400 protein-coding genes, 5 tRNA genes, 8 pseudogenes and 1 riboswitch (1 of these 414 only partly in view) are annotated in these 452,865 nt (G+C 72.4%); of the genes and pseudogenes, 232 read left to right on the top strand and 181 right to left on the bottom strand.

What is annotated here, in order from left to right; translation table 11 throughout:
* Both ACZ5FU_RS14025 and ACZ5FU_RS14020 read left to right on the top strand, forming a co-directional pair.
* On the top strand, positions 1-825 hold the 3' portion of the coding sequence (locus tag ACZ5FU_RS14025; protein ID WP_451526088.1) for a hypothetical protein. It extends 45 nt beyond the left edge of the window; 825 of the gene's 870 nt are visible here — the last part of the coding sequence; its start codon lies off the left edge, out of view; the stop codon is at positions 823-825.
* Between the two features lie 97 nt (positions 826-922).
* The gene (locus ACZ5FU_RS14020) at positions 923-1,723 is read left to right on the top strand and encodes a hypothetical protein (RefSeq protein WP_451526087.1); all 801 of its coding nucleotides are present in this window, start codon (positions 923-925) and stop codon (positions 1,721-1,723) included.
* 48 nt (positions 1,724-1,771) lie between these two features.
* Here ACZ5FU_RS14020 and ACZ5FU_RS14015 read toward each other — a convergent pair whose 3' ends face one another.
* Together ACZ5FU_RS14015 and ACZ5FU_RS14010 are read right to left on the bottom strand one after the other, a co-directional pair.
* Positions 1,772-4,144, bottom strand: a complete 2,373-nt coding sequence (locus ACZ5FU_RS14015; protein WP_468834891.1) for an HAD-IC family P-type ATPase — start codon at positions 4,142-4,144, stop codon at positions 1,772-1,774.
* A gap of 210 nt (positions 4,145-4,354) precedes the next feature.
* Entirely contained in the window at positions 4,355-4,609 is a 255-nt protein-coding gene (locus ACZ5FU_RS14010; protein ID WP_451526085.1) for a DUF2530 domain-containing protein, read from the bottom strand.
* Positions 4,610-4,759: 150 nt separating this feature from the next.
* Here ACZ5FU_RS14010 and ACZ5FU_RS14005 point away from each other — a divergent pair, with 150 nt between their 5' ends.
* Complete coding sequence (locus tag ACZ5FU_RS14005; RefSeq protein WP_451526084.1) at positions 4,760-6,211, top strand: NCS2 family permease; 1,452 nt, start codon at positions 4,760-4,762, stop codon at positions 6,209-6,211.
* 102 nt (positions 6,212-6,313) lie between these two features.
* Here ACZ5FU_RS14005 and ACZ5FU_RS14000 read toward each other — a convergent pair whose 3' ends face one another.
* Complete coding sequence (locus tag ACZ5FU_RS14000) at positions 6,314-6,496, bottom strand: ribbon-helix-helix protein, CopG family (protein WP_401473184.1); 183 nt, start codon at positions 6,494-6,496, stop codon at positions 6,314-6,316.
* 164 nt (positions 6,497-6,660) lie between these two features.
* On the opposite strand from ACZ5FU_RS14000, the gene ACZ5FU_RS13995 reads away from it, so the two are divergent.
* The 3 genes from ACZ5FU_RS13995 to thpR all read left to right on the top strand — a co-directional run bounded on the left by ACZ5FU_RS13995 (position 6,661) and on the right by thpR (position 9,340).
* Positions 6,661-7,098 (top strand): MarR family winged helix-turn-helix transcriptional regulator, encoded by a 438-nt coding sequence (locus tag ACZ5FU_RS13995; RefSeq protein ID WP_451526083.1) that lies wholly within the window; start codon positions 6,661-6,663, stop codon positions 7,096-7,098.
* Positions 7,099-7,122: 24 nt separating this feature from the next.
* Positions 7,123-8,487: an MFS transporter gene (locus ACZ5FU_RS13990; protein WP_451526082.1), complete on the top strand. Its 1,365-nt coding sequence runs from the start codon at positions 7,123-7,125 to the stop codon at positions 8,485-8,487.
* Positions 8,488-8,767: 280 nt separating this feature from the next.
* On the top strand, positions 8,768-9,340 hold the full coding sequence (gene thpR, locus ACZ5FU_RS13985; protein ID WP_451526081.1) for an RNA 2',3'-cyclic phosphodiesterase: 573 nt from the start codon (positions 8,768-8,770) through the stop codon (positions 9,338-9,340).
* A gap of 348 nt (positions 9,341-9,688) precedes the next feature.
* Here thpR and ACZ5FU_RS13980 read toward each other — a convergent pair whose 3' ends face one another.
* Together ACZ5FU_RS13980 and ACZ5FU_RS13975 are read right to left on the bottom strand one after the other, a co-directional pair.
* The gene (locus tag ACZ5FU_RS13980) at positions 9,689-10,681 is read right to left on the bottom strand and encodes an aldo/keto reductase (RefSeq protein WP_451526080.1); all 993 of its coding nucleotides are present in this window, start codon (positions 10,679-10,681) and stop codon (positions 9,689-9,691) included.
* A 5-nt stretch (positions 10,682-10,686) separates the two neighbouring features.
* Positions 10,687-11,415 carry an SGNH/GDSL hydrolase family protein gene (locus ACZ5FU_RS13975; protein WP_451777979.1) on the bottom strand — a complete coding sequence of 243 codons (729 nt, stop codon included), beginning with the start codon at positions 11,413-11,415 and terminating at the stop codon, positions 10,687-10,689.
* Positions 11,416-11,690: 275 nt separating this feature from the next.
* On the opposite strand from ACZ5FU_RS13975, the gene ACZ5FU_RS13970 reads away from it, so the two are divergent.
* The gene (locus ACZ5FU_RS13970; RefSeq protein ID WP_469045372.1) at positions 11,691-12,668 is read left to right on the top strand and encodes a WD40 repeat domain-containing protein; all 978 of its coding nucleotides are present in this window, start codon (positions 11,691-11,693) and stop codon (positions 12,666-12,668) included.
* 236 nt (positions 12,669-12,904) lie between these two features.
* Complete coding sequence (locus tag ACZ5FU_RS13965) at positions 12,905-14,431, top strand: cellulase family glycosylhydrolase (RefSeq protein ID WP_469045371.1); 1,527 nt, start codon at positions 12,905-12,907, stop codon at positions 14,429-14,431.
* Positions 14,432-14,609: 178 nt separating this feature from the next.
* Here the strand turns inward: ACZ5FU_RS13965 and ACZ5FU_RS13960 are convergent, their stop codons facing one another.
* Positions 14,610-14,993 carry an AQJ64_40280 family protein gene (locus tag ACZ5FU_RS13960; RefSeq protein WP_451777984.1) on the bottom strand — a complete coding sequence of 128 codons (384 nt, stop codon included), beginning with the start codon at positions 14,991-14,993 and terminating at the stop codon, positions 14,610-14,612.
* Between the two features lie 158 nt (positions 14,994-15,151).
* Complete coding sequence (locus ACZ5FU_RS13955) at positions 15,152-15,520, bottom strand: VOC family protein (protein ID WP_469045370.1); 369 nt, start codon at positions 15,518-15,520, stop codon at positions 15,152-15,154.
* Between the two features lie 63 nt (positions 15,521-15,583).
* Here ACZ5FU_RS13955 and ACZ5FU_RS13950 point away from each other — a divergent pair, with 63 nt between their 5' ends.
* Entirely contained in the window at positions 15,584-16,048 is a 465-nt protein-coding gene (locus tag ACZ5FU_RS13950) for a MarR family winged helix-turn-helix transcriptional regulator (RefSeq protein WP_469045369.1), read from the top strand.
* A 354-nt stretch (positions 16,049-16,402) separates the two neighbouring features.
* Here the strand turns inward: ACZ5FU_RS13950 and ACZ5FU_RS13945 are convergent, their stop codons facing one another.
* From ACZ5FU_RS13945 to ACZ5FU_RS13910, 8 genes are all read right to left on the bottom strand, one after another.
* Positions 16,403-17,197 carry a ribosome-inactivating family protein gene (locus ACZ5FU_RS13945; RefSeq protein WP_469045368.1) on the bottom strand — a complete coding sequence of 265 codons (795 nt, stop codon included), beginning with the start codon at positions 17,195-17,197 and terminating at the stop codon, positions 16,403-16,405.
* 613 nt (positions 17,198-17,810) lie between these two features.
* Complete coding sequence (serC, locus tag ACZ5FU_RS13940) at positions 17,811-18,929, bottom strand: phosphoserine transaminase (RefSeq protein WP_451777993.1); 1,119 nt, start codon at positions 18,927-18,929, stop codon at positions 17,811-17,813.
* A gap of 174 nt (positions 18,930-19,103) precedes the next feature.
* Complete coding sequence (locus ACZ5FU_RS13935) at positions 19,104-20,351, bottom strand: cytochrome P450 family protein (protein ID WP_451777995.1); 1,248 nt, start codon at positions 20,349-20,351, stop codon at positions 19,104-19,106.
* Positions 20,348-21,577 carry a cytochrome P450 gene (locus tag ACZ5FU_RS13930; RefSeq protein WP_451526070.1) on the bottom strand — a complete coding sequence of 410 codons (1,230 nt, stop codon included), beginning with the start codon at positions 21,575-21,577 and terminating at the stop codon, positions 20,348-20,350. The genes ACZ5FU_RS13935 and ACZ5FU_RS13930 overlap by 4 nt, the downstream gene beginning before the upstream one ends.
* Positions 21,574-22,227: a GTP-binding protein gene (locus tag ACZ5FU_RS13925; protein ID WP_451526069.1), complete on the bottom strand. Its 654-nt coding sequence runs from the start codon at positions 22,225-22,227 to the stop codon at positions 21,574-21,576. Before ACZ5FU_RS13925 ends, ACZ5FU_RS13930 begins: the two co-directional genes overlap by 4 nt.
* Entirely contained in the window at positions 22,208-22,555 is a 348-nt protein-coding gene (locus tag ACZ5FU_RS13920; protein WP_451526068.1) for a DUF742 domain-containing protein, read from the bottom strand. Before ACZ5FU_RS13920 ends, ACZ5FU_RS13925 begins: the two co-directional genes overlap by 20 nt.
* Positions 22,552-22,959 carry a roadblock/LC7 domain-containing protein gene (locus ACZ5FU_RS13915; protein WP_451526067.1) on the bottom strand — a complete coding sequence of 136 codons (408 nt, stop codon included), beginning with the start codon at positions 22,957-22,959 and terminating at the stop codon, positions 22,552-22,554. Before ACZ5FU_RS13915 ends, ACZ5FU_RS13920 begins: the two co-directional genes overlap by 4 nt.
* Positions 22,956-25,079 (bottom strand): sensor histidine kinase, encoded by a 2,124-nt coding sequence (locus tag ACZ5FU_RS13910; RefSeq protein WP_469045367.1) that lies wholly within the window; start codon positions 25,077-25,079, stop codon positions 22,956-22,958. The genes ACZ5FU_RS13915 and ACZ5FU_RS13910 overlap by 4 nt, the downstream gene beginning before the upstream one ends.
* Before the next feature lie 387 nt (positions 25,080-25,466).
* On the opposite strand from ACZ5FU_RS13910, the gene ACZ5FU_RS13905 reads away from it, so the two are divergent.
* Together ACZ5FU_RS13905 and ACZ5FU_RS13900 are read left to right on the top strand one after the other, a co-directional pair.
* Positions 25,467-28,427, top strand: a complete 2,961-nt coding sequence (locus ACZ5FU_RS13905; protein ID WP_469045366.1) for an FAD-binding and (Fe-S)-binding domain-containing protein — start codon at positions 25,467-25,469, stop codon at positions 28,425-28,427.
* A 127-nt stretch (positions 28,428-28,554) separates the two neighbouring features.
* Positions 28,555-29,679, top strand: a complete 1,125-nt coding sequence (locus ACZ5FU_RS13900) for a lipid II:glycine glycyltransferase FemX (protein ID WP_469045365.1) — start codon at positions 28,555-28,557, stop codon at positions 29,677-29,679.
* 60 nt (positions 29,680-29,739) lie between these two features.
* Here the strand turns inward: ACZ5FU_RS13900 and ACZ5FU_RS13895 are convergent, their stop codons facing one another.
* Both ACZ5FU_RS13895 and ACZ5FU_RS13890 read right to left on the bottom strand, forming a co-directional pair.
* Positions 29,740-30,153, bottom strand: a complete 414-nt coding sequence (locus tag ACZ5FU_RS13895) for an NUDIX hydrolase (RefSeq protein ID WP_451778003.1) — start codon at positions 30,151-30,153, stop codon at positions 29,740-29,742.
* Entirely contained in the window at positions 30,150-30,809 is a 660-nt protein-coding gene (locus ACZ5FU_RS13890) for an NUDIX hydrolase (RefSeq protein WP_451526062.1), read from the bottom strand. Before ACZ5FU_RS13890 ends, ACZ5FU_RS13895 begins: the two co-directional genes overlap by 4 nt.
* Before the next feature lie 406 nt (positions 30,810-31,215).
* On the opposite strand from ACZ5FU_RS13890, the gene ACZ5FU_RS13885 reads away from it, so the two are divergent.
* The 16 genes from ACZ5FU_RS13885 to ACZ5FU_RS13810 all read left to right on the top strand — a co-directional run bounded on the left by ACZ5FU_RS13885 (position 31,216) and on the right by ACZ5FU_RS13810 (position 48,543).
* Positions 31,216-31,725 (top strand): nucleoside-diphosphate kinase, encoded by a 510-nt coding sequence (locus ACZ5FU_RS13885; protein WP_451526061.1) that lies wholly within the window; start codon positions 31,216-31,218, stop codon positions 31,723-31,725.
* A gap of 80 nt (positions 31,726-31,805) precedes the next feature.
* Positions 31,806-32,105: a hypothetical protein gene (locus tag ACZ5FU_RS13880; RefSeq protein WP_451526060.1), complete on the top strand. Its 300-nt coding sequence runs from the start codon at positions 31,806-31,808 to the stop codon at positions 32,103-32,105.
* Between the two features lie 156 nt (positions 32,106-32,261).
* Entirely contained in the window at positions 32,262-32,846 is a 585-nt protein-coding gene (locus tag ACZ5FU_RS13875; protein WP_451526059.1) for a hypothetical protein, read from the top strand.
* Between the two features lie 39 nt (positions 32,847-32,885).
* The gene (locus ACZ5FU_RS13870) at positions 32,886-33,650 is read left to right on the top strand and encodes a hypothetical protein (protein ID WP_451526058.1); all 765 of its coding nucleotides are present in this window, start codon (positions 32,886-32,888) and stop codon (positions 33,648-33,650) included.
* A 2-nt stretch (positions 33,651-33,652) separates the two neighbouring features.
* A complete protein-coding gene (locus ACZ5FU_RS13865; RefSeq protein WP_451526057.1) occupies positions 33,653-35,047 on the top strand; it encodes a hypothetical protein in 1,395 nt (464 codons plus the stop codon).
* Positions 35,048-35,099: 52 nt separating this feature from the next.
* The gene (locus ACZ5FU_RS13860) at positions 35,100-35,837 is read left to right on the top strand and encodes a class I SAM-dependent methyltransferase (protein ID WP_451526056.1); all 738 of its coding nucleotides are present in this window, start codon (positions 35,100-35,102) and stop codon (positions 35,835-35,837) included.
* Between the two features lie 275 nt (positions 35,838-36,112).
* Positions 36,113-36,427, top strand: a complete 315-nt coding sequence (locus tag ACZ5FU_RS13855) for an ATP-binding protein (RefSeq protein ID WP_451526055.1) — start codon at positions 36,113-36,115, stop codon at positions 36,425-36,427.
* A gap of 597 nt (positions 36,428-37,024) precedes the next feature.
* Entirely contained in the window at positions 37,025-37,999 is a 975-nt protein-coding gene (locus tag ACZ5FU_RS13850; RefSeq protein ID WP_469045364.1) for an EamA family transporter, read from the top strand.
* Between the two features lie 226 nt (positions 38,000-38,225).
* Positions 38,226-39,020 carry a TIGR03084 family metal-binding protein gene (locus ACZ5FU_RS13845; protein ID WP_451526053.1) on the top strand — a complete coding sequence of 265 codons (795 nt, stop codon included), beginning with the start codon at positions 38,226-38,228 and terminating at the stop codon, positions 39,018-39,020.
* Between the two features lie 38 nt (positions 39,021-39,058).
* Positions 39,059-40,747, top strand: a complete 1,689-nt coding sequence (locus ACZ5FU_RS13840; protein WP_469045408.1) for an acyclic terpene utilization AtuA family protein — start codon at positions 39,059-39,061, stop codon at positions 40,745-40,747.
* The gene (locus tag ACZ5FU_RS13835; RefSeq protein ID WP_451778008.1) at positions 40,744-42,342 is read left to right on the top strand and encodes an acyl-CoA carboxylase subunit beta; all 1,599 of its coding nucleotides are present in this window, start codon (positions 40,744-40,746) and stop codon (positions 42,340-42,342) included. Before ACZ5FU_RS13840 ends, ACZ5FU_RS13835 begins: the two co-directional genes overlap by 4 nt.
* Positions 42,343-42,353: 11 nt before the next feature.
* Complete coding sequence (locus tag ACZ5FU_RS13830) at positions 42,354-44,210, top strand: acetyl/propionyl/methylcrotonyl-CoA carboxylase subunit alpha (RefSeq protein WP_451526051.1); 1,857 nt, start codon at positions 42,354-42,356, stop codon at positions 44,208-44,210.
* Between the two features lie 152 nt (positions 44,211-44,362).
* Positions 44,363-45,499, top strand: coding sequence for an acyl-CoA dehydrogenase family protein (locus tag ACZ5FU_RS13825; protein ID WP_468644721.1), 1,137 nt, complete (start codon positions 44,363-44,365; stop codon positions 45,497-45,499).
* Between the two features lie 35 nt (positions 45,500-45,534).
* Positions 45,535-47,139 (top strand): 4-coumarate--CoA ligase family protein, encoded by a 1,605-nt coding sequence (locus ACZ5FU_RS13820; protein WP_468834858.1) that lies wholly within the window; start codon positions 45,535-45,537, stop codon positions 47,137-47,139.
* Between the two features lie 67 nt (positions 47,140-47,206).
* Positions 47,207-47,944 (top strand): enoyl-CoA hydratase family protein, encoded by a 738-nt coding sequence (locus ACZ5FU_RS13815; RefSeq protein ID WP_468834856.1) that lies wholly within the window; start codon positions 47,207-47,209, stop codon positions 47,942-47,944.
* Positions 47,932-48,543 carry a TetR/AcrR family transcriptional regulator gene (locus tag ACZ5FU_RS13810; protein WP_451526047.1) on the top strand — a complete coding sequence of 204 codons (612 nt, stop codon included), beginning with the start codon at positions 47,932-47,934 and terminating at the stop codon, positions 48,541-48,543. The genes ACZ5FU_RS13815 and ACZ5FU_RS13810 overlap by 13 nt, the downstream gene beginning before the upstream one ends.
* A 78-nt stretch (positions 48,544-48,621) precedes the next feature.
* On the opposite strand, the gene pdxH is transcribed toward ACZ5FU_RS13810, so the two are convergent.
* On the bottom strand, positions 48,622-49,251 hold the full coding sequence (gene pdxH / locus ACZ5FU_RS13805; RefSeq protein ID WP_468834919.1) for a pyridoxamine 5'-phosphate oxidase: 630 nt from the start codon (positions 49,249-49,251) through the stop codon (positions 48,622-48,624).
* Between the two features lie 279 nt (positions 49,252-49,530).
* Here pdxH and ACZ5FU_RS13800 point away from each other — a divergent pair, with 279 nt between their 5' ends.
* Complete coding sequence (locus ACZ5FU_RS13800; RefSeq protein ID WP_451526046.1) at positions 49,531-50,640, top strand: citrate synthase 2; 1,110 nt, start codon at positions 49,531-49,533, stop codon at positions 50,638-50,640.
* A 16-nt stretch (positions 50,641-50,656) separates the two neighbouring features.
* Here ACZ5FU_RS13800 and ACZ5FU_RS13795 read toward each other — a convergent pair whose 3' ends face one another.
* Positions 50,657-51,685, bottom strand: a complete 1,029-nt coding sequence (locus tag ACZ5FU_RS13795) for an isopenicillin N synthase family dioxygenase (protein ID WP_469045363.1) — start codon at positions 51,683-51,685, stop codon at positions 50,657-50,659.
* Between the two features lie 646 nt (positions 51,686-52,331).
* Here ACZ5FU_RS13795 and ACZ5FU_RS13790 point away from each other — a divergent pair.
* The 3 genes from ACZ5FU_RS13790 to ACZ5FU_RS13780 all read left to right on the top strand — a co-directional run bounded on the left by ACZ5FU_RS13790 (position 52,332) and on the right by ACZ5FU_RS13780 (position 54,806).
* Positions 52,332-52,781 (top strand): RidA family protein, encoded by a 450-nt coding sequence (locus tag ACZ5FU_RS13790; RefSeq protein WP_451526044.1) that lies wholly within the window; start codon positions 52,332-52,334, stop codon positions 52,779-52,781.
* A gap of 76 nt (positions 52,782-52,857) precedes the next feature.
* Entirely contained in the window at positions 52,858-53,265 is a 408-nt protein-coding gene (locus tag ACZ5FU_RS13785) for a GNAT family N-acetyltransferase (RefSeq protein ID WP_451526145.1), read from the top strand.
* 125 nt (positions 53,266-53,390) lie between these two features.
* Positions 53,391-54,806 carry a PAS domain-containing protein gene (locus ACZ5FU_RS13780; RefSeq protein WP_451526144.1) on the top strand — a complete coding sequence of 472 codons (1,416 nt, stop codon included), beginning with the start codon at positions 53,391-53,393 and terminating at the stop codon, positions 54,804-54,806.
* Positions 54,807-54,859: 53 nt separating this feature from the next.
* On the opposite strand, the gene ACZ5FU_RS13775 is transcribed toward ACZ5FU_RS13780, so the two are convergent.
* Positions 54,860-55,615, bottom strand: coding sequence for an SIS domain-containing protein (locus tag ACZ5FU_RS13775; protein WP_451778016.1), 756 nt, complete (start codon positions 55,613-55,615; stop codon positions 54,860-54,862).
* Between the two features lie 225 nt (positions 55,616-55,840).
* On the opposite strand from ACZ5FU_RS13775, the gene ACZ5FU_RS13770 reads away from it, so the two are divergent.
* Positions 55,841-56,533, top strand: a complete 693-nt coding sequence (locus ACZ5FU_RS13770; RefSeq protein ID WP_451526042.1) for a metal-dependent transcriptional regulator — start codon at positions 55,841-55,843, stop codon at positions 56,531-56,533.
* Positions 56,534-57,098: 565 nt separating this feature from the next.
* Complete coding sequence (locus ACZ5FU_RS13765; protein ID WP_469045362.1) at positions 57,099-58,106, top strand: alpha/beta fold hydrolase; 1,008 nt, start codon at positions 57,099-57,101, stop codon at positions 58,104-58,106.
* A gap of 473 nt (positions 58,107-58,579) precedes the next feature.
* Here ACZ5FU_RS13765 and ACZ5FU_RS13760 read toward each other — a convergent pair whose 3' ends face one another.
* Positions 58,580-59,245: a bifunctional DNA primase/polymerase gene (locus tag ACZ5FU_RS13760; protein WP_451526040.1), complete on the bottom strand. Its 666-nt coding sequence runs from the start codon at positions 59,243-59,245 to the stop codon at positions 58,580-58,582.
* A gap of 289 nt (positions 59,246-59,534) precedes the next feature.
* Here ACZ5FU_RS13760 and ACZ5FU_RS13755 point away from each other — a divergent pair, with 289 nt between their 5' ends.
* Positions 59,535-60,920, top strand: coding sequence for a transcriptional regulator (locus ACZ5FU_RS13755; RefSeq protein ID WP_451526039.1), 1,386 nt, complete (start codon positions 59,535-59,537; stop codon positions 60,918-60,920).
* A 199-nt stretch (positions 60,921-61,119) separates the two neighbouring features.
* Positions 61,120-62,805, top strand: a complete 1,686-nt coding sequence (locus ACZ5FU_RS13750) for a hypothetical protein (protein WP_468644734.1) — start codon at positions 61,120-61,122, stop codon at positions 62,803-62,805.
* 27 nt (positions 62,806-62,832) lie between these two features.
* Here ACZ5FU_RS13750 and ACZ5FU_RS13745 read toward each other — a convergent pair whose 3' ends face one another.
* A complete protein-coding gene (locus tag ACZ5FU_RS13745; RefSeq protein WP_469045361.1) occupies positions 62,833-64,170 on the bottom strand; it encodes an ABC transporter substrate-binding protein in 1,338 nt (445 codons plus the stop codon).
* A 172-nt stretch (positions 64,171-64,342) separates the two neighbouring features.
* Here ACZ5FU_RS13745 and ACZ5FU_RS13740 point away from each other — a divergent pair, with 172 nt between their 5' ends.
* Both ACZ5FU_RS13740 and purU read left to right on the top strand, forming a co-directional pair.
* Positions 64,343-64,789 carry an SCO4402 family protein gene (locus ACZ5FU_RS13740; protein ID WP_451526036.1) on the top strand — a complete coding sequence of 149 codons (447 nt, stop codon included), beginning with the start codon at positions 64,343-64,345 and terminating at the stop codon, positions 64,787-64,789.
* 66 nt (positions 64,790-64,855) lie between these two features.
* Positions 64,856-65,740 carry a formyltetrahydrofolate deformylase gene (gene purU / locus ACZ5FU_RS13735; RefSeq protein ID WP_451526035.1) on the top strand — a complete coding sequence of 295 codons (885 nt, stop codon included), beginning with the start codon at positions 64,856-64,858 and terminating at the stop codon, positions 65,738-65,740.
* A gap of 73 nt (positions 65,741-65,813) precedes the next feature.
* On the opposite strand, the pseudogene ACZ5FU_RS13730 reads toward purU, so the two are convergent.
* Both ACZ5FU_RS13730 and ACZ5FU_RS13725 read right to left on the bottom strand, forming a co-directional pair.
* A pseudogene (locus ACZ5FU_RS13730) lies at positions 65,814-67,166 on the bottom strand (immediate early protein); the annotation flags it as partial.
* Positions 67,052-67,636, bottom strand: a complete 585-nt coding sequence (locus ACZ5FU_RS13725) for a sigma-70 family RNA polymerase sigma factor (RefSeq protein WP_451526034.1) — start codon at positions 67,634-67,636, stop codon at positions 67,052-67,054. The pseudogene ACZ5FU_RS13730 and the gene ACZ5FU_RS13725, both read right to left, overlap by 115 nt.
* Before the next feature lie 372 nt (positions 67,637-68,008).
* Between ACZ5FU_RS13725 and ACZ5FU_RS13720 the strand changes: the two genes are divergently transcribed.
* From ACZ5FU_RS13720 to ACZ5FU_RS13710, 3 genes are all read left to right on the top strand, one after another.
* Positions 68,009-68,386, top strand: coding sequence for an STAS domain-containing protein (locus tag ACZ5FU_RS13720; protein WP_451526033.1), 378 nt, complete (start codon positions 68,009-68,011; stop codon positions 68,384-68,386).
* Between the two features lie 135 nt (positions 68,387-68,521).
* Positions 68,522-69,034 (top strand): EF-hand domain-containing protein, encoded by a 513-nt coding sequence (locus ACZ5FU_RS13715; RefSeq protein ID WP_451526032.1) that lies wholly within the window; start codon positions 68,522-68,524, stop codon positions 69,032-69,034.
* A gap of 776 nt (positions 69,035-69,810) precedes the next feature.
* Positions 69,811-70,338 (top strand): ATP-binding protein, encoded by a 528-nt coding sequence (locus ACZ5FU_RS13710; RefSeq protein WP_468644776.1) that lies wholly within the window; start codon positions 69,811-69,813, stop codon positions 70,336-70,338.
* A 697-nt stretch (positions 70,339-71,035) separates the two neighbouring features.
* On the opposite strand, the gene ACZ5FU_RS13705 is transcribed toward ACZ5FU_RS13710, so the two are convergent.
* On the bottom strand, positions 71,036-72,040 hold the full coding sequence (locus tag ACZ5FU_RS13705; protein WP_451526031.1) for a GlxA family transcriptional regulator: 1,005 nt from the start codon (positions 72,038-72,040) through the stop codon (positions 71,036-71,038).
* Between the two features lie 191 nt (positions 72,041-72,231).
* On the opposite strand from ACZ5FU_RS13705, the gene ACZ5FU_RS13700 reads away from it, so the two are divergent.
* Positions 72,232-73,587, top strand: a complete 1,356-nt coding sequence (locus ACZ5FU_RS13700; RefSeq protein ID WP_469045360.1) for an MFS transporter — start codon at positions 72,232-72,234, stop codon at positions 73,585-73,587.
* On the opposite strand, the gene ACZ5FU_RS13695 is transcribed toward ACZ5FU_RS13700, so the two are convergent.
* The 3 genes from ACZ5FU_RS13695 to ACZ5FU_RS13685 form a co-directional block, all read right to left on the bottom strand.
* Positions 73,535-73,720: a hypothetical protein gene (locus tag ACZ5FU_RS13695; protein WP_469045359.1), complete on the bottom strand. Its 186-nt coding sequence runs from the start codon at positions 73,718-73,720 to the stop codon at positions 73,535-73,537. The genes ACZ5FU_RS13700 and ACZ5FU_RS13695 overlap by 53 nt on opposite strands.
* A gap of 70 nt (positions 73,721-73,790) precedes the next feature.
* On the bottom strand, positions 73,791-74,984 hold the full coding sequence (locus tag ACZ5FU_RS13690; RefSeq protein WP_469045358.1) for a flavin-containing monooxygenase: 1,194 nt from the start codon (positions 74,982-74,984) through the stop codon (positions 73,791-73,793).
* Between the two features lie 286 nt (positions 74,985-75,270).
* Positions 75,271-76,881, bottom strand: a complete 1,611-nt coding sequence (locus ACZ5FU_RS13685) for a subtype B tannase (RefSeq protein WP_469045407.1) — start codon at positions 76,879-76,881, stop codon at positions 75,271-75,273.
* Positions 76,882-77,144: 263 nt separating this feature from the next.
* On the opposite strand from ACZ5FU_RS13685, the gene ACZ5FU_RS13680 reads away from it, so the two are divergent.
* Positions 77,145-77,753, top strand: a complete 609-nt coding sequence (locus tag ACZ5FU_RS13680; RefSeq protein ID WP_468644744.1) for a GNAT family N-acetyltransferase — start codon at positions 77,145-77,147, stop codon at positions 77,751-77,753.
* Positions 77,754-77,890: 137 nt separating this feature from the next.
* Positions 77,891-78,628 carry a methyltransferase domain-containing protein gene (locus ACZ5FU_RS13675; protein ID WP_468644746.1) on the top strand — a complete coding sequence of 246 codons (738 nt, stop codon included), beginning with the start codon at positions 77,891-77,893 and terminating at the stop codon, positions 78,626-78,628.
* A 31-nt stretch (positions 78,629-78,659) separates the two neighbouring features.
* Here ACZ5FU_RS13675 and ACZ5FU_RS13670 read toward each other — a convergent pair.
* Positions 78,660-78,827, bottom strand: a pseudogene (locus ACZ5FU_RS13670) (Scr1 family TA system antitoxin-like transcriptional regulator); the annotation flags it as partial.
* Positions 78,828-78,873: 46 nt separating this feature from the next.
* Between ACZ5FU_RS13670 and ACZ5FU_RS13665 the strand changes: the two are divergent.
* Both ACZ5FU_RS13665 and ACZ5FU_RS13660 read left to right on the top strand, forming a co-directional pair.
* Positions 78,874-79,248 (top strand): type II toxin-antitoxin system RelE/ParE family toxin, encoded by a 375-nt coding sequence (locus tag ACZ5FU_RS13665; protein ID WP_469045357.1) that lies wholly within the window; start codon positions 78,874-78,876, stop codon positions 79,246-79,248.
* Entirely contained in the window at positions 79,245-79,583 is a 339-nt protein-coding gene (locus ACZ5FU_RS13660; RefSeq protein WP_467851363.1) for a helix-turn-helix domain-containing protein, read from the top strand. Before ACZ5FU_RS13665 ends, ACZ5FU_RS13660 begins: the two co-directional genes overlap by 4 nt.
* Before the next feature lie 321 nt (positions 79,584-79,904).
* Here ACZ5FU_RS13660 and ACZ5FU_RS13655 read toward each other — a convergent pair.
* The 3 genes and pseudogenes from ACZ5FU_RS13655 to ACZ5FU_RS13645 all read right to left on the bottom strand — a co-directional run.
* Positions 79,905-80,027: pseudogene (locus tag ACZ5FU_RS13655) on the bottom strand (Asp23/Gls24 family envelope stress response protein); the annotation flags it as partial.
* Positions 80,028-80,105: 78 nt separating this feature from the next.
* Entirely contained in the window at positions 80,106-80,780 is a 675-nt protein-coding gene (locus tag ACZ5FU_RS13650) for a pyridoxine/pyridoxamine 5'-phosphate oxidase (RefSeq protein ID WP_451778023.1), read from the bottom strand.
* Between the two features lie 169 nt (positions 80,781-80,949).
* The gene (locus ACZ5FU_RS13645) at positions 80,950-81,573 is read right to left on the bottom strand and encodes a LysE family translocator (RefSeq protein ID WP_451526024.1); all 624 of its coding nucleotides are present in this window, start codon (positions 81,571-81,573) and stop codon (positions 80,950-80,952) included.
* Between the two features lie 82 nt (positions 81,574-81,655).
* On the opposite strand from ACZ5FU_RS13645, the gene ACZ5FU_RS13640 reads away from it, so the two are divergent.
* Positions 81,656-82,108 (top strand): Lrp/AsnC family transcriptional regulator, encoded by a 453-nt coding sequence (locus ACZ5FU_RS13640; protein ID WP_451526023.1) that lies wholly within the window; start codon positions 81,656-81,658, stop codon positions 82,106-82,108.
* 256 nt (positions 82,109-82,364) lie between these two features.
* Here ACZ5FU_RS13640 and ACZ5FU_RS13635 read toward each other — a convergent pair whose 3' ends face one another.
* A complete protein-coding gene (locus ACZ5FU_RS13635; RefSeq protein WP_451778101.1) occupies positions 82,365-83,000 on the bottom strand; it encodes a TetR family transcriptional regulator in 636 nt (211 codons plus the stop codon).
* 134 nt (positions 83,001-83,134) lie between these two features.
* Here ACZ5FU_RS13635 and kbpA point away from each other — a divergent pair, with 134 nt between their 5' ends.
* Together kbpA and afsK are read left to right on the top strand one after the other, a co-directional pair.
* Positions 83,135-83,857, top strand: a complete 723-nt coding sequence (gene kbpA / locus ACZ5FU_RS13630; protein WP_451526022.1) for an AfsK-binding protein KbpA — start codon at positions 83,135-83,137, stop codon at positions 83,855-83,857.
* Positions 83,858-84,102: 245 nt separating this feature from the next.
* A complete protein-coding gene (afsK, locus tag ACZ5FU_RS13625) occupies positions 84,103-86,466 on the top strand; it encodes a protein serine/threonine kinase AfsK (RefSeq protein ID WP_451526021.1) in 2,364 nt (787 codons plus the stop codon).
* A 67-nt stretch (positions 86,467-86,533) separates the two neighbouring features.
* Here the strand turns inward: afsK and ACZ5FU_RS13620 are convergent, their stop codons facing one another.
* The 3 genes from ACZ5FU_RS13620 to afsR all read right to left on the bottom strand — a co-directional run bounded on the left by ACZ5FU_RS13620 (position 86,534) and on the right by afsR (position 90,706).
* A complete protein-coding gene (locus ACZ5FU_RS13620) occupies positions 86,534-86,986 on the bottom strand; it encodes a phospholipase (protein ID WP_451526020.1) in 453 nt (150 codons plus the stop codon).
* Positions 86,987-87,323: 337 nt separating this feature from the next.
* Complete coding sequence (gene afsS, locus ACZ5FU_RS13615; RefSeq protein ID WP_403579854.1) at positions 87,324-87,512, bottom strand: regulatory protein AfsS; 189 nt, start codon at positions 87,510-87,512, stop codon at positions 87,324-87,326.
* A gap of 218 nt (positions 87,513-87,730) precedes the next feature.
* Positions 87,731-90,706, bottom strand: a complete 2,976-nt coding sequence (afsR, locus tag ACZ5FU_RS13610; RefSeq protein ID WP_469045356.1) for an SARP-family global regulator AfsR — start codon at positions 90,704-90,706, stop codon at positions 87,731-87,733.
* A 431-nt stretch (positions 90,707-91,137) separates the two neighbouring features.
* On the opposite strand from afsR, the gene ACZ5FU_RS13605 reads away from it, so the two are divergent.
* Positions 91,138-91,413, top strand: coding sequence for a hypothetical protein (locus ACZ5FU_RS13605; protein WP_469045355.1), 276 nt, complete (start codon positions 91,138-91,140; stop codon positions 91,411-91,413).
* A gap of 214 nt (positions 91,414-91,627) precedes the next feature.
* On the opposite strand, the gene ACZ5FU_RS13600 is transcribed toward ACZ5FU_RS13605, so the two are convergent.
* Genes ACZ5FU_RS13600 through ACZ5FU_RS13590 form a run of 3 tightly spaced genes read right to left on the bottom strand, consistent with a single transcriptional unit; the run spans position 91,628 to position 92,422 of the window.
* The gene (locus ACZ5FU_RS13600) at positions 91,628-91,927 is read right to left on the bottom strand and encodes a type II toxin-antitoxin system PemK/MazF family toxin (protein ID WP_469045354.1); all 300 of its coding nucleotides are present in this window, start codon (positions 91,925-91,927) and stop codon (positions 91,628-91,630) included.
* A complete protein-coding gene (locus ACZ5FU_RS13595) occupies positions 91,924-92,154 on the bottom strand; it encodes a hypothetical protein (protein ID WP_401476436.1) in 231 nt (76 codons plus the stop codon). Before ACZ5FU_RS13595 ends, ACZ5FU_RS13600 begins: the two co-directional genes overlap by 4 nt.
* Before the next feature lie 55 nt (positions 92,155-92,209).
* On the bottom strand, positions 92,210-92,422 hold the full coding sequence (locus ACZ5FU_RS13590; protein ID WP_469045353.1) for a hypothetical protein: 213 nt from the start codon (positions 92,420-92,422) through the stop codon (positions 92,210-92,212).
* 201 nt (positions 92,423-92,623) lie between these two features.
* Between ACZ5FU_RS13590 and ACZ5FU_RS13585 the strand changes: the two genes are divergently transcribed.
* From ACZ5FU_RS13585 to ACZ5FU_RS13570, 4 genes are all read left to right on the top strand, one after another.
* Positions 92,624-93,499 carry an LLM class F420-dependent oxidoreductase gene (locus ACZ5FU_RS13585; protein ID WP_451526014.1) on the top strand — a complete coding sequence of 292 codons (876 nt, stop codon included), beginning with the start codon at positions 92,624-92,626 and terminating at the stop codon, positions 93,497-93,499.
* Positions 93,500-93,582: 83 nt separating this feature from the next.
* A complete protein-coding gene (locus ACZ5FU_RS13580; RefSeq protein WP_469045352.1) occupies positions 93,583-96,168 on the top strand; it encodes a bifunctional FO biosynthesis protein CofGH in 2,586 nt (861 codons plus the stop codon).
* 144 nt (positions 96,169-96,312) lie between these two features.
* Entirely contained in the window at positions 96,313-96,888 is a 576-nt protein-coding gene (locus ACZ5FU_RS13575) for a hypothetical protein (RefSeq protein ID WP_451526012.1), read from the top strand.
* A gap of 182 nt (positions 96,889-97,070) precedes the next feature.
* The gene (locus ACZ5FU_RS13570; RefSeq protein WP_468646177.1) at positions 97,071-98,189 is read left to right on the top strand and encodes an ADP-ribosylglycohydrolase family protein; all 1,119 of its coding nucleotides are present in this window, start codon (positions 97,071-97,073) and stop codon (positions 98,187-98,189) included.
* A gap of 35 nt (positions 98,190-98,224) precedes the next feature.
* On the opposite strand, the gene ACZ5FU_RS13565 is transcribed toward ACZ5FU_RS13570, so the two are convergent.
* From ACZ5FU_RS13565 to ACZ5FU_RS13555, 3 genes are all read right to left on the bottom strand, one after another.
* A complete protein-coding gene (locus ACZ5FU_RS13565) occupies positions 98,225-99,796 on the bottom strand; it encodes a sodium:solute symporter family protein (RefSeq protein ID WP_451778049.1) in 1,572 nt (523 codons plus the stop codon).
* Positions 99,797-100,216: 420 nt separating this feature from the next.
* On the bottom strand, positions 100,217-102,136 hold the full coding sequence (locus ACZ5FU_RS13560) for an MFS transporter (protein ID WP_468646174.1): 1,920 nt from the start codon (positions 102,134-102,136) through the stop codon (positions 100,217-100,219).
* A gap of 169 nt (positions 102,137-102,305) precedes the next feature.
* Complete coding sequence (locus ACZ5FU_RS13555; RefSeq protein WP_469045351.1) at positions 102,306-105,110, bottom strand: D-alanyl-D-alanine carboxypeptidase family protein; 2,805 nt, start codon at positions 105,108-105,110, stop codon at positions 102,306-102,308.
* A 145-nt stretch (positions 105,111-105,255) separates the two neighbouring features.
* Here ACZ5FU_RS13555 and ACZ5FU_RS13550 point away from each other — a divergent pair, with 145 nt between their 5' ends.
* From ACZ5FU_RS13550 to ACZ5FU_RS13540, 3 genes are all read left to right on the top strand, one after another.
* A complete protein-coding gene (locus ACZ5FU_RS13550) occupies positions 105,256-106,011 on the top strand; it encodes a GOLPH3/VPS74 family protein (protein ID WP_451526007.1) in 756 nt (251 codons plus the stop codon).
* A 266-nt stretch (positions 106,012-106,277) separates the two neighbouring features.
* On the top strand, positions 106,278-107,135 hold the full coding sequence (locus tag ACZ5FU_RS13545; RefSeq protein ID WP_451526006.1) for a helix-turn-helix domain-containing protein: 858 nt from the start codon (positions 106,278-106,280) through the stop codon (positions 107,133-107,135).
* A 244-nt stretch (positions 107,136-107,379) separates the two neighbouring features.
* Positions 107,380-107,571, top strand: coding sequence for a DUF397 domain-containing protein (locus tag ACZ5FU_RS13540; protein WP_451526005.1), 192 nt, complete (start codon positions 107,380-107,382; stop codon positions 107,569-107,571).
* Between the two features lie 227 nt (positions 107,572-107,798).
* Here ACZ5FU_RS13540 and ACZ5FU_RS13535 read toward each other — a convergent pair whose 3' ends face one another.
* Complete coding sequence (locus ACZ5FU_RS13535; RefSeq protein ID WP_451526004.1) at positions 107,799-108,302, bottom strand: glutathione peroxidase; 504 nt, start codon at positions 108,300-108,302, stop codon at positions 107,799-107,801.
* A 111-nt stretch (positions 108,303-108,413) separates the two neighbouring features.
* The gene (locus tag ACZ5FU_RS13530) at positions 108,414-109,412 is read right to left on the bottom strand and encodes an ArsR/SmtB family transcription factor (RefSeq protein WP_451526003.1); all 999 of its coding nucleotides are present in this window, start codon (positions 109,410-109,412) and stop codon (positions 108,414-108,416) included.
* A gap of 100 nt (positions 109,413-109,512) precedes the next feature.
* On the opposite strand from ACZ5FU_RS13530, the gene ACZ5FU_RS13525 reads away from it, so the two are divergent.
* From ACZ5FU_RS13525 to ACZ5FU_RS13515, 3 genes are all read left to right on the top strand, one after another.
* Positions 109,513-110,715 (top strand): MFS transporter, encoded by a 1,203-nt coding sequence (locus tag ACZ5FU_RS13525; protein ID WP_451526002.1) that lies wholly within the window; start codon positions 109,513-109,515, stop codon positions 110,713-110,715.
* A gap of 131 nt (positions 110,716-110,846) precedes the next feature.
* Positions 110,847-111,248 (top strand): winged helix-turn-helix transcriptional regulator, encoded by a 402-nt coding sequence (locus tag ACZ5FU_RS13520; protein WP_451526001.1) that lies wholly within the window; start codon positions 110,847-110,849, stop codon positions 111,246-111,248.
* Between the two features lie 29 nt (positions 111,249-111,277).
* Positions 111,278-111,625 (top strand): hypothetical protein, encoded by a 348-nt coding sequence (locus ACZ5FU_RS13515; RefSeq protein ID WP_469045350.1) that lies wholly within the window; start codon positions 111,278-111,280, stop codon positions 111,623-111,625.
* Positions 111,626-111,712: 87 nt separating this feature from the next.
* Here ACZ5FU_RS13515 and ACZ5FU_RS13510 read toward each other — a convergent pair whose 3' ends face one another.
* Positions 111,713-111,976 (bottom strand): LapA family protein, encoded by a 264-nt coding sequence (locus tag ACZ5FU_RS13510; protein WP_468646165.1) that lies wholly within the window; start codon positions 111,974-111,976, stop codon positions 111,713-111,715.
* A 254-nt stretch (positions 111,977-112,230) separates the two neighbouring features.
* Entirely contained in the window at positions 112,231-112,626 is a 396-nt protein-coding gene (locus ACZ5FU_RS13505; RefSeq protein ID WP_469045349.1) for a hypothetical protein, read from the bottom strand.
* 151 nt (positions 112,627-112,777) lie between these two features.
* On the opposite strand from ACZ5FU_RS13505, the gene ACZ5FU_RS13500 reads away from it, so the two are divergent.
* Entirely contained in the window at positions 112,778-113,332 is a 555-nt protein-coding gene (locus ACZ5FU_RS13500) for a hypothetical protein (protein ID WP_451525997.1), read from the top strand.
* A gap of 181 nt (positions 113,333-113,513) precedes the next feature.
* Here the strand turns inward: ACZ5FU_RS13500 and ACZ5FU_RS13495 are convergent, their stop codons facing one another.
* Both ACZ5FU_RS13495 and ACZ5FU_RS13490 read right to left on the bottom strand, forming a co-directional pair.
* A complete protein-coding gene (locus ACZ5FU_RS13495; RefSeq protein ID WP_451525996.1) occupies positions 113,514-114,182 on the bottom strand; it encodes a hypothetical protein in 669 nt (222 codons plus the stop codon).
* A 264-nt stretch (positions 114,183-114,446) separates the two neighbouring features.
* Positions 114,447-116,624 carry an N-6 DNA methylase gene (locus ACZ5FU_RS13490; RefSeq protein ID WP_469045406.1) on the bottom strand — a complete coding sequence of 726 codons (2,178 nt, stop codon included), beginning with the start codon at positions 116,622-116,624 and terminating at the stop codon, positions 114,447-114,449.
* 282 nt (positions 116,625-116,906) lie between these two features.
* Between ACZ5FU_RS13490 and ACZ5FU_RS13485 the strand changes: the two genes are divergently transcribed.
* Both ACZ5FU_RS13485 and ACZ5FU_RS13480 read left to right on the top strand, forming a co-directional pair.
* Complete coding sequence (locus ACZ5FU_RS13485) at positions 116,907-117,524, top strand: hypothetical protein (protein ID WP_468834811.1); 618 nt, start codon at positions 116,907-116,909, stop codon at positions 117,522-117,524.
* Positions 117,525-117,820: 296 nt separating this feature from the next.
* Positions 117,821-119,497 (top strand): RNase H family protein, encoded by a 1,677-nt coding sequence (locus tag ACZ5FU_RS13480; protein ID WP_469045348.1) that lies wholly within the window; start codon positions 117,821-117,823, stop codon positions 119,495-119,497.
* Positions 119,498-119,886: 389 nt separating this feature from the next.
* Here the strand turns inward: ACZ5FU_RS13480 and ACZ5FU_RS13475 are convergent, their stop codons facing one another.
* Complete coding sequence (locus ACZ5FU_RS13475; RefSeq protein ID WP_468834805.1) at positions 119,887-120,408, bottom strand: SMI1/KNR4 family protein; 522 nt, start codon at positions 120,406-120,408, stop codon at positions 119,887-119,889.
* Positions 120,409-120,893: 485 nt separating this feature from the next.
* Here ACZ5FU_RS13475 and ACZ5FU_RS13470 point away from each other — a divergent pair, with 485 nt between their 5' ends.
* Together ACZ5FU_RS13470 and ACZ5FU_RS13465 are read left to right on the top strand one after the other, a co-directional pair.
* Positions 120,894-121,163 carry a type II toxin-antitoxin system Phd/YefM family antitoxin gene (locus ACZ5FU_RS13470; RefSeq protein ID WP_451525992.1) on the top strand — a complete coding sequence of 90 codons (270 nt, stop codon included), beginning with the start codon at positions 120,894-120,896 and terminating at the stop codon, positions 121,161-121,163.
* On the top strand, positions 121,153-121,620 hold the full coding sequence (locus ACZ5FU_RS13465) for a PIN domain-containing protein (protein WP_468834801.1): 468 nt from the start codon (positions 121,153-121,155) through the stop codon (positions 121,618-121,620). Before ACZ5FU_RS13470 ends, ACZ5FU_RS13465 begins: the two co-directional genes overlap by 11 nt.
* A 291-nt stretch (positions 121,621-121,911) precedes the next feature.
* Here the strand turns inward: ACZ5FU_RS13465 and ACZ5FU_RS13460 are convergent, their stop codons facing one another.
* Positions 121,912-122,322: a VOC family protein gene (locus tag ACZ5FU_RS13460; protein WP_469045347.1), complete on the bottom strand. Its 411-nt coding sequence runs from the start codon at positions 122,320-122,322 to the stop codon at positions 121,912-121,914.
* Between the two features lie 76 nt (positions 122,323-122,398).
* On the bottom strand, positions 122,399-122,758 hold the full coding sequence (locus tag ACZ5FU_RS13455) for a helix-turn-helix domain-containing protein (RefSeq protein WP_469045346.1): 360 nt from the start codon (positions 122,756-122,758) through the stop codon (positions 122,399-122,401).
* A gap of 286 nt (positions 122,759-123,044) precedes the next feature.
* On the opposite strand from ACZ5FU_RS13455, the gene ACZ5FU_RS13450 reads away from it, so the two are divergent.
* From ACZ5FU_RS13450 to ACZ5FU_RS13440, 3 genes are all read left to right on the top strand, one after another.
* Positions 123,045-124,643 carry an SNIPE associated domain-containing protein gene (locus tag ACZ5FU_RS13450; RefSeq protein ID WP_469045345.1) on the top strand — a complete coding sequence of 533 codons (1,599 nt, stop codon included), beginning with the start codon at positions 123,045-123,047 and terminating at the stop codon, positions 124,641-124,643.
* Positions 124,644-125,153: 510 nt separating this feature from the next.
* The gene (locus tag ACZ5FU_RS13445) at positions 125,154-125,468 is read left to right on the top strand and encodes a hypothetical protein (protein WP_469045344.1); all 315 of its coding nucleotides are present in this window, start codon (positions 125,154-125,156) and stop codon (positions 125,466-125,468) included.
* A gap of 354 nt (positions 125,469-125,822) precedes the next feature.
* A complete protein-coding gene (locus tag ACZ5FU_RS13440; RefSeq protein WP_469045343.1) occupies positions 125,823-126,935 on the top strand; it encodes a toll/interleukin-1 receptor domain-containing protein in 1,113 nt (370 codons plus the stop codon).
* 31 nt (positions 126,936-126,966) lie between these two features.
* Here the strand turns inward: ACZ5FU_RS13440 and ACZ5FU_RS13435 are convergent, their stop codons facing one another.
* On the bottom strand, positions 126,967-127,383 hold the full coding sequence (locus ACZ5FU_RS13435; RefSeq protein WP_469045405.1) for a DUF4231 domain-containing protein: 417 nt from the start codon (positions 127,381-127,383) through the stop codon (positions 126,967-126,969).
* Between the two features lie 260 nt (positions 127,384-127,643).
* Positions 127,644-128,108, bottom strand: coding sequence for an NUDIX hydrolase (locus ACZ5FU_RS13430; RefSeq protein ID WP_469045342.1), 465 nt, complete (start codon positions 128,106-128,108; stop codon positions 127,644-127,646).
* A gap of 18 nt (positions 128,109-128,126) precedes the next feature.
* Between ACZ5FU_RS13430 and ACZ5FU_RS13425 the strand changes: the two genes are divergently transcribed.
* The 12 genes from ACZ5FU_RS13425 (at position 128,127) to ACZ5FU_RS13370 (ending at position 135,545) form a co-directional block, all read left to right on the top strand.
* The gene (locus tag ACZ5FU_RS13425) at positions 128,127-128,906 is read left to right on the top strand and encodes a GntR family transcriptional regulator (protein WP_290012539.1); all 780 of its coding nucleotides are present in this window, start codon (positions 128,127-128,129) and stop codon (positions 128,904-128,906) included.
* A gap of 138 nt (positions 128,907-129,044) precedes the next feature.
* Positions 129,045-129,401: an SCO3933 family regulatory protein gene (locus tag ACZ5FU_RS13420; protein WP_469045341.1), complete on the top strand. Its 357-nt coding sequence runs from the start codon at positions 129,045-129,047 to the stop codon at positions 129,399-129,401.
* 2 nt (positions 129,402-129,403) lie between these two features.
* Complete coding sequence (locus ACZ5FU_RS13415) at positions 129,404-130,759, top strand: FtsK/SpoIIIE domain-containing protein (RefSeq protein ID WP_451525982.1); 1,356 nt, start codon at positions 129,404-129,406, stop codon at positions 130,757-130,759.
* A gap of 83 nt (positions 130,760-130,842) precedes the next feature.
* On the top strand, positions 130,843-131,046 hold the full coding sequence (locus ACZ5FU_RS13410; protein WP_451525981.1) for a hypothetical protein: 204 nt from the start codon (positions 130,843-130,845) through the stop codon (positions 131,044-131,046).
* Positions 131,046-131,789, top strand: a complete 744-nt coding sequence (locus ACZ5FU_RS13405) for a DUF2637 domain-containing protein (protein WP_469045340.1) — start codon at positions 131,046-131,048, stop codon at positions 131,787-131,789. The genes ACZ5FU_RS13410 and ACZ5FU_RS13405 overlap by 1 nt, the downstream gene beginning before the upstream one ends.
* An 18-nt stretch (positions 131,790-131,807) precedes the next feature.
* Entirely contained in the window at positions 131,808-131,996 is a 189-nt protein-coding gene (locus ACZ5FU_RS13400) for a hypothetical protein (protein WP_451525979.1), read from the top strand.
* A gap of 5 nt (positions 131,997-132,001) precedes the next feature.
* Positions 132,002-132,193, top strand: a complete 192-nt coding sequence (locus ACZ5FU_RS13395; RefSeq protein WP_451525978.1) for a mobile element transfer protein — start codon at positions 132,002-132,004, stop codon at positions 132,191-132,193.
* Positions 132,194-132,205: 12 nt separating this feature from the next.
* Positions 132,206-132,361 carry a hypothetical protein gene (locus ACZ5FU_RS13390; RefSeq protein WP_290012555.1) on the top strand — a complete coding sequence of 52 codons (156 nt, stop codon included), beginning with the start codon at positions 132,206-132,208 and terminating at the stop codon, positions 132,359-132,361.
* A 23-nt stretch (positions 132,362-132,384) separates the two neighbouring features.
* Positions 132,385-132,690, top strand: a complete 306-nt coding sequence (locus tag ACZ5FU_RS13385) for a SpdD-like protein (protein WP_451525977.1) — start codon at positions 132,385-132,387, stop codon at positions 132,688-132,690.
* 91 nt (positions 132,691-132,781) lie between these two features.
* Positions 132,782-134,203 (top strand): replication initiator protein RepSA, encoded by a 1,422-nt coding sequence (repSA, locus tag ACZ5FU_RS13380; RefSeq protein ID WP_469045339.1) that lies wholly within the window; start codon positions 132,782-132,784, stop codon positions 134,201-134,203.
* On the top strand, positions 134,200-134,394 hold the full coding sequence (locus ACZ5FU_RS13375; protein ID WP_334523732.1) for a helix-turn-helix domain-containing protein: 195 nt from the start codon (positions 134,200-134,202) through the stop codon (positions 134,392-134,394). Before repSA ends, ACZ5FU_RS13375 begins: the two co-directional genes overlap by 4 nt.
* Positions 134,394-135,545 carry a tyrosine-type recombinase/integrase gene (locus tag ACZ5FU_RS13370; RefSeq protein WP_451525975.1) on the top strand — a complete coding sequence of 384 codons (1,152 nt, stop codon included), beginning with the start codon at positions 134,394-134,396 and terminating at the stop codon, positions 135,543-135,545. The genes ACZ5FU_RS13375 and ACZ5FU_RS13370 overlap by 1 nt, the downstream gene beginning before the upstream one ends.
* 70 nt (positions 135,546-135,615) lie before the next feature.
* Here ACZ5FU_RS13370 and ACZ5FU_RS13365 read toward each other — a convergent pair whose 3' ends face one another.
* Positions 135,616-136,122: a hypothetical protein gene (locus tag ACZ5FU_RS13365; RefSeq protein WP_451525974.1), complete on the bottom strand. Its 507-nt coding sequence runs from the start codon at positions 136,120-136,122 to the stop codon at positions 135,616-135,618.
* A gap of 88 nt (positions 136,123-136,210) precedes the next feature.
* Positions 136,211-136,299 (bottom strand) — tRNA-OTHER (locus ACZ5FU_RS13360).
* Between the two features lie 202 nt (positions 136,300-136,501).
* Here ACZ5FU_RS13360 and ACZ5FU_RS13355 point away from each other — a divergent pair.
* Complete coding sequence (locus ACZ5FU_RS13355; protein ID WP_468646140.1) at positions 136,502-136,984, top strand: DUF5994 family protein; 483 nt, start codon at positions 136,502-136,504, stop codon at positions 136,982-136,984.
* A 93-nt stretch (positions 136,985-137,077) separates the two neighbouring features.
* On the opposite strand, the gene ACZ5FU_RS13350 is transcribed toward ACZ5FU_RS13355, so the two are convergent.
* The 13 genes and pseudogenes from ACZ5FU_RS13350 to ACZ5FU_RS13290 form a co-directional block, all read right to left on the bottom strand.
* A complete protein-coding gene (locus tag ACZ5FU_RS13350; RefSeq protein WP_468646138.1) occupies positions 137,078-137,425 on the bottom strand; it encodes an STAS domain-containing protein in 348 nt (115 codons plus the stop codon).
* 315 nt (positions 137,426-137,740) lie between these two features.
* Positions 137,741-138,446: pseudogene (locus tag ACZ5FU_RS13345) on the bottom strand (DUF5994 family protein).
* Positions 138,447-138,540: 94 nt separating this feature from the next.
* Positions 138,541-139,734, bottom strand: coding sequence for a PP2C family protein-serine/threonine phosphatase (locus ACZ5FU_RS13340; protein ID WP_468646182.1), 1,194 nt, complete (start codon positions 139,732-139,734; stop codon positions 138,541-138,543).
* 129 nt (positions 139,735-139,863) lie between these two features.
* The gene (locus ACZ5FU_RS13335; RefSeq protein ID WP_468646136.1) at positions 139,864-140,376 is read right to left on the bottom strand and encodes a DUF5994 family protein; all 513 of its coding nucleotides are present in this window, start codon (positions 140,374-140,376) and stop codon (positions 139,864-139,866) included.
* 158 nt (positions 140,377-140,534) lie between these two features.
* Entirely contained in the window at positions 140,535-141,509 is a 975-nt protein-coding gene (locus ACZ5FU_RS13330) for an STAS domain-containing protein (protein WP_468646134.1), read from the bottom strand.
* 536 nt (positions 141,510-142,045) lie between these two features.
* A complete protein-coding gene (locus ACZ5FU_RS13325; protein ID WP_469045338.1) occupies positions 142,046-143,089 on the bottom strand; it encodes a serine hydrolase domain-containing protein in 1,044 nt (347 codons plus the stop codon).
* A gap of 116 nt (positions 143,090-143,205) precedes the next feature.
* Positions 143,206-143,739: an NUDIX domain-containing protein gene (locus ACZ5FU_RS13320; protein WP_468646130.1), complete on the bottom strand. Its 534-nt coding sequence runs from the start codon at positions 143,737-143,739 to the stop codon at positions 143,206-143,208.
* 1 nt (position 143,740) lies between these two features.
* A pseudogene (locus tag ACZ5FU_RS13315) lies at positions 143,741-144,178 on the bottom strand (tetratricopeptide repeat protein); the annotation flags it as partial.
* Between the two features lie 226 nt (positions 144,179-144,404).
* A complete protein-coding gene (locus ACZ5FU_RS13310; RefSeq protein ID WP_468646128.1) occupies positions 144,405-144,947 on the bottom strand; it encodes an NUDIX hydrolase in 543 nt (180 codons plus the stop codon).
* A 5-nt stretch (positions 144,948-144,952) separates the two neighbouring features.
* Entirely contained in the window at positions 144,953-146,074 is a 1,122-nt protein-coding gene (locus ACZ5FU_RS13305) for an NAD(P)-binding domain-containing protein (RefSeq protein WP_468646126.1), read from the bottom strand.
* Positions 146,075-146,126: 52 nt separating this feature from the next.
* The gene (locus ACZ5FU_RS13300; RefSeq protein ID WP_468646124.1) at positions 146,127-146,597 is read right to left on the bottom strand and encodes a hypothetical protein; all 471 of its coding nucleotides are present in this window, start codon (positions 146,595-146,597) and stop codon (positions 146,127-146,129) included.
* Positions 146,594-146,995 (bottom strand): ATP-binding protein, encoded by a 402-nt coding sequence (locus ACZ5FU_RS13295; RefSeq protein WP_468646180.1) that lies wholly within the window; start codon positions 146,993-146,995, stop codon positions 146,594-146,596. The genes ACZ5FU_RS13300 and ACZ5FU_RS13295 overlap by 4 nt, the downstream gene beginning before the upstream one ends.
* Positions 146,996-147,003: 8 nt before the next feature.
* Positions 147,004-147,432, bottom strand: coding sequence for a hypothetical protein (locus ACZ5FU_RS13290; RefSeq protein WP_468646122.1), 429 nt, complete (start codon positions 147,430-147,432; stop codon positions 147,004-147,006).
* Positions 147,433-147,587: 155 nt separating this feature from the next.
* Here ACZ5FU_RS13290 and ACZ5FU_RS13285 point away from each other — a divergent pair, with 155 nt between their 5' ends.
* The 3 genes from ACZ5FU_RS13285 to ACZ5FU_RS13275 are packed head-to-tail and all read left to right on the top strand — an operon-like array spanning position 147,588 to position 150,116.
* On the top strand, positions 147,588-148,691 hold the full coding sequence (locus tag ACZ5FU_RS13285; protein ID WP_468646120.1) for a helix-turn-helix domain-containing protein: 1,104 nt from the start codon (positions 147,588-147,590) through the stop codon (positions 148,689-148,691).
* Between the two features lie 14 nt (positions 148,692-148,705).
* Positions 148,706-149,374, top strand: coding sequence for a YdcF family protein (locus ACZ5FU_RS13280; RefSeq protein WP_468646118.1), 669 nt, complete (start codon positions 148,706-148,708; stop codon positions 149,372-149,374).
* On the top strand, positions 149,316-150,116 hold the full coding sequence (locus tag ACZ5FU_RS13275; RefSeq protein WP_468646116.1) for a WbqC family protein: 801 nt from the start codon (positions 149,316-149,318) through the stop codon (positions 150,114-150,116). Before ACZ5FU_RS13280 ends, ACZ5FU_RS13275 begins: the two co-directional genes overlap by 59 nt.
* Positions 150,117-150,475: 359 nt before the next feature.
* On the opposite strand, the gene ACZ5FU_RS13270 is transcribed toward ACZ5FU_RS13275, so the two are convergent.
* The 5 genes from ACZ5FU_RS13270 to ACZ5FU_RS13250 form a co-directional block, all read right to left on the bottom strand.
* Entirely contained in the window at positions 150,476-152,149 is a 1,674-nt protein-coding gene (locus ACZ5FU_RS13270; RefSeq protein ID WP_468646115.1) for a relaxase/mobilization nuclease domain-containing protein, read from the bottom strand.
* On the bottom strand, positions 152,146-152,796 hold the full coding sequence (locus ACZ5FU_RS13265) for a MobC family plasmid mobilization relaxosome protein (protein ID WP_468646113.1): 651 nt from the start codon (positions 152,794-152,796) through the stop codon (positions 152,146-152,148). Before ACZ5FU_RS13265 ends, ACZ5FU_RS13270 begins: the two co-directional genes overlap by 4 nt.
* Positions 152,797-152,919: 123 nt before the next feature.
* Positions 152,920-153,774, bottom strand: coding sequence for a DUF2637 domain-containing protein (locus tag ACZ5FU_RS13260; RefSeq protein ID WP_468646112.1), 855 nt, complete (start codon positions 153,772-153,774; stop codon positions 152,920-152,922).
* A 220-nt stretch (positions 153,775-153,994) separates the two neighbouring features.
* Positions 153,995-155,248 carry a DUF3631 domain-containing protein gene (locus ACZ5FU_RS13255; protein ID WP_468646110.1) on the bottom strand — a complete coding sequence of 418 codons (1,254 nt, stop codon included), beginning with the start codon at positions 155,246-155,248 and terminating at the stop codon, positions 153,995-153,997.
* Between the two features lie 131 nt (positions 155,249-155,379).
* Complete coding sequence (locus tag ACZ5FU_RS13250) at positions 155,380-155,619, bottom strand: helix-turn-helix transcriptional regulator (protein ID WP_468646108.1); 240 nt, start codon at positions 155,617-155,619, stop codon at positions 155,380-155,382.
* Positions 155,620-156,086: 467 nt separating this feature from the next.
* Between ACZ5FU_RS13250 and ACZ5FU_RS13245 the strand changes: the two genes are divergently transcribed.
* Entirely contained in the window at positions 156,087-156,368 is a 282-nt protein-coding gene (locus ACZ5FU_RS13245) for a helix-turn-helix domain-containing protein (protein WP_468646106.1), read from the top strand.
* Positions 156,369-157,607 (top strand): tyrosine-type recombinase/integrase, encoded by a 1,239-nt coding sequence (locus tag ACZ5FU_RS13240; protein ID WP_468646104.1) that lies wholly within the window; start codon positions 156,369-156,371, stop codon positions 157,605-157,607.
* A 95-nt stretch (positions 157,608-157,702) separates the two neighbouring features.
* Here the strand turns inward: ACZ5FU_RS13240 and ACZ5FU_RS13235 are convergent, their stop codons facing one another.
* From ACZ5FU_RS13235 to ACZ5FU_RS13220, 4 genes are all read right to left on the bottom strand, one after another.
* Positions 157,703-158,050 (bottom strand): hypothetical protein, encoded by a 348-nt coding sequence (locus ACZ5FU_RS13235; RefSeq protein WP_468646102.1) that lies wholly within the window; start codon positions 158,048-158,050, stop codon positions 157,703-157,705.
* 112 nt (positions 158,051-158,162) lie between these two features.
* Positions 158,163-158,235, bottom strand: a tRNA-Arg gene (locus ACZ5FU_RS13230).
* 60 nt (positions 158,236-158,295) lie between these two features.
* Positions 158,296-159,900: a helix-turn-helix domain-containing protein gene (locus tag ACZ5FU_RS13225; RefSeq protein WP_469045337.1), complete on the bottom strand. Its 1,605-nt coding sequence runs from the start codon at positions 159,898-159,900 to the stop codon at positions 158,296-158,298.
* A gap of 211 nt (positions 159,901-160,111) precedes the next feature.
* Entirely contained in the window at positions 160,112-161,440 is a 1,329-nt protein-coding gene (locus ACZ5FU_RS13220; protein WP_469045336.1) for a M6 family metalloprotease domain-containing protein, read from the bottom strand.
* Positions 161,441-161,841: 401 nt separating this feature from the next.
* On the opposite strand from ACZ5FU_RS13220, the gene ACZ5FU_RS13215 reads away from it, so the two are divergent.
* Together ACZ5FU_RS13215 and ACZ5FU_RS13210 are read left to right on the top strand one after the other, a co-directional pair.
* Entirely contained in the window at positions 161,842-162,489 is a 648-nt protein-coding gene (locus ACZ5FU_RS13215; RefSeq protein ID WP_451525971.1) for a TetR/AcrR family transcriptional regulator, read from the top strand.
* Positions 162,490-162,764: 275 nt separating this feature from the next.
* Positions 162,765-164,300, top strand: a complete 1,536-nt coding sequence (locus tag ACZ5FU_RS13210) for an MFS transporter (protein ID WP_451525970.1) — start codon at positions 162,765-162,767, stop codon at positions 164,298-164,300.
* Between the two features lie 33 nt (positions 164,301-164,333).
* Here ACZ5FU_RS13210 and ACZ5FU_RS13205 read toward each other — a convergent pair whose 3' ends face one another.
* The gene (locus ACZ5FU_RS13205) at positions 164,334-164,843 is read right to left on the bottom strand and encodes a MarR family winged helix-turn-helix transcriptional regulator (RefSeq protein WP_451525969.1); all 510 of its coding nucleotides are present in this window, start codon (positions 164,841-164,843) and stop codon (positions 164,334-164,336) included.
* A gap of 133 nt (positions 164,844-164,976) precedes the next feature.
* On the opposite strand from ACZ5FU_RS13205, the gene ACZ5FU_RS13200 reads away from it, so the two are divergent.
* Positions 164,977-165,786, top strand: a complete 810-nt coding sequence (locus ACZ5FU_RS13200) for a dioxygenase family protein (RefSeq protein WP_451781363.1) — start codon at positions 164,977-164,979, stop codon at positions 165,784-165,786.
* 229 nt (positions 165,787-166,015) lie between these two features.
* On the opposite strand, the pseudogene ACZ5FU_RS13195 reads toward ACZ5FU_RS13200, so the two are convergent.
* Positions 166,016-166,526: pseudogene (locus ACZ5FU_RS13195) on the bottom strand (GNAT family N-acetyltransferase); the annotation flags it as partial.
* Between the two features lie 204 nt (positions 166,527-166,730).
* Here ACZ5FU_RS13195 and ACZ5FU_RS13190 point away from each other — a divergent pair.
* Together ACZ5FU_RS13190 and ACZ5FU_RS13185 are read left to right on the top strand one after the other, a co-directional pair.
* Positions 166,731-167,726, top strand: coding sequence for a sigma-70 family RNA polymerase sigma factor (locus ACZ5FU_RS13190; protein WP_451525967.1), 996 nt, complete (start codon positions 166,731-166,733; stop codon positions 167,724-167,726).
* Positions 167,727-168,493: 767 nt separating this feature from the next.
* On the top strand, positions 168,494-169,369 hold the full coding sequence (locus ACZ5FU_RS13185; RefSeq protein ID WP_469045335.1) for a TetR/AcrR family transcriptional regulator: 876 nt from the start codon (positions 168,494-168,496) through the stop codon (positions 169,367-169,369).
* Here ACZ5FU_RS13185 and ACZ5FU_RS13180 read toward each other — a convergent pair.
* Positions 169,366-170,439: a helix-turn-helix transcriptional regulator gene (locus ACZ5FU_RS13180; RefSeq protein WP_469045334.1), complete on the bottom strand. Its 1,074-nt coding sequence runs from the start codon at positions 170,437-170,439 to the stop codon at positions 169,366-169,368. The genes ACZ5FU_RS13185 and ACZ5FU_RS13180 overlap by 4 nt on opposite strands.
* Before the next feature lie 61 nt (positions 170,440-170,500).
* Here ACZ5FU_RS13180 and ACZ5FU_RS13175 point away from each other — a divergent pair, with 61 nt between their 5' ends.
* The 5 genes from ACZ5FU_RS13175 to ACZ5FU_RS13155 all read left to right on the top strand — a co-directional run bounded on the left by ACZ5FU_RS13175 (position 170,501) and on the right by ACZ5FU_RS13155 (position 177,147).
* Entirely contained in the window at positions 170,501-172,063 is a 1,563-nt protein-coding gene (locus tag ACZ5FU_RS13175) for an MFS transporter (protein WP_468834734.1), read from the top strand.
* Positions 172,064-172,401: 338 nt separating this feature from the next.
* A complete protein-coding gene (locus ACZ5FU_RS13170) occupies positions 172,402-173,163 on the top strand; it encodes a DeoR/GlpR family DNA-binding transcription regulator (protein WP_468646088.1) in 762 nt (253 codons plus the stop codon).
* On the top strand, positions 173,160-174,107 hold the full coding sequence (pfkB, locus tag ACZ5FU_RS13165; RefSeq protein ID WP_468646086.1) for a 1-phosphofructokinase: 948 nt from the start codon (positions 173,160-173,162) through the stop codon (positions 174,105-174,107). The genes ACZ5FU_RS13170 and pfkB overlap by 4 nt, the downstream gene beginning before the upstream one ends.
* A gap of 322 nt (positions 174,108-174,429) precedes the next feature.
* Positions 174,430-176,610 (top strand): PTS fructose transporter subunit IIABC, encoded by a 2,181-nt coding sequence (locus ACZ5FU_RS13160; protein ID WP_469045333.1) that lies wholly within the window; start codon positions 174,430-174,432, stop codon positions 176,608-176,610.
* A 108-nt stretch (positions 176,611-176,718) separates the two neighbouring features.
* Complete coding sequence (locus tag ACZ5FU_RS13155; RefSeq protein ID WP_469045332.1) at positions 176,719-177,147, top strand: hypothetical protein; 429 nt, start codon at positions 176,719-176,721, stop codon at positions 177,145-177,147.
* A gap of 55 nt (positions 177,148-177,202) precedes the next feature.
* Here the strand turns inward: ACZ5FU_RS13155 and ACZ5FU_RS13150 are convergent, their stop codons facing one another.
* The 3 genes from ACZ5FU_RS13150 to ACZ5FU_RS13140 form a co-directional block, all read right to left on the bottom strand.
* Positions 177,203-177,949 carry a DUF6227 family protein gene (locus ACZ5FU_RS13150; RefSeq protein WP_451525959.1) on the bottom strand — a complete coding sequence of 249 codons (747 nt, stop codon included), beginning with the start codon at positions 177,947-177,949 and terminating at the stop codon, positions 177,203-177,205.
* Positions 177,950-178,148: 199 nt separating this feature from the next.
* The gene (locus ACZ5FU_RS13145; protein WP_451781369.1) at positions 178,149-179,378 is read right to left on the bottom strand and encodes a L,D-transpeptidase; all 1,230 of its coding nucleotides are present in this window, start codon (positions 179,376-179,378) and stop codon (positions 178,149-178,151) included.
* 166 nt (positions 179,379-179,544) lie between these two features.
* Positions 179,545-180,603 (bottom strand): P1 family peptidase, encoded by a 1,059-nt coding sequence (locus ACZ5FU_RS13140; protein ID WP_469045331.1) that lies wholly within the window; start codon positions 180,601-180,603, stop codon positions 179,545-179,547.
* A gap of 370 nt (positions 180,604-180,973) precedes the next feature.
* Between ACZ5FU_RS13140 and ACZ5FU_RS13135 the strand changes: the two genes are divergently transcribed.
* Positions 180,974-181,156, top strand: coding sequence for a hypothetical protein (locus tag ACZ5FU_RS13135; protein WP_469045330.1), 183 nt, complete (start codon positions 180,974-180,976; stop codon positions 181,154-181,156).
* Positions 181,157-181,206: 50 nt separating this feature from the next.
* Here ACZ5FU_RS13135 and mscL read toward each other — a convergent pair whose 3' ends face one another.
* The 6 genes from mscL to ACZ5FU_RS13105 all read right to left on the bottom strand — a co-directional run bounded on the left by mscL (position 181,207) and on the right by ACZ5FU_RS13105 (position 187,425).
* Positions 181,207-181,683 (bottom strand): large conductance mechanosensitive channel protein MscL, encoded by a 477-nt coding sequence (gene mscL / locus ACZ5FU_RS13130; protein WP_451525955.1) that lies wholly within the window; start codon positions 181,681-181,683, stop codon positions 181,207-181,209.
* Positions 181,684-181,821: 138 nt separating this feature from the next.
* Positions 181,822-182,442, bottom strand: a complete 621-nt coding sequence (locus tag ACZ5FU_RS13125; protein ID WP_469045404.1) for an RcpC/CpaB family pilus assembly protein — start codon at positions 182,440-182,442, stop codon at positions 181,822-181,824.
* A gap of 300 nt (positions 182,443-182,742) precedes the next feature.
* Positions 182,743-183,576 (bottom strand): S-methyl-5'-thioadenosine phosphorylase, encoded by an 834-nt coding sequence (locus tag ACZ5FU_RS13120; protein WP_451525954.1) that lies wholly within the window; start codon positions 183,574-183,576, stop codon positions 182,743-182,745.
* Positions 183,577-183,772: 196 nt separating this feature from the next.
* Positions 183,773-184,099, bottom strand: coding sequence for an FmdB family zinc ribbon protein (locus ACZ5FU_RS13115; protein ID WP_451525953.1), 327 nt, complete (start codon positions 184,097-184,099; stop codon positions 183,773-183,775).
* A 67-nt stretch (positions 184,100-184,166) separates the two neighbouring features.
* The gene (locus tag ACZ5FU_RS13110; RefSeq protein ID WP_451525952.1) at positions 184,167-185,459 is read right to left on the bottom strand and encodes an MFS transporter; all 1,293 of its coding nucleotides are present in this window, start codon (positions 185,457-185,459) and stop codon (positions 184,167-184,169) included.
* Positions 185,460-185,868: 409 nt separating this feature from the next.
* Positions 185,869-187,425: a potassium/proton antiporter gene (locus ACZ5FU_RS13105; protein ID WP_451525951.1), complete on the bottom strand. Its 1,557-nt coding sequence runs from the start codon at positions 187,423-187,425 to the stop codon at positions 185,869-185,871.
* Between the two features lie 217 nt (positions 187,426-187,642).
* Here ACZ5FU_RS13105 and ACZ5FU_RS13100 point away from each other — a divergent pair, with 217 nt between their 5' ends.
* Positions 187,643-190,492 carry a penicillin acylase family protein gene (locus ACZ5FU_RS13100; protein ID WP_469045329.1) on the top strand — a complete coding sequence of 950 codons (2,850 nt, stop codon included), beginning with the start codon at positions 187,643-187,645 and terminating at the stop codon, positions 190,490-190,492.
* A 69-nt stretch (positions 190,493-190,561) separates the two neighbouring features.
* On the opposite strand, the gene ACZ5FU_RS13095 is transcribed toward ACZ5FU_RS13100, so the two are convergent.
* A complete protein-coding gene (locus tag ACZ5FU_RS13095; RefSeq protein WP_469045328.1) occupies positions 190,562-191,140 on the bottom strand; it encodes a 5-formyltetrahydrofolate cyclo-ligase in 579 nt (192 codons plus the stop codon).
* 132 nt (positions 191,141-191,272) lie between these two features.
* Here ACZ5FU_RS13095 and galU point away from each other — a divergent pair, with 132 nt between their 5' ends.
* The 7 genes from galU to ACZ5FU_RS13060 all read left to right on the top strand — a co-directional run bounded on the left by galU (position 191,273) and on the right by ACZ5FU_RS13060 (position 196,981).
* A complete protein-coding gene (gene galU / locus ACZ5FU_RS13090; RefSeq protein WP_451781376.1) occupies positions 191,273-192,184 on the top strand; it encodes a UTP--glucose-1-phosphate uridylyltransferase GalU in 912 nt (303 codons plus the stop codon).
* Positions 192,181-193,503 (top strand): molybdotransferase-like divisome protein Glp, encoded by a 1,323-nt coding sequence (gene glp / locus ACZ5FU_RS13085; protein WP_451525947.1) that lies wholly within the window; start codon positions 192,181-192,183, stop codon positions 193,501-193,503. The genes galU and glp overlap by 4 nt, the downstream gene beginning before the upstream one ends.
* Before the next feature lie 114 nt (positions 193,504-193,617).
* Positions 193,618-194,130, top strand: a complete 513-nt coding sequence (gene moaC, locus ACZ5FU_RS13080; protein WP_252555533.1) for a cyclic pyranopterin monophosphate synthase MoaC — start codon at positions 193,618-193,620, stop codon at positions 194,128-194,130.
* On the top strand, positions 194,115-194,642 hold the full coding sequence (locus ACZ5FU_RS13075; RefSeq protein ID WP_451526136.1) for a MogA/MoaB family molybdenum cofactor biosynthesis protein: 528 nt from the start codon (positions 194,115-194,117) through the stop codon (positions 194,640-194,642). The genes moaC and ACZ5FU_RS13075 overlap by 16 nt, the downstream gene beginning before the upstream one ends.
* Positions 194,639-195,301 carry a GNAT family N-acetyltransferase gene (locus ACZ5FU_RS13070; RefSeq protein ID WP_451526135.1) on the top strand — a complete coding sequence of 221 codons (663 nt, stop codon included), beginning with the start codon at positions 194,639-194,641 and terminating at the stop codon, positions 195,299-195,301. The genes ACZ5FU_RS13075 and ACZ5FU_RS13070 overlap by 4 nt, the downstream gene beginning before the upstream one ends.
* Positions 195,302-195,478: 177 nt before the next feature.
* Positions 195,479-196,804 carry a divisome protein SepX/GlpR gene (gene sepX, locus ACZ5FU_RS13065; RefSeq protein WP_468646069.1) on the top strand — a complete coding sequence of 442 codons (1,326 nt, stop codon included), beginning with the start codon at positions 195,479-195,481 and terminating at the stop codon, positions 196,802-196,804.
* Positions 196,805-196,907: 103 nt separating this feature from the next.
* Positions 196,908-196,981 (top strand) — tRNA-Ala (locus ACZ5FU_RS13060).
* Positions 196,982-197,544: 563 nt separating this feature from the next.
* Here the strand turns inward: ACZ5FU_RS13060 and ACZ5FU_RS13055 are convergent.
* Positions 197,545-197,820 carry a hypothetical protein gene (locus ACZ5FU_RS13055; RefSeq protein ID WP_451525945.1) on the bottom strand — a complete coding sequence of 92 codons (276 nt, stop codon included), beginning with the start codon at positions 197,818-197,820 and terminating at the stop codon, positions 197,545-197,547.
* Between the two features lie 68 nt (positions 197,821-197,888).
* A complete protein-coding gene (locus ACZ5FU_RS13050; RefSeq protein WP_451781380.1) occupies positions 197,889-198,473 on the bottom strand; it encodes a hypothetical protein in 585 nt (194 codons plus the stop codon).
* 457 nt (positions 198,474-198,930) lie between these two features.
* Here ACZ5FU_RS13050 and ACZ5FU_RS13045 point away from each other — a divergent pair, with 457 nt between their 5' ends.
* The 3 genes from ACZ5FU_RS13045 (at position 198,931) to ACZ5FU_RS13035 (ending at position 200,409) form a co-directional block, all read left to right on the top strand.
* Positions 198,931-199,422, top strand: coding sequence for a hypothetical protein (locus tag ACZ5FU_RS13045; protein WP_451525943.1), 492 nt, complete (start codon positions 198,931-198,933; stop codon positions 199,420-199,422).
* A 203-nt stretch (positions 199,423-199,625) separates the two neighbouring features.
* Entirely contained in the window at positions 199,626-199,904 is a 279-nt protein-coding gene (locus tag ACZ5FU_RS13040) for a hypothetical protein (RefSeq protein WP_451525942.1), read from the top strand.
* 220 nt (positions 199,905-200,124) lie between these two features.
* Entirely contained in the window at positions 200,125-200,409 is a 285-nt protein-coding gene (locus ACZ5FU_RS13035; protein WP_451525941.1) for a hypothetical protein, read from the top strand.
* A gap of 180 nt (positions 200,410-200,589) precedes the next feature.
* On the opposite strand, the gene ACZ5FU_RS13030 is transcribed toward ACZ5FU_RS13035, so the two are convergent.
* From ACZ5FU_RS13030 to ACZ5FU_RS13005, 6 genes are all read right to left on the bottom strand, one after another.
* Entirely contained in the window at positions 200,590-200,934 is a 345-nt protein-coding gene (locus ACZ5FU_RS13030) for a hypothetical protein (RefSeq protein ID WP_451781382.1), read from the bottom strand.
* A gap of 277 nt (positions 200,935-201,211) precedes the next feature.
* Positions 201,212-201,721, bottom strand: a complete 510-nt coding sequence (locus tag ACZ5FU_RS13025) for a hypothetical protein (protein ID WP_469045327.1) — start codon at positions 201,719-201,721, stop codon at positions 201,212-201,214.
* Between the two features lie 159 nt (positions 201,722-201,880).
* Positions 201,881-202,192 (bottom strand): hypothetical protein, encoded by a 312-nt coding sequence (locus ACZ5FU_RS13020; RefSeq protein ID WP_451525938.1) that lies wholly within the window; start codon positions 202,190-202,192, stop codon positions 201,881-201,883.
* An 88-nt stretch (positions 202,193-202,280) separates the two neighbouring features.
* Positions 202,281-202,526 (bottom strand): hypothetical protein, encoded by a 246-nt coding sequence (locus tag ACZ5FU_RS13015; protein WP_451781385.1) that lies wholly within the window; start codon positions 202,524-202,526, stop codon positions 202,281-202,283.
* Positions 202,527-202,876: 350 nt separating this feature from the next.
* Positions 202,877-203,908: a 2,3-diaminopropionate biosynthesis protein SbnB gene (gene sbnB, locus ACZ5FU_RS13010; protein ID WP_451781387.1), complete on the bottom strand. Its 1,032-nt coding sequence runs from the start codon at positions 203,906-203,908 to the stop codon at positions 202,877-202,879.
* A gap of 29 nt (positions 203,909-203,937) precedes the next feature.
* Positions 203,938-206,160 carry an MMPL family transporter gene (locus ACZ5FU_RS13005; RefSeq protein WP_469045326.1) on the bottom strand — a complete coding sequence of 741 codons (2,223 nt, stop codon included), beginning with the start codon at positions 206,158-206,160 and terminating at the stop codon, positions 203,938-203,940.
* A 230-nt stretch (positions 206,161-206,390) separates the two neighbouring features.
* Here ACZ5FU_RS13005 and ACZ5FU_RS13000 point away from each other — a divergent pair, with 230 nt between their 5' ends.
* Together ACZ5FU_RS13000 and ACZ5FU_RS12995 are read left to right on the top strand one after the other, a co-directional pair.
* A complete protein-coding gene (locus tag ACZ5FU_RS13000) occupies positions 206,391-207,353 on the top strand; it encodes an ATP-binding cassette domain-containing protein (RefSeq protein WP_451525934.1) in 963 nt (320 codons plus the stop codon).
* Positions 207,346-208,122, top strand: a complete 777-nt coding sequence (locus tag ACZ5FU_RS12995) for an ABC transporter permease (RefSeq protein ID WP_451525933.1) — start codon at positions 207,346-207,348, stop codon at positions 208,120-208,122. The genes ACZ5FU_RS13000 and ACZ5FU_RS12995 overlap by 8 nt, the downstream gene beginning before the upstream one ends.
* Positions 208,123-208,502: 380 nt before the next feature.
* Here the strand turns inward: ACZ5FU_RS12995 and ACZ5FU_RS12990 are convergent, their stop codons facing one another.
* Positions 208,503-209,471: a LuxR family transcriptional regulator gene (locus ACZ5FU_RS12990; protein WP_451525932.1), complete on the bottom strand. Its 969-nt coding sequence runs from the start codon at positions 209,469-209,471 to the stop codon at positions 208,503-208,505.
* 223 nt (positions 209,472-209,694) lie between these two features.
* Here ACZ5FU_RS12990 and ACZ5FU_RS12985 point away from each other — a divergent pair, with 223 nt between their 5' ends.
* From ACZ5FU_RS12985 to ACZ5FU_RS12925, 13 genes are all read left to right on the top strand, one after another.
* Positions 209,695-209,961 (top strand): hypothetical protein, encoded by a 267-nt coding sequence (locus ACZ5FU_RS12985; protein WP_469045325.1) that lies wholly within the window; start codon positions 209,695-209,697, stop codon positions 209,959-209,961.
* Between the two features lie 595 nt (positions 209,962-210,556).
* Positions 210,557-210,751: a hypothetical protein gene (locus ACZ5FU_RS12980; RefSeq protein ID WP_469045324.1), complete on the top strand. Its 195-nt coding sequence runs from the start codon at positions 210,557-210,559 to the stop codon at positions 210,749-210,751.
* Positions 210,752-210,779: 28 nt separating this feature from the next.
* The gene (gene sbnA / locus ACZ5FU_RS12975; protein ID WP_451525929.1) at positions 210,780-211,784 is read left to right on the top strand and encodes a 2,3-diaminopropionate biosynthesis protein SbnA; all 1,005 of its coding nucleotides are present in this window, start codon (positions 210,780-210,782) and stop codon (positions 211,782-211,784) included.
* Positions 211,781-219,670: an amino acid adenylation domain-containing protein gene (locus ACZ5FU_RS12970; RefSeq protein WP_469045323.1), complete on the top strand. Its 7,890-nt coding sequence runs from the start codon at positions 211,781-211,783 to the stop codon at positions 219,668-219,670. The genes sbnA and ACZ5FU_RS12970 overlap by 4 nt, the downstream gene beginning before the upstream one ends.
* Positions 219,667-226,662, top strand: a complete 6,996-nt coding sequence (locus tag ACZ5FU_RS12965) for an amino acid adenylation domain-containing protein (protein WP_469045322.1) — start codon at positions 219,667-219,669, stop codon at positions 226,660-226,662. Before ACZ5FU_RS12970 ends, ACZ5FU_RS12965 begins: the two co-directional genes overlap by 4 nt.
* Positions 226,663-226,804: 142 nt before the next feature.
* A complete protein-coding gene (locus ACZ5FU_RS12960) occupies positions 226,805-227,008 on the top strand; it encodes an MbtH family protein (protein WP_366057269.1) in 204 nt (67 codons plus the stop codon).
* Between the two features lie 76 nt (positions 227,009-227,084).
* Positions 227,085-227,339 carry an acyl carrier protein gene (locus ACZ5FU_RS12955; RefSeq protein WP_451525926.1) on the top strand — a complete coding sequence of 85 codons (255 nt, stop codon included), beginning with the start codon at positions 227,085-227,087 and terminating at the stop codon, positions 227,337-227,339.
* Positions 227,336-228,556 (top strand): beta-ketoacyl-[acyl-carrier-protein] synthase family protein, encoded by a 1,221-nt coding sequence (locus tag ACZ5FU_RS12950; protein ID WP_451525925.1) that lies wholly within the window; start codon positions 227,336-227,338, stop codon positions 228,554-228,556. Before ACZ5FU_RS12955 ends, ACZ5FU_RS12950 begins: the two co-directional genes overlap by 4 nt.
* Before the next feature lie 2 nt (positions 228,557-228,558).
* Positions 228,559-229,677, top strand: coding sequence for a beta-ketoacyl synthase N-terminal-like domain-containing protein (locus tag ACZ5FU_RS12945; RefSeq protein WP_451781397.1), 1,119 nt, complete (start codon positions 228,559-228,561; stop codon positions 229,675-229,677).
* 113 nt (positions 229,678-229,790) lie between these two features.
* A complete protein-coding gene (fabG, locus tag ACZ5FU_RS12940; protein WP_451526134.1) occupies positions 229,791-230,510 on the top strand; it encodes a 3-oxoacyl-ACP reductase FabG in 720 nt (239 codons plus the stop codon).
* 53 nt (positions 230,511-230,563) lie between these two features.
* The gene (locus ACZ5FU_RS12935; protein ID WP_451525923.1) at positions 230,564-231,679 is read left to right on the top strand and encodes a class I SAM-dependent methyltransferase; all 1,116 of its coding nucleotides are present in this window, start codon (positions 230,564-230,566) and stop codon (positions 231,677-231,679) included.
* Positions 231,680-232,004: 325 nt separating this feature from the next.
* Positions 232,005-233,201, top strand: coding sequence for a methionine adenosyltransferase (gene metK, locus ACZ5FU_RS12930; protein WP_468834707.1), 1,197 nt, complete (start codon positions 232,005-232,007; stop codon positions 233,199-233,201).
* Between the two features lie 15 nt (positions 233,202-233,216).
* Positions 233,217-233,447, top strand: coding sequence for an acyl-CoA carboxylase subunit epsilon (locus ACZ5FU_RS12925; RefSeq protein ID WP_451525921.1), 231 nt, complete (start codon positions 233,217-233,219; stop codon positions 233,445-233,447).
* A gap of 116 nt (positions 233,448-233,563) precedes the next feature.
* On the opposite strand, the gene ACZ5FU_RS12920 is transcribed toward ACZ5FU_RS12925, so the two are convergent.
* Complete coding sequence (locus tag ACZ5FU_RS12920) at positions 233,564-235,573, bottom strand: serine hydrolase domain-containing protein (RefSeq protein ID WP_468644560.1); 2,010 nt, start codon at positions 235,571-235,573, stop codon at positions 233,564-233,566.
* Positions 235,574-235,746: 173 nt separating this feature from the next.
* On the opposite strand from ACZ5FU_RS12920, the gene ACZ5FU_RS12915 reads away from it, so the two are divergent.
* Both ACZ5FU_RS12915 and ACZ5FU_RS12910 read left to right on the top strand, forming a co-directional pair.
* Entirely contained in the window at positions 235,747-236,988 is a 1,242-nt protein-coding gene (locus ACZ5FU_RS12915; RefSeq protein ID WP_451525919.1) for a sensor histidine kinase, read from the top strand.
* Positions 236,973-237,620 carry a LuxR C-terminal-related transcriptional regulator gene (locus ACZ5FU_RS12910; RefSeq protein WP_451525918.1) on the top strand — a complete coding sequence of 216 codons (648 nt, stop codon included), beginning with the start codon at positions 236,973-236,975 and terminating at the stop codon, positions 237,618-237,620. Before ACZ5FU_RS12915 ends, ACZ5FU_RS12910 begins: the two co-directional genes overlap by 16 nt.
* 159 nt (positions 237,621-237,779) lie before the next feature.
* Here the strand turns inward: ACZ5FU_RS12910 and ACZ5FU_RS12905 are convergent, their stop codons facing one another.
* A complete protein-coding gene (locus ACZ5FU_RS12905; RefSeq protein WP_451525917.1) occupies positions 237,780-238,262 on the bottom strand; it encodes a GNAT family N-acetyltransferase in 483 nt (160 codons plus the stop codon).
* Between the two features lie 80 nt (positions 238,263-238,342).
* Here ACZ5FU_RS12905 and ACZ5FU_RS12900 point away from each other — a divergent pair, with 80 nt between their 5' ends.
* Entirely contained in the window at positions 238,343-239,146 is an 804-nt protein-coding gene (locus ACZ5FU_RS12900; protein ID WP_468644557.1) for an exodeoxyribonuclease III, read from the top strand.
* A 16-nt stretch (positions 239,147-239,162) separates the two neighbouring features.
* On the opposite strand, the gene ACZ5FU_RS12895 is transcribed toward ACZ5FU_RS12900, so the two are convergent.
* Positions 239,163-239,813, bottom strand: coding sequence for a MerR family transcriptional regulator (locus tag ACZ5FU_RS12895; RefSeq protein ID WP_469045321.1), 651 nt, complete (start codon positions 239,811-239,813; stop codon positions 239,163-239,165).
* Positions 239,814-240,015: 202 nt separating this feature from the next.
* Here ACZ5FU_RS12895 and ACZ5FU_RS12890 point away from each other — a divergent pair, with 202 nt between their 5' ends.
* The 4 genes from ACZ5FU_RS12890 (at position 240,016) to ACZ5FU_RS12875 (ending at position 243,722) form a co-directional block, all read left to right on the top strand.
* Positions 240,016-241,572 carry a flavin-containing monooxygenase gene (locus tag ACZ5FU_RS12890; RefSeq protein WP_451525914.1) on the top strand — a complete coding sequence of 519 codons (1,557 nt, stop codon included), beginning with the start codon at positions 240,016-240,018 and terminating at the stop codon, positions 241,570-241,572.
* Entirely contained in the window at positions 241,569-242,480 is a 912-nt protein-coding gene (locus ACZ5FU_RS12885) for an alpha/beta fold hydrolase (RefSeq protein WP_451525913.1), read from the top strand. The genes ACZ5FU_RS12890 and ACZ5FU_RS12885 overlap by 4 nt, the downstream gene beginning before the upstream one ends.
* Positions 242,477-243,361: an SDR family oxidoreductase gene (locus ACZ5FU_RS12880; RefSeq protein ID WP_451525912.1), complete on the top strand. Its 885-nt coding sequence runs from the start codon at positions 242,477-242,479 to the stop codon at positions 243,359-243,361. The genes ACZ5FU_RS12885 and ACZ5FU_RS12880 overlap by 4 nt, the downstream gene beginning before the upstream one ends.
* Before the next feature lie 88 nt (positions 243,362-243,449).
* The gene (locus ACZ5FU_RS12875; protein ID WP_469045320.1) at positions 243,450-243,722 is read left to right on the top strand and encodes a hypothetical protein; all 273 of its coding nucleotides are present in this window, start codon (positions 243,450-243,452) and stop codon (positions 243,720-243,722) included.
* A 295-nt stretch (positions 243,723-244,017) separates the two neighbouring features.
* Here the strand turns inward: ACZ5FU_RS12875 and ACZ5FU_RS12870 are convergent, their stop codons facing one another.
* Positions 244,018-247,518 carry a S41 family peptidase gene (locus tag ACZ5FU_RS12870; RefSeq protein ID WP_469045319.1) on the bottom strand — a complete coding sequence of 1,167 codons (3,501 nt, stop codon included), beginning with the start codon at positions 247,516-247,518 and terminating at the stop codon, positions 244,018-244,020.
* A gap of 155 nt (positions 247,519-247,673) precedes the next feature.
* On the opposite strand from ACZ5FU_RS12870, the gene ACZ5FU_RS12865 reads away from it, so the two are divergent.
* The 5 genes and pseudogenes from ACZ5FU_RS12865 (at position 247,674) to ACZ5FU_RS12845 (ending at position 251,183) form a co-directional block, all read left to right on the top strand.
* On the top strand, positions 247,674-248,276 hold the full coding sequence (locus tag ACZ5FU_RS12865) for a TetR/AcrR family transcriptional regulator (RefSeq protein ID WP_451525909.1): 603 nt from the start codon (positions 247,674-247,676) through the stop codon (positions 248,274-248,276).
* Positions 248,277-248,527: 251 nt separating this feature from the next.
* Positions 248,528-248,707, top strand: a pseudogene (locus ACZ5FU_RS12860) (hypothetical protein); the annotation flags it as partial.
* Positions 248,708-249,058: 351 nt separating this feature from the next.
* On the top strand, positions 249,059-249,634 hold the full coding sequence (locus ACZ5FU_RS12855; RefSeq protein WP_451525907.1) for a lamin tail domain-containing protein: 576 nt from the start codon (positions 249,059-249,061) through the stop codon (positions 249,632-249,634).
* Between the two features lie 155 nt (positions 249,635-249,789).
* Complete coding sequence (locus ACZ5FU_RS12850) at positions 249,790-250,341, top strand: YbaK/EbsC family protein (RefSeq protein WP_468644545.1); 552 nt, start codon at positions 249,790-249,792, stop codon at positions 250,339-250,341.
* On the top strand, positions 250,338-251,183 hold the full coding sequence (locus ACZ5FU_RS12845; RefSeq protein ID WP_451525905.1) for an EamA family transporter: 846 nt from the start codon (positions 250,338-250,340) through the stop codon (positions 251,181-251,183). Before ACZ5FU_RS12850 ends, ACZ5FU_RS12845 begins: the two co-directional genes overlap by 4 nt.
* Positions 251,184-251,213: 30 nt before the next feature.
* On the opposite strand, the gene ACZ5FU_RS12840 is transcribed toward ACZ5FU_RS12845, so the two are convergent.
* Positions 251,214-251,612, bottom strand: coding sequence for a VOC family protein (locus ACZ5FU_RS12840; RefSeq protein ID WP_451525904.1), 399 nt, complete (start codon positions 251,610-251,612; stop codon positions 251,214-251,216).
* A gap of 440 nt (positions 251,613-252,052) precedes the next feature.
* On the opposite strand from ACZ5FU_RS12840, the gene ACZ5FU_RS12835 reads away from it, so the two are divergent.
* On the top strand, positions 252,053-252,328 hold the full coding sequence (locus ACZ5FU_RS12835; RefSeq protein WP_451525903.1) for a DUF1876 domain-containing protein: 276 nt from the start codon (positions 252,053-252,055) through the stop codon (positions 252,326-252,328).
* Between the two features lie 13 nt (positions 252,329-252,341).
* Here ACZ5FU_RS12835 and ACZ5FU_RS12830 read toward each other — a convergent pair whose 3' ends face one another.
* The 6 genes from ACZ5FU_RS12830 to ACZ5FU_RS12805 all read right to left on the bottom strand — a co-directional run bounded on the left by ACZ5FU_RS12830 (position 252,342) and on the right by ACZ5FU_RS12805 (position 257,235).
* A complete protein-coding gene (locus ACZ5FU_RS12830; protein ID WP_468834695.1) occupies positions 252,342-253,508 on the bottom strand; it encodes a serine hydrolase domain-containing protein in 1,167 nt (388 codons plus the stop codon).
* A 74-nt stretch (positions 253,509-253,582) separates the two neighbouring features.
* Positions 253,583-253,987 carry an organic hydroperoxide resistance protein gene (locus ACZ5FU_RS12825; RefSeq protein ID WP_451526133.1) on the bottom strand — a complete coding sequence of 135 codons (405 nt, stop codon included), beginning with the start codon at positions 253,985-253,987 and terminating at the stop codon, positions 253,583-253,585.
* Between the two features lie 201 nt (positions 253,988-254,188).
* Entirely contained in the window at positions 254,189-254,671 is a 483-nt protein-coding gene (locus tag ACZ5FU_RS12820) for a MarR family winged helix-turn-helix transcriptional regulator (RefSeq protein WP_451525901.1), read from the bottom strand.
* A complete protein-coding gene (locus tag ACZ5FU_RS12815; RefSeq protein ID WP_468644541.1) occupies positions 254,668-255,426 on the bottom strand; it encodes an energy-coupling factor ABC transporter ATP-binding protein in 759 nt (252 codons plus the stop codon). Before ACZ5FU_RS12815 ends, ACZ5FU_RS12820 begins: the two co-directional genes overlap by 4 nt.
* A complete protein-coding gene (cbiQ, locus tag ACZ5FU_RS12810) occupies positions 255,414-256,175 on the bottom strand; it encodes a cobalt ECF transporter T component CbiQ (RefSeq protein ID WP_451525899.1) in 762 nt (253 codons plus the stop codon). Before cbiQ ends, ACZ5FU_RS12815 begins: the two co-directional genes overlap by 13 nt.
* A gap of 1 nt (position 256,176) precedes the next feature.
* A complete protein-coding gene (locus ACZ5FU_RS12805; RefSeq protein WP_469045318.1) occupies positions 256,177-257,235 on the bottom strand; it encodes an energy-coupling factor ABC transporter permease in 1,059 nt (352 codons plus the stop codon).
* A gap of 207 nt (positions 257,236-257,442) precedes the next feature.
* Here ACZ5FU_RS12805 and ACZ5FU_RS12800 point away from each other — a divergent pair, with 207 nt between their 5' ends.
* Positions 257,443-257,808 carry an SsgA family sporulation/cell division regulator gene (locus ACZ5FU_RS12800; RefSeq protein ID WP_451525897.1) on the top strand — a complete coding sequence of 122 codons (366 nt, stop codon included), beginning with the start codon at positions 257,443-257,445 and terminating at the stop codon, positions 257,806-257,808.
* Positions 257,809-258,315: 507 nt separating this feature from the next.
* Here the strand turns inward: ACZ5FU_RS12800 and ACZ5FU_RS12795 are convergent.
* The 7 genes from ACZ5FU_RS12795 to ACZ5FU_RS12765 all read right to left on the bottom strand — a co-directional run bounded on the left by ACZ5FU_RS12795 (position 258,316) and on the right by ACZ5FU_RS12765 (position 267,967).
* Positions 258,316-259,980, bottom strand: a complete 1,665-nt coding sequence (locus ACZ5FU_RS12795; protein ID WP_469045317.1) for a penicillin-binding transpeptidase domain-containing protein — start codon at positions 259,978-259,980, stop codon at positions 258,316-258,318.
* A 174-nt stretch (positions 259,981-260,154) separates the two neighbouring features.
* Positions 260,155-261,786, bottom strand: coding sequence for a penicillin-binding transpeptidase domain-containing protein (locus ACZ5FU_RS12790; RefSeq protein WP_451527482.1), 1,632 nt, complete (start codon positions 261,784-261,786; stop codon positions 260,155-260,157).
* Between the two features lie 576 nt (positions 261,787-262,362).
* Positions 262,363-263,379, bottom strand: a complete 1,017-nt coding sequence (locus tag ACZ5FU_RS12785; protein WP_468834691.1) for a hypothetical protein — start codon at positions 263,377-263,379, stop codon at positions 262,363-262,365.
* Positions 263,373-264,395, bottom strand: a complete 1,023-nt coding sequence (locus ACZ5FU_RS12780) for a glycosyltransferase (RefSeq protein ID WP_469045316.1) — start codon at positions 264,393-264,395, stop codon at positions 263,373-263,375. Before ACZ5FU_RS12780 ends, ACZ5FU_RS12785 begins: the two co-directional genes overlap by 7 nt.
* Before the next feature lies 1 nt (position 264,396).
* Positions 264,397-265,689 (bottom strand): serine--tRNA ligase, encoded by a 1,293-nt coding sequence (gene serS / locus ACZ5FU_RS12775; protein WP_451779176.1) that lies wholly within the window; start codon positions 265,687-265,689, stop codon positions 264,397-264,399.
* Positions 265,690-265,778: 89 nt separating this feature from the next.
* Positions 265,779-266,705 carry an aminoglycoside phosphotransferase family protein gene (locus ACZ5FU_RS12770; protein WP_451779174.1) on the bottom strand — a complete coding sequence of 309 codons (927 nt, stop codon included), beginning with the start codon at positions 266,703-266,705 and terminating at the stop codon, positions 265,779-265,781.
* Positions 266,706-266,716: 11 nt separating this feature from the next.
* On the bottom strand, positions 266,717-267,967 hold the full coding sequence (locus ACZ5FU_RS12765; RefSeq protein ID WP_469045315.1) for a methionine adenosyltransferase: 1,251 nt from the start codon (positions 267,965-267,967) through the stop codon (positions 266,717-266,719).
* 266 nt (positions 267,968-268,233) lie between these two features.
* Here ACZ5FU_RS12765 and ACZ5FU_RS12760 point away from each other — a divergent pair, with 266 nt between their 5' ends.
* The gene (locus tag ACZ5FU_RS12760; RefSeq protein ID WP_451779169.1) at positions 268,234-269,508 is read left to right on the top strand and encodes a transcriptional regulator; all 1,275 of its coding nucleotides are present in this window, start codon (positions 268,234-268,236) and stop codon (positions 269,506-269,508) included.
* On the opposite strand, the gene ACZ5FU_RS12755 is transcribed toward ACZ5FU_RS12760, so the two are convergent.
* Both ACZ5FU_RS12755 and ACZ5FU_RS12750 read right to left on the bottom strand, forming a co-directional pair.
* Complete coding sequence (locus ACZ5FU_RS12755) at positions 269,489-270,148, bottom strand: HAD family hydrolase (RefSeq protein ID WP_451779201.1); 660 nt, start codon at positions 270,146-270,148, stop codon at positions 269,489-269,491. The genes ACZ5FU_RS12760 and ACZ5FU_RS12755 overlap by 20 nt on opposite strands.
* Positions 270,149-270,391: 243 nt before the next feature.
* Positions 270,392-272,143 (bottom strand): dolichyl-phosphate-mannose--protein mannosyltransferase, encoded by a 1,752-nt coding sequence (locus ACZ5FU_RS12750; protein ID WP_451527481.1) that lies wholly within the window; start codon positions 272,141-272,143, stop codon positions 270,392-270,394.
* 128 nt (positions 272,144-272,271) lie between these two features.
* Between ACZ5FU_RS12750 and rsmI the strand changes: the two genes are divergently transcribed.
* From rsmI to ACZ5FU_RS12720, 6 genes and pseudogenes are all read left to right on the top strand, one after another.
* A complete protein-coding gene (gene rsmI, locus ACZ5FU_RS12745; RefSeq protein WP_451527480.1) occupies positions 272,272-273,129 on the top strand; it encodes a 16S rRNA (cytidine(1402)-2'-O)-methyltransferase in 858 nt (285 codons plus the stop codon).
* Positions 273,130-273,355: 226 nt separating this feature from the next.
* Positions 273,356-273,838 carry a hypothetical protein gene (locus ACZ5FU_RS12740; RefSeq protein ID WP_468834680.1) on the top strand — a complete coding sequence of 161 codons (483 nt, stop codon included), beginning with the start codon at positions 273,356-273,358 and terminating at the stop codon, positions 273,836-273,838.
* 65 nt (positions 273,839-273,903) lie between these two features.
* Entirely contained in the window at positions 273,904-274,782 is an 879-nt protein-coding gene (locus ACZ5FU_RS12735; RefSeq protein ID WP_451527478.1) for a TatD family hydrolase, read from the top strand.
* Between the two features lie 129 nt (positions 274,783-274,911).
* Positions 274,912-275,679, top strand: a pseudogene (locus ACZ5FU_RS12730) (ubiquitin-like domain-containing protein); the annotation flags it as partial.
* A gap of 93 nt (positions 275,680-275,772) precedes the next feature.
* Positions 275,773-276,645, top strand: a complete 873-nt coding sequence (gene rsmA, locus ACZ5FU_RS12725) for a 16S rRNA (adenine(1518)-N(6)/adenine(1519)-N(6))-dimethyltransferase RsmA (protein ID WP_451779121.1) — start codon at positions 275,773-275,775, stop codon at positions 276,643-276,645.
* On the top strand, positions 276,642-277,562 hold the full coding sequence (locus tag ACZ5FU_RS12720; RefSeq protein ID WP_451527475.1) for a 4-(cytidine 5'-diphospho)-2-C-methyl-D-erythritol kinase: 921 nt from the start codon (positions 276,642-276,644) through the stop codon (positions 277,560-277,562). Before rsmA ends, ACZ5FU_RS12720 begins: the two co-directional genes overlap by 4 nt.
* Here the strand turns inward: ACZ5FU_RS12720 and ACZ5FU_RS12715 are convergent.
* Positions 277,540-278,136, bottom strand: a complete 597-nt coding sequence (locus tag ACZ5FU_RS12715; RefSeq protein ID WP_451527490.1) for a Uma2 family endonuclease — start codon at positions 278,134-278,136, stop codon at positions 277,540-277,542. The two genes, ACZ5FU_RS12720 and ACZ5FU_RS12715, sit on opposite strands and share 23 nt — an antisense overlap.
* A 157-nt stretch (positions 278,137-278,293) precedes the next feature.
* Between ACZ5FU_RS12715 and ACZ5FU_RS12710 the strand changes: the two genes are divergently transcribed.
* From ACZ5FU_RS12710 to ACZ5FU_RS12690, 5 genes are all read left to right on the top strand, one after another.
* On the top strand, positions 278,294-280,099 hold the full coding sequence (locus ACZ5FU_RS12710) for an ABC-F family ATP-binding cassette domain-containing protein (protein WP_451527474.1): 1,806 nt from the start codon (positions 278,294-278,296) through the stop codon (positions 280,097-280,099).
* Positions 280,100-280,403: 304 nt separating this feature from the next.
* Positions 280,404-282,200: an outer membrane protein assembly factor BamB family protein gene (locus tag ACZ5FU_RS12705; protein ID WP_451527473.1), complete on the top strand. Its 1,797-nt coding sequence runs from the start codon at positions 280,404-280,406 to the stop codon at positions 282,198-282,200.
* A 259-nt stretch (positions 282,201-282,459) separates the two neighbouring features.
* Positions 282,460-284,616 (top strand): outer membrane protein assembly factor BamB family protein, encoded by a 2,157-nt coding sequence (locus ACZ5FU_RS12700; protein WP_451527472.1) that lies wholly within the window; start codon positions 282,460-282,462, stop codon positions 284,614-284,616.
* A 269-nt stretch (positions 284,617-284,885) separates the two neighbouring features.
* Positions 284,886-285,596 carry a helix-turn-helix transcriptional regulator gene (locus ACZ5FU_RS12695; protein WP_451527471.1) on the top strand — a complete coding sequence of 237 codons (711 nt, stop codon included), beginning with the start codon at positions 284,886-284,888 and terminating at the stop codon, positions 285,594-285,596.
* Positions 285,597-285,616: 20 nt separating this feature from the next.
* Positions 285,617-286,078: a GNAT family N-acetyltransferase gene (locus ACZ5FU_RS12690; protein WP_468644526.1), complete on the top strand. Its 462-nt coding sequence runs from the start codon at positions 285,617-285,619 to the stop codon at positions 286,076-286,078.
* Positions 286,079-286,174: 96 nt separating this feature from the next.
* On the opposite strand, the gene ACZ5FU_RS12685 is transcribed toward ACZ5FU_RS12690, so the two are convergent.
* Entirely contained in the window at positions 286,175-286,585 is a 411-nt protein-coding gene (locus ACZ5FU_RS12685) for a RidA family protein (protein ID WP_451527469.1), read from the bottom strand.
* Between the two features lie 80 nt (positions 286,586-286,665).
* Between ACZ5FU_RS12685 and ACZ5FU_RS12680 the strand changes: the two genes are divergently transcribed.
* Positions 286,666-287,037: a winged helix-turn-helix transcriptional regulator gene (locus ACZ5FU_RS12680; protein ID WP_451527468.1), complete on the top strand. Its 372-nt coding sequence runs from the start codon at positions 286,666-286,668 to the stop codon at positions 287,035-287,037.
* A gap of 55 nt (positions 287,038-287,092) precedes the next feature.
* Here ACZ5FU_RS12680 and ACZ5FU_RS12675 read toward each other — a convergent pair whose 3' ends face one another.
* Both ACZ5FU_RS12675 and ACZ5FU_RS12670 read right to left on the bottom strand, forming a co-directional pair.
* The gene (locus ACZ5FU_RS12675; protein ID WP_469045314.1) at positions 287,093-287,281 is read right to left on the bottom strand and encodes a DUF397 domain-containing protein; all 189 of its coding nucleotides are present in this window, start codon (positions 287,279-287,281) and stop codon (positions 287,093-287,095) included.
* A gap of 8 nt (positions 287,282-287,289) precedes the next feature.
* The gene (locus ACZ5FU_RS12670) at positions 287,290-288,141 is read right to left on the bottom strand and encodes a helix-turn-helix domain-containing protein (RefSeq protein WP_469045313.1); all 852 of its coding nucleotides are present in this window, start codon (positions 288,139-288,141) and stop codon (positions 287,290-287,292) included.
* Between the two features lie 205 nt (positions 288,142-288,346).
* On the opposite strand from ACZ5FU_RS12670, the gene ACZ5FU_RS12665 reads away from it, so the two are divergent.
* From ACZ5FU_RS12665 to ACZ5FU_RS12655, 3 genes are read left to right on the top strand one after another with little or no spacing between them, the layout of a single operon-like run.
* Positions 288,347-288,769: an ATP-binding protein gene (locus ACZ5FU_RS12665; RefSeq protein WP_451527465.1), complete on the top strand. Its 423-nt coding sequence runs from the start codon at positions 288,347-288,349 to the stop codon at positions 288,767-288,769.
* Positions 288,770-288,802: 33 nt separating this feature from the next.
* Complete coding sequence (locus tag ACZ5FU_RS12660; RefSeq protein WP_451527464.1) at positions 288,803-289,681, top strand: hypothetical protein; 879 nt, start codon at positions 288,803-288,805, stop codon at positions 289,679-289,681.
* Entirely contained in the window at positions 289,665-289,988 is a 324-nt protein-coding gene (locus ACZ5FU_RS12655; protein ID WP_451527463.1) for a hypothetical protein, read from the top strand. Before ACZ5FU_RS12660 ends, ACZ5FU_RS12655 begins: the two co-directional genes overlap by 17 nt.
* Positions 289,989-290,095: 107 nt before the next feature.
* On the opposite strand, the gene ACZ5FU_RS12650 is transcribed toward ACZ5FU_RS12655, so the two are convergent.
* Together ACZ5FU_RS12650 and ACZ5FU_RS12645 are read right to left on the bottom strand one after the other, a co-directional pair.
* A complete protein-coding gene (locus tag ACZ5FU_RS12650) occupies positions 290,096-290,461 on the bottom strand; it encodes a hypothetical protein (protein ID WP_451527462.1) in 366 nt (121 codons plus the stop codon).
* A 43-nt stretch (positions 290,462-290,504) separates the two neighbouring features.
* On the bottom strand, positions 290,505-292,184 hold the full coding sequence (locus tag ACZ5FU_RS12645) for a sodium:solute symporter family protein (protein WP_451527461.1): 1,680 nt from the start codon (positions 292,182-292,184) through the stop codon (positions 290,505-290,507).
* Between the two features lie 192 nt (positions 292,185-292,376).
* On the opposite strand from ACZ5FU_RS12645, the gene galT reads away from it, so the two are divergent.
* The 3 genes from galT to galK are packed head-to-tail and all read left to right on the top strand — an operon-like array spanning position 292,377 to position 295,561.
* On the top strand, positions 292,377-293,435 hold the full coding sequence (gene galT, locus ACZ5FU_RS12640; RefSeq protein WP_451779095.1) for a galactose-1-phosphate uridylyltransferase: 1,059 nt from the start codon (positions 292,377-292,379) through the stop codon (positions 293,433-293,435).
* The gene (gene galE, locus ACZ5FU_RS12635) at positions 293,435-294,403 is read left to right on the top strand and encodes a UDP-glucose 4-epimerase GalE (protein WP_451527459.1); all 969 of its coding nucleotides are present in this window, start codon (positions 293,435-293,437) and stop codon (positions 294,401-294,403) included. The genes galT and galE overlap by 1 nt, the downstream gene beginning before the upstream one ends.
* Positions 294,404-295,561 (top strand): galactokinase, encoded by a 1,158-nt coding sequence (gene galK, locus ACZ5FU_RS12630; RefSeq protein ID WP_451527458.1) that lies wholly within the window; start codon positions 294,404-294,406, stop codon positions 295,559-295,561.
* 146 nt (positions 295,562-295,707) lie between these two features.
* Here galK and ACZ5FU_RS12625 read toward each other — a convergent pair whose 3' ends face one another.
* A complete protein-coding gene (locus ACZ5FU_RS12625) occupies positions 295,708-296,151 on the bottom strand; it encodes a GNAT family N-acetyltransferase (RefSeq protein ID WP_451527457.1) in 444 nt (147 codons plus the stop codon).
* A gap of 273 nt (positions 296,152-296,424) precedes the next feature.
* Here ACZ5FU_RS12625 and ACZ5FU_RS12620 point away from each other — a divergent pair, with 273 nt between their 5' ends.
* Positions 296,425-297,204 (top strand): LuxR C-terminal-related transcriptional regulator, encoded by a 780-nt coding sequence (locus ACZ5FU_RS12620; RefSeq protein ID WP_451527456.1) that lies wholly within the window; start codon positions 296,425-296,427, stop codon positions 297,202-297,204.
* Here ACZ5FU_RS12620 and tamR read toward each other — a convergent pair.
* Positions 297,163-297,660, bottom strand: coding sequence for a MarR family transcriptional regulator TamR (tamR, locus tag ACZ5FU_RS12615; RefSeq protein WP_451527455.1), 498 nt, complete (start codon positions 297,658-297,660; stop codon positions 297,163-297,165). The genes ACZ5FU_RS12620 and tamR overlap by 42 nt on opposite strands.
* A gap of 214 nt (positions 297,661-297,874) precedes the next feature.
* On the opposite strand from tamR, the gene ACZ5FU_RS12610 reads away from it, so the two are divergent.
* Both ACZ5FU_RS12610 and ACZ5FU_RS12605 read left to right on the top strand, forming a co-directional pair.
* The gene (locus ACZ5FU_RS12610) at positions 297,875-298,696 is read left to right on the top strand and encodes a trans-aconitate 2-methyltransferase (protein ID WP_469045312.1); all 822 of its coding nucleotides are present in this window, start codon (positions 297,875-297,877) and stop codon (positions 298,694-298,696) included.
* Positions 298,697-299,019: 323 nt separating this feature from the next.
* Positions 299,020-299,193: a CsbD family protein gene (locus ACZ5FU_RS12605; protein WP_451527453.1), complete on the top strand. Its 174-nt coding sequence runs from the start codon at positions 299,020-299,022 to the stop codon at positions 299,191-299,193.
* Between the two features lie 74 nt (positions 299,194-299,267).
* On the opposite strand, the gene ACZ5FU_RS12600 is transcribed toward ACZ5FU_RS12605, so the two are convergent.
* Together ACZ5FU_RS12600 and ACZ5FU_RS12595 are read right to left on the bottom strand one after the other, a co-directional pair.
* On the bottom strand, positions 299,268-299,945 hold the full coding sequence (locus tag ACZ5FU_RS12600) for a TetR family transcriptional regulator (RefSeq protein ID WP_451527452.1): 678 nt from the start codon (positions 299,943-299,945) through the stop codon (positions 299,268-299,270).
* Complete coding sequence (locus ACZ5FU_RS12595; protein WP_451527451.1) at positions 299,942-300,964, bottom strand: acyl-CoA desaturase; 1,023 nt, start codon at positions 300,962-300,964, stop codon at positions 299,942-299,944. Before ACZ5FU_RS12595 ends, ACZ5FU_RS12600 begins: the two co-directional genes overlap by 4 nt.
* Positions 300,965-301,252: 288 nt before the next feature.
* Here ACZ5FU_RS12595 and ppc point away from each other — a divergent pair, with 288 nt between their 5' ends.
* Entirely contained in the window at positions 301,253-303,982 is a 2,730-nt protein-coding gene (gene ppc / locus ACZ5FU_RS12590) for a phosphoenolpyruvate carboxylase (RefSeq protein ID WP_468644515.1), read from the top strand.
* 116 nt (positions 303,983-304,098) lie between these two features.
* Here ppc and ACZ5FU_RS12585 read toward each other — a convergent pair whose 3' ends face one another.
* The 3 genes from ACZ5FU_RS12585 to ACZ5FU_RS12575 form a co-directional block, all read right to left on the bottom strand.
* Positions 304,099-304,680 (bottom strand): hypothetical protein, encoded by a 582-nt coding sequence (locus tag ACZ5FU_RS12585; protein WP_469045311.1) that lies wholly within the window; start codon positions 304,678-304,680, stop codon positions 304,099-304,101.
* Between the two features lie 147 nt (positions 304,681-304,827).
* Positions 304,828-305,493: a DUF4276 family protein gene (locus tag ACZ5FU_RS12580; protein WP_469045310.1), complete on the bottom strand. Its 666-nt coding sequence runs from the start codon at positions 305,491-305,493 to the stop codon at positions 304,828-304,830.
* Entirely contained in the window at positions 305,490-306,614 is a 1,125-nt protein-coding gene (locus ACZ5FU_RS12575; RefSeq protein ID WP_469045309.1) for an AAA family ATPase, read from the bottom strand. Before ACZ5FU_RS12575 ends, ACZ5FU_RS12580 begins: the two co-directional genes overlap by 4 nt.
* Before the next feature lie 200 nt (positions 306,615-306,814).
* Here ACZ5FU_RS12575 and pglW point away from each other — a divergent pair, with 200 nt between their 5' ends.
* Positions 306,815-311,431: a BREX system serine/threonine kinase PglW gene (gene pglW / locus ACZ5FU_RS12570; protein ID WP_469045308.1), complete on the top strand. Its 4,617-nt coding sequence runs from the start codon at positions 306,815-306,817 to the stop codon at positions 311,429-311,431.
* A 26-nt stretch (positions 311,432-311,457) separates the two neighbouring features.
* Here the strand turns inward: pglW and ACZ5FU_RS12565 are convergent, their stop codons facing one another.
* Together ACZ5FU_RS12565 and ACZ5FU_RS12560 are read right to left on the bottom strand one after the other, a co-directional pair.
* Complete coding sequence (locus ACZ5FU_RS12565) at positions 311,458-311,757, bottom strand: hypothetical protein (RefSeq protein WP_469045307.1); 300 nt, start codon at positions 311,755-311,757, stop codon at positions 311,458-311,460.
* A complete protein-coding gene (locus ACZ5FU_RS12560) occupies positions 311,754-312,101 on the bottom strand; it encodes a hypothetical protein (protein ID WP_469045306.1) in 348 nt (115 codons plus the stop codon). Before ACZ5FU_RS12560 ends, ACZ5FU_RS12565 begins: the two co-directional genes overlap by 4 nt.
* 133 nt (positions 312,102-312,234) lie before the next feature.
* On the opposite strand from ACZ5FU_RS12560, the gene ACZ5FU_RS12555 reads away from it, so the two are divergent.
* The 7 genes from ACZ5FU_RS12555 (at position 312,235) to ACZ5FU_RS12525 (ending at position 327,731) form a co-directional block, all read left to right on the top strand.
* The gene (locus ACZ5FU_RS12555; RefSeq protein ID WP_469045305.1) at positions 312,235-313,077 is read left to right on the top strand and encodes a helix-turn-helix domain-containing protein; all 843 of its coding nucleotides are present in this window, start codon (positions 312,235-312,237) and stop codon (positions 313,075-313,077) included.
* A complete protein-coding gene (locus ACZ5FU_RS12550; RefSeq protein ID WP_469045304.1) occupies positions 313,074-313,289 on the top strand; it encodes a DUF397 domain-containing protein in 216 nt (71 codons plus the stop codon). Before ACZ5FU_RS12555 ends, ACZ5FU_RS12550 begins: the two co-directional genes overlap by 4 nt.
* A 65-nt stretch (positions 313,290-313,354) precedes the next feature.
* A complete protein-coding gene (gene pglX / locus ACZ5FU_RS12545) occupies positions 313,355-317,086 on the top strand; it encodes a BREX-2 system adenine-specific DNA-methyltransferase PglX (protein WP_469045303.1) in 3,732 nt (1,243 codons plus the stop codon).
* Between the two features lie 305 nt (positions 317,087-317,391).
* Positions 317,392-321,303, top strand: a complete 3,912-nt coding sequence (locus tag ACZ5FU_RS12540; protein WP_469045302.1) for a BREX-2 system ATPase PglY family protein — start codon at positions 317,392-317,394, stop codon at positions 321,301-321,303.
* Positions 321,300-324,269: a BREX-2 system phosphatase PglZ gene (pglZ, locus tag ACZ5FU_RS12535; protein ID WP_469045301.1), complete on the top strand. Its 2,970-nt coding sequence runs from the start codon at positions 321,300-321,302 to the stop codon at positions 324,267-324,269. The genes ACZ5FU_RS12540 and pglZ overlap by 4 nt, the downstream gene beginning before the upstream one ends.
* Positions 324,266-325,585 carry a BREX system ATP-binding protein BrxD gene (gene brxD / locus ACZ5FU_RS12530; protein ID WP_469045300.1) on the top strand — a complete coding sequence of 440 codons (1,320 nt, stop codon included), beginning with the start codon at positions 324,266-324,268 and terminating at the stop codon, positions 325,583-325,585. The genes pglZ and brxD overlap by 4 nt, the downstream gene beginning before the upstream one ends.
* 7 nt (positions 325,586-325,592) lie before the next feature.
* Positions 325,593-327,731: a DEAD/DEAH box helicase gene (locus ACZ5FU_RS12525; RefSeq protein WP_469045299.1), complete on the top strand. Its 2,139-nt coding sequence runs from the start codon at positions 325,593-325,595 to the stop codon at positions 327,729-327,731.
* Positions 327,732-327,758: 27 nt separating this feature from the next.
* Here the strand turns inward: ACZ5FU_RS12525 and pth are convergent, their stop codons facing one another.
* The 6 genes from pth to ACZ5FU_RS12495 form a co-directional block, all read right to left on the bottom strand.
* Positions 327,759-328,361 carry an aminoacyl-tRNA hydrolase gene (pth, locus tag ACZ5FU_RS12520; protein WP_451527448.1) on the bottom strand — a complete coding sequence of 201 codons (603 nt, stop codon included), beginning with the start codon at positions 328,359-328,361 and terminating at the stop codon, positions 327,759-327,761.
* Between the two features lie 74 nt (positions 328,362-328,435).
* Positions 328,436-329,032 carry a 50S ribosomal protein L25/general stress protein Ctc gene (locus tag ACZ5FU_RS12515; RefSeq protein WP_469045298.1) on the bottom strand — a complete coding sequence of 199 codons (597 nt, stop codon included), beginning with the start codon at positions 329,030-329,032 and terminating at the stop codon, positions 328,436-328,438.
* A gap of 201 nt (positions 329,033-329,233) precedes the next feature.
* Positions 329,234-330,208 (bottom strand): ribose-phosphate diphosphokinase, encoded by a 975-nt coding sequence (locus ACZ5FU_RS12510; RefSeq protein WP_363086569.1) that lies wholly within the window; start codon positions 330,206-330,208, stop codon positions 329,234-329,236.
* 134 nt (positions 330,209-330,342) lie between these two features.
* On the bottom strand, positions 330,343-331,791 hold the full coding sequence (glmU, locus tag ACZ5FU_RS12505; RefSeq protein ID WP_451779081.1) for a bifunctional UDP-N-acetylglucosamine diphosphorylase/glucosamine-1-phosphate N-acetyltransferase GlmU: 1,449 nt from the start codon (positions 331,789-331,791) through the stop codon (positions 330,343-330,345).
* A 108-nt stretch (positions 331,792-331,899) separates the two neighbouring features.
* Positions 331,900-331,971: transfer RNA gene (locus tag ACZ5FU_RS12500), tRNA-Gln, on the bottom strand.
* Positions 331,972-331,986: 15 nt separating this feature from the next.
* Positions 331,987-332,862: a hypothetical protein gene (locus ACZ5FU_RS12495; RefSeq protein WP_469045297.1), complete on the bottom strand. Its 876-nt coding sequence runs from the start codon at positions 332,860-332,862 to the stop codon at positions 331,987-331,989.
* A 166-nt stretch (positions 332,863-333,028) separates the two neighbouring features.
* On the opposite strand from ACZ5FU_RS12495, the gene ACZ5FU_RS12490 reads away from it, so the two are divergent.
* A complete protein-coding gene (locus ACZ5FU_RS12490) occupies positions 333,029-334,330 on the top strand; it encodes a sensor histidine kinase (RefSeq protein WP_451527444.1) in 1,302 nt (433 codons plus the stop codon).
* Positions 334,331-334,392: 62 nt separating this feature from the next.
* Here the strand turns inward: ACZ5FU_RS12490 and ACZ5FU_RS12485 are convergent, their stop codons facing one another.
* On the bottom strand, positions 334,393-334,884 hold the full coding sequence (locus ACZ5FU_RS12485; protein ID WP_451779195.1) for an SUKH-3 domain-containing protein: 492 nt from the start codon (positions 334,882-334,884) through the stop codon (positions 334,393-334,395).
* Positions 334,885-334,985: 101 nt separating this feature from the next.
* The gene (locus ACZ5FU_RS12480) at positions 334,986-335,501 is read right to left on the bottom strand and encodes a YwqJ-related putative deaminase (RefSeq protein ID WP_451527443.1); all 516 of its coding nucleotides are present in this window, start codon (positions 335,499-335,501) and stop codon (positions 334,986-334,988) included.
* A 308-nt stretch (positions 335,502-335,809) separates the two neighbouring features.
* Here ACZ5FU_RS12480 and ACZ5FU_RS12475 point away from each other — a divergent pair, with 308 nt between their 5' ends.
* The 3 genes from ACZ5FU_RS12475 to ACZ5FU_RS12465 all read left to right on the top strand — a co-directional run bounded on the left by ACZ5FU_RS12475 (position 335,810) and on the right by ACZ5FU_RS12465 (position 340,517).
* Entirely contained in the window at positions 335,810-336,823 is a 1,014-nt protein-coding gene (locus ACZ5FU_RS12475) for an SMI1/KNR4 family protein (RefSeq protein WP_469045296.1), read from the top strand.
* Positions 336,824-336,830: 7 nt separating this feature from the next.
* A complete protein-coding gene (locus ACZ5FU_RS12470; RefSeq protein ID WP_469045295.1) occupies positions 336,831-339,440 on the top strand; it encodes an SUKH-4 family immunity protein in 2,610 nt (869 codons plus the stop codon).
* 225 nt (positions 339,441-339,665) lie between these two features.
* Positions 339,666-340,517: a cellulose-binding protein gene (locus ACZ5FU_RS12465; protein WP_469045294.1), complete on the top strand. Its 852-nt coding sequence runs from the start codon at positions 339,666-339,668 to the stop codon at positions 340,515-340,517.
* A 289-nt stretch (positions 340,518-340,806) separates the two neighbouring features.
* Here ACZ5FU_RS12465 and ACZ5FU_RS12460 read toward each other — a convergent pair whose 3' ends face one another.
* Positions 340,807-342,312, bottom strand: a complete 1,506-nt coding sequence (locus tag ACZ5FU_RS12460; protein WP_451527439.1) for an MFS transporter — start codon at positions 342,310-342,312, stop codon at positions 340,807-340,809.
* A 442-nt stretch (positions 342,313-342,754) separates the two neighbouring features.
* Here ACZ5FU_RS12460 and ACZ5FU_RS12455 point away from each other — a divergent pair, with 442 nt between their 5' ends.
* The 5 genes from ACZ5FU_RS12455 to ACZ5FU_RS12435 all read left to right on the top strand — a co-directional run bounded on the left by ACZ5FU_RS12455 (position 342,755) and on the right by ACZ5FU_RS12435 (position 351,944).
* The gene (locus tag ACZ5FU_RS12455) at positions 342,755-343,543 is read left to right on the top strand and encodes an ABC transporter ATP-binding protein (protein WP_451527438.1); all 789 of its coding nucleotides are present in this window, start codon (positions 342,755-342,757) and stop codon (positions 343,541-343,543) included.
* On the top strand, positions 343,540-346,119 hold the full coding sequence (locus ACZ5FU_RS12450; RefSeq protein WP_468834640.1) for an ABC transporter permease: 2,580 nt from the start codon (positions 343,540-343,542) through the stop codon (positions 346,117-346,119). The genes ACZ5FU_RS12455 and ACZ5FU_RS12450 overlap by 4 nt, the downstream gene beginning before the upstream one ends.
* A 334-nt stretch (positions 346,120-346,453) precedes the next feature.
* Positions 346,454-349,984 (top strand): transcription-repair coupling factor, encoded by a 3,531-nt coding sequence (gene mfd / locus ACZ5FU_RS12445; protein WP_451527436.1) that lies wholly within the window; start codon positions 346,454-346,456, stop codon positions 349,982-349,984.
* Between the two features lie 408 nt (positions 349,985-350,392).
* Positions 350,393-351,061, top strand: coding sequence for an HNH endonuclease family protein (locus ACZ5FU_RS12440; protein ID WP_468644587.1), 669 nt, complete (start codon positions 350,393-350,395; stop codon positions 351,059-351,061).
* Positions 351,062-351,200: 139 nt separating this feature from the next.
* Positions 351,201-351,944 carry an N-acetyltransferase gene (locus ACZ5FU_RS12435; protein WP_468834638.1) on the top strand — a complete coding sequence of 248 codons (744 nt, stop codon included), beginning with the start codon at positions 351,201-351,203 and terminating at the stop codon, positions 351,942-351,944.
* A gap of 81 nt (positions 351,945-352,025) precedes the next feature.
* Here ACZ5FU_RS12435 and ACZ5FU_RS12430 read toward each other — a convergent pair whose 3' ends face one another.
* Positions 352,026-352,418 carry a hypothetical protein gene (locus ACZ5FU_RS12430; RefSeq protein ID WP_451527433.1) on the bottom strand — a complete coding sequence of 131 codons (393 nt, stop codon included), beginning with the start codon at positions 352,416-352,418 and terminating at the stop codon, positions 352,026-352,028.
* Positions 352,419-352,644: 226 nt separating this feature from the next.
* On the opposite strand from ACZ5FU_RS12430, the gene ACZ5FU_RS12425 reads away from it, so the two are divergent.
* The 10 genes from ACZ5FU_RS12425 (at position 352,645) to ACZ5FU_RS12380 (ending at position 363,238) form a co-directional block, all read left to right on the top strand.
* Positions 352,645-353,475: a glycoside hydrolase domain-containing protein gene (locus tag ACZ5FU_RS12425; RefSeq protein ID WP_451527432.1), complete on the top strand. Its 831-nt coding sequence runs from the start codon at positions 352,645-352,647 to the stop codon at positions 353,473-353,475.
* 142 nt (positions 353,476-353,617) lie between these two features.
* A complete protein-coding gene (locus tag ACZ5FU_RS12420; RefSeq protein WP_451527431.1) occupies positions 353,618-354,268 on the top strand; it encodes a SurA N-terminal domain-containing protein in 651 nt (216 codons plus the stop codon).
* A 48-nt stretch (positions 354,269-354,316) separates the two neighbouring features.
* Complete coding sequence (locus ACZ5FU_RS12415; RefSeq protein ID WP_469045293.1) at positions 354,317-355,300, top strand: nucleoside triphosphate pyrophosphohydrolase; 984 nt, start codon at positions 354,317-354,319, stop codon at positions 355,298-355,300.
* A 458-nt stretch (positions 355,301-355,758) separates the two neighbouring features.
* Positions 355,759-357,066, top strand: a complete 1,308-nt coding sequence (locus ACZ5FU_RS12410) for a cytochrome P450 family protein (RefSeq protein ID WP_469045292.1) — start codon at positions 355,759-355,761, stop codon at positions 357,064-357,066.
* A 246-nt stretch (positions 357,067-357,312) separates the two neighbouring features.
* On the top strand, positions 357,313-358,326 hold the full coding sequence (locus ACZ5FU_RS12405; protein WP_469045291.1) for a transglycosylase family protein: 1,014 nt from the start codon (positions 357,313-357,315) through the stop codon (positions 358,324-358,326).
* A 204-nt stretch (positions 358,327-358,530) separates the two neighbouring features.
* Positions 358,531-358,711, top strand: a riboswitch (cyclic di-AMP (ydaO/yuaA leader).
* 3 nt (positions 358,712-358,714) lie between these two features.
* Positions 358,715-359,440 carry a transglycosylase family protein gene (locus ACZ5FU_RS12400; RefSeq protein ID WP_451779054.1) on the top strand — a complete coding sequence of 242 codons (726 nt, stop codon included), beginning with the start codon at positions 358,715-358,717 and terminating at the stop codon, positions 359,438-359,440.
* 333 nt (positions 359,441-359,773) lie between these two features.
* Positions 359,774-361,060 carry a phosphopyruvate hydratase gene (eno, locus tag ACZ5FU_RS12395; RefSeq protein WP_363086550.1) on the top strand — a complete coding sequence of 429 codons (1,287 nt, stop codon included), beginning with the start codon at positions 359,774-359,776 and terminating at the stop codon, positions 361,058-361,060.
* A 118-nt stretch (positions 361,061-361,178) separates the two neighbouring features.
* Positions 361,179-361,655, top strand: a complete 477-nt coding sequence (locus ACZ5FU_RS12390) for an FtsB family cell division protein (RefSeq protein ID WP_451527426.1) — start codon at positions 361,179-361,181, stop codon at positions 361,653-361,655.
* Positions 361,656-361,682: 27 nt separating this feature from the next.
* The gene (locus tag ACZ5FU_RS12385; protein ID WP_451779051.1) at positions 361,683-362,288 is read left to right on the top strand and encodes a DUF501 domain-containing protein; all 606 of its coding nucleotides are present in this window, start codon (positions 361,683-361,685) and stop codon (positions 362,286-362,288) included.
* Positions 362,285-363,238 (top strand): Ppx/GppA phosphatase family protein, encoded by a 954-nt coding sequence (locus ACZ5FU_RS12380; protein ID WP_468644489.1) that lies wholly within the window; start codon positions 362,285-362,287, stop codon positions 363,236-363,238. Before ACZ5FU_RS12385 ends, ACZ5FU_RS12380 begins: the two co-directional genes overlap by 4 nt.
* 70 nt (positions 363,239-363,308) lie before the next feature.
* On the opposite strand, the gene ACZ5FU_RS12375 is transcribed toward ACZ5FU_RS12380, so the two are convergent.
* Both ACZ5FU_RS12375 and ACZ5FU_RS12370 read right to left on the bottom strand, forming a co-directional pair.
* Positions 363,309-363,578: a type II toxin-antitoxin system RelE family toxin gene (locus tag ACZ5FU_RS12375; protein ID WP_468834629.1), complete on the bottom strand. Its 270-nt coding sequence runs from the start codon at positions 363,576-363,578 to the stop codon at positions 363,309-363,311.
* Positions 363,575-363,847, bottom strand: coding sequence for a type II toxin-antitoxin system Phd/YefM family antitoxin (locus tag ACZ5FU_RS12370; RefSeq protein ID WP_468644487.1), 273 nt, complete (start codon positions 363,845-363,847; stop codon positions 363,575-363,577). The genes ACZ5FU_RS12375 and ACZ5FU_RS12370 overlap by 4 nt, the downstream gene beginning before the upstream one ends.
* A gap of 515 nt (positions 363,848-364,362) precedes the next feature.
* Between ACZ5FU_RS12370 and ACZ5FU_RS12365 the strand changes: the two genes are divergently transcribed.
* On the top strand, positions 364,363-365,763 hold the full coding sequence (locus ACZ5FU_RS12365; RefSeq protein ID WP_451527422.1) for an NAD(P)/FAD-dependent oxidoreductase: 1,401 nt from the start codon (positions 364,363-364,365) through the stop codon (positions 365,761-365,763).
* 325 nt (positions 365,764-366,088) lie between these two features.
* On the opposite strand, the gene ACZ5FU_RS12360 is transcribed toward ACZ5FU_RS12365, so the two are convergent.
* Entirely contained in the window at positions 366,089-368,617 is a 2,529-nt protein-coding gene (locus ACZ5FU_RS12360; protein ID WP_469045290.1) for an ABC transporter permease, read from the bottom strand.
* Positions 368,618-368,665: 48 nt separating this feature from the next.
* Positions 368,666-369,466, bottom strand: a complete 801-nt coding sequence (locus ACZ5FU_RS12355) for an ABC transporter ATP-binding protein (protein ID WP_451527420.1) — start codon at positions 369,464-369,466, stop codon at positions 368,666-368,668.
* 404 nt (positions 369,467-369,870) lie between these two features.
* On the opposite strand from ACZ5FU_RS12355, the gene ACZ5FU_RS12350 reads away from it, so the two are divergent.
* Positions 369,871-369,955, top strand: a tRNA-Leu gene (locus tag ACZ5FU_RS12350).
* A 54-nt stretch (positions 369,956-370,009) separates the two neighbouring features.
* On the opposite strand, the gene ACZ5FU_RS12345 is transcribed toward ACZ5FU_RS12350, so the two are convergent.
* From ACZ5FU_RS12345 to ACZ5FU_RS12335, 3 genes are all read right to left on the bottom strand, one after another.
* The gene (locus tag ACZ5FU_RS12345) at positions 370,010-370,453 is read right to left on the bottom strand and encodes a hypothetical protein (RefSeq protein WP_469045289.1); all 444 of its coding nucleotides are present in this window, start codon (positions 370,451-370,453) and stop codon (positions 370,010-370,012) included.
* A 154-nt stretch (positions 370,454-370,607) separates the two neighbouring features.
* A complete protein-coding gene (locus tag ACZ5FU_RS12340) occupies positions 370,608-371,159 on the bottom strand; it encodes a GNAT family N-acetyltransferase (RefSeq protein WP_451527418.1) in 552 nt (183 codons plus the stop codon).
* Complete coding sequence (locus tag ACZ5FU_RS12335; protein ID WP_469045288.1) at positions 371,156-372,169, bottom strand: hypothetical protein; 1,014 nt, start codon at positions 372,167-372,169, stop codon at positions 371,156-371,158. Before ACZ5FU_RS12335 ends, ACZ5FU_RS12340 begins: the two co-directional genes overlap by 4 nt.
* A gap of 489 nt (positions 372,170-372,658) precedes the next feature.
* Between ACZ5FU_RS12335 and ACZ5FU_RS12330 the strand changes: the two genes are divergently transcribed.
* The 5 genes from ACZ5FU_RS12330 to fabI all read left to right on the top strand — a co-directional run bounded on the left by ACZ5FU_RS12330 (position 372,659) and on the right by fabI (position 376,732).
* On the top strand, positions 372,659-373,120 hold the full coding sequence (locus tag ACZ5FU_RS12330) for an ATP-binding protein (protein ID WP_451527416.1): 462 nt from the start codon (positions 372,659-372,661) through the stop codon (positions 373,118-373,120).
* On the top strand, positions 373,117-373,698 hold the full coding sequence (locus ACZ5FU_RS12325; protein ID WP_469045287.1) for a hypothetical protein: 582 nt from the start codon (positions 373,117-373,119) through the stop codon (positions 373,696-373,698). Before ACZ5FU_RS12330 ends, ACZ5FU_RS12325 begins: the two co-directional genes overlap by 4 nt.
* A gap of 312 nt (positions 373,699-374,010) precedes the next feature.
* Positions 374,011-375,192: a radical SAM/SPASM domain-containing protein gene (locus ACZ5FU_RS12320; RefSeq protein ID WP_451527414.1), complete on the top strand. Its 1,182-nt coding sequence runs from the start codon at positions 374,011-374,013 to the stop codon at positions 375,190-375,192.
* Complete coding sequence (locus tag ACZ5FU_RS12315; protein WP_451527413.1) at positions 375,189-375,950, top strand: acyl carrier protein; 762 nt, start codon at positions 375,189-375,191, stop codon at positions 375,948-375,950. The genes ACZ5FU_RS12320 and ACZ5FU_RS12315 overlap by 4 nt, the downstream gene beginning before the upstream one ends.
* Positions 375,951-375,952: 2 nt before the next feature.
* Complete coding sequence (fabI, locus tag ACZ5FU_RS12310) at positions 375,953-376,732, top strand: enoyl-ACP reductase FabI (protein WP_451527412.1); 780 nt, start codon at positions 375,953-375,955, stop codon at positions 376,730-376,732.
* A gap of 727 nt (positions 376,733-377,459) precedes the next feature.
* On the opposite strand, the gene ACZ5FU_RS12305 is transcribed toward fabI, so the two are convergent.
* On the bottom strand, positions 377,460-378,044 hold the full coding sequence (locus tag ACZ5FU_RS12305) for a TetR/AcrR family transcriptional regulator (protein ID WP_469045286.1): 585 nt from the start codon (positions 378,042-378,044) through the stop codon (positions 377,460-377,462).
* Between the two features lie 79 nt (positions 378,045-378,123).
* Between ACZ5FU_RS12305 and ACZ5FU_RS12300 the strand changes: the two genes are divergently transcribed.
* The 4 genes from ACZ5FU_RS12300 (at position 378,124) to ACZ5FU_RS12285 (ending at position 382,426) form a co-directional block, all read left to right on the top strand.
* On the top strand, positions 378,124-379,314 hold the full coding sequence (locus ACZ5FU_RS12300; RefSeq protein WP_469045285.1) for an FAD-dependent monooxygenase: 1,191 nt from the start codon (positions 378,124-378,126) through the stop codon (positions 379,312-379,314).
* Positions 379,311-379,787: an LIC_13387 family protein gene (locus tag ACZ5FU_RS12295; protein WP_469045284.1), complete on the top strand. Its 477-nt coding sequence runs from the start codon at positions 379,311-379,313 to the stop codon at positions 379,785-379,787. Before ACZ5FU_RS12300 ends, ACZ5FU_RS12295 begins: the two co-directional genes overlap by 4 nt.
* A gap of 289 nt (positions 379,788-380,076) precedes the next feature.
* Entirely contained in the window at positions 380,077-381,252 is a 1,176-nt protein-coding gene (locus tag ACZ5FU_RS12290; protein WP_451527408.1) for a 4-hydroxybenzoate 3-monooxygenase, read from the top strand.
* Positions 381,253-381,511: 259 nt separating this feature from the next.
* Positions 381,512-382,426, top strand: coding sequence for a Bax inhibitor-1/YccA family protein (locus ACZ5FU_RS12285; protein WP_363086540.1), 915 nt, complete (start codon positions 381,512-381,514; stop codon positions 382,424-382,426).
* A 137-nt stretch (positions 382,427-382,563) separates the two neighbouring features.
* On the opposite strand, the gene ACZ5FU_RS12280 is transcribed toward ACZ5FU_RS12285, so the two are convergent.
* Positions 382,564-382,794 (bottom strand): DUF4287 domain-containing protein, encoded by a 231-nt coding sequence (locus ACZ5FU_RS12280; RefSeq protein ID WP_366057378.1) that lies wholly within the window; start codon positions 382,792-382,794, stop codon positions 382,564-382,566.
* A 104-nt stretch (positions 382,795-382,898) separates the two neighbouring features.
* Between ACZ5FU_RS12280 and ACZ5FU_RS12275 the strand changes: the two genes are divergently transcribed.
* Positions 382,899-383,210: a hypothetical protein gene (locus ACZ5FU_RS12275; RefSeq protein ID WP_451527407.1), complete on the top strand. Its 312-nt coding sequence runs from the start codon at positions 382,899-382,901 to the stop codon at positions 383,208-383,210.
* Positions 383,211-383,274: 64 nt separating this feature from the next.
* Here ACZ5FU_RS12275 and ACZ5FU_RS12270 read toward each other — a convergent pair whose 3' ends face one another.
* The 3 genes from ACZ5FU_RS12270 to ACZ5FU_RS12260 form a co-directional block, all read right to left on the bottom strand.
* A complete protein-coding gene (locus ACZ5FU_RS12270; protein ID WP_469045283.1) occupies positions 383,275-384,075 on the bottom strand; it encodes a hypothetical protein in 801 nt (266 codons plus the stop codon).
* 295 nt (positions 384,076-384,370) lie between these two features.
* Positions 384,371-385,591 (bottom strand): acetyl-CoA C-acetyltransferase, encoded by a 1,221-nt coding sequence (locus ACZ5FU_RS12265; RefSeq protein ID WP_468644476.1) that lies wholly within the window; start codon positions 385,589-385,591, stop codon positions 384,371-384,373.
* Positions 385,592-385,807: 216 nt separating this feature from the next.
* Complete coding sequence (locus ACZ5FU_RS12260) at positions 385,808-386,833, bottom strand: SGNH/GDSL hydrolase family protein (RefSeq protein WP_468644475.1); 1,026 nt, start codon at positions 386,831-386,833, stop codon at positions 385,808-385,810.
* A 149-nt stretch (positions 386,834-386,982) separates the two neighbouring features.
* On the opposite strand from ACZ5FU_RS12260, the gene ACZ5FU_RS12255 reads away from it, so the two are divergent.
* Entirely contained in the window at positions 386,983-388,371 is a 1,389-nt protein-coding gene (locus ACZ5FU_RS12255; RefSeq protein WP_451779019.1) for a cystathionine beta-synthase, read from the top strand.
* A 488-nt stretch (positions 388,372-388,859) separates the two neighbouring features.
* On the opposite strand, the gene ACZ5FU_RS12250 is transcribed toward ACZ5FU_RS12255, so the two are convergent.
* Complete coding sequence (locus tag ACZ5FU_RS12250) at positions 388,860-389,285, bottom strand: hypothetical protein (protein WP_451527488.1); 426 nt, start codon at positions 389,283-389,285, stop codon at positions 388,860-388,862.
* Positions 389,286-389,515: 230 nt separating this feature from the next.
* Between ACZ5FU_RS12250 and ACZ5FU_RS12245 the strand changes: the two genes are divergently transcribed.
* Both ACZ5FU_RS12245 and ACZ5FU_RS12240 read left to right on the top strand, forming a co-directional pair.
* Positions 389,516-390,427, top strand: coding sequence for a MurR/RpiR family transcriptional regulator (locus ACZ5FU_RS12245; RefSeq protein WP_451527402.1), 912 nt, complete (start codon positions 389,516-389,518; stop codon positions 390,425-390,427).
* A 111-nt stretch (positions 390,428-390,538) separates the two neighbouring features.
* A complete protein-coding gene (locus ACZ5FU_RS12240; RefSeq protein ID WP_469045282.1) occupies positions 390,539-391,132 on the top strand; it encodes a hypothetical protein in 594 nt (197 codons plus the stop codon).
* 69 nt (positions 391,133-391,201) lie between these two features.
* Here the strand turns inward: ACZ5FU_RS12240 and ACZ5FU_RS12235 are convergent, their stop codons facing one another.
* From ACZ5FU_RS12235 to ACZ5FU_RS12220, 4 genes are read right to left on the bottom strand one after another with little or no spacing between them, the layout of a single operon-like run.
* On the bottom strand, positions 391,202-391,576 hold the full coding sequence (locus ACZ5FU_RS12235; protein ID WP_451527400.1) for a roadblock/LC7 domain-containing protein: 375 nt from the start codon (positions 391,574-391,576) through the stop codon (positions 391,202-391,204).
* A 19-nt stretch (positions 391,577-391,595) separates the two neighbouring features.
* Positions 391,596-392,066 carry a roadblock/LC7 domain-containing protein gene (locus tag ACZ5FU_RS12230; RefSeq protein WP_469045281.1) on the bottom strand — a complete coding sequence of 157 codons (471 nt, stop codon included), beginning with the start codon at positions 392,064-392,066 and terminating at the stop codon, positions 391,596-391,598.
* Positions 392,067-392,100: 34 nt separating this feature from the next.
* Entirely contained in the window at positions 392,101-392,925 is an 825-nt protein-coding gene (locus ACZ5FU_RS12225; protein WP_451527398.1) for a transcriptional regulator, read from the bottom strand.
* Positions 392,922-393,314, bottom strand: a complete 393-nt coding sequence (locus ACZ5FU_RS12220) for a hypothetical protein (protein WP_451527397.1) — start codon at positions 393,312-393,314, stop codon at positions 392,922-392,924. Before ACZ5FU_RS12220 ends, ACZ5FU_RS12225 begins: the two co-directional genes overlap by 4 nt.
* Before the next feature lie 726 nt (positions 393,315-394,040).
* Here ACZ5FU_RS12220 and hutU point away from each other — a divergent pair.
* The 4 genes from hutU to hutI all read left to right on the top strand — a co-directional run bounded on the left by hutU (position 394,041) and on the right by hutI (position 399,671).
* On the top strand, positions 394,041-395,705 hold the full coding sequence (gene hutU / locus ACZ5FU_RS12215) for a urocanate hydratase (RefSeq protein WP_451527396.1): 1,665 nt from the start codon (positions 394,041-394,043) through the stop codon (positions 395,703-395,705).
* Positions 395,706-395,812: 107 nt separating this feature from the next.
* Positions 395,813-397,015: an allantoate amidohydrolase gene (locus ACZ5FU_RS12210; protein WP_468644584.1), complete on the top strand. Its 1,203-nt coding sequence runs from the start codon at positions 395,813-395,815 to the stop codon at positions 397,013-397,015.
* Complete coding sequence (locus ACZ5FU_RS12205) at positions 397,012-398,379, top strand: formimidoylglutamate deiminase (RefSeq protein ID WP_469045280.1); 1,368 nt, start codon at positions 397,012-397,014, stop codon at positions 398,377-398,379. Before ACZ5FU_RS12210 ends, ACZ5FU_RS12205 begins: the two co-directional genes overlap by 4 nt.
* On the top strand, positions 398,376-399,671 hold the full coding sequence (hutI, locus tag ACZ5FU_RS12200; protein ID WP_451527394.1) for an imidazolonepropionase: 1,296 nt from the start codon (positions 398,376-398,378) through the stop codon (positions 399,669-399,671). Before ACZ5FU_RS12205 ends, hutI begins: the two co-directional genes overlap by 4 nt.
* On the opposite strand, the gene ACZ5FU_RS12195 is transcribed toward hutI, so the two are convergent.
* A complete protein-coding gene (locus tag ACZ5FU_RS12195) occupies positions 399,611-400,621 on the bottom strand; it encodes a DMT family transporter (RefSeq protein ID WP_451527393.1) in 1,011 nt (336 codons plus the stop codon). The genes hutI and ACZ5FU_RS12195 overlap by 61 nt on opposite strands.
* Before the next feature lie 249 nt (positions 400,622-400,870).
* Positions 400,871-401,788: an RNA polymerase sigma factor SigF gene (locus ACZ5FU_RS12190; protein ID WP_451527392.1), complete on the bottom strand. Its 918-nt coding sequence runs from the start codon at positions 401,786-401,788 to the stop codon at positions 400,871-400,873.
* Between the two features lie 232 nt (positions 401,789-402,020).
* On the opposite strand from ACZ5FU_RS12190, the gene ACZ5FU_RS12185 reads away from it, so the two are divergent.
* The 3 genes from ACZ5FU_RS12185 (at position 402,021) to ACZ5FU_RS12175 (ending at position 403,270) form a co-directional block, all read left to right on the top strand.
* Entirely contained in the window at positions 402,021-402,398 is a 378-nt protein-coding gene (locus tag ACZ5FU_RS12185; RefSeq protein ID WP_451527391.1) for an STAS domain-containing protein, read from the top strand.
* A gap of 179 nt (positions 402,399-402,577) precedes the next feature.
* Positions 402,578-402,730 (top strand): hypothetical protein, encoded by a 153-nt coding sequence (locus ACZ5FU_RS12180; protein ID WP_469045279.1) that lies wholly within the window; start codon positions 402,578-402,580, stop codon positions 402,728-402,730.
* Between the two features lie 12 nt (positions 402,731-402,742).
* The gene (locus ACZ5FU_RS12175) at positions 402,743-403,270 is read left to right on the top strand and encodes an ATP-binding protein (RefSeq protein ID WP_469045278.1); all 528 of its coding nucleotides are present in this window, start codon (positions 402,743-402,745) and stop codon (positions 403,268-403,270) included.
* Positions 403,271-403,669: 399 nt separating this feature from the next.
* On the opposite strand, the gene ACZ5FU_RS12170 is transcribed toward ACZ5FU_RS12175, so the two are convergent.
* Entirely contained in the window at positions 403,670-405,166 is a 1,497-nt protein-coding gene (locus ACZ5FU_RS12170) for an oligopeptide:H+ symporter (RefSeq protein WP_451527388.1), read from the bottom strand.
* Between the two features lie 510 nt (positions 405,167-405,676).
* Here ACZ5FU_RS12170 and ACZ5FU_RS12165 point away from each other — a divergent pair.
* The gene (locus ACZ5FU_RS12165) at positions 405,677-406,354 is read left to right on the top strand and encodes a response regulator transcription factor (RefSeq protein ID WP_392243861.1); all 678 of its coding nucleotides are present in this window, start codon (positions 405,677-405,679) and stop codon (positions 406,352-406,354) included.
* A gap of 193 nt (positions 406,355-406,547) precedes the next feature.
* Positions 406,548-407,822 carry an ATP-binding protein gene (locus ACZ5FU_RS12160; RefSeq protein ID WP_451527387.1) on the top strand — a complete coding sequence of 425 codons (1,275 nt, stop codon included), beginning with the start codon at positions 406,548-406,550 and terminating at the stop codon, positions 407,820-407,822.
* 31 nt (positions 407,823-407,853) lie between these two features.
* Here ACZ5FU_RS12160 and ACZ5FU_RS12155 read toward each other — a convergent pair whose 3' ends face one another.
* A complete protein-coding gene (locus tag ACZ5FU_RS12155) occupies positions 407,854-408,357 on the bottom strand; it encodes a GtrA family protein (RefSeq protein ID WP_469045277.1) in 504 nt (167 codons plus the stop codon).
* A 201-nt stretch (positions 408,358-408,558) separates the two neighbouring features.
* On the opposite strand from ACZ5FU_RS12155, the gene ACZ5FU_RS12150 reads away from it, so the two are divergent.
* The 5 genes from ACZ5FU_RS12150 to ACZ5FU_RS12130 all read left to right on the top strand — a co-directional run bounded on the left by ACZ5FU_RS12150 (position 408,559) and on the right by ACZ5FU_RS12130 (position 412,018).
* The gene (locus ACZ5FU_RS12150) at positions 408,559-409,698 is read left to right on the top strand and encodes a 5-(carboxyamino)imidazole ribonucleotide synthase (protein WP_451779002.1); all 1,140 of its coding nucleotides are present in this window, start codon (positions 408,559-408,561) and stop codon (positions 409,696-409,698) included.
* Positions 409,695-410,222 (top strand): 5-(carboxyamino)imidazole ribonucleotide mutase, encoded by a 528-nt coding sequence (purE, locus tag ACZ5FU_RS12145; protein ID WP_451527384.1) that lies wholly within the window; start codon positions 409,695-409,697, stop codon positions 410,220-410,222. The genes ACZ5FU_RS12150 and purE overlap by 4 nt, the downstream gene beginning before the upstream one ends.
* A 5-nt stretch (positions 410,223-410,227) precedes the next feature.
* Positions 410,228-411,406, top strand: coding sequence for a dipeptidase (locus tag ACZ5FU_RS12140; RefSeq protein WP_469045403.1), 1,179 nt, complete (start codon positions 410,228-410,230; stop codon positions 411,404-411,406).
* A gap of 79 nt (positions 411,407-411,485) precedes the next feature.
* On the top strand, positions 411,486-411,758 hold the full coding sequence (locus ACZ5FU_RS12135; RefSeq protein WP_451527383.1) for a type II toxin-antitoxin system Phd/YefM family antitoxin: 273 nt from the start codon (positions 411,486-411,488) through the stop codon (positions 411,756-411,758).
* Positions 411,755-412,018: a Txe/YoeB family addiction module toxin gene (locus tag ACZ5FU_RS12130; RefSeq protein ID WP_451527382.1), complete on the top strand. Its 264-nt coding sequence runs from the start codon at positions 411,755-411,757 to the stop codon at positions 412,016-412,018. Before ACZ5FU_RS12135 ends, ACZ5FU_RS12130 begins: the two co-directional genes overlap by 4 nt.
* A 150-nt stretch (positions 412,019-412,168) precedes the next feature.
* On the opposite strand, the gene ACZ5FU_RS12125 is transcribed toward ACZ5FU_RS12130, so the two are convergent.
* Positions 412,169-412,573: a VOC family protein gene (locus ACZ5FU_RS12125; RefSeq protein WP_451527381.1), complete on the bottom strand. Its 405-nt coding sequence runs from the start codon at positions 412,571-412,573 to the stop codon at positions 412,169-412,171.
* Positions 412,574-412,788: 215 nt separating this feature from the next.
* Complete coding sequence (locus ACZ5FU_RS12120) at positions 412,789-414,132, bottom strand: UDP-glucose dehydrogenase family protein (RefSeq protein WP_451778998.1); 1,344 nt, start codon at positions 414,130-414,132, stop codon at positions 412,789-412,791.
* A 207-nt stretch (positions 414,133-414,339) separates the two neighbouring features.
* Here ACZ5FU_RS12120 and ACZ5FU_RS12115 point away from each other — a divergent pair, with 207 nt between their 5' ends.
* Entirely contained in the window at positions 414,340-415,497 is a 1,158-nt protein-coding gene (locus ACZ5FU_RS12115; protein WP_451527379.1) for an acyl-CoA dehydrogenase, read from the top strand.
* A 98-nt stretch (positions 415,498-415,595) separates the two neighbouring features.
* Here the strand turns inward: ACZ5FU_RS12115 and ACZ5FU_RS12110 are convergent, their stop codons facing one another.
* Both ACZ5FU_RS12110 and ACZ5FU_RS12105 read right to left on the bottom strand, forming a co-directional pair.
* Positions 415,596-416,222: an HAD-IA family hydrolase gene (locus ACZ5FU_RS12110; protein ID WP_451527378.1), complete on the bottom strand. Its 627-nt coding sequence runs from the start codon at positions 416,220-416,222 to the stop codon at positions 415,596-415,598.
* Positions 416,215-417,492: an LCP family protein gene (locus ACZ5FU_RS12105; protein ID WP_451527377.1), complete on the bottom strand. Its 1,278-nt coding sequence runs from the start codon at positions 417,490-417,492 to the stop codon at positions 416,215-416,217. Before ACZ5FU_RS12105 ends, ACZ5FU_RS12110 begins: the two co-directional genes overlap by 8 nt.
* Positions 417,493-417,610: 118 nt before the next feature.
* Here ACZ5FU_RS12105 and ACZ5FU_RS12100 point away from each other — a divergent pair, with 118 nt between their 5' ends.
* Positions 417,611-418,177, top strand: a complete 567-nt coding sequence (locus tag ACZ5FU_RS12100; RefSeq protein WP_468644459.1) for an acyl-CoA thioesterase — start codon at positions 417,611-417,613, stop codon at positions 418,175-418,177.
* 109 nt (positions 418,178-418,286) lie between these two features.
* On the opposite strand, the gene ACZ5FU_RS12095 is transcribed toward ACZ5FU_RS12100, so the two are convergent.
* Positions 418,287-419,750: an LCP family protein gene (locus ACZ5FU_RS12095; protein WP_469045276.1), complete on the bottom strand. Its 1,464-nt coding sequence runs from the start codon at positions 419,748-419,750 to the stop codon at positions 418,287-418,289.
* Positions 419,751-419,888: 138 nt separating this feature from the next.
* Here ACZ5FU_RS12095 and ACZ5FU_RS12090 point away from each other — a divergent pair, with 138 nt between their 5' ends.
* Entirely contained in the window at positions 419,889-420,932 is a 1,044-nt protein-coding gene (locus ACZ5FU_RS12090; protein ID WP_451778984.1) for a glycosyltransferase family 2 protein, read from the top strand.
* Between the two features lie 28 nt (positions 420,933-420,960).
* On the opposite strand, the gene ACZ5FU_RS12085 is transcribed toward ACZ5FU_RS12090, so the two are convergent.
* From ACZ5FU_RS12085 to ACZ5FU_RS12070, 4 genes are all read right to left on the bottom strand, one after another.
* Positions 420,961-422,700, bottom strand: coding sequence for an LCP family protein (locus ACZ5FU_RS12085; RefSeq protein WP_451527373.1), 1,740 nt, complete (start codon positions 422,698-422,700; stop codon positions 420,961-420,963).
* 53 nt (positions 422,701-422,753) lie between these two features.
* Positions 422,754-424,544, bottom strand: a complete 1,791-nt coding sequence (locus ACZ5FU_RS12080; protein ID WP_451527372.1) for an LCP family protein — start codon at positions 424,542-424,544, stop codon at positions 422,754-422,756.
* 264 nt (positions 424,545-424,808) lie between these two features.
* Positions 424,809-426,002 carry an LCP family protein gene (locus ACZ5FU_RS12075; protein WP_468834896.1) on the bottom strand — a complete coding sequence of 398 codons (1,194 nt, stop codon included), beginning with the start codon at positions 426,000-426,002 and terminating at the stop codon, positions 424,809-424,811.
* Between the two features lie 255 nt (positions 426,003-426,257).
* The gene (locus ACZ5FU_RS12070; protein WP_451527371.1) at positions 426,258-427,016 is read right to left on the bottom strand and encodes a TIGR03089 family protein; all 759 of its coding nucleotides are present in this window, start codon (positions 427,014-427,016) and stop codon (positions 426,258-426,260) included.
* A gap of 129 nt (positions 427,017-427,145) precedes the next feature.
* Here ACZ5FU_RS12070 and ACZ5FU_RS12065 point away from each other — a divergent pair, with 129 nt between their 5' ends.
* Both ACZ5FU_RS12065 and manB read left to right on the top strand, forming a co-directional pair.
* Positions 427,146-428,603: a peptidoglycan recognition protein family protein gene (locus tag ACZ5FU_RS12065; protein WP_451527370.1), complete on the top strand. Its 1,458-nt coding sequence runs from the start codon at positions 427,146-427,148 to the stop codon at positions 428,601-428,603.
* A 208-nt stretch (positions 428,604-428,811) separates the two neighbouring features.
* Positions 428,812-429,894, top strand: coding sequence for a mannose-1-phosphate guanylyltransferase (gene manB / locus ACZ5FU_RS12060; RefSeq protein WP_451778975.1), 1,083 nt, complete (start codon positions 428,812-428,814; stop codon positions 429,892-429,894).
* A 129-nt stretch (positions 429,895-430,023) separates the two neighbouring features.
* Here manB and ACZ5FU_RS12055 read toward each other — a convergent pair whose 3' ends face one another.
* The 4 genes from ACZ5FU_RS12055 to ACZ5FU_RS12040 form a co-directional block, all read right to left on the bottom strand.
* A complete protein-coding gene (locus ACZ5FU_RS12055; protein WP_451778972.1) occupies positions 430,024-431,067 on the bottom strand; it encodes a DNA-3-methyladenine glycosylase family protein in 1,044 nt (347 codons plus the stop codon).
* Positions 431,068-431,169: 102 nt separating this feature from the next.
* Positions 431,170-432,474, bottom strand: coding sequence for a coenzyme F420-0:L-glutamate ligase (locus tag ACZ5FU_RS12050; RefSeq protein WP_451527367.1), 1,305 nt, complete (start codon positions 432,472-432,474; stop codon positions 431,170-431,172).
* A complete protein-coding gene (cofD, locus tag ACZ5FU_RS12045) occupies positions 432,471-433,430 on the bottom strand; it encodes a 2-phospho-L-lactate transferase (protein WP_469045275.1) in 960 nt (319 codons plus the stop codon). Before cofD ends, ACZ5FU_RS12050 begins: the two co-directional genes overlap by 4 nt.
* Positions 433,431-433,506: 76 nt before the next feature.
* The gene (locus ACZ5FU_RS12040) at positions 433,507-434,037 is read right to left on the bottom strand and encodes a cysteine dioxygenase (protein WP_451527365.1); all 531 of its coding nucleotides are present in this window, start codon (positions 434,035-434,037) and stop codon (positions 433,507-433,509) included.
* Between the two features lie 716 nt (positions 434,038-434,753).
* On the opposite strand from ACZ5FU_RS12040, the gene ACZ5FU_RS12035 reads away from it, so the two are divergent.
* The 3 genes from ACZ5FU_RS12035 to ACZ5FU_RS12025 all read left to right on the top strand — a co-directional run bounded on the left by ACZ5FU_RS12035 (position 434,754) and on the right by ACZ5FU_RS12025 (position 440,566).
* Positions 434,754-435,023: a WhiB family transcriptional regulator gene (locus ACZ5FU_RS12035; RefSeq protein WP_363086494.1), complete on the top strand. Its 270-nt coding sequence runs from the start codon at positions 434,754-434,756 to the stop codon at positions 435,021-435,023.
* A gap of 168 nt (positions 435,024-435,191) precedes the next feature.
* Entirely contained in the window at positions 435,192-438,917 is a 3,726-nt protein-coding gene (locus ACZ5FU_RS12030) for a glycosyltransferase (protein ID WP_469045274.1), read from the top strand.
* Positions 438,914-440,566: a DUF5719 family protein gene (locus ACZ5FU_RS12025; protein ID WP_469045273.1), complete on the top strand. Its 1,653-nt coding sequence runs from the start codon at positions 438,914-438,916 to the stop codon at positions 440,564-440,566. Before ACZ5FU_RS12030 ends, ACZ5FU_RS12025 begins: the two co-directional genes overlap by 4 nt.
* A 34-nt stretch (positions 440,567-440,600) precedes the next feature.
* Here the strand turns inward: ACZ5FU_RS12025 and ACZ5FU_RS12020 are convergent, their stop codons facing one another.
* Positions 440,601-441,050 carry a metallopeptidase family protein gene (locus ACZ5FU_RS12020; protein WP_451527484.1) on the bottom strand — a complete coding sequence of 150 codons (450 nt, stop codon included), beginning with the start codon at positions 441,048-441,050 and terminating at the stop codon, positions 440,601-440,603.
* A gap of 294 nt (positions 441,051-441,344) precedes the next feature.
* On the opposite strand from ACZ5FU_RS12020, the gene ACZ5FU_RS12015 reads away from it, so the two are divergent.
* From ACZ5FU_RS12015 to ACZ5FU_RS11980, 8 genes are all read left to right on the top strand, one after another.
* Positions 441,345-441,767: a DUF3499 domain-containing protein gene (locus ACZ5FU_RS12015; RefSeq protein ID WP_359061972.1), complete on the top strand. Its 423-nt coding sequence runs from the start codon at positions 441,345-441,347 to the stop codon at positions 441,765-441,767.
* A 213-nt stretch (positions 441,768-441,980) separates the two neighbouring features.
* Entirely contained in the window at positions 441,981-443,345 is a 1,365-nt protein-coding gene (locus tag ACZ5FU_RS12010; protein WP_451527362.1) for a phosphomannomutase/phosphoglucomutase, read from the top strand.
* Between the two features lie 354 nt (positions 443,346-443,699).
* Positions 443,700-443,870 carry a Trm112 family protein gene (locus tag ACZ5FU_RS12005; protein WP_086171145.1) on the top strand — a complete coding sequence of 57 codons (171 nt, stop codon included), beginning with the start codon at positions 443,700-443,702 and terminating at the stop codon, positions 443,868-443,870.
* 224 nt (positions 443,871-444,094) lie between these two features.
* Entirely contained in the window at positions 444,095-445,228 is a 1,134-nt protein-coding gene (locus ACZ5FU_RS12000; RefSeq protein ID WP_451527361.1) for an SIS domain-containing protein, read from the top strand.
* A 259-nt stretch (positions 445,229-445,487) separates the two neighbouring features.
* Positions 445,488-446,639: a mannose-6-phosphate isomerase, class I gene (gene manA, locus ACZ5FU_RS11995; RefSeq protein ID WP_468644446.1), complete on the top strand. Its 1,152-nt coding sequence runs from the start codon at positions 445,488-445,490 to the stop codon at positions 446,637-446,639.
* A gap of 195 nt (positions 446,640-446,834) precedes the next feature.
* A complete protein-coding gene (locus ACZ5FU_RS11990; RefSeq protein ID WP_451527359.1) occupies positions 446,835-447,815 on the top strand; it encodes a cation diffusion facilitator family transporter in 981 nt (326 codons plus the stop codon).
* Between the two features lie 346 nt (positions 447,816-448,161).
* Positions 448,162-449,619, top strand: a complete 1,458-nt coding sequence (gene ahcY, locus ACZ5FU_RS11985; RefSeq protein WP_451527358.1) for an adenosylhomocysteinase — start codon at positions 448,162-448,164, stop codon at positions 449,617-449,619.
* Positions 449,620-449,801: 182 nt separating this feature from the next.
* The gene (locus tag ACZ5FU_RS11980; RefSeq protein ID WP_451527357.1) at positions 449,802-450,416 is read left to right on the top strand and encodes a hypothetical protein; all 615 of its coding nucleotides are present in this window, start codon (positions 449,802-449,804) and stop codon (positions 450,414-450,416) included.
* Positions 450,417-450,446: 30 nt separating this feature from the next.
* Here ACZ5FU_RS11980 and ACZ5FU_RS11975 read toward each other — a convergent pair whose 3' ends face one another.
* A complete protein-coding gene (locus ACZ5FU_RS11975) occupies positions 450,447-451,385 on the bottom strand; it encodes an RDD family protein (protein WP_451527356.1) in 939 nt (312 codons plus the stop codon).
* A gap of 127 nt (positions 451,386-451,512) precedes the next feature.
* Between ACZ5FU_RS11975 and ACZ5FU_RS11970 the strand changes: the two genes are divergently transcribed.
* A complete protein-coding gene (locus ACZ5FU_RS11970; protein ID WP_451527355.1) occupies positions 451,513-452,517 on the top strand; it encodes a stage II sporulation protein M in 1,005 nt (334 codons plus the stop codon).
* Between the two features lie 131 nt (positions 452,518-452,648).
* Here the strand turns inward: ACZ5FU_RS11970 and ACZ5FU_RS11965 are convergent.
* A partial coding sequence (locus ACZ5FU_RS11965; RefSeq protein ID WP_451527354.1) for a hypothetical protein occupies positions 452,649-452,865 on the bottom strand: 217 nt, incomplete at its 5' end.

Here is a 452,865-nt window from a genome sequence, read left to right as displayed (position 1 = left end):
CTGTCCGCCCTCGCCGCTCCGGCCGCGCAGGCCGACGGCCCCTCCTACCGCGAGCGGGCCGCCGAGGCCTTCGCCGCCGCCCACGGCGCCTCCGGCAGGTCCGCGTTCACCACCGCCGTCGACGGCGACCTGAACGTGTCCTTCTCCCACTTCAAGATCGCCGCCGCGGTCAAGGTGGGCACCACCAACCACGTCGCCACCACGGTCACCTACAAGCTGACCCACGGTGCCGAGGTGGACATCCACGCCGAGGCCTTCGCCACCGGCCCGTACCTCTACAAGGGCGCGTTCGACGACCCGGACAACATGCTGTTCGGCAACTACCCGGCCACCTGCACCGACACCTCGGCGACCACCGCCACCTGCAAGGGCAACATCGACGTCTACCCGGCCGACGGCGAGCTGCTGAACTCCGACGCCGGCAGCTGGAAGGGCGGCGGGCTCGCCCTCGACTACACCAGCGACGACTACGCCGACCAGGGCGGCCTCGGCTCCACGCTGGTGCAGCGCGCCTCGAAGCTGACCGTCAACGCCTCCCCGGAGCCGGTGAAGAAGGGCAAGACCCTCACCGTCACGGGCAAGCTGTCCCGCGCGAACTGGGAGGACAACCTGTACCACGGTTACTCCACCCAGCCGGTGAAGCTGCAGTTCCGCAAGAAGGGCAGCACCACCTACACCACCGTCAAGACCATCAAGTCGAGCACGACGGGCGCCCTGAAGACGACCGTCAAGGCCACCGCGGACGGCTACTACCGCTACAGCTTCGCGGGCACCTCGACCACCCCGGCCGTCAGCGCCGCGGGCGACTTCGTCGACGTGCGCTGAAGCCACTGACACCACCGAGGCACGGTCCGGCCCCGCACCCGGCGGGGACCGGGCCGTCCCCCGGCACACCCCCTTCCAGATCCTCAGAGGAACCTTCATGCGCGTACGCGCCACCACCACCGTCGCCGCCCTCGTCGGCGCCGTCGCCCTGTCCGCCCTCGCCGCTCCGGCCGCGCAGGCCGCGCCGGCCGGTCCGGCGGTCACCTTCTCCAACCTCAAGGTCAACGCCGGCAAGCCCGTCGTCGTCGGCCCCACGGCCCAGGTCACGGTCACCGCGACCTACACCGTGACGAAGCCCGCGAGCCTGAGGGCCCTCGGGACGGCGCCGGTCCTCTACCGCGGCGCCACGCTCGACCTCTACGCCGACGACGTCATCGGCGGCGACGACGCCGGCGTCTGCACGACGGTCTCCTCGACGGTCCTGAAGTGCACGGCCAAGATCCAGTTCCGTCCGAAGGCCACCGGTGAGGACATCGACCTGGTCAACGGCCAGGCGGGCAGCTGGAAGCTGGGCGCCCTGGCGGCCAACGACAGCGGCGGCCTCACCTGGCGGGGCGGCCTCGGCACCGCCAAGGTGCTGCGCGCCTCGAAGCTCACCGCCGACGCCACCCCCGAGCCGGTGAAGAAGGGCAAGACCCTCACCGTGACGGGCAAGCTGTCCCGCGCCAACTGGGACAGCAACACCTACGCCGGGTACTCCGGCCAGTCGGTGAAGCTGCAGTTCCGCAAGAAGGGCAGCACCACCTACACCACGGTCAAGACCATCAAGACGAGCAGCACGGGCGTCCTGAAGACGACCGTGAAGGCGACCGCGGACGGCTACTACCGCTACAGCTTCGCCGGCACCTCGACCACCCCGGCGGCCACCGCCACGGCCGACTTCGTCGACGTGCGCTGACCCACGGCCCCCTCGGGGCCTGCCGGGCGGACACCGCCGGGCAGGCCCTCAGGCCGGCCCGCGGCGGTCGATCCACCTCCACAGGAGTTCCAGGACGGCCGCCGCGACCGCGGCGACACCCACCGCCGTCCACGGCATGACCACGCCGACCAGCCTCAGCGCGAAGAAGTCCTGGAGCCACGGCACCGCCAGCACCAGCACGAAGGCCGCGCCCATGGACGCCACCAGCAGGACCCGCCACCAGGTGTAGGGCCGGGCGATGATCGCCAGCACCCACATCGAGATCAGGAACAGGGTCAGCGTCGCCGCGCTCGTCTCGGCCTCCAGCGATCCCGCCCCGGTGTAGTGGTGCCGGGCGACCAGGTACGTCACGAAGGTCGCCACCGCGGCCAGCACCCCGCCCGGGACCGCGTACCGCATCACCCGCCGCACGAAGTGGGGCCGCGCGCGCTCCTTGTTGGGGGCGAGGGCGAGGAAGAACGCCGGGACGCCGATCGTCAGCGTCGACAGCAGGGTCAGGTGGCGGGGCAGGAACGGGTACTCCACCCGCCAGCACACCACCAGCAGCGCCAGCAGCACCGAGTACACGGTCTTCACCAGGAACAGCGTGGCCACCCGCGTGATGTTGCCGATGACCCGCCGGCCCTCCGCCACCACCGACGGCAGCGCGGCGAAGCTGTTGTCCAGCAGCACGATCTGGGCCACCGCCCGCGTGGCCTCCGAGCCCGAGCCCATCGCCACGCCGATGTCCGCGTCCTTCAGCGCGAGGACGTCGTTGACGCCGTCCCCGGTCATCGCTACGGTGTGCCCGCCCGCCTGGAGGGCGCCGACCATGTCCCGCTTCTGCTGCGGGGTGACCCGGCCGAACACCGTGCCCGCGTCGAGGGCCGCGGCCATCGGCTCCCGCTCGGCGGGCAGCCGGCGCGCGTCCACCGCACGGCCGTCCAGGCCCAGCTTGGCGGCCACGGCGCCCACGGACACCGCGTTGTCGCCGGAGATGACCTTGGCGCGGACGTCCTGCTCGGCGAAGTAGCGCAGGGTGTCGGCCGCGTCGGGGCGCAGCCGCTGCTCCAGGACGACCAGGGCGGTGGCGCGGGCGCCGCGGGCGACCTCGGGGTCGTCGAGGCCGTGCGGGGTGCGGGCGAGCAGCAGCACGCGCAGGCCCTGCTCGTTGAGCCGTTCCGTCTCGGCGAGGGCGGGGTCGTCGTCGGCGAGCAGGACGTCGGGGGCGCCGAGCAGCCACGTGCCGCTCGCACCGTCGCCCTCGGCGAAGGCGGCGCCGCTGTACTTGCGGGCGGAGGAGAAGGGCAGGGACCCGGTGCGGGACCAGCCCGCGGTGTCCGGGAAGGCGTCGGCGATCGCCCGGAGGGAGGCGTTGGGCCGCGGGTCGGACGCGCCGAGCGCGCCGAGCACCTCGCGGACGTACCCGCCGTCGCCGCCGTCGAGGGCGCGGACCTCGGTGACGTCCATGCCGCCCTCGGTGAGGGTGCCGGTCTTGTCCAGGCAGACGGTGTCGACGCGGGCGAGGCCCTCGATGGCCGGCAGTTCCTGGACGAGGCACTGCTTGCGGCCGAGCCGGACGACGCCGATGGCGAAGGCCACGGAGGTCAGCAGGACGAGGCCCTCCGGCACCATCGGCACGATCCCGCCGACGGTCCTGGCGACCGAGTCCTTGAGGTCGTTGTCCTTGACGAAGAGCTGGGTGACGACCAGGCCGACCGCGGCCGGGACCATCATCCACGTCACGTACTTCAGGATCGTGGAGATGCCGGTGCGCAGCTCGGAGTGGACCAGGGTGAAGCGGGACGCCTCCTCGGCGAGCTGGGCGGCGTACGCCTCGCGCCCGACCCTGGTGGCCCGGAAGGCGCCGCCGCCCGCCACCACGAAGCTGCCGGACATCACCCGGTCGCCGGGGTGTTTGACGACGGGGTCGGCCTCACCGGTGAGCAGCGACTCGTCGATCTCCAGACCGTCGGCCTCCACGCACACCCCGTCCACCACCGCCTTGTCGCCGGGCCCGACCTCGACGAGGTCGTCCAGGACGAGGGAGGAGGTGCCGACGGCGACGGAGACCCCGTCGCGCCGGACGGTGGGGCGGGCCTCGCCGATGACGGCGAGGGAGTCCAGGGTCTTCTTCGCCCGCCACTCCTGGACGATGCCGATGCCGGTGTTGGCGAGGATGACGTACCCGAAGAGGCCGTCCTGCACCGGGGCGACGAACAGCATGACGATCCACAGGACGCCGATGATCGCGTTGAACCGGGTGAAGACGTTGGCCCGGACGATCTCGCCGACCGAGCGGCTGCTGCGGACGGGCACGTCGTTGACCTGACCGCGCGCCACGCGTTCGGCGACCTCGGCGGCGGTGAGCCCGGTCGCCGCGGGGGCCCGGGCGGTGGCGGCGGCGTCGGCGTGGGTCATGGGATCGACGGTACGTGCGGACGGGGGTGTTCACCCGCCGGAGTGGCGGAAGATCCGACCTGGGGAGGACGACCGTCGCGCGGCGGTACTGCGTGCCGCCTACGGGGTCCCCCGACACCGGCCCAGGGGACGCCCGCCCCCGGCCCAGGGGCCCCCGACACCGACCCCGGGCCCTCCCGCCCCTCCGGGCCGGGGACGCCCGCTCCGGGGCTACCGCTGTCCGTCGGCGCCCCGCTTGATCGCCGCGTCCCGTCCGCGGACGTACCAGATGCCGATGAAGCCCAGGCCGCCGCCCGCCAGGCAGGTCCACAGCCACCAGAGGTGGCCGTGGTCGTCGAACCAGCCGTAGAAGGGCAGCTGGACGAGGAAGAGGGCGAACCAGAGGATCGTGCCGCCGGTGATGGTGGCGACCACGGGGCCCTCCAGGGGCTCCGGCGCCTCGTGCTTGGGGGTCCACTTCGCCATGGGGACAGCCTACGAGGCGATCAGTTCTACGCGCGGAGATGGTGTTCACTGATTCATGTGTTCATACTGAACCCGTTTGCCTCTGACCATTTTCATTCGTAGGAAGCACCAAAGCGGCATGGGGGATGTCCGCCGGTGATGAGGTCCCACATGTCCACCTCGGCCCCCGCCAAGGTCCCCGCGTCCGGCGAGCCGGGCGGCACGCCCGCCCACGGCGCGCTCGACCGCTACTTCCGCATCTCCGAGCGGGGCAGCACGCTGCCGCGGGAGATCCGGGGCGGTTTCGCCACCTTCTTCGCGATGGCCTACATCATCGTGCTGAACCCGATCATCCTCGGCAGCGCGAAGGACATGTACGGGCACCAGCTCGACAACGGCCAGCTCGTCACCGCCACCTGCGTCACGGCCGCGTTCACGACGCTGCTGATGGGCGTCATCGGCAACGTGCCCATCGCGCTGGCCGCCGGCCTCGGCGTCAACTCCGTCGTCGCGCTCCAGCTCGCCCCCCGGATGGCCTGGCCGGACGCGATGGGCATGGTCGTCCTCGCCGGTCTCGTGGTCATGCTGCTGGTGGCGACCGGCCTGCGCGAGCGCGTCATGAACGCCGTGCCGTTCGGCCTGCGCAAGGCCATCAGCATCGGTATCGGCCTGTTCATCATGCTGATCGGTCTCGTCGACTCCGGCTTCGTCTCCCGCATCCCGGACGCGGCCCACACCACCGTCCCGCTCCAGCTCGGCGCCGACGGTCACCTCAACGGCTGGCCGGTCCTCGTCTTCGTCCTCGGCGCGCTGCTGACGCTCGCGCTGATCGTCCGCAAGGTGCCGGGCGCGATCCTCATCTCGATCGTCGCGATGACCGTGCTGGCGCTGATCGTCGACGCCGTCGCCACCGTGCCGTCCTGGGGCCTGACCACCCCGAAGTGGCCCGGCAACCCCGTCGCCACCCCGGACTTCGGGCTCATCGGCGAGGTCAGCCTCTTCGGCGGCTTCGACAAGGTCGGCGTGCTGACCGGCGTCCTCTTCGTCTTCACCGTGCTGCTGTCGTGCTTCTTCGACGCGATGGGCACGATCATGGGCGTCAGCGACGAGGCCAAGCTGACCGACGCGCAGGGCCAGATGCCCGGCATCAACAAGGTCCTCTTCGTCGACGGTCTCGCCGTGGCCGCCGGCGGCGCCAGCTCCTCCTCCGCCACCACCGCCTTCGTGGAGTCCACGGCCGGCGTCGGCGAGGGTGCCCGCACCGGCTTCGCGAACATCGTCACCGGCGGTCTCTTCACCGTCGCCCTGTTCCTGACCCCGGTCGCCACGATGGTCCCCTCCCAGGCGGCCACCCCGGCCCTGCTCGCGGTGGGCTTCCTGATCCTGGCCGGCTCGGTCAAGGAGATCGACTGGGCGGACCACACGATCGCGATCCCGGCCTTCATCACCATGGTGATGATGCCGTTCACCTACTCGATCACCAACGGCATCGGCATGGGCTTCATCGCCTTCGCGGTGCTGCGCCTGGCGGCCGGCCGCGGCCGTGAGGTGCCGGTCCCGATGTACGTGGTCTCCGCCGTGTTCGCCTTCTACTACCTGATGCCGGCCCTGGGCCTGACCTGATCCGCACGCTCCGCCCGGGCCGCACGCCCGTCCGGGCCGCGTGCTCCGGGCCGTGTGCCCGGCCCCGCGCCAACCGGCCTCACCCGAACCGCGTCACGCGGCTCAGGTGAGGCCGTAGAACTTCTCCGTCTCCTCGACCGCGGTCTGGAAGCGCTCGTCGAAGTCGTCGCGCATGAGCGTCCGGACGACGTAGTCCTGGACGCTCATCCCCCTCCTGGCGGCGTGGTGCCGGAGCCGTTCGAGCAGTTCGTGGTCTATCCGCAGGCTGAGCACATCGGTCCCCATGGCTACGAGGGTCGCGGCACGATCCGGGACGACGGGTGCCGTTCCGCGCCCGCACCACCCGTTCGAGTGATATTCGGGCGATGTGGCGATTCAGTGGCGCGCGTCACGGGAAGCAGGGCGCCCCACGGTGTTCCTTAGCGAGAGTAATGAGTTACTCTAAATACATGCCGGACCTCGAACATGGCGACGACGCTGCCGCCGTGAACTCCCTGCGATCCGCCGTGATGCGGCTGTCCCGTCGGCTCAAGCACCAGCGCGTCGACGAGTCACTGAGCCCCACCGAGATGTCGGTGCTGGGCACCCTCTCCCTGTGCGGCAGCGCCACCCCCGGTGAGCTGGCCCGCAAGGAACACGTGCAGCCGCCGTCGATGACCCGCATCGTGGCGCTCCTGGAGGCCAAGGACCTGGTCCGGCTGGAGCCTCACCCCGAGGACCGCCGCCAGAAGGTCGTCACGAAGACCGAGCAGGCCGAGACCATGCTCGCGGAGAGCCGCGCCAAGCGGAACGCCTTCCTGGCCACCCTGGTCGACGGTCTCGACGAGGACGAGTGGGCGAAGCTGCGTGCCGCCGCCCCCGTCCTGGAGAAGCTCGCACATCTGTAGGCACTTCGCGAGGAGGCGACCCTTTTGAGTACGGGACCCGGAGCACACTCCGCCCCCGCACCGACCACCCACGACTCTCCCCCCGGCCCGCCGGGGGACACCCGCAGGTCCTCGATGTTCAGCTCCCTGCGGGTCAGGAACTACCGCCTGTTCTTCGCCGGCCAGGTCGTCTCCAACATCGGCACCTGGATGCAGCGCATCGCCCAGGACTGGCTGGTGCTGAGCCTCACCGGCTCCGCCACCGCCGTCGGCGTCACGACGGCCCTGCAGTTCCTGCCGATGCTCCTGTTCGGCCTCTACGGCGGCGTCCTCGTCGACCGCCTGCCCAAGCGCCGCGTCCTCCTCTTCACCCAGCTGGCCATGGCCGTCACCGGGGTCGCGCTCGCGCTGCTCACCCTCTCCGGGCACGTCGAGGTCTGGCACGTCTACGTCGCCGCCTTCGCCGTCGGCCTCGCGACCGTCCTGGACAACCCGGCCCGCCAGTCCTTCGTCTCCGAGATGGTCGGCCCCGACCAGCTCCAGAACGCGGTCAGCCTCAACTCCGCGAACTTCCAGTCCGCCCGCCTCGTCGGCCCGGCCGTCGCCGGCCTGATGATCACCGGAGTGGGCACCGGCTGGGCGTTCCTCGCCAACGGCCTGTCCTTCGTCGCGCCCATCGCCGGACTGCTGCTGATGCGGGGCCGGGAACTGCACGCCGCCCGGCGCGCCCCGCGCGGCAAGGGCCAGCTGCGGGAGGGCCTGCACTACGTCGCCGGCCGCCCGGACCTGATCTGGCCGATCGTCCTGGTCGGCTTCATCGGCACCTTCGGCTTCAACTTCCCCGTCTACCTCTCCGCCTTCGCCGACGACGTCTTCCACGCGGGCGCCGGCTCCTACAGCCTCTTCAACACCCTGATGGCCGTCGGCTCCCTCGCCGGCGCGCTGCTCGCCGCCCGCCGCGGGACCTCCCGCATGCGGGTGCTGATCGCGGCGGCCGTGGCGTTCGGCGTGATGGAGCTGGTCGCCGCCGCGGCCCCGTCCCTGTGGCTGTTCGCGCTGCTCATGGCGCCGATCGGCATGTTCGGCATGACCGTCAACGTCACCGCGAACACCACCATCCAGATGGGCACCGACCCGGCCATGCGCGGCCGTGTCATGGCCCTCTACATGATGGTCTTCCTCGGCGGCTCCCCGGTCGGCGCGCCGATCGCCGGCTGGATCACCGACGCGTACGGCGTCCGGGCGGGCCTCGCGGCGGGCGGCGCGGTCTCCGCGCTCGCGGCGGCGGTCGTCGGCCTGGTCCTGGCCCGCGTCGGCGGCCTGCGGCTCTCCGTCGGCTGGCACCGCGGCCACCCGACCCTGCGGTTCGTCCCGCGGGAACGGCGCGAGGAACTGGCGGCCGTGGCGTGAACCGTCCGGGGCGGCGGCGCCCGGTCCGGGGCCGGGGGTGACCGTCCGCGGTCGGCGATGACCGTCCGGGGTCGGCGATGACCGTCCGGGGTCGGTGGTGACCTTCCGGGGTCGGTGGGGCCCGTCCGGGTCGGTGGGGCCCGTCCGAGGCCGGTGGGGCCCGTCCAGGGTCGACGGCGCCCCGTCCAGGGCCGGTGAAGTCCCGTCCGGGGCCGGTGGCGCCCGGTCCGGAGCCGGTGGTGCTCCGTCCGAGGTCGGTGGCGGCGGGCACACTGGCCCCATGAGACTCTTCGCCGCCGTGCTGCCCCCGCGGGACGTGGTCGACGAGCTCGCCGCCGAGGTCGCCGCGCTGAAGCGGCTGCCCGGCGCCGACCGGCTGCGCTGGACCGCCCGCCCCGGCTGGCACCTCACCCTCGCCTTCTACGGCGAGGTCGACGAGGCGGCCGTCCCCGAGCTGTCGGCGCGGCTGGAGCGGGCCGCGCGGCGCACCGGGCCCTTCCCCCTGGCCCTGCGCGGCGGCGGGCAGTTCGGGCACGGGCGGGTGCTGTGGATCGGGGCCGAGGGCGGCACGGCGGCGCTGCGGCTGCTGGCGGACCGGACGGAGGCGGCGGGCCGCAAGACGGGCCTCGACCTCGGCGAGCACCGCCGCCACAAGGCCCACCTCACCCTGGCCCGCGGCCGCGACGCCGTCGACACCCGCCCCCACGTCGACTCGCTGCACGCCTTCGCCGGCCGTGAGTGGACCGTGCGGGAGCTGACGCTCGTGCGCAGCGACCTGCCGAGATCCGGGGTGCCCGGGGAACAGCCGCACTACGAGCCGGTCGGCCGCTGGGCGCTCGGCGCGGCCGGTTAGGCTCCCGGGGTGGACCCGAAGACCCGAAACCGGATCATGGCCGTTGTGCTCGTACTGATGTTCGTCGTGGTGGCGGTGGCGGCGGCACTCGGAAAGTGACCGCCCGCCGCCGCGCACCGCTGCCGCGGGCCTGACGGGGACGGCCCCTCCGCTCCGGCCGGCCGTCGCCGTCGGTCCGCCGGAGCGGAGCCTCGGGCGGCGGGCCGCCCCTCGCCCCTCCGGGACGGAGGCCTTCGGCGCCGGTCCGTCGCCGTCGGATCCGCCCGGCCAGCCTTCTCCGGGCGGAGAGCCGTCGCCCCCGGCCTCACCGGCCACGGGCCGCCGGCCCCCCGGACCGCCGCCCCCGCCTCACCAGGCGAAGGCCTCCGGGGACGGGCCCGGGCCGGGGAACACCTCGTCGAGGCCCGCCAGCAGCTCCTCGCCCAGCTCCAGCTCGACCGCGCGCACGGCGGACGCGAGCTGCTCCGCCGTGCGCGGGCCGACGATCGGACCGGTCACGCCGGGCCGGGTGAGCAGCCAGGCCAGCGCGACCTCGCCGGGCTCCAGACCGTGCTTGTCGAGCAGGTCCTCGTACGCCTGGATCTGCTCGCGCTTCCTGGTGTCCTTGAGCGTGTCCGCCGCCCGGCCGCTCGCCCGGCGCCCGCCCTCGGCCTCCTTCTTGATGACCCCGCCCAGCAGGCCGCCGTGCAGCGGCGACCAGGGGATCACCCCGAGGCCGTACTCCTGCGCGGCCGGGATCACCTCCATCTCGGCGCGCCGCTCGGCCAGGTTGTAGAGGCACTGCTCGCTGACCAGGCCGATGGTGCCGCCGCGCCGGGCGGCGACCTCGTTGGCCTGGGCGATCTTGTAGCCGGGGAAGTTGGAGGAGCCGACGTAGAGGATCTTGCCCTGCTGCACGAGCACGTCGACCGCCTGCCAGATCTCCTCGAAGGGAGTGTCCCGGTCGACGTGGTGGAACTGGTAGACGTCGATGTGGTCGGTCCGCAGCCGCTTCAGGGAGGCGTCGACGGCCCGCCGGATGTTCAGCGCGGAGAGCTTGTCGTGGTTGGGCCAGGCCTCGCCGTCGGCGCCCATGTTGCCGTACACCTTGGTGGCGAGCACGACCTTGTCGCGCCGCTCGCCGCCCTTGGCGAACCAGTTCCCGATGATGGATTCCGTACGGCCCTTGTTCTCGCCCCACCCATAGACATTGGCCGTGTCGAAGAAGTTGATCCCCGCGTCCAGCGCCGCGTCCATGATCGTGTGGCTGGTGTCCTCGTCTGTCTGCGGTCCGAAGTTCATGGTCCCGAGGACCAGTCGGCTGACCTTGAGTCCGGTGCGTCCGAGCTGCGTGTACTCCATGGGAGTCAAGCCAACGGCTTGGAGTGGGCTCTACGCAAGGGGAGCCGGTCGCCGGGGCGTCCGGCCCCGTACGGCCCGCCCAGTCCCCACCCCTGGTGCAGGGCCTTCGCGAAGGTCTCCGCCAGCCGGTGTTCGCCGCTCGCGTTCGGGTGGGTGCCGTCGTAGGTGTCGGCGGCGATGTCCCAGGTCTCCGGGACGGGGGCCAGGAGGAGGGGGGAGGCCGGCTCGTCCAGGTCGGCGGCGGCCTTGGCGAGGAGTTCGTTGAAGAGGCGGACCTGCGCGGCGAACGGCTCGTCCTGCGCGGCGCGGACGTTGGGGATCACCGGCAGGAGGACCATGCCGATCCTCGGGTTCGCCGTCCGGGCCCGCTCCACGAAGAGGCGGACGTTGTCCGCCGTCTGCGCGGCGTCGGTGTAGAAGCCCAGGTCGATCAGGCCGAGGGAGACCAGCAGGACGTCCGCCCGGCAGTCGCGGACCGCGTCGCCGACAAGCGGGGCCATGTGCAGCCAGCCCTCGCCCCAGCCGGCCAGGTGGCGGCGGGGGAAGCCGGGATCGGCGTACGCCAGCGACGTGGGGGCGTCCGCCGCCTTGTCGTACAGCGTCTCGCGGGGGCCGACGAGCGTGACCGGGCCCTCGTACGTCGCGCACAGGTGCCGCCACAGGCGGTGACGCCAGGTGTGCTCGCCCGCGCTGCCGATCGTCATCGAGTCGCCGACGGGCATGATCCTGAGCATCCGCTCATCATGGGGGATGGGAGTGGCGCATGGGGCGTGGGACGGGGTGTGAGTCCGACCACGAGTCCGCGACGCGTGGGGATGTGGGTCCGGCCGCGAGTCCGCGACGCGTGGGGATGTGGGTCCGGCCGCGAGTCCGCGACGCGTGGGGATGTGGGTCCGGCCGCGAGTCCGCGACGCGTGGGGGTGTGAGTCCAGCCGCGAGTCCGCGACGCCTGGGGGTGTGAGCCGGACCGCGAGTCCGCAACACGCGGGCGGGATGGCAGGCTTGGGGCATGCGCCGACCGTTCGCCCTCCTCGCCGGGGCCCTGCTCGTGGGTGCGCTCGTCGCGCCCGCCTCCGCCGCCGACGGCGACAAGAGCTTCACGATCGAGGACCCGAGGGTCACCGAGTCCAGCGGCCTGGCCGCCTCCCGGCAGCACCCCGGCGTCTACTGGACGCACAACGACAGCGACGACGGCCCCTACCTCTACGCCGTCGACGGTGCCACGGGGAAGACGGTCGCTCGCCTGACCCTCACCGGCATCGGCACCCCGCGCGACGTCGAGGCGATCTCCGTCGGCCCGGGCGGCCGGATCTTCGTCGGGGACATCGGCGACAACCTCGGCGGCACCTGGCCGTACGTGTGGATCTACGAGCTGCCCGAGCCCAAGGAGCTGAAGGACGCGACCGTGCGCGCCACGCAGTACGTCGTGACGTACTCCGACGGCCCCCGGGACGCCGAGTCGCTGGTCGTCCACCCGAAGACGGGGCGCGTCTACATCATCGACAAGAAGGAGGACGGCGGCCACCTCTACGAGGGTCCGGCCCGCCTCTCCGCCTCGGGGAGGAACGTCTTCCGCCCCGTCGCCCCCATCGACCTGTGGGCCACCGACGCCGCCCTCTCTCCGGACGGCGAACGGCTCGCCGTGCGCGGCTACTTCGGCGGCATCGACTACGACTGGAACGCCGGCGTCCCCAAGCGGCTGGGCCGCCTCGACGTGCCGTTGCAGCGGCAGGGCGAGTCCGTCGCCTTCTCCGCCGACGGCTCGAAGCTGATGTACGGCACGGAGGGCGCCGGGAGCGAGGTCCGGGCGGAGGACGCGCCCGAAGACGCGGGGGACGGGTCGCGCTCGGGAAGCGGCGGTTCCGCGTCCTCCTCGGACGGGGGCGGGGACTCCGGGACGAGCGGGAGCGTGAAGGCCGGCGCGGTCGCGGTGGCGGCCCTCTGCCTGGCCCTGTTCGGTCTCGGCCGACTGCGGCGCAGGCGCTGAGGCGGCCGCCCGGGGCGGGCCGGGACACCCGCCCCGGGCAGGTCGGGACACCCGCCCCGGGCAGGTCGGGACACCCGCCCCGGGCAGGTCGGGACACCCGCCCCGGGCGAGAGGGAAGTGCACCAGCTGACGTCACCCATCTTGACGTGTCCATGTGATCGCCTCTTCCATGGGAGGCGCGGTTGTGGGAGCGCTCCCACTCTTTCCGGGCCGCACCCCCGAGAGGAAGCAGCGACATGTTCCGCAGCTTGCGCAGAGCACTGTGCACGGCCGCCGCCGCACTCCTGCTGCCACTGATCCCCCTGGCCGCGGCCCCGCAGGCGCAGGCCGCGGACGCCGGCGGGGCCGGGTACTGGCACACCAGCGGCCGCCAGATCCTGGACGCGTCCGGGCAGCCGGTCCGCGTCGCCGGCATCAACTGGTTCGGCTTCGAGACCTCCAACAACGTCGTCCACGGCCTGTGGGCCCGCGACTACAAGAGCATGATCGACCAGATCAGGACGACGGGCTACAACACCCTGCGGATCCCGTTCAGCGACGACATCCTCAAGCCCGGCGCCGCCCCGGCGAGCATCGACTTCTCGGCGGGCAAGAACGCCGACCTGCAGGGACTCACCTCCCTCCAGGTGCTGGACAGGATCGTCGGGTACGCCGGCCGGACCGGCGTCAAGGTCATCCTGGACCGGCACCGCCCGGACGGGGCCGGCCAGTCGGCGCTCTGGTACACCGCGGCGGTCCCGGAGTCGACGTGGATCGCCAACCTCAAGTCGTTGGCCGGGCGTTACGCGGGCGACCCCACCGTCGTCGGCATCGACCTGCACAACGAGCCGCACGACCCCGCCTGCTGGGGCTGCGGCGACACGACGAGGGACTGGCGGCTGGCGGCCCAGCGTGCCGGGAACGCCGTCCTCTCCGTCAACCCGAACCTGCTGATCTTCGTGGAGGGAGTGCAGACCTTCGAGGGGGTCTCCGGCTGGTGGGGCGGCAACCTGATGGGCGTGGCCCGGTACCCGGTCCAGCTCGACGTGCCGAACCGGGTCGTCTACTCCGCCCACGACTACGCGACCAGCGTGGCCCAGCAGAGCTGGTTCAGCGACCCGTCGTTCCCCGCGAACATGCCCGGCGTCTGGGACAAGTACTGGGGCTACATCTTCAAGCAGAACATCGCCCCGGTGTGGGTGGGCGAGTTCGGCACCACCCTCCAGTCGACGGTCGACCAGAAATGGCTGAAGGCACTGGTGGACTACCTGCGACCCACGTCGACGTACGGCGCCGACTCCTTCCACTGGACGTTCTGGTCCTGGAACCCCAACTCCGGTGACACAGGCGGCATCCTGAAGGACGACTGGCAGACCGTGGACACGGTCAAGGACGGCTACCTGACGAGCGTCAAGGCGCCGGGCTTCGCGCCGGGGACCGGGGGCGGCGACCCCGGTGATCCGGGCGACCCGGGCGGCGGCACGGCGGCCTGCACCGCCGCGTACACGGTCAGCAGCGACTGGGGCGGCGGCTTCAACGCCGACGTGAAGGTCACCAACACCGGTACCACGGGGATCAGTTCGTGGAAGGTGACCTGGACCTGGCCCGGCTCCCAGAAGGTCACCAGCATGTGGAACGCGTCGTACGCCCAGAGCGGCGCGACGGTCACCGCGACGAACGCCGCCCACAACGGGACGCTCGCGGCGGGCGGTTCGGCGAGCTTCGGCTTCGGCGCGGTGCCGGGCGGCGGGGGAGTGCCGAGCGTGAGCTGCACCGCGTCCTGAGGGACGTCACGGTCCGAGGACGTACAGGCCGGGCACCCCCGTCCTCGCCGGTCCGCCAGGAGGGCGGCGCGGGCGGGGACGGGGGGGGGCGGTGCTCGGCGACCCCCGCGCGGTCGTGCCACGGGTCGGACCGATCGGCCGTGCGGGTGCTCGCGCACGTGTCCGGGCGGGCCGTGGGTCAGGCGGGGGGACGAGCGCCCCACGCGTCCCGGAGGGCCGGTCGCACGTCCTCCCCGAGAACGGCGTGCGTCGTCCCGCCGGGCAGGGTGGGCAGCTCGGCCCAGTGGGTGACGGTTTCCGCACTGGTGGAGCCGTAGGGCAGGCGGACGACTCCGTCGGAGTCGACGAAGCAGTCCCGGTGCTCCGCCCCGTCCTCGCTCCAGTGCAGGGTCGTGAAGTACATCGGCCTCACCAGCCAGAATTCCTCACCCGACGCCGTGCCGGGGTCGGTGGCGTCGTCAGGCGGGTACCGGCCCGTGATCGCCGCCGCCACCGGCGTACCGCTCCGAGGCAGTCTGTCGCGTGCGTCGACCCACGTCACCACGGTGTTCGGATCCGTCATCTCCACCCTCGCTCAGCCACTCGGCACGTCCTCCTGCGCCCGTACACCGAGCCACGGGCATCCGGGCGATGTCCGACCTCGGCACCCGGCAAGACCGCTCCGCGTTCACGAGGGTTGCTCGAGGCCGACGCCGGTGCGCGGCGGTGGCGTCGGCCTCGTCAGGCGCGGTCGTGGAGGGTGACCTGGTAGCCGTCGGGGTCGGCGAAGGTGAACGTCCGGCCGAAGGGGCCGTCGACCGGTGCGGAGACGACGGTGTGGCCGTCGGCGACGAGAGCGTCGTGGATGGCCTGGACGTCGGTGGCGTGGAGCCAGATCGCGGCGCCGATGCCGGGCTGGGCGACGGACGCGAGATCGGTGCCGGGGACGACGTCGCGCAGTGCGAACGCGATCGGCTTCGTCTCGAAGACGACGGCGTGCGGGGGTCCGGCCGGCGAGCGGACGAGACCGAGGTACTGCTCGTAGAACGCCTGGGAGGCGGCAAGGTCGCGTACCTGGAACGAGATGAAGTCGGGGCCGGTGGCGGGCATGGGAATGCTCCTTCTCTCCGTGTCAGATTCCTGACACGGAGCAAGGTATGTCAGAATCCTGACATGAGTCAAAGCGATGCCGGCATCGACCTGGACAAGTCACTGGGCTACCTGCTGAAAGAGGCGTCGAGCGCCCTGCGCGCGGCCATGGAGGAGGTGCTGCGGCCGCTCGGGATGACGGTGACGCACTACTCCTGCCTCGAACTGCTGGCCCAACGGCCGGGCCTGTCGAATTCCGAGCTCGCGCGGGGCGCGTTCGTGACCCGGCAGTCGATGAACGTGCTGCTCCAGACCCTGGAGCGGGACGGCTGTGTGACCAGGCCCGCGGAGGCGCCCGTCGGGAAGGCCCTTCCCGCGCGGCTCACGCCCCGCGGCCGGCAGAGCCTGGAGAAGGCGTCCGCGGCGGTCCGGTCCGTGGAGGTCAGGATGCTGTCCGGCATGACCGGGGCCGAGCTGGCGGAGGCGTTCCGGCTCCTGCGGAGCATGATCCATTCCCTGCGCGACAGCGACGGCGGCGGCGACGCGTAGCCCGTTCCCCGGCACACGTCTCGCCACGCCCGGATGGGAATGCGGCCGGGTGTGGAAACCCGTGCGGGCGACCTCGGGAACCGGCGGCGACCCGGGTGCGCGAGATCCCCGATCCGCGCACCCGTACCGGCACCGCCGCGCCCGCACCCGTGCGGGGGTCGGCCCACGAGGGTGACCGGGGAGTCCCGGGCGTCGTCGCCACCACCGGCTGGGCGGTGAGCGGTGTTCCGCCGGAATCCTCACCGGCCTGACGCTGACGGGCGTGCGCCCGTGCGCCCGTGCCACCCGGCGGCGGGCCGGTCACCCTCCGCCGCCCCGCCCGCCCCGCCCCGCCCCGCTCCTCTTCCGCGGCCGTCAGCCCAGACGGGCCCGGGAACCTTGGAGCTCCACGAAACCGAGTGTGCGGGCCAGACCCACGAGGCTCGTGATCCAATGCCCCAGAACGGTGATTCCCGCGTTCGGGTTCTGCCGAATGTTGTAGGCGAACTGCGAGATGGCTCCCCACTGGTTCTCCAGGTCGGCGTATTCAGCGCCCAGAGCAGTCGTGCGCCAGTTCTGGATGTTGTCGCGCACCCGGTCGAGGATCGGGCTGAACCTCGCGGCCTCGGAGAAGATCTGGATCGCCACCACGAGGGCACGCTCGACGGTGTCGTTGTTGCCGTTCGTGCGGCCGAGCTGCCGCATGGCGTTGTACATGGTGTTGGGGTCGAGGATGAGGGTGTGGCGAGCGCTGCCGCCCGCGAGGTCGCCGTAGTTTCCGCTGCCCAACAGGCCGGCGCTGTTGATGCCGAGTGCGTTCATGAACTGGGCCGGCCGGTCGTTGAACGCGAAGTGACGGTTGGTGGACGGGGCGTAGATTCCGGCGACGTAGAGGTCGTCCGCCCACAGGTAGACGGAGACCAGGTGCACGTTGTCCGTGTCCAGCACCCTGATCTGGATCAGGCGCCCCTGCTCGGTCGTCGTTTGCGTGATGTTGTCGTAATGGGTCGGCAATCCATAGGTGAGCCGATGGATGTCGGCGATCAGGTTGTAGTAGTTCCGTTCGTGGGTGACGCCGCCGTCGGTGATGCGTGAGATGTGCCAGTCGATCACCTGGTAGTTCGTCGCGGACGCTGTACCGCTCAGGGTCGTCACCAGGCCGAGAGCCATCGCCAGCGACAGTAATGCGGAACAGATTTTTTTGAGCATCTACTCGTCATCCCCAGATGTGATGAAGGTTCGGTCGGTAACGGCCGGCGGACACCGCGGTTTCCGTGGTGCGAAGTCCTTCTGCGCCTGTCGGCGTGCGGGGACCGGAATCCCGGCAGGAGTCCGGCAGGCGATGGCCGGTCGGTTGTTTCGAGGCCGCATGAGCGTATGGCTCGCCGTACCCCTCGACTGGCCTGCCAGCGCACCGTCACGTGACCAGGAGTGCCCTGTGCGCTCGTGCCACGATCTTGCCGAAGTGCCCCGGGCGGGCGTGACCGTCGGGGTGATCCGGCCGTCCGGGAGGTGTGGGCGCTCGGCCGTGGATCGTGGACGACGACTTGGGGGACCTTCCGAACCACTGTCGCCGCCCTGGCCGGAGCGGTCGCCCGGGCCTCGGCCGGTGCCGGAGGCGGTGAAGTCGCGCTGCGGCAGGCCGGCGGCCCGCTCGTCACCCTCGTCGCGGACGGTGGTGCGGGTCGTCCTGCCGCGCCGGACGCCCCGCAGGCCGACCTCACGCAACGGAAAGGGCGCCCGGTGATCCACCGGGCGCCCCTCACCGTCGTACAGGGAGCTGTTACAGCTGCTCGATGACGTAGTCGACGCACTTCGTCAGGGCCTCGACGTCCGCCGGGTCGATCGCCGGGAACATGGCGACGCGGAGCTGGTTGCGGCCGAGCTTGCGGTAGGGCTCGGTGTCGACGACGCCGTTGGCGCGCAGGACCTTGGCGACGGCCGCCGCGTCCACCTCGTCGGTGAAGTCGATGGTGCCGATGACCTGGGAGCGCTTGGCCGGGTCGGTGACGAAGGGGCTCGCGTGCTTGGACTCCTCCGCCCACGCGTACAGGCGGGTCGAGGAGTCCTTGGTGCGGGCCGTCGACCAGTCCAGGCCGCCCTGGCCGTTGATCCACTCCAGCTGCTGGTTCAGCAGGAAGAGGGTGGCCAGCGCCGGGGTGTTGTACGTCTGGTTCTTGCGGGAGTTGTCGATCGCCGTGGGCAGCGAGAAGAACTCCGGGACGTGACGGCCGGACGCGTGGATCCGCTCCGCGCGCTCGATCGCGGCGGGGGAGAACACGCCGATCCACAGGCCGCCGTCGGAGGCGAAGGACTTCTGCGGGGCGAAGTAGTAGACGTCCGTCTCGGCGATGTCCACCGGGAGGCCGCCGGCGCCGGAGGTGGCGTCGACCAGGACCAGGGCGCCCTCGTCGGCACCGGCCACCCGCCTGATCGGGGCGGCGACACCCGTGGAGGTCTCGTTGTGCGTGAAGGCGTACACGTCGACGCCGGCCTCGGCCCGCGGGTCGGGGTGCGTGCCCGGGTCGGAGGAGACGACCGTCGGCTCGGCCAGCCACGGCGCCAGCTTGGCGGCCTTGGCGAACTTGGAGCTGAACTCGCCGAAGGTCAGGTGCTGCGACTTGTTCTCGATCAGGCCGTGCGTCGCGATGTCCCAGAAGGCGGTGGAGCCGCCGTTGCCGAGGACCACCTCGTAGCCCTCGGGGAGCCGGAACAGCTCGGAGATGCCCTCGCGCACCTGGCCGACCAGGTTCTTCACCGGGGCCTGTCGGTGGGAGGTGCCCAGCAGGGAGGTGCCGGTGGCGGCCAGCGCGTCCAGCGCTTCCGTCCGCACCTTGGAGGGGCCCGCGCCGAAACGACCGTCGGCGGGCTTGATGTCAGCGGGAATCCGGATCTCAGCCACGAGCGGGAGCCTAGCGGCTCCGTGAAACCCGGGCGAAACCTCGTCCGTCGGCTGAGACACGGAATCGGACACGGAATCGGACACGGACCGGACACGGCGGAGGGCGGCGCGCGGGCGGTGCGGGGCGGTACGGACCGTGGGCCGGGCCGTGACGGCCCGTACCGCCCCCGTCGCTCAGCCGCGCAGGGTGACCGGCAGCTCGTACAGGTCGTTCTGCGTCACCACCGGCTTGTTGCGCAGCTCCGCCGCCGGGACCGCCAGGTCCAGGGCGGGGAAGCGGGCGTACAGGGCGGGCAGGGCCACGCCCGCCTCCAGGCGGGACAGCGCCGCGCCGGGGCAGACGTGCGGGCCGTGGCCGAAGGCGATGTGACGGTTGGCCGTGTCGCGGGTGATGTCGAAGACGCCCGCCGACGGGCCGTGGGCCTCCTCGTCGCGGCCGATCGCGGCGTACGACACGATCAGCGCGTCCCCGGCCGGCAGGATCTCGTCCCCGACCGGCACGTCCTCGGTGGCGAAGCGGATCAGGACGTGGGAGGTGGGGGTGGCGTAGCGCAGGGTCTCCTCCACCACCGCCGGCCAGTCCGCCCCGCCGGACAGGACCAGCGCCCGCTGTTCGGGGTGGAGCGAGAGGTTGACGACGGCGTTGACGATCAGCGAGATCGTCGTCTCGTGGCCGGCCGCGACCATCAGCTGGAGCGTGGAGACGATCTCGGCGTCGGTGAGGCGGTCGCCGTCCTCGGACGCCGCTATGAGCGCGGACGTGAGGTCGTCGCCGGGGTTCTCGCGCTTCTCGGCGACCGCCGCCGCCATGATGCCGGCCAGCTCCGTCAGCGTCGCCACGACCTCGGCCGGCGGGGTCTGCGTCGAGAAGAACTTCTCGAACAGCTCCTTCAGCCGCGGCAGCCGCTCCTCCGCGAGCCCCATCAGGTCGGCGACCACGTACATGGGCAGCGGGTAGGCGAACTCGGCCTTCAGGTCCACCGGGCCGTCCGGCAGTTCCGCGAGCCGGTCGAGCAGGCCCTCGGTCAGCTCGGTGATCCGCCCGCGCATCCGCTCCACGCGCCGGGGCGTGAGCGCCTGGGCGACCAGCGTGCGCAGCCGGCGGTGGTCCGCGCCGTCCACCGTCAGCATGGACCGGCCCGGGTTGGCCAGCCCGATCAGCGGCCAGTCGGGGGCGATCTCGCCGCGCTGCCAGGCACCCCAGACGTTGATGTCCTTGACGATCCTGGGGTCGGTCAGCAGCCGCTTCGCCTCGGCGTGGTGGGTGACCGCCCACACCGGCACGCCGCCCGGCAGCTCCACCGCGGCGAGCGGACCGGCGGCCCGCAGCGCGGCGCTCTCCCCGTCCAGGTCGGCGACGAAGGGGTCCAGAACGATGCGTTTGCGCTCCGTGCCGTTCGGCGTGTCCGTAACAGCCGTCATACGAGCGTGCCTCCAAGGGCGGGGGTGGGTGTGAACGTCACCGGCAGTTCCGTCAGGCCGCGCAGCCACGGCGACGGACGGCGGGTCAGGGAGGACGCGGGCACGGCGAGGTCGATGTCCGGCAGCCGGTCCAGGACGACCTCGATGCCCGTGCGCGCGATCACCTCGGCGATCTCCTGCGCCGGGAACGGGCAGCGGTGCTCGCCGTGGCCGAAGGAGAAGTGCGCGCTGTTGCCGCCGGTCAGCGCCGAGCCGTCGGGGCGCACCTGGGGATCGGAGTTGGCGCCCTGCAGACCGAGCAGCAGCATGTCGCCGGCGCGGACGCGGCGCCCGCCCAGGTGGGTGTCGCGGGAGGCCCAGCGGCCGGCGACGTTCTGGGTGGGGGCGTCCTCCCACAGCACCTCGTTCATGGCCTCGGCGACGCTGTTGCGCCCGCCGAACAGGGAGGCGGCGAACCGGCCGTCCGTCAGCATCAGCCGCAGCGAGTTGCCGATCCAGTCGGCGGTCGGCTGGTGGCCGGCCGCCATCATCACCATCAGGTCCTGGAGGACCTCCTCCTCGGTGAACCCGGAGGGGTCGGCGAGCATCCGCGAGACCACGTCGTCGGCCGGGTTCTCCCTCCGGTCGGCCACCAGCCGCGTCATCGACGTGAACAGGTGGGTCTGGCCCGCCAGGGCCCGCTCCCGGCCGTCGATCATGTCGTTGAGCGCGGTGACCAGGGCCGGGCCCTCGTCGTCGGCGAAGCCGTAGAGGCGGGCCAGCACCCGCACCGGCAGCAGCATCGCGTACTCGCCGACGATGTCGGCCCGGCCCCGCGGGCAGATGCCGTCGATGAGCTCGTCGGCGAACTTCTCGGCGTACCGGCGCAGTTCGAACGCGTCGACCGCCTCCAGCGCGTTGCCGAGCATCGTGGCCCGTTCGCGGTGCCGCTCGCCGACCGTGTAGAGGATCGACGCCTGCCTGCGGCCGATCATCGGCAGCAGCGGCCAGTCGTCGGGGACGGCGTCCCACTGGCTCCACAGCTCGGAGTCACGGCTGAAGAGCACCGGATCGCCGGTGACCTGGTGCAGTTCGCGGTAGCCGAGCACCAGCCAGGCCGGTACGTCACCGTCCAGCAGCACCGGTACGACGGGACCGTGCTCGCGCCGCATGTCCCGGTACACCCGGGTCGGGTCGTCCTGGAGCAGGGCGCCGCTGAGGGGGACGGGGGCGGGGGCGGTGGTCACACCAGCTCCTGACGGAAGGCGGGGGCGGAGACGGAGGCGGAGGCGGATGCGGAACCGGGAGCGGTGCCGGCGTACCGGGCCTGGATGTGTTCCACCAGGGAGATCAGGACCAGCTTGCTGGACGCCCGGGAGCGTGCGTCACAGGTGACCAGCGGGACGTGCGGGTCGAGGTCGAGGGCCTCGCGGACCTGCTCCGGGGTGAAGGCCGGGCCGCCGAAGTCGTTGCAGGCCACGATGAACGGCGTGCCGTGCCGCTCCAGGCGGTCGATGGCGTACCAGGAGTCGTCGATCCGCCGGGTGTCGACCAGCACGACCGCGCCCAGCGTCCCGGAGAACAGCCGGTCCCACAGGAACCAGAACCGTTCCTGGCCGGGCGCGCCGAACAGGTACAGCACGTTGTGCGCGTCGAGGGTGATGCGGCCGAAGTCGAAGGCGACGGTGGTCGCGGTCTTGCCGCTCACGCCGCTCACGTCGTCCACGGTCTCGCCGGCCCGCGTCATCGTCTCCTCGGTGTTGAGGGGACGAATCTCGCTGACCGAGCGGACCATCGTCGTCTTGCCGGCGCCGAAGCCGCCCACGACCACGATCTTGAGGCCGTTGTCGGCCGACGCGCGAAGTGGCGTGCGCGTCTCAGAGGTTGCGGAGTCCAACGAGCACCTGCTCCAGAATGTCGGGATCGAGTACGGCTGCCTTGCGGGGGTGACGGGCGCTGACCCGGCCCGAGGCGAGCAGGTCGGACAGCAGGATCCTGGTGATGCTCACCGGCAGCCCCAGCTCCGCCGCGATCTCGACGACCGCGGTGGGGCGGTCGGCCATCCGCAGGATCGCCGAGTGCTCCGACTGCATGCCCGGCGCCGGATCGCACTCGGCGACGACCAGGGTCACCAGGTCGAAGGGACTGTCCGGACCGGGCCGGCTGCGTCCGCCGGTGAGCGTGTACAGCCGGTCCGGCGCGTCGTCCCTGCCGGGCCTGCTCATGAGCTGCGCGGCGGGGCGGTCAGGTGCTCCCCGAGCTGTTCGACCAGTTCGCTCATGTTGTGGCCGACGAGGCCGGGGTCCGCGTCCTCCGTGGTGACGACGGCCAGGTGCGCGCCCTCACCGGCCTCCACGATGAACAGCACGCCCCCGTAGAACTCGGTCATCGCCGACCGGACGCCTCCGCTGCCGTCCCCGAACTCCACGGACGCGCCGTGCGACAGCGACTGGATGCCGGCGGCGATCGCCGCGAGCTGGTCGGCCTGGTCGTTGGACAGCTCGGGCGTACGGCACAGCTTCAGGCCGTCACGGGACAGCACGAGCGCGTGCCGTGCGCCCGGCGTGCGCGTCAGCAGGCCCTCTATCAGCCAGGTGAGCTTCTCGTCGGCGGTCGTCGTGCCGGTCATGAGGTGGGGTCGCCTTCCGGGTGGTCCTGCGCGTGCGGGGAGCGGGTGGTGGTGGGTACGGGGGTGACGCCGTCGCCCCGGCCGGGCGGGGGGGCGTCCGGGTCCGGGCCGGCGGTGGGGTCCGGGGCCTGAGTGCCGTCGGGGACGTCCGGGGTTCCCCCGGCGTCGGAGACGCCGGAAACGTCGGGGACGTCGGGGACCTCGGAGACGCCGGGGACGTCGGAGAAGTGCGAGACGTCCACCGCGTCCGGGACGTGTGCGGTCCCGGCGGTGTCCGCGGCGGCGGCTCCGGTGGCGTCCTCGGGCGGGGTGGGCGCGGAGCCGCGCACGGCCTGGCGGAAGTCGCTGAAGCGGGAGGCGCGGGCCCGGGTCTCCTCGGCCGTGGGAGCCGGCCGCGGTGGGGCGGTACGGCTGCCGGACCGGGCGCGCTCGGCCTCGGCGAGGGTGCGGCCGCGCCGGCGGCGGGGCAGCCCGGCGGTCGCCGCGTCGTCCGGGGCCCGGTTCCCGTCGCGGTCGGAGTCGGGGTCGGAGTCGCGGTCGCGGTCCGCGGAGTCGTGCCGGGGCACCGGGTCGGGGTCCGGGACGGGGGCGGCCGGGACGACGGGCCGCGGGGCGTCCGTCGCGTCGGCCGGTGCCACGGCCTGGCCGGCGCCGGCCCGCCGGGGCAGCCGGTCGGGGGCGGCGGGGCCGGACCCGGAGACCGCGGCGGCGGGCCGCGGGCCCCTCCGGGCGGTCGGCACGGCGGGCGCGGCCGGGGCGATCGACGCGGCGGGCACGGCGGGAGTGCCGGGCACGGCGTCCGGGGACACCAGGACGTCCTGCGAGATGAGCACCAGCACGCCCGTGCCGCCGCGCGCCGAGGGACGGTAGGAGACCTTCATGCCGTACCGCCGGGCCAGCCGGCCGACGACGGCGAGGCCGAGGCGGGTGCCGGTGAGGCCGCCGATCCCGGCCGACTCGCCCGAGACCGCGGCCTCGGCGCGCCGCAGCTGGGCCTCGCTCATGACGAGGCCGCTGTCCTCGACGGACACGATGACCCCGGCCGGCACCTCCTCCACGTACACGTGGACCTCGGCGGTCGGCGGCGAGAAGTTGGCCGCGTTGTCGAGGAGTTCGGCGAGGGCGTGCATGACGCCCTCGGCGGCGTGCCCGGCGACGGCGGTGTCGCTGGCGGAGTGGACGCGCACGCGCTGGTAGCCGCCGATCCGGCCCATGGCGCCGCGCAGGATCGACTCCATGGCGATGGGCCGGGCCCAGCGGCGGCCGGACCGGGCGCCGGTCAGGACGGCGACCGAGTCGGCGAGCCGGCCGGCCTGGGCGGTGCGGTGGTCGAGGTGGAGGAGGTCGGCGAGGACCTCCTCGTCGGCGTGCTTCTCCTCCATCGCGCGCAGGTCGGCGAGCATGCCGGTGGCCAGGGCCTGCATGCGTCCCGCGGCGTTGGCGGTGGCGGAGAGGGCGGCGGCCCGCGCGCTGGTGGCCTCGCGCAGCCGGGCGGCGAGCCGGGCGTTGCCGTCGGTGAGCCGGTCCCGCTCCTCGCCGAGGCGGGCGATGCGCGCGGCGTGCTCGGCGGCGAGCCGGTCCCGTTCGGCGGCGTGCTCCTCGGCGAGCCTGGCCCGTTCGGCCGTGTGCTCGGCGGTGAGCCGGGCCAGCTCGGCGGCGTGTTCCTCGGTGAGCCGGGTCAGTTCGGCCGTGTGCTCGGCGGTGCGGCGGTCGTGCTCGGCGGCCAGGATCTCGGCGTGCCGGGCGCGTTCCCGCTCCGACTCGGCCGCCGTCCGGGCCTGTTCGCGGGCGAGGTCGCCGGCCAGCCGTTCGTGCTGGCGGCGGGACTCCTCCACCAGCCGTACCCGCTCCTGGAACATCCGGTCGGCGTCCTGGACGGCGGAGGCCAGCCGGGCGCGGGCCAGCCGCGTCGTCCGCCTGCCGTGCGCGGCCGCGGCGACGGCGGCGCAGAGCAGCAGGGTGGCCACCGTTCCGGACAGCGTCAGCGGCCCGCGCGCGGAAGCCGGCGCGAGGACGACGGCGACGGTGACCGCGGCCGCGGCGAGGGCTGCGGTGGGCAGCAGGACGGGCAGCAGGTTGCGGACGGTGGGGCGGTCACCGGGGAGAGCGGGGGCGGTCATCAGTCGAGTCCTCGTTCGGGGCCTCGGGCGGCCACCGGAAAAATCGGGCAGGCCCTCGGGCGGTTCCATGAGGTAATCCGGCGTCTACGGGGCGAGAGCCGTCACCTGCGCGCAACTGGCCGTCACTATATGCAAGTTAGTGATCGGTTCGGGAGGGCTCCGTTCGCTTTCTTGGTCAGGGCGCGACCTCGAGGTGAAGACCGCGCCCGGGGCGCCGCGCGTGCGCGGGGCGCGGCGCGTTCGCGGGGCGCGGCGCGTGCGCGGGGCCGCGGTCCCGCCCGGGAGGGAACCGGCCGTGAGGGGAACCGGCCGTGAGGGAACCGGCCTTTTTCCGCGGGCACCCCGGAGGGCCGGGGCATCCGGAGGTCGCGGGGGCATCCTGAGGGGATGACCGAGATCGCGGAACTGCGGACCGCGCTGCGGGCCGCCGTGCGCGGCGAGGTGGCCTTCGACGTCACCTCCCGGGCACTGGTCACCATGGACGCGTCCAACTACCGGCGCGTCCCCCTGGGCGTGGTCGCGCCGCGCGACGCCGACGACGTGGCGGCGGCGCTGGAGGTGTGCCGGACGCACGGCGTGCCGGTCGTGGCGCGCGGCGGGGGGACGTCGATCGCCGGACAGGCGACCGGCACCGGCGTGGTGCTGGACTTCACCCGCCACATGAACCGGCTCGTCCGCCTGGACGCCGGGGCCCGCACGGCCGTCGTCCAGCCCGGTCTGGTGCTGGACCGCCTCCAGGAGGCCGCCGCCCCGCACGGACTGCGCTTCGGACCCGACCCCTCCACGCACGGCCGCTGCACGCTCGGCGGGATGATCGGCAACAACTCCTGCGGCTCCCACTCGGTCGCCTGGGGGACGACCGCGGACAACGTGCGCGAGCTGGACGTCGTCACCGCGCGCGGGCGGCGCCTGCGGCTCGGCCGGGACTGGGCCGGCGCACCGGACGGACTGCGGGCGCTCGTCGAGGGCGAGCGGGCGCGGCTGCGCACCGGATTCCCCGAACTGCCCCGCCGTATCTCCGGATACGCGCTGGACGCCCTGCTGCCGGAGCGGGGCGCCGACGTCGCCCGGTCCTTCTGCGGTTCCGAGGGCACCCTGGCCGTGCTGACGGAGGCGGTGGTCGACCTCGTCGAGGCGCCGCGCGCGCACGCGCTCGCGGTGCTCGGCTACGCCGACGAGGGCGCCGCCGCCGAGGCCGCGGCCGCCCTGGTGGCACGGTGGTCCCCCCGCGCGGGCGCGGCCGGGAGCGGGGGACGGCCGCTGACGGTCGAGGGCATGGCCGCCGACCTGGTGCCGTCGGCGGCGGGGCTGCCGCGGGGCGGGGCGTGGCTGTTCGTGGAGACGGGCGGCGGGTCGCCCGGTGAGGCACGCGCGCGTGCGGAGGCGATCACGCGGGAGGCCGACGCCGTGGACACCCTGGTGGTGACGGACGCCGCCGGGCAGCGCGCGCTGTGGCGGATCCGGGAGGACGCCAGCGGGACGGCCACCCGGATGCCCGACGGGACGGAGGCCTGGCCCGGCTGGGAGGACTGCGCGGTGCCGCCGGCCCGGCTCGGCGCGTACCTGCGGGACTTCCGCGCCCTGCTGACCGCGCACGGCCTGCGCGGCGCGCCGTACGGGCACTTCGGGGACGGCTGCATCCACGTCCGCATCGACTTCGACCTGCTCACCGCGGCGGGCGTCGGCCGTTTCCGCCGTTTCTCGGAGGAACTGGCCGACCTGGTCGTGGCGCACGGCGGCTCGCTGTCCGGGGAGCACGGCGACGGGCAGGCGCGCGCCGAGCTGCTGCCGCGGATGTACGGCGCGGAGACGGTCGCCCTCTTCGAGCGGACGAAGGCCCTCTGGGACCCCGACGACCTCCTCAACCCCGGCATGCTGGTCCGCCCCGCCCCCCTCGACGCGAACCTGCGCTTCGCCGTGCTGCCCCGCGAGCCCGTCGACGTGGCCTTCGGCTATCCCGGCGACGGCGGCGACTTCACCGCCGCGGTCCGCCGCTGCGTGGGCGTCGCGAAATGCCGTACGGCGACGGCGTCCGGACCCGCCGTGATGTGTCCCTCCTACCGGGCCACCGGCGAGGAACGGCACTCCACGCGCGGGCGGGCCCGGCTGCTGCACGAGATGCTCGCCGGCGAGGTCGTCACCGACGGCTGGCGGTCGGAGGAGGTGCGGGAGGCGCTCGACCTCTGCCTCTCCTGCAAGGGCTGCCGCTCGGACTGCCCGGTCGGGGTCGACATGGCCACCTACAAGGCCGAGTTCCTCCACCACCACTACGCCGGCCGCCGCCGTCCGGCCGCCCACTACGCGATGGGACGCCTGCCGCTCTGGCTGCGCTGGGTGAGCCGTACGCGCACGGCGTCGCTCGTCAACGCGCTGGCGGCGGTGGGGCCGTTGGCGCGGGCCGCGAAGCGGGCCGGCGGGATCGCCCCCGAGCGGGGCCTGCCGCGACTGGCGCGCGAGACCTTCAGCCGGTGGTGGCGGAAGAGGGCGCCCGAGGGCGGCTCCGGTGTCCGCGGCGTCTCAGGCCCCCTCGGCGCCTCCGCCCCCCTCGTGGTCCTGTGGCCCGACACCTTCACCGAGCACTTCTCGCCCTCGGTCGGGCGGGCGGCCGTCGGGGTGCTGGAGGCGGCGGGCCTGCGGGTGGCGCTGCCGCCGACCCTGCGGATGCGGGGACGGCCGGTGGGCGACGGGCGGTCCAGGAGCGCGGCGGCCCTGCTCACGGCCCGCCGGGCGCGGGTCTGCTGCGGGCTGACGTACGTCTCCACCGGGCAGCTCGACCACGCGCGCGTGGTGCTGCGGCGCACCCTCGACCTGATGGAGCCGGTGCTGGCGGCGGACGTGCCGGTCGTCGTGCTGGAGCCGAGCTGCGCCGCGGCCCTGCGGAGCGACCTGCCCGAGCTGCTGCACGACGACCCGCGCGCGGCCCGCCTCGCCGCCCGCGTCCTCACCTTCGCCGAGGCCCTGGAACGGCACGCCCCCCACTGGCGGCCGCCCCGCCTCGACCGTCCCGTCGTCGGCCAGACCCACTGCCACCAGCACGCGGTCCTGGGCGACACGGCCGACCGGCGGCTGCGCGAGGCGGCGGGGCTCGGCGGCGAGCTGAGCGGCGGCTGCTGCGGGCTCGCCGGGAACTTCGGCTTCGAGAAGGGCCACTTCGAGGTGTCACGGGCCTGCGCGCAGGAGTCGCTCCTGCCGTCCGTGCGGGGCGCCGCCCGGGACGCGGTGGTCCTCGCCGACGGCTTCTCCTGCCGCACCCAGCTCGAACAGCTGGCGGGCGTGCGGGGACGGCACCTCGCGGAGATCCTGGCGGAGGGCCTGGCGGAAGGGCCGGAGAGGGCGGCCGAGCGGTGAGGGGGTGACGCCCGTACGCCCGCACGCGGGAGCGGGAACGGACACGTCCGTGCCCGGGGCCCACGGTCCCCGGCTCGGGCGCGGTCGGCTCCTACGCTGGCCGCACAGCCGTCGAAGGAGCCCGCGCATGAGCCTGCGTGTCCAGTCGATCACCCGCGCCGAGCACCTGGCGTTCGTCGCGGGCCGCCCCTCCGTCAGTCACCTGCAGACCCCCGCGTGGGGGGACGTGAAGCCGGACTGGCGGGCGGAGAGCCTCGGCTGGTTCGACGGGCGCGGGGCGCTGGTGGGGGCGGGTCTCGTGCTGCTGCGGCCGCTGCCGAAACTGCGGAGGTACCTGGCGTACCTGCCGGAGGGGCCGGTCGTCGACTGGTTCGCGGCGGACCTCGTCGAGCGCTGGCTGGAGCCGATGCTCGCCCACCTGAAGGCGCGGGGCGCGTTCTCCGTCAAGATGGGCCCGCCCGTCGTCGTACGCCGGTGGAGTGCCGACGCCGTGAAGACCGCGATCGCCGATCCGGGTGCCCGGCGGCTGCGGGACGCGGAGCCCACCGTCACCGAGGCGGCCGCCCTCGGCGTCGCCGAACGGCTGCGCGGCGCCGGCTGGCGGCAGACCGAGCCGGGCGGCGAGGACGGCTTCGCGGCCGGACAGCCGCGGTACGTCTTCCAGGTCCCCTTCACCGGCCGGTCGCTGGAGGACGTCCGGGGCGGCCTCAACCAGCAGTGGCGGCGCAACATCAAGAAGGCGGAGAAGGCGGGCGTCAAGGTCGTCCGCGGCGACCGCACGGACCTGGCCGCCTTCTACGGCCTGTACCTCGAGACCGCCGAACGGGACCGGTTCGTCCCGCGCCCCCTGCCCTACTTCGAGCGCATGTGGACCGCGCTCGCCGCCGAGCACCCCGACCGCATGCGCCTCTACCTCGCCCACCACGACGGCGAGGTCCTCGCCGCGGCCACCATGATCACCGTCGGCGAGCACGTCTGGTACTCCTACGGCGCCTCGACCGCCCGCAGACGCGAGGTCCAGCCGAACAACGCCCTGCAGTGGCGCATGATGTGCGACGCCCACGAGCTGGGCGCCGCCGTCTACGACCTGCGCGGCATCACCGACACCCTGGAGGAGGCGAACCACCTCCTCGGCCTCCTCCGCTTCAAGGTGGGCACGGGCGGCGAGGCGGTGGAGTACCTCGGCGAGTGGGACTTCCCGCTGAACCGGCTGCTCCACCGGGCGCTGGAGCTGTACATGGCGCGCCGCTGAGGCCGGCGGGATGGGCGGATCCGGTAGTACTACCGGGCGGTCAGTTCAGTCTTCATCGGCTCAGGAAGACAGGGCGGTGTCGAGGTAGTCCTGTACCGGCTCGAACAGTCCATACGGTACGTACTTCGGGATGTCGTCATAAGCGACCCAGGCAAGCTCAGCCAGCTCCTCGGTATCGGCGACGTGAGCTGTGCCGCTCAGAATCCGGCAGGCGGTGTACGACATGAGGCGGCCCGTCTTGGGGTGAACACGCTCGCCGAGCAGCTTGACCGCTTCCACGGTCAGCCCTGTCTCCTCCTGGGTCTCCCGTACGGCGGCGGCCTCACGCTCCTCGCCGGGCTCGACCTCGCCGGCAGGGAACTGCCAGGAGAGCTGCCCCTCGCTCACCCGGCGGCGGACCATGAGCACACGACCTTCGTGAACGACGATGGCGGCGGCGATGCCCGGCCGCTCGTCCGTGGTCTGTTCCGTCACGTCTGCTCCTCCAGGGCCGCCAGGACGGGTGAGAAGATCGTATCGACGGAGATGAAGCGGGGCACTGCGTTTCTGGGCACCCACATCACGTCGATGTTCTCCGTGGTGTCGCTGTTGGTGGCTTCACCGGCCAGGTACTCGCAGAGGAAGTACTCGCACAGGACGCCGGTCGCGGGGTGCAGGCGGCTCCCGAGGTGCTTGCGTACCGCGCAGTGGACCCCTGTCTCGTCCAGCGTCTCGCGCACCGTAGTGGTTTCTGCCCTACCACCGGGCTTGATGACACCAGCCGGGAACTGCCAGGTGATCCCTGCGGCGTCGCTGTCCCGCCGACAGACCAGGAGGACGTCGCTGTCGCGGACGACCACCGCGATGGCCACACGCAGTGCCTGCGCACCGGGTGGAACCAAGTCTGACGGCGCCTGTTCCTTCGCCAGCAGGAGCGCGAAGCGCTGACGCGCTGCGGGCGGGGCCTGCTCATGCGCCGTGTCGAGCAGCTGCTGCATCTCTCGGCGAGGCATGACAGACGCGTCGGCGTGCCAGGTCGCTACCGTCCTGACGGCAATGCCCAGGTGAGCGGCGAACTGTTCGTTCCCGAGCCGCAGAGCGAACTGCAGCAGGCACGCGTACCGGCCACTCCAGCGCTCGACCACGTCCACGAGGACTGCCCCCTCATCGCTGTCTCAGTGCAGGAACCCCGTTCGCGGGGACTGCACTCCCACTGCACCGGCACTGCATGGTCTCGCGCGAAGAGTCCCGGAAGAATCGAAGTCACCGGGAGCCGAGGAGCCACTGCCTACAGCTCAGTTCCTGGGAGGCGTACAAGAGGCGCGAGAGCGCCGGACGACTACAGGGAGATTCTAGGTGCGCATGCTCAGCGGATAACAGATAAAGGCAATTTGGCCAGATCAGGGCGCTGGCGAACTGGTCGCCGCTTCCTCGCAGATGATTGCCTTCCTGAGTCCTTGCCTGCACGTCTGAACCACCCGGTCAGCGCCGGTAACCTCAACGAATGACGGCTGATAGTGCGTCATGTTCGTTGTATGGCAAGCCGAAAGGGATTCAATGGCCGAGGTTCAGGCACACACTGTCGAGCGCACGCTCGTCCTGCTCAAGCCCGATGCGCTGGCGCGTGGCCTGGCAGGAAGAATCATCACTCGATTCGAAGACGCCGCGCTGAAGATCGTCGGCACCAAGATGAAGCGGATGGACGAGGAGTTCACCCGCAAGCACTACTTCGACCTTGAGGAACGGCTGGGCTCGGAGGTCTACAACGTCACGTCGACGTTCATGCAGCAGGGCCCGGTCATCGCCCTGGTGCTAGAGGGCTTCGACGCCATCGCCACCGTCCGCAAGATCGTCGGCAGCACGTACCCGAACCAGGCTCCGGCCGGCACGGTGCGGGGCGACTTCTCGCACTACAGCGCCGCGGCCAGCATCGCCTCGGGCAAGGCGGTCGCGAACCTCGTACACGCCTCCGGCAACGCGGAGGAAGCCAAGCAGGAGGTGGAGCTGTGGTTCGACAAGGACGAACTGCAGGACTACAAGACGCTGGCCGAGACCTACACCTACTAACAGCGGGTCACGGCGTCACCGCGGGGACTCCGAGGCGTTGATCACCACTGGGGCACGACCGTCTGACTCGAGAGGGCACCATGACCAACCCGACCCGCCTGGCCTCCACCGACGAACTGGAGTCGATCTTCCAGCGTGAGCTGGTGACCGACCAGTGGGCGGCCACCGAGACCGCGTACGCCCTGGCCGTGCGCCATCGCGACCTGGGCGACTGGCCCGCTTCGCGTGAGTGGGCTCAGCAGTGCCTGCGTCTGCTGGAGAGCTTTCCCAGCGAGACGGAGGGCCAGGTGGCCACCGGCCGCACGTCGGTCGGGGGCGTCCAGATCCCGACCTACCTGCACTCGGGAGTCGTCGAAGAGCGCTTCGGCATCCTCGACTGACACCCACTGATCCACCGGGGTGATGCGGCCGGCACCCGCATCGGCCGCATCACCCCATGCTCGACCACCAACCCCATAGCGATCGCCCGACCGGACAGCCCCCACGGCAGGGTCCGGCTGGCTTCGCCATGCCTGAAACGAGGAGGTACCAGCCCCGTGGCCGTCGAGATCGAGATGCGCGCCCGCTTCAGCAAAGAGGTCCATGACCAGCTCGTCAGCCGCCTGAAGGCGGACGGTGAGGACCTGGGCCTCGACGACAAGCACATCTACTTCTACGTGCTCCCCGACCAGCTCCTGAAGGTCACCGACAACACTGCCGCCGGCACCGCCAAGATCACGCTCAAGGGGAGCAAGATCGGGCAGGGCGCGGCCTTCGTGGAGACCGAGTTCGCCATCGCCCCCGCCGACGTTCCCGCCGCGGTGAAGGTGTTCAACGCCCTCGGGTTCAAGTCGGCGATGCACGAGGCGTTCAACTTCCGTCACAACTTCCGCCTCGACGATGTCGAGATCGCGGTCAAGCGGAGCGAGGCGTGGGGCTACCACGCCGAGTTCGAGGTCCTGCTGGAGGACGGAGCCTCGGACGCCGTCCGCGCTGAGGCGGAGGCCAAGATCACGGACGTCGCCACGGCGCTCGGGGTGACCTTGATGACGGAGGAGGAGCTGGCCGACTTCACGGCAACCTTCGAGGCCGCCGAGAAGGAGCGCAAAGAGCGCGAACAGCAGGCCGCGCCGATCCAGTAGGGAACATCACCGCGGAGACCACCAAGGGGGTGGGCACGAATGAGCACGACCCCGTTGACCGCAAGTCTGATCGACCTGGCTGCCCGTGGGCAGCTCCCGCTCCACCAGCACATGGACCACGCCACCGTCACGTGGATCAGTGACCGTAGGCCCGACCTCCCGTCGGCGCCGCAGCCCGCCTTGCGCCCGCAGTCGAAGGAGCTGCTCGCGCACGGCGGACTGCCCACCCGGTGGTGGGCCGACCCCCGCCTGTACACGTCGCTCCACGGCGTCCGGCACGCCATGAGGACGGCGGCGCTCGCCGCCGTCTTCGCCGAGGTGAACGGCCTCGACGACGCCGACGCTGCCACAGCGATCCTCGCCGCCGCCGTACACGACTGCCAGCGGCGCCACGACCAGGACGATCGCGGGCATGGCGCCCGCGCGGCCATCTGGCTCGCCGCGAACGCCGACATCGTCTGGGGCCACTTCGGCCTCGCCGCCACACCCCGGCGGATCGTGCAGGCGGCCACGGCCGTCCGACTGCACGACGTCCCGTACGCGGTGTTCACCGCCGACGACAAGTCCGACCACGCCCGGGCCGAGCGCATCACCGACGTGGTCAAGGCCGCCGACGCCCTGGACCGCTACCGCCTGCCGAAGCTGAAGTGGTGGCCGGACGCTCGGTACGTCCGCCAGCCCGCGTTCTATCAGCTGCGTGGCCTCGCCTTCGACCTGGTCCTGGTCTCGGAGCGGGCCTACCTCGCCGGGGCCAGCGGCACCGCAGCCGTGCTCTACGCGCTCGCCGAGAAGGGCCTGATCTGACCATGGACTTCCTCGACACCTACCACCTGTGGGCCGACGCCCATGCCTTTTTCGACTCCACCCTCATCCTCAGCCCGTCCGATCACACCCACCCGCTCGCTGCCCAGACTGTGGGCTGGGACCGACGTCTCGCCGAGGAGGCCCCGAACGGCCACCTGCTGCGGCAGAACGCCCTCTTCGAGGCCCTGAGCGGAAACGGCAAGCTGCACCTGCTGCACGTCACCCACGCCTTGGAGGAAATCAGTCGGCAGGGGGTGCTCTACCCGTCGGGCGGTTGCCTCGTCGGAAGCATCTACTGCGCGCCGCTCATCGCGACCGACCAGGGCTTCCGTATGCACAACCTCGGCGCCTACATCCTGACCAAGGAAGCGCCGGCCTTCCTGGCCAAGCTCGGCGTCATCGACCGCGTCCCCACGCCGCTGATCTTCGAGATCGACACCCCGCCGCAGGCATATCGCGGTCTCGCCGGCGTGGACTACCTGAGGCTGGGCCTCATCCACCTGCAGATCTACAGCCACCTCGAATACCTGCTGAGCAAGAACGAACGGCACCAGCTGCGCGAGACCGTCGTCAACCGGGTCAAGAACTCGGCCGCACTCCTCGCTACCGCTGCTGCCGTCGCCCACCAGAGCACCCGAGTCGACGCTGAGCCGTTCCTCAAGCTGCTCGACGAGACGATCCCCCGACTGCCGATCCTCGGCTACCTGTACTTCGAAGTGGTCGCCGAGTACCTGATGCTCCACTCGACCTCCCGCCACACCCGGCGCCTGGCCGAGCTCGGAGAGCTGAACAACTGGCTCTACAAGGAGATGCTGTTCGCCTCCTTCCCTGCTATGGCCAGCAAGTTCGACCTGGCGAAGTTCCGCCCCCGACCGAAGCAGCTGGCCGCGTTCCTCCATCGGGTCGATCCGACCATCGACACCACCCACGTCAGCTCATACCTGGTCGAGCGGATCAGCTACCTCGTCGCCGCCCGCCTCTTCGCGCCCGGTGACGCCCCCGAAGCCTGGCACCACACCCGCTGGGAGTTCGACTCCCTCGCCACTCAGCTCGGCCCGCTCCTCGGCCACCTCATCCACCGGGAACTGCGAACCTTCGGCCGCTATCCCGACTTCTACTTCTACTTCGACCAGTACAAGGCGCTGCAAGCCTGGAACTACTGGAACCACATGGACATCGTCGCCCCGTTCAACGGCACGATGCCCAAGGGCGAGATCGGCATCAACCCGGCCTATCCCAACCTCGACTACCGCGTCTGGCGCGCCGAGCAGGACGACGCCGGCCACCTCCACCCGGCCGAAGAGCTCTCGCTGACCATCAGCCCGCGCCTCGTGGACATCAAGTACACCCTCATGCGCAACAACCAGTGGACCGCCCCCGCGCCCAGCGCCGCCTGATCACCACCGCCGCCACCCCATCCCGAGCAACCTCACACGCAGGAGATCCGTGATGAGTCCCTCCGGCATGCCCTCCGTCGACCTCCTCGGCGAGCAGATCGCCTCCGTCCTCGCCGACCCCACCACCACCCACGGCCTCGCCCGTACCCTCCGGGCTGCCGCCAAGGAGATCGAATTCCACCGCTACCACCACGCCAGTTGTCACGCCTTGCCCAACGGCCGCATCGACGACAAGCCCGCCAAGGTCCAGATCGGCGGCGGAGCCCACCGCCTCGACGGCTTCTTCAACATCGACCTCCTCCCGCCGGCCGACCTCCTCTGGGACATCCGCGAGGGCATCCCCCTCCAGGACGACAGCACCGACGAGATCTTCTCCGAGCACTTCTTGGAGCACATCGACTACCCGCGCTCGGCCAAGCACTACGTCCGCGAGGCCCACCGCGTCCTCGTGCCGGGCGGCCGAATCATCACCGGCGTCCCTGACGCCGCCTTCGCCCTGAACCAGTACCCCAGCCCTCTGGACGCCACCGACGAGACGATCGAGCGTTGGTATGCCAAGCGTGACTGTCGCGACGACATCAACACCCGTCTCGACCTCGTCAACCTCATCTTCCGCGACCAGGACGACGACCCCACGTACACCCCGCACCTGTGGGCCTACGACCACGAGAAGCTCGTCCAGCTCTTCACCGAGGCCGGCTTCACCACCGTCGAACCCTGGACGTTCGATCCCACCATGGCCAACCCGAAGCGCCGCTGGGGCAGCGTCTACGTCGTCGCCACGAAGTAACCCCCTCAAGCAGCCCACGGGTCCGGGACACCCCGTCCCCAGCCGCCCCGGACCCGAGGGAACCATCCACACCAAAGCGTCCCGCACCCGCCCGGCCACGCCGCCGAGGGAGCCACCCGCATGAGCCAGGTCCCCCCGTCCATCAGTGAACTGACCCTCGCCGCCACCCCCGACGCCGTCGCCTGGGCCCGCCGCCACACCGTCGACCTCCTCCAGCGCTGGCCACCAACGCCATCCAGCACGCACGACTCGCCGAGACGTCGGAAACGGCCGCCGTGTCTGCCGACATCGGCACGATCCTGCTCAGGCTCTGGCCTACCGACGGCGGCATCATCCTCGCGGTCAGTGACCCTGATCCCCGATCGCCGGTACCTCGCGCCGACGACGCCAGTGCCACCGGGGGCCGAGGACTCGTGCTCATCCAGGCAATGGCCAACCGCTGGGGCTACTTCCCCTCGCAGCCGCTCACTGGGAAGGTTGTCTGGGCCGAAGTGCCCAGCCGTCCGAGGGCCGCGCTCAGAGAGCCGGGCGGCCCAGAGATCACCCCGCTCGTGATGGGGCGAGCTCTCGTAGCGCTTCGCGATCTGTAGGACCCCCGCTGATCACTACACGGCAGTCGCATCAGCGTCAGGGCGCTGTACCTCGTATCCCTATCAAGACCAGCCTGAAGTGGTGAGGCACCGCACACTGTCCCCTTCGGACGGTGCCTATCCGCAGAACCGCAGCACCGGCGACTCGCCACCACCCGTCGCTGTCGGCGGCGGCCGGTACCCGTGAGTGTTGTGTTCCATGGTTGACATCGTGGGGACTTCAGATTCCTCGGGCAGGACGGTCACTGCTGTCGCCCGGGAGCTCGACGTCAGCTCCGAGTCCCTACGCGGCTGGTAACGCCGGGCTAAAGCGGACCCGGGCGAGGGCGGGTCCAGTGAGCTGACCAGCGCCGAGCGCGAGGAGCTCAGGCGGCTGGCGGGTTACTTGTCGGTCGGTTCGCCGCTCGTCAACGGCACTCCGCCCTGCGGGGAGTCCGGCACCAGGGCCGCACCTCCCGCGACCCCGCGGACAGCGGCAAACGCACTTCACACTCCTGACGTAGTCCATTACCCTGGACCGTGCAGTCCATTACCCTGGACTGTGCCGTGCATCGTGATGGACGCCAGGTCTGGCGCAGAGCCCACCGACCCCTTGGAATGCCCGTGAGCACCCCCGACACCACCGTGCCGAACCGGCAGCCCGTCACCCCGGCCGGCGCGGCCGCCCCGGCGAACCGGACCGGCCCGGACGGCCCGGCTCCGGCGCCCGGCCGGTGGGCCGCCCTCGGCCCCGTCGGGCTGGTGCTCGCCGGAGGGGTGTCCGTCCAGTTCGGCGGCGCGCTCGCGGTGACCCTGATGCCGCGGGCGGGCGCGCTCGGCGTCGTCTCGCTGCGGCTGCTGGTCGCCGCCGTCGTCCTGCTCGCGGTCTGCCGGCCCCGGCTGCGCGGGTACTCGCGCGCCGACTGGGGCACGGTCGTCGCCTTCGGCGTGACCATGTCCGCCATGAACGGCCTCTTCTACCAGTCCGTCGACCGCATCCCCCTGGGCACCGCGGTCACCCTGGAGGTCCTCGGCCCGCTCGCCCTCTCCGTCCTGGTCTCACGGCGCGCCCTGAACCTGGTCTGGGCGGGGCTCGCGCTCGCCGGCGTCTTCCTGCTCGGCGGCGGGGTCGGCGACCTCGACCCGCTGGGCGCCGCGTTCGCGCTGTCGGCGGGCGCGATGTGGGCGGCGTACATCGTCTTCAGCGGGCGTACCGGCCGCCGCTTCCCGCAGGCGGACGGGCTCGCGCTGGCGATGGCGGTGGGCGCGCTGCTCTTCCTGCCCCTGGGAGTCGCCGAGTCGGGCGCGAAGCTCCTCGACCCGGTGACCCTCGGTCTCGGCGCGGGGGTGGCGGTCCTGTCCTCCGTGCTGCCCTACACCCTGGAGCTCCTCGCCCTGCGGCGCATGCCCGCCGCCACCTTCGCGATCATGATGAGCCTGGAGCCGGCCCTCGCGGCGGCGGCCGGCTTCCTCATCCTCGACCAGGCCCTGTCCGCCGTCGAGGCGGCCGCGATCGCCCTGGTCATCGCGGCGAGCATGGGTGCGGTGCGGACCCAGACAGGACGGCCGAAGGCGGCGGTCCCGGATGCCTGACGGGGCGGGCGAAGGCGCCCGGCCCGGACGGACGGTCCGTCGGGCGCCCCGCCGGAAACCTTCACCGGCGCCCTGTCGAAAGCCCCACCGGAAGCCCTACCAGAAGCCCCGCTGGAAGCCCCATCGAAAGGCCCGCCGGAAGCCCCTGGAGCCCCTCGGAGAGCCCTCCCAACAAATCATGCAAGCATGCTTGATTGTTTCCGGGGCCGCTGCCATGCTCCTCCCCATGGCCGACCCGACGCCCGTGCTCGACGACCTCCGTGCCGAAAGCGACGAACTCGACCGGCTGGTGGCCGAGTCCGCCCCGGACCGCTGGACCCTCCCGACGCCCGCCCCCGGCTGGACCGTCGCCCACCAGATCGCCCACCTCGCCTGGACCGACCACTCGGCCCTCCTCGCCGTCACGGACGAGGACGGGTTCCGGGCCCTGGTCGAACAGGCGCTCGCCGCCCCCGACTCCTTCGTCGACCGGGGCGCCGAGGAAGGCGCGGCGCTCCCGCCCGCCGAACTGCTCGCGCGCTGGCGCGCCGGCCGCACCGCCCTCGACGCGGCGCTGCGGGGGGCCCCGCCGGGCGCCCGTTTCCCCTGGTACGGCCCCCCGATGGCCGCCGCCTCCCTCGCCACCGCCCGCCTCATGGAGACCTGGGCCCACGGGCTGGACGTGGCCGACGCCCTCGGCGTCACCCGCGCCCCCACCGACCGCATCCGGCACATCGCCCGGCTCGGCGTGCGCACCCGCGACTTCGCCTTCGCCGCGCACGGGCTCCCCGCCCCCGCCGGTCCCGTCCGGGTGGAACTCCTCGGCCCCTCCGGCCAGTCCTGGACGTACGGCCCCGAGGAGGCCGCGCAGCGCGTCACCGGCCCCGCGCTCGACTTCTGCCTGCTGGTCACCCAGCGCTCCCACCGCGCCGACCTCGCCCTGTGCGCCGAGGGTCCCGACGCCGACCGCTGGCTGGACGTCGCCCAGGCCTTCGCCGGACCGCCCGGCCCCGGCCGCCCGCCGAAGGAGGCCGTCCGGTGACGGCCCCGCCCCGGCCGCCCGCCGAGGAAGGCCGTCCGGTGACCGCCCGGCCCCTGCGCGTCGGCAACGCCTCCGGCTTCTACGGCGACCGCTTCGACGCGGTGCGCGAGATGCTGACCGGCGGCGAGCTGGACGTCCTGACCGGCGACTACCTCGCCGAGCTGACCATGCTGATCCTCGGCCGGGACCGCCTCAAGGACCCCGGCGCCGGATACGCCCGCACCTTCCCGCGCCAGCTGGAGGAGACCCTCGGCCTCGCCCGTGAACGCGGGGTCAGGATCGTCACCAACGCCGGCGGCCTGAACCCGGCCGGACTCGCCGACGCCGTACGCGCCCTCGCGGAGCGGCTCGGCGTCCCCGTACGGGTCGCGCACGTCGAGGGGGACGACCTCGGACCCCGGTACCCCGGCAGTCTCACCGCGCACGCCTACCTCGGCGGCTTCGGCATCGCCGCCTGCCTGCGGGCGGGCGCGGACGTCGTGGTGACCGGACGGGTGACGGACGCGGCCCTGGTCACCGGGCCCGCCGCCGCCCACTTCGGCTGGGGCCCCGCCGACCACGACCGGCTCGCCGGAGCCGTCGTCGCCGGACACGTCCTGGAGTGCGGGACGCAGGCCACCGGCGGCAACTACGCCTTCTTCCGCGAGGGCGGCCGCGACGTCCGCAGACCCGGCTTCCCGCTCGCCGAACTGCACGCCGACGGCAGCAGCGTGATCACCAAGCACCCCGGCACCGGCGGCTTCGTCGACGTCGGGACGGTCACCGCCCAGCTGCTCTACGAGACGGGTGGCGCCCGCTACGCCGGACCGGACGTCACCGCCCGGCTGGACACCGTACGGCTCACGCAGGACGGCCCCGACCGCGTCCGGATCGACGGCGTGCGCGGCGAGGCGCCGCCCCCCGGACTCAAGGTCGGCCGCACCCGGCTCGGCGGGTTTCGCAACGAGATCGTCTTCGTGCTGACCGGCCTCGACGTCGAGGCCAAGGCGGCGCTGGTGCGCGAGCAGATGGCGGAGGCGTTCGCCGGGTCGGCGCCCGAGGAGGTCCGCTGGGAACTCGTCCGCACCGACCGCGCCGACGCGGACACCCAGGAGACGGCGAGCGCGCTGCTGCGGCTCGTCGTCCGCGACCCCGACCAGGCCGTCGTCGGGCGGGCGCTGAGCGGCGCGGCCGTCGAACTGGCGCTGGCCAGCTATCCGGGCTTCCACGTCCTCGCCCCGCCCGGCAAGGGCGACCCCTACGGGGTGTTCGAGGCCGCGTACGTCCCGCAGGGCGAGGTGGACCACGTCGCCGTCCTCGCCGACGGGCGCCGCGTCCCCGTGCCGGCGCCGGCCGACACCCTGGACCTGGACGACGTGCCGCCGCCGGCGCCGCCCGCGCCACCGCCCGGCGGCCCCGTGCGCCGGGCGCCCCTCGGGCTCGTCGCCGGAGCCCGCAGCGGCGACAAGGGCGGGGACGCCAACGTGGGCGTGTGGGTGCGGTCGGACGCGGCCTGGCGGTGGCTCGCCCACACGCTGACCGTCGACCGGTTCCGCGCACTGATCCCGGAGAGCGCCGGGCTGCGCGTGACCCGGCACGACCTGCCCGGACTGCGCGCCCTGAACTTCGTCGTCGAGGGCCTCCTCGGCGCCGGCGTCGCCTCCCGGCACCGCTTCGACCCGCAGGCCAAGGCGCTCGGCGAATGGCTGCGCTCCCGCCACCTGGACATACCGGAGGACCTGCTGTGACCGTCCTGCCGTCGGCGCTCGACCCCCGCGGACCCGACCACCGGGACCGCCGCGACAGCATGCTCGCCAAGCTCGCCGCCCTCGACGCCGAACACGCCAAGGCGCTGGCGGGCGGCGGCGAGAAGTACGTCACCCGGCACCGGGGACGTGGCAAGCTCCTGGCCCGCGAGCGGATCGAGCTGCTCCTCGACCCCGACACCCCGTTCCTGGAGCTGTCGCCACTGGCGGCCTGGGGCAGCGAGTACACCGTCGGCGCCTCCCTCGTCACCGGCATCGGCGTCGTCGAGGGCGTGGAGTGCCTGATCACCGCCAACGACCCCACCGTGCGCGGCGGCGCCAGCAACCCGTGGTCGCTGAGGAAGGCCCTGCGCGCCAACGACATCGCGCTCGCCAACCGGCTGCCCGTGATCAGCCTGGTGGAGTCCGGCGGGGCCGACCTGCCCTCGCAGAAGGAGATCTTCATCCCCGGCGGCGCGATCTTCCGGGACCTGACCCGGCTGTCCGCGGCCGGCATCCCCACCGTCGCCGTCGTCTTCGGCAACTCCACGGCCGGGGGCGCCTACGTCCCCGGCATGTCCGACCACGTCGTCATGGTCAAGGAGCGGGCGAAGGTGTTCCTCGGCGGACCGCCGCTGGTCAAGATGGCGACCGGCGAGGAGAGCGACGACGAGTCGCTGGGCGGCGCGGAGATGCACGCGCGCGTGTCCGGCCTCGCCGACCACTTCGCCGTCGACGAACCGGACGCCCTGCGCCAGGCCCGCCGGATCGTCGCCCGCCTCAACCACCGCAAGGCCCACCCGGACCCGGGACCGGCCGAGCCGCCGAAGTACGACCCGGAGGAACTCCTCGGCATCGTCCCCGGCGACCTCAAGGTGCCCTTCGACCCGCGCGAGGTGATCGCCCGGATCGTCGACGCCTCCGACTTCGACGAGTTCAAGCCGCTGTACGGGACGAGCCTGGTCACCGGCTGGGCGCGCCTGCACGGCTACCCGGTCGGCATCCTCGCCAACGCGCAGGGCGTGCTGTTCGGCGCCGAGTCCCAGAAGGCCGCCCAGTTCGTCCAGCTCGCCAACCAGCGCGACATCCCCCTGGTCTTCCTGCACAACACCACCGGCTACATGGTCGGCAGGGAGTACGAGCAGGGCGGCATCATCAAGCACGGCTCGATGATGATCAACGCGGTGTCCAACTCGCGCGTCCCGCACCTGTCCGTCCTCCTGGGGGCCTCCTACGGCGCCGGCCACTACGGCATGTGCGGGCGGGCCTACGACCCGCGCTTCCTGTTCGCCTGGCCCAGCGCCAAGTCGGCCGTCATGGGCCCGCAGCAGCTCGCCGGCGTGCTCTCCATCGTCGCCCGCCAGTCGGCCGCCGCGAAGGGCCTGCCCTACGACGAGGACGGCGACGCCGCCCTGCGCGCGATGGTCGAGCAGCAGATCGAGTCCGAGTCGCTGCCCGCGTTCCTGTCCGGGCGGCTGTACGACGACGGCGTCATCGACCCGCGCGACACCCGCACCGTCCTCGGCCTGTGCCTGTCGGCCGTCCACACCGCCCCCTTCGAGGGCGCGCGGGGCGGCTTCGGCGTCTTCCGGATGTGAGGGACCTTCCAGTGATCACTTCTGTGCTCGTCGCCAACCGCGGCGAGATCGCCTGCCGCGTCTTCCGCACCTGCCGCGCCTCGGGGATCCGCACGGTCGCCGTGCACTCGGACGCCGACGAGGGCGCCCTGCACACGCGCGTGGCCGACACCGCCGTACGGCTGCCCGGCGACACGCCCGCCGAGACGTACCTGCGGGCCGACCTGATCGTGAAGGCGGCCGTCGCCGCGGGTGCGGACGCCGTGCACCCCGGCTACGGCTTCCTCTCCGAGAACGCCGGCTTCGCGCGCGCCGTCCTGGACGCGGGCCTGGTCTGGATCGGGCCGCCGCCCGGGGCGATCGAGGCGATGGCGTCCAAGACCCGGGCGAAGGCCCTCCTGGGGATCGCCCCGATGGACGCCGACGAGGTGACCGAGTCCGACCTGCCGGTCCTGGTGAAGGCCGCCGCGGGCGGCGGCGGACGCGGCATGCGCGTCGTACGCCGCCTGGCGGAGCTGGCGCCCGCGCTGGAGGGCGCGCGCGCCGAGGCCGCGAGCGCCTTCGGCGACGGCGAGGTCTTCGTCGAGCCCTACGTGGAGAAAGGCCGCCACGTCGAGGTGCAGATCCTCGCCGACACGCACGGCACGGTCTGGGCGCTCGGCACCCGCGACTGCTCCCTCCAGCGCCGCCACCAGAAGGTCGTCGAGGAGGCCCCGGCCCCCGGCCTCCCCGAGGACCTGGTGGACGAACTGCGCACGCTCGCCGTGCGGGCCGCGCGCGCCGTGGACTACACCGGCGCCGGGACCGTGGAGTTCCTCGTCGCCGACGGCCGCGCCCACTTCCTGGAGATGAACACCCGCCTCCAGGTCGAACACCCCGTCACCGAGGCCGTCTTCGGCATCGACCTGGTGGCCGAGCAGATCCGCGTCGCGGAGGGACACGCCCTGCCCGCCGAGCCGCCGCCCGCGCGCGGCCACGCCGTCGAGGCCCGCCTCTACGCCGAGGACCCGGCGGCCGGCTGGACCCCGCAGACCGGCACCCTGCACCGCCTCGCCGTCCCCGGCGGCGTCCGCCTCGACACCGGCTTCGGCGACGGCGACACCATCGGCGTCCACTACGACCCCCTGATCGCCAAGGTCGTCGCCCACGCCCCCACGCGCGCGGAGGCCGTCCGCACCCTCGCGGGCGCCCTGGAACGGGCGACGGTCCACGGCCCGGTCACCAACCGCGACCTCCTCGTCGCCTCCCTGCGCCACGAGGAGTTCACCTCCGGCCGCATGGACACCGGCTTCTACGATCGCCACCTCGCGGCCCTCACCGTCCCCGCCCCCGACCCGTACGCGCCGCTGGCCGCCGCCCTCGCCGGGGCGCACGGCCGCTCCCGCTTCGGCGGCTGGCGCAACCTGCCCTCCCAGCCGCAGACCCGGCGCTACCTCATGGCGGGCGAGGAGCACGAGGCCCGCTACCACCACACCCGCACCGGCCTCACGGCGGACGGCGTGCACGGTGTCCACGTCGTGCACGCCGACGCGTCCCTCGTCGTGCTGGAGGCCGACGGCGTACGGCGCAGGTTCGAGGTGGCCCGGTACGGCGACCGCGTCCACGTCGGCGCCACCGTCCTCACCGCCCTGCCCCGCTTCCCCGAGCCCGAGGACCAGCGCGCCCCCGGCTCCCTGCTGGCCCCGATGCCCGGCACGGTCGTCAGGATCGCGGACGGCCTCGTCACCGGATCGGGTGTCCGGGCGGGCGAACCGATCGTGTGGCTCGAAGCGATGAAGATGCAGCACGTCATCTCCGCGCCGGCGGCGGGGACGCTGACGGAACTGCCGGTGACGGAGGGACAGCAGGTCCAGGTCGGCACCCTGCTGGCGGTGGTGCGGACGAGCTAGTGCCGCGACCGGAGAGGCCTGCCGGGCGCCGCGAGCCGGTGAACCCCTCCGGTCACGGCACCAGGGACGTCCGTCCGGACCAGGCCGCACCGGCACGCGGTTCCGCCGCGTGAGCACCCCGCCCCACACGACCCGCACGCGAAGGAGCCACGATGACCACCCTGATCGAGTCCGACGAGCACAGGGCACTGCGGGCCGCGGTGTCCGACTTCGCCCGCCACCGGCAGGCCTCCGACAACGGCACCCTGTGGCGGGAGGCCGCCGAGCTCGGCTACATCGGCGTCAACCTCCCCGAGGAGTACGGAGGGGGCGGCGGCGGCATCGCCGAACTCTCCCTCGTCTCCGAGGAGCTCGGCGCCGCGGGATCCCCCCTGCTGATGATGATCGTCAGCCCCGCCATCTGCGGCACGGTGATCTCCCGCTTCGGCACGGACGCCCAGAAGCGGGAGTGGCTCCCCGCCCTCGCCGACGGCTCCCGCCTCATGGCCTTCGGCATCACCGAGCCCGACGCCGGCTCCAACAGCCACCGCATCACCACCACCGCCCGCCGCGACGGGGCGAGCGGCGACTGGCTGCTGACCGGCCGCAAGGTCTTCGTCTCCGGCGTGGACATCGCCGACGCCACCCTCGTCGTCGGCAGGACGGAGGACTCCCGCACGGGCCGCCTCAAGCCCTGCCTCTTCATCGTCCCGCGCGACGCCCCCGGCTTCACCCGGCGGCCCATCGACATGGAACTGCACAGTGTGGAGAAGCAGTTCGAGCTGGTCCTGGACGACGTCCGGCTGCCCGCCGGGGCGCTCGTGGGCGACGAGGACGCGGGACTGCTCCAGCTGTTCGCCGGCCTCAACCCCGAGCGCGTCATGACGGCCGCCTTCGCGATCGGCATGGGCCGCCACGCCCTGGCCAAGGCGATCGCGTACGCCCGCGAGCGCACCGTCTGGAAGACCCCCATCGGCGCCCACCAGGCCGTCGCCCACCCCCTCGCCCAGGCCCACATCGAGCTGGAACTGGCCCGCCTGATGATGCAGAAGGCGGCCCACCTGTACGACGCCGGGGACGACGCCGGCGCGGGCGAGGCCGCCAACATGGCGAAGTACGCCGCCGGGGAGGCCTGCGTGAAGGCCGTCGACCAGGCGGTGCACACCCTCGGCGGCAACGGGCTCACCCGCGAGTTCGGCCTCGCCTCGCTGATAACGGCCTCGCGCGTGGCGCGCATCGCCCCCGTGAGCCGGGAGATGATCCTCAACTACGTCTCCCACCAGACCCTGGGCCTGCCCAAGTCGTACTGACCGCGCGGCCACCCGCCGGTCAGCGAGGAGGAACCATGTTCCGCAGCGCGTACGCAGACGTCCCGCCCGTAGAACTGCCCATCCACGACGCCGTGCTGGGCGGCGCCGCCGACTTCGGCGACCTGCCCGCCCTCGTCGACGGCACCGACGGCACCACCCTCACCTACGAGCAGGTGGACCGGTTCCACCGGCGGATCGCCGCCGCCCTCGCCGAGGCCGGCGTCCGCAAGGGCGACGTGCTCGCCCTGCACAGCCCCAACACGATCGCCTTCCCCCTCGCGTTCTACGCCGCCACGCGCGCGGGGGCCACCGTCACCACCGTGCACCCGCTCGCCACCGCCGAGGAGTTCGCCAGGCAGCTCGGCGACGCGGCGGTCCGCTGGATCGTCACCGTCTCCCCGCTGCTGGAGACGGCCCGCCGGGCGGCCGAACGGGCGGGCGGCGTCCGGGAGATCTTCGTCTGCGACAGCGCCCCCGGCCACCGCTCGCTCCTCGACATGCTCGCCTCCACCGCCCCCGAGCCGCGGGTCGCCGTCGACCCCGCCCGGGACGTCGCGGCCCTGCCCTACTCCTCGGGCACCACGGGCGTCCCCAAGGGCGTGATGCTCACCCACCGGCAGATCGCCACCAACCTCGCCCAGCTCGAACCGGCGATCACGGCGGGCCCCGGCGACCGCATCCTGGCGGTGCTCCCCTTCTTCCACATCTACGGCCTCACCGCCCTGATGAACGCGCCGCTGCGCAAGGGCGCCACCGTCGTCGTCCTGCCCCGCTTCGACCTGGAGACCTTCCTCGCGGCCATCCAGAACCACCGCATCACCGGCCTGTACGTGGCCCCGCCGATCGTCCTCGCCCTCGCCAAGCACCCGGCGGTCACCGGGTACGACCTGTCGTCCCTGCGGTACGTCATCAGCGCCGCCGCCCCCCTGGACGCCGGCCTCGCCACCGCCTGCGCCGCCCGCCTGAACCTGCCCTCCATCGGCCAGGCCTACGGCATGACGGAACTGTCGCCCGGCACCCACGTCGTCCCCCTGGACGCCCTGCACGAGGCCCCCGCCGGCACCGTCGGCAGACTCATCGCCGGCACCGAGATGCGCATCGTCTCCCTCGACGACCCCGACCGGGACCTCGGCGTCGGCGAGGCCGGCGAGATCCTCATCCGCGGCCCCCAGGTCATGAAGGGCTACCTGGGCCGCCCCGACGCCACCGCCGCCATGATCGACGCCGACGGCTGGCTGCACACCGGCGACATCGGCCGCGTCGACGGTGGGGGCACCTCCCGCTCGAGCGAAGCCGGGAACGGGGGAGGCTGGCTGTTCGTCGTCGACCGGGTCAAGGAACTCATCAAGTACAAGGGCTTCCAGGTCGCCCCCGCCGAACTGGAGGCCCTGCTCCTCACTCACCCCGGCATCGCCGACGCCGCCGTCGTCGGCGCGTACGACGACGACGGCAACGAGGTGCCGCACGCGTACGTGGTCCGCCGGCCGGACGCCCCCGGCCTCTCCGAGGGAGAGGTCGCGGCGCACGTCGCCGAACGCGTCGCCCCCTACAAACGGGTCCGCCGCGTCACCTTCGTCGACGCCGTCCCCCGGGCCGCCTCGGGGAAGATCCTGCGCCGCGAACTGAGGGAGCGCCCGTGACCGCGCGGGAACGGACGCCCGGGACCGCACCGCGGGGAACACCCGTCACCACGCGGAAGGAAGCCCCGTGACCGCACCGATCGGCCGCGCCCGTGACCGCGGCGTCCGGACACTCAGCCTCGACGCCGTCGGCACCCGCAACGCCCTCTCCGCCCCCCTCGTCGCGGAACTCGCCGGCGCGCTCGCCGACTGCGCCGCGGACCCCGGGGTCCGAGCGGTCGTCCTCACCCACACCGGGGGGACCTTCTGCGCCGGCGCCGACCTGCGCGACCCGCCCGACCCGGACGCCTTCGTCGCCCTGCTGCGACAAGTCGTCGAGCTGCCCAAACCGGTCGTCGCCCGCGTCACCGGACACGTCCGCGCCGGCGGCCTCGGCCTCCTCGCCGCCTGCGACGTCACCGCCGCCTCCACCGCGTCGACGTTCGCCTTCACCGAGGTGCGCATCGGGGTGGCCCCGGCCGTCATCTCCCTGCCGCTCCTGCCGCGCACCGACCCGCGGGCCCTTTCCCGTTACTACCTCACCGGCGAACGCTTCGACGCCCGCGAGGCGGCCCGCATGGGCCTGCTCACCGCGGCCGCCGACGACGTCGACGCCGTGCTCGCCCCCGTCCTCGACGGCCTGCGCAAGGCCGCACCCCAAGGCCTGGCCGAGACGAAACGGCTGCTCACGGTTAGGGTGCTGGAGGCGTTCGAGCGGGACGCGGCGGCACTGACCGCGCTCTCCGCCCGCCTGTTCGCCTCTCCGCAGGCCCGCGAGGGAATGACGGCCTTTCTCGAACGACGGGAACCCGCATGGGTGTTGTGAGCCCGGTCGACCGCGACCGCGCCCCCAAGCAGGACCGCAGCCGGGCCACCCGGCAGCGGCTCCTGGCAGCCGCCGTGGCCTGCCTCGCCGAACGCGGCTGGGCGGGCTCCACGGTCTCCGTCGTCGCGGAACGGGCGGGGGTCTCCCGCGGCGCCGCCCAGCACCACTTCCCCACCCGCGAGGACCTCTTCACCGCCGCCGTCGAGTACGTCGCCGAGGAACGCTCCCTCGCCCTGCGCGCCCTGTTCCCGCAGGGCGTGACGGGCGACCGGCGCGCCGTCGTCTCCGCCCTCGTCGACCTCTACACCGGCCCCCTCTTCCGGGCCGCCCTGCACCTGTGGGTCGCCGCCTCCAACGAGGAACAACTCCGCTCGCGCGTCACGGAACTCGAGGCCCGCGTCGGCCGCGAGACCCACCGCATAGCCGTCGACCTGCTCGGCGCCGACGAGTCCGGGCCCGGCGTCCGCGAGACCGTCCAGGGACTGCTCGACATGGCCCGCGGCCTCGGCCTCGCGAACCTCCTCACCGACGACGGCCCCCGCCGCGACCGGGTCGTCACCCAGTGGGCGGCCCTGCTGGAGGAGAGCCTCGGCCGCTGAACGCCGCCCGCCGCGCGACCGTGCGGACGAGGCGGCCCCTGCGGACGAGGCGGCTCGTGCGGACGAGGCGGCCCGTCCTCACGGGCTGAGCCGCTCCACCCGCCAGCCGCCGTCCGCCTCCGCCACGTACCGCAGGCGGTCGTGCAGCCGGTTCTCCCGGCCCTGCCAGAACTCCACCGACTCCGGCACCACCCGGAAACCGCCCCAGTGCGGCGGCACCGGCACCTGCTCGCCCTCCGGGTAGCGGGCCGCCAACTCGGCGTAGGAGGCGTCGAGGTCGTCGCGGGACGTGATCACCGCGGACTGCACGCTCGCCCACGCGCCGAGCTGGGAGCCGTGCGGCCGGGTCCGGAAGTACGCCGCCGTCTCGTCGCGCCCGGTGCGCCGGGCCACCCCCCGCACGATGACCTGCCGGGCCACCGGATGCCACGGGAACAACAGACCGACGTGCGGGTTCTCCGCGAGGTCGCGGCCCTTGCGGGAGTCGTAGTTCGTGTAGAAGACGAAGCCGCGCGCGTCGAAGTGCTTCAGCAGCACCGTGCGGGAGGAGGGCCGTCCCCGCTCGTCCGCCGTGGAGACGACCATGGCGTTGGGCTCGAACAGGTGCGCCTCCGCCGCGGCCTGCCGGAACCAGCGGGCGAACTGTTCCACGGGAGTGGCGGCCAGATCGGCCTCGTCGAGGCCGTCCGCCCGGTACTGCTTGCGCATGGAGGCGGGATCGGGAGAAACGGTTTCTGCGTGGTCCACGCCGTCATCTTGCCGCACGCGGGCCGTCGGCAGCAGTGCCTCCATCCACCCGAAGGTGGCACTGAGTGCCGCGGCATCTCCCCAAAGGTGGCACTCGGGGTTATGGTGCTTGTGCCATCCCGGTTGCGTGACCGCCGAGTGCGCGGGGCATCACCGGAGTGACCGCCCAGGACCGCGAGTCCCCGCAGGACCGCGGATCCACCGGCGCCACCTGTCGCACACATCACGAGGAGCCGCCTGATGTCCGACTTCGTACCCGGACTCGAAGGAGTCGTCGCGTTCGAGACGGAGATCGCCGAACCCGACAAGGAGGGCGGCGCACTCCGGTACCGGGGCGTCGACATCGAGGACCTCGTCGGCCACGTCTCCTTCGGCAACGTGTGGGGCCTGCTCGTCGACGGCGCCTTCAACCCCGGGCTGCCGCCCGCCGAGCCGTTCCCCATCCCCGTCCACTCCGGCGACATCCGTGTCGACGTCCAGTCCGCGCTCGCCATGCTCGCCCCCGTCTGGGGCCTCAAACCGCTCCTCGACATCGACGTCGAGCAGGCCCGCGAGGACCTCGCCCGCGCCGCCGTCATGGCGCTGTCCTACGTCGCCCAGTCCGCCCGCGGGCAGGGCCGCCCCATGGTCCCGCAGAGCGAGATCGACAAGGCGCGCTCCGTCGTCGAGCGGTTCATGATCCGCTGGCGCGGCGAGCCCGACCCCAAGCACGTCGCCGCGGTCGACGCCTACTGGACCTCCGCCGCCGAGCACGGCATGAACGCGTCCACCTTCACCGCCCGCGTCATCGCCTCCACCGGCGCGGACGTCGCCGCCGCCCTCTCCGGCGCGGTCGGGGCCATGTCCGGCCCGCTGCACGGCGGCGCCCCCTCGCGCGTCCTCGGCATGATCGAGGAGATCGAGCGCACCGGCGACGCCGAGGCCTACGTCCGGCAGGCCCTCGACAAGGGCGAACGCCTCATGGGCTTCGGCCACCGCGTCTACCGCGCCGAGGACCCCCGCGCCCGCGTGCTGCGCCGTACCGCCCGCGAGCTGGGCGCGCCGCGCTTCGAGATCGCCGAGGCCCTGGAGAAGGCCGCCCTCGCCGAACTCCACGCCCGTCGCCCGGACCGGGTCCTGGCGACCAACGTGGAGTTCTGGGCGGCCATCATCCTCGACTTCGCCGAGGTCCCGGCCCACATGTTCACGTCGATGTTCACGTGCGCCCGCACCGCCGGCTGGTCGGCGCACATCCTGGAGCAGAAGCGCACCGGCCGCCTCGTGCGCCCCTCCGCCCGCTACACCGGCCCCGGGTCCCGCGGCCCCCAGGAGATCGAGGGATACGCCGACATCGCCGACATCGCCCGCTGAGCCGGCCGGGCGGCCGTCACGCGGGACTGAGCAGTTCCGCGTGATGCCGCTCGGCCACCAGCGGATGGGCCCGCAGCTTGCCCTTCAGCTCGTTGAAGCCGTACTCGGCGAACAGCGGATTGGCCGGATCGTCGGTCACGCCGGGCGCGGCGGAGGCGTACGGGAAGGGCAGCGGCTCCACCCGTGCGTCCAGGCGCGGGTTGTAGAAGAACGGCACGGAGAACCGCTCGACCGCGCTCGGCGGGGAGACCACCCGGTGGTTGGTGGCCACCAGGTACCCGTTCGTCGCCACCTCCAGCAGCTCGCCGAGATTGACGACGAACGCCCCGGGCAGCGGCGGGACGTCGTGGAACAGCCCGTCCTCCCGCTGCACCTGGAGCCCGCCCACCTGGTCCTGGAGCAGCAGCGTCAGGAACCCGTAGTCCTTGTGGGCCCCCACTCCCTGGCCGGCGCCGTCGCCCGCGCTGCCCGGATAGCGCACCAGCTTCAGGTGCGGGTGCGCCCGCTCCCCGAACACCGGGTCGTAGAAGTCCGCGGGCGCCCCGATCGAGGCGAGCAGTTCGTGCAGCAGCCGCTGTGCGACGCCGCTGAGCCGCTCGACCCACCGCAGCGCGGCCACCCGCAGCTCGGGCAGCCCGGCGGGCCACTGGTTGGGCCCCTCCAGCCACCAGTAGGCGGGCTCCCCGGGCCCCGGCACCCGCGCCGGCCGCTCCGCCCCGATGTCCAGCTGGTCCCGCCAGTCCCGCCGGCCCCCGGTGCGCTCGTCACCGGTGCGCGTGTAGCCGCGGAAGTGCGGCGAGTTCACGTTGTCGATCGCGAGCCGTTCGGCCTCGGGCAGGGCGAAGAACCGCCGCATCGCGGAGAGCAGTGCCGCCGTCTCCTCCTCGCTCACCCCGTGCCCCACGAGCTGGAAGAACCCCACGTCGTGCGCGGCGGCGTGCAGCTGCGCGCGCAACAGGTCCCGGGCGTCGGGCCCCCGGTCGGCGGCGGAGAGGTCGATGATCGGCAGTTGCTGGTACGACGGGTTCGTCGACACGTTCGTCATGGTGCGTCCGCAGGGTGTACGGGTCCCGTACGAACGCCGTGGGTGGGGCGGGCGCACGGGTGCCAGGTGGGCAGATGAGGGGGAAACGCGGGCGGTTGCCGAACCGCGGAGAAGGCCGGACGGCTCAGAGGGAGCGTCGACAGCCCGTGCTCGTGACGCGGACGTAGTCCACGTGGCGGCGCCGAACGAGCGAAATCATGTGGTCAGGGTACTCCCCGCCCGCGCATTCGTGCGTGGCGTGCGTCACGTGCCGGAGGATCCACGGCCGGCCCGGCCGGGCGGCGGAGTCGCGGGGGAGGGAGGCGGAGTCCCCCGGGGGAGTCCGTGAACGCAGACGACCCGCGAGTCTGGTCCTCCGGGGAGGGCCGGCCGGACGTACCGGCGACTCGCGGGTCGGGTGACTGCTGGGATTGGGCCGGCTGCACGCTTCCTTCACGTGCGGGTCCGGCACCGCACTCGGTGTGGTGACGGGCCGCTAGCCCGCAGCCACCTCACGCGTCCGGTTCTCGTACATTCGCCGAACCACCTCCCTTCTCGTGTGCCAGCCAGCCTAAGAAGGGTCCCGCCGTCCGTTCAACCCCTTTTTTCCGGAGGCTCCGCCGGGAGGCCGGTGGACGCGTGCGCACCGCTCGCCTAGCGTTCCCGCATGACCTCTTCCGCGGCCGGGCGGCGCGCCATCCTCAGCGGCTCCCCCTTCGAGGAGCGGATCGGGTACGCGCGGGCCGTCGTCGACGGCGACCGGGTGCACGTGTCGGGGACGACCGGCTACGACTACGCGACGATGACCATCTCGGACGACGTGGTCGAGCAGGCCGAGCAGTGCCTGCGCAACATCGGGGCCGCGCTGGCGGAGGCCGGGTGCGGGTTCGCGGACGTCGTGCGGGTGCGCTACCTGCTGCCCGACCGGGCCGACTTCGAGCCGTGCTGGCCGGTGCTGCGCGACTGCTTCGGCGAGGTGCGGCCGGCGGCCACGATGATGGTGTGCGGGCTGGCCGACCCGCGGATGAGGATCGAGATCGAGGCGGAGGCCCGCCGTCCCGTACGACCGCGACCGGGGCCGGGGCCGGACCCGGCTCGGGACCCGCAACCTCGTTGACGCCCGCCCCGCCGCGCGGTTGCCTGGTGCCGTGACCGATCTTCGTCTTCGCATCGCACCGGTCGCCGGTGAGGACATGCTCGAGCAGTGGCGGCACGTCCACAACACGATCGTGCCCCCGGCGGCCATGTCCCCCGACGAGGCACGCGCGCGTGCCGGCCGTCACCACCTGGAGAACGCCTACCTCGGCGACGCCCTCGTCGGCTGCTCGACGGTACGGCCCCCCGCGGGCGAGGAGGCGGTGGCCACCGTCATCGCGCGCGTGCTGCCGCCGTACCGCCGCCGCGGACACGGCACCGCGCTGTACGAGAACGGTCTCGCCCACGCGCGCGTGCTGGGCGCCAGGGCGGTGGAGACGTGCGTGCTGGCCGTCAACGAGGACGGCCTGCGGTTCGCCGCGGCGCGCGGCTTCGTCGAGACGGAGCGGTACGCGCTGGACGGCGAGGACGACATCTGGGTCGACCTGCGGCTGGCCGTGTTCTAACGGACCTGGGTGTACCGGGCGGGGCCGGCGCGCGACGATTGCGCGGCAATCTTGCGGGAACCATGTGTGGGTTGCGTCACGTTCAAGTTGAATGAGGGCACGTGAGCGAATCCGAGGGGGTCCAGGTGAGTGCTTCCCGCCGTAGTGGGACCACCGACGAACTGGGACCGGACGAGCCCGGGCGGCCCGGCCCGGAGGGCCCGGACGGCTCGGACCTGCTCGCCGCGCTGCTCGACGGGATGGACGCCGCCCTGTGCGCCTTCGACGCCGACGGCGTCGTCACCCACTGGAACCGCGAGGCGGAGCGCATCCTCGGCTGGACCGCCGCGGAGGCGGTCGGCCGGCACGGCTTCACCGGCTGGGCGGTGCGCGAGGCGGACGCCGAGGAGATCGAGGCCCGGCTGACGGCCGCGATGCGGGCGCCCGGCCGGCAGGTGCACGAGTTCGCGCTGCTCACCAAGGACGGCGGCCGGGTCCTGGTGCGCACCCAGTCCGCCGCGGTCCGCGGCCCCGACGGCGGACCCGCCGGGCTGTACTGCGCGTTCAGCGAGGTGCACACCCAGATCGACCTGGAGCGTTCCATCGCCCTGAGCGAGGCCCTCTTCGCGGACGCCTCCTGGGGCGTGGTCCTCGTCGACGCCGACCTGCGCCCCGCCGTGGTCAACGCGCACGCCGCCCGCGCGCTCGGCACGGGCCGTACGGCGGTCCTGGGCCGCCCGCTGGGCGACCTGCTCACCCGGGGCGTCGAGGAGCTGGAGAACGCGCTCACGCACGTCCTCGCCGAGGGCGCCCCGCCCGCGCCCGCCGAGCTGTGGGTGGGGGTGCGGACCCCGGACGGCGAGAAGCGCCGCTGCTGGCGCAGCGGCTTCGTCCGGCTCGCCTCCCCGCTCGCCGAGGAGCCGGTGCCGCTCGGCGTCGGCTGGCTGTTCCAGGACGTCACCGAGGCCAAGCAGGTCGAGCAGGAGGCGGCCCTGCTGCGGTTCCGGGCGAACCAGCTGCACCGGGCGTCGCGGGCGGCCGCCGAGTGCGAGGACCCGTCGGAGGCGGCGACCGTCCATCTCGACTTCGCCCTCGCCGGCTTCGCCGACCACGCCGTGATCGACCGGGTGGCCGGCGTGCCGGGTGCGGACGGGGAGTCGGACGCCCCGCCGCGGCTGGTGCGGGTGGCGGCCACCCCCTCGGGGGCACCGGGCCCCAGCGTCCTCACCGGCCACGCCGGGCTGCCCGTGGGGTACGCGGAGAGCCACCCGGCGCTCCAGTGCGTGGCCCGCTCCGGCTCGGTGCGCGCCTCCGCGGGCAGGACGGACCCGGACCGGGCCCGCGAGTGGGCGCGGGCCCGGCAGTGGCCCGAGGGCACCGTGCACGCGCTCTGCGCGGTCCTGCGCAGCCGCGGCCGCACCCTGGGCGTCGTGACCTTCCTGCGCGCGGCGGGCCGCACGGCCTTCGAGCGCTCCGACGCGACCTACGCCGAGGACGTCGCCGTCCGCATGGCGGCCGCCCTCGACCTCGCCGGGAGCGGCGGGAGCGGCGACGAGGTCTGACGCGCCCGCCGCCACGGTCCTCGCCGTGGCCCGCCGGCACGGGCGCGGTTCCTTCAGTGCCGGTAGAAGATCCGGTCCCGGTACTCGTCCATGATCCGGCCGTTCCAGTCGTGGCCGCCGTCGACGTTGCCGGAACGCAGCAGCGGGGGCTCGATCCCGCGTTCAGCGAGAGAGACGGCCGCGGTGGCCATGACCGCCTGCAGGAGGGCCGCGGTGACGACCGTGGAGGCGGGCGCGAAGGGCGCGGGGACGGTGTCGAGGGTCAGCTCGGCGTCCCCGACGGCGATCTTCGAGTCCAGGACGAGGTCGCAGTGGTCCTTGAGGAACGTCCCCGACCGGTGCCGGGACGTCGTCCCGGTGGCGTACGCCACCGAGGTCACGCCGATGACCTTCACGCCCAGGGCGCGCGCGTTGAGGGCCATCTCCACCGGGAGGGCGTTGCGGCCCGACAGCGAGATGATCACCAGGGCGTCGCCCGCGCGCACCGGCGAGGTGTCCAGGACCACGCTCGCCAGGCCGTCGACCCGCTCCAGGGCGGAACCGAGGGTGGCGGGGGTGACGTCGACGCCCACGACGCCCGGCACCGCGAGCAGGTTCATCAGGGCCAGGCCCCCCGCGCGGTAGACGACGTCCTGCGCGGCGAGGGAGGAATGGCCGGCGCCGAAGGCGAACAGGCGTCCACCGGAGGCCACGGTGTCGGCGAGGAGCGCGCCGGCGGCCTCCACGGCCGCCGCCTCCTCGTCGCGAACCCGCTGCAACAGGCCGATCGCGGCGTCGAAGAACTGCGCGGCGGGCGTGCGGTCACTCATCCGAGGGGCCCCTTTGCCGAATCCGGTGTCCGTGTCCGTGTCGCGGATCACCGTGCGGTCTGGACCAGCGCCCTGTCAATACGGCGGGGGAGCGGCGGCCCGGCGTGACCGCCCCGTTTCGGCGGCGCGGCACGCTTGTCGGTGGTATCCGGCAGAATTGAGGCCAGGGCCAGCGCACGAGCCGGAGAGCCGTCCAGCCTCCGGCCATCTCATCGAGGGGCACGTATGTCCGGACTGATCGACACCACGGAGATGTATCTCCGCACCATCCTCGAGCTGGAGGAGGAAGGTGTGGTCCCCATGCGCGCCCGGATCGCCGAGCGGCTCGACCAGAGCGGACCGACGGTCAGCCAGACGGTGGCCCGCATGGAGCGGGACGGCCTGGTCTCCGTGGCCAGCGACCGGCACCTGGAGCTGACGGACGAGGGCCGCCGCCTCGCCACGCGCGTGATGCGCAAGCACCGTCTGGCCGAGTGTCTCCTCGTCGACGTGATCGGCCTGGAGTGGGAGCAGGTCCACGCGGAGGCCTGCCGCTGGGAGCACGTGATGAGCGAGGCCGTCGAGCGCCGGGTCCTCGAACTGCTGCGTCACCCCACCGAGTCGCCGTACGGCAACCCCATCCCCGGCCTCGAGGAGCTGGGGGAGAAGGACGTCGCCGATCCCTTCCTGGACGAGGGCATGGTGTCGCTGGCCGATCTCGACCCGGGGCTGGAGGGCAAGACGGTCGTCGTCCGCCGCATCGGCGAGCCGATCCAGACGGACGCGCAGCTGATGTACACGCTGCGGCGGGCCGGTGTGCAGCCGGGCTCGGTGGTGAGCGTGACGGAGTCGGCCGGCGGCGTGCTGGTCGGCAGCGGCGGCGAGGCGGCCGAGCTGGAGGCGGACGTCGCCTCCCACGTGTTCGTCGCCAAGCGGTGACGACCGCTTCGGCCCTCTCGTCGATCGTCGTCCAATCCCTGGGGCTGCCGGGGTAGTTGAGGCGTCCTGTCGATCTCACCGAATCGGTGGTTCCCTGTGTCGAACCGCAGCGCTCCGGCGTCGCGCGTGCCAGGCTGTCGCATGAGGCATATGACCTGAGGGGGCGGGACGATGTGCCGCAGATCATGGGAGAGCCCCGGCGCCCTGCGGCGCCGGGGCCTGTCCTCCCCTGTTCTGACCTGGAGCCCCGAGCTCTCAAGGTCATTCCCTTCGGACCGGTTTCCCCGAGCGGTCCGCCTCCCATGGAAGATCTCCCCTCGGCAGCGGCGATCATTCCTTGAGAGGGGTCACTCGAACGAGGGGTGTTGCTCGCGGAAGCGACTGTTTCCGAATGGGCATTCGATAGCGTGCGGACGAGAGGCCCGTGCGTGACGCGACGCGCGGGGCGCGAGCGGTGAGGCAGCGAGCAGCACAGCGGTACGACGGCAGACACGACGCGTGATCCGGACCGGCCGGCTCGAGCGGGAGCGAGGGGTCCGAGCGGAGCGAGGGGGTGCCAGGAGCTATGGCGCGACGCATCGACGTGACCGGGGCGGGTGGGGTGCGCCTGGCGGCCTGGGAGTTCGGCGATCCGCCCAAGAGGGACCCGGCGGAGAGCGGGCCGCAGACCGTGATCCCGGCCCAGCCGGCCGGGACGCCCACCGGCGGACCGGACGCGGGACTCACCGGTGCACCGGCCGGGGCGGCAGCCGGGGAACGGGCCGGGACGCGCGGGGGATGGTCCGTACCGGAGGCCTCCGAGCGCACCACCGGCGTGCTGTTACTGCACGGTCTGATGGGCAGGGCCTCGCACTGGGCGTCCACCGCCCGCTGGCTCTCCGAGCGGCACCGTGCCGTCGCCCTCGACCAGCGGGGCCACGGCCGGAGCGACAAGCCGCCGCGGGCCGCCTTCACGCGTGAGGCGTACGTCGAGGACGCCGAGGCCGCCCTCGAACAGCTCGGCCTCGCCCCCGCCGTCCTCGTCGGCCACGCCATGGGGGCCCTGACCGCCTGGCAGCTCGCCGCCAAGCGCCCCGACCTGATCTCCGGCGTCGTCATCTGCGACATGCGCGCCTCCGCGCTCGGCGCGGCCTCGCAGCGCGAGTGGGCCGACTGGTTCACGTCCTGGCCCCTCCCCTTCGCCACCCTCGCCGACGTCCGCAAGTGGTTCGGCGAGGACGACCCCTGGGTGGAGCGGCCCAACCCGGCGCGCGGCGAGTTCTACGCCGAGGTGATGCAGGAGTCCGCCGACGGCTGGCGCCCCGTCTTCGAACCCGAGCAGATGCTGAAGTCCCGGGAGACCTGGGTCTACGACGCCCACTGGGAGGAGCTGGCCCAGGTCCGCTGCCCCACCCTGGTCGTCCGCGGCCTGGACGGCGAACTGGGGCGCGCGGAGGCACAGGAGATGGTGCGGGTGCTGCCGCGCGGGGAGTACGCGGAGGTGGCCGACGCCGGTCACCTCGTGCACTACGACCAGCCGGAGGGCTGGCGGACGGCCGTCGAGCCGTTCCTGGACGGGGTGCTGGCGCGCTGAGCGGACCGCCAGGGAGACGCCGGCCAGGGCCTCTCCGGCGGATCCGGTCGCGGAAGACCGGCGGCGCCCCGCGGCCCGGGCGGGCGGGGACCGGTGCGTGTGGCCGCACAGCAGAAGAAGGCATGGACGCGACGGGCCCCCGCGAGCGCGGCCGGGCGTGGGGACGCGGGCGACCGACGCCGCCAGGAGCACCCCCTCCGGGGGAACGCGTGCCGGACCCCGTGCTTCCGGCGTGATCCGCCGGACAGGCCCTGCCGGCCGGAGCCGAGGACCTTCGGGCGGTGCTCACGAGCTGCCCGGCGTGCCGGAGACCGGACTCCGGCACGCCCTACTTCGCCAGGCCGGACTCCGGCGAACCCGACTCCGCCAGGTCCGACTCCGCCAGGCCGGACTCCGGAGGGACGGGCCGGACCTCGCGGTCGCACGGCGGCCGGTCGACGGCCGCCCGTCCGGCGGGGGACTTCCGGCTCAGGTCACCGGCGGTCCCGGCCGCACGCGTAGGCCAGGGGCGGGATCAGCTCCTCCGCGTCCGGCAGCCACCGGTTGGCGGGGGTGGGCCGGCAGGCCCACTGCACGGCCCCCCGCGACCCGAACCGCGTGGGCGGCGCCGCCACGTACGCCCCCTCGCCCAGCGTGACGAGGTCGAGGGAGGACGGCGTCCACCCCAACGCGCGGACCAGATCCGGCACTTTGGCCGAAGCCCCGGGCAGCACGAAGAAGTGCATGCGCCGGTCGGGCGCCCACGTGACCGGACCCGGCGTCGCCTCCATCCGCTCCATCCGCGCCAGCGCCAGGAACCCGGCCGCCTCCGGCACGGAGATCGCGTCGAAGGTCCGCCCGGTCGGCAACAGGACCGACGCGTCGGGCTGTTCCTGCCACCTGCGCCGCGCGACGGTCGCGCTGCCCGTCGCCCGCGACGCCCAGTCGGGCCGGACGGGGTGCGCCCCCGGCGCCGGACACGCCGCGTCCCCGCAGGAGCAGCGCTGCGTCCCGGCGACGGCTTCCAGCCAGGTGCCGGGGACGACGTCCCAGTGACGTTCCTCGGCGTAGCGAACAGCGGTCTCCAGCAGCGATTCCCCGCGCTGCTTCGGGATCTGCGCGGCCTCGGCGCCCGCGATGGTCTCTTCCACGATGAACACAACTCCGGGCGTCACCGGGGGTTACGGCCCGCCCACGTGCGCGGGGGAGGAGCACCGATCCCCCGTCCGGGGCGCACGGGTGCATGTCCGGGGGCGCGCGGGAGGAACGAGCGCGGGAGCGGGTAGGCACGCCTGGGGGGCGGCTTCCGTCTTTACCCAGGCAATCCTCGCATGTCTCGCATTCTCGTCCTGTCCGCGGGGCATTGATCTTCACGGCCGGAACTTTTCGGTGGAAGACACATCAACTCGGTGCGCGGGAAAGGCACCGCAGCCACAGGGGGTAGTGCCAATGGCCGCAAGGCCTCTCGTCGCGCGGCAGCCGAACGAACGGCTGCAGGCGCTCATCCAGGAAGCGGGATGCTCGAACGCCGGGCTCGCCCGCCGCGTGAACATGTGCGGCGCCGAGCACGGTCTCGACCTGCGCTACGACAAGACGTCCGTGGCCCGTTGGCTGCGCGGACAGCAGCCGCGGGGACGCGCCCCGGCGATCATCGCCGAGGCCCTGGGCCGCAAACTCGGCCGCACGGTCACGATCGACGAGATCGGCATGGCCAACGGCAAGAACCTCGCGTCGGGCGTCGGCCTCCAGTTCTCGCCGACGGTCCTGGGGGCCATCGAGCAGGTCTGCGAGCTGTGGCGCAGTGACGTGGGCCGGCGGGACTTCCTCTCGGGGTCGTCCGTGGCCGCCTCCGCGCTGGTCGAACCGAGCCGCGACTGGCTGATCTCCTCGCCCGACGCGCAGGTGGCGCGCTCGGCCGGCCCCCGCGTGGGCCTGTCCGACGTGGCGGCCGTCAAGGCGACGACCCAGGCGCTGGTCGACCTGGACCACCAGTACGGCAGCGGTCACGTGCGCCCGGTCGTCGTGCACTACCTGAACAGCGTCGTCTCCGGTCTGCTGGCCGGTTCCTACCGGGAGGCGGTGGGGCGCGAACTCTTCGCCTCCGTGGCCCGGCTGACCGAACTGGCGGGTTACATGGCCGTCGACACCGGGCAGCCCGGCCTCGCCCAGCGCTACTACATCCAGGCCCTGCGCCTCGCCCAGGCGGCGGGCGACCGCGGCTACGGCGGCTACGTGCTCGCCGCCTCCATGAGCCACCTCGCCGCCCAGCTCGGGAACCCGCGCGAGATCGCCCAGTTGGCGCGCGCGGCACAGGAAGGGGCGCGGGGGCGGGTGACACCGCGCGCGGAGGCCATGTTCCACGCCGCCGAGGCCCGCGGGCACGCCCTCATGGGCGACGTGCGGGCGGCTCACGCGGCGTCCGGTCGGGCCGTGTCGGCGCTGGAGGCGGCCGATCCGGCGGCCGGGGACGACCCGGCGTGGATCGCGCACTTCGACGAGGCCTATCTGGCCGACGAGTTGGCGCACTGTCACCGCGACCTCGGCCAGGCCGAGGCGGCGGCGCGCTGCGCGGAGCAGTCGCTGGCCGCGCACCCGGAGAGCCGGGTCCGCCGGCGGGCCATCGGACATGTGCTGTTGGCCACGGCGCAGGTGCAGCAGCGGGAGGTCGAGCAGGCCTGCAACACCGGTACGAAGGCGGTGGAGTTGCTGGAGACCCTGCGTTCCCACCGCGGCGCCGAGTACCTGGAGGACCTCCAGCAGCGGCTGGAGCCGTTCCGGGAGGAGGCCGTCGTCAGGGAGTTCGGGGCGCGGCTGGACCTCCGGACCGCCGCGTGAACATCCGGGGCGCCGTGGCGTGAACGGCCGGGGAACGGCCCGCCGCCGTGCGACCGGCGGCGGGCGCGGCGCACGGCGTTCGGGCCCTCCGGCCGTCGCGGGGGAGGGAGATCATGAGCCGAGCTGCGTGGCACGGGGTTCCGGGGACCCGGTAGCGTGAGCCGACGATTCCGAAGGTCCCCCATCAGTAGGAGTCCCGGTGACGCAGAGTGGACAGGGCGAGGAGCCCTCGGCGCGGCCCGCGCGCGAAGGCATCGTGCTGCCCTCCGACGGCGGGGAACCCCTGCTGCCGGGCACGGCGAACGGCCCGCGGTGGGAGGCCCGTGCCGAACGGCAGCAGTACGGCGGGCAGCCCTCGCCCCCGCCGGCCGACGGACCGGGCTGGGACCGGTCCTGGGAGCCGGAGCAGCGGTCGGGTCACCAGCCGCACCCGTCCGGGCAGCAGCCGGGACAGGCCTGGCCGCCCCCGGCGGACCAGCAGCAGTGGGGCGGGGACCGGCAGTGGGACACCCCGCAGCCGACGGGCCCCGACGCGTGGCGTGCCGCGCCGCAGCCCGGGTCCGGTGGAGGCGCCGGTCCGCTGCCGCCCGAGGGCGCCCCCACACCGTCGTCGTACGGCCACGGCATCCCGGCCGCGCCGCTGCCGCCCATGGCCGACGGCGCCACCCAGTACATCCCGCCCGTCTCCGCGTCCGGGCCCGCGCCCGTGGACGAGGGGGCCACCCGGTACATACCCCCGGTCCCCGCGTCCGTGCCGCTGGACGAGGGGGCCACCCAGTACATCCCGCCCGTCCCCGCGCCGGGGCCGGGCACCGAGGGCGCGACGCAGTACCTCCCGCCGGTCGGGCCGGGCATGCCGGGCGCCCTGCCGCCCGAGTCCCCCGCGGAGTCCACCCACTTCCTGGGCCACGCCCGGCAGCACGACCCGGCACCCCCGTCCCCCCACGGCGGGCAGCACGCCTCCCACGCCGACGCCGAGGCCACCCAGTACATCCCGCCGGTGACCGGCCAGGGCCCGTACGGCGGCGGCGACAAGCAGCCGCCCGCCGAGTTCGACAACCTCTTCCGCAGCGGCCCCGCCGACGACGGCCCGGCCGGCTCCACGCAGCAGATGCCGCGCTTCTCGGACCCGGAGCCCCCCGGCCACGGCGGCCACGCCCACGCCCGGCCCTCCTCCGTCCCGCCCGGCGGCGGCTCCGGCGGGCGCCGCGCGATGCGCGACGACGACCACCGGGGCGGCGGCCGCAGCGGCTCGCGGGTGCCGCTGTTCGCGGCGGTCGGCGTGGCCCTCGTCGTCGTCGGGGTCGGCGCGGGCGCCCTGCTCTCCGGCGGGGGCGGTGACGGTGACGGTCAGAGCGACGACGGCAAGACCGTCGCCGCGTCGCAGCCCGCCGCCGAGGGCTCCGCCTCGGCCTCCGCCGACGCGGCCGAACAGCAGGCGATCGCCCTGGACGAGCTGCTCGCGGACAGCGGCAGCAGCCGGGCGACCGTGATCGGCGCGGTCGCCGACGTGAAGAGGTGCGACAACCTCGCCGCGGCCGCCGCCGACCTGCGGGAGGCGGCGAAGCAGCGCACCGGACTGGTGACCTCGCTGTCCGGCCTGGCCGTGGACCGGCTGCCGGACCACGCCGCACTGACCGCCGCGCTCACCAAGGCGTGGCAGGCCTCCGCCTCCGCCGACGACCACTACGCGGCCTGGGCCGACCAGGTGGCCGCCGAGAAGGGCAAGCTCTGCAAGAAGGGCCAGGCCCGCGGCACGGGCCGGACGCAGGAGGCCAACCGCGCCAGCGGCACGGCCAGCGCCCAGAAGACGCAGGCCGCGAAGCTGTGGAACACGATCGCGAAGAAGTACGGACTGACGGAGCGGCAGCCGACCCAGCTGTGACCGGGAGGGACCCGGCCGGCGTCGGCCTCAGTCGACGTCGGCGTTCTCCAGCATCCTCGTGACGTCGACGAAGTCCTTCTTGGCCGCCGCCAGCCGGCCCTGCTTCACGGTCTGCAGGGTCACGTCGGCGTTGACCAGGCGCGGGAAGCCGATCGAGGCGAGCCGGTCGGTGAACTCCCAGCGCAGGGTGGGCGTGAGCCCGCCCGTGTCGATCCGCAGGCCGTCGTCGAGGGCGCCGGTGACGGTGTCGGCGGTCACCGCGTCGCCGCCCAGCGACTCCACGACCTCCCGGAAGACGGTGTAGGCGATCCAGGTGGTCTGCACGCCCGTGTCCGAGGGGTCGATCCGGGTGTCGGAGAAGGCGCTCTCGCTGATCACCTTCTTCATCGGGTCCCAGCGCGGGTCGCTCGCCACCGGGTACCAGCCGGTGACGTACGCCCCCTCGAAGGCGCTGGACGCGCCGCCGGTGGAGTTGATGACCGTCTGGTCGACGCTGCCGAGGACGGTGGCGGTGCTCACGTCGGGGTAGTCCTCGCGGGCGCGCCGGAAGGAGTCCATGAAGGTGCCGGTGCGGTCGCCGAGGGCGGGGATCACGCACCCGCTGTCGCCCTTGCCGGCCGTGCCGGCCCGGCCGGTCGCGGTCACCTCCTTCAGGGAGGCCTCGGCCTGCACCGAGTACTCGGCGGCGTCCTCCGCGGCCAGCTGGTCCACGGCCTTCTCGTGGCCGCCCGCCGTGAGGCCGGCGTCGAGCATGGCGTGCAGGGTGTCGCCCGCGATGGTGTCGGGGCGCACGAGGGCGACGCGGCCGCAGCCGGCGGCGAGTTCCTTGCCGAGACCGGCCAGCAGGACCGGCTGGCCGCCGTTGACGGGGTAGGAGAGCGGGCTGGTGAACTCGGCGTTGGTGACGCCGTAGCCGCCGATGTAGGGGATGCCGGCGCCCTCCAGGTGCGGGAGGAAGGACTCCGAGTGCTGGCTGTAGGAGCCGATGACGGCGACCGCACCCGCCTTCACGGCCTGCCGGGCGCACTTCGCGGCGTCCACGCCGTTGTTGTGGTCGTTGCAGGTGAGGACCTCGAGCTCGCGGCCGTTCAGCCCGCCGTTGGCGTTGATCCACCGGGCGTAGGCGCGGGCGAAGGCGGGCATGCCGGGTTTGTTGGTGGCGGCGGTGCCCTCGGGCGCCCAGGTCATGACGACGATCGGGCCGTTCCCGGAGCCCCCGGCGGCGCCGGGGACGAGCCCGCAGCCGACGGCGAGCGACGCACAGGCGACCAGGGCGCCCGCCGACCGCAGGGTGAGGGGCAGAGACCTGGTGCGGCGGATGGACCTGAGGAGGAAGGTGCTTCGGGTGCGTTGCCTGCCGGTCATGTCCCCGCACGATTCCCTCACACGGCCAACCTCCGAGTGACCCTCGGTCAACGCGGGGTGACGGTGAGGTGAATTGCGGGGGCCGACGACACCCGCGCGGCCGGGAAACGTACGATCGACGATCGTGCAAGGTTCGGAGAACTCTTCCCGTCGCGGCCGTCGCTCCTCCACCATGGGCGGCATGCCACTCAACGACATGCCGTGGTGGCGCTGGCGCAGCAATGTGCGCTCCGCGCTGCACATGCTCTCCGATCCGGTGTTCCAGCGGGACGTCTGGCTGGCCGGCGTGGACGGGTACGGGGACGTCACCGACGCCGTGTACCGCCTGGTCGAGGACACCTGGCTCGACAACTGGTCCGCCGAGAAGTACGTCGGCACGATCTTCCGCGACTCGCAGGAGGCGGCGCTCGTCGACACCGCCGTCCTGCGCGTCCTGCGGATCATGCACCAGGTCGGGCCGGACGCCCCGGTCTCCGCCTACATCGACCACGAGGGCTGGCCGGACGCGGTCCGGGCGGCGCGCGACGCCCACGTGCGCATGGCCGCGGCCGACGGCGAGGAGCCGGACACCCCGCCGCGCACGCTCGAAGTGCTGCGGATCATGACGCGGACGGCGTGACGGAGGGGATCCCGCCCTGCGGACGGGTCTCCTGCGGGTGCGCCCCGTCATGAGACCCTGTGCTGCATGAGTGAGCAGTCCACCCGCGCCACGGCGACCCTCGCCGACCAGTACGTCCTCACGCTGTCCTGCCCCGACAAGCAGGGCATCGTGCACGCCGTGTCCAGCTACCTGTTCATGACCGGCTGCAACATCGAGGACAGCCAGCAGTTCGGCGACCACGACACGGGACTGTTCTTCATGCGCGTCCACTTCTCGGCGGAGTCGCCGGTGACCGTGGACAAGCTGCGGGCGAGCTTCGCGGCGATCGGCGACTCCTTCCACATGGACTGGCAGATCAACCGGGCCGACGAGAAGATGCGCATCGTCCTGATGGTCAGCAGGTTCGGCCACTGCCTGAACGACCTGCTGTTCCGGGCCCGGACCGGCGCGCTGCCGGTGGAGATCGCGGCCGTGGTCTCCAACCACACCGACTTCGCCGAGCTGGTGGGTTCGTACGGCGTCCCCTTCCACCACATCGCGGTGACGAAGGAGAACAAGGCCGAGGCGGAGGCACGGCTGCTGGAGATCGTCCGCGCCGAGGGCGTCGAGCTGGTCGTGCTGGCCCGCTACATGCAGGTCCTGTCGGACGACCTGTGCAAGCAGCTCAGCGGCAGGATCATCAACATCCACCACTCGTTCCTGCCGAGCTTCAAGGGCGCCAAGCCGTACCACCAGGCGCACGCGCGGGGCGTGAAGCTGATCGGCGCGACGGCCCACTACGTGACGGCCGACCTCGACGAGGGGCCGATCATCGAGCAGGAGGTCGAGCGGGTCGGGCACGACGTCACGCCGGACCAGCTCGTGGCCGTCGGACGGGACGTGGAGTGCCAGGCGCTGGCGCGGGCCGTGAAGTGGCACGCGGAGCGCCGGATCCTGCTGAACGGGCGGCGGACGGTCGTCTTCGCGTAGACCGCCGTCGCGCGCCGCGCTCACGTCCGCCGGCGTGCCGCGTCCCGTTCCGGGGCGGCCTCCGCCTCCGGTCCTACATCCGGCTCAGGGACGCCGCCGCCGACAGGACGTCGCGGATGGCCGCCCGGTCCCCCGCCTGGCCCGCGGCCGCCTCCTCCGGGGTGACGTGGCCCGCCGCGAGCCGGCAGAACTCCACGTCGTCCAGGGCGACGTGGGCCACCTCGTGATCGGCGGAGCCCACCGCGGCAGGGGAGTCGAGCGGGATGAACCACTCGCCGCCGCCCCGTCCCTCGATCTCCAGCCGCAGGCTGCGGCCGGGACGGCCGGCGGTCACCAGGTGACGGCGGTCGCCCGGCCCGGCCAGTCCCGCGCGGCGGCGTTCGGCGAGGACGACCGGCAGCATCCGGGCGGCGAGGTCGACCATGCCGCGCAGGTGACGCGGCGCGGGCGGGTCGTAGGGGTAGTCGACGGCCTCCGCGATGTCCACCGCGTGCACCCAGCATTCGAAGGCCCGGTCCACCAGCGCGTCCCGCAGCGGCAGTTCGAAGTCGCCGTACGACACCCCGACGGCGCCGGGGTCCTCCCGCCCGGCTCCGTCCGCGCGCGTGGTGTCCCCGTCGGTGCGGGACACCGTGCGGACGACCGCGCGGGCCTGTTCCCGCCAGGGGCCGCGCACGGACCGGGTCGGCGGGAGGTGCGAGGCCCCCCAGAACGCCTCCGTCCGCTCCGCGGGCGTGCCGGCCGGCTTGCCCGCGGTCCCGCCCGCGGCCGGGCCCAGCGGATCGTCGAGGCCCAGGGCGACGGCGACCAGCCCGTCCACCGCGAGCAGGTGGGCGATGACCCCGGCGACGGTCGTACGGCGGCTGGTGGCGTCCCGGCCGCGGAACCAGCGCAGCCGCACGGGCGCGTGCCACTCCGCGTCCCCGAAGTCCTGGAGCAGCGCGTCCAGCCGGGCGGTCTCCGCGTCGTACGCCGTCGCCCAGCCGGGCACCGGGACGCGCGGCGGGCGCCGGTCCAGGCAGCTCTCCAGGACGCGGGTGCGCAGGCCCGGGTCCAGGTCGAGGCTGTCGGGGCGCTGGAGCAGGCCGACCGCCTCGCGCAGCCGCCGTGCCTCGTCGGCGCAGGCCCCGCACGCGCCGAGGTGGTCCTCGACGGCGACGGTCTCCTCGGCCGAGCAGGCGGCCAGCGCCCAGGCCCCCAACAGCGCCTTCAGCACCGGGTGTTCCAGGCGCGGCGGTGGTGGAGCGGCGGCTTGTGGGGCGGGCCGCGGGGAGCCGCCGGCCCCGGTGTCGTCGGGGAACCGGTCCTCGGTCATGCCGCACCCCCGTGGTGTCCGGGCGGGGCGCCGGGGGCGGCGGCGTCGTGGGCCGTGGAGAGCAGCTGAAGGCCGAGGCGGAGGCGCCGGCGCGCCTCGTCCTCGGTGACGCCGAGGTCGGCGGCGGTCTGGCGGTAGTCGCGGCGCTGGAAGTACGCCAGTTCCAGGGCGGCGCGCAGCGGGGCCGGCATCGACTGGGCGATGTAGTCGGCGCGGGCGGCGACCGAGGCGTGACGGACCTTGTCCTCCAGCTCCTCGGTGCTGCCGGAGCCCTGCAGCGCGAGCGCCGCGGTCTCCGTGGCGCGCAGCCGCTGCACGGCCAGGCGGCGGGTCAGGCCGGCGACCCAGGTGCGCAGCGGGCCCTCCCGGGGGTCGTAGGAGTCCGGGTGCTCCCACACGTGCGCGAAGACCTCGTGGGTGACGCCGTCGGCGGCCCGCTCGTCCCCCAGCACGCGGTGGGCCAGGCCGTGCACGAGCGAGGCGAACCGGTCGTAGAACTCACCGAGGGCGGCGGCCTCCCCGCGCGCGAGGCGCTGCTGCATCCCGCGGTCCCAGCGGGGCGGTGCGTCCTTCTCCGCCATGCGGCTCCCTCGGCCCTGCTGCCCGTGCCCGACGTCCCCGCCGGGGCCTGCCGGTCTCCAGCCTGCGTGCATCCTCACCTCGAATGTAGTCGGCACGTCCGACGACGCACGCCCCTTTGGTGCAATGCGCGCCCCCTGCGCATCGAGGGTGGTAAAGGCACGATCCGGGTGCCCTGTCCGACCTATTGGCGATCAGACTTGATCGAGATTGACTGGATTTCGCCCCGATGAGATCGAACAGGACGAGTGGTGGCGAGAACAAGCCTCTTTCTCGAATCCGCTGTTTTCTGCCCGTAGTTTCGGGGAACGGCCGCTGGGCAGCCGCGCTGCGAGGAAGCGAAGGGACAGCTTCCGTTCGGGCGGACGAAGGGCGTGTGGGTGGCTTTCAAAGTGACCGGTGACGAACGGGGCGGATGGGCCGTGCTCCGTGTCTCGGGCGAACTGGACCTGGTGACCTCCCCGTTGCTGCGCCAACGGGTGCACGACGAGGTGGCCGAGGGCCGCCACAGCCTCGTCCTGGACCTCTCCGGGGTGGATTTCTGCGACTCCAGCGGGGTCGGCGTCCTCATCGCCTCCCGGCGGCTGATCCGCTCCTGCCGGGGCCGCCTGCGCCTGATCCTGCCGGCGCACGGCGCGGTCGAGGGCTCCCACGTCAACCGGGTCCTGGGCGCGCTGGGGGTGCGCCGGCTGTTCGACGTGTACGGCGACGTCGACGAGGCCGTGGACGGGACCGAGCCGCTGTCCGCCTGAAGGCTCGCCGGCGCGGTCCGCCGGACGGGCCGCGGCCCTCGCCCGCTCCGCCCCGCGGCCGCCGGCGTCGTACGCTCACCCGCGGGGACTCCACCGCACCCCATCCGACGCGACGACGTGAGGCGGTCCGCAGACATGGTGAGCAGCGAGTACGAACGCAGGATCGCCGACCGGTTCGCCACCTTCGACCAGGACGGCAACGGCTACATCGACCGCGAGGACTTCGCCTCCGCCGCGAAGGCCGTGCTCGCCGAGTTCTCCGTACCGGCCCGGTCCGACAGGGGGCAGGCGCTGTACGCCGGCGCGGAGGCGTTCTGGCAGGGCATGGCCGGGATCGCCGACCGCGACGGGGATCAGCGCATCACCCGCGACGAGTTCGTGAGCGGGGCGGTCAAGCGGCTCCGTGACAATCCCGGGCGGTTCGCCGAGATCGCCCGGCCGTTCCTGCACGCGGCCCTCGCCGTTGCGGACGGCGACGGGGACGGGCGGGCCACGGTCGACGACACGGTGCGGGTGCTGAGGGCGCTCGGCGCCGGTGAGGACGTGGCCCGGGGCGCCGCGGGTGTGCTGGACGGCGACGCGGACGGGAAGGTGGGGGAGGCGGAGCTCGTGCCGGCGTTCGCCCGCTACTTCACCGTGCCGGAGTAGCCGGCCGACGCGGGGCCGCGTCCCGGACCACGCACGGCCGGGGCCGGCCCGGCCCCGCCGCGCAACACGCCCGGGTGCGGGAGCAGTTCGGGCCGCCGGCCGGGACCTTCCGGGCCGTCGGACATCCGTGCGCCGACCTGCTGCCGGAGCCGGGCCGTACGGGTGCTCTCCGCGAGTGTGGGGACACGCAGAGTGAGAGGTCGCCGGTGTGCGGCCCGCGGTCCGGGGCGGTTCGCGACGGTCGCGGCCTGCGATGACGGGTGCCGGCCCGGACCCGCGTCGTCGATCGTGGCGCGGGGTGGTCACGGAGCGTGAGTTGTGGTTGTGGCCGAGGTGTGACCCGTCACGCGCCGGAGTCGGGGGGTCGCTCCGGTACCTTCTGTGGGATGCGAGTGGCCACGAGCGCGAGCCGTGCCGGCGGTGCCCCCGGGGCAGTGCCGGATCCGACGGTGCGCGCCCCTGCTCGCAGGCCGGACGGGCGTGTGAGCACGGCCTGTTCGACTCTCCGCGACAAGCGTCGCACAGTATGCCGCACGCGTACTCCTTCGCGCTGGAATATGCCCGAAGCGCTTGTTGGGGTGACTGTACGTCAACCAAGCTGTCTCGTAAGGGAATCACGTTCCGTCACTCCGCCTCTGGCTGTTGTTCTGGTCATGCGGAAAATGGCTACGATCGTGGCCCCCGTCGTCATGGTGCTCGCGTGGCTTGCGTGGCTCACGTGGCGCGCGGCCATGTGTCCGCCGGTTCGGATGGTGTGAGCGGTGCAGGTGCTTCAAGTGCAGCTGGAGATCCGGCCCGACCCCGCTGAGGTGGGTCGCGCCAGGCGATGGGCCCGTTCGCGCCTCGCCGGTTCCGGGATAGGAGCCGACGAGCCGCTCGCCGAGACGCTGATCCTGCTCGTCTCCGAGCTGGTCACCAACGCCGTGGTGCACACCGGCTGCCCGGCCGTGCTGCGGCTCTCGCTGCCGGACGCCGAGGCGGGGCGGACCACCGTCCGGCTGGAGGTGGCCGACGGCAGCGGCCGGGCGCCCGTGCCCCGTTGTGCGGGCGACGAGGCGACGGGCGGCCGCGGGCTGGCCCTCGTGGACGGTCTCGCGGACCGCTGGGGCTGGAGCGTGGAGGATCACGGCAAGCGCATCTGGTGCGAACTCGACCGCTGCGCACGGCCGCCGGCCGACGGCGGCAGCGGCAGCGGGAACGCGGCGGACCATGGCCGGGAGGCGGACCGCGCCGGTGCGGCCGGGAACGGCACCGGCGCCTTCGGCGCACCGGCCTACGAGGGGTTCGCGTACGAAGCCGTGTGACACGGGCCGTGCGACACGGGCCGTGTGGTGACGCGGTCCCTGCGGCGCGGTCGGCTCCGAGGGCCGGCGCGCGGTGGCGGAGCACGGGTGCAGAAAGCGCTGTCGGTCCGGCCGGGACGGGTGGCGGTGCGCCCGGACGTGCTTCCGTGCGCGCCCATGGAAAAGGGGACGTAAGTCACAAATCGCTGACCGGGTGTTGACGGCAGGTGTCCGTTTGATCACGCTTGTGGGCAGCGATTCGCCGTGAGGGGACGACGAGGGGTCCGGTGACGGGAGCCCTCGCCGAGTGCGGGTCGTGACGCGGCGTCGAGCCCCTCGGGGTCGGGGGAGACCGGGGCGGGTACGCCGAGTCGGACGGTGGCGTGCGGTGCCGTGCTCGGGGCGGCACGGGGGCGTCTCCCGCCCGGCCGCGGCCGGGGCGGGGGAGGCGCGCCGCCGTCCGGCGTACGTCCCGGGGCGGCCGGCCGCCGGGGATCCCGGGCGCGCGCCGCCGGACCGTCGACGTCGCCAATCTTGTCCACAGGCTGTGGACAACTGTTCGGCTTTCCGCTCCCGAACCCCCGCCGCGCCCCTTCCACCGCATCCCGGACTCCCCGGACTCCCCGGACTCCCCGGACTCCCCGGACTCCCCGGACTCCCCGGACTCCCCGGGCTCCCCGGGTCCCCGTCTCCCGGGCGCCCGCCCCGGGGTGCGGCCTCACGTCCTGACGGCGCCGCTCTCCGCCCGGAACGTCCGCCGGTACGCCGTCGGTGTCACCCCGAGCGCCGCCTGCAGGTGCTGGCGCATCGACTGGGCGGTGCCGAAGCCGGCGTCCCGGGCGACCTGGTCGACGGAGAGGCCGGTGGACTCCAGCAGGTGCCGGGCGCGTTCGACGCGCTGCCGGGTGAGCCACTGGCCGGGGCTGACCCCGACCTCCTCGCGGAAGCGGCGGGTGAACGTCCGTACCGACATGGCCTCCCGGGCGGCCATGTCCCGCAGCTGGATGGGCTCGTGGAGGCGGCCGAGCGCCCACGCGCGCGCCGCGGTCGTCCCGGGCAGCTGCGGGTCGGGCACCGGCCGTTCGATGTACTGCGCCTGTCCGCCGTCGCGGTGCGGCGGTACGACCGTGCGGCGGGCGACCTCGTTGGCGACGGCCGTGCCGTGGTCGCGGCGCACCATGTGCAGGCACAGGTCGATGCCGGCGGCGACGCCCGCCGAGGTCAGGACGTCGCCGTCGTCGACGAAGAGGACGTCGGCGTCGACCCGGACCTCGGGGAACAGGCGCTGGAACCGGGCGGCGTCGGCCCAGTGCGTGGTCGCGGGGCGGCCGTCGAGGACACCGGCGGCGGCCAGGACGTACACGCCGGTGCAGATGGAGGCGAGGCGGGTGCCGGGGCGGACGAGGGCGAGCGCGGCGGCGAGGTCGTCGGTCAGGACGCCCTCCTCGAAGACCGGGCCGAGTTCGTACGACGCGGGGACGATCACGGTGTCGGCGGTGGCCAGCGCCTCCGGGCCGTGCGCGACCTGGACGACGAAGTCGGCGTCCGTCTCCACCGGTCCCGGAGGCCGGACCGAGCAGGTGACGACCTCGTACAGGTGCCGTCCCCCGGAGTCCTTGGGGCGGCCGAAGATGCGGTGCGGGATGCCCAGTTCGAAGGGGAGCAGGCCGTCGAGGGCGAGGACGACGACGCGGTGCGGACGGAAGCCTGAGGACGGGCTCATGGCCCGATCCTAACGAACATCGTCCTTCGGGCCACTCGTTCCGGACGGTCGCGGACCCGAAGCTCTGAGACGTGACGCAGACGGACACGACCAAGGCAGGGGCGACCGGGGCGACTGGGGCGACCGGGGCGACCGGGGCCGGAGGGAGAGGGGCCGAGGTGAACGGGGTGCCGGACGCGGAGGTCTCCGAAATGACGGGGACGGCAGGGACGGCAGAGACGAAGGGGACGGCGGGGACGGAGGGGACGGACGGCGGTCGGACGGCGCGTGCCGGGAGGCGGCTGCCGCGCGTGCACCGGGCGTGGTTCGTCGCCGCGGTCACCTTCGTCACGATCATCGGCGCGGCGGCGTTCCGCTCGCTGCCCGGCCTGCTCATCGAGCCGCTGAACGAGGACTTCGGCTGGTCGCGCGGCACGATCGGCGCGGCCGTGTCGGTCAACCTCGCCCTCTACGGGCTCACCGCGCCCTTCGCCGCGGCACTGATGGACCGTTTCGGCATCCGCCGCGTGGTGGCCGTCGCGCTGACCGTGATCGCGCTCGGCTCCGGCCTGACGGTGTGGATGACGGCGGCCTGGCAGCTGCTGCTGTGCTGGGGGCTGCTCGTGGGCCTCGGTTCGGGTTCGATGGCCCTCGCCTTCGCCGCGACGGTCACCAACCGCTGGTTCACCGAGCGCCGAGGTCTGGTCAGCGGCATCCTCACCGCGGCCTCCGCCTCCGGACAGCTGATCTTCCTGCCGCTGCTGTCCTGGATGATCACGCGGTACGACTGGCGCCCGGCGGCGGTGACGGTCGCGCTCGCCGCCCTCGCGGTCGTCCCCTTCGTCTGGCTGCTGCTGCGCGACCATCCGGCGGACGTGGGCCAGAGGCCTTACGGGGCGAAGGAGTTCGTCCCCAAGCCGGCTCCGGTGCCGGGCGCGGCGCGACGCGCGGTCACGGTCCTGTCCTCGGCGCTGCGCACCGGCCCGTTCTGGCTGCTGGCCGGGTCCTTCGCGATCTGCGGCGCCTCCACGAACGGTCTGGTCCAGACCCACTTCGTGCCGGCCGCCCACGACCACCACATGCCCGTCACGGCGGCGGCCTCCCTGCTCGCGGTGATCGGCGTGTTCGACGTGGTCGGCACGATCGCCTCCGGCTGGTTCACGGACCGCTTCGAACCGCGCCGGCTGCTGGCGGTGTACTACGCGCTCCGCGGCGTCTCGCTCCTCTTCCTGCCGATCCTGCTGGCCCCGACGGTCCACCCGCCGATGATCTTCTTCATCGTCTTCTACGGCCTCGACTGGGTCGCCACCGTCCCGCCCACCCTGGCCCTGTGCCGGGAGCACTACGGCGAGGACAGCGCCATCGTCTTCGGCTGGGTCCTGGCCTCCCACCAGGTCGGCGCGGCCCTGGTCGCCTTCCTCGGCGGCGTGGCCCGCGACGCCTTCGGCTCCTACGACGTGGTCTGGTACGCCTCGGGCGCGCTGTGCGCGGCGGCGGCGCTGATGGCGCTGGTGATCAGGCGCCGGCCCACGGGACCCCTCGCGCCCGTCGTCCCGGCGACGGCCTGACGGCCCGCGGCCCGACCGCCTCGCGACGGCCCGCCGTGCGACGGACGGTTCCTGCCGGAACCGTCCCCGGCGGGAGCGGGCCGCCGATCCGGTCCCGGACCTCCGGGACGGCCCGCGTCCGGTCCGCCGCCACGAGGTCCCACGCCGTGGTGAGCCCGGCGAGGCCTCCGCCGGTCTCTCCCCGTCCCCCTCCGCGGCTTCCCTCAGCTCCGGCCCAGCCGGCGGCGCACCGCCTTCGCTATGCGTTCCGCGTCGAGGGAGAGTTCGCGGAGGTTGCCGCTGATGGGGTTGGTGAAGCCGGTGAAGTAGAGGCCGGGGGCGCCGGCCGGGGTGCGGGGGCCGTGGGCGGTCGGTCTGCCGCGGGCGTCGAGGACGTCGAGGTGGCCGACCAGGTCCTCCAGGGCGCGGACGTAGCCGGTCGCGGCGATCACGGCGTCCGGCCGGACGCGGGTGCCGTCGGCGAGGAGGACCTCGCCGTCCTCGAAGCCGTCCACCGCGGCCACGACCTCGACCTTCCCCGTGCGCACCGCGTCGATCAGGCCGACGTCCTGCACCGGGATCGCCCCTTCGCGGACGCGGGTGTAGAGCCCGGTGTCCGGTCGCGGCAGCCCCCGCGCCGACAGGTCCGGCACGCTGACCCGGGCCAGTGCCCGGCCGACGCGGTCGACGAGCTTGACGGGCAGCCGCCGTACGAGGATGCCGCTGTACTGGGCCGGCCAGCCGGCGGTGGAGCGGCGCACGATGTGCGGGACCGTGCGCACGGCCAGCCGCACCCGCCCGGCACCGCTCTCCACCAGGTCGACGGCGATCTCGGCACCGGTGTTGCCGACGCCGACGACGAGGACGTCCCGGCCCGCGTACGGCGTGCCGTTGCGGTAGGCGGAGGCGTGGACCAGTTCGCCGGTGAAGGTGTCGCGGCCGGGCCAGTCGGGCAGCGCCGGGGTGTGGTTGTGGCCGGTGGCGACGACGACCGCCGCGCCGGTCAGCTCCCGCCCTCCGGAGGCGTGCAGCAGCCAGCCCGTGCCGTCGGGGGTCCGCTCGACGCGGGACACCTCGACGCCGGTGACGATCTCCAGCTCGTGGTGCTCGGCGTACTTCTCCAGGTACCGCACCATGTCGTCGCGGGCGACCCACCGTCCGAAGCGGCGGGGCATCGGCAGGCCGGGCAGGGCCGAGCGGCGCCGGGTGGTGTGCAGGTGCAGCCGGTCGTAGTGCCGCCGCCAGGACGCGCCGACCCGGTCGGACTTCTCCACCACGACGGCGCGGACCCCCCGGGCGCGCAGCGCGTACGCGGTGGCGAGGCCGCCGGGGCCGCCGCCGATGACGTAGACCGGGCGGTCGGCCGCGTGTGCGGCGCTGTTCGCGGAGGGGTTCGGCTGCGGTGCGGAGTCTTCCATGAGCGCGAGCGTAATCATGCGCGGCATTGATGGGTCTCGGTCAAGACCGGAATTGGTTGCGGATCGATCACGCCTGTGCGAATGGTGTGTGCGGATGGTGACGCCGGTCACCTGGCGGCGGACAAGCCGCGACGCCGGGCCCGGGTGCGCGGGGTCCGGCGTCGCGGAGGACGGCGTCGATTCTTATGACGGGAAACGGACGCCGCCGTTCAGGGGCGGCCCGGTGGAGGCCGCAGGGGTTCGGCAAAGGCTGCCGGGGCTCGGCGGAGGCCGCCGGGAGGGGGGACTACTTCCGCCCGGCCTTGTACCCCGTCACCTTCGCGATCCACCGGACGAAGTCGCCCGGGTCGGTGTTGGCGCCGTGGCCCTGGTCCCAGTAGTAGAGGTGGTTCACGTCGTCGCCGAGGCCGTGCGCGGCGGCGGCGAGGTTGGCGGACACCGTCAGCGACGTGTCGGAGTCCTTGGCGCCCAACCGGATCCACCAGTGCCTGCTGCGGCCGGCGTTGGGCTTGTCGACCAGGTGGTACATCGGGTTCATCAGCCGCAGCAGCTCGGGGACGTCGCCGTCGACCCGCTTGGCGGTGAGGCCGGTCGTGTCGTTGCGCTGGCCGTACGCCGTGAAGTGCCGGGTGAGCGTGGTGCCCTTGCCGAACTCGTTGTTCTCCCCGGAGGAGAGGTCGAAGGCGTCGAAGGCGGGGACGTTCTTCTTGCGGGCGCCGACGTGGGTGAGGAAGCCGGCCCAGGAGAAGGAGGCGCGGCCGTTCCTCCAGGTGATGAAGGGGTGGGCGGCGAGGTAGGTCGCCCGCGCCGCGTCCGACAGGGCGGCGAGGTGGGTGGTGGCCGACGGCTCCAGGTACTGCTCGACCAGGTACGCGTCGTAGTTGCGGGCGGTGAGCGTGCCGAAGCCGCCGAGTCCCTTGAGCTTGAGGGCGGCCTGGTACTCCGCGAACTGCGCGCGCAGCTCCTTCGACACGCTCTGGTCGACGACCGCGCCGGCGGAGGTGGAGTTGGCGCCCCAGTTCCACTCGTAGGCGCCGTCGGCGTGCTCCAGGTCGGTGATCGGGCACCAGGCGCCGGTCGCGAAGACGGCGTCGGAGGCGTCGGCCGCGCCGATCTCCTCCAGGTACGGGGCGTAGAGCGGGCTGTCGCCGGACGCGCCGAGCAGCGCGGACAGGGCGCCGCCCGCGCTGGTGCCGGCGGAGACGATCCGGTCGGTGTCGCCGGGGATGCGGCCCTTGTTGGCGCGGACGTACCGCACGGCGGCCTTGAGGTCGACGATCGCGGCGGGGGCGACGCCGTAGTACTGGCCGGCGGAGTTCTTGAGGGTACGGCCGCGGGCGCCGGGCTCGACGACGACGTGACCGGCGGCGAGGGCGAGCAGCTGGTTGGTGTTCAGGGCGCCGCCGGTGGCGTTGGTGTCGCGCGTGGCGTTGGAGGCGGAGGGGCTCGGCGAGGCGGACGGGGCGGACGCACCGCCGGGGGCGCCGCCGCCTCCCATGGGCCCGCCGGCGGGGCCGCCGACGCCGGTAGCGTCCGCGACGGAGGACGGCATGTACCCGCCGACGGAGTTCGCGAACAGGATCGGCGCGTCCGAGGCGTCCACCGCGGTGCCGTCGATCTTCACCGGGACGCTGACGTTGAGGCTCTGGTACTTCTCGTCCACCGGCCGGGCGACGTAGGTGATCGCCTTCCAGAAGTGGTAGGTCACGGAGTGCTCGGTGCCCTCGGTGTCCGTGACGGTGGTCGTCAGCTCGGTGTAGGCGTCCGGGTCGAAGGCGAGGGAGCCCAGGGAGTCCGAGCCGGACGAGGAAGAGGCCGAGGTCCCGTCGGCCGACGCCTGGGCGCTGAGGGCGAGACCCCCCACGGCCGCGACACCGGCGGCGGCCCCGATGCCCATGACGACCGACCTGCGCTTGACTGCCCTGTGCTGCACGGTTCGACTCCCTCGCTGCGGGTGCTGGCGCCAGCGAACGTAGCCTTGTTGTGGACAGAATTGCCAACAATCCGCGCTTCTTCATGGGGGATGCACAGATTCATGGCGGGGACACAGCCCCTCTTCATGAAACGCGAGGCCGGCACGCGCGGGTGGGGGCGGAACGCTCCGAGGCGGGTGCGGAAGCGGCCGGTGTCCGGCGGGGGCGGCCGGTGTTCAATGACGGGATGAGTGATCTCCGTGAGCCGTACGCCGGCCCGCCCGTTCCCGTGCTCGACGGCCACGGGCTCCGGCTGCGGGCCTGGGACCCCGAGTCCCCCGCCGACGTCGACGCGTGGCTGCGCGTGCACCTCGACCCCGAGTTCCTGCGCTGGAACACCCCGCTGCGGGCCATCACGGACGCCGCCGGCGCGCGGGAGTCGATGCGGGCGAGGGTGGAGGCGACGGCGGCCGGGACCGGGGTCGCCCTCTGCGTCACGGACGCGGAGGACGGGACGGTTCTCGGGCAGGTCGGCCTCAACGCGATCGACCGCGTCCGCGGCTGCGCCAACGTCGGCTACTGGGTGCTGCCCGAGGCCCGCGGCCGGCAGGTGGCCACCCGGTCCCTGCGGCTGGCCACCGACTGGTTCTTCGGCCGTCTCGGCCTCCACCGGCTGGAGTTGGGCCACGCCCTCGGCCACGAGGCGTCCTGCCGGGTCGCCGAGCGCTGCGGGTTCCGCGCCGAGGGCGTCCTGCGCGGCGCGATGTGGGAGGCCGGCCGCCATGACGCCTGGCGGGACGTGCACGGCCACGCCCGCCTCGCCACGGACCCCGACCCGGCGGCCGGGTCCGGGTGACGTCGAAGGCTTCGGCTTCCCCGTCCACGGGCTCCGCGACGGCGACGCCGTCCCCTGAGCGTCCCTTGGGTGCCCTCTGCCGCCGGATCTGCGCGACCCGGGCCCCCGTCCCGGTCCCGCGTGATTGACTCGCGGGCATGTCGACGACCCTCGGGGCGCCCCGGCCGGACCAGGCCGCCTACATGCTGCGGGCGGCGGCGGAAGCCGGCCGTACGTACAAGGCGCAGCTGCTCGACCGGCTGGACCCCGCGCCGGGGCAGACCGTGCTCGACGCGGGCTGCGGTCCCGGCACGGACCTGCCCGCCCTGGCCGAACGCATGGGCGACGCGGGCGTGGTGATCGGCGTCGACCGCGACCCGCGGATGCTGGAAAGGGCGCGGGAGCGCACGGCCGGACTGCGGGCCGTGGACCTGCGCGAGGGCGACGTCCACGCGCTGCCCGTCGCCTCCGGCACGGTGGACCGGGCCAGGACCGACCGCGTCCTGATGCACGTGGCCGATCCGGCCGGAGCCCTGGCCGAACTGCACCGCGTGACCCGCCCCGGTGCCGTCGTCGCCTTCGCCGAACCGGACTGGGACACCCTCGTGGTGGACTCCGAGGACCTCGACGTCAGCCGCGCCTTCACCCGCTACGCCACCGGACACGTGGTCCGGAACGCCACCGTCGGCCACGGCCGCGCCCCCCTCGCCACCGCAGCCGGCTTCCGGGTCGACGACGTGAGCGCGACGACCCCGGTCTTCCGCGACCTCCCGGACGCCGATCACACCCTCGGCCTGGGCCGCAACCTCCAACAGGCCATGGAAGAGGGCCACATCGACGAGGCGCGGGGCCGTCCGCGTACAGCAGTGCGTGCCCCGCTCCGGGGAAGCCGCTGACGCTGGTGGGGATCACGCGTACTTCCACGATGTCCCGCTCGGACTGGCCCGCGAGGTGGTGCAGTTGCGCGAGAGTCACCTCGGTGCCTCCATAGGGCATGCGCAGCGCGGCCTCGTGGACACAGGCGGTGTAGAGCAGAGGGGCCGGCCGGGGGTGAGCGGGTATCTCCCGGGCGACCGCACGTACGAGTGACGGCAACGGTGAACGGGATGCCGTGCCTCACGGGAGTTCCTACGTTTGCGCAGTGATCGAACCCTATGTGATCGAGTTGGAGCCGGAAGTGCGGTTCTGGCTCGAGCACCTGTCCGCGCAGCACTATCGCCAGGTCGAGGAGAAAGCCGACCTTCTCGTTGAGAAGCCGACGACGCTCGGGGAGCCGCACTCTCGTAACCTGGGAGAGGGAGTGCGTGAACTGCGATTCGTTCTGAGCGGGTGTGCCACGCGAGTCACGTACTGGCTGGCGCCTCGTCGACGGATCGTGCTGCTCACTGTTTTCCGGAAGACCAGGATGCGGGAGGACGCAGAGGTCAAGCGCGCCAGACTGGCGAAAGAACGGTGCGAGGCGGAGCATGGCCCCGCGCATGACGAGTTCACTCGTGAGTTCCGGGAGGACCTGTGAGCCACACTCGCTGGAAGCTGTCGCGGGAGCGGAGAACCGCTGAGGGGGGTGCCGAGCCGCCGGAGGTGGTTGCGGAGCGGGAGCAGATCCGGCTGGCCCATGCGTTGGGGCAACTGGTTCACGACCGTCGTGTCGCCCTCGGGCTGACCCAGTCCGCGCTGGGGCTGCGGATCGGGATGTCCGAGGACGAGGTGGAGGCCGTGGAACTCGGCGGCCTGCTGCCCCTCACCGCCGATCTGCTGGTCCGGCTGTCGGGAGCGCTGGATGTCACGGTGGACCTGCATGTCGTCTCCGACGGGCGCAACACGCTGGTGTTCGAGGAGCGTGCCGCGTGACCGGGGAGCCGTCACCGGCTCACCGACGCGAGTCCCCCGGGCCCGTCGCCGGTCGTCGCGGATCCGGCCCTGCCGGTCCCGGCGGCTTACGAGGTCGTCCGGTTCGAGAGCGACTTCCGTGAGCCGTCCGACCAGGAGACCGGCGAGGCCCAGCCCCGGCACCAGCAGAAAAGTCCGGAAGTTGCCGAAATGCTCGGCGAAACCGAGCGCCATGCCGGCCGTCAGGCCCACCACGGCCTTGCTCGTCGCGCGCTCCTTCGCTCACGGCTCGTCACGCGCTCCGTCACCCGAACGTGCCGCTCCGTCCGGCTACCGGATCCGTTACCGCTCCTCGCCCTCGTCCTCCTCGTCGGGCAGCTTCACGTCGCTGACCTTGATGTCGACCCTCACGACCTCCCGGCCCGCCATCCCCTCCACCGCGGAGATCACGTTCTCCCGCACCGCGCCGGACCCGGTCCAGGCGGTGGGAACCCGCGGTTCAGGCGGTGGGAACCCGCGGCTCGTCGCCCCCTCACGCGCCCCTCACGGCCACAGCAGTCCCCGCGACCAGCCGTCCGACGTCCGCCGGTAGGCCAGCCGGACGTGCCGGCGCCGGGCCTCGCCCTGGAAGAACTCCACCTCGTCCGGACGGAGCCGGTACAGGGTCCAGGTGGGGGACTCGGCGGCCGGGTCCCGGCGGGCCCGGTCCCAGGCGGCGGACGACGCCGTCGCCAGCTCCTCCAGCGAGGCCAGGTCCTCGCTCTGGCGGCCGGTGAGGGCGGCGGCCAGGGCCCCCGTCGACCGGGCGTGCAGGTCCGCCCGTGCCTCCGCGGCCGGGGCGGCCGTCACCGGCCCGCGCACGCGTACCTCGCGGCCCAGCAGGGGCCAGTAGAAGGTGAGGGCCGCGAACGGGCGGGCCGTGAGGTGGCCGCCCTTGCGGCTGGTCACGTGTGTGGCGAAGGACCAGCCGTCCCCGTCCGCCCCGTGCAGCATCACGATCCGCGCGTCCGGCAGGCCGTCCCCGTCGGCGGTCGACAGGGTCATGGTGTGCGGCTCGCGCTCGCCCGCCGCGACCGCCTCGGCGAACCAGCCGGTGAACAGCGCCAGCGGATCGGCGGGGGCCGCCGCCGGATCGAAGGGCGGCAGCTCGGTCACCTCCGGGTCCCACACCCGTAGCGACCTCAGCAGTTCGTGAAGATCCGTGGCATCCGTTCCCATGGCCCGAGTATCGGCCAGGGCGGGGCCTGCGGCCGTGCCTGGCCGGGCGGGCCGTGCCCGTCCCGGCCGCTCAGCCTTGCCCCGGCCGGTCGGCTCTGCCCCGGCCGGTCGCGTCCGTCCGACAGGCCCGCCCCGACAGGCCCGTCCCGACAGGCCCGCCCGTCCCGGCTCAGCCGCCGAGGGCCAGCCGCTGGACCAGCAGGAACGCGCCGATCCCCAGCATCGCCGCACCCGACGTCCGGGTGACCGCGCGGGCCGCCGCCGGGCGGGCACCCAGCAGCCGGCGGGCCAGGACGCCCACCGCCGCGTAGACGGCGGCGCAGCACGCCATGTGCAGCAGCCCGAGGGCGGCGGTCTGTGCCGGGACCGGCAACCGCGCGTCACGGGTGACGAGGAACTGCGGCAGCACGGAGAGGTAGAGCAGCAGGCCCTTGGGGTTGAGGCCGCTGATCGTCGCCCCGCGCAGGAAGACCCGCCGCCCGTCCCGCGCCACGGCCTCCCCGGCCCGCGGCACCCCCGGCCGGCGCAGCACGCTCCAGCCCAGCCACACCAGGTACGCCGCCCCGGCCACCGTCAGCACGGTGAGCAGCCGCGGGGATCCTGCCACCAGGACCGCGAGTCCCGCCGCGGCCAGCACCGTGTGCAGGGCGTAACCGCCGACCAGACCCGCCACGGCCGGGCCCACCGAGCGGCCGCGCAGCCCGGCGGCGATCACGTACGCCCAGTCCGCGCCCGGCACGCACACCAGCAGCAGGTCGAGGGTGAGGAAGGAGATCAGCGTTCCGGAGTCCATGAAGGGGACATTAGGCGTGATCCGGGCGAAGGTGTTCCCGAAGTTTTCTCCGAACCGGGCCGACTGGGGAAAGATCTGCCTCATGGACGACGTGGACCGGAAGATTCTTGCCGAGCTGCAGCAGGACGGGCGGCTGACCGTGACCGAGCTGGCCGCGCGGGTGCGGCTGAGCGTCTCGCCGTGCCACCGGCGTCTGCGGGAGCTGGAGCGGTCCGGGGCGATCAGCGGCTACCGGGCGGTGGTGGAGCCGGCCGCCGTCGGGCTGCCCTTCGAGGCGCTGGTCTTCGTCTCGATGCGGCAGGAGGACCGCGACACGGTCGCGGAGTTCGAGCGGGCCGTCGCCGAGGTGGAGCACGTGCTGGACGCCCAGCGGCTGTTCGGGGAGCCGGACTACCTGCTGCGGGTGGCCACCGCCGACCTCGCGGCCTTCCAACGGCTGTACGACGAGCGGCTGGCGACCCTGCCCGGCGTGCAGCGCCTCACCTCCACGCTGGTCATGAAGCACGTGGTGCGGGACCGGCCGCTGCCGGGCTGACGCGCGCCGGTGTGTGCCGCGGAAGTCCGCAGGTGTTCGTAGACGTCCGCAGGTGTTCGTAGACGTTCGCAGGCGTCTGTGGATGTCTGCATTTGCCCATACTCATCCGCAGGCGTGCGCACATATCCGCCGAGATCCCCCGGTGGACGTGCCCGTACAGCGCGACAGGCGGTGGACGTCCGGGTCGCCGGACGAACCACCGCCTGCCAGACAGGACTTGGGACGTGGAAAAAGGAGGGCCGCGGCTGCCGCGGACTTATTTCACCGGCTTCTTCCCGGTGATGCCCAGGTGCACCAACAGCGCCACGTTCGGCTTGAGTTCAGCCTGCTTGACGCCCCACGAGGTGAAACCTTTCTGGTGGGAGGCGACCGCGGCGAGCATCGCGACCAGCGAACCGGCGATCGCGCCCGGGTTCACGTCCTTGTCGACCTTGCCCTTGGCCTGCAACTCGGCGACGGCGTCCGAGAGGGAGCTGTTCACAGAGTTGAGGATCTTCATGCGGAGCTTGTAGAAACGCTTGTCGCCCTCGGCCGCGCCGAGGTCGACGACGCGCAGGATCGCGTCGTTGCGCTTCCAGAACTCCAGGAACTCGTCGACGAGTTCCTGCGCGGTCTGCCACCCCGCCTTGCCGACCCAGGACCGCCCCTCCAGCACCTCGGTCAACCCGGCGCTTTCGGAGGCCATTTGCTCCGCGATCTCCAGGACGGCGCCCTCCACGTCCGGGAAGTACTGGTAGAAGGTCGCGGGCGAAGTGCCCGCCTTCCGGGCGACATCGATGACCTTGACGTCCCGGTAGGGAGAGGAGCTGAGCATCTCGCTGAGGCAGTCGAGCAGTTTCTGCCGCGTCGCCTGCCCGCGCCGACCGGCCACGCGGCCGTCGACGGTACGCACTTGTCCTGTCATGTCGTCAGCTTACCGACGGGTGATGAGAGCGCGATTCGGCCGACTGCAAATGGGGTGCGCGGGGGCCCGGCGGCAGGCGTGCCTGGTCTGCGGCTTGCGTGAAGCGCCGTTAGGTTGGCTGTATGGCCGAAAACAGGGCATCGGTGTACGCGGAGGGCGTCCCCTGCTGGGTGGACGCGCAGCTCCCCGACGTGGACGCGGGCAAGCGGTTCTACGGGGAGCTGTTCGGATGGGCCTTCGAGGAGGCGTACGGCTCCTCCGTGTGGGCCCGGCTGGACGGCGAGCCGGTCGCCGCCCTCGCCCACAAGACGGACGGGCGGATGCCCACGGTGTGGACGGTGTCCTTCGCCACCCCGGACGTGGAGGCGACCGTGCGCCGCATCCGCACGGCCGGCGGGCAGGTGGTGATCGCGCCGGTGCCGGTCGACGGGGCGGGCGTCGCGGCCCTGGCCGCCGACCCCGAGGGCGCGGTCTTCGGCCTGTGGCAGGCGGGCGGCCACCCCGGTTTCGGGGTGCGGCACCGGCCCGGCGCGTTCGCCTGGGCGCAGCTGTACGCCCGTGACACGGGGGCCGCCAACACCTTCTACGGCCACCTCTTCCACGAGGCCCTGTTCGGTCCGGGCGCCGAGCCCGACTTCGGGCGGGCGCCGGTCTCGGACGTCTTCCCCGACGTCATGCCGCCGCACTTCCTCGTCCACTTCGGCGTGGACGACTGCGAGGCGGTGCTCGGCACGGTGAGCAGGCTCGGGGGGCGGGTGCAGGCGGGGCCGTTCACCGCCTCGTACGGAACGGTGGCCGTCGTCACCGACAATCAAGGGGCGTCGTTCGCGCTGCTCCAGCGCTGAGCCGTGCCGAGGGTGCGGCGGGGGCGGGTGTGAGGGCGGGGACGTACGTGCGGGACGGGCGTGTGTGCGGGTGCCCGCTTGCGCGTATATGAAATGAGACACCCCGATTGTCGCGGGGTTCGCAACCGGTGGCCCGGCCAGGAAGAATCGGGGTGCGTGCCGCCACGGCGGTGCGGTGGTGAGACGCTGCACGGGGCCGCGTGCACATGTGGGTGGCGTGGCCCGTACGGGGAGGTGGCAGGCAAGTGGTGGATCAGCTGACGCAGCACGATCCGCGGCGGATCGGGCCGTTCGAGGTGCTGGGACGGCTGGGGGCCGGCGGCATGGGGCTGGTCTATCTCGCGCGTTCGGCCTCGGGCCGGCGGGTGGCGATCAAGACGGTCCGCACGGAACTGGCCGAGGACCAGCTGTTCCGGGTGCGCTTCACCCGCGAGGTGGAGGCGGCGCGGGCGGTCTCCGGCTTCTACACGGCCGCGGTCGTCGACGCCGATCCGCGGGCCGCCGTGCCGTGGCTGGCCACCGCCTACGTGCCCGCGCCCTCCCTCGAGGAGATAGTGAACGACTGCGGGCCGCTGCCGGCCCAGGCGGTGCGCTGGCTGGCGGCGGGCATCGCGGAGGCCCTCCACTCCATCCACGGCGCCGGGCTCGTCCACCGCGACCTGAAGCCCTCCAACGTCCTGGTCGTCGAGGACGGCCCCCGGGTGATCGACTTCGGCATCGCGTCCGGCGTCTCGAACACCCGTCTGACGATGACGAACGTCGCCGTCGGCACCCCCGCCTACATGTCCCCCGAGCAGGCCAAGGACTCGCGCAGCGTCACCGGCGCCAGCGACGTCTTCTCCCTCGGCTCGACCCTCGTCTTCGCGGCCACCGGCCATCCCCCGTTCCACGGCGCCAACCCGGTCGAGACGGTCTTCATGCTGCTGCGCGAGGGCCCCGACCTGAAGGGTCTGCCCGCCGAGCTGCGTCCGCTCATCGACTCCTGCATGCAGATGGAGGCCGCCGGCCGGCCCAGCCCCGCCGACCTCCAGGCCCAGCTGGCCCCCCACCTGTTCGGCTCCGGCTCCGACGACAGCGGTACGGCGTCGGCCTGGCTGCCCGAGAAGGCGGTCACCCTCATCGAGACGCGCCGCGGCGGCCGGCCGCCCGTCAAGGCGGCGGCGAGCCACCGCGGCGGCGGCGTCGGCATGGCCCGCCCCGCCGTTCCGCCGCCGCCCGCGCACGACCCCGTGGTGCCCGCCCGTACGGCGCCCGCGCCCGCCGCGGTCGGCGCCCCCGGCACGGGGCCCGTCCGGCTCGCCGGGGCGGCCGTGCCGATCGGGCCCGGCCCGCGGGTCGCCGACGTGCGGGCCACCGCCGCCGTCAAGGCTCCCGTGCCCGATCCCGGCCTGGTCGCCTCCTGGTCCCGGCCCCGCCCCGGCACGGCCGGCGCCGACCCGGCCCCCACGGCCGCGCCCCCGGCCGCCGCCGCGACCCCGGCGGGCTGGCGCCCCTGGCGGTTCCGCATGTCCAACGACGTCTGGGGCACCCCGGCCGTCGCGGGCGACCTCGTCTACGTCACCTCCTTCGAGGTGCACGCCCTGGACGTGGCCACCGGCCGGCGCCGCTTCAAGACGCGTGACGTGGCCTGGTCGATGGCGGTGGCGGACGGCCGTGTCGTCGCCTCCGACGGCCCCACCCTGTTCGCGCTGGACGCCCGCGAGGGCACCGACCTGTGGCGGCTGCCCACCGACTCCTGGGTGTACTGCCTCAGGGCCGACCGGGGCACCGTCGTCACCGGCACCCGCGGCGGCGGCGTCCAGGCCTGGGAGGCCTCCAGCGGGCAGAAGCTGTGGGAGGTCACCGGCTGTCAGACCGACTTCGAGTCCCCCGAGGCGGGTCCCACCCTCCACGACGGCACGGTCTACCTCTGGCAGGACGCCCGCCTGCGCGCCCTCGACGCCCGCACCGGCGACGAACGCTGGTCGTACCCCATCGGTGACGCCGCCTCCTGCGGCGGCGTCCCGGTCCGGGTGACCACGGCCCCCGACGGCTACGTCTACGTCTCGGCCGGCACCCGCGTCCTCGCCCTCGACGTGGCGAGCGGCATGGTCCGCTGGCACTTCGAGGCCCCCGCGGTCTTCCTCTCCCCGCCCACCTTCGTCCCCGGCCCGGCGGTCACGGGCGGCGGCGTCTACCTCGCCGACTACCTCGGCACGGTCTACGCCCTCGACGCCACCGACGGCCGCGACCGCTGGCGCATCGCCACCGAGGCCCGCTCCTCGGTCGACCCGGTGCTGGTCGCCGGGGGCCACGTCCACGTGGGCAGCGGCAAGGGCCTCTACACCCTCGACGCCGTCACCGGCACGCCCAAGTGGCGCTTCCAGGCGGGCGGCGACATCGTCGGCGCCCCCGCGGTGGCCGAGGGCCGCATCCACTTCGGCTCCACCGACCACCTCCTCTACACCCTCAAGGCCGACGACGGCCGCCTGCGCTGGAAGCTGGCGACCGGCGGCGAGATCACCGGCTCCCCGGTGGTCCGCGACGGCGTCGTCTACGCGTGCAGCAAGGACCGCTGCGTCTACGCCCTGGACGCGGAGAAGGGCACGGGCACCGCGCGGACGGCGTGACGCCGCCGGCGGGGACGGTGCCCGTGCCGAGGGGCGCGGGGCGCGCGCCGGGGCGCCCCGCGCGGACTCAGCCGAGGACGCGGACGGCCTGGTAGTAGGTCCAGGCGGTGCTGTTGCAGGTCGTCCTGGTGGCGCCCGTGTACGTGTTGCACACGCGCTTGAGGTCCTCGTAGAAGGCGCTGTCCAGGCGGGACTTGTTGGCGGAGAAGGCGCCGATGGCCTTGTAGTTGCGGTAGCCGAAGTCGTGCCGGGCGCAGGAGGTGGCGAAGGGGAAGCCGAGCGGGTTGTCCGGCGAGGAGGAGCAGTAGTCGGTCGACCAGTCGAAGCCGTACGCGGACCAGGCGGACTGGTTCGCGCGGGCGGCCGTCCACGAGCTGTAGCTCGACGCGCTGGTCTGCGTCCAGCCCGCGAGGACCTGCGGCTTGTCGGCGGGAGCGGCCCCGGCGGCGGTCGCCGTGACGAACACGGCACCGAGGGCGAGGGCCGGGGCGGCGAGAGCGGTGGCAAGTCTGCGGGTCATTCCCACACCTCCGTACGGCTGTTGCCCGCCTCTCGGGCAACAGGTGCATGTCAAGATGGTTGCCATCCGTGACGCGCGCTCACACCCCGTCAGGCCGACGACTTCGTGAACTCCGGGAGGTGCCGGGCGAGCGGAACATGACGTGCCGCTTCGCGCCGCCCCGCCGGCGGCCGCCGGACGCACCACGACCACCGGACGCGCGAAGGCCGTCGGACGCGTCGAGGCCGTCGCGGACACCGCACGACCGCCGGACGAATCAGGGCCGTCGGACACACCACGGCCGCGGCGGCTCCCCCTCCGCGCCGCCGCGGCCGATCGGTCCCCGTGGGATGAAGCCCTACTTGCCGCCGCGGTCCAGGTCCAGGGCGGGCGGAGCCGGCATGTTGTTGTCCATCGTCGTGATGGTCTCGCCGGCCGGCTCGCTCGGCATGTTGTTGTCCATCGTGGTGATGGTCTCGTCCGTCTTCGGCGGGCTGGGCATGTTGTTGTCCATCGCGGTGACGTCCGCGTTCTTCTTGTCGCTCATGGTCCCGGTTCCTCTGCTGCGGATGACGAATGGGGAACGCCCGTCCAGAAGCTCCCCCGAGGGCTGCCGGACGGGCGTTCGAAGCCGCACAGTAACCGTTCGGCTTCCGGTCAGACCGCCTGCCCCCCGACGCGACGGTGTGACACGTAGAAGAGTGCCGGACGCCGATAAACGAATGCTGAACGCCCCTGGAGCCGCCGGGGGTTCCTGGCCCTCCCCTACGCCGCGGTGGCGGGGGAGAGCAGGGCGCGGACGTCCTCGGCCTCGCCCGCGCCGTTCTGTTCGTAGAGGTTGAGCGCCTCACGCCAGCAGGCCTTCGACCGGTCCGCCTGGCCCAGCGCGGAGAGCGCGTGCCCGAGGAGCGTCAGCACGCTGCCCCGGGTCCGGTCGCCGCCGATGCACCCCGTGGCGAGGGCCTGTTCGGCGTGCTGTGCCGCCCGCGCGGGGCGACGCGCGGCGATGTGCGCCTCGGCGATCCTGAAGTGGGTGGTGCCCTCCCAGAGCCGCTGCCGGTGGTCCACGAAGATGGTCAGGGCCTCCGAGAACTGGCTGAGGGCCTCGGCGTGCCGGTCGGCCTTGGTCAGCGCCACCCCCAGGGCGTAGTACCCGTTCGCCAGCCGCATCGTGCTGCCCACCTCGATGTGGACGGCGAGGCCGTGCTGGGCGAACTCGACGGCCCTGGTGATGTCGCCCATCCCCATGTACGCCCGCGAGAGGTTGCCCAGGGCGGTCGCCTCGCACAGTCCGTTGCCGGCCGCCCGGAACCCCGCGATGGCCTGGTCGAAGAAGACCTTGCCGTCCTCGTACCGGCGCTGGTGCAGGGCGATGAGCCCCCGGTCCTGCGCGGCCCAGCTGGCGGCGGTGGCGTCCCCGGCGGCGATCGCGCACTCCATGGCCGACCGCGCCTCCTCCGCGGCCTGCTGGATGCGGCCGGAGACCAGCAGGACACTGGTGAGGGTGTTGCGCGCCCGGCCCTCCGCCCGCATGTCCCCGGCCCCCTGCGCCGCCTCGCACATGGCCACGGCCGTCGTCTCGTACTGCCGGGAGTTGGCGCCCGACTCCACCAGGTCCCGGGCCGCCCAGAGCAGGTCCACGGCCCGCCGCAGCCGCTCCGTCCCCGCCGCCTGCCGTACGCAGGCCAGGAGAGGGCCCGCCTCGGAGTAGAGCCAGTCCAGGGCCGCCGGGCCCTCGGCGAAGGTCAGCCCCGTGTACTCCGTCGGCTCCAGGTCGTCCACCAGCCGGTCCCCCGGCCGCTCGATCGCGTACACCCCCGCCGCCGTGGCCAGGTAGAAGTCCAGCAACCGCGACAGCGCCGCCCCCCGCTCGCTCGGCGGCCACTCGTCCCGCTCCGCGCAGGCACGCGCGTAGAGGCGGACCAGGTCGTGGAAGCGGTAGCGGCCCGGCGCGGCCGACTCCAGGAGGGAGGTGTCGACCAGCGACTCCAGCAGGTCCTCGGTCTCCTCCGGCGGCAGGTCGAGCACGGCCGCCGCCGCCGCGAGGGACAGGTCGGGGCCGTCGGCCAGACCGAGCAGCCGGAACGCGCGGGCCTGGGCCGGTTCCAGCTGGCCGTAGCCGAGTTCGAAGGTGGCCTTGACCGCGAGGTCGCCGGCCTGGAGCTCGTCGAGGCGGCGGCGTTCGTCGGCCAGCTTGGCGGCGAGGACGGACACCGTCCAGGTGCGCCGGGCCGCCAGCCGGGACGCGGCGATGCGGATCGCCAGGGGCAGGAAGCCGCAGGCGGCGACCACGTCCAGCGCGGCCTCGCGCTCCGACGCGACCCGCTCCCCGCCGACGATCTTCGTGAAGAGCGCGAGCGCCTCGTCGGGCGACATCACGTCCAGGTCGACGAGGTGCGCCCCGGCCAGGCCCACCATCCGCACCCGGGAGGTGACGAGGGCCGCGCAGCCCTCCGTGCCCGGCAGCAGCGGACGCACCTGGGCCGCGTCCCGGGCGTTGTCCAGCAGGACCAGCACGCGCCGGCCGTCCAGCACCGAGCGGTACAGCGCCGCCCGCTCCTCCAGGGAGTCCGGGATCGCCGAGTCGGGGGTGCCGAGGGCGCGCAGGAAGGCGCCCAGGACCGTGACGGGCTCGGCGGCCCGCGCGCCGGCGCCCTGGAGGTCGACGTAGAGCTGCCCGTCGGGGAAGGCGGGGCGGGCCCGGTGGGCCACGTGCACGGCGAGGGTCGTCTTGCCGACGCCGCCGATGCCCGCCAGCGCCGACACGGCCATCACCCGGCCGCCGCCTCCGCCGTCGCCCTCGCCGGACGCCCCGGCGAGCACCTCGCTCAGCTCGGTCACGAAGGCGGAGCGGCCCGTGAAGTCGGGAACCGTCGCCGGGAGCTGGGCGGGCCGCACCGGTGCGGCGGACGGCTCGGCCTGCGGCGCCGAGGGCTCCGCCAGGTCCGGGTCGGCCTGCAGGATGCGGCGCTGGAGGTCGCGCAGGCCCGGTCTCGGGTCGACACCGAGCTCCTCCGCCAGCAGGCGCCGGGTGTCGGCGTACACGGCGAGGGCCTCCGCCTGCCGGCCGCCGCGGTACAGCGCCAGCATCAGCAGCTCCCGCAGCCGCTCGCGCAGCGGGTACGCCGCCGTCAGCGCGGTCAGCTCGGAGACGGCCTCCGCGTGGCAGCCCTGCTCCAGGTCCAGGTCGAGGCGGGACTCGAGGAGGCCGAGCCGCCACTCCTCCAGCCGCACGCGCTGCGCCTCCGCGTACGGTCCCGGCACGCCGGCCAGCGTCTCCCCGTCCCACAGGCCGAGCGCGCGGTTCAGCAGGTCCCGCGCCCGGCCGAGGGCACCGGACGCCCTCGCCTTCTCCGCCTCGGCGGCCCATTCCTGAGCCGTCGTCAGGTCCAGCGCGCCCTCGCCGAGCCCGCGCACCGCGTAGCCGCCCGACTCGCTGACCAGGACGTCCGGGTCGAGGACCTTCCGCAGCCGGGAGGCGTACGTCCGCACCGCCGCCAGCGCCTGCGACGGCGGCTCCTCGCCCCACAGCGCGTCGATCAGCTCGGCGGCGGTGGCGGTACGGCCCTCGCGCAGCAGGAGGGCGGCGAGCAGGGCGCGTTGCTGGGGTGAACCGGTGGCCAGCGGCTCCTCGCCGCGCCGGGCGCGCACCGGGCCGAGCACGTCGAAGCGCAACGCCGCCGGCTCCCGATGGGAGTCGTGACGCTTCTGCTCCGGCACGCGCGGTACACGGTCGTCCATCGGGCTCCCCCTAGGCATGATGACCAACTATGTCAGTTTGCCCTGTGCGTGCCCGGACCGTCAGCCGTGGGAGACGCCGATCACAGGGCGGCGCGGGGGAGTCCACACACCCGGCACACGATCTGCGCACACTTTCGCCCACAGACGGCCACCGGAGGCCTCCGGCACCACTGTTGACGGCCCGTCAACCCGGCTCCACTGCGACCTCCCCGATCAGCCGTCCAGATCCACCCGCACGGTCAGCAGGTCCCTCCCGCGTGCGCGGACAAGGTCGGAGTGTCCGCACTCGGACACCTGGGCGCGCCGAACGACGGCAAGCTGCTGTGGGCGGACTGCGTGGGTGGGGCGGTGTGGTGAGGACGAGCCGTCCGCACGGGTCCGGCGCGGCCATACTGGAAGCCGGAGCCAGGCCCGCCCACCAGGAGCAGATCATGAGCGCACAGCCCGAACACGGCTGGGGAGCGATGCCCCTCCCGGAGATCCGTACGGTGGACGACCTGCGCGGCGCGCTCAGCCGCTACGGGTTTCCGGGCGACCGGGAACGCTTCGAGGAGGAACTGGCGGCAGCCACAGGAGCCGCTCCCACCAACGACTTCGCAGGCGCCGCGGCAGTGGTCCGGGCCTACCGGCACCGGATCCTGATCCGGAACTCGCCCGAGGTCATGGCCGCCCTGGAGGATGCGCGGGCCGAAGGCGGCCGTACGTGAGCGGAGTCCCGTGGGAGGAGGCCGAGCCTGCGGGGAAGGCGTTCGGTGACCTGACGGAGGGGGAGCGGGAGGTGGTCCGGGAAGCACTCGCGGCCATCGGCCGGGACCCGGCGGTCGGCCGGGAGATCCCCGGACGGCGGCCACCGTCCGTCGAGTACGAGTGCACGTACCCGACGCCCCCGGCCCGCGACGTGGCCGAGGTGATCACGGTCGTCTACAGGTCGAGTACGGCTCGAAGCCCGTTCTCGACGGCCTCCATGATCCGCTCGTCCACCGGTCCCAGGTCTTCGGTGAAGCGGGTGGCGGACAGGGTCCGGAACTCGCCGAGCACGATGGTGCCCGCCGAAGGCGAACCCACGGGGATGTCCACGAGTGTGGCCTCGCGGACCCGCTGCGGATAGATCAGCACGCAGGTGGCCGACTTGTGCTGATCGTTGAGGGCGTCGGACGAGATCACCAGAACATGCGCGGGGCCCCCGGCGAAGCGCAGTTCGTAGACATGCCCTCGCTTCACCGGCCGGCCACCCGTCCCCACCGCTCCAGCGTGGCCTCTTCGCTCTCGGAGGGCTCCGCGACCGTCGTCGTGATGCCGGCCTCGGCGCGCACCCGCGCGGACTTCGCCATCTCCTCGGCGAGCATCTCCCGACGCAGTATGCGAGCCGTATAGGCGGAGGCGTTGCCCTTGGCCTTCACGAAGGCCGCCACCTCGTCGGGCAGACTCATCGTCATGTTGATCGTCATGCCGTCATCATACTGACCTTCATGTCGAGGAACGCCGGGACGGGAAACGCGAACGTCAAGGAAGAGGTCGGCTCCGGCCGCCGGCGGAGCGCGCGCGCCTGCGTCGTCGCAGCGGTGCCGTCGCCCACACGGTCAGTCCCACGAGGGAGACGATCAGCGTCCCTCCGACGACGACGGGGACGGCCGCCGCGAGGGCGAAGGCCGGCAGGAGCTCCGCCAAGCCCGGTTCCTCGCCCATGGTGCTTCCGCCCCGTGCCATGAACGTCATGACGCCGACGGCATCCGGCCGGTTGCGGGGGCCGTCCGGAACCCGGCGATGCCCGGCGTACGGCGCCCGGTCCACCGCGCCCGCCGCACCGGTGGAACCCGAATATGCCGACCGGTCGGTATGGACACCGGCCCGGTCTCCCGGTACAGATGACGGCGACGGCACCCGCGCCGGGGAGCCGCCCGCCACGAAAGGCCGCCCATGCGCATCGCCGTCACCGTCTTCCTCACCGACGAGACGATCAGCCCCACCCGCCTCGCCCGTGAGCTGGAGCAGCGGGGCTTCGCCGGGCTGTACCTCCCCGAGCACACGCACATCCCCGTGGAGCGCACCACCCCGTACCCCGCGGGCGGCGACCTGCCCCCCGAGTACGGCCGTACGCTCGACCCCTTCGTCGCCCTCGGCCAGGCGGCGGCCGTGACGGAGCGCCTGGGGCTCGGCACCGGGATCACCCTCGTCGCCCAGCACGACCCGATCGACCTCGCCAAGCGGATCGCGACGCTGGACCACCTCTCCGGCGGCCGCTTCACCCTCGGGCTCGGCTTCGGCTGGAACGTGGAGGAGGCCGCCGACCACGGCGTCGAGTGGCGCACCCGCCGTGAACTGGTCCGCGACCGGATGGCGCTGATGCGGGCGCTGTGGAGCGGAGAACCCACCGCCTACGAGGGGGAGTTCGGCGGCGTGCGGGCCAGCCACGCGTACCCCAAGCCCGTGCAGGAGCCGCGCGGTCCGGTCACCGGGCCCCGCACCCTCGTCGGCGGCGCCGCCGGTCCGAAGCTGTTCGCGCACATCTGCGAGTACGCCGACGGCTGGCTGCCGATCGGCGGGCGCGGCCTGTCCGAGTCGCTGCCCGTGCTGCGCGCGGCCTGGGCGGACGCGGGCCGCGACCCGGCGGGTCTCCAGGTCGTGCCGTACGCCGTCCACCCCTCGCCCGGCAAGCTCGCGCACTACGCCGAACTGGGCATCGAGGAGGTCGTGGTGCAGCTCCCGCCGGCCGGGGAGGCGGACGTCCTGAAGGCCCTCGACGCGTGCGCCCCCCACCTGACCGGCTCCCCGACCGCCGGCGGCACGGCGTGACGCGCGGCCGGAAGGCGATCGCGGCCGAAAGGCGATCCCGGCGCCCCCGCCGGTCCTGATCAGCCCGAACGTATGCTCAGTGGATGACGACCTCCGCGATCTCCGGAACCGGCCCCACCGAGAACTCGTTGCGTCGCGCCCTCAAACGTGCCCGGGACGGCGTCGCCCTCGACGTCGCCGAGGCGGCGGTCCTGCTCCAGGCCCGGGGCGAGCACCTCGTCGACCTGGCCGCGTCCGCCGCCCGGGTGCGGGACGCGGGCCTGGAGGCGGCCGGGCGGCCCGGCGTCATCACGTACTCCAAGAGCGTCTTCGTCCCGCTGACCCGGCTGTGCCGGGACAAGTGCCACTACTGCACGTTCGTCACCGTGCCCGGCAAGCTGCGGCGCGCCGGGCACGGGATGTTCATGTCCCCGGACGAGGTGCTCGACATCGCCCGCAAGGGCGCGGCCCTCGGCTGCAAGGAAGCGCTCATCACCCTCGGCGACAAGCCCGAGGACCGCTGGCCCGAGGCGCGCGAGTGGCTCGACGCGCACGGCTACGACGACACCGTCGCCTACGTCCGCGCGATCTCCGTCCGCATCCTGGAGGAGACCGGCCTGCTGCCGCACCTCAACCCGGGCGTCGTGACCTGGACGGACTTCCAGCGGCTCAAGCCGGTCGCCCCGTCGATGGGCATGATGCTGGAGACGACCGCGACCCGGCTGTGGTCCGAGCCCGGCGGCCCGCACTTCGGCTCCCCGGACAAGGAACCGGCCGTGCGCCTGCGCGTCCTGGAGGACGCCGGCCGCTCCTCCGTCCCGTTCACCTCGGGGATCCTGATCGGCATCGGGGAGACGTACGAGGAGCGCGCCGAGTCGCTGTTCGCGCTCCGCAAGGTCTCCCGCGCCTACCACGGCATTCAGGAACTGATCATCCAGAACTTCCGCGCCAAGCCGGACACGGCGATGCGCGGCATGCCCGACGCCGAACTCGACGAACTGGTGGCGACGGTGGCCGTCGCCCGCCACCTCATGGGCCCGAGCGCCTGCCTCCAGGCCCCGCCCAACCTGGTGGCCGGCGAGTACGAGCGGCTGATCGGCGCGGGCATCGACGACTGGGGCGGGGTGTCCCCGCTCACCATCGACCACGTCAACCCCGAACGCCCCTGGCCGCAGATCGACGAACTCGCCGCGCGGTCGGCGGCGGCCGGCTTCGAGATGCGCGAACGGCTCTGCGTCTACCCGGAGTTCGTGCGGCGGGGCGAGCCGTGGCTGGACCCGCGCCTGCTGCCGCACGTGCGCGCGCTCGCCGACCCCGACACGGGCCTGGCCGCGCCGGACGCCGTCGTCGAGGGCCGGCCGTGGCAGGAACCGGAGGACACCTTCGAGGCCACCGGCCGCACCGACCTGCACCGCACCATCGACACCGACGGCCGCACCTCCGACCGCCGCGACGACTTCGACGAGGTGTACGGCGACTGGGGCGCCCTGCGGGAGGCCGCCGCGCCCGGCATGGCACCGGAGCGCATCGACACCGACGTACGGCAGGCGCTGGCGACGGCGGCCGACGACCCGACGAGGCTGACGGACGACGAGGCGCTGGCCCTGCTGCACGCCGACGGGCCCGCGCTCGACGCCCTGTGCCGCGTCGCCGACGACGTCCGCAGGTCGGCGGTCGGCGACGACGTCACCTACATCGTCACGCGGAACATCAACTTCACCAACGTCTGCTACACCGGCTGCCGCTTCTGCGCCTTCGCGCAGCGCCGCACCGACGCCGACGCCTACACGCTCTCCCTGGACCAGGTGGCCGACCGCGCCCGGCAGGCCTGGGACGTCGGCGCGGTGGAGGTCTGCATGCAGGGGGGCATCCACCCCGACCTGCCCGGCACGGCGTACTTCGACATCGCGAGGGCGGTGAAGGAGCGGGTGCCGGGGATGCACGTGCACGCCTTCTCGCCGATGGAGGTCGTCAACGGGGCGACCCGCACCGGCCTGTCGATCCGCGAGTGGCTGACGGCCGCCAAGGAGGCCGGCCTGGACACCATCCCCGGCACGGCCGCCGAGATCCTCGACGACGAGGTCCGCTGGGTCCTCACCAAGGGCAAGCTGCCGGCGGCGACCTGGATCGAGGTCGTCACCACGGCCCACGAACTGGGCATCCGCTCCTCGTCGACGATGATGTACGGCCACGTCGACCAGCCCCGGCACTGGCTCGGCCACCTGCGCACCCTGGCCGGGATCCAGCAACGCACCGGCGGCTTCACGGAGTTCGTGACGCTCCCCTTCATCCACACCAACGCGCCGGTGTACCTGGCCGGCATCGCCCGCCCCGGCCCGACCGTGCGCGACAACCGCGCGGTCACGGCGATGGCCCGCCTGCTGCTCCACCCGCACATCCCGAACATCCAGACCAGCTGGGTGAAACTGGGCGCCGAGGGCGCGGCCGAGATGCTCCGCTCCGGGGCGAACGACCTCGGCGGCACCCTGATGGAGGAGACGATCTCCCGCATGGCGGGCTCCTCCTACGGCTCCTACAAGTCGGTGCGGGACCTGGTCGCGGTCGCCGAAGCGGCCGGACGCCCGGCGAGGCCCCGCACGACCCTGTACGGCGAGGTGCCCGAGGAGCGGCAGCGGGCCGCCGCGGCGTCCGACGGCCATCTGCCGGAACTGCTGCCGGTGCTGGACTGAGGGCGGGCCGGCGGGCGGGCGGGGCCGGGTGACCGTGAGCCTGGGGAAGCCGGGGCGTCCGCCGGACTGGGGGCCGGGGGACCGGGGGCCTCGCAGTACGATGATCGGGCTCCCGGCGTCGGGGGCCCGAGACTGAGGAGATGCGTGCCCGTGCCTGCCCGCCGGCTTCCTTCGTGGGCCTGGGTCACCGGTCTGACAGCCGGCGCGATCGTCGTGGTCGGCGCCCTGACGGTGAAGGCCGAACAGGGCCCGCACCCGACGGCGGCGACGGCGAAGCCGTCCGCCGCCGCCTCCGCGGACGCCAAGCCCTCGGCCTCCCCCTCCCCGACCCCCACGGCCGCGCCCGTCCCCGACGCCTCGGGCACGGGCCGCCGTATCGTCTACTCCCTCGGCCAGGACCGGGTCTGGCTGGTCGACGCCGACGACGCGGCCCGCCGCACCTTCACGGTCTGGCCGGGCACCGTGGACCCGGCGTCCGGCAGCTACACGGTCTCCCTGCGCAAGGACGCCACCACCGGCTCCGACGGCGTGCAGATCGAGCACATCATCTACTTCTCCGCGAGGTCGGGCGTCAACATCGCCTTCTCCAACGCGGTCGACGGCTCCTCCCCGCCCCCCGCCTCGGGGACGCGGACCGGTGGCATCCGCATGCCGAAGGCGGACGGGGCGGCCCTGTGGGCGTTCGGCGCGACGGGGACGAACGTCCGGGTCGTGGAGTAACCACCGCGCGACCGGGCCCCGGCGCCGGCCGGCGGGCACCGCGGGTGCGCGGGCCGTGGCCGCCGCGGTGGAGGCCCGCCCGAAGAACGCGGCCGGCATGTTCACGGCTCCTCCCGATCCTCCGGCCCCGTTCGATTACAGTGACGGACGTCGTACGTACGGACGGTGTCCGGGAGGTCTGGGTGGGTGCGACGGGCGGTGCCGTCTGGGGACGTACCGAGCAGCAGGACTTCCGCAGCCGGGTGCGCGGCACCCTGCTCGGCGCCGCGGTGGGGGACGCCCTCGGGGCGGCCGTCGACCGGACCGGGCTGGAGGAGATACGGCGGGCGCACGGGCCCGAGGGGCTCGTCGACCTGGTGCCCGCCTACGGGCGGCGCGGCGCCGTCACCCATCTCACCCAGCTGACCCTGTTCAGCGTGGACGGGCTGATCCGGGCCCAGGTCCGCCGTGACACCGGCGCCTGGCACCCGCCGACCGATCTGCACCGGGCCTACCGCAGATGGGCCGCCACCCAGCGCGACTGGGGGCCCGACCTGCGCCGCAAGGACGACGGCTGGCTGGCCCACCAGGAGTGGCTGTACGTCCGCCGCGACCCCGCCCGTTCCCTGCTGCTCGGCTTCGGCGACGACACCATGGGCACCCCGGACGCACCCAGGGATCCCGGCGAGGACGGCCCCGAGGCCGCCGTCCGCTCCGCGCCCTTCGGGCTGCTCGTCGGCTGGGAGCCGCACCTGGTGGCGCAACTGGCCGTGGAGTGCGCGGCGCAGACCCACGGCCACCCGTGCGGGTACCTCGCGGCGGGCGCCTACGCGGTCACCGTGCACGCGCTGGCCCGCGGCGCCGGTCTCGACGGCGCGGTGCGGCGGGCGCTCGCCCTGCTGTCCGCCCGGCCGGGGCACGAGCCGGTGTCGGAGGCGCTGCGGCACGCGCTGGACGCCGCGGCGCGGGGGGCGCCCGGCCCGGCGCGGGGGGAGGGACCGGCCGCACCGGGGACGGCCCCGGCCGTGCTCGCGGCCGCCGTCCACTGCGCCCTGGTCGCCGAGGACGTACGGCACGGGCTGCGGCTCGCCGTCAACCACGGCGGCCCGTCGGCCGCGACCGGCGCTCTGACCGGCGGGCTGCTCGGGGCCCTGCACGGCGAGACGGCCCTCCCGCCGGCCTGGCTGGCCGAACTGGAGGGCCGTCCCACGATCCTGGAGCTGGCGGACGACTTCGCGATGGAGATGACCCAGGGGCCGGCCCTGCACACCCCGACGGGCGCGTCCCCGGGCTGGCTCGCCCGGTACCCGCGGGGCGTCTGACCGCGCCGCCGTCCGCCGGCGGCGCGGTCAGACGTTCAGTCCTTCACGGGCGCCGGCGTCGCGTCGCGCGGCGCGGGCACCTCGGCCGCGGCGGCGGCCGCCCCGCCGCCCCCGTCCGTGTTGATCCGGTCGATGATCGCGAGCCGTTCCGGGGTGTCCTCCGGCTTCAGGAAGCCGATGAGGACGTAGAGGACCAGGGAGACCGCGAGCGGCACGGACACCTGGTACTGGAGCGGGACGCCGCCGTCGACGTTCCAGTTGATCGGGTAGTTGACCAGCCAGAAGGCCAGCAGGCCCATGGACCAGCTCACCAGCGCCGCGGTCGGGCCGGAGCGGCGGAACGGCCGCAGCAGACCGAGCATCATCGGGATCGCCATCGGGCCCATCAGACCGGCCACCCACTTGATGACGACGGTGATGATGTCCTTGAACGCGGGCGAGTTGACCTGGGTGGCCGCCGCCATGGACAGGGCGAGGAAGACGACCGTCGCGATCCGGGCCGCGATCAGCCCCGACCGCTGGTTCCAGGCCCGCGCCCGTGCCGAGATCACCGGCGCGCAGTCACGGGTGAAGACGGCGGCGATGGCGTTGGCGTCGGAGGAGCACATCGCCATCGTGTGGGAGAAGAACCCGACGATGACCAGGCCCAGCAAGCCGTGCGGCAGCAGCTGTTCGGTCATCAGGCCGTAGGAGTCGGAGCCGTCCGGCTTCTGCGACTCGACCAGCAGCGGGGACATCCACATCGGGTAGAACAGCACCAGCGGCCACACCAGCCACAGCACCGCCGACAGCCGCGCCGAGCGCTCGGCCTCCTTCGGGGTGGCGGTGGCCATGTAGCGCTGGGCCTGGTTGAGCATGCCGCCGTTGTACTCGAACAGCTTGATGAACAGGAACGCGAGCAGGAACACCGTGCCGTACGGCCCCACCAGCGGCTTCCCGTGGCCCTGGAGCTCGGGCTCGTCCCACGCGCCGAGGAAGCCGATGCCGAGGTCGGACAGCTCCAGCACCACGGCGACGAACATGGCGACGCCCGCGAGGAGTTGGATGATGAACTGCCCCAACTCGGTGAGGGCGTCGGCCCACAGGCCGCCGATCGTGCAGTAGACGGCCGTGATGGCGCCGGTGATGAGGATGCCCTGGTTCAGCGAGATCCCGGTGAACACGGACAGCAGGGTGGCGATCGCGGCCCACTTGGCGCCCACGTCCACGATCTTCAGCAGCATCCCGGACCAGGCCAGCGCCTGCTGCGTCTTGAGGTCGTAGCGGTTCTTCAGGTACTCCAGCGGGGAGGCCACGTGCAGCCGTGAGCGCAACCGGTTGATGCGGGGCGCGAACAGCCGGGAACCGATCGCGATGCCCAGGGCGATCGGGAAGGACCAGGTGATGAACGAGGTGACGCCGTAGGTGTAGGCGATGCCGGCGTAACCGGTGAACATGACCGCGCTGTAGCCCGACATGTGGTGCGAGATGCCCGACAGCCACCACGGCATCTTGCCGCCGGCCGTGAAGAAGTCGCTGACGTTGTCGACCCGTTTGTGGGACCAGACACCGATGGCGACCATCACGCCGAAATAGCCGATGAGCACGGCCCAGTCGAGACCGTTCATGTGCGTCCTCCCAGGGTTCAGCCCGGCGCTCATCGTGGGCGCTGGTGCGTGAACACGACAAGGCGACGTAAGGTCAAGGGGAGGCAAAAACATTCGGTATGGTGGTCTCGGTTCACCCATGTGAACACCTTGTGCCGGTTCTCCGGCGTTGACCAGCAGCGACCGTCCGGCGCCCGCCCGCACCCGGTCCTTCAGGTGATCGACGCCACCGACCTGCGGCGGTACGCCCTTCCGCGTCCGCACACCGGTCCGCCGGAACGGCCGCGCCGGGGAGGGGAGGCGCCGGGAGGGGGCGGTGACGTGGACCGGCTCCGGGCGGGGAGGACCCGCCCGTTCACCCGGCGGTGCCGGGCGCGGACCGGGACGCCGGCCGGCACCAACGGGACCGTGCCGCCCGCGCCCGCACGTCCCGTACGGCGGCTACTTCTTCAGCTCGTCCGGGCACGGCGTGCCCCGGGGCAGCTGGTACGGCGCCGCCAGCCGGTAGGTGCCCGCCTTCGGCGCGATCAGCACCGTCCACCGGTCGCCGTCCGCGTCCTCCTCCGTCTCGAAGAGACAGCCGTTGGCGTTGTCGTACGCCTTCGGCTCGCCCTCGGCCCGGTCCTCGGACGCCTCCGTCTCCCGCGGCGGCTCCAGGCTCCTGCCCCGCTCGTCGACGATGCTCAGCCACGGCGAGTACGGGATCCGGATCAGGATCCGGCCCGCCTCGCGGACGTCGATCGTCATCTCGCCCTGCGCCGCCCGCTGCACGACCGCGTTCGGCTCGGCCAGCGACCCGGGGGCCTTGACCTGGAACAGCTGCCAGTTGGCGTCGCCCCAGATCTGCTCCAGGTACGGCAGCCCCCGCTGCACCAGCTCCCGTTCCCGCTGGCCGCCGTCCCCGTCCGGCACGTCCCTGGGCACGACCACGAAGTGCACCGCCCACCGCTTGAGCCACTCGCGGTAGTTCGCCGAGTTCAGGGTGTCGTCGTAGAAGAGGGGGTTGCGCTCCATGTCGGCCTGCCGGTTCCAGCCGCGGGCCAGGTTGAAGTACGGGGCGAGCGCGGACGCCTCGCGGTGCGAGCGCGCCGGGACGACCTCCACCCGGCCCTTCTCCGCGCCCACCTCCTGCAACTCGTTGACCAGCGGTGCCAGCTCGCGCGCCCAGGACGCCGCCGGGGTCGTCCGGTAGACGTCGTCGACCGACTTGAAGCCGATCCAGCCGACGAAGACCAGCGAGGAGAGCACGATCGCGTACCACTTGCGGCTGCGCGGCACCGCGAACGGCAGCGCGGCCATCAGCACCACGCCCGAGAACAGCATCGCGAGCCGGGTGATGTTGGACCCGATCTGCGAACTGATCACCCACACCCCGAGCACCCCGAGGCCGTAGACCGCCGCCGTGATCCGCACGGTCTTCCAGTCGCGCGGGACGAGCACGAAGACGATCACCGAGAACGCCAGGGGCAGCGACGCCGAACCGAAGGACATCGGCTGCGTGCCGGAGAACGGGAACGCCCACGCGGACACCGCGACGACGGCGGTCGGGGCCAGCCCGAGCGCCCACGCGCCCGGCCGCCGCTTCTGCAGGAACAGCGCGACCGCGACCAGCCCCAGGAACAGGCCCGCCACCGGCGACCCCATCGTGGCGAGCGCGGCGAGCGGCGCCGCGCACAGCGCCTTCGCCCACCGCTTGTAGCGCCAGCGGTACGGCCAGCAGAACACGACGGCGACCGCGCCGAGCGCGAACATGTTGCCCAGCCCGAACGTCACCCGGCCCGACGCCGCGTTGCACAGCAGCGCGAACACCCCCGCCAGCGCCGGCCACACCGGGTCCCGCACCGGCCGGCAGCGCAGCAGGATCAGCGTCAGCAGCGCGGCGGAGATCGTCCCGGCGATCATCATCGTCGTCCGGACACCGAGCACCGACATCAGGTACGGCGACACCACGCTGTACGACACCGGGTGCATGCCGCCGTACCAGGCGAGGTTGTACGCGGAGTCGGGGTGCCGGCCGACGAACTCGGCCCACGCGTCCTGAGCGGCGAGATCCCCACCGCTGTTCGCGAACGCGAAGAACCAGGCGAGGTGCAGTATCCCGGACAGGACCGTCACCGAGAGCACCGGGTGGCGGCGGAACAGGCCGCGCGCCCGGTCGGCGACCGCTCTCACGCGGGAGTCCCCGGCGACCGCCGCCCGCCCGTCCGTCCGCGGGGCGGAGCCGGACGCCGGGCCGCGGTCCTGACCGGCCGTGCCGCCGCGGTCGTGGTCACCTGAGTGGGGCGCGGGCAGGCGCACCGGCCGGCCGGCGTCCGGCTCCTGACCGGTACCGCCGGCACGTGTCGGCTCCGCAGTGGCCACCTGAAGGCACTCCCCGTGTCCCGTCTTCCGCTCTCGGCGCGTCCCGTTCGCGACCGTTTCACGGCCGCGTCGCCGCGACCGCCGACCTGTCCCGTTTCGTGACGCTAGCACGCACCCCGCCGGGCAGCCGCCCGGTGGGGTGCGTGCACGACGGGGTGCGTGCGGCGGCTCAGCCGACGCGCGTCAGCTTGTCCGTGAAGCCCGGCTCGGTCAGCTCCCGCTGGAGCGAGACGGGCACCTTCACCGCGTCGCCGGAGCCGTCGCCGACCGTCAGCGTGCCGACCTGGGTGCCGGCCTTCGCGGTGTGCGGGACCTCGCCGCCGGTGAAGGACAGCTTCACCGTCAGCCCGGCCCAGCCGACCGCCGCGACGTCCTGCGTCACCACGACCGGGGTGTGGTTGCCCATCCGGTCGTCCACGTAGCCGACGATGTCGCCCTTCTTCAGGATCTTCGCCGAGGTCAGGGCGTCCTGAGCGGCGAGCAGCGCGGTCTTGCTGACCGCGTTCACCGTGTCGATGATCGGCGACTTGTGCTGGCCGAGGATCGCGCCGACGACGGTGACGGTCTCCCCGCCGACCTCCTCGGTGGCGGCGAACAGCAGGTTGCCGCCGGCCTTGGTGGTCGAGCCGGTCTTGATGCCGAGGGCGTTGTCGTAGGGGACGAGCGTGTTGTAGTTGCGCCACTTCTGACCGGAGGGATCGGTCCACTCCGGCAGCTTGGTGATCTCCATCAGGGCGGGGATCTTCACCAGCTCGTTGCCGAGTTTCACCTGGTCCGCGGCGGTGGAGACGGTGGTCTCCTTCAGGCCCGAGGCGTCGGTGTACGTGGTGTTCGTCATCCCCAGGTCCTCGGCGGCGGCGTTCATCTTCTTGATGAACTCCGCCTCCGTGCCGGCGTCCCAGCGGGCCAGCAGCCGCGCGATGTTGTTCGCCGACGGGATCATGATCGCCGAGAGGGCCTGGCGGAGCGTGAGCTTGTCGCCCTCCTTGACGGTGTTGAGCGTGGACTCGCCGTCCGCGTCGTAGCCGCCCTCCGTCTCGGCGGTGGCGTCGACGGGGACGTTCTCGCCCTCCTCGCCGGACTTCAGCGCGTGGTCCTTGAGGACGACGTACGCCGTCATCGCCTTGGCGACGGAGCCGATCGCGACCGGCTTCCGGTCGCCGAAGCCGTCCATCGTGCCGATGCCGTCCACGTCCATCGCGCCCTGGCCCTCGGACGGCCACGGCAGCGAGACCTTCCCGCCCTCGAAGGTGTACGAGTCCTCCGCGGTGAGCGTCAGCGCGGCCGCCGGAAGCGGCCTCACGGCCTGCGCGATCGCAAAGGCGATCACCATCAGGATGACCAGCGGCGTCCAGATCTTCACCCGCCGGGCCAGCGTCCGCAGCGGGGTCGGCGGCGGCGGCGGGGTGTTCGTCAGCTCGGCCAGCAGATCCAGCGGCGGCTTCGGCGGCAACGGCTGCTGCGTCGTCCGCTCGGGTCCGATCTGCGGCACGACGGCGGTGGAGTCGGCGGCGGGCTTCGCCGGCCGGCGGGCGGCCTCGTCCAGCGGCTTGAGCGGGACGAACTTGCTGGCCCGCTCGGCGGGGGCGTCGGCGTCGGCGTCGGCCTTGGGCTCGGTCTTGGCCTTGGGCTCGGTCTCGGGCGTGGCTCCGGTCTTGGGCGCGGGGCCGGACTCGGAGTCGGCCTCGGCCGCGGCTCCGGTCCCGGCGTCGGCCTGGGGAGCGGCGTCGGCTTCCGTGGCCTTCGCGTCGGTGCCGGGCTCGGCTTCCGTGGCCTTCGCGTCGGCGGGCTTCCCGGCCTTGGGGACGTCGCCCAGCTTCAGCATGGTGGTCGGCTGATCGACCCCGCGCCCGGCAGGCGGCCGCACGGTCTTGAAGACCGCGGTGGGCTGGTCGACAGGGGAGCCGGACTCGTCGGCATCCGCATCCGCATCCGCCTCGGACCCGGTGTCCTGGCCGACGGTGTCGTCCCGAGGCTCGTCCGCCGCGTCCGCGTCCGCGTCGGTGGCGCCGGCCGCGTCCGTCTCGTCCGCCTTCGGGGCGTCCGTCTTCGGGGCGACCGCCTTCGGTTCGTCGGTCTTCGGTTCGTCGGTCTTCGCGGCGGCGAGCCCGGGGGCGTCGGCCTCGTCGGTCCTGCCGGTCCCGGAGTCCGTACGGGCCTCGGGTGCCTCGTCCCCGTCGACGGTGTCGGCCCCGGGCCGCTCGCCCCCGTCGCCGCCCGACGTCCTCTCGTCGCCCTTCGCCCACTTCGGCGCGGTCTTGGACGCGGCCCGGGGCGCGGAGTCCTCCGCCTCGTCGGACCCCTCCGCCTTCTCGTCCGGCGTCTCGTTCGACTTCTCGTCCGCGGAGGCCACCCACTCGGCCACGGCCGCCCGCAGCCGGTCGTCACGGCCTCCGGAGCCGCCCACGGCCGCCCCGGAGGCGTCGGCCTCCTCGGCGTCCGCGCTCTCGGTGTCCGCGTCCGCGTCCGCCTCCGCGGCCTCCTTCGACGCCTCGGCGCCCTCCGCGGAGCCTCCGGCGGCGCGTCCGGTCTCCTCGGTCTCCTCCGGGCCGCGAACGCCCGCCGGGCTCCCGGCGGACTCCTCGCCGGCCTCATCGGCCGCGGCCTCGTCCGCCGTGTCCGGCCGCTCCGACGCCTCGGCCACCTGCTCGGCCGGCGTCTCGTCCGACTCCTCGGTCGCCAACTCCCGTACGGAGAACACCCGTGTCGCCGTGTCCACCCCGCCCCGGGACCCGGCCGAGGGCGCCGAGGACGCGCCCTCGGCGTCCCGCGCCACCGCGAGCCGCGGATCGCGCGCCTCGGGAACCGCTCCCGCGCTCCCCGACGTCGGTTCCGCCGACGACTCGCGCTGCTTCGACCTGTCGGGGGACTCGCCCGCCACCGATGCCTCCTCGCTGTGCCGCACGCCCACCGCGCGCCTGCCGAACCGTGAACCGCCCGCCCGGGACCCGCCGTACGGCAGTGTCCGAACCATGTACCAGTGTCCTGTGTAGTGGGCTTGGCTCCTGCGATAGACGAGAACGACATACCTACTGGTTCCACTACGAACCGGTCACGCACTCTCGACAGATGAATGTGAGAGGGGTCACCCTGTCATTCATCCACGCGGGGAGGCATGGATGGGCAGGAGCCGCAGAACCATTCCGGAAGAGCTTCTTCTGCTGGCATTGGACCCGGCCACGGGTACCACTGCACAGCCGCAGTCGCTCGACCTTGGTCTGGCCGGAGCACAGCTAGTGGAGCTGGCGCTGGCCGGACGGATAGCCCCGGACGGGGATCGTATCGCCGTGGTGTCCCCACGGCCGACCGGAGATCCGACTCTGGACTGCGCGTTGGAGTTGCTGCGAAGGCGTGGCGCTCCCGTACGGGCCGTCCATTGGATCGGCGGACCCCGACTGGGGCTCCGTCAGACCTACCTCTCGCATCTGGAGCGGTGCGGCATGGTGCATGCCGTGGCGGGTCAGATGTGCGGAGTGCTGCCGACGACTCGCTACCAGGCGACGGAGACGGCGATCAGCCGGGAGATCAAGGCCCGGCTGGACACGGCCATCCGCACCGGCGTTCCGCCGGACCCGCGGACGGCGGCGCTCGCCGCGCTGGCCCACGCGGTCGGTCTCGGCAAGCACCTGTACCCGGGGAACGAGGGACGTTCGTCCCGGTCCCGGTTGCGGGACCTGATCAGGCACGACCCCATGGGCGGTCTCGTGGCGCACGCCGTGATGGACGTCCAGAACGGCGCGGTCGCACAACCGCGCCGCAACCCGGCCCAGGCCGGCCGTCAGGCCGGACCGGGAGCCAGGTCCGCTCCGGAGCCCGCCCGTGGTGTTCCGGCGCAACCGCACCGAGGTTCCCTGGCACGTGTCGTGGCGCACTGAGCCGCGGTCCCACGACACCGCAGCCACCAGGCCGTGAGGCCGAGACAGACCCGTTCGGGAGCCGCCGCGCCCGCGCGGGGTGGTGACGTCGTACGTCCCCGTGACGCACGGCCCGCCGCCCCGCGCGGACGCATGTCCGGGGACGGGCCGGCGGGGCGGCCGCATATCCCTGGTTTCCCAGCGCCGTGAAGTGCCTTGATGGCAGTCTGCTCAACAGCAGATACGCAAAGTGTCGGTTCAGGCACGCAGTCGGAGGTGCACGTCCCGTGGCGTCGAATGTCAATCCCACCGTCCGGCGGCGCCGGCTGGGGCAGGAGTTGCGCAGACTCCGCGAGGACAAGGGCATGACGGCCGAACAGGTCGCCGACCGCCTCCTGGTGTCCCAGTCGAAGATCAGCCGCCTCGAGAACGGCAGGCGCAGCATCAGCCAGCGCGACGTGCGCGACCTGTGCGGGGTCTACGAGGTGGAGGACCAGCGGATCGTCGAGTCGCTGATGCAGATGGCGAAGGACTCCCGCCAGCAGGGCTGGTGGCACGCCTTCGGCGACGTCCCCTACAGCGTGTACATCGGCCTGGAGACGGACGCGGCCAGCCTGCGCGTGTACGACCCGCAGGTGGTGCCCGGACTGCTGCAGACCCGTCAGTACGCCGAGACCCTGATCTCGGGGGCGCTGCCGGAGACCGCGGCGGCCGAGATCGAGAAGCGGGTCCAGGTGCGGATGCGGCGTCAGGAGCGCATCAGCTCCGAGGAGAACCCGCTGCGCCTGTGGACGGTGATGGACGAGGCGGCGCTGCGCCGGGTGGTCGGCGGCAAGTCGCTGATGCGCGACCAGCTGGAGCACCTCGTCGAGCAGTCGCGGCTGCCGCACGTCACCGTGCAGGTGATCCCCTTCGAGATGGGCGCGCACCCCGGCCTCAACGGGCAGTACGCGATCCTGGAGTTCCCCGACGCGGCCGACTCCAGCGTGGTCTACATCGAGGGCGTCACCAGCGACCTGTACCTGGAGAAGCCGAACGACGTCCAGAAGTACAGCGTGATGTACGAGCACCTGCGGGCCCAGGCCCTGAACGTGGACCAGTCCCGCCAGTTCATCGCCGACATCGCCAAGCAGTACACCCTCTGACGTGCTCCCGGGAGCCTCCCGGCCGGGAAAGTGCCGCACCGTACACCCCGTCCGGTCGGGATGGAAGACCCACCTGGAATATGCCATCCGGTCGAGTGAATAGTCGCTTCGGGCGTCGAGGGTGGCGAGTAGCGTCGATCACGCCACCGGGCAACACCGCTGGCGGAAACCGTGCCCCGGGCCCGCAGTTCGGGCCCTCCGCGCGGTGACAGCAACTCATCACATCTGGCAATCCGGAGCAAAAATGGCAATTCGTCAGGGCATCACGGACGCGTGGACCAAGTCCTCCTACTCGACGGGCAACGGCGCGTGCGTCGAGGTCAGGTCGCCGGTCGTCGCGGCCATGGCCGTACGGGACTCCAAGGTCCAGGACGGGCCCGTGCTGGGCTTCCCCGCCGACGCGTGGAACCTCTTCGTCGCGTCGGTCAAGGCGTAAGGGGGGAGAGACCTCCCGACCCCTGCCCCGTGCCACGGCCGACCACTTCGCACGCGGCACCACCGCCCACGCGGTACGGGTGACACGCGGCACGACGTCACACGCGGTACGAGTGGCATGCGGCACGACGTCACACGCGGTACGGCGTCATGGAAAGCACCGGGGAAAGCCCTCTCGACGAGTTCGCCGTCCTTGCCGAGAGGGCTCGGTTCCCGCCGCCGGGCGGGTCAGCCCAGCTGCTTCTCGATGGCGGCGACGATCTCGGGCGACTCCGGCTCGGTCTGCGGCGAGAAGCGGGCGACGACGGCACCGTCCCGGCCGACGAGGAACTTCTCGAAGTTCCAGCGGATGTCCCCGCTGTGCCCCTCGCCGTCGGCGAACCCGACGAGCCGCTCGTACAGCGCGTGCCGCCCGTCCCCGTTCACCTCCGTCTTCTCGGTCAGCGGGAAGGTCACGCCGTACGTCGCCGAGCAGAACTCGGCGATCTCCTCGGCGCTGCCCGGCTCCTGCCCGAGGAACTGGTTGCAGGGCACCCCGAGCACGGTGAAGCCCTGGGCGGCGTACCGCTCCTGGAGCTTCTCCAGGCCGTTGTACTGGGGGGTCAGGCCGCACTTGGAGGCCACGTTCACGATCAGGACGGCCCGGCCCGCGTACTGCGAGAGGTCCGCGGAACCGCCCTTGAGGGCGCCGATCTCGACATCGAGGGGGGAAGCACCGGCATCAGTAGTCATCCCCGGATGCTAGCCCCAGCCCCACCGGCCGACACACGCGCTGCGCGGACGGCCCCGCCGCCCGGCCCGCCGCCCCGCCCGGCCCGGCCCGTGCACCTTCGGCACCGCCGCTCACCGCCGCTCACCGCCGTCCCGGGGTGCCGGCTCCTGCCGGGCCCGCACCAGCACCTCTCCGGCCCCGCTCCGCGAGTACAGCACCGACCGCCCGACCCGGCCCCGCTCCACCAGCCCCGCGTCCCACAGCACCCGCAGGTGCCGCCCGACCGACCCGAGCCCCTGCCCGGTCAGCGCGACCAGCTGCGTCGTGCTCAGCGGACCCTGCCCGAGCAGGACCAGGACGGCCGCCCGGCCGGGCCCGAGCAGCGCGCTCAGCGCGGCCGGCACGTCCCGCCCGCGCCGGTCGGCGGCGAGGACCCCGGAACAGGGGTAGACGACGGCGTACCGCTCCCGCTCCTCCCACGACACCCACCCGGTCCGCGGCGTCACCGGCACGAACAGCAGCTCCGCGCCGGAGATCTCCCGGGGCGGATACTCGTGCAGGTTCACCTGGAACCGGCTCCCCCCGAGCCAGCGCGTCCCCGGCCGCAGCGAGTCCAGCACGGCCGCCCAGCCGCCCCGGCTCACCTGCGCGGTCCGCGCGGCGACGTCCGCCTCCAGCACCCGGCGCCGCCGCTCCCACGAGGGCCGTACGGCGCTCTCCCACACCCACGTCAGCAGGTCCGCCGCCCGTCCGGGCAGGTCGTCGCGGTCCAGGAGGTCCGGCAGCGGTCCGGCGAGGGAGGTCCGCAGATGGGCGCGGGCGTCGGCGGGCCGCACCGCGCGGACCCGGGCGACGGCGTCCTCGAAGCCCTCCCCGTCCCCCGGTGTGGGAGTGAGGAAGTCCGCGATCCAGTCCCGGCCGAGCCCGGCCCGCACGAGCGCGGCGGTGACCGGGTCGGCGGCCAGCCGGGCGCGATGGGCGGGCAGCCACTCCCGCAGCCACGCCGTCTCGCCGGGATGCGCGCCCGCCCCCGCGTGCAGCAGCTTCAGGCACGCGAAGGTCTCGGCCAGCGGCGAGACCACGAACCGGCTGCCCGCCAGCGTGTCGGCGTCCACCTGCCACCAGCCCATGAAGCCCCCGCCCCGCCCCGCGCACGACACGGGACGCACGACGTTTCGCGCCCCCGCGAAACAGTAACGACCGCGCCCGCCCTCGCCCGAGACTCCCCGCATGACCGGCTACCGGCACCTCCTGCGCACCCCCGAGTTCACCCCGCTCCTGCTCTCCTCCGCCGCCCACACCGCCGCGCACACCGCCGCGGGTCTCGCCCTGGGCACCCTCGTCCACCGGGCCACCGGTTCACCGCTGCTGTCGGCGGTGAGCATGTTCGGTCCCTCCCTCGTCCAGGTCCTGGGCGCGACCCTCCTGCTCTCCGGCGCCGACCGCCTCCCGCCGAGAACCGCCCTGGCCGGCCTCTCCCTCGCCTTCGCCGCCCTCACGGCCGTCCTCGCCGTGCCCGGCCTGCCGGTCGCGGCGGTCTTCGCGGTCGTCCTCGCGACGGGCCTGGTCGCGGCGCTCGGCGGCGGGGTCCGCTGGGGGCTGCTCCACGAGATCCTCCCCGAGGGCGGCTACCTGCCCGGCCGTTCGGTCTTCAACATGATGAGCGGGCTGACGCAGATCACCGGCTACGCCCTCGGCGGCGTCCTCGTCGCCGCCCTCTCCCCCCACACCGTCCTCCTCCTGGCCGCCCTCCTGCACGCCACCGCGAGCGCGACCGCCCGTCTCGGCCTGACCGGCCGCCCGCCCCGCGCCGCGGGCCGCCCCTCCGTCGCGGCGACCTGGCGCGCCAACGCCGTCCTGTGGTCGTCCCGCCCCCGCCGCCTGGTCTACCTCGGCCTGTGGCTCCCCAACGGCCTGGTCGTCGGCTGCGAGGCCCTCTTCGTGTCGTACGACCCCGGCGCCGCGGGCACCCTGTTCGCGTGCGCGGCGCTGGGCATGCTGGCCGGCGACCTCGCCGTGGGCCGGCTGCTCCCGCCCGCCGTCCGCACCCGCCTGGCCACCCCCCTCCTGCTGCTCCTGGCGGCCCCGTACGCCTTCTTCGTCCTGCACCCGCCGCTGCCCGTCGCCGCGCTCTGCGCCACGCTCGCCTCGGTCGGCTTCGGCGCGAGCCTGGTCCAGCAGGAACACCTCATGGCCCGCACGCCCCCCGGACTCGCCGGCCACGCCCTCGGACTGCACTCGGCCGGGATGCTCACCTTCCAGGGCGTCGGCGCGGCCGCGGCGGGCACGGTGGCCGAACTCACCTCGCCCGCGACGGCGACGACCGTGCTGGCACTCGCGTCGCTCACGGTGACCCTGACCCTGGCGGCGGCCTCCCGCCGACGGGTCCGCGGCCCCGCCGAAGCCCGCGTCGCCGACGGGTGCGGCACGTGACCCGCGCGCGGGACCCCTGGTGCGGCGGACCCGCCGCCCGCGCGGTGGCGCGCGTCGTCGTCAGGCGCGCGGGCGCCCCGGCATCCGGCGCTCACTGCGGGAAAGTGCCGTCTCCCCGGTACCGTACGGTCATGGGAGCGAGCGACCTGACCTTCATGGACCGCGTCCGCGGCGAGAACGGCGACGGCCCGTGTCCCCACCGCCTGGTCATGGAGCACGTCACCAGCCGCTGGGGCACCCTGATCCTGATCGCCCTGCTGGACCGCTCCTACCGGTTCAGCGAACTGCGCCGGGCGATCGGCAGGGTCAGCGAGAAGATGCTGACCCAGAGCCTGCAGACGCTGGAACGCGACGGCCTGGTCCACCGCGACGCCAAACCCGTCATCCCGCCCCGCGTCGACTACTCCCTGACCCCCCTCGGCCGGGAGGCCGCCGAACAGGTCCGCGCCCTGGGCCGATGGGTCGACGAACGCATGCCGGCGGTGGAGAGGGCCCGCGAGGAGTACGACGCGAAGCGGGCGTCGTCGGCTTGAGACGCGGACCGTTCGCCTTCCGCCGCCGCGTGCTCCGCGTGCCCCGCGTGCCGGAGGACCCGACGACGGCCCGGGACACGGGCACCGGGACGGCCGATCCCTGCCCCCGCTGCCGCACCCGGGCGTTCCGTCCGGGCACCCCGACCCCGGCGACCGGCCCCCACACGGCCGTCGCCCACACCTGCGACCACTGCGCGCACACCTGGTCCCGCCCCCTCGACGACGACCTGGAGCCCCTCGACACCGTCCGTGTCGACCTCCCCGACGCCACCCTCTACGGCACCGCCTGGCAGGTCGAGCCCGACCGCGTCCAGGTGCGGGGCACGGGCGGCGCGTGGCTGCGGTGGGTGGAGCGGTGGCGGGTCCACGTGTACTGAACGCGTCCGCCGAACCGCCGCGGGCCCGCCGGCCCGCCGGGCCCCGCATCGGGCCCGGTCCGAGGAGCGCGCGGACGCCGCCGCTCCTCACCTCCCCCGTCGCGACCGCTCCTTCGACCGCCGGTGCACGCTGAGGAAGCAGGCGAGCATGCCGAGCCCCCAGGCGATCAGGAGGGCGCCCCAGAGCGGCATGGTCACGGTCGGGACGAGAAGCCGTATGTCGACGCTCGCGCGGTTCTCGAAGATGAAGATCAGGGCGATCACGGTGGTCACGGCGAACGGTGCGAGGCGGCGGACGCCGGGCCGGGAAAGGAACGGCGTGCGGACCTCGTGGTCCTTGCTCTGAGCCATGGGGTCTCTCTCCCTCGCCTCACGGTGCCCCCACCACCAGCGTCCCCTCCCCGCCCGCGGCCCGCCACCGAGCACCTCGTCCCCGGCCGGGGGCCGTCTCCGCACGCCTCCCGACGCGACGTCGGCGCGGTCGGCCGGAGCCGCGGTGGTCGCTGCTCCGCCGCCGTACGGCGACCACCGCGGCGGTGCCCGGACGAGGGATGTGGCCCGACCGCCGCAGGGCAGGTGAGCGCTCGCCGGCCCGGCCGCCGCTCTCAGCCGTCGGTCACCGTGATGAGCAGCGGTCCGCCCGGCACGGGCAGGCTGTGGCCGCCCGGGCAGCCGTACTGTGCGCGGAGGCCACCCGCGTCCGTGAGGGTGGAGCCGACCGTGTACTCGCCCTCGGGGAGGCCCTGTTGGAGGGGTACGTTCAGTCCGAGCGGGCCGTTCGTCACGGAAGGGATGCCGCCGGACATGCCGTTGACGGGAGCGCCGCTCGCGTCGTACACGGTCAGGCTGAAGCGGTTGACGCCCACGAACGACGTCACGTCGAGGGTGAGTCCGGCGTTGCGCGGCAACGTGCTCGCGGGCACGGACGTGACGTCCGGCGAGGCCGAGTTCACCACCGGGGCCGCCGTGTCGGGGATCTGCGTGGCCACGAGGTCCGGCACGGGGCCGTGGAAGGCCGTGCCGTAGGCCGCCGATTCGCCGGTTCCCTGCGGGGAGGGACGCGATCCGCCCTGGGTCCGGCGGGGTGTTCGTGGCCCGGCGATCACGTGGGGACGGATTGTCGCTGCCGGTGGCGGTCAGTACCTTTCCGCCATGAGCGATGACGAGGAGTACCTGGACAAGAGTCCGGCCGCCGCCCGGATGGGGAAGGCCGCCGAGTACCTGGTCGCGGCCTCGTGCATCCTCGCCACCGGCGGTGAACTGAACGTCTCCACCTCGCTGGTGGACGACGAGGGCGTGGATCTCGTCTTCCACCGGCGGGGGAGCTCGGTGACCTTGGCGGTGCAGGTGAAGGCCCGCATGTCCACCGGGGTGCAAGTCCGGCAGGGCAGGTTGACGGCTTTCGTCCGGTCGCAGACCTTCCAGCCGCGAACCGACCTGGACATGCTGTTCGTCGCCGTGGACGTCGAGCTGGGGGCGGTGATGACGGCCTGGCTGATACCGAGTGGCACGTTCGCCGGGATGGTGCCCGAGCCCAACACCAGGGGACGCTTCGGCTTCTCCGCGTCGATGAAGCCCGAGTCGAAGGATCGCTGGAGTCCGTTCCGGCTGACAGCCGCGGAACTCCCCGGACGTGTCCTCGCCAGGCTGGCCGAGCTGGAGGAGGCGAGGGCCGGCGGGCAGGGGACCCCGCAGACCTGCCCCTGACGCCGCCCGCCCTCCGGCGGGACGGGCACCGTGACGGGTGGACCGCCGGCCGGACCGTCCGAGCCGTACACGCGTGACCGGTGGGTGCCCGGTCGCACGGGCGGCCGGGCACCCCCGTCACGTTCGCCCGGATCACCGCTCCGGCAGCCGAGCCGGCGATACCGGATGCGATGCGGCGTTCCTACTTCACGTCCTTGGCCAGGACGGCGACGGCGACCTTGCCCACCACCGTCGTCAGGACGTAGTTGGTCGAGCTGCTGAAAACGACACCTACGCCGGCGGGTATCGCCTTGGCCATCGCCTTCTGGGTGAAGGTGATGGACGCCCGCTTGAACAACTGCTTGATCGTGACCAGGACGGGCCCCTTCAGGTACTGGTAGACCAGCTTCTCGGCGATCTTCATGACGGCCGCCTTGCCGCCCTTCGACGCCATCTGCTCCACCGAACCCGCCAGCGCGAGCACGAAGGCGAGGTGCTTCTTGTCCTCGTCGCTCAGCTCGGTCTCGTACACCTCGACCAGGCACATGCACATGTCGACCTGGAGCTTGAGCGCCGCGGCGATGTCGGTGACACCGCCGCCCAGGACCGCGACCGCCGTCCCGACCCCGGGAATCACGCTGGGGGCCGCGGTGACCGCCCCGGCGGCCGCCGAGAGTTTGGAGTACCGGCCGATTATCTTGGCCGCGATCCGGCGCTTGTCCTCCGGGCTCTCGGGCTCCCGCTTGAACTTGGCCTCGAACGTCGCACGGTAACCGTCCACGACCTTGGCAGCCGCTTCCGGTGTGATGGCGATCGTCTCGACGGCCTTCTGGAGCCGGGACGGCTCGAGCTCGTCTGTCGCGTGGTTCATTCTTTCCCCTCCAGATCCGTTGCACCTCGCGAGGAGGACAACGTGGTTCGGCTGTGCACGACGGTCTTCGAAGGGCGCCCCGGCCGGCACGTCCAGCGGGGGCGCCCAGCCGGGGCACACGCATCAGACCTCGACGTCCAGGCACTCCTCGCGGCGGATCATCCGCCACGCGGCCTTGCGGGCGCCGCGGTCCGGGCGGGACCGCGGCGTGCAGGGATGCGGTGTGATCGTGTGCGGTGGGTCGCGTGGGTCGCGTGGGGCGTTTCAGGCGGAACGGCTGTCCGGGGCGTCCGGGCCGTCAGGGACGTCCGGTGGCAGGAGGACGCCGGCGGTGAGGCCGGTGGTGAGGGTGGCCGCGGTGCCGGCGGCGAGGTCGGCGGTCCGGCGGACGGCCGCCCGCAGCTCGTACACGCGGCGGAAGGCCTCTCCGTAGCGCCGCTGTTCCTCCAGGGGCAGCAGCGGTACGCGCAGGCGGCCCGGTGTGACGTGCACGAGAGTGGAGCCGGTGGACGCGGAGGCGATGTTGTCCTCGGCGCCGAGGAACCCGGCCAGGAACCACGGGTCGAGGCGGGCCGGGTCGGGGCGCAGGAGGTGGACGTGCGGACCGAGCAGGGCTCCGGCGTCCCGGTCGTCCGCGACCCGGGTCATCGCGGCCGCGTCGCCCCCGCCTCCGAGGGCGCGTACGAGGACGTCGCCGGCGGCGACGGACTGCGCGGCGTCCGCGTGGAGGCCGACGGCCCTGGGGGACGGGGGGTTTCCGGCGGAGATGTCCGAGGCGGTGAGGACCGGCCGCTCCGTGGCGGGGGCGGCGGAGCCCTTGGAACCCCGGGTGCCGGACGGAATCGCCCGCAGCACGGTCAGGGCCCCGCCGCGCGCCAGGTCGGAGACGGTCGCCGTACGCCACTCGCGGGCCGCGGCCCCGGACGGCCGCCACCCGCCGGACGCGGAGGCGGCCGTCAGGACGGCGACCTGTTCGGCCAGTCGCCCGTGCAGGTCGTCGACGCGGCGGGCCAGGGCGGCCGGGTCGATGTCGGCCGCGGTCGCCCGGACATGGCGGGCCGGGGTGACGTCGACGACGTCGTCGAGGAGGTCGACGAGCGGCACCGCGCGGGCGACGCCGGGCTCGTCGGCGTAGGCGTCGGGGGCGCTGGTGAACGCGGCCCACTGGGTGAGGACCCGGTCGGTCAGCCCCGCCCAGTCGAAGGAGGCGGCCGAGGCGGGGGCGGAGCGGCGGGGGCGGGTGCCGGCGCCGGCCGTGTCGGTGGCGGACGGCGTGCCCGCGGCGTCGTCCCGCTGCTCGCCCTCCCCGTCGACGAACAGCACCGTCGTACGGTCCGCGCCGCCCGGCTCGGGGCGCTGGAACACCCAGACCTGCAGGCCGATGTGGAGCGGATACGCGGCACGCGCCGGAAGGGAGACGACGGCGCGCAGGGCCCCGCCGCGGATGAGTTCCGCGCGGACGCGGCGGCCGGAGGAGCGGAAGGCGAGCGCGGGCGGCAGCAGCATGACCGCGTGGCCGCCGGGCTCCAGGTGCGCGAGGGCGTGCTGCACCCAGGCCAGTTCGGACTCGAAGCGCGAGGGGAGTCCGTACGCCCACCGCGGGTCGTAGGCCAGCTCGTCGTGACCCCAGTCGCGGTCGCCGAACGGCGGATTGCACAGGACGGCGTCCACGGTGACGTCGGGGAAGGCGTCGGCGCGCAGGCTGTCACCGACGCGGACCGTCGTCTCGGCCCCGGGCGCGGCGAGCAGCAGCCGGACCGCGGTGCGCCGGCCCTGGACGGCGAGCGAGTCCTGCCCGTACAGCTCCCGCGCGCCCTGCCGGGCGGCGGCGGCGAGGAGCGTGCCGCTGCCGCAGGCGGGGTCGAGGACGCGGGACGCGCCGGCGGGCAGGAGCCGTGCCATGAGCAGGGCCAGGCCCTCCGGGGTCTGGTAGACGCCGCTCGCGGCGCTCTCGTCCAGTTCGCGTTCGGCCAGGACGTCGGCGGCGGCCTGCGCCCCCGCCTCACGGACGCAGCCCAGCAGGGCGCGGAGCACGCCCACGTCGTCCGGACCGTAGCGGGACGGCTCGGCCTCGGGCACGGCGACCGGGAGTTCGGCCGCGGTCCTCTCCGCCCGCGCCACCAGCCCGTCGTCGGACAGGGCGGCGAGTTCGGCCAGCTCCTCCGGCGTGCGCCGGGACGCGGCGGCCACCAGCGGGAACAGCCGCGCGGCCACACCCGAGCCGGGCCCCAGCAGCCGTAGCGCGGTACGCAGTTCCTCGGTCGGCGAGGCGGCGGAGGTGTGCCCACGCGCCCGCAGCCAGGCCTGGACGGCCGTCAGGTCGTAGAGCGGGCTGGTCTCCGTGCCCGCGCTGGGGGCCGGGAAGTCGTCGTGGCGGCGGCGCCAGTTGCTGACGGTGGCGCGTGTGACCCCTGCGATGCGGGAGATCTCGGCGGCCGTCACGTGCGCCGAGGGCGCTGGTGGCTGCTGGGGCATGGGGTGGGGTTCCCCACCTCTCGGGTCTGTGGGGTGGTGGACGGTTAACACCTTACAGGGGCCGTCAAGTCTGACAGTGCGATTGACGATGCTTTCAGTGCTGTGCTTATCTGTTCTCGCTTCCGATTGGAAGCGTCAGTGCGGGGCGCTCTGTCGGGTCCGTGCCGCGCATCGGATCTCTCCACTCACCGCCCTCGCACATCGCGCATTGCACATCGCGCCTCGCGCCTCGCAACAGGAGGAACCCAGATGACCACCCAGCCCCCGCAGCAGCCGGACCACTCGCAGCAGCCGGGCTACCCGCAGCAGCCGGGTTACGCGCAGCCTCCCGTGCCGCCGAAGAAGCGGTCCAAGACCAAGCTGGGCTGCCTCGGCGTCCTGGCCGTGATCGTGATCGGTGGTGTCGCGTCCGTGGCGGGGGCCGGCTCGGACGACTCCTCGGCCGGCACCCCGTCCTCCGCCGCGTCCACCGGCTCCACCAAGGGCGGCGGCTCCGACAAGGACGGTGGGTCCTCCAAGAACGGTGGGGCCACCAAGGGCACCGACTCCGCCGGGACCACCGAGCCCCGGCAGTCCACCGCCGACGCCTTCAAGGCGTACGTGAAGAAGCACGAGTCCGCGAAGACGCAGGAGGCGGCGACGCACGTCACCAAGGTCCAGGGCGCCGACGAGAACAACGACATCCTGGACACGGCCGACATCTACACGGACTACACCGGGGACATGATCAGCGCGGACGCCGGCAACGCCAAGCTGCTCGCCTCGGCCTTCGCCGACTTCCAGTCCAGTCGGGGGAAGGACAGCAAGAACGGCCTCGTCACCGTCTACAACGCCGACGGCGACCTCCTGAGCAACGGCAACTACTGATGCCGTAGCCGTAGCCGTAGCCGTAGCCGTAGCCCGTGCCGTTCCGAACGCGCCTGTCGCGCCCGGCGGTTCTCCTGACCAGGCGCCGTCGCCGGCCCACCTCCGCCGGGAGATCCCGGCACGGCCGACGACCCGCCGAGGACGGCGGAGACGAGAGCGACGACGGAGACGAAAGCGACGACGGCGACGGCAGTGACGGCAGTGACGGCAGAAGGTCGTCCGGAGAGCCGTCCCGCCCGGGCACCACACCCCTGCTTCCCAGACCGGTCACCCCGCTCGTGACTTGGAAGGTCACCGTGACGATCACCCCGCACACCGAGCTGGTCCAGCACTACGCCGAAGAATTCACCGCGCTGCAGGACGCCGCCCTCGCACGCATGAACGGCATGGCCTCCCCGGAGACCGCCGCCGCCCTGGCCCACCCTTCGCTCGCCGGGCCCATCGCCGTCGCGCTGGCCCACGCCGACGTCATCGCCCGTGGGGACGTCAGGCGCACCGAGCTTTCCGGGCTGTCGGCGCCCCGCCGGCTGCGACACCTGCGCGAACACGCACGCAGGGTGCGCCGGGCACGGTCCGAGGCCGAGGCCGTGTGCAAGGAGCAGCGTGCGCGCCGCCTCGAGGACCGTCGCAGGCCCCCGCTGGAGCCGCTCGAGCTGCGCGTGGCACGCGCAGCGGATCCCGAAGCGTACGGCCGGGCCCTGCGGGAGGTGCTCGCCGACCACGGATCGTGGACCGCCGACGTGCCGGCGCCGGACGACGATCTCGCCCTGTGGGCCTGGCGACGGGGTCCGGCGGCCGCCGAACCGCCGGCAGCCGTCCGCGAACTGCTGGAGTGCCACGACGACGCCTTCGTCCAGGCTCTCCTGCGCGACGCCCGGGAGGGGGAGAACCCGCACCTCGCGCACGACGCGGTGGTCGAACGGTGGGGCCGGCACGCCCGTACGGCGCTGGCCTGGGGCCGTTACGCCATCGCCCAGGCCGAACGCCAGGTCCTCGCCCGTCCTCTCACCGCCCGCCGGGCGCAGCTCGACGCGCTCGACGACGCCTACCAGGACGCCGCGATCCTCGCGGCCCGCGCCCGCGAGGCCAAGCACCGGATCGCCGACCTCCACGACCGGATCCGGGACCGTGCGGCCGACGGGCCCCTCGCGGAGCTCATCGCGCGGTGCCGCGTCGCGGCTCTCCTGCGCTTCTCCGCGGAAGAGCCCGAGTTGTGGCAGCGGGCCGGCCGGCTGGCCACCGAGCACCGGGCGGACTGCGACGCGCGGGCCGACGGCTGCCCGCGGTGCCACCGGACCCTCGCCGCCCACCTCACCGAGGACGCGTCCGCCGACACGTCCCAGGACGGCGACGGCGACCACGGCGACGGTGACGGCGACCACGGCGACGGCGGCGACGGTCCGGAGGGTCTCACGCCCGGTTACAAGGAGCGTTACGCCATCCTCGACGACTCCCCGAGCCGCGCCGCGGTGGCCGTCGCCGACGCCGCGGTCGGCGACGAGTCCGCGCTGTGCGGCTACGGCTGGGCCGCCGAGGACGGAACGACCGGATACGGCGACTCGATGGCCTCGTGCAGCGGCGAGGCCGAGGTCATCGGTGTCTGCCGGGCAGCCCTCAGCCTCCTGGACCGCCACCCGGAAACCCCCGTGGTCGTCCTGTGCGACAGCACCGAGGCCGTCGGGGCGGTGAACCTGGCCCTGACGAACGCCGATCCGGCGGCCGCCCACCGCACCGTCCTCTTCCCCGAGGGCAGGGAACTCCTGGACCGCCTGGTGCCCCATCGCCACCGCCTCCAGGTCCGTTGGCTCAAGGGTCACATCGGACATGACCTCAACGAAACCGCCGACGCCCTCGCCGGCCTCGCCGTCCGGCGCGTCACCGGCCGCGTCGCCGCCTCCGCCGCCCGCAGGCAAGAGGAGCGGATCCTGCGCTCCACCACCTCCGACCGGACGCTAGGCCTGGCCGCCGCCTGACCTCGACGGACTTCGACCCGACCGCCTGACTGCGCGTCACCGGGCGGCCATCACACCTTCCTTGACCGGCGTACGGGCACACGCCCGGCGCAGCGCCCTTCGGGGCACCGCGAGGGAGGTGACACACATGAGCACCACCCCACGCGACCGGATCATCGTCCTCCACGCCGCTCCAGCACCGCGGCACCGTGGGCGAACCCGAGACCGACCGCGCGCCCGCATCCGCTGCGCCACGGTCCGAGCGGGCTGAACCACGGTCCGAGCAGAAGGAGACCGAGCCCGTGACCTCCGCCGAAGACATCCCCGCCATGCCGGCAGCCGCCGGGCGACTGCGGCGGACGGATCTCGGGGCGGAGAGGATGACGCCGACGGTGCGAAGGGCGACCAGGTCAGCCGAAGAGGTGCCGGGGACTGCAGGAACCGTCCGCGACGCAGTCGACAGGATCACGGAAGGTGTGGAAGAACATGTCGTCCCCCTCACTGCTCCACCAGAAGCGTTCCAGGGCCTCGTCGCCGTGATGAAGCATCAGGATGCCCGCGGATCCGTCGACGTCGCCGTGGACCGGGAAGACACGCGTCCCTTCCGGCAGTCCGACCTCGGCCGGTGGACCTGCCTCCACGGTGATGTCGCGGAACCTGGAGACCGGCCCGCTCCGCTCCGGATCGTCCCAGTCGCGGCACCCCAGGAGCGGCATCGTGTACGGGAATCCGTCCAGCCCGTCCGTCAGGGACAGAAAGTGCCGGTACGACGGATCCAGTGGCTGGCCGGCCAAGACTTGCAGACGCTCCACCTGCGCGGGGGTCGCCGGGCGCCTGAGCCCGGGCATTTCTTCCGGGTGCAGGGGAGAGGAGGCGAGGTGTTCGCGCGTCCTGACGCGCATCAGTTCGCCGATGAGCATCCACATCTGCATGTCCCTCTCCGCCCTCTTCGACGACGACCGATCATCCCGATCCCGCACTGCCCGGGTGACCGCGACCCGTGATCCAGAGAGAGGACCACAGGAAACAAGGCGTCCGTGCGACGTCAGCGGCACGCGTGCGGCACGACCTCGGACACGACGAAGGGCCGGCCCTGGAGGAAACCCTCCTGAGCCGGCCCTTCTCTTGTACCCCCGGCAGGACGCGAACCCGCGACACCCGCTTGAGAAGTTCGGTCCGAGCGCGGTCCGACCGCTGCCGTCCACCGGCGCGACGATCAGTGGGAGTCACCGGCGTGGCACCCGTCCGACATCGTTGACGGCAACGGTGGATGCCAGGTGCCTTCTCACCCGTGGCTCCAGCCGAGCAGTCGGCGAAGGCCGTACCCGGCCGTCGGCTGTCACGTCCGAAGATCTGTCGGCACAGGCCGTCGGCCGTCACGTGCTACCTGGTGGCACCGGGTGCTACCTTGGTTGATATGAGCGTTCAGCCCGAAATCACCCAACGGGATCTGCGCAGCCGGTCCCGAGAGATCATGGATGCCATACAGGGCGGTCAGTCGTTCACCGTCACCCGCGACGGACATCCGATCGGCCGGCTCGTCCCGCTGCGTCGACGCCGTCGGTTCGTCTCCCGCCAGGAGTTCGTCGCGATGTCCAGGACCGCCCCCGGCATCGACCTCGACAGGTTCCGCGCCGATCAGGACGCCACGGCCGACACCTACCTGGACGATCCCTATGACCGTTGACCGCTCGACGTATCAACAGGGCCTTCTCGACACCGACATCATGATTCTGCGCCGCTGGGTGGCCCCCGAGGAGTTGCCGGACGAAATGGCGATCACCGCCATCACCCTGGCCGAGCTGTCCGCAGGTCCGCACGAGGTCCGTCGCAACGACGAACAGAGCAGTTACGACGAGCACGCCGAACGCGCCCGCAGGCTCGACGTCCTGCAACGCGCCGAGAACGAGTTCGACCCCATCCCCTTCGATGCCGAAGCGGCTCGCGTCTACGGCCGTATCTGTGCCGCAGTGATCGGCGCCGGCCGTAAGCCGCGCCGCCGGGTGGCCGACCTGATGATCGCTGCCATCGCCGTGGCCGAGGGTCTCCCCCTCTTCACGACCAATCCCGACGACTTCAAAGCACTGGACGACCTCCTCACCGTCGTGCCGGTCACCCGCCCGAGGGTGCCCCACGAAGGCTGACGGCAGGGCACCGGTGCGGTGGAAGCACACCGGACTTCATGGTCCGCGCGTGGCACAGACGTGATCATGCGACAGGACCGGTTGGGGGTACCAAGCCCTTCGAACCGGCCCTGCGCCGTGTCCCCCCGGCAGGACGCGAACCTGCGACAACCGCTTCAGGGGTTCGGCCCGTGCCCTCCCTGCCGCCACTGCTCACCGGCACGGCGGCCGGACAGGGATGCTGAGGTACGACTCCGTCCGGCGTCGTTGATGCCGGCCGTGGATGTGGAAGTGCCGGAGTGCCGGAGTGCTTCAAGCTTTCGGCTGGGTGAAGCGGATGCGGTTGCCGAAGGGGTCACGCAGACCGCAGTCGATCCCGTACGGACGCTCGGTGGGCTCCTCGGTGAACTCCACCCCCTTCTCGAGCAGAGCCTCGTAGGTCTTGCGGCAGTCGTCCGTGGTGAGGATGAGCCAGCCGCCCATGGCCCCCTTGGTCACCAGCTCGCGCACCTGCTCCGCCGTCTCCTCCGACATCGCCGGCGCCCCCGGCTTCTCCAGAAGGATCTGTCGCTCGGGGTGACCCGGTACGCCGACGGTCAGCCAGCGCATGAACCCCATGTCGACGTCTGCGGTGATCTCCAGGCCGAGCTTGCCGACGTAGAAGTCGATGGCCTCGTCCTGGTCGAGGACGTATATCTGCGACTGCGTGATGGCGTTGAACATGACACTGACACTAGTGATTGGTCAGGACGAAAACTTATCCAAAACTGCTCGGTGAACAAGACGGTCCGGCGTCCCGTCAGACATGCGGTCGGGTCCACGCCATCGTGAAGCACGTCGGCACGCCCACGGCAACCGCCTCCTTGCGGTACGTCCGCGGCGACCGGCCGACGATGTCGTGGAACGTCCGGCTGAAGGTGCCCGGGCTGGTGAAGCCGACCTCGAAACTGATGTCCGTCACGCTGCGGTCGGTCTCCCGTAGCAGGAACATCGCCCGTTCCACGCGGCGACGCTGCAGGTAGCGGTGCGGTGTCTCACCGAACGTGGCCCGGAAGGTACGCGTGAAGTGGGCCTGCGACACGTGTGCGACGCGGGCCAGGGCGGGGACGTCCAGAGGCTGCGCGTAGTCGCGGTCCATCACGTCACGAGCTCGGAGCATACGGCGATTGGTCTCTTCTGCGGCACGGCTCACGGCACCATCTCACCACGGCCCACCCGGACAGGACCCGGGACGGCGGACCTCCAGGACTTCCCGAGCCACCACTCACCCCAGCTCCTCCCTGCGGCTCACCCACCTCGTCGGATCTGCTGCCAGGAGGGCCAAAACAGGAGATGGCAGAACGAAGGTCGACAAAGCCGAGTACGTTCGACTCGGCCCGCCGGCTGCCGGACGGCATCAGGGTTACGCCGGCCGTCTCTCGCCCTCGCGACAGGAGTCGTTGCCCATGACCTACCGGTTCAACCCGCCGCCCACCTGGCCCGCCCCGCCGGAGGGGTGGAGCCCGCCACCGGGCTGGGAACCGGATCCCGCATGGCCCACACCCCCAGGCTGGCAGATCTGGATCCCGGAAGGGGCCGTGCCGCAGGCGAGCACATCCGTTCCTCAGCAGTCCCCCTACGGTTCCCAGGGGACGGTTCCGGCCACAGGTGGGGGTCTGTTCGGTCGGCGCCGTAAGCAAGCGGAGTCCGAGGCGGCGAGTCTGGCGGGCGAGCTGGCGCTGATGGAAACACAGGTACGCGAACTACAGGAAGAAAAGCGTCACCTGACGGAGCAATTGAGTCGTCTCATCGGAGCCGACAGCGCTCAGATAGCCGCCGAGCAGCAGCGACTGCGCCGCGCGCATGAGGAGAAGCTCCAAGAGATCGGACGGATCGACGCTCTTCTCGACGAGAAGATAGAGCACGCCGCCGAGAGCGCCGCGCAGTCCCTGGTTGACGTGCGCCGCCAAGCTGACGAAATGACTCGCCAGATGGCGGAGGCCGAACAGCGCCTCACGGACGCGCGCCGGGATCTGGTGCTCACCGATGAGACGCGGATGCTGCAAGAGGCCGGCATTTACGAGTACCGCCATCCGCTCGCCGACGCGCTCACCTACAAGGACCGGCTCGACAGTCTCAAGGCCCGCTATAAGCAGTTGGCGAGGGACGATCGGGCAGTGCTCGGGAACCAGTACTGGATGGTGGACGGCTCAGCTGCCAAGGGACGCAAGATGGTCCGTGACTTCTCCAAGCTGATGCTGCGCGCGTACAACGCCGAGGCGGACAACGCAGTGCGCGGCATGAAGCCGCACCGGCTCGACTCGCTGATCGACCGGCTCGGCAAGACGCGGGAGTCGATCGCCCGGCTCGGCGCCACCATGCAGATCCGCATCGGTGATGACTACCACCAGCTGCGGGTCCAGGAGTTGGAGCTGACGGCGGACTACCTGGTGAGGAAGGAGACCGAGCGGGAGGAGCAGCGAGAGCTACGAGCCCAGCAGCGCGAGGAGGAGCGCCTGCAGCGCGAGATCGAGCGCGAGCGGCAGCGACTGGAGAAGGAACGCAGCCACTACGAGGGCGCCCTACGCCGCCTGCGCTCCGGCACCGGTGATGAGGCCGCCATTGCCGAACTTGAAGGAAAACTGGCCGAGTTGGGTGCCGAGCTGGAGACGGTCGAGGCCCGCGAGGCCAACATCCGGGCCGGATACGTCTACGTCATCTCCAACGTCGGAGCGTTCGGCGAACGCATGGTCAAGATCGGTATGACCCGGCGCCTCGATCCCATGGACCGCGTCATCGAACTCGGGGACGCGTCCGTCCCCTTCCGTTTCGACGTACACGCCCTGATCTTCAGTGAGGACGCCGTCAGCCTGGAACGCCGCCTGCACCAGGAGTTCGAGTCCCGCCGCGTCAACCGGGTAAACCTACGCCGGGAGTTCTTTTACGTCGCACCGGCAGACGTACGCGCCGCCCTGCAGCGGCTCGCCGGACAGCACCTCCTGGAGTTCCAGGACACGCCCGAGGCTCCTGAATGGAGGGCCAGCCAGACCGCTGCCGGGCGGTGACGGGCTCGGCTCAGTCAACCTCGTCGGGTGGTCCAGACGGCAGGCGGCGCCATCCAGACTGATCCAGGTGACCTTGGAGGTACTTCCCGCCGCGAGGTGAGCGGTCACTTCTCCGGTTGGGGTGATCGCAAGCCACACGGACACCTGTACCTCGCTGATGCCCCAGTTCGAACAGGAGGCCGCAGACACCCCCGTGGGGTCGGTAGAGAACGCCGTGACCAGGACGTCGCCTAGCGTTACATCCCCGCACGCACGAAAACAGCCCCCTCGGAGATCACTCCGAGAGGGCTGTTCGAAGCTCCGCGCCTGGTCAGGCGCTGTGCCCCCGGCAGGATTCGAACCTGCGGCACCCGCTTTAGGAGTTCGATCGCTCCTCGGCACCACGGGGGAACAACACAGCCACGCTGGCCATACCAGGCCGTCTGGGAGTGCTGGCGTCCGGCACCGTTGATGTCACTTGTGGATGTCAGAACGTCCCAACTGACCGGCGGTCGTTGGCACGATGGTTCCGTGGACGACCTGGAGCGCATCGCGGCAGAGATCAAGGCGTACTACCGAGCACTCGACGAGTGCGTCACTCAGCGGCACCACTTCCGCCACGCTGACGAAGAAGGCGGCCTCTGGTACATCAAGGCCGTACCCGATCGCGGCGAGTTGATCGTCATCAAGCAGGCCGAGCTGACCGCGGTCGGACAGCTCCACCGATACAGCTGGGAGCACCTGGAGGACGAGCACGGCGGCCTGACAGATCAAGCAATCGATCCTGGACAGGATCCGCTGGAGGCCATCCCGGCCGAAGAGTTCCAGCGCGCGTGGACTCGGTGAGCACCTGGCCGAGATCCGCGAATGCGACCGTGAGAGAACCCCGTTGACTGTGGCTGACCCCTGCATCTGGCACGGCAGTGGCACGAACCTCAGCCGACGAAAGCCAGCCACGACGGCGGGTGCGCCGACCGACTACGCACGCGTGTGCCTCGCTGCACCCCCACCGGCCTCAGCCACGCTGCTGGCTTGTGCCGTTGACGGGAACGAATCCTGATGGCGGATCCGTGATCACGATGCGCGAGCCCCCTGCTTGGCAAGCTGGGTCTCGTGCTCGCTATACCATAAATGGAAGATCGAAAGGCTTAAATCGTCACACTTGGATGCCGTTGCACGTTTCCGGGTAGATTGATTTCCATGAGTAGCTACGAGCAGGCAGTCGGCTTCTGGAGTTACACACACAAGGATAATGAGCTCAATAGGGGGAGGATCAGAAAACTCGCTCAATTGATTGCCGATGAATATGAAGTTATCACGGCTGAAGCGCTTCGAATTTTTGTGGATAAGAATGATTTGGAATGGGGGGCGGAGTGGCGAGCCCGAATCGAAGCCGCTCTGGCCGGCACGACGTTCTGTATTCCAATTGTGACACCTGCATTTTTCAAAAGCGCGGAATGTCGTCGCGAAGTTCTGACGTTCTTTGGGCATGCGAAGAGTCTGGGCCTAGAGGAGCTACTTCTCCCAATTCTCTATGTAAAGGTTCCAGGCTTGGTCGAGGATAGCCCTGACGAGGTGATGTCTCTGATCGCCAACCGTCAATATGCTGACTGGACGAAACTCAGGCTGGAGGACGAGGAATCGCCGGCACATAGGAAAGCTGTAGCAGATCTCGCCGAGCGTCTCGTAGGAATCCTTGAGCGCTCACTTCAAGTGGCCTCGGAAAACGAGCGGGTTATCGAATCCAAGGACGGTGAAGACCCTGCTCTGCTTGAAACGATGGCCGAGATGGAGACCGCGTTCCCTCGTTGGACTAGTGTGGTACAGGAATTCTCCACCGTCATGGAAGTCATCGCTGCGGAAGCGGTAGCGGCCGCAGAGGAGATTGAGCAGTCAGATGCGCGAGGAGGAGGATTCGCAGGTAGGTTGCGTGTGAGTCATCAACTTGCTGAGCGCATCACTGAGCCTGTGAACCGATTTTACGAGCTGGGCAACCTCTACTCTGCCGAACTTGTAAATGTGGATCCCGGTATCCTGACGCTTATTCGAGAGGCTCCAAGGCAAGCACTTACAGATGAAGATCGGCAGGGTATGAAGGAATTCTTCTCCAGTGTAAAGAGTGCAGTGGCGGCGTCTCGTGCCAACATTCCGTCACTCCAAGGCTTTTCTGATAGCGTTAGCGCCCTGAAGGGGCTAAGTAAGTCGATGCGGCCGCTCGCTGTAAAAATGGAAGCTGCCGTTCGTCAGGTACTGGACGGGCAGGCAATTCTAGATGAGTGGGAGCGCCTCATCGACGAAAATGGCGCCATGTAGACGGTAATTCGAGGGCGATAAGTTTGCTCTTTTATATGGTGGGAGCAGATCCAGAATTCGGCCTTTCTGCGGCCAGTTCCAGCCAGCTGTTCATTTCGCCTTGTTCAATTCGTGTTATTTCTGCCACGAGAACTGCATCTCTCGTCGCAGGATCCCCGTATGGGTCAGCACCGGTAAGGTACCGACGTCGCTCCGCCTCAACGGCCTCACGCGCGGCACTAAACCTCAGATAGTTATCTTGCCAGTGGAAGATTGAGCGAAGGCCGGATAAGACTACAACTGCGACGCCTAGAATTGCGGGGATGGTTGTGTTTCGCGAAAAGAAGACAACCGACAGGGGGATGGAGGATGAAATCACCAACACTGCTGTTTCGAATCCTTTGAAGGTGCGACGTGAACGAATCGCGCGACCTTTGTACCATTCGTATGAATCATTCGCCAACGTCATAGCGTAATTAGCTCCACCTGGCCGGGTGGATGAAGTATCAGCCATGCCAACCCCCATCAATGCGCCAGCGCGTTAGAGCCAGCGGAGTCTGTACAAGTCTTCTCCTCTTCCGCTCGCTCGAATCATGGTTTCGTTAGCTGTGAGCGCGGCACGGGTGCCGGCCGGGCTGGAGCGGGACGGAGGCAGGAGCGCAGGCCCGGCCGGGGGCCGGGCCGCGCGCGGGGAGCGGAGCGAGCCGCCTTGATGATGGAGAGAAAGTCTTATCCCGCTGGGATGAGGTGCTTGCCGTCGTGGCTGCGTACGTGGGGGCCGTTGCCGTCCAAAGCGTCCAAGAGCCTGACCGCGTAGGCCTCGGTCATGCGCTCGCTGACCTCGTCCGGAGTGAGCCAGGAAACGGCGGTGGACTCGCTGGAGGTGCGTTCCGTGCCGCCGGAGGGTTTGCAGCGGAAGACCAGGGCGACGACGCCGCGGGTCATGTTCTTGTAGACGCCGGTGAGTTCGTCCACCTCGACGTGGATGCCGGTCTCCTCCAGGACCTCGCGGGCCACGCCGGCCTCCGGGGCCTCGTCGAGTTCGAGCACGCCGCCGGGGAGCTCCCAGGTGCCGTTGTCGGCTCGGCGGATCGCCAGGAGGCGGCCGTCCTCGCGCACTACCACTCCGGCTACGGACACAGAGTGCAGGGGGGACGGCCTTGCTTCCCGTGATTGACTCATGCAGAGGAGCATAGGAGGCAGGGAAGGGCTATGGGGACTGCGGTGGGAGGGGCTGGTTCTGGGCCTCGGTATGTGCAGATCGCGGACGAGATCGTGCAGCAGATCAGGGCAGGGGTTCTCAAGCCCGGTGACATGGTGCCGAGCGAGTCCGAGCTGGTGGAGCGCTACGGCGTGTCCGGCGGGACGATCCGTAAGGCCATGGTCGAGGTACGGGCGAGCGGGCTGGTGGAGACCCGGCACGGCAAGGGCTCGATCGTGAAGAACCGGCCTCCGGTGCGGCACCGCTCCTCCGATCGCTTCCGGCGTTCACTTCGGCAGGGTGGGCAGGCGGCCTACCTCGCGGAGTCCGCCCAGTCCGGCGCGACGGCGAAGGTGAGCGTCCTCTACATCGGCCCGACGGAGGCGCCCGAGGATGCTGCCGAGCGACTGGGCGTCCCCGCCGGTACGCAGGTGCTGGCTCGCCGGCGCCTGTACTTCCGTAACGGCACCCCGGTCGAGACCGCCACGTCCTACCTCCCCTGGGACGTCGTCAAGGACATCCCCGAGCTGTTCGCCGAGAACCCCGGCGGCGGTGGCATCTATGCCCGGTTGGAAGACCACGGGCACGAGTTCGCGGAGTTCGTCGAGACGCTGCAAGCTCGGCCGGCCTCGAAGGCGGAGGCGTCGGAGCTGGCGCTGAGCCCGGGGGCGCCGGTGGTCCACCTGATCCGGGAGGCTCGTACGACCGCGGGCCTGGTGGTGGAGGTGTGCGACACGCTCATGGCTGCTGACCAGTTCGTTTTCGAGTACCGGATCCCTGCGGGCGACTGACGCCCACTCAACCTCTCACAGCCCGTCGCGAGTTCTTCTTCGCGGCGGGTTGACTCATGTACAGGAGTCGGGCACTCTTCTTCCTGTCACTCATATACATGAGTGGCGAAGTTCAGCATCTATAGAGGAGTGGTCTCTGTGCGTCAGATCCCTGTCGACACGTCCAGTGCGGTCGTGATGGTCGCCAAGTCCCCGCAGGTCAAGGTCCGCGACCGCCGTACCGGCGAGATCGCCACCGACACCGAGACCGGGGCGAAGCTGATGACGGTCGACGTGATGTTCGCGGCGAACGAGGAGGTGGAGATCCTGTCCATCACGGTCCCGGAGCCCGGGATCACCGGCGAACTGTCCATGGGCACGCCCGTCGCGCTCACCGGCCTGATCGCCCGGCCGTGGGAGAACGACTTCAACGGCCAGAAGCGGCACGGCATCGCGTTCCGCGCGGTCGCGGTCACCTCGCTCGCCGACGCTGCTGCCGGGCCCAAGGCGGCCTGATCGTGACCACGTTCACGGTCGCTCTGGTGCTGGTCGTCGCCGCCGTGAGTCTCCTGCGGTGGCGGCGCCCCGCCTGGTACTGGTTGACCTTCGGGGTCACGCTGGCCGTGGTGCGGGTCCTGGTCCGGTACGGCTCGGTCATGGACGCCTGCGGGCTGACCGTCCCGCCCGCTCGGTGGCGGCTGGCCCTCGCGCGGGCCACCAACCGGCCGATACCGGAGCCGCGTCCGCCGCGCATCCTGCGGTTACGGCCCACCCGGACCGGCCTGGTCCTGCGGCTCAAGCTCCGTCCTGGACAGGACGCCTTCGACCTCACCGCCGCCTCGGACCGGCTCCGCCACTCGTTCTCGATGTACGGCGTGACCTCGCGGGAGCTGCGCTCCGGCGTCGTCGAGGTGCGGATGACCGGCTACGACGTGCTCAAGCGGGTGCGGATGCCGGCCGACCCCGACCCGCGGCCCATGCGGGTCCCGGTCGCACTGCGCGCGGACGGCTCGGTGCACTACCGCGACTACCGGGCGATCCCTCATGCCCTCACCCTGGGCGCCACGGAATCCGGAAAGTCTGTCTACCAACGCAACCTGGTCGCCGGACTCGCCCCAATGGACGTCGCCCTCGTCGGCATCGACTGCAAACAGGGGGTGGAACTGTTCCCCCTGGCCCGCCGGTTCTCCGCGCTGGCCGACGACCCCGACACCGCCGCCGAAGTGCTCGACGCGCTCGTGGTCCGGATGGAGCGCGTCTATCAACTCATCCGGTCACAGCAGCGGATCACCTCCGACGTGCCGGACGCGGAGATCGCCGCCGACATCTGGGACCTGCCCGACGACCTGCGCCCCGTGCCGGTCGTGGTCCTGGTCGACGAGGTCGCCGAACTCGCCCTGTTCGCCAGCAAGGAGGAGGAGAAACGCCGGGACCGCATCGTCACCGCGCTGGTCCGTCTCGCCCAGCTCGGCCGTGCGGCCGGCATCTACCTGGAGATCTGCGGGCAGCGCTTCGGCTCCGAACTCGGCAAGGGCATCACCATGCTCCGCGCCCAGCTCACCGGCCGCACCGCCCACCGCGTGAACGACGAGGCATCCGCCAACATGGCCTTCGGCGACATCTCCCCGGACGCCGTCCTCGCCGCCATCCAGATCCCCGCCGAGCTGCGAGGGCTCGCCATCGCGGGTGACTCCTCCGGCGGTTGGCACCGCATCCGCGCCCCGCACACCTCGCTCCGCCAGGCCGTGAACATCTGCAACCGATACGCCGACCGGACTCCCGTCCTGTCCGAGCTGGCCTCGTTCCGGCCCGCCCTCGCCGAGTCCGACGCCGCGCCCGCGCCGCTGGTCAAGGCCTCCTCGGCCACCGCCTGATCTCCTCCTGCTCCCCACGGTCGGCGTGACCGCCTTCGCGCCGAGTCCCTACCCCGCCACGCCCAAAGAAAGGAGGGCCCGCCATGTGCCCGGACTGCGAGGACTTCGCCCGGACCGTGCTGCTCCTGGGCCGACTCGCCCTGTACGCCGACATGGCCGGCGCCGACCTGGACTTCGTGGACGCCGTCAGCTCGTCCCTCGCCGTCTCGCTGCCCGAGCCGCCGCCCGGCATGTCCGCGGACGGCTACGACTCCGACGGCGACGCCACGTACCCGGACGACGTCTGATGAGCGCCCGTCGCGTCCTTCGGATCGACGCGGTCCTGATCCAAGCCGTGATCGCGGGCGCCCTGTCCTTCGCGCACCTGCACGACCTGGCTGCCGCCGCCGGACAGAACGGCTGGAAGGCGTGGGCCTACCCGGTCAGCGTCGACCTGCTCATGGTGGCTGCCTGGCGGCGGCTGCGCAGTGAGGGGCCATCCCGGCTGGCCTGGTGCTGGTTCGTCGTCGCGCTGTTCGCCTCGCTCGGCGCCAACATCGCCACCGCCGGGTTCCTCGACCTGGCCGACCCGCCCGCCCTGCTCCGCCTCGGCGTCGCCGGATGGCCCGCGCTCGCCTTCCTGGGCGGCACGCTCCTCGCCCACTCGCCGGCTCCGGACGGGGAAACGCAACCCGAGTCGGTGGGGCTGGAGCCCGCTCCGTCGGCCCCCGTCGCGGACGCGGGGGAGAGCGCGCCTCCGGTCGAGCAGTCGGCCCCGGTCGCCGAACACGCGTCGGCCACAGAAGCCACATCCGTCCCTGACGTGGTCCCCGTTCCTTCGACTCCCGTGCAGGCCACCGCGTCTCCCGCTGCCACCGCTGCCATCGGGGCCCCCGCTCCTCCTGTCCCCGCCGTCCTCGTCGACCACGCCCGCAAGGTCGCCGCCGACTACCGCGACCGCACCGGCGCCCCGATCGACACCAACACCCTGCGCGCCCGCCTCGGCGTCCCGCCCCACCTCGCCGACGCCATCGCCGCCCACCTCACCTGACCCGGAAAGGGACCACCGATGACCTCCGACCCCGCCGACCTGACCGCCGCTGACTACCTCGACAGCGCCCGCGAGATGACCGCCGCCGACCGGCCCTTCCTCGCCCACCTGCTCGCCGAGGAAGCCGCCCAGCGCACCCTCGCCCCGGCCACCGCCGCCGGTATCCGCGCCAGCTTCCCCGACCCCACCACCACCCGGAAGGACTGACCGCCATGCCCGCCCGCGACCACTTCCACTCCGTGATGCGGATCGGTCCCGTGCAGATCGGCACCCACCGAGACCGCCACGGCCGCACCGCGCACGCCGCCGTCTGCACTGCCGACGACTGCGGCTGGTCCGCCGACTACTCCAGCCGGTCCGCCGCCCAGCTCGCCGCCCGCACCCACCGCTGCCGCATCCGTTAGGAGGCCACCGCCATGCAGGTCCCGCTCTGGCTCGCGCTGCTCGTCGTCGGCTACCTCGGCGTCAAGCTCTTCCGCCCGCCCGCCTGGTTGATCGCCGTCGTCCTGCTCGGCGGCTTCCTCCTCGCCGACAGCGTCCTTGCGCCGGCCATCAACACCCTCGTGAAGTAGCCCGCCGAAAGAGGAGATCACCGATGTTCCGCCCGAAGATCCCCACCATGCCCACCCCCACCGGGCTCGTCACCCCGCCCGCCGTCGTCGAGCCGACCACCGTGGTCCAGCACCACCCGACGCCCGCCCCGGCCGCGCCGACCCGCCCCACGGTCCAGCTCACCCCCGGCGCGGTCCTCGCCCTCGTCGGTGCCGGTACGGCCGTCGTCCTGGTCGTCGGCGCCGTCCTCGTCTCGATGCTCCTGGCGGTCGCCATCACCGGCGCGTCCGTCGCCGTGTGCGCCGTCGTCCTGCGCTCCCTGCTCGCCTCTGACGCCAAGCGACGCTGACCGGCCCCCGGGCGGCCCTGATACCGCCAAGCATCCGCCGCCCGGGAGCCGTCCCCACCGATCGATCTCGCAACCGGAAGGAACCCTCAGCATGGCCCACCGGGCCTTTCCCGCGACACCGAAGGTGACCACGTCCGCCCACCTGCTCGACCCGATCACCCTCGGAGACGTCCTCCGGGTGGCCTCGGCCTCCGACTACGCCCGCTGGGAGGATCAGGTCCGCCGTACCGGCGGCTGCTCCGACCCGATCCACCTGACCGGCTGGACCCTCACCAAGGACAAGACCACCGGCGAGACGCTGCACCACTACTCCACCGAGAACGAGCCCGGCGGACGCCTCCGCCTCGCCTGCGGCAACCGCCGGGCCTCCCGCTGCCCGTCCTGCGCTTGGACCTACGCGGGCGACACCTACCACCTGATCCGCGCCGGCCTCGCCGGGGACGACCGCCGTGACATCCCCGCCGCCGTCCGCGATCACCCGCGCGTCTTCGCCACCCTCACGGCTCCCTCGTTCGGCCCGGTCCACAACCGGCCCGATCACGGCGGCCCCTGCCGCTGCGGCGACCGGCACGCGTCTGACGCCCCGGAGCTGGGCACCGCCCTCGACCCGGACGCCTACGACTACGCGGGCGCCGTCCTGTTCAACAACCACGCCGGACAGCTCTGGCAGCGCTTCACCACCCGGCTCCGTCGCGAACTCGCCGCCCGCGGCAACCTGGCCCGCCGGGAGCTCGCCGACCACCTGCGCGTCTCGTACGGCAAGGTGGCCGAGTTCCAGAAGCGCGGGGCCCTGCACTTCCACGCCGTCGTACGCCTCGACGGCCCCGACGGACCGGGCACTCCGCCGCCCGTCTGGGCCACGGTCGACGTGCTCACGGACGCCATCCGGGCTGCCGCCACGCACTCCTACACCTCGGTCTCCGTCCCGGCCGCCGACGACCAGCCCGCCCGGACATTCCGCTGGGGCCGACAGCTCGACGTCCGTCCGGTCAAGGCCTTCGGAGACGGCTCCGACATCACCGAACAGGCCGTCGCCTCCTACGTCGCCAAGTACGCCACCAAAGCCGCCGAGAACACCGGCACTCTCGACCGCCGCATCGGCGAACTCGCCGAACTCGACCGCCACGGCGTCCCCGACCACACCCGGCGGCTCATCACCGCCTGCCGCGACCTCGACGCCCTGTACCCGGACCGACGGCTCTGGGCCTGGGCGCACATGCTCGGCTTCCGCGGGCACTTCTCGTCCAAGTCGCGCGCCTACTCCACCACCCTCGGCGCCCTCCGCCAGGAACGCGCCGACTTCCGCGCCGCTCAAGAGGCGTCCGCCCTCGGCCTCGACGACCGCGAACCGGACACCGTCCTCGTCCTGACCGACTGGCAGTACGCCGGCCACGGCCACACCCCGGGCGAAGCCGCCCTCGCCGCCACCATCGCCCGCGGCCTCCAGACCAACCGCGAGACCGCCCGCGACGCCCTGCGTGACAGCTTCACCGAGGAGGGAACCGCAGCATGACCACCGTCACCGCCACCGCCGAACTCCTGACCGTGCCGGAGGTCATGGCCCGGCTCAAGCTCGGGCGTTCCAAGGTCTACGACCTCATCCGATCGCACCGCCTCGCCTCCATCAAGATCGACGGCGCCCGCCGCATCCCTGCCCACGCCGTCACGGACTTCGTCCTCGGCCAGATCGAGGAGGCTGCCTGATGGCCGGTCAGCGCAAGCGCAACCCGAACGGCGCCGGCACCATCACCAAGCGCAAGGACGGCCGCTTCCAGTGCGCGGTCTACGTGCTCCAGCCGGACGGCACCCGCGCCCGCAAGTTCGCCTACGGCAAGACGTGGGCCGAGTGCGACGCCAAGCGCCGGGAGCTGCTCGACAAGGTCGACCAGGGCGTGCCCGTGCCCACCAAGTCGGCGAAGCTCTCCGAGTGGCTGCCGTACTGGCTCGACAACGTCATCAAGCCTCGGCGCAAGCTCAGCACCTTCGACAAGTACGAGGCGCACGTCCGCCTCTACCTCGTGCCCCTCCTCGGCTCCAAGCGGCTCGAATCCCTCGGCGTCGCCGACGTCCGCCGCTTCCTCGTGCGTCTGGAGAAGGAGACGACCGCCGCAACCGCCAAGGAGTCGCACCGGGTTCTGCGCTCGGCGCTGACCTCCGCCTGTCGCGAGGAACTCATCACGCGGAACGTCGCCAAACTCGTCGAGCCGCCGCGCACGGACAATCGGGAGTTGCAGCCCTGGAGCCTCGACGAGACGCTCGACTTCCTCGCCGCCTCTCGTAAGGATCCGCTCTACGCGGCCTTCGTCCTCGCCATCGCCATGGGTCTGCGTCGGGGCGAGATCATCGGTCTCCGCTGGTCCGACCTCGACCTCGACAACCGCGTCCTCTACGTCCGCCAGCAGACCCAGCGCCGTCGCGGCGTCCTCTACGACGACGATCCCAAGAGCCGGCGCCGGCGTGTCGTCCCGCTGCCCGCGCTCTGCATCGCGCCCTTGCGCTGGCACCGGATGCGGCAGGCGGCGGCTCGGACCAGGGCGGGGGAGACCTGGCAGGAGTCGGGCTACGTCTTCACCACCCGTACCGGCCGTCAGGTCGAGCCGCGGAACGTCTACCGCTCCTTCACCCGTGTCGCCGAGTCCGCCGGCCTCCGCGTTATCCGGCTGCACGACGCTCGCCACGGCACCGCGACCCTCCTCACGGCGGCCGGAGTCGCGCCCCGCGTCGTGATGGAGATCCTGGGCCACTCGCAGATCAGCATCACCATGGACGTCTACACGCACGTCGTGCAGGACACGCAGCGGGAAGCCATGAGCCACATGGACCGGCTGCTGAAGAGGCGTCCCGATTCGAGCTGACCGCTGCTGTCATCCCTCATACGAGACGCGGAGCCCCTGGGCCATGGCAGTCCTGGGGCTCCGTAGCCTTTCAGAGGTTGGTCTCGGGCGCTCCGTGCTCAACAAGCGCGCGGGCGGCGACAAGGACCTCTTCCTTGAGCTGCTCCAGCGGAGTGCTCCAATCGGCGTTCCAGTCGCCCAGCTGGATGGCAAGCTCGACGATCGGCTGCAGGCGGTCGGGATAGTCGAGTTCCATCGCTGCTTCGACCCATATGAGGTCGGCACCGGTCGCCGGGTCCAAGGAACCGTCAACGATCTGAGCGGCCAACCAGGAGGCCAAGGCCCACTTGGCGGCGATCGGATCCGCGGGTGCCTCGAATCCCAACCCCAGCTCGTCCACGACGTGGTCGAACAGCTCCTGTGCCTCATGCTCCTCACGGCGGCCCAGGCCGGCCAGGAGGGCAAGCGAGGGGGAATCGACATCGGCCAGGAGAGCGTCGAGGCCGGCTTGGATCAGGCGGTCCGAGCCGACGTGACGTCCGAGTGCCCGAGCTCGTGCCAGCTGCCTCAACCGGTCGAGGCCCTCGTCCCTCGTCACGCCGGATGCACCCCGTTCCGCCCGCGTTGATGTCAGAAGTAGATGTCAAAGGCCCCGGACCATGATCGGTCCGGGGCCTTTTCCCTTGTGCCCCCGGCAGGATTCGAACCTGCGACACCCGCTTTAGGAGTTTTCCTTGAGCGGGGCCGTGACCTGCAGAAACGTCGGTCGGAGTGCGTCTGGCCTGGGAAAACACCACTCCCTAGTTCTCCAGTGTTCACGGGGCTTCCCGTCCTCGTGTGTGCTGGATCCGTTCCGTCGGGGGCGGGGCGAGAGGGCGGGCGATCTGCGGACGTCGGTGCGTGTGGCGCCAGGAGTAGCGTGGGAGCTGCGGGGCGGAGTCCCGCCGTCGCACCGGCCCTACAGACGGGTGGTCATCATGACCAGCTCGGATACATCACCTGTTCCCCGGCGTCTGTCCAGTGGCGTCCACGAGGCCGTGCGACCGGGATCTGCGCTTCTCCGGCTGGAGACGACCGCATCACGCAAAGGCGTCCTCGACGGCGCGTGGTGGCCGCGCTCGCGCGACATCGGCGCCGAGCTGCCCGCCCTGTTGAGTGCCCTCGTCGCCCACCTCGGCCCCGTGTCCCGTGTGGGGCTGGATGCCGCCGCCTGGGAGGGTCTCCCGACGCGTATCGTCGTGGACGACCACGTGGTGCACATCGACTCCTTCCCGGTCGGTGACGACACGGTCCTGATCACCCGGGGTGACCGGGACATCTTCTCGCTGCTGGTCGTCCCGCCCGACACGGCACCGGATGCCGCCCGTGCCGCGATGGCCCAGGCGGTCCGGGCGGACAACGTCAGCGACGCGGAACAGATCCTCATCGACACGGGGAGCGGGCGTGGTCCTGTGGGCTGACGGGGCGGCGCGGGGCGCGACCGGCGTACGGCTCGACCGGCGCACCGGCGCCCTCCGTCCGGCGGGCCGTTCCCTGGGGCGCTTCTGCCGACGTCAAGCCCGCTGAGGGCGCGCCCCTCCCGGCCTCATCGGATAGAGCAGACCATCGCAGCCCGTGTCCATGAGCAGTCGTTCGGTCTGCGGGGAGGGGTGGTGCAGCAGGAGGAACGCCTGGGCCTCGGCGGCATGCTCGGACACGTCGAGGAAGACGCGCAGGCCGCTGTCGTCACAGCGGTCGACGGTGGTCAGATCGACGTCGATGAGGGTGATGCCGTCCCGCAGACACTGCTCAAGAGCGGCGCGCACCCGGGGCGCGGTGACGGGGTCTATCACACCGGCCAGGGTGACCAGGGCCCGCGCCCCCCGGTCGTGCCGGTAGATGTTCAGCCGCGGAAGAGTCATGACGCCTCGGTTCAGATGCTCGGATCCTCGGGTGCTCCAGAGCCTGCGTCCACGCCCCGGGCTCGCGTCGCCGCGGGCCGGGTGGGCGGTGGGGCTGGGCGGCCGGGTGACCTGTCGGACGCCCGGATGCCGACCCATGGTGCGGGGTGCGGCTGGGGCGCGCCACGACCACGGCGACCGGGCCGGGGGGTGCTGTACCGGTACGCCGCGATCCTGTCGGCGTGCTGGAGCCCGAGCCGGTGGATCACGTACGCCGCCACTGCGACGAGGACCAGGAAAGCGATGGCCGTCAGGAAGGCGTTCATGGCGGCCACCTCACATACCGATGATCAGCCGGCTGGCCGGCCCTGGCGGACCGGTCTGTCCGGTGACGGCCGCGGACACCGCCGGGGCGCCGCCCTCGTACTCCCATGCCTCGTCCGGGTCCAGTGCCTGGACGGTGGGGGAAACGGCGTGCCGGGCCGCTTCCGCGGCGATGAGCGCGCTCGCGTTCAGGAGCGGGCCGTCGTGGTCGGATACGGCTGCCATCAGACGGGCCGCCGACTGCGCCCCAGTCTCAGGCGGAACGACGAGGAGATCCCAGCGGCCGGTGCCGTAGGAGAGCAGCAGCAGCTTGTGCGGGTCGATCTCCGACGTGAACCAGCCGACCTTGACGATGTGCCCGCTCACGGGGATCTCGCGGGGGATGACCGGCCAGTGCTCCGGGTTGACGGCGATACGGGTGATGCGGCCCCACAGGGGGTCCAACACGTCCGTGAGCGCCGGCAGTTCGCTGAGCAGGTCTCGGGAACGGGGCCACCAGGCTCCGTCCAGCAGCCCGCGGGAGGCGCCGTCGGTCTTCAGCGCGAGACGCACGGCCGGGGCTGCGACGGGCTCACGGTGCGGCAGGGTGGGGTAAAAGGTCGCCGACATGGTGCGGACCCGTCTCCGGGGCCACCTGTGCGACGGCCCGGGTGTCGTTCTTCGCCGGGGACGACCCGGCGTGGAAGCCGGTGTGCGAGATGCCCTCGGTACTGCCCACACTACTCCGCGTTCACCGGCGCCGAGGGGTAGTGGCCGCACGGATGTGAGGTACCTGCCGCCGTGCAACGGTGACGGACGGCGCGGACGAGAGGTCAGCCGCGCCACTCCACCATGAGCAGCGTCGCGTCGTCGCTGGTCTGTCCGCCCCGCGCCCGTTTGAGCGTGTGGGACAGGGAGCGCGTCACCGCCCGGACCCCGCGGCCGGTCCTCTGCAGATGGTTCACACAGTCGATCAGCTGGTCCTCCCCGAACTCCTCCCCGCCGCTCTTGTGTTCCTCGACCACTCCGTCGGTGAAGCAGAGGACGCGGTCCCCGGGCACCAGCCTCAGCTCGCTCACCCGAGGCTCCGAACCACCCAGGCCGACGGGAAGGGTCGTCGGGGCGACCAGACGCTGTGCGACGCGGTGGCCACGGACGAGGATCGGCGGCGGGTGTCCGGCGTTGACCCATTGCACCCATCCCGTCGTCGTGTCCAGCTGCAGCATCTGCACGGTGACGAAATGCTCGGGACCGAACTGCTCGGCCACGGCGCGGTCCATGAACGCGTAGATCTCCGACAGTCCGATGCCGGCGCGGCGGGCGTGGCGGTAGGCGCCGATGGCCACGGTGGCCATCGTGGCCGCGTCCAGTCCGTGCCCCATCGCGTCGATCATGACCACGTGGAGGACGTCGCCGTTCAGCGCGTAGTCGAAGCTGTCGCCGCCCACGTCGTAGGCGGGTTCCAGGATCCCGGCGACGGCGACCCGGGGCATGATCATGGCCAGCGGTGGCAGCAGGGACCACTGGATCTCCGCGGCGACGCTCATCCCCTCATCGCGTCGGACGTCGAAGAACAGGTCGGAATAGCCGTGCTTGGTCACCAGAAGGTCGGCCACCAGGCCGGAGATTCTGAGCAGCAGGCGGCGGTCGTCGTCATCGACGCTCTCCAGCGTCACCGCCATGACCCCCACCTGGTCACCGCCGTCCAGCAGGGGCAGATGGACCCGGACGCCGTCCTCCTGGGGCACCTCGACAGGGACGGCGTCGAGAAAGCAGCGGCCCGCCTCGGAGTCGTCGATCAGCTGGGGTTCCCCGCCGGTGAGTCCCTCACCGGGCAGCGGTACGAGCACCAACTGGCCGTAGTCCTGCAACAGCACCTGCGGACGGCGGCCACCGAGCCGGTCCACCACGTCGGCGACCAGGGGCCCGATGAGATGGGGCGGGAGTTCGTGTGCGCTGTCGAGGATCTTTCCGAGGAGCGCTTCCCCGAAGCTTTCGGATCGGTCCGGGCGCCGGCCTGCTGTAATCCCCTCACCTTCCGCGGTCACGCTTCGGGCGGGGGCGGGCCGGGATGACAACGGATCTGTCGGTGCCATGGCTCCATCTTGCGGTCGTGGATGCCCGGCCCGCCGGTCGGGCGGAGCCGGCCAAACTGCTCACCTGGGTCCGGCTCCTCCTTCCGACTCCCATGTGTCCTGTCCGTCGAGGCCGCTCTCGGCGAGTGCCAGCAGGCGCGGAGCCGACAGTGGGTTCGCGGGGTCGGCAGCAGCGGTCAGCAGCCGGGTGGCCACTCGGGCCGGCTCGTCCGGGGGGATCACCAGTAGTTCCCAACGCCCCACGGTGCCGCAGTCCACGGTGATGGCATGCGCCTCGGCGGCGGAATCGGTCAGCACCACCTCGATCACGTGGCCGGGTGCCATCACCTCCTGCGGGGCATCGGGCCAAGCGGCCGTCCCCACGGTCACGCGGGTGATGGTGCCGATGCCCGGATCCAAGGAGCCGACCAGTACGGGCAGCTCCAGTTCCAGTGCGTCGCAGCGCGGCCACCATGCGCCGTCGAGCGGGCCATGACTGACGTCCGACGTGAGGCGTAGCCGGGGCAAGGGCATGCGGTAGGAGTGTCCGTCACCTGGTGCCGTAGCCTCGGCGGGCTTTGTGATGGCGTTCATCGTGCGATCCCGTTCCGGGCCGTGCGTTCCGGCTGCCCGTGTCGTGTCACTCGCCGGGAACGGCGCCGCCGTCATTGTGCGCCCGGAAGTTCTCGGTATGTGTCAGATTACTCCCGGCTGTGGCAGGCGGTGTGGCGCGAAGCCATCGCACTGCCGCATCACCGGCGTGCCAAGGGCTGTCCTTCGGCGGACAAGGTCAGCACGCAGGGGGCGACGGCGCCGTGCAGCCCCACGACCTCACCCATGTTCTGCCAGCCCCAGGACGAGAAGGCGGCTTGTCCTGTCTGGTCGGCAGGATGCAGCAGGGTGACCCCGAGGGAGCAGTGCAGATCTGTGAGCAGACGCTGCTGCAGCCGACGGGCGATGTCGCGGTGCTGTGCGTGCGGATGGGCCACGATCTGGGTGAGGACGACGAACCGTGCCCGGGAAGTGAGCCGCTGGACGATCTCCTGGAGCGTTCCGCCCCCCTGCCGGCCGTCGGAGCCGTCAGAGCCCACCGGAAAACCGAAGGCGCAACCGACCAGCACCGTCGTCTCGGCGACCAGCAGGGCGAAGCCGGGGCGGTGGGCGGTGACCGCCAAGCGGTGCAGGAAGTCTCCGCGGTCTTGGTATGCCTGTCCGACGGTGCCCGCGACGGACTCCGCAGCCAGGTCGGCGATGTCCTCGCGCATGTCTTCTGCCTGCCGGCGGGGCAGCCGGCGAAGGCGGATACCGTCCCTGAGGACCGGCTGGTCCGGCCGAGGAGCGGCGTCCTCGGCCGCCCGCGTCGCGGTACTCATGAGGTCGCCGGATGCGGTGGGCGGCACGGGACTCACGGGGGCCGTAAGGAGCAGCGAAGTCGATCCGGTGGCATCGAGGAGCCGGGCGATCTGAGCGCACGGATGGTGCAGCCGCAGGCGAGCGTGGACCCGGCCGGCGCGCCGTGCTGCCGACAGGAGGACGTCCAAGCCCCTGGCGTCGCAGGAGCCGACCGTGGTCAGGTCGAGGTCGATCTCGGTGACGCCGTCCAGCAGACACTGCTCCACTGCGGCCCGTAGCAGCGGCGTGGTGGCCGGCCCGATGTCGCCGGCAAGCGTGACGAGCGTTCGCTCTCCTCGGTTCCGCCGATGGATGTCCAGCCGGGAAAGGGCCATCACGTCTCTCCTCGGCGGGGTTGCGAACCTGCGCGGGCGCTCCGCGCGGCTCCTGCCGTGATGAGCTCGCTGAGTTGTTTCGACCGCGGCGGACATGGTGCCGACCCGTCTCCGCGCCGACCACGGGGGCGGCCCGGATTCACTCGTCTCTCGCCGAGGACGACCCGGCGTGGGGGCCGGAGTGCGTGATGCCCTCGGTACTTCAACCGTACGTCGGCCGCAACCGGAAGCGGCTGCGTCGAAGGACGCGCACCTCACAGCCGAGGGCCGGCGGGGTAAGGGCAGGGGCGCCACCCCGCCCCTGCCCTGTCGCGGCAGGTGCCACAGGATGCGCGCCGGCTCTGGGACCAGCACTGGCCGCCGCGCAGTGCCCTGAATACAGCACAGCGCTGCCGTCCGCGATCGAAGCCGGACGGCAGAGCGGGTGGACGAATTGAATGCCAGCTCACTTCCGAACCCGCACGCGACGCGACCTCCGCTCACCAGGTCTCCGCACCCATCCGGGCGAAACGTCCCACGCCAGAAGGATTTGGTCCCTAAGCGAAAGCCAGCTTTCGGAAGGCGTTGCGGACGCCGTTCAGCGGTTCGCGGTCGCGGGAGTAGTAGAGCTTGTTGGTCAAAAGCACCGCCCACCGGCCGTCGGTGGGGGAGATCCACATGCCTGTGCCGGTGAAGCCGTAGTGGACCCACACGTTCTCTTCCAGGGACGTACCAGGGGCGGGGTGCCAGAACAGTCCACGGGCCGGCTGGAGCCCGCCGGTCTGAATGGTCAGGGAGCATGCGGTCCATGCGGTCGTGAAGCCTGCGCTGGTGCGGGACGTGGAGCCGTCAAGCATGTAGCGGAGGAAGGCGGCGAGGTCGTCCAGGACGGTGAAGACGCCTGCGATACCGCAGGCACCGCCCAGGAGGCGTGCGGAGAAGTCGTGGGCCGTTCCCTTCAGGTGGGTGTCGGTGTCCTGGTCGAGTTCGGTCGGTGCGCAGCGGCCGGCGATTTCGGCGGGCAGGGGGCCGAAGCGGGTGGAGGTCATGCCCAGGGGGCGCCAGGTGCGGGCGGTGGCCAGTTGGTCCAACGGGTGGCCGGAGAGGTATTCGGCGAGGTAGCCGAGGATGAGGGCGGCCCGGTCGGTGTACTCGACGGCTTCGCCGGGCGAGCGGTGGAGAAGCTCGTGCAGCACGCCGCGGCGGATGTCGTCCGGGTTGCTGCCGTAGAGGTTCTTCAGCTGGGCTCGCAGTGGGACGCCGGCGGTGTGCGTCAGCAGCTGCCTGGCGGTGACGGCTCCGAGTGGGTGCCCGGCGACCTCCTGCCACAAGCTGCCGAGCGGCTGGTCGAGGTCGAGGGTGCCGTCCTCCCACAGGGCGCCGATGGAGGACCAGACGGCCAGGATCTTGGTGAGGCTGGCCGCGTCGAAGACAGTGTCGGTGCGCATCGGCACGTCCGGCTCGTCGGGGTCGAGGACGCCGGTGGCGCCCTGAGCGAGGATGCCGGTGGCGTCGCCGACGGCCCACACGGCGCCCGGGTACACCTTGTCGCGGACTCCCTCGTCGAGCAGGGCTTCGATGCGGTCGCGGTTGTACGTCATGGTCTCCCTTTTCGCCGACGTGTCCTGCCGCGGGTCACCGAGGAAACTTGGGAACGCTGAACGCGGTCACTCATCCCACCGTGGGGCGAGACTTCTTCCCCCGAAGAGGCGCTCAGTTAGTTCCAGCCGTCCAGCGACACCTGGGGCCCGCCGCTGAGGTAGCGGTGGAGGGCACTGGCGGTGGTCTCGACGAATTCGTCGGGGATGGCGTTGGCGTCGACCCAGCGGACTTGGGCGTGCTTGTGCGGTTCGCGGTTTTCGGGCTCGCCGGACCATTCGTGGGCGACGAAGACGACGGTGAGGAAGCCGTTGGGGGCTTCCACGCCCCAGGCGCCGTGGATGATGTGGGCGACCTTGAGCGCTTCTGGCCTGACGGTCAGACCGGTCTCCTCGTACAGCTCGCGGACGGCCGTCTCGGTGATCGGCTCGCCGGGCTCGCTCTTGCCGACCGGGAGGTCCCACATGCCCTTGGCGAATTTGGCCTGGTCGCCGCGCTGGAGGAGGACCACGCGGTTGGTGGCCTTGTCGTGGACGATGACGGCGGCGACCAGCAGGGTCATGGATTCCAGGGCGGGCTTGAGCGCTTGGGGCTGGTCATCGGTTGTCGGCTGAGACACGGGGGTCCCTTCGTCGGCCGGGTTGGTGGGCATGTTAGGCGAGCGCCTCTCGGGCGCGACGGGCGAGTTCGGCGGCGCCGGGTACTTTGCGCCGCTGGCAGACCGCCAGCGTCGAGCGAATGGAGGTGATGGCCTTCCTGGTGCGGTCGGAGGTCATTCCGTCCATCAGGGTGAGGGCTTCGCCCCAGGCACCGACCGCCTCGTCCGCGCGGGCCTGGGCGGCGAGGCTGTCGTCGAGGTCGGCGTAGGTCAGGGCGTGGACGCGCTTGTACTTCTCAGGATCCCAGCGGACGAGCGCGTCGCGGTGCTGTTGCTCGGTTCCGACGTGATCGGCGAGGTCGGTGAGTGTGCGGGCCGTGTGGCTGGCGACGGTGCCGGCGGCGGGGCCGCTGACGAGGGAGAAGCTGGCCTGGGGGCCGTCGTCGCTGAGCAGAGCGTCTTCGGCGGCGAGCAGGGCGCGGGCCGCTGCGGGTTTTTCGTGGACTGCGGCCCCATGTCCCATGCAGGTCGTGTCGCTTTAGGAGGCGGCGGTTGCTCCGGCCCGCGTCTCGTTGAGACGGTCCATCGTGTCGCCTTGCACGGCAGAAATCACCGTATCAGGTGACGAAGGTCACTCCTGATGGCTCGTTGCTGAGCGGGCTGAGGAGGCCGCCCCGCGCGCGTTGGGGTCGCAGGCGCAGGGGCGGCCGGTCTTGGGGTCAGCTCAGTGCTTGAGCAACGCGTTGCCTCAACCTCTCGTCGTGGAGGGCGCCAACCGTTTGCCAGGCAGCGTCGGAGACTTCTTCGGTCTGCAGTTCGCCGATGTCAGCGGTGGTGCGGAAGAGGAACCGGAAGTCGAAGTGCTGGTGGGCGGGCTCGTCCTTGGCGGGGTTGGCGTCGATGGGGTGGATGTCGATGTGGAGCGGGATCTCACCGTGCGGGGTGACGACGTGGGGCGGGATGCTGGTCTCCTCGGCGAGTTCGCGGCCAGCTGCCTGCAGGAGCGTGTTGTCCGAGGGCTCCAGATGACCGCCGGGCAAAAGCCACCTCTGGGTTGCGTTGTGAAGAATGTGCAGGACACGGTCGTCGGGGCCGACGAGGATCGCGCCAGCAGTGACGTGACCGGGCAGGGTCTTGCGGCTGGTGAGGTCGTCGCCGTCGTCGATCAGGCCGAGGACGACGGCGAGCTCGCGCTTGTCCTCGGGGTGTTGGCCGAGGTAGGCGGTGATGGTGGTGCGGATGTGGTCTGCCGTGATGGTCATGGTGATCACCTGTTGAAGTAGGAGAGCCAGGTCGCCGCGATGGCTTCGCGGTCGGGGGTGGGGACCTCATGGATGCCGGGGGCGAGGTCGCCGCGGGTGAGCATCCTGATCGCTGCGAGGATCTCGGCCTGGACCAGGAAGATGAACGGCCCAACGCTGGCGCCGTGGATGAAGTTGACGGCGTTGCCGCCGTTCGCCATATAGAAGTAGTGGCCGGTGGTCTGGTAGCGGGTGACGTGGTCGCCGACCTGGGTGCGGGTGTAGACGTCGGGGAGTCCGGCGAGGTCGAGTTCGTCCTCGCTGCTGGTGACGGTGGCGATGTAGGCGCCGTTGCGCAGGTGGGAGAAGTCTTCGCCGCGCAGGGAGATCGCGCCGGTCGCGCAGAGCACCAGGCCGGCGCCGGTCAGGGCCGTTTCGCGGTCGCGGGCGACGGTGAAGCCCTGGGAGAGGGCCTGGGTGCGGCGGACGGGATTGATGTCGAAGACGGTGACCTGGACGCCCTTGGCGTGCAGGAGCCGTGCGATCGAGCTGCCGAGCTTGCCGAAGCCGATCACCAGGGCCGGGCGGCCGTGGAGGATGTCGCCGCGTCCGCGCATGACGGCCTCGGTGGAGAAGACCACGGACTGGCCGACGAGGAAGTCCTCGGGATCCTTCAGCGGTGACCGGGCGACGGAGACAACGGGGCAGGGCAGTTTGTCGAGGTCCTCGTAGCGGCGGTGCCCGTTCTCGGTGTCCTCGATCACCCCGACAAGCTGCCCGGTGAAGCGGCTGTGCACCTCGGCGAGGCTCGAGGCGAAGTAGCCGCCGACGTCCAGCAGGCAGACCGTCTCGCCAGCGGCCCGGGACTCGATGTAGTCCAGCGCGCCGCCGGCCTGGGCGAACATCTCACGGGTGAGGGCGTCGACCATGTGTGTCTGCTCGACCTCGCGCTTCGCGGCCGGGTGGACGGACTTCGGCTTGGGCAGCACTGCGATGAGCCGGGTCATCGCGGCGACCGCGCGGACGAACGCGGGACGCTCGGCCAGCAGGTGCGTGATCAGAAACGACGCCGTCTGCTCACCCGAGGCGAACTGGGTGGCGATTCGGGCGAAGTAGGCGTCCAGCCGGGCGCGTTCGAAGGTCTCCATGGCAGTTCCCTCTCATCCGTTCCGTCCGGGGGCCGTGCGAGGAGCTCTGGCTTCAACGGGTGCGGGCGCGTCCGAAAAGCAGCCGACCGGCTGCGAGCTCGGCATCCAGGTAGGCGTCGACCTGGGTGGCGGCAGCGGACTGCGGCAGTGGGTCCAGCCCGAGCAGGAGGATTGCCTCGCCGCTGCGGGCGACCAGTTCGGTCCAGGACCGGCGGGTGGGCAGCCGCAGCCGCCGGCCGACGCCGGGGAAGCGCACCAGTACCTGGTCGCCGACGATCTGCAGACAGCGCTCCAGCTCGGGGACGACTTCCCGGGCGCTGGCCAGGCCACCGAGGCCGGCGGACAGCCGCCGCATCCGGGCCTCGGCCGTTTCGGCGATGCCCGAGCCGGTCAGGGCCGGGGTATGGGTGATCAGGATGTGCGCGATCTTGCGGCCGTCCGGGCGGGTGCCAGGCCAGGTCCAGGCGGCGAGGGACACCAGCAACCGCAGCTCAGGGCCGGGCGGAGTAAGCAGGACGCTCATAGTGTCGTGCCTCCCGCGGTCTTGAAGCAGGACCAGACGATCTTCCCGAACGGGGTGCGGTCCTCGACTCCCCAGCCGTCGGCGAACGCGTCCACCAGGATCAGCCCGCGCCCGGAGGTGTCCGTGCTGGCAGCCTGCCGGGCTTCGGGGTGCTGGCGGCGGCTGTCGTGCACTTCCAGGCGTACGACTTCCTCGTCGGCGTCGAGCTTGACCAGGAAGCCGCGACCGGGGGCGGTGCCGTGAACCAGGGCGTTGGTGGCGAGCTCGGAGACGCAGAGCCGGATGTCTTCGGCGCGGTCCGGCAGGCCCCAGTTGGCCAGGGCCTCGGAGGTGAAGGACCGTGCCTGGCCGACCGACTCGGGCCGCGCGTCGAAGAACCGCTGGGTCGTCTTGGTCATCATGGTCCTCATGACTCGGCGTCCAGGACGCGGGTGGTGCCGGAATGGCGGCGGCGGACAGGACCACTGCGGGAGACGGAGTGGTAGGCCGTGCGTGGCTTGCGGACCAGCAGCAGCCGCGAGCCAGCCGCTTCGATCCGCCGCCCACGTTCAGCGGCTATGGCCTTCGGCCCCAGGTGCGACATGGCCGGGGCGACGACGCCATAGACGTCTGGCAGCGCGAGCACGTCCAGCAGCCCGGTGAACGCCGCCGAAGCCAGGCCCGCGGAGGTGTCGCGGTCGGTGAAGACGCCGGACAGCTGCAACTCGTGGCTGCGGCAGTACTCGGCGAGCGAGGCGACCAGTGCCTCCTGCCGCGCTTTGGAGACCCGCACCAGCCGCAGGAAGCCGTAAACGACCGGGCCGTTGACCGGGCGATGCTCCGTGAGGGGTTCCATGCTCAGGACCGTCCAAAAGGCTCGACAACCGGTGACGCTCCGAGCGTGGCCGCATCCCAACCTCCTCGCCAATCACCGGCCGTTCTACTTCCGTTCCACTTCCGTCCCGCCGACTGCACGGATCTGCTTCGATGACCGGTGGAAGGGAGTGACGCGTGGCGACCGTGCACCACTGGACCGGCCTGGAGGCCAAGGCCCTGCGGCTCGCCCTGCGACTGAGCGTGCGGGCCTTCGCCCAGCAGCTCGGCCTGGCGGTCGCGACCGTGTCCAAGTGGGAGAGCAAGCTCGCCGGCACCGAGCCGAGACCCGACACGCAGGCCATCCTCGACACCGCTCTCGGCCGCGCGGACCCCGCAGTCCACCTGCGGTTCGAAACGCTCTTGTCCGAGATGACCAGCCCGGTGCAGAACGCCGGCCGACGCCGCGTCACCGCCTCTGGTCCCCGGGCCTGGGAGTACGAGTCCTGGGCCGATGATCTCGATCGCGTCGTGGTCGCCTTGTCCCGGCAGAACTTCGCCTTCGCCGACAGCCTCCTGACCCGATGGCTGGGCCGGTTCAAGGCCCCCGAGCTGGACGAGAAGGGCCTGTATCTCTTCGCCCGCTCAACCGCCCTGTTCGGCGACCTCAAGCGCGACCAGGGCGTCGTCCTCGGCCCGCTGTCCGCCCAGCACTCCTATGCCGGTGCCCGCGCGGTCTTCACCCAGCTCGACATCCCGCGCCGCGTCGCCCAGCTCGACCTTTCCCTCGCGGTGGTCACAGAGATGTCCGGGAAGCTGGAGATCGCCGCCCGCAACTACGAGACTCTCGCGGTCGACGACCGTCTCTCCCACCGCGACCGGGCCCGCGCGAGGCTGTGGGTGGGGACCGCGCTGAGCAAGGACGGCCAGCATGACTATGCGACCCGCGTCATGACCGCGGCGACCCGCGACTTCGAAGACCTCACCGAACCCGATGACTGGTCGGTGGCCCACCAGAAACTCGCCCTCGCCCGCCGCGGCGCCGGGGACCTCACCCAGGCCCTGCACTTCATCGACATCGCCCGAAGCAGCGGGACGACCGACTCACCGATGCAACGCGTGCGACTGGACACCGCTCATGGCCACATCCTGCTCTCCGATGCGGCGACCCGGGATGATGGAGACCTCGTCCTCGACCAGGCCGCCAAGGTGGCTGCGCAGTACGGACTCGTGCACCAACTGCACAGTATCGAGGGCATCAAGGCCATGAGCGAGGGGCCGACCGGCCCCCGGCAACGGTGACCAGGGAGAAACGCGTGAGCAACGACCAGCAGGGCATCACCGAGGACCAGTGGCGCCAGGCCATGCTGATCTGGGAATACCACCAGATGCAGCACGAGCTGCGGCCCGCCGACGTGGCGATCGGACTGGGCAGCCACGACCTCGGCGTCGCCGCCCATGCCGCCAAGCTGTATCGCTCCGGGCTCTTCCCGACCCTGGTGTTCACCGGCGGCAACAGCCCCACCACCGCCAAGGTCTTCCCGCGCGGCGAGGCGGTCCACTTCCGCGAGCACGCCATCGAACTCGGCGTCCCCGCCGAGGCGATCCTGCTGGAGCCGAACGCGACGAACACCGGGCAGAACATCACCCTCTCCCGTGAGGTCCTCGCCGCCGCCGGCATCCACCCCAAGACGGTTCTGCTGGTCTCCAAGCCCTATATGGAAAGGCGGTCGTTCGCGACCGCCCGCAAGCTGTGGCCCGACGTCGAGATCCTCTGCGCGTCGGAGCCGCTGGAGTTCGACGACTATCTGAAGTCCATCGGTGACGAGAAGCTCGTCCTGGACATGCTCGTCGGCGACCTCCAGCGGGTCATCGAGTATCCGAAGCTCGGATTCGCCATCGAGCAGGAGGTCCCGGAGGACGTGCATGCCGCATACGAATCCCTCATCCGCGACGGTTTCACCAGCCGCCTCATCAACCCGTGACCTCCCTGCCTCCGGCGGGCTGTGCGCGATCCACCAGCCGAACTTCCTGCCCCGGCTGACCACGCTGGCCAAGCTGTTCGCGGCGGACTACTGGATCGTCCTCGACGACGTCCAGTTCACCCGCCGCGACTACCAGCACCGAGCCCGCCTCGCCGCCCTCGACGACCCGGCCCGCCACCAGTGGCTCACCATCCCCACCCACCTACCGAACGGGCGGCCCACCCTCATCCGGGACGCGCTGATCGACGACCCGAACCTGGCCCGCCGCAGGACCGCGGGGATGCTGCGGCAGCACTATGCGGCCAGCCCCCACTGGCCCGCCCTCGCCCAGGCCCTGGACCCGGTGCTGGACACCTTCACCACCGGACGGACCGCGACGGTCGCCGAGATGTCCACCCGCGTCCTGCTGAACCTCCTCGGTTGGCAGGGCCGGATCCTCACCAGCAGCAGTAGCAGCCTGCCCGCCCGACCGGGCCGATCCGTCCGGCTCGCCGACCTGGCCGCGGCGGCCGGCGCCCGCACCTATCTGTGCGGGACCGGCGGACTGACCTATCTCGACCCCGCCCCGTTCGCGGCCGAGAACATCTCCGTGGCGCCGTTCCGGCCGCCGACTACCGGCATCTGGTCCTCCGGGCGGCGGCTCAGTGCCCTATGGGCATTGGCGACACTCGGCCCGCAGGACATAGCCGCCGGCTTCCAGGCCCTCACCGTCCACGAGACCCGACTACGGGCCGCTGCCTGACCCGCCGCCCCCTCCTTGGAGAGGGAGGTACCACTGAATATCCCCAGTCGCGTACGACCTCCTGGTGAACCACGTACCGGTATCTGTGCTCAGCTGCATGATCCGAAGGGAGCTGGGCCGGGGCGGGCGGCGGGCAAACGCCGCACGTTGCCGGCGGCGGCAGCCTGCTCCCGCAGCTGTTCGATCTCCTGGTGCTGGGCTGTCAGCCGGGAGATCGAGGGTGTCGTCGATCCGCGGAGGCGAGTCCTCGCCTCCGCGTGGGGCTGAAGCCGCATAGGTAGAAGGTAGAGGCGGCTGCAGCGGATCTACGCTCGCCAGCTGGTGTCGCCAGATTGGCTCGTACGGGTGGTCGCTGTCCCTCATAGCGGTCCTCGTCGCAGCTCGCGGCGTGCCGGTCGTGCTGCCGCGTTCGTGCGGGCTTGGGTGGTTCGTGCCTGCACGCCGGGGACCTGCCGGGCAGCGAGGCGTTGGATGCGCCAGGTGAGGGTCCTGGCGGTGGAGCGGGCGTCGTCCAGGGTGCGCTGCCGTGCGGCGTGCTGGAGGAGCTGTTCGGGGTCGTGGCCGGTGGTCTCGGCCTCGGTCAGGGCGGTGGCCAGCGCGGGCCAGGCGGGGTCGTCGAGGACCTGTTGGGCGTGGTCGGGCAGGATCGCGATGATGCGCTGGGCGTGACGTTCCATGGTGCGGGCGGGTGGCTGGCGCTGGGCCAGGGCGGCCAGCGGCTCGGCAGCAGCCTGTTGGTAGGCGGCCTGGAGATGGACCAGGGCCTGGTGGGCGGCGGCGACCTGCTGGTCGTGCCGGCGGGCTTGGTGCCAGTGGGCTGTGGCGATGACGACGAGGACGGCGATGTCGAGGAACATGGCCAGCCCGGAGCCGTCGCCGGTGGCCGGTGCGGTGCGCAGGGCGCGGACTGCGCTCCGCAGAGCGCGGGCCTGGCCCTGCTGGGCGCGGATGGGGGAGCGGGTGGCGCGTTCGAAGACGATGGCGGCCTGCTGCAGGTGTGGCCGCAGGTGGCTGGGGGCGAGCAGCGGCAGGACATCTATGGCTTCGCCGAAGGCCGCGATGTGGGCCTGGGCGGCTGCGTCGTCACCGTGGTCGAGGTGGTGGCGGATGCGCTCGGTTGCGGCGGCGGCCTGGTGCCAGGGGTTGGGCCTGCGCCGGCTGCCCGTCTGCGAGACGGACGGGGCCTCGACGGCGGTGAGGCGTTCCGCGATCTTGGGGAAGGACAGGTCGGGGGCGAGTTTGGCGCCGGAGAACCAGATCGGCTCGCCGATGGTGTTGGTGTCGCCTTCCACGGCGACCTTGTACCCGCGTACGTCGCCGGACGGGAAGCGCTGGACGTCGATGAGGACGCCCTCGACCCCGTCGAGCAGGTGGAGGAACTCCTCCGGGCTGGTGGCGATGGACACCAGCTGGCGGACGGTGGTGCGCAGGCGCTCGCGGGAGGTCTTGGTCTTGCCGGCGCGGCGGGCCTTCTCCGTCTCGGCGCGGGTGGGGCGCTGGGCGGCGGTGCGGTCGCCGCGCACCACCCGCTTCAGGCCGTATTCCTTCTCGATGGCCGCGAGTTCCTTGTCCGCGGTCAGGTAGTCGTTCCAGTGGCGGGCGGTGCGCAGGTCGCCTCGGACCTTGGTGGCGGCGATGTGGATGTGGTCGTCCGCGTGGCGGACGGCGACCCACCGGCACCCATCGGGATCGCCTTGTGGCGCGATGCCGGTGGCCGCCACAATCCGGTGGGCGATGTCGGCCCACTCGGCGTCGGTGAGGTGCCGGTCGCCGGGCGCGGCACGTACCGAGCAGTGCCACACGTGCCGCTCGGGTGCTCGGCCCAGTCGGCGGGCTTGCTTGACCCGCAGGTCGAGGTCGGCCACGAGCCGCATCTTCGTGGCGCCGAAGTCGTCGGCGCGGCCGGGATCTGGAGCGAAGCCTCCCCAGGAGGCGACCAGGTGCGGGTCGGTGTGGTCCTTGGCCTTCTTCGTGTCGAACAGATACCGGATCAGGCCGGCGGTGCTCTTTCCGCTGCCGATCTTGGCGATCACCGGGCCGCCTTCGCGGAGACGGCGTGGTTCATGGTCTGCGCGATGTCGCCGATGGCGGCGCGGACGGCGTCCAGGGTGCGCTCGGTCTGGGTGAGGATAGCGGTGTCCCCAGGGTGCGGATCGCCTCCGGCGTTGAGGCGGTGGGCGATCTGGTTCACGTTGTTGCCGATGCGGGCGACCTGGGCCCGCAGGGCGTCGAGCTTGTCGAGGCAGTCGTCGAGCTGGGTGCGCTGCCCAGCCAGGCCCACGGTGAGATCGCCGTCGAGATAGGCCATGATGACGGCGCCGACGAGGTGGGCGCCGGCGATGCCCATCTTGCGGGAACGGGCGAGGATCCGGGTCTTCTCGTCGACGCTGTAGCGGACGTCGACACGCTCTTTACGCTGGACGCTCTCGCGGGTACGCCGGCGAGCGATACGACGCAGGGTGACTTCGTCGGCGAGCGCGGCGGGGGACTGCTCGGCCGCGCCGGCGGGCGTTTCCTCCTCGGGAACCCCCTGGTTCCCGAGGTCCTCCGCCACCCCCGGGGCGGAGGAGTCCGCGTTGGACCGGCCCTTGGACGGTCCAACGTCATACCTTGCTGCGCTGGTGGCGGTAGTGGTCATCTGCTGCGGCAGTCTTGGCACTTCGTGGTGAGGGTCGTGCATCGGGCGGTTCTCCGTGCGTGGTGGGGAAAGAGGTCATGGCTCCAAGACCGCTCGTCCCGCGGCGGGCTGTGCGGGGACGAGCGGGAGGAGTCGAGCGTGAGGGTGACGGACGTGCCTGCGGACTCAGTGGGCGCCGACGGGTTCCTTGCCGGGCTCGGGCTGCCGCCGACGGGCGGCCTGGTCGAGTTCGGCCTGCACGTGGTCCTTGATCTGGGTCAGGCGGTCCTTGCCGATGCGGTACCCAGCGGCGCGGATGGCCGCCTCGATGTTGCGGCGTGAGGCGCGGTCCCCGCGTCCCAGTGGTGCGGTGCGGGCGATAGCGAGCAGCTCGTCGAAGGTGGCGTCGTGTTCGTGGCCGCCTTCTTTGGTGAGCGGCTTCGGGGCCTGCGGCACCTTGACTGCTGCCTCCGCTACGTCCGCGCGCTCGGCCACATCGGGCGAGCACCGCACCTTCTTCGGCAGGGAGGTCTCATCGGCCGAACCGGCAGGCGGCTCGGCACTGTCTCTGCCGTTGTGGCTGTGGCCGACCGTTTGGCTCGTTGTGGCAGCAGCCTCATGGGCGCGGGGTGTGGGGTGGCGTCTGATGACGAGGTCGAGGTGGACCGCGCCAGCGAGCGCGAGAGGGGCGATGGCGGACAGGGCGCCGACGGTGATGTCGTCCAGGTGCAGTCCGGCGGTGCGTGCCTGCTGGTTGAGGCGGATTGCGTGCAGGGCGTTGGCCCAGATGCTCGTGACCGTGGCGAGCCCGACGAGTGCCCAGACGTACAGGCGTGAGCGCCAGGGTGCGGTGCGCAGGATGAGCAGGGCTGCGACACCGATGGCGATGAACCCGTCGATCACCAGCGGGAAGGCGTATGTGAGGACTCCGCGGACGTGGATGGCGACGGCCATCTGCCGCAGGGCGTCATAGGACAGGGCGAAGCCGATCGCGCCGACCAGGGCGACCCCGAGGCGGATCGCGGCAGTCAGCGCCGACACGGGAGTTTGGGTGGTGCGTGAAGGCAAGCGTGGTACTCCAGGGAGAGACGGCTGCCATAGCCACAGGGCAGGGTTGCCGGTGGGGAGGGGGCGGACTCGTCACACCCGTCGCATGCCTGGTCAGGGCAGGTACGGGAGCCTGGCGTGATACGGGAGGACCCGTCACAGGCACCGGACCCGTCACGGGGCTGACCTGCGATGCGACGTGTGCGACGGGTGTCTACGGGAGTACAGCCGACTCGTGACGGGTGGTCTCACCGCTGCCGTCGGGAGGCTGCTCCTCAGGGCAGTAACGGGCCCAGGCGTCGGTGAACTGCGTGCGGGTGAATCCCCGGGCCTGCCGTCCGCCCTCGAAGCGGAGGACGGCCGCCTGGATGCCGAAGTCCTTCAGAAGGATCCCCAGGTAGCGCGGGGTCAGGCCGGTGTTGCGGTACTCCGCCCACGGAGCCTCCTGGTCCTTGAGCAGTTCCTCCAGCAGGTCCCGCGTGCGCACGGTGTCGGGATCGCCGTAGCACGCGAAGACGCGGCGGATGTCCTTCAGCAGGCGCGTCTTCACGTTGGACTCGTCGTCCTGGCCGACCTCGGCCGCGCACATCGCTGCGCACGCTGCCCGTGCTCTCTCCGGCCAGGTGCCGCCTGCCAGTTCAGCGACGACCACCAGCGGCTCCCAGGTGTCCGCAGCCCGGTCCTGCACCGGCATCGGCGGCACCAGGTCGGCTGCGGTGTCCATCAAGGGACGCAGCCAGGCGGTCAGCCGGTCACGCAGGGCGTGCAGGGCGGGGATGTCGCGGCGGGAGCGGAATTGCTCCACTCGCTCACCCGGCTTGCGCCGCTGCATGCGGACTACCACGGCCCGGTCCATGACCGTGTCCGGCAGGTCCCCGATGCCGGCGAGCGCGGCCATGGCGAAGGTGGGGAACGCCTGCGGCTTGTGCTCGGGGCCGGAGATGCGCAGGGCGGGCCGGTTGCGCTGGTGGCCGGCGTTGAGTAGGCCGCGCAGCTCCTCGTTCTTCTCGGCGGCCTTGATGCTGCCGAAGATGGTGTCGGCTTCGTCCACCAGCAGGGTGGGCGGGTCGTCACCGATGGCGCGGAAGACGACCGCTGGGCTGGTGTTGACCGTGATCAGCGGCTCGCGCACGGTTTCCGTGATCACATCCAGCAGGCGGGACTTGCCGCACCGCTTCGCCGGCCCGACCACCGCCAGACGCGGTGCGTGTTGCAGCGCAGGCTGGATGTGCGTGGCCGCCACCCACAGTGTGACGGCGGTCAGCGCCGCACTGCCGGGAAGAACCACGTACCGCGCGATGGCTTCCCGCAGTTCGTCCAGCAGCTGCGCGCCTTCGCCGGCCTGTCCTGGCTCATCGTCCTCGGTGGCGGAGGCACCCAAGGCGGGGTCCTGGCCGGGGACGGCGACGGGCGGCCAGGCGGGTAGCGAGGATGCGGCGGGGGTGGTGGGAGACGTAGATTCGTCCACAGGCGTTCCTTCCCGGTGGGCCGGACGGGCAAGGCCCGGCTCACCGATTCGATCGTTCAAGGGCGATGGGGCGGGGACTCTGTGGCTCTCGGCGGTGGCTCGCCGAGAGCCGTTTCGCTGTCCCGGCGGCTTCAGGCCGTGAGGTCGTACGCGGACTGGGTGTTCACCCAGGCGTCCACCTCGGGCCAGCGGTAGCGCAGGTGGCGACCAACCTTGTGCACGTTGGGGCCGATGCCCCGGTACTTCCACTGGTAGAGGGTCTTCACCGGCACCCCGAGAAAGGCCGCGACCTCCGCAGGGCTGGCGAGCGGGCCACGGGCAGCTGCAGCGGTTGCAGGGGCATTGGTGCTACGGGGAGAAGAGGTTGGCATGCGGCTCCTTTTCAGTCTTGGACAACGGCCTGGACAACACAGCCACACCTCACAGAGAGAAGTCCAGAGTTGGTTCTGAAACTCTGTACTACTTCTCTCGGCGTGGCTGGGGAGGCGAAAACAGTAAGGGTGGATGAGCGGTTGCCAAAATCGCTTCCCACCGAACCCGAAATTTTTTACGGCGAAGCTATCGGTAGAGGTGTCGGAATCCGATACCTCCGCAGGTCGATGATGTTGCTGAGTGCGCGGCTGTCATCCGATGCACCCGGTGCACTGTTCGGTTGATACCTGCTCGAATCGCCCATACTCGGAGCGCGATGGGAAGGTAGCACGACATTCCAGAAGGGACGGCCCGTGATGTGCCGGAATTCGATGAGAGGAACGCCACTCAGTCGTGGGGTGACTTCTGTAGAGTTTAAGAACCAACTCTTGCCATAACGCCCGGACGCAAGTTACAGCTAACTGTTATGGCAACCCGACCTGTCGAAATAGGCCCCGCCGGCCTTTACACCGCCCGCGCCATCGAGCACCTACGCCTCGTGCGCGGCCTGACCCAGCAGCAGCTCGCCGCTCGCTGCACCGCGCTGGGCCGACCGATGACCAACACCGCCCTCAGCCGCACCGAACGCGCGCGCCGTCGCTGCGACATCGACGACCTCGTCGTCATCGCCACGGCGCTGGGCATCCCCGCCGGGACCCTGCTCCTGCCGCTCCCGTCGGTGACCAGCGGCGACCGGGAGGGGTGCTAGTTGGCGCGGGTCTGGATCGAGGACCGCATAGGGCACGCGGCATACGCACGTGCCGCAGCTGATGCCAAGCGGGCGGGCCGTACGCCACCCGGACGCTACCGGGTCCGCTGGTACGACCCCGACGGCAAGCCGAAGATGAAGACCTTCGCCCGAAAGGTCGACGCCGAGGCGGATCGGACGAGGATGGAGTCCCGTCTCAACGACGGCTCCTACCGCGATCCCGCAGCCGCACGCGTGAAATTCGCAGAGGTGGCGGAGTCCTGGCTGGCCGCGCAGATCCATCTCAAGCGTTCGACCCGGGGCCGCTATCGCGGAGTTCTCGACGTCCATGTGATCCCGAGATGGGGCACCACCCCGCTGGATCGCATCAACTTCGAGGACATCGCCGAGTGGCTCGCGGACCTGCTTTCCGGCGAGGCGACCGGCGGGAGGAAGCTCAGCCCCAGGTCGGTCCGCAAGGCGTACGTCGTCCTCAGCCGCGTTCTCGGCTACGCGGTGAAGGCCCGTCGCCTTGCGGTCAACCCGGCTGTCGGCGTGCCTCTGCCGAAGGCGGCGCCGGCCGACCACGTGTACCTCGACGACATGCAGGTCGACGCACTGGCCAACGCGTCGGGTGCCTACCGGGTGTTCATCCTCCTGCTGGCCTATACCGGTCTGCGCTGGGGTGAGGCGTCTGCGCTGACGGTGGGCCGCGTGGACCTGGCCTCCTGCCGGGCCCACATCGTCGAGGCGTACGCCGAGGACAACGGGAAGCTCTACCTCGACACCCCCAAGAACCATGAGCGGCGGTCCGTACCGATCCCGCGGTTCCTCGCAGAGGAGTTGAAGCCGCACGTTCAGGGGCGGCGAGATGAGGAGTTGCTCTTCACTGCCCCGCAGGGCGGACCGCTCAGGGCGCGGAACTTCCGTCAGCGGTTTTTCGCACCGGCGGTCGTGAAGGCCGGGCTGGGCCACCTCAAGGTCACCCCGCACAAGCTGCGGCACACGGCGGCCTCGCTCGCCATCGCCAGCGGAGCGGATGTCAACGTCGTGCAGACGATGCTCGGCCACAAGTCCGCGACCCTGACGCTCGACACGTACGGGCACCTCTTCCCTGACCGTCTCGACGAGGTGTCGAAGAAGATGCACAAGCGCCGCGCCAAGCAACTGGCCAAGGCGAAGGCCAAGCTGGAGAAGGCTGAGCGGAAGGCCCGAGAGGCCGCCGAGGCGGTGGCCGCCCTGGAGGACGATGCCGCGTGACGTGTGTCTAATCCGTGCCAGGAAGCCGTAACCGACGGGGGCCGCGCTCTCCACCGCACTGATGCGGTGGAGCGGCCCTTTGCGCCTTCCTCGGTTCAGGTCAGCCGCGGTCGGCGGCCTTCCTGCCAGGCCCGGTCAAGCGCAGCAGCGGTCGCATCCCCGGCCAGCCGCTCGACTTCTTCGGGCACCTCCCGCTCGTCGAGCACGAAGAGCCGGCCGCCGACGAGCTGGGTGGTCGTCTTCCAGCCGAGACGGTGCCCTGCTTCCCGAGCGGCTTGGCGGACGTCCTTAAGCTCGCCCATCTCCGCAAGCTCGTCGCTGCTCAGGATCAGTTGTCCGTAGTAGCCCTGGTACTCGGGCTTGATCGCGGCCCGCATCAGGGACTCGACACGCTCGACCAGCTTCTCGTACCGGCGCCGGGCCAGCTCATCCTCACCGGGCATCCTGCACAGCTCCCCACCATCCGCACCACGGCATGTGTGCCATATGTGTGCTGCAAGCGCAGGAGCCCTCCCGTCCGCTGGACGGAAGGGCTCCTGACCTGGTGTTTCTCTGTGCCCCCGGCAGGATTCGAACCTGCGACACCCGCTTTAGGAGAGCGGTGCTCTATCCCCTGAGCTACGAAGGCGTGGGCCCGTGTGTGTGGGTCCAGGCGTCAGCGTACCGGAATCGGTTGGGGGTGTGGGGGTCAGGTCAGGGGGACGGGGGTGAAGCGGGAGGCTGTGTGGAGGTCGGTCTCGATGTGGGTGGCGGTGGTGGTCAGGGCGGGGAGGAGGGTGTCGAGGCAGGCCCGGGGTGTGTGGCGGGCGGTGTGGGTGGCGGTGGTGAGGGCGGCGACCGTGCGACCGGCGCGGTCGTGGAGGGGGACGGCGAGGGTGCGGACGCCTTCCTCCGACTCCTGTTCCGTCAGGGCGTGTTCCCGGCCCTCCAGGAGGACACGGCCCACTGCCGTGTCCGTCGTGGCCGGCACGCGTGCACCGACGCGGATGTCGACGCGCATGACGTGGCGGGCGGTCGCCCGGGCCGTGTACTGGATCTCGTCGCCCGTTTCGGTGAGGGCCGCCAGGCAGGTCGTCTCCTGGATGCTGTCGGTCAGGGTCCGCAGGTGGGGTTCCGCGAGGCGGGGGAGGGAGGTTCCCGCGAGCGGGGGGAAGCCGAGGGAGAGGACCCGGGGGGAGAGGGCGAAGGTGCGGTCGGCGGCGTGGTGGGTCACCAGGTTCAGGTGTTCGTAGGTGATCAGGGCTCTGCGGGCCGTCGCCCTGGGCAGGCCCGTGGCCTGCGCCACCTCGGTGAGGGTCAGGGCGGCCCGGCCCTCTCCGAACGCCGTGAGCACGGTCAGGCCGCGGGCCAGGGAGGCGACGAACTCGCGGCCCAGTTCCTGCTTCGACGCGCTCGTCCAGGCGGCCAGGCCCGCGGGCGACGGGCCCGGTTCGGTGTGCGGGGCCCGGCGCAGGTCCTCCTCCATCACCGCGACGGCCCCGCGGAGCCGGGGGAGGAGGGTGTCGCGCAGGTCGGCCGCCGTGTGCCGGCTGGTGTGGCTGACGACGTTGGCGACACAGGCGAGGCGTCCCGTGAGGGGGTCCTGCACGGGCGCGGAGACCGCCACCAGGCCGGGTTCGATCAACTGGTCGTCCAGGGACCAGCCGTCCGCGGCCGCCCGCTCGGTCCGTCGTACGAAGTCCTCCTCCGCACGGGTGGGCGGGGCCGGGGACGGGGACGGGACCGAGGGGACCGCGGGGAAGGTGCGGTCCTCGGGGTCCGTCGACCGGCGGGTACGCCAGCGGGTCCAGTCCGCTCCGGTCCATTCGGTCGCGAACAGCGGTCCGGGGGCGGTGCGTTCGGCCGGGAGCAGGTCGCCGATGCGGAAGCTGAGGGACAGCGCGCGGCGGCGGGTCGCCTGGTGGATGAAGCGGATGCCGTCGCGGTCGGCGACCGCGAGCGACACGGACTCGTCGAGTTCGTCGGCGAGGGCGTCGGCCCGCGATCCGAGGAGGGCGGGCAGGCGCAGCGCGGCCAGGTAGGCGTTGCCGATTTCCATCACCCGCGGGGTCAGGACCGCGTCCCGGCCGTCCGGGCGGACGTACTCCATGCGGGCCAGCGTCGCCACGATCCGGTCGACCGTGGAACGGGCCAGGCCGGTGGCGCGTTCCAGGGCGCTCGGGCTCATCGTGCCGCCCGCCGCGGTCAGCGCCTCCAGGACGGCCACCCCGCGGATCAACGGCGTGACCGCCTCCTCCGGCGCCCGGCTGCTGTCCGGGGCGGTGGCGGTCGGGGGGGTCGTCCTGGCGGGCATCGTCTCTCCGGGTACGGCGGTCGCGGGTACGGCGGTCGCGGCAGGTCGCGGCAGGTCGCCCACGGTAGCCGCGCCTCCGCCGGCCCGGTGTCCGGGACGCCGTCCTCCGCCGGCACCCCAGCGGTGGGCGAGGCCCGTCGCGCGTCCCGACGCCGGGCGGCCGTACGCCCCTGCCCGCCCGGTCTCCCGCCCGGTCTCCCGCCCCGGGCGGCTACTTGCGGGTGATCCGCACCCGGTACGTCCCCTTCAGGTCCGCCGCCACCACGGAGATGCGCACCCCCCGCTCCGCGTCCTTGAACGTCTCGCCCGGCACGAGCGGCGCGTCGGACAGTTCGGCGTGGACGTTCGGGCTGCGGGTGCAGCCGCCGCTGTCGCGCCGGGAGTCGTGCACCGTGACCGGGCCCATGCCGGTGTCGATGTTCGCGTCGACCTTGTAGACGAGGACGCCGGGACGGCACACCGCCTCGTCGTTGCCGCCGCGGGTGCGCAGTTCGACGGCGTACCCGGCACGGCTGTCGAGGGGGACGAAGACCAGTTTGGGGCCGCCCCGCTCCGAGAGGGGGGTGAGCGCGTACTCGCCGGTTCCGGGGCCGGACGCGCAGCCGATCTGGTCGGCGTCGAGCCAGCCCAGCTTCCACTTGTGCCAGCCCAGGAAGTCGTTGTTGGCGCCCCAGTCCTCGCTCATGATGTCCCAGTGGCCGACCGCGCCGCCGCCCTCCTGGGTGTAGAGATCGGGCAGGCCGAAGACGTGGCCGTTCTCGTGCGGCAGGACGCGGTAGCCGGTGCGGTCGTAGGAGCCGGAGCCGTCGTCCTGGCGCGAGTAGACGAAGGACGCGTTGGCGACGGGGACGCCGTCGGCGACCGGGGCCTCGTGGTTGCCGGCGAACGTCACCGACAGGACGGTGTCCAGGGCGGAGGGGCCCGCGTTGGGGGTGACCAGTACGTTCAGGAGGTCGTACGCCCGGAAGTCGACGGCCGGGTCGGCGGCGGCCACGATGTCCTGGACCAGCTCGCGGTAGCCGGGATCGAAGGGCGCGCCGCGCTCTATGCCGTACGAACGGAACGGCTTGGGCATGCGCAGCCAGTCGGGTACGGGGGTGTCGGCGCGGTAGTCGAGGCGGCCGTAGGACGCGGTGCGGAACCACTCCTGGGTCTGGGGGAAGAACTCGCGGAACCGGTCCTGCGCCTTGCCGCGACCGGGGGCGTCCGAGAAGTCGATCATGAGGGTCAGGGCGCGGACGGTGCCCGTGGCGCGGGCGTAGCCGCCGGTCGTCGGGACGCCCTCGGACATCTGGACCGCGGACCTGGCGGTGATCAGGCAGGGGGCGAGGGCGGGGGTGCGGGCCGGTGAGATCGGGCCCGCGCCGGCCGGGCCGGGGTGCGGCGAGAGGTGGCCGGTGCCGGCCGAGGTGCTGACCGCGAAGGTCAGCGCGGTCACACAGGCGAGGCCGGCCGTACGCCGCCGGGGTATGTGTCGGCGGAGCGGCTCCCGGGGCGTGCCGTGACGGCCTGCCCCGGGGCGCTCAGGCTGCGGCTGCATGCGGGAACCCTTCGCGCCAGGCAGCCGCGGATGACCGGCTGCGCCCTTTCGCCCACCCTCGGCGGGAGCGGTCGGCGGCGCGCGCTGGAGCGGCCGATCGTGGATTACCGGGGAGTAGAGGCGAGGTGGGGCGAGGTGTGACCCAGGTCACGTGAAAAGAATCGGCATCCGGGAAATAACCGGGGATCGTCTCCCCGTTTAGCCATGTGTCCGACCGAAACGGGGATCGCTTCCCCGGATCGCGCGACGACGGCGGCCTCGGCCGTGCGCCGCAGCACCACAGGCACCACACACGCCACCGGCATCACCGGTGCCACCGGCACCACACACGCCACCGGCATCACCGGTGCCGGAAGCGACACCAGTACCGCCCGACACGTCATCGACCGAAGGAGTACGCCGTGCAGACCGCCGCCGCCCCCGTGCAGCACAAGGTGACCCGGCCGCGCGCCGACGCCCTGCGCAACCGGGAGCGGATCGTCGCCGCGGCCCGCGAGCTGTTCGTCGAACTCGGCCCCGAGGTGCCGCTCGACGACGTCGCCCGCCGGGCCGGTGTCGGCAACGCCACGGTGTACCGCAACTTCCCCGACCGGCAGGCGCTCGTCCGCGAGGTCGTCTGCTCCGTCATGGACCGCACCGCCCAGGCGGCCGCCCAGGCGCTCGCCGAGACGGGCGACGCCTTCGGCGCGCTGGAGCGCTTCGTGCACGTGGCCGCCGACGAACGCGTCAGCGCACTGTGCCCGATGATCGCCAGCACGTTCGACGAGAACCACCCCGACCTCCTGGCCGCCCGCATGCGGGTCGAGCGGCTCATCGAGGAGGTCATGGAGCGTGCCCGGCAGGCCGGTCAGCTCCGCGACGACGTCGGCCTCGGTGACCTGATGGTCGCCGTGGCCCAGCTCAGCCGGCCGCCGGCGGGCACCGCCTGCCTCAACGCCGACCGTTTTCTTCACCGCCATCTCCAGATGTTCCTGGACGGACTGCGGGCCCCGGCCCGGTCGGTCCTGCCGGGTGCGGCCGTGACCATGGAGGACCTGCGCCAGGCCTGAGTCACCCCAAGCCACCCCAAGACACCGCAAACCATCGCAAGCCACCGGACATCGCCTCACGGCACCGAGGGCGACCACCGCCCGGCCGGCCGACTGATCGACCGGCCGGCTGATCGGCCGACCGGTCGACTGATCAGCGGCCGTCGGTCCGTCGGTCCGTAGGTCCACCGATCTTTCCCGCGGCCGTCACCGTCGACGAGCCGCCCTCTCGCTCCGCCCTTTTTCTTCACCGAGTCCTGATATTTCCGTCACGAAGTTCTGAAGTGGGTACCTCCATGTCTGACACAGCCACCACGGCTCCGGGCGTCCGCCAGGCGGACCCGGCCCGCTGGAGAGCGCTCGTGTTCATCGCGCTCGCCCAGCTGATGGTCGTCCTCGACGCGACCATCGTGAACATCGCCCTGCCCTCCGCCCAGCAGGACCTCGGGATCTCCGACGGAAACCGCCAGTGGGTCGTCACGGCGTACGCCCTCGCCTTCGGCGGGCTCCTCCTCTTCGGCGGCCGCATCGCCGACCTCTGGGGCCGCAAGCGCACCTTCGTCCTCGGCCTGGTGGGCTTCGCCGCCGCCTCGGCGCTCGGTGGCGCGGCCACCAACGAGGCCATGCTGTTCGGCTCCCGCGCGCTCCAGGGCGCCTTCGGCGCGCTGCTCGCGCCCGCCGCGCTCTCCCTGCTCGCCGTGATGTTCACGGACGCCAAGGAGCGCGCCAAGGCGTTCGGCATCTACGGCGCCATCGCGGGTGGCGGCGGCGCGGTCGGCCTCATCCTCGGCGGTTTCCTCACCGAGTACCTGGACTGGCGCTGGACGTTCTTCGTGAACATCCCGTTCGCGGTCGTCGCCGCGGCCGGCGCCTACTTCGTCATCCGTGAGCCCGAGGGCGGCCGCAACCGCTCCCCGCTCGACATCCCGGGCGTCATCCTGTCGACCCTCGGCCTGGTGGCCCTGGTCTACGGCTTCACCCGCGCCGAGTCCGAGGGCTGGAGCGACAGCCTGACGATCGGCATGTTCGTCGCGTCCGCGGTGCTGCTGGCGACCTTCGTGGCCGTCGAGGCGCGGGTCGCGTCCCCGCTGCTGCCGCTGCGCGTGATCACCGACCGCAACCGCGGCGGCATCTACCTCTCGCTGGGTCTCGCGATCATCGCGATGTTCGGCCTGTTCCTCTTCCTCACCTACTACCTGCAGATCGTGAAGGGCTACACGCCGGTCAAGACCGGTTTCGCGTTCCTTCCGATGATCGTGGGCATGATCACGGGCTCGACCCAGATCGGCACCCGTCTGATGACCCGGGTCGCGCCCCGGCTGCTGATGGGCCCCGGCTTCCTGGTCGCCGCGCTCGGCATGCTGCTGCTGACCCAGCTGGAGATCGGCTCCTCGTACGCGTCCCTGCTGCTGCCGGCGATGCTGCTGCTCGGCCTCGGCATGGGCACGGCGTTCATGCCGGCCATGTCCCTGGCCACCCAGGGCGTCGAGCCCCGGGACGCCGGTGTCGCCTCCGCGATGGTCAACACCTCGCAGCAGGTGGGCGGCGCGATCGGTACGGCACTGCTGAACACGATCGCCGCCTCGGCCACCACCTCGTACATCGCCGACCACATCGGCGGCGCGGGCACCCGCTCCCAGCAGGAGCTGGTCCAGCTGGAGGGCCTGGTGAACGGCTACACCAGCGCGATCTGGTTCGCCGTCGGCATCCTGGTCGTCGCCGCCACGATCGCCCTGACCTTCGTCAACGCCGGCAAGCCGGACATGGGCGCGGTCACGGGCGCCGGCGAGGGCGCCGAGGACGCCGTCCCGATCCCGGTGGTGGCCCACTGATCCGGCGCACCTGACGTACCGCCCCGGCTGCGGCTAGCGCAGCCAGGGCAGGTCGGCACCCGCTTCGTTCGGCTGGAGTCCCTCGGCGACGATCTGCATGATCTCGCCGAGGGACTTCTGCTGTTCCGGGGTGAGCCGGTCGAAGAGCGCGTTGCGTACGGCGGCCACGTGGCCCGGCGCCGCGCCCCTGAGGACGTCCAGGCCCTCGTCGGTCAGCACCGCGAACTGGCCGCGCTTGTCGGAGGGACAGTCCTCACGCCGTACCCAGCCGTTCTTCTCCAGGCGCGCGACGGCGTGCGAGAGGCGGGAGCGGGTGATCTTGGCGTCGCGCGCGAGTTCGGTCATCCGCAGCCGGCGCTGGGGGGACTCGGCGAGCTTGACGAGGAGACCGTAGTAGACGTGCGGCATCCCGGCGTCACGTTGCAGCTGGCGGTCCATGTGGTCCTCGAGGAGGGTGGTGGCGTGCAGGTACGAGCGCCAGATGCGCTGCTCCTCTGCGGTGAGCCACTGGGGCTCGGAAGCGGGTGCGGCTGCCTTCGTCATGCGCTCCACTCTACGGGCTCCATTCTTGAAAATTAAACAAGTGGGATCTACAGTTATGTACGGACGGGAAGTTTAGAGTTCAAGGAAATCTGGACCCGCCCGAACACGTCGAGCCGCCGAGGGAGTTGCCGCCATGTCCGCCGCCACCCAGGAACGTGCCGTTCCGCAGGAGCGCATGCCCGCCCTGTATCTCAGCCATGGCGCCCCGCCCCTCGCGGACGACGCCGTCTGGCCCGGCCAGCTCGCCGCCTGGTCCGCCGACCTGCCCCGCCCCAAGGCGATCCTCATGGTCTCCGCCCACTGGGAGGAAGCCCCCCTCGCTCTCGGCGCGGTCGATCCGGTCCCCCTGGTCTACGACTTCTGGGGCTTCCCCGAGCACTACTACCGGGTGCGCTACGACGCCCCGGGCGCGCCGGAGCTCGCCGAGAGCGTGCGCAAGCTGCTGCGCGCCCCCGGCATCCCCGTGCAGGACATCCCCGACCGTGGCCTCGACCACGGCGCGTACGTCCCGCTCGTCGAGATGTTCCCGGCCGCCGACATCCCGGTCCTCCAGATCTCCATGCCGACCCTCGACCCCGTGAAGCTCATGGAGATCGGCCGCAGGCTCGCGCCCCTGCGCGACGAGGGCGTGCTCATCGTCGGCTCCGGGTTCTTCACCCACAACCTGGCCGCGCTGCGGCACACCGGCGGAGGCGTGCCCACCTGGTCCTCCGAGTTCGACGACTGGGGGCGGCGCGCCCTGGAGACCCGCGACTGGGACGTCCTGCTGGACTTCCTGCACAAGGCCCCGGCGGGCCGGTACGCCCACCCGCGCACCGAGCACTTCGCCCCGTTGTTCGTCACCATGGGCGCCGCGGAGGCCGCCGGTGAACTGGACGCGCAGAAGTCGGTGATCGACGGGTTCTGGCTGGGGCTGGCGAAGCGGTCGGTGCAGTTCGGCTGACCTGTTCGCCCGCTCGCCCACCTGACTGCCCGCCCACCTGCCTGCCTGCCGGTCGACCGGTCCGCCGGCAGGCGGGCGGACGGGACGGTGGGCCTGTTGCCGACGTGCCGCCCGCCGTCGTACCGCCCGCAGTCGTTCCCGCTGCCCGCCGCAGGTCTCGCCGCCCACCGGGCCCGCCACTCGCCGGTCCGTTCTCCCGACGGGCCGACCGGCCCGTCGGCCACGGGCGCCTCTCGTGCGAGGTGACGTCCCGGTGGCGGCCGAACTCGCGGACCACCTCGCGGCAGGTGCCCACGTGCCGGAAGCCGAGGCGTTCGTGCGGGCGCACGGACACTCTGGTCGGGCCGGGCGATGCCCGCGCAGGCCCGGTGCGGGTCCTCGCCGGACAGGACCGCGAAGAGCGCCTCGTACGGCAGCGTGCCGACACCGCGGCCGCCCGTGTCCGGGCGGAGGCGGACCGTGACCTCGGCGGAGGTCGCGCGGGCGGGCTTCGTGCGCGAGGGGACGGAGGCGGCGCACCCCGGAACTTCCTGTGAGTCCGGGTCCGTGGCAACCATCAGGCGGTACGGACCGTCTTCAGGGTGGGAGCGCGGCCAGGAGCGGCGCTCCTCCGGAGTGAAGATCGCGGTGTCGCATGTGATCGGCGTCTCACGTACGGAGAGGTCGCGGAGGTCGGCGAGGGCTTCGGGATCTCCCTCGGTCCCCGGTCTGACCTGCATCTCTGCATGTTTTAACCGCATGTGTCCCCCTCCTGGGGCCGGACAGGGTACTGCATGATCAGAAAAATCGGGGGGCCGGTGGGGAATTCTGTCCTGATTCCAGTCGTTGTATCCATCGGATGCAGGGCACCCGAGGAGAGTCCCGAGAAAGTCCCGGGAGGACCCGAGTCGGTGCACCGGTGTCCACGGACCACCCGCTGACCCCACCATCGCAAGGGAGCACGCATGGCAACCCGTGCCGTCGCCCGTCGTCAGTCCGCCTCCGGCGAGACCGGCGCGGCAAGCAGCGCTCGCGTTCACGGCGGAGAGATCGCCGACCGCGATCTGGTCGGCATGTACCTCGACGAGATCGCGCGCACGCCTCTGCTCGACGCCGCCAAGGAAGTCGAGCTGTCGCAGATCATCGAGGCGGGTGTGTTCGCGCGACAGGTCCTCGACGGATACGAGGAGTCCGAACTGGACGCCTCCCGCGAGGAGCTCGAGGCGCTCGTCGCCGACGCAGAGCGCGCCAAGGACGTCTTCATCCGTTCCAACCTGCGGCTGGTCGTCGCGGTCGCCCGCCGCTACCCGCGCAGCGGTCTGCCCCTGCTGGACCTGGTCCAGGAGGGCAACGCGGGCCTGGTCCGCGCGGTCGAGAAGTTCGACTACCGCAAGGGCTTCAAGTTCTCCACGTACGCCACGTGGTGGATCCGCCAGGCCATCACGCGATCCATAGCGGACCAGTCGCGCACGATCCGGCTGCCCGTCCACCTGGTGGAGGAGCTGGGCCGCATCCGCCGCGTGCAGCGGGAGTTCAACCGCGAGCACGGGCGCGACCCGGAGCCCCTGGAGATCGCCGCCGAGCTGGGTTCCACGCCGGAGCGCGTCACCGACGTGCTCGACTGGGCGCGCGACCCCGTCTCGCTGAACATGGCGGTCGACGACCAGGGCGAGACCCAGTTCGGAGACCTGCTGGAGGACACCTCGGCGGTGTCGCCGGAGCAGTCCGTCCTCACGCTGCTGCGCAGCGAGGAACTGGACGGCCTCATCGACCGCCTCGACCCGCGTACCGCCTCCATCATCAAGATGCGGTACGGCATCGATGACGGCCGCGAGCGCACGCTGACCGAGGTCGGCAAGGAGCACGGTCTGACGCGCGAGCGGATCCGGCAGATCGAGAAGCACGCGCTGCTGGAACTGAAGAAGCTGGCCCGGGACACCGGGTTCGAGGCGGCGGCGTAGAGGCACAGGACGGACGCGCCGCGTCCGCGAGGGGTTCGCGTCCGGGACGGTTCCCGTCCCGGGCCGGGTCCCGGCGGGCACGGCGCCCGTCGACGACGGGTGAGCGGTCGACGGGCGCGCGGCTCGCCACGGGCGTGCGCGGGTGGCGGAAGTACGCGCAAACATGGCGCAGAAGGCCGCTTTCAACCGGTGGAGCGGGGGAAAAAGACTTCTGGGTGCGGGAGTCGGGGCGCGAAGGAGCGGACCTGACCGCCGGACCCGCGGCCTCACGGCGTTCGTGCGACCCCTCGTTCTCCGTGCCCGAGTGACATCTCGTGAACCCGTGAACGACATGGGTGACACGAGGACCGTCCGCCGACCCGCTTCCGGTCGCACCCAGCCACGTCCCGACGCACACCCCCCCCGGCGCCGGGACTTCCCCGAGTCGGGCTTCGGCGCCTCCCCCCCTGGCGCCGGAGCCCGGCTCCTTTTGGTGGGCCCGCTCGGTGATCCTGCTCGGCGGGCTTGCTCGGTGGGCTTGCTCGGTGGGTCTGCCGCCTTCGGCGAGTCCGCCCCTTCCGGCTCCCGGCGGGCCCGGGAGCCGGAAGGGGCGGACGTCCAGGCGTCCGGACCGGGCTCCGATCGCGGCCGCACAGGGGAGGGGGAGCCGCCGCGGGGAGCGACCGGGCCGGCACACCGGCATGCCGAAGGGCGGGGCACCCCGTACCTGAACTCCGGGGTGACCCGCCTGGATGGCAGATTGTGCCACATGGGCATAGCCTGCCGATGTGACAAGCTCCACCCCCGTACCATCCCCCTCCTCCACCGCCCCGTCGGCCCCGGCCTCGCTCACCGAGCGGCGCAAAGCGGCGACCAGGATGGAGATCGCCCGGGCGGCCGCCCGCCTCTTCGCCGGTCGTGGCCTCCGGGCCACCCGTGCCGAGGACATCGCCCAGGCGGCCGGCGTCGCGCCGCGCACGTTCTACCGGTACTTCGCCACGAAGGAAGAGGCGGTCGCCCCGCTGTACACGGTCGGCGCCCGGCGCTGGGTGGAAGCGGTGCGTGACGCCCCGCCCCGCCTGTCCCCGCCCGAGGCCCTGGAACACGCGGTACGGCAGACCCTCACGCCCGGCGTCGGCGTCTCGGCGGCGTCCTGGGAGTGGGTCCGCACCCTCATCCGCCTCGCCTCGGCCAGCCCCGCCCTGGGCAAGGTCTGGGCCGAGGTCTGCCACACCTCGGAGGGCGCCCTGGAAGAGGTGCTCGGAGCGCGGGCGGCGCAGGGAGCGGGGAGACCGGAGGGTGGGGCCGAGCCCGACAACGTTGCCGAGCATGCGGAGCCCGCCGCGCCGACCGTGCCGGCTGGGCCCGCCGTACCCGCCGTGCCGGTCGGTCCTGCCGCGCCCGCAGAGCCGACCGTGCCCGCAGAGCCCGCCGCGTCGTCCGTGTCCGCCGGGGCGGTCGAACCCGCGGGGCGGGCCGAGCCCACCCCTCGTCAGCGCTTCGTCGCGGCGGTCGCGTGCGCCGCGGTCCGTGTCGCCGTGGAGAGCTGGGCCGTGACCGACAGCCCCCCGAGCGGTCCGCAGGGCCCGGCGGAACTTGCCCTGCGGAACCTCGAAGCGGTGCGGGGGATGGAATGGGGGAGCGGCGCCGACGCCCCCGCCTAACCGTCCCCGCCGGGCTCCCCGGCCCCTCCGGACGCCGTGGCCCCACCGGCCTCCCCGCCCGTCCGCACTCCGGCCCCCGCCCCCGCCGCAGCTTCTGCTTCCGCTCCGGCCCCCGCCCCGGCTCGCTCCAGTCGTCCCCCCAACTCGCTGACGCACCGCATCAGTTCACTCGGCGAGTGGACCGTGAACTCGTGGCCCAGCATGGCCAGCCGGACCGCCAGCCATTCCACGGGGTCACCGGTGACGGACCGCAGGCGACAGCCTCCGGGGGCCGGCTCCGGGCGGCCGAACCAGGCGGGGAGCCGTGCGGCGACGGTCTCCGCCGGCGCCCGGAAGGTGACCTCGAACGCGTACGTCTCCTGGTGGCGCTGGATCGACCGGCGCAGGTACTCCGCGGCGTCCCCCTGCGGCACGTCGCGCGGGGCGAACCGGGTGCCGGTGGCGAAGGGTTCGCCCACCCGGTCGACGCGGAAGGTGCGCCAGTCGTCGCGTTCGAGGTCGTAGGCGACGAGGTACCAGCGGCGGTCCGTCGAGACCAGGCGGTACGGCTCGGTCAGACGGCGCGACTCGGTGCCGTCCTTCGCGCGGTAGGCGAACCGCAACCGCTCGTGTCCGGCCACCGTCGAGGCGATGACGGTCAGCGTCTCGGGCGTGATGCTGGCACCGTCCCCGCTGGTCAGCGGGGTGGTCGCGGCCTGGAGGGTGGAGACGCGGTGGCGCAGCCGGGCCGGCAGCACCTGCTCCAGTTTCGCCAGGGCCCGTACGGACGCCTCGTCCACGCCCTCCAGCGCGTGCCCGGCACCCGCGCGCAGGCCGACCGCGATGGCCACCGCCTCCTCGTCGTCGAGGACGAGCGGGGGCATCGCCTTGCCCGCGGCCAGCCGGTATCCGCCGTCGGAGCCCTTGGTCGCCTGGACGGGGTAACCCAGTTCCCGCAGCCGGTCGATGTCCCGCCGGACCGTGCGGCGGGAGACCCGGAGCCGGTCGGCGAGTTCGCCGCCGGGCCATTCGCGGGGCGTCTGGAGCAGGGAGAGGAGTTGCAGCAGCCGAGCCGGAGTGTCCGTCGTCATGCGCCGAGGATGCCGCACCAGTAGGACATGTTCTGGCCTACATCCCTCCTACTGTTCTCGCATGACCTCCAACGAGACCGAGTTCTCCGCCGGTTCCGGCCCGGCCGGGCACCCCACAGGGGCCGACATCCCGGCGGCCGGGGACGCGGCCGACCGCCGCCGGTGGTTCGCTCTGGCGATCGTGATGACCGCGGCCTTCATGGACCTCGTCGACGTCACGATCGTCAACATCGCCATCCCGTCCATGCAGCGCGACGCGGGCGCCTCCGACAGCCAGGTCCAGTGGATCACCGCCGGTTACGCGCTCGCCTTCGCCGCCGGCCTCGTCACCGGTGGCCGCCTGGGCGACATCCACGGCCGCAAGCGGGTGTTCCTCCTCGGCGTCGGCGGCTTCACCCTCGCCTCCGCGCTCTGCGGCTTCGCCGCGAACCCCGAGATGCTCGTCGCCTCCCGGCTCCTCCAGGGCGGCATGGCGGCGCTGATGGTCCCGCAGGTGCTGTCGATCGTGCACGCCACCTTCCCGGCGCACGAACGCGGCAAGGTCTTCGGGCTCTTCGGCGCGATCGTGGGCCTGGGCGCGGTCTCCGGACCGCTGCTGGGCGCGCTGCTGACGGAGTGGAACCTGTTCGGGCTGGAGTGGCGCCCGATCTTCCTCATCAACCTGCCGGTCGGCGTCGCGGCCCTGCTCCTGGGCGCCCGCTTCATCACCGAGTCGCGGGCGCCGAAGGCGCTCAGGCTCGACCTGGTCGGCGTCGCGCTGGTGACGCTCGGTCTGCTGATGCTGCTCTACCCGCTGACCCGCGGCCGCGAGCTGGGCTGGCCGCTGTGGGGCCACCTGTCGATGGCCGGCGCGTTCGTCGTCTTCGGCGCGCTGGTGGCGTACGAGCGGCGCAAGGGCGCGCGGGACGGCTCGCCGCTGATCGAGCTGTCCCTCTTCCGGGTCAAGAGCTTCGCCGCGGGCATCGCCGTGCAGACGGTCTTCGGCGTCGGCCTCGGCATCTTCTTCCTGGTCTGGACGCTGTACCTCCAGATCGGCCTCGGCTGGAGCGAGCTGCGCGCCGGCCTGACGGGCATCCCGTTCTCCCTCGCGGTGTCGACGGCCGCCGGTCTGTCCGTGCAGAAGCTGGTTCCGCGCTTCGGCCGCAAGGTGCTCCAGGCGGGCGCGCTGACCATGGGCGCGGGCGTACTGCTCTACCTGTGGGAGTCCGGCCGCCACGGCCTCGGCATCTCCCCGTGGCAGATGATCGTCCCGCTCACGGTGATGGGCGTCGGCATGGGGCTGATCGTCGCCCCGCTGACCGACGCGGTGCTGTCGGAGGTGCCCCGCGAGCACGCCGGGTCGGCGTCCGGCCTGATCAACACCGTGCAGCAGATGGGCAACGCGCTCGGCCTCGGCCTGGTGTCCGTCGTCTTCTTCGGCCGGATCGGCGACCGGTTGAGCCCCGCCGAGGCCGGCCCGGAGTTCGTGGCCGCCTTCCGGTACGCGCTGGGCTGGGTGGCCGCCGTGATGGGCGTGATCTTCCTGCTGATGTTCGCCCTGCCGAAGCGGCCCGCCCAGCATGTGGAGGGCGCGGGAGAGACGGAGCTGCCGGCGACCGGGAAGGAGCCGGAACTCGTGTCCTGAGGGAGGGTGAGGGCCGGGACCGGCCGAGAGGGCGCCGGACCGGCCCCGGGAGGACCCGGCCGGCCCCGGGAGGACCGAACACCGGCCGCGAAGGGCCCGGCACCCGCGAAGGGGTGTGCCGGGCCCTTCGCCCGTGTCGGGACGCACGCGGGTGCGTACACGCCCGTGTCCGGACGCACGCGGGTGCGGTCGGCCGGGGAGTGATCGGACGACGGACGGAAGTCCGTTCATGCCCGAATGGCATCCGAACCTGTTTACTTTCCGGAAATCCGGGCGTAGCCTCCAGGCGAAACCACAGATTCGGACATGGATCCGGGAACGGTCGGAGGCGAACGGACATGTACGCACCGGAGCGGCAGCAGGAGATCCTGCGGCTCGCCCGTGACGGCGGCCGGGTGGACGTCCTGTCGCTGGCCGAGGAGTTCCAGGTCACGGCGGAGACCGTCCGCCGCGACCTGAAGGCCCTCGACCGCGCCGGCCTCGTCCGCCGCGTGCACGGCGGCGCCATACCGGTCGGACGCCTCGACTTCGAGCCGGACCTCGCCGAACGCGAGTCCACCTCCGCCGACGAGAAGGACCGCATCGCCAAGGCCGCCCTGACCGAACTCCCGGCCGAGGGCACGATGATCCTCGACGCCGGCACGACGGTCGCCCGCCTGGCCGCCGCCCTCCCGCTGGAGGCCTCCCTCACGGTGGTCACGCACTCCCTGCCGATCGCGGCCCGCCTCGCCGACCACCCCGGCATGCAGCTCCATCTGATCGGGGGGCGCGTACGGCACCGTACGCGCGCCGCCGTGGACGCCTGGGCGCTGCGCGCGTACGGCGAGATCCGCGCCGACGTCCTGTTCGTCGCCGCCAACGGGTTCTCCGCCGAGCACGGCCTGACCACCCCCGACCTCGCCGAGGCGGCGGTGAAGCGGGCGGCGATGGCCGCGGCCCGCCGGGTCGTGCTGCTCGCCGACTCCTCCAAGCACGGGCAGGAACACTTCGCCCGCTTCGGCGGCCTGGGCGACGTGGACCTGCTGATCACCGACAGCGGGCTGGACCCCGACGACGCGGCCGCCATCGAGCACGGCGGCACGGAAGTGGTACGCGCATGATCCTCACCGTCACCCCGAACCCGTCCCTGGACCGCACCTACGAGGTCCCCTCCCTCGACCGCGGCGAGGTCATCCGCGCCACCGGTGAGCGCATGGACCCCGGCGGCAAGGGCGTGAACGTCTCCCGCGCCGTCGCCGCCGCCGGCCGGCGCACGGTCGCCGTACTGCCCCTGGGCGGTGCGCCGGGCGCGCTCGTGGCCGAGCTGCTCGACGCGCAGGGCATCGAGGTCGCGCCGGTCCCGGTCACCGGGGCCACCCGCTCGAACATCGCGCTCGCGGAGTCCGACGGCGTACTGACGAAGATCAACGCGCCGGGTCCCGAACTCTCCCCGGCGGAGCAGGAACTCCTGCTGGAGACCGTGCGCGGACAGTCCCGCGACGCCGACTGGATCGCCTGCTGCGGCAGCCTGCCCCGCGGACTCGCGCCCTCCTGGTACGCCGAGGTGGTCGCGCGGGCGCACGCCGGGGGCGCGCGGATCGCGCTGGACACGTCGGGGCGCGCGCTGCTGGAGGCGCTGCGCGAGCGGCCCGACGTGGTGAAGCCGAACGCCGAGGAGCTCGCCGAAGCCGTCGGACGCCCCCTGGCGACCGTGGGCGACGCGGTGAAGGCGGCGGAGGAACTGCGCGGGATGGGTGCGCGCGCCGTGCTCGCCAGCCTCGGCGCCGACGGGCAACTGCTCGTGGAGGACGCGGGCACCTGGTTCGCCACCGCGCGCGTCGACGCCGTCCGCAGCAACGTGGGGGCGGGGGACTCCTCCCTCGCCGGTTTCCTCGTCGCCGGCGGCAGCGGCCCGCGGGCGCTCGCCTCCGCCGTCGCGCACGGCGCGGCCGCCGTCCAGCTGCCCGGCAGCGTGATGCCGGCCCCGGCCGACCTGGACCCGGCGGCGGTGACGGTCACCTCGGACGTGCCGGTGGACCGCGAGCTGAGGGAGCCCGTGTCATGACCCCCTTCCCGGCGTCCGGACCGGTGCCCGCCCCGGCCCGCACAAAAGCTCCGGAACCGGCCCGGACAGAGGCCCCGGAGCCGGCCCGGACAGAGGCCGGTACGCGGTGGGTTTCCCTCCCACCCGCCGCCCGGCACGGTCGGCGGGGCGTCCTGAGCCGCCCCGTCCGCCCGGGCGCGCAGGCCCCTGACCGGCCTGCCGCCCCGCGGAGGCGGGGCTTCCCCGGCCCCGTCTCCGCACGCCCCACCTCCCCCCACCGCATCCCCGTCCCCCTTTGCGCCCAGCACACCCCCCGGGCGATACGCGAGCGAAGGAGCCCGCGATGAGCGAGATGATCACCGCGGAACTGGTCGACCTCGACCTGTCCGCCGAGACCAAGGAAGCAGCGGCGCGGTCCCTCGCCGAGCGCATGGTGGCCCAGGGCCGGGTGACCGACCTGGAGGGCTTCCTCGCCGACGTGGCCGCCCGTGAGGCCCAGATGCCCACCGGCCTCGACGGCGGCATCGGCATCCCGCACTGCCGCAGCGCCCACGTCACCGAGCCCACGCTCGCCTTCGGGCGCAGCACCGACGGCATCGACTTCGGCGCCCCGGACGGCCCGGCCGACCTGATCTTCCTGATCGCCGCCCCCGCGGGAGCCGACGACGCCCACCTGACGATCCTGTCGTCCCTGGCCCGACAGCTGATGAACGCCGACTTCACCTCCGCGCTGCGGTCGGTGCGGGACGCGGCGGCCGCGGCGGCACTCATCCGCGGGGAGGAGCCGGCCCCGGCACCCGCGAAGGGCGCGAGCGCCCCCGAGAGCACCGTCGTGGCGTCGGTGGCGGCCTCCGCCGACGCCACGACGGCTGACACCACAGCCGACGCGACGGCCGACACAAAGGCCGGCGCGAAGGCCGACCCCACGGCTGACGCGACGGCACCCACCGGCACCCCGGCCGCCCCCGCCCCGCCCGTACCGGCATCCGCCGCCCCCGCCCGGGGCGTCGTCCCGGCCGCCGCCCCCTTCCGCGTCGTCGCGGTCACCTCCTGCCCGACCGGCATCGCCCACACCTACATGGCGGCCGAGTCCCTGGAGAACGCCGGACGCGCGGCGGGCGTCGAGCTGGTCGTCGAGACGCAGGGATCGGCCGGTTTCACCCGCCTCGACCCGGCCGTCATCGCCGCCGCGGACGGCGTGATCTTCGCCCACGACGTCCCCGTGCGCGACAAGGACCGCTTCGCGGGCAAGCCGACCGTGGACGTCGGCGTGAAGGCGGGCATCAACCGGCCCGCCGAGCTGATCACCGAGGTGCGCGGCAAGGCGGAACGCGGTGAGGTCACCTCCGGCTCCGCCCCCGGCACGCCGGTCGAACGCGCCGGCGACTCCTCCGAGGGCTACGGCACCAAGCTCCGCAAGTGGCTCATGTCCGGTGTGAGCTACATGGTCCCGTTCGTCGCCGCGGGCGGTCTCCTGATCGCCCTCGGCTTCGCGATCGGCGGCTACGAGATCAACAAGGCGCCGTCGGTCATGGACCACTTCGTCTGGACCCAGGCGGACAGCTGGGGCGCCCTGCTCTTCCAGATCGGCGGCGTCGCCTTCGGCTTCCTCGTACCGGTCCTCGCCGGTTACATCGCCTACGGCATGGCGGACCGGCCCGGTCTGGTGCCGGGCTTCGTCGGCGGCGCGATCTCGCTGACCGTCAACGCGGGCTTCCTCGGCGGTCTGACGGCCGGTCTCATCGCCGGTGGCGTGGTGATGGCGATCCAGAGGGTCCGCATCCCGGCGGCGCTGCGCGGCATCATGCCGGTGGTGGTGATCCCGCTGATCTCCTCGGCGGTCGTCGGGTTCCTGATGTTCGTGGTCATCGGCAAGCCCATCGCCGAGGCGCAGAAGGGCATGACCGACTGGCTGAACGGCCTCACCGGCACCAACGCCGTCCTCCTCGGCGCCCTGCTCGGCCTGATGATGTGCTTCGACCTCGGCGGCCCCGTCAACAAGGTCGCCTACGCCTTCGCCACCGCCGGCATCGCCGTCGCCGACCCGAGCGACTCCGCGATGAAGGTCATGGCCGCGGTCATGGCGGCCGGCATGGTCCCGCCGCTGGCGATGGCCCTGGCCACGACGGTCCGCGGCAAGCTGTTCACGCGGACCGAGCGCGAGAACGGCAAGGCCGCCTGGGTGCTGGGCGCCTCCTTCATCTCCGAGGGCGCGATCCCGTTCGCCGCGGCCGACCCGCTGCGCGTGATCCCCTCCGCGATGGTGGGCGGCGCGATCACCGGTGCCCTGTCGATGGCGTTCGGCGCGACCCTGCGCGCCCCGCACGGCGGCGTCTTCGTGGTCCCGCTGATCGGCAACCCGTTCCTCTACCTGGTCGCCGTCGCGGCCGGCGTGTGCGTCACGGCGGCCCTGGTCGTCGTCCTCAAGGGCCTGCGCAAGCCGGTCACCGGAGCCGCCGCCCCCGGCACGGAGAACGGCGCGGCCGCCGCTGCGGCGGAGCGGAAGCAGCCGGTGGCGGCCTGACCTCCGCACCGCACGGGGCCCTCGGGTGACCCGCGCCCACCTGCGAGATACGTCACGGTCCGGGACGAAAGTCCCGGACCGTGACATGTGCGGTGTCTACTGGTCGGTATGCCTGAGTACCTCTCGATTCCGCATCCGACGGGCGCGGCGGCCGTCGCCCTCGCCGTGGCGGGAGTCGCCTGGCTGGTCGCGGTGACCGTCCTGCTGCGCCGCGGCCGTCCGGGCGCGGGCGCCTGGGGCCTCCGCGCCGGCGCACGGCGCACGCGGCGCCCGGCCCTGGGCACGAAGCGCTCCGGCCCCGACGGTATGCGCCCCGGTCCGGACGTGACACGCCCCGGTTCCGCCGCGACGCACCCGCACACGGGCGTACGCCGTCCGGGCCGCCCCGCCCGGCCGCCGCGCCCGTCGGACCGGCGGCCCCTGCCCGCGGTCCCGCCCCAGGAGCAGGCCGGGCCGGGCCGGGAGGCCGTCGAGCTGACCCCGGCGGAACGGGCCGCCTTCGAGGGCCTGGTGCGCCGGCTCGGCGGCGACCGCTGAGGAAGAGGCCCGGTGCCTCGGACGGAGCGCCGCGGGCCGCACGGTCCGGTCCGGCTCAGGAGACCTGTGCCGCCCGCCGCTCCATCGCCTCGCGGGCCGCGTCCTCCGTGAGGTACACCTCGCACATGTGCCGTCCGTCGGGTGTGGCCGTGTGCTCGGCCTCCCACAGGGAGATCTCCCGGCCGTCACGGAGCAGGAACGCGTGCTCGTACAGCGTGAAACCCAGACCGATGCGCCCCGCCCGGCAGGGCCGGCCGAACGCCTGGGTGATCTGGTGCGCGAAGGCCGACCGCAGCAGCGCGGCGGTGTCGGGACCCGGCCGGTCCGCGTTCTCCGCGCGGCGCAGCAGCCGGCGCGCGTGATCGGCCGAGTCGTCCGGCACGTACACGTGCCGGGGTGCGGGGACCGGCGCCAGCTGGACCAGCACCGGCAGTTCGAAGTCCGGCGCGTCCGCGGGGAGCGGCAGCCGCGTCGTGGCGGCCCGCAGCTCCTCCTCGTCGACGTACACCTCGTGCTGCGGCTCGCTGCCGGGGGCGGGGTTGTGGACCAGCTCCCACAGGGTGAGCGCGGAGCCGTCAGACAGCAGCCAGGTGTGCCGGTACGTCTCCCGGTGCAGACCCGCACTGTGGTGCGCGGAGTGCAGCGAGCTGTCGTGCGCCAGGGCGAAGTCCAGGCGTCTGACGCACTCGTCGGGCAGTTCGAACGAGTTCAGGGCGCGGCCGAGAAGCCGCGCGAGGTGCTCCTCCGGAGTCTCGGGCGACTCGGCTGCTTCGTGCGCTGCCGTCTCGTACGGAACGCTCAAGGTTTCTCCCGGCGTCGCTGCATGTCACCTTGTGGGTGCATACCGTAGCCCCTCGGTCGGACATCATGTCCGGGAACCGAGAAAACGTACGCCGGGAGAACGCGGAAGCCGCGCGAGAAGTTCCCGCGCGGCCCGATGATCCGTCAGGAACCGCCGGTCGGGAGCCCCTTCCGCCGCAACGGAGAGGGCTCCCGGACCGTCAGGCCGTGCCTCCCGCGCTTCCCGCGATCCACTCGCTCCACGCCATGTTCCACCCGTTGAGGCCGTTGTCCGGGGCGACCGTCTTGTCGGGGGAGTTCTTGACGACCACCACGTCGCCGACGAGGGAGTTGTCGTAGAACCACTTGGCGGGGGTGTCGCCCTGCGCGCCCCGCACGTCCGCGAGCCCGATGCAGCCGTGGCTGGTGCCTTCCCGGCCGAAGGGCGGATTGCCCTTGTTGTACCAGTAGTTGCCGTGGACGAAGGTTCCGGACTGCGTCAGGCGCATCGCGTGCGGCACGTCCGCGATGTCGTACTCGCCGCCCAGGCCGACCGTCCGGCTGTTCATGCGGGTCTGCGTGAACTTCTCCGTGATCACCATCTGGCCGTTGTACGTCGTGTGCTGCGCGCTGCCCGAGGAGATCGGGACCGTCCTCAGCGTCGTCCCGTCCCGCACCACCGACATGGTCTGGGCGCCGACGTCGACCGTGGAGACCTGCGAGCGCCCGATGGTGAAGGTGACCGTCTTCTTCTGCACGCCGTGGACGCCGGCGGCGCCCTGCACACCGTCCAGGTCGATCTTCATCGTGACCTTGGAACCGGTCTTCCAGTACTCCTCCGGCCGGAAGTCGAGCCGCTGCGACCCGAACCAGTGCCCGACCACCTTCTGCCCGCTGCTCGACGAGACCGTGATGTGCGACTGCACGGCCTTCTTGTCGTCGATGGCCTTGTCGAAGGTGAAGGACACCGGCATCCCGACGCCCACCGTCGTGCCGTTGTCCGGCGTGTACGTCCCGATGAAGCTGTCGGCCGCGGACACCGTCGTGAACACCGAGTCGGCCGCCACCGTTCGGCCCTTCGCGTCCTTCGCGGTCGCCGCTATCTCGTACTTCGTGCCGCGTTCCAGCTGCTCCTTCGGCTTCCAGCTGCCGCCGTCCGACGACAGCGAACCGGTCACGACCTGCTGTGTCCCGGCCACCGTCATCTTCACGGCGGTCAGCCGGCCGTCGCTCACCTTCACGCCGGTGCTGTTGATCGACGCCCCCGTCGAACCGTCCTCGGCCGAGATGGTGATCTTCGCGGTGCGCGTCCCGGAGGAATTCTTGCCGCCCTTGCCGTTCTCGTCCTCGGCGTTGGCGCTGCCGCCGCAGGCGGTCAGGGTGAGGGCGCCGACCACCAGGGCGGCACAGGCCACCAGTGTGCGCCGCGCTGTGTTGTCCGGCGTTGTCACGGGCTGCTCCAACTTCGTGTGATGTACGGGGTCCGCTGCAGTACGCCGGGGAAGAGGAGCACCACGGCCGACGGGGTTCCCGCCGTCCGCCCCTGAGCCCGTCGCGTGACAGAACCGGGACAATGACCCACGCGTCGTGACGACCCGCCGGCCCCTCCCGCCGTTCCTACCGTTCCCCGTACAGCTCCCCGTACGACGGCCACGTCCCGCCGGCCCCCGTCACCGGCTCCGCGGCGCGCACGGCCCGCACGATCGCCCGCGTCACCGTGTCCGCGCCCGCCGCGAGGACGTCGTTCAGGGCGAGGGGACGCGCGCTGCCGGCCGGGCCGGTGCCCAGCGGCCGTGCGCCGGTCGCCAGCGCGAAGACCGTGTCCCCGTCGTGCAGCAGATGGACCGGCCGGACGGCCCGGGCGATGCCGTCGTGCGCCGTGCCCGCCAGCTTCTGCGCCTGTGCCTTCGTGAGGTCCGCGTCGGTCGCGACCACCGCCAGGGTCGTGTTCAGCGGCGGCGGCGCGCTCGCGGCGGCGCTCTCCGCCAGACGCCGGCGGGCGGCCTCGTGCACCCGCGCCCGCGGGTACCGCACGCGCCCCTGGAACAACTCCCCGTACAGCACGCCCGTCTCCGGGTCCATGACCGAGCCCGCCGCGTTGGCGACCACCAGCGCGGCCACCGTGACACCCGAGTCGAGCACGACGGCGGCGGTGCCGACCCCGCCCTTCATCGGCCCGACCGCGGCGCCCGTCCCGGCGCCCACACAGCCCTCCGGTACCCGGGTGCCGGGCGCGCTCGCCGCGGCGGCCTCCACCGCGGCCCGGCCCAGCGCGGCGTCCGGCCGGGCACCGAAGTCGCCACCGCGCCCCAGGTCGAAGACGCACGCGGCGGGCACCACCGGCACGACGTGCGCGGGATCCGTGCCGACCGGCACCCCGCGGCCCCGCTCCTCCAGCCAGGCCATCACCCCGGAGGCCGCGTCGAGCCCGTAGGCGCTGCCACCGGTCAGCACGACCGCGTCCACACGCTGCACCACGTTGCGCGGATCCAGGGCGTCGGTCTCCTTGGTGCCGGGACCGCCGCCACGCACATCCACGGCGGCCACGGCCCCGCCCTCCGGCGCGAGGACGACCGTGGTCCCGGTCAGCCAACCGCCACCGGTACGACCGGCATGCCCCACGCGCATCCCCGCGACATCGGTCAGCCCGCCGGCTGTCAGAGCGTCAACTGTCATACGGCCCAGTCTCGCGCGCCGTCTGCCCGCGCCACCGCGTCCAGGCCGGTGCGTCCAGGCCGGTGCGTCCCGACAGGTGCACCCCGCCGTCGCGTCCCGACCGTCGCGTCCGAGCAGGCGCCGACCGCGGAGGCCGAGGCTGAGACACAGACCGGAACGGTTCCCCGGGGCCGGGGCCGGGGCCGGGGCCGGGAGGTGGGGGGGGTGAGGCGTGGGGATCAGGGCGCGGCCCAAGACGTGTCCCGGGCCGTGTCCCAGCCCGTGTTCCGGACCGCGTCCCGGACCGCGTCCCGGACCGCGTCCCGGTCCGTGGCCCGGACCACGTCCCGGCTCTCGTCCGGGTCCGTGCCGTGGGCCGTACCCTGGAGGCATGAGCACCCCCGCCGCCCCCGAGCCGCGCGAGTCCAAGGCCGCGCTGGTCTTCGACGACCCGCTGGACCGGCAGTCCTCGGACGACACGGACCACGGGTGGGGCGAACGGCCCGGAGCCGGCTCGGACAGCGCGGCCGATCTCAAGCGCTTCCTCGACGAGAAGCCACCCCACCACATCTGAACCCGGCGGGTCCCGCGGCGTCGCCGCCCGCGGCTCCCCGCACGGAACGACTACGGCTGCCGCTCTCCCGCGCCGGGCCCGGCGCCGCGCTGGGCGACCAGGGCGTCGCGGATCTCCTTGAGCACCTCCAGCTCGGTGACCTCGATGATCTCGTGCGTGCTCTCCTTGGCCTTCCGGCGGGCCTCCATCCTCGCCAGGTACTTCGACATCGGCAGGACCATCAGGAAGTAGACGACGGCCGCCGTGATCACGAAGGTCAGCGTCGCGCCGAGCACGGAACCCCAGAGGATGCGGACACCCGTCGCGGTGTCGCCGGTACCGGTGCAGGGGCCCTTGAGGCAGGAGTTGTAGCTGTCCAGGTTCTTGGTCCCGACGGCCCCGACCAGCGGGTTGATGACGCCCTTCACCACCGAGTTGACGATGTTCGTGAAGGCCGCGCCGATCACCACCGCGACGGCCAGATCGATGACGTTCCCGCGCATCAGGAAGGCTTTGAAGCCCTGCAGGACGCTCACTTTTTCGCTCACCCGGGTGACGCTCCTCACATGTACAGGTTGTGAAACAAGCAGCTTCGCAACCTACGTCATCCCGATGAGGGCGTGTCCAACCCGGTGGTCCGCACGAAGGGCTCGACGCTGAAGCCCCGAGCGGGCACGCGCGGAGGGTCACCACAGGGTCACCGCCAGCCGGGCCGTGGCACTCGCGCCCGCGAGGCGCGCCGCGGTGGACCGGGGCACGGACAGCACGACCAGCGCGCCCTCGCCACCGCTTCCCCCGACGCCCCAGACGTCGGCCCCCTCACCGTCACCGGCGCCGTCCGAGCCGGCCGACGGCTGCGGCACCCTCGCCACGAGCGCACCGCGCGCGACCACCCGGGCCTCGCCGTTCCGCCCGGCGGGCCGTTCGGCGGGGCCGACGGCGATGACGTCCACCCGGTCGCCGGGCCGCAGCAGCCGGACGGTCGCCGCGTCGGCGATCCGCACCGGTGTCCTCACCCTTCCGCCGGTGCGACGGTCCTCGGAAGGGGTGCGCGCCGGCGACTGCACGCGGGCGGGAGAGCTTCCGCCCGCGGGGGAGCTCCCGCCCGGGTGTTCGCGAGCCGTGTCGCCGTCGCGCGGGCCCGCCGCCACGAGCGCGGCGGCCGTGACGGCGAGGCCGACCGCGAGAGCCCGCCTCCGGGTCCGCACCAGCAGGCGCAGCCGGTGCAGTCCGCCCCCCATCCGCACCGGAGCGAACTGCGGTACCTCGCACGAGGGAGGGACGGGCGGAGGCGGAGGCGCGGACAGCGACGGGGGGACGGACAGCGACGGGGGGACCGGAGGAGAAGAAGGAGAACGAGAGGGAGAAGAAGGAGAAGAAGGAGAAGGCGCACGAAAGGACAAGGACAACGGAATCACCACCGGCGACGACGGACGAGCCTGCCCGTCCACGATGACCCCTGCCGTCGCCGCTCGCCCGGGCCGGTGGATCACCGGCCGACTGTGGACAACTCCCTCACCCGAACGACGGGTTCCACCCGGGCGCCCGGCCTCCCCGGCGCCCAGCCCCCGCCCGGATTCCCCCGTACCCGGGTGCACGCCCGCCCGCTACGGCAGCTCGAACCCCGGATTCAGCCCGCCCAGCGCGTTCACGCACAGACAGTTCCGCTCCTCGGCGGCGGGCAGCGCGGCCACCGCGTCGAACAGGACGCCCCGCAGCCGGTCCACGTTGGCCGCGAACACCTGCAGCACCTCCTCGTGGGAGACGCCCTCACCCGTCTCGGCTCCCGCGTCCAGGTCCGTGACCAGCGTCAGCGACGTGTAGCAGAGTTCCAGTTCACGGGCGAGAGCCGCCTCGGGGTGGCCCGTCATGCCCACCACCGACCAGCCCTGAGCCTGGTGCCACAGCGATTCCGCGCGGGTGGAGAAGCGGGGACCCTCGATCACGACGAGCGTTCCGCCATCCACCGGCTCCCACTCCCGTCCGCGTGCCGCCTTCAGCGCGGCCGAGCGGCCGGTGGGGCAGTAGGGGTCGGCCAGGGACACGTGCACCACGTGAGGAACCGAGCCGTCGGGCAGCGGCAGTCCGTCGAAGTACGTGCCCGGCCTCGACTTCGTCCGGTCGACCAGCTGGTCCGGCACCAGCAGCGTCCCGGGGCCGTACTCGGCGCGCAGGCCGCCCACCGCGCACGGGCCGAGGACCTGGCGGACGCCGACCGAGCGCAGCGCCCACAGGTTGGCCCGGTAGTTGATCCGGTGGGGCGGCAGATGGTGACCGCGGCCGTGCCGGGGCAGGAAGGCGACCCGCCGGCCGGCGATGTCGCCGAGGAAGAGGGAGTCGCTGGGGGGCCCGTAGGGGGTGTCCACCTGGATCTCGGTCACGTCGTCCAGGAACGAGTAGAAGCCCGAGCCGCCGATTACACCGATCTCTGCGTTCGCCATGAACAGCACAGTAGCGGGCGCCGTCGACGCCCCGGACCCGCCTCGGGGAGTCCGGCCGGCTCCCCGGAACCCCGGCCCGTTCCCCGGACGACGGGCCCGTTCCCCGGGCGGCCGACGGGATCCCCGGCGGCCGCCCGGTGGCGCGGAGACACCGAGGACCCCGCCGTCGTACGACGGCGGGGTCCCGGAAGGGGTCTCACGCGGCGGAGGTGCCCGCCGAGGTGCCGGAGCCGGACGACTTCGAGTCCGAGGACGACGACGTGGTCGAAGACGTCGAGGACGCAGACGACGTGGACGACGCCGACGGCTTGGACGTCGAGGACGCCGGCGAGCTGCTCGACGAGGAGCCGCGGCTGTCGTTCCGGTAGAAGCCGGAGCCCTTGAAGACGATGCCTACGGCGGAGAACACCTTCTTGAGGCGGCCACTGCAGTGGGGGCACTCGGTCAGGGCGTCGTCGGTGAACTTCTGCACCGCCTCGAGGCCCTCGCCGCACTCGGTGCACTGGTACTGGTAGGTCGGCACTGTCTTCCTCCTGGCACTCTCACTCAATGAGTGCTAACGACGGTCCATACTGACGCATTCCCCGGGATCAGTCCACTGTCACCGGCGAGCGGTGACCGACGCCACGTGCGACGGTACGTCCCCGCGGGCGCGCCACCAACCGCGAACGCAGCGCCAGCAGGGTCCCCAGGGCCAGGACCGTACCGGCCAGCGGCACCAGGAAACCCGCGCCGTCCCGGAAGCGGTCCTCCAGCTGGCCGGCGACGGTGACGGCCGCCGCCTGGCCGAGCGCCACCGCGCCGGTGAGCCAGGTGAACGCCTCGGTGCGCGCTCCCGCCGGGACCAGGCCCTCCACCAGCGTGTAGCCGGTGATCAGCGTGGGCGCGATGCACATGCCGACCAGGAGGCCGAGGCCGGCCAGCAGCGGCACGGAGTGCGCCGCCCACAGGCCGGACGCCGCCAGGGCCAGTGCCGCGTACCCGACGACCAGACGGTGCCGCGGGGCCGCCTTCCAGGCGACGGCGCCGCAGACCAGGCCGGAGAGCATGTTGCCGGCGGCGAAGGTGCCGTACAGGACGCCGTTCAGGCCGGGCTCGCCGATCGACTCGGTGAACGCGGCCAGCGAGACCTGCATGCCGCCGAAGACCGAACCGATGCCGAGGAAGGCCACGATCAGCACGCGCACCCCGGGGACCCGCAGGGCGGAGGCGTGCTCCACGCGCGCGTGCCCGTCGACGCCGACCGGCGGCTGGGTGCCCTTCTGCGCGGCGAACAGCAGACCGCCGAGCAGGGTCAGCGAGGCCTCCGTCACCAGTCCGGCGGCCGGGTTCACGGCGGTGCACAGGGCGGTCGCCAGGAGCGGGCCGACCACGAAGGTGAGTTCGTCCGTGACGGACTCGAAGGCGGCCGCCGTGGTCATCAGGGGCGATCCCTTCAGGCGCACGCCCCAGCGGGCCCGCACCATCGGGCCGACCTGCGGGACCGAGGCGCCGGTGGGCACGGCCGCCGCGAACAGCGCCCACAGTGGGGCGTGGGCCAGCGCCAGCGCCGTCAGGGTCAGTCCCGAGGCGGCGTGCACCAGGACGCCGGGGACCAGGACGGCCCGCTGGCCGTGACGGTCGGCGAGACGGCCGGTGAAGGGCGCGCACAGCGCCATGGAGACACCGGTGACGGCCGCGGCGGCGCCCGCCGCGCCGTAGGAGCCGGTGGTGTGCTGCACGAGCAGCACGATGGAGATGGTGAGCATCGCGAACGGCTGCCGTGCGGCGAAGCCGGGTAGCAGGAACGTCCAGGCGCCACGGGTGCGCAGCAACTGCCCGTACCCGGGGCGGGGCGAGGCCGACGAGTCCTTCGACGGCTCGGAGGTGACCGTGGATGCCACGGCCCGTGCCTTTCTGCCGCCTGGTAGCGCGGCCCCTCGTACGTCCGGGCGGCGCCGAGAGCTGTCCTCTTGCGCGCACTGCGGTAGATACCGGCGCCCACCCGGGAGGTGTTCCGGCCGCCATACGGTCGCGCCAGCTCTGCGTCAGGCAGAGTTGGTTCGATCAAGGTGCGCCTTCATCGTACAGGGATCGCTGCCCGCGACACCTGTGAAAGTGAGCACCATGGACGGGCACGCCTCCGAATGAAGGGGGTGTGAACGGTACGAAACCTGCGCTTAACGCACACGCGACGCACCCTCACCGGAACGCACCCTCACCGGAACCCGCCCGTACCGGAACCCGCCCGTACCGGAACCCGCCCGTACCGGAACCCGCCCGTACCGGAACCCGCCCGCGCCGGGGCGCCCCTCACCGCGTGCCCGTGCCGTCCGTGCCCAGCCAGTCGGCCAGTTTGCCGCCGTGGCCCACGGCGCGCAGCCGTCGCTCGGCCGCGTCCCGGACCGGGTCGGTGGCGACGACCAGGAGTTCGTCGCCGCGCCGCAGCACCGTCGTCGGCAGCGGCACGAAGGAGGTGCCCTCGCGCACGACGAGGGTGACGGCCGCTCCGGCGGGCAGCCGCAGCTCGTTGACCTCGACGCCGTGCATCCTGGAGCCCTCGGGGATCGCCACCGACAGCAGGTGCCCGCGCAGCCGCTCCAGCGGCGCCGACTCGATGCCGAGGTCGGCGGCCTCGGCGTCCTCGCCCAGGCGCAGCTTGCGGGCCAGCCAGGGCAGCGTCGGCCCCTGGATCAGGGTGTAGACGACGACCAGGACGAAGACGATGTTGAAGATCCGGCGACTGCCCTCGATGCCGCTCACCATGGGGATCGTCGCCAGGATGATGGGGACCGCGCCGCGCAGCCCGGCCCAGGACATGAGCGCCTGCTCCTGCCAGGGCACGCGGAACGGCGTCAGACAGAGCACGACGCTCAGCGGGCGCGCCACCATGGTGAGCACCAGGCCGATGACGAGCGCCGGCACCACGTCGTCACCCAGTTCGTGCGGGGTCACCAGCAGGCCGAGCAGGACGAACATGCCGATCTGGGCGATCCAGCCGAGTCCGTCGGCGAAGCCGCGGGTGGCGGGCCAGTGGGGCAGTTTCGCGTTGCCCATGACCATGGACGCCAGGTACACGCCGAGGAAGCCGCTGCCGTGCGCCATGGCGCCCGCCGCGTACGCGGTGACCGCGATCGCCATGACGGCGATCGGGTAGAGGCCGGAGGCGGGCAGGGCCACGTGCCGCAGCCCCCACGAGCCCAGCCAGCCGACCGCGAGGCCGATGGCGGCGCCGATGACCAGCTCCATCGCTATCTCGCCCACCAGGGCGTACCAGTGCTCGACGGGACCCGCGGTCGAGAAGGCGACGACCAGGATGACGACCGGGGCGTCGTTGAAGCCGGACTCGGCCTCCAGGGTGCCCGTCACCCGTGCGGGGAGCGGGATCCTGCGCAGCACGGAGAAGACCGCCGCCGCGTCCGTGGAGGACACCACCGCGCCGATGATGAGCGCCTGCCGCCACTCCAGCCCGACGAGGAGGTGGGCGGCCGTGGCGGTGACGCCGACGCTCACCGCGACCCCGGCCAGCGCCAGTACGGAGGAGGACGGCAGGGCCGGCCTGATCTCCTTCCACTTCGTGCCGAGGCCGCCCTCGGCCAGGATCACGACCAGGGCCGCGTAACCGATGACCTGAGTCATCTCGGCGTTGTCGAAGTGGATGTCGCCGATGCCGTCCTGGCCCATGAGGACGCCGATGCCGAGGTACACGAGCAGGCTGGGGAGCCCGCTGCGCGAGGAGACGCGGACCGCCGCGACGGCGACGAGCAGGACGAGCGAGCAGACGAGCAGGAGCTGGTTGAGGTGGTGGACAGTCAGCGGCGGTTCCCTTCGCTGGTCCGCGCGTCTCACGCGCGGAACGCACACGTACATCGGACACGAGGCGCGGGCACCATGGATCCGATTACTTCGTTACCTTACCTAACTCTTGACGATTTCTTGACGCTCGACGTCGGAGGATCGAACATCCTTACGCGCTGGTTGCCGACTCCGCGTCAAGTGGCACGGACCCCTGCGCCTATGGTTGCTCCAGCGCTCATTCACAGTCATGGCCCGACCTGCCGCTCGCGTTAGGACAGCAAGGACAGCGATGCCCCCCAACACCACCGCCACAACGGGTGACCAGCCCGCCGAGTCCGGCAGGAAGAAGGGGCGCAAAGCCCGACTTATCGTCCTCGTCCTGGTTCTGGCACTCATAGGAGGCATCGCGTACGGCGGCTACTGGTCCATCAGTACCGTCCGCGCCTCCTTCCCGCAGACCAAGGGGTCGATCACCCTCGACGGCCTGTCCGGGCCGGTGGACGTGAAGCGGGACGGCTACGGCATCCCGCAGATCTACGCGTCCTCCGACGAGGACCTGTTCATGGCGCAGGGATTCGTCCAGGCGCAGGACCGGTTCTACGAGATGGACGTGCGCCGGCACATGACCTCCGGCCGCCTCTCGGAGATGTTCGGCAAGAGCCAGATCGACAACGACGAGTTCCTGCGCACCCTCGGCTGGGACCGGATCGCCGAGCAGGAGTACGACAAGAAGCTCTCGGCCGACACCAAGAAGTACCTCCAGGCGTACGCCAAGGGCGTCAACGCCTACCTCCGGGGCAAGGACGGCGAGGAGATCTCGCTGGAGTACGCGGCGCTCGGCTTCACCAACGACTACAAGCCGGCCGAGTGGACCCCGGTCGACTCCGTCTCCTGGCTGAAGGCGATGGCCTGGGACCTGCGCGGCAACATGCAGGACGAGATCGACCGCGCCCTGCTGACCGGCCGTCTCGGCCCGCAGCAGATCGCCGACCTGTACCCGCAGTACCCGTACGACCGCAACAAGCCGATCGTCCAGGAGGGCCGGTACGACGAACTGTCCGAGACGTTCGAGCAGAGCGGCTCCGGCGACTCCGACGGCTCCGGCAGTTCCGACGGCTCCGCCGACTCGGGGGAGGCCGGGTCCTCGACGGACGGGTCCTCCACGGACGGCACCGCCGACGGTTCCGGCACCTCTTCCGGCACCTCGTCCGGTACGTCCGGCACCTCCGGCTCCGCCCTGGAGAGCCAGCTCGCGGGCCTCTACGACGTCCTGGACGACCTGCCCACGGCGGTCGGCGTGAACGGCAACGGCATCGGATCCAACTCCTGGGTCGTCGCCGGCGAGCACACCATCACCGGCAAGCCGCTGCTGGCCAACGACCCGCACCTGTCGGCCTCGCTGCCGTCCGTCTGGTACCAGATGGGACTGCACTGCCGCAAGGTCTCCGACACGTGCCGGTACGACGTCTCCGGCTACACCTTCGCGGGCATGCCCGGCGTGGTCATCGGCCACAACGGGGACATCGCCTGGGGCATGACCAACTCCGGCGTCGACGTCACCGACCTCTACCTGGAGAAGTTGTCCGGCGACGGCTACCTCTACGACGGCAAGGTCAAGCCCTTCCTCACCCGCGAGGAGACCATCGAGGTCGCCGGCGGCACCGCGAAGAAGATCGTCGTCCGGCAGACCGCCGACAAGATGCCCCTGCTCTCCGACCGCGACGACGACCTGGTCAAGGTCGGCAGGAAGGCCACCGTCGACGACGACGCCCCCGACCGCGGGAACGGCTACGCGGTCGCCCTGAAGTGGACGGCGCTGGAGCCGGGCAACACCATGGACGCCGTGTTCGCCATGAACAAGGCGGCCGACTGGGACGACTTCCGCAAGGCCGCCGAGAAGTTCGACGTGCCCTCGCAGAACCTCGTCTACGCCGACACGAAGAACCACATCGGCTACCAGCTGCCCGGAAAGATCCCCACGCGCGCCAAGGGGCTCGACGGCGCGCTCCCGACCCTGGGCTGGGAGTCGAAGAACAAGTGGGGCGACTACCTCGACTTCGACCAGCTGCCCTACGAGTACGACCCGGAGCGCGGCTACATCGTCACCGCCAACCAGGCCGTGGTCGACCCGGAGAAGTACCCCCACACGCTCACCACGGACTGGGGCTACGGCACCCGCAGCCAGCGCATCACCGACCTGATCAAGCAGAAGATCAAGGGCGGCGGCAAGGTCTCCACCGACGACATGCGCCAGATGCAGACGGACAACACCAGCGAGATCGCGAACATGCTGGTGCCGACACTGCTGAAGATCAACCTGGACGACGCGGAGGTGCGCGAGGCGCAGGAACTGCTCCAGGGCTGGAACCGCACCCAGGACGCCGACTCCGCCGCGGCCGCCTACTTCAACGCGGTGTGGCGCAACATCCTCAAGCTCGCCTTCGGCCACAAGCTGCCCAAGGAGCTGCGCGTCGAGGGCCAGTGCCTGTGGGTCGACCCGGTCGACACCACCGGCCCGGTCGACGACAACGACAAGGTCCGCGAGTGCGGGCAGCGCGACGGCAACCAGGCGCAGCCGGACGGCGGCGACCGCTGGTTCGAGGTCGTGCGCACCCTCATGGAGAAGCCGGACAGCGACTGGTGGACGACGCCCGAGGCGGGCACCCGCCCCGGTGCCGAGAAGGACCGTGACGCGTTGTTCGAGCGCGCCATGATCGACGCCCGCTGGGAGCTGACGGCCAAGCTCGGCAAGGACATCGACTCCTGGAGCTGGGGCCGGCTGCACCGCCTGTTCCTGAAGAACCAGACGCTGGGCACCAGCGGCCCCGGCTTCCTCCAGTACGTCCTCAACCGCGGCCCGTGGAAGCTCGGCGGCGGCGAGGCGGCGGTCGACGCGACCGGCTGGAACGCGGCGGGCGGCTACGACGTCGTGTGGGTGCCGTCGATGCGGATGGTGGTCAACCTCGACGACCTCGACAAGTCGAAGTGGATCAACCTCACCGGCGCCTCCGGGCACGTCTTCAGCGCCCACTACACCGACCAGACGGACAAGTGGGCCAAGGGCGAGCTGCTCGACTGGTCCTTCAGGTCCAAGGCGGTCGACGACGGCACGGTCGACACCCTGGTGCTGAAGCCGTGATCCGGTGAGACGGTGAACGGGAAGGGGCCCTCCACGCACGCGTGGAGGGCCCCTTCCCGTTCACCGCCGTCAGCCGGTGAAGCGCCGTACGCCCGACGGCGTCACCACGGCGTGCACGGGCCGGTCGTGCGGCTCCTCCCGGATGTGCCCGACGACCTCGCCGTCGTACAACAGCACCACCAGGGAGGGATCGGCGCCCGCGCGTTCCAGCCGCGCCAGCACGCGGTCGTAGGACCCGCCGCCGCGGCCGAGACGCATGCCGCGCGCGTCGACGGCGAGACCCGGCAGCAGCACCACGTCGGCTTCCGTCACGGCGCCGGGGCCCAGCCGCTCGCCCGTGGGTTCGAAGAGGGTCATCCTCCCGCCGTGCCGCACCCGTCCGAGAGAGCCCTCGCCGCCGTAGGCGCCCCAGTCGAGGTCGTTGTCGGGCAGCAGCGCGGGGAGCAGGACGCGCACGCCCCGCGCGAGCAGTGCGTCCAGCAGCGCGAGCGTGCCCGGTTCGCTGCCCACGGAGACGTACGCCGCGACGGTCCGCGCGGTGGCCAACTCCGGTAGTTCCAGGGCGTGCGCGGCGAGCAGGGTGGCGGCCTCCCGCAGGCCGTCCGCCGTCAACCTGTTCCTCACCGCGAGGAACTCCTGCCGCAACATACGTTTGTGAGACTCTGCTCCGCCTTCGGTCCGGCTCGTGTGTGGCTCCCGCGCGATTCCCATGCGCTCATATGATCATGAATTAGCCGGAGTCGCAGATACCTCGCATAGCCACCGGATAAGGTTCCCGACATGACTCAGTCGCCCCCCAGCATCAGCAAGGCTGTCATTCCCGCAGCCGGCCTCGGCACCCGGTTCCTGCCGGCGACCAAGGCCACTCCCAAGGAGATGCTGCCGGTCGTGGACAAGCCCGCGATCCAGTACGTGGTGGAGGAGGCCGTCTCCGCCGGTCTCGACGACGTCCTCATGATCACCGGACGCAACAAGCGCCCGCTCGAGGACCACTTCGACCGCAACTACGAACTGGAGTCGGCGCTTCAGAAGAAGGGCGACGCCGCCCGCCTGGCCAAGGTCCAGCAGTCCAGCGACCTGGCGACCATGCACTACGTGCGACAGGGAGACCCCAGGGGACTCGGACACGCGGTGCTCTGCGCGGCCCCGCACGTCGGGCGGGAGCCCTTCGCCGTCCTGCTGGGCGACGACCTGATCGACCCCCGCGACCCGCTGCTCCAGCAGATGATCGAGGTGCGCGAGCGGCACGGCGGCAGTGTCGTCGCCCTCATGGAGGTCGCCCCCGAGCAGATCCACCTCTACGGCTGCGCGGCCGTGGAGCACACCACGGACGGCGACGTCGTCAAGGTGACCGGCCTGGTGGAGAAGCCGGAGCCGGCGGACGCCCCGTCGAACTACGCGATCATCGGACGCTACGTCCTCGACCCGGCCGTCTTCGACATACTGCGCCGGACCGAGCCGGGGCGCGGCGGCGAGATCCAGCTCACCGACGCCCTCCAGCAGCTCGCGCAGGACGAGAAGGCCGGCGGCCCGGTGCACGGCGTCGTCTTCAAGGGCCGCCGCTATGACACGGGGGACCGCGGCGACTATCTGCGGGCCATTGTCAGACTCGCGTGCGAACGTGATGATCTGGGACCGGACTTCCGTTCCTGGCTCCGCAGTTACGTCACCGAGGAGATGCAACAGCCTTGAGCACCGCCGCGCCCCGCACCGCCGGACAGGACCGCCTGTGGTCGGTGGACGAGCACCTGGAGGACATCCTCGCCACCGTGCGCCCCCTGGAACCCATCGAGCTGCAACTGCCCGATGCCCAGGGCTGCGTCCTGGTCGAGGACGTCATGGTGCAGGTCTCGCTGCCGCCCTTCGACAACAGCTCGATGGACGGGTACGCGGTACGGGTCGCGGACGTCGCCGGCGCGAGCGAGGAGTACCCGGCCGTCCTGGAGGTCGTCGGGGACGTCGCCGCCGGCCAGGCCGCCCTCCTGCACGTCGGGCCGGGACAGGCCGCCCGGATCATGACCGGGGCCCCGCTGCCGCCCGGCGCCGAGGCCGTCGTCCCGGTGGAGTGGACCGACGGAGGCCTGGGCGAGGGACCGGTCGACGGGATGCGCGCCCGCAGCCTCGCCCCCGAACAGGCCTCGGGACAGGTCCGCGTGCACCGCTCCGCCGAGGCACGCGCGCACGTGCGCGCCGAGGGCAGCGACGTGAAGGCCGGTGACCGCGCCCTGGAGGCCGGCACCGTCCTCGGCCCGCCCCAGATCGCCCTGCTCGCGGCCGTCGGCCGCGGCACCGTCCGGGTCCGCCCGCGCCCGCGCGTGGTCGTCCTGTCCACGGGCAGCGAACTCGTTCAGCCCGGCGAGGAACTGCGAAGCGGCCAGATCTACGACTCCAACAGCTTCGCCCTGACCGCCGCGGCCCGCGACGCCGGCGCCATCGCCTACCGGGTGGGCGCGGTCGCCGACGACGCCGAGACCCTGCGGTCCACCGTCGAGGACCAGCTGGTCCGCGCCGACCTGGTGGTCACCACCGGCGGCGTGAGCGTCGGGGCGTACGACGTCGTCAAGGAGGCCCTGTCGTACGTCGGGGACGAGGACGAGGCCGGCAGCGGCATCGACTTCCGCAAGCTCGCCATGCAGCCCGGCAAGCCCCAGGGCTTCGGCTCCATCGGCCCCGACCACACCCCGCTGCTGGCCCTGCCCGGCAACCCGGTGTCGTCGTACGTCTCCTTCGAGCTGTTCGTGCGGCCCGCGATCCGCACCCTCATGGGACTCGCGGACGTCCACCGGCCCACCACCCGCGCGAGGCTCGCCGCGGACAAGGCGCTGTCCTCGCCGAAGGGACGCCGGCAGTTCCTGCGCGCGACCTGCGCCGAGGGCACCGTGCGCCCGGTCGGCGGCGCCGGCTCGCACCTGATCGCGGCCCTCGCGCACGCCGACTCGCTCATCGTGGTCCCCGAGGACGTGGAGTCCGTCGAGCCGGGGACCGAGGTCGAGGTCGTCCTGCTCGGCTGAGCGCACCCACACCCGCGGGCGCGGGTCCGCGGGCCGGTCCTGGTCCGCTGCGGCTCCCCGCGGAGGAGTACCGTGTCGCGCACAACACGCCCGGACCGGGAGCGCCACACCACCATGACTGTGCCTTCCCGGGGGAAGACCCCCGGACCCCCTGTGCAGGACCGACTGACGCACATCGACGAGGCGGGCGCCGCCCGCATGGTCGACGTGTCCGGCAAGGACGTGACGGCGCGGACGGCGCGGGCCAGCGGGCGCGTCCTCGTCTCGCCCCGCGTGGTCGAGCTGCTGCGCGGCGAAGGGGTGCCCAAGGGGGACGCGCTGGCCACCGCCCGGATCGCGGGCATCATGGGAGCCAAGCGCACACCCGACCTCATCCCCCTGTGCCACCCCCTGGCCGTCTCCGGTGTGAAACTGGACCTGTCGGTCGCGGACGACGCCGTCGAGATCACCGCCACGGTGCGGACCACGGACCGTACGGGCGTCGAGATGGAGGCCCTCACCGCGGTCTCCGTCGCCGCGCTCACCGTGATCGACATGGTGAAGGCGGTCGACAAGGGAGCGGTCATCACGGACGTGCGGGTCGAGGAGAAGACGGGCGGCAAGTCGGGCGACTGGAGCCGGCCGTGAGCGCCGCGCCGTACCGCGCCCTGGTCGTGACGGCCTCCAACCGCGCCTCGGCCGGCGTCTACGAGGACCGGGGCGGCCCGCTGGTCGCCGACGGCCTCACGGGTTTCGGGTTCGCCGTCGACGGACCGCGGGTCGTGCCCGACGGGGACCCGGTGGAAGCCGCCCTGCGGGCCGCCGTGGCGGCCGGCTACGACGTGGTCGTCACCACCGGGGGCACCGGCGTCTCGCCCACCGACCGCACCCCCGAGGCGACCCGCGCGGTGATCGACCACGAGGTGCCGGGCATCGCGGAGGCCATCAGGGCGTACGGCCGCGACAAGGTGCCCACCGCGGCGCTGTCGCGGGGCCTGGCCGGCGTGGCGCGGCGCACGCTGATCGTCAACCTGCCGGGTTCCACCGGCGGGGTCAGGGACGGGCTGGCCGTCCTGGAGCCCCTGCTGACGCACGCCGTGGAGCAACTCCGCGGCGGTGACCATCCCGGATCCGGCGCCGGCCCCGGGGGTGCGAGCTGAACAGCCCGTCCTGGCCCGTCGAACTGGCGGAGGGCGACATCGTCCTGCGGCCGATAAAGCTGCGCGACCAGCGGGCCTGGCGCGAGGTCAACCGGCGCAACCGGGACTGGCTGCGCCCCTGGGAGGCGACCATCCCGCCGCCCGCGCCGAGCGGGCCGGTCACGCACCGGCCGACCTACCGGCAGATGGTCCGCCATCTGCGCTCCGAGGCGAACGCGGGCCGGATGCTGCCGTTCGTCATCGAGTACCAGGGCCGGCTGGTGGGGCAGTTGACGGTCGCCGGGATCACCTGGGGGTCCATGTGCTCGGGGCACGTCGGCTACTGGGTGGACGAGTCGGTGGCCGGCCGCGGGGTGATGCCGACGGCCGTGGCGATGGCCGTGGACCACTGCTTCCGCAGCGTCGGACTGCACCGCGTCGAGGTCTGCATTCGGCCCGAGAACGGGCCCAGCCGCCGGGTCGTGGAGAAACTCGGATTCCGTGAGGAGGGGCTGCGGCCGCGTTATCTCCACATCGACGGGGCCTGGCGCGACCACCTCGTGTTCGCCCTCACGGCGGAGGAGGTGCCCGAGGGCCTGCTGACCCGCTGGCGGCGCAATCGTCCGCGGAGCGCGCCCCGTGACCCGCAGAACACCCACGGGAATCCCGCGAACCCATGAAATTGAATAAGTGTTCGAAAATGACCGTCCGGTGACCGTCTGGAGCGTTGAATTCGCCGCTCCGGTGGCCTGTTGATCGGATCGATCGCAAAAAAAGCTCGAAATATCAGCCAGATCGTGCGACACACCGGCTCAATTGGCGGATGGCCTCACGCAAACCCCTCTACCGTGTGAGGGGTGAGCAGCAGCGGCCTGATCTACGCAGTCATCGTCGGGGCCTGGGCCGCCTACTTGGTGCCGATGTGGCTCCGTAGGCAGGACGAGCTGAACGAGGCCCGTCCGACCGAGCGCTTCAGCACCGCCATCCGGCTTCTGTCCGGACGGGCGGGCATGGAGCGCAGGTACGCCAAGGACCTGCAGGCGCGCTCCACCGAGGAGGGGGAGCCCGACGCCGACGTGCCGGACGTCCCCACCGACTCGGTGGACGTCCGGGCCTTCGCCATGCCCCCGGCCCCCCGGCCCCAGGTCACGGCGGCGGTCCCGGAGGGCGAGCAGGCCGGTCCGGCGCCGGCCCGCGAGCAGGCCACGGCCGAGGCGGCCCGCGAAACCCGCGAGCACTCCGCCAGGGCGGCCCGGGAGCAGACGGCCGGCTCCGCGCAGGAATCCGGCACCGCGCCGGCGCACCCGCGCGTGCCCGAGACGCGGCGCGCGCCCTCCGCGCCGGCGGTCTCCACCGCCGGATCCGCGCAGGCGCAGGCGGCCGCCGCACGCGCCCGGCGCTCGAAGGTCCTCGCGCGCCGCAGGCGCACCACCGTCGTCCTCTTCCTCGCCTTCACCCTCGGCGCGATCGTCGCGGCCGTCGGCGGGCTGGCGTTCCTGTGGGCCCCCGGGGTGCCCGCCGTCCTGCTCAGCGGATACATCGCCCACCTGCGGTCCCAGGAGCACCGCCGGTTCGCGTACCAGATGGACCGCAGGCAGGCCGAGGCCGCCGCCCGGCGGCTGCGTGAGCGGCAGCCGCGCCGCCGGGCGTCCGCCTCGGCCGCGCACGCCCCCGCCGACCCCGGCCTCGACGCCGGCGCAGAGGAGCCGCACGAGGGCCCCGAGGCCGAGACCGACCCGGGCCTGGTGGCGCTCGCCGCGGACCGCAGGGCGCTCGTCGAGCAGACCGACCACGCCGAGTGGGTCGACCAGCAGCGCGAACGCCAGCGGCGGCCGGACCACGGCGACAGCTGGGACCCGGTGCCGGTACCGCTGCCGACGTACGTGACGGCGCCGGTCGCACCGCGGGCCACCTCCGACGTGGACCTCGGGGCGCCGGACACCTGGAGCTCGGCCCGGTCCAGCGCCGTCGCGCCCGAGCACGAGGCGGCCGACGGGGCGCCCGCCCAGGACGCCGCGGACGGCGCGCAGGACGTGCCGGACGGGGACGCGGGACGGCCCGAGGACGGCGAGCGCAGCGACGCGCGCCGCGCCGCGTCGGCCCGGCGCTCGCGCGAGCGGGTCCGCACGCCGCTGTTCGACCAGTACGAGGACGGCGAGCGGCCGCGGGCCGCCAACGAGTGAGCGGCGGCGCGGCCACGACGACGCGGTGTCCGCGGAGGTCGGGGGCTCGGGGAGCGGATTTCCGAGCACCCCGACGGGGATGCTAGAGTTTCACTCGTTGCAAGGGCCTGTGGCGCAGTCTGGTAGCGCACCTCGTTCGCATCGAGGGGGTCTGGGGTTCAAATCCCCACAGGTCCACGCAGCTCAAAGCCCCGGTCGGGATTCCCGACCGGGGCTTTGGCCATGTCGTACCTGTGCCGGGTGTCGGCGGAGGCGCTCGAAGCCTCAAACCGCAGTCACGGGAGCCGCTTTGGCTCTGCCGCACGCTCCGGCCGGGTGTGTCCGCGCAGGCGCGCCCCCTCGCCCCGCTCGTGGCTGGCTTCGGTGTCTTTCCCGGCGCTGCGCGGCCGTCCTCGTCCTGGGACGGCACCGCTGAAGGAGTTCCCTCGTGGATTCCGTGACGACGTCCGGGTTCCGGTGTTTGTGGACCTCTGCGGCAACACGGTCGGTGTCGGCGACCCGGAGACCGGCACCCAGTCGGTCGACGACCGCGGCGACCCTTCCCGCTCCCGTCCCTCTCCCCGGCATATTCCCTGGCCCTGCACGCTGCCGGGGCCCGCTTCGGGCCCGAAGGACAGGAAGAGCGCGACGGACTCGTCGGGCGGGCCCACGGTGAGCCCGAGGAACCGAGGAAAAGGGAAGCGGCGTGGACGCCGTATGCGTCCACGCCGCCGAGATGAACGGAGCGAGTTCGAACCCGCTCAGAAAGCGCGGCTGTTGCACCCCATGTCGGATCCGAGCCGGCTCTGCTGCGCACCCGGGTTGCCTTCGCCGTTCAGCAGGTTGCCCGCCAGGCCGGTGAGGGCGCCGACACTGCCGAGCACCTCGATGTTCATGTCGTGCGAGCGGCACTCGATGCCCTGCGTGACGTCGATGTCGTGGCCCGGTTCGCCCTGTGCGAAGGCGGTGTTGCCGCCCAGGGAACCGACACTGCCGAGGAGGGCGCTGACGAGAACTACCTTGTGAAGCTTGCGCATCGAGGACTCCGTTGGTGAAGTGCAGAGATCTGCAGGAGGGTGGGGCGGGACTGTGCGGGTGCGGGCCGTCAGCCGAGCTGGGGAAGTCCCAGCTGCCCGACGGGGGGTGCCGCGATCTGTCCGAGGGCGACCGGAGCCAGCTCCGATGCGCTCGTGGGCGTGATCGTCGGGTTGACGAGCGGGTTCACCTGCGGGTTGATCTGGGGGTTCATCTGCGGGGCGACGAGCATCGGGGACTCCGACTCGAACGCCCGGGGTACTACGACCTGCGGGGCCACCTGCGGCATGACCTGCGGAACGATCTGCGCCGGGGCTGCCGGCGCCGGCTGCGCGGGCGCGGCCTGTGCGGGGGCGGCCTGTACCGGCTGCGCGGGGGCGGCCTGCTGCGGGCTCGGCGCGCTGAGGGCCTGGGCCGTCCCCTGCGACGATGCCGAGGCCGATGCCGAGGCGTGGCCGGTCTGCTGTGGTCCTGACGGAGCGGCCTGTGGGGCCTGCTGGGGAGCCGCGGCCGGAACGGCCGGCCGATCCGGAACCGATGCCGGAGGGGTGTTGAGCTGCCCGGCGGACGGGCTGGCATGACTGCCGCCGACGCCGATGCCGGTCAGACCGCCGGCCGCCACGACGACGAGCGCGGCCTTGTGAAGCTTCCGCATGAAACCCTCGGTCCTTCATTACCTGAGATGGAATCCATTGCATTGAGCGCGGTCACGCGTGCGGTGGGCGTGATACTCGCACCGCGCCGTGGGCAACGGTCGTTCGAGGAGCACGCGGACTTTGCGGCGGAGCCGACAGTGGGACGCTCCACCTCTCGGATGGTCCACGACCGCTGTCCTCCCCCTTCGAGGAACGAGGTTTCGGCGCCGCGGTCACGGCATCCGACGGCCCGTCACCCATTTGCCGTCCGCCACACGGGCGTCATCGCGCGTACGCCCTTCCATCAAATGAGTGACCACTTCTCCGGCACCCGTATCGAGCCCAGGGAGATTTCGTTCCCCACGGAGCGATGAGAAGCGTTCATCGCGGCCGCACAGGGCGGCAAGAACAGCGAAGGCTGTGCTGCCTCATCGGCACCCCGTTCCTGCACAGGTCAATTGAAGAGCCGAGGAATTCATGCGCAAGCTTCACCAGGTCGCGCTCGTCGTCGCAGCAGCCGGCGGTCTGTCCGGCGTCGGCATCGGCCCGAGCTCCGCCGCCACCCCCGCCACCCACAACGGCACCGCGCCGCCGCCCGTTTCGCAGTCCGAGGCCCAGGCGGCCTCGGCGACCTCCGCCCAGGCGACCACGCAGACCTACGGCACGGCGACTCCGCAGCAGAGGGCGCCGCAGCAGACGACACCGCAACGCGGCACTCAGATCGCCCCGCAGGTCAGCCCGCAGCTGAATCCCCAGCTCAGCCCGCAGCTCTCCCCCCAGGCGCCGCAGAGGGAACAGGGGGCTTCGGCGGGGCAGACCAACCTGTTCCGTCCGTACCAGGAGTGCAGCCCGCAGACCCTGCTCGACGCGAACGTCCCGGTCGCCCTGCTCGCCCCGGCTCAGACCCGGGGTGTCGACTGCACCCAGGCCAACAGCCAGTCGAACTCGTTCACCAACGTGCAGCGGTAGCACCGGCGGACAGTCCCTTCGGCGCTCGACGCGGGCCCTGGGCGACCGGGCTCGGCGGGACCGGCGACACGGCCTCCGAATGTTTCCCGCATGTCACAGGAAAAGGGCGTGTCGTTGTCCATCTTGCGGCTTCTGTCGCTAATCTCCTACTTCGTAAGGGCGATCTGGAACGGATCGCACGGTCTCATCTCATCGGAGAAGAAATGCGCAAGCTTCGCAACGTTGCGGTTCTGGTCGCTGCCCTCGGCAGCATCGGCCTCATCGGCGGCACGGCCCACGCGGGTCAGGGCGGCGAGCCGGGTGACCACTTCGACATCAAGCAGAGCTCGCAGTGCAAGTCGCACGACCTGAACCTCGACCTGCTCGGCAACGTCGGCGTGCTGAACGGCCTGCTGGGCAACGCCCTGAACGGCGAGGGCAACCCGGGCGCCCAGGCCACGGACATCGGCTCCACCATGGGCTGCAACAACAGCGCCTTCTGAAATCCTCTCCGGCGGTAAACACGCCGGAAGACGAACGGTCCCGGCACAGGACCTCGGGCGATGTGCCGGAACCGTTCATGTGCGCCAAAGGGGCCCTGGAGGCGGCACGGCATGTGGCCGGACGCCTCCAGGCCCTTCGCACAGGGCACCGTTCAACCCTTCACACCGTATAAAGGCGATCTCTCGCGGGTCGCCTTTATCCCACTCCTTCGGAGATGACATGCGCAAGCTCCGCACGGCCGCCGTCCTGGCCGCCGCATTCGCAAGCGTCGGACTCCTGGGTGCCGGCGCCGCCCACGCGGGCCAGGGCTGGGGCCAGGGCGACAGCTTCAACGTCCAGCAGAGCAGCACCTGCCAGTCGCACGACCTGAACCTCGATCTCCTCGGCAACGTCGGCATCGGCAACGGGCTGGGCGGCAACCTGCTGAACGGCGAGGGCAACCCGGGTGCGCAGCAGACGTCCCTGGGCTCCAGCATGGGCTGCAACAACACGTTCGGCCGCTGATACTCCAACAGCGACGAATCCGGGGCGGTCCGCCAGGACCGCCCCTTCGGTGTGGGAGTCGGGGATCGTCCGGGCTCCGAGCGGCTTTCCGGGCCCGGGTCCTCGTCCGGACCGGTCGAGCCGCACAAAGCGAAATGCTGGCCCGGAATCACTTCCGGGCCAGCATTTCGCTTTGCGTGATCAGGCGTTGACGCGAGGCTTCTTGAAACCCTTGGGCAGTTCGGCCGTGTTGGAGCACTCTACGACCGGACCGACTTTGGTGGGCGCATTTCCCAGCAACTGATCCTGCTGGGAGACCACGTTCGGCTTGTCCGTCGTCGAGCAGTCCTGCTCCTGCCTGATGACGTGGGTGCCGTCCTTCTCGGTGTACGTCTCGTTCTTCTTGACGCAGCTGACGTCATTCTGAACGGTGGTGCGGCAGTCGTCTGCTTTTCCTTCGGCGTGTGCCTGTGAGACGCCGAGGCAGAGAGCGGTGACACTTCCGACGAACGCCGCCACGGCGGCAGTCTTCTGTGAGGGGAACATGGAGTGCATTCCTTTGTGATGAAGGCTCGGACGCCCCTGTCGTGTCGACCGGTGCCGCCCGAGCCGGGAGGCCGGAAAGGGTGATTCTGTGTTCGCCGCGGGACGGCTGTAGCCCGGACGCGAACTCGGCGTCCGGGCTACCTGTACCGCGGGTGTCACTCGGCGCATCGCGTACGGGGCGATCCGGTACATGACCCGGACACCGGGTTCGCGCGCTTTCGGAGAAGGCTGATGCGCTGGGATGACATCGGGGGGAGAGACGAGACCGCGGTGGGTCTTACTCGCCCTCGCCGCCGTGCTGCCGGCCGGGACCCTGCTCGGGCGCGTAGCTCTTCTGCTCCTGGGGCTGGGCCTGCTCCTGGGCCTGGGGCTGAGCCTGCTCCTGCGGCTGGGCCTGGGCTTCGGGCTGGGCTTCGACCTGGGGCTGGGCCTGGACCTCGGGCTGGGCCTGCGGCTGGGCTTCGACCTGGGGCTGGGCCTGGACCTCGGGCTGGGCCTGCGGCTGGACCTCGGCCTGGGGCTGGGCCTGGACCTCGGGCTGGGCCTGCGGCTGGACCTCGGCCTGCGGCTGGGCCTGGAGCTCAGGCTGGATCTGCGGCTGGACCTCAGGCTGGGCCTGGGGCTGGAAGTAGTAGCCACCTCCGACGGCCAGGGCGTTGGCCGATGAGGTGGCGACCGCGGTGACCGGCGCGCCGTCGCCACCGTCGGCGAAGCTGGTGCCCGCACCGAGGGCGGAGAGACCCGCGATCGCCGCCGCTACGACCATGGCGCGCTGAAACTTAAGCATGATATGACCCTTTCCTCTCCAGGCATGTTGCCTGGATCGACTACTCAAGGTGATTCTACGAGTACCGTGAGTGACAGTCCGGGATCTGTGCCCTCATGTCGCGCGGCCGCTCCCCAGTCGTGGGGGTGCCGTGGAGTGCGAGGCGGGCGGGTCTGGTGGTCACCGCTTCCCGTCGGCCCTTTCGGGTGCTCCGGGCGAGCAGGTCACTTGGGGGCCGATCCGTGTCGTGCCGCCGTCGATGCCGGCGGGCAGCGTCACGCGCGACGTCGGCAGGCAGCTCTCCTGGTGGGGGATGGTGCCGTTCTCGGGGATCTCGCCTTTGACGTGCTGCACGCAGGTGGTGTTCCCCTGGAGGTCCCGGGTGCAGTTCGACGGGTCTCCCGCGGCGTGGGCGGGGGTGACGCCCGTGGACGCCGCGGCGAGGCCGCCGATGAGCGCCGAGAGGGCCGCGATCTTTTTCCTGCTGAACATGGGATGCGTGTCCTTTGCGCGGGTGTGGTCCGCGGCGCGCGAGGCGGCCGGCCACCGGCCGGCCGCCTCGACGACGGCGCCGCCGCCCTCAGTCGATGAAGGCGTGGTTGTACTGGTCGCAGGTGGTGTCCAGGTTCTGCGCCAGGCCGAGCACGGCGATCGGAACGTTGTTCTCCAGCACCGTCTGCGGGCTGCACTCCTGGTAGGGGCGGTAAAGGTTGTTCACCTGCGGCCCGTTGTCGTGGGTGTCGGCAACGGCGGTGCCGGCACCGATGGCGGACAGGCCGCCGGCGGCCACCGCTGCTGCGATCACGACCTGCTGAAACTTACGCATGGAACCCTCGGTTCTCCATCGCTTGCACATGAAGGCTAGTTGCCTAGCGTGACGGCGTGGATACTAGCAGTAGCTTTCGGTGGGGACGTACGGGCCGCATGTGTCCCGAAGGGGAGGCGGATCTCGGAAATCCTTCCCGTGGTCACCAACTGGCCCTGTGGGAAAGCGCTTTGCCGTTCACCGTCCGCCGAGGTGTGAGGCGGGGGAGGGGCGGGTGTCGAACGGGTTCGCGTCAACACGGCCGACGGGCCGGACGGTTGCCTCGGGGCGATGACGGCCGTGCGACGCACGGAGCCCCCGCCGGTGAGGTCGGCGGGGGCTCCGTGGATGCGGGGAGTCGTGCGCGGGGGTCAGCCGTGCTGGGGCGGGCGGGTCGGCCAGCGGGTCGTCTCGCCGAAGAAACCGTCGATGGCGACGGCCTCGCCGGCGGCCCGGGCCTCCCGGTAGACGTGCAGGCCCACCGCGAGGTCGAGGACGCCGAGACCGAACGGGGAGAAGATGACCGGCTTGTCGGTGTCGGTGCTCACCTGGCCGCGGATGTGCTGGGCGAGGGTGCCGGTGACGAAGTCGCGGTTGCCGTACTTCTGTTCCGCGAGGTGCGGTGAGGTGTTGGCCTTCAGACAGTGGTCGACGTCGTCGACGATGTTGTGGGCGTCGTGGATCAGCTCGGGGCCGATGTCCCTGAGGGAGATGTTCAGCACGACCTGGCCGGGGGCGAACGCGCCCGCGTCCAGCACGTACGGCTCCGCCGCCGTCGTCGCGAACACCACGATGTCGGCCTTGAGCAGGGCGACTTCGAGGCTCGCGGTGGTCGACGTGCGGTAGCCCAGGTGGTCGTCGGCGTGGGTGGCGAGGGCCTCGGCGTACTCGGGGATCTTGTCGTGGACCGTGACGCCGCCGAACTGCCAGCCCTGCGCGGCGAAGAACTCCAGGATGTTGCGGGCGATGATGCCGCCGCCGATCACCGACAGGTGCCCGGCGGTGCGGGAGCCGGACAGCTGCTCGGCGGCCAGGACCGCGGAGGCGGCCGTACGGGCGGCGCTGATCTGGGAGGCCTCCAGCAGGGCGAACGGGTAGCCGGTGGCGTAGTCGTTCAGCAGCAGGGCGGCGCTGGCGCGGGGGATGCCGTCGGCGATGTTCTGCGGGAACGAGCCGATCCATTTGATGCCGGCCACGTCGTGCTCGCCGCCCAGGTAGGCGGGGAGCGCGATGATGCGGGCGTCCGGCTTGTCGGGGAAGCGCAGGAAGTAGCTGTCGGGGTTGACCGAGTCGCCGTCGTCGTGGGCCAGGTAGGTGGAGCGCACCTCGCGCACGATCTCGGGACGGGAGCGGGCGATGACCTCGCGGGCCGTGGTGCCGCCGACCACGCTGAACTCGAACACGGGGGTGCCTTCCGTCGGATGGGTGGGGGTCATCGGCCCGCGGCCGCGCGTTCCGGGGCCGTGGGGGCCGCGGCGGGGGTACCGGACGTGGCCGGGCGGGACGCGCGCAGGAACTTCGGGGCCGCCCAGTTGGCGTTGCCGAGCAGGAGCATCACCGAGGGCAGCAGGACCGCCCGGACCAGGGTGGCGTCCAGCAGGACGGCGACCGCGAGGCCGACGCCGAGCTGCTTGAAGTCCTGCATCTCCAGCGTCCCGAAGACCGCGAACACGGCGACCATGATCAGGCCGGCGCTGGTGACGACGCCCGCGGTGGTGCGGATGCCGTGCGCGATGGCGTCACGGGTGGTGGCGCCGCGGTCGTAGGCCTCGCGGATGCGGGAGACCACGAACACGTGGTAGTCCATCGACAGGCCGAACAGCACCACGAAGACGAACAGCGGCATCCAGGACTCGACGGCGCCGATGCCCTCCGTGCCGACCAAGGACGCGCCCCAGCCGTGCTGGAAGACGGCCGTCATCACGCCGTACGCGGCGCCCACCGAGAGCAGGTTGAGCAGGATCGAGGTCAGGGCGATGACGGGGGAGCGGAAGGAGAACAGCATCAGCAGGAAGGTCACGCCGAGGACGAAGGCGAAGACCGGGACGATGCTCTTCTTCAGCTGGTCGTTGTAGTCGACGGAGAAGGCGAGGTCGCCGCGGACCAGGGCGGTGGTGCCGGCGACCTTGCCGACGGTGCCCGGGACGATGTCCTCGCGCAGCGTGGTGAGGGCCGCCTTGGACGTGGCGTCGGAGCCGTTTCCGGCCAGCGGGACGCTCAGCTCGGCGATGTTCTCCTTCGCGTGGACGGTGACGTCGATGGACTTGCCGGTCCGGCCGGAGGCCAGGGCCTTCGCCCGGAAGTCGGCGATGGCCCGCTTCATCTCCGCCGAGTCGATGTCGGTGGACTTCACGATGACGCTCGCGGGCGCCGGCGAGCCGGGGAAGTCCTTCTCGATCCGCTGGGAGACGACCACGGTCGGGTTGTCCTCGGGCAGCAGCTTGTCGGTGCCGAGCTTCTCCGTCTTCATGCCGAGCGCGGGCGCGGCCAGGGCGAGCAGGAACGCGGCGGCGAGCAGGGCGAAGACGGCGGGGCGGGCCAGGACGCCGCGCAGCAGGACGCTGTCGCGCCGCGGGACGCCGGTCGCGGCGCGGCGGGCCCGGCGGCGGCCCAGGAACGGGATGCGGCCGGCGCCGATCCGGTCGCCGAGCATGGCCATCAGGGCGGGCAGGACGGTCATGGAGCCGAGGACGGCGATGACGACGACCTCGATGGTGGCGATGGCGAAGCCCTCGAAGACGGTCAGCCCGGACAGGAACATGCCGGCCATGGCGACGCAGACGGTGACGCCGGAGATCAGCACGGAGTGGCCGGAGGTGGCCGCGGCGATCCGCAGCGCGGTGGCGTTGTCGTGGCCCGCCTCGCGCTCCTCGCGCTGGCGGCGCAGGTAGAAGAGGCAGTAGTCGACGCCGACGGCCAGACCCATCAGGAACATCATGGAGTTGGTCATGCCGTCGACCGGCACCACGTGGCTGGTCAGGGCCAGCAGGCCGATCGCGCCGACGCAGGCCGTCACGGCGAGCGCGATCGGCAGCAGGGCGGCGACCAGCGCGCCGAACACGGCGAGCAGGATGCCCAGCGAGACCGGCAGCGCGGTGTACTCGGCGCGCACGAAGTCCTCGCCGAGGCTGTCGTTGATGGCCTTCAGGCCGGTGGCGGCGCCGTACTGGCCGAGCGTCACGTCGGCGTGGGCGTCGTCCGTCTTCTCCACGGCGTCGATGACCGGCTGGACGCGGTCGGCCGCGGTGTCCGGGTCGCCCTTGACGTCGTACGTGATGAGCACGGCGTGCTTGTCGGCGGAGACCAGCCCGGTGGTGTCGGGGGTGCGGACGCGGGTGACGAGGCCGGTGGCCTCCAGGGCTTCGGCGGTGTCGGCGACCGCCTCGGTGAACCGGGGGCTGTCGGCGGTGAACTTGTCGCTGCGGACGTGGATCAGTTCGCCGGCGGGTTCGGTCAGTCCGGCGTCCTGGAGGATGCGCTCGGCGCGGCCCGAGTCACCGGTTCCGTAATCGGCCTCGGTGAGGTTGACCTGGCCCGCCGAGCTGCCCAGTGTCATCACCAGAACGACCAGGACGAGCCAGCCGAACACCGCGGTCTTCCGGTGTTCGGCACTCCACCTGCCGAGTGCGGCTGCGAGGTTCCGTTTGGCTGCCATTTTCGCTTCTTCTCTCCTGCGGCATGGGGGGTGCGGGGTTCCGGGAAAAGCTTGGCGCGCGCTCACGGGCATTCGTAGGTCTCGCGGAGGCAGCAAGCTGCGACTGCAGAGTGCTGCCATGTCATACCGGACATAACGGTCACCTGGCCGGTATTTATCCTGCTACCTTCACGCCTCGTAAAGGGAATCCAAACACACTCGGAGAGATCCGGAAGAGGGCGGGGAGGGGCATGGAATTCGCCATTCAGGCCGAAGGACTGAAAAAGAGATTCGGCGATCACGAGGTGCTGGCCGGTGTCGACCTGAGCGTGCCGCCGGGCACGGTGCTCGGGCTGCTCGGCCCGAACGGCGCGGGCAAGACGACCACGGTGCGCACCCTGGCCACCCTGCTCGCGCCGGACGCCGGCCGTGCGACGGTGGCCGGCTACGACGTGGTGCGCCAACCGCGCGAGGTGCGCCGCAGGATCGGCCTGGCCGGGCAGTACGCGGCCGTGGACGAACTGCTCACCGGGCGCGAGAACCTGGTCCTGATCGGCAGGCTGATGGGCCTCGGCCGGCGCGGCGCGCGGACCCGGGCCGAGGAACTCCTCGACGGCTTCGGGCTCCAGCACGCGGCCGGCCGGCCCTCGAAGACGTACTCCGGGGGAATGCGGCGGCGGCTGGACCTGGCCGCCTGTCTCGTCGCCTCGCCGCAGGTGCTCTTCCTCGACGAGCCGACCACCGGGCTGGACCCGGCCAGCCGGATCACGCTGTGGCAGCAGGTCCGCGAGCAGATCGCCCGCGGTGTCACGGTGCTGCTGACCACCCAGTACCTGGAGGAGGCGGACTTCCTCGCCGACCGCATCACCGTGTTCGGCTCCGGCCGGGTGATCGCCGAGGGGACCGCCGACGAACTCAAGCGGAAGGTGGGTGACGAGCGGCTGGAGATCTCCGTGGAGCGTTCCGCGTCGCTCGACGCGGCCGCGGCGGCGCTCGGCCGCGCGGTGTCCGAGGCGCCGGTGGTCGACCGGGAGACCCGGCGGATCGCGGCGCGGCTCGTGGACGGCATCGGGGGAGTGGCCCGCGCGGCCGCCGAACTCGAACGGTCCGGCGTGCCGGTCACCGACTTCGCCGTGCGGCGGCCGTCGCTCGACGAGGTGTTCCTCCAGCTGACCGGGGCGGGAGCCCAGACGAAGGAGAGCGGCGATGAGTGAGGTCCTGTCCCTGACGGGACGGCAGATGACGCATCTGCGCCGGACGCCGGAGAAGATCATCTCGGTGTCGCTCACGCCGATCGCGATGGTGGTCATCCTCGGCTACCTGTTCGCCAGCGTGATCAGCGTCAAGGGCGGCGAGTACCACGACTACGTGATGGCGGGCGTGTTCGCGCAGGTCGGCCTGGCCTGTGTGGGCGCCACCGCGCTCGGGGTGGCCTCGGACCTGCGCACGGGGCTGACCGACCGGTTCCGCTCGATGCCCATCTCGCGGGCCTCGGTGCTCTTCGCGTACACCGTCGCGGACCTGGTCACCGCGGCCGCCGCGATGACCGCGGTGGCGGGGATCGGCCTGCTGGTCGGCTGGCGCGTGCACGGCGGGTTCTGGGAGGCGGTCGCGGGTTTCGCGCTGCTCCTGGGGTTCACCTACGCGATGCTCTGGCTGGGCGTGCTGATCGGCCTCGCCATGCGCAACATGGAGGCCATCAACGGCGTCACCGCCCTCGCCCTCGTGCTGTTCTCGTTCCTCTCCAACTCCTTCATGCCGCTGCGGGGCCTGCCCGGGTGGCTGCGGACGGTCGCGGAGTGGAACCCGGTCAGTTCGGTGGCCGAGGCGTGCCGGGTGCTGTGGGGCAACGCCCCCGCCTCCGCCGGCGCGAGCCTGCCGGTACGGCATCCGGAGCTGGCCTCCGTGCTCACCCTGGGCGTGCTGCTCGCGGTCGTCGTACCGCTGGCCCTGCGCGCCTTCCGCACGGCCGCGGCCCGGTGAGCGGCGGGTGTCGTGGCGCCCGGCGCCACAGCCGCGACACCCGCTCCCCTCTGGGGGCGGCCTCGATCCCCGCGGCGGACCGCGCGGCGCACGCCGCGGAGGCGGTTCGCCGCACCTTTGTCTTTCCGGGGGGCCGCGGCGCCCGCGTCGTTCCGGCGGCGGTGCGGGGCCTCTCCGTCCGCACGGTGGTCCGCGGCTCCTGCGCCCGTACGGTGGTCCGCGGCCCTTTCGCCCGGCCGGTGGTCCGCGGCTCCTTCGCCCGGACGGCGGTCAGCGGCGTCCGTGTTTTCGCGGCGGTCCGTCGTCCGGCCGCGGTCCGTCGTGCCGCGGTGGGCCGTGCCGCGGTGGGCCGTCCGGCCGGCGGTGCCGGTCCGGTCCGCTCAGTCCGCAGTCCCGCCCTCCGGCGTCGCCCCCCTCAGCCAGCCCCGTTCCCCGGCGAGGACGCCGGCCTGGAAGCGGCTGCGGGCGCCGAGCTGGCTCATCAGTTCGGCCGTGATGCGGCGCGAGGTGCGCACCGAGACCCCGATCTTCCTGGCCACCACGTCGTCCGTGTACCCCTGGGCGAGCAGGCTGAGGATGGCGCGGGCCTGGCTCGACAGGCCGGTGCGGGAGTCGGTGATCGGCTCCTGGCCGTAGGGCGTCGCGGCCTCCCAGACGTGCTCGAACAGCGAGCACAGGGCGGAGACCAGGCCCTTTCCGCGCAGCAGCAGGGCGCCGGAGGCGGTGTTCTCCGGGTCGGAGGGCACCACGGCGGTCCGCCGGTCGAAGATGATGAGCCGCAGGGGCAGGGTGGCCACGGTGCGCACCCGTCCGCCCAGGTCGCTCAGCCAGTCGAAGTGCGTGGTCATGTCGGGATCGCTCAGCGAACCCTGGAGGTAGATGCTCCGCATGTGGACGCCCCGGCCCAGCAGGCTCTCGTCCAGCGGGCGCACCGCGCGGCGGGAATCGGCCGGCTGTCTGCTCAGCGGGATGAACGCGCTGAGCTCCTCGGCGCACTCCTGGGACAGCTCCTCCAGCCGGGCGCGGATCATCTCCAGACCGGTGATGCGCTCCACCTCCAGTCCGCGCTGGTTGCGGACGGCGTTGTGGTAGCTGCCGATGATCTCGGTGACGGCCTGGCGGCTGGTGGCGATGGCCTGCTGGCGTTCGGCGAGCCGGACCTCCTCCTGGGTGAGCAGCGCGGTCAGCCGCAGCTCGGGGTTGACGACGAGCAGCTCGCCGGGGGAGTCGCCGGAGGGGCGGACGAGGGCGAGCCGGGCCAGCTCGTCGAGGGCCTGCCGGACCCGCTCGACAGGCCAGTCCAGGTGCGAGGCGAGCCCCGGCACATCCAGGTGGGGTTCCCCGATCATGGCTCGATAAAGACTCTCCGGATCCGATGTCAGCCCGAGTATCCGCAACACTCTTCGCCCCCTATGTACGTCTTCAGACCACGTACCAGTCTCCCGCTCTCCCGGTCCCCGCGGGCTAGGTAGATCGTCAGTGACGGCCCCCGGCTGTCCTACCGGAATGAGACACCTGTGGCGCGATTGCACCCGAAGTTGACCGATTGTCGGCCAAGCTCGAAAGCTTGCCATGTACATGATTAACGTGCGCCTGGCGCGTGGCGCCAGACCCCTGGACGACCGGGAGCTGCGCCGGTCGGTGCGCGCGATGGCCGGCAGCCGGGACGGGGTCCAGCACATCTACGCGGAGGTCGGTGCCGACGGCGCCGACCTCGTCCTGTTCGTGTCCGCCTCCACGCAGGCGGCGGCCCACGCCGCCGCGCGGCGCGTCGTGACGCGGTCGCTGCGGGTGGAGTCGCTGCGCGGCTGGGCGATCCGGGAGTCCGTCGCCGACTGACCGCCGCCCGGCCCCGCTCGCGACCGGAACCCGACGGGGACGCGGCCGGCGGCGCGGCCGGAACCCGACGGGGACGCGGCCGGCGGCGCGGCGGAAACCCGACGGGGGGACGGCGAGAACCGGGCGGGGGCGAGGTGGGGGCCGGCCGGGGCCCGGCTCGAAGCCTGGTCGGGGTCGACCCGAGGCCTGGTCGGGGCCGGTTCGGGCGCCGACCGCTTCCCGGCCGGATGCCGCCGCTTCCCGGCCGTACGCCGACCGCTTCACGACCGGCGCCCGCCCGGATTCCTCCCGGTGCCCGGCCGGCGCCCGCGACCCTTCCCGTCCGCCCGCGGTTCCCGGAATGTTGAGCTCCTATTTCGCCGGAAGCGCATATGCCAAGGGGGAATGGGGAATTCCTTTTCCCGCTGCCCCGGAAAACAATCTGGCATGACGTTGTCACGGCAGGACCCTGACACCCGAAAGTCTTAACCCCGGGGTGACGGGTTGTAAGAATCGACCCATCGGACGAGATGCCCCGGACTTTCCTCGGGAAACTCCGAGCGGGCCCCTCCGGAATTACCAGACCAGTCGAGAAGAGGAATTACCCATGCCGTCGATGCTTCGAATTGCCGCCTGCGCCGTCGTCGCCGTCTCCGCGCTCGTCGTGGGTGCCGGGTCCGCCTCGGCGAGCACGGTCACCGCGGGAGCGGGGACGGCGGTCTCCTCGCCGGCCGCCGGCGGCGCGGTCGCCGACCTGCTCGGGACCCTTCAGGGGCTGATCGGGCTGCACGGCGAACCCGAGTGGTCCTGACACGGGAAGACGGGGGAGGTCGGGCACGGTGCCCATCATCGGAACCCCGCAGGAGTTCCACGAGGAAGACCTCTTCGTAGACCTGCGGCAGTTGTACGGATGGCCGCTCTATCTGAAGTGCGAGGCCTTCAACTTCGCCGGCTCGGTGAAGCTCAAGGCAGCCGCCTCCATGATCGACGCGGCCGAGCGCAGCGGCACGCTGGGACCGGACTCCGTTCTGGTGGAGTCCTCGTCGGGCAATCTGGGCCTGGCGCTGAGCATGATCGCCGCGGCCAAGGGATACCGCTTCATCTGCGTCGTGGACGCCCGCACGAACCTGACGACCCGCCAGGCCATCGAGTCGCTCGGCGGTGAGGTGCACGTCATCACCGAGGCCACCGGCGCGGGCGGCTTCCTGGGCGCCCGGCTGGACCACGTACGGGCGCTGTGCTCCGAGGACGAGCGGGTGCTGTGGCTCAACCAGCACGCCAACGCCAACAACTGGATGGCGCACTACCGCACCACCGCTCCCGCCATCGAGAAGCAGTTCCCCGGCCTCGACCTGCTCTTCGTCGGCGCCGGCACCACCGGCACGCTGATGGGCTGCGCCCGCTACTTCAAGGACCGCCCCGGCTCGCGGGTGACGGTCGTGGGCGTCGACAGCGTCGGCTCGGTCACCTTCGGCGGGCCTCCCGGCCCCCGCATGATCCCCGGCCTCGGCGCCGGCGTGCGGCCGGCCCTCTTCGACGAGTCCTACGTCGACGACATGGTGCTGGTGCCGGAGATCGACACCATCCGCACCTGCCACCAGCTGGCGCGCAGCGGATTCCTCTTCGGCGGTTCGACCGGGACGGTCGTCAACGGCGCGATGCGCTGGCTCGCCGAGCACCGGCCCGGGGAGGACGTCACCGCCGTGGCCATCTCCCCCGACCTCGGTGATCGCTACCTGGACACGATCTACCAGAGCAACTGGGTCCAGGACATCTACGGCCTCGACGAGTTCGGCCTGGGGACCGGGCCGACCCCCGCCACTTCTGGAGTGAATCAACGATGAGCGAGTCGTTCAGCCACGAACTGCCGCTCTCGCTCGCGCAGCGGGAGATGTGGTACGCCCAGCAGCTCGACCCCGGCAACCCGGTCTTCACCATGGCCGACCACCTGGACCTGCACGGCCCCTTCGACCCGGCCCGCTTCGCCGCGGCCTGGCACGGGCTGCTCGCCGAGACCGACGCCCTGCGCGCGGTGTTCACCGAGCGGGACGGCGAAGCCGTGCAGACGATCCGGGAGTTCACCCGGGAGGTCCACGAGGGCGCCCCGCACCGGGCCGACCCCGCCGGCCCGCCGGCCACGCCCGGCGTCGCGGTGCGCGACCTGCGCGCCGAGGCCGACCCGGACGCCGTCTCGCGCCGGCTGATGGAGGAGGACCTGGCGCTGCCGTCCTCGCTGGCGGACGGCGCCGTGCGGTGGCAGCTGCACCGGCTCGCCGACGACCACCACCGGTTCTACGTGTCGGCCAACCACATCCTGCTGGACGGCTTCAGCCGCACCCCGTTCTACCGGCGGTTCGCGGAGCTGTACGCCGGGGCGGGCGACGGGACGCCTCTGCCGCCGCTGCGGGTCCTCGTCGAGGACGAACAGGCCTATCTCGACTCCGCGAAGCACGAGCGGGACGCCCGGTTCTGGGCCGGCCGGTTCGCGGAGACCCCCGAGCCGACCCGGCTCTCCGCGCGGCGCCCGCTGCGGTCACGGCACACGCTGAGGTGGAATTCCCCCGTTCCCGCGGCGACCGTGGCCCGGCTGGAGCGGGTCGCCTGGGAGAGCCGGGTCACCCTCCCCGCCGCGCTGGTCGCGGCCACCGCCTCTTACCTGGCCCGGGTCACCGGCGGCAGCCGGGTGCTGCTGACGCTGCCCGTGCCGGCCAGGACCACGCCGGTGGCCCGCACCGTCGCCGGGATGCGCGCCAACTTCCTGCCGCTGCCGCTGGACGTCACGCCCGCGCTGACCCGCGACGGCCTGCTGGAACTCACCGCGGCCGAACTGCGCACCACCCTGCGCCACCAGGGCTACCGCGGCGACCGGCTGCGCCGCGAGCTGGGTCTGGCCGGGGACGCGGAGCTGTCGTACGGGCCGACCGTCAACGTGCTGGAGTCGGGGGCCGATCTGGTCTTCGGCGAGTGCACCGGCCGGCTGCACAACCTGTCCACCGGACCCGTGCCGGGACTCCAGCTCATCTACCTGGACGCGCCGGACGGCCGCTGGACGCTGCGGCTGGACGCCAACCCGGGCCTGTTCACCGACGCGGAACTCGCCGCGCACGGCGAGCGGCTCCTCGGCCACCTGGAGGGCTTCGCGCTCGCCCCGGCCACCCTGCCGCTCGGCCGGCTCGACGTCACCCTGCCCGCCGAACGGCAGGTCGTCCTGGAGGACTGGAACGCCACCGCCCGCACCGGCGGCTTCACCGACGTGGTGGAGCGGGTGCGCGAACTGGCCGCCGCAGCCCCGGACGCGGTCGCCGTCGACGACGGCACCGAGCGGCTGACGTACGCCGAACTGTGCGCGCGCGCCGACCGGGTGAGCCTGCGGCTGGCCGGCGCCGGGGTGGCCACCGGGTCGCTGGTGGCGCTGGCCGCCGATCCCGGCACGCAGTTCGTGGCCGCCGTCCTCGGGGTGCTCGCCACCGGCGCCGCCTGGATCCCGCTCGACGTGCACGCACCCGTCGCGCGGGGCGCGGCCCTGCTCGCCGACAGCGGCGCGGACGCCCTGCTGTTCAGCCCCGCCCGCGAGGGATACGCCCACCAGCTGCTGGCGGCCGGCGACCACTGGCCCAAGATCGTCGAACTCCGGGAGGACGGCGCGGACGACGCCCGGGTGCCCGCTCCCGCGACCGCCGGCGCGGACGACGACCTGGCCTACGTGATCTTCACCTCCGGTTCCACCGGCCGGCCCAAGGGCGCCATGGTGCACCGGGCCGGCATGGTCAACCACCTGCTCGCCAAGGTGGAGGACCTCGCCCTGACGGCCGACGACGTGCTGGTGCACAACGCGCCCGTCACCTTCGACATCTCCGTGTGGCAGATGCTCGCCGCGCTCGTGGCGGGCGGCCGCACCCGGGTCGTGCCGCGCTCGCTGGCCGCCGACCCGCAGGGCCTGTTCGCGCTGGTCGACGAGGAGGACGTCACCGTCCTGGAGGTCGTGCCCTCGCTGCTGCGGGCGGCCGTCGACGACTGGGACAGCGGCGCCGCCCGGCCCGGGCTGGCCTCCCTGCGCCACCTCGTCGTCACCGGCGAGGCCCTGCCCGCCGACCTGTGCCGCCGCTGGTTCGCCCACTTCCCCGGCGTGCCGCTGGTCAACGCCTACGGCCCCACCGAGGCCTCCGACGACGTCACCCACGCCTTCATCCGCTCCGAGGCCGACCTCGGGGACCTCCACACCCCGATCGGCTCCGCGATCCGCAACACCCGCCTGTACGTCCTCGGCGACGGCCTGCGCCCCGTGCCCGTGGGCGCGCCGGGCGAGCTGTACGTCGGCGGCGTCGGCGTGGGCCGCGGCTACCTGGACGACCCGCGCCGCACCGCGGCCGTGTTCGTCGCCGACCCCTTCGCCCCCGCGCCCGGCGCCCGCATGTACCGCACCGGCGACCGCGTACGGCACCGCCCGGACGGCCGCCTGGAGTTCCTGGAGCGCGTCGACCACCAGGTCAAGATCCGCGGCCACCGCATCGAACTCGGCGAGGTCGAGGCCGCGCTGCGCGGTGTCACCGGCGTCACCGACGCGGCCGTGGACGTCGCCGTGGACAGCGCCGGCACCACCCGGCTCGCCGCGTTCGTCACCGGGGACGTCGACGTCGCCGAGGTGAAGGCCGAGCTGGCCGGCACCCTGCCCGACTACATGGTCCCGGCCGCGTTCGTGGTCCTGGACCGGCTGCCGCTCACCTCCAACGGCAAGGTCGACCGCAAGGCGCTGCCCGCGCCCGACCTCACCGCCGGACGGACCGGACGCCGCCCCCGCACCCCGCAGGAGCAGGTGCTGTGCGCGGTGTTCGCGGAGGTCCTCGGCGTCGAACAGGTCGGCGTCGACGACGACTTCTTCGAGTTCGGCGGCCACTCGCTGCTGGCGACCCGCGCGATCAGCCGGATCCGGGTGCTGCTCGGCGCCGAACTCCCCGTGCGGGTCCTCTTCGAGGCGCCCACCGTGGCCGCGCTCGCCGGCCGGCTCACCGGGGCCGGGGCGGCGCGTCCCGCGGTCACCGCCCGGCAGCGGCCCGCCGAACTGCCGCTGTCCTTCGCCCAGCGGCGCCTGTGGTTCCTCGACCGGCTCGACGCGGAGGCGGCCGTCGGCTACCACCTGCCGCGCGCCGTGCGCCTGACCGGCGCCCTCGACCGGGAGGCGCTCGCCGCCGCCCTCGGGGACGTCGTCGACCGCCACGAGTCGCTGCGCACGGTCTTCCCGGAGCGCGACGGCCGGCCCGTCCAGGTCGTCCTGGCCGCCGGAAACAGACCGTTCGACCTCCCCGTCACCGAGGTCGACGCCGCAGGCCTCGACGCCCTGCTCGCCGAACGGGCCGTACGCCCCTTCGACCTCGCCACCGACCTGCCGCTGCGGGCCGAACTGTTCACGCTGCGGGAGCAGGAGCGCGAGCACGAGCAGGAACAGGGGCGCGGCCGGGAGCAGGAGCACGTGCTGCTGGTGGTGCTGCACCACATCGCCGGCGACGGCTGGTCGGTGCTGCCGCTCGCCGAGGACCTGCGCGCCGCGTACACCGCACGCCTCGCGGGACACGCCCCCGACCGGGCCCCCCTCGACGTCCAGTACGCCGACTACACGCTGTGGCAGCGGGACCTGCTGGGCGACGCCGCCGAAACCGGCTCGCTCGCCGCCCGCCAGCTCGACTTCTGGCGCGAACAGCTCGCCGGCATCCCCGACGAGCTGGAACTGCCGGCCGACTTCCCGCGCCCGGCCCTGCCCGGCCACCGCGGCGGCCAGGTCGCCTTCCGGCTGGAGAGGGACCTGCACGAGGCGGTCACCGCGCTCGCCCGCGCCACCGGAGCCAGCGTCTTCATGGTGCTCCAGGCCGCGCTCGCCGCCCTGCTGCGCAAGCTCGGCGCCGGCACCGACATCCCGCTCGGCACCCCCGTCGCGGGCCGCACCGACGCGGCACTGGAACGGCAGGTCGGGTTCTTCGTCAACACCCTCGTGCTGCGCACCGACGTCTCCGGCGACCCCACCTTCACCGACCTCGTCGACCGCGTCCGCACCACCGACCTGGCCGCCTACGCCCACCAGGACGTGCCCTTCGAATGGCTCGTCGAGGCCCTCAACCCGGAGCGCTCGCTGGCCCGCCAGCCCCTGTTCCAGGTGCTGCTCGCCCTCCAGAACAACGCGGCGACCGACCTCGCCCTGCCCGGCACCCGCGCCACGACGACCGCCGTCCCCACCGGCACCTCCCGCTTCGACCTGGCCTTCGAACTCACCGAGGAACAGGACGGCGACGGGCGCCCCGCCGGCATCGGCGGCCTGCTGGAGTACAGCGCCGACCTGTTCACCCACGCGAGCGCCGAAGCGGTCGCGGCCCGCCTGGTGAGCTTCCTGCGCGCCCTCACCGAGCGGCCGGACACCGCGCTCAGCGGCTTCGACGTCCTGCTGCCCGCCGAACGCGAGCGGCTGGCCGCCGAGCGCGCCGACGCCGCGGCCACGGCCCCCGAACCCACCACGATCCCGCGCCTGTTCGCCGCCCGCGCCGCCACCGACCCGCACCGCCCGGCGCTCGCCCTGCCCGACGGCACCACCGTCTCCTACGGCGACCTCGCCGACCGGGTGCACCGGCTCGCGCACCTGCTCGTGGAGCGGGGCGTGCGCCCCGGCCAGGTCGTGGCGCTGATGGCGGACCGCTCCGCGCACACCGTCACCGCGGTCCTCGCGGTCCTGGCCGCCGGAGCCGCCTACCTGCCCGTCGACCCGGCCTACCCGGACGAGCGGATCGCGCACCTCCTCGACGACGCCCGCCCGGCCGCGGTGCTGACCACGGCCGCCGTCGCCGGCCGCGTCCCCGCCACGGCCCCCGAGCCGCTCGTGCTGGACGCCGACGCCACCCTCGCCGACCTCGCAGGCCGGCCCACCCGCGCCCCCGGGCACGGCCCCGGGCCCGGCGATCCGGCCTACGTCATCTACACCTCGGGCTCCACCGGCCGCCCCAAGGGCGTCGTCGTCGGGCACGCCTCGGCCACCGCGCTGACCGCGCAGGCCGCCCGGTTCGGGGTGCGCGAGGGCAGCAGGCTGCTCCAGTTCGCCTCGCTCAGCTTCGACGCGGCGGCCTGGGAGGTGCTGACCGCGCTGGTCACCGGCGCCGTCCTGGTCCTCGCCACCGAGGAGCAGCGTGCGCCCGGCGACCCCCTCGCCGCGTACCTGACCGACGCCGGCATCGACGTCGTCTGCCTGCCGCCGGCCGTACTGGCCGCCTGGCCCGAGGACCGGCCGGTGCCGGCCGGGACCACCGTCGTCACCGCGGGGGAGGCCTGCCCGCCCGCCCTGGTGGAGAGGTGGGCCGCGCGCACCACCCTGCTCAACGCCTACGGCCCCACCGAGACGACGGTCTGCGCGACCGTCAGCGAACCGCTCGTCCCCGGCGGCCGGCCGCCCATCGGCACCCCGCTGGCCGGCACGGTCGTGCACGTCCTCGACGACTGCCTGCGGCCCGTCCCGGCCGGGGTGACCGGCGAGCTGTACGTCGGCGGCGCGAGCCTCGCGCACGGCTACCTGGGCCGCCCGGACCTGACCGCCCAGCGGTTCGTCACCGACCCCTGGGGGCCGCCCGGCGCCCGCATGTACCGCACCGGCGACCTGGTGCGCCGCCGCCCCGACGGCACCCTCGACTACGTGGGCCGCGCCGACGACCAGGTCAAACTGCGGGGCTTCCGCATCGAACTGGCCGAGGTGGAGGCCGCGCTGACGGACCACCCGGAGGTGGACCGGGCCGCGGCCGTCGTCCGCGAGGACCGCCCCGGCGACAAGCGCCTGGTCGCCTACGTCGTCCCGGCGGCCGGCGCGACCCCGCTCCCGGCGACCCTGCGCGGCCAGGTGGCGGGACGGCTGCCCGACTACATGGTCCCGGCCGCCGTGGTCACCCTGGACGACCTGCCGCTGACCGTCAACGGCAAGCTCGACCGGCGCGCCCTGCCCGCCCCCGACTACACCGCCGCCACCCACGGCCGGGCCCCGGTCACCGAGCCGGAACGCGCGCTGTGCGCGGTGTTCGGCGAGGTGCTCGGGCTCGACGAGGTCGCCGCGGACGCCGGGTTCTTCGACCTGGGCGGCGACTCCATCAGCTCCATCCAGCTGGTCGGACGGGCCCGCGCGGCGGGCCTGCTGCTCACCGCGCAGGACGTCTTCCTGCACCGCACGCCCGCCGGGCTCGCCGCGGTGGCCCGCCCGGTGACGGAACAGGTCGTGCGCGGCACGGACGACGGCGTCGGCACCTTCGCCCCCACCCCGATCATGCGCTGGCTGCACGCCCAGGCCGGCCCCTGCGACGCCTTCCGCCAGGCGGTCGCCGTCCGCACCCCGGCCGGCGCCACCCGGGCGAGCCTGGCCACCGCCCTGCAGACGGTGATCGACCACCACGACGCCCTGCGGACGCGGCTGCTCGACCAGGACGGCACCTGGACGCTGCAGGTGCGCGAGCCGGGCACGGTCAACGCGCCCTGGCTGCTCGGCCGGGAGAACACGGCCCGGCTGGACGCCCCCGCCCTCGCCGAGGCCGTACGGCGGGCCGCCCTCGCCGACGCCGCGCGCCTGGACCCGCGGGAGGGCACGGTGCTCCGCGCGACCTGGCTCGACGCGGGTCCGGGCCGTCCCGGCCGGCTCGTCCTGACCCTGCACCACCTGGTCTGCGACGGCGTCTCCTGGCGGATCCTGCTGGACGACCTCGAGCGCGCCCACCGGGCCGCCGTCGCGGACACCCCGGCACGGCTGGAACCGGTCGGCACCTCCGTGCGGCACTGGGCCGGCCTGCTCGCCGAGGAGGCCGCCTCCGGACGGCGCGCCGCCGAGGGCGAATCGTGGCGGCGCACGCTGTCCGCCCCCGACCCGCTGCTCGCCGCACGGCCCCTCGACCCGGCGCGGGACACCCACGCCACCGCCCGCACCCTGCGCCGCACCCTCGACACCGAGGCCACCCGGGCGGTCCTCACCGAGGTGCCCGCCGCCTTCCACGCCGAGATCAACGACGTCCTGGTCACCGCCTACGCGCTGGCCGTCGCCGACTGGCGGCGCCGCACCCGCGACGACGCGGGCACGGTGCTGATCGAGATGGAGGGCCACGGCCGCGAGGAGATCGCCGACGGCGTCGACCTCGGCCGCACGGTCGGCTGGTTCACCACCACCTACCCGCTGCGCGTCGACCTCGGCGCGCCGGACTGGGCGGAGGTGTGGGCCGGCGGGCCCTCGGCGGGACGCGTGCTCAAGCAGGTCAAGGAGCAACTGCGGGCCGTGCCCGACCACGGCGTCGGCTTCGGCGTCCTGCGGCGGATCGCCGCCCTGCCGGGCCTGGAGCGCACCCCGCAGCTCGGCTTCAACTACCTGGGCCGGCTGCCCGCCCCGCGCGACGCGGACTGGGCCACCACCGAGGAGTCCGCGCTCGTCGCGGCGGGCGCCGACCCCGGGCTCGCGCTGCCGCACGTGCTCGGTCTCAACGCCCTCACCGAGGACGGGCCGGACGGGCCGCGCCTGACCGCCGTGTGGACCTGGCCGGGCGGACTCCTCGACGAGGCGGACGCCGCCGACGTCGCCGAGGGCTGGTTCCGGGCGCTGCGCGCGCTCGCCGCCCACGCCCAGAACCCCGACGCGGGCGGCCACACGCCCAGCGACGTGGACCTGATCGCCCTGAGCCAGGACGAACTGGACGCATTCGAGAACGAGACGGACGACTGGGGGGCCTCCCTGTGACACGAGGACGATCCAACCTGAGCGACGTCCTGCCGCTCACCCCGCTTCAGGAGGGCCTGCTCTTCCACGCGGTCTCCGGGCGGCGGGAGCTGGACGTCTACACCGTGCAGCTGGTCCTGGACCTGTCCGGGCCGCTGGACGGGGCGCGCCTGAGGGCCGCCGCCGAGCGGTTCCTCGACCGCCACCCGCACCTGCGGGCCGGGTTCCGCTACCGCGACAACGGCGACCCCGTCCAGCTCGTCCCGCGCACCGCCGCCCTGCCCTGGCGGGAGGACCACGCCACCGACGCGGACCGGATCGCGGAGCTGACCGAGGAGGACCGCCTGCGGCCCTTCGACATGGCCCGCCCGCCGCTGCTGCGGTTCCGCCTGATCCGCACCGGCGGGACCACGCACCGCTTCGTGCTGACCGCCCACCAGATCCTCTTCGACGGCTGGTCGATGCCGGTCATCATCGGTGAACTGTTCACCCTCTACGGCGACCCGTCGGCCCCGCTGCCGCCCGTCACCCCGTACAAGACCTACCTCGCCCACCTCGCCCGGCAGGACGCCGCCGGCGCCGAGGCGGCCTGGCGGGAGGCGCTGGACGGGCTCACCGAGGCCACCCTCGTCGCCCCCGGCGGCACGGACGGCTCCCGGCTGCCCGACCACCACGTCCTGGACCTCCCGGCCGGTTTCACCGCCGGACTGACCGCCTGGGCGAAGGAGCGCGGGCTCACCCTCAACACCGTCGTGCAGGGCGCCTGGGCGGCGGTCCTGGGCGCCCTCACCGGCCGCTCCGACGTCGTCTTCGGCTCCACGGTCTCCGGCCGCCCGCCGGAGCTGCCCGGCGTCGAGTCGATGGTCGGCCTGTTCATCAACACCGTCCCGGTGCGGGTGACGCTCGACCCCTACGCGACCCTCCCGGAGATCCTCGGCCGGCTCCAGGAGCGGCAGGCCGCGCTCCTGCCCCACCAGCACCTCGGCGCCGCCCGCATCCAGCGCGCGGTGGGTCTGGGCGAGCTGTACGACACCGTGCTGGTCTTCGAGAACTACCCGCTGGACCCGGCCGCCCTGCGCGACCCGGTCCCCGGCCTCGCCGTGACCGGGCTGGAGGCCAAGGACGCCACGCACTACCCGCTGAGCCTCATGGCGGTCCCCGGCGAACGGCTACGGCTGACGGTGTCCTACGACCCCGGCAGGTACACCCCCGCCGACGCCGCCCGCGTCGCGGCCCGGCTGGAGCGGGTGCTGCGGAGCGCGGTCGCCGAACCGGCGACGCCGTTCGGCCGCACCGGCGCGCCGCTGCCGGACGAGGACGTGCCGGACCTGCCCGTGCCGTCCGGCCGGGACGCCTTCGCGGACGTCGTGGCCCGGGTGCGCGAGCTGTCCGCGGCCCGGCCCGACGCCGAGGCCGTCGCCGACGACCACGGCGGCCTCACCTACGCCGGGCTGGCCGGACGGGCCGGCGGCGTCGCCGCCCGCCTCGGCGGCGCCGGCGTCGGCCCCGGCTCCCTGGTCGGCGTCCTCGCCGGCCCCGGCCGCGACTTCGTCGCCTCCGTCCTCGGCACTCTCGCCGCGGGCGCCGCCTGGGTCCCCCTCGACGTGCACGCCCCGACGGCCCGCAGCGCCGCCCTCGTCCGGGACGCGGGCGTACGGCACCTGCTGGTCGACGGGGAGCACGAGGCGGCGGCCCGCGAGGTGCTGGCCGCCGCCGGGGCGGACCTGCCCGTCACCTCCGTCGCCGGCCTGCCGGCCGCCCCGCTGCCCGAGGCCCCCGGCGGCCCCCTCGACCTGGCCTACGTCATCTTCACCTCCGGCTCCACCGGCCGGCCCAAGGGCGCCATGGTGCACCGCGACGGCATGGTCAACCACCTGCTGGCCAAGGTGGCCGACCTCGGCCTCGACGAGGACACCGTGCTGGTGCACAACGCGCCGGTGACCTTCGACATCTCCGTGTGGCAGATGCTGGCCGCCCTGGTCGCCGGCGGCCGGCTGCGGGTCGTGGCACGGTCCACCGCCGCCGACCCGCAGGCCCTGTTCGGGCTCGCGGACGCCGAGGCGGTCACCACCCTGGAGGTCGTGCCCTCGCTGCTGCGGGCCGCGCTCGACGCCTGGGACGCGGGCGCCCGCCCGCCGGCCCTGACCGCGCTGCACCACCTCGTCGTCACCGGCGAGGCCCTGCCCGCCGACCTGTGCCGCCGCTGGCTCGCCCGCTTCCCCGGCATCCCGCTGGTCAACGCCTACGGGCCCACCGAGTGCTCCGACGACGTCACCCACGCCACGATCACCGACCCCGCGGCCCTCGGCGACGTACGGGCGCCCATCGGGCGGGCCGTGCGCGAGACCGGACTGTACGTCCTCGACGACGCGCTGCGGCCGGTGCCGGCCGGAGTGCCGGGAGAGCTGTACGTCGGCGGGCGCGGGGTCGGGCGCGGCTACCTGGACGACGCCGGGCGCACCGGCGCCGTGTTCGTGGCCGACCCGTTCGCGGGGACGCCCGGCGCCCGCATGTACCGCACCGGCGACCGGGTGGTGCGCCGCGCGGACGGGCAGCTGGAGTTCCTGGAGCGGCGCGACCACCAGGTCAAGGTGCGCGGCCACCGCGTGGAACCCGGCGAGATCGAGGCCGTCCTGCGCACCCTGCCCGGCGTCGCGGACGCCGTGGTCACCGTGTTCGGCGGGACGGGCACCGCCCGCCTCGCCGCCCATCTCGCCGGCACCGCGGACCCCGCGCGCGTCAAGCGCGAACTGGCCGCGCTGCTGCCCGAGTACATGGTGCCGTCCGCGTTCGTCGTGCTGCCCGCGCTGCCGCTGACCCCGAACGGAAAGGTGGACCGCAAGGCCCTGCCCGCCCCGGACCTCGCCGGCCCCGGCACCCGTGAGCCGCGCACCCCGCAGGAGACGGCGCTCTGCCAGGCCTTCGCCGACGTCCTCGGCGTCGGACGGGTCGGCGCCGACGACGACTTCTTCGACCTGGGCGGCCACTCCCTGCTCGCGACCCGCCTGATCAGCCGCGTGCGCGCCCTGCTCGGCGCCGAACTGCCGATGGCGCTGGTCTTCGAGGAGCCCACCCCGGCCCGCCTCGCCGCCGGCCTCCTGCGCACGGCGGGCCCGGCCCGCCCGGCCCTCGCCCCCGCCGCCCGGCCCGCGCGGCCGCCGCTGTCGTACGCCCAGCGGCGGATGTGGGTGCTCGACCGGATGGAGGGCACGGCCGGCGCCTACCACCTGCCGTGGACGCTGCGGCTGACCGGGCCGCTGGACCGGGAGGCCCTGCGGGCGGCCCTGAACGACGTCGTCGCCCGGCACGAGGCGCTGCGGACCGTCTTCCCGGAGGCCGACGGGGAGCCCTGGCAGCGGGTCCTGGAGACGGCCGACGTGCCCCTGGAGGCCGTCGGGGACCTTGCGGAGTTCGTCGCCCGCGGCTTCGACCTGGCCCGCGGACTCCCGCTGCGCGCGGGCCTGTCGACGGTCCGGGACGAGGAACACCTGCTGACCGTCGTCATCCACCACATCGCCGCCGACGGCTGGTCCAACGCCGTCCTCGCCCGCGATCTCGGCACCGCCTACCGGGCCCGGCTCGGCGGCGCGGCACCGCGGTTCACGCCGCTGCCCGCGCAGTACCCGGACTACGCGCTGTGGCAGCGCGAGCTGCTCGGCGCCGACGACGACCCGGGCAGCCTCGCCCACGAGCAACTCGCCTACTGGCGCAAGGCCCTGGACGGGCTCCCGGACGAACTCCAGCTGCCCGCCGACCGGCCCCGGCCCGCGGTCGCCTCCTACCGGGGCGCCACCGTCGACTTCACCGTGCCCGCCGCGACCCACCGCCGGGCGGCCGCCCTCGCCGCACGCTCGGGCGCCAGCCTCTTCATGGTCCTCCAGGCCGCCCTCGCCGCCCTCCACACCAAGCTGGGCGCCGGTGCGGACATCCCGCTCGGCACCCCGGTCGCCGGCCGCACCGACGAGGCGCTGGACGACCTGGTCGGGTTCTTCGTCAACACCCTCGTGCTGCGCACTGACGTCTCCGGCGACCCCACCTTCACCGACCTCGTCGACCGCGTCCGCACCACCGACCTGGCCGCCTACGCCCACCAGGACGTGCCCTTCGAGAAGCTCGTCGAGGCCCTCGCCCCGACCCGCTCGCTGGCCCGCCACCCCCTCTTCCAGACCCTGCTCGCCCTGCACAACAACACCCGGCCGGGCCTCGAACTCCCGGGACTGGAAGTCGAGTTCGGTGCGGCCGCCACCGGCGGGGCCCGCTTCGACCTCGCCTTCGACCTGGCCGAGGAACAGGACGCCGCGGGCGCGCCCGCCGGGCTCGCCGGACGGCTGGAGTTCAGCGCCGACCTGTTCACCGAGGACACCGCCCGACGTCTCGCCGACCGTTTCGTCCACCTCCTCGACACCCTCACCGACGCCCCCGGCCGGCCCCTGAGCGAGGTCAGCGCCCTGCTGCCCGGCGAACGCGAGAGCCTCCTGCGGCACGAGAGCGCGGCACCCGCCCACCCCTGGGACGGGCCGCCGCACCAGTGGTTCGCCCGGCGGGCCGCCGCCCACCCCGACCGCACCGCCCTCGTCTTCGAGGGCAGCGCCCTGACCTACCGCGAGCTGGACGAACGGGCCGGGCACCTGGCCCGCGCCCTGCGCGCCCGGGGCGCCGGACCCGGCACCCTGGTCGCCCTCGCCCTGCGCCGCTCGGCCGACCTGGTGGTGGCCGTCCTCGCCGTGCACCGGGCGGGCGCCGCCTACCTGCCGATCGACCCGTCCTACCCGGCCGAACGCATCGGGTACGTCGTCGAGGACGCGGCACCGGTCCTCGCCCTCACCACCGGCGACGTGGCCGGCGCCCTGCCCGCCCTGGACGCCGTACCGCGCCTGCTCCTGGACGAACCCGTGCCCGCGGCGCCGGAGTTCACCGGCGGTCCGGCACCCGCCGACGCCGCCTACACCATCTACACCTCCGGCTCCACCGGCCGGCCCAAGGGCGTGGTGATCTCCTTCGCCTCGTTCGCCAACTTCCTCGCCGACCTGCGCGCCCGGCTGGAACTGGGGGAGGCGGACCGGTTCGTCGCGGTCACCACCTTCGGCTTCGACATCGCCAACCTGGAACTGTTCGGACCGCTCGTCTCCGGCGCCCGCCTGGTCCTCGCCGGACACGACACCGTCCGCGACCCCGACGCCCTCGCCGCCCTCGTGACCGGCTCCGGCGCCACCGTCATGCAGGCCACGCCCACCCTGTGGCACGCCCTGGTCGCCGAACACCCGCACGCCCTCGCGGGCCTGCACGCCCTGACCGGCGGTGAGGCGATCGGCCCGGACCTCGCCGCCCGGCTGGCCGCCGCCACCCGGAAGCTGACCAACCTGTACGGCCCGACGGAGACCACGATCTGGTCCACCGCCACCGAACTCGACGGCACCGGGACCCCGTCCATCGGCCGCCCCCTCGGCGGCAACCGCACCTACGTCCTCGGCCCCGACCTGCGGCCCGTGCCGACCGGTTCCACCGGCGAGCTGTACATCGGCGGCGTGGGCCTGGCCCGCGGCTACCACGGCCGTCCCGGCCTCACCGCCGAACGCTTCGTCGCCGACCCCCACGCGTCCGGACCGGGCGCCCGCATGTACCGCACCGGCGACCTGGTCCGGCAGCGGTCCGACGGCACGATCGACTACCTGGGCCGGATCGACCACCAGGTCAAGGTGCGCGGCTTCCGCATCGAACTCGGCGAGATCGAGGCCGCGCTGACCGACCACCCCGACGTGACACAGGCGGCGGTGGTGGTGCGCGAGGACCGGCTCACCGGATACGTCGTCACGGCGGACGGCACCGAACCGGCCGGCCTGCGCGCCCACCTGGCCCGCCGGCTGCCCGACCACATGGTCCCGGCCGGCCTGGTCGTCCTGGGAGAGCTCCCGCTCACCCCCAACGGCAAGGTGGACCGCGCCCGGCTGCCCGCCCCCGAGGCCTCGGCCCCGACGGCCGGACGTGCCCCGGCGGGGCCGCGGGAGGAGCTGCTGTGCCGCCTGTTCGCCGAGACCCTCGGGACCGGCGCCGAGCGGGTGGGCGCCGACGACGACTTCTTCGCCCTCGGCGGCGACTCCGTCCGCTCCATCCGGCTGGTGGGCCGGGCGAAGGCGGCCGGGGTCCGGATCACGCCGGCCGACGTGTTCGTGCACCGGACGGCGGCGGCGCTGGCCGCGCTGGACGCCGGGGCCGCCGGCGGTCCCGGAGCCCCCGGTGCCTCGGTGGCGGAGCCGGAGAGCCAGGAGGACGCCGCCTTCGCGCCCGTCCTGCCGATCCGCCCGCACGGCAGCCGGCCGCCCCTGTTCTGCGTGCACGGCGGGGTCGGGCTCGGCTGGCCCTTCCTGTCGCTGGCCGCGCACCTCCCGGACACCCCCGTGCACGCCTTCCAGGCCGGCGGGATCCAGGACGACGCCCCGCAGCCGGAATCCGTCACGGAAATGGCCGCGCAATACGTCGGGAGAATGGTGGAAATTCAGCCGGACGGCCCGTATCATATTCTCGGCTGGTCGTTCGGCGGACTGGTCGCCCACGAAATGGCGTGCCAGCTCGTGGAATCCGGGAAGAAGGTCGCCCTGCTGGCGAACCTCGACGGTTTCCCGGCGGGGGCGGCCGACGCGGCGGGGACGCCGGCGGACGGCGTTCCCGGCGGTGCCCCGCAGAGCGACGAACTGCTGAGCGACGAACTGCGCGCCAGGCTCGGCGCCGCGGGCGACGCGCTGGCGGAGCTGACCGACGGCCAGTACACCCGCCTGCTGCGGGTCATCCGGGCGCTCGACGCACTCGCCGTCGCCCACCGTCCCCGCCTCCACCAGGGCGACCTGCACTTCTTCGCGGCGACGCGAGGAGACACGCACGCCACCGGCGAGTCCGTCTGGGCCCCCCACACCGCCGGCCGGATCGTCCGCCACGAGGTGGACGCCGACCACGACGGAATGCTGGACGCCGCCCCCGCGGCGGCCGTGGCCCGCGTGCTGACCGACCTCATGGAATGACATCCGGGCGATTCCGATGTGAGTTCCAAGGGGTTCCGAGGAATTTCGAGGGGTCCCGAGGAGATCCGATCAATTCCATGAAAACGCCCGCGCGGGATGAGTGCGCCCGCGTCCGGGGAAAAAGAAGGGACACGTCACGGTAATGGGAAATCCGTTTGACGACGAGACCGGGACATTCCATGTGCTGGTCAACGAGGAAGGCCAGCACTGCCTGTGGCCGGCCTTCGCGCAGATACCCGACGGCTGGCAGGCCGTCCTGTCCGACGCCGGCCGGGCCGAGGCCCTCGACCACATCGAGCGGAACTGGACCGACCTGCGGCCCAGGAGCCTCGCCCGGGCGAGCTGACCCGACCGCGGCACCACCGCCCACCCCTCACCACGCACCACGCACCGCGCCACCGTCCAGGAAAGGAACCGACACCATGAGTGCCATCACCATCGACGCGACCGTCGAGGCCCAGGTCAGGGAGATCATCGCCGACGCCCTCGAACTGGAGGAGGAGCTGACCTCCACCGGCCTGTTCGTCGACGACTACGGCGCCGACTCCCTCGCCGCGATCGAGCTGCTGTCCACGCTGGAGAAGACCTTCGGCGTGACGATCGAGCAGGACGAACTGCCCAAGATGGTCAACCTCGAGGCCGTCCTCGAGGTGCTGTCCCGGGCCGCGGCGCGATGACCGCCCGGCGTGTGGTGCTGACCGGGATCGGGGTCCTGTCCAGCATCGGCAACGGCGTCACCGAGTTCACCCGCGGCCTGCGCGAGGGCCGGTGCGGGGCGGGCCCCATCACCCGCTTCGACAGCACCGGCTTCCGCCGGCAGCTCGCCCACGAGGTGCAGGGCTTCACCCCGTCCGCATGGGTCCGCCACACGCCGGCCGAACAGCTCGGCCGCGCCACGCAGTTCTCCGTCGCCGCCGCCCGCATGGCGGTGAGCGACGCCGGGCTCGACCCGGCGGACCTGCGGGGCGGGCCGGGCCTGGTCACCGTCGGCACCACCGACGGCGAGGCCGACGCCCTCGACCGGCTCGTCGAGGCCCAGGCGAACGGCACCGACCCGGCCGGGCTCGACCCGGTCGGCGTCGGCCGGCTCGCCGCCCACCGGCTCGCCCTCGCGGTCGTCAAGGAGCTGCGGCTGCCGCGCGCGGTGCCCTCCGTGCTCGGCACCGCCTGCGCCGCCGGCAACTACGCCGTCGGCGACGGGTACGACGCCGTGCGCTCCGGCGAGGCCGAGTGGGCGCTCGTCGGCGGGGCGGACGCCCTGACCCGGCGGACCTTCGCCGGATTCCACCGGCTCGGCCTGGTCGCCTCCGACCGCTGCCGGCCCTTCGACGCCGACCGGGAGGGACTGCTCACCGCCGAGGGCGCGGGCATCCTCCTCCTGGAGAGCCTCGACTCCGCCCGCGCCCGCGGCGCCCGCGTCTACGCCGAACTCCTCGGCTACGGACTCAACTGCGACGCCCACCACCCCACCGCCCCCAACATGGACAGCGTCGCCCAGGTCATGCGGCTCGCGCTGGCCGACGCGGGCGTCAAACCCGAGGAGGTCGACCTCGTCTCGGCGCACGGCACCGGCACCCCCACCAACGACGTCACCGAGATCCGGGCCGTCCGCCAGGTGTTCGGGGACCGCCCGCCGCGCACCGTCGCCCTGAAGTCGATGCTCGGCCACTCCATGGGCGCCGCCAGCGCCCTCGGTGCCGCCGCCTCGGCGCTCGCGCTGACCCACGGCTTCATCCCGCCGACCGTCAACCACCGCTCCACCGACCCCGAGTGCGCCGTCGACTGCGTGCCCAACCACGCTGTCGACGCCGACCTCAGGGTCGTCGTCAACAACGGCCTGGCGTTCGGCGGCAACAACGCCGCCGTCGTCCTCGGCAGACACCAGGAGAGCTGATCATGACGACCGTCGCGGTCCCCACGGACCGCCACTACATCACCGCCTGGTCGGCCGTCTCGCCCTACGGCGTGACGAGCGCCGACTACGCGCGGGGCATCGTCACCGAAGCCCCCGGAGGCAGCCGGGCCGTGCCCGTCCCCGCCGGACACGCCGCCGGGGAGGCCTGCCTGGTCCCCGGGTTCGAGGTGCGCGAGGTCCTCGGCCGGGCCGGCACCCGCACCATGGACCGGGCCACCGGCCTCGCCGTCACCGCCGTACGGGAACTCTTCGACGAGGCATCCCGCGAGCAGCGGCCGGTCCCGGTCGGCACCGGCACCGCGCTCGTCCTCGGCACCACCCTCGGCAGCGCGCAGAGCCAGCACGACTTCGCGCTGGCCTCCTTCACCGGGGACAAGCCGTACGACGTGCCCGCCCAGTTCATGCCGAACGTGCTGATGAACTGCCCCGCCGCCGCCAGCGCCATCCGGTTCGGCCTCAAGGGACCCAACACCACCCTCGCCGGCGGCCGCCCCACCGGGCTCATCGCCCTCGGCTACGCCCGCCGCCTCCTCGCGGCCGGCCGCGCCGAACGGGTCCTGGTCGGCGCCGTCGAGGAGTACTCGCCCTCGCGCTCCTGGATCGAGCACCACACCCGGGGCTCCGACGAGACACCCGGCCCGCTCGGCGAGGGCTGCGCCCTCCTCCTGGTCGAACCCGGCAACGCCATGGCGGCCGGCCGCACCGCGCTGGCCGAACTCCTCGCCGTGGACGCCCGCGTGGACGTCGACGACGAGCTCGCCAGCACGACCGAGGCCTGCGTCCGGGACGCCCTCGCCGCCGCCGGCGTCGAGCCGTCCGAGGTGTGGGCGGCCGTCGGCGGCGGACTCACCGGACGGGCCGGGCACGTCGAGACCGCCCTGCTGCGACGGCTGTTCGGCGCCGACGCCGCGACCCGCGTCGACGTCCACGACCGCATCGGCGACACCGCGGGCGCCTCCACCGTCTTCCAGTTCGCCGCGCTCCTCGCCAGCGCCCGCCGCACGCCCGGGGCCCACGGCAGACCGGCCGTGATCACCTCGGTCGACCGCGACGGCTCGGTCGCCTGCGCGGTGGTACGGCTCCTCGGGGAGGCGCCGTGAGCACGCGCGACGCCCCCGCGGGGGGCCGTGGGGGAAGCCGCGCCGGGGCGGACGTCCGCAGCGCTGCCGGGACCGCCGCGGGGAGTGGCGCCGGGAACGCCGTCGGGACCGCCCTGATCAGCGGAGGGTCCCGCGGCATCGGGCGGGCCACCGCCCTGCGGCTCGCCCGGGACGGATACGACATCAGCTTCGCCTACCGCTCCGACGAGGAGGCCGCGAGCAGCCTTCGCAAGGAACTCGACGAACTGGGCGTGCGCTCGCTCGCGCAGCGGCTCGACGTCGCCGACGCACCGGCCGTACGGGACTGGGTCGCCCGCACCGAGAACGACCTCGGGCCCGTCACCGTCGCCGTCGCCTCCGCCGGCATCACCCGCGACCGCCCCCTGCTGCTGATGTCCGATCAGGACTGGCAGGACGTCCTCGACACCAACCTCGACGGCACCGCCCACCTCTGCCGGGCCGCCCTCTTCCCCATGGTGAAGCGGAAGTCCGGCGTCATCATCACCCTGTCCAGCGTCTCCGGCGCCGGCAACCCCGGCCAGGGCAACTACTCGGCGTCCAAGGCCGGGATCATCGGCCTGACCTGCGCCCTCGCCAAGGAGGCCGCCCGCTTCGGCATCCGCGTCAACGCCGTCGCCCCCGGCATGATCGAGACCGACATGACCGCCGGGGCCTTCACCGAGGAACAGCGCGCCCGCACCCTCGCCGCCGTACCGCTCGGCCGCTTCGGCACCGCCGAGGAAGTCGCCGAGTCCATCGCCTTCCTCGCCTCCGACAAGGCCTCGTACATCACCGGCGCCGTGCTCCGGATCGACGGCGGGATCGTCGTGTGACCGGCCGCTCCACCGACCTCACCCCACCACACCGCACTGGGAGTAGACCTGCCATGACCGCGCCCGTCGACCTCACGCCCAAGGCCACCGCCAACCACACCCCGCTCGTCGACACCCGGCTGCTGACCGCCGACGACGACGGCGCCCGCGCCACCCACCGCGTCTACGAGCACCTCATCGGCATGTGGGCGCCCGGTGTCATCGAAGCCGCCCAGGACCTCGGCGTCTTCGCCACCCTCACCGGCGGCCCCGCCACCGCGGCCGGCCTCGCCGAGACCCTCGGCACCGACCTGCGCGCCACCCGCGTCCTGCTGGACGGACTGCACGCCTACGACATCGTCGGGCGCGAGCGCGGCGGCGACGGCCAGGCCGTCTACACCCTGCCCGCCGCCCTGCACGGGGTGTTCGCGCCCGACGGGCTCTACAGCCTCGCCGGGAAGATCACCCACGACCGCAACGTCGCATGGCACGCCTGGCGCCACCTCGCCGAGAACGTCCGCAACGGGGCGCGCGGCGAGCACGGCGGGCAGCAGGTCAACCAGATATCCGAGGAGGACTACACCTCCCTCGCCCGCGGCATCAACTTCTGGGCCCCGCCCGTCGTCTCCGTCCTCGCCGAGGCGCTGCGCGAGCGGGGCTGGGGGGACGACACCGAGGCCGCCCTCCTCGACGTCGGCTGCGGCACCGGCATCTACAGCCACCTGCTGCTCCAGGAGTTCCCGCAGCTGACCGCGCGCGGACTGGACGCGCCGCGGATCACCGCGATCGCCGCCGAGCAGGCGGGGCGGCTCGGCGTCGGCGACCGGTTCTCGCCGCTGACGGCGGACTTCTGGAACGACGACTGGGGCAACGGGACGGACCTCGCGCTGTTCGTCAACATCTTCCACCTCCAGACGCCGGAGTCGGCCCATGAGCTGCTCCTCAAGACCGTCAAGGGGCTCGAGGAAGGCGGGCTCATCGCGATCGTCGACCACATCGTGGACGAGGAGGCCGGCTCGGCGAACGTCCAGAACCGCTTCTTCCGGCTGTTCGCGGCGTCGATGCTGGCCACGGGGGGCGGGGACGCGTACACCGTGCACGACTACGACCAGTGGCTCGCGGACGCCGGGCTGCGACGGGTCGCTCTGCTGGACACGCCGATGCACCGGGTGCTGCTGGCGGGGCGGTAGGCCGTCCGGGGGGCGGTGACCGACGCGGGGCCGCGCCCCGGTCCCCGGTCCCCGCCCACCCGCCCGACGCGGTGGGCCGAGACGCCCCGCCGCGGGGCTCCGCCCCGGACCCCGGCGGGGACTCCGTCCCCTGCGCCCCTCCACCACTCCTCGGCAGCCGCACCCCTTCCCACCCCTCGGCACCCGCCTCCCCACCTCCACCACCCTCTCCTCCCCCCCCCCCGCCCGGCACCCTCGGCACCCTCGCCCCCTTCACCCCCCGCCCCCTCCACCCCCCGCCCCCTGCTCCACCCACCCACCCCACTCACCCAGGAGCAACCCACCCATGACGCGTCATCTCTTCACCTCCGAATCCGTCACCGAGGGGCATCCCGACAAGATCGCCGACCGGATCAGTGACGCCGTTCTCGACGCCCATCTCGCCCAGGACCCCTCGGCGCGGGTCGCCGTGGAGACCCTCATCACCACCGGGCAGGTGCATCTCGCGGGGGAGGTCTCCTCCACCGCCTGCTTCGACGTGGCCTCGCTCGTGCGGCGGGAGATCCTGGACATCGGGTACGACCACTCCGTCAAGGGGTTCGACGGGGCCACCTGCGGTGTCTCCGTGTCCCTGGGGCAGCAGTCGCCGGACATCGCGCGGGGGGTGGACGCCGACGACGTCGCCGGTGACCCGCTGGACGCGCAGGGGGCCGGGGACCAGGGGCTGATGTTCGGGTACGCCTGCCGGGACACCCCGGAGCTGATGCCGTTGCCGGTGTCGCTGGCGCACCGGCTCGCGCAGCGGCTGACGGCCGTGCGCAAGGACGGCACCGTCCCCTACCTGCGGCCCGACGGCAAGACGCAGGTCACCGTCGAGTACCGGGGGAGCCGGCCGGTCCGGCTGGACACGGTGGTGGTGTCCGCGCAGCACGCCGCCGACGTCGACCTGGACACCTTCCTCGCCCCGGACGTCCGGACGCACGTCATCGAGCCCGAGCTGGCCGCCCTGCGCGAGCGCGGCATCGACCTGGACACCGGCGACTTCCGCGTCCTGGTCAACCCCACCGGCCGGTTCGAGATCGGCGGCCCGACCGGCGACGCCGGCCTGACCGGCCGCAAGATCATCGTCGACACCTACGGGGGCATGGCCCGGCACGGCGGCGGCGCCTTCTCGGGGAAGGACCCCTCCAAGGTGGACCGGTCGGCGGCGTACGCGATGCGCTGGGTCGCGAAGAACGTCGTCGCCTCCGGGCTCGCCGACCGCTGCGAGCTCCAGGTCGCCTACGCGATCGGCAAGGCCGAGCCGGTCGGCCTGTTCGTCGAGACGTTCGGCACCGCCCGGGTCGCCGTCGACCGCATCAAGGACGCCGTCGCCGAGGTCTTCGACCTGCGCCCGGCGGCCATCATCCGCGATCTCGACCTGCTGCGCCCCGTCTACACGCAGACCGCCGCCTACGGCCACTTCGGGCGCGAACTGCCCGACTTCACCTGGGAGCGCACCGACCGCGCCGACAAGCTCCGCGCCGCGGCGGGCCTGGGCTGAGGGGAGGAGCCGGCCGTGCCCACCGACCAGCCCGCGCTGCCGTTGCCCGCCGGGCTCCCCGCGCCCCGTCTCGAGGTCACCCACGGCGAACCCGACATGACCGAACTCGCCGCCCTGACCCTCGTCCTGTACGCCTTCACCCAGTCCCGCCCCGAGTCCACGGAGGCCACCCGCTCGGTCGCCGAGTGGTGGCGCCGGCGTCCCGGTGAGTACCGGACCGCCGGTTCCTGGCGGGACCGGGGATGATCCCCTGCCTCCCCCGCGTGACACGCCCCCGCACGGCGTGCCGCCACGCGGTGAGCCCGCCGCCGTCCGGGAACGCCCCGGACGGCGGCGGGCTCCTCGTGCGGGGCCGGTCCCCCTCACGGCAGCAGCCCGTACGCGGCGCCCAGGCCGACCACGACCGTCGCCGCCAGGGCGTGGCAGGTGTAGGTGATCCGGCCGGCCACCGGCCACCAGCCCCGGCGCCAGGCCAGCACCGTGCAGACCAGGAGCAGGGCGGTGGCCGCCGCCGCGGCCGCGACCAGGTGGGGGATCAGGGTCAGCAGCGGCGAGTCGCCCACCAGGACGGTCCGGTTGAGGGCGTTGCCGTCGCCGGTGAGCCGGACGAAGCACACGGTGGCCGCGGCCAGCGTCGCGCCGGTGAGCCAGGCCAGCGTCCAGGCGAGCCGGCCGCCGGGCGCCTTGGCCCGGTGACGCCGTACGAACGCCACCACCGGCAGGAGCAGGAGGGCCGCGCCGAGGACCGCGAGGCCGCCCAGCAGGGCCTGCTGGTGCAGGGCCGGCGACTGGTACCAGGCGAGCTTGTCGAAGACCTGGGTCGGGTCGGAGGCCAGGGCCAGCCGGCCGTCGCGGAAGGCGATCCGGTCCTGCCCGGCGCGCTCCTGGAAGACGCCCGGCGCGACCGGCACCCAGTGCTGCTCGCCGACCCGCGGGTCCCGGGCCAGGCCGGTGGTGGCCAGCGTGCCGTCGGTGTCCGCGGTGACGTGCACGGAGGTGGTGAGCGCCGCGACCCGGGTCAGGTCCGAGGTGCTGGTGCGGGTGGTGCGGTAGTAGCCGGCGTAGGGGGAGGCCGCGGCCTCCTCCTGCCGGGTGAGGCGGCCGGAGGCGTCGGCCGGGGGCTTGCCGCCGGCCTCGCCGCGGCCGGCGGCGGCCGAGGGGGCGGCCGCGGCGCCCCTGCCGCCGTCGCCGAGCCGGTCCGCCACCCGGTTCACCAGTTCCTGCCCGGCGTAGGAGGCGCTGCCGTCGACGCCGTCGCCGTTGTAGACGACGTACACGCCGACCCCGGAGGCGGGGAGCAGGGCCAGGTTGCCGTGGAAGCCGGGCAGGTCGCCGTCCTTCACCCACAGCCGCTGCCCGCCCCGCACGCGCTCCTCCAGCAGGTAGCCGATGCCGGGCAGCCGGGGGTCGTTGGCGAACTGGCGGTGCAGCATGGCGCGGGTGGAGGCACGGGTCAGGACGGGGCCGCCGTCGTCGAGCAGGGCGCTCATCAGGCGGCCCATGTCGGCGGCGGTGGTGACGGCGCCCGCCCCGGTCGGCGTCCAGGCGCCGTACTGTCCGTCCTCGGCGCGCTGGCGGCCGCCGTCGGGCCGGTAGCCGAGGGCGAGGGCGCCGGCGGTGCGGGCGTCGGGCCGGGCGAAGGTGGTGCGGGTCATGCCGAGGGGCTCGAGGACGGCGTCGTGGACATAGGTGGCGAAGGGCGTCCCGGTGACCCGCTCGACCAGGTGACCGGCGAGCGCCACACCGTAGTTGTCGTAGCTGGCGACCTCGCCGGGCGGCCGCACCCGCTCGGGCTGGTGCTCGTCGAGGCTCTCGCCGAGGGCGGCCGCCGGCTCGGGCGCGGTGCCGCCGCGGCCCAGGATGCTGGTGTCGAACCCGGCGGTGTGCGTGAGGAGATGACGGACGGTCACGGGGTGGCCGGGGTAGCTGTCCTTGATCTTGAAGTCGGTCAGGTACCGGTTGACGTCGGCGTCCAGGCTCAGCTTGCCCTTCTCCACCTGCTGGAGCACGGCGACCGCCGTGAACAGCTTGGCGTCGGAGGCCATGAAGTAGCCGGTGCGCCGCGGGTCGCTGCGCACGCCCCGCTCGACGTCGGCCAGCCCGTAGCCCTTGGTCAGCGTCCGGCCGCCGCGGTTCACCACGACGACGGAGGCGCCGGGGATGCGGTACTCGGCCAGCTGCTTCGGCACCAGGTCGTCCAGCAGCGCGGACAGGCTCCCGCCCTGCCGTGCGGACGCGGTACCGGCGGCGACACCGGTGGCGCGGCCGGCGCCGGGGCCCGAACGGCCGTCCGCGGCGGCCGGGGTCACCACGCACAGGACGGCGGCCACCACGGCCGCCACCACGATGAGGATTCGCTCTCGGCTCGTCATGCCTTCGATTCCACCCTCCGCGGCCGTCGCGTCCCAGGGCCCTTTGTGGTGTCCGAGGGGTACCCAGGTACACCCCCCGAGAGGGGACAATGGTCCCGTGATCGGCGGCACGTGGCGCACCAGGATGTAACACGTAGGGCGGCAACGGGCCGCCGGATCTCAGGAGTTGTGGCATGAATATCGCCAAGGACGCGCGTACCGCGGTCGCCGGGCTTCCGCTGGCCGGGCTGGCCCTCGTCGAGGTCTTCTTCTTCTCCCTGCTGGTGACCGCGATCTCCCTGCTCGGGGCGGGCATCGGCCTCTTCCTCGTCCCGGCGGCCGCCCTCGCCGCCCGCGGCACGGTGAACGTCACCCGCCGGCTGGCCGGCGCCCGCCTGGAGGGCGGCATCCCCGAGCCGTACCTGCCGGAGCCGCCCCGCGAGGGCGGGCTCAAGAGCTGGTGGAGCCGCACCCAGTGGATCCTCACCGACCCCGCGACCTGGCGGGACCTGGCCTGGATGCTGGTCAACCCGGTCGTCGGGATCGTCCTGGTCCTGCTGCCGCTCACCCTGATCGCGTTCGGCGTCTTCGGCCTCCTGATGCCCCTGCTGTGGGAGGACATCAGCGGCAACGGCGGCAACAACTGGTACTGGTTCGTCAAGGTGACCGACGGTCAGAGCGCCCTGTACGCGCTCGGGCTGGGCATCCCGACCCTGCTGATCGGCCTGGCCGGCGCCCCCGCCCTGATGCGCGCCCACGCCGGGCTCGCCCGCACCCTCCTCGCCCCCACCGAGACCTCCGGCAAGGTCCTGCACCTGACCCGCACCCGCTCCGAGGCCGTCAGCAGCTCCGCCGCCGAACTGCGCCGCATCGAGCGCGACCTGCACGACGGCGCCCAGGCCCGGCTCGTCGCCCTCGGCATGAACCTCGGCGTCGCCGAGCAGCTCCTCGCCAAGGACCCGGAGGCGGTCCGCGCGATCCTCGCCGACACCCGCAAGGCCTCCGCCAGCGCCCTGAACGAGCTGCGCGACCTGATCCGCGGCATCCACCCGCCGGTCCTCGCCGACCGCGGCCTCGCCGACGCCGTCCGCGCCCTCGCCATGGACAGCCCGCTCGACGTCTCCGTCACCGCCGAACTGCCCGGCCGCGCCGACGCCCCCGTCGAGTCCGCCGTCTACTTCGCCGTCTCCGAGCTCCTGACCAACGCGGCCAAGCACGCCGCCCCCACCCACGTCACCGTCGACCTCTGGTACGCCGACGGCCGGATCCGCGCCCAGGTCAGCGACGACGGCCACGGTGGGGCCGACGTCTCGCGCGGCACCGGTCTGCGCGGCATCGAGCGCCGCCTCGCCGCCTTCGACGGCGTGCTGGCGGTCCACAGCCCGGTGGGCGGACCCACCACCCTCACCCTGGAGATCCCTTGCGCGTTGTCCTAGCCGAAGACCTGTTCCTCCTGCGCGACGGCCTGGTGAGGCTGCTGGAGGCGTACGACTTCGAGATCGTGGCCGCCGTCGACAACGGGCCCAGCCTCTTACGGGCCCTGGTCGACGAGCGGCCCGACGTCGCGATCGTCGACGTACGCCTCCCGCCCACCTTCACCGACGAAGGTCTCCAGGCCGCCCTGACGGCCCGCAGGAAGGTCCCCGGCCTGCCGGTGCTCGTCCTCTCCCAGTACGTCGAGCAGCTCTACGCGCGTGAGCTGCTCGCCGACGGCAGCGGCGGCATCGGCTACCTCCTCAAGGACCGCGTGTTCGACCCCGACCAGTTCGTGGAGTCCGTCCGCCGGGTCGCCGCCGGCGGCACCGCCATGGACCCCGACGTCGTCGCCAAGCTGTTCGCCAAGGACAGCAACGGCCCCACCGGCTCCCTCGCCCGGCTCACCCCGCGCGAGCGGGAGGTGCTGGCGCTGATGGCCGAGGGCCGCTCCAACGCCTCGATCGCCCAGTCCCTGGTGATCACCGAACGGTCCGTCATCAAACACACCTCGAACATCTTCGCCAAACTCGACCTGCCGGTCTCCGACGACGCCAACCGGCGGGTCCTGGCGGTCCTGGCGTTCCTCAAGTGAGCCACGGACGCCCGCAGTGGGGCGGAGGAGACGGACAGGCGCGCACGCGGAATCGCGACTGCCGTCGGCGGCGCCGGCCGGGGAGCGGGGGGCCGCATCCCGGCCCGGTGCCCCCGGCGGACGACGCCCACCGCGGGGTGCCGGCGGTCCCGGCCCGCCTCAGGAGCTGAGTGCCTTGGCGTAGCAGAGGCTGGCCTCGTGGAAGCGGTAGTAGCCGAACTTGGTGCACGGCTCGTAGCCGCTGGAGGTGTACAGCGCGATGGCCTCCGGCTGCTGGGTGCCGGTCTCCAGCACCATCCGCAGGCGGCCGGCCGCGCGGGCGTCCTCCTCCAGCGCGGCGAGCATCCGGCGGGCCAGTCCGAGCCCCCGCGCCTGCCTGACCACGAACATCCGCTTCAGCTCGGCGTCCCCGTCCCGGTTGCCCTCGCCGTTCTCGTCCTGGCTGCGCCAGCCGCCCGTGGCGACCGGCCGGTCCAGCTCGTCGTAGGCGATGAGGTACACGCCGTGCGGCGGGTCGAAGTCGGCGGGCGCCAGGACCGTGGCGTCACCGCCGTCGCCGTAGCGCTCGTGGTACTCGGCCTGGACCTCGTCGTTGAGCTTGACGGCGTCCGGGTGGTCGAACGCGACACGACGTATATTCATGCTGCTCAAGGTACATCCATGCATCGATAGTCGGTGGGCGGGGAAACGGACCCCGTCCAGTGTGCCGGTATCGTGCCGGGGTGCTGACCGTGACCTCCGTGAACGTGAATGGGCTGCGCGCCGCCGCGAAGAAGGGCTTCGTGGAGTGGCTCGCCGACACCTCCGCCGACGTGCTGTGCCTCCAGGAGGTGCGCGCCGAACCGCACCAGCTGCCGGAGGAGGTGCGCGCCCCCGAGGGCTGGCACGTCACCCACGCGCCCGCCGCCGCCAAGGGCCGCGCGGGCGTCTCCCTCTGCACCCGCCGCGAGCCGGACGCCGTCCGCGTCGGCTTCGGCTCCACCGAGTTCGACACGTCGGGCCGCTACGTCGAGGCCGACCTGCCGGGTGTGACGGTCGCCTCCCTCTACCTCCCGTCCGGCGAGGTCGGCACCGACCGCCAGGACGAGAAGTTCCGCTTCCTGGGCGAGTTCCTGCCCTACCTCAAGGACCTGCGCGAACGCGCCGCCGCCGACGGCCGCGAGGTCCTGGTCTGCGGCGACTGGAACATCGCCCACCAGCAGGCCGACCTGAAGAACTGGCGCTCCAACACCAAGAAGTCCGGCTTCCTCCCCGAGGAACGGGACTGGCTGACCCGGGTCCTCGCGCCGGCGGACGGCGGCTACGTCGACGTGGTCCGCGCCCTGCACCCGGACGTGACGGGGCCGTACACCTGGTGGTCGTACCGGGGGCGGGCCTTCGACAACGACGCGGGATGGCGGATCGATCTTCAGGTGTCGACCCCCGGCCTCGCGAGAAGGGCCGTGAAGGGCCTGGTGGAGCGGGCGGCCACGCACGGCGAGCGCTGGTCGGACCACGCGCCGGTGACGGTGGTCTACGACCTCTGAGCGCGCGGACGGCGTCTCACGCCCCGTCCGCCTGCCACAGCCGCCGGTCCAGCGCCAGCGAGAGTTCCGCCTCGACCACGCTGCGGGCCAGCGGGCGCAGCCGGGGCAGGGCCTGTTCGCCCGCGTGGCGCAGGATCAGGTCGGTGAAGAGTTCCGCGAGGGCGTCGGCGTGGTCGCGGACGCGGGCGCCGGCGGCGAGGACCTCCGCGAGGGGGATGCCCTCGCGGACCAGGGCGGCGGAGACGTCCAGCAGGCGGCGGCTGATGTGGACGATCTCGTCGCCGTCGGTGCCCAGGTAGCCGAGCTCGAGGGCGGCGGCGAGGTTCTCCGGGGTGACCTGGCCCTCGAACCGGGCGGCGAGTTCCTCGGGGGTGAGGCGGACCGGTTCCTCCTCGGTGGGGGCGCCGACGCCGAGCAGGTCGGCGACGTCGCGGCCGTGGTCGAGGGCGTCGGCGAGCTCGGCGATGCCGGTGAGGGTGTGGCCGCGTTCCAGCAGGGCCGCGATGGTGCGCAGACGGGCCAGGTGGTGGTCGTCGTACCAGGCGATGCGGCCCTCGCGCCGGGGTGGCGCGAGCAGTTTGCGCTCGCGGTAGAAGCGCAGGGTGCGCACCGTGATGCCGGCCTCCCCGGCCAGTTCCTCCGTCCGGTACTCCCGTTTGTCCGTCACCCGGGAAGCCTATGTCGTACCGCCGGTAACTTGCCTCCCCCGCCCCCTACCCATCGGTACGGAGCTGCTCTACGCTCCGATTGCGCCAGTGTTCACTGGCAGGTTCACGGGTCCACCGGTCCGCGGATGCGCGCAGTCGTGGACGCGCGGTGTCGTGGGCGCACGGAGTTGTCGCAGTGTCGCGAGGCAGGGAGACGTCGGGATGACCGAGCACGAGCATGTGCGGGTGGCGGTGATCGGGTCCGGGTTCGGCGGACTGGGAGCCGCGGTGCGGCTGCGCCGGGAGGGGATCACCGACTTCGTCGTCCTGGAACGGGCGGGCGACGTCGGCGGCACCTGGCGCGACAACAGCTATCCGGGCTGCGCCTGCGACGTGCCGTCCCACCTGTACTCCTTCTCCTTCGCGCCCAACCCCGACTGGCCGCGCGCCTTCTCCGGGCAGGAACACATCCGCGCCTACCTGGAGCACGTCGCGGACGTCTTCCGGCTGCGCCCCCACATCCGCTTCGGCGCCGAGGTCGAGCGGATGGCGTGGGACCCGGAGCGGCTGCGGTGGGACATCGAGACGGCGAGCGGGTCGCTCTCGGCCGACGTCGTGGTGTCCGCGACCGGGCCGCTGTCCGACCCGAGGATCCCCGAGATCCCCGGGCTGGACTCCTTCCCCGGCAAGGTCTTCCACTCCGCCCGCTGGGACCACGACTACGACCTCGCCGGCAAGCGCGTCGCCATGGTCGGCACGGGCGCCTCGGCCATCCAGATCGTGCCCGCGATCCAGCCGCGGGTCGGCCGCCTCACCCTCTTCCAGCGCACCCCGCCGTGGGTGATGCCCCGCGTCGACCGGGCGATCAGCGGCGCAGAGCGCTGGCTGCACCGGCGGCTGCCGTTCACCACGCAGGCCCGCCGCGGGCTCCTGTGGGGCATCCGCGAACTCCAGGTGCAGGCCTTCACCAAACACCCGGACGAACTCGGCTTCGTCGAGCGGATCGCCAAGCGCAACATGGCCCGCGCGGTCAAGGACCCGGCGCTGCGCGCCAAGCTCACCCCGGACTACCGCATCGGCTGCAAGCGGATCCTGCTGTCCAGCGAGTACTACCCGGCGCTCACCCGCCCCAACGTGGACGTGGTGGCGAGCGGACTGCGCGAGATCCGGGGCAGCACCCTGGTCGCCGCCGACGGCAGCGAGGCCGAGGTGGACGCGATCGTCTTCGGCACCGGCTTCCGGGTCACGGACATGCCGATCGCCGAGCGGGTCGTCGGCGCCGACGGGCGGACCCTCGCGGAGAGCTGGAAGGGCGGCATGCAGGCCCTGCGCGGCGCCAGCGCGGCCGGCTTCCCCAACTGGATGACGATCATCGGCCCCAACACCGGCCTCGGGAACTCCTCCATGATCCTCATGATCGAGTCCCAGCTGAACTACCTGGCGGACTACCTCCGTCAGCTCGACGTCCTGGGCGGCCGGGCCGCCCTCGACGCCCGCCCGAGCGCCGTGCGCGCCTGGAACCGACGGGTGCAGGACCGGATGGCGCGCACGGTGTGGAACACCGGCGGCTGCACCAGCTGGTACCTGGACGCGAACGGCCGCAACACCACCGTCTGGCCGGGCACCACGAGCGAGTTCCGCCGCGCGACCCGGCGGGTGGACCTCGCCGAGTACGAGATCCTGCGCGCACCGGCCGCCGAGGCCGCCCCGGCCGCCGAGGCCGCGGCGGCCGGCCCCGGGGCGGCGGACCGCGGCGAGCGGCCGGAGGTGACCGCGTGACGGCCCCCGCCGCCCTCGGCCCCTACGTCCCGCCCGCCCCGGCCCGTGTCCTGACCGCGCGCTCCGCCGACGGCACGGAACTGCACGTGGAGGTGCACGGCCCGGACTCCGCGCCGGCGGTCGTCCTCGCGCACGGCTGGACCTGCTCGACCGCGTTCTGGGCGGCGCAGATCCGCGCCCTGTCCGCCGACCACCGGGTGATCGCCTACGACCAGCGCGGTCACGGCCGTTCCCCGGCGAGCCCGGTGTGCAGCGCCGACATGCTCGCCGACGACCTGGAGGCCGTGCTCGGGGCGACCCTCGCGCCGGGCGAGAAGGCCGTGGTCGCGGGGCACTCCATGGGCGGCATGACCGTCATGGCCGCCTCCGCCCGGCCCGCGTTCCGCGCGCACGCGGCGGCCGTCCTGCTGTGCAGCACGGGAAGCTCACGGCTGGTCGCGGAGTCCACCGTCGTACCGCTGCGGCCGGGCCGGCTGCGGACCTGGCTGACCGGGCGCGTCCTCGGCTCGCGCGCCCCCCTCGGTCCGGTCACACCGCTGGCCCGCCGGATCCTCAGGTACGCGACCATGGGCGCCGGTTCGGCCCCGCACATGGTGGAGGCCTGCGCGCGGATCGTGCACGCCTGTCCGCGCCGGGTCCGGCACGCCTGGTCGAACGTCCTCGACCTGCTCGATCTCGACCACGCCGTACGCGAGTTGCGGGTGCCGACGGCGGTGATCGTGGGGTCGGCGGACCGGATGACCCCGCCGGTGCACGCCCACCGGCTCGCCGAGGCCCTGCCGGTCTGCGCCGGCCTGACGGTGCTGCCCGGAGTCGGCCACATGACGCCGGTGGAGGCACCGGAGGCGGTCACCGGCGCGATCCGGGACCTCGTCACCACCCACACAGCCACGAAGGAGGGCGCATGAGCAAGGTGAGCCTCGAAGGACAGGTCGCGGTCGTCACCGGCGCCGCACGGGGCGTCGGCGAGCTGCTCGCCCGCAAGCTCTCGGCGCGCGGGGCGAGCGTCGCGCTGGTCGGCCTGGAGCCCGACGAGCTCAAGGCGGTCGCACAGCGGCTGCACGGCGACGCCGACCACTGGCACGCCGACGTCACCGACCACGTGGCGATGGCCCGGGTCGCCCAGGAGGTGAAGGCGCGCTTCGGCAAGGTGGACATCGTGGTCGCCAACGCGGGCGTGGCCACCGGCGGTCCGTTCGCCGACTCCGACCCCGACGCCTGGCGCCGGGTCATCGAGGTCAACCTCATCGGCTCGGCGGTCACCGCCCGCGCCTTCCTGCCGGTGCTGACGGAGAGCCGCGGCTACCTCCTGCAGATCGCCTCCCTCGCGGCGATCACCCCGGCCCCGATGATGACGGCGTACTGCGCCTCCAAGTCGGGCGTGGAGGCGTACGCGCACAGCCTGCGCGCCGAGGTCGCGCACAAGGGCGTGCGGGTGGGCGTCGGTTACCTGTCCTGGACCGACACCGACATGGTGCGCGGCGCCGACCAGGAGGACGTGATGCGGGAGTTGAGGCAGCGGCTGCCCTGGCCCTCGAACAAGACGTACCCGCTCGGACCGGCCGTGGACCGGATCGTCGCCGGGATCGAACGGCGTTCCCCGCACGTGTACGGACAGTGGTGGCTGCGCGGGATGCAGGGGATCCGCGGATATCTGCCGGGGATCGTCGGGACGGTCGGGCAGCGGGAGATGAGGAGGTTCGAGCCCCGGCTGCGGGGCATGCGGACCGGCCTGGTCGGAGCGGGCGGCGCGGCCGACGAACAGGCGCGCGCTACGCAGCGTAGTTGATCGAAATGCGCCGGATGTCCTGCCGTGTGAATCTGGTCGAGGCCCCACCGAGGGCCATCCCCTCACCCTCATACGGGAGTGAACCCACATGGGTATGAAGGACAAGTTCCAGGACCAGGCCGAGCAGTGGCAGGACAAGGCCAGGCAGAAGATGGACGAGACGAAGGAACGGACCGCGGAGCGCGGCCGGCAGCGCGGTGACCGCGACCACGAGCGCGCGCAGGACCCGCAGCGCACGGCCCGCGACCACGAGCGGGACCCGCAGCGCACGGTCCGCGACCACGAGCGGGAGCCGCAGCGCACGGTCCGGGACGAGGAGGACCGCTACGACGCGGACTTCGACCCCGAGGCGATGCGGTAACGCCGCCGCCGGGCTCGAGCGCACAGGGGTGCCCTCCGTCAAGGGGGGGCACCCCGCGTTCGTGTTGCCGGTGCCGGTGCCGGTGCCGGTGCCGGTGCCGGTGCGTCGACGGGTGCGGGCCGGTGGGGGCTGGTCGCGCCCACGCGGCGGAGCCGCACATCGATACGACCCCGCGCCCCTGAGGCGGTTGCGGCCACCGTCGGCGGGAGAGGGCGGCCGGTGACCGTCGGGACGTGCGGCTCCGCCGCGTGGGCGCGGGCGACCTTGCCACCGGCCGGCACCCGGCGACATGTCCTCAACGCCCCCGCGGAGGCAGCCGGGGGCGGGACCGGTCGGGGGTGTCGGCGAGGCTCGGCGGGGACGCCGGCGGGGTCGTCTCCAGCAGCTCCAGCGCCAGCGACACCGCGTCGTCGAGCTGCGCGTACCGGCCCTCCGCCCAGTCCAGCGGGGTCCGCAGCGCCTCCAGGTCGGGGGCGACCCCGTGGTTCTCCACCGACCAGCCGTAGGCGTCGAACCACGCCGCGTTCATGGGCACGGTGATGACCGACCCGTCGCCGAGCCGGTGCCGTCCGGTCATGCCGACGACCCCGCCCCACGTCCGCTGCCCCACCACCGGCCCCAGTTTCAGCAGCTTGAACGCGGCCGTGATCATGTCGCCGTCGGAGGAGGTCGCCTCGTCGGCGAGGGCGACCACGGGGCCGCGGGGCGCGTCGGTGGCGTACGACACGGGCTGGGCGTCCCGGGTGAGGTCCCAGCCGAGGATGGTGCGGGTCAGCTTCTCCACCACGAGTTCGCTGATGTGGCCGCCCGCGTTGCCGCGGACGTCCACGATCAGCGCGGGCCGGGACACCTCCATCCGCAGGTCGCGGTTGAACTGGGCCCACCCGGAACCGCCCATGTCGGGGATGTGCAGATAACCGCACCGGCCACCGCTCAACTCCCTTACGACCTCCCGCCGTTTGGCGACCCAGTCCTGGTAGCGCAGCGGCCGTTCGTCGACGAGGGGCACGACGGCGACCCGCCGGGTCCGTCCCCTCTCGCCCTCGGCGGGGGTGAAGGTCAGCTCCACCGTCGTACCGCCCGCTCCCGCCAGCAGCGGGAAGGGGCCGGCGACCGGGTCCACCGGACGCCCGTCGACATGGGTGAGCACCGCGCCCTCGCGGATGCCGGTGCCGGCCAGCGGCGACCGTGCCCTGGAGTCGGAGGAGTCGCCGGGCAGGATCCGCTTGACCGTCCAACGGCCGTCCCTGCACACGAGGTTGGCGCCGAGGAAGCCCTGCCGGCGCTGGTAGTGCGCGGGGCCCTCGTTGCGGCGGGCGGCGGTGACGTAGGCGTGGGAGGTGCCGAGTTCGCCGAGGACCTCCCGCAGGAGGTCGGCGAACTCGTCCGGGGAGGCGACCCGTTCGACCAGGGGCCGGTACTGGTCGAGGACCGCGTCCCAGTCGATGCCGCACATCCCCGGGTCCCAGAAGTAGGCGCGGATGAGCCGGCCCGCCTCCGCGTAGGCCTGCCGCCACTCGGCGCCCGGGTCGACCTCGTGGAGGACGCGGCGCAGGTCGATCCAGACCGTGGAGTCGAGGTCGCCGGACTCGGTGGAGGGCACCGCGCGCAGCTCGCCCTCGTCGACGACGACCAGCCGGCTGCCGTCGCCGCTGACCGCGAACCAGTCCAGGTGGCCGACGAGTTCGGACTTCTTCGCCTTGCCCAGGTGGAAGTGCTCCAGCGTCGGCCGGCCGCTGGTGTCGTCGGGGTTGGCGAAGGTCTCGCCGAGCGCCCCGGAGATCGGCCAGCGCAGCCAGACCAGACCGCCGCCCGCGACCGGCGACAGCGCCGAGTACTTGGAGGCAGGCACGGGGAACGGCGTCACCCGGCTCTCCAGCCCCTCGACCTCGACGCTCACCGTGCCGTCGCCGCCCTCGTCCTCCACCGGGTCGAGCCCGCCGGCGGCCGGCCGCCCCTCGGGGGTGAGGGCGAAGGGGGAGGGGGTCGCGGAGTTCAGCGGCACCAGGTAAGGGCGGCAGCCGAGCGGGAAGGACAGGTCGCCGGTGTGGACGTCGTACACCGGGTCGAAGCCGCGCCAGGAGAGGAAGGCGAGGTAGCGGCCGTCGCGCGTGAAGACCGGGTTCTCGTCCTCGAAGCGCCCGTTCGTCACGTCGACGATCAGGGCCTCGCCTCCGCCGGGCCCGGGGATCCGGCCCATCCTGATCTGCCGCAGCGACCGTCCGATCCCCGGATGCGACCAGGTCAGCCAGGCCCCGTCGGGAGAGAACGCGAGATCGCGCACGGGCCCGTTCACCGACCGGACCAACTCGACGACCTCACCACCGCCGGGACCGCCGGGACCGGCGGGGCCGCCGGGGTCGTCAGCACTGCCGGAGCCGTCAGGGTCGCCGGAACCCTCGGGGCCGCCCGACCCGCCGGGGGGATCGGAGCCGTCGGGGCCGCCGGTGCTGCCGGACCCGCCCGGCCCGCCGGGGGGACCGGAGCCGTCAGGGTCGCCGGCACCGCCGGAGGGGCCGGGGCCGTCCGGTTCCCCGGCCTCCCCTCCTTCCGGGGGCCCCTCCGCCCCGCCCGCGGCCGCCGCCTCGTCGGACACCGTCACCAGCAGCAGGCGGCCGTCGTGCGAGGCGATCGCCAGCCGCTCGCCCGCCGGGTCGGAGACCATCTCCAGCACCCGGCCGAGGCCGCCGGAGACCGGCCGCCGCGGCGGCCGGTCTCCGCTCGCGCGCGGCAGGAAGGCGATCTCGACGGCGTCCTCGCCCTCCGCGTCCGTCACGTAGGCGACCCGGCCGCCCGGGCCGAGCATCTCGGGGAGCCGCACCCGTGCCCCGGGCAGGTCGGTGATGGTCCGCGCGGGCCCGTCGCGGTGGGTGAGCCAGTACAGGCTGCCGCGCACGACGACCGCGCTCGCCCGCCCGGTCCCGTCGACCGAGATCCCGTCCACGTGCTGCGCGGCCGGGATCTGGTGGCGCCGCCGTCCGGTCCGCGGCCCGCCGAGCCGTACGTCGATCCGGCGCGGCGCGGAGTCCGGGGACAGGTCGTCGACGATCCAGAGGTCCCCGGCGCACTGGTAGACCACGCGGGTGCCGTCGCTGGCGGCGTTGCGGGCGTAGAAGGCGTCGTGGTCGGTGTGCCGGCGCAGGTCGGAGCCGTCGTGGGCGCAGGAGTAGAGGTTGCCGACGCCCTCGTGGTCGGAGAGGAAGGCGACCCGGCCGCCGACGAGCATGGGAGCGGCGAGATGACCCTCCAGGCCGGCGAGCAGCCGCTGTCCGTGCAGCCAGAGCCGGCCCGTGGCACCGCCCCGGTACCGCTTCCAGGAGGCCGGCTCGTGCGGTGGGGTGCCGGTGAGGAGCAGGGTGCGGCGCTCGCCGTCGAGGTCGGCGCTCTGGAGGTCGGCGACCGGGCCCCAGGGCAGTTTGCGGCCGGGGGAGCCGTCGGGGGAGACCTTGTAGGCCCAGGTGAAGTAGGAGAAGGGTTCGCCGTGGGAGCCCACGGCGAGGATCTCGCCGTCCGGCGTCCAGCCGCAGACGCGGGTGTCGGAGCTGCCCCAGTACGTCAGCCGCCGGCCGGGACCGCCGTCCACCGGCACCAGGTGGATCTCGGGGGCGAGGCTGCGCCAGCTCGTGTAGGCGACCCGGGCGCCGTCCGGCGAGAAGCGGGGGTGGCCGGCCTTGGTGCGGTCGGCGGTGAGCCGCCAGGCACGCCCCGGTCCGTCGAGCGGGGCCAGCCAGAGGTCGTCCTCGGCCACGAAGCACAACTGGTCACCGCTGAGGTGCGGCAGGCGCAAGTAGGTCACGTTTCCATGCTTTTCCGACGCCAGGGTCCGGGCAACTCATGGGTTCCCGGCGGACGTGAGCCAGAGCACGTACGAAACCGTTTCGTTTCGTTTGGGGGCAGGGTATCTTCTTGGTGTACGGGACGAGTCCGTACTGGAGCCGGAAGGTGAGTGGCATGACTGAGGTCGCGACGACGCGTCGCAGTCGCATCACGCCCGAGCGCGAGGCCGAGCTGTACGCGGCCGTGCTCGACCTGCTCCGAGAGGTCGGTTATGACGCCCTGACCATGGACGCCGTCGCCGCCCGCACCCGGTCCAGCAAGGCCACGCTCTACCGCCAGTGGGGCGGCAAGGCGGACCTGGTCGTGAAGGCCATCAAGCACACCAAGCCGGACCACGGCGAGGGGACCGACACCGGCTCGCTCCGGGGCGATCTGCACGCGCTGATCCGGCTCGAGGACGACTGCACCATCGAGCAGAACTCCGCGCTCATGCGGGGCGTCGCCATGGCGATGCACAACAACGCCGACCTGCGCCGGGCCTTCCGGGACCAGCTCGTCGAGCCGGAGGTCTCCGGCTTCCACCAGGTGATCCAGCGGGCCGTCGACCGCGGCGAGGTCCGCGCGGACTGCCCCGCGCTGGAGTTCCTCCTGCACATGATGGTCGGCGGCTTCGCCACCCGGGCGCTGCTCGACGACCAGCCGCCCACGCAGGCCTTCCTCACCTCGTACCTCGACGCCGTGATCCTCCCCGCCCTCGGCGTCCCCGTCACCTCCTGACCGTCCCCGCGGTCCACCCCTCCCCACGTCACCGCTCACGCCGTCGGACCGTCGTCGACGTCCGGCGGAGCGACGGCCCGCAGGGCGCGGTCGGCGCCGTCACCGACGGGATCGAGGACCTCCAGGACGTCGTGCCGGTCACCCCGGCCGCCTTCGACGAGGCCGGCGACACCGCGACGAACACCGGCTTCTCGCAGAAGCTCGACGACGCGCTGGCCCCCTGCCTGGCGCCGGTGGTGGGCCCGGCCTCCCTCGTCGTCTTCCGCTCCGTCCTGGCCCTGCTCGGCGAGAAGGCCTGGTGGCTGCCGAAGTGGCTGGACCGGATCCTGCCCGATGTGGATGTGGATGTGGATGTGGATGTGGACGTGGAGGGCGAGGGGCTCGAGGACCGCGCCCCCCGTCCCGCGGACCCCGACCCCGACAGGGACCGGGACCGGGAACCTGTCCGCGTGGCGCCGCGCCGAGCGGGCGCGGTGAGAGGGCGCGGTGAGAGGCAGGCCGGTGAGGGCTCCGTGGGGACGGGGCGTCCTCACCGGCCTTTTGTTCGCCTGGTCCGTTGTGACCCACTTTCGGGTGACGCCCGGTCACCGGGAGCGCCCACAGGGCAGACTGGACAACGACTTCGTGCTTTCAACGTATAGATGGACATAGAAGGCTACTGTCACCGGAATATGGATGATTCGTAACACCAGGCGCTGATCGGCTGCTTGCGGGACGTGTGATGGTCAAGTGTGGGTTCTGCGGCCGATTCGGTCGCAACTCGCACAAAACTAGGAGACCTTGTGTCTGCTTCCATTGTTTCCGCCCGCAGTCTCGCCGCCGCCGGCCTCGCGGCCGCCGCTGTGGTCGGCGCCGTGGCCCTGCCGGCGTCCGCCGCCGACCACTCGCGCGCCGAGCGGTCGAAGGTGGAGATCAGCGCCGTCCAGTACAACGCGCCGGGCGGCCGTGACGACCGCTCCAACCGTTCCCTGAACCGGGAGTGGGTCGAGCTCACCAACACCAGCCGCCACGCGGTCAACCTGGACGGATGGAGGCTGTCGAACCGGGAGGGCCGCGTCTACACCTTCCACCACTACCGCCTGGCCCCCCGCGCCACCGTCAGGATCCACACCGGTGAGGGCCACGACACCCGCGCCGACCTGTTCCAGGACCGCCGCCGCGAGGTGTGGGACAACCGCGCCGACACGGCCACCCTGCGCAACGACCGCAACCGCTTCGTCGACGCCGAGTCCTGGGGCGGCCGCCACCACGGCGGCGACCGTCACCACGGCGGCGACCGCTACGACCGCGGTGACCGCTACGACCGTCACGACGGTGGCGACCGCCACGACCGCGGTGACCGCGGCGACCGTCACTGACGCATCCTCACCGACGGCGCGTCCGACCCCTTCCGCCGGGGTCGGGCGCGCCGCCCTGCTGTGCGCGGGTCCCGCACCCGCGAGGCTCCGCCCACCGGGGCGGACGGGGCCCGTCCCTTCGCCGGCCCGTCCACCGCCCCGCTACCGTGCGGTGCATGACGACGACAGCCGCCACTGACGCCGACGAGCCCGGCGACTCCACGACCGCCGGGACCGCCGGCACCTCCGGAGCCCACCCCCGTTTCGCCGAGGCCCTGGACGCCCTCGGACTGGGCGACCTGCACCCGCGCGTCCGCCGCTTCCCCGACGCGACCCGCACCGCCGCCGAGGCCGCCGCCGCGATCGGGTGCGGGCTGAGCCAGATCTGCAAGTCGCTGATCTTCGCGGCGGACGGGGTGCCGGTGCTGGTGCTGATGGACGGGGCCTCTCGCGTCGACGTGGAGCGGGTGCGCGAGGAGCTCGGCGCCCGGAAGGTGACACGGGCCGCCGCCGACGTCGTACGGGAGACGACCGGCTACGCGATCGGGGGCGTGCCGCCGTTCGGGCACCGCACCCGCACCCGGGTCCTCGCCGACCGGAGCCTGCTCGCGCACGACGTGGTGTGGGCGGCGGCCGGGACTCCGCACACCGTGTTCCCCATGGCGCCCGGGGCGCTCGTCGCACACGCCGGCGCCACCGTCGTCGACGTGCGCGAGCGCACCGCGTGACGCCACTGGTCACCTCGGCGGTCCTGCTCGCCGCGGTCACCCACGCCTGCTGGAACGCGATCGCCCACCGGATCACCGACAAACTCACCGGCTTCACCCTCATCTCGGGCGGCGGCCTGCTCATCGGCCTCGCGACAGCACCGTTCACGGCGTTCCCCGCGGCGGCGGCATGGCCGTACCTGCTGGTCTCGGCCGTGATCCACGTCGTCTACTACGCGCTGTTGATGCGCTCGTTCCGGCTGGGGGACTTCGGGCAGGCGTACCCGATCGCGCGCGGCTCGGCGCCTCTCGTGGTGACGGTCCTGGCCGCCGTGTTCGCGCACGAGGTGCCCGACGTCCGGGCCGCCGCCGGGATCGCCGTGTCCTGCGCCGGCCTCACCGGCGTCGCCCTGTGGGGGCTGCGCGGACGGCGCCCCGACTGGCCGGCGATCGGCGCGGCGCTGGCGACCGGCCTGACCATCGCCGCGTACACGGTCGTAGACGGCCTCGGCGTCCGCGCGTCCGGGTCCTCCCTCGGCTACATCGCCTGGCTGATGGCCGTCCAGGGCACGGCCCTGCCCCTGTACGTCGCCGTCCGCCGGCGCGGCGCCGCCCTGGCCCTCCTCCGCCCCCACGCGGCCCTCGGCCTCCTCGGCGCGGCCCTCTCGGTCGCCGCGTACGCACTCGTCCTGTGGGCCCAGACCCGCGCCGAACTGGCTCCGGTCTCCGCCCTGCGCGAGTCGTCGATCATCGTCGGGGCGGTGATCGGCGCGCTCTTCTTCGAGGAACGCTTCGGGGCCTCCCGCATCGCCGCCGCCGCCCTCCTCGTGGTGGGCATCGGTCTGATGCTGCACGCGGGGTGAGGGCGGCGGCGGGCGAGGCCGTTCGGTCCGCTACGGCCGGGCGTACGGCCGCGTCATGATCTCCATGTTGTGGCCGTCCGGGTCGGCGAAGTACGCGCCCCGGCCACCGAACAGGCCGTTGGTGCGGCCGGGTTCGGTGTGCCGGGGGTCGGCGTAGTACGTGACGCCGACGGCGTCCAGGCGGGCGATCATCGTGTCGAACAGGTCCTCCGCCACGAGGAAGGCGTAGTGCTGGGACTGGATCGGCTCGTCGCGCTTCTCGTAGAAGTCGAGGGTGACGCCGTTGCCGAGGTCGACCGGCAGGAACGGGCCGAACGGCGCGCCGACCGGCAGGCCGAGGACCGCGGCGAGGAACTCGGCCGAGAGCCGCCGGTCATGGGCGTGCACGACGAGGTGGTTCAGCTGGGGGAGCGGGCTCTGAGCAGGCATGGTGAGAGGAGGTCTCCGGTCTCGGTGTCCACGGTGGTGCCCTCGCGGGGAGGGCGGGAAGGAAGGACGCGGAGAGGGGGCGGCGGGCCCCTGGCCCGCCTCGCGCTCACGCCGGGGCCGGGCGCCTCACTCGTGCGTGGCCCATGGCCGACCCGGTGGTCACCCCGGGGACGGTAGTCGCCGCTCCGGCGGGCCGCAACGGCGTTTCCGGCCGCGGCGGCTCACCGCCTGCCCCGCGATCCGGGACCGCGATCCGGGACCGGGGGCCCGGGGCCGCTCCCGCCCCGGTCGCCGGAGACGCGCAGGTGCGCGAAGTGCTCGCCGAGGAGTTCGGCGTCGACGTACCGGACGGCTGCCCGGACCTGTCGCCGTGACCCGACTGGGTGCGCCCCGGCGCTTCGAGGAGCACCCTGGAAGCAGGTGTTCCGGAGGTGATCGTCATGATGCACACCACAGTCGGATGGCACGTCGAGCTGGAGTTCGAGGAGGACGCCCAGCACACGCGCGCGGTCGCGCTGGTCAGGTTGCCCGACGGGTCGGAGGTACGGGCCCACGGGCAGGCCAGCCGGCACCGGGTCGACCCCAACCAGCCGCGGGTGGGCGAGGAGATCGCCGGCGCCCGTGCGCTGAACGAGATCGCCATGCAGCTGCTGACGAAGGCTCACATGGAGATCGACGACGCGTCGGGAAGGACCTCGCACCCGATCCACGTGTGAGGGCGGACGGCCGTCAGCCGCCGGCCGTCGCGGTCCGTACGGCCCGCAGGAGCGCCTGCGCCCGAGGGTCCGCCGTCACGCTCGACCGGAAGCCGTTGGTGACGTAACCGAAGGCGATGCCCGACTCCGGGTCGGCGAAGCCGAGGGGGCCGCCGCGGCCGGGGTGGCCGAAGGAGGTGGGGGACAGCAGCGGCGACGCGGCGCCGTGCAGCATGTAGCCCAGGCCGAAGCGGGTGTTCACGACGAGCACCCGGTCCGCCCCGGCGGACCGCTCACCGCGCGCCGCCGCCGCCGTCTCCGGGGCCAGGAGGCGCCGGCCGCCGTCGGCCGCGCCGATCAGCGACGCGTAGAAGCGGGCCAGGCCGTCCGCCGTGGCGATGCCGTTGGAGGCGGGCAGGGACGCCGCCCGGTAGTCGGGGGCGTTCTCGTCGGGCAGCGGGGTGATGGCGGCGAAGGCGCGGCGGGTCAGCGAACCGGGGTCGGCGTAGGCGTCGGCGACCGCGCGCTTGGGGCGCGTGCGCAGCGCACCCGCCTGCGCGGGCCCCTCGGTCTGCCCCACGCGTCCCACGCGTGCCCGCTCGCGCTCCGGCAGACCGAGCCACAGCTCGGCCCCGGCCGGTGCGGCGATCTCCTCGGCGATCCAGGCGCCGATCGTCCGCCCGGTGACCCGTCGCACCAGCTCGCCGGTCAGCCAGCTGTAGGTCTGCGCGTGGTAGCCGTGGTCCGTCCCCGGCTCCCACGCCGGTGCCTGCGCCGCGACCGCCGCGGCGCCGAGATCGGGGTCGGCGGCCTCGGCCGGCGTCAGCGGCCGGTCCAGCACCGGCACGCCGGCGCGGTGCGCGAGCACGTCCCGCACGAGGGTGCGGTCCTTGCCGGCCGCCTTGTACTGCGGCCAGTACGCCCCCACCGGCGCGTCCAGGTCCAGCTCACCGCGCTGCCACAGCATCAGCAGGACGGCGGCGGCGACCCCCTTCGTCGCGGAGCGCACGATCTGCGCGGTGCCCCGCTCCCAGGGCACCCCGCCGTCGACGTCCCGGCTGCCGCCCCACAGGTCGACGACCCGGTGCCCGTCCCGGTAGACGGCGACGGCCGCCCCCCGCTCCCCGAGCGTGTCGAAGTTGCGGGCGAACGCCTCCCGGACCGGCTCGAAGCCGGCGGTCACCGTGCCGTGCACCTCCACGTCCCCACGTCCTCTCGACTCGTCCGCGACCGAGGGCACAACACCTCGGCGGGGCCCGCGATTCCGGTCTCCGACTAGCCCAGGAGAATCGTTACGTCGATGTTGCCGCGGGTCGCGTTCGAGTACGGGCACACCTGGTGCGCCGCGTCCACCAGCCGGGCGGCGAGGCTCGCGTCGAGCACGGGCAGCGAGACGCTGAGGGCGACCGCGAGGCCGTAGCCGTGGGTCCGGTTGGGGCCGATGCCGACCTTCGCGGCGACGGTGGAGCCGGTGAGGTCGTACCCCGCCCGGTTGCCGACCAGGATCAGCGCGTTGTGGAAGCAGGAGCTGTAGCCGGCCGCGAAGAGCTGTTCGGGGTTGGTGCCGTCGCCGTCGCCGCCCAGTTCCGGCGGCATGGCCACCTTCAGGTCGATCCGGCCGTCCTGGCTGGTCACATAGCCGTCCCGGCCGCCGTGGGCGGTCGCCTCGGCGACGTACATGATCTTCGTCGGACGGGTGTCGGTCGCGTCGACGGCGCCGGCGGCGTCAACGGTGCTGACGGCGTCGACGGCGGCGCCTTCGGTCACTGCGGGACCTCCCTGGAGCTGTGCCCAATTGCATCGTGCACAAGGTACCCGTCGGTGAAGAAACGTTTTTCCGAGGGGGTGGTAACCGCTGGTAAGAGGTGCCGCGCCGCGAGCTCAGCGGCCCCGCTCCGCCGCCCCGTGCGCCTTCCGCGCAAGCCCCCACAGCTCCTCGCGCAACCGCACGGCCTCCGCCGCGTCGAGGCCGGTCGCCGCGAGCAGCGCGCCGGGCACCCGCTCCGCGCGCTCCTTGAGTTCCTCCCCGCGCCCGGTGCAGGCGACGAGCACCGAGCGCTCGTCGCGCGCCGAGCGCTCCCGGTGCACCAGCCCGGCCGCCTCCAGCCGCTTCAGCAGCGGCGACACCGTGCCGTAGTCGAGCCGCAGGGCCGCCGCCAGTTCCTTGACGGTGGTCTCGCCGCGCTCCCACAGCACCAGCAGCACCAGGTACTGCGGGTAGGTCAGGCCGAGGTCGTCGAGGAGCGGCCGGTAGGCGGCCGTCACCGCCCGCTGGGCCGCGTAGAGCGCGAAGCACAACTGCTCGTCCAGCGACAGCGAGCCCTCGTCGTCACGGTCCGGGCGGGTCACGCGCGCATTCGTCACGCCCCCATTGTCACGGAGCGCGGGTCGAACCCGAACGGCAGCTCCAGACGGTGCGCCCGCATCAGCGCGTCGTCGGCGAGCAGTTCGCCCGTGCGCCCGTCCGCCGCGATCACGCCCTCGCTGAGGACCAGGGAGCGCGGGCACAGCTCCAGGGCGTACGGCAGGTCGTGCGTGACCATCAGGACGGTGACGTCGAGGGAGCGCAGGATGTCGGCGAGTTCGCGGCGGGAGGCGGGGTCGAGGTTGGAGGACGGCTCGTCCAGGACGAGGATCTCCGGCTCCATCGCCAGCACGGTCGCGACGGCGACCCGGCGGCGCTGCCCGAAGGACAGGTGGTGCGGCGGACGGTCCTTGAACTCCGCCATGCCGACCTGCCCGAGCGCCCGGTCCACGCGCTCCTCCAGCTCCGCGCCCTTCACCCCGGCCGCCGCGGGCCCGAACGCCACGTCCTCGCGCACGGTCGGCATGAACAGCTGGTCGTCGGGGTCCTGGAAGACGATGCCGACCCTGCGCCGGATCTCGGCCATGTGCCGCTTGCCGACGGGCAGCCCGGCGACCGTCACCGTGCCGGCGCCGCCGGTCAGGATGCCGTTGAGGTGCAGCACCAGGGTGGTCTTGCCGGCGCCGTTCGGCCCGAGCAGCGCCACCCGCTCCCCGCGCGCGATCGAGAAGTCCACGCCGAACAGGGCCTGGTGGCCGTCGGGGTAGGCGAAGGCGAGGCCCGAGACCTCGAGGGAAGCAGTCACAGGGTCCATCCCAGCACGCAGACGACGAGGGCGGCCACCGGCAGGGTCAGCGCGTACGACCACTGCGCGCGCGAGGCGGTCACCTCGTCGATCACCGGCATGGCGCCGGCGTACCCCCGGCTGACCATGGCCAGGTGCACGCGCTCCCCGCGTTCGTAGGAGCGGATGAACAGGGCGCCCGCGGACTTCGCGAGGACGCCCCAGTGCCGGACGCCGCTCGCCTCGAACCCGCGTGACTCCCGCGCGATCCGCATGCGCCGCATCTCGTCCGCGATGACGTCGCCGTAGCGGATCATGAAGGAGGCGATCTGCACGAGCAGCGGCGGCAGCTTCAGGCGCTGCAGGCCGAGGAGGAGTTCGCGCAGTTCGGTGGTGGAGGCCAGCAGGACCGAGGCGGCCACGCCGAGGGTGCCCTTGGCGAGCACGTTCCAGGCGCCCCACAGTCCGTCGACGCTGAGGGACAGCCCGAGCACGTCCACCCGCTCGCCCTCGGCCACGAACGGCATCAGCACGGCGAACGCGACGAACGGCACCTCGATCAGCAGCCGTTTCAGCAGGAAGCCGGCCGGGACGCGCGCCCGGAGGGCGACGACGCCGAGCAGGACGGCGTACAGGCCGAACGCCCACACCGCCTCCCGCGGGGTCGACACCACGACCACGACGAACCCGAACGTGGCGGCGAGCTTGGTGTGCGGCGGCAGCGCGTGCACCGCGGAGTGCCCGTGCCGGTAGAGCCGGTGGGCGTGCCCGGCGCCCATGTCAGACGTTCTCGACGGCGGCCGGGGAGGCGTCGGCGCCGCGCCGGCGGCGCACCGCCCAGAACACGGCGCTGCCCGCGACGACGGTCGTGCCGACACCGATGACGCCCGCGAGTCCGCCGGACAGCCGGGCGTCGTCGACGTCCTGGACGCCGTAGTCGGCGAGCGGGGAGTCCGCGGCGGCGTGTTCCTCGGTCTTGCGGTCGATGCCCTTGTCGGCGGCGACCTTCTCCAGGCCGTCCGGGTCCGAGGAGGCGTAGAAGCTGACGAAGCCGGCGAGGACGAGGGAGGTGACCAGGCCGGTCGCCCACAGCGTGCGGCGGGAGGCGCGCGCCGCGGCCGGCGCCGCCGCGGGAGCCCCCTCGGCGGGCACGTCCACGAGCTCGCCGTGCACCCGCAGCCGGAGCCGCTGCCGCAGCCCGCGCGCCCCGTGGACGAGGTCGGGCCGTACGGCGATGACGGCGCCGACCGTCAGCGCGGTGATCGCGGCCTCGCCGACGCCGATCAGCACGTGCACGCCGATCATCGCGCCGGCCACCTTCTCGATCGCCACGTCGGTGGTGCCGCCGACCGCGTACACCAGCGTGAAGGCGAGGGCCGCCGCCGGCACGGACAGCAGCGCGGCGACGAAGGAGGCGGCGGTGACGGAACGGCGCCCGCGCGGCAGGACCCTCAGCAGGCCGCGGAAGACGGCGTAGGCCACCACCGTCGTCACGACCGCCATGTCGGTGATGTTCACGCCGAGCGCGGTCAGGCCGCCGTCGGCGAAGAGGATGCCCTGCATCAGCAGCACGACGGACACGCACAGGACCCCGGTGAAGGGGCCCACGAGTATCGCCGCGAGGGCGCCGCCGAGCAGATGGCCGCTTGTTCCGGCCGCGACGGGGAAGTTGAGCATCTGTACGGCGAAGATGAAGGCGGCCACCAGACCGGCCAGCGGTGCCGTGCGCTCGTCGAGCTCGCGGCGCGCGCCGCGCAGGCTCACGGCGATGGCGCCCGCGGCGACGACTCCGGTCACGGCGGAGGTCGGGGCGTTGATGAATCCGTCGGGTACGTGCACCGTTCGATGATAGTGGCTTAATGCGAAGGGGTTGCAAGAGCGAGGGAGTCCTGATGCGGGACGTGGGACGAGGTGCCGAATGAAGTCCGTGTATCGCACATGTGAGATGCCCCCGCCCCGCAGGGCGGGACCGGGGAAATGTGCGACATTGGAGAAGGGGTGGACGCACGGCTTCCGCACACGTCACACAGCGTGAGAGGGCGGCAGATGTCTGTAGTCGAGCAGTACGCGCGAGCCCACATCGTCACGGACGCGGACCTGACCGAGGAGGAACGCAGCGCCGTCCCCGTCGTCCTGCGCTACGACCCCGACCACGACCCGCGCACCGTTCACGTGGGGCTGCCCGGAGGCCGGGAGCGGAGCATCGCCCGCACCCTCCTGGAGCAGGGGCTGCGCGCCCCGGCCGGCAGCGGCGAGGTCCGCGTCTGGCCCTGCGGACGCGTCCAGGCCATCGTGGAGTTCCACTCCCCGCAGGGCGTCTCGGTCGTGCAGTTCGAGTCCAAGGCGCTGCTGCGCTTCCTGCGCCGCACCTACACGGCGACGAGCACGGCGGGCCGCCAGCTGACCCGCTGACCGCGCCCCGGCCGCTCCGCCTCGACCGGTCCGCCCCGGCCGCTCCGCCTCGACCGGTCCGCCCCGGCCGCTTGCGCCGGTGGCCGGTCCCGGCCCCGGTCGGCTGCGTGGGCCGGCCCGCCCCGGCCGGCCCGCCCCGGCCGGCTCGCCCCAGCCGCTCGCACCGGCCGGCCGGTCCGCCTGTGCCGGCCGTCGGGCCGGACGCCTGCCCCGGTCGCTTCGGCCGTTCGCCCTGGCCGCCTGTCCCAGCCGCTCGCCCCGGCCGTTCGCACCGGCCGTTCGTCCGGGCGGTCTGCCCCGGGCGGCCCGGGACGAGCGCCCCGCCGTCGGCCCCGGCCTCTCGGCCCAGGGCCTCTCGTTCGGATCAGGCCGGGCTCGCAGGCCCCGGCACCGCACCCCGCCGCGTCGTCGTCGGTCGCCAGGGCGCCGCCCCGACTCCCTCCTCCGCCTCGCGAGGCACGGCACCGGACCCCGCTCCCCGATCCGGCCCGATCCAAACGGAAGACCCTAGCCGCCCGCCTTCAGCAGGGCCGCCACGATCGGTCCCGCCGACTCGCTGCCGTGACCGCCCTGCTGCACCACGCCCGCCGCCGCGAGGCCGCCGCGGTAGGCCGTGAACCAGCCGTTGGGCTCCTTCTGCCCGTCGACCTCGGCGGAGCCCGTCTTGGCGCCGTAGTCCGGGCCGAGCCCGGCCATCGCCCCGGCCGCCGTGCCGTGCGAGGCCGTGTAGTTCATCAGCTCCCGCAGCTGCGACAGCGTGTCCGCGGACATCGTGCGCGGGGCCTTCGCCAGGCTGCGGCCGTCGACCGACGGGGCGACCAGGTACGGCTGGTGGAAGGTGCCCGACTTCACCGTGGCCGCCACCGACGCCATGTTCAGCGGGTTCATCCGCACCCCGCCCTGGCCGATCAGCTCCGCCGCCTTCTGAGCCTTCGACTGGACCGGCACCGAGCCGTCGAAGGTCGGCACACCGACCGACCAGTTGTTCGACGACAGGCCGAAGACCTGCTGGGCCTGCTTGGTCAGGCTGTCGTCGTCGAGCTCGCCCGCCTGGCTGATGAAGGCCGTGTTGCAGGAGCGCGCGAAGCTCGCCTTGAAGGTGCCGCCCTTGATCTCGAACTTGTCGTCGTTCTGGAACTTCCAGCCGCCGTAACTGAAGTACTTCGGGCACGGGTGCGCCTTGTCCGCCGACGCCAGGTCCTTCTCGATGAGCAGCGAGGAGGTGATGACCTTCATGGTGGAGCCGGGCGCCAGCGAGCCTTGGAACGCCGTGTTGAAGTTCGGGTTGCTGTTGGCCACGGCCAGGATCTCGCCCGTGGAGGCGCGGGTCACCACGACCGACGCCCGTGCGACGCCCGCGACCTGCTTCTCCGCGGCGGCCTGCAGGGACGGGCTCAGCGTGGTCCGCACGGTGCCGGGCGTGCCCTCGCTCAGCTCCAGCAGCGTCTTGTCGGAGGCCTTCTTCGCCTTCGAGGCCTTGCCGCGCACCACCCGCAGCTCGACCCCCGCCGTGCCGCCGGCCTTCTCTCCGTACTTCTCGCGCAGCCCGTCCAGGACGGTGCCCAGGGACGGGTACTTCTTCGTGGTCAGCTCACCGCCGTCGCGGTCGAGCGCCCTGACGGGCGGGTCGCCCGCCTCACCGGTCACCAGGGTGTCCCCGTCGGCCAGGTCGGGGTGGACCACGGAGGCGTGCCAGTCGACGAGCGGCTTGCCGTCCTTCGCCCGCCGCACCACGGTCAGTGCGCTGTCGTACGCCACCGGCTCGCTCTTCTTGCCGAAGGTGACCGTGCCCTTCACGGCGAAGGGCACCTTGTCGCCCGCGCGCTCGCCGGCCGTGAGGGTGGCGCCGGTGACACGGGCGTCCTTGGTCCAGCCGGTGAGCAGGGCGGTGGCGGCCGCCGGGTCGTCGGTGGCGGCCGCGGCCTCGGCGACCTCGCCCCGCTGCCAGGCCGTGAGGAACGACGCGGCGGCGGTGGTGACCTCGGTCGCCGACAGCGGACCGGTAGGGACCTTGGGCTTGCGCGCCTCCGACGGACCGTCCTCGGCCGCCGCTCCGCCGCCGTACAGCGCGTAGCCGGCGAGGCCCGCGCCCGCGACGACGACGGCGATCATGCCGCCGACCACGGCCGGCTGCTTGCTCCGTCGCTCGGCGACGCGCCTTCTCTTGCCCACAGCCCGCGATCCTCCGTGCTCTACGGGGGGCCGCCTCGCCCCACTGTCCCCGCCGGGTGAGTCGTCCCGCCGCCGGGCGGGTCCTCCCGACGGCACCGACGACGGCGCCCAGCCTAGAGTCCCCGCCCGTGAGGTGACGTCACGTGTGACGTCACCCACGCCTTACGGGTGTCCTCAGGCGCCCGACCGCAGTACGGCCGCCACGATCGGGCCGGCCGCGTCGGTGCCGTGACCGCCGTCCTGGACCATCGCCGCGGCGGCCACGTCGTCGCGGTAGCCGGTGAACCAGCTGTCGGAGCTCGCCCTGCCGTCGACCTCCGCCGAACCCGTCTTCGCGCCGATCCGGCCGCTCAGGCCCGCCATCACCCGGGCCGCCGTGCCGCTGGTCGCGGTGCGGTTCATCATGGCGCGCAGCTGCTGCACGGTGCTCGCCGGCAGTCCGCGCGCGTGGGCGAGTTCGCGGCCGTCGAGGCCGCGCGGCACGATCACCGGCTGCCGGAAGGCGCCCGTCGCCGCGGTCGCCGTCACCGACGCCATGTTCAGCGGGTTCATCTGGACCTGGCCCTGGCCGATCATGTTGGCCGCGGTGTCCGGGCCGCCGGAGGCCGGGACGGAGCCGTCGAAGGAGGGGATGCCGGTCTTCCAGTCGAGACCGATCCCGAAACGGTCCCTGGCCTCGTCGGTCAGGGAGTCCGCCTTCACCTCGTCCGCGTACTTCACGAAGGCGGTGTTGCAGGAGCGCGCGAAGCTCTCGGAGAGCGTCGCCTTCTCGTTCGGCGGCATGTCCTTGATGTTGCCGAAGGTCTGGCTCTGCCAGGTCGCCTCGGCCGGACAGGGCGCCGGGCCGGTCGCGGTGGTGATGCCGTTGTCGATGAGGGTGGCCGCGCTGACGATCTTCATGGTGGAGCCGGGGGCCACCTGCCCCAGGAAGGCCGCGTTCCAGCCGTCGTTGCGGTTGTTGGCGACCGCCAGCACCTCACCGCTGCTGGGCTGGACGGCCACCACCGACGACTCGGGGTACTTCAGGACCGCCTTCTCGGCGGCGGCCTGCGCGCTCGCCCTGAGCGTGGTGGGCAGCCGGCCCGCCCTGCCCTCCGCCAGGGTCAGCAGCGGCGTGTCCGCGGAGTCCGGGACGGCGTGACGGATCGCCAGCTCGACACCGGCCGTGCCGCCCGCCTTGTCGCCGTACTTGGCGCGCAGCTCGTTCAGCATCGGCCCGAGCGAGGGGTACTTCTCCTTCGTCAGCACCTTGCCGTCGCGGTCCACGGCCTCGATCGGCGGGGCCGCCGACTCGCCCGTCACCAGCGTGTCGTCCATGCCCCTGAGCTGGGGGTGCACCACCGACGGCTGCCAGTCCACCAGCGCCCTGCCGGTGGTCACCCCGCGCACGACGGTCAGCCGGCTGCCGTAGGCGAGCGGCTCGGACTTCCCCCCGTACGACACCGTGGCCTTCACCGTGAAGGGCACGCTGCGCCCGGCCGGCGCACCCGGCGTGATCCGCACGCCGGTGATGTGCGCGGCCTGGCCGTAGGAGGTGAGCAGCGGCCGCGCCTTGCCGGCGTTGTTCGTGAGCGCCGCCGCGCTCGCCGCCTCGCCCTTCTCCCACGCCGCGAAGAACGCGGCGCTGGTCTCCTTCACCTCGGCGGCGCTCGGCGGCCCGGTCCGCACGGGGGCCGGCCCGTCCGCGCCCGGCGCGCCGCCGTCCTCGTCCAGTGCGTTCACGATGTTGAAGGCGCCGTACCCGGCCCCGCCCACCATGACGGCGAACACCGAACCGACGATCGCGGCCTTGGCCCCCTTGCGCATGAACTGTCCTCCCCGTTGACCCGGCCAACCTTTCTGAACGCGTTCAGAAGGCTTCCCCGGCACTCACCGTAAGCGGAAGAGGGGCCCGCGGGACAGGAGTTGTCGCAATCGTTAGCCCCGGGTGTCCAACCACATACATGAACGCCAGTCGTCGATCGGGATGTCGGTCCCTGTGTACAGGGGCCAGAAGTGGCGCATCCTGGCAGTCAGCCAGTTGCCGGACTCACAGCCCCGAGCATCTCGCTGACAACCGGTTTGGCGGGCGCCCTCGGACCGGTGGCGGCGCTGCACGCTGAGAGCGATCTCGGCAGCGCCGGAACGCCACCGGCAACGGTCGCGATCCTTCAGGAGCGACCGGGCCTCCTTGACCACCTGACCTTGCCGCACTCACCCATCGTGCTCAAAGGGGCCGGGCCTTACCATACTCACCGACTTGCGGATGGACGACGTCCTTCCTGAGTTGCCGAACCTCGCACCCCATCCATTGCTCGTCGTTCGACCTTCGCGTTTACGGCTCGGCCTACTGGCTTCAGCCGTTTCGACGCTTGGGTCGAGAACCAGCGATGCAAGCAACTGCTATACCGCCAGGGCTGAGCACTTCGTCTTCCCCTCGCCCTCGATGACGCGAGCGATCTCCGGCCACGGAGCGCGCAAGGCGCTGAAGAGCGACCAGTAGTCGTGGACGGCTCGAACCATGGCGCTGACGCCGAGGCGGGCGGCTTCGGGATCGATGGCGCCTATGACGCGCCGTGTGACTCCGCCGGCACCCCGAGCTGTTGGGACGATCCCATGGCCGAGCAGGAGCGTGGCGGTACGGATGGCATCCAGCGTCGGTGGTGTCGCCACCTGTGCGAAGCGCCCAAAGATCAGGGGGTGCCAATTAGCCCTGGTACGCGCCCAGGCCAGGCGTTCCAGCCCGGTGCCGAGGTCAACGGCCATCCGGTCCGGGTGATCCGTGTTCCACAGGAGGACGATGTCGCCGAGGGTGAGATCCAGATGGCGGAAACGCAGTGTGATGCCTTCGACCTGCCGTCGACGCCACGGAGCCAGCGTCCCGAAGATGCTCAGATGCCGTGCGTGGAAGCCGAGCCGGGAGAGGACGGTCAGCCAGCCATCGAGGATGGCGCCGTACTCGTCCAGGCCGCTTATGGGTTGGACTCGGGAGACGTTGACAAAGGAGGTGAGGAAACCGTCCATCAACTGGCCTTCCATGTCCCGTTGGCCGGTGAAGCGGACGACCGGCTGCGGTATGAATCCGCTTCGATACGTGCGGGTTTGGCCGTCCTTGAGGACCGGGTCCAGGGCCTGGACAGCAGAGATCGTCAGTTCGGTCTCCCTGCCCCACCGGAGCGGGAGGCAGGCGTCACGTGGGGCGCCGTCCTTCGCGAAGCCTGCCTCCAGGGAGCCGAGGATCCCCCTCCACGTGGGTGATCTGCGTGGCGGCTGGTAGGGACTGCCTCGGTGGGGGTGAAGAATCTCGATGTGGAGGCCGTCGATGGTGAACTCCCAGTGGGGGCCCAACGCGGCGCTCAGTACGCCGGGTATCCGCTGGACCAGGTCGCCTCCGACAGTGGCGGCGGCGCGGGTCAGCACGATCGGGCCGACATCGCCTGGAAGTGGCGCACCGGGGCGAAGCGCTGCATGCCGATCACCTGGACGCGTTGGTGGTCGAGGCTTTCCACCCGTTCGATCGCGTCGGCGAGCCTTCGTGCCGCGATCTCGTCCTCCTCCCTGGGGTCGACGACCGCGACCACGCCCGTTTCTTCGCACAGGGCGGCGTGAGCACAGGTTCCTTCGCGCCAGGTCAGGGCGGCCATGGGAGTGCCGGCGCGGAGGGATTCTCCGAAGACCGCGGCACCGGCTTCCACGTACGTGCGGGCGTACGTGTAGACGAGGACCGAGGCGTCGGCGATGGCTGCGGTCTTGGCGGGACCGCCGAGTTCGCCGATCCACTTCACGTGGTCGGCGCTGAAGAGCCGTTCGTGGCGTCGGAAGTACGCCTCGTCGAAGACGGGACCGACGATCCGAATGCGGCGACCGAGGATCTGGGCCGCCCGCACCGCGAGGTGTGGTGCCTTCTCCTCGTCGATCCGGCCGAGCCAGACGAGATCGGTGCCCGCGATGGCCGGCGGCTCCTCCTCGTCGAGGCCGAGGTGGACGGCGAGCTCAGGGATCGGCCGGTGGTCCGCATACCGTTCGATCATTTCGGGCGAGTAGCAGTAGAGCCGCGACCGCCGGCCGTCGAAGGCGGTGGCGGTGTGCTGGAAGACGGGCGAGTGCTGGAAGGTGGCGACGTCGCAGTCCAGTTCGTTCCAGGTGCGCGTCCACGCGGGAAGCGACGGGTACTCGTGGCCGACGACCAGGAGGTCGTACCCGGTGTCGCGCAGCTCGCGCTCGGCGAGCGATCCGGTGGAGATGTCCTCCAGTCGGACCGGCTTGCGGACCCAGTCGTGCTCCAGGTCCGTGAGCCAGCCCGGCCCGAGGAGGTGTACGTCGGCGCCTGCGGCCCGGGCGCCTACGGCGACCGCCCACAGCCATCGTTCGATCCCGCCGTATTCGGCGGGTGGAAAGGCGTAGCTGCCAGGGAAGTCGCAGACGCCGACGAGCACGTTATGCCTCCGGTGTTCCGTCCGCCGAGATACGGCGGAAGCCGAGATACGGGAAGAGTGATTCGGGCAGGACGATCGAGCCGTCCTGCTGCTGGCACTGCTCAAGGAGCGCGGCCAGGGTGCGGCCGACGGGCAGACCGGAGCCGTTGAGGGTGGCGACGAGCTTGGGCTTGCCGTCCTCGCCGCGGGTCCGGATGTTCGCCCGTCGGGCCTGGAAGGTTCCGAAGTTGGAGACCGAGGAGATCTCGCGGTACGTGTTCTGGCTCGGGATCCAGACCTCGAGGTCGTACGTGAGCTGGGCGGAGAAGCCGGTGTCGCCGGCGGGCAGCTTGATGACCCGGTAGGCCAGGCCGAGCTCCTTGAGGCATGCCTCGGCGTGACCGACCATCTCCTCCAGCTCGGCGTCCGCCGTCTCCGGGTCGACGATCTTGACCATCTCGACCTTCGCGAACTGGTGCTGGCGGATCAGACCGCGGGTGTCGCGGCCGTACGAGCCGGCCTCGGACCGGAAGCACGGGGTGTGCGCCGTGAACGCGAGCGGCAGCTCGGCGGGCGGGATGATCTCGTCCGCGTAGAGGTTGGTCAGCGGAACCTCGGCCGTCGGGATGAGGAAGAGTTCCCGGTCGGCGACACCGGTCTTGAACAGGTCCTCCTCGAACTTCGGCAGCTGGCCGGTGCCGGTCATGGTCTTGCGGGTGACCAGGTAGGGGACCGCGTACTCGGTGTACCCGTGTCGGCGGGTGTGGATGTCGAGGAAGAGCGTGGCCAGGGCCCGCTCCAAGGCGGCGCCGGCGCCGCGGGAGACCGCGAAGCGCGGGCCGGACAGCTTCGTCGCACGGGCGAAGTCGAGAATGCCCGTGGCCTCACCGAGGTCGACGTGGTCCTTCGGCTCGAACGCGAACGTGGGTGGCGTACCCACACGCCGGATCTCGATGGCGAACTCCTCGGAGTCGCCGTCGGGGGCCGAGTCGTCCGGCAGGTTCGGGATGCTCAGGAGCAGGTCGCGCAGCTGGGCCTCGATCTTCTCCTGGCCGGCCTCGATGTCGCGGACCTGGTCCTTGATCGCGCGTGCGCGCTCTTTCAGCTTGCTGATGTCGCCGCCCTGCTTGGCCGTCTGCTGGACCTCGCTCGCCACCCGCTTGGACTCTGCCCGCAGCTCATCGGCCGAGCGGATGTTCTGGTTCCGACGAGACTGGAGGGACTCCAGCTCGGACAGGTCCAGGGAGTAACCGCGACGAGCGAGCCGACGAACCGCTTCGGCACCCATTTCCATCAGGGCGCGGGCATCATGCATGAGGATGATCCTTTTGATCCGGCGAGTGGTGGGATACGGGATCGACGGTAGCAACCGCGGCCCCTTCACCGATCCGTATCACCTCCCTGTCAGCAGAGCCGACCGCATCGGTTCCTTGAGGTCGGTGCCGACAGCCGCGCAAGGACTTCGGCCATCGTCGCTGCGCGCGGATCACCGGTTTCGAGGTAGAAGAGAAGGCCGTCCAGGGCCAGGGCTCGACACCACGGCGCCAGGACGGGCACGGGGAAGCGGGAGATCTGGGCGGCAGCGGCCAGACGGGCGTCCGTGCCGTGTCCAAGCTGGTAGTACACGGTCCAGAAGGCCCAGTCGAAGGCAGCATCGCCCACCATCGGGAGGGGGTCGATCAGGCGCGGGTGGCCCAACCAGTCGAAGAGCACGTTCTCGCGGTAGAGATCCGCGTGCAGGACCGTCTCCCGACCGCTGTCCTCCTCCAGGGTCACGAGGGCCGGGAGAGCCGCGTCGACATGCTCCTGCCACTGGCCGGCATCGACCGATTCCAGACGGCGGCGCACCCTCGGACGTACCTCCTGATGCAGGTACGAGGTCAGGGAAGGAAGCTCACGCGGTCGACTCTGACGCCGACCGATGGTGTGAAGACCCTGGAGAGCGGCGGCCACGGTCTGCAGCTCCCGAGGCGGCCTCTCGTCGCCACCGGCGCGGTCCCCGATCATTTCCAGGGCTGCCACGGCCAAGTCGTCCGCTGCCTCGACGACGCCTGTGGTAGGCCCGCCCGCCCACAGGCGTAAGGCGGAGACCTCGTTGCGGAACCGTGTGGGATCGGCCCACGCCTTGAGGAGCATCGGACGGCCTTCGCGGGCTCCGGCCATGACGATCACGGAGGCATGCCCGGCGTCGTGGTAGCCGTCGAGGGTGAGCTTCCAACGATCCGCAGCCTCCTCGAGCAGGGTGGGCACCGCATCGAGCCACCCGGAGACTTCGGGGCCGTAGTGAGTGACCAGCCGACGCCGGCATTCCGGGGAGACCTCGTCGAGCATCCGCTTCTTCATCAGCTCAGCACGATCCCGTTGGAGACCAGCTCGTCGGTGAGCGTCGGAAACTCGCCCAACGCCTCCGCCACCAGCGCCTGTACCTTGTCCATTTCGGCGTCCGGGGACGACAGACGGACGAGGACACGCCACGGCTGGTCGAGGCGCTGCCCGGTGGTGCTCACCAGATGGACCTCGGCGTGCCCTCCCGTCGCCTCGTGGAGCCGCTGGGCGAGCCTTCGTGCGGCGATGTTGTAGAGCTTGCCCACGTGGTAGACGGGGTTCTTGCCGTTGGCGCCCTCCAGGTTCATCGGCCGCAGGGGCGTGATGAGCCCGTTGACGCGGTTGCCGCGGCCGACGACGCCCTCGTCGCCGGACTCGATCGAGCTCCCGGTGTAGGTGAGGTACAGCTCGTCCTTGTCCGGCACGTCGCGCGCGTTGAGCCGGAAGCTCGCCTCGGTGCCGGACAGGTGGAGGCCGGCGAGCCGGTAGCACTCGGCCAGGACGCTCTCGGTGTTCTGGACGTACTCCGCACGGTTCGCGACGTGCCGCGACTTCTGCGGCAGACAGAGCACGACATCCGCCCGCTCCCCGTCCCAGTAGCCCATGAGCTTCACGTCCGACCCACACCAGGTGTGGGAGAGGGTGAAGTCGCTCTCTCCGGAGAAGTGGTCGACCAGATCCCGTACGAAGGACTCGAAGACGTTCTCCGGTGCCCAGCCGGTGCCTAGCGACGTGTCGTTGGAGAGCCGCACCCGCCGCTCACGCAGGTCGTCGATCGACCGCGGGGTGAACCATCGCGTCCGGTCGGGCACCTCGTCGCCCGTGAGGACGGCACCAGGGCTGGAGTTACTGGTGATGTTGAAGGTGATGTCGAGGTGGTCGGAGACCTCGGGGAGCCGACGGGCGAAGAACGCCCGCACCTCGGCCTCCACGATCTCCTCGACGGGGATCCGCTCGCCGCCGCACATGGGCGCGGCACGGCCGTTGACGAGTACCCGGACCGGGGCGGTCATGCGGCCGGCTCCGTACCGGACCTCACTCGCTCCGCCCAAGAGGGCGAGCTTGTCGAAGTTGTGGTGCAGGACCGCGCCGAAGTGTTGCACGGTGTAGGTGCTGTACGCCCGGGACAGCCGCTCGGCCAGCTGATCGGCGAGGGTGTCCGGATGGCCGAGGCCCTTGCGCTCCACGATGGTCGTGGCGTCCGGGACGGACCTGCCCGTCTCGATGACGAGGTGACTGTTGTCGATGGTCGTGCTCGTGCGAAGCATCACGAACTCCCTTTCAGTGGACAGAAGAGGATGAGCGCAGGCTCAGAACACCTGGACGAGCGGTAGGTGCCGTGTGTGGTGACGAGGTCGATGTCCTCGGTTCGTGGACGCCATCTTCCTGGCCCTCCAGGTCCTGTTCGAGGGCTCTGGCAGGTCGTCAAGAGGACTTTCATAGGGCTTTGTTGGGCGTCCATGGATGATTTTGCGCCGCGGTGGGGACACCGCATGTCACTCTCTGACGAGAACTCGTCCTCCGGAGGAGATCCATGTCCCGTCCCGCAGGCAACACCCGACTCAAGTCCGCCCGTCTGGCAGCCGGATACAACTCACAACAGGCTCTGGCCGACGCCATCACCAAGACGGCACCCAAGCTGGGCATCAGGGGGCTCGCTGTTGGCGTGCGGCAGATCCGACGCTGGGAGTCCGCGACACCGCCCTGGCCTCAGCCTGACGTTCACCGAGTTCTGATCCACCTCCTGGGCCAGAGCATGGAGGACTTGGGATTCACCCCACCCTGGGGAAGCGAGAGCCGCCACGCCGGCTCGACGGTCCGCAACGCCCCGCATGCGCCTCTGAAGGGGGCGCGGCTGGCCAATGTCCCCGCCCAGGCGGGCCCCGCAACGCAGCCGGTCACAGTGGGCAAGGACTTCGAGGCCGTCACCCGTTCTCACCGGCACCTCTACTGGTCCGTAGCCCCTGCTGTACTGCACCCCGCAGTGTTGGAGCACGCCCGTCTGGGATGCGCTCTCCTGCCGGAGACGGCGAACCCTGCTCGCCAGACCCTGGCCGGCGCCCTTGCCGAGTCCTATCTACTGGCCGGGCGCATCGAGTTCTTCGACCTACGCCAGCCCGGCCAAGCCTCGGAAACCCTCTTGCGTGCTCTGCAAGCGGCGGGCGAAGCCGACGACCCCCTCCTGGGATCGGCCATCCTCGCGCACATGGCCTTTATCCCCGGCTGGACCGATGACCGGGAAGCGGCGATCGAGCGCATGATGGCCGCCCGTACCTATGCTCGGCGCGGAGACGCCTCCGCGGAGCTCTGGGCATGGCTGGATGCAGTCGAGGCGGAATGCGAGACCCGATGCGGCGACCCTCGCACCGCGCTCCGCCTGATCGGACACGCCGAGGACGCCCTTTCCTCGGGTTCCGAGCATCCCACCCCTGAGTGGCTGGACTGGTTCAGCCCCGTGCGCCTGTCCGCGTTCAAAGGGAACACACAGCTGAAGGCCGGCCACCTGCCACAAGCCCGCCAGACTCTTCAGGAGGTTCTCGACGACCTGCCGCCCGAGTCGGACAAGCAGCGCACGGTCGTCCTCGGTGATCTCGCCGCGGTCGAAGCTTCGGACGGCCACCCGGAGGCGGCGTGCCGGTACGCCGTCCAAGCTCTCGATCAGCTTGCCATCACCTGGTATGCCACAGGCATGGAGCGTATCCGCGAGGTCCGACGCACGCTCGCCCCATGGCAGAACGAGCAGTGCGTCCGAGACCTCGACGATCGTCTCTATGACTGGGGAACGACTGTCAGCGCTCTCCAGCGTTGAACTTGGCGATCTTCTCAGGCAGCTCCGCGAGCGAGTCGATGCGCATCGTGGTGATCGAGTCCGCATCCGGGTCACGCTGCTGAATAGTGCCCCAAGGCCCACGCCGAATCAGAGCTGTCAGAAGCCCGGCCTGCACGGCCGGACGGATGTCGTTGTCGAGCCGGTCCCCGACGTACAGAATCTCGCCCGGCTCGGCAGGCGTCGCCTCAATGACGTGCTCGAAGAACTTCACGTCCGGCTTCGACGTCCCCCAGTCGTCACTGGTGGCGATCAGGTCGGACGGAAGGTCCAGCCCGCGGAGCAGGCCGCCCGCCCGCACGGTCTGGTTCCCGGCGATGCCCACCCACAGGCCGGCTTCTCGCAATGCGGCCAGCGTGGGGCGCACATCGGAGTAGAGGTCGTCCTCGCCGAACCATTCCGGCTTCCCGGCAGCCGCGCGCTTCTCGCGCTCCTCGGTCAGATCGAACCCCGGCCGGAACTCCTGGAACGTCTCGCGGTAGTCGCGCCCCTGCGCGATGACCGCTCCGAACATCGCCGCGAAGGTATGCCGCGGCACCTCCAGCCAGTCCGCCCAGGTCCCGTACTCCCGGGTCTCGTCGACAAGACACTCACCCACGTCGAACACCACCGCACGAATCATGCTCCGCAGGTTAGACGGTGCAGCACCTGGAGCAGACAGCCCTGGCTGATCGTGGCGGCAGTTGTGAGGCGTGTTGAAGGCGCGGTGGCTGTCCCACCAGAGCGGTACTTGGGAAGGCGTGAATCGCGAAACGTCGATGATCACAGCCGGGTCGTCCTCGGGCGGTCCGAGGCAACCGCTAACCACCGACAACGACCACGAGGGCACGGCAGTCCGCCGTGCCCTCGTGGTGTGTCAGCCCGGCTAGACCCAGGTGTCCAGCCACATCCGCGACCGCCAGTCGTCGATCGGGATGGCGGTGCCGGTGTGCAGGGGCCAGAAGTAGATGAAGTTCCAGGCGATCAGCAGCACCAGGACGCCCGCGCCCGTCGCGCCCACCACCCGCCGGGTGTCGCTCGATCCCGGCCGGCCGACCAGCGCCCCGGCCATCATCGCCACCGCCAGGCACAGGAACGGCAGGAAGACGACGGCGTAGAAGAGGAAGATCGTGCGCTCCTGGTACAGGAACCACGGCAGGTACCCGGCGGCGATGCCGCACGCGATCGCGCCCGCCCGCCAGTCGCGGCGGAAGAACCAGCGCCACAGCACGAACAGCACCGCGAAACAGGCCGCCCACCACAGCACCGGCGTGCCGATCGCCAGCACCTCGCGCGCGCACTTCTCACCCGCGTCCACCGGACAGCCGTCCGTGCCGGGCGCCGGGGACTCGTAGAAGTACGACACCGGACGGCCCAGGACCAGCCAGCTCCACGGGTTCGACTGGTAGGTGTGCGGCGAGGTGAGGTGGGTGTGGAACTGGTAGACCTCGTGCTCGTAGTGCCACAGGCTGCGCAGCCAGTCCGGGAACAGCCAGGTCCAGCTGCCGCCCTTGCCGTCGGTCGCCGCCCAGTTGCGGTAGTAGCCGCCCGAACCGCTGTCCGAGGACAGGATCCAGCCCGTCCACGACACCAGGTAGGTGACCAGCGCGACCGGCACGGTCGCCAGGAACGCCAGGCCCGTGTCCCGCTTCAGCACCGCCCGGTACGGGTGCCGGGCACCGGCCACCCGGCGCGCGGCGACGTCCCACACCACCGTCATCAGGCAGAACGCGACCATGATGTACAGGCCGTTCCACTTCGTGCCGATCGCCAGCCCCAGCATCACGCCCGCCGCCCAGCGCCACGGGCGCAGGCCCAGACGGGTGGTCTCGGCGACGTGCGCGTCGGGGCGGCGACGGCCGTCCGCGTCCGCCGGCAGCGCGGCGGCCAGCCGTGCGCGCGCCCGGTCCCGGTCGGCCACCAGACAGCCGAACGTCGCCAGCACGAAGAACATCAGCACCCCGTCGAGCAGCGCCGTGCGGCTCATCACGAAGTGCAGACCGTCCACCGCCATCAGCGCGCCCGCCAGACAGCCCAGGAACGTGGAGCGGAAGAGGCGGCGCCCGATCCGGCACAGCAGCAGGACCGACAGGGTCCCCAGCAGCGCCGTCATGAACCGCCAGCCGAACGGGTCGAACCCGAAGAGCAGTTCGCCCAGCCCGATGACGTACTTGCCGACCGGCGGATGCACGACGTACGCCGCGTCCGTCGGGATCGTGACGTGGCCGCCGCTGTTCAGGATGACGTCGTTGGCGTTCTTGTCCCAGTTCACCTCGAAGCCGCGGTGGACGAGCGCCCACGCGTCCTTGGCGTAGTACGTCTCGTCGAATATCACCTTCCTCGGCGTGCCCAGGTTCCAGAACCGCAGCACGCCCGCCACCAGCGTGACCAGCAGCGGACCCAGCCAGCCCGACCAGCGGGTGATCCGGCCGGCGAGCCCCGCCGGCACCCCGAGCGCCTGCCAGAGCCGCGGGCTCGGCTCGGCGAACGGCGGCACCAGCCGATCCCGGACGTCACCGCCCGGCGGCGCCGTGTAGCCGAACCGGCGCAGCCGTGACGGCCGACCCGGCCGCCGGTCCTGCGGTGCCTGGTCCTGCCGGTAGTCCGTGGAGTCCGTGGAGGACGCGGTACTGGTCACCGCGCCATCGTAGGGAACAGGGCTGTGGGAGTCCCGTGCATGGGCCTGTTCGACCGGACATGCCGGGCCGCGGACGGCGCGGCCCGGCCGGTCGAACAGGGTCCCCCGGCCCCTGCGAGGATGGAAACGTGACAGTCGCACCCGGAACCCTGGTCCTTGCCGGCACGCCCATCGGGGACGTCGCCGACGCCCCGCCCCGGCTCGCGGAGGAGTTGGCCGGCGCCGACGTCATCGCCGCCGAGGACACCCGCCGGCTGCGCCGGCTCACGCAGGCGCTGGGCGTGACGCCCAAGGGGCGCGTCGTCTCCTACTTCGAGGGCAACGAGTCCGCCCGCACCCCCGAGCTGGTCGACCACCTCCTCGGCGGCGCCCGCGTCCTCCTCGTCACCGACGCCGGCATGCCGTCCGTCTCCGACCCCGGCTACCGGCTGGTCGCCGCGGCCGTCGAGAAGGACGTCCGGGTCACCGCCGTACCCGGCCCGTCCGCCGTCCTCACCGCGCTCGCGCTGTCCGGCCTGCCCGTCGACCGCTTCTGCTTCGAGGGCTTCCTGCCGCGCAAGGCGGGGGAGCGGCTGTCGCGGCTGCGCGAGGTCGCCGAGGAGCGCCGCACCCTCGTGTACTTCGAGGCCCCGCACCGGCTCGACGACACCCTCGCCGCGATGGCCGAGGTGTTCGGCGCCGACCGCCGCGCCGCCGTCTGCCGCGAACTGACCAAGACGTACGAGGAGGTCCGGCGCGGCCCGCTCGGCGAGCTGGCGGAGTGGGCGGCGGAGGGGGTGCGCGGCGAGATCACCGTCGTCGTGACCGGGGCCCCCGAGCGCGGTCCCGGCGAACTCGACGCGGCGGAACTGGTCCGCCGGGTGCGGGTGCGCGAGGAGGCCGGCGAACGGCGCAAGGAGGCGATCGCGGCGGTGGCGGCGGAGGCCGGGGTGCCCAAGCGGGAGGTCTTCGACGCGGTCGTCGCGGCCAAGAACGCCGCGGGCTGAACCCCTCCCGTCACCTCCCGTCACCGCCGGGCGGGAGCCATCCCCACCAGGGGGTAAAGAACCGTCGCCGACGGCAAAGCCCACGCGTCGCCCCCGTCCCGCTTCGGCAAGGAACGCCCAAATCGGGCCCAACACTCGACAGGTCGGCTGCGCCCACCCCGGCGCGGCGGTCCACTGGAGGCGGGGACGCATCCGTCCCCGCGTGCGGCGGACCAGAGGAGCCTGCATGAGCGAGACCGGCGGGATCGGCAGGACGGACGGAATCGACGGGACGGACGGGACGGACGGGATCACCGGGCGGGGCGGCGGCCCGGGCGGCGCGGCGGTCCCCGTCGTGCACGAGTCGTACTCCTTCGCCTGCATGCGCTGCGGGCACGGCTGGGAACAGTCGTACGAGATCGAGCACCACACCGACGCGGACGGCCACGAGTCCGTCCGGTACGTGGCGGACGGGCGGTTCGTGCCGTCCCCGCTGAGCCGCCCCTCCTGCCGCAACTGCGACGGGCACCTCCTGCGCATCATGCGCGCCGGCCAGGTCTCCTCCGTGCTCAGCGCCGCCCGCCCCCGGCCGGCGCCCCCGGCCGGCCCCGTGCAGGCGCCGGTGGCCGCGGCGGAGCCGACGGCGCGGGCGGGAGCGGGCAGGATCGGCCGGCAGCACCACTGGCACCTGGCCGACCTCCTGCACCCCTTCCAGCACCGGGCCGGCTGACCCCGGGCCCGCCGGGGCCGGTCGGCGGCCGACGGCCCGGCGCGCCCCTTCCGTAGGATCGGGGCATGCCTTCGAACGCCGACAAGAACGCGGCGCCGCCGCTCCCGGCCCCCCTGCGGGTACCGGTCGCCGACTCCCACACCCACCTCGACATGCAGTCCGGCACGGTCGAGGAGGGCCTCGCGAAAGCCGCGTCGGTCGGCGTGACGACGGTCGTCCAGGTCGGCTGCGACGTCTCCGGCTCCCGCTGGGCGGCCGAGACGGCGGCGGCGTACGACAACGTCCACGCGGCGGTCGCCCTGCACCCCAACGAGGCCCCCCGCATCGTCCTCGGGGACCCCGACGGCTGGTCCCGGCAGGGGGCGCGCGCGGCCGGGGGCGCCGGGGCGCTCGACGAGGCGCTCGCCGAGATCGACCGCCTCGCCGCGCTCCCCGAGGTCAAGGGCGTCGGCGAGACCGGCCTCGACCACTTCCGCACCGGGCCCGAGGGCAGGGACGCGCAGGAGCGCTCCTTCCGCGCCCACATCGAGATCGCCAAGCGGCACGGCAAGGCCCTCGTCATCCACGACCGCGACGCCCACGAGGACGTGCTGCGCGTGCTGAAGGAGGAGGGTGCCCCCGAGCGCACCGTCTTCCACTGCTACTCCGGCGACGCGCGGATGGCGGAGGTCTGCGCCCGCGCCGGCTACTTCATGTCCTTCGCGGGCAACGTCACCTTCAAGAACGCCCAGCACCTGCGCGACGCCCTCGCCGTCGCCCCGCTGGAGCTGGTCCTCGTCGAGACCGACGCGCCCTTCCTCACGCCGGCGCCCTACCGCGGACGGCCCAACGCCCCCTACCTCGTGCCGGTCACGGTCCGTGCCATGGCGGCCGTCCGCGGCATCGACGAGGACGCCCTGGCGGGCGCCCTGGCCGCCAACACGGCCCGCGCCTTCGGCTACTGACCCGCGGCCGCCGCACCCGTCCGTCACGGTGGGTGGTCGCGTCGCTTTGGAGAGTGACGGCCGCTCCGCTAGGTTCTGGGGGCCCGATCCGGACCCTTCCGGACCCCAGGACCCCTGGAGCGTGTCGGCGTGAGCAACGTGCACCACCCGCGCAACGCGTACGGCGCCGACGGCACGTACGTCGACGTCCACAACGCCGAGACCGTCGCCCACGGGGTGCCGCAGGCCCGCGAGGCCGCCCGCCGGCCCGCCCACGAGCCGACGGTGCTCGCGGTGCCGCCGGGGCCACCCGGTCCGGCGCTGCCGCGCCGGGCGGAGGGGGCGCCGTACGCCGACGGCAGCGGTACGGGCGCCTGGGCCGGTGGGGGTACGGGGCGCGCCGCGCACCGGCGCAGGACGCGCGACGCCGCGCGCGCGGACTCCCCGATGCGCCGGCTGCTGCCCCTGCTCCCCCTGGTGCCCCAGGCCCTGATCGTCGCCTTCCTCGCGGGCGGCACCGCCGCCTTCGTCGCGAAGGACAAGGCGGTCGAGCTGACCGTCGACGGCAGGCCGCGCACCCTGCACACCTTCGCCGACGACGTGGGCGAGCTGCTGGCGGAGGAGGGCGTGCGGACCGGGGCCCACGACATGGTGGCGCCCTCCCCCGGCACGGCCCTCGCCGACGGTGACGAGATCGCCGTGCGCCACGCCCGCCCCGTCCGGCTCACGCTCGACGGCCGGCGGCACGAGGCGTGGACGACGGCCCGCACGGTCGAGGAGGCGCTCGGACAGTTCGGCGTGCGGGCGCAGGGCGCCCACCTCTCCGTCTCCCGCTCCCGGCCCATCGGGCGCGAGGGGCCGGCCCTGGACGTCCGCACTCCGTCGTCCGCCCCTGCGCCGTCCGCCACCCGTGGGCGGCGGACGGCGGGCCCGGGCCCCGCGTGAGCCCGCCGCCGCGGCCTCCGCCGGGGACCTGCGGTCCGGCCCCCCGCACCCCCGTACCCTTGTCCCGTGACGAGCCCCACCCCCGACGCCCTCCTGGGCCCCGCCGACATCCGCGAGCTCGCGGCAGCCCTCGGCGTGCGGCCCACCAAGCAGCGCGGCCAGAACTTCGTGATCGACGCGAACACGGTCCGCCGTATCGTCCGCACCGCGCAGGTGCACCCCGAGGACGTGGTCGTCGAGGTGGGCCCGGGCCTGGGCTCCCTCACCCTCGCGCTGCTGGAGGTCGCCGACCGCGTCACGGCCGTCGAGATCGACGACGTGCTGGCGGGCGCCCTGCCCGCGACGATCACCGCCCGCATGCCGCTGCGCGCGGACCGCTTCGCGCTGGTGCACTCCGACGCCATGCACGTGACCGGGCTGCCGGGCCCCGCCCCCACCGCCCTGGTGGCGAACCTGCCGTACAACGTCGCGGTGCCCGTGCTGCTGCACATGCTCGAGACCTTCCCGAGCATCGAGCGGACCCTCGTGATGGTCCAGTCCGAGGTCGCCGACCGCCTCGCCGCCGGACCCGGCTCGAAGGTGTACGGCGTGCCGTCCGTGAAGGCGAACTGGTACGCCGACGTCAAGCGGGCCGGCGCCATCGGGCGCAACGTCTTCTGGCCGGCGCCGAACGTGGACAGCGGGCTGGTCTCCCTGGTGCGGCGGACGGAGCCGATCGCGACCACGGCCTCCCGCCAGGAGGTCTTCGCCGTCGTCGACGCCGCCTTCGCCCAGCGCCGCAAGACCCTGCGGGCCGCGCTCGCCGGGTGGGCCGGGTCGGCGGCCGCCGCCGAGGCGGCCCTGGTCGCCGCCGGGGTGTCCCCGCAGGCGCGCGGCGAGTCCCTCACGGTCGAGGAGTTCGCCCGGATCGCCGAGAACAAGCAGGAGGACACGGCGTGAGCGTCACCGTCCGCGTGCCCGCCAAGGTCAACGTCCAGCTCGCGGTCGGCGCCGCGCGCGCGGACGGCTTCCACGACCTGGCCAACGTGTTCCTCGCCGTCGGCCTGTACGACGAGGTCACGGTCACCCCGGCCGACGAGCTCCGCGTCACCTGCGAGGGCCCCGACGCCGCCCAGGTCCCCCTGGACCGCACCAACCTCGCCGCGCGCGCGGCGATCGCCCTCGCCGAGCGCCACGGCCGTGTCCCGGACGTGCACCTGCACATCGTCAAGGACATCCCCGTCGCCGGCGGCATGGCGGGCGGCAGCGCGGACGGCGCGGGCGCCCTCCTGGCCTGCGACGCGCTCTGGGGCACCGGTGCCTCCCGCGGCGAACTGCTGGAGATCTGCGCCGAGCTGGGCAGCGACGTGCCGTTCAGCCTGATGGGCGGGGTCGCGCTCGGCACCGGACGCGGCGAGAGGCTGGCCCCGCTGGAGGCCGGCGGCGCCTTCCACTGGGTGTTCGCGATGGCGGAGCGGGGACTGTCGACCCCGGCCGTCTTCCGCGAGTTCGACCGTCTCGCCGAGGGCCGCGACATCCCCGAACCCGTCGCCTCGCGCGACCTCCTCGACGCCCTCGCGAAGGGCGACCCGCACGCGCTCGCGGCCACCGTCTCCAACGACCTGCAGCCCGCCGCCCTCTCCCTCTTCCCCGAACTCGCGGACACGCTCGCGGCGGGGGAGGCGGCCGGCGCGCTCACCGGCCTCGTCTCGGGCTCGGGCCCCACCACCGCGTTCCTGGCACGGGACGCGGAAGCGGCGGAGGAGATCGCGCAGGCGCTGCGGACGTCCGGCACGTGCCGGAGCGTGCGCACGGCCTCGGGCCCGGCACCGGGGGCGACGGTGCTCCGAGGGATCAGGAACGGCTGCCGACCCTGACCAGCTCGATGGCGACGGCGGCAGGCTTGTCGACCTTGATCTGGTCGCGCTGCATACCCATGTGCACGTAGCACCGCGTCATCGGGTCGAGCTCGTACACATGAACAAGGGGGCGTCCGGTCGTTCCGTCCTGCTCGACACGCCAGTAGTGGGGGATGCCGGCGGAGGCGTACTTCTGCGGCTTGGTCGTACGATCCCGGGATTCCGAGTCGGGTGAGACGACCTCCACGGCGAGCAGGACGTCCTTGGCCTCGAAACTGGTCTGGTCCAGCCCGGTGACCGCGTCGGCCCGCACCACGCTGACATCGGGTTCGGGGCCGTTGCGCCGGTCCAGGACGACGGTCATCTCCCGCTCGACGCTGAAGTCGGGGCCGAGGCAACTGCGCAGTCCGTCGACCAGGAGGTCGATCACAAGGAAGTGGAAGCGACGCTGCGGACTCACGAAGACCAGGCTCCCGTCGATCAGTTCGGTGTGCGGCGGGAGATCGGGCAGCGTGAACAGGTCGTCCACGGTGTAGCCGTCCTGCGGCGGCACCGGCCACTGGACGCGGTGCTCTACGGACTCGGCGGTCATGGTTCCTCCCATGGACGGGATCCTGCTGCCCGCCCTCCACGGTAGCGGCCCCTTCCCGATCACGTCATCACAAAGAGTGACCAACTCCTCGCGCCCCGTCCCCGGCCCGGCAGGCCCTAGGCTAGAAGGCTGACCGACCCCCATGCGCAGGAGAAAAATGGCCGTCAACCTGGTCAATGTCGAGAACGTCAGCAAGGTGTACGGAACCCGTGCGCTGCTCGACGGCGTCTCGCTCGGTGTCTCCGAAGGGGACCGGATCGGGGTCGTGGGCCGCAACGGCGACGGCAAGACCACCCTGATCCGCATGCTCGCCAAGCTGGAGGAGGCGGACACCGGACGGGTCACGCACTCCGGCGGGCTGCGCCTGGGCGTCCTCACCCAGCACGACTCCCTCGACCCGGCCGCCACCGTGCGGCACGAGGTCATCCGGGACCTGGCCGACCACGAGTGGGCCGGCAACGCCAAGATCCGCGACGTCCTGACGGGCCTGTTCGGCGGGCTCGACCTGCCCGGCTTCCCGCAGGGCCTGGACACCGTCATCGGACCGCTCTCCGGCGGCGAGCGGCGCCGCATCGCGCTCGCCAAGCTGCTGATCGACGAGCAGGACCTGATCGTCCTCGACGAGCCGACCAACCACCTCGACGTCGAGGGCATCGCCTGGCTCGCCCGCCACCTGCGCGAGCGCCGCTCCGCGCTCGTCTGCGTCACCCACGACCGCTGGTTCCTCGACCAGGTCTGCACCCGCATGTGGGACGTGCAGCGCGGCGCCGTCCACGAGTACGAGGGCGGCTACTCCGACTACGTGTTCGCCCGCGCCGAGCGCGAGCGGATCGCCGCGACCGAGGAGGTCAAGCGGCAGAACCTGGTCCGCAAGGAGCTGGCCTGGCTGCGGCGCGGCGCGCCCGCGCGGACCTCCAAGCCCCGCTTCCGGGTCGAGGCGGCCAACGAGCTGATCGCCGACGTGCCGCCGCCGCGCGACAGCAGCGAGCTGATGAAGTTCGCCTCCTCGCGACTCGGCAGGACCGTCTTCGACCTGGAGGACGTGACCGTCCAGGCGGGCCCCAAGGTGCTGCTGCAGCACGTCACCTGGCAGCTCGGCCCCGGCGACCGCATCGGCCTGGTCGGCGTCAACGGCGCCGGGAAGACGTCGCTGCTGCGCGCCCTGGCCGACGCCGCCCGCACCGGGGGCGAGACCCAGCCGGCCGGCGGGAAGGTCGCCGTCGGCCGCACCGTCAAACTCGCCTACCTCTCCCAGGAGGTCGGCGAACTCGACCCGAACCTGCGGGTCCTGGAGGCCGTCCAGCAGGTGCGCGAGCGCGTCGACCTCGGCAAGGGCCGCGAGATGACCGCCGGGCAGCTGTGCGAGACGTTCGGCTTCGGCAAGGAGAAGCAGTGGACACCGGTCGGGGACCTCTCCGGCGGTGAGCGCCGCCGCCTGCAGATCCTGCGGCTGCTGATGGACGAGCCCAACGTCCTCTTCCTCGACGAGCCCACCAACGACCTCGACATCGAGACCCTCACGCAGTTGGAGGACCTCCTCGACGGCTGGCCCGGCTCGATGATCGTCATCTCCCACGACCGCTTCTTCGTCGAGCGGACCACGGACCGCGTCTTCGCCCTCCTCGGCGACTCGGCCCTGCGCATGCTCCCGCGCGGCATCGACGAGTACATCGAGCGCCGCCTGCGGATGGAGGAGGCCGCGGCCGCCGCCGCGCCCGCCGTGCAGCAGAAGGCGGCGCCGGAGAAGAGCGCCGCCGACCAGCGCGCGGCCAAGAAGGAACTGCAGAAGATCGAGCGCCAGTTGGACAAGGTCTCCGAGAAGGAGACCAAGCTCCACGCGCGGATCGCCGACAACGCCACCGACTTCGCGAAGGTCGCCGAACTGGACGCCGAACTGCGTTCCCTGGCCGGCGAGCGGGAGGAACTCGAGATGCGCTGGCTGGAGTTGGCCGAGGACGCGTGAGCCGACCGGCGTGACCGAAACCCGCCCACGCGGAGCCGGGGGACTCCGCGGGCGGGCGCCGGGCACGGACGGGGTGCGCCGCCCGCGCACGGCAACGGCGCGCGCGCCGCGTGAAGGGGGCGTGAAGGCGCATAACGGCGGCATCACGGCCCGGTCCTCCCTTGGGAACAGGGGCGGACGCGGGCCCCTTCGCCGTCGGTGCCGGGTGATAGAAAGGGCCGTCCGGGACTTTCCGAGCACGAGTCCGGACCCGTCACGAGCCTCGGGGCGTGGCTAAAAATCAGTGAGCGAGGGGGAGACGCTGATGACTCAGCCGCCCAACCAGCCGCCGCCGCAGGGCGGCTTCGGAGCACCACAGGGCCGGCCGCAGGACCAGCCGCCCCCGCCGCCGCAGGGCGGCTTCGGCGCGCCGCGGATGCCGGACGGGCCGCCGCCGGGCCCGCCCGCCCAGCCGCCGCAGCCCGGTTACGGCCACCCGCAGCAGCCCCCGCAGCCGGGGCCGTACGCCCAGCAGGGCGGCCCCTACGGCGCACCGGGTCCGTACGGGCCGCCGCAGCAGCCGGGCCCGTACGGGCAGCCGGCCGGTCCCTACGGGCAGCAGCCCGGCTACGGCTACCCGCCGCCCCAGTTCCCCGGAGCCCCCGGCACTCCGCGGTCCGGTTCCCGCAACCCCTTCAAGGGCAAGCCCGCCCTGGCCGTCGGCGCCGCCGCGGTGGCGGCGCTGCTGGTGATCGGCGGGACGGTGATCGCGGTCACCGGCGGTGACGACGGCGGCGGCGAGAAGAAGCCGGTCGCCGCGCCGAGCGACGACGGCAAGCCGTCGGCGAGCGACAGCCCCGTCAACCCGGGCGACGGCAGCGGCGACGGCGGCGAGGACCCCGAGGACTTCAACGCCGACCGCAAGTCCGGCGAGGCCAAGGTGCTCTGGTACAAGGAGGCGCCCGACGCGCCCGCCTCCGGCGCCGACGCCCCCGGCATGTGGATCACCTCCAGGACCGCGGTGAAGGCCGCCTACAAGGAGGTCGTCGGCTACGGCGTCGGTGACGGCAAGCCCGCCTGGGACACCATCGTCCTGCCGCAGAAGATCTGTGCGGTCACCCCGGTCAAGACGGCGGCCGACAAGGTCGTCGTGGCGTACATGAACGGCACCAGCGACCGCGCCAAGTGCAACCAGCTCCAGCAGATCGACCTCGTGACCGGTGCCAAGGGCTGGACGGGGACGGTGCCCGACGGCGCGCTGTTCGACAGCGCCATCACCATCGAGCTGTCCGTCGCGGGCAACACGCTGATGGTGGGCCGCTCGCAGTCGGGCACCGCGTACGACGTGAACACCGGGAAGAAGCTCTGGGAGAAGAAGAAGTACGGCGACGCCTGCTTCCCGACCGCGTTCGCGGGCGGCGCCAAGCTGATCTCGGTGGCCTCCTGCGACGCGTCCGGGGCCGGCGAGCACGACGAGCTGCAGGAACTGGACCCGGCGACCGGCAAGGTCAGGTGGACCCAGAAGTTCGACAAGGGCTGGAGGATCGCGCGCGCCTACTCCCTGGACCCGCTGGTCGTCTACAGCACCAACAAGGACAAGAACACCTGGAACATCTCGACGCTCAAGCCGGACGGCACGTTCCGTTCGCAGGTCGGCGTCGACGAGGACTTCGCCCCCGAGTGCGGCTGGGCGATCCTCCAGCGCAACCTGACCGGCTGCAAGGGCACGGCCGCCGACGCGAACACCCTCTACCTGCCGACGAAGGCGACCACCGGGGCCAACGAGATCGTCGCGATCGACCTCGCCACCGGCAAGGAGAAGTGGCGCGTGAAGTCCCCGGCGGACGAGTCGATGCTGCCGGTGACCGTCGAGGGCGGCAACCTCGTCGCCTACGTCGAGCCGTCGTACGACGCCGCCGGGCGGGTCGTGGCGATCCCGACCGCCGGTGCCGCGCACACGCCGTCGACGCTGCTCCAGATGCCGAAGAGCACGATCGCGCTCGAGGACAGCTTCTTCTCCCGCGACCTCGCCTGGACGGACGGCCGCTTCTACCTCTCCACCACCCGGCTGGCGGGCAGCGACGACGCGAAGGAGAAGCTGATGCTCGCCTACGGCAAGTGAGGCGGGCGAACCCGGCCGGGGCGGCCCGCCGCGGCCGGGCGAGCGGGCCGTCGCCGCGTCCCGCGTCCGCACGGCCCGTGCGCGGTCCGTCCCGCGGGCCGCTCCGGCCGGCACCGGCCGCCCGCGGCCCTGTCCGGCGGGCCGCGCGGGCCGCGCCGTCCGGCCCCGGCCCGCACGCCCTCGCCCGGTCGTCCCGCCTCCGCGAGGTCCCGTACTCCCGTCCCCGTCTTTCCCCGCGTCATCTCGAGGTACCCACACCATGACCCAGCCGCCGCCCCCGAACCAGCCGCCCCAGGGCACCCCCGAGGACCGGGCCCCGCAGCAGGACCCCTCCGGCACCCCGCAGGACACCCCGCCGCAGGACGCGGCTCCTTCGCAGGAGACCCCCGCGGCTCCCGCGGCACCGCAGCCGCAGGACACCCCGCCTCCGCCGCAGGACGGTGCCGCCGCGCCCGCCCCGCAGGCCCCGGCGGCCCCCCAGCCTCCGGCCCCGGCGGCCTCACAGCCTCCGCCGCCCGCGGCGCCCGCGGCCCCGCCCGCGGGCCCGCAGCTCACCAAGGACCCCGCCCCGCAGCCCGGTTACGGCTACCCCGGTCAGCCGGCCCCGCAGGCCCCCGCGGGCCCGCCCCAGCCCGCGGCCGGCCCCGGTTACGGCTATCCGCAGGCGGCCCCGCCCGTCCAGCCGCCCCAGCCCCCGACGGGCCCCGGCTACGGCTACCCGGGCCCGCCGGCCCCGCCGAACCCGTACGCCCAGCAGCCCCCCACCCCCGCGCCCTACGCCCCGCAGGCCCCCTACGGCCAGCAGGCGCCGTACGGCCAGCAGCCGGGCTACGGCTACCCGGGGCAGCCGGGCGTGCAGGGCTACCCGACCCAGCCGGCCTACCCGGGCTACCCGGGCTACCCGGGTCAGCCCACCGTGCCGATGCAGGTGCCGCCCGCCGGGAGCGGCCGCAAGGGCAACGCCCAGCTCGCGATCATCATCTCGGCCGTCGTCGCGATCGCGCTGATCATCGGCGGCGGCGTCCTGTACGCGAAATCCGGTGACAAGAAGGACGAAGGCGTGAGCACCGCCGGCCCGACCGGCGGGAGCGGCGGCGGGGGCGGTGACGAGAAGGGCGGCGGCGACGGCGGCACGACGTCGGCCGGCGGCACGGAGAAGGTGCCCGGCGACCCGGCCTCCGAGCTCCTCTTCCAGATCCCGTCGCCCACGGTCACCAAGGACGACAGCATCGTCGTCAGCGGCTCCTGGCTCACCGAGAAGGCGTACGTGAAGTCGGGCGTCGCCGAGATCGTCGGCTACGACCCCGACAAGGGCACCAAGCTCTGGACGATCAAGCTGCCCGGCCCGGTGTGCACGGCCAGCCGCAAGACCACGGCGGACGGCAGGACCGCGGTGGTCTTCCAGCCGAAGATGCCCGCCAAGGACTCCCACGCCGGCTGCAGCGAGGTCGCCGCGATCGACCTGAACGCGGGCAAGCAGCTGTGGCGCAAGACCGTCGCGGTCGGCGACTACCCGGTCACCTTCGACAACGTCACCGTCAGCGGGAACACCGTCGCGCTGGGCGCCACCGAGGGCGGGAGCGCCTTCGACATCACCACCGGCAAGCTGCTGTGGTCCCCCAAGGCGGCCGACACCTGCTACGACGCCGGCTACGGCGGCGGCGCGAAGCTGGTCGCGGTGCGCAAGTGCGGCAAGTACGACGCGCGTGAGCTGCACATCCAGACCATCGACCCGGCCTCGGGGAAGGTGCTCTCCGAGTACAAGATGGCGACCGGCATCGAGTACGCGGCCGTCGTGTCCACCGACCCGCTGGTCGTGGCCGCCGACGTCGGCGACAGCGCCCAGGACGGCAGCGGCATCTCGGACTTCTTCTCCATCGACAACAAGACCGGCAAGCTGCTGACCAGGATCTCCGCGCCGGGCGAGCAGTACGCGGCCCGCTGCGACGGCATCACCGAGATGGAGAAGTGCTCCGGCGTCGTGGTCGGTCCGAACCGGCTGTACCTGCCGACGGAGGAGCACGAGGGGACCGGCGAGTACAGCCGGACCAACGAGATCGTCGCCTTCGACCTGACCACCGGCAAGGCGACCGGCCAGCGCGCCGACGCCGGCGACGGCTACGTGCTGACCCCGCTGCGCGCGGACGGCGAGAACGTCATCGCGTACAAGCGCCCGCCCTACGACGAGGGCGGCCAGGTCGTCAGCATCGCCGGCGGCACCTTCAAGCAGACGACGCTGCTCCAGAACCCCTCGACGGAGGCGGTGCGGGAGGCGGAGAGCCGCATGCTGCCCGAGTACTCCGAGATCATCTACTCCCAGGGGCACCTGTACATGGCCGCGCTCTACGCGGACGACTCCCCTTCCAGCTCCGGTGACAAGGACTACCTGGCGCTGGCGTTCGGCGCGGCCGGCTGATCGTCCCGCCACCGCCGCGACGGCCCCGCCCCTGCTCAGGGGGCGGGGCCGTCGGTGTACCGCCCCGCGCCCCCGCGCGCGGGGAACTTCGGGGATCCGGGGCCCTTCTCGCCGGTAGGGGGAGCGAGACGTCGAACAAGCGTGTAGCTTCCGGGGGCATGGCGACGGGGTGCCGGGGGGCACCTTTTGCCTGTTCATGTGGACCGGTACTGGCTTTGCCTGTTTGCCCGGGTGGGCATCCATGGGGGGACTGGGGGTGGGGTTGCTCGATGGGAGTGCGGCTGATGGTGGTCGACGACCACCGACTGCTCGCCGAGGCGTTGGCCTCGGCGCTGAAACTGCGGGGGCACCGGGTGCTCGCCGCGACGGCGCCCGCCGCGGGCGCGGCGGAACTGGTGATCACCCGGGCGCCCGAGGTGTGCCTGCTGGGCACGGCGACCCCGGCCGAGCCGGGCTTCTTCGACCCGGTCGTGCGCATCAAGCGGGAGCGGCCCCAGGTGGCCGTCCTGGTCCTGGGCCCGGTGCCGAGTCCGCGCGGCATCGCGGCGGCCTTCGCCGCGGGCGCCTCCGGCTACGTGCGCCACGACGAGCGCATCGAGGGGGTCGAGCGGGCGATCATGAAGGCACGGGCGGGTGAGGCGGCGGTGGCCCCCCAGCTCCTGCAGGGCGCCTTCGGCGAGCTGCTCAACCCCGCGGCCCAGCCCGACGACGAGGGCCGGCGCCTCCTGGAGCTCCTGACCCCCCGCGAGGTGGAGGTCCTGGTCCGCGTGGCCGACGGCGAGGACACCCGTATGATCGCCGCCGGCATGGGCATCGCCCCCTCCACGGCCCGCACCCACGTCCAGCGCGTCCTGATGAAACTGGACGTCGGCTCACGGCTGGAGGCGGCGGCCCTCGCGGCCCGCACGGGCCTCCTGGACCGGGCGGGATCGCTGACGCGGGGCTCCCGGGACGGGGAGGCGGGACCGGAGGGCTCGTAGGAACCGACCGGAGGATCTGGATGGACGTGCTGATCAGGCCCGCACGGGCGACGGAAGCCGGGACGCTCACCGACCTGGCACTGCGGTCCAAGGCGCACTGGGGGTATGACGCCGAGTTCCTGGAAGCGTGTCGCGACGAACTCACCGTCGCCGCGGACGAGGTCGCCCTCCGACGCGCCACGGTGGCCGAGGGGGACGGCCACGTCCTGGGCTTCACGACTCTCGAGGGAGAACCGCCCACGGCCGTCCTGGGCATGATGTTCGTCGATCCGCGGGCCATCGGCCGGGGAGTCGGCCGCCTGCTGTTCGAGCACGCCGTCGCCGCCGGACGAGACCTGGGATTCACCCGGATCACGATCGACGCCGATCCGAACGCCGAGCCCTTCTACCGCGCGATGGGCGCGGTCCGCACGGGAAGCGTCCCCTCGGGCTCCGTCGCCGGCAGGGTGCTGCCGCGGATGATCGTCGCCGTCCGGCCCTGAAGCCATGCCGAGGACTCCGGCCAAGGCCGTGATCCTCCGCTCGGGCAGCGCGGGCCGCCTCGGCGGCTTCCCGGCCGCCCCGCGCGGTCTCGACGGTCAGTCGACGAGGGCGGTGGCCTCGATCTCGACGAGGACGCCGGGCTCGAAGAGGCAGTCCACGCCGATCAGCGACGACGGGGGGAGGGGCAGGGACAGCCCGATCTCGTCCGCGACGCTTTCGATGCCCGCCATGAAGGCGTCCATCTTCTCCGGCTCCCACCGGGTGACGTAGACCGTCAGCCGCACCACGTCGTCGAACGTCGCGCCGGCCCCGGCGAGACCGCGTGCGGTGTTCCGCAGCGCCTGCGCGACCTGCCCGGAGAGGTCCCCCGCGGCGACGGGCGTCCCGTCCGCGAGAACGGAGACCTGCCCACTCACGTGGACGTGCTTACTGCCTGTGCCGACGGCGACATGGTGGTAGGGCGTGGGCTGCAGCATGCCCTCGGGGGTGAAACGCTGGACGGGCATGAGGTCTCCTCGTGACGTGACGAACGTGGTACCTCTTTGATACCTAGGAGACGCAGGACACTTCAACGAGACCAGGTTTCATGAGCGATACCGCCGCTTCCCACGACGACGAGCTGAGCATCTCCGCGCCGCACCGCGAACTGCTCGACCAGGTGCTGGACAAGTGGTCGCTGAGCGTCCTCGGCGAACTGTGCGAGGGGCCGCGCCGGTTCAACGACCTGCGCCGCGCGATCCCCGCGGTCACCCAGAAGTCGCTGACCGCCACCCTGCGCAGACTGGAGCGCAACGGCATCGTCGAACGCGAGGTCGTGAACACCAGACCGGTCGCCGTGGAGTACCGGATCACCCCGCTGGGCAAGACGATGCGCCCTCCCGTCGACGTCCTCCTGGAGTGGGCACGGGCGTACATGCCCCAGATCGAGAAGGCCCGTGAGGCCTACGACGCCATGTGAGCGGCAGGCGGGTCAGGACGCCGCACCCGGGCCCGTGCGCGGGTGACCGCGGCGCTCACAGGGCGCCGTCACGTATGCCTTCCAGGAGGCGGGCGAGGGCGGCGGTGGTGGTGGTGAGGGCGGTGACGGGGGTGTCGCTCTCGCGGAGGTGAATGCGGGTGGGGGAGGCGGCGAGTTCGACGCAGGCGTTGCCTTCGGCGCCGCCTGAGTACGTCGACTTCTGCCAGTGCAGTGCCTCAACCATGGGACGCCTCACAGTTCCTTCGACAGGCGGTGGACGAAGTCGCGGGACGCGCAGGGGTCGAGCGTCGCCCTCTCCACCTTACGGAAAAGCGTTCGAAGCATTTTCAGTTGGGGTTCCGCGTCGATGAACGCCGTGCCGGTCGCTCCCTCCCGTAGTCCGGTGTCGAGTTGGGGGACCGGACCGTCCATGTACATCATCGAGGCGCCGGCGCCGCCGAAACCGTCCTGGTCGGTGGGGATGACACGCACGGTGATGTGCTCCTGCTCGGTCTGCTCCAGGATTCGTAGGAGTTGAGCACGGGACACCTGGCGGTCGGCCACGCGGATGCGCAGGGCGAACTCGTGGACGATCACCTCGTACGGAGTGGGGTTGTCGCCCTTGATGACGCCGCGCCGCTTCATGCGGTGCTCCACGCGCGGTGTCAACTCGCTGTCTGGCAGCTCGGGGCGCATGTAACCGAAGACGGCTCGGGCGTACTCCGGAGTCTGGAGCAGCCCGGGAACGTACGTGATGACGACCTCACGCAGCAACGTCGCGTGGTGTTCCGTCTCGGCCAGGTCCAGGTTCACCGGCGGCAGCACACCCCGATACTCCTCCCACCAACCGCGCGTGCGGTCGGTCGCCATGGCCACCAGGGCCTCGATCAAACCCTCGTCCATACAGGCGTAGTGGGCTGCCAGACGGCGAACACGCTCTGCGCTCACACCTGCCACACCGGACTCGATCTGGCTCATCTGGACTGCGTCAGCACCCAGTAGCGCGGCGGCTTCTCGTGCCTTCATGCCCGTGATCTCGCGGAGTTTGCGCAGCTCGGCACCCAATCGCACCCTGCGGGCCGTGAGGTGTCTCTTCGGTGGCAACCGGCATCTCCTCGTTGCAACTGCCCTGCTGAAGTACCTCGTTCGGGGGTCAGGATAGGACAACGGCTTGCGTCTTCCTAATGTTAGGAAATACCTTCAGTGACGCGTTGAACACGCTACGGAAGCGCACCGCCCTGTCCTGCCGCGACGGCTGCGGCACTGCCACCGTGCCCTCACCCACCCTCCCCTCACCCGGAGCCGCCGCATGCCCGAAAGCACCCCCGACACCTCCGACACGTGGGAGTACTCCCTCCACATCCCCCACGACGTCAGGGCCGTCCCGGTCTGCCGCCGCACGCTGCGTCTGATCCTGACCGTGCATGGGCTGATCGGCTTGGTGGACACCGCGGAGCTGATCGCCTCGGAGCTGGTGTCCAACGCGGTGCTGCACACGAAGGGTCCGGCGGCGCTGCGGGTCCGCTGGGCGGACGGCGTGCTGCGGGTGGGGGTGTGGGACGCGGACCCGGAGCCGCCCGACCCGCCGCGCGAGGTGGGGGACCCGGCGGACGCGGAGCACGGCCGGGGCACCGCGCTGGTGCGGGCCTGTGCGCAGGTGTGGGGCTGGCACCCGCTGTCCCGCTTCGGGCATCGCGGCAAGTTCGTGTGGTGTGACCTGCCGGCGGCATAGCTCGTTGATCTTGTCGCACAGAGAGGAGAGCCGATGGTCGGCTCGTCGCACGAAGCCATGCACCGGATCTTCCAGAAGGATCCCGCGCTGCTGACTCGCGCTTTGCAGCAGGTGTTGGGTGTTCCCTTTCCCGAGCCGTACGAATTCGCCGGCATGAACGTCGACCTCACCGAGACCGAGCCCGTCGAGCGGCGGGTGGACACGCTGCTGCGGGCCGAGACCGACGAGGGCGCGTACCTGCTGGTCGTGGAGTCGCAGGGCAAGCCGGACGAGAGGAAGCGGGGCAGCTGGCCGTACTACCTGAGCTACCTGTACGAGAAGTACCGGTGCGAGCCGGTCCTGATCGTGGTCACGCAGAACAGCGCCACGGCCCGGTGGGCGGCCGAGCCGATCCACCTCGGGGTGCGGGGCTGCCCGTCGCTGACGGTGCGCCCGTTCGTGCTCGGCCCGGACAACGTGCCCGTGATCGCGGACGAGCGGGAGGCCGAGCGGGACGTCCCCCTGGCGGTGCTGTCGGCCATGACGCACGGCCGGGGCCGGGAGGCTCCCGCCATACTGGAATCGCTGGCGGCCGCCCTGCGGACCATCGACCGCGACAGTGCCGCGGTCTTCGTGCAGTTCGTCGACTCGTGCCTGGCGGACAGCCGGGCCCGGCAGATGTGGAGGGACATGATGACGACGATCCAGTACTTCTGGCGGCACCCGCTCGCGGAACAGGTGCGCGAGGAGGGGAGGGTCGAGAAGGGCGTCGAGATGACCCTGAACATCCTCGAGTGGCGGGGTGTCCCCGTCTCCGACGCGATTCGGCACCGCGTGGAGACGTGCACCGACGAGGATCTGCTCAAGCTCTGGGCGCGACGGGCCATGGACGTGAGCCAGGCGGAGGAACTGTTCGATGCCGACGGCTCCTGACGCCGCCGTCGGCGCGCAGGGCGAGGGGCGCCCCCGCTGGCGGCTCCCCTCGTACATCTGGCAGGACCCCATGCGCCGGTACTGGCTGGAAGCGGCGGAGCAAGCCTTCAGGGAGGGGTACGAGGAGAGCGTCAAGGTGAGCCTGGAGCGGTCGGTGGTCCTGCGGCTCTTCTTCTGGCGGGGGATCGAGGTGCCCGCGTCCGTCCTGAAGAGGCTGAGTGAGACCAACGACCTGACGCAGCTGCAGGACTGGCGGGAGCGCTCCTATGACGTCGCCACCCCTGAGGACCTCTTCGTCGCTCGGTGACGCCCGCACGGGTGGGCCGCCTCCACCTGGACCCGCGCACACACGTACGGGGCCGGCCCCGCCACCCACGCGGAATCCAACCCCGTACGCCTCCTCGGAAGGACCCCTCAGTCCTTCGGCTCCAGTGCCTCCGTCGGCAGCTGGGCCGGCGGGGCCGTCGGGCGGAGCTTCAGCCAGACCAGGAAGAAGATCCCCAGGGCCAGCATGCCCAGGCCCGTCCACAGGTTGATGTTGATGCCCTGGGCCTTGTCGATCTCCGCGTCGCCGTCGGTGATGCCGACGATCGTGACGATGACGCCGTAGAGGACGAACAGGCCGCCGATGATGCGGCGCAGGTCGAAGATGCGGGCCGCGGTCGCCGACTTCTCCTCCAGCTCGGTGACCTCGCGCTGGACGTCGGCCTCGGAGTAGCCGGCCTTGCGCAGCCGCTTCTCCGCTTCCGCCCGCTCGGGCGGTTCGAATTGCTCTGACATGGTTCTTCCATCCTCCCGCGATCGGCGTCGGCGGGCTCAGGGCTCAGAACGAGAACGGGATGTAGCAGGCGGCGGCGAGGACGACCGCGCCCCAGCCCAGCAGCGCGGGCTTGCGGTACCAGGCGTCGTCGCCCTCGGCCGGCGGCTCGGCCATGCCGGGCGAGACGGTGCCGTAGACCAGGCCCTGGAGCTCCTCGGCCGGCTTGGGGGCGGTGAACAGGGACACCGCCACCATCACCACCGCGCCCGCGACGAAGCCCGCGATCGCGGAGACGAAGTTGGCGCCCTGGTCGGTGGGGATGCCGATGACGTCCTGCTTGTAGAGGACGAAGTAGTTGACCATCGCGGCCGTGGTGCCCGCGAGCAGGCCCCAGAAGCCGGACTTCATCGACGCCCGCTTCCAGAACATGCCGACGATGAAGACGACGAACATCGGCACGTTGAAGAAGGAGAACAGCGTCTGGAGGTAGCTCATGATGTTCGAGAACGACGACGCCAGGAACGCCGTGCCGACCGACGCCGCGACGCCGATCGCCGTGATCAGGCGGCCGAAGCGGACGTAGTAGGAGTCCTCGCGGCCCCTCACCACGTACTTCGCCCAGATGTCGCTGGTGAACACCGTGTTGAAGGACGACACGTTCGCCGCCATGCCCGCCATGAACGCGGCCAGCAGACCGGTCACCGCGATGCCCAGCACGCCGTTGGGCAGCAGCTGCTCCATCAGGTAGGGGATCGCGTCGTTGTACTGCAGGTCGGAGTCGGCCGTGCCGATCTTCGGGACCAGGACCGCCGCCACCAGACCCGGGATCATCACCAGGAAGACGATGAAGATCTTCGGGAACGCGGCGATCAGCGGGGTGCGCTGGGCCGCGGAGAGGTTCCGCGCGGACAGGGCGCGCTGCACCTCGGCGAAGTTCGTCGTCCAGTAGCCGAAGGAGAGCACGAAGCCGAGGCCCAGGACGATCGTCAGCCAGTTCGCGCCCAGCGGGTTGTCGCTGCCGATGCCGGTGCCGCCCCAGGCGGTGGTGAAGTTCTCGCCGTGCGCCTTCGTCAGTGAATCGGTCAGGCCGTCCCAGCCGCCGACCTTCTTCAGGCCCAGCACCGTCAGCGGGATCAGGGCCGCCAGGATCACGAAGAACTGGAGCACCTCGTTGTAGATCGCCGACGACAGACCGCCCAGCGTGATGTACGCCAGGACGAAGAAGCCCGCGACCACGATCGCCACCCACTGCGGCCAGCCCAGCAGCGCCTCGACGACGATCGCGAGGGCGTACAGGTTCACGCCGGAGATCAGGATGGCGGCGAAGGCGAACAGGGCCGAGCTGAGCAGGTGCGCGCCCCGGTCGAAGCGCAGCAGCAGGAACTCGGGGACCGAGCGGACCTTGGAGCCGTAGTAGAAGGGCATCATCACCAGGCCGAGGAAGACCATGGCCGGGATGGCGCCGATCCAGTACCAGTGGACGGTGTACGCGCCGTACTGCGCGCTGTTGGCGGCCATGCCGAGGATCTCCGTGGCCGCCAGGTTCGCCGAGACGAAGGCGAGACCGGTGATCCAGGCGGGCAGCGAGCGGCCCGAGAGGAAGAAGTCGAGGCTGGTCTTCACCGAGCGGCGCGCGGCGAAGCCGATGCCGAGGACGACCACGAAGTAGATCGCCATGATCGTGTAGTCGAGCCAGTTGGTCGGAAGGCGTAGCTCAGCCGCGAGATACGTGGGGGTTCGCATGCACTGCTCACTTCGCTTGGTGGTCTTTGTTTGGTTGTGGTGGTGACTCTCGTGGGGGATTGTGGTTTGATGTGTTTAGTTCTGTTGGAAGCTTGCTCCGCTCCGCGGGAAGCGAGCCTCGCTCGGCGGGAAGCCTGATCCGCTTCGCCCGGCACGAGCGTGCGGTGCCCGATGCACGGATGGAGAGCCACGGTGAAGAAGACCTCGACCCGCTTGGCCGATGGTCGTGAGCTCATCTACTACGACCTGCGGGACGACACGGTGCGCGACGCGGTGGACCGGCGTCCGCTGGACCCCACGGTCACCACTTCGGAGGTACGGCGGGACCCCCTCCTCGGTGACTCGGTCGCGATCGCCTCGCACCGGCAGGGGCGCACCTACCACCCGCCGGCCGACGAGTGCCCGCTGTGCCCCTCGCAGGGCGACCGGCTGAGCGAGATCCCGGACTCGTCGTACGACGCCGTCGTCTTCCAGAACCGCTTCCCCTCGCTGGCCGGCGACTCCGGACGCTGCGAGGTGGTCTGCTTCACCTCCGACCACAACGCGTCCTTCGCCGACCTCACCGAGGAGCAGGCGCGGCTGGTCCTGGACGCGTGGACGGACCGGACGTCCGAACTGTCGCATCTGCCCTCCGTGGAACAGGTGTTCTGTTTCGAGAACCGGGGTGCCGAGATCGGCGTGACACTGGGTCACCCGCACGGGCAGATCTACGCCTACCCGTTCACCACGCCCCGCACCGCCCTGATGCTGCGCCAGGTGGCCGCCCACAAGGACGCCACCGGCGGCGAGAACCTCTTCGACGCCGTACTGGAGCGTGAACTCGCCGGCGAGCGGATCGTCCTCGAGGGTGAACACTGGGTCGCCTTCGTGCCGTACGCCGCGCACTGGCCCTACGAGGTGCACCTGTACCCCAAGCGGCGGGTGCCCGACCTGCTCGGCCTCGACGAGGCCGCGCGCACCGAGTTCCCCCAGGTCTACCTGGAACTCTTGAGGCGCTTCGACCGGATCTTCGGGGAGAACGAGCCCGCGACGCCCTACATCTCGGGCTGGCACCAGGCGCCCTTCGGCGCGCTGGAGGAGTTCGAGGGCGTCAACCGCGACGACTTCGCGCTGCACCTCGAGCTTTTCACCATCCGCCGTACGTCCGGCAAGCTGAAGTTCCTCGCGGGTTCCGAGTCCGGCATGAACGTGTTCATCAACGACGTGCCGCCGGAGCACGCGGCGAAGCGACTGCGAGAGGTAGCGAGTTGATGAGCGGCAAGTACTTGGTCACGGGCGGCGCGGGATACGTCGGAGGCGTGGTCGCCCAGCACCTGCTGGAGGCCGGGCACGAGGTCGTCGTCCTCGACAACCTGTCCACCGGCTTCCGCGAGGGCGTCCCCGCGGGTGCCGTCTTCGTCGAGGGCGACATCCGCGACGCCGGGAAGTGCCTCGACGCCTCCTTCGACGCCGTCCTCCACTTCGCCGCGTTCTCGCAGGTCGGCGAGTCCGTCGTGAAGCCCGAGAAGTACTGGGAGAACAACGTCGGCGGCACCATGGCCCTGCTCGGCGCCATGCGTGAGGCGGGCGTGCGCACGCTCGTCTTTTCCTCCACCGCCGCGACCTACGGCGAGCCCGTCAGCACCCCCATCACCGAGACCGACCCGACCGCGCCGACCTCCCCGTACGGCGCGTCCAAGCTCGCCGTCGACCACATGATCACCGGCGAGGCCGCCGCCCACGGGCTGGGCGCGGTGTCGCTGCGCTACTTCAACGTGGCCGGCGCCTACGGCGCGCAGGGCGAGCGGCACGACCCCGAGTCGCACCTCATCCCGCTCGTCCTCCAGGTCGCGCAGGGCCGCCGCGAGGCGATCTCCGTCTTCGGCGACGACTACCCGACCCCGGACGGCACCTGCGTCCGCGACTACATCCACGTCGCCGACCTGGCCGAGGCCCACCTCCTCGCCGTCGAGGCCGCCACCCCCGGCGAGCACCTCATCTGCAACCTCGGCAACGGAAACGGCTTCTCCGTCCGCGAGGTCATCGAGACCGTCCGCCAGGTCACCGGCCACCCGATCCCCGAGGTCGTGGCCCCGCGCCGGGGCGGCGACCCCGCCGTCCTGGTCGCCTCCGCCGCCACCGCCCGCGAGCGGCTCGGCTGGAACCCGTCCCGCGCGGACCTCGCGGGTATCGTCGCCGACGCGTGGGAGTTCACGCAGAAGATCGCAAAGGAGCGGTAAGTGGGGGCAGAGCAGCAGGTCAGCGCCGGCTTCACCGAGCTGTACGGGACCGCGCCCGACGGCGTGTGGGCGGCCCCCGGCCGCGTCAACCTCATCGGTGAGCACACCGACTACAACGACGGCTTCGTGATGCCCTTCGCGCTGCCGCACACCGCGGTCGCCGCGGTCTCGCGCCGCACGGACGGCCGTCTGCGCCTGCACTCGGCGGACGTCGAGGGCGGCGTCGCCGAACTGCGCCTGGACGACCTCGCGCCCGAGTCCGACCGCTCCTGGACGGCGTACCCGGCCGGCGTGGTGTGGGCGCTGCGCGAGGCCGGGCACCCGGTCACCGGCGCCGACGTCCACCTCACCTCGACGGTCCCCTCGGGCGCGGGCCTGTCCTCCTCGGCGGCCCTGGAGGTCGTCGTCGCCCTGGCCCTGAACGACCTGTTCGAGCTGGGCCTGCCGGGCTGGCAGCTCGCCCGCCTGTGCCAGCGCGCCGAGAACGTCTACGTCGGCGCCCCCACCGGGATCATGGACCAGACCGCGTCCGCCTGCTGCGAGGACGGCCACGCCCTGTTCCTCGACACCCGCGACCTGTCGCAGAAGCAGATCCCCTTCGACCTCGCCGCCGAGGGCATGCGCCTGCTCGTCGTCGACACCCAGGTCAAGCACGCCCACAGCGACGGCGAGTACGGCAAGCGCCGGGCCGGCTGCGAGAAGGGCGCCGCCCTGCTGGGCGTCGACGCCCTGCGCGACATCCCCTACGCCGAGCTGGACGCGGCGCTGGAGCGGCTCGGCGACGAGGAGGAGGTCCGCCGGCTGGTCCGGCACGTCGTCACCGAGGACCGGCGGGTGGAGCGGGTGGTGTCCCTGCTGGAGTCCGGCGAGACCCGCGCGATCGGCCCGCTCCTGGTCGAGGGCCACGCCTCGCTGCGCGACGACTTCCGCATCTCCTGCCCCGAACTCGACCTCGTCGTCGACACCGCCCTCGCCAACGGCGCCCTCGGCGCCCGCATGACCGGCGGCGGCTTCGGCGGCTCCGCGATCGTCCTGGCGGAGGCGGCCGACGTCGACACCATCGGCAAGGCGGTCGAGGAGGCCTTCGCCGCCGCGGGCTTCACGGCCCCGAGGACCTTCGAAGCGGTCCCGTCCCCGGGCGCCCGCCGCCTGGTCTGACCCTCCCGCGGTCCCGAGCGACCCGCACCCGTCGAGGGCGCGGGTCGCTCACTCTTGGTGATGACGGGTGACGATCTCGCCGGTTACGGTGGACGGGCGGGCCGGGGGCCCGGGGACGGCCGCCGCGCCCGACGCGTCCCGGACGCTCACCCCAGCCGTTTCGTCAGCGTGTACTCCGTGACGCCCGGCGGGTAGTCCTCGATCACGCAGACCACCTCGTAGCCCCGGCGGTGGTAGAAGCGGGGGGCCTGGAAGTCCCAGGTCTCCACGCGGGAGCGCAGGCAGCCGCGGTCCTCGCGGGCCAGGCGTTCCGCCTCCGCGAGCAGGCGGGAGCCCAGGCCGGCGCCGCGGTGGCGCGCGTCGACCCAGAGGTGGGTGACGTGCAGCCAGGTCGTCCAGGTGTGGCCGACCAGGCCGCCGGCCAGCGCGCCGGTGTCGTCCGACGCCCACACGTGCAGCGGTGCCTCGCGCTCGGCGGGGGTGCCGCGCAGCGCGCGCAGCACGGGAGAGGCCACCGTGTCGGCGTCACGCAGCCGGGAGCGGAGCAGATCGCGTCGGGACCTGTCGACTTCTGCCTCGAGACGGAACATGCGGCACACCATAAACGCGCGGGACGGCCAGTTCTGCGTTTCCCCTTCCGCTCTCCCCGCACGGCCCTACTCTGTTCGACAGCACCGGTGGGGGCCGGTGCTGATCAGGGGGCGAGACGGTCGGGTACGACGCCCGCGGTGGGGTAGCACTCTCTGCACGGCGGCGGCCGTGCGGTCGGACACCCCTCCCGGGCGTCGGGCCCGTGCCGGGCGTCGTTCTCCGGACCTGGGGTATCCCCTGCTCCGCGAAGGAGCCTGGGGGAGGGGGGTTTCGTGGTTCGCATCCGAGTTCTGGTCGTCGACGACCACCGCATCTTCGCCGAGTCGCTCGCCGCCGCCCTGGCGGCCGAGCCCGACGTCGACGTCTCCGCCGCGGGCAGCGGCCCGGCCGCCCTGCGCAGCCTGGAGCGCGCCGCCACCGAGGGGCGCCGCTACGACGTCCTGCTCGTCGACGCCGACCTGGGCGGGCGCCTGCCCGGCGTGCGGCCGGCCGCGCCCGTGCGGCAGGTGGGGGCGGACGGTCTGGTCGACGGGCTCTCCCTCGTCGCCGGCGTCCGTGTCGCCCAGCCGCACGTCAGGATCGTCGTCCTCGCCGAGAAGGACGACGCGCGCCGCGCCGCCCTCGCCCTGCAGGCCGGGGCGTCCGGCTGGGTGGCGAAGGACTGCTCGCTGTCGCGGCTGCTCACCGTCGTGCGCGGGGTGCTGCGGGAGGAGACGCACCTGCCGCCCGCCCTGCTCACGGGCGTGCTCAAGGAGCTGACCGCGGCGCGCAAGCACCGCACCGAGAGCGAGCGGCTCGTGGAGTCCCTCACGCCGAGGGAGCGCGAGGTGCTGCGCTGCATGGTCGCCGGGCTGGGACGCAAGGCGGTCGCCGAACGGCTGTTCCTGTCCCCGCACACCGTCCGCACCCACATGCAGAACGTCCTCGGCAAACTGGGCGTGCACTCCACGCTCGCCGCGGTCGCGCTCGCCCGGCGGGCGGGGGTCGGACCGGCGGAGCCGGGGCAGGCCCTAACCGGGGATGTTGTCGAACGGGGCGGTCAGCTGGCGTAGCAGCCCGGCCAGTTCACCGCGCTGGGCGCGGGACAGCTCGGCGAGGATCGCCCGCTCCTGCGCGAGCAGACCGGCCAGCGCCTGGTCGGCGCGGTCCTTGCCGCCGTCCGTGAGCCGCACCAGCACACCGCGCCGGTCGCTGGGATCGGGCAGCCGCTCCACCAGGCCCTTCTTCGCCAGCCGGTCGATACGGTTCGTCATCGTGCCCGAGGTGACCAGGGTCTGCGTCAGCAACTGCCCCGGCGACAGCTGGTACGGCGGCCCGGCGCGCCTGAGCGCGGTCAGCACGTCGAACTCCCAGGGCTCCAGCTGGTGCTCGGAGAAGGCCAGACGGCGCGCGCGGTCCAGGTGCCGGGCCAGCCTGCTCACCCGGCTGAGCACTTCCAGCGGCTCCACGTCGAGGTCCGGGCGCTCCCGGCGCCACGCTGCGACCAGCCGATCGACCTCGTCCTCCATGACGATCAGTGTAGTGGTTGTGTCGACATGAAGTCTCTTGATGTCAAGTATCTTGACGTCGAGGCGAATCGGCGGGACGGTGGAGCCGCCGGGCGAAGAACGCCCGCCGGCCCCACCGACGAGCACTCCGACGAAACACCCCGACGAGCACTCCGGCGGACACCCCGACGAAGAACCCCCGGAAGACTCCTTCCGAAGAACCCGCCGAACCCCCGTGAAGCCCCCGCCCCGAGGAGCCGTCCATGCCCTCCCCGCCTGGGACCCCGCCCAGTACCTGCGCCACGCCGGCCCCCGCGCCCGCCCCTTCGCCGACCTCCTCGCCCGTGTCCCCGGCCTGCCCGGCACCCCGCCCCGCATCGCCGACCTCGGCTGCGGCCCCGGCAACGTCACCACCGTCCTCACCGACCGCTGGCCCACCGCCCGCGTCACCGGCTACGACAACTCCGCCGAGATGCTCGCCGAGGCCCGGGCGCACGCCGGCGCCCACCTCGACTTCGTCCACGCCGACCTCACCACCTGGACGCCCGCCGAGACCTACGACCTGATCGTCTCCAACGCCGCCCTGCACTGGGTCCCCGGCCACCTCGACGCCTTCCCCGCCTGGCTGGCCGGCCTCGCCCCCGGCGGCACCCTCGCCTTCCAGGTCCCCCACAACCTCGACGCCCCCCTGCACACCCTTCTGCGCGCACTCGGCACATCGCCCCGCTGGAGGAGCCGCGTCGGCACGGTGCTGCGCCCCGCGGACTCCGTCCACGCCCCCGGCGTCTACCTCGACCACCTCGCCCGCCTCGGCTGCGAGGCCGACGTCTGGACGACGACGTACCACCACGTCCTGACGGGCCGGGACCCCGTCCTCGACTGGGTCCGGGGCACCGGCCTGCGCCCCGTCCTCACCGCCCTCGCCGACGACCCCGAGGCCCGCGACGCCTTCGTCGCCGACTACCGCGACCTGCTCCGCGAGGCCTACCCGGCCCGCCCCTACGGCACCGTCCTGCCGTTTCGCCGCCTGTTCGCGGTGGCACGGAAGGAGGCCTGAGTCACGGGGCCCGGCCCAGGCGGGCGACCAGAACGCGGATCACGGCGTCGTCGACGGCGCACAGGACCCGGTGGTCGCCGATGCGGGGACGACGGAGGCCGGGGGACCCGTAGGGGGCCGATCCCGCCGGCCGCGGGCCGGTTCGCCGGCGCCGTCGAGGAGCAGGGCGAGGCCGCCCGGGTCCTCCCGCGGGAACCGGGCGGCCGTGCCCAGGGCATGCGGCTCGGACTCGGTCTCGGGTGACACGTGTGGTTTGGGACGCTCGAAGCGGGTCACCTGTAGTGACACGACAGGACGCCGTACTTCACTGGGAGTGATGAATCGTGGCAGGCGAGCAGAAGTCCAAGGCGAAGACGGAGCAGGTCAAGGGCAAGGTCAAGGAAGCGGCCGGACGGGCCGTGGGCAACGAGCGACTCGAGGCCGAGGGCCGTGCCGACCAGGCCAAGGGCGACGCCCGTCAGACCAAGGAGAAGGCGAAGGACGTCTTCAAGCACTGATCCGGACACGCACACCGGATGCGCGGAGGGGCCCCGTCCGACGGACGGGGCCCCTCCGCGCTGTCACGCGTACGTCAACTCTTGCGGCGGCCTATCAGGTGGGGCCTGGCCTCCAGGCCGTCCAGGCCGTGCCACGCCAGGTTCACCAGATGCGCCGCCACCTCCGCCTTCTTCGGCCGCCGCACGTCCAGCCACCACTGGCCGGTCAACGCGACCATCCCCACCAGAGCCTGCGCGTACAGCGGCGCCAGCTTCGGATCGAAGCCCCGGCTCTTGAACTCCCGCCCCAGGATGTCCTCCACCTGGGTGGCGATGTCCGAGATGAGGGAGGCGAAGGAGCCGGTGGACTGCGGGATCGGGGAGTCCCGCACCAGGATGCGGAACCCGTCCGTGTACTCCTCGATGTAGTCCAGGAGGGCGAACGCCGCCTGCTCGCACAGCTCCCGCGGATGACCGGCCGTGAGCGAACTCGTCACCATGTCCAGCAGCCGTCGCATCTCACGGTCGACCACCACCGCGTACAGCCCCTCCTTGCCGCCGAAGTGCTCGTACACCACCGGCTTGGACACCCCGGCCTTCGCCGCGATCTCCTCCACCGACGTGCCCTCGAACCCCTTCGCCGCGAAGAGGGTGCGACCGATCTCCAGCAACTGCTGGCGACGCTCCGCACCGGTCATCCGGGTGCGACGCGCTCGCCGCGGCTTCTCATTGCTCGGGGTGTTGCTGGAGTCGGTCGCCACGGCGTCCATCATGCCGCTTCGGCGGCCGCCTTCCGGCGCCGGGAGCCGTCCCCGCCCGTGTTCCGGCGCGAATCGATACGCGAGCGTGACGGCCAGCGCACGTCGTACGCCCAGCCCAGCATCTCGAACCAGCGGATGAACCGCGCCGAGGAGTCCAGCTGGCCCCGCATCACCCCGTGCCGCGCCGACGTCGGGTCGGCGTGGTGCAGGTTGTGCCACGACTCCCCGCAGGACAGCACCGCCAGCCACCACACGTTGCCGGAGCGGTCACGCGACCTGAACGGCCGCTTGCCCACCGCGTGACAGATCGAGTTGATCGACCAGGTGACGTGGTGCAGCAACGCCACCCGCACGAGCGACCCCCAGAAGAACCCGGTGAACGCCCCCCACCAGGACATCGTCACCAGCCCCCCGATCACCGCCGGCAGCGCCAGCGACAGCACCGTCCACAGCACGAACTGCCGCGAGATCGCCCGCAGCGCCGGATCCTTGACCAGATCCGGCGCGTACTTGTCCTGCGGCGTCTGCTCCTCGTCGAACATCCAGGCGATGTGCGCCCACCACAGGCCCTTCACCAGCGCCGGCAGCGTCTCCCCGAACCGCCACGGCGAGTGCGGGTCGCCCTCCGCGTCCGAGAACCTGTGGTGCCTGCGGTGATCCGCCACCCAGCGCACCAGCGGCCCCTCGACCGCCATCGACCCCATGATCGCCAGCGCGATCCGCAAGGGCCGCTTCGCCTTGAAGGAACCATGCGTGAAGTACCGGTGGAAACCGATGGTGATGCCGTGGCACCCGAGGTAGTAGAAGAAGACCAACAGGCCCAGGTCCAACCAGCTCACCCCCCAGCCCCAGGCCAGCGGCACCGCCGCCAGCAGGGCCAGGAACGGCACGACGATGAAGACGAGCAGCGCGACCTGCTCGATCGAACGCTTCTGCTCACCGCCCAGGGTGGCGGACGTCGTGGGGGAGGCGGCGCCGGAGCCGCCGGGCGCCTGTGAAGGGTCTTCGATCACGTCGGAGCTTGAGGTCATGCGCGTCCCCTGTGGGGTCGTGGGTGGAGAGATGCGCGGAATCCCGGAGGACCGCACACACTTCCTACGGTTTCGTAACCTACGGTGACGTAAGTATGACAGTGCGGCACCCCGAGGCAAGAGCCCGCCAGACCGCGCGTCCGCCCGGCCACCTATCCTTGGATCGGTCGGACAGCGCGGTCCGCTCTGTTTTCCTCCCGGACGACAGACCCGTGAGCGGCCCCGCCGCAGGGTCCGGCGGCCGGGTTCCCTCCCGGACGAGCTTCAACACTGCAAGGAGCCGCACCTGTGAGCAGTGCCGACGACCAGACGACAACCAGCCCCGAGCTGCGCGCCGACATCCGCCGACTGGGTGACCTCCTCGGTGAGACCCTCGTCCGGCAGGAGGGCCCCGAGCTCCTCGACCTGGTCGAGAAGGTCCGCCGCCTCACGCGCGAGGACGGCGAGTCAGCCGCCGAACTGCTGCGCGGCACCGAACTGGAGACCGCGGCCAAGCTGGTCCGCGCCTTCTCCACCTACTTCCACCTCGCCAACGTCACCGAGCAGGTCCACCGCGGCCGCGAACTGCGCGCCAGGCGCGCCGCCGAAGGCGGACTCCTCGCCCGCACCGCCGACCGCCTCAAGGACGCCGACCCCGAACACGTCCGCGAGACGGTCCGCAACCTGAACGTCCGCCCCGTGTTCACGGCGCACCCCACCGAAGCCGCGCGCCGCTCGGTCCTCAACAAGCTCCGGCGCATCGCCGCGCTCCTGGAGACCCCCGTCATCGAGGCCGACCGCCGCCGCCACGACACCCGCCTCGCCGAGAACATCGACCTCGTCTGGCAGACCGACGAACTCCGCGTCGTCCGCCCCGAACCCGCCGACGAGGCCCGCAACGCCATCTACTACCTCGACGAACTCCACGCCGGAGCCGTCGGCGACGTCCTCGAGGACCTCACCGCCGAACTCGAACGCGTCGGCGTCACCGTCCCCGCCGGAACCCGCCCCCTCACCTTCGGCACCTGGATCGGCGGCGACCGCGACGGCAACCCCAACGTCACCCCCCAGGTCACCTGGGACGTCCTCATCCTCCAGCACGAACACGGCATCAACGACGCCCTGGAGATGATCGACGAACTCCGCGGCTTCCTCTCCAACTCCATCCGCTACACCGGAGCCACCGAGGAACTCCTCACCTCCCTCCAGGCCGACCTCGAACGCCTGCCCGAGATCAGCCCCCGCTACAAGCGCCTCAACGCCGAGGAGCCCTACCGGCTCAAGGCCACCTGCATCCGGCAGAAGCTCGAGAACACCAAGCAGCGCCTCGCCAAGGGCACCCCCCACGAGCCCGGCCGCGACTACCTCGGCACCAGCGAGCTCATCGGCGACCTCACCCTCGTCCAGACCTCCCTGCGCGAGCACCGCGGCGGCCTCATCGCCGACGGCCGCATGAACCGCACCATCCGCACCCTGGCCGCCTTCGGCCTCCAGCTCGCCACCATGGACGTCCGCGAACACGCCGACGCCCACCACCACGCCCTCGGCCAGCTCTTCGACCGCCTCGGCGAGGAGTCCTGGCGCTACTCCGACATGCCCCGCGAGTACCGCGCCAAGCTCCTCGCCAAGGAACTCCGCTCCCGACGCCCCCTCGCCCCCACCCCGGCACCCGTCGACGCCGCCGGCGAGAAGACCCTCGGCGTCTTCCTCACCGTCAAGCGCGCCCTGGAGGTCTTCGGACCCGAGGTCGTCGAGTCGTACATCATCTCCATGTGCCAGGGCGCCGACGACGTCTTCGCCGCCGCCGTCCTCGCCCGCGAGGCCGGCCTCGTCGACCTGCACGCCGGCTGGGCCAAGATCGGCATCGTGCCCCTGCTGGAGACCACCGACGAGCTCAAGGCCGCCGACACCATCCTCGAGGACATGCTCTCCGACCCGTCGTACCGCCGCCTGGTGGCACTGCGCGGAGACGTCCAGGAGGTCATGCTCGGCTACTCCGACTCCTCCAAGTTCGGCGGCATCACCACCAGCCAGTGGGAGATCCACCGCGCCCAGCGCCGCCTGCGCGACGTCGCCCACCGCTACGGCGTCCGCCTGCGCCTCTTCCATGGCCGCGGCGGCACCGTCGGCCGCGGCGGCGGCCCCTCCCACGACGCCATCCTCGCCCAGCCCTGGGGCACCCTCGAAGGCGAGATCAAGGTCACCGAACAGGGCGAGGTCATCTCCGACAAGTACCTCATCCCCTCACTGGCCCGCGAGAACCTGGAACTGACGGTCGCCGCCACCCTCCAGGCCTCCGCCCTGCACACCGCGCCCCGCCAGTCCGACGAGGCACTCGCCCGCTGGGACGCCGCCATGGACGTCGTCAGCGACGCCGCCCACGCCGCCTACCGTGCCCTCGTCGAGGACCCCGACCTGCCGACGTACTTCCTCGCGTCGACCCCGGTGGACCAGCTCGCCGACCTGCACCTGGGCTCCCGGCCCTCCCGCCGCCCCGGTTCCGGCGTCTCGCTCGACGGCCTGCGCGCCATCCCGTGGGTCTTCGGCTGGACCCAGTCCCGCCAGATCGTCCCCGGCTGGTACGGCGTCGGCTCCGGCCTCAAGGCCCTGCGCGAAGCCGGCCTCGACACCGTCCTGGACGAGATGCACGGCCAGTGGCACTTCTTCCGCAACTTCATCTCCAACGTCGAGATGACCCTCGCCAAGACCGACCTGCGCATCGCCCAGCACTACGTCGACACCCTCGTCCCCGACGACCTCAAGCACGTCTTCGACCGCATCAAGGCCGAACACGCGCTCACCGTCGCCGAAGTCCTCAAGGTCACCGGCGAGAAGGAACTGCTCGACGCCACCCCCGCCCTCAAGCAGACCTTCGCCATCCGCGACGCCTACCTCGACCCCATCTCCTACCTCCAGGTCACGCTCCTCAAGCGCCAGCGCGACGCGGCCGCCTCCGGAGCCGAACCCGACCCCCTCCTCGCCCGCGCCCTCCTCCTCACCGTCAACGGCGTCGCCGCCGGCCTGCGCAACACCGGCTGACACCCACCCCCACCACCACGAAGGGCGCCCCCGAGAACCCCGGGGGCGCCCTTCGCCCGTCCCACGGCACCACCGCACCCGCCCGCGGTGCTGTACCGGCGTGCCCGCCCGCGGCACTACACCGCCACGAACGCCGCCGTCAGCAACGCCACCCCCGACCCCGCCAGCACCCACCCCAGCCGCGCCCGCCCCAGACCACCCGCGACCACCACCGACGCCAGCAACAGCGCCCCACCCATCGGCACCCACGCGTACAACACCCCGGCAGGACCGGACCGCACCACGTCGTCACCACCGCCCGGCTTGACCACCACGGTGTACGTCCGCCCCTCGCGCACCGCCACCGTCCTCTCGATCACCACCCGCGCCCGCGCCGACGACCCCGGCGACAACGGCGTGTACGGCCCCGAACAGGAGTCCGCACCACAGCGCGCCACCGCGATCGTCCCCTGCTCCCGGCCCTTCGTCAGCATCACGTGCTGCGCCGTCCCCCAGGAACCCCACACCCCCGCCAGCAGGATCAGCGACACCACCACCCACGCCGCCGCCAGCCGCCCGAACCGCAACACGACGGCCGACGCCCGACGGGAGGAACCCCGGCCGACGGGACCCCGGCGAGCGGAACCCCGGCGAGCAGGACCCCGGTGAGCGGAACGCCGGTGGGACGCGGCGGCGGTGGCAGGCATGGCCGGGATCATTGGCCATGCCTGAACTGCCCGTCAACCTCCGCGGGGGACACATCGCGACTTGTCCTGGTACGGCTATACGGCCGACATATGACGAGGAGCGCCGGGCTCTGGACCTGCGTCCTCTCTCCGGCGCCTTGAATCGAGCTCCCAAGTGAGTCAGGGTGCTGCGAGAGCCAGCAGTTTCGTGATCCAGCCGTCGAAGTGTGGGCAAGCGGCTCGCAGAGAAGGCAGACCGAGTTCCATCACCGCAACCGGGCCGTCCTGTGTTTTCACATATCGCGGGTACAACTTGAGGATCCGCTTGGACGGCGCCGTCTCCGGCCTGTCGTTCACATTCTCAGGGCCTCCTGCGTGGTCGGCCTGACGCTTGAGCTCATGGCCCAGAGCCGGATCGTCTGCCCAGTCCCCGAGCTGTTCCGCCGCAGCGAAGACCCAGGTCTCCGTTTCGTGCAGCACGACATACGGGAGAAAGCGAGGATGGCCGATGCGTTCCGCGAGGCATCGCTCGACATACGTCACCTTGCCCACGGCCGAGCCGGTCGGCCGACTCGACATCCCCGGACTGTCTTGAGGAAGGCCGTAGTAATCGAGGAGAGTGGTGACCGCCGACCAGTGGGTACTGGCCAGCAGTTTGTATAGATCCTTCTCGATTTTCGCCCATTTGCTGACCCCGCCCTTGCCGGCGGCGCCACCCGCCGGCACCCGGGTCGTCAGGATGGTCGGTACCAGGCAGATGCCATATGCCGCCAGCTCGGGCGCGAGGAAGTCGTTGACCATGTTCTCCTCGGTCTGCCCCTCGCACAGCACTCCCACCATGATCATTCCGAGCGGCTCCGCACCGGCGATTCAGGGGAGGGCCTGCCACCCAGGACGTTCTTCTCCCACAACTCCCCGAGGGAGTAGTCGTCCAGCCATCCCTGCAGTTCTTCCGGGGCCGGCCGCCTCAGTTCCGTCGCACCTTCCTCGCGCTCCACCACTACGATGTCGTCGAGTGAGAACTGGTTGAGAAGGGTCACGGACTGAGTGGCGATCACAATCTGGCTGCTCACGGCAGCCGATCGGAGCATGTCCGACAGCTGGACGATCGCGTAGGGGTGCAGCCCGAGTTCCGGCTCGTCAAGCGTGAAAAGGGCCGGTGGATCAGGTTGGAGAAGCAGGACGCACAGACAGATGTACCGCAGGGTGCCGTCCGAGAGAGCCTCCGCCGGGAACACGGCGTCGACTCCCTCCTGCATCCAGCGCAGGCGGATCCGGCCGCCGGGCTCCTCCTTCAGCAGGAAATCCCTGAAGAACGGCGCCACTGATTTGATGGCCCGTACGATGCGCCGGTACGACTTTGGCTCGCCCTCGCGCAGCCGCAACAGGAACGCCGCGAGGTTGGCCGCATCCGGCCTCAGCGCCTCGTTGTCCGCCGCGTATCCGAACTGCTTGACCGGCGCTTCACGGCTGGTGTCCTGAAAGTGGAAGACACGGCAGCCCGCAAGGATGTGCCGCACCGGACCCGCCAGGCGGGAGAGCTGTTCCTCCTCTTTCTGGCGAAGCAGCGATTCGCGGTGTCCGCGGCCGAAACTCTCCTCCATCGGGAGGCCGGGACCCGGTTCGTGGAAGTGCCCCTTCTCCTCTGCGAAGACGAAGCTGTCGTTCGTGGAGGGAAGGAGATACGCCTCATAGCGGTACGGGGGGGCACTGACCTTCAGCCGAATACCCTTTTCGGTACCGCGTCCCGCGAACTGCAGAGCCTGGGCGCCACCGTGGATACCCACCTGAAGTGCCAGGTCGCCGTCCGCCATCCATCCCAACAGCTCCAGCGCTCCGACGACATTGCTCTTGCCCGCCCCGTTGGCGCCTACCAGGACGGTGACGCCATCACCCAGCTTCAGCGTGCTGGACCGGATGGAGGCATACCCCTCGACGGTCACCTCTGAGAGCTTGTACGACAGCATGGCCCCAACCCTAGGCGAGGGCCCCGGCCCCATGGGGAGCAGAGAGCCAACAGATGATCTGTTGCGACCGTCTGTCCACAGGACGCGGGTGCATACTTCTGGCCCGTCGGTCGGGGTCGATAGGCTGGACCAACTGCTGTGATCCGGCCACCGGCAGGAAACAGGCGAGACGACGAGATACGGAAAGGGGCGTCGCGGTCATGCGAGACGGCAGGTGGACCACTGTCACCGAGTCGCAGTTCCAGCACGAACGCAGCGGACTGCTGTATCTCAAGGAGAGGCTTCCGGACAACGAGCCCTACCGCGCCTGGTCGAACTTCACCTTCACCGCGCACAGCGGCCACGTCCGCGAGGTCGACCTGCTGGTCGCCGCCCCGGCCGGTCTCTTCCTGGTGGAACTGAAGAACTGGCAGGGCACGGTCACCTCCTCGGGAGCGAGCTGGGTGCAGACCCTTCCCGGCGACCGCACCCGCATCCACCGCAACCCCCGCCACCTCGCCAACCAGAAGGCGAAGGAGCTCAAGGGCCTGCTCAAGGACGCCCTGCGGAAGACCGACCCGCGGCGCCATGTCCCGTACATCCAGGAACTGATCTTCTTCACCGACCCCGGCCTGCGCATCCGCCTCGCGCCCAACGACCTGGCGGGCGTCTTCGGCAAGGCCGGGCACAGCGGGCTCGACGACGTCCTCGCCGAGCTCCAGCGCCCCGCGCGCGACATTAAGTCGGGCATCGACCGTGAGTTCTCCCGCGGGCTCGGCAAGCTCCTGGCCGAGGTGGGCGTCGGCCGTTCCGACGCGGAGTTCCACGTCGGCACCTACCGCCTGGACCGCACTCCTTTCGACACCGGGCCGAACTGGGCCGACTACCTCGGCCGCCACGACTCCCTGAGCAAGACCCGCCGCGTACGCATCTACCTGCGCGAACGCGGGGCGGACCGGCAGGCCCGCGAGTCCATCAGCCACACCGCCGAGCGCGAGGCGCGAGCGTTGGAGGGCCTCAGGCATCCGGGCCTGGTCGCCCTGGAGAACTTCGACGAGAACGGCCACAGCGCCGGCCCCGCCCTCCTGTACGCCTACGACCCGCGCACGCTCCGCCTGGACGACTACCTCCTCCAGTACGGTGCGAAGCTGGACGCCCGGGCACGGGCCGCCCTCCTGCGCCGACTGGCCGAAACGGTCCACTACGCGCACCGGCACCTCCTCTTCCACCGCGCCCTGCACGCCCGCGCCGTCCACGTCCTGCCCGGCCCGCGCACCGGCAGCGAGGAGGACCGCTGGCTCAACCCGGTCCTTCAGATCGCCGAATGGCAGACGGCGGTCCGCCGCCCCCGTACCAAGGGCGCCGCGGGAGGCTCCGGCTCCAGCCTGAGCAGCGGCCACGAGATAATCCCGTCGAACAACCTCGCCGCATACGTCTCCGAGGTCGCCGACCCCTACCTCGCCCCCGAGGTGACCGCCAAGTCCCCGGACCCCACCGCCCTCGACGTGTTCGGGCTCGGAGTGCTGGGCTACCTGATCTTCACCGGCAGGCCGCCCGCGAGCAGCCAGGCCGAATTGGGCGCCAGGCTGGAACAGGGCCGCGGGCTCGTGCCCTCCGCCGTGGCCGACGGCCTGACCAAGGACGTCGACCAGATCATCCTGGACGCCACGGCCTTCGACCCGCACCGCCGCATCCGCACCGCCGCGGAATTCCTGGAGTGGCTCGACGTCGTCGAACAGGGACTCAGGCCCACGAAGCCCGAGCCGCAACCGGCCCTCGACACCCAGGGCGAGGAGGGCGACCCGCTGGAGGCCACCCCGGGCGACGTCGTCGGCCGCCGCTTCCGCATCAAGCGCAGCCTGGGCCAGGGCTCCACCTCACGCGCTCTGCTCGCCGAGGACCTCGAACGCGACAACGCACCGGTCGTCCTCAAGATCGCCCGCAAGGACAAGTACGCCGAGGCGCTGCGGCGCGAGGCCGACGTCCTGTCCAGGCTGCGCAACGACTCCAAGGTCATCCACCCCGCCCTACCCGAGCCGATCCGCATCGGCCCACGCACCGTCCTCGTCCTCGACCACGCGGGCGACCGCACCGTCGCCCGCCAGCTGCGCGAGCGGGGCCCGCTCCTCACCGACCAGCTGGAGACGTACTCCACCTACCTCTTCGCCGCCGTCGACTTCCTCGACGGCGAAGGCGTGTGGCACCGCGACCTCAAGCCCGACAACATCGCCATCCGGGTCCGCCCCAACGGCACCCGGCAGCTGGTCCTCTTCGACTTCTCCCTCGCCGGCCTCGACGTCGACGCCGTCCGGGCCGGTACCGAGGGCTACCTCGACCCGTTCGTCGAGAACATCACCCGGGGCCGCTACGACGCCCACGCCGAGTGGTACGCCCTGGCCGTCACCCTCCACGAGATGGCCTCCGGAGAACTGCCCCAGTGGGGCGACGGCTCCGTCCTCCCGCGCCAGACCGACCCCAAGGAGTGGCCGCACCCCAGGATCGCCTCCGAGGCCTTCGACTCGGCCCTCCGCGACGGCCTCACCGAGTTCTTCCAGCGTGCCCTGCACCGCGACCACCGCAAGCGGTTCCCCGACCTGAAGGAGATGCAGCGCGCCTGGCAGCGCGTCTTCGCCCTCGCCGACCTGCCCGTCCAGAGCCGCTCCGGCGGCCACCCCGAGGACACCACCTCCTCGGCCGCCGCGCTGCCCGTCGGCGAGCTCCCGCCCCTCGACCCCGCGGCGGACGAGGACGCCCGGGAGGAAGCCGCGGCCAAGGCCGGCCGCGACACCGCCCTCCTAGTGGCAGGCCTGTCCCTCCGCGCGGTCTCCTTCCTCAACGGCCTGGACGTCCACACCGTCGGCGACCTCCTCGACTACTCGACCCGCCGACTCGTCAACCGCCCCGGCCTCGGCGCCCGCACCCGCGACGAGATCAACCGCCGCATCAAGCAGTGGCGCCTCGCCCTCGACGTCCGCCAGCCCTCCCCGCTCTCCCCGGCCGAGCGCGGCGACTCCGCGGAGGAGATCGCCGAGGCACGCTCCGAGCAGCGCGAAGAGGGCAGCGACCTCCCCCTGCGCCGCCTCTCCCTCGACGCCCTGGTCACCCTCATGGTGCCCAAGCCGGCACCCCGGGGGCGCAACGCCACCGAGGTCGAGACGGTACGGCTGCTGCTGCGCCTCCCCGACGAGGAGGGCCGGCTGCCCGAGGGACTGCCCAGCTGGCCCCTGAACAAGTCGGTCGCCCCGCTCACCACCGACCAGGTCACCGAGGGCCGCATCGCCCAGATCCTCGGCGCCCAGCGCAAGCGCTGGGCCAAGGACCCGGCACTCGTCGCCCTGCGCGACGAGGTCGTCGAGATACTCGCCACCCTGGGCCGGGTCGCTTCGGCGACCGAACTCGCCGAAGCCCTCATCGGCCGCCGCGGCACCTCCCAGTCCGACCCCGCGGTGCGGCGCGCCCTCGGCACGGCCGCCGTACGGGCCGCGTGGGAGGTCGACTGGGGGATGACCCCGCGCCGTATGCGCAGCCGCCGCCACGGCGAGACCGGCGACAACCGGATGATGCTGGCCCTGGAGGTCGACGAGGACAGGGACGCCCCGGACACGCCCTCGGCCCCCGCCCTCCTCAACTACGCCGACCGACTGGGCAAGGCGGCCGACGCCCTGGCCGCACGCGACACCCTCGCCGGCCCCGGCACCGTGCTGGAGCAGATCGTCGCCGCGGACAGCGCCTTCCGGGCCCGCTGGCCCGAGGCCCAGATCACCATGGACGAGGCCCGCATGGTCACCCTGGCCGCCGCGGCCTCCCAGGACGCGGCCGCCAACGCCCGGCTGGAGATCTACGCCCGGTCCCTGGAACCGGTGCGCGCCCTCCGCCTCGCCCAGGCCGGCCTGCTGCTGCCGCTGGCGGGCAAGCCGGACGACGAGCAGGACGGCCTGACCGTCGAGCAGATCCACGACCGGGTCCGCGCCCGCTTCCCCGACCTGTCCAGCCGCCTCCCGGACGACCGGGTCCTGCTCGGTCGCCTGTTGCGGCAGGCCGGCTTCGAGCTGGAGTGGCGGACGAACCGGAAGCGCCCGCGCGGCTGGTTCGTCCCCAGGCGGGAGACCGCCGGCGGCGGTGACGTCACCTCGGTCGTCACCCAGCGCCGCCCCAGCCGGGTCAGCCGCACCGACCACTGGACGGCCCGGGATCCGGAGCAGCGCGCCCGGCTCAAGGCCAGGGCCCAGCTCCAGGAATCCGGCGGCCGGCCGGGCTTCCGGGTCCTCACCGTCCGCTTCGACGACCAGCGCCTCGCCCTGCGGACCCTCACCGAGCAGGGGCGCGAGTGGCAGGCCGAACCCGTCGACGTCAGCGCCCTCTTCCTAGCCAGCCTGCGCCGCCTCGTCGAGGCCCGCCCCCGGCCCACCTGGGAGACCATCCTGGAGGCGGACAACGCCGAACCGGGCTCACGGGACGCGATGAAGTTCGGTGAGTACACGGCCGCCGCGTGGCGCGACGTGGAGAAGGACATCCTGGCCTCTCTGAAGGCACCGGCGGGCCCCGGCACGGCGAGGGCGGGGGAGGACGGCGCAGCGGCGGGCCGCCGCCCGGTGCTCCTGCACGACGCCTATGTCATGGCCCGCTACGGCGGTATGGGCGTCCTCCAGCGGCTCGCCGATCTGGCACGGCGGGGCGGCCCGGACGGGCGTGGCCTCTGGCTGCTCAGCCCGCTCAGCGACCCGACCCTCGGGCCACGGCTGGACGCCGCGACCGTGTCGATCGAGGACCGCGAGGAGTGGATCAGCCTCAACCACGCATGGGTCGTCAACGACCCGGGGGAGGAGCAGGCGGCGTAACCGCCTGCTACTGCCCGTGCCCTGTTCTAGCCCCGCCCTGCCAGGTCGGGCGGAAGGGCCCGGCTCCGGGCGTTGGCGGCGGCCACGGAGGCGCGCAGCCGCTCGGCGGAGGAGGCGGCGCGGACCCGTGCCGGGAGCGCGTCCCACTCCCGGCCGCCGCCGACCGGCCGTAGCTGGAGGTAGGGACCGACGTGGTCCATGACGACCCCGGTCCGACCCGTGCGCTCGTCGACGACGACCGTTCCGGCGGGCGGGGGCGGGGGCGGGGGCGGGGGCAGGGCGGCCGTGTTCGGGCCCGGGGAGGGGCCGGGTGGGGGTGCGGTCACCGGTCCGTGCCGCAGCCGGTTCCGCTGTCGCCGCCCGTGCTCGGGCGGGCCGCTGCCTTACGCGCGTCCGCCGCGTCGGTGAGTACGACGGTCAGGCGGTGGGCCGTGGACAGGTTCACCCGGCCCAGCTCCAGGAGCGGGCGGTGCACGGTGGACGTCGTGCAGGACGCCAGCTCCGGTCCCAGGGACGGCAGGGTGATGCCGTGCAGGGCGAGGGCGGCGCTGAGCTCGTCGGAGACGGCGAGTGCGGAGGCCAGAGGGTTGTCCGGGAACGGATAGGCGAACGGGACGGTCGGGAGGGGGTGTTCGGTCTGGGTGGGGAAGGGGTGATTGTTGCTGTTCATGCCTACAGCGTGCTGATGTGGGGCTACTCTCGGTAGAGGTCGCGTGCCAGCAACGGAGTTGCGGGCAGTGCGCGGCACTTGGCCCCGCGGAGTTGGCGGGCGCGCACACGGACACCGCAAGGGGGCACAGCCGATGGCCGGCCGACAGAACCGCAACCAGGACATGGACCCGTTCACGTCGCCGAGGACCTTCTTCGGCAGTGAACTCCGCCGGGCCCGCGAGGCCGCCGGCTTCTCCCAGGACCAGCTCGGCGAGCGGGTCTTCTGCTCCGGCACGTACATCGGCCAGTTCGAGTCGGCGACCAGGCGTCCGCAGCCGGACCTGTCCCGGCTCCTGGACGAGGTCCTGGGTACCGGCGAGCACTTCCAGCGCCTGTGCGAACTGGCCCGCAAGTCCAAGCACGCCGACTACTTCGCGGACGCGGCGGAGCTGGAGACACGGGCCAAGACGATCAGCGAGTACGCGCCGATGCTGGTGCCGGGGTTGTTGCAGACGGAGGGGTATGCGCGGGCGTTGACGCGGGCCACGTTGCCCTACGCGTCATCGGATGAGGTGGAGGGGTACGTACGTGCCCGAGTCGAACGTCAACGGATTCTGGACGACTCCGCAGAACCTCTGCTGTGGGAGATCGTTCACGAGGCAGCCCTGCGTGTGCCAGTTGGAGGAACGGATGTCATGGCTGAGCAGTTGGCCTGGCTTGCGGAGCTCGCCGGTACCCGTGGCGTGTTGATCCAGGTTCATCCATACGAGGCGGGGCCTCACACCTTCATGATGGGGGTGGTGTCTCTCATGACCTTCAGGGACGCACCACCCGTTGCCTACGTGGAGGGGCCACACAGTGGTCAACTCATCGACGATCCGGCCCTGGTTGAGCGATACCAAACGTCATACGATCTGGCCAGGGCCGCCGCATTGCCGCCGGAGGCGTCCCTCACTCTGATCGAATCGGTGGCGGAGGACTTGCCGAAACCATGACCACCCCGCTCGACCTGAGTAACGCGGTATGGCGCAAGTCGTCATACACCAATGGTGAAGGGGGAAACTGCGTCGAGATCGCAGAAGGCTTCCCTGGCTTGATGCCTGTCCGTGACAGCAAGCGCCCTCAAGGACCAGCCATCATCTTCGAGATCGAGGGCTGGGCATCCTTCGTGTCAGCCGTTAAGAAGGGGATGGTGGGTCCTTACTGACTCGTGCCTCACAGTCCACACCAGCCCCGTCACTCTCTTAAGAGGCGGGGCTGGGTCGTGGTCCAATGGATGCTTGTGCGCCACAGGGCGCCTTCCGAGATCGAACACTTCAACTGTTGGTGGGCTTAGTGATTGACAGCGCGCGTCTGCTCAAGGACCTGCAGAAGCAGGTGGCCGAGGCCGAGAAGGACCTTCACTCGCAGCTTGAGACGCTCCCCGAGACCGAGCAACGGCTCCTTACGGAGCACAATAGGGCTTTCAAGGCGCGTAGGACATCGGCTGCCGCCTCCCAGTGGATCAGCGAGCGTGTGACCCAGGCTGCTGTTGCGTGGATCCTCGGCACAGTTTTCGTCCGTTTCTGTGAAGACAACGACCTTATTAGAAACCCGTTCCTGGCTGGCCCGGTACCCGGCCGACAGACATATGCAGAGGAACGACATGACCAATTCATGGCGCATGATCCGTCCCGCACTCACCGTGACTGGCTCCTTTCGGCTTTTGATGAAATCGGATCATCGCCGGCAGGGCAGATGCTTTTCGATGAAGATCATAATCCGCTTTACCAGATCCCTCTCTCTAACGAAGGCGCAAAGAGGCTGATCGACTTTTGGCGCCTCCATGAGGAAGTTCCCGAATCGGGGACTCGAATCGTGCATCACTTCAATGATCCGGATTGGAGCACTCGTTTCCTTGGTGATCTTTATCAGGATCTTTCGCAGGAGGCGAAGGATAAATATGCACTTCTCCAGACGCCCGAGTTTGTAGAAGAATTCATCCTCGAACGTACGCTCGGTAGGGCAGTTAAGCGGGTCGGGTATGACGTAGTCAAAATGATTGATCCGACCTGTGGGTCGGGTCACTTCGTTCTAGGGGCGTTTCATCGAATCCTTGAGGAGTGGGAAAATCGAGCACCTAGTGATGATGTTCACGCCCGAGTGGCCGGAGCGCTTGATGCAGTACATGGCGTCGATATAAATCCGTTTGCTGTGGCGATTGCCCGCTTCCGGCTTCTCATTGCCGCTTTCAAAGCAGCAGGCGTTTTGAATTTGTCCGAAGCGGCTAGCTATGATTGGCCGCTCCACATTGCAACGGGTGATGCTCTTCTTAAGACTGAGCAGGGAAAGCTTTTTGAAGCGGACGATGCCTCTAATGTGCAGGGAGACCATGAATTCTGGTTTGACACGGAGGATTTGGCCGAGCATCTTGACATCCTCAAGCCGGGTCGTTATCACGTGGTGGTTGGAAACCCGCCGTATATCGCCGTGAAAGATTCCAGGCTTAGGGATACGTACCGTCGTCTTTACAGGAATGTCTGTCACGGTAAGTATGTTCTGTCCGTCCCGTTCATGCAGCGATTCTTCGAACTTGCGGTCCGTGACGAGGAAGGGAATGTCGAGTCTGGCTATGTTGGGCAAATCACTTCCAATTCCTTCATGAAGCGCGAGTTCGGCGAGAAAATGGTGCAGGGGTACCTTAAGAGTTACGTGGATCTGATCGAGGTGATCGACTCTTCTGGTGCCTATATTCCTGGTCACGGAACCCCAACGGTGATACTTGTTGGAAGAAACCGCCCGGCTTCCCTTGGCGCTAAGACTGTACGGGCCGTCCGCGGAGTGCAAGGGGAGCCTACGTCTCCGAGGGATCCAAGGCTTGGCCTGGTGTGGAGGGATATCGTGGAGCGGATCGATACTCCGGGAAAGAGTGCGGGTGCGTGGGTCTCTGCCGATAACCTTGATCGCGGCGATTACTTCGGCAAGCATCCGTGGGTGCTTGCCGACGGTGGCGTGGAAACACTTCTAGAGATTAAGAAAAAATCAGTAGGTGAGCTGAAAAAACACTCCAAGGCCGTAGTTGGAATCGCTGCGGTTACTGGCGAAGACGATCTCTATCTATTGCCGCGAAATGGTACCTCAAGGCGATTGGGTGTGCGGCAATCGAAGCCGCTGATCACTGGCGAGTCCGTTCGTGATTACCTGGCGATTCCGGAATTCGATGCGATTTGGACATATAGGGAGGACTTCAAAGTTCTACCGCTATCAGATTTGGGGGCAACTGCTCGAATTTTGAACGAGGGGAAAAGTGTAATCAGGCGCAGGAAACGCTTCGGTACGCCCATGGTGGATCGCGATCTTGCCTGGTATGAGTGGCAGGAGGTTTATTCAGGAAAGCTCAAGTCACGGCTAACGGTTACCTTCGCAGAAGTAGCCACTCATAATCATTTTGCGCTCGATCGGGGCGGCAAAATTTTCAATCGAACTGCCCCTGTTGTTAAACTTCCCGAGAATTCCACTGAAGGTGATTACCTTCAGCTTCTAGGGCTGCTGAACTCATCCATGGCGTGCTTTTGGCTGAAGCAGATGTGTCACAGTAAAGGGAGTACTGTCGATGTAAAGGGGGCTAGGCAGTCGAGGGTCCCATTTGATGATTTCTATCAATTCAACGGAACTAACGTCCAGGAATTCCCTCTCCCTGCTGAGTACCCTCTCACCCGCGCAACAGAACTGGACACCCTCGCCCAACAGCTCGCTGCCGTAACCCCTTCCGTCATCGCAGCCGACCCGGAGAATCCACCCACGTCCGAATCCTTGGCGCAGGCAAAATCGGAATGGCACCGCATCCGTGCCCGGATGATCGCCCTCCAGGAGGAATTGGACTGGGAGGTCTACGACATCTACGGCCTGTGCGACGACCTCACCGCACCCGAAGACTCACTTCCCGCCGAAGGCCTCGCCCTCGGGCAGCGAGCCTTCGAAATCGACCTCGGTAAGCGGGTCAAAGAGCAGGGTGTTAAAACGGAGTGGTTCCGGCGCCACAAGTCGAAGATGATCAGTGAGATTCCGACTGAATGGCCCGACGCCTACAAGGAGACGGTCCGCCGCCGCCTCGAAGCCATGAAGAACTCCTCCGTGATCGGGCTCATCGAGCGCCCCGAATACAAGCGGCGCTGGCTCACCGACAGCTGGGAAGACCAGCAGCAGGCCGCACTCAAGGAGTGGCTGCTTGCGCGTATGGAGCGCCGGGAGCTCTGGTACGAGACGGACTACGACGGGACGGAGCGCCCCCGTACTCGTTCCCTCCCCGAGCTGGTCGACGACCTCACCGGCGACCACGACTTCGTGGCCGTCACCGAGCTCTACGCGCCCGGCGAGGAACTGTCCGTGATCGTGCCCAAGCTGGTCGAGGACCAGCACGTGCCGTTCCTCGCCGCCCTGCGCTACACGGAGTCGGCGCACAAGAAGAAGCGCGAGGTGTGGGAGCAGGTCTGGGAGCGGCAGCGGGAGGAGGACGCGGCCACCGCCGCCGGGGACCACCGGAAGGCGCTGGAGATCAGGGACGGTACTCCCGTGCCGCCGAAGTACACGACCGCAGACTTCCGCAAGGCCTCCTACGCCGCCCAGCGCGGCGGTCTCGACGTGCCCAAGGAGCGGTTCATCTCCTACAGCCGCACCCTCAACCCGGCGATCGAGGTCCTGGGCTGGGGTGGCTGGGACCACCTGGAGCAGGCGACGGCCCTCACCGAGACCATCGACGCCCGCGCGAACTCCGGAAACTGGGAGCGGGAGGACTTCATCCCCTACCTCGCCGGTCTGCTGGAGCTGCTGCCATGGCTCAAGCAGTGGCACCCCGAGGACGCCGGCATGTTCGAGGAGGCGCTGCTGGACTGGCAGCGCGAGGAGGAGTTCGCGGTGACCGACGAGGAGCTGCGCGCCTGGCGTCCCGCCCGTAAGGCGGCGAAGAAGGCCACCGCCAAGCCCGCCGGCGGGAAGAGCGCGAAGAACACGAAGGCGAAGGAGTAGCCACCCCTTCGCAGGACCGCGCCAAGCCCACCACCCCGCCCGGACCCCGCCCACCCCCGCAAACCCGGCGGATCCGTGTTCCCCGCACGTTACGCTGAGGCGTTCGGGTGATGCGGGCCGGGCGGGTCCGGGGTCCGGTGTGCCGTGCGCAGGCCGTGCGGCAGCCAAGGACGCCGGTCCAGTGGGCCGGGGCGCGCGGAATCCGAGGCAGGGGGCGGACGGCCCGGCGAGAGCGGCGGCAGCGCCGCTCGGACCGGCGCCCGGACGGCCGAGCGGGCGACAACGGGACACACGAGGAGTACGCGATGGCACACCCCACCCAGCCACTGCTGCGTGAGGTCATCGACATCCCCACCGTCAGTCACGAGAGCTTCGTCCTGAAGCTCACCGAGGCGCTGGGCAGCGACGAGGAGCTTTCGAAGGCGCTGGACGCGTACGTCCTCACCGACAGCCTCGTGGAGCGGTTCGGGGAGGCCCTGTCGCTCATCGAGGCCGGGCTGACCAGCGGCAGTTCGAAGGCCGCCTACCTCCACGGTTCCTTCGGTTCCGGCAAGTCGCACTTCATGGCGGTGCTGGCCGCGCTGCTCGGCATCCAGGAGCGGGCGGCGCTCAGGGTGCGCGGTCTCGAGAAGTTCGCCGGGGCCATGCGCGAGCACGCCTGGCTGCACAGTACGAAGTTCCTGCTGCTGCCCTTCCACATGCTCGACGGCAAGTCGCTGGAGCAGAAGGTGCTCGGCGGGTACGTCGAGCACATCCGCCGCCTCCACCCCGACGCCCCGATTCCGCAGGTCTACCGCACGGACGCACTCTTCGAAAACATCCGCAGCCACCGGGAGCGGATGGGCGACGAGGCGTTCATCGACGGGCTGCCGGGCGGGGACGCCCAGGACAAGTGGGGCGACTCGGTCTTCTGGACCACCGAGAAGCTGGACGCCGCGCTCGCCGCCGAGCAGATGGACGAGGACACCCTCAACGAGGTGGACCCGCAGTGGCACCGTGAGCCCGTCACCGCCGGCGGGCTGCGCGCCAAGCTGGTCTCCGACGCGCTCTCCACCTGGTTCAAGGGGCTCTTCCAGGACGCCGCCGAGGACCGGCAGGCGTTCGTCTCCCTCGACCGGGGCCTCGGCATCATCGCCGCGCACGCGAAGTCCCTCGGGTACGACGCGCTGGTCCTCTTCCTCGACGAACTGATCCTGTGGCTCGCCAACCACATCCGGGACGAAAAGTTCGTCTCCGAGCAGGCCGCGAAGATCACCAACTTCGTGGAGGGCAGCGACGCCCGCCGCGCCATCCCGGTGGTCTCCTTCATCGCCCGCCAGCGTGACCTGCGGGACCTGGTCGGCGACGAGGCCGTGCTCGGCTCGGCCGAGGTGTCCATCCAGGACACCCTCTCCCTGGCCGACGACCGGTTCCGCACGATCCCGCTACCCGACAGCGACCTGCCGGCGATCGCGCACGCGCGGCTGCTGAAGCCCCGCGAGGACGTGCCCGACGCGCAGGCCCGCATCGACCAGGCCTTCGCCAACATCAAGCGCGTCAAGCCCGACGTGTGGGACGCGCTGCTGGGCGACAGCAAGGCCATCACGACCGCGGACGAGGAGGCCTTCCGCCGGGCCTTCCCGTTCTCGCCGGCCTTCATGGACACCCTGGTGCGGGTGGCCGAGGCGCTGTCACGCTCCCGTACCGGCCTGAAGCTCATGGGCCAGATGCTGTTCGACCAGCGCGACACCCTCCGTCTGGGCCAGCTCGTCCCCCTCGGCGACCTCTACGAGGTGCTGTACCGGGGCGGCAGCGACCCCTTCACCCAGACCTTGCGGGAGCAGTTCCGGTCCGCGCAGGAGCTGTACAAGAACAAGCTCCAGCCCTACCTGCTGGGCCGGTACGAGCTCACCCTGGACGACACCGAGGCGTACCGACGCGACCCGGACGGACTCGACCCCGCCGTACGCGGCCGGATGGAGTCGTTCATCGTCGACAACCGGCTCATCGGCACCCTGCTGCTGTCCGCCCTCGTGCCGTCCGTGCCCGCCTTCCAGAACCTCACCGTCAAGCGGCTCACCGCCCTCAACCACGGCATCGTCACCTCCCGGGTACGCGGCTTCGAGGCCAAGGAGGTCGCGAAGAAGGCCAAGGAGTGGGCCGACGAGTTCGGCGAGATCAAGTACACCGAGGGACCCGACGCGGGGATCTCGCTGGAACTCGTCGGGGTCGACTACGAGTCGATCATCACTCGCGCCCAGACCAACAACAACCCCTCCAACCGCCGCGGCCTCCTCAAGCGCATGCTGTGGGAGGAGCTGGGGGTGAGCGAGGGCCAGCTCGACGACCAGCTCAACCTGTCCTGGCGCGGCTCCAAGCGGTCCGCAGAGATCCTCTTCGGCAACCTCGCCGACGCCAACACCCTGGACGACGACAAGGTCAGGCCGCGCCAGCCGGGCAACTGGCGGCTCATCGTCGACATGCCCTTCGACGACGTCTACGGCGAGGCCGAGGACCGCGACCGCATCATGCGGCTCAAGAACCTCCCCGACCACGACGAGCTCCGTACCATCGGCTGGATCCCCGCGCACTTCACGCACGCCACCTACCTGAAGTTCCAGCGGCTGGTCATCATCGACTACGTCCTCAACGGCCAGCGCTTCGATTCCTACGCCGGACACCTCAGCCCCAACGACCGGGAACGTGCCAAGGACGCCCTGCGCAACCAGCACCGCCGCCTGTCCAGCACCGTACGGAACGCCCTCAAGCAGGCCTACGGCCTCCTGCCGAAGGACCCGGCGGTCGTCGGCGGCTACGACGAGCACATCCTGCCCGTCCCCGACATGCAGAAGATCGTCCTGGAGTACAACCAGTCGCTGTACGACGCGGCGCGGCGCATCATCTCCGCCGCTCTCGCCCACCAGTACCCGGCCCACCCCGATTTCGACCCGCAGGGCGAGCAGCTGTCGGTACGCGCGGCCGACGTCAAGACCGTCTTCGGCTACCTGCGCACCGCCTCCGACGAAGGCACCGACGTCGTCGAGATCCGCCCCAAGGACCGGCCGCTGATGGCCCGCATCGCCGGGCAGAAGGGCCTCAAGCTGGGCACCATGTTCGAGGCCCGCTTCCAGCTCGGCCGGCACTGGGAGGAGCACTTCGGGCAGAAGGCCGGCACCGCCTACGACGACCAGGACATCCCCGTCCGCACCCTCCTCGAGTGGATCGACGAGCCCCTCCCGTACGGCCTCGACCCGGTCCTCGCCCACCTGGTGCTGTGCGCCTACGCCGAGCGCACCGACCGCGTGTGGACCTACCACGACGGGCCCGTCGAGGTCGCCGACCCCACCGCCCTCAAGACCGTCTACAGCCTGCGGGCCCAGGAACGCCCCACCGAGGAGGCGTGGAACGAGGCCGTCGAACGCGCGGCACTCGTCTTCGGCGAAGCCCCGCTGTCGCCGATGCGCCGGGCCCGCATCATCGCCGAGTTCAGCGACCGCGTCCGGGCACGCGCCGCGCAGCTGCGCACCGCGGCGCGGAAACTCGTCGACGAGCTGGAGACGCACGCCGGCTACCTCGGCCTGGACACCGACGACGACGAGGGCCGCCTCGGCACCGCGCGCCGGGCAGCCGTCCTCGTGGACGACCTCGCCGAAGCCGACCGGCACGACCCGCTCGCCGTCGTCACCCTCCTCGCCGGTGCCGACACCGGCGACCGGGCCGGACAGGAGCGGATCGGCAAGTCCCTGTCCAGCGCGCCCGCCGTCATCAGCGCGCTGGCCGGCGTCCCCTGGTCCAGTGTCTACGACATGGCCCGCGACGTGCGCGAACCGTACGCCACCGAGACCCGCGCCGTACTCGACTCCCTGCACGGCACCGCACGGGCGGACGAGAACACGGCCGTCCTCGGCACCGCGCTGGAGAAGGCGACCAGAGAACTCACCGCGATCCTGCGCCGCGCCAACGCCGCGCAGACTGCGCCGCCCGCGCCCCCCGCCACCACCCCGCAGCCCGGCCCGGCGCCGGTCCCCGCCCCGAACCGGTTCCCCCTGGACGACCACGGCACCCCGGGCCGCAACGGCAACGGTGTGTCCGCCACCGTCCCCGAGCAGCCGTACGGACAGTACGAAGTGGAGGCCGCGGACGCCGCCGACCGGCTGCGGACGGAACTCACCGACGTGGCCGAGGCCCACCCGCACGCCCGTATCCAGGTCACGTGGCAGGTGATCGACCAGCCGTGAGCACGAACAGCACCACCGCTCCGCCGCCCGGGCACGGCACCGGGCGGTCCCGGCCCCGGCCCGCGCACCCCGCCGCGGTCGTCCAGGTTCTGGAGGCCCGCTCCTTCACGGAGGGCGAGCCCCGCATCGTCCTCATCCGTGCCGAGCCGCACTGGAACGGGCCCCGCCTGCTGCCGCTCGGCGGCGGCCGCACCGCGCACATCGCCACCGGCGTCTCACCGCTCGCCGTGCTGGACACACTCGCCGGATGGGAGCGGACCGACACCGGCGAGCGGGACGTGCTCGCCGTCCTCACCGACGTCGAGGAAGCCGACCTCGGCCCCGGCCTCCTCGCCCGGGTCTACCGCAACCGCGTCTACCCCATAGAGTCCTGGGCCGTCGTCCGCCGCCTCTTCGGCGCCGTGGACCTCGACCCCCGCCTGACCGCCGAGAGCTGGGCCGCCGAAGCCCTCATCGACGCCGCCGGCCAGGAGAGCTGGCCCAAGACACCCGGCACCGTCCTCTCCCGCGACACCGCCCTGTCCCGGCTCGCCGCCGGACGGCTGTCCACCACGGCCCATCGGCTCGACCCCGACCGGCTCGACCTGCACGCCCTGATGGCCTGGTCCCTCGCCCCCGGCGCGGTCGAACGCGTCGCCTCGCTGCGCGGCCAGGAGCGGCGCGGACTCGCGTCCTGGCTCGCCGACCCCGACCGGGTGGGCCTACGGGCGCACCAGGCGCTCACCGCCCTGTTCGCCCTCTTCGAGGCCGGCAACGGGGCCGACGCGGTCCCCATGGGACTGGTGTGCGCCGCTCTCTGGGGCGAGAAGGCGCCGGCGGGCGTGGACCGAGCCCGAGGCCGCGCGGAACTGAAGTTCGGCGGTCGGCGACTCGACGACGACAGTTTCGCCGCCTTCGGCGCCGAGACCGAGGATTACGTCCGGGTCCTGCTGACCGCCCGTTCCGCGGACGTGACCGAGGACGAACCGGTGCTGCCGGGTCCCGACCCCCGTGCCCTCATGGCCCGCGCCGACGCCCTCATCCGCGAGATGGGAGCAGAAGACGCGGCCGCCGCCAGCGACCTGCTCGAAACCGGGCAGAAGGCGCGCTACGGAGCCGTCGCCCGCGCCCTCACCGCCTGCGTCCCCTCCCGCCCGGACAAGGCGCCGGCCGAGCGGCGCGTCCGCGACCTGAAGCGCGCCGTCGACCACCTGGCCCGGCACGAGCTGTCCCGGCTCGCGAGCCACCGCGCGACGATGACCCGGGTCCGCATGGCCCAGCGGCTCGTGCACTGGCTCGGCCGGCCCCCGGTCACCGTATTCACCACCGCGGCCGAGGCGGTGCAACAGCACGTCACCACCTACGGATGGGTCGACCTCGCCCACGGCTGGATCACCGACGGCGACCACACCCACCCGGAACTGCCCGCTGCCCTCGCCGCACTGAGCACCGCCGTACGGGCCCGGCGCCACGCCCTCGACGAGGCGTTCGCCACCCGCCTCGCCGAGGAGACCCGCAGCGGCGCCGCACCACGCGACGCCCTCGTCGTGGAGGACTTCGCCCGCCGCGTCCTCGCCCCGGTCGTCAAACCCGCCCGCCCGTCGAGCACCGGAAACCCGCCGCTCCTCCTCGTCGTCCTCGACGGGGCGAGCGCCGCCGTGGCCGCGGCCCTCGCCGAACAACTGCGCACCCGCTCCTGGGCGGAGTACGACCCCGTGGCCGACACCGCGGGAGACCGGCGACGGCGCGGCATGCTCGCCGCACTGCCCACGATCACCCGCGCCTCCCGCGGCTCCCTCTTCGCCGGCGAACTCACCGAGATCGACCAGCAGGAGGAACGCAGGCGCTTCGCGGCACACCGCTTCTGGGGTGGGGCCGACGTCCGGCTCTTCCACAAAGCGGACCTGCGAGGAGACGCGGGACACGCCCTCGGCAGCGAACTGGCCGAGGCACTCGCCGACCCCGACACCCACGTCGCCGTCGTCGTCAACACCATCGACGACCGCCTGGGTGAGGACCGGGCGATGTCCCACTGGCAGCTGAACGAACTCCTCGGCATGGAACAACTGCTGGCTCAGGCCCGCACCACCGGCCGCGCCCTGGTCATCACCGCCGACCACGGACACGTCATCGACCACGGCACCGACAAGGAGAACGTCCCCGACGCCCTCTCCGCACGGCACCGCCGAGGCACCACACCCGCCGGTCGCGGCGAAACCGTCCTTGCCGGACGGCGCGTCGTCGCCGAGGGACAGCGCATCACCGCCCTGTGGGACACCGGACTGCGCTACGGAAACCGGCAAGCCGGATACCACGGCGGCGTCGCCCTCGCCGAAGCCGCCATCCCCGTACTGGCCTTCGCCCCCTACGGCGCGCCCGTGCCCAAGGGGTGGCGGGAACTCGGCCCTCAGAGGCCCTCCTGGTGGTCCCTGAAAGAGGACGCCGTTACCGGCACCGAGGTCCCGGCCACACAGGCACCGGGCATCATGCCGCCGGCCAGGCGCACCCCCTCGGCCGCCGAACTGCGGAAGAAGGCGGAAGAACAGCAGGCCGCCGAGCACGAGACCGGCCAGGGAGCGCTGCTGTCCTTCGACGAGGTCAGCACGGCCGAGCCGACCGAGACGGCCGCACCCCCACAGCCCGCCCCCGCCTCGGCAGCCGAACAGCTCACCGAGGCGCTGCGCGCATCCGACATCATGAGCGCCCAGCTCGGCGCACTGCCGCGCCCCGAGGACTTCGACACCGTCGCGAAGGCCGTCCAGGCCCTCGTCGACGCGCACGGAATCCTGCCGGTCACCGTCGTCGCCGAACGCGCCGGGAAACGCGCCACACGCGCCGCGGGCTTCGCCGCCACACTGCAACGCGTACTCAACTACGACCAGGCGGAGGTCCTCACCCTCACCGACAACGGGCGCTCCCTCCGGCTCGACGTACCGCTGCTGCGACGGCAGTTCCGCCTCGACACGACAGGCGGAGCACGGACGTGACACTCCAAGGCATCAGCCCCGAGCGCCGCCTGCGACTGATCGACGCGCTGCGCCGGGGCGCCGTACCCGAGACCGGGCTCGGAGTCCTCGCGGTCGGCCTCGGTCGGTTCGAAACCGCGGTCGACGCGGAACTCGACGCGGTCGCCACCGGATCGGCCGTCTTCAAGGCCGTACGCGGCGAATACGGCTCGGGCAAGACCTTCTTCACCCGCTGGCTCGCCGAACGCGCCAAGCAGCGCAACTTCGCCGTCGCCGAAGTACAGGTCTCCGAGAACGAGACACCCCTGCACAAACTGGAGACGGTCTACCGGCGGCTCACCGAACGCCTCGCCACCAGCACCTTCCCGCCCAGCGCCTTCCGACCGGTCGTCGACGCCTGGTTCTACGCCCTGGAAGAGGACGCCCTCGCCGCCGGCGCCACCGACGACGAACTGCCACAAGCCGTGGACGGCCTCCTCACCGCACGCCTCGCCGAGGTCTCCCGCGTCGCACCGGCGTTCGCCACGGCCCTGCGCGGATACCGGCGCGCCCAGGACGCAGGAGATGACGCCACCGCCGACTCCGTCCTCGCCTGGCTCGGCGGACAGCCCCACGTCGCCGCGGCGGCCCGCAGAAGCGCCGGCGTCCGCGGCGACCTGGACCACTTCGGAGCCCTCGGCTTCCTCCAGGGCCTGCTGACCGTCCTCAAGGACTCCGGCCACCCCGGACTCCTCCTCGTCCTCGACGAGGTCGAGACCCTGCAGCGAGTCCGCTCGGACGCCCGGGACAAGGCCCTTAACGCACTGCGCCAGCTCATCGACGAGGTGCACTCCGGCCGGTTCCCTGGCCTCTACCTCCTCATCACCGGCACCCCCGCCTTCTTCGAAGGTCCCCAGGGCGTCCAGCGGCTGGCACCGCTCGCACAGCGTCTGGCCACCGACTTCACCACCGATGCCCGGTTCGACAACCCGCGCGCCGTCCAGCTCAGACTCCCCGGCTTCACCGTGGAATCCCTGACCGAACTCGGCGGCAGGGTCCGGGACATCTACGCCTCGGGTACCGCACGAGAAGCCGCAGAACGCGTACGCGGCGTCGTCGACGACTCCTACGTGACCGACCTCGCGCGCGCCGTAGCGGGAAGCCTCGGGGGCAAGGTCGGCATCGCACCACGGCTCTTCCTCAAGAAACTCGTGGGCGACGTCCTCGACCGCGTGGAACAGTTCGAGGACTTCGATCCGCGCCAGCACTACGCACTCACGGTCACGCAATCCGAGCTCACCGGCACCGAGAGGAACGCCGCGGCAGGCTCGGCCGACGACGTCGAACTCCCTCTGTGAAGCGCCCGTGAACACCGACGGCACTCCGGACGCGGTCGACCGGCTCCACCCCGTCGTCCTGCACCACATCGCCAACACCCTCGGCTGGCCCGATCTGCGGCCCCTCCAGAAGGCCGCCGTCCATCCGCTCATGGACGGCACGGACGCGCTGCTCCTCGCCCCCACCGCCGGCGGCAAAACCGAAGCCGCAGCCTTCCCCCTGCTGTCGAAAATGGCCCAGGCACGGTGGACGGGAACCTCGATCCTCTACGTGTGTCCCCTCAAGGCACTCCTCAACAACCTGCTGCCGCGCCTGGAGAGCTACACCTCGTGGCTCGGACGCTCTGCGGCCCTCTGGCACGGCGACATCTCGCAGACCCGGCGCAAACGCATCCTGTGGGAACGCCCCGACATCCTGCTGAGCACGCCGGAATCACTGGAAGCGATGCTGGTCAGCGCCAACGTCGACCACCGTGCCTTCTTCTCGGGACTACGGGCGGTCGTCGTGGACGAGGTCCACGCCTTCGCGGGCGACGACCGCGGCTGGCACCTCCTCGCCGTGCTGGAGCGCCTGGAGCGGGTCGCCGGCCGTCCGGTGCAGCGGATCGGTCTCTCCGCGACCGTGGGCAATCCGCAACAGCTCCTGGCCTGGCTGCAAGGATCCGGTGCCGGGGAACGACCTGCGCACGTGGTCTCCGCCGGTGGCTCCGCGACGACGGCCGACACCCCGCCGCCCGGAGACATTCAGCTCGACTACGTGGGCTCCCTGGAGAACGCCGCCACCGTCATCGCCGCACTCCACCGGGGAGAGAAGCGCCTGGTCTTCTGCGAGACCCGGCGACATGTCGAGAAGCTCGGCGAGCGCCTGCGCGCCAAAGGCGTGACCACCTTCCTCTCGCACGCCTCCCTCGCGGCCGACGAGCGCCGACGCGCCGAGGAAGCGTTCGGCGAGGCGCGCGACTGCGTGATCGTCTCCACCAGCACCCTCGAACTCGGCATCGACGTGGGTGACCTTGATCGCGTCATCCAGATCGACGCCCCGCCCACCGTGGCGTCCTTCCTCCAACGTCTGGGCCGAACCGGCAGACGGCCCGGATCCTCGCGCAACTGCCTCTTCCTCACCCTCGACGAGGACGGCCTGCTCGCCGCCGCGGCCCTGCTCCTGCAGTGGTCACGAGGCTGGGTCGAACCAGTGGTGGCCCCGCCCGAACCCCGGCATATCGTCGCCCAACAGGTACTCGCCCTCTGCCTCCAGGAGAACACGGTCGGAGAACACCTTTGGCAGGAATGGTGGGGTGGGCTGGGCCCCTTCGGACCCTCGGCCGAACCGATCGTGAAACACCTGATCGCAGAGAGCTATCTCGAACGGGATGGCGGCATGCTGTTCATCGGTCCCGAAGCGGAGCAGCGCTTCGGCTACCGCCACTTCATGGACCTGACGGCGGTGTTCACCGCCGCGCCGGAGTTCACCGTGCTCTTCGGCCGCAAGGAGATCGGATCGACCGACCCGGCCCTGCTGACCGAGAAAGTGGCCGGACCACGACGGCTCCTGCTGGCAGGCCGCAGCTGGCAGGTCACCTACATCGACTGGTCCAGACGCCGGTGCTTCGTTGAACCCGTGGAGAGCGGCGGCAAGGCACGGTGGGCCGGAGCGGGCTTCGCCAGGGGAGCCTCGTACGAACTCACACGCGGAGTACGCGACGTCCTGCTCGGTGCCGACCCGCCCGTGAGGCTGACACGCCGCGCGCACGACGCTCTGACCGCAGCACGCGAAAGCGCCGTGGAGCGGGTGCACCCAGACGGAACCGTCGTCGTCCGGGAGGGGCCCGGCACCGGCGTGCGCTGGTGGACCTGGGCCGGGCAGCGAGCGAATGCCACACTCGCAGCCACCCTCAGCGAGATCGCCGACCCTCTCCAGTACCCCACGGACGCCTGCATCCGTTTTCGGGAGGACCTGACGGCCACCGAGTGGAAACAGGCCAGGACCCGGGCGGCTCAGCAGCTCAGCTTGCCCTCCGTGGACCCGCGCGCGTTGCGGGGACTGAAGTTCAGCGCCGCCCTGCCGGAACGCCTCGCCACCGCCACGTTGGCAGCTCGCCTGGCAGACCTGGACAACACTGCCTCGGTCCTCAAAGAACCGGCACGGTTCTCAACCCTTCCGTTGTGATCCGCCGACCCACGAGAACGGCGCACGTCAGGAGTTGTACGTCCCCTGCGCCCGCTCCAACCCCTCGATCACCAGACACTCCACCGCGTCCGCCGCCCGGTCCACGAACCAGTCCAGCTCCTTGCGCTCCGCCCCCGAGAAATCCTTCAGCACGAAATCCGCCACCTGCATCCGCCCCGGCGGCCGGCCGATCCCGAACCGCACCCGGTGATAGTCCGCCCCGAACGCCTTCGTCATCGACTTCAGACCGTTGTGCCCGTTGTCCCCGCCCCCCAGCTTCAACCGCAGCACCCCGTAGTCGATGTCCAACTCGTCATGGACCGCCACCACCCGCTCCACCGGCACCTTGTAGAAATCCCGCAACGCGTTCACCGGACCACCCGACAGGTTCATGTACGACATCGGCTTCGCCAGCACCACCCGCCGGTTGCCCGGCCCCGGCGGACCGATCCGCCCCTCCACCACCTGCGCCTGCGCCCGCCCGGCCCGCTTGAACCTCCCCCCGATCCGCTCCGCCAGCAGATCGGCCACCATGAACCCCACGTTGTGCCGGTTCATCGCGTACTCCGGACCCGGATTGCCCAGCCCCACGACCAGCCAGGGGGCGTTCGCGTCGGTCGTCACGTCCATGTCTCCTCGATACACGCCAGCCGCTGCCCCCCGAGGGAACAGCGGCTGACGAACAAACGACGGCGGTACGGGGATCAGGCCTCCGCGGAAGCCTCCTCGCCCTCACCCTCACCCTCGGTGGGCTCCTCCGCCTGCGCGGCCAGCACCTGCAGCACCACGGTTTCGCCGTCGACGCCCAGCTTGGTGCCCGACGGCAGCGGGATGTCCTTCGCCAGGATCGAGTCACCGGCCGTCAGACCCTCGACGGACACCGTGACCGACTCGGGGATGTGCGTGGCCTCGGCCTCGACCGGCAGCGCGTTCAGGACGTGCTCCAGCAGGTTGCCGCCCGGAGCCAGCTCACCCTCGGTCTGCACGAAGATCTCGACGTTGACCTTCTCGCCACGCTGGACCAGCTGAAGGTCGACGTGCTCCAGGAAACCCTTGATCGGGTCACGCTGCACCGACTTCGGGATCGCCAGCTCGTTCGTCTTGCCGTCGATGTCCAGGGAGATCAGGACGTTCGGCGTACGCAGCGCGAGCAGCAGCTCGTGACCCGGCAGCGTCAGGTGGATCGGGTCCGAACCGTGGCCGTACAGCACACCGGGAACCTTGCTGTCACGACGGATACGGCGGGCCGCACCCTTGCCGAACTCGGTACGCGACTCAGCGGCGATCTTCACTTCGGACATGGCACTCACTCCTCGTAGGGAAAGCGACGACGGAAAGGTCACCCGGCCACGAACGGCCTGCTACGAAGAGCGCGTCGATAACGGACCGCCGTACACACGCATCACACGCGTACGGCCTCCCTCGCCGAGCAACTCGCGCAGTCTACTCGGCGGGGGAGGCCGCAGAAAAATCGATCAACCCGGCAGAAGCCGGCGCACCGCCTACTGCTCGTCGAACAGGCTCGTCACCGAACCGTCCTCGAACACCTCACGCACCGCGTTCGCGATCGTCGGCGCGATCGACAACACCGTGATCTTGTCCACTTCCAGCTCACCCGGCGTCGGCAGCGTGTTCGTGAAGACGAACTCACTCACCTTCGAGTTCTTCAACCGGTCCGCCGCCGGACCCGACAGCACACCGTGCGTCGCCGTCACGATGACGTCCTCCGCACCGTGCGCGAACAACGCGTCCGCCGCCGCACAGATCGTGCCACCGGTGTCGATCATGTCGTCGACCAGCACACACACCCGGCCCTTGACCTCACCGACCACCTCATGGACCGTCACCTGGTTCGCCACGTCCTTGTCACGCCGCTTGTGCACGATCGCCAGCGGCGCACCCAGACGGTCGCACCAACGGTCCGCGACCCGCACCCGCCCCGCGTCCGGCGACACCACCGTCAGCTTCGAACGGTCCACCTTGCTGCCCACGTAGTCCGCCAGCAACGGCAGCGCGAACAGATGATCCACCGGACCGTCGAAGAAACCCTGGATCTGGTCCGTGTGCAGATCCACCGTGAGGATCCGGTCCGCACCCGCCGTCTTCATCAGATCCGCGATCAGCCGCGCCGAGATCGGCTCACGACCACGGTGCTTCTTGTCCTGCCGCGCATAACCGTAGAACGGCACGATCACCGTGATCGAACGCGCCGAAGCACGCTTCAGCGCATCGATCATGATCAACTGCTCCATGATCCACTTGTTGATCGGAGCCGTGTGGCTCTGGATCAGAAAGCAGTCCGCACCACGCGCCGACTCCTCGTACCGCACATAGATCTCACCATTGGCGAAATCGAAGGCCTTCGTCGGGACGACCCCGACACCCAGCTGGTGGGCGACCTCCTCGGCAAGCTCGGGGTGGGCGCGGCCGGAGAAGAACATCATCTTCTTCTCGCCGGTCGTCTTGATCCCGGTCACAGCACTGTCTCCTCAGAGGTGTCTCAGCCGACTGTCCCGCGACCTCGCCGCCGCTCGCGACGAGGCCGTCTCAGCTGGTGGGGTGCGGGTGTGCACCTATCACGGTACGCCGTCCACGACGCACTCGTTTCCGGTCAGTTCTCGCCCTCGCCCTGCCGGGCAGCCGCCTCGGCGGCCTTCGCCGCCGCACTCCCCGGACGCTTACGAGCCACCCAACCCTCGATATTCCGCTGCTGACCACGGGCCACGGCCAGCGAACCGGGCGGCACATCCTTCGTGATCACGGACCCGGCAGCGGTGTACGCACCGTCCCCGACCGTGACAGGAGCCACAAACATGTTGTCCGAACCCGTCTTGCAGTGCGACCCGACCACGGTGTGATGCTTGTCCTGCCCGTCATAGTTCACGAACACACTGGCCGCACCGATGTTCGTGAAATCCCCGATCGTCGCGTCCCCCACGTACGACAGATGCGGCACCTTCGTCCCCTCACCCACGACGGAGTTCTTCGTCTCCACGAACGTACCGATCTTCGACTTCACACCCAGCCGCGTACCCGGCCGCAGGTACGCGAACGGCCCCACCGACGCCTGCGGACCCACCTCCGCCCCGTCCGCCACCGTGTTGTCCACCCGAGCCCCCGCACCCACCCGCGTGTCCTTCAGCCGGCTGTTCGGACCCACCTCGGCACCCTCACCCACATGCGTCACACCCGACAACTGCGTCCCCGGCAACACCACCGCGTCCTGCCCGAACGTCACCGTCGCATCGACCCACGTCGTCGCCGGATCCACCACCGTCACCCCCGCCAACATGGCGGCCGTCAACAACCGGTCGTTCAGAATCCGACGCGCCTCCGCCAACTGCACCCGGTTGTTGATCCCCGCCACCTCACGATGATCACTCGCCACCGACGCACCCACCCGATGACCCGCCTCACGCAGAATCCCCAGCACGTCCGTCAGGTACTCCTCACCCTGACTGTTGTCCGTACGCACCTGCTTCAGCGCACCCGCCAACAACTGCCCGTCGAACGCGAACACACCCGAATTGATCTCCCGGACCGCCCGCTGCGCCTCCGACGCGTCCTTGTGCTCCACGATCCCCGTGACCGCACCCGACACCTCGTCCCGCACGATCCGCCCGTACCCGGTCGCGTCCGGCACCTCGGCCGACAGCACGGTCACGGCGTTCCCCTCCGCGTGATGCACCGCGGCGAGTCGCGCGAGCGTCGCACCGGTCAGCAGCGGAGTGTCACCGCACACCACCACCACCGTCCCGTCCACGGACCCGCCGAGCTGTTCCAGGCCCATCCGCACGGCGTGCCCGGTGCCGTTCTGCTCCTCCTGCACCGCGGTCCGCACGGCCGGGTCGATCGCGGCGAGGTGGGCGGTGACCTTCTCGCGCGCGTGCCCGACGACGACGACCAGGTTCTCGGGGTCCAACTCGCGGGAGGCCGCCAGGACGTGCCCGACGAGACTGCGGCCGCAGATCTCGTGCAGGACCTTCGGTATGGCGGACTTCATACGGGTGCCCTCACCCGCTGCGAGAACGACGACGGCTGCCGGGCGGATGGCGCTCACGGAGTTGCCCTTCGGCTGTGGAGAGGTGGGACATCCGAAGGATACCGGGGCGTTTCCCGGCGGACATGAGAGCGGGCCCTGACAGTGCTGTCAGGGCCCGCTCGGCAGCTCCGCCGGCTGGATTCGAACCAGCGTCTCAAGGCTCCAAAGGCCTGCGGGATGCCGCTACCCCACGGCGGAACGCTGCCTCAAACCTTACCGGAGGAGAGGGGGAGCATGATCCCGCACGGCAGAGTCCACGATCCCGGACCACCAGCCTTCGATGCGACGGTACAGCTCGGCTCCTTGCAGGACGCGGATCACGAGGCAACCACGGTAGTTCTCGCCCACGTTCTTCCGGACGGTCTTGGGATTGTGCCGCTTCAGGGTCGTCTTGTAGAAGACCGCACGGTCGACGCCGACGAGGTCTGCCCAGTACTCCTCGGCGCCCGTGACGTCGGCGTTCTCGTGGATCATCACAGTGAATCGCAGACGTTCCCGAGATACGCCGAGCAGGTCCAGCCAAGCCAGGTAGACCCTGATGACCCCGGGGTCGCTGTTGACGAACTGCACGCTTTCCCGCCTGGCGTAGGGCTTGTCCTTCGAACCCTCGGCCCAGTAGAGGGCGACGCCGACCAGGAACAGGTCGCGGGTGGTCATCGTGCCGATCTCGTTCGCGGCAGCAGCCTTGGTCTGCTGCCTTTTCTCGTCCCGCACCGCGAGTTCGTGCTCCCACCTCTTCCGGCAGGCCAACCTCGCCTGCTCCGCCGCGTCCCGTCGTTCGGGTTTGGGCAGATCCCGCACCCACAGCGAGATCGAGCTTTTCGAGCACCCCAGTTCCACCTGGATCTGGTCGTACGTCCAGCCCTGGAGCCGCAGCTCTCGCGCCTTCGCCCTCAGGTCGTCCTTCGCCCTCGGGCGCTTCGTCCAGTCCGGGGGAGGTTCGCCCTCCAGGAGGCGGTTGAGGAGGTCGTTGTTGTCCACGTGCAGCCGGTCGCGGATCTGCCGTCGGCTGAGTCCCGCCCGCCGCAGCGCGACCGCCCGCTCGCGCAGGCCCTCGAAGTCGGCGTACTTGCCCAGTGAATGTGTCATAGGCATACCGTCCGGCCGGAACATGAGCTTCCGGTGTCGAACGGGCACTGTTCAGCAGTTCGAGGGATACCGGGGGGTTTCGATGCTGTTCGGTTGTGGGGTGTGGTGGGGATGAGTCGGGGAAAGTCGCCGGAAAAGGCGGGGCGGGCGCCCGTAGGGTGGAGGTATGACCACGACGGGGGAAGAGCACACCTCGGCTCGGGGAGGGCCTTGGTGGTGGGGCAGGCGCCGCAGTGCGGTGTTCGACTGGAGTCTCGCGGCGGTGTCCGCCGCGGAGTGCGCGGTGGAGGGGTACCCGTTCGCGCGGGACGCGGGCGTGCCGGTGGCGGTGGGGGTGGTGTTCGGGCTGCTCGCCGGGTCGGTGCTGCTGGTGCGGCGGAGGTGGCCGATCGCGGTGGTGCTGGTGGCGATCGCCGTCACGCCGGCGCAGATGGGCTTCCTGATGGGGATCGTCGGGCTGTACACGCTGGCCGCCTCCGAGCTGCCGCGGCGGATCATCGCCTCGCTGGCGGGGATGCAGCTGGTGGGGACGTTGATCGTGACGTTCGTGCGGGTGGGGCAGAGCATGGACCAGGGGCGTCTGACGATCGGGGACTGGTTCATCCCGTTCGCGGCGATCACGACCTCGCTGGGGCTGACCGCTCCGCCGTTGCTGCTGGGGCTGTACGTCGGGGCGCGGCGGCGGTTGATGGAGAGTCTGCGGGAGCGGGCGGACAGTCTGGAGCGGGAGTTGCAGCTGTTGGCGGAGCGGGCCGAGGAGCGGGCGGAGTGGGCGCGCGGTGAGGAGCGGACGCGGATCGCGCGGGAGATGCACGACGTGGTGGCGCATCGGGTGAGTCTGATGGTGGTGCACGCGGCGGCGTTGCAGGCGGTGGCGCGCAAGGATCCGGAGAAGGCGGTGCGCAACGCCGCGTTGGTGGGGGACATGGGGCGGCAGGCGTTGACCGAGTTGCGGGAGATGCTCGGGGTGTTGCGCAGTGGTGAGGGTGTAGGGGTGCGGGGTGGGGTGGCGTCGGCGGTGGTGGGGCCGGCGGCGGTGTCGGTGGTCTCGGGGGTCGTGGAGGAGGGGGAGGGGCCGTGTCTGTCGGAGTTGGACGAGTTGGTGGGGCAGTCGGCGGCGGCGGGGATGGCGGTGGATCTGTCGGTGGAGGGTGAGGTGCGGGGGTATGCGCGGCAGGTGGAGCAGACGGCGTACCGCGTGGTGCAGGAGGCGTTGACGAACGTGCACAAGCATGCGGCGGGTGCGAAGACGTATGTGCGGTTGGCGCACCGGGTGGCGGAGATCGCGATGCAGGTGGAGAACGAGCCGCCGCCGGAGGTGGGGTCGGCGTCGGCGGCGCGGTTGCCGTCGGGGGGGAACGGGTTGGTGGGGATGCGGGAGCGGGTGGTGGCGTTGGGTGGGGTGTTCGTGTCGGGGCCGACGGAGGCGGGGGGTTTCCGGGTGTCGGCGGTGATTCCGGCGGTGTAGGGGGGGCGGTTCCGGCGGGTCCTGGGTGGTGTGGGCCTGGTGGGGGTGCGGGTCCGGGGGTGTCAGCCGGCGGTGAGGCGGACGGGTTCCGTGCCGGTGACGAGGGTGCCGAGGGCCTGGTCGATGTCGGGGCCGAGGTACCAGTCGCCGGTGTGGTCGAGGGCGTAGACGCGGCCTGTGGCGTCGATGGCGAGGAGGGAGTGGCTGTCGGTCTCGCTGCCGAGGGGGCTGACGTCGGTGCCGAGGGCGCGGCCGAGGTCGGCGAGGGTGCGGGCGAGGTGGAGGCCGTGGAGGGGGTCGAGGTGGACGGCGGCGGGGGCGATCTGGCGGCCGGGGCCGGTGGGGGTGAGGTGGAGGCCGCCGAATTCGGCCCAGACCTCGACGGCGGCGGGGAAGACGGCGTGGCGGTGGCCGGCGGGTGAGGTGTGGTCGCGCAGGGTGTCGGCCCAGATCTCGGCTTGTCTGATGTCCCAGCGTCCGGGTTGCCAGCCGGCGGCGCGCAGGGCGGCGTCGACGGGTACGGGGAAGCGCGTGGTGGTGCGGTCGGGGTGCATCTGCCCTTCGTTCGTCGGGGTCATGGGTCGGCGCGGGGCCGTCGTGCGGGTGCGTGGTGGTGGGGGGAGCGGTGTATGTGCGGGGGGCGCGGGTGCGGTGGTCAGCTGTCGTCGGTCGCGGGGTCGACGATGCGGACGCCGAAGTGGGCGCTGAGCGCGGTGCAGGCGCGGCAGGGGGTGGCGAAGCTGCCGTGGAGCGGGTCGCCGTCCTCGCGGATGCGACGGGCGGTGAGTTTGGCCTGTTTGAGGGCTTTGCGGGCTTCGCCGTTGGTCATGGGTCTGCGGGCGGCGCGTTTGCTGCGGGCGGCGTCGGTGGTGGTGATGTGGCGGGAGATCAGGAGAGCTTCGGCGCAGCGGCCGGTGTAGCGGTCCCGCCGGTCGCTGGGGAGGGTGTCGAGGAACTCCTGGACGAGGGGGTGCAGGGTGGGGGGCTGGTCGCCGCGGGCGGCGGTGCCGGTGAGGGTGGCGCCGCGGACGGAGAGGGCGGCGGCGATGGTGGGGAGTATGCCGTCGCGGCGGTGGCGGAGGGCGGGTGCGTGGGGGGTCTCGTCGCTGCTCCAGCCGATGCGGGGGTCGCCGGAGCGGCTGGTGTGCGGTCCCGTTTGCGTGGCGTTCATGATCGTCTTTCCCCTCCGTGCATCCCCCCAAAGGTCTCAGAGTGCCAAACGGTGGGGCCTGTGTGGAAGCTGGGGCGGCGCGACACGCCCGGGCCCGGGCCGGCTGTCACGAGGGGGTGACGGCTGGTCACGGAAGTGGAGGGCCGGTGACCGGTGCCGTCGTACCGCATAGGCTGTCGGCACCGCCTGGCGCGTGGGTGACGCGCGTGGGAGACCGTTGGAGACAGTCGGATACGGGGCGTGGTGGTCGGTCCGGATGCGGATCCGGCCGCCGGGGCCCGTCCAGAGCGCCGCAGGGGGCAACCGCCATGACGACAGGTCGGCTCGGGCAGCGAGCCGCGCCGCCGAACGCGGCCTACGCCGGGCAGGTCGTGCATTTCCCGGATCCGGTCCGGGCCGCACGTCACCCGAGAGGAGTACGGGTCGACGAGCGCGGCTACCCGGATTTCTCGTCCTACGCGCGGGCGGCCGCGGAGATCGCGGAGCCGCCGGAGGGTTTCGGTGTCGACGAGTTGCGGCTGACGGACTACGTGTCGGCGAACGCGGCGTTGTCGGCGTCGGGGCACGAGTTGTGGGACACGGTGGACAGTGTGGCGACGCCGCACGGCTGGACGTGGCACCACATGGTGGGTTCGCGGCGGCTGGAGCTGGTTCCGGTCGAGGTGAAGGCGTTGCTGCGGCACCACGGCGGGATCGCGACGGCGGTGGTCGATCAGGTGAAGCGCGGGACGCGGCCGCTGCAGGAGACGCGGCCGGCGCACTTCGGGCTGCCGAAGTCGGGTGTGGCGGTGACGGAGCAGCAGGTGCAGGGGGTCGAGGAGGATCTCGGGTACCGGCTGCCGGGCGCGTACCGGACGTTCCTGAAGGCGGCGGGCGGTTGTGCTCCGGTGGGTGCGGCGCTGGACGCGGAGCTGGGGCTGCTGGTGGACCAGCCGTTCTTCACGGTGCGGGACGAGGCGGCCGTCAACGATCTGGTGTACGTGAACAAGTGTCTGCGCGACCATCTGACCAAGGACTATCTGGGTGTCGGGTTCGTGCAGGGTGGTCTGCTGGCCGTGAAGGTGAAGGGCGACCGGATCGGTTCGGTGTGGTTCTGCGCGTACGACGACGTGCGGGACGTGGATCCGGCGTGGTCGCCGGCGGAGCGGGTGGAGCGGTTGCTGCTGCCGTGCGGGGAGGACTTCGACGTCTTCCTGTCGCGGCTCGCGGGGCGGCCGCCGGAGTTGGAGACGGTGGCGAATCTGATGGTGGACGGTGGTTTCGCGCGGGTTGTCCCCGTGGCTTCCGGTTCTTCCGTTCCGTCCGTCGGTGTGGGGGAGTGATCCGGCGATGGTGACGTTCGCGCAGGCGCAGGAGCGCGGTGAAGAGTGGGTCAACGGGGACGTTCCGGCGTATCAGCACCGTGAGGTGCGGGTGCGGGAGTTCGGGCTCGGGTTCGTGGTGTGGGCCGAGGACCGTGCGGAGGGGCCGCGTTCGGACGGGGGCGGGCAGCGGTTGGTGCTGGCCCGTGACAGCGGTGAGGTCACGTTGTGGCCGGCGCTGCCGGTGGGCGAGGTGATCCGCCGGTACGAGGAGGAGTACGGCCGTCCGGAGGGTGAGCCGGCGCCGGTGCCGCCGGCCGCGGCGCGGGTGGATCTGAACCAGACGTCGTTCCTGCTGTCGCCGCCGGAGTGGTTGCAGGAGGCGGCGGACCGGCTGGGGATCGGGGAGGCGGCGGACGCCCCGGAGCCTGCGTCCGCTCCGTCTTCTCCGCCCGAGTCCGAGTCCGTTTCCGCCTCCTCCTCGTCCTCCGCTTCACCGGTCCCTTCCCCCGAGCCGGCGCCCGCCGCCGCGGCGGGTCCGGCCGGGGGCCTCGGCGATCCGTCGCTGCCCCGGACGCAGGCGGGTGTCCCGACGCCGGCTCCCACGCCCGCCGGGGCCACGCCCTGGACGGGTACGGACACCAACGCCGATGCCGGTGACGACCGTTCCGTGCCGTTGCCGGTGACGGTGTTCGCGCCGCCGTTGAGCGGTGCCGACGACGAGGCGCCGCCGCCCTCCGCCGCGCCGGACGCCAAGACGGCGCTGATCTCGGGCGGCAGCCGGCTTCCGTCCACGGCGGTCGCGCCGGCGCTCCCGGACGTGGACGGGCGGGGAGGGCCGGGCGGTGCTCCCACGCCGCCTCCGGCGCCGGTGCCGGGCGGGTCGGCGACGCCGCCGCCCGCCGGTCCGGGTGCGCCGGCCCGGCCGCTCGCGCCGCACGCCGAGGACATCGCGGACGCGGCGACCAGCAAGGCGGTTCCGCCGCCGCGGCGCACCGGCGGGGCGCCGCCGCCCCCGCCGGGCGCGCCGGGCATGCCCGGCGCGCGGCCGGGTGCCACGCCCGCGCCGTCCGCCGGTCCGGCCGGGCCGGGTGCGTCGGCGGGCGGCTACGTGCCCACGCAGTTGGTGTCGGCGCTGGGGCCCGAGGGGCCGGCCGGACCTGGTGGGCCGGGTGCGCCTGGTGCTCCCGGGGTTCCCGGTGTCCCTGGTGGGCCGACCCCGCCCGCCCCGCCGAACCCGCCCGGCGGTACGCCCCCGGGCGGGGTGCACCAGGCGGCGACGATGTTCGCCGACCCGAGCCGGACGGGTCCGGGTGTGCCGCAGCCTCCGGGGGTCCCTCAGTCTCCCGGTGTTCCCGGTGTTCCCGGTGTTCCGGGCGCGCCCCACGCCCCGGCCGCGCCCGGTGTGCCCGGAGGGCCGGGCGCCCACGGGTCCGTCGGTGGCGCTCAGGGTGCCGCGCACCGCGCCGCCACGATGCTGTCCGGGCCGCCGCCGGGCGGTCCCGGCGTGCCGCCTCCGCCGCCGCCCGTTCCGGGTGTGCCGGGCGCCCCCGGTGCGGCTCCCGGTGCCCCCAGGCCGCCGATGCCGCCGCCTGGTGCGATGCCGCCGCCGGGCATGCCCGGCGGCGGGCAGCCGCAGGCGTACGGGTATCCCCCGCAGGGGCAGCCGACCGTCGGGCCGGGTTACCAGGCCGTGCTGCGCTACCGGGCGCACGACGGGTCGGAGCAGCAGGTGATCCGGCGTTCGGCACCGGGCACGCCGCACCCGGAGTGGCAGATCTTCCACGAGCTGCGGGCGATGAACGTGCCGCCGGACCAGGTGCTGGAGCTGCACACCGAGCTGGAGTCGTGTGAGCTGCCGGGGGCGTACTGCGCGCGGATGATCCGTGAGCAGTGGCCGCAGGCGCGGATCACGAGCATCGCGCCGTACGGCACGGATCATGCGAGCCGACAGCAGGGGATGCAGCAACTCCTGGCCCATCAGGGCGAGTTGCATCAGGTCGCCGACGGTCCGGCGCGTCCCGCGCCGGTGCGCGCGCCGTTGCCGCCGGTGCAGCCGGCGCCGCCGGTCCCGCCGGAGGTCGTCGCGCAGGAGATGGGCGCGGCGTTCGGGCCGGGGGTGTTCCGGTTCGAGCAGGCCGCGGTGTCGCGGCAGGGTGTGCCGCCGATCGTGGCGCACACGCTGGTGGTGGCGGGTCTGCCGGTGGACATGGGTCCGTTCTTCTGGGCGCAGGCCCAGCCGGGGCGGCCGGTGCCGACGCTGGCGGAGCTGGCGGCGGAGCGGGGCGTGCAGGCGGCGGCGGACGCGGGTTCGTACCTCGTCATGGGCAGCGACTTCGGCAAGGCGCTCTGCGTGCAGTACGGCACGGCGCACATCGTCGCCGTGCCGGTGGAGGCGGGGCCGGGCGGGGCGTCCGTGGCGCCGCAGTTCGTGAACAGCGGGCTGCCGGAGTTCGCGCGCTGTCTCGCGCTGCTGGGGCGGATGTGGCGGCTGCGGTTCGGTCTGAACCAGGAGCAGGCGGGCCGCTGGACCGTCGACTTCCAGGCGCAGTTGGCCGCGCTGGACCCGGCGGCGCTCGGTTCGCCGGAGAGCTGGTGGTCGGTGCTGCTGGAGGAGATGTGGGACGGACTGCTGTGAGGCGTGCGCCCCGCTGACATGCGGGCGCGTGGGAGGGCCGGGCCCGGTCGTGCGACCGGGCCCGGCCCTTTCGCACGGGCGGCCGACCATGCGACACACGCGGAGTGTCGCGTTATGAACCATTGCTCCTCATACCTCAGGATATGCGGGAAATCATTTGTTCCGCGGCCGTCCGGTGGAGAGGGGTTCCAGGTGACCGACGCTTCGATGGCGCCACCCGGGTTCATGACCGTTCGCGGGCGCGGGTACCGGCCCGAACAGGTCGACGCGTACGCCGCCGCGCTCTCGGCCGACCGGGACGCCGCCTGGGAGCGGGCGGCCCGGCTGACCGTGCTGGCCAGGGACATGGAGGCGCGGGCCGTACGGCTGCGGGAAGCCGTGGACGGGCTGGCGCCGCAGACGTACGACGCCCTCGGGGAGAGGGCGCGGCGCATCTTCCAGCTCGCGCGGCAGGAGGCGGCGGACGTGCGGGAGAGCGCCCGGAGCGCGGCGCGGGAGCAGGTCGAGCGGGCCGGGGCGAAGGCCCGGGCGGTGCGTGCGGCGGCGCGGGAGCGGGCCGAGGAGGTGCGCGCGGAGGCGGAGGAGCGGGCCCGGCGGGAACTGCTCGCGGCGCGCGCCGAGGCCCACGCGATCCGCGTCGGCGCCCGGCGCGAGGTGAGGGAGCGCCGGGGCGAGGCCCTCGCGGTTCTGCGCGAGGCGCGCCGGCGCGCCGCCGCCCTGCTCGCCGACCGGGAGCGGGAGGAGGCGGAGCGGTGGGCCGCCGCCGGGCGTGCGGAGGCCGGCTGCGCCGCCGCGCTCGACGCGCACCACGCCCGGCTGACGGCGCGCGCCGAGGCGGCGCTGTCCGTGGCGGAGCAGGCCCTCGCCGATGCCGGGGAAGCCGCCCGCCGCAGCCAGGAGGAGGCGTGCGCGCGGGCCGCCGCGATCCTCGTCGAGGCACGCGCGCGTGCGGAACGGATCGCCCGCGAGACGGAACGGGTGCTGTGCGAGCACGGCGAGCGGTGGGACGAGGTGCAGGCGCAGATCGACTCCGTGCGCAGCAGCCTGAGCACCCTGACGGGGCGCGGCGCGCGGTGAACGTCCGCCGCGCCCCGCCCGCCCGGGGCGCGGCGCGGCACCGGGCGGTCGGGGGACGGAACCGGACGGGACGGTGACCGACCCGGCCGATCGGCGGGCGCTCGCCGCGGGAACGCGGCGCCGGGCCGTGCCGATGGGCGGGGGTGCCGGGCTGTGGCGTCGGGCCGTGCTGCCGGGCGGCGGCGCGAGGCCGGGACGCCGGGGCGGGCCGCCGCCCGAGGCACCGGGTCGGGGCGCCGCCCGGGCCGCCGGGGCGGGGTGCCGCCCGCGGCGACAGGCCGGCGCCGGGTCAGTCGTCCGGCTCGGTCAGCACCGGGAAGTGACGGGGGGCCAGGCACAGCAGCACCAGGAAGGCGAGCGCGGCGGCGCCCGCCGCGCCCAGGTACACCGCGTGCACGGCCTCGGCGACCGCGTGCCGGGTCGCCCCGGCGGCGGCGCCCGCGTCCAGGTCGCGCACGACGGAGTCCAGGTCGCCCGTGCCGCCCAGCCGGGCCGCCAGCACGCCGTTGGCGACCGCGCCGAAGACGGCCGCGCCGATCGTCTGCCCGCTCTGCCGGCAGAAGAGGACGGACGCGGTGGTGGTGCCGCGCTCCGACCAGCCGACCGTCGACTGCACGCCGACGATCAGCGGCAGCTGGAACAGGCCGAGGGCCGCGCCGAGCACCAGCATCAGCAGCGCCGGCTGCCAGGCCGCCCCCGGATACGGCAGCAGGGGGAACGCGAGCAGGACCAGGGTCGCCGCGCCGATGCCGAGCAGCGCGGTGTCGCGGAAGCCGATGCGCCGGTACACGTGCTGGCTGAGGGCGGCCGACAGCGGCCAGCTCAGCGTCCACACCGACAGCACGAACCCGGCCGTCACCGGGTCCAGGCCCAGCACCGCCTGGGCGTACGTCGGCAGGAACACCGCGGGCGCCACCATCAGCAGGCCCAGCGCGCCCAGCGCGAGGTTGACCGCGGCGATCGTACGGCGACGCCACACCCAGCCGGGGATGATCGGCTCGGCGGCCCGGCGCTCGACGGCCACGACGAGGCCGGCCAGGGCGAGCCCCGCGGCGAACAGGGCGAACGACGGCGCCGACAGCCACGGCCAGGCCACCCCGCCCTGCACCAGCGCGGTCAGCAGCACCCCGCCGGTCGCGAAGACCGCCAGCGCGCCCGCCCAGTCGATCCGCGCGCGTGCCCCCGACGCCCGCTCCGGCTCGTGCAGGTGACGCACGATCAGCCACAACGCCACCGCCCCGACGGGCAGGTTGACCAGGAAGATCCACCGCCAGTCGGCGTACTCCGCCAGCAGCCCGCCCAACCCCGGTCCCGCGACCGCGGACACCGCCCACACCGTGGACAGCCTGGCCTGGATCCGCGGGCGCTCCTTGAGCGGGTAGAGGTCGGCGGCGAGGGTCTGCACGGTGCCCTGCAGCGCGCCGCCGCCCAGTCCCTGCACGACGCGGAACGCGATCAGCGCGCCCATGTCCCAGGCGAGCGCGCACAGCAGGGAGCCGAGCAGGAAGAGGACCGCGCCGGCCACCAGCACGGGTTTGCGGCCGAAGGTGTCGGAGAGCTTGCCGTAGACGGGCAGGGTGACGGTGACGGCGAGGAGGTAGCCGGAGAACAGCCAGGAGAAGACGGAGAACCCGCCCAGGTCGCCGACGATCTGCGGCACGGCGGTGGAGACTACGGTGGCGTCGAGCGCGGCCAGCGCCATGGAGAGCATCAGCGCGGCGACCACCGCCCCCCGCTTCGGGGGTGCCGTTCCCCGCCCCGCGGCCTCCCGTGTCGCGGGTCTGACGTCGCCCATCCCGTGCCCCTCCCCTGCCGGTCCCGTGCCCCTTGCACCTATCAACCCCGGACAGCCTCCCACTCGACCCCGACCCGACGGGAGGGTGGAGCCCGACCGGGCCCGAGGGTGGACACGACCCCCAGGAGCACTCCACCTCTCGGTGGACAGCCCCTAGGGGTGTCTCCGTACTACGGCTCGGGGAGAGGTCGTCCCGCCGGAGGACGAGGAAGGCCGGGGTGCCTCCTTAACCTGGCTTTACGCCGATGGGGGCGGACAACCCCACCGGCCGGAGGTGGGGTTAACCCCCCACGAAGACGGGCCCGAGCCCCAGCGCGCCGCACCCGGTCGCGCCGACAGACTCTTCGACGTGGGAACCGGGACCGCGACACCGCACCACGCACGGCGCGGCACCACCCGCGCGCCCAGCTCACTTCCGCACTTTCGACCTTTGGAGATTCACGTGACTTCGGCTGTGACCATTCCCAGGCACGGGGGCACTGGAGGGCGTACGGCCGTTGCCGCTCGGGCGCGGCAGGTCGTCAAGGCGTACGGGTCCGGGGAGACCCGCGTCGTCGCCCTCGACCACGTCGACGTGGACATCGCCCGTGGCCGCTTCACCGCGATCATGGGCCCCTCGGGGTCCGGCAAATCCACCCTGATGCACTGCCTCGCCGGCCTGGACACCGTCACGTCCGGGCAGATCCACCTGGACGAGACCGAGATCACCGGGCTCAAGGACAAGAAGCTGACGCAACTGCGCCGGGACCGGATCGGGTTCATCTTCCAGGCGTTCAACCTGCTGCCGACGCTCAACGCGATCGAGAACATCACGCTGCCCATGGACATCGCCGGCCGCAAGCCCGACAAGGCCTGGCTCCAGCAGGTCGTCGAGACGGTCGGGCTGTCCGACCGGCTCAGGCACAGGCCCACCCAGCTCTCCGGCGGCCAGCAGCAGCGCGTCGCCGTGGCCCGCGCCCTCGCCGCCCGCCCCGAGATCATCTTCGGCGACGAGCCGACCGGGAACCTCGACTCCCGGGCCGGCGCCGAGGTCCTGGGCTTCCTGCGCCGCTCCGTGGACGAACTCGGCCAGACCATCGTGATGGTCACCCACGACCCGGTCGCCGCCTCCTACGCCGACCGCGTGCTGTACCTCGCCGACGGCCGCATCGTCGACGAGATGCACCAGCCCACCGCCGACCAGGTCCTGGACCGCATGAAGGACTTCGACGCCCGGGGGCGTACGTCATGACCGTGATGAGAACCTCGATGCGCAACTTCTTCGCGCACAAGGGGCGCATGGCGCTGTCGGCCGTGGCCGTCCTGCTGTCGGTGGCCTTCGTCTGCGGGACGCTGGTGTTCACCGACACCATGAACACCACCTTCGACAAGCTGTTCGCGGCCACCTCCTCCGACGTGACGGTGAGCGCCAAGGGCGCCTCCGACACCGGTGAGACCACCTCCAAGAACGGCAAGCCGCCGGTCATGCCGGCCGACGTGGTCGGCAAGGTCCGCGGGGCGGCCGGCGTGAAGTCGGCGGAGGGAACCGTCTTCTCCACCTCCGTGACCGTCGTCGACGCCGACAAGGACAGCCTGTCGCCGTCCAGCGGCGGCCCCACCATCGTCGGCAGCTGGAACGCCAACGAGGCCCGCACCATGAAGATCACCGAAGGTGCCGCGCCCCGGAACCCCGGCCAGATCATGGTCGACGCCGACACCGCCGACAAGCACCACCTGAAGATCGGCGACGAGATCGCCGTCATCACCGCGGTCGGCACCCACACCGCGAAGGTCTCGGCCCTCGCGTCCTTCACCGTCACCAACCCCGGCGCGGCGATCTTCTACCTGGACACCAGGACCGCGCAGCAGACCCTGGTCGGCGAGCCCGACGTCTTCACCAACGTCAACGTCACGGCCGCGGCCGGGGTGAGCGACGACCGGCTGAAGAAGAACGTGGTGGCCGCGCTCGGCGGCGACTACAAGGTGCAGACCGCCAAGGAGACCGCGGACGCCAACCAGAAGAGCGTCGGCGGGTTCCTGGACGTGATGAAGTACGCGATGCTCGGCTTCGCCGGGATCGCCTTCCTCGTCGGCATCTTCCTGATCGTCAACACCTTCTCCATGCTGGTCGCCCAGCGCACCCGTGAGATCGGCCTGATGCGGGCCATCGGCTCCAGCCGCAAGCAGGTCAACCGCTCGGTCCTGGCCGAGGCGCTGCTGCTCGGAGTCGTCGGCTCCGTCCTCGGTGTCGGCGCGGGCGTCGGCATCGCCGTCGGCCTGATGAAGCTCATGGGCCTGACCGGCATGAACCTGTCCACCGACGACCTCACGGTGGCCTGGACGACCCCGGTCATCGGCCTGGTCCTCGGCGTCGTCGTCACCGTCCTCGCCGCCTACCTGCCCGCCCGCCGGGCCGGCAAGGTCTCCCCGATGGCCGCGCTGCGCGACGCCGGCGCCCCCACCGACGCCAAGGCCGGCGTGGTGCGGGCCGCGCTCGGACTGCTGCTCACCGGCGGCGGCGCGGCCGGCCTCTACCTCGCCTCCGCCGCCGACAAGGCGAGCGAGGGCTCCCTGTGGCTCGGTCTGGGCGTCGTCCTGAGCCTGATCGGGTTCGTGGTGATCGGCCCGCTCCTCGCGGGCGGCCTGGTCCGGGTGCTCGGCGCGATCGTGCTGCGGGCCTTCGGCCCCGTCGGCCGGATGGCCGAGCGCAACGCCCTGCGCAACCCGCGCCGCACCGGCGCCACCGGCGCCGCCCTCATGATCGGGCTCGCCCTGGTCGCCTGCCTGTCGGTGGTCGGCTCCTCCATGGTCGCCTCCGCCTCCGAGCAGCTCGACAGCAGCGTCGGCACGGACTTCATCATCCAGAACGACGGCGGCCAGCTGATCACCCCGCAGGCCGTGCAGGCCGTGAAGGCGACGCCGGGCCTGGAACGGGTCACCGAGTACAAGATCCTCGACGCCGACCTGACGACCCCGGACGGCAGGACGTCCAAGGGCGAGACGATCAACGCCGCCGACCCGTCGTACGCGACGGACGTCTCCACCGAGACCGTGGCCGGCGAGCTCGCCGATGCCTACCGCCCCGACTCCATGTCCGTCTTCGAGGGCTTCGCCGAGGAGCACGGCCTGACGATCGGCTCGAAGGTGGAGGTCGCCTTCGAGGACGGCGCCGCCGCCACGCTCACCGTCCGCGCGATCACCAGCGACGAGGTCGTCATCGACAAGGGCGCCATGTACGCCTCCATCTCGACCGTCGCCAGGTACGTGCCGGCCGAGAAGATGCCGCTCGACCTGCTCGTCTTCGCCACGGCGAAGGAGGGGCAGCAGGACGCCGCCTACACCTCGCTGAAGTCCGCGCTGCACGACTACCCGCAGTACACCGTCCGCGACCAGACCGACTACAAGGAAGCCCTCAAGGACCAGATCGGCCAGATGCTGAACCTGATCTACGGCCTCCTGGCACTGGCGATCATCGTGGCGGTCCTCGGTGTGGTGAACACGCTCGCCCTGTCCGTGGTCGAGCGCACCCGGGAGATCGGCCTCATGCGGGCGATCGGCCTCTCCCGCCGGCAGCTGCGCCGCATGATCCGTCTGGAGTCGGTCGTCATCGCCCTCTTCGGCGCGCTGCTCGGCCTCGGCCTGGGCATGGGCTGGGGCGCCACCGCCCAGCAGCTCCTCGCCCTGGAGGGCCTGAAGGTCCTCGACATCCCCTGGCCGACGATCATCGGGGTCTTCGTCGCCTCGGCCTTCGTGGGCCTGTTCGCCGCGCTGGTCCCGGCGTTCCGGGCGGGCCGGATGAACGTCCTGAACGCGATCGCCACGGACTGACCTCCGGCCGGCCGAGCCGGCGCCGAGAAGCCACGGGGGGCTTCTCGGCGCCGGCTTCGTCGTGCCCCGCGAGCCGGGCCGTGGACGACCCGCCCCGCCGCCGCCCCGCGTTGTCCACAGCCCCGGGCGGACCGCCCCGCCCCGTCGTACCCTGGACACCCCCGGCCCGTGACACGCGTCGGGCCCTTCGCGTTGTCCACCGGCCAGGAGCACACCCGCCCACCGACCCACCCGCTCACCCGGCCCCCGCCCCGTACACCCGGCCCGCATCATCCGGTCCGGACCATCCAGCCAAGACCACCCACCTCGGACCCCCGGACGGAAAACCCCCTCCATGAGCCTGCACGGTCTGCTCGACGCCGTAGTGAAGGACCCCGCCCTCGCGGAAGCGGTCTCCGCCGCCGCCGACGGCAACCGCATGCACATCGACCTCGTCGGCCCCCCGGCGGCCCGCCCCTTCACGATCGCCGCCCTCGCCAGGGAGACCTCCCGCACGGTCCTCGCGGTCACGGCGACCGGCCGGGAGGCGGAGGACCTCGCCGCCGCCCTGCGCTCGCTGCTCCCCCCGGACGGCGTCGTGGACTACCCCTCCTGGGAGACCCTCCCGCACGAGCGGCTCAGCCCGCGCAGCGACACCGTCGGCCGCCGCCTCGCCGTCCTGCGCCGCCTGGCCCACCCCCGCCCCGACGACCCCGAGACCGGCCCGGTCTCCGTCGTCGTGGCGCCCGTGCGCTCGGTGCTCCAGCCGCAGGTCAAGGGGCTCGGCGACCTGGAGCCGGTGGCGTTGAGGGGCGGTCAGGCGGCCGACCTGGACGAGGTCGTGGAAGCCCTCGCCGCCGCCGCGTACGCGCGCGTCGAACTGGTCGAGAAGCGCGGTGAGTTCGCCGTGCGCGGCGGCATCCTGGACGTCTTCCCGCCCACCGAGGAACACCCCCTGCGCATCGAGTTCTGGGGCGACGAGGTCGAGGAGATCCGTTACTTCAAGGTCGCCGACCAGCGCTCCCTCGAAGTCGCCGAACACGGGCTGTGGGCACCCCCCTGCCGCGAACTCCTCCTCACCGACGACGTCCGCACGCGCGCGCGTGCCCTCGCCGAACAGCACCCCGAGCTGGGCGAGCTGCTCGGCAGGATCGCCGAGGGGATCGCCGTCGAGGGCATGGAGTCCCTCGCGCCCGTCCTCGTCGACGACATGGAGCTGCTGCTCGACGTGCTGCCCGAGGGGTCGATGGCCGTCGTCTGCGACCCCGAGCGGGTCCGCACGCGCGCGGCGGACCTGGTGGCGACGAGCCAGGAGTTCCTCCAGGCGTCCTGGGCGGCCACCGCGGGCGGGGGCGAGGCACCCATCGACGTCGGCGCGGCCTCCCTGTGGTCCCTCGCCGACGTGCGGGACCGCGCGCGCGAGCTGGACATGATGTGGTGGTCGGTGTCCCCCTTCGCCGCCGACCTGGAGCTGGACGCGGACACCCTCAAGCTCGGCATGCACGCCCCCGAGGCCTACCGCGGCGACACCGCGAGAGCCCTCGCCGACACCAAGGGCTGGCTGGCCGAGGGCCGGCGCACGGTCTTCGTGACCGAGGCGCACGGCCCGGCGGCCCGCACGGTCGAGGTGCTGGGCGGCGAGGGCATCGCGGCCCGCCTCGACGCGGACCTCGGCGAGATCTCCCCCTCGGTCGTGCACGTGGCGTGCGGCTGCATCGACCACGGCTTCGTGGACCCGGCGCTCGGACTCGCCGTCCTGACCGAGACCGACCTGACCGGGCAGAAGGCGGCCGGCAAGGACGGCGCCCGGATGCCCGCGCGCCGCCGCAAGACCATCGACCCGCTCACCCTGGAGGCGGGCGACCACATCGTCCACGAGCAGCACGGCGTGGGCCGCTACATCGAGATGGTGCAGCGCACGGTCCAGGGCGCCACCCGCGAGTACCTGGTCGTGGAGTACGCCCCCGCCAAGCGCGGCCAGCCCGGCGACCGCCTCTACATCCCCACCGACCAGCTGGAGCAGATCACCAAGTACGTCGGCGGCGAGGCGCCCACCCTGCACCGGCTGGGCGGCGCCGACTGGACGAAGACGAAGGCGCGCGCGAAGAAGGCCGTCAAGGAGATCGCCGCCGACCTGATCAAGCTCTACAGCGCCCGCATGGCCGCGCCCGGACACGCCTTCGGCGCGGACACCCCCTGGCAGCGCGAACTGGAGGACGCCTTCCCCTACGCGGAGACGCCCGACCAGCTCACCACCATCGCCGAGGTCAAGGACGACATGGAGAAGTCGGTCCCCATGGACCGCCTGATCTGCGGTGACGTCGGCTACGGCAAGACGGAGATCGCCGTGCGCGCCGCCTTCAAGGCCGTCCAGGACGGCAAGCAGGTCGCCGTCCTGGTGCCCACCACGCTGCTGGTGCAACAGCACTTCGGCACCTTCAGCGAGCGGTACGCGCAGTTCCCGGTGAAGGTGCGGGCGCTGTCGCGCTTCCAGAGCGACGCGGAGGCCAAGGCGGTCCTGGAGGGCCTGCGGGAGGGCTCCGTCGACGTCGTCATCGGCACCCACCGCCTGTTCTCCTCGGAGACGAAGTTCAAGGACCTGGGCCTGGTCATCGTCGACGAGGAGCAGCGCTTCGGCGTCGAGCACAAGGAACAGCTGAAGAAGCTGCGGGCCAACGTCGACGTCCTGACGATGTCGGCCACCCCCATCCCGCGCACCCTGGAGATGGCGGTGACCGGCATCCGCGAGATGTCGACGATCACCACGCCCCCGGAGGAGCGCCACCCCGTCCTCACCTTCGTCGGCCCCTACGAGCAGAAGCAGATCGGCGCCGCGATCCGCCGCGAACTGCTGCGCGAGGGCCAGGTCTTCTACATCCACAACCGGGTCGAGTCCATCGACCGGGCCGCGGCGAGGCTGCGCGAGATCGTGCCCGAGGCCCGGATCGCCACCGCCCACGGCCAGATGTCGGAGACCGCGCTGGAGAAGGTCGTCGTCGACTTCTGGGAGAAGCGCTTCGACGTGCTCGTCTCCACGACCATCGTCGAGTCCGGCATCGACATCTCCAACGCCAACACCCTCATCGTCGAACGCGGCGACAACTTCGGCCTGTCCCAGCTGCACCAGCTGCGCGGCCGGGTGGGCCGCGGCCGCGAACGCGGTTACGCCTACTTCCTGTACCCGCCGGAGAAGCCGCTCACGGAGACGGCCCACGAGCGGCTCGCGACCATCGCCCAGCACACGGAGATGGGCGCGGGCATGTACGTGGCGATGAAGGACCTGGAGATCCGCGGCGCCGGCAACCTCCTCGGCGGCGAGCAGTCCGGACACATCGCCGGCGTCGGCTTCGACCTGTACGTGCGGATGGTCGGCGAGGCGGTCGCGGACTACCGGAGGCAGCTGGAGACCGGGGGGATCGAGGAGGAGGCGCCCCTCGAGGTCAAGATCGAACTGCCCGTCGACGCGCACGTCCCGCACGACTACGCCCCCGGCGAGCGGCTGCGCCTGCAGGCCTACCGGGCCATCGCCTCGGCCAACTCCGAGGACGACGTCAAGGCCGTGCGCGAGGAACTCGTCGACCGCTACGGCAAGCTGCCCGAGCCGGTGGAGAACCTGCTGCTGGTGGCCGGGCTGCGGATGCTCGCGCGGTCGTGCGGCGTCGGGGAGATCATGCTCCAGGGCAGCAACGTCCGGTTCGCGCCGGTGGAGCTGCGCGAGTCGCAGGAGCTGCGGCTCAAGCGGGTCTATCCGGGGTCGGTCGTCAAGCCGACCGCGCACCAGCTCCTCGTACCCCGCCCCAAGACCGCGAAGGTCGGCGGCAAGCCGCTGGTCGGACGCGAACTGCTCGGCTGGGTCGGCGAGTTCCTGGTCACGGTGCTGGGTTAGTCACCGTGCCGGTGCCGGTGCCGGTGCCGGTGCCGGTGCCGGTGCCTGGGTCCGGGGTCCGGGGTCGGTACTCGTGCCCGGGCATCGGCAGGCACCGAGGCCCGGAGCCCGGAGCCCGAGGCCCGGAGCCCGGAGCCCGAGGCCCGGAGCCCGGAGCCCGAGGATCGGGCACCGGCGCCCGCGGTCCGGTGTCCGGGGAGCGAAGGGCGGCGCGCGGCCGTTCTCGGAGTCCCGGAGGGGTCTCCCGCGGACGGCCCCCGTCCGCCCCCCCCGTGCGCCCCTGGCCTACGGTGTACACGAGTCCGGCGGGGGAAAACGCCCTGTACGGGTGTGGGTGGTCCAGCGGAGGAGGGTCGCGTGCGGCGTCTGAGCGGCGGAGCGGTGACGGCCGCGGTACTGGTGTGCGTCATGACCGGCTGCACCGACCAGGTCCCCGGCACCGGCACCACCGGGACCGGACGCGCCGAGGGCGGGGGAGCCGCCCTGACGGCCGCCGAGTCGCTCACCGTGAAGGGACGGGCACCGCGCACCGGTTACGACCGGGACAAGTTCGGCCGCGCCTGGGCCGACACCGACTCCAACGACTGCGGGACCCGCGACGACATCCTCAAGCGGGACCTGGAGGACGTCCGGTTCACCGGCGGTGTCTGCAAGGTGTCCTACGGCGTGCTGGAGTCGGACCCGTACTCCGGCAAGGAGGTCACCTACCGGCGCGGCAGCAGCAAGGTCGACATCGACCACGTCGTCGCCCTGTCCGACGCCTGGCAGAAGGGCGCCAAGTACTGGGACGCGAGCAAGCGCATCGCCCTCGCCAACGACCCCCTCAACCTGCTCGCCGTGGACGCGAGCACCAACCGTTCCAAGGGGGACGGCGACACGGCGACCTGGCTGCCGCCCAACAAGGCCTACCGGTGCCCGTACGTGGCGGCGCAGGTCGCGGTGAAGAAGAAGTACCAGCTGTGGGTCACCGCCGCCGAGAAGGCCGCCATGAAGAAGGTCCTCTCCGGCTGCCCCGACCAGGCACTCCCCACGGGCGGCAACCCGACCAAGGCGCCGGAACGCTTCCACGCCGGCTGAGCACGCCGCCCGACCGCCCGGCCCGCCCGCGTCCCCACGTCCCCACGTCCACGAATCCGCGTCCGCGACCCCGCGCCCATGAACCCGCGGCCGTGAAAATGCGTACCGCGGCCGCCGCGCCGCCGCCTACCGTGCCCCCATGGAACCGAAGGTCTTCTCCCTCGCCGAGCGACCCGAGATGCTGGGGCCGGTGTTCGACATGCCCGACAGCTGGCCGGAGTTCGCCACCCAGGACCCGGTGGGCAACGCGCACTACGGGCGGATCCCCGTCGAGCTGCCGGAGTACGTGCTGTTCGCCGAGGACGAGCGGGGCCAGGTCCTCGCGCACGCCTTCAGCGTGCCGTTCGCCCTGCGCGCCGAGGGGCGCGGTGAGCTGCCCGCCCGGGGCTGGGACCAGGTGCTGGTGTGGGCCTTCTCCGACCTGCGCCGCGGGGTGCGTCCGGACACGGTGAGCGCCGTCTCCGTCGTGGTCGCCCCGCACGCCCAGGGACGGGGCCTGTCCGGCCGCATGCTCTCCGCGATGCGCGACAACGCCCGCGCGCGGGGCTTCACCGAGGTCGTCGCCCCGGTCCGCCCGAGCGCCAAGCACCTCGAACCGCACACCCCCGTCGAGGAGTACGCCCACCGGGTGCGGGACGACGGACTGCCGTACGACCCGTGGCTGCGGGTGCACGCCCGGGCCGGAGCGGGCATCGAGCGGATCGCGCCGGCGTCGATGACGGTGGCCGCCTCCCTCGCCGAGTGGCGCCGCTGGACGGGGCTGCCCTTCGACACCCGGGGCGACGTCGAGGTGCCCGGCGCGCTGGTGCCGGTGCGCTGCGAGCCGGAACGCGACCACGCGGTGTACGTGGAGCCCAACGTCTGGATGCGGCACCCGCTCTGACCGCCACCGCCGGTCCGGCACCGGGCACCACCGGCGGCACGGGTACCACCGGCCGTACGGGTACCACCGGCCGTACGGCTGCTACCGGCCGTACGGGTACCCCTGCTGGTAGGGGTGCCCCTGCGGCCCCGGCGTGCCGTACGCCGTCGCCGGCATCGTCGGGATCCGCCGGTCGAACATGGCGAACAGCAGCATGCAGGCCGCCGTCACCAGCGTCACGATGATGGCGAGGCCCATGAACTCGTCTCCGTCCGAGCTGTCGTCCGTCGCCATCCACGGAACGGTCACGCACTCGTACAGCGCGTACGCGCCGAAGGCGACCCAGTCCGAGGACCGGCCGCGGCGGATCGCCACGTACAGGAACGGCACCCACGCCAGCAGGCCGAAGGAGAGCCACGCCAGCGCCACCCAGGCGATCCGCTGGAACCAGCCCGCCTCGAGCCGCTTGTCCGCATCCGTCATCACTGTCGTCATGTCGCCCCCCTGGTAGCCAGGGAGCAAGATTAGGCCACGGCGGGGCCCGCCCGGACCTCCCTGTCTTTACCGTGACATGAGTGAACCTTGCCGCTGTGCGGGCCCCGTGTTTCCCTCCGCCGGAGAGACGCGGGATACGGTGCGTTCGATTCAGGGGGCACACACCTGTGCACACGCGTACGCCGCGACCGGGCCGTACGCGCGCAGACGAGACGATGGGGTGGGGATGGCCGAGCACCGGCAGTCCAGAAGACGCAGACACATCACGTGGGGGGTGGCCGGCGCGGCCGTCCTCGCCGGGGCCGGGATCGCCGCGCAGACGTCGATGGCGGCCACCACCTGGCCCGCCCAGAAGACCTACACCGGCCGCGCCTTCGACACCTGCACCGCGCCCTCCCTGGCCGCGATGAAGGCCTGGAAGGGCGACGGCTTCTACGGCGCCGCCGCCGTCTACATCGGCGGCAAGAACCGCGGCTGCACCCAGGCCAACCTCACCGCGTCCTGGGTGAAGTCGGTCGACACGGCCGGCTGGAAGCTCATCCCGCTCTACGTCGGCGCCCAGCCGCCCTGCCAGACCAGCGCCAACCCGGAGAAGTTCACCGCCGCCACCGCGGCCTCCGTCGGCGCGAGCAACGCGGCCGACGCCGTCGCCAAGGCCGGCGCGCTCGGCATGAAGGCCGGCAGCCCGATCTACCTCGACATGGAGCCGTACGACATCACGAACAAGGCGTGCAACGACGCCGTGCTCACCTACGTCCGCTCCTTCACCAAGACGCTGCGCGCCAAGACCTACCGGGCCGGCTACTACGGCTTCAGCAGCTCCAGCGCCAAGGCGATCGCCACCGCGACGAACAAGACGGACCTGCCGGGCAACCTCTGGTACGCGCTGTGGGACAAGAAGAACACCACCACCACCGACTGGCCCTGGGACCCCAAGCTGTACACGAACCACAGCCGCGGCCACCAGTACATGGTCAACAGCAAGGAGACCCGCGGCGGTCACACCATCACCGTGGACCGCAACGCCTGGGACGCCCCGGTCGCCCTCGTGGGCTGACCCCCGTACGGGTGCGGGCGCGGCGGTGCCCGAAGTCCCGGTGAATCGTTGGTCCAATGGGTTGGCCCCAGCCGCCCCACTGCCTACCATCGATCACCGCAAGACTTTGTGCACCGCCGCACAATCTCCTCGGGAGGCTTCCTTGCACCGCCGTCGTCGCACCGCGCTCCTGCTGTCCGCCGCGATCGTCGTGGCGGGACCGCTCCTCACGGCCTGCGGGAACGAGGCCCGTCCCGGAGCGGCGGCCGTCGTCGGCGGCCAGCGGATCACCGTCTCGCAGCTGGAGGGCCGGGTGAACGAGGTGCGCGAGGCACAGCGCGCCGCCGTCCCCGACGAGACCCAGTACGCCCAGGCCATCGCCCGCACCGGCACCCTCACCCGCGACACCCTCCATGGCATGGTCCTCGACCGGGTGCTGCACCGCGCCGCCGAGGACGCGGACGTCACCGTCAGCCGCAAGGAGGTCCAGGAGATGCGGGCCGGCCTGGAGCAGCAGGCGGGCGGCGCCAAGGGCCTGGAGACCACTTGGCTCCAGCAGTACGGCATCCCGCCGCAGCGCCTCGACGAGAACCTCCGCCTCCAGCTGGAGGCCCAGAAACTCGCCGCGGAGCTCGGCACCGACACCAGCCGGCCCGAGTTCTGGAACGCCCTGTCGAAGGCGTCGCGGGACCTCGACATCGACCTCAACCCGCGCTACGGCGACTGGGACGTGCGGAAGGTCAGCCGCGTCGACGCCAGGACCCCGTGGGTCCGCGACGTCACGACGGCGTCCCAGCCCCCGCGGACGGCCTGACCTCCCGGCGCGGCCGGTGCCGGCGGCGGGCTGGGTTACGTTCGGAGGGTGAACGCAACCAGCCCCGAAGGCGCCCCGGCCCCCGGCCGCGTCGTCCTGCTCACCACCAGCCACCGGGTCGCCCCCGGCCTGCTGTCCTGGCCCGCCTGGCAGGCGCTGCGCGAGGCCGACCGGGTGATGTGCGCGGACGGCACCCATCCCCAGCTGCCGTACCTGCGCGAGGCCGGCATAGCGGTGGCGCAGGACGCCCCCACCGCCGAGGACCTCCTCGCGGCCTGTGCCGGCGGCCGCACGGTCGTCGTGGTGGCGACCGGCGAGGGGGAACCCGCCCTGACGGACGGCCTGGCCCGCCTGGCCGGCTCCGGCCGCGTGACCATGCCCGACCTGGAACTGCTCCCCGCCTCCTACGACCTCCCCGGCGCCCGCCTCCTCGACCTCGTCCAGGTCATGGACCGCATCCGCGCCGAGTGCCCCTGGTCCTCCCGGCAGACCCACCGGGGCCTCGCGAAGTACGGCATCGAGGAGGCGTACGAACTCGTCGAGGCCATCGAGGACGGCGACCGCGACGAGCTGCGCGAGGAACTGGGCGACGTCCTCCTCCAGGTCGTCTTCCACGCCCGCATCGCCGAGGAGGACGAGGAGGCCCCCTTCTCCGTCGACGACGTCGCGGGCACGATCGTCACCAAGCTCGTCCACCGCCACCCGCACGTCTTCGGCGACGCCACCGCGACCACCCCCGAGGAGGTCAAGGAGCACTGGCTGCGCACGAAGGCGGTCGAGAAGCGCCGCGAGTCGGTCACCGACGGCGTCCCCCTCCACCAGCCGGGCCTGGCCCTGGCGGCGAAGCTCGCGTCGCGGGCCCGCTCGGCGCACCTGGAGGTGCCGCTCCCGGCGGCGGACGGCATCGGCTACGACCTGCTCGCCCTGGCGGCCCGCGCGGAGTCGGAGGGCGTGGACCCGGAAGCGGCCCTGCGAGCGGCGGCCCGCACCTACCGGGACGCCATCCGCGCGGCCGAGGGTCTGGGGGAGTAAGGAGCCGGGGAAGCCGGGGCGAGACGGACGGGGCCCGCGCGGGCGACACGGGGCCGAGCGGGCATCCCACCCCCGCGCGGCGGACGCCCGCCTTCACCTGGCGGGCGTCCGCCCCCGGCACTGCGGGCGGCCTCCGCGTGGCGGGCCTCCGCCTCCGCGGGGCGGGTGCCCGTCCCCCTCGCGGCAGGGCTCCTCACTGCGGACCTCCGCCTCCGTGCAGCGGCCTTCTGCCCCCGCGCTGCGGGCGGAAGCCCCCATGCGGCAGGCGTCCGCCTCCACCCGCGGACGTCCCCCACGCTGCGGGCCTCCGCCTCCGTGCGGCGGCCTTCTGGCTCCGCGCTGCGGGCGGAAGCCCCCGTGCGGCGGGCGTCGGCCGGGCCCAGGGTCCCGGTGGTCGCGAGCCGTGGGTGCGTCGGGCCGTGCGTGGTCGTCGGTCCGGTGCCGGTTACCGTCGGGGAGTGACCCAGCAGCCCGCCTCCGAGCCGTCCGCGCCAGCCCTGTTCACCTGGGAGTTCGCCACCGACCCCTATCCCGCCTACGCCTGGCTCCGCGAGCACGCGCCCGTGCACCGCACGCGGCTGCCCAGCGGTGTGGAGGCCTGGCTGGTCACCCGGTACGCCGACGCCAAGCAGGCCCTCGCGGACCAGCGGCTCAGCAAGAACCCGGCGCACCACGACGAGCCCGCGCACGCCAGGGGCAGGACCGGGATCCCCGGGGAGCGCAAGGCCGAGCTGATGACGCATCTGCTGAACATCGACCCGCCGGACCACACCCGGCTGCGACGCCTCGTCAGCAAGGCGTTCACGCCCCGCCGGGTCGCCGAGTTCGCGCCCCGCGTGCAGGAGCTGACGGACGGACTCATCGACCGGTTCGCGGAGCGCGGCACCGCCGACCTCATCCACGACTTCGCCTTCCCGCTCCCCATCCACGCCATCTGCGACCTGCTCGGCGTCCCCCGCGAGGACCAGGACGACTTCCGGGACTGGGCGGGCATGATGATCCGGCACGGCGGGGGTCCGCGCGGCGGTGTCGCCCGGTCGGTGAAGAAGATGCGCGGCTACCTCCTGGACCTCATCCACCGCAAGCGCCTGGAGCTTCCCGCGGACCCGGCCCCCGGCGAGGACCTCATCTCGGGTCTGATCCGCGCCTCCGACCACGGCGAGCACCTCACCGAGAACGAGGCCGCCGCCATGGCCTTCATCCTGCTGTTCGCCGGGTTCGAGACGACCGTGAACCTGATCGGCAACGGCACCTACGCCCTGCTGACCCACCCCGGTCAGCGTGCCCGCCTCCAGGCCTCCCTGGCCGCGGGCGAGAGCGGCCTCCTGGCGACCGGCGTGGAGGAACTCCTGCGCTACGACGGCCCGGTGGAGCTCGCCACCTGGCGGTTCGCCACCGAGCCCCTGACCGTCGGCGGACAGGACATCGCCCCCGGCGACGCCGTCCTCGTCGTCCTGGCGGCCGCCGACCGGGACCCGGCGCGGTTCGCCGACCCGGACGTCCTGGACCTGTCCCGCCGCGACAACCAGCACCTGGGCTACGGCCACGGCATCCACTACTGCCTGGGCGCGCCCCTCGCCCGCCTGGAGGGGCGGACCGCTCTGGCCACCCTCCTGACCCGGCTGCCCGACCTGCGACTGGACGCCGATCCGGCCGACTTGAGGTGGCGCGGCGGACTCATCATGCGCGGACTGCGCACCCTGCCCGTGCGGTTCGGGCCCGCCGTCCCGGTGAACCCCCCGAAGCCGTCCGCTGACCAACCGTGATGTGCCCGGACAGCGAAGCAGAGGTGACCGTTCCTCAACTCTGTGATCTTCACGTGATCTGCGCGGCATTAACTTGTGACAAGTGATCGTCTGCCGATACGTTCACCTGTCAGCGCGGCGTCCTTGTTGCTCGGGTTCCTCGGCTTCCTCGGTTTCCTTGGTTTTCTCGGTTTCTTCGGGGTTTCTTGAGGTTCCTCGGGGCTTCACGGGCCGCGCAAGCACTGTTGTCTCGAGAAAGGCCCCCGCATGCTCTCCGGGAACGGTCGACACCGGCGCCCCCGTCAGGCTCCGGCCCTCCTCGTCGCGGCCGGCGTGACCGGCTCCGCGATCGCCATCCCGCTGCTCGGCGCCACCGGCGCGAGCGCGGCCGACGGCACGGTGTGGGACACCGTGGCGGAGTGCGAGAGCGGCGGCTCCTGGAGCGCGAACCAGGGCGGCGGCGAGTACGGCGGCCTGGCGCTGAGTCAGGAGGACTGGGAGACGTACGGCGGACTCGACTTCGCCGAGCGCCCCGACCTGGCCAGCCGCAACCAGCAGATATCCGTCGCGCAGAAGGTCCTCGCCGACCAGGGGGTCGGTGCCTGGGGCACCTGCGGGCTGACGTCCGGGCTGAGCAAGGAGAGCGGCGCGGGCAGCCTGGACACCGGAGTGGCGGACGACTCGTCCGACTCCTCCGTGTCGTCCGGCTTGTCCGACCTGTCCAAGGGGGCGTCCGGCTCCTCGAACTCCGCGAAGCCCTCGGACGGCGAGGACGCGTCGGCCTCCCCGTCGGCCGAATCCTCCCCGGACGACACGGACAAGGCCTCCCCGTCCGCTTCGTCCCCTTCCTCCGGAAAGTCGGAAGGCTCCTCGAAGTCCGACGCGTCGAAGGACGTGGACGCGGACGCCCCGCGGGCGGACGACGGTTCGACCACGGCCACCCCCGAAGTGGACGACTCGGACAAGTCGGCCCAGGAGGCGGGCTCCTGGAGCCTCGTCGACACCGGCTCCCTCTCCTCCGGCCGCCACCGCGGCACCTCCGCCGACGAGGCCCTGCCGGACGGCACCACCGCCGCCTCCGCCGGCCGGCACGCCGCGGGCGCCTCCGGCGGTGCGGTGGGCACCTACGTCGTGCGCGACGGCGACTCCCTCGTCTCCATCGCCGACTCCCTTGACCTCGACGGCGGATGGCGCGCGCTCTACGCCGAGAACAAGGGCGCCATCGGTACCGACCCGAACAACATCGCTCCCGGTCAGACGCTCGACACAGCGGTGGAATAGGGCGGAAAAACGGGAAAAGCAGCGGGAGTTCACGTCACGCTTCGCGCTGAATGTCCGTTTTGATCAAAGTGTGGGATGAGTCTCAGAAGGCGTGATCGTCTTTGAAATTCCGCTGAGCGCATGTCTACGGTCGTGATCGCTCGGCAACCCGAGCCCCGGCTGTCACAACGCCGAATCCTGCCAGTGGCAGCCCGGGAACAGTCGTCGCGTCAAGCGCCGTGGGCAGGAGCGGGGGACCCAAGGTAGGTGCCGCACCGGTCGGTCGACCGGAACGGCTAGGGGTGAAGCCACGCCTTCCGGGAGCAGTGCTCCCGGGCGGGGGTGGCCGGGCAACTCACAGGCCCGAACCCGACAGCTCACCTCGCAGGCGTCGGTGAGGGGATCCACCATGCTGTTTTCCGTCAAGGGCAAGCACCGTCGTCCGTCCAGGGCCACCCGCGCCGCAGCGCTCGCCGGCGTCACCGGTGTCGCCATCGCCGCCCCGCTGATGGCGGCCGGCAACGCCTCCGCCGCCACCGCCTCCGAGTGGGACGCGGTCGCCCGGTGCGAGTCCGGCGGCAACTGGGCCATCAACACCGGCAACGGCTACTACGGCGGCCTGCAGTTCTCCGCCTCCACCTGGGCCGCCTACGGTGGCACGCAGTACGCCTCCACCGCCGACAAGGCCTCGAAGTCCCAGCAGATCCAGATCGCCGAGAAGGTCCTCGCGGGCCAGGGCAAGGGTGCCTGGCCGGTCTGCGGCGTGGGCCTGTCCGGCGCCTCGTACAACGGCGGCTCGGCCTCCACCGGCTCGTCCGCGGGCAACTCCTCGGCCGGCGGCTCCTCGGAGACCTCGACCCGCTCCACCGAGCGGCAGAGCGCCTCCCGCTCCGCCGAGCGCCCGGCCGCCACGCCGCAGAAGTCCGAGAAGTCCCAGAAGACCGTCACCACCCCGACCGGCAAGAAGGTCAAGAAGGGTGACGGCGAGTACAAGGTCGTCGCGGGCGACACCCTCAGCTCCATCGCCGAGGCGCGGGACGTCAAGGGCGGCTGGGCCGAGCTGTTCGAGCTGAACGAGGACATCGTCCAGGACGCCGACCTCATCTACCCGGGTCAGCAGCTCCACCTGAAGTGACACCCGGCTCCCGGCCGGACCACAGCCCCCTCACAGCCGAGCCCGTCACGCTGAGGGCCCCGTGAGGGAGCCCCCGTCCCCACGGTCCCCCCGCCCCGGTGCGTGTTCCCCCGTACGCGCCCGGGCGGGGGTTTCTCTTTCCCCGTTCGCCGTCTTCCGTTGGCCACCCCCTTTGTTCCGGGCTGAAACAATGGGTACCGTCTCCCTGTCCACGGGACGGTCGGTCGGCCGACCGACGCCCCGGGGCGGTTAGGCTCTAGTCGCAAGGCTCGGCACGGCCTCCACACGGCCCGCCCGCGCCCCGCACAACCAGCGTCACATCCCAAGAAGGAGATGCTCGTGCCGTCCATCGACGTCGTCGTAGCCCGGGAAATCCTGGACTCCCGAGGCAACCCCACGGTCGAGGTCGAGGTCGGCCTCGACGACGGCAGCACGGGTCGTGCCGCCGTCCCCTCCGGCGCCTCCACCGGTGCCTTCGAGGCCATCGAGCTCCGCGACGGTGACCCCAACCGCTACCAGGGCAAGGGCGTCGAGAAGGCCGTCCTCGCCGTCATCGAGCAGATCGGCCCCGAGCTGGTCGGCTACGACGCCACCGAGCAGCGCCTGATCGACCAGGCCATGTTCGACCTGGACGCCACCGACAACAAGGGCTCCCTCGGCGCCAACGCCATCCTCGGCGTCTCCCTCGCCGTCGCCCACGCCGCCTCCGAGGCCAGCGACCTCCCGCTCTTCCGCTACCTGGGCGGCCCGAACGCGCACCTGCTGCCCGTTCCGATGATGAACATCCTGAACGGCGGCTCGCACGCCGACTCCAACGTGGACATCCAGGAGTTCATGATCGCCCCGATCGGCGCGGAGTCCTTCTCCGAGGCCCTGCGCTGGGGCGCCGAGGTCTACCACACCCTCAAGAAGGTGCTGAAGACCAAGGGCCTGTCCACCGGCCTGGGCGACGAGGGCGGCTTCGCCCCGAACCTGGAGTCCAACCGCGCCGCGCTCGACCTCATCATCGAGGCCATCAAGCAGGCGGGTTACGTCCCCGGCGAGCAGATCGCGCTCGCGCTCGACGTCGCCGCGTCCGAGTTCTACAAGGACGGCGCCTACGAGTTCGAGGGCAAGTCCCGCTCGGCCGCCGAGATGACCGAGTACTACGAGGAGCTGGTCTCCGCGTACCCGCTGGTCTCCATCGAGGACCCGCTGTACGAGGACGACTGGGCCGGCTGGAAGGTCATCACCGACAAGCTGGGCGACAAGGTCCAGATCGTCGGCGACGACCTCTTCGTCACCAACCCGGAGCGCCTGGCCCGCGGCATCGAGGAGGGCTCCGCCAACGCCCTCCTGGTCAAGGTCAACCAGATCGGCTCGCTGACCGAGACGCTGGACGCCGTCGAGATGGCCCAGCGCAACGGCTTCAAGTGCATGATGTCCCACCGCTCCGGCGAGACCGAGGACGTCACCATCGCCGACCTCGCCGTCGCGGTGAACTGCGGCCAGATCAAGACCGGCGCGCCGGCCCGCTCGGACCGCGTCGCCAAGTACAACCAGCTGCTGCGCATCGAGGAGATCCTCGACGACGCCGCGGTGTACGCCGGCCGCAGCGCCTTCCCGCGCTTCAAGGGCTGAACCACCCGGGGCTGAGCCGTTGAGGGCTCGTCCTGAGCCAGTCGTACGTACGTCCCCGTACCGGTCCCGTACCGTGTCCGGGGACGTACGCACGTGTGAGACGGGAGGCGGGGACGACATGGCCGTGAAGGACCGGGACCGTTTCTCCACCACGACCAGGATCAAACTGCTCGGCGAGCAGACCGCGGCCCGGGTCTACCGGTCCCAGACCAAGCGCCAGGCCCGCCGCTCACGCCTGACCGGCCGTGCGGCCCTCCTCGCGCTGGTCCTGTGCACGCTGGTCCTGGCCCTGGCCTACCCGATGCGGCAGTACGTCTCCCAGCGCGCCGAGATCGCCGATCTCCAGCGCGAGAAGGAGCAGGCCCGCGAGCGGGTGCGACAGCTGCGCGACCTCAAGGCACGCTGGCAGGACGACGCCTACGCCGAACAGCAGATCCGGCTGCGGCTGCACTACGTGATGCCGGGGGAGACGGGCTACATCGTCGTCGACCCCGACGCCGCCGAGCAGTCCCGCGCCGACCAGGGGGCCGCCGACCGCCCCTGGTACTCGAACGTCTGGGACGCCGTCGACACGTCCGACGCCGCCGACCGATGAACCGACCAGAGAGACTTTCGTACAGGCATGGAAACCCCCCCGCCCACCACTCCCCGCACCGAGCCCACCGACGCCGACGTCGAGGCCTTCCAGCAGCAGCTCGGACGACCGCCGCGCGGACTGCGCGCCATCGCCCACCGCTGCCCGTGCGGGCAGCCGGACGTGGTGGAGACGGCCCCCCGCCTCCCGGACGGCACCCCCTTCCCGACGCTGTACTACCTGACGTGCCCGAAGGCGAACTCCGCCATCGGCACGCTCGAGGCGAACGGCGTGATGAAGGAGATGACGGAACGGCTGGGAACCGATCCGGAGCTGGCGGCGGCCTACCGGGCGGCGCACGAGGACTACGTGCGGCGGCGGGACGAGATCGAGGAGCTGAAGAACTTCCCCAGTGCGGGCGGCATGCCGGACCGGGTGAAGTGCCTGCACGTGCTGGTCGCGCACTCCCTGGCCGCCGGGCCGGGGGTGAACCCGCTCGGGGACGAGGCGCTCGCCATGCTGCCCGAGTGGTGGAGCAGGGGAGCCTGCGTGGCGTTCACCGGGCCGCCCGCCGGTGAGGGGTGGCAGGCGGAGACGTCGCGGGACGGGAAGGGCCACTTCGCCTTCAAGCCGGTCGAGGGGGACTCCCGATGACGCGCGTCGCCGCCGTCGACTGCGGTACGAACTCCATCCGTCTGCTCGTCGCCGACGCCCACCCCGGGACGGGTGAACTGGTCGAGCTGGACCGCCGTATGACGATCGTGCGGCTCGGCCAGGGGGTCGACCGCACCGGGCGGCTCGCGCCCGAGGCGCTGGAGCGGACCTTCGCCGCGTGCCGGGAGTACGCGGCGGTCGTCAAGGAGCACGGCGCCGAGCGGCTGCGTTTCGTGGCCACCTCCGCCTCGCGCGACGCGGAGAACCGGGACGAGTTCGTGCGCGGGGTGCTGGACATCCTGGGCGTCGAGCCCGAGGTGATCTCCGGCGACCAGGAGGCGGAGTTCTCCTTCACCGGCGCCACGAGGGAACTGACGGGCCGCGACGACCTGACGAAGCCCTACCTCGTCGTGGACATCGGCGGCGGCTCGACCGAGTTCGTCGTCGGGGACGACCGGGTGCGCGCCGCGCGCTCGGTGGACGTCGGCTGCGTACGGATGACCGAGCGGCACCTGGTCGTGGACGGGACGGTCACCGACCCGCCCACCGGGGAGCAGATCACGGCGATGCGCGCCGACATCGAGGCGGCCCTGGACCTCGCGGAGCGCACCGTCCCGCTGCGCGAGGCGCACACCCTGGTGGGCCTGGCCGGCTCCGTCACGACGCTCTCGGCGATCGCCCAGGAACTGCCGGAGTACGACTCGCGGGCCATCCACCACTCCCGGGTCTCCCGGGCACGGGTCCGCGAGATCACCGAGTGGCTGCTGCGCTCCACCCACGCCGAGCGGGCGGCGGTCCCGTCGATGCACCCGGGCCGGGTCGACGTCATCGCCGCGGGCGCGCTGGTGCTGCTGTCGATCATGGAACGGATCGGCGCCGAGGAGGTCGTGGTGAGCGAGCACGACATCCTCGACGGCATCGCCTGGAGTTGCGCCTCCGAGGCGCGTTGAGGAGCGATCCTCGACGGGATCGCTCACAGCTGCGCCGCCGAGGTGCGCCGAGGCGGTGCCGGGCGGGGCGTCACAGGTTGCGGTGGACGTCCCGCCGGTCGCCCACCTTGACCACGAGGACGACGAGTTCGCCGTCGTTGAGCTGGTAGGCGATCCGGTAGCCACCGACCCTGAGCCGGTAGAGGCCCGACGGGCCGGTGAGCTTCTTGACGTCGGCGTCCTGGCGGTACGGGTCGTCACCGAGTGCGGTCAACGCGGTCAGGACGCGCATGGCGTCGGGTCGGCTGATCGCCCGAAGCTGACGCTGTGCCGCCGTGGTGAACCGGAAGGCGTACTTCACGTCGCCTCGCCGTCCTGCTCGGTGAACAGGTCCGCCAGCAGTTCCGCCATGGTCACGGTGCTGCCTCCCTCGGCCAGTACCGCTTCGGCCTCGCGCGCCAGCATCACATCGGCCGCCTCCTCCAGCGCTTCGAAGTCCGAGATCGGGACCACGGCTGCCACCGGTGCGCCGTTGCGCGTGATGACGGTCGGGACGCCCTCCTCGGCTCGGTTGATGTGATCGGCGAGGTGCGCGCGGGCTTCCCGTACGGTCACGGTGTTCTCAGTCATGCGGACAGTGTACGCGGCAGCGTGTACACGGCGCATCCGTGAGGGAAGTGCGCTCGTGCGCGATCCTCGACGGCATCGCCCGGTCGGTGGCGTAGCCCCTCCGCTGAGCAGGTGGGGCAACGTTTGAGCGCGTTCCCGGGGGCCGGAAACGGCCCTCGGGCGCACCCTCCCGGGAAACTTCGTGAAGTTCTTCACAAGGAAAACGGCCCTGTCGGACGACCAAGTGGGGCCGCTTGGCCCTTCCGGGGGTCCGGCAGGCGGGTGAACATGTTCAAAAGCGGAGGGCGCGGACGTTTCGCGAGGGCTTCGCGGGGCGTGTTTCGAAGGCCTCACCCGGCATCCCGGAGCCCGGAGAGGCAGCTCACGCGGCATTGACAACGGCACCGGGTGTGCACGGGTTCCCGATGCGCACCATGACGTGGATCACGTGGACGGCGGAGGATAGCACACACCCCGGGAAAGCTTGTGAAGGGGCGCACGAGCGACCCCCCTGGGGCGGGTGGATACTCGATGCCATGAGCACCACGGAGCGTCCCAGGATCCTCGTAGTAGGCGGTGGGTACGTAGGCCTGTACGCAGCTCGGCGTATCCAGAAGAAGATGCGCTACGGCGAGGCGACCGTCACGGTCGTCGACCCCCGGTCGTACATGACCTACCAGCCCTTCCTCCCCGAAACCGCCGCCGGCAACATCTCCCCGCGCCACGTCGTCGTCCCGCTGCGACGCGTGCTGCCCAAGGCGGAGGTCCTCACCGGCCGGGTCACCACCATCGATCAGGACCGCAAGGTCGCCACGATCGCCCCGCTGGTCGGCGAGGCGTACGAGCTGCCCTTCGACTACCTGGTCATCGCCCTCGGCGCGGTCTCCCGCACCTTCCCGATCCCCGGCCTCGCCGAGCAGGGCATCGGCATGAAGGGCATCGAGGAGGCCATCGGCCTGCGCAACCACGTCCTCGAGCAGCTCGACAAGGCCGACTCCACCACCGACGAGGAGATCCGCCGCAAGGCGCTCACCTTCGTCTTCATCGGCGGCGGCTTCGCCGGCGCGGAGACCATCGGTGAGGTCGAGGACATGGCCCGCGACGCGGCCAAGTACTACAAGAACGTGTCCCGCGAGGACATGCGCTTCATCCTCGTCGACGCCGCCGACAAGATCCTTCCCGAGGTCGGCCCCAAGCTGGGCGCCTACGGCAAGGAGCACCTGGAGAGCCGCGGCGTGGAGATCTACCTCTCCACCTCGATGGACTCCTGCGTCGACGGCCACGTGGTGCTGAAGAACGGCCTCGAGGTCGACTCGAACACGATCGTCTGGACGGCCGGCGTCAAGCCGAACCCCGTCCTCGCCCGTTACGGCCTCCCGCTGGGCCCCCGTGGTCACGTCGACACGGCCCCCACGCTGCAGGTGCAGGGCACCGACTACATCTGGGCCGCCGGCGACAACGCCCAGGTCCCCGACGTCGCCGCCCGCAAGGCCGGTGTCGAGAACGCCTGGTGCCCGCCGAACGCGCAGCACGCGCTCCGTCAGGCCAAGGTCCTCGGCGACAACGTGATCTCCGGCATGCGGGGCTTCCCGCAGAAGGAGTACGCGCACTCCAACAAGGGTGCGGTGGCGGGCCTCGGCCTCCACAAGGGCGTCGCGATGATCGTCATGGGCAAGATGAAGATCAAGCTCAAGGGCCGGCTGGCGTGGTACATGCACCGCGGCTACCACGGCCTGGCGATGCCGACGTGGAACCGCAAGATCCGCGTCTTCGCCGACTGGACGCTCGGCATGTTCCTCAAGCGCGAGGTCGTCTCGCTCGGCGCGCTGGAGTCCCCGCGCGAGGAGTTCTACGAGGCCGCGAAGCCGGCCCCGGTGGCGGCGAAGCCGGCGTCGGAGCAGACCGAGAAGAACGGCGAGAAGGCCAAGGCCTCCTGACCCGGTCCCACCGCAACCCCTGAAGGGGCCGCCCGCCATCCGTGGTGCGGGCGGCCCCTTCGGCATGGTCGGGCCGGCCCCCTCGGCACGGCCCGGTCCGGGCCGTCGTCCGCCCTTCCGCCGAACCGCCTGCCGCTCGCCGGTCCGGCCTTCCGGCCCGCCGTCGGGTCTTTTGCCGGTCCGCCCCGCCGTGCGCCCCTCCGCCGGTCCGGGTGCCCGTCGCCCTCGGCCCGTCGCCGGGCGCCCGCGCCGGGGAGCGGCCCCGTGGCGGACAGCGGAAGGGGCCCCGCCAAAGTGACCGACGGGGCCCCGCACCAGCCGTCGGTCAGTCCGACTTGATGGCCGTCAGCACGTTCAGCCGCGCCGCCCGCCGGGCCGGCCAGAGCGCCGCGAGCACGCCGACCGCGCCGGCCAGCGCCAGGAACACGGCCATCCGGCCCCACGGCAGGACGAGTTCGTAGGTCGCCATCGACGTGCCGATCAACTCGCCGGCCGCCCAGCCGAAGAACACGCCGAGCCCGATGCCGAGCACCCCGCCGAACAGCGAGATCACGAGGGACTCCAGCCGCACCATCCGCTTCACGGCCCGCCGGTCCAGCCCGACGGCCCGCAGCATGCCGATCTCCTGCGAGCGCTCGAACACCGACATCGCCAGCGTGTTGACGACCCCGAGCACCGCGACGATCACGGCCATCGCGAGCAGGCCGTAGAGCATGTTCAGCATCAGCGTGAACATCTGCGCGATCTCGTCGGAGAGGTCCTGCTTGCTCTGCACCTTGATGGCCGGGTTGGTGCCGAGGGCCTTCTCCAGCCTGTCCTTCACGGCGTCCGAGGCGCCCCCGGAGGTCTTGACCATGACCTGCATGTCGGTCGGGTCGTCCTGGTGCGGGGCGAGGGCGGTGTTGTCCAGGATGATGCCCCGGATCATCTCGTTGCCCTGGTAGACGCCGGCGACCGTCAGCCGCTGCCTCGCGCCGTCCTCGTACGCCACCGAGAACCGCGAACCGGCCTTCCAGCCGTGCGATCCGGCGGTGTCCTCGTCCACGACGACGCGGTCGCCGCCGACCCGGAAGACGCCGTCGTCGACCGTGAGGTCGGTGAGCCGCGCGATGGCGGAGCCGGTGACGCCGGTGACGTACTCGGTCTGCCCGTCGATGCGGGCGGGGGCGCTGCGCAGCGGACTGGTGGCGGTCACCCCGTCGGTCGCCCTCAGCTTCTCCTCGACCTCGGGGGAGAGCCCGCGGCCGTTCGCCATCGACACCACGTAGTCGGCCTCGATCGCGGCCGAGGCCATCTTGTCGATCGACTTCTGCAGGCTGCCCGCCATCACCGTCATCCCGGTGATCAGGGTGAGGCCCACCATCAGCGCGGAGGCCGTGGCGGCCGTACGGCGCGGGTTGCGCACCGAGTTCTGCCGGGCCAGCTTGCCGGACACGCCGAAGATCCGCAGGACCGGCGCGGCGGCCGCGATCAGCGGCCGGGACAGCAGGGGCGTCAGCACGAACACGCCGATCACGAGCAGGACCGCGCCGAGCCCCATGGGGGCCTGGCCGTCGGAGCCGTTCATCGTGGTGGCCACGAGGACGGTCGCGACACCCGCCGCCGAGAGCAGGGCACCGAGGGTGTTGCGCAGCACCAGCGACCTGGTGGACGCGGTGGCGTGGACGCTGCTCATCGCGGCGACCGGCGGGATCTTCGCGGCGCGCCGACCGGGCAGCCAGGCCGCCAGCACGGTGACGACGACACCGACGACCAGGGCGGTCACGACCGTGCCGGGCGACACGACCAGCGGGCCGTCGGGAACGGTCGCCCCCAGCGTGCCCATCAGCGAGCGCAGTCCGGCGCCGATGCCGACGCCCGCGACCAGTCCGGTCAGCCCGGCGACCGTACCGACCACGAACGCCTCGACCAGCACCGACCGGGTCACCTGCCGGCGGGAGGCGCCGACCGCGCGCAGCAGCGCCAGCTCCTTGGTGCGCTGGGCGACCAGCATGGTGAAGGTGTTGGCGATGATGAAGGTGCCGACGAAGAGCGCGATGCCGGCGAAGACCAGCAGCCCCTGCCGCAGGCCGCTCATCGAGGCGGAGATCATCTCCGCCTGTTCGTCGGCGAGCTGCCCGCCGGTGGTGGTCTCGACGAGGTCCTTCGGCAGCGCCTTGTCGAGGGCGGCCTTCAGCGCGGTCTGCGAGGTGCCGGCGGCGGCCTCGACGTCGATCTCGTGGTACGTGCCGGGCTTGCCCAACAGCCGCTGGGCGGTGGCGGTGTCGAAGAGGGTGAGGCTGCCGCCCGCGGCGACGTTGCCGTCGTCGGTGGTGAAGACGCCGGTGATCCTCGGGGTGAGGACGGGGCCGTCCACCGAGAGGCGCACGGTGTCGCCGACCTCGTAGCCGGCCCGCCGGGCGGTCTCGGAGTCGAGGGCGATCTGGCCGGGGCCCCGCGGCGCGGTGCCCTCCCGCAGCGGGTACCGGGGGTCCGCGTCGCCCCAGTAGTTGCCGCCCTGCGCCTGGAAGCCCTCGCTGACGAGCTCGCCCTCCTTGTCGGCGATCGCGGTGAAGCCGCGGACGACGCCGATGGCGGAGGCGGCGCCGGGCACCTTCGCGCTCGTGTCGAGAAGGGCCGGGGTCAGGTCGGTGATCCCGCCGATGCGGTCGCCCTCGTCCTCCTGGAACTCGGCCGTGACGGCGACGTCGACCTGGTCGAATCCCTTGGCGGAACTCTTCTGGTAGGCGTCGGAGATGGTGGTGGTGAAGACCAGGGTCCCCGACACGAAGGCCACGCCGAGCATCACGGCGAGCACGGTCATCAGAAGCCGGGCCTTGTGCGCGAGGACGTTGCGCAGGGCGGTACGGAACATGGGTTCTTTTCTTCTCGGTCCTGTCGGTCCTGTCGGTGGGGACCGGGATCAGCCGGCGCGGCCCTCGGCGTCGGGGCCGGAGGTCCGGGGGCTCTTGCCGGGAAGCCGCCGCATGCGGTCGAGCACGGACTCGGCGGTGGGCCCGTGCAGCTCGTCGACGATCCGGCCGTCCGCGAGGAACACGACCCGGTCCGCGTACGCGGCGGCCACCGGGTCGTGGGTCACCATGACGACCGTCTGACCCAGCTCGCGCACGGAGTTGCGCAGGAAGCCGAGCACCTCCGCGCCCGAACGGGAATCGAGGTTCCCGGTCGGTTCGTCGCCGAAGACGATGTCCGGCCGGGAGGCCAGGGCGCGGGCGACGGCGACGCGCTGCTGCTGGCCGCCGGAGAGCTGCGAGGGGCGGTGGCCCAGCCGGTCGGCGAGTCCGACCATGCCGATGACCTTGTCCAGCCACTCCTTGTCCGGCCTGCGGCCGGCGATGTCCATCGGGAGGGTGATGTTCTCCAGGGCGTTCAGGGTGGGCAGCAGGTTGAACGCCTGGAAGATGAACCCGATCTTGTCCCGGCGCAACGTGGTGAGCTGCTTGTCCTTCAGGGAGCCCAGCTCCGTGTCGCCGATGCGCACGGAGCCGGAGGAGAAGGTGTCCAGCCCGGCCACGCAGTGCATCAGCGTGGACTTGCCGGAGCCGGAGGGGCCCATGATCGCGGTGAACTCGGCCTGCCGGAAGTCGACGGACACCCGGTCCAGGGCGACCACCCGGGTCTCCCCCTGCCCGTAGGCCTTGGACAGCTCCGTGGCGCGTGCGGCCACGGCGGTGGACCGGTCGGCGAGGGGCATGGTGGTCACGGTGGAGCTCCTGTCGGGACGACGGCGTGGTGCGTTTCGGGGTCCGCACCATCGTCTCGGCCGCCCGGCGCCGTGTAGTCACCCGCTGTTCCGGTCTCGGGGGCAGACTTCGGAGGGACGGCGGGCCGCCGCGTCATACCAGGGGATGACGGACGTCCCTGAGGCGTCGCCCGAGGTGCCGTTCGTCAAGAACCGGTGGAGCACCCTCGTTCGGACGGTGAAATTCCGTCATTCCGCATGCACCGGCCGACGTCGCGCATGAGGCTTTCGGCATGTGCGGATGGCCCGTTCCGGGGCTGATGCACCCTCAGAAGTCAATAAAATAAGACAACATCGGGTTGCCCGCCCCCTGTCGGCCGGACGCCTCCCGATAGGGTCGAACCGCGACGCGGAGCCCATGGCCTGCCCGGATGGTGGAATGCAGACACGGCGAGCTTAAACCTCGCTGCCCTCGCGGGCGTACCGGTTCAAGTCCGGTTCCGGGCACCACCCCAGACGCCTCGTGCGACGGACGGTTACCCGTCGTCGTCCGCTCCGGTCGGGTCAGGTGGCGAGCGCGGCTTCCAGCATCCGCCGGGCCACCACGGTCAGTTCGGCCACTTCGGGCACCGGGCGGGTCGCGGCCAGTGCGCCGGCGAGCCGGTCGTACAGGAAACCGTCGGTCCAGGCCACGAGCAGATCCGCCGCCGGGGCCGGGCGGGGAGCCCCGAGCGCTGCCAGCAGGGCCGCGACCCTGGACCGTGTGGCGAGTCCGGCGGCCTGCAGATCGGCGCGCAGCTCCGGCCGGCGGGTCGCCTCCAGGCTGAGTTCGAAGCGGGCCAGCTGGCGGTCGCGCGCCTTCGTCAGCCAGTGGTGCAGCAGCGCGCCCATCACGCCCGCGGCGGAGTCCAGGTCCGGGCCCGCGCGTTGACCGCGCCCGCCGGCAGATCGAGCGTGCCGCTCACCTGCCGGCCTGGCCGGTCCGTGTGCCGGCTGCCGGCGGCTCACTCAGCGGTACGGCCGTGGCGGGTGCCCGCTCTGCCAGTGGTGCATGGCCTCCACCGTGGAGCGGTACGGCAAGGCCTTGCGCTACGTGAACACCCGGCCGCAGTAGGGCGCCCCCCGGGTGGGAGCGGGCCGCCGTGGTGACGCCAGTCCGGTCCTACTGCAGGTCACGAACCATGCAGTCGTACAGGGGGGAGCCCTCCCAGGGGAGAGACGTCCCGACGCGGTGGTACCCCCATGCCTGGTAGGCCTGGCGGGCGGGGGCGGCCTCGCGCTCCGGCCGGACGGTGAGCGTGACTCGCTCGGCGGTAACGCCATCCAGTAGCCGACTGTGCAGAGCGGCCGCGATGCCGCGGCGGCGCCATGCCTTCCGCACGGCCAGCTCGATGATGACGAAGGTTCTCCGGCCGTTCTCGCGGATGGTCTCGGGAGGCAGCTGTACATCCTGGAGGTTGGCCCACCAGCGGGTCTCCGGCGCCAGGTAGTAGCCGTACGTGAAGCCCACGACTTCCTGCCCGTCGCGCGCGAGGACCAGGCGCATACCGGGCCGCTCGGCCTGGACGGCGTAGTGCTCGATGAAGTCAGCGACGTCCCGGGGTCCTTCCTTGTACGGAGGATCGGCGTAGACCTCCTCGTACGCAGGCAGGAAGGCGTCCAGGAGGCTGGCGGCCTCGTCGCCCTCGTGCCGGGTGTAGGTGACCTCGGTCATGCTGCTTTCCTCTCCTGCACGTATTCCGTCAGTTCCTCGGCGGCCTGCTGCGCGGAGACGGCGGCAACGTCTTTGAGCAGTCCGGTGACCTCGCTCAGCCTGCGGAGCACTCGTCCGGATTCCACTTCTTCCAGGTGGACCAGGCTTGCCGTGGCCTGGGAGGCGGCCTCGTCAGCCTCTCCGCAGGCGACCAGGCTACGAGCCAGGGTGAGCCGGTACAGCGCGCGGTTACGGCCGTAGGTGCGGTCCTGGTGGTCGAGTGCCGCCCGCAGGAAAGCGACCGCGCGCTGGTGGTGGCCGGCCTCGGTGTAGAGGAGGCCTTGGGCGTAGTCCAGTTCGGCGTGGCCGTGGAACGCTGCCCAGTCCGGGGAGGGCCGCCCGCGGCTTGCTCGTTCCATCAGCCGCATGGAGTCGGCCAGGCGCCGGCGGGCGGCGGCGTCGTCTCGCAACAGGGACAGGGCGCGCGCCTCGCGGGAGGCGATGAGGGATTGCAGGACGGGGGAGCCGTAGCGGGCGGCCCGGTCCTGGGCGGCCCGGGCCAGGTCGTAACCGTCGCGCGGCCGGCCGGTGTGGCTGGCCTGCATGCTCAGGGAGGCGAGCACGAGAATCTCCAGGGATGCCTCCCGCAGCATGGTGGCTGTGGTCAGGGCGTCGCCCCAGTAGGCGGTGGCCGTGTCCTGGTCGTCGGCGTCGTAGTGCAGCCAGGCGCAGTGCTCGGCGGTCTCGCCGGCGAGGAGGCGTAGCTGTCGCCCGATGGTCTCGGGGTACTCCCGGGTGTTGATCACTCGGCGGATGCGGCGCAGGTGCTTGGCGGCGAGAGAAAGGACGTCCCCACCGCCATATGCGTCGTCCAGGTGGTAGAGGGACCGGAGGCCTTCGCGTAGCTCCAGAACGTGCGTGGTGCCGACAGCGCGTGTCCGGGCCGGCGGAGTTCTGGTGGCCTCCGCGGTCGGCAGAGTGACAGCGGCGGCGGCGCCGATGGAATCGGAGAGGAATGCCCGTCGATGCACGCTGGTGCCTTCCTGTGCGAGGAGCGTTGCTCCTTTCACGGTGACACCGGCAGGGGGGGTGCGGAAGCCAAGTTCGGTGGGGTCTACGCCGAGCATCGCGTGGATGACGCGCCATGTCCGCGCGCGCGGTGTCGGCGGAGGCAGCTCACGTTTCCAGCGGCGGACATGGCGCGTAGTCACCGTGACCGGCTCACCCAAGAGCGCGGCGGTCTCCTCAAATGCCATCACAAACTTGGCAGTTGTGTCCCAGCCCTGAGCGATGCAGGCCAGCTCGAAGAGTGTCGGCTGCTCGGTCACGTCGTAACTCCTCTCGTCTGCCCGCATACCGACCGTAGCGGCCCAGGTGGAAACGCATGTCTCCTCCGGCGGAAATGCCCGCCTGAATGTCCTCCTGAACGTCCGAGCGGGAGCGTTCCCCGGTTGTTGGCTTGAACGGCGGGCCCGTCGGTCCCGCCGTGGGAATGCACGACACCGTTTGGGGGCGTCAGCATGGCGAGCAGCACCACCCGCCACGAAGGCGAGGCACGGCATCGGCTGAGAGATGCATGGCGGCCGATCGCGTCGACCACGGGAGACCCGGCATACGCCGGCGTCTTCCAGAGGGACGACTTGGCGGTGAGGGACGCCCGGGCGATGGTCCGTATCGTCCTGTCCGCGTGGGGCCTCGGCCAGCTCGAGGAGGACGCGGGCCTCCTCGCGACGGAGCTGGTGGCCAATGCTGTTCGGCATGCGCGTGGGGACGTCATCCGCTTCACCGTGACCCGTACGGCCCGGTACCGGGTTCGTGTCGCGGTCACGGACCGGAGCAAGCAGGCGCCTGTGCTCCGGCCTGCCAACCCGTTCGCGGAGTCGGGGCGCGGCCTGCATCTGGTCGTCGCTCTCTCCTCCCGGTGGGAGGTCATCCCGCTGCCATGGGGGAAGCAGGTCTGGGCGGAGGTGGGTGAGGCGTGACCCCCGCTGCTGCGGGCCTGGTGCCCTACCTGCCTTGGCACGACGCCCCGCTCGATCTCATCCCCGTGGGCGGGACCTGGAGCGCGGTGAGCATGCCGACGGCCTGGGGCCGGCTCGTGTGGGACGTCCTCGCGGAGCGTTCCGGGCCGGTGCTGGAGGACTGTGTGACGGCCCGGATGCTCTGGCCGATCCGGCCGGGCGATGCCGACGGGTGGCCGGACGGCTCCCTGGTAGGCCTGACCGTGCACCGTCCCGGGGACCTGGTGACCGTCTGCGGGACGCTCGGGTACCGGAACGTGATGCGGTGGCTTCGCGTCCCGGCGGCCCGGCACTGGGCCACGGAAGGGGCTCTGTCGCGGGCCGCCGTGGAGTTCGTGGTCGGGCCGCTCGCGGAGGTGGCGCCCGTCCAGGTGCGCGCCTACTGCCGGGCGACGACGCGGCATGGCCGGCTGCTGGAGCGCGTGTACCAGCAGTCCGGCCCGGGCGCGGAGTTGTGGGTCTGCTCGCCATGCTGGACGTCGGCCCTCCGGGGTGGCCCCGGCCGGCACCTCCGTGCCGTGCGGGAGGGCCCTTTGTGAGCCCCCGCACGGAGGCGATCGCCTGCATGGTGATCGGCACCGCTCTGGTGACGGTCCTCCTGCTCGGCTTCTGCCTCCGCACCTGAAGCTCCCCCTGGCCGGTATGGCGCCGGTGCAGTCCGGCGCCGCCCCTTCCGCTCCTCCCTGCGGACGGACCCGGCCAGGGGTGGGACATACGTCCCTGGCCGGCCCTCCGTGGGGGAGTGACGGCAGCCAGGGGCACCGGTCCCGGCCGCCCGGTGATCCCGGCGGCCGGGACCGCCACGCCAGGACGCCGCCCGCGACCAGGGCGGCCACCCATGAGGAAAGTGAATGATCAAAGAGGGTGCGCACACCTACATCGACGGGCAAGGGCCCGTCGTGCCCTACACGGGGAAGTACGCGGTCAAACTGGACAACCCGTTCGCGGTCATCCGTGACCGCTGGGACGCGGCCGGCATCACCGGCGCCTACCGGCCGCTGCGCGTCGAGTTCGAGCTGACGGACCGCTGCAATGACACTTGTAAGAGCTGCGGCATGGGCGCCAAGCCCGTGTCGGAGGGCGTGACCCTGTCGGATGCGCAGCTCCACCGTCTCGTGTCCGAGTTCGCGGATGTGGGCCTGTCGTCCGTGGCCATCACGGGCGGCGAGCCGTTCGTGTCCTCCCGGGCGCTGTACCGGTTCATGGAGCTGGCGCGCGGCACGGTGGACATCGGGAAGCTGACGACGAACGGGATCTGGGGTACGGAGAAGGGGACTCCGCACGTCTTCGAGCGGCTGGCCGCGAGCGGCTTCCTCGACAGCCGTATCTTCGTGCCCCTGTTGATGGTGTCCATCGGGGAGCAGACGACGCCGTTGGACCGCATCGCGCGGATCATCCGCCATGCCACGACCGAGTTCACGGACCGGGAGCTGAACGTGGCGGTGTCCAGCCTGGCGGACCCTGCGGACCGGAAACATCGCGTGTATGAACTACTGCGTATCTACGGTGAGTTGTACGGCGACTTCCCGCACGACCGGGTCCATTCCACGATGCGGGTCTACCTGGAGAACGAGCGGCTGGAGGACCAGGCCCCGATCAACCGGCCCGGCTCCACGACGGTCACCCGGTGGATGGGTGCCTGCTATGACTGCTTCGCCCCGACGGTCGGCACGTACGTCCTGCCGTGCGCGCTGATGAAAGTCAGCGGGGAGCTGTACTCCTGCGCGGCGTTCAACGTGCCGGAGAAGCTGGGGTTCGGCAACGTCCTGCGCGAGCCGTTCCGGGAGATCCTCGCCCGGGCCAACTCGAGCGCTTACGTACGGACGGTGCGCGCCGGCCACGGGCTCAAGGGCGTGGGCGAGGTCGTCCCGCCGGCCGTCACCGACCGGATGACGTGCGGCTCGTTCTGCGGGTCCTGCAAGCTGCTCATCGACAAGTTCGAGGAGGCGACCGGGGAGCAGGGGCCCGGCGGGCGCCAGCGGACGTTCATCCCGCTCCAGGGCTTCTCTGCGCGAGGGGAGCAGTGCGCGTGATCACGACTCTGGTGACGGACACTCTGGCGTCCATCAGCGGCCGGCCGGCCGGGGAGTGCGCGGCGCGGGAGCGGCACCTGTTCCAGGACCTCGGCCTGGACAGTCTGGGGCTGATGGAGACCGTGTCGGCCCTGGAACGGCTGACCCGCGGCGCCATCCCGGACGAGGTCACCGGGCAGCTGTCGACGGTGGGCGACCTCCACGACGCGGTGAGCCGGTGCGCGGGCGGCCCCTTCGTCCGGATCGCGCAGGCGGAGGAGTACCTACGCGGTCACGCCAGCGCGCACTTCGAGCGGGCCGCCCGGTTCCGCGCGGCGAGCGAGCACCTGCGGGCCAGCGGCCTGGACGACCGGGACCTCCTCGTCGACCTCGGCGCCGGCCTCACCGAGCTGGACTACACGCTGCGCGCCGAGTACGGGTGGCGCGGCCGGTACGTACCCCTCGACGCGTGGGTGGACGGCACCTTCGACCTCACCACCTGGCGGCCGGCGCGGCCGGTCGGCTGGTACGCGGCTCTGGAGGTGCTGGAGCACCTGGCGGACCCGGAGGACCTGGTGCGCCGAATGACGGAATCCGCGCTGAAGGGCGTTGTCGTGACGACTCCCAACAGCGCCGTGGTGGATGTTTTGGCGCAGGACCCCACCCACGTCACGCCGCTGGATGAGAAGACTCTTCAGGGGTGGGGGATGACGACCAGCCTGCACAACTTCTACGGCCGGTACCAGGACGGTATCTGTGGCCTGTGGCGAAAGGACTGACGATGGACCTGAACGGCAGGAAGATCCTGGTCTTCGGTGTCCTCACCGAGACCAGCATGGGTTTCCGGATCGCGGAGGCGGCGACGCGGGCGGGCGCGGACGTGATCCTCGCCAACGCCCCGGGCCGGCCGAGCTCCATCATGGGCCGCATCGCGGGTCGGCTGCCGAAGGCGCCGGTGGCGTGCCTGTCTGCGGACGTCACGGTGCCTGGTGACCTGGAGGCGCTGGCGGAGGAGATCGCCGGTCACTGGGACAGCCTGGACGGCGTCGTGCACGCCGTGGCGTTCGCACCGCAGGACGCGCTCGGCGGGAACTTCCTCAACACGCCGTTCGAGTCGGTGGCGACCGCCATGCACGTCTCGGCGTACTCGCTGCAGGCGCTGACGGTGAGCGTGCTGCCGTTGCTGGAGCGGTCGGAGTTCGGGGCGTCCGTCGTCGGCCTCACCTTCAACGCTCAGGTGGCGTGGCCGGTGTACGACTGGATGGGGCCGACCAAGGCGGCGCTGGAGTCCATCACCCGTTATCTCGCGCGGGACCTGGGGCCGCGGGGCATCCGTGTGAACTCCGTGGACTCTGGTCCGATCACGACCATGGCCGGCAAGTCCATTCCTGGCTTCGACGAGCTGGCGAAGGTCTGGCCGGAGCGGGCTCCGTTGGGCTGGGACACGTCGGACGCCACGCCGGTGGCGGACACGGTGGCCTTCCTGCTGAGCGGTGGATCTCGTGCCATCACGGGGCAGGTGCTGCACGTGGATGGCGGGTTCTCCGCCGTGGGCGCCTGACCGCCCGTTCAGTAGCGCTGCTGCCCCGGCCGTTCGATGGTCGGGGCAGTATGCCGTCTGGCGTAGGCCGATGGCGCCTCAACGGCTGATACAGGAAACCTCGTAGCTCTTTCGGGTGACCGGTGTGTACCGGATGCTTTGCGCTGGTCACCATGGGCACGCAGCAGTTCATGGCGTACATGTTTCGGCCGACTGGTCGGGGCGTGGCGCAGGTCTCGTTGTGCCCTCGTGGCCGGCGGGCGATCCCAGTTCATGCTCCGCAAGTTGACGGGATCGTGAGGAGGGCCCGACGGCCGATGACGCCGCCGGGCCCTTCCTTGTTGTACGGGATCAAGGCGGCCCGCGGAGGCGGTATCTCGCTGAGCACTGGTGGGCGCGTGGAGGCACTGGGGCGCGCACCCGGGGGGTGAGCGGAGGGCGGGCCCGGCGGTGCCGGAGGAGGTCCTGGAGGACGCGGAAGTCGTGGCGGCTGTCGGGCTGTCGCCGGCGGTCCGTGAGCCGTGCGCCCAGGCGCGGGCGCACCGGGCGCACCGGGCGCACCGGGCGCACCGGGCGGGCCGAGGCAGGCTGAGGAGGCCTGGGTGAGTGTGAGGGGGGCGAAAACCGCTGGTCGTGGAGTCGTCGCAGGTCGGAGGCTCGGCCCGTAAGCGGTCAAGTCCGGTTCCGGGCACCACCCCAGACGCCTCGTGCGACGGACGGTGACCCGTCGTCGTCGGCTCCGGTCGGGTCAGGTGGCGAGCGCGGCTTCCAGCATCCGCCGGGCCGTCACGGTCAGCTCGGCCACTTCGGGTACCGGGCGGGTCGCGGCCAGTGCGCCGGCGAGCCGGTCGTACAGGAAACCGTCGGTCCAGGCCACGAGCAGATCCGCCGCCGGGGCCGGGCGGGGAGCCCCGAGCGCTGCCAGCAGGGCCGCGGCCCTGGACCGTGTGGCGAGTCCGGCGGCCTGCAGATCGGCGCGCAGCTCCGGCCGGCGGGTCGCCTCCAGGCTGAGTTCGAAGCGGGCCAGCTGGCGGTCGCGCGCCTTCGTCAGCCAGTGGTGCAGCAGCGCGGCCATCACGCCCGCGGCGGAGTCCAGGTCCGGGCGGCCGCGGTCCGCCTCCCAGCGGTCCACGTCGGCGACCGAGAGTTCGGCCAGGCGGAGGTAGCAGGCGCTGATCAGGGCGCTGCGGGTGCGGAAGTAGTACGACGTGCTGCCGGGGGGCAGGCCCGCGGCGGCGTCGACCGCGCGATGGGTCAGGCCGCGCAGCCCCGCGGTGGCCACGGTGCCGATGGCGGCGTCGGCGATCAGCTCTCGGCGGTGGGGGGTGGACATGCCCGCACTCTACAGCTGTAGAGTGCGCGTCATCGTCCTCTACAGACGTAGAGGGAGGGAGGCGGGGGAGGTGACCGGCATGGGTGCTCGTCATGCCGTGGTGGCCGGGGGCGGCATCGGGGGCCTGACCGCGGCGGTGGCCTTGAGGCGCCGCGGATGGCACGTCACCGTGTGCGAACGGGCCACCGCGCTCACGGACGCCGGGGCCGGCATCGTGCTCGCCCCGAACGCCCTGCGCGCGCTGGCCTCGGTGGGCCTGGACCCCGGCCTGTGGGCGGGTGACGCCCTGCCGGGTCAGGTCGGGCTGCGCACACCCGACGGCACGTGGCTGAGGCGCTCCGACAGCGACGAACTGTCCGCCCGCTACGGGCTCCCCGCGCGCGCCGTGCACCGGGGTTTCCTGACCGGCACCCTCGCGGCGGCCCTGCCGGCCGACGTCGTCCACCTCGGAGTGTCGGTGACCGGCGTGGACGACACGGGGGACGCCGTGACGGTGCGCACGTCGGCCGGAGACCTGAGCGCCGACGTCGTCCTGGCGGCCGACGGCATCCGCAGTGCGCTGCGCGGGCAGCTCTTCCCCGGCCACCGCGGGCTGCGGCACGCCGGCGAGGCCGGATGGCGAGCGGTGCTGCCCGGTGCGGGCCCGTCCGTCCGGCAGGCCGTCGAGACCTGGGGGCGGGGCGAGCGGTTCGGCGTCGTCCCCCTCGCCGACGGCCGCGTCTACCTCTACGCCACGGCCGTCTCCGACCCCGGCGCCCCGCCTGCCGACCACCGCGCGGAGCTGACCCGGCGCTTCGGCGCATGGCACAGCCCGATACCCGAACTGCTGGACCGGCTGAACCGGCGGGACCCGGACCAGGCCGGCGTCATGCACCACGATCTCCACGAACTGGCCGCGCCCCTGCCCCGGTTCCACGCCGGCCGGACGGCCCTGCTCGGCGACGCCGCCCACGCGATGACCCCCAACCTGGGCCAAGGCGGCTGCCAGGCCGTCGAGGACGCCGTCGTCGCGGCACACCTCCTCGCGTCCGGCGACGACGTACCGGCCGCGCTCGCCGCCTACACGAAGGCCAGACGCCGGCGCACCACCCGGATCGGCCGCCGCTCCCGGCGCGTCGGCGAACTCGCCCGGATCTCCCACCCGCTCGCCGCGTCCGTCCGGAACCTGGCCGTACGCGCCACGCCGCAGGCGCTGTCACTGAGGGCCCTGGACGCGGTTCTCGGCTGGCAGCCGCCTTCCGCCCCCGTCGACGCCGAGGAACAACGGTGAACACCCCGTCCGCGTCCCGCCCGCCCCGCCGGGCGGACCCCGTCCGGCCCTTCACGGCAGGCGCCTACGGCCTGGTCCTCCTGGGCGTCGGCCACCTCGCCCTCTCCGCCGCCTCGGCCTCGGCCGCCCGGACCCCGCGGCAGCGTGAGGCCGACACCGCCCTGCGGGAGTCCGCCTTCACCCTGCTGGGTCTGGAGCGCACGCTCCTCGACGTCTTCCACGGCATCAGCGTCGCCATGGCCCTCTTCGCCGTCACCTGCGGCCTGCTGATCCTCGCCGCCGTCCGCCGCGCCCCCGCCCTCGTCCGGCACCGCACCGCCTTCGGACAGATCGCCCTCGCGGCCTCCCTCGCCGGCCTGGTGGTGTCCGTCCTCCTGCTGCCCCCTCCGCCGATCGTCGTCCTCACCGGCACCAGTTGCGCCTTCGCCGTGTCCCTGCGCAGGGCGGCCCCCGCCGCCCGCCCGGACCCGTGAGGCGAGAGGGCGGTCCGTCGAGGCGGCCTCCGGTTCCGGGCGGGGCCGGGGGCGGCGGTGACGGCCGGGCGCGGCCGAGGGGCCGAGGCCGCCCGGACCCGCCCGCCGGGAGGACGTACGAGCTTCGCGAACGGGTGCCGCGCACCGTTGACACCCGGCGCACGCGCGCGCAGACTCACGTCCGACAACAGTGAAGAAAATTTCACCACGCGAACAACATGCCGTGGTGCCCGCGAGGCGCCGCGCGCGGGACACCGTGGCGATGACGCCCCTCTGAAGGGAACGCCCGATGCGCACCACCGTCGGCATCATCGGCGCCGGCCCCGCCGGCCTCCTCCTCGCCCGGCTGCTGCACGACGCCGGGATCGACTCCGTCGTCCTGGAGGGCCGCGACCGGACCTACGTCGAACAGCGCCAGCGCGCCGGGATCCTGGAGCAGGGCACGGTGGACGTCCTGCGCGCGGCCGGGGCCGCGGAACGCCTGGACCGCGAGGGACTGCGCCACGACGGGATCGAGCTGCGGTACGACCGCAGGCGCCACCGCGTCGACTTCCCCGCCCTCACCGGCGGCCGGTCCGTCACGGTCTACGCCCAGACCGAGGTGTGCAAGGACCTCATCGCCCTCCAGCTGAGGGAGGGCGGCCCGCTGCTGTTCGAGGCGGAGGCGCTCGCCGTCGAGGGCGCCGACACCGACCACCCGCGCGTGCGGTTCCGGCACGAGGGGGCCGAGGACGTCCTGGAGTGCGACTACGTCGTCGGGTGCGACGGCTTCTGGGGCGTCTCCCGCGCGGCCGTGCCCGCCGAACCGGTCCGCGTCTTCGAGCGCACGTACCCCTTCGGCTGGCTCGGCGTCCTCGCCGACGTGCCGCCCTCGCACGACGAACTGGTCTACGCCCGCCACGACCGGGGCTTCGCGCTGCTGTCCATGCGCTCCCCGTCCGTGTCCCGTCTCTACCTCCAGGTGCCCGCGGGCACGGACGCCGGGACCTGGAGCGACGAGGAGATCTGGGCCGAGCTGGAGCGCCGCCTCGAGACGGACGACGACTGGACGCTGGAGCGCGGCCCGATCACCCAGAAGTCGGTCACCCCCATGCGCTCCTACGTCCACGAGCCCATGCGGCACGGCCGCCTCTTCCTCGCCGGCGACGCGGCCCACATCGTGCCGCCCACCGGAGCCAAGGGCCTGAACCTGGCCGTCGGCGACGTCGTCACCTTCGCCCGCGCCCTCGTCCACCGGCGGGAGACGGGATCGGAGGAACTGCTGGACGCCTACTCGGGGACCTGCCTGCGCCGGGTCTGGCAGGCCGAGCGATTCTCGTACGACATGACGGCCCTCCTGCACCGCGCCCCCGGATCCACCCCCTTCGAGGAGCGCCTCCAGCTCGCCCGCCTGGACCGCATCGCCTCCTCCCGGGCCGCCGAGACCGACCTGGCGGAGGCCTACACCGGGTTCCCGTTCGCGTGAGGCGAGGCGGGGCGAGGCGGGGCGACGCGGGGCGCGGTGAGACGGGGACGAGGGCGGAACGGGCGGCGCGTCACCGATCGGTCCCGGACCGGTACCGGATCGGTCAGGAATGATGTCCCCCTCCACGGGGAATCAAAGATCGACATAGCGTGTTGCCCAAGACGGCAAGGGAAAGATCCTCCCCAAGCAGTAGGGTCAATCCTTTGCCTACCTATTACTCTTGAGCCAAGGCCGCGCTGTGTGGCCATGGAGGAGTGAAATGAGGAGCAGAAACCCGGTCTTCTCGCGACGGGGGTTCAGCCGCGACAACGGCTACGCGGGCTTCAACGCCGCGCCGCAGGCCGGGGGTCCCGCTGTCGGCACGCAGCAGGGCAACCCGTACGCGCAGGGCGGCCCCGCCGCCCAGCCGGCCGGCAACCCCTACGCGCAGAACCCTTACGCCCAGCAGGACGTCCAGTACGGCGCACCGCAGGCCCCGGTCACCACCGGCGGCGTCATGACCATGGACGACGTCGTCGCGCGCACCGCGACCACGCTCGGCACCGTGGTCGTCACCGCGGTCCTGTCCTGGCTGCTGCTGCCCGTCGACGAGGCCAACCTCGGCAAGTCCTACGCCATCGGCGTCGGGGCCGGTCTGGTCGCGATGGTGCTGGCGCTCGTCCAGTCCTTCAAGCGCCGCCCGTCCCCCGCGCTGATCCTGTCGTACGCCGCCCTCGAGGGCGTCTTCCTCGGCGTGATCTCCAGCGCGGTGTCCACGTACATCGCGGACGGGGTCGTCGCCCAGGCCGTGCTCGGCACGATGGCGGTCTTCGCCGGCGTGCTCGTGGCGTACAAGGCCGGCTGGATCCGCGTCAACCGCCGCTTCTACGGCTTCGTGATGGCGGCGGCCCTCGGATTCGTCCTGCTGATGGCGGTGAACCTGCTGTTCAGCGTCTTCGGCGGCGGTGACGGCCTCGGCTTCCGCAGCGGCGCCCTCGGCATCGTCTTCGGTGTCATCGGCATCATCCTCGGTGCCTGCTTCCTCGCCCTGGACTTCAAGCAGGTCGAGGACGGCATCGCCTACGGCGCCCCGCGCGAGGAGGCCTGGTTCGCCGCCTTCGGCCTCACGCTGACCCTGGTGTGGATCTACATGGAGTTCCTGCGACTCCTGTCGATCCTCAACAGCAGCGACTGACGCGAACGCCACGGCGGCCGAGCGCCGACGTCACGAAGGGCCCCGGGTCGTCCCGGGGCCCTTCGTCGTGCTTCGGGATGTCGTCGTGCTTCGCCGTGCTTCGTCGTGGACGGCGCGCGTGACGCCGTGCGGGCGCGCTACCGGAGCTTGCGCGCGGCCCTCCTCAGGTCGTACTCGTGGACGATCGCCTTCGCGTGGCCGTACGCGAGGTCGTACTCGTGGCGGAGCCAGCTCACCTTCTCCTCGAAACGGAAGAGGGAGGGGCCGTCCTCCACGGTGCGGAGCCAGTCGGCGACCTCACGACCGGTGCAGTGGGGGATGCGGGCGAGCATGTTGCGGTGGGTCTCCTCGGAGAGGACGTGGGACATCGGCGCCTCCGGACGCAAAGGGGATGTAGGCCGGTCCTTCAGGTCACCGTGCCCGAGCGTTCGCCCGTTGGCAACAGTCCCGGTACGGCGCGTACGCTCGCGGCGTGGTGGATACGAAGCGTCTGACGCAGGCCGTGGATCACTTCGCCGACCGGCTGCGGGCGGCGCCGCAGAGCCGGCTCCAGCGGGGCGGCGCGCCCGAAGCACTCGCGCTGGCCAGGGACTTCGCCCGGCGGGCCCAGCTCGCGGAGGCACCCGCGGCGGAGCCCCGGGAGATGCCGGACGCGGGGATGTTCGCCGTGGCCGACCAGATCACCGTCGCCGTGCACGACCTGGCCCTCGTCCTCACCGACGAGGACCAGGTCGACGAGGCCGTGCGGCTGGTGGAGGAGGCGCGGAAGCGGGCGGGGATCTGAGCGGCCGCGGCTCCGAGGGGACGCCGCGGCTCCGAAGGCACGGCATCCGGCCGCCGCGGCCGTCTCAGAGGCTGGCGATGACCCGGTCCGCCAGGATGTAGACGCTCTCCGCGCCGCAGGCGAAGGTCAGGGCGTACGCGCCCGAGACGCCCGAGCCGCCCAGCAGGTACGGCGTCTCGCCGGCCGCCAGGGCCCGTGCGAGGCGGTCCGCGGTCTCCCGGTGGCCCGGGGTCATGCACAAGGTGGTGCCGTCGGCGAAGACGTAGACGTCGAGGGTGCCGAGCGGGCCCGGTCGCACGTCGGTCAGTGCGACGCGGGCGGCGGCGAGCTCCTCCAGCGCGGTCACCGTGCGCTCGTGGTCGTTCACGAGAGGCGACTGGACGGGGACGAAGTCCGGGTGGGAGGGGTGACGGCGGCGGGCCGCGGCCAGTTCGGGGGAGTCGCCGGCGAGATCGTCGGCGTCCGCGGGCAGCTCGGTCGCCGGCTCGAGCGGCTCCAGGCCCACGAAGTCGGCCTGCCGGGGCAGGAACAGCTCGCTGTCGGGCAGGCCCAGCAGGGAGGGCGTGTCGGAGGCGTCACGGGCTTCCTGGGCGGCCCAGAAGGCACGCGCCTCGGCCAGCTCCCGCTCCCGCTCCTCGGCGAGGGCCTCGGCCACCGCCGCGCGTATCTCCTCCGTGTCCGCCGTGGTGCGGGCGGCCGGAACGAAGCCGCGCGTCCCGGCGGCGGTGCTCTCGGCGGTCTCCGCGAGCTGCGTGTGCAGAGCCGCGACCTGACGGCGCAGCTGCAGCAGGGTGCGCAGCACGGCGACACCCACGGCGCCCGTGGCGGCCGTGGTGACCAGCAAGGCGATCGGCATGGCGCTCACTGACGTACTCCCGGTTCAAAGTCGACCCCCGACTTCCTACATCAGCTTGAAGGGCGGACTATCGAGCTGTCAGTGCGTAACGTCACGAAACGGGCAGGAGATTGGATTCGGCCCCGGATGGTGAAACGCCTCTGAGCTGCACACATCCCTCCAGGGAGGGAGATAGGTCACATCCTGAGGGAGATTGGATCACAGAACGGCCCGGAATCCAGGTGCTTCCCGGACTCCGGGCCGTCCGCTCACGAAGGGTGTCCCGACGGCTACCGAGAGGTCGCCTCCGGGACCGCCGCGCGGCTCAGCTGAGGCGCTCGACGACCATCGCCATGCCCTGGCCGCCGCCGACGCACATCGTCTCCAGGCCGAACTGCTTGTCGTGGAACTGGAGGGAGTTGATCAGCGTGCCGGTGATGCGGGCGCCGGTCATGCCGAAGGGGTGGCCCACGGCGATCGCGCCGCCGTTGACGTTCAGCTTCTCCAGCGGGATGCCGAGGTCGCGGTAGGAGGGGATCACCTGGGCGGCGAACGCCTCGTTGATCTCGACCAGGTCGATGTCGCCGACGGTGAGGCCGGCGCGGCGCAGGGCCTGCTTGCTCGCCTCCACCGGGCCGAGGCCCATGATCTCGGGGGAGAGGCCGGAGACGCCGGTGGACACGATCCGGGCGAGCGGGGTCAGGCCCAGCTCGCGGGCCTTGGTGTCGCTCATGACGACGAGCGCGGCGGCGCCGTCGTTCAGGGGGCAGCAGTTGGCGGCGGTGACCATGCCGTCGGGGCGGAAGACGGGCTTCAGGCCCGCCACGCCCTCCATCGTGACGCCGGCGCGCGGACCGTCGTCCTTGCTGACCACCGTGCCGTCGGGGGTGGTGACCGGGGTGATCTCCCGCTCCCAGAAGCCGTTCTTGATCGCTTCCTCGGCGAGGTTCTGCGAGCGGACGCCGAACTCGTCCATGTCCTGACGGGTGACGCCCTTGAGGCGGGCCAGGTTCTCGGCGGTCTGGCCCATCGCGATGTAGGCGTCCGGGACCAGGCCGTCCTCGCGCGGGTCGTGCCAGGTGGTGCCCTCCTGCTCGGCGACGGCCGCGGTGCGGGCCTCCGCCTCCGCGAAGAACGGGTTGCGCGTGTCGGGCAGGCTGTCGGAGTTGCCCTTCGTGAACCGGGAGACCGTCTCGACGCCGGCCGAGATGAAGACGTCGCCCTCGCCGGCCTTGATGGCGTGCAGGGCCATCCGGCTCGTCTGCAGGGACGAGGAGCAGTAGCGGGTGACCGTACAGCCGGGCAGGTGGTCCATGCCCATCTGCACGGCGACGACGCGGCCGAGGTTGTTGCCCTGCTCGCCGCCGGGGAGGCCGCAGCCGAGCATCAGGTCGTCGATGTCCCGCGGGTCCAGCTCGGGGACCTTGGCGAGGGCGGCCTGGATGATGGTGGCGGTGAGGTCGTCCGGGCGCAGGTCCTTCAGGGAGCCCTTGAAAGCACGGCCGATGGGGGAGCGGGCGGTCGAGACGATGACGGCTTCGGGCATCACGGCTCCAGAGGGGAAGGGGGCGGCGCGCGGCGCCCCGTCGAGGGGCGGCGGCCGGGCGTACGGGTGGTTCTCCCGGACGGGACGTGACTGGAAGTTACCCGTACGTATGGGCCAGGTCACGGGTGTGGCGGTGTGACCCTGGCCGCAGTTTTCTAAGCGCTTGCTTTTTTCGGGGGGTTCCTCCGCCCCCGCCGGCTCCTCCGCCCCTTCCGGTCACGGTGACGCCCGGGACGGCTCCGGCTCCTGGACGCGGCGGCGGCGCCGCCGCTTGAGCAGGGCCCACGGACCCCGCGGTCCCGTCGGCATGGCCGCCGCGACCTCGGTGCCCGCCTCCTCCGCCGCCTCGGCCGCCGCCCGGGCCACCGGCAGGAAGCCCTCGTGGCGGGAGGCGTCGGGCCGCTCCTCCTCCGCCGGCCACAGGCCCAGCACCGCGCAGACGGTGGGCAGGAGCGCCATCGCCGCCGTGGCGTAGCCCTCCGCCGAGGGGTGGTAGTGGTCGGGGCCGAACAGCTCGCCCGGATTCGCCTCGAACTCGGGACCCAGCAGGTCGCCCAGCGACACCGTGCGGCCGCCCTGCTCGACGACGCCGATCGTCTGGGCCGCCGCCAACTGGCGGGAGGCCCGTCTGGCGAGCCACCGCAGGGGCTGCCCCACCGGCTCGATCGTGCCCAGGTCGGGACAGGTGCCGACGACCACCTCCGCGCCGGCCGTGCGCAGCCGCCGTACCGCCGCCGAGAGGTGGCGCACCGAGCGGGTCGGGGGCATGCGGCCGGTGACGTCGTTCGCGCCGATCATGATGACGCACACGTCGGGCACCGGGCCGCAGTCGCCCACGACGAGCGCCACCTGGCGGTCGAGGTCGTCGGAGCGGGCGCCGGGCAGCGCCACGTTCCGCAGTTCCACCGGCCGCTCGGCGACCGCGGCGAGCCCCGAGGCCAGCAGCGCCCCCGGCGTCTGTCCGGCCCGGTGCACGCCCTGCCCCGCCGCCGTGGAATCGCCCAGCAGCGTCAGGTACAGGGGCTCCACGCCGGGCCCCGGACTGTCGTAGGCATGGCCGTAGCGGCCGTCCGCCCGGGGGACGCGCCGGCGGGCGCCGTTGCCGACCTGGCGCCGGGCCAGCCGCATCTCGGCCAGCACCACTCCGACGGCCGCCGCGCCGGCCAGCCCGATCCCGCCGCCGCCGTAGGCCGCTCCGGCCGCGATGCGCCGGGCCACTCTTGCCCTGGACGTGCTCGTCATGCCTCGCCGCCACCTCCTCGTGTCCGTACATCCACTCCTTGCCCCGTACGCACCGTCGGCCAATCTCCACGGGGAGTGAACGTCGCGGGAAGGGCCGTAGGCTGGCGTGACCACTACGACCACTTTTTTGCAAGCAACCGGAGACAACGGTGCGATTCCACGACTCGATGATCAGCCTCGTCGGCAACACCCCGCTGGTGAAGCTCAACAACGTGACCAAGGGCATCCGGGCGACCGTCCTGGCCAAGGTGGAGTACTTCAACCCGGGCGGTTCCGTGAAGGACCGCATCGCCCTGCGCATGATCGAGGCGGCGGAGGAGAGCGGCGCGCTCCGGCCCGGTGGCACGATCGTCGAGCCGACCAGCGGGAACACCGGTGTGGGCCTCGCCATCGTGGCGCAGCAGAAGGGGTACAAGTGCATCTTCGTGTGCCCCGACAAGGTGAGCACCGACAAGATCAACGTGCTGCGGGCGTACGGTGCCGAGGTCGTCGTCTGCCCCACGGCCGTCGACCCCGAGCACCCGGACTCCTACTACAACGTCTCCGACCGGCTGGTCCGCGAGACGCCCGGCGCGTGGAAGCCCGACCAGTACTCCAACCCCCACAACCCCCTCTCCCACTACCACTCGACCGGCCCCGAGCTGTGGGAGCAGACGGAGGGCCGCATCACCCACTTCGTCGCGGGCGTGGGCACGGGCGGCACCATCTCCGGGACCGGCCGCTACCTCAAGGACGCCAGCGACGGCCGCGTCCAGGTCGTCGGCGCCGACCCCGAGGGCTCCGTGTACTCGGGCGGCTCCGGACGGCCGTACCTCGTCGAGGGCGTCGGTGAGGACTTCTGGCCGACCGCCTACGACCGGACCGTCGCCGACGAGATCGTCGCCGTGTCCGACAAGGACTCCTTCCAGATGACCCGGCGCCTGGCGAAGGAGGAGGGGCTGCTCGTCGGCGGCTCCTGCGGCATGGCCGTCGTGGCCGCCCTGCGGGTCGCCGAGCGGCTCGGGCCGGACGACGTCGTCGTCGTGCTGCTGCCCGACAGCGGCCGCGGCTACCTCAGCAAGATCTTCAACGACGAGTGGATGGCCGACTACGGCTTCCTGGAGGACGAGGGCCCCAGCGCCCGCGTCGCCGACGTCCTCGAGGACAAGCAGCACGGCGCCATGCCCTCCCTCGTCCACATGCACCCGGAGGAGACCGTCGGCCAGGCCATCGAGGTGCTGCGCGAGTACGGCGTCTCGCAGATGCCGGTCGTCAAGCCCGGCGCGGGCCACCCGGACGTGATGGCCGCCGAGGTCGTCGGCTCCGTCGTCGAGCGCGAGCTGCTGGACGCCCTGTTCAGCAAGCGGGCCTCGCTGGAGGACCCGCTGGAGAAGCACATGTCCGCCCCGCTGCCGCAGGTCGGCTCCGGTGAGCCGGTCGGCGACCTGATGACCGTCCTGGGCACGGCCGACGCGGCGATCGTGCTCGTCGAGGGCAAGCCGACCGGCGTGGTCAGCCGGCAGGACCTGCTGGCCTTCCTCGCCCGGGGCGGGAAGTAGCTTCTGGCGCGCGGAGGCGGGACACCGGGGAAACCCGCGGTGAACCGCCCCCGGCGGCGCAGGGCTTCCGTTTCCCCACCGAAAAGGTGGACTTCGGAGCGGACTTCGCGGAAGTGGTACGAGGGCGTCACGTCCGCGCAGCACGCGCTTAACACGCGTCCGGCATATTCGTGGGTGTCGGCAGGGGCGGAGGGAAGTACCTCCCAGGCGTTGAGCACGGGGGAGGCTCCCCGCCCCACCGGCGACAGAACGGCGTCACGGACCTCCGGAGCGGCTCCCGGACCTCCACCGACGCCACGGACGCGCAGACCTGGCCTGACCCGGCTCGCGTCCCTCGCGGGGACCGCCGTCGTCCCGCCCCCCGTCAAAGGGGGTGCGGCGGTCCCCGCGCACAGCCCTTCCCGGCGTCCCGCGCGGCCCTCCGCCGCGCCCGCGTCCTCCCGGCGTCCCGCGGGGGCGGCCCCTCACCGCGCCCGCGCCGCCGGCCGTCAGCCCTCCCAGTCCCCGCTCCGCCCGGATCCGCGCAGCCGGCCGAACAGGCCCGGGTTGGTCCGGGCCGCCTGGACGACGTTGATGCCGACGATGCCGACCCAGGACACGATCAGGCCCGGCAGGCCGGCCACGCCCGCGCCGATCGCGGAGAGCGGGATCGCCAGCACCAGCGAGACGATCCCGAAGCCGAAGCGCTCGCCCCAGGAGTCGGTCGCCCCGGACGAACGGCCGCCGCGGGCCGACACCATCTGCTGCTCCGCGAACTGCCGGCGCACCCGGCGCTCGACCGCGCCGTCGATGCGCTGGTCGACCTTCTCCAGGAACGAGTCCACCAGTGCGGACTCGTACTCCTCGCCCAGCTCCCTGCGGGCCTGCAGAGTGGCGTCGAGTTCCTTCTTCAGCTCGGTGTCCCGCGCGTCCATGGTGGTCTCCCGTCCCGTCATGGGATCCACGGTAGGCAGCGGAACCGGCGCGGGCACTGGGGGTAACCCCCGTCTCGGTACGGGGGTCCACCGACGTACCGGGCGGCCCGGCCCGGCCCGCCCGGTCGCGGCGACCGGCGCCTCCCCGCCCGCCTTGCCCGGCTGTATGACGTCATGCAGAGTTGCTGACCGGTGAATGACTCGGCGGACGGCCGGAGGGGGAACGAGGCATGAGCGCGGACAGGGACACGGGAGCGGACGGGGGAACGCCCGGCGGGGGTGCGGCGCGGGACGCCGGCTCCCGGGCCGCCGAGAGTCCCGCCGACCGGCTCCAGGCCCTCTTCGAGGGGCACCGGCTGACGCCCACCCAGCGGCGCATCGCGCACAGCATGGTGCGCCGCTCCGCCGACGTGCCGTTCCTGTCCAGCGTCGAGCTGGCCGAACTGGCCGGGGTCAGCCAGCCCTCCGTCACCCGCTTCGCGGTCGCCTTGGGCTTCGACGGCTACCCGGCCCTGCGCCGGCACCTGCGGGAGGTCGCGCCCGCCGGACGGACGGCGGACTCGGCGTCGTACAACGAGTACCAGCAGGCCGTCGAGGCGGAGATCGAGAACCTCCGCCACCTCGCCGAGGCGCTCGCCGACCCGCGGCCGGTGCGCCGGGCCGGACGGCTGCTCGCGGCCTCCCGGCCGCTGCCGGTGCTCGGACTGCGGGCCGCCGCCTCCCAGGCGTACGGCTTCGCCTACTTCGCCGCCAAGGTCCACCCCGACGTCCGGCTGCTGCACGAGGGCGGCACGATGATCCACGACCGGGTCGACGCGGCCGTGCGCGCGGGCGCCTCCGCGCTGCTGTGCTTCGCGCTGCCCCGCCATCCGCGCGAGGTCGTCGACACCCTCGCCTACGCCAGGGAGGCCGGGCTGACCGTGGTGACGGTCGCCGACTCCGCGTTCGCGCCGGTCGCCAAGGTCTCCGACCTGCTGCTGCCGGCCGCCGTCGGCACCGGCCTCGCCTTCGACACCGCGTGCGCCCCCATGCTGCTCGGGCGCGTGCTGCTGGAGGCCATGTGCGACGACCTGCCGGACGCCCAGGCCCGGCTGGAGGAGTTCGACACCAGGGCGGCGGTGCGGGGCCTGTTCGTGGAGTGAGCCCGCCGTCCCGTCTCCCGCCGCGCGGCTCTCATGGTCGTCTCACGTTCGCTCGCTAACCTGCCCGACCGGAACGGGACATGAGTCGTCCGGGCGACGAGGAGGCGGAACGTGGCACGTGGAGGCCGGGGACTGGCCCGGGTGGCCGTCGTCGTACGGGCCGGGGCCGCGCCCCTGTGGTGGTGCGGGGTGTTCGCGGCCGGTGTCGGCGTACTGCCGCCCGGGCTCACGGGACGGCGGATCGGGGTGCTGGCCGGGGCCGCGCTGTTCGTCGTGGCGGCGGCCGCGGTCCCGCTGGCACGGCGCCGGCGGTACACCGCGCTCGCCCGCGCCGCCGTCCGGGCGGGCAAGCACGACGTGCTCCAGGACCGCGCGGTGACCGTGCGCAACTGGCGTCGCGGCCACCGCTGGTGGCTGCTGCTCGCCCTCGCCGCCGCGCTGGGCGGCGCGTTCGCCGTCCCGGCCGCGGGCGGTCTGCTGCTCGCCGGGTGCGGCACCGGGCTGCGGCTCAAGGCCGCCTGGCTCGGGAGGCTGGAGCGGGCCGGGGACACGCTGCTGTGGGTGCGCGTCGACCGGCTCGCGGGCGACGGCGGCCGGCCGGCCGGCGAGGCGGTCGGCTCCTACCGCAGCACGGGCATCGCGGCGGGCGACGCGGCCCCCGGCGGAGCGCGCCGCCGCACCGCGGCACTCGTCCAGTCCGGGTAGTCCGGGTGGTCCGGGCGGCTCGTGCCGCGCGTGCGGCGCGGGTTCCGCGGCCGTGAGGGGCCCGGCGGGTCAGACCTCCAGGTCCTCCTCGATCCGCTTCAGCTGGTGGCGGGCCATCGCCAGATTGGCCCGCTTGCCGTCCAGGACCAGGTAGAGGAAGAGACCGTTGCCGCCGCGCCCGCTGATCAGGCGGATCAGGTGGTACTGGTCGGACAGCGTGATCAGGATGTCCTCGATCTGGGCCTTCAGCCCGAGGTGCTCCATGGTGCGCATCTTGGCGCGCACCACGTCGGTGTTGCCCGCGGCGGCGACGTTCAGGTCGAAGCTCTTGCTGCCGCCCAGCGTGCCCAGGGCCATGCCGCTGGTGTAGTCGACGAGCGCGACGCCGGTGGCCCCCTCGATGGTGGCGAGGCATTCCTTGAGTGTGGTTTCGGTGTTGGCCATGACTGTTCCTCGGTTCCTCTCAACTTTCGGTGGTGGTGCGGGGTTCGGTGGTCGTCGGACGGGGGGTGCGCACGCTCCTGGTCCGGCCCGTGGCGGCGGGGGCGGGCGCGCGCGCCCGGCCGGCGGCGTCGACGAGTTCGCCGACGCGGGCGCCGGAGCGGCGGCTCTCCAGATGCAGTCGGCCGACGTTGACGCGGTCCTGCGCGAGCACCGTCAGCACGGCGTTCCCCCCGGCCGCGTACGTCGCCACGTAGCCGTACACGCCGCGCACGAGCAGCTCGCGGAACTCGCCCTGGCCGGTGGTGTCCGCCAGCCGCACGGCGACGGCCAGGGCGGACGAGGTGAGCGCGGCCACCCCCTCCGCCTCCACACCGGGCGTGTCGTGGGCGAGGACGAGGCCGTCGACGCCGGCGACGAGCGCCCCGGTCAGCTGGGGCACCCGCGCCCGCAGCCGCCGCAGTTCGGCGAGTATCTCGGGTCCCGCCGCCATCAGCTCGCTCCTCTCGGCACGCGGTCGCTGCCGTTCAAAGGGCCTCCAGCGCATCCCTGAGCCTCTTCAGCAAGGTGATGTCGGGATCGTTGACGCGGGGCAGCGACAGGGCCGGCGGCGGTTGCGGCACGGGAGGCGGGAACCGGGGGGTCACCAGTCCCGCCGCCGCCAGCCGCCGCACGTCCACGAGCGTGGGGAACGCCCGCCGGCCCAGCTCCCCGGCGATGTCCGACGCCGTGCGCGCACCGTCCACCAGCGCCAGCACCGCGCGCTGCCGCGCGGACGGCGGCGGGACGGCGGCCGGGTCGGCCCGCAGCAGCGGCGCGCTGTCCGGCAGCGGATCGGGCCACAGGCGGTGCAGCAGCTCGCGGCGGCGCAGCGTCTCCCGCTCCACCGCCTCGACCGGGACCGGCCGCAGCACGCCGAACCAGTGACCGGCTCCGTAGCGGAAGTGGCCCGGGGAACTGCTCGGCGCGAGCGCGAAGTACGCGGCGTCGTACAGCGCCCCCAGGTGGCACAGCTCCAGCGCGCTCCGCCCGATCCGGCCGGCGTCGAGCAGCAGCCGGGCGGCGCCGCGTTCCTCGCCGGCCCGCTCCACCGCCTCCCACCAGACGCCGGGCTCCAGGGTGCCGTGGGTCAGGAGGAGCACGTCGAGGCCCGGGGCGAAGGGGCTCTCGGCGTGCACCACCCGGCCCTCGGCCAGGTAGAGGGTCCCGCGCTCGCGCTCCAGGACGCCGGTGGCCCGCTCGGCGGCCAGCCGGGTCAGCATCGGCGACACCGCGCCGCCCGTCCCCGGCCGGCCGGCCGCCCTGTCCCGCACCGGCAGCCGGGGCGGCGGGGTGGTCCCCACGACGGTCATCCCAGCACCAGCCGGCCGGCCATCTCGCCGAGCCGGATGCGGGCCAGCGCGAGATTGCCGTCCGGCCGGGCCAGCCACACGTGCAGGAACACGCTGCTGTCGAAGGACGTGGGGACGAAACGCAGTACGTGGTAGCTGTCCCGGTTGCTGATGATCAGGTCCTCGACCGGGGGATCGGCGTGCTCCTCGGCGTCGTGGGGCGTGAACGCCCGCTGCTCCGCCGTGAGCCGCGCGACCTCCGCGGCCTCCGCGGCCGCGGCCTCGTGGTCACCGCCCGGGAACTCCCCGACCGTGCCGAGGGCCAGCCCGCTGGTCCAGTCGACCAGTGCGGCTCCCCGGGCTCCGGGCAGCCGCATGGCCTCCAGTAGGCACTCGTCGATTCCGGACACCGTTGGCTCCCCTCCTGCCTGCGGTTCGGCTGAGTGAGGAAGAAGCTACGCAACGTGTGCGGCATGAGTGAGTCTTCTGGCATTTTCCAGCGGAACATGCTCAGCGGTGACTAGGGTGGGTCGACTGGCCTCGTTCTCCGCATTCTCCGTGTTCCCGGTGTACACGGCGTTCACGGCGCTTTCCGTACGGTTCAACACCCTGCCGCCGGGCGCACGTCAAGGGCGTGCGGGCGGAGGGTGGGTGGTGCGGAGCCGGTCCATGCGCCCCGGTCGCCGCCGGGCGCCCCCGGCGCCGGGCCCCGGCCCCGGTCCCCCGGCCCCGGCCCCCGGCCGGTGGCCCTCCGGCCGCGGTCGCCGGACCACCGCCCGGGCTTCGCCGGCGCCCCGCCGTCCGCACCCGACGCGCCCGCCGTTTCCACGGGCGCCCGCCGCGCCGGCCCCTTCCGCGCGTCCGGCCCGGTCCGAGGGGCCCTCCGCCCGCAGGGCCCCCCTCCGTCCCGAGATCCCGCCGGCTCCCGCTCCGCCCCGCCGCGTCCGCCCCCGCCCCGCCCTGCCCCGCCGCGTCCGCCCCCGCCGCGTCCGCCCCCGCCTCCGCCGCGTCCGGCCCCGCGCCGCCCGCCGCCCGCGCCGCGCCCCCGCGTATTGACTAGCCTTATTCATCAAGTCAGGATGTGAATAGCCACTGCAAAAATCCGCCGGGACCGCCCACCCTCCAGGAGGCAGACCATGTCAGGACCCCGACCCGTCCGAGCGCCGCGCGGTACGGAGCTGAGCACCCTGGGATGGCAGCAGGAGGCCGCCCTGCGGATGCTCCAGAACAACCTCGACCCCGAGGTCGCCGAGCACCCCGACAAGCTCGTCGTCTACGGCGGCACCGGCAAGGCGGCCCGCGACTGGCGCTCCTTCGACGCGATGGTGCGCACCCTGCGCACGCTGAAGCAGGACGAGACCATGCTCGTCCAGTCCGGCCGCCCGGTCGGCGTCATGCAGACCCACGAATGGGCCCCGCGCGTCCTCATCGCCAACTCCAACCTCGTCGGCGACTGGGCCAACTGGGAGGAGTTCCGCCGCCTGGAACAACTGGGCCTGACGATGTACGGCCAGATGACCGCCGGTTCCTGGATCTACATCGGCACCCAGGGCATCCTCCAGGGGACCTACGAGACCTTCGCCGCCGTCGCCGCGAAGAGGTTCGGCGGCACCCTCGCCGGGACCATCACCCTCACCGCCGGCCTCGGCGGCATGGGCGGCGCCCAGCCGCTCGCCGTGACCATGAACGACGGCGTCGCCCTCTGCATCGACTGCGACCCCCGGGCCATCGACCGCCGCATCGAGCACCGCTACCTGGACGTCAGGGCCGACAGCCCGGAGCACGCCCTCCAGCTGGCCGTCGAGGCCCGCGACCGGCGCGAGCCCCTGTCCATCGGCGTCCTCGGCAACGCCGCCGACCTGGTCCCACGGCTCCTCGCGATGGGCGCGCCCGTCGACATCGTCACCGACCAGACCTCCGCCCACGACCCGCTGGCCTACCTGCCCACCGGGATCGCCTTCGAGGACATGGCCGACGCCGCCGCGAAGGACCCGGCCGGCTTCACCACCCGGGCCCGCGAGTCGATGGCCCGGCACGTCGAGGCGATGGTCGGCTTCCAGGACGCCGGCGCCGAGGTCTTCGACTACGGCAACTCCCTCCGCGGCGAGGCCCGGCTCGCCGGGTACGAGCGGGCGTTCGCCTTCCCCGGCTTCGTGCCCGCCTACATCCGCCCGCTGTTCTGCGAGGGCAAGGGCCCCTTCCGCTGGGCCGCCCTGTCCGGCGACCCCGCCGACATCGCCAGGACCGACCAGGCGATGCTGGACCTCTTCCCCGAGAACGAGTCCCTCGCCCGCTGGATCAAGCTGGCCGGCGAGCGCGTCCACTTCCAGGGCCTGCCCGCCCGCATCTGCTGGCTCGGCTACGGCGAGCGCGACAAGGCCGGCGAGCGGTTCAACGACATGGTGGCGTCGGGCGAACTGGCGGCCCCGCTGGCCATCGGCCGCGACCACCTCGACTGCGGCTCCGTCGCCTCCCCGTACCGCGAGACGGAGGCCATGCTCGACGGCTCCGACGCGATCGCCGACTGGCCGCTGCTGAACGCGATGGTCAACGTGGCCTCGGGCGCCTCCTGGGTGTCGATCCACCACGGCGGCGGCGTCGGCATGGGCCGCTCCCTGCACGCCGGCCAGGTGACGGTGGCCGACGGCACGAAGCTGGGCGGCGAGAAGATCCGCCGCGTGCTGACCAACGACCCCGGCATGGGCGTCGTCCGGCACGTCGACGCCGGGTACGACATCGCCGAGTCGGTCGCCGGCGAACGGGGCGTACGGGTGCCCATGCGCGAGGGTGACCAGGCGTGACCCGCACCGCGGACGGACCGGGCCGCGACCGCCCGGCAGCGGCCCCGGCACCGGACGCCGGCCGGCCCGTGTCACCGCACGGGCCGGCCGGCGCCTCCTTCCACCGGATGTGGCACGACCTGCGCCCGATCGGACGCCACCCGGAGTCCGGCGGCTACCGCCGCCACGCCTGGACGGCCGCCGACGCCGACTGCCGGACCTGGTTCCGGGAGCAGGCCGAGGCGCGGGGGCTGGCCCACGAGGTCGACCGCAACGGCAACCAGTGGGCCTGGCTCGGCGACCCCGCCGCCGGGGACGCCGTCGTCACCGGGTCCCATCTCGACTCGGTGCCCGACGGCGGCGCCTTCGACGGCCCCCTCGGCGTCGTCTCGGCCTTCGCCGCCCTCGACGAACTGCGTCGCAGGGGCGCGCGGTTCACCAGGCCCCTCGCCCTCGTCAACTTCGGCGACGAGGAGGGCGCCCGCTTCGGACTCGCCTGCGTCGGCTCCCGGCTCACCGCCGGACACCTCACGGCCGAGCAGGCCCACCGGCTGACCGACGGCGACGGCGTCACCCTCCCGCGTGCCATGGAGGCCGCCGGGTACGACCCCGACGCCATCGGCCCGGACCCCGAGCGGCTCGCCCGGATCGGCGCCTTCGTCGAACTCCACGTCGAACAGGGCCGCGCCCTCGACCTCAGCGGCGACCCGGTCGGCATCGCCGCCGCCATCTGGCCGCACGGCCGCTGGCGGTTCGACTTCCGGGGCGAGGCCAACCACGCCGGCACCACCCGGCTGACCGACCGCCGCGACCCGATGCTGCCGTACGCCGAGACCGTGCTCGCCGCCCGCGGCCGGGCGCGGCTCGCGGGCGCCGTCGCCACCTTCGGCAAGATCTCCGTCGAGCCGAACGGCGTCAACGCCGTCCCCTCCCTGGTGCGCGGCTGGCTCGACTCCCGCGCCGCCGACCAGGAGACCCTCGACCAGGTGGTCGCCGGCGTCGAGGAGGCGGCCCGCGACCACGCGCGGGCGCACGGCGTCGACCTCGACGTCGTCCGCGAGTCCTTCACTCCCGTCGTCGAGTTCGACCACGCGCTGCGCGACGAACTGGTCCGCATCCTCGGCAAGGACACCGGCCTCACGGTCCCCGTCCTCGGCACGGGCGCCGGACACGACGCCGGAATCCTCTCCGGGAGCATCCCGACCGCCATGCTGTTCGTGCGCAACCCCACGGGCGTCTCGCACTCCCCGGCCGAGTACGCGGCCGAGGACGACTGCGTGGCCGGGGTGCGCGCGCTCGCCGACGTACTGGAAGGGCTGGCCTGCACGTGACCCCCACGCAGCGGACCTACTGGCTGGAGCACGCCTGGCTCGGCGACCGCGTCGAGCCGGGTGTCGCCCTCACGGTGTCGACGGGCGGCTCCGCCGCGGGCGCGGACGGCCGCATCACCGCCGTCCGCACGGGCGTCGCCACCCCGCCCCCCGGCGCCGAGATCCTGCGCGGCCTCACCCTCCCCGGGCTGGCGAACGCCCACAGCCACGCCTTCCACCGCGCCCTGCGCGGCACCGTCCAGGTCGGGGCCGGGACCTTCTGGACCTGGCGCGAGGTCATGTACTCCGTCGCCGACCGGCTGACCCCGGAGACCTACCACCGGCTCGCCCGCGCCGTGTACGCGGAGATGGCCCTGGCCGGCATCACGGCCGTCGGCGAGTTCCACTACGTGCACCACGCGCCCGGCGGCACCCCCTACGCCGACCCCAACGCGATGGGCGAGGCCCTGATCGAGGCCGCCGCCGACGCCGGCATCCGCATCACCCTCCTCGACACCGCCTACCTCTCCGCCGGCTTCGGACAGCCCCCCACCGCTCACCAGCTCCGCTTCTCCGACGGCGACGCGGAGGCCTGGGCCGAACGCTGCTCCCTCCTCAAGCCCCGGGACCACGCACGGATCGGGGCCGCGATCCACTCCGTACGGGCCGTGCCCGCCGGCCAGCTGGCGACCGTGGCCCGCTGGGCCCGGGAACGCGGGGCGCCCCTGCACGTCCACCTGTCCGAGCAGACCGCGGAGAACGACGCCTGTCGCGAGGCCCACGGCCGCACCCCGACCCAGCTCCTCGCCGAGCACGGCGTCCTGGGCCGGGGCACCACCGGCGTCCACAACACGCACCTCACCGACGAGGACGTCGCCCTCCTCGGCCGCTCCGGCACCGGCACCTGCATGTGCCCCACGACGGAACGGGACCTCGCCGACGGCATCGGCCCGGCCGTCGCCCTCCAGCGGGCGGGCTCCCCGCTCTCCCTCGGCTCCGACAGCCACGCCGTGATCGACCTGTTCGAGGAGGCCCGCGCGATGGAGCTGAACGAGCGGCTGCGCACCCGCACCCGGGGGCACTGGACGGCCGCCGCCCTCCTGCGGGCCGCCTCCGCCGACGGTCACGCGGCCCTCGGCCGCGACGACGCGGGCGCCCTGCGGACCGGCGCGGCCGCCGACTTCACGACGATCGCGCTCGACTCGGTCAGGACGGCAGGGCCGCTTCCGCGGCTCGGGGCCGAGACGGCCGTGTTCGCCGCGTCGGCAGCGGACGTGTCGCACACGGTCGTGGCCGGCCGGCACGTCGTGCGGGACGGGGTCCACCGTCTCGTACCGGACGTGCCGAAAGCCCTCGCGGACGCCGTCGCAGCCCTGCGCGGATGACCGCGGACCGCCCCCGCGTGCGGCCCGCGTCCGCCCCCGACCCCCACCCCACCGCCGACCAGGCCAGCAAGGACGCCATGAGCAGCGCGACGACCGACAGCCCCGCCCACTCCGCGAGCACCGCGAGCACGCTCGTCACCCACATCACCGCCCTGGTCACCAACGACCCCTCCCTCGGGGACCGTTCCCCGCTCGGCCTGATCCAGGACGCGGCCGTCGTCATCGAGGGCGACCGCGTCGTGTGGACCGGTGAACGAAGCAAAGCACCCGCCACTGACAACCGGGTCGACGCCGGCGGCCGGGCGGTCGTCCCCGGCTTCGTCGACTCCCACTCCCACCTCGTCTTCGCGGGCGACCGGACCGAGGAGTTCAACGCCCGGATGTCGGGGCGGCCGTACAGCGCGGGCGGCATCCGCACGACCGTCGCGGCCACGCGGGCGGCGAGCGACGCCGACCTCGAACGCACCCTCACCCGCCACCTCGCCGAGGCCCTGCGCCAGGGCACGACGACCTTCGAGACGAAGTCCGGCTACGGCCTGACCGTCGCCGACGAGGCCCGCGCCCTGCGCATCGCCGCCGCCCACACCGACGAGGTCACCTACCTGGGCGCCCACGTCGTCCCCCCGGACTTCGCCGACGACCCCGCCGCCTACGTCGCCCTCGTCACCGGCGAGATGCTCGACGCCTGCGCCCCGCACGCCCGCTGGATCGACGTCTTCTGCGAGAAGGGCGCCTTCGACGGAGACCAGGCCCGCGCGATCCTCACCGCGGGCAGGGCCAGGGGCCTGCACCCCCGCGTCCACGCCAACCAGCTCTCCCACGGCCCCGGCGTACAGCTGGCGGTCGAGCTGGACGCGGCCAGCGCGGACCACTGCACCCACCTCACCGACGCCGACGTGGACGCCCTCGCGAACAGCGCGACGGTCGCCACGCTGCTGCCCGGCGCCGAGTTCTCCACCCGCGCCGCGTGGCCGGACGCCCGCCGCCTGCTGGACGCCGGTGTCACCGTGGCCCTCTCCACGGACTGCAACCCGGGCTCGTCCTTCACGTCCTCGGTCCCGTTCTGCATCGCGCTCGCCGTGCGCGACATGCGGATGACCCCCGACGAGGCCCTCTGGTCGGCCACGGCGGGCGGCGCCGCGGCCCTGCGCCGCACGGACGTGGGCCGCCTGACTCCCGGCGCCTACGCCGACCTGGCCTTCCTGGACGCGCCCAGCCACGTCCACCTGGCCTACCGCCCCGGCGTGCCGCTCGTCTCGCAGGTGTGGCGACGAGGCGTGCGGGTGGCCTGAGAGGTCTCACCGGCACCCCCGCGCCCCCGGTCCGCCGCCGCACGCCCCCGGTCCGCCACCGACCGCCCCCACGCCGTACCGACCAGGACCAGCACCGCGCCCACGAAGCCCGGCCACCCCGGCCGGTCCCCGGCGAGCGCGATGCCCACGGCCGCCGCCCACACCGGCTCGGTCCCCAGCAGCAGGCTGACCCGGGACGGCGACGTGCGGCGGACGGCCCACATCTGCACGAAGAACGCGAACAACGTGCAGCACACGGACAGGTAGACCAGACCGGCCCAGTCCCCGGCGTCGAAGCCGGCGGCGGCGGCCCACGGCGAGGCGCCCGTCCCCGGCACCGTCGCCAGCACCGCGAACACGGCGACGGCCCCGCCGAGCTGGACGGTGGTCAGGGACAGCGCGTCCGCTCCCCGCACGGACTCCATCCGCGCCATCGCCAGCACGTGCACGGTACGGGCGACCGCCGCCCCCAGCATCAGCAGATCGCCCCCGGACGGAGCGGTGAACCCGGCGCCCTGCGTCAGCAGCGCCACCCCCAGCACCGACACGCCCGCGGCCGCCAGGAACGCCCCCGGCAGCCGCACCCCGCGCGCCCGGCTCTCCGCGAGCGGGGTGAACACCATGGTCAGGCTGATGATCAGCCCCGCGTTCGTGGCCGAGGTGTGCACCACCCCGTAGGTCTCCAGCAGGAAGATCCCCGCGAGGACCAGCCCGAGCAGAGCGGCTCCCCGCCACTGCGCGCCGCTCAGCGCCCGCAGCCGCCGCCACCCGACGGCCACCAGCACCGGGAGCACCACGGCGAACCGCAGCACCAGCACGGCCGTCACGGTGCCGGCGGTGGTGACGCCCTTCGCGGCGAGGTAACTGGACCCCCACACCACGGCGACCAGCAGTACGGGGACATCGGCGAAGCGGCCGAAGCGGGCCGCGGCGGCGGGGGAGTCGGGCACGGGGTTCCTCACGGGCGGACGACGTGGCAGACCCAGCAGCGCCGCTGGTCAGGGGGCGGGGCCAGCGTAGTCGCCGAAGGGAATCCGGCCAGTGGGTTTCCACGATGAGGACGCCCGACACCCGTGTGCCCGTGCGCGCGTACGGCTCCGCAGGGCAAGACCGCGCCCGGGCGGCGGTGTCCGACCGCTCACCCGGGCGCGGACCGCACCGGTCCTCGGCCGGCCCCGCTCCCACCGGGGAGGCGCGACTCACTCCTCCAGCGTCAGGCCCTTGCGCAGCCGCACCAGCGTGCGCGACAGCAGCCGCGAGACGTGCATCTGGGAGATGCCGAGTTCCTCGCCGATCTCCGACTGGGTCATCCCGGCGACGAAGCGCAGCGAGAGGATCTTCCGGTCGCGGGGCGCGAGTCCGGCGATCAGCGGCTTCAGCGACTCGACGTACTCGATGCCCTCGAGTCCGTGGTCCTCGTAGCCGATGCGGTCGGCGAGGGCGCTCTCCGCGTCGTTCTCCTCCGGCTGGGCGTCCAGCGAGGCCGCGGTGTACGCGTTCGAGGCGGCCATCCCCTCGACGACCTCCTCGCCGGCGATGCCGAGGCGCTCCGCCAGCTCCGCCACGGTGGGGGCGCGGTCGAGCTGCTGGGCCAGTTCGTCGCCGGCCTTGGCCAGGTCGATCCGCAGCTCCTGGAGCCGGCGCGGGACGCGCACCGACCAGGACGTGTCGCGGAAGAACCGCTTGATCTCACCCACGATGGTGGGCATCGCGAAGGTGGGGAACTCCACACCACGGCTCAGCTCGAAGCGGTCGATCGCCTTGATCAGGCCGATCGTGCCGACCTGGATGATGTCCTCCATGGGCTCGCTGCGGGAGCGGAAACGGGAGGCCGCGAACTTGACCAGCGCGAGGTTCAGTTCGACGAGGGTGTTGCGCACGTACGAGTACGCGTACGTGCCTTCCTCCAGCGAACCCAGCCGCTCGAAGAGGGTTCTGGACAGGGCCCGCGCGTCGACGGGTCCGACCTCGTCGTACGGGGGGATCTCCGGGAGCCCGGCGAGGGCGTCACGGGGATCGCCGCTCCCCTCCAGGGGACTCGGTTGTTCCGGAGGGGGTGTCGACGTCGCCCTGTGGGTATGCGGAGCGTCGAGCCGGGATGACATGATGTCCTCCATCGTTCTCGGCATACGGCTGCCGAAGCCAGTGCGTGCACTGCGGTGTGCGGCGCCTCCAAAGCCGGCCGTGTCGGTGTGTTCCTCTAGCCCTACCCGCTCCGCTCGACCGATCGCAAGTGTGATTTGTTGAGTTATGTCCTTTTGTGGACGATTGTTCGGCTGTTGGAGTGCGGATCGAAGGCGTAGTGTTCGAGGGCGTCAGCAGCAGTCACGACCTCGGGAGAGACACGGCATGGACCGCGGGACGGTCGGCAGCGCACAGTCTGGCCGGCTCATGGTGGAAGTGCGGGAAGAGGGCACCAGTGCCGTCGTGACCCCCGCCGGCGAGCTGGATCACCACACGGCCGATCTGCTGCGCGAGCCACTCGACGAGTGCCTCGCCAAGGGGACGAGCCGGCTGGTGGTGGACTGCTCCCGGCTGGAGTTCTGCGACTCCACGGGACTCAACGTCCTGCTCGGCGCCCGCCTGAAGGCGGAGGCCGCGGGCGGCGCGGTGCACCTGGCGGGCATGCTCCCCGTGGTCGCCCGGGTGTTCGAGATCACCGGCGCGGACGCCGTCTTCACCGTGCACGACACGGTCGAGGCTGCCCTCGCGGACGAGAACGGCTGACCCGGTGACCCGCCCGCAGGCCCCCGCCGCGGCCGGGGTGCGACCGGCACCCCCGCGCGCCACGGGCCACCGGCAGCGGACGGGCCGGTCACCTGTGGGCGAACGAGGGGTGTTCCCCCGGTCGTGTCGGGCAGGAGACACCTGAACATGTCGGCGGCACAGCACGAGGAGAGGGCGGGATGCGCAGACCTACCGTGCGACGGCCGCTGAACGAGGACGACGACTCCGGCACCGCCGGGATGTCGTACACCCGGCAGACCCCCCGTCGTGCGAACGACGGGCCGCACCACCAACTGAACGCTGAATTGAACCCTGAACTGGTGAATCGGTGAGGTGAAGCGCTGATGAGCACCACCCGGCCTTACTCGCCGGGCGACCGCGGCCCGGAGCCCGGCGACGCCTCGCCCGGCGACGCCTCGCCCGGCGACGCCTCGCCCAGCGGCGCCTCCGGAGCGTCGGCGGGTCGTCAGGTCCGCAGGCTGAGCTTCGACGGCGAGAGCGGTGTCGTCCCGCTCGCCCGCGACTTCGCCCGTCAGGCCTTGTACGCGTGGGGCTGGCTGCCCGCCGGAGGCGCCGACCAGCGGGCCGCCGCCGAGGACGTGCTGCTCGTCGTCTCCGAACTGGTGACCAACGCCTGCCTGCACGCCGAGGGCCCCGACCAGCTCCAGATCGGCTGCGACAACAAGGTGATCCGCGTCGAGGTCTCCGACCGCGGCACCGGCCAGCCCGCCCCCCGCACCCCCCACCGCGCCGGCCGCCCCGGTGGCCACGGCATGTTCATCGTGCAGCGTCTCTGCCTGGACTGGGGGGTCGTGAGGGCCCCGGGCGTCGCGGGCAAGACGGTCTGGGCGGAACTGGGCGCTCCGGCCTGAGCCGCGGCGCCCCTCGCGGCATCCGACGGCGTGCCCTCCCGCACGCCGTCGCCGCGCGCCCTCCCGGCGCGGCCGCGGCCCCGCGTCCTCCGACGTGACGGTGCCGACGCGGCGACGACCGTGCGGGCACCCCGCGGCGCACCCCTCCTCAAGGCCCGTCGAGCCCCCTCCCGTCCCCCCCGTGTGCCCGCCCCCTCCGCGCGGGACCGCCGTCACTCCGGCGCCCGCCACGTCTGCCCTTCCCGCGCTTCCCCGCCCCCGGCGCTTCCTCACCCCCCGGCACGTCCCCGTGCGCGTCTCGCCGGCCGCGGTACGTCGTCCGGCGGCCGGCGAGACGCGCACGGGGCCGCCGCGACCGAGGTCGCGACGGCCCCGGGGGAACCGTGGGGGGAGGGGACGTCAGCGGACGTCGCCCATCAGCTCCTTGACGCGCTTGCGGTACATCCACACCGCGACACCGGCGACCACCGCGAGCGTGGCCTCCATCGCGACGATGCCCGTCTTGTTCAGGTCGACGCCGGCGATGGAGAGCAGACCGGTCGTGGCGTCACCGGCGGTGACGGCCAGGAACCAGACGCCCATCATCTGCGAGGCGTACTTCGCCGGCGCCATCTTCGTGGTGACCGACAGACCGACCGGGGAGAGCAGCAGCTCACCGACGGTCTGCACGAAGTAGATCGCCACCAGCCACATCGCGGCCGCCTTGTGACCGCCGTCGGCGATCGACAGCGGGGCGAGGAAGAGGAAGAAGGAGGCGCCGACCAGGACCAGGCCCGAGGCGAACTTCACGATCGTGCTCGGCTCCTTGCCGCGCTTGTTCAGCGCGAGCCAGAACCAGGCGAAGACCGGGGCCAGGGCCATGATCAGGACCGGGTTGACCGACTGGTACCAGGAGACGGGGAACTCCCAGCCGAGAACGGTGTTGTCGGCGGAGGAGTCGGCGAAGATCGACAGGGTCGAGCCGCCCTGGTCGTAGATCATCCAGAACACGGCCGCGGCCACGAAGAACCAGATGTACGCGGACATCTTCGACTGCTCGGGGCGGTCGAGGTCCTTGTCCCGCTTGATGTTGACCAGCACCATCACGGGGATGATCACACCGAGCAGGGTCAGCGGGACCAGGACCCAGTTCAGGGTGTAGTGGCCGGAGAAGCCGAGGACCGCGTACGCCACGACGGCGATGCCGGCCCAGATCGCGGCCTTGCGCAGCGTGGCGGACTTCTCCGCGGCGGACAGCGGCTTCGGCACGAGGCTGGAGCGGTCGGCCAGGTGGCGGCTGCCGAGCAGGAACTGCGCCAGGCCCAGCGCCATGCCGAGCGCGGCGAGCGCGAAGCCGAAGTGCCAGTTCACGTTCTCGCCGATGGTGCCGATGATCAGCGGGGCGGCGAAGGCACCGAGGTTGATGCCCATGTAGAAGACGGTGAAGCCGCCGTCACGGCGCGGGTCGTCCGGGCCGTCGTAGAGGTGGCCGACCATCGTGGAGATGTTGGCCTTCAGCAGTCCGGAGCCGATGGCGACCAGGCCCAGGCCGGCGTAGAAGGTCCCGGAGGACGGCAGGGCCAGGGTGAGGTGGCCGAGCATGATCACCGCACCGGCCACGGCCACGGTCTTCCGCGGACCCCAGACGCGGTCGCCGAACCAGCCGCCGGGCATGGCCAGCAGGTACACCAGCGACACGTACACGGAGTAGATCGCGGTCGCGGTGCCCGCGTTCAGGTGCAGGCCGCCCGGCGCGACCAGGTACAGCGGGAGGAGGGCCCTCATGCCGTAGTAGGAGAACCTCTCCCACATCTCGGTCATGAAGAGAGTGGCCAGTCCGCGGGGGTGGCCGAAGAAGGTCTTCCCGGTTCCGGGGGTTCCCGGGCGGACCGAGTCCTTCGTCAGGCTGGACGCCATGGTCGTTCCTTGCTGGTCGGGACGCGCGGTGGAGCGTGCGCGCCCGGTTGGGGCGGCCGGCACCGGCTCGATCGGTCCGTCCGCCCACGCCCATGGGGGATGCCGCTCCGGATCACGGAACGGCGGACGGCGACCACCGGGATCCACGCCCCGCGAGTGGGGGCCCGGCCACAGGTCATTCCTTTCGAAGGCCGGCGGAGAGCCGACCCGCACACAAAAGAGACCCTCAGCGTCAAGTCGAGCGCCAAAGGTCCCCGTGGTGCTACAGGCGTACTTTCACCATACGACAGGACAGAACCGGATATGGAAGGACTTGAGTCGCAGATCACAGGCCGGGAAGGAACCGGAGTGAGGTTTCCAAGGTCCGTACCAGGATGGCATCCCGCGACCTCAGGTCCGTACCAAGGCCGGCGGGGCGCCCGCGGGCGGCTTGTCCGGCATGTCCCCGAGTAAGAGCCGGCGTCGGGCATCACACCCCTGGCCCAGTCCCACGCGGACTAACATCGCCTCATGACCCGTGTACTGCTCGCCGAGGACGACGCGTCCATTTCGGAGCCGCTGGCCCGCGCCCTTCGCCGGGAAGGGTACGAGGTCGAGGTGCGTGAGGACGGTCCCTCCGCGCTCGACGCCGGAATGCAGGGCGGCATCGACCTCGTCGTGCTGGACCTCGGGCTCCCCGGCATGGACGGCCTGGAGGTGGCCCGCCGGCTGCGCGCCGACGGCCACGCCATCCCCATCCTGATCCTCACCGCGCGCGCCGACGAGGTCGACACCGTCGTCGGACTGGACGCGGGCGCCGACGACTACGTCACCAAGCCGTTCCGGCTCGCCGAGCTCCTCGCCCGCGTCCGGGCCCTGCTGCGGCGCGGCTCCGCCGAACCCCAGCAGCCGCCCGCCACCCACGGGGTCCGCATCGACGTCGAGTCGCACCGCGCCTGGATGGGCGAGGAGGAGCTCCAGCTCACGGCCAAGGAGTTCGACCTCCTGCGGGTCCTGGTGCGCGACGCCGGCCGGGTGGTCACCCGCGACCAGCTCATGCGGGAGGTCTGGGACACCACCTGGTGGTCCTCGACCAAGACCCTCGACATGCACATCTCGTGGCTGCGCAAGAAGCTGGGGGACGACGCGGCGAACCCCCGCTACATCGCCACGGTGCGAGGAGTGGGCTTCCGCTTCGAGAAGAGCTAGCCGGCCCGGCCGGCGAAGGGCCCGGTCCGCTGCGGCCCCCCGGCGGGGACACGGCCGCCGAGGGCCGGCCCCGCGCGGCCGCGGGGCACCGCCGGAGCCGGCCGCGCCTCGCGGCGGGACCCCGCGCGGACGCGGCCCCGCGCGGGACGAACCGCCCGCACCCGTCCCGTGAAGTCACCGTCCGGAGGGCCCTGTGCGTCGCCGTCTGATCCAGTCCACGCTGGCCGTCGTGCTCGTCGTGATCGCCGTGTTCGGGGTCTCCCTCGTCATCGTCGAGACGCGCACCATCAGCAACAGCGCGCAGGAACGCGTCGAGCTGGAGGCGGCCCGCCTGGCCAGCATCGTCGACAGCCGGCTCGCCGGCGCCGGCACCGTCGACGCCGAGGTGCTGCGCAGCCAGCTCACCCACGAGCGGTACGCGGTGGTCCGGATCCCCGGGAAACCGGTCATCGCGGTCGGCAGCCGCCCCGAGGGGGACGTCATCCGGGGCGACGCCCGCGGCGAGGAGGGGGAGAGCGTCGTCGTCGAGGAGCCCCGCTCCTCCGTGACCCGCGAGGTCGGCCGCACCCTGCTCATCATCGGCCTGGTGGCACTGCTCGCGGTGGTCGCCGCGGTCCTGCTGGCCATCCGCCAGGCCAACCGGCTCGCCTCCCCGCTCACCGACCTCGCCGAGACCGCCGAACGCCTCGGCTCCGGCGACCCCCGCCCCCGCCACAAGCGGTACGGCGTCCCCGAGCTGGACCGGGTCGCCGACGTGCTCGACTCCTCCGCCGAGCGCATCGCGCGCATGCTGACGGCGGAACGCCGGCTCGCCGCCGACGCCTCCCACCAGCTGCGCACCCCGCTGACCGCCCTGTCCATGCGCCTGGAGGAGATCACCCTCACCGACGACCCGGACACGGTGAAGGAGGAGGCCACCATCGCGCTGACCCAGGTGGAACGCCTCACCGACGTCGTGCAGCGTCTGCTGACGAACTCGCGCGACCCCCGCACCGGCTCCGCCGTCACCTTCGACCTCGACGAGGTCATCCAGCAGCAGCTCGCCGAGTGGCGCCCGGCCTACCGCGGTGTGGGCCGCGCGATCGTCAGCTCCGGCAAGCGGCACCTCCAGGCGGTGGGCACACCGGGCGCGGTGGCCCAGGTGCTGGCGGCCCTCATCGAGAACTCGCTCATGCACGGCGGCGGCACGGTCGCCCTGCGCACCCGTGTCACCGGCAACCAGGCGGTCATCGAGGTCACCGACGAGGGCCCCGGCGTCCCCGCCGACCTCGGCGCCCGCATCTTCGAGCGCACGATCAGCGGCCGCAACTCCACGGGCATCGGCCTCGCGGTGGCCCGCGACCTCGCCGAGGCCGACGGCGGACGCCTGGAGATGCTCCAGACCAAACCCCCGGTCTTCGGCCTGTTCCTGTCACGGACGGCCCCGGAGAAGAGGCCGCACCAGGAGACGGAACCCACGGTGAGATGACCGGCCGGCCCGCCCGGGGCCCGCGGGCCCCTCAGCCCACCCGCTGCCTCGTCGCGGCCTCGGCCGCCGTCACCCGCGACTCCCCCACCACGGTCCCCCGCCGGGGCATCGCCTTGAACACCCACGTCCGGTACGACCAGAACCGGAACAGCGTGGCGATCCCGATCCCGAGGAACTTGAACACGTTGCTCTGCAGCGGGCTGTCCCACCCGAACCCGTACGTCGCCAGGAACAGCAGCCCGTTCTCGATGACCAGCCCCACCGCGCTGAACAGCAGGAACAGCGACATCTCCTTCGTGCGCCCGCCCTTGTCCCGGTCCCGGTAGGTGAAGTACCGGAACCCGACGTAGTTGAAGGCGATGGCGACCACCGTGGCGATGACGCTCGCGCGCACCACCTGGAGATCGGTGACGTGCCGCACGAAGTTGAACACGCCGAGGTTGACCAGCAGGCCCGCCCCGCCGACCGCGCCGAACTTGGCGAGCTCGTGGACGAGTCCTCGCAGCCGTCCTCCCCCCGAGGAACCATGTGCCATGGTCGTGCAGGCCCCCGTCCGGGTGTCGGTTTCGTCAACCCGGCCATGCTAACCACCCGCCTCGCGGGTTTTCCTGCGCTGCCGCCGCACCGGCCGCGCGACGGCCCGGCGCGAGGCCGGGGAACCGCCGGTTCCGGGCCGCGAAGGGCCCGGTGGGAGGCACGGAACCGGCCGGTGCGGCGTGGCCGATACCCTAGGGGCGTGACGTTCCCGGTAGTCGGCATGGTCGGCGGGGGCCAGCTCGCTCGTATGACACACGAGGCGGGCATCCCGCTCGGCATCAGGTTCAAGCTCCTCAGTGACACTCCTCAGGATTCCGCGGCCCAGGTGGTGAGCGATGTCGTCGTCGGCGACCATCGCGACCTGGACACGCTGCGCGAGTTCGCGCGGGGCTGTGACGTGATCACCTTCGATCACGAGCACGTCCCCACCGAGCACCTCCGGGCCCTGGAGGCGGACGGCATCCCCGTCCGCCCGGGCCCCGAGGCGCTCGTGCACGCCCAGGACAAGGGCGTGATGCGCGCGAGGCTCGACGCGATCGGCATCCCCTGCCCACGGCACCGCATCGTGGCCGACCCGGCGGACGTGGCCGCGTTCGCGGCGGAGGGCGAGGGTTTCCCCGTCGTCCTCAAGACCGTCCGCGGCGGCTACGACGGCAAGGGCGTGTGGGTCGTGGACTCCGTCGAGGAGGCCGAGGACCCCTTCCGCGCGGGCGTCCCCGTCCTCGCCGAGGAGAAGGTCGACTACGTCCGCGAGCTGGCCGCGAACGTCGTGCGCTCCCCGCACGGCCAGGCGGTCGCCTACCCGGTCGTGGAGTCCCGGCAGGTCGACGGCGTCTGCGACACGGTGATCGCCCCCGCCCCCGGGCTCGACGAGGACCTGGCGCTCAGGGCCGAGGAGATGGCCCTGACCATCGCCAAGGAACTCGGCGTCGTCGGTCACCTCGCCGTCGAGCTGTTCCAGACCCGCGACGGCCGCGTCCTCGTCAACGAGCTGGCGATGCGCCCGCACAACTCGGGCCACTGGAGCATGGACGGCGCGATCACGTCGCAGTTCGCCAACCACGTCCGCGCGGTCCTCGACCTCCCGCTCGGCGACCCGCGCCCGCGCGCGAAGTGGACGGTCATGGTCAACGTCCTCGGCGGCGACTACCCGGACATGTACTCCGCGTACCTGCACTGCATGGCCCGCGACCCCCAGCTGAAGATCCACATGTACGGCAAGGACGTGAAGCCCGGCCGCAAGGTCGGCCACGTCAACACCTACGGCGACGACCTCGACGACGTGCTGGAACGCGCCCGTCACGCTGCCGGCTACCTGAGAGGCACGATCACCGAATGAGCCCGGTCGTAGGCATTGTCATGGGGTCGGACTCCGACTGGCCCGTCATGGAGGCGGCCGCCAAGGCCCTCGACGAGTTCGAGATCGACTACGAGGTCGACGTCGTCTCCGCGCACCGCATGCCGCGCGAGATGGTCGCCTACGGGGAGCGGGCCGCCGACCGCGGGCTCAAGGTGATCGTGGCCGGCGCGGGCGGCGCCGCCCACCTGCCGGGCATGCTCGCCTCCGTCACCCCGCTGCCCGTCATCGGCGTGCCCGTGCCGCTGAAGTACCTGGACGGCATGGACAGCCTGCTGTCGATCGTGCAGATGCCGGCCGGCGTCCCCGTCGCGACCGTCTCGGTCGGCGGCGCCCGCAACGCCGGCCTGCTCGCCGCCCGCATCCTCGCCGCGCACGACGAGGACCTCCTCGCGCGGATGCGCGACTTCCAGCAGGACCTCAACGACCAGGCCACCGAGAAGGGCAAGCGCCTGCGCGCCAAGGTCGAGGGCGGCGCCGGCAACGGCTTCGGCTTCGGGAAGTGACGACGATGACCTTCCTGGAACAGGCCCGCGAGCTGCTGCGCGACCACCCGGTCGTCGACGGCCACAACGATCTGCCGTGGGCGCTGCGCGAACAGGTCCGCTACGACCTCGACGCCCGCGACATCGCCACCGACCAGCACACCCACCTCCACACCGACATCCCCCGCCTGCGCGCGGGCGGCGTCGGCGCGCAGTACTGGTCGGTGTACGTCCGCTCCGACCTGCCGGGCGCGGTCCCGGCGACGCTGGAGCAGATCGACTGCGTACGGCAGCTCATCGACCGCCACCCCGAGGCGCTCCGGGCCGCCCTGACCGCCGCCGACATGGAGGCGGCGCGCGCGGAGGGCCGCATCGCCTCGCTCATGGGCGCCGAGGGCGGGCACTCCATAGCCAACTCGCTGGGCACCCTGCGCGGGCTGTACGCGCTCGGCGTGCGCTACATGACGCTCACCCACAACGACAACGTGGACTGGGCGGACTCCGCGACCGACGTGCCGAAGGCCGGCGGGCTGACGGCGTTCGGCCGCGAGGTCGTGCGCGAGATGAACCGCGAGGGCATGCTGGTCGACCTCTCGCACGTGGCGGCGACGACGATGCGCGACGCGCTCGACGTCTCCGCCGCGCCGGTGATCTTCTCGCACTCCTCCTCGCGGGCGGTGTGCGACCACCCGCGCAACATCCCCGACGACGTGCTGGAGCGGCTGCCCGCCAACGGCGGCGTCGCCATGGTGACGTTCGTGCCCAAGTTCGTGCTCCAGGCGGCCGTGGACTGGACGGCCGCCGCCGACGACAACATGCGCGCGCACGGCTTCCACCACCTCGACACCACCGCCGACGCGATGGCCGTCCACCGCGCCTTCGAGGCGGCCAACCCCCGCCCGGTCGCCACCGTGGCGACGGTCGCCGACCACCTCGACCACATGCGCGAGGTCGCCGGCGTCGACCACCTCGGCATCGGCGGCGACTACGACGGCACCGCCTTCACCCCCGAGGGCCTCGACGACGTCTCCGGCTACCCGAGGCTCCTCGCCGAACTGCTGGAGCGCGGCTGGTCGACCTCCGACCTCGCCAAGCTGACCTGGCGGAACGCGGTCCGGGTGCTGGGCGCCGCGGAGGACGTGGCCCGCGACCTGAAGGCCACCCGGGCGCCGTCCCACGCGACGATCGAGTCGCTCGACGGCTGAGACCGACCGGAGTGGTACCGGAATGCCGTACGAGTGCGGTACGGTTTTCCGGTACCGTAATCGGAAGGGGTGGTCGTCCATGACCATAAGCGCCAGCGAAGCCCGCCGGGACCTGTTCCCCCTCATCAAGCGGGTCAACGACGACCACACGCCGGTCCGCATCAGCTCGAAGAACGGCGACGCGGTGATCATGTCGGCGGACGACTACGAGGCGTGGCAGGAGACGATCTACCTTCTCCGGTCGCCGGCGAACGCGCGACGCCTGATGGAAGCCGTCGCCCGGGACAAGGCGGGAGCGTCGGCCGTCGCCAGGACCGTCGAGGAACTGCGGGACCTGGCGGGGGACGAGTGAGGAGCGTCCACTTCGACCCGGACGCCTGGGAGGACTTCCTCTTCTGGCTCGGTTCGGACCGCAAGACGGCCCGTAGGATCGCCCGCCTGATCGGGGAGGTCCAGAGAGACCCCTTCACCGGCATCGGCAAGCCCGAGCCCCTCAAGGGCGACCTCTCCGGCTACTGGTCCCGCAGGATCGACGACGAGCACCGCCTCGTGTACCGGGCCGACGAGAAGGAAGTGAAGATCCTCAAGGCGCGCTACCACTACCACGGCTGAGGGCGGCGCCCCCGTGTGACGCCGACCCGGCCGGTCCGGACGCGGGGCCCCTCGACCGGGCCCGCGCCCTCCCCGCCGCCCGTCGTCGACGGCCGTGACGCCCCGCCCCCGGCTCACCCGTTCAAGGGCACACCGGGCGCGGGCCGGCGCTCATGACCGGGCGTGCTCGATGCGGCACAGGCAGAACGGGTGCCCCGCCGGGTCGGCGTACACCTGGAAGTCCTTCTTCTCCCGGTCCTCCAGGTCCAGCGGCCGCGCGCCCAGCTCCAGCACGCGGGCGTGGGCCGCGTCGACCTCCTCCCAGGTGGCACCGGCGTCGAGGTCGAGGTGGAACTGCTGCGCGTTGCGGTCGGCGCGCGGCCACTCGGGCGGGGTCAGCCCCCGAGCCCGCTGGAAGGCCAGCCGGGGGCCGCCGGGGACCTGGAGGACGTACCAGTCCTCGTCCCCCTCCTCGGCGTCCGGGGTGCCGCCCAGCAGGGCCGCGTAGAACTCGGCGAGGGCGCGCGGGTCGGGGCAGTCGAGCACGACGGAACGCAGACGGACGGCGGACGCCATGGAGGTCTCCTCGGTCGGTGGACGACGGATGTCGCGGCGGACGGGTGCCCGGACGGGCCGCCGCCCTAACGCACACCGCCCTGACGCCCGGGGAGTTCACACGTCACGCACCGCGTCCGTGCGGCACAATGCACACAGACGCCGGTTCGGCCGACTGAGCCTCGGCCGAACCGGCGTCACCCGCGTCCCGCACGCCCCGTGCCGGACGCCCCGTGTCAGGCGGTCGGGCGGCCCATCGCCCGGTACGTCCAGCCGGCCTTGCGCCACAGCTCCGGGTCCAGCGCGTTGCGCCCGTCCAGGATCAGCCGCGCCGCCGTGACCTCGCCGAGCCGGGCCGGGTCCAGCTCCCGGAACTCCCGCCACTCGGTCAGGTGCAGGACGACGTCGGCGCCCCGGACGGCCTCCAGGGCCGAGTCGGCGTAGCCGAGCGTCGGGAAGACGCGGCGGGCGTTGTCCATGCCCTTCGGGTCGTAGACGGTCACCTGGCCGCCCTGGAGGTGTATCTGCCCGGCGACGTTCAGCGCCGGCGAGTCCCGCACGTCGTCCGAGTCCGGCTTGAAGGTCGCGCCGAGCACGGCGACCCGCTTGCCGAGGAACGGTCCGCCGCCCAGCGACTGCCGGGCCAGCTCCACCATCTGCCCGCGCTGGCGCATGTTGATCGAGTCGATCTCGCGCAGGAAGGTCAGCGCCTGGTCGGCGCCCAGCTCGCCCGCGCGGGCCATGAAGGCCCGGATGTCCTTCGGCAGACAGCCGCCGCCGAAGCCGATGCCGGCCCGCAGGAACTTCTTCCCGATCCGGTCGTCGTACCCGATGGCCTCCGCCAGCTTGGCCACGTCACCGCCGGCGGCCTCGCACACCTCGGCCATCGCGTTGATGAAGGAGATCTTGGTGGCGAGGAAGGAGTTCGCGGAGGTCTTCACCAGCTCGGCCGTCGGGAAGTCCGTGACGACGAACGGCGAACCCTCCCCGACCGGTCCCGCGTACACCTCCCGCAGTGTCCGCTCGGCCCGCTCGCTGCGCACCCCGACCACGATCCGGTCCGGGTGCAGGGTGTCCTGCACGGCGAAGCCCTCGCGCAGGAACTCCGGGTTCCACGCCAGTTCCGCGTCCTCGCCGGCCGGCGCCAGTTCCGCGATCGTGCGGGCCAGCCGGTCCGCGGAGCCCACCGGCACGGTCGACTTGCCCACCACCAGCGCGGGCCGCTCCAGATGCGGGGCGAGCGAGGCGATCGCGGACTCGACGTACGACATGTCGCAGGCGTACTCGCCGTGCTTCTGCGGGGTGTTCACGCACACGAAGTGGACGTCGCCGAACGCGCCGACCTCCGCCCAGTCCTGGGTGAAGCGCAGCCGCCCGCTGGAGCCCTCGAACCCGGCGACGTGCGCCCGCAGCAGCTCCTCCAGGCCCGGCTCGTACATCGGGGTCTCGCCCCGCTCCAGCATCTCGATCTTCTCGCGCACGACGTCGAGCGCCAGCACCTCGAAGCCCAGTTCGGCCATGGCCGCGGCATGCGTGGCACCGAGATAACCGGTGCCGATCACGGTGATCCTGAGGGCCATGCGTGCTCCTGGGCTGGGTCGGGCGGGGACCGGATGCGCGCCACGAGCATAGTCGGGGCGTACGGACGCCCCTCACCGGGCAGTTCACCGGTGCGCGGACCCTGTCGCCAAGCTCACGTATCACTGTCGTGGGCGGACCTCTAAAATTTGAGTTACTTAACGGTAATTAGCGAGATCACACCCAGCGTTCTTGGAGCGTGAGAGACCTTGGCCGGATCGGCTGACTTCGACCTGTACCGCCCGTCCGAGGAGCACGACATGCTCCGGGACGCCATCCGCTCGCTGGCCGAGGCGAAGATCGCGCCGTACGCCGCGGCGGTCGACGAGGAGGCCCGCTTCCCCCAGGAGGCCCTCGACGCCCTGGTCGCCAGCGACCTGCACGCGGTGCACGTCCCCGAGGAGTACGGCGGCGCCGGCGCCGACGCGCTCGCCACGGTCATCGTCATCGAGGAGGTGGCCCGCGCCTGCGTGTCCTCCTCGCTGATCCCGGCCGTCAACAAGCTCGGCTCGCTCCCGGTGATCCTGTCCGGCTCCGAGGACCTGAAGAAGAAGTACCTGGCCCCGCTGGCCAAGGGCGACGCGATGTTCTCGTACTGCCTCTCCGAGCCCGACGCCGGCTCGGACGCGGCCGGCATGAAGACCCGCGCCGTGCGCGACGGTGACCACTGGATCCTCAACGGCGTCAAGCGCTGGATCACCAACGCGGGCGTCTCCGAGTACTACACGGTGATGGCCGTCACCGACCCGGACAAGCGCTCCAAGGGCATCTCGGCGTTCGTCGTGGAGAAGTCCGACGACGGCGTCTCCTTCGGCGCCCCGGAGAAGAAGCTCGGCATCAAGGGCTCCCCGACCCGCGAGGTCTACTTCGACAACGTCCGCATCCCCGCCGACCGCATGATCGGCGAGGAGGGCACCGGCTTCGCCACCGCGATGAAGACCCTCGACCACACCCGCATCACCATCGCCGCCCAGGCCCTCGGTGTCGCGCAGGGCGCCTTCGACTACGCCAAGGGCTACGTCCAGGAGCGCAAGCAGTTCGGCAAGGCGATCGCCGACTTCCAGGGCATCCAGTTCATGCTCGCCGACATGGCCATGAAGATCGAGGCGGCCCGCCAGCTCACCTACGCGGCGGCGGCGAAGTCCGAGCGTCTCGACTCCGACCTCACCTTCCAGGGCGCCGCGGCCAAGTGCTTCGCCTCCGACGTCGCCATGGAGGTCACCACCGACGCCGTCCAGCTCCTCGGCGGCTACGGCTACACCCGCGACTACCCGGTCGAGCGCATGATGCGCGACGCCAAGATCACTCAAATTTATGAAGGCACGAACCAAGTGCAGCGGATCGTGATGGCGCGCAACCTGCCGTGACACCCTCCCGCCGTACGGCTGTCGCCCCCGTCCTCCGGGCGGGGGCGACAGCCGTGTGCGCACCGCTCGGGAGCCCGGCCTGATCCAAACGAGAGGCCCTAGGCGAACAGCGGTTCCAGGGCCCTCTCCAGGTCGGCCGCCGTGCGGAAGCGGACGGCCGTCATGCCGAGGGCGGCGGCCGCCTCGACGTTCTCCGCGGAGTCGTCCACGAACAGACAGCGGTCGGGCCGTGCGCCCGCCCGGGCCGCGCCCAGTTCGAGGATGCGGCGGTCGGGCTTGACGAGGCCGACGCGGGCGCTGCTGACGACCTCGTCGGCCAGCTCGGTGAGGCCCATGGCCTCCAGGTCGCGCTCCAGCCCGAGCGTGGCGTTGGTGACGAGGACCAGCGGCACCCGCACCCGCGCCCGGCGCAGCAGTTCCAGCACCGTCACGTCGGCCCGGAAGGGCGACTCCAGCAGGGCGGTGCCCAGCGCCCAGCCCGTCTCCTCGTCCACCAGCCCGGTCAGCCCGGCCGCGATGGACGCCACCCACTCCTGCTCGGTGATCCGCCCCAGCAGCAGCGGTCCGTCGACCTCGGGCGAGAACGCCACCTTCTTGGTGGTGCCCTCCGCGATCCCCGCGACCCGTTCCAGCGCCTCCAGGTGGGCGGAGTCGAAGGTCCGGATCACGTTGTCGACGTCGCACAGGACCGCGTCGAAGGGCCGCGCGACGGACCGGTCAGCCACCCGACACCGTGACCTTCTCGTCGTTCTTCAGCTGGCTCACCAGCTGCTTCACCTTCGCCTTGTCCCAGACGAGGTTGCCGCCGCTGGACCCCGAGATCGGCATGTTCATCGACTTGCCGTCGCCGCCGTTGACGCCCTTCATCGCGAAGAACATCGACCCCAGGTCGTACAGGCCCATGTCCTTGTCGACGATCAGGGTGTCCAGGCCGGCGCTCATGGTCGGGTACAGCTTGAACGGGTTGAGGACCGTGCCGGGCGTGGCCACCTGGTTGGCCAGGGCCGCGAGGAACTTCTGCTGGTTCTTCGTGCGGTCCAGGTCGGAACCGGCGAGCGCGTACCGGGTGCGGACGAAGGCGAGGGACTCCTCGCCGTTCAGGGTCTGCTTGCCCTTCTTGAAGTCCGCGCCGGACTTGGTGTCCTTGATGTCCTGCGGGATGTCGATCTCGACGCCGCCGACCGCGTCCACGATGTTCGCGAAGCCGGCGAAGCCGATCTCCACGTAGTGGTCGATGCGCAGCCCGGTGTTGAACTCGACCGTGCGCACGAGCAGTTCCGGGCCGTCCGTCGCGTACGCCGCGTTCAGCTTGGTGTGCCGGCCCGTGCCCTCGTAGCGCTTGCCGGACTCCGAGCCCACGAACGACGGGATCTCCACGTCGGAGTCGCGGGGCAGCGAGATCAGGGTGTCGCCGTGGGAACCGGTGTGCAGGATCATCATCGAGTCGGTGCGCTTGCCCTCGGCGGAGCCGGTGTGCAGCGCCTTCTTCTCCTCGGCGGACATGCCCTCGCGGCTGTCGGAGCCGACGATGAGGAAGTTGGTGCCCTCGCCGCCGTCGGGCCGGTCGATGACCTTCGACAGGTCGACCTCGCGCTTGAGCTTGGAGTCGGCCCAGAAGTACGTGCCGACGGTCGTGACGACCAGCACGGTCGCGACGCTGATCGCGGTCCACTTGATCCGGCGGCGCCAGTCGGGCGCGGGGCGCGGGGCACCGGTGCCGCCCGGTCCGTCGGATCCGCCGCCGCCGTAGACCTGGCCCGTGCTGTAACCGCTGTCGTACCCGGTGTTGCGGGCGTTGGTGTAGTCGCCGCCGCCGTCGCCGTACCCCTGGCCGTCGACGTACGACGGCTGCGGCGGGACGCCGGCGCCCTGCGGCGGGGCGGCCGGACCGCGGCGGACCTGTCGCATCACGCGCGCGCTCTCGGGCTGCGCGCCGGCGGCGCCGCGCCCGGAGCCGCGGTTGTTGTCGGACCATCCCTCGGGCCAGTCATTCATGGGCCCAGTGTGCCGGGAAGCGCTGTGCGCCTTACAGGGGCGTCGGAGAATCAGCGCCCCGCTGTTGCCAACCTGACACAAAGTCCCGGCTTGTCCGCCTCGGCATAAGGTGGAGGTCATGACAGACCAGGTCACCCCAGTGGACTCGGGCACCCCGGACACCTCGGACATCCCGGGTAAGCCCACGTCCGCGTCGCGCACCACACTCAGCCACATCATGAGCCACAACGACACCAACCTCCTGGGCACGGTGCACGGTGGCGTGATCATGAAACTCGTCGACGACGCGGCGGGCGCGGTGGCCGGCCGGCACTCCGGCGGGCCCGCCGTCACCGCGTCCATGGACGAGATGGCGTTTTTGGAGCCGGTCCGCGTCGGTGATCTCCTCCATGTGAAGGCCCAGGTCAACTGGACCGGCCGGACCTCCATGGAGGTCGGCGTCCGGGTCCTGGCCGAACGCTGGAACGAGTCCGCGCCGCCCACCCAGGTCGGTTCCGCCTACCTCGTGTTCGCCGCCGTCGACGCCGACGGCAGGCCCCGCCGCGTCCCCCCGGTCCTCCCCGAGACCGACCGCGACCGCCGCCGCCACCAGGAGGCCCAGATCCGCCGCACCCACCGCCTGTCCCGCCGCCGGGCCATCATGGAACTCCGCGAGCGCCGGGCGGCGGAGGGCTTCGAGGACTGAGACGGCCGAGACGGCCGAGACGGCCGAGACGGCCGAGACGGCCGAAGCCGCCGGGACGGCCCGGGCCGGCGCACCGGCCGGCGCCGCCCCGTCCCGGCGGGCCGGGCGTTCAGACGCAGCCCACCTCGTCGCCGCGGACCACCGCGGACCCGTTCCGGTCCGGGGCGTCCGCCCGGACCCTGCGGACGTGGTGGGCCTGCGTGCCGGTGGTGACCCTCAGCGTGGGGCCGAGGCCCGGGACCGGGCGCAGCACGCTGCCGGGGAGGGCCGCGGCCAGGGACTTCGCGGAGCGGTCCCAGCGGGGGTCGTGGGAGACGACGGTCCGGCGCACCGTGGTGTCGCGGGCCGTGGCCGGCTGTCCGGTCGTACGGAAGCCGGCGGCGCGCAGGGCCGCGTCGACCCGTCCGGCCAGGCCGGGCGTGCGGGTGCCGTTCTCGACCTGGACGCGGATCTGCCGCGGGGCCACCTCCACGTGCACGGCCCGCTCGCGCGGGCGCGACGCCGTGGCGAGGGGCTTGTCGTCGCGCAGGGCCCTGAAGAGGCGCCCGGCGCGGACCGGGTCCCACTTCACGGTCGAGCCGATGCCCTTCACGGCGTACCCCATCCGTCCGATGGGGACGGTCGTGAACTCCGAGGAGGAGGGGGAGAAGGTGCGCATCGCCCGGCCGAGGTCCAGCAGCTCGTCCGTGCCGAAGCCGCGGTCGGCCCGCACCGAGCCCAGCACCGCCCGCGTCACGTCGCGGAACCTCAGCGGGTTCAGCAGGATCCCGGAGGAGGTCGCCCGGTCCACCAGCCCCGCCAGGAACTGCTGCTGGCGTCTCATCCGGCCGAGGTCGGAGGAGGCGTCGGAGTGCCGGGAGCGGACGTACTGGAGGGCCTCGCCGCCGCGCAGGGTGTGCCGGCCGGGTGCGAGGTCGAGGCCGGTGTAGGGGTCGGTCAGCCGCCGGGCCGTGCAGATCCGCACGCCGCCGAGGACGTCGACGGTCTTCATGAAGCTCGTGAAGTCGATCTCCAGGTAGTGGTCGATCTTCACGCGGGTCATGTGCTCGACGGTCCGCACGGTCAGCTGCGGCCCGCCCTCCGAGTAGGCCGCGTTGATCTTGATCGGATGACTGTGGTGCTTCTCACCGGTGGTCAGGTCGGTGTGCGGGGGCGTCTCGGCGTAGGAGTCGCGCGGCAGGCTCACCACGCTCGCCCGGTCCCGGTCCCGGGAGATGTGCAGGATCATCAGCGTGTCGGTGCAGTGACAGGGCGCGCCGCCGAGCCGGTACCGCCGCCGTTCGGCCTCGGTGATCCGGTCGCGGCCGTCGGTGCCGACCATCAGCACGTTCATGCCGTGACCGGCCGGCGGGCGGTTCTTCATGTCCCGGAAGGGGTCGACGCGCGCGATCCCGGAGTCGAGTCCGCCGACCAGGGAGTGGCCGATCCCGGCAGAGGCCAGCACGACGACCGAGAGCGTCATGGTCGCCCGCACGGCCCAGCGGGGGCGTCTCCTCGGCACGGGGCGGGCCGGCCGGCGCCGCGGGCGGCGCTCCGGCCGGGAGGCGGGGGACCGGGGCGGGGTGGGGGACAAGCGGGTCACCTCCGGGCGACGGCCGTACGCGGCGTACGAGGGAGCCGTGAGCACCGTAGGCCGGTGCGCGCCGCCGCCCGCCGCAGGCACCCGGCGGCGCGCACCCGTGTCCCCCGTTCGCGGTAACGTGATGCTCCTATGAACGCGAAGTCCGACGTGCAGCTCCCCGCCGTGTCCGTCATCATGCCCGTCCTCAACGAGGAGCGGCATCTGCGCGGAGCGGTCCAAGCGATCCTCGCGCAGGAGTACGCAGGCGAGATGGAGGTCGTGATCGCCCTCGGTCCGTCGACGGACCGCACGGACGAGATCGCCGCCGAACTCGTCGCGGAAACCGCGGCCGACGGGAACAAGCGCGTCCACACCGTCCCGAACCCGACGGGCCGCACGCCCGCCGCCCTGAACGCCGCGATCAAGGCCTCGCGCCATCCGGTCGTCGTCCGCGTCGACGGGCACGGCATGCTCTCGCCGAACTACATCGCCACCGCCGTACGGCTCCTGGAGGAGACCGGCGCGCAGAACGTCGGCGGCATCATGCACGCCGAGGGCGAGAACGACTGGGAGCACGCGGTCGCCGCCGCGATGACCTCGAAGATCGGGGTCGGCAACGCCGCCTTCCACACCGGGGGACAGGCCGGCCCGGCCGAGACCGTCTACCTCGGTGTCTTCCGGCGCGAGGCCCTGGAGCGACAGGGCGGCTACAACGAGGAGTTCATCCGCGCCCAGGACTGGGAGCTGAACTTCCGCATCCGTGAGGCCGGCGGACTGATCTGGTTCTCGCCCGAGCTGAAGGTGTCCTACCGCCCGCGGCCCAGCGTCAGGGCGCTCGCCAAGCAGTACAAGGACTACGGCCGTTGGCGGCACGTCGTCGCCCGCTACCACGAGGGCTCCATCAACCTGCGCTATCTCGCCCCGCCGACCGCGGTGTGCGCGATCGCGGCCGGGACCCTGGTCGGCGCCGCCCTCACCCCGCTCGGCTTCCTGGTCCCGGGCGGCTACCTGGCGGCGATCGCCCTCGGCTCGCTGCCGGCCGGCAAGGGCCTGCCGCTCAAGGCCCGCCTGCGGATCCCGGTGGCCCTCGCCACCATGCACATGTCGTGGGGATTCGGCTTCCTGACCAGCCCGAAGTCGCTGGCGAAGAAGGTCATCGCCTCCCGCCGCCCCGCGGTCCTCAGCGCGAACTGAGCACCGCGCGGCGGCCGGTGGGCCCGGTCTACCAGCTGTAGGCCGGGTCCACGTGCATGCACTGGCCGGTGTCGGCGGCGTTCATCGTCTCCGCCGAGGCGGGCGTCCTGTCGTCCTGCACCGGCGCCTTGTACGCCGTGCCCGAACGCCAGTCCGCGCCCACGAGGAGGGTGACGCCGGAGACCTCGGTGGACCGCTTCACCTGGCCCGCCGGGACGCCCAGGACCTTCGCCACCCGCAGGGCGTCGGCCTGGAGGTCGGCGCTCGGGTAGCGGACCACCGTGGTCTTCTCGGGGGTGGCCGGCGAGGTGTCCGCCCTGGCCCCGGTGAAGCCCTTGCCGACCAGCAGCTCCGTCACCGCGGCCGCCCGTCCGCGGGCCGCGCCCAGCGTGTCGGTGTATGTGCCGTTGTGGACCCGCACGGCGATCTCGGCGTCCGCGGCGGCCGCGTCCGTGATCGTCGGGGACGGGCTCGCGGTGGCCTTCGCGGCGTCCTTGCCGTCCAGGGCGATGTCCTCGCGCACCAGCCGGAACAGCTTCTCGGCGTCCTCGGTGGGCACCACCCGGCCGGGCTGCGCGGTGTCGTACCGGTTGGGCATCGTCGTCATGGTGATGCGCTCGGTGGGCACCTTCTGCAGCTCGGTCGCCAGGTCGTACATCTTCTTGATGCTGTCCAGACCGTCGTCGACGGTGATCGCCTGCGTGGCCGCCTCGGCGAGCTTGCGCAGTCCGTTGGGGTTGGTCAGCTTCGCCTCCGAGCGCAGCTGACGGACCATCGAGTTCATGTACATGTGCTGCGCCTTGGCGCGCGCCAGGTCGGTGTCGTCCTCGAAGCCGTAACGGGTGCGCAGCCACTGCAGGGCCTGCTCGCCCTTGATGTCGTGGGTGCCCTCCGCCAGCTTCAGGCCGGAGCCCTTGCCGGTGCTGGTGTGCGAGTGGACGTTGGCGTCCACGCACACCGGGACGCCGCCGATCGCGTCCGCCATCGAGACCACGCCGGCGAAGTCGATCATCATGAAGTGGTCGACGTGGATGTCGGTGAGCTTCTCCCAGGTGGCCACCGTGCACCCCGGACCACCGCGCCCCAGCGAGGAGTTGGTGATCTCCCGGGTGAGCGACCGGTACACCTCGCCGGTGTCCGGGTCGGTGCACCTGGGGATGTCGAGCAGGGTGTCGCGCGGCATGCTCACCACCGACATGTTGCTGCGGTCCGCGGACACGTGCAGCAGCATCTGGACGTCGGCGAGAGGGGTGCCGTTGAAGGTGTCCCGGGCTCCGCCGAGCTTCTGGTTCTCCGCGGTGTCCCGCGCGTCGGAACCGATCAGCAGGATGTTCAGCGCCTTCTGCCCGGCCTCGTTGGCCTTGGTGTCCGCCGCCCGGTCCTTGGCGTCGCCCAGGTTCAGCGCGTCGCTCTTGATGTTGGCGTTGAGATGCTCGTAGTAGAGGTATCCGGCCCCCGCGCCGCCCAATATGACCAGGGTGAGCAGGGTCGCCGACCAGCGCAGCACGCGCCGTCTGCGCCCTCTGCGACCGGTGCCGTGGCCGGCCCGCCCGCCGTCACCGGCCGCGTCCGCGCCGCCGTCCTCCCGGGCACCGTCCCCCGCGCCGCCGCCCTCGGCCGCCGTCGCGTCGTCCGCCGTCGTCCCGTCGTCCTCGGCCGCCGTCCCGTCGTCCGCCGCCGCGGACGTGGTGTCCCCGGTCCCGGGAACCGTCCCCCGTACAGTGCTACGCCCCACTGGCCCTGCCCCTCCCCGCCGTGCGCCTGACATGACACGGGCCCGTCCCGCGTCAAGTCAGACGCTCGACGGGCCCGTAGGGTTACCTACTTGGCGCACTGGACCTTGTCCGCCGTGGACTTGTCGACCGTGTCCGGCACGGTCGTCGGAGCCGTGAGCGAGACGCCCGCGCCCTTGAAGTCCTTGCCCAGCGTCAGCGTCATCGTCGGCAGACCCTGGGCGTTGGTGACGCTCTCGCCCGGCTTCAGCGCGGTCCCCGGCAGCCCCATGACGGCGGCGAGCTTGCGTGCCTGGTCGGCCTGTTCCGGCGCGTACTCGAGCGTCGTCCTGCTGAGCGCCGCGGGCGCGTTGCCCGCGTTCTCGGACTTCGTCACGCCCTCATCGTTCTGCAGCCAGCTGAGAGTGGCCTGTGCGCTGCCGGCCTCGGCGCCGCCGTTCATCACCCGCACCCGTACCTCGGAGGCCGCGGACTGGGTGCCCTTGAGCCGGGCCGCCGCGGCCGCGGCCGCCGCGTCCTTCGACGCCTTCGCCTGCTCCTTCACCTCGGTGAAGGAGACGTCGTCCTGGATCATCCGGAAGACGGCGGGCGCGGTCGAGGCGTTCAGGACGACCGTGGCCTTGACCTTCTCGGCCGGGTTGTCGACGACGGGCACGGTGGTGAAGGTCAGGTTCTTGGTGTTGAGCTTGCCCAGCTCCAGACCGAGGTCCTTCAGCTTGGAGATGCTGTCCAGCTGGGAGTCGACGGTGAGCGCCTCCGTCCCCGCCTCCGCCAGCTTGATCATCTTGGTGGGGCTGGTGAGCGTGTCGTTCGACTTCAGCTTGCGCATCAGCGAGCCGAGGAACTGCTGCTGGATCCCGATCCGGCTCAGGTCGCCGCCGAAGCCCACCGAGTGCCGGGTGCGCAGGAACGCCAGCGCCTCCTCGCCCTGGATGGTGTGCGTGCCCTCCGACAGCTTCAGGTGCGAGTCCGGGTCGTCGATGTCCTTGGCCAGGCACACCTCGACCCCGTCGACCGCCGTCGTCAGCGTCTTGACCGCGTTGAAGTCGGCCACCATGAAATTGTCCGCCTGGACGCCGGTCAGCTCGGTCACCGTGCGCACGGTGCAGCTCGGCGTACGGCCGTCCTGGCCCAGGCTGGTGTTGAAGCGGACGCCTGCGGTGCCCTTGATGACCTTGCTGCTGCCGTCCTCCTGCTCGGTCGGGCAGTCCGGGACGTCCACGATCAGGTCGCGCGGGATGCTCAGCGCGGTCGCGTTCGTCCGGTCCTTGGAGACGTGCAGCAGGATCGTGGTGTCGGCGTGGCCCGGGCTGCCGGAGTCGCCGTAGCCCGCGTTGCCCGCGCCGGTGCGCTTGTCGGTGCCGATCAGCAGGATGTTGATCGCCTTGTCCTTGCTGAAGCCACCGGTGCTCGCGCCGTCGTCGGAGACGGAGGTGATGTTGTCGTTGAGGTGCTCGAGGTAGAGGTACGCCGCACCGGCGGTGCCCACCAGGACGAAGGCCATGGTCCCGCCGGTCCACAGCAGGACCTTCTTCGTCTTCGTCTTCTTGGTCGACTTCTTGGCCGGCCGGCGCCCGCGCCTGCCCGGCGACGGCTCCTCCGGCACGCCCCGCCGGCGGCGCGGCTCCGGAACCTCCGGGCCTTTCGGAGCGTCCCGTTGCGGAGTCTCCCGTTCCGGAGCCGTCGTACGGCTCCCGGAGGCGGGCGCGGGGTCCGGCCCGTCGTCCGCCGCACGGGCGCGACGCCTACGGGGTCCTGGCACCGCCGACTGCGGTGCGGAAGGGGCCAGTCGCAGTTCGTATTCGCCGGTGTCCGGATTGAGCACCCACTGGTCTGCGGGGTCGATGTTGTCCGCCCGCCCACGGCCTTGCGCGTCCACGGTTGTCCGAATCCTCCGTCGGGGCCACGCGGCGCCTTTCCCCCTCCAAGGCGCTCGGGTCTCGGTCACACAGTGCTCGACCCCAGAACGGTCCTCAGGCCGGTGCACCGGATCGCTCACACTATCCGCCAAGTTCCGCGCACAGCGACGACGGTGACAAATTCCACGTCCCTACAACCGGGCAATACAGGCTATTTCCTTGAACTGGAGTTCGTCGTGGCCGGCCTGTTTGGGAAGCGCTTTACCCGAGGCCGTGCGCGCGGCTCACGTGCAGGTGTGATCGCCGGCCGTGTTTCCCCGGAAAGTCGGTTCGGCGGGACTCGGCGACGTGTACCCGTCGTGACCGGACGACTGCGAAGGGGTGGGAATTCCCGGCTTCCTTTCGGTGACGGAGACGGGTGCGTCCGTCCTCAGCCGCTCGAAGAGTTTCCTCGCGGCGGGCTCCACGAGCTGATCGCGATCGGCGTCGTGGACGTACGGCTCCCGCGGAACGGTCAGGAAGCGCACCTGCGCGGTGGGGATGTCGCGCAGACCGCGCACGAGGTCGTACAGGCCGCGCAGGCTCGCCAGGGCCGGGTCGGTGGTGAGCGAGGACGTGGCCGCGTCCAGCACCGGGTACAGCTTCACCGGATTCAGCAGGACGTCGTTGCTCTGCGCCTTGTCGACGAGCGCGCCGAGGAAGCGCTGCTGCCGGTCCATCCGGTCGGTGTCGCTGCCGTCGCCGAGGGACTTGCGGGCGCGGACGTAGCCGAGGGCCTGCTCGCCGTCGAGCGTCACCCGCCCCGCGGGCAGCCGCAGCCTGGCCGCCTCGTCGCGGACCGGCTCCTTCAGGCACACCTCGACGCCGTCCAGGGCGTCGACCATCCTCTTGAAGCCGTGGAAGTCGACGACGACGTGGTGGTCGATCCTGATGTCCGTCAGTTTCTCCACCGTCCGGATCGTGCAGGCCGAACCACCGGTCTGGAAGGAGTGGTTGAACATCGCGAACATCGGCGCGGACCGGGAGCCGTCCGGCCGCCGGCAGGCCGGCACGTCCACCATGAGGTCGCGGGGTATCGACACGGCGGTCGCGCCGCGCCGCCCGGCGGACAGGTGCAGCAGGATCGTCGTGTCCGAGCGCTCGGTCCCCGAGTCCCGCCCGTACGCGCCGTTGCCGTCCCCCGCGCGCGAGTCCGAACCGATCAGCAGCACGTTCTGCGCGTCCTCGACCAGGGCGGTCGGCCGCTCCTCGGCGTACCGCGACAGCTCCGCCGCGGCCGCCTCGTCCGGCGTGATGTTCGCGTCGAGCCTGGCGTACATCACCCACCCGGCCACCCCGGCCCCCACCACCAGCAGGGCCACCGTCCCCAGCCCGGCCTTCGCCCACCGCCGCCGGCGCCGCCGCGCGAGCCCCACGCCGAGAGCGGACGCCCCGCTCCCCGGGCCGAGCTGCCGGGCCGCCCCGCCCTCCGGTCCCAGGGGTCCCGCCGAGCCCTCACTCCCGCTCACGCCGGCACCCGCCCTCCCGTTCACCGTACGAAAACGCCGTGCAGTGCCTACGACGATGCCGCGGACGGAGGCGGGGCGCGGTCGGGGGTGCGCCGAAGGGGTGACGGGACGGGGAGGGCGGGCGGCCGGTGGGCCGCCCGCCCGGGGAGGCTCCACGCGAGCGACTCGGCCGCCGGGCCGCGGCCGCCGGGCCGTGACCGTCCGGCCGCGGCTGTCCGGTCGCGGCTACCTGGCCGTGGCCGTCACCCGTTCGCTGTCGATGCGCCGGGTCAGGGTCTCCTGCGACGCCTCGGCCAGGTTCCGGCACAGGACGACCGAGCCGCCGGTGGCCAGGGGGGCGTACAGGCCGGCGCTGAGGCCCTCCCAGGTGTCGTACGGCAGGCCCGACAGGAGGCGGGAGCCGGGGCCGGTGAGGCCGAGGGCCGGCGCGTCGGCGCGGGCGCGCTCCACCAGCTCCGCGCCCGTGTACTCGGCGCCGGCCACGATCAGCGCGGGCTCCTCGGGATCGACGGGCGCGTACGGCGCGAAACGGTCGCCGTGGGCCGGGACGTCCACCGCGTAGTCGGCGTACCCCTGCGGCGGCGCCGGGACGAACCGGCGGCCCAGCGGCGCCAGCGACAGCGCGTACCGCTCACCCGGGCACGCCAGCCCCGCCTCGAACAGGCCGGGACCGGCCACGACGAAGTCCGCGCGGGCCGGATCCCCGGCCACGTCCGCGACGACCCCGACCGAGGAGCACGCCACCAGCCACACCGCCGTCTGCCAGTGCGCGGGCAGCAGCAGCGCGACGCGGTCGCCGGGTTCGGCGGACAGCCCGTCCTGGAGGAGGTTGGCGGTCTTGGCCACCCAATTGGCGAAGGTGGCCACAGACAATTCCACCCGTTCGCCCGTGGTGTCGTCGTAGAAGGTCACCAGGGGGCGGGCGGGATCCGCGGCGAGCGCGGAACGCAGCAGGTCGGCGGGGGTGCGGTCAGTGGCGTTCACCCGCGTCAGCGTACGCGCGTCCCCCGGGCGAACGCCCGCCGCCGGGCCACCGGTTCGGCCGAACGCCTCCCGACGCCCCGTCAAGACCCCGATGGACAGAAAAGTACGGCTATGTCCAGGATCGGTGGCATGCGTGGACTGCTTGCTTCCCCGATCGGCGTCACCTGTGCGGCCGCACTCGCCCTCCCGTTGACGCCCCCCGCCTCCGCGGTGACGGCGCGTTCGGTGCCGGCCGCACAGGCGGCGTCCGCCGCGGCCCGGCCCGCCGGCCCCGCCGCCCCGCTCGCCGGCAGCACCCGGTCGCTGCCCCTGACCCCCCTCGCCCGCGACCGTGCCACCGGCGGCACCGGAGCCGAACAGGGCCTGCCACCCCGCGACGTACGGTCCTTCTCCCTCCTCGGCGTCGTCTGGGACGACCCGGACGCCGAACTGCACGGCCGCGTCCAGGTCCGTACGCGCGCCGCCGGCACCGGAACCTGGTCCGGCTGGCAGGACGTCGAGACGCACAACGCCGACCACGGCGCCGACCCCGACACCCCCGAACGCGCCTCGGGCCACGTCCGCGGCGCCACCGCCCCGCTGTGGGTGGGGGAGTCGGACGGCGTCGAGGTCCGGGTCAGCCCGGACGCCGAACGGCGCACGGAGGAGACCGCGGGCGGCTCCCGCACCGTGTCCTCGCCCCTCGGGCTCCCTGCGGGGATGCGCCTGGAACTCGTCGATCCCGGCACCGCCACCGACCCCGCCCCCGCGGAACCGCGCCGCGGCCGGGCCGCGGCCGAGGTTCCGGCGGGCACGGCGGCGGGTGCGGCGGCGGACCCGGCCGCCGGCACGACGGCCGGGTCGGCGGAGGCCTCCGCCGCCGACGCCGCCCTCACCCCGCCCGGCGCCACCGGGATCCCCGCCCTCGACCTCGCGGACACCCGACGCGAACTCCTCGCCCTCCGCTCCGGCGAACTGACGGCCGCTCAGCGCGCGAAGCCCTACATCGGCCCCCGTCCCGGCATCGTCACCCGCCGCGGCTGGGGCGCCGACGAGAAGCTGCGGGAGAAGAGCTTCGTGTACACGACGAAGGTCAAGGCCGCCTTCGTGCACCACACGGCCTCGGGGAACACCTACACGTGCTCACAGGTCCCGTCCCTCATCCGCGGCATCTACCGGTACCACGTCAAGAGCATGGGCTGGCGGGACATCGGCTACAACTTCCTCGTCGACAAGTGCGGCACCATCTACGAGGGCCGCGCGGGGGGCGTGGCGAAGCCGGTCCTGGGCGCCCACACCCTCGGCTTCAACAGCAACAGCATGGGGGTCGCCGTCCTCGGCACGTTCACGTCCACCAAGCCGTCCGCCGCGGCGGTCAAGGGCATCGCCCGCCTGACGGCGTGGAAGCTGGGCCTGTTCGGCGCCGATCCGAACGGAAAGACCTACCTGAAGTCCGGCGGCGGCAACCTCTACGGAAAAGGCAAGAACGTGCGGCTGAACGTGATCTCCGGCCACCGGGACGGCTTCGCCACGGAATGCCCGGGACGGCAGCTCTACGGCAAGCTCGGCTCGGCCCGTACGACCGCGGCCGGCTACCAGGGCCGCTGACGCCGCGGAACCGGAACCCCGGCGGCCGGCGCGAGCCCCGCCGGGGTTCCGGCGGGACGAGGACACGTCCGACGAGGACACGTTCCACAGCCGTCGGGGAAACGGGCACGGAACACCGCACGGCCGTCGGAGCCGCCGCACGACGGTCTGCATACACTGGCCGGCCGAAAGACAGTTCGGCCGGTCCCGGCAGGAAGCAGAGACGAAGGTGACAGAAGCGATCCTCCTGGTCGGCGGCAAGGGCACCCGGCTGCGCCCGCTCACGGTGCACACGCCCAAGCCCATGGTCAGGGCGGCGGGGGTGCCCTTCCTCACGCACCAGCTGGCGCGGGCGAGGGCGGCGGGCGTGGATCACGTCGTCCTCGCGACGAGCTATCTGGCCGAGGTCTTCGAGCCGTACTTCGGCGACGGCTCGTCGCTGGGCCTGCACATCGAGTACGTCACCGAGGAGGAGCCCCTCGGTACCGGCGGCGCCCTCCGCAACGTCGCGTCCCGGCTCCGCTCGGGCCCCGACGACCCGGTGCTGGTCTTCAACGGGGACATCCTCACCGGCCTGGACATCGGACGGCTGGTGGCCACCCACGAGGAGACGGCGGCGGACGTCTCGCTGCACCTGACGAAGGTGACGGACCCCCGGGCGTACGGCCTGGTCCCGACGGACGGCACCGGAAGGGTCCTGGCCTTCCTGGAGAAGCCCCAGAGTCCCGAGGAGATCGTCACCGACCAGATCAACGCGGGCGCCTACGTCTTCCGCCGCTCGGTCATCGACACGATCCCGGCCGGCCGCCCGGTCTCGGTGGAGCGCGAGACGTTCCCCGGCCTCCTGGCCGCCGGCGCCCACCTGCAGGGGATGGTCGACTCCACGTACTGGCTGGACCTCGGCACCCCGGCGGCCTTCGTCCGGGGCTCGGCGGACCTGGTCCTCGGCCGCGCCCCGTCGCCCGCGGTCCCCGGCCGCTGCGGCGACCGTCTCATCCTGCCGACGGCCACGGTCGCGCCCGACGCCAAGCTGACCGGCGGCACGGTGGTCGGCGAGGGCGCCTTCGTCGCGGAGGGCGCGCGCGTCTTCGGCTCGACGATCCTGCCCGGCGCGGTGATCGAACCCGGCGCGGTCATCACCGACTCCCTCATCGGCAACCGGGCCCGTGTGGGCGAACGCTCCGTCCTCACCGGCGCGGTCGTCGGCGACGGCGCGGTGGTCGGCGCCGACAACGAACTCCGGGACGGGGTGAGGGTGTGGTGCGACGCGCGCATCCCGGCGGCCGCCCTGAGGTTCTCCTCGGACCGGTAGGCCCTCCGCCCGTCCGGTCCGTCCGGTCCGGGAGAGGAAAGGGAAGGAGGGGGGAGGGGACGGGGAAGAGGAGCCTGCGGGGCCGAAGACCCCGGGGAACCCGCCTCCTCGGAGTCCCCCGCCGCCGCCTCACAGTCCCTTGATGTCCCCCACCGGTCTGCGGGGGCCCCGCCGTTCGGGAGTGCTCCCGCTCAGCAGGATCAACCGCGCGGCCCGGTGCCGCTGCCCCGCGTACGGCTCCAGCAGCGCCAGCATCGCCGCGTCGTCCGCGGACCGGTCCCGCGCCAGCGCCCACCCCACGATCCCCGGCAGGTGCAGATCCCCCACGGTCACCGCGTCCGCCGCCCCGTGGCTGCGCTGCACGACCTCCGCGGACGTCCACGGTCCGATCCCCGGCACGGCCTCCAGCCGGGCCTGCGCCTGGGCCGGCGGCATCCGCACCGCCTCCTCCAGCCGCCCGGCGACCCGCACGGCGCGCAGCACCGTCGAGGCCCGCTTGTCGTCGACCCCGGCCCGGTGCCACTCCCACGAGGGGATCAGCGCCCAGGTCCGGGGCGCCGGCATCACCCACAGCCGCCCGCCCGCCGCGGGCCCGGGCGCCGGCTCGCCGAACCCGCGCACCAGCGTCCGCCACGCCCGGTACGCCTCGACCGTCGTGAACTTCTGCTCCAGGACCGACGGGATCAACGACTCCAGCACCAGCCCGGTCCGCAGCAGCCGCAGCCCCGGCCGCCGGTGCCGGGCCGCCGCCACCAGCCGGTGCCGGGGCACGAAGGCGGCGGGGTCGTCCGCGGCCCCGAGCAGCTCGGGCAACCGCTCCAGCAGCCACTCGGCCCCCGGCCCCCAGGCCTGCCCGCGCACCGCGCCCTCACCGGGCACCACCGAGACCCGCAGCGTCCCCGGCCCGCAGGGGGTCAGACTGGCCCGCCACACCGACCCGTCGGGCATCGCCCGGAACGTCGGGTCCGCCGGCCCGCGTCGCAGCGGCCCCAGCACCAGCCCGAGATCGAGCGGCCCGTCAGGCACCCAGGTCCGCACCCGCCCCGCCGAGGAAGCCTGCCGAGGTGCCGCGGCGCCCACGCCCACGGGCCCGCGGCGCACGGCCGCGGCGGCCCCTCCCACGCCCCTCGGGCCGCGGGGGAGCGCGGGCCGGGGATCGAAGCGTCCTGCCACGGGTGAGGTCCTAGCTGGGCGGGGTCGGGCGGGCGGACCGGGCGGGTCCGCGCCACGGGACGACCGGTGACCTACGAGCGTAGGCGCACGGCCGCCCGGAGGTCACCGCACCTCCACGAAGCCGGCGACCTCCCGCGCGGGCCGGGCCTTCGGCTCCTCCGCCGGATGCCCGACCGCCACCGCCCCCATCGGGTCCCAGTCCCCGGGCAGCTCCAGCACCTCGCGCACCACGTCCCGGCAGAACATGGTCGACGACACCCACGCGGACCCCAGCCGCTCCCCGGCCAGCGCGACGAGGAAGTTCTGCACCCCGGCACCGGTCGCGACGACGAACATCTCCCGCTCGGCCGCGTCCCGCCGCGCGTCGCCGTAGGTGTGCGAGCCGTCCGTCACCAGGCACGGCACGACCAGACAGGGAGCGTTGCGCAGGACGTCCCCGCGCCGCACCCGCTTGGCGATCGACTCCTCGGACCTGCCGTCCCGCCGCAGGTCCTCGATCCACGCGTCCCGCATGGCGTCCAGCAGCCGCACCCGCGACCCCGCCGACTCCAGGAGCACGAACCGCCAGGGCGTCGTGTGGTGCGGCGCCGGCGCCGTCAGGGCGGCGGCCACGGCCCGCCGCACCGCGCCGGGATCGACCGGCTCGTCGGTGAAGGAGCGCACGGTCCGCCGCTGGGTGACCGCCAGTCGTACGGCCTCGGACGTCCCGAGCCGGAACATGTCGTCGCGCGCGCCGCGCACCATGGCGCGGGCGCCCTCCCCGTCGCCGTCGGCCACCACCCGGGGCAGACCCCGCACCACGGCCACGGGCAGCCCCGCGGCCTTCCCCTTCACCAGGTCGCCCGCGGCGGCCAGCTCGTCCGCCGTGGCGACGACGGTGGCGCCGAGCGGGTTGCCGTACGCGTCCGTGCCGCCCCGCAGGTCGTCCAGCACGCGGACGCCCGCGGCGCCGATCGCCACGTCGGTGAGTCCCGCGCGCCAGGGCCGCCCGAAGGTGTCGGTGACGAGGACGCCGACGTCGACGCCGAGCGTGTCGCGCAGCCCGTCGCGGATCGCGCGCGCGGAGGCGTCCGGGTCCTCGGGCAGCAACAGCACGGTCCCCGCCGGGGTGTTGGAGGCGTCGACGCCGGCCGCCGCCATGACCAGGCCCTGCCGGTTCTCGACGATCCGCAGCGCCCCGCGGCGGGCCACGACCCGCACGGTCTCCGCGTCGATCGCGGCCTCCCGGTCGTCCGCCCGGACGACGCGTCCCTCCGCCTTGGACACGATCTTCGAGGTCACCAGCACGACGTCCCCGTCGACGAGCCCCGGCTCGGCGGCGGCGATCAGCTTGGCGAGGTCGTCGCCCGCCCGCACCTCGGGCAGCCCGCCCACGGCCCAGACCCGGTAACCGGTCTCCGTGCTCACGCGCCCCGCACCTCCTCCGCCAGCGCCAGCGCCTCCGAGGCCATCCGCGCGCTCGCGTCGAGGTCCGTCATCATCAGCGGGACGGCCCGGCAGCGGATCCCGGCGGCCTCGACCCGCTCCACGGAAGCCGCGTCGACGGTGTCCACGAGCCAGCCGTCCAGCAGCCCCGAGCCGTAGTGCTCGGCGACCGCGGCGGCCGTCGACTCCACACCGACCGCCGCCAGCACCTTGTCGGCCATCCCGCGCACCGGCGCGTCCCCGACGATGGGGGAGAGGCCCACCACCGGCACCCCGGCCCCGGCGATCGCCTCGCGGATGCCGGGCACGGCGAGGATCGTGCCGACGGACACGACCGGGTTCGACGGCGGGAAGAGGACGACGTCCGCCCCGGCGATCGCCTCCAGCACCCCGGGCGCGGGCTTCGCCTGCTCGGCGCCGACCGGCACGATCGCCTCGGCCGGCACCGACGCCCGCAGCCGCACCCAGTACTCCTGGAAGTGGACGGCCCGGCGCTCGCCGTCCACCTCGACGGCGACGTGCGTCTCGACGCGGTCGTCGCTCATCGGGATCAGCCGAACGCCCGGCTTCCACCGGTCGCAGAGCGCCTCGGTGACCGCGCTGAGCGGGTACCCGGCACCGATCATCTGCGTCCGCACGATGTGCGTCGCGAAGTCCCGGTCGCCCAGCCCGAACCACTCGGGTCCCACGCCGTAGGCCGCGAGCTCCTCCTTGACGCGGAACGTCTCGTCGGCCCGCCCCCAGCCCTCCTCCTCGTCGATGCCGCCGCCGAGCGTGTACATCACCGTGTCGAGGTCCGGGCAGACCTTCAGCCCGAAGAGGTGGATGTCGTCCCCGATGTTGCCGATGACCGTGATGTCCGCGTCCGGCGCGGCCCTCTTCAGACCGCGCAGGAACCGGGCACCACCGATGCCGCCTGCCAGAACCACAATGCGCATGCGCCAAGTCTTGCAGGCGGGTGCGACAACCCGTCACACGCCCGCCGCCCGTCGCCCCCGGTGACCGGACGGCGGGTCACACGGTGACGGCACGCCCCTCGCAGTACGGCGCCGCGTGCATCGGCATCTCGGTCAGACCGGGGAAGTACACGTGCAGGCTCACGGCCGGCTCCAGCGTGTCGTTGACCACCTCGTGGACGTACCCCGGAGCGAACACCCTGCCCCACTCCCGGCTCCGCCCGGGCGCGGCGGCCCCCGCCGGAGGCGCGGACAACGTGCGCGTGCCGCGCTCCGTGCGCTCGGTCAGCGTGCCCTCCAGGACGGTCATCACCCCGGAGGAACGGCCGTGGTCGTGCGGTCCGGTGCCCTGTCCGGGCACCCAGGACAGCAGCCACACCTCGTAGCCGGGGCCGGTGCGCAGCCGGTGGTACCAGCGGCTGGTCGCGTCGTACCGGACGAGGTGCTCCCACTGGGACCGGTCGGCGGCGACGGACCGGGCCAGGCCCGCGAACTCGGCGACGGTGGCCGGGTGCTCGCGGGGGGCCTGGAGGAGGTGGGGGACTTCGAGGATGTCGCCGGCGATCTGGAGGTCGCTGTCGCTGTTCATGGGATGCGGTGGTCCTCGGCGGGAGAAGAGGCGGGGGGCTGGGTGTCACGTGCCGTCCGCCCGGGTCACGGGCGAGAGGGGTGCCCTGGTGCGGGCGTGGAACAGGCAGCCGAGTCCGGATCGGACTCAGGGACAGCCGGAGCGAAGGGACGGGCTCAACAGCTGGAACAGCGACAACAGCTACAGCGGGCCCGGGCAGCACCGTGGGACCCGGCGGTGCGGGTCGAGGCGAGCGCCAAGTTCGCGAGCATGCCCACAAGGACAGCGGCTCACACCATCGGTGTCAACTCGGCACCCGCCGGGCGAGACCGTTTCACCTCATCAGGTTCAGCTGCGAGGCGAAAGGTTTGCGCATGCCCTCACCGGGACACATGGCGCACAAGCCGGGCGCGAGGACCCGTCGCGATCCCGTCGTCCGACGGTGATCCGGTTCGCTTCCGGACGCGTGTCGGAACGAGATCGCTCCCCGGGGCGTCCTTCCCCGTACGGGACCGTGCGGGGCGGAGGCCCTTCGGGGCCTCATCTGCGTGTCAAGGTTTATGCCGATTTGAACACTTACCGCATGGCCTTGGTTCCGCAGAGTGAATAAGGGGCCCAATAGCAGATCTCAGCTTGACTCGCCCGGAGCAGCACACTTGTAATTTCACTCGTGTCGTTCAGCCGACAACGGTAACGGCCACGTCACGGGGACGCGAAAGACAGAGCGAGGGGCGCACATGACCGAGCTGGTGCAGCAACTGCTGGTCGACGTCGACGACACGGACGAGGAACTCGGCTGGCAGGAGCGCGCACTGTGCGCCCAGACCGACCCCGAGTCCTTCTTCCCCGAGAAGGGCGGCTCCACCCGCGAGGCCAAGAAGGTCTGCCTCGCCTGCGAGGTCCGCTCCGAATGCCTCGAGTACGCCCTTGCCAACGACGAGAGATTCGGCATCTGGGGCGGACTCTCCGAGCGGGAGCGCCGCCGGCTGAAGAAGGCGGCCGTCTGAGCGCGGCCCGGTCCGAGGCCGTGAACGGCCCGTCGCAGGTGGCTTGTCCACAGGCGGCGGGCCGCCGTCGTGGCCAGCCGATAGTGTGGGCGCTCGTCCGAGACACCCCGCCGCTCCCGTGCGGCGCGGGCGTCCACCGCAGTCCACCGAACCGGGGCCCGTACCTCGATGTCCGTGCACAGCCAAACGGCAGGTCAACGCGACGCTGCCACTCCTGAGTTCCCGCGCCACGTGGTGACCGCGGTCCTCGTCTCCCACGACGGCGCCCGCTGGCTGCCCGACGCGCTCGCCGGGCTGCTCGGCCAGGAGCGTCCCGTCCAAGCCGTCGTGGCCGCCGACACCGGCAGCGCGGACGACTCGGCCCAGCTGGTCACCGACGCCCTCGGCGCCGACCGTGTCCTGCACCTCGCCCGCCGCACCGGTTTCGGCCAGGCCGTCGAGGAGGCGAGCCGGACCGCTCCGCTCCTGACCCCCGACGAACTGCCGTACCTCAGGCGCCCGAGCAGCTGGGACCCCGCCACGCGCACCTGGCGCGACGACGCCCACGACCTGCCCGACCTCCCGCACGGCGAACCCGTCCAGTGGCTGTGGCTGCTGCACGACGACTGCGCGCCCGAACCCGGCGCCCTGGCCGAACTGCTGCGCGTCGTGGAGAACGAACACGAACTGGGCCGTGACGACGTCGCCGTCGTCGGCCCCAAGCTCCGCGGCTGGTACGACCGCCGCCAGCTCCTCGAGGTCGGCGTCACCATCGCCCACTCCGGCCGCCGCTGGACCGGCCTGGACCGCCGCGAACAGGACCAGGGCCAGCACGACCACGTACGCCCCGTGCTGGCCGTGTCCACCGCCGGCATGCTCGTCCGCCGCGACGTCTTCGAGGAACTCGGCGGCTTCGACCGCCGCCTGCCCCTCATGCGCGACGACGTCGACCTGTGCTGGCGGGCGCACACCGCCGGCCACCGCGTCCTCGTCGCCCCCGACGCCGTCGTCCGGCACGCCGAGGCCGCCTCCCGCGAGCGGCGCGCCGTCGACTGCGCGGGCCGCACCACGGCCTCCCCCCACAAGGTCGACAAGGCCGGCGCCGTCTACACCCTCCTCGTCAACAGCCGTACGGCCCTGCTGCCCTGGATCCTGGTCCGCCTGGTCGTCGGCACCCTCCTGAGGACCGTCGCCAACCTCGTCGGCAAGGTCCCCGGACAGGCTCTCGACGAGATCCGCGGCCTGCTGGGCACCCTGCTGCGGCCCGAGCGGATCGTCGCCGGACGACGCCTGCGCGGCACCCCCCGGATCGACAAGGACGAACTGCGCCCGCTGTTCCCGCCGCCCGGCGCGACCGTGCGGGCCACCGTCGAACAGGCCGCGGGCGACCTCTTCGGCGCCACCGACACCGAGACCACGACCGGAGCCGGCCGGCACGGCGGCGCCGTCGAGTCGGGACCCGGCGGCGACGACGCCGACTTCCTCGAGATCGAACAGTTCGCCCGCCTCAAGCGCATCGCCCGCAAACCCGGCCCGGTGCTCTTCCTGGTGCTGCTGCTGGTCTCCCTGGTCGCCTGCCGCAACCTCCTGGGCGGCGGCGCCCTCACCGGGGGGGCCATGCTGCCCGCCCCGGCCGACGCCGCCGAGCTGTGGTCGCGCCATCTCGACGCCTGGCACCCGGTCGGCGCCGGCGGCACCTCGTCCGCCCCGCCGTACCTCGCGGTCGTCGCCCTGCTCGCCTCCCTGCTGTTCGGTTCGACCGGCCTCGCCGTCACCGTGCTGCTGGTCTGCTCGGTCCCGCTGGCGGGCCTCACCGCCTACTTCGCCTCCCGCCCGCTCATCGGGTCGAGCCTGCTGCGCGCGTGGGGCGCCGTCGTCTACGCCTTCCTGCCCGCCGCCACCGGCGCCCTCGCGGGCGGCCGCATCGGCACCGCCGTCCTGGCCGTCCTGCTGCCGCTGATCGCCCGCGCGGGCATCGCCGCGAGCGGCCTCTCCCACCCCTCCGGCGCACGCGGCAGCTGGCGCGCCACCTGGGCGTACGCCCTGCTGCTGACGCTCACCACCGCCTTCACGCCGATCGTCTGGCCCATCGCGCTGGTCCTCGGGCTCGGCGTCCTCGCCGTGCGCCGCTCCGACATCCCCGCCCACGGCCTGCGCTTCCTCGTCCAGCTCGGCACCCCCCTGCTGGTCCTCGCGCCCTGGTCGCTGTCGCTGCTCCCGTTCGGCTTCTTCACCGAAGCCGGCCTGGAGTACGGCCCCTCGGCCGCCTCCGCGACCGACCTGCTCGGCATCAGCCCCGGCGGTCCCGGCACGGTCAGCGGCCTGATGCTCATCGGCGTCGTCCTGGCCGCCCTGGCCGCCCTGCTGCGCACGGAACGCCAGTCCGGCATCTGGACGGCCTGGGCGGTCGCCCTGGTCGGCCTCGTCTTCGCGGTCCTGTCCAACACCTCCGCCTGGGCCGGCCCCGCCACCCTCGTCTACGGCATCGGCCTGCTCGCCGCCGCCCTCCTGGGCGCCGACGGCGCACGCACGCGTGTCGCCGAACAGAGCTTCGGCTGGCGGCAGCCGGTCGCCGCCCTCATCGCCTTCGCCTCGGCCGCGGGCCCGCTGCTGGTCGCCGCGGGCTGGATGCTCGGCGGCGCCGACGGCCCCCTGGAACGCCGCGACCCGGTCCAGGTGCCCGCGTTCGTCGCCGAGGAGAGCAACACCCGCGACCAGGCCCGCACCCTCGTCCTGGACAGCGGCTCCGCCGCCCACGTCGGCTACATGCTGGTCCGCGGCTCCGGCGCCCGCATGGGCGACGCCGAACTCGCCGCGGCCGACGGGGAGAACGCCACCCTCGGCAAGGTCGTCGCCAACCTCGTCGCCGGCTCCGGCGCCGACCAGGCCGACCAGCTCGGCAAGTTCGCCGTCCGCTACGTCCTCGTCCACAAGGGCGCGCCCCGCGAGGTCACCCGCGTCCTGGACGCCACCCCCGGCCTGTCCCGGCTCAGCCAGCAGGACGGCAGCGCCCTGTGGCGGGTCGACCAGGAGGTCTCCCGCGCGGCGATCGTCACCGCTTCCGGCAAGGGCACCCCGACGGCGGTCGCCGCGGGCCCGGTCGACGTCCACACCACGGTTCCCGCGGGCGCCGACGGCCGGATCCTGCGCCTGGCCGACGCCGCCGCCGACGGCTGGACCGCCACCCTCGACGGCGAACCGCTCACCCGCACCACCGTCGACGGCTGGGCCCAGGGCTTCGAACTCCCCGCCTCCGGCGGCCGCCTGGACGTCACCTACGACGACCCGTTCGGCCACACCGCCTGGCTGTGGGCGCAGGGCTTCCTCGCCCTCGTCCTGGTCGTCCTCGCCCTGCCCGGCCGCCGCCGCGACGTCGACGACGACCTGCCCGAGGAGCAGCTCGTCCCGGACCGGGCCGTCGAGGGCGAGGGCCGCCGCGCCCGCCGCCTGCGCGCCCAGGCCGAGTCCGAGTCCGAGGACACGGGCCGCGAGGAGGACACGGGCCGGCACGAGACCCCCGACGGGGACGAGGACGCCATGTCCCCCGCGGCCGAGGAGACCCCGGCCGCGGTGCCGCACCAGCAGTCCTACGACGACTGGGAGGCACCGGCCGCCGCGCCCGCCCCCTACGACGCCTACGGCGACGAGCGGTACCAGGGCGTCCCCCAGCAGTACACGGCCGGGACCTACGACCAGACCGCCTACGACCAGACCGCCTACGACCCCTACCGGGCCGGCCAGTACGACCCGTACGCCTACGAGGCCCGCCCCGAGGCCGCCGCCGCGTACGACCAGGCCTACCAGCAGGGCTACGACCCGTCGGCGTACCGGCAGGACGACCACGACCCCGCCCACGACCCGGCGCGGCACCCCCACGGCACCGGCAGCGAGCGCCCCGACGGGAGTCAGCAGTGAACCGCACCACCCTGTCCCTGATCGCCGGCACGGTCGCCCTGGCCGCCGTCACCGGGTTCGCCACGCTCAGCGAGCCCGACACGTCCGGCACGGACACCGCGGAGGCGGCCGCCGTCCTGCCCGTGGAGCGCACCGGCCTGCTCTGCCCGGCACCCAGCGCCTCCGACCTCGCCGAGACGGCGTACACGTCCTTCACCCCCGTCACCAAGGGCACCGGGAGCGACGGCTCGGCCGCACTCCTCGCCGCCCCCCGGGAGGCGACGGGCACGGCCGCCGACGAGGACACCGGGAAGACGGCCGGGGACGACGGGACCACGGACGGGGACGACGGGACCACGGACGGGACGGGCACCGACAAGGCCGACTCCGACAAGGCCGGTGACGGCAAGGCCGACACCGACAAGACGGACGCCGGCAAGACGGACGCCGGCAAGGCCGACGACGCGAAGACCTCGGCCAAGCCGGTCCTGACCCCCAAGGAACCCGGCACCCCCGTCACCGCCGAGACCTCCGGTGCCGACGAGCCCGCGCTCGTGGGCACCGCCGAAGGCAGGTTCGCGCCCGGCTGGACGGTCCAGCAGACCACCCAGGTCACCGCCGGCAACGGCCGCGGCCTGCTCGGCTTCACCTGCGCCGCCCCGGACACGGAGTTCTGGTTCCCGGGCGTCAGCACCGCGGTCGACCGCACGGACTACGTCCACCTCACCAACCCCGACGACTCCGCGGCCGTCGCCGACATCGAGCTGTTCGGCAAGGACGGCGCCGTCACGACCACGGTCGGCGAGGGCCTGACGATCCCGGCGCACTCCAGCGAGCCCATCCTGCTGTCCACCCTCACCGGCGAGAAGCAGGACGACCTGACCGTCCACGTGAACGTCCGCAGCGGCCGCGTCGGCGCCGCCGTGCAGGCCCTGGACGACAAGCTCGGCGGCGACTGGCTGGCCGCGTCCACCGACCCCGCGAACACCCTGGTCGTCCCCGGCATCCCCAAGGACGCCACGGCGGTCCGCCTGGTCGCCTTCGCGCCGGGCGACGCCGACGCCGACCTCAAGGTGCAACTCGCCTCGCCCAACGGCCTGATCACCCCCGCCGGCCAGGAGACGCTGCACGTCAAGGGAGGCATGACGACCGCCCTCGACCTGGGCGACGTCACACGCGGGGAGGCCGGCTCGCTGGTCCTGACACCCACCGACGGGTCGGCGCCGGTCGTCGCGGCCGTCCGGGTCGTGCGCGGCAAGGGCGACAAGCAGGAGTCGGCGTTCATCCCCGCCACCGGCCCGGTCGGCACGCGCGCGTCCGTCGCCGGCAACGGGGCCAAGGACGCCACGCTCTCCCTGACCGCGCCCACGGCCACCGCCAAGGTCAAGGTCACCGCGTCGGCGGGCACGGGCGGAGGCACCGCGGCCTCCCAGACGTACACGATCAAGCAGGGCACCACCCAGGACGTCCGGTTCCCGGTCCCCGCCGGCCTCAAGGGCACCTACGCCCTGACCGTGGAGAACCTCACCGCCGCCCCCGTCCACGCCGCCCGCACCCTGACGGCGACGGAGAGCGGCATCCCCGGCTTCACCGTCCAGACGCTGCCGGACGACCGGGGCACGGTGGCGGTCCCGGAGGCCGACGAGGATCTGACGGTGCTGCAGAAGTGAGCACGACGGGGGGAGCGCGCGGGTGCCCGCGCGCTCAGTCCTCGTCGTAGCGGGGGTCCACCGCCTCCGGGGTCAGCCCCAGCAGCTCCGCCACCTGTTCCACGACGACCTCGTGCACCAGGGCGGCCCGCTCGTCCCGCCCCTTGGTGCGGATCTCGACGGGACGCCGGTAGACGACCACCCGCGCGCGGTGGCCGTCCCGGGCGGAGACCGTGCCGCCCAGCGGAACCGCCTCGTCGTTCCACGGCTCCCCGGCACCGTCCAGCCGCGGCACCTCCAGCACCATGAAGTCGATGTCGGCGAGCTGCGGCCACCGCCGCTCCAGCCGGTCCACCGAGTCCTGCACCAGATCCGCGAACACCTCGCCGCGGCTCGCCGCCAGCGGCACCTGAGGGGGCGCGATCGGCCCGCGCATCCCCCGTCCGTGGCGATCACGACGACGAGGGCCGGGGGCTGCGGCACGAGGCGGTACGGGGCTGTCCATCACCACCGCAGCGTAGTCCCCGGCGCCACCGGCCGCCCGGCTCCACGCGGCGGCCCGGCCACGGCCCGGCCGCTCGCTCCGCATGCCCCGGTACGACCGTTCCGGCCAAGGTCCGGCTCGATTCCGCATCTCTCCGAGACCGTCGAACTCGCGGCAATTGATGCCTTTTATCCGCACCGATGACCCGAACCGGACACCCACTTCCCCTTCAGGACTGGTGTTCGCGCAGGTCAGCGAGGTATGACTGGAGTCGTCTGTGGGGCGTTCCACAACCCGACACGGTGGAGTGACCTGGTGGAGAGTCGTCGCGGCCCGCTCAAGAGTGCGGTACCGTCCAACATCGTGAGCCCTGTACGTCGCTGTTCGCGAACCGCCTGCGGCCGACCCGCCGTCGCGACGCTGACGTACGTCTACGCCGACTCGACCGCTGTCCTCGGCCCGCTCGCCACCTACGCCGAACCCCACTGCTACGACCTGTGCGCCGAGCATTCCGAGCGCCTCACCGCCCCGCGCGGCTGGGAGGTCGTCCGGCTCCTCGACGGTTCGGCCCCCGCCCGGCCCAGCGGCGACGACCTCGAAGCGCTCGCCAACGCGGTCCGCGAGGCGGCCCGCCCGCAGGGACGCGCGGCCGGCGCCGGCGGCGCGAGCCGCGGGGCGGACCCGATGGAGGTCGCCCGCCGCGGCCACCTGAGGGTGCTGCGCTCACCGGACAACTGACCCGCCCACCGCGCCCCGTCCCGCCCGCCCACGGCCGCGGACCCGCCGGCGCGGCGGACGCAACCCGGTCGAACACTCTTTCCCCCTCGTGGCTCCGGCCCGGGACGACGGCGCGCGTCACGTCCGCGGGCCGCCGCCGGCACACCCGCGAGGGCCCGCCGGTCGCGCCGGGTAGTTTGTGGTGACTGACGAGACTTTCAGGAAGGTTTGGCCGTGGCTGCTGATCTGTCGCAGATCGTGAAGGCGTACGACGTACGCGGGGTGGTCCCGGATCAGTGGGACGAGTCGCTGGCCGAACTGTTCGGGGCGGCCTTCGCCCAGGTGACCGACGCCGAGGCGATCGTCGTCGGCCACGACATGCGCCCCTCGTCCCCCGGCCTGTCCGCCGCGTTCGCCCGCGGCGCGGCCGCCCGCGGCGTGCACGTGACCGAGATCGGCCTGTGCTCCACGGACCAGCTGTACTACGCCTCGGGCGCGCTGGACCTGCCGGGCGCCATGTTCACCGCCTCGCACAACCCGGCCCGGTACAACGGCATCAAGCTGTGCCGCGCCGGCGCCGCCCCGGTCGGCCAGGACACCGGCCTGACGGAGATCCGCGAACTGGTGGAGACCTGGTCGGGGACGACCGGCCCCGAGCCGGCCGCCGAGCCCGGCACGATCACGCGGGCGGACACGCTGGACGACTACGCGGCCCACCTCCGCTCCCTCGTCGACGTCACCTCCATCCGCCCCCTGAAGGTCGTCGTCGACGCCGGCAACGGCATGGGCGGCCACACCGTCCCCACCGTCCTCGCCGGCCTCCCCCTGACCGTCGTCCCCCTGTACTTCGAGCTGGACGGCACCTTCCCCAACCACGAGGCCAACCCCCTCGACCCCGCCAACCTCGTCGACCTCCAGAAGCGGGTGCGCGAGGAGGACGCCGACCTCGGCATCGCCTTCGACGGCGACGCCGACCGCTGCTTCGTGGTCGACGAACAGGGCGCCCCGGTCTCCCCGTCCGCGATCACCGCCCTCGTCGCCGTCCGCGAACTCGCCCGGCACGGCGGCAAGGGCACCGTCATCCACAACCTGATCACCTCGTGGACCGTCCCCGAGGTCGTCGGGGAGAACGGCGGCACCCCCGTCCGCACCCGCGTCGGCCACTCCTTCATCAAGGCGGAGATGGCCCGCACCGGCGCGATCTTCGGCGGCGAGCACTCCGCCCACTACTACTTCAAGGACTTCTGGAACGCCGACACCGGCATGCTGGCCGCCCTCCACGTCCTCGCGGCCCTCGGCGGCCAGGACACCCCCCTGTCCGCCCTCGTCGCCCAGTACGACCGCTACGCCGGATCCGGCGAGATCAACTCCACGGTCGACGACCAGCAGGCCCGCATCGCCGCGATCAGGGCCACCTACGGCGCCCGCCCCGACACCACCCTCGACGAGCTGGACGGCCTCACGGTCACCACCGCCGACTGGTGGTTCAACGTCCGCCCCTCCAACACCGAACCCCTCCTCCGCCTCAACGCGGAGGCCCGCGACGAGGCGACGATGAGGAAGATCAGGGATGAGGTCCTGGCGGTCATCAGGGGCTGAACCACGAGGCCACCGGACCGGCCGACACCGCAATGCCCCGGCCGGCGCCGACGGTTCACGGGCGGGGCGAGCCGGCCGACGCCGGGGACTTCCAGCCCGTCCGGCGTCCGAGGACGAGGCCGTCCGGGCCGAACGGGGGCCCAGGGGGGGGGCGGAGCCCCCTGACGGGGCGCCTGAGGGGCAGAGCCCCTCGGGACGGGACGGGAAGGGAAGGGGTGACGGGGCGACAGAGCCCCACCGGATCACCCCGCACCCCACCCCCACCAGCGGTACCCTGACCAGGCACATCCACCCCGGGCCCATCAGCCCCGCCCACCACGGGGCCACCCCGGACCCACCCCGAAAGGACAGCCCATGCCGCTCGAAGCCGGCCTCCTGGAGATCCTCGCCTGCCCCGCCTGCCACGCCCCCCTCGAGGAGCAGGACACCGAGCTGATCTGCACGGGCCAGGACTGCGGCCTGGCGTACCCGATCCGCGACGGCATCCCCGTCCTCCTCGTCGACGAGGCCCGCCGCCCCGCCTGACGGCGCCAGGCCCGCCTACGGGCCGAAGCCGGCCGCGGGCGAGGCGACCCGCACGCGCCGTGCACGCCGGACGAGGCGCACGCGAGGCACACTCCGGACAGGGCACACGCGACGCGCGCCGGACCGACACGCACGCGAGCGACCGCACGCGAGGCGATCCGCACCCGCCGCCCGCGCAGCGCCCCCGCACACCGACGACCACAGGCGATCGGAGACCTGACGCCATGCTCGACGAATCGCTGCTCGACACGCCCGACGCCCTGGCCGAGGCGGACCACCGCGCCCTCCTGCGGGGAGCGGCCGAGGCCGGCGCCCGCGTCCGCACCGCCGTCCGGCACGCCACCGAGGCAGGCGTACAGCGGCTCGAACCGGACGGCCGCCCGCGCGCGATCCTCCTCGCGGGCCCCGGCGCCGCCGCCACCTGCGTCGCCGACCTCCTCGGCACCCTCGCCGGCGCCGCCTGCCCGGTCACCCGCCTCACCCCCGCCGGCGTGGCCCCCGCCGCGGGCGCCCTGCGCTGGGAACTCCCCGGCTGGGCCGGCTCCGTGGACCTCCTGCTCATCACCACTCCCGACGGCGCCGAGCCCGGCCTCTCCCTCCTCGCCGAGCAGGCGTACCGCCGCGGCTGCACCGTCGTCGCCGTGGCCCCCGCCGGCTCCCCGCTCGCCGAGGCGGCCGACGCGGCGCACGGACTGTTCGTCCCGATGGCGACCGCCCCCTACGAACACGACGAGCAGCCCCCCGTCGCGGCCTCCGCCCCGGGTGTCCTGTGGGCGCTCCTGACCCCCCTGCTCGCGCTCCTGGACCGCATCGCCCTGATCTCCGCCCCGCCCGAGCAACTCGAGAAGGTCGCCGACCGCCTCGACCACATCGCCGAACGCTGCGGCCCGGCCATCGCGACCTACGACAACCCCGCGAAGACCCTGGCCGCCGAACTCGCCGACTCCCTCCCCGTGGTCTGGACGGAGGGCACCTCGGCCGGCCCCGCGGGCCGCCGCTTCGCCGCCGCCCTCGCCGAACTCGCCGGCCGCCCCTCCCTCGTGGCCGAACTCCCCGAGGCCCTCGCCGCGCACAACGCCCTGCTCGCCGGCCCGCTCGCCGCCAGCGCCGATCCGGACGACTTCTTCCGCGACCGCGTCGAGGAAGCGCCCGCCCTGCACGCGCGCGTGGTGCTGCTGCGCGACCGCCCGATCGGCGGCCTCACCGCCGCCCCCGCCGCCCGCGAGCTGGCCCTCAGCCACGACACGCCGATGAGCGAGCTGGAGCCGGAGGCCGAGGACGAACTCGTCGCCCTCTCCGAACTGATCGCCATGACGGATTTCGCCGCCGTTTACCTGGCGCTCGCCTCGGGCGCCTGATCTGACGGGGACCGTCCGCCCGGTCCCCGAAAGCCGGCGCGGACGTCGCCCGGACAGCATCGGGCAGCAGCGGACAGCCGGCCCGCCGCCGGACCCCCGGCAGCCGGCAACGCCCCCCGGCAGCCGGCAACGCCTCCGGCCGCCGGCACCGACCGTCGGCCGCCGTCCGCCGTCCGCCCGCAGCCGTCCGCCGACAGCGGCAGCCCGATCGCCGCCCGCCCGACCGCAGGACAGACAGAACAGGCAGGCAGACACCCGCATGGACCGCCTCGAGAACACCATCCGCCCCTACGCCTGGGGGTCCCCCACCGCCATCCCGCATCTGCTCGGCGTCGAACCCACCGGCGAACCCCAGGCCGAGATGTGGATGGGCGCCCACCCCGGCGCCCCCTCCCGCACCGGCCGGGGCACCCTCGGCGAGGTCATCGCGGCCGCACCCGAGCGGGAGCTGGGGGAGAGGACCGTCGCCAAGTTCGGCCCCCGTCTCCCCTTCCTCCTCAAGCTCCTCGCCGCCGGGGCCCCCCTCTCCCTCCAGGTCCACCCCGACCTGGCCCGGGCCAGGGAGGGGTACGCCGACGAGGAGCGCCGCGGCATCCCCGCCGACGCCCCGCACCGCACCTACAAGGACGCCAACCACAAACCCGAACTCATCTGCGCCCTGACCGAGTTCGAAGGTCTGTGCGGCTTCCGCCCCCCGGCCCGCGCCGCCGACCTCCTCGACGCCCTCGGCGTCGACTCCCTCAAGCCCTACGTCGACCTGCTGCACGCCCAGCCCGAGGAAGCGGCCCTGCGCGAGGTCCTGACGGCGATCCTCACCGCGGACCCGGACGAGACGGCCCGCACGGTCGCGGCCGCGACCGCCGCCTGCGACCGGCTCGGCGGCGACCACGCCCCCTACGCCGGCCTCGCCCACCACCACCCCGGCGACCCCGGCGTCATCGCGGCGATGCTCCTCAACCACGTCCGCCTCCAGCCGGGCGAGGCCCTCTTCCTCGGCGCCGGCGTCCCGCACGCCTACCTCGACGGCCTCGGCGTCGAGATCATGGCCAACTCCGACAACGTCCTGCGCTGCGGCCTCACCCCCAAACACGTCGACGTCCCCGAACTGCTGCGCGTCGTCCGCTTCGAGTCCGGCGACCCCGGCATCCTGCGCCCCGAGGCCGCCCCCGATGGCGAGGAGGTCTACGAGACCCCCGTCGACGAGTTCCGCCTCTCCCGCTACGTCCTCCCCGAGGGCGCCGCCCCGCACGACCTCACCCTGACGACCCCGCAGATCCTGCTCTGCACGGCCGGCACCGTACGGGCCGGCGAGCACGGCCTGACACCCGGCCGGTCCCTCTTCGTCCCCGCGGGCGAAACGACCGAAGTGTCCGGAACCGGCACCGTCTTCAGGGCCACCGTCATCGCCTGACGCATCCCGCCCGCCCGTCCGGGCACCCGCACCACGGTCCGGGCTGCAACAATGACCCACCGCAAAGGACGGGCAAAACCGGAGACGGCACCCGGCCCGGACGACATCCGCACGAGGCGACCCGGGGGGCGACATCCGAACGCACCCCGGGACGACCCCGAGAACGACCCGAGGACGAAGGGACCACGCCACCACATGAGCGCGTCAGGCGGCACCAGAGCGATCGTCGCGGCACTCGCCGCCAACCTCGCGATCGCGGTATCGAAATTCGTGGCGTTCCTCTTCAGCGGCTCGTCGTCGATGCTCGCCGAGTCCGTGCACTCGCTCGCCGACTCCGGCAACCAGGCCCTCCTCCTCGTCGGAGGAAAGAAGGCCCAGCGCGAGGCCACCCCGCAACACCCCTTCGGCTACGGCCGCGAACGCTACATCTACGCCTTCCTGGTCTCCATCGTCCTGTTCTCGGTCGGCGGCATGTTCGCCATCTACGAGGGCTACGAGAAGATCAAGGACCCCCACGAGATCGAGCACTGGTACTGGCCGGTCGGCGTCCTCGTCTTCGCCATCATCGCCGAGTCCTTCTCCTTCCGGACGGCCATCAAGGAGTCCAACCCGCTGCGCGGCAACCTCTCCTGGACCGAGTTCGTACGCCGCGCCAAGGCCCCCGAACTCCCCGTCGTCCTCCTCGAGGACTTCGGCGCGCTCGTCGGCCTCGTCCTCGCCCTCGGCGGCGTCGGCATCGCCCTGGCCACCGGCGACGGCCTCTGGGACGGCATCGGCACCGTCTGCATCGGCGTCCTCCTCGTCCTGATCGCCCTCGTCCTCGCCGCCGAGACCAAGTCCCTGCTCCTCGGCGAGGCCGCCGGCCCCGAGGAGACCCGCAAGATCGAGGCCGCCGTCGTCGACGGCACCACCGTCACCCGCATCATCCACATGCGCACCCTCCACCTCGGCCCCGAGGAACTCCTCGTCGCCGCCAAGATCGCCGTACGGCACGACGACACGGCCACCGAGATCGCGCAGGCCATCGACGCCGCCGAGTCCCGCATCCGCCAGGCCGTCCCGATCGCCCGCGTCATCTACCTCGAGCCCGACATCTACAGCCGGACCGAGGCCGCCAAGGGCCCCGACGCCGAAGCCACCCCCGGCGGCCCGGCCCACCCCCCGGCCGGTCACTGACCCCGGCCCCCCTCCGGCCGACCACCCGCCCGCACCGCCCGACGGGGCCCGCCGACCACCGGCGGGCCCCGCCGGTCTTCCCGGCCCCGGCCGTCACAACGGCGTGATCTGTTCGCCGACGGACTGGGGCGGTCCGCCGCGTCCGGTGTAGCTTGGAACGGAGCCAGACGTCGCTGCTGATGGCGGTCGGGCGGTCGCACACGGACCGTCCGAGGGAGAGAGGGCCTCCGACGGACTGCGCTGCGCGCACGCGGGCATGCCTGTGTCCTCACAGGGCACCCCTGTGTCCGCCGCCGCGCAGACCAGCCGTACCCAGACCTCTCTCCGACCCGAGGAGCAGCTCCACATGACGACTGTCGACAACCGGCAGGACTTCAAGGTCGCCGACCTCTCCCTGGCCGAGTTCGGCCGCAAGGAGATCACCCTCGCCGAGCACGAGATGCCCGGCCTGATGTCGATCCGCAGGGAGTACGCCGAGGCCCAGCCCCTCGCCGGCGCCCGCGTCACCGGCTCCCTGCACATGACGGTGCAGACCGCCGTCCTCATCGAGACCCTGGTCGCGCTCGGCGCCCAGGTCCGCTGGGCCTCCTGCAACATCTTCTCCACCCAGGACCACGCGGCCGCCGCCATCGCCGTCGGCCCCCAGGGCACGCCCGACAACCCGCAGGGCGTCCCGGTCTTCGCCTGGAAGGGCGAGACGCTGGAGGAGTACTGGTGGTGCACCGAGCAGGCGCTGACCTGGCCGGACAGCCCCACCGGCGGCCCCAACATGATCCTGGACGACGGCGGTGACGCCACCCTCCTGGTCCACAAGGGCGTCGAGTACGAGAAGGACGGCAAGGTCCCCTCGGTCGACACCGCCGAGAACGACGAGCACCGCGTCATCCTCGAACTCCTCCACCGCACCATCACCGACGGCTCCCGGAAGTGGACGCAGCTGGCGTCCGAGATCCGCGGCGTGACCGAGGAGACCACCACCGGCGTCCACCGTCTGTACGAGATGCAGCGCGACGGCGTCCTGCTCTTCCCCGCGATCAACGTCAACGACGCGGTCACCAAGTCGAAGTTCGACAACAAGTACGGCTGCCGCCACTCGCTGATCGACGGCATCAACCGCGCCACCGACGTCCTGATCGGCGGCAAGACCGCCGTCGTCTTCGGCTACGGCGACGTCGGCAAGGGCTGCGCGGAGTCGCTGCGCGGCCAGGGCGCCCGCGTCGTCGTCACCGAGATCGACCCGATCTGCGCACTGCAGGCGGCGATGGACGGCTACCAGGTCACGACCCTCGACGACATCGTCGACAAGGCCGACATCTTCATCACCACCACCGGCAACAAGGACATCATCATGGCCTCGGACATGGCCAAGATGAAGCACCAGGCCATCGTCGGGAACATCGGCCACTTCGACAACGAGATCGACATGGCCGGCCTCGCCAAGGTCCCCGGCATCGTCAAGGACGAGATCAAGCCGCAGGTCCACACCTGGACCTTCCCCGACGGCAAGAAGATCATCGTGCTCTCCGAGGGCCGCCTGCTGAACCTGGGCAACGCCACCGGCCACCCCTCGTTCGTGATGTCCAACTCCTTCGCGGACCAGACCCTGGCCCAGATCGAGCTGTTCACCAAGCCCGGCGACTACCCGACCGGCGTCTACACGCTGCCCAAGCACCTCGACGAGAAGGTCGCCCGCCTCCACCTGGACGCACTCGGCGTGAAGCTCACGACCCTCCGTCCCGAGCAGGCCTCGTACATCGGCGTCGACGTCGACGGCCCGTACAAGTCGGACCACTACCGCTACTGAGGCCACCCGGCCACCGGGGAGCGCGTCCGCGCACGGAAGCGCTCCCCGGCACCAGGTCCTCCAGGACAGGCCCCCGCACCCCCGTGTCGGGGGCCTGCCCCGTCGGCCCCCGTCCGGACCGGCCGTCACCCGCACCGGCCCGGCACACCGAGGTCACCGGACCGTCACACCCCAGGACCCCCATGCCCCGCGGCCGCTACGCGATCCACGATCCGCACGATCACACCCCCCTCGCACACGAACACTTCCAATGCGCCCCCGGCCCCTCCGGCTGGCGCTACGTCTCCCGGCTGACCACCCCCACCGGCGATCACCACGGCTCCGTCGACCTCACGCTCGACGCCCTCGGACGCCCCCTCCGCCTCGAACTCCACGCGAGCGACTGGCAGGTGCGCGGCGCCGCCCTCGACGGCGTCACCTGGGTCCGCACCGACCCCACCGGAACCCACGCCGCGGAAGGCAACGTCCCCGCCCACGCCTTCACCGGCACCTCCCCCGCGTTCCTCGTCGCCACCGCCCGCCTGCTGCGGCTCACCCCCTCCGCGTCCGCCACCCGCGTACGCCTCGTCGCCTTCACCGACCCGGTCCTCGCCCCACGCACCGTGGACCAGTCCTGGGCCTTGAGGGGAAGAGAAGCACACAGCACTGACAACGGACCCCTGACCGTCGACGAGTACCAGGTCACCGCCCTGGACACCGGCGAACAGCACAGCGTGCACATCAGCGGGGACGTCGTCCTGGCGGCACCCGGCATCGAACTGGAAGACCTCGAATCACCTCCGTCGGCCTTCGACTGAGCCCACCCGGGGAGCCCACCCGGGCGACGGCTACGCGGGCGGGACGAACCCGGTGGCGGACCCCTCACCCGACGCGGGCTCCACCGTCTCCGCCGGAGCCACCGGACACGCGGCCTCCGGCGCCCGGCCGGCCCCGTCATCCCCCTGCACGACCGGCGGACCCGGAACCGGCACACCCGACGGCCCGGCCCACCCGGCCGAGCCCCGCCCCACCACCGGTCCTGCGCCGAACACCCGCCGCGTCTCCCGCACCTGCCGCTCCTGCACCACCGCGGCCACATACGCCCCCGGCGGCACCCCCGGCGGCACCGCGGCCCCCGTACGCTCCGCCAGCTCACCGGCCAGACGCTCCGCCATCGCCCATCCCACCCGCGGGTCCAGCTGGTCCATCCGCCCCAGGTACTGCCGGGCCGCCGACCACAGCCCTTCCGGCACCGCCGACAGATCGAGCCCCGAGAACCTCCCGGCCGGCCACGGCGGAGGAGGCGGGACGAAACCCACCCGCGCCGCGGGCACCCGCTCCCGCACCACGAGCGTCCCCGCGAACACGTCACCCAGCCGACGCCCCCGCGCCGACACCAGCGAGGCCACGCACGCCACGACTCCTGCCGTCAGCAGAATCTCCACCACCCCGAGCGCACCGCGCACCAGCGCGTGCCGGAACCGGATCGGCCCCCCGTCGTCCCGCACCACCCGCAACCCGCAGGCCGCCTTCCCCAGGGACCGCCCGTGGCTGAGGGTCTCCACCGCCATGGGACCCCCCACCAGCACCAGCAGGAACGTGGCGATCGACACCGCCGTCCGCGCCGCCTCGTCCAGGGACGCCGTCGCCGTCAGCAACGTGACACTCACCGCCACATAGGCCACCAGGACCACGGTCAGGTCCAGCAACACGGCCAGCGTCCTGCTCGGCAGCCTGGCAGGACGCAGCTCCAACGCCACCGCCTCACCCGTCACCAGCTCACTCACACCCGCGCCCCTTCCCTGACCTGCCGCGACACCGGCCAGTCTGCCAAGCTGAGAGCGCATCGCACCGCGGTACGACAAGCTGATCCCGACCGGTCCGCCGATGAACAGCCGAGGAGCAGGCACCCCGATGGACCTCGACGTCTTCGTCTCCGCCCACCGAGCCGAATGGGACCGCCTCGACGCCCTGCTGCGCCGCCGCAACCTCACCGGCACCGAGGCCGACGAACTCGTCACCCTCTACCAGCGCACCGCCACGCACCTCTCCCTCATCCAGTCCAGCGCCCCCGACCCGCAGCTCACCGGCCGGCTGAGCCGGCTCGTGGCACGCGCGCGCAATGCCGTCATCGGCACCCGCAGAGCCTCCTGGCGCGACGTCACCCGCTTCCTCACCCGAAGCTTCCCCGCGGCGGTCTACCGTTCCCGCCACTGGTGGGTCCCCACCGCCCTGGCCTCCACGGCACTCGCGGCGCTCCTGGGCTGGTGGATCGGCACCCACCCGGAAGTCCGGTCCTCCATCGCGGCCCCGGACGAACTCCACGCGCTCACCCGCCCCGGCGGTCGGTACGAGACCTACTACTCGAGCCACCCCGCGGCGTCGTTCGCCGCCCAGGTGTGGACGAACAACGCCCAGGCCGCCGCGATATGCCTGGTCCTGGGCGTCTTCCTCGGTCTCCCGGTCCTGTGGATCCTCTTCCAGAACATGCTCAACCTCGGCATCGGCATCGGGCTGATGTCCTCGGCGGGCCGGCTCGACACCTTCCTCGGCCTCGTCCTCCCCCACGGACTGCTCGAGCTGACCGCGGTCTTCGTGGCGGCGGGAACCGGCCTCCGGCTCGGCTGGAGCGTCGTCGATCCCGGCCCCCGCCCCCGCCGCACGGCCCTGGCCGAGGAAGGCCGGGCCGCCCTCGGCATGGCCATCGGTCTGGCCCTGGTCCTCCTCGTCTCCGGTGCGGTCGAAGGCTTCGTCACCCCGTCGGACCTCCCCACCTGGCCCCGCATCGCCATCGGCATCACCGCCGAGCTGGTCTTCCTCGCCTACGTCTACGTCCTGGGCGGCAGGGCGGTCCGAGCCGGCGACACGGGCGACCTCGAAGCAGCCGAACGCAGCGCCACGCTGCCGACCGCCGCCTGATGTGCATGTACGGCGGGTGAACTGCTAGTCTCCTCTTCGCCCCGGAAAACCTGTTGACACAGGTCGTACGGGGAGGTAGATTCGAACAGTTGCCTGGACTGGGCTGAACCGGTCGGCGGCAGGGTTAGTATCTACAGAGCCTCTCGGAACTTGATTCCGCAGAAGCACTCCGAATACATCGGAAATGAGCGGCCGGTCAGACCGGCCAGGAACTTCTGATAAAGTCGGAACCGCCGGAAAGGAAACCGCGAGAGAAAAGCGGGGGCCTGGAAAGCACCGAGGAAATCGGATCGGGAAACGGTCTGATAGAGTCGGAAACGCAAGACCGAAGGGAAGCGCCCGGAGGAA

This window comes from Streptomyces sp. NPDC031554 (assembly GCF_055580685.1).
This window is presented reverse-complemented; position numbering and strand designations above follow the sequence as displayed.

What these genes read in the sequence shown, in the direction of transcription:
- ACZ5FU_RS14020 (WP_451526087.1), top strand. Translation starts at nt 923, where the DNA reads ATGCGCGTACGCGCCACCACCACCGTCGCCGCCCTCGTCGGCGCCGTC.
- ACZ5FU_RS14015 (WP_468834891.1), bottom strand. Translation starts at nt 4,144, where the DNA reads ATGACCCACGCCGACGCCGCCGCCACCGCCCGGGCCCCCGCGGCGACC.
- ACZ5FU_RS14010 (WP_451526085.1), bottom strand. Translation starts at nt 4,609, where the DNA reads ATGGCGAAGTGGACCCCCAAGCACGAGGCGCCGGAGCCCCTGGAGGGC.
- ACZ5FU_RS14005 (WP_451526084.1), top strand. Translation starts at nt 4,760, where the DNA reads ATGTCCACCTCGGCCCCCGCCAAGGTCCCCGCGTCCGGCGAGCCGGGC.
- ACZ5FU_RS14000 (WP_401473184.1), bottom strand. Translation starts at nt 6,496, where the DNA reads ATGGGGACCGATGTGCTCAGCCTGCGGATAGACCACGAACTGCTCGAA.
- ACZ5FU_RS13995 (WP_451526083.1), top strand. Translation starts at nt 6,661, where the DNA reads ATGCCGGACCTCGAACATGGCGACGACGCTGCCGCCGTGAACTCCCTG.
- thpR (WP_451526081.1), top strand. Translation starts at nt 8,768, where the DNA reads ATGAGACTCTTCGCCGCCGTGCTGCCCCCGCGGGACGTGGTCGACGAG.
- ACZ5FU_RS13980 (WP_451526080.1), bottom strand. Translation starts at nt 10,681, where the DNA reads ATGGAGTACACGCAGCTCGGACGCACCGGACTCAAGGTCAGCCGACTG.
- ACZ5FU_RS13975 (WP_451777979.1), bottom strand. Translation starts at nt 11,415, where the DNA reads ATGCTCAGGATCATGCCCGTCGGCGACTCGATGACGATCGGCAGCGCG.
- ACZ5FU_RS13970 (WP_469045372.1), top strand. Translation starts at nt 11,691, where the DNA reads ATGCGCCGACCGTTCGCCCTCCTCGCCGGGGCCCTGCTCGTGGGTGCG.
- ACZ5FU_RS13965 (WP_469045371.1), top strand. Translation starts at nt 12,905, where the DNA reads ATGTTCCGCAGCTTGCGCAGAGCACTGTGCACGGCCGCCGCCGCACTC.
- ACZ5FU_RS13960 (WP_451777984.1), bottom strand. Translation starts at nt 14,993, where the DNA reads ATGACGGATCCGAACACCGTGGTGACGTGGGTCGACGCACGCGACAGA.
- ACZ5FU_RS13955 (WP_469045370.1), bottom strand. Translation starts at nt 15,520, where the DNA reads ATGCCCGCCACCGGCCCCGACTTCATCTCGTTCCAGGTACGCGACCTT.
- ACZ5FU_RS13950 (WP_469045369.1), top strand. Translation starts at nt 15,584, where the DNA reads ATGAGTCAAAGCGATGCCGGCATCGACCTGGACAAGTCACTGGGCTAC.
- ACZ5FU_RS13945 (WP_469045368.1), bottom strand. Translation starts at nt 17,197, where the DNA reads ATGGCTCTCGGCCTGGTGACGACCCTGAGCGGTACAGCGTCCGCGACG.
- ACZ5FU_RS13935 (WP_451777995.1), bottom strand. Translation starts at nt 20,351, where the DNA reads ATGACGGCTGTTACGGACACGCCGAACGGCACGGAGCGCAAACGCATC.
- ACZ5FU_RS13920 (WP_451526068.1), bottom strand. Translation starts at nt 22,555, where the DNA reads ATGAGCAGGCCCGGCAGGGACGACGCGCCGGACCGGCTGTACACGCTC.
- ACZ5FU_RS13915 (WP_451526067.1), bottom strand. Translation starts at nt 22,959, where the DNA reads ATGACCGGCACGACGACCGCCGACGAGAAGCTCACCTGGCTGATAGAG.
- ACZ5FU_RS13910 (WP_469045367.1), bottom strand. Translation starts at nt 25,079, where the DNA reads ATGACCGCCCCCGCTCTCCCCGGTGACCGCCCCACCGTCCGCAACCTG.
- ACZ5FU_RS13905 (WP_469045366.1), top strand. Translation starts at nt 25,467, where the DNA reads ATGACCGAGATCGCGGAACTGCGGACCGCGCTGCGGGCCGCCGTGCGC.
- ACZ5FU_RS13900 (WP_469045365.1), top strand. Translation starts at nt 28,555, where the DNA reads ATGAGCCTGCGTGTCCAGTCGATCACCCGCGCCGAGCACCTGGCGTTC.
- ACZ5FU_RS13885 (WP_451526061.1), top strand. Translation starts at nt 31,216, where the DNA reads ATGGCCGAGGTTCAGGCACACACTGTCGAGCGCACGCTCGTCCTGCTC.
- ACZ5FU_RS13880 (WP_451526060.1), top strand. Translation starts at nt 31,806, where the DNA reads ATGACCAACCCGACCCGCCTGGCCTCCACCGACGAACTGGAGTCGATC.
- ACZ5FU_RS13870 (WP_451526058.1), top strand. Translation starts at nt 32,886, where the DNA reads ATGAGCACGACCCCGTTGACCGCAAGTCTGATCGACCTGGCTGCCCGT.
- ACZ5FU_RS13865 (WP_451526057.1), top strand. Translation starts at nt 33,653, where the DNA reads ATGGACTTCCTCGACACCTACCACCTGTGGGCCGACGCCCATGCCTTT.
- ACZ5FU_RS13860 (WP_451526056.1), top strand. Translation starts at nt 35,100, where the DNA reads ATGAGTCCCTCCGGCATGCCCTCCGTCGACCTCCTCGGCGAGCAGATC.
- ACZ5FU_RS13850 (WP_469045364.1), top strand. Translation starts at nt 37,025, where the DNA reads ATGCCCGTGAGCACCCCCGACACCACCGTGCCGAACCGGCAGCCCGTC.
- ACZ5FU_RS13845 (WP_451526053.1), top strand. Translation starts at nt 38,226, where the DNA reads ATGGCCGACCCGACGCCCGTGCTCGACGACCTCCGTGCCGAAAGCGAC.
- ACZ5FU_RS13825 (WP_468644721.1), top strand. Translation starts at nt 44,363, where the DNA reads ATGACCACCCTGATCGAGTCCGACGAGCACAGGGCACTGCGGGCCGCG.
- ACZ5FU_RS13820 (WP_468834858.1), top strand. Translation starts at nt 45,535, where the DNA reads ATGTTCCGCAGCGCGTACGCAGACGTCCCGCCCGTAGAACTGCCCATC.
- ACZ5FU_RS13810 (WP_451526047.1), top strand. Translation starts at nt 47,932, where the DNA reads ATGGGTGTTGTGAGCCCGGTCGACCGCGACCGCGCCCCCAAGCAGGAC.
- pdxH (WP_468834919.1), bottom strand. Translation starts at nt 49,251, where the DNA reads ATGCGCAAGCAGTACCGGGCGGACGGCCTCGACGAGGCCGATCTGGCC.
- ACZ5FU_RS13800 (WP_451526046.1), top strand. Translation starts at nt 49,531, where the DNA reads ATGTCCGACTTCGTACCCGGACTCGAAGGAGTCGTCGCGTTCGAGACG.
- ACZ5FU_RS13795 (WP_469045363.1), bottom strand. Translation starts at nt 51,685, where the DNA reads ATGACGAACGTGTCGACGAACCCGTCGTACCAGCAACTGCCGATCATC.
- ACZ5FU_RS13790 (WP_451526044.1), top strand. Translation starts at nt 52,332, where the DNA reads ATGACCTCTTCCGCGGCCGGGCGGCGCGCCATCCTCAGCGGCTCCCCC.
- ACZ5FU_RS13785 (WP_451526145.1), top strand. Translation starts at nt 52,858, where the DNA reads ATGCTCGAGCAGTGGCGGCACGTCCACAACACGATCGTGCCCCCGGCG.
- ACZ5FU_RS13775 (WP_451778016.1), bottom strand. Translation starts at nt 55,615, where the DNA reads ATGAGTGACCGCACGCCCGCCGCGCAGTTCTTCGACGCCGCGATCGGC.
- ACZ5FU_RS13770 (WP_451526042.1), top strand. Translation starts at nt 55,841, where the DNA reads ATGTCCGGACTGATCGACACCACGGAGATGTATCTCCGCACCATCCTC.
- ACZ5FU_RS13765 (WP_469045362.1), top strand. Translation starts at nt 57,099, where the DNA reads ATGGCGCGACGCATCGACGTGACCGGGGCGGGTGGGGTGCGCCTGGCG.
- ACZ5FU_RS13755 (WP_451526039.1), top strand. Translation starts at nt 59,535, where the DNA reads ATGGCCGCAAGGCCTCTCGTCGCGCGGCAGCCGAACGAACGGCTGCAG.
- ACZ5FU_RS13745 (WP_469045361.1), bottom strand. Translation starts at nt 64,170, where the DNA reads ATGACCGGCAGGCAACGCACCCGAAGCACCTTCCTCCTCAGGTCCATC.
- ACZ5FU_RS13740 (WP_451526036.1), top strand. Translation starts at nt 64,343, where the DNA reads ATGGGCGGCATGCCACTCAACGACATGCCGTGGTGGCGCTGGCGCAGC.
- purU (WP_451526035.1), top strand. Translation starts at nt 64,856, where the DNA reads ATGAGTGAGCAGTCCACCCGCGCCACGGCGACCCTCGCCGACCAGTAC.
- ACZ5FU_RS13725 (WP_451526034.1), bottom strand. Translation starts at nt 67,636, where the DNA reads ATGGCGGAGAAGGACGCACCGCCCCGCTGGGACCGCGGGATGCAGCAG.
- ACZ5FU_RS13715 (WP_451526032.1), top strand. Translation starts at nt 68,522, where the DNA reads ATGGTGAGCAGCGAGTACGAACGCAGGATCGCCGACCGGTTCGCCACC.
- ACZ5FU_RS13705 (WP_451526031.1), bottom strand. Translation starts at nt 72,040, where the DNA reads ATGAGCCCGTCCTCAGGCTTCCGTCCGCACCGCGTCGTCGTCCTCGCC.
- ACZ5FU_RS13700 (WP_469045360.1), top strand. Translation starts at nt 72,232, where the DNA reads ATGACGGGGACGGCAGGGACGGCAGAGACGAAGGGGACGGCGGGGACG.
- ACZ5FU_RS13690 (WP_469045358.1), bottom strand. Translation starts at nt 74,984, where the DNA reads ATGGAAGACTCCGCACCGCAGCCGAACCCCTCCGCGAACAGCGCCGCA.
- ACZ5FU_RS13685 (WP_469045407.1), bottom strand. Translation starts at nt 76,881, where the DNA reads ATGGGCATCGGGGCCGCCGCCGGTGTCGCGGCCGTGGGGGGTCTCGCC.
- ACZ5FU_RS13680 (WP_468644744.1), top strand. Translation starts at nt 77,145, where the DNA reads ATGAGTGATCTCCGTGAGCCGTACGCCGGCCCGCCCGTTCCCGTGCTC.
- ACZ5FU_RS13675 (WP_468644746.1), top strand. Translation starts at nt 77,891, where the DNA reads ATGTCGACGACCCTCGGGGCGCCCCGGCCGGACCAGGCCGCCTACATG.
- ACZ5FU_RS13650 (WP_451778023.1), bottom strand. Translation starts at nt 80,780, where the DNA reads ATGGGAACGGATGCCACGGATCTTCACGAACTGCTGAGGTCGCTACGG.
- ACZ5FU_RS13645 (WP_451526024.1), bottom strand. Translation starts at nt 81,573, where the DNA reads ATGGACTCCGGAACGCTGATCTCCTTCCTCACCCTCGACCTGCTGCTG.
- ACZ5FU_RS13640 (WP_451526023.1), top strand. Translation starts at nt 81,656, where the DNA reads ATGGACGACGTGGACCGGAAGATTCTTGCCGAGCTGCAGCAGGACGGG.
- kbpA (WP_451526022.1), top strand. Translation starts at nt 83,135, where the DNA reads ATGGCCGAAAACAGGGCATCGGTGTACGCGGAGGGCGTCCCCTGCTGG.
- ACZ5FU_RS13620 (WP_451526020.1), bottom strand. Translation starts at nt 86,986, where the DNA reads ATGACCCGCAGACTTGCCACCGCTCTCGCCGCCCCGGCCCTCGCCCTC.
- afsS (WP_403579854.1), bottom strand. Translation starts at nt 87,512, where the DNA reads ATGAGCGACAAGAAGAACGCGGACGTCACCGCGATGGACAACAACATG.
- afsR (WP_469045356.1), bottom strand. Translation starts at nt 90,706, where the DNA reads ATGGACGACCGTGTACCGCGCGTGCCGGAGCAGAAGCGTCACGACTCC.
- ACZ5FU_RS13605 (WP_469045355.1), top strand. Translation starts at nt 91,138, where the DNA reads ATGAGCGCACAGCCCGAACACGGCTGGGGAGCGATGCCCCTCCCGGAG.
- ACZ5FU_RS13595 (WP_401476436.1), bottom strand. Translation starts at nt 92,154, where the DNA reads ATGACGATCAACATGACGATGAGTCTGCCCGACGAGGTGGCGGCCTTC.
- ACZ5FU_RS13590 (WP_469045353.1), bottom strand. Translation starts at nt 92,422, where the DNA reads ATGACGTTCATGGCACGGGGCGGAAGCACCATGGGCGAGGAACCGGGC.
- ACZ5FU_RS13585 (WP_451526014.1), top strand. Translation starts at nt 92,624, where the DNA reads ATGCGCATCGCCGTCACCGTCTTCCTCACCGACGAGACGATCAGCCCC.
- ACZ5FU_RS13580 (WP_469045352.1), top strand. Translation starts at nt 93,583, where the DNA reads ATGACGACCTCCGCGATCTCCGGAACCGGCCCCACCGAGAACTCGTTG.
- ACZ5FU_RS13565 (WP_451778049.1), bottom strand. Translation starts at nt 99,796, where the DNA reads ATGAACGGTCTCGACTGGGCCGTGCTCATCGGCTATTTCGGCGTGATG.
- ACZ5FU_RS13555 (WP_469045351.1), bottom strand. Translation starts at nt 105,110, where the DNA reads ATGGTTCGGACACTGCCGTACGGCGGGTCCCGGGCGGGCGGTTCACGG.
- ACZ5FU_RS13550 (WP_451526007.1), top strand. Translation starts at nt 105,256, where the DNA reads ATGGGCAGGAGCCGCAGAACCATTCCGGAAGAGCTTCTTCTGCTGGCA.
- ACZ5FU_RS13540 (WP_451526005.1), top strand. Translation starts at nt 107,380, where the DNA reads ATGGCAATTCGTCAGGGCATCACGGACGCGTGGACCAAGTCCTCCTAC.
- ACZ5FU_RS13535 (WP_451526004.1), bottom strand. Translation starts at nt 108,302, where the DNA reads ATGACTACTGATGCCGGTGCTTCCCCCCTCGATGTCGAGATCGGCGCC.
- ACZ5FU_RS13530 (WP_451526003.1), bottom strand. Translation starts at nt 109,412, where the DNA reads ATGGGCTGGTGGCAGGTGGACGCCGACACGCTGGCGGGCAGCCGGTTC.
- ACZ5FU_RS13525 (WP_451526002.1), top strand. Translation starts at nt 109,513, where the DNA reads ATGACCGGCTACCGGCACCTCCTGCGCACCCCCGAGTTCACCCCGCTC.
- ACZ5FU_RS13520 (WP_451526001.1), top strand. Translation starts at nt 110,847, where the DNA reads ATGGGAGCGAGCGACCTGACCTTCATGGACCGCGTCCGCGGCGAGAAC.
- ACZ5FU_RS13510 (WP_468646165.1), bottom strand. Translation starts at nt 111,976, where the DNA reads ATGGCTCAGAGCAAGGACCACGAGGTCCGCACGCCGTTCCTTTCCCGG.
- ACZ5FU_RS13500 (WP_451525997.1), top strand. Translation starts at nt 112,778, where the DNA reads ATGAGCGATGACGAGGAGTACCTGGACAAGAGTCCGGCCGCCGCCCGG.
- ACZ5FU_RS13495 (WP_451525996.1), bottom strand. Translation starts at nt 114,182, where the DNA reads ATGAACCACGCGACAGACGAGCTCGAGCCGTCCCGGCTCCAGAAGGCC.
- ACZ5FU_RS13485 (WP_468834811.1), top strand. Translation starts at nt 116,907, where the DNA reads ATGACCACCCAGCCCCCGCAGCAGCCGGACCACTCGCAGCAGCCGGGC.
- ACZ5FU_RS13475 (WP_468834805.1), bottom strand. Translation starts at nt 120,408, where the DNA reads ATGCAGATGTGGATGCTCATCGGCGAACTGATGCGCGTCAGGACGCGC.
- ACZ5FU_RS13470 (WP_451525992.1), top strand. Translation starts at nt 120,894, where the DNA reads ATGAGCGTTCAGCCCGAAATCACCCAACGGGATCTGCGCAGCCGGTCC.
- ACZ5FU_RS13465 (WP_468834801.1), top strand. Translation starts at nt 121,153, where the DNA reads ATGACCGTTGACCGCTCGACGTATCAACAGGGCCTTCTCGACACCGAC.
- ACZ5FU_RS13460 (WP_469045347.1), bottom strand. Translation starts at nt 122,322, where the DNA reads ATGTTCAACGCCATCACGCAGTCGCAGATATACGTCCTCGACCAGGAC.
- ACZ5FU_RS13455 (WP_469045346.1), bottom strand. Translation starts at nt 122,758, where the DNA reads ATGCTCCGAGCTCGTGACGTGATGGACCGCGACTACGCGCAGCCTCTG.
- ACZ5FU_RS13450 (WP_469045345.1), top strand. Translation starts at nt 123,045, where the DNA reads ATGACCTACCGGTTCAACCCGCCGCCCACCTGGCCCGCCCCGCCGGAG.
- ACZ5FU_RS13440 (WP_469045343.1), top strand. Translation starts at nt 125,823, where the DNA reads ATGAGTAGCTACGAGCAGGCAGTCGGCTTCTGGAGTTACACACACAAG.
- ACZ5FU_RS13435 (WP_469045405.1), bottom strand. Translation starts at nt 127,383, where the DNA reads ATGACGTTGGCGAATGATTCATACGAATGGTACAAAGGTCGCGCGATT.
- ACZ5FU_RS13430 (WP_469045342.1), bottom strand. Translation starts at nt 128,108, where the DNA reads ATGCTCCTCTGCATGAGTCAATCACGGGAAGCAAGGCCGTCCCCCCTG.
- ACZ5FU_RS13425 (WP_290012539.1), top strand. Translation starts at nt 128,127, where the DNA reads ATGGGGACTGCGGTGGGAGGGGCTGGTTCTGGGCCTCGGTATGTGCAG.
- ACZ5FU_RS13410 (WP_451525981.1), top strand. Translation starts at nt 130,843, where the DNA reads ATGTGCCCGGACTGCGAGGACTTCGCCCGGACCGTGCTGCTCCTGGGC.
- ACZ5FU_RS13405 (WP_469045340.1), top strand. Translation starts at nt 131,046, where the DNA reads ATGAGCGCCCGTCGCGTCCTTCGGATCGACGCGGTCCTGATCCAAGCC.
- ACZ5FU_RS13400 (WP_451525979.1), top strand. Translation starts at nt 131,808, where the DNA reads ATGACCTCCGACCCCGCCGACCTGACCGCCGCTGACTACCTCGACAGC.
- ACZ5FU_RS13395 (WP_451525978.1), top strand. Translation starts at nt 132,002, where the DNA reads ATGCCCGCCCGCGACCACTTCCACTCCGTGATGCGGATCGGTCCCGTG.
- ACZ5FU_RS13390 (WP_290012555.1), top strand. Translation starts at nt 132,206, where the DNA reads ATGCAGGTCCCGCTCTGGCTCGCGCTGCTCGTCGTCGGCTACCTCGGC.
- ACZ5FU_RS13385 (WP_451525977.1), top strand. Translation starts at nt 132,385, where the DNA reads ATGTTCCGCCCGAAGATCCCCACCATGCCCACCCCCACCGGGCTCGTC.
- repSA (WP_469045339.1), top strand. Translation starts at nt 132,782, where the DNA reads ATGGCCCACCGGGCCTTTCCCGCGACACCGAAGGTGACCACGTCCGCC.
- ACZ5FU_RS13375 (WP_334523732.1), top strand. Translation starts at nt 134,200, where the DNA reads ATGACCACCGTCACCGCCACCGCCGAACTCCTGACCGTGCCGGAGGTC.
- ACZ5FU_RS13370 (WP_451525975.1), top strand. Translation starts at nt 134,394, where the DNA reads ATGGCCGGTCAGCGCAAGCGCAACCCGAACGGCGCCGGCACCATCACC.
- ACZ5FU_RS13355 (WP_468646140.1), top strand. Translation starts at nt 136,502, where the DNA reads ATGACCAGCTCGGATACATCACCTGTTCCCCGGCGTCTGTCCAGTGGC.
- ACZ5FU_RS13350 (WP_468646138.1), bottom strand. Translation starts at nt 137,425, where the DNA reads ATGACTCTTCCGCGGCTGAACATCTACCGGCACGACCGGGGGGCGCGG.
- ACZ5FU_RS13335 (WP_468646136.1), bottom strand. Translation starts at nt 140,376, where the DNA reads ATGAACGCCATCACAAAGCCCGCCGAGGCTACGGCACCAGGTGACGGA.
- ACZ5FU_RS13330 (WP_468646134.1), bottom strand. Translation starts at nt 141,509, where the DNA reads ATGGCCCTTTCCCGGCTGGACATCCATCGGCGGAACCGAGGAGAGCGA.
- ACZ5FU_RS13325 (WP_469045338.1), bottom strand. Translation starts at nt 143,089, where the DNA reads ATGACGTACAACCGCGACCGCATCGAAGCCCTGCTCGACGAGGGAGTC.
- ACZ5FU_RS13320 (WP_468646130.1), bottom strand. Translation starts at nt 143,739, where the DNA reads ATGCCCACCAACCCGGCCGACGAAGGGACCCCCGTGTCTCAGCCGACA.
- ACZ5FU_RS13310 (WP_468646128.1), bottom strand. Translation starts at nt 144,947, where the DNA reads ATGACCATCACGGCAGACCACATCCGCACCACCATCACCGCCTACCTC.
- ACZ5FU_RS13305 (WP_468646126.1), bottom strand. Translation starts at nt 146,074, where the DNA reads ATGGAGACCTTCGAACGCGCCCGGCTGGACGCCTACTTCGCCCGAATC.
- ACZ5FU_RS13300 (WP_468646124.1), bottom strand. Translation starts at nt 146,597, where the DNA reads ATGAGCGTCCTGCTTACTCCGCCCGGCCCTGAGCTGCGGTTGCTGGTG.
- ACZ5FU_RS13295 (WP_468646180.1), bottom strand. Translation starts at nt 146,995, where the DNA reads ATGACCAAGACGACCCAGCGGTTCTTCGACGCGCGGCCCGAGTCGGTC.
- ACZ5FU_RS13290 (WP_468646122.1), bottom strand. Translation starts at nt 147,432, where the DNA reads ATGGAACCCCTCACGGAGCATCGCCCGGTCAACGGCCCGGTCGTTTAC.
- ACZ5FU_RS13275 (WP_468646116.1), top strand. Translation starts at nt 149,316, where the DNA reads ATGCCGCATACGAATCCCTCATCCGCGACGGTTTCACCAGCCGCCTCA.
- ACZ5FU_RS13265 (WP_468646113.1), bottom strand. Translation starts at nt 152,796, where the DNA reads ATGCACGACCCTCACCACGAAGTGCCAAGACTGCCGCAGCAGATGACC.
- ACZ5FU_RS13250 (WP_468646108.1), bottom strand. Translation starts at nt 155,619, where the DNA reads ATGCCAACCTCTTCTCCCCGTAGCACCAATGCCCCTGCAACCGCTGCA.
- ACZ5FU_RS13245 (WP_468646106.1), top strand. Translation starts at nt 156,087, where the DNA reads ATGGCAACCCGACCTGTCGAAATAGGCCCCGCCGGCCTTTACACCGCC.
- ACZ5FU_RS13235 (WP_468646102.1), bottom strand. Translation starts at nt 158,050, where the DNA reads ATGCCCGGTGAGGATGAGCTGGCCCGGCGCCGGTACGAGAAGCTGGTC.
- ACZ5FU_RS13225 (WP_469045337.1), bottom strand. Translation starts at nt 159,900, where the DNA reads ATGCCCGCCAGGACGACCCCCCCGACCGCCACCGCCCCGGACAGCAGC.
- ACZ5FU_RS13220 (WP_469045336.1), bottom strand. Translation starts at nt 161,440, where the DNA reads ATGCAGCCGCAGCCTGAGCGCCCCGGGGCAGGCCGTCACGGCACGCCC.
- ACZ5FU_RS13210 (WP_451525970.1), top strand. Translation starts at nt 162,765, where the DNA reads ATGTCTGACACAGCCACCACGGCTCCGGGCGTCCGCCAGGCGGACCCG.
- ACZ5FU_RS13205 (WP_451525969.1), bottom strand. Translation starts at nt 164,843, where the DNA reads ATGACGAAGGCAGCCGCACCCGCTTCCGAGCCCCAGTGGCTCACCGCA.
- ACZ5FU_RS13200 (WP_451781363.1), top strand. Translation starts at nt 164,977, where the DNA reads ATGTCCGCCGCCACCCAGGAACGTGCCGTTCCGCAGGAGCGCATGCCC.
- ACZ5FU_RS13190 (WP_451525967.1), top strand. Translation starts at nt 166,731, where the DNA reads ATGGCAACCCGTGCCGTCGCCCGTCGTCAGTCCGCCTCCGGCGAGACC.
- ACZ5FU_RS13180 (WP_469045334.1), bottom strand. Translation starts at nt 170,439, where the DNA reads ATGACGACGGACACTCCGGCTCGGCTGCTGCAACTCCTCTCCCTGCTC.
- ACZ5FU_RS13175 (WP_468834734.1), top strand. Translation starts at nt 170,501, where the DNA reads ATGACCTCCAACGAGACCGAGTTCTCCGCCGGTTCCGGCCCGGCCGGG.
- ACZ5FU_RS13170 (WP_468646088.1), top strand. Translation starts at nt 172,402, where the DNA reads ATGTACGCACCGGAGCGGCAGCAGGAGATCCTGCGGCTCGCCCGTGAC.
- pfkB (WP_468646086.1), top strand. Translation starts at nt 173,160, where the DNA reads ATGATCCTCACCGTCACCCCGAACCCGTCCCTGGACCGCACCTACGAG.
- ACZ5FU_RS13160 (WP_469045333.1), top strand. Translation starts at nt 174,430, where the DNA reads ATGAGCGAGATGATCACCGCGGAACTGGTCGACCTCGACCTGTCCGCC.
- ACZ5FU_RS13155 (WP_469045332.1), top strand. Translation starts at nt 176,719, where the DNA reads ATGCCTGAGTACCTCTCGATTCCGCATCCGACGGGCGCGGCGGCCGTC.
- ACZ5FU_RS13140 (WP_469045331.1), bottom strand. Translation starts at nt 180,603, where the DNA reads ATGACAGTTGACGCTCTGACAGCCGGCGGGCTGACCGATGTCGCGGGG.
- ACZ5FU_RS13135 (WP_469045330.1), top strand. Translation starts at nt 180,974, where the DNA reads ATGAGCACCCCCGCCGCCCCCGAGCCGCGCGAGTCCAAGGCCGCGCTG.
- ACZ5FU_RS13120 (WP_451525954.1), bottom strand. Translation starts at nt 183,576, where the DNA reads ATGGCGAACGCAGAGATCGGTGTAATCGGCGGCTCGGGCTTCTACTCG.
- ACZ5FU_RS13105 (WP_451525951.1), bottom strand. Translation starts at nt 187,425, where the DNA reads ATGTACGTGTGCGTTCCGCGCGTGAGACGCGCGGACCAGCGAAGGGAA.
- ACZ5FU_RS13100 (WP_469045329.1), top strand. Translation starts at nt 187,643, where the DNA reads ATGCCCCCCAACACCACCGCCACAACGGGTGACCAGCCCGCCGAGTCC.
- ACZ5FU_RS13095 (WP_469045328.1), bottom strand. Translation starts at nt 191,140, where the DNA reads ATGTTGCGGCAGGAGTTCCTCGCGGTGAGGAACAGGTTGACGGCGGAC.
- galU (WP_451781376.1), top strand. Translation starts at nt 191,273, where the DNA reads ATGACTCAGTCGCCCCCCAGCATCAGCAAGGCTGTCATTCCCGCAGCC.
- moaC (WP_252555533.1), top strand. Translation starts at nt 193,618, where the DNA reads ATGACTGTGCCTTCCCGGGGGAAGACCCCCGGACCCCCTGTGCAGGAC.
- ACZ5FU_RS13055 (WP_451525945.1), bottom strand. Translation starts at nt 197,820, where the DNA reads ATGCGCAAGCTTCACAAGGTAGTTCTCGTCAGCGCCCTCCTCGGCAGT.
- ACZ5FU_RS13050 (WP_451781380.1), bottom strand. Translation starts at nt 198,473, where the DNA reads ATGCGGAAGCTTCACAAGGCCGCGCTCGTCGTCGTGGCGGCCGGCGGT.
- ACZ5FU_RS13045 (WP_451525943.1), top strand. Translation starts at nt 198,931, where the DNA reads ATGCGCAAGCTTCACCAGGTCGCGCTCGTCGTCGCAGCAGCCGGCGGT.
- ACZ5FU_RS13040 (WP_451525942.1), top strand. Translation starts at nt 199,626, where the DNA reads ATGCGCAAGCTTCGCAACGTTGCGGTTCTGGTCGCTGCCCTCGGCAGC.
- ACZ5FU_RS13035 (WP_451525941.1), top strand. Translation starts at nt 200,125, where the DNA reads ATGCGCAAGCTCCGCACGGCCGCCGTCCTGGCCGCCGCATTCGCAAGC.
- ACZ5FU_RS13030 (WP_451781382.1), bottom strand. Translation starts at nt 200,934, where the DNA reads ATGTTCCCCTCACAGAAGACTGCCGCCGTGGCGGCGTTCGTCGGAAGT.
- ACZ5FU_RS13025 (WP_469045327.1), bottom strand. Translation starts at nt 201,721, where the DNA reads ATGCTTAAGTTTCAGCGCGCCATGGTCGTAGCGGCGGCGATCGCGGGT.
- ACZ5FU_RS13020 (WP_451525938.1), bottom strand. Translation starts at nt 202,192, where the DNA reads ATGTTCAGCAGGAAAAAGATCGCGGCCCTCTCGGCGCTCATCGGCGGC.
- ACZ5FU_RS13015 (WP_451781385.1), bottom strand. Translation starts at nt 202,526, where the DNA reads ATGCGTAAGTTTCAGCAGGTCGTGATCGCAGCAGCGGTGGCCGCCGGC.
- ACZ5FU_RS13005 (WP_469045326.1), bottom strand. Translation starts at nt 206,160, where the DNA reads ATGGCAGCCAAACGGAACCTCGCAGCCGCACTCGGCAGGTGGAGTGCC.
- ACZ5FU_RS13000 (WP_451525934.1), top strand. Translation starts at nt 206,391, where the DNA reads ATGGAATTCGCCATTCAGGCCGAAGGACTGAAAAAGAGATTCGGCGAT.
- ACZ5FU_RS12995 (WP_451525933.1), top strand. Translation starts at nt 207,346, where the DNA reads ATGAGTGAGGTCCTGTCCCTGACGGGACGGCAGATGACGCATCTGCGC.
- ACZ5FU_RS12990 (WP_451525932.1), bottom strand. Translation starts at nt 209,471, where the DNA reads ATGATCGGGGAACCCCACCTGGATGTGCCGGGGCTCGCCTCGCACCTG.
- ACZ5FU_RS12985 (WP_469045325.1), top strand. Translation starts at nt 209,695, where the DNA reads ATGTACATGATTAACGTGCGCCTGGCGCGTGGCGCCAGACCCCTGGAC.
- ACZ5FU_RS12980 (WP_469045324.1), top strand. Translation starts at nt 210,557, where the DNA reads ATGCTTCGAATTGCCGCCTGCGCCGTCGTCGCCGTCTCCGCGCTCGTC.
- ACZ5FU_RS12970 (WP_469045323.1), top strand. Translation starts at nt 211,781, where the DNA reads ATGAGCGAGTCGTTCAGCCACGAACTGCCGCTCTCGCTCGCGCAGCGG.
- ACZ5FU_RS12960 (WP_366057269.1), top strand. Translation starts at nt 226,805, where the DNA reads ATGGGAAATCCGTTTGACGACGAGACCGGGACATTCCATGTGCTGGTC.
- ACZ5FU_RS12955 (WP_451525926.1), top strand. Translation starts at nt 227,085, where the DNA reads ATGAGTGCCATCACCATCGACGCGACCGTCGAGGCCCAGGTCAGGGAG.
- ACZ5FU_RS12950 (WP_451525925.1), top strand. Translation starts at nt 227,336, where the DNA reads ATGACCGCCCGGCGTGTGGTGCTGACCGGGATCGGGGTCCTGTCCAGC.
- ACZ5FU_RS12945 (WP_451781397.1), top strand. Translation starts at nt 228,559, where the DNA reads ATGACGACCGTCGCGGTCCCCACGGACCGCCACTACATCACCGCCTGG.
- ACZ5FU_RS12935 (WP_451525923.1), top strand. Translation starts at nt 230,564, where the DNA reads ATGACCGCGCCCGTCGACCTCACGCCCAAGGCCACCGCCAACCACACC.
- metK (WP_468834707.1), top strand. Translation starts at nt 232,005, where the DNA reads ATGACGCGTCATCTCTTCACCTCCGAATCCGTCACCGAGGGGCATCCC.
- ACZ5FU_RS12920 (WP_468644560.1), bottom strand. Translation starts at nt 235,573, where the DNA reads ATGACGAGCCGAGAGCGAATCCTCATCGTGGTGGCGGCCGTGGTGGCC.
- ACZ5FU_RS12915 (WP_451525919.1), top strand. Translation starts at nt 235,747, where the DNA reads ATGAATATCGCCAAGGACGCGCGTACCGCGGTCGCCGGGCTTCCGCTG.
- ACZ5FU_RS12905 (WP_451525917.1), bottom strand. Translation starts at nt 238,262, where the DNA reads ATGAATATACGTCGTGTCGCGTTCGACCACCCGGACGCCGTCAAGCTC.
- ACZ5FU_RS12890 (WP_451525914.1), top strand. Translation starts at nt 240,016, where the DNA reads ATGACCGAGCACGAGCATGTGCGGGTGGCGGTGATCGGGTCCGGGTTC.
- ACZ5FU_RS12880 (WP_451525912.1), top strand. Translation starts at nt 242,477, where the DNA reads ATGAGCAAGGTGAGCCTCGAAGGACAGGTCGCGGTCGTCACCGGCGCC.
- ACZ5FU_RS12875 (WP_469045320.1), top strand. Translation starts at nt 243,450, where the DNA reads ATGGGTATGAAGGACAAGTTCCAGGACCAGGCCGAGCAGTGGCAGGAC.
- ACZ5FU_RS12865 (WP_451525909.1), top strand. Translation starts at nt 247,674, where the DNA reads ATGACTGAGGTCGCGACGACGCGTCGCAGTCGCATCACGCCCGAGCGC.
- ACZ5FU_RS12850 (WP_468644545.1), top strand. Translation starts at nt 249,790, where the DNA reads ATGACGACGACAGCCGCCACTGACGCCGACGAGCCCGGCGACTCCACG.
- ACZ5FU_RS12840 (WP_451525904.1), bottom strand. Translation starts at nt 251,612, where the DNA reads ATGCCTGCTCAGAGCCCGCTCCCCCAGCTGAACCACCTCGTCGTGCAC.
- ACZ5FU_RS12835 (WP_451525903.1), top strand. Translation starts at nt 252,053, where the DNA reads ATGATGCACACCACAGTCGGATGGCACGTCGAGCTGGAGTTCGAGGAG.
- ACZ5FU_RS12825 (WP_451526133.1), bottom strand. Translation starts at nt 253,987, where the DNA reads ATGTACGTCGCCGAGGCGACCGCCCACGGCGGCCGGGACGGCTATGTG.
- ACZ5FU_RS12815 (WP_468644541.1), bottom strand. Translation starts at nt 255,426, where the DNA reads ATGGACCCTGTGACTGCTTCCCTCGAGGTCTCGGGCCTCGCCTTCGCC.
- cbiQ (WP_451525899.1), bottom strand. Translation starts at nt 256,175, where the DNA reads ATGGGCGCCGGGCACGCCCACCGGCTCTACCGGCACGGGCACTCCGCG.
- ACZ5FU_RS12800 (WP_451525897.1), top strand. Translation starts at nt 257,443, where the DNA reads ATGTCTGTAGTCGAGCAGTACGCGCGAGCCCACATCGTCACGGACGCG.
- ACZ5FU_RS12790 (WP_451527482.1), bottom strand. Translation starts at nt 261,786, where the DNA reads ATGCGCAAGGGGGCCAAGGCCGCGATCGTCGGTTCGGTGTTCGCCGTC.
- serS (WP_451779176.1), bottom strand. Translation starts at nt 265,689, where the DNA reads ATGCATGATGCCCGCGCCCTGATGGAAATGGGTGCCGAAGCGGTTCGT.
- ACZ5FU_RS12770 (WP_451779174.1), bottom strand. Translation starts at nt 266,705, where the DNA reads ATGCTCGACGAGGTCTCCCCGGAATGCCGGCGTCGGCTGGTCACTCAC.
- ACZ5FU_RS12765 (WP_469045315.1), bottom strand. Translation starts at nt 267,967, where the DNA reads ATGCTTCGCACGAGCACGACCATCGACAACAGTCACCTCGTCATCGAG.
- ACZ5FU_RS12760 (WP_451779169.1), top strand. Translation starts at nt 268,234, where the DNA reads ATGTCCCGTCCCGCAGGCAACACCCGACTCAAGTCCGCCCGTCTGGCA.
- ACZ5FU_RS12755 (WP_451779201.1), bottom strand. Translation starts at nt 270,148, where the DNA reads ATGATTCGTGCGGTGGTGTTCGACGTGGGTGAGTGTCTTGTCGACGAG.
- ACZ5FU_RS12740 (WP_468834680.1), top strand. Translation starts at nt 273,356, where the DNA reads ATGAGCGAGACCGGCGGGATCGGCAGGACGGACGGAATCGACGGGACG.
- ACZ5FU_RS12735 (WP_451527478.1), top strand. Translation starts at nt 273,904, where the DNA reads ATGCCTTCGAACGCCGACAAGAACGCGGCGCCGCCGCTCCCGGCCCCC.
- ACZ5FU_RS12715 (WP_451527490.1), bottom strand. Translation starts at nt 278,136, where the DNA reads ATGACCGCCGAGTCCGTAGAGCACCGCGTCCAGTGGCCGGTGCCGCCG.
- ACZ5FU_RS12710 (WP_451527474.1), top strand. Translation starts at nt 278,294, where the DNA reads ATGGCCGTCAACCTGGTCAATGTCGAGAACGTCAGCAAGGTGTACGGA.
- ACZ5FU_RS12705 (WP_451527473.1), top strand. Translation starts at nt 280,404, where the DNA reads ATGACTCAGCCGCCCAACCAGCCGCCGCCGCAGGGCGGCTTCGGAGCA.
- ACZ5FU_RS12700 (WP_451527472.1), top strand. Translation starts at nt 282,460, where the DNA reads ATGACCCAGCCGCCGCCCCCGAACCAGCCGCCCCAGGGCACCCCCGAG.
- ACZ5FU_RS12695 (WP_451527471.1), top strand. Translation starts at nt 284,886, where the DNA reads ATGGGAGTGCGGCTGATGGTGGTCGACGACCACCGACTGCTCGCCGAG.
- ACZ5FU_RS12690 (WP_468644526.1), top strand. Translation starts at nt 285,617, where the DNA reads ATGGACGTGCTGATCAGGCCCGCACGGGCGACGGAAGCCGGGACGCTC.
- ACZ5FU_RS12685 (WP_451527469.1), bottom strand. Translation starts at nt 286,585, where the DNA reads ATGCCCGTCCAGCGTTTCACCCCCGAGGGCATGCTGCAGCCCACGCCC.
- ACZ5FU_RS12680 (WP_451527468.1), top strand. Translation starts at nt 286,666, where the DNA reads ATGAGCGATACCGCCGCTTCCCACGACGACGAGCTGAGCATCTCCGCG.
- ACZ5FU_RS12675 (WP_469045314.1), bottom strand. Translation starts at nt 287,281, where the DNA reads ATGGTTGAGGCACTGCACTGGCAGAAGTCGACGTACTCAGGCGGCGCC.
- ACZ5FU_RS12665 (WP_451527465.1), top strand. Translation starts at nt 288,347, where the DNA reads ATGCCCGAAAGCACCCCCGACACCTCCGACACGTGGGAGTACTCCCTC.
- ACZ5FU_RS12660 (WP_451527464.1), top strand. Translation starts at nt 288,803, where the DNA reads ATGGTCGGCTCGTCGCACGAAGCCATGCACCGGATCTTCCAGAAGGAT.
- ACZ5FU_RS12655 (WP_451527463.1), top strand. Translation starts at nt 289,665, where the DNA reads ATGCCGACGGCTCCTGACGCCGCCGTCGGCGCGCAGGGCGAGGGGCGC.
- ACZ5FU_RS12650 (WP_451527462.1), bottom strand. Translation starts at nt 290,461, where the DNA reads ATGTCAGAGCAATTCGAACCGCCCGAGCGGGCGGAAGCGGAGAAGCGG.
- ACZ5FU_RS12645 (WP_451527461.1), bottom strand. Translation starts at nt 292,184, where the DNA reads ATGCGAACCCCCACGTATCTCGCGGCTGAGCTACGCCTTCCGACCAAC.
- galE (WP_451527459.1), top strand. Translation starts at nt 293,435, where the DNA reads ATGAGCGGCAAGTACTTGGTCACGGGCGGCGCGGGATACGTCGGAGGC.
- ACZ5FU_RS12625 (WP_451527457.1), bottom strand. Translation starts at nt 296,151, where the DNA reads ATGTTCCGTCTCGAGGCAGAAGTCGACAGGTCCCGACGCGATCTGCTC.
- tamR (WP_451527455.1), bottom strand. Translation starts at nt 297,660, where the DNA reads ATGGAGGACGAGGTCGATCGGCTGGTCGCAGCGTGGCGCCGGGAGCGC.
- ACZ5FU_RS12600 (WP_451527452.1), bottom strand. Translation starts at nt 299,945, where the DNA reads ATGATGGACGCCGTGGCGACCGACTCCAGCAACACCCCGAGCAATGAG.
- ACZ5FU_RS12595 (WP_451527451.1), bottom strand. Translation starts at nt 300,964, where the DNA reads ATGACCTCAAGCTCCGACGTGATCGAAGACCCTTCACAGGCGCCCGGC.
- ACZ5FU_RS12585 (WP_469045311.1), bottom strand. Translation starts at nt 304,680, where the DNA reads ATGATCCCGGCCATGCCTGCCACCGCCGCCGCGTCCCACCGGCGTTCC.
- ACZ5FU_RS12580 (WP_469045310.1), bottom strand. Translation starts at nt 305,493, where the DNA reads ATGATCATGGTGGGAGTGCTGTGCGAGGGGCAGACCGAGGAGAACATG.
- ACZ5FU_RS12575 (WP_469045309.1), bottom strand. Translation starts at nt 306,614, where the DNA reads ATGCTGTCGTACAAGCTCTCAGAGGTGACCGTCGAGGGGTATGCCTCC.
- pglW (WP_469045308.1), top strand. Translation starts at nt 306,815, where the DNA reads ATGCGAGACGGCAGGTGGACCACTGTCACCGAGTCGCAGTTCCAGCAC.
- ACZ5FU_RS12560 (WP_469045306.1), bottom strand. Translation starts at nt 312,101, where the DNA reads ATGAACAGCAACAATCACCCCTTCCCCACCCAGACCGAACACCCCCTC.
- ACZ5FU_RS12555 (WP_469045305.1), top strand. Translation starts at nt 312,235, where the DNA reads ATGGCCGGCCGACAGAACCGCAACCAGGACATGGACCCGTTCACGTCG.
- ACZ5FU_RS12550 (WP_469045304.1), top strand. Translation starts at nt 313,074, where the DNA reads ATGACCACCCCGCTCGACCTGAGTAACGCGGTATGGCGCAAGTCGTCA.
- pglX (WP_469045303.1), top strand. Translation starts at nt 313,355, where the DNA reads ATGGATGCTTGTGCGCCACAGGGCGCCTTCCGAGATCGAACACTTCAA.
- ACZ5FU_RS12540 (WP_469045302.1), top strand. Translation starts at nt 317,392, where the DNA reads ATGGCACACCCCACCCAGCCACTGCTGCGTGAGGTCATCGACATCCCC.
- pth (WP_451527448.1), bottom strand. Translation starts at nt 328,361, where the DNA reads ATGGACGTGACGACCGACGCGAACGCCCCCTGGCTGGTCGTGGGGCTG.
- ACZ5FU_RS12515 (WP_469045298.1), bottom strand. Translation starts at nt 329,032, where the DNA reads ATGTCCGAAGTGAAGATCGCCGCTGAGTCGCGTACCGAGTTCGGCAAG.
- ACZ5FU_RS12495 (WP_469045297.1), bottom strand. Translation starts at nt 332,862, where the DNA reads ATGACACATTCACTGGGCAAGTACGCCGACTTCGAGGGCCTGCGCGAG.
- ACZ5FU_RS12490 (WP_451527444.1), top strand. Translation starts at nt 333,029, where the DNA reads ATGACCACGACGGGGGAAGAGCACACCTCGGCTCGGGGAGGGCCTTGG.
- ACZ5FU_RS12485 (WP_451779195.1), bottom strand. Translation starts at nt 334,884, where the DNA reads ATGCACCCCGACCGCACCACCACGCGCTTCCCCGTACCCGTCGACGCC.
- ACZ5FU_RS12480 (WP_451527443.1), bottom strand. Translation starts at nt 335,501, where the DNA reads ATGAACGCCACGCAAACGGGACCGCACACCAGCCGCTCCGGCGACCCC.
- ACZ5FU_RS12475 (WP_469045296.1), top strand. Translation starts at nt 335,810, where the DNA reads ATGACGACAGGTCGGCTCGGGCAGCGAGCCGCGCCGCCGAACGCGGCC.
- ACZ5FU_RS12470 (WP_469045295.1), top strand. Translation starts at nt 336,831, where the DNA reads ATGGTGACGTTCGCGCAGGCGCAGGAGCGCGGTGAAGAGTGGGTCAAC.
- ACZ5FU_RS12465 (WP_469045294.1), top strand. Translation starts at nt 339,666, where the DNA reads ATGACCGTTCGCGGGCGCGGGTACCGGCCCGAACAGGTCGACGCGTAC.
- ACZ5FU_RS12460 (WP_451527439.1), bottom strand. Translation starts at nt 342,312, where the DNA reads ATGGGCGACGTCAGACCCGCGACACGGGAGGCCGCGGGGCGGGGAACG.
- ACZ5FU_RS12450 (WP_468834640.1), top strand. Translation starts at nt 343,540, where the DNA reads ATGACCGTGATGAGAACCTCGATGCGCAACTTCTTCGCGCACAAGGGG.
- mfd (WP_451527436.1), top strand. Translation starts at nt 346,454, where the DNA reads ATGAGCCTGCACGGTCTGCTCGACGCCGTAGTGAAGGACCCCGCCCTC.
- ACZ5FU_RS12440 (WP_468644587.1), top strand. Translation starts at nt 350,393, where the DNA reads ATGACCGGCTGCACCGACCAGGTCCCCGGCACCGGCACCACCGGGACC.
- ACZ5FU_RS12435 (WP_468834638.1), top strand. Translation starts at nt 351,201, where the DNA reads ATGGAACCGAAGGTCTTCTCCCTCGCCGAGCGACCCGAGATGCTGGGG.
- ACZ5FU_RS12430 (WP_451527433.1), bottom strand. Translation starts at nt 352,418, where the DNA reads ATGACGACAGTGATGACGGATGCGGACAAGCGGCTCGAGGCGGGCTGG.
- ACZ5FU_RS12425 (WP_451527432.1), top strand. Translation starts at nt 352,645, where the DNA reads ATGGCCGAGCACCGGCAGTCCAGAAGACGCAGACACATCACGTGGGGG.
- ACZ5FU_RS12405 (WP_469045291.1), top strand. Translation starts at nt 357,313, where the DNA reads ATGCTCTCCGGGAACGGTCGACACCGGCGCCCCCGTCAGGCTCCGGCC.
- ACZ5FU_RS12400 (WP_451779054.1), top strand. Translation starts at nt 358,715, where the DNA reads ATGCTGTTTTCCGTCAAGGGCAAGCACCGTCGTCCGTCCAGGGCCACC.
- eno (WP_363086550.1), top strand. Translation starts at nt 359,774, where the DNA reads ATGCTCGTGCCGTCCATCGACGTCGTCGTAGCCCGGGAAATCCTGGAC.
- ACZ5FU_RS12390 (WP_451527426.1), top strand. Translation starts at nt 361,179, where the DNA reads ATGGCCGTGAAGGACCGGGACCGTTTCTCCACCACGACCAGGATCAAA.
- ACZ5FU_RS12385 (WP_451779051.1), top strand. Translation starts at nt 361,683, where the DNA reads ATGGAAACCCCCCCGCCCACCACTCCCCGCACCGAGCCCACCGACGCC.
- ACZ5FU_RS12380 (WP_468644489.1), top strand. Translation starts at nt 362,285, where the DNA reads ATGACGCGCGTCGCCGCCGTCGACTGCGGTACGAACTCCATCCGTCTG.
- ACZ5FU_RS12370 (WP_468644487.1), bottom strand. Translation starts at nt 363,847, where the DNA reads ATGACTGAGAACACCGTGACCGTACGGGAAGCCCGCGCGCACCTCGCC.
- ACZ5FU_RS12365 (WP_451527422.1), top strand. Translation starts at nt 364,363, where the DNA reads ATGAGCACCACGGAGCGTCCCAGGATCCTCGTAGTAGGCGGTGGGTAC.
- ACZ5FU_RS12360 (WP_469045290.1), bottom strand. Translation starts at nt 368,617, where the DNA reads ATGTTCCGTACCGCCCTGCGCAACGTCCTCGCGCACAAGGCCCGGCTT.
- ACZ5FU_RS12340 (WP_451527418.1), bottom strand. Translation starts at nt 371,159, where the DNA reads ATGACCGAGGTCACCTACACCCGGCACGAGGGCGACGAGGCCGCCAGC.
- ACZ5FU_RS12330 (WP_451527416.1), top strand. Translation starts at nt 372,659, where the DNA reads ATGGCGAGCAGCACCACCCGCCACGAAGGCGAGGCACGGCATCGGCTG.
- ACZ5FU_RS12320 (WP_451527414.1), top strand. Translation starts at nt 374,011, where the DNA reads ATGATCAAAGAGGGTGCGCACACCTACATCGACGGGCAAGGGCCCGTC.
- fabI (WP_451527412.1), top strand. Translation starts at nt 375,953, where the DNA reads ATGGACCTGAACGGCAGGAAGATCCTGGTCTTCGGTGTCCTCACCGAG.
- ACZ5FU_RS12305 (WP_469045286.1), bottom strand. Translation starts at nt 378,044, where the DNA reads ATGTCCACCCCCCACCGCCGAGAGCTGATCGCCGACGCCGCCATCGGC.
- ACZ5FU_RS12300 (WP_469045285.1), top strand. Translation starts at nt 378,124, where the DNA reads ATGGGTGCTCGTCATGCCGTGGTGGCCGGGGGCGGCATCGGGGGCCTG.
- ACZ5FU_RS12290 (WP_451527408.1), top strand. Translation starts at nt 380,077, where the DNA reads ATGCGCACCACCGTCGGCATCATCGGCGCCGGCCCCGCCGGCCTCCTC.
- ACZ5FU_RS12285 (WP_363086540.1), top strand. Translation starts at nt 381,512, where the DNA reads ATGAGGAGCAGAAACCCGGTCTTCTCGCGACGGGGGTTCAGCCGCGAC.
- ACZ5FU_RS12280 (WP_366057378.1), bottom strand. Translation starts at nt 382,794, where the DNA reads ATGTCCCACGTCCTCTCCGAGGAGACCCACCGCAACATGCTCGCCCGC.
- ACZ5FU_RS12265 (WP_468644476.1), bottom strand. Translation starts at nt 385,591, where the DNA reads ATGCCCGAAGCCGTCATCGTCTCGACCGCCCGCTCCCCCATCGGCCGT.
- ACZ5FU_RS12260 (WP_468644475.1), bottom strand. Translation starts at nt 386,833, where the DNA reads ATGACGAGCACGTCCAGGGCAAGAGTGGCCCGGCGCATCGCGGCCGGA.
- ACZ5FU_RS12250 (WP_451527488.1), bottom strand. Translation starts at nt 389,285, where the DNA reads ATGGACGCGCGGGACACCGAGCTGAAGAAGGAACTCGACGCCACTCTG.
- ACZ5FU_RS12245 (WP_451527402.1), top strand. Translation starts at nt 389,516, where the DNA reads ATGAGCGCGGACAGGGACACGGGAGCGGACGGGGGAACGCCCGGCGGG.
- ACZ5FU_RS12235 (WP_451527400.1), bottom strand. Translation starts at nt 391,576, where the DNA reads ATGGCCAACACCGAAACCACACTCAAGGAATGCCTCGCCACCATCGAG.
- ACZ5FU_RS12230 (WP_469045281.1), bottom strand. Translation starts at nt 392,066, where the DNA reads ATGGCGGCGGGACCCGAGATACTCGCCGAACTGCGGCGGCTGCGGGCG.
- ACZ5FU_RS12225 (WP_451527398.1), bottom strand. Translation starts at nt 392,925, where the DNA reads ATGACCGTCGTGGGGACCACCCCGCCGCCCCGGCTGCCGGTGCGGGAC.
- hutU (WP_451527396.1), top strand. Translation starts at nt 394,041, where the DNA reads ATGTCAGGACCCCGACCCGTCCGAGCGCCGCGCGGTACGGAGCTGAGC.
- ACZ5FU_RS12210 (WP_468644584.1), top strand. Translation starts at nt 395,813, where the DNA reads ATGTGGCACGACCTGCGCCCGATCGGACGCCACCCGGAGTCCGGCGGC.
- hutI (WP_451527394.1), top strand. Translation starts at nt 398,376, where the DNA reads ATGACCGCGGACCGCCCCCGCGTGCGGCCCGCGTCCGCCCCCGACCCC.
- ACZ5FU_RS12190 (WP_451527392.1), bottom strand. Translation starts at nt 401,788, where the DNA reads ATGGAGGACATCATGTCATCCCGGCTCGACGCTCCGCATACCCACAGG.
- ACZ5FU_RS12185 (WP_451527391.1), top strand. Translation starts at nt 402,021, where the DNA reads ATGGACCGCGGGACGGTCGGCAGCGCACAGTCTGGCCGGCTCATGGTG.
- ACZ5FU_RS12180 (WP_469045279.1), top strand. Translation starts at nt 402,578, where the DNA reads ATGCGCAGACCTACCGTGCGACGGCCGCTGAACGAGGACGACGACTCC.
- ACZ5FU_RS12175 (WP_469045278.1), top strand. Translation starts at nt 402,743, where the DNA reads ATGAGCACCACCCGGCCTTACTCGCCGGGCGACCGCGGCCCGGAGCCC.
- ACZ5FU_RS12170 (WP_451527388.1), bottom strand. Translation starts at nt 405,166, where the DNA reads ATGGCGTCCAGCCTGACGAAGGACTCGGTCCGCCCGGGAACCCCCGGA.
- ACZ5FU_RS12165 (WP_392243861.1), top strand. Translation starts at nt 405,677, where the DNA reads ATGACCCGTGTACTGCTCGCCGAGGACGACGCGTCCATTTCGGAGCCG.
- ACZ5FU_RS12155 (WP_469045277.1), bottom strand. Translation starts at nt 408,357, where the DNA reads ATGGCACATGGTTCCTCGGGGGGAGGACGGCTGCGAGGACTCGTCCAC.
- purE (WP_451527384.1), top strand. Translation starts at nt 409,695, where the DNA reads ATGAGCCCGGTCGTAGGCATTGTCATGGGGTCGGACTCCGACTGGCCC.
- ACZ5FU_RS12140 (WP_469045403.1), top strand. Translation starts at nt 410,228, where the DNA reads ATGACCTTCCTGGAACAGGCCCGCGAGCTGCTGCGCGACCACCCGGTC.
- ACZ5FU_RS12135 (WP_451527383.1), top strand. Translation starts at nt 411,486, where the DNA reads ATGACCATAAGCGCCAGCGAAGCCCGCCGGGACCTGTTCCCCCTCATC.
- ACZ5FU_RS12125 (WP_451527381.1), bottom strand. Translation starts at nt 412,573, where the DNA reads ATGGCGTCCGCCGTCCGTCTGCGTTCCGTCGTGCTCGACTGCCCCGAC.
- ACZ5FU_RS12120 (WP_451778998.1), bottom strand. Translation starts at nt 414,132, where the DNA reads ATGGCCCTCAGGATCACCGTGATCGGCACCGGTTATCTCGGTGCCACG.
- ACZ5FU_RS12105 (WP_451527377.1), bottom strand. Translation starts at nt 417,492, where the DNA reads ATGAATGACTGGCCCGAGGGATGGTCCGACAACAACCGCGGCTCCGGG.
- ACZ5FU_RS12100 (WP_468644459.1), top strand. Translation starts at nt 417,611, where the DNA reads ATGACAGACCAGGTCACCCCAGTGGACTCGGGCACCCCGGACACCTCG.
- ACZ5FU_RS12090 (WP_451778984.1), top strand. Translation starts at nt 419,889, where the DNA reads ATGAACGCGAAGTCCGACGTGCAGCTCCCCGCCGTGTCCGTCATCATG.
- ACZ5FU_RS12085 (WP_451527373.1), bottom strand. Translation starts at nt 422,700, where the DNA reads ATGTCAGGCGCACGGCGGGGAGGGGCAGGGCCAGTGGGGCGTAGCACT.
- ACZ5FU_RS12065 (WP_451527370.1), top strand. Translation starts at nt 427,146, where the DNA reads ATGCGTGGACTGCTTGCTTCCCCGATCGGCGTCACCTGTGCGGCCGCA.
- cofD (WP_469045275.1), bottom strand. Translation starts at nt 433,430, where the DNA reads ATGCGCATTGTGGTTCTGGCAGGCGGCATCGGTGGTGCCCGGTTCCTG.
- ACZ5FU_RS12040 (WP_451527365.1), bottom strand. Translation starts at nt 434,037, where the DNA reads ATGAACAGCGACAGCGACCTCCAGATCGCCGGCGACATCCTCGAAGTC.
- ACZ5FU_RS12035 (WP_363086494.1), top strand. Translation starts at nt 434,754, where the DNA reads ATGACCGAGCTGGTGCAGCAACTGCTGGTCGACGTCGACGACACGGAC.
- ACZ5FU_RS12030 (WP_469045274.1), top strand. Translation starts at nt 435,192, where the DNA reads ATGTCCGTGCACAGCCAAACGGCAGGTCAACGCGACGCTGCCACTCCT.
- ACZ5FU_RS12020 (WP_451527484.1), bottom strand. Translation starts at nt 441,050, where the DNA reads ATGGACAGCCCCGTACCGCCTCGTGCCGCAGCCCCCGGCCCTCGTCGT.
- ACZ5FU_RS12005 (WP_086171145.1), top strand. Translation starts at nt 443,700, where the DNA reads ATGCCGCTCGAAGCCGGCCTCCTGGAGATCCTCGCCTGCCCCGCCTGC.
- ACZ5FU_RS12000 (WP_451527361.1), top strand. Translation starts at nt 444,095, where the DNA reads ATGCTCGACGAATCGCTGCTCGACACGCCCGACGCCCTGGCCGAGGCG.
- manA (WP_468644446.1), top strand. Translation starts at nt 445,488, where the DNA reads ATGGACCGCCTCGAGAACACCATCCGCCCCTACGCCTGGGGGTCCCCC.
- ACZ5FU_RS11990 (WP_451527359.1), top strand. Translation starts at nt 446,835, where the DNA reads ATGAGCGCGTCAGGCGGCACCAGAGCGATCGTCGCGGCACTCGCCGCC.
- ahcY (WP_451527358.1), top strand. Translation starts at nt 448,162, where the DNA reads ATGACGACTGTCGACAACCGGCAGGACTTCAAGGTCGCCGACCTCTCC.
- ACZ5FU_RS11980 (WP_451527357.1), top strand. Translation starts at nt 449,802, where the DNA reads ATGCCCCGCGGCCGCTACGCGATCCACGATCCGCACGATCACACCCCC.
- ACZ5FU_RS11970 (WP_451527355.1), top strand. Translation starts at nt 451,513, where the DNA reads ATGGACCTCGACGTCTTCGTCTCCGCCCACCGAGCCGAATGGGACCGC.